The following is a 461,373-nucleotide window of genomic DNA, read 5'->3' as shown; positions in this document are numbered from 1 at the left end:
ACTTTTAGTGGCGACACCCCAATAGAGGCATGGATTGGCATGGTCGGCGGTGCTATCTGCGTGGCTGTAGGTGTTTTTAAACTAAAATAACGCCCAGTGCGGGCAACCCAGCCCGCCTTTGACACTTACTTTATTCAGCGCCTTTCTTTAATGGCAAAGTAAACACTTTGTTACCTATACACACTCACTTCACTATAAAATGCTCAGCGACTCACCACTTGTTAACGAATCAGCGCTGCCCTTTTTTCAACCAAAAAGTAGTAAGTGGTTGTAAAATAACTGCTTACCTAAAAAGCCTCTCCGTTTCTATACTGAGAATGAAATTACTCTAACGATGTGAACGGGCAAATTGGGGGGCTTTCTTCTTTGGAGTGAACTGACTGCCGATGCAGCTTGGGTGTTCTTTTTAACTATTTTATTGAAGAAGGTCCAATAGTGTTAACTGATTTGCTGCGGCTGAACAGGTCAACCGTCTTTTTTGACCTCCGAGTTAGTACTATTCTGATAAAGAGACCTGAAGAGTAAATAGAAAACAACTGATTTTTTGTAGTTTATCAACAGTCCTAAGGAGCCTGTATGTTGAGTAATAGTATCACTTCACACACTAGCTCCCTGATTTGATTAAGCACTAATTAACCGTTCTGACTTCGGTTACTTCGAGCTGTTTAAGAAGTTTATTGACGAATGGCTTAAGCTGGTGATCGCTTCTCTGTGAAAAAGAGGACATTGACTCAGCTAATTGCACTTTTAATGACGTTAATTCATCAAAGCTCTCACCTGAGAAATCCATGAATACAATCCCATTAAACTGAGAAAGCCAGCGATCAAATGAGTCGGGATTGTCAGCCAACATAGGCAGCATAATATCAGGGTGATGGATAAGAGCCATTATTATTGGAATTGATACTTCAGCTGTTGTTGCTCCATCTCTGTGGTACCAAATCTCAACTAAAGTATTTGTAACAGGGATAAGCTCATAAGACTTATCTCTGGATACTGTTTCTTCAACCTTGTCGTAGTTGTTTAGTAGCCACGAAAGATTATTTTCATTTTTCAATGATGTTGCATGAGCTGATAAAGAAAAAATTGAAAACACTAAAAAAATAATTTTACTCATTGCAATTCCTACCTATCGAACTCATTAGTGATAATAACGTTTATTTGCTCTGACTGTGAAATTGCAGAAAAGATCTCACTCAGTGCTTTTCTACTATTACCTACATAATAGTGTTTGTCAGCTTGAACTCCCCATGATTTGCCAGGCATTAAGCAGCCCTCGGTGTTTTCATGGTAATTACCTGCATGAATCAGGATCTTTGTTCGACCAGGAACTCCTTGTAACTCATAAACACCTGGATACCTCTTTGAAGAGTAAATTTCGCGTTTGCGTTTACTCGTAAAACTTCCCGCCGGCCAACTGAGTTGTTTAATTACCGCAATCAGTATCATGTTTATTCTACTACCCTTGTTAGCAGATTTAGGAAGAGCTGACCAGTGAAGGTATCGGCGCTATAGACCTAGCAATATGGACATATAAATTACTATTTAGGCTCTAAGCAGGGTGCGAAGGCTACTTGCTCAAACGAATCCCTCTTCTTCGCCCTTAGATAACGTAAAGGGGGTTTACAGTAGAAGCCTACCAGCTTGTATCATCAACTACCACGAATTGCAGGTGCATTATCAGCAAAAAAAGGCTTGGGCTCGATTAATGAAGCAGTAACTTCCTATTTAATGACAGCTTATCCGCTCGTCCAGGCTCATTCTAGCGTAGCTGACGTACAACGCTCATTTAACACATTTGATTCCCACTTTTACTATTGCGCTCTCCCACAGGCGGGAAAAACCAGCGCCACATATATAAAATACTTATATATTTCATAGTTTTAAAAACTGGCACAGCTTTCGCTAAAGGCTAGGTATCGTATTCATTTACCTGTTGTCATCTATGGACATCAAGCACAGCTTAGCGAAAAACAAAACCTCCTCGCGCCGGCCTTTAATCTATGGGGCAGCCTTGGCTGTTCTGATCATTATAACGGCGAGTATCGGCTTTTCATGGCGCAGCCAAAGTATTAACCTCAATGCCCTGACGCTTGCCACCGTGCAGCAAGGCCCTCTCAATACGCAGGTATCGGGGTATGGCGAACTGCGCTCTAAATACACACGGTTTTTAACCGCCAACCACCAAGCCCAAGTTGAGCAGGTGGTATTACGCCCCGGCGCACGCGTCACCAAAGACGATGTTATTTTACGCCTTAGCAACCCGAGCTTGGAGCAGCAATTAAACCGAGCCCGTCTTGCTTTAGCACGACAACGAGCCAACTTTGAGGCATTAAAGCTTGCCCAGCAAAGCGAGCAACTTACTGCCCAAGGTAATCTCACCTTGCTAAAAAGCGAGCTCGCCGGAGCCAAACTGCGCGCTCAAGCTGAAGGCCAGCTCATAGCCGAGGGCATCGTCTCGATGCTTGATCATAAGCGCTCGCAGCTACGCGTTGCGCAGCTGAGTGAGCGGGTGGCGTTGAGCGAGCAACAAATGCAGCAGATGCAGGCTTTACATCAAAAGCGTTTAGATGTTGAAAGTGAATTGGTTGAGGAGTTTAGTTTAGCCTTTGCCAGTGCCCAAGCCGATGTCGACAAGTTGCAGGTGCGTGCCGGCATCAATGGCATGCTGCAACAGTTGCATGTTGAACAAGGTCAATCGGTTCAAGTGGGCGCACCGCTGGCCGTGGTTGGCAGCGAACATGAATTGCTAGCCGATTTACTGGTCAACGAGCGCGATGCCAGTCAGATCGTGGTCGGCCAGCAGGCGATCATCGATACCTTTACGGATACAGTAGCTGCACAGGTCAGCCGCATCGACCCTATTGTCCGTGACGGCCGCGTTGCCATCGAACTCGAGCTGGCAGCGGATTTACCTAGCAACGCCCGCCCGGCGTTGACCATCGAAGGCGAGATCATCATCGATACTTTAGAACATGCTCGGCACTTGCGCCGCCCCAGTTATGTCGATGCCGAGCAAAGGCGTCCGTTATTTATCGTTGACCCCGCCGCAAATCAATTAGTCCAAGCCGAGCTGGAGTTTGGTAAACTCGCAGGAGACAGCATAGAGCTGCGCAGCGCGTTGCCTGCTGGCACTCAAGTTGTGATTTCGGATATGGGCGAATACATGCACTTACAAAAACTAACAACCGTTTCCCATTAACAGGATGTCATTATGCAAACCAAGCCAATCATTGAATTACAACAAGTGTCGAAGGTATACACCAGCGACGATGTCGAAACCCATGCGCTACGCAATATCGACCTCAAAATCTATAAAGGCGATTATGTTGCCATCAGCGGCCCTTCTGGCTGTGGCAAATCCACCCTGTTGAGCCTAATGGGGCTGCTCGATGATATTAACGCTGGCTGCTATTACATTGAGGGCGTGGACACCCAAAGCCTCGATATGGATACCCAAGCCGAACTAAGAAACTTGCATATAGGGTTCATTTTTCAATCGTTTAACCTTATTGATGAGCTGAGTGTCTTTGCCAATGTAGCCTTACCCTTGCAGTACCGCGAGCCGGCCTTAAGTAAAGATGAAATACGCCAACGTGTGGAGCACGCGCTCGCCCAAGTGGAGATCAGCCACCGCGCCGGGCATCGCCCAAACCAACTCAGTGGTGGTCAGCAGCAGCGTGTCGCCATCGCTCGAGCGCTGGCGGGCACACCCAGTATCTTGCTGGTCGATGAGCCAACCGGCAACCTCGATTCTAAAAATGGCGATGCGGTAATGGCTTTGTTAAGCGAGCTAAACCAACAAGGCACCACCATATGCATGGTCACCCACGACCCCCGCTATGCCGGTTATGCCAAAAAACAAATCAAATTACTCGATGGCGAAATGATGCACCGTGATGCAGGCCTACGCAATGAGGCCAATACCGAGCTGGAGGCCGTATGATGACCCGCTTACGCATGCATTTACATATGGCTCTGCTGTCGCTGCGCCAAACGCCCGGTTTTGTTGCTGCGGTGGTAGCAACCTTAGCCATCACTCTGGCGTGTTTTTTCGTGGTGATGAGCTTATTCAGTAGCTATTTTGTGGCGCCCCTCAATGTTGAACAAGAATCACGTTTAGTCATTGTCGAGCAAGACAATATCTACCCGGATTACAACAGCCCGGGGTTTCAAAGTTTTCAATCGGTGCTGCATTGGTATGAAACACAAACCTCCTTTAGCCGCCAGGCCTTAGTGAACTCCGGTGAAGATGTCATCAGTAACCTGCCCGGGGAGCCACGTATCGCCATCACCTATGCCAGTGACGGCTACTTTGAGCTGTTTCGTGTGCCTTTAGCATTAGGACAGCATATGAGCCGACAACAGCGTGTGCAGGAGCCGCTGGATGAAGTGCTGATCTCTTATGACTTTTGGCAACGTTATTACGGCGGCGATGACAATGTGATTGGGCAAACCTTAGTGAAGCTAGATAAGCACTATCGCATTGTCGGTGTGGTTGCCAAAAACTACCAAGATCCCTATATGTTCAACCGGGGTGACAATCAGCTGTGGTTCAAATTTAGCGCGGATGCGCGCTACTTTAACGATGACAACCCAAGCGCTTGGTGGAACCTATTTCGGGGTATGAAACTAGTGGGCGTGCTTAAACCCGGGGCCACCAAAGCTTCAACTGAAGCCGAGCTTTACCAAAGTATTCAGGAAATTAAAGCGCAGTGGAAAGAGGAGTTTGACGAACTGGATGACCTCAAACCCATTGTCACTCCCTTTCGCCAAGCCGAGTTGGGCGACAACGACGATTTGGCGATTATGCTCCTTGCCGGAGTCACAGGGTTAGTGCTTATTGCGCTGTTAAATGTCAGCAACTTATTTATCGCCCGCGCCGTAGCCAAGCATAAAACACTGGCGTTACAAGCGGTGTTGGGGGCTAAACGTAAAACCCTCTTTGCCAGTATTTTAAGTGAAACCTTCGTGCTTATGGCCTCCGCCGTAGCCATCGCCTTATTTATCGCCGCCTGGGGCGTGAAGCTCTTTAAGTGGGTGAGCAGCGGGCATTTGCCACTGGTTCACACCGTCGGCATTGATATTACCGTGGTTTCCAGCGCACTGATTCTCTGCATCTTATTGGCCTTGCTCTTTGCTTGGATCACCAGTCGCCTGATTAACTTTAAGCAGTTACGCTCACAGGTACAGTCCTCTGGTAAAGGGGCGGTCAGCCAAGTCAGCATGCGCACCGTAAAATGGATGATTGCTATTCAGCTGTTCCTCGCCACCAGTTTAGTGATAACGGCGACCATGGTGCTGCACAAAAGTGTGGAAACATTGCAGCGGCCACTGGGTAGCCGAGTTGATAACATTTACCAAGTGATGGTGTTTATCGAAAAAAATCGGGATGAGCTCAGCAAACGCTACGATGATTTACAAAAATTCCTTCACGCCGCAGAGCAAATTCCCGGAGTCAAAGCAGTTGCACACGGGCAAAGCCCAGTTGATAGAGGCAAACGCGCCAGCACCATTACCGATATGTCCGGCAAAGGCTCTATTTTCATCCCGCAAACTTGGGTTGGCCAAGATTACTTCGAATTTACCGGGTTGAAAATTATTGAGGGCCGTAATTTTAGTGAGGCGGCTATTCGCGGCGAAAAGCATGAGTTCTTGGTCACCAAAGCGGTGAATGATTTGCTTAAGCCGGAAGGCTCACTGATTGGCGAGAAGTTTTACAGCTTCGACCCTGACAACCCAGTAGAAGTGGTTGGCATCACCGAAAACTTTAACCACCCCAAGTTCTATGATGAGGACCTAGGACGGCATTTATGGTGGCCTGCTCAGCCTTATGGCTTTGCGATCATGATAGAGATGCAACCTGGCCAGCAGCTGCAAAGAGAAACAGTATTTCAAGCCATGCAGCAGGTCAGTAACCGTGCCGGCATATGGACTTTTAAGTCTTTAGAGGAGCAATACGCAGCCATCACTCATTTAGACAAAGTGACCTTGATGCTGTGCACTGCACTGGGCATATTTACCCTGTTGCTCGCCGGTATCGGTATTTATGGGGTGCTCAGTTATAACCTCAGATTACGTCGCTATGAACTGGGTATGCGCATGGCCTTAGGTGCCAAACGTAAATTGTTATATCGTCAACTTATTAAGGATACTATTATGCCGTTGGTTGCTGCATTTTTATTGGCCCTGGGAATATCCTTGGGCGGTTACATCCTATTTCAACAGTCGGTGATGCTGTGGCTGTCTCTCAATCCGCTGTGGTTGCTTTTCGTCAGCGCTGCAATTATCGTTTTCGCACTGGCTTCGGTCATCTGGCCCATGCGACAACTAATACATGACAAGCCCATGGCGGCATTAAAACAACAATAAAGAATCAGGGGGCCCTGCGCCCCTTAGTTATTAGGAATACCCTGTACATGGCACGTATACTTATAATTGACGATCAGAGCGATGTGCGCCTAAGCGCCCGCATTGCGCTTGAGAGTGATAATCACCACTGCATAGAGGCTGACTCTCCCACAGCCGCGCTCAGCCAGCTTAACCGCCATCAGGTTGATTTAGTCTTACTGGACATGAATTTCACCAAGGACACCACCTCTGGCAAAGAAGGCTTGGCCTTTCTCGATAGCTTACGGCAATGTTCTCGGCGCATCGCGGTGGTGGTGATCACCGCCTATGCCAATGTCGAATTAGCCGTCAAAGCAATGCAATTAGGGGCTTGTGATTTTGTTGAAAAACCCTGGCAAAACCGCCGTTTAGTCAATGCTGTGCGCAAGCATTTGCCTCATGACAATAGCGATGCCAATGACCGCTTTCTGGCCTTTTCAAAAAAGACGCAAACCTTGATTGAAAACGCCAAGCGTATTGCTGCAACCAACGCCAATGTACTCATTACCGGTGAGAATGGCACCGGTAAAAGTATGCTGGCTAAGCTCATCCACCAGCATAGCGATAAAGCCGATGCGCCCTTTGTCAGCGTCAATATGGCCGCTATCCCGGAGAACCTCTTCGAAAGTGAGTTATTCGGCCACAGTAAAGGCGCGTTCACCGATGCCAAAGAAGCGCGTACCGGGCGCTTTACCCTGGCGCAATCGGGCACTTTGGTTTTAGATGAAATAGGCACCTTGCCCCTGGCGCTGCAAGCGAAGTTATTACGGGTATTAGAAAGTGGCGAATACGAGGTGCTCGGCAGCTCCACCACCTTGCACAGCGATGCGCGGGTGATCTCTGCCACTAATGCCGATTTACAAGCGGCCATTGCTGGCGGTGATTTTCGCCAAGACCTACTGTACCGACTCAATACCTTGGTCCTTACTTTGCCGCCGCTGCGCCAACGCAGTGACGAGCTCGCCAGCCTTGCCGAGCATTTTATTCGCATCCACTGCCAGCGTTACCAGCTGCCTGTAAAAACCTTAAACCGCTGTGCCCTAGACAAACTTAGCGCCTATCAGTGGCCAGGAAACATGCGCGAGCTCTCACATGTGTTGGAGCGCAGTGTGATCATGAGCGACACTGATAGCCTCAGCGCTGAGCATATCGCCTTGCAACCTCACCAAGATATTGATTCGAGCCTACCGCTAATGAACTTAGAGGAAGCGGAAAAACGCATGATCAGCAACGCCATCGCTCATTTTGACGGTAATGTGGTCGCCGCCGGTGAGTTTTTAGGGTTGAGCAAATCCGCCATGTACCGACGCTTAGATAAATATCAGCTGGGCAACCAATAATGGCGCGCTCAAGCTCTTTAGAGCGACGCTTTATCATCCTTGCAGCCATCCCGCTAGGCACCCTATTGGTGCTGTTATTGGCCATCGGTGTTTACCTGCAATTGGATACACTGAGCCAAGTAACGCTGCTATTGTTGGTTCTAGGCCCCTGTATTTGGGCGCTCTGTAGTTTGTACCAAACCGTGTTCGACGCTTTTGATAGCGTCGCGGTGCAGCTAGATAGCCTCGCGAATGAGGAATTTACAGTGTGGCATTTTGCCCGGTATCGACATGGGCGCATTTATGCTTTGAAAGAGGATTTGCGCCGTATTGCCACCCGCATTAGTAATAAGCGTGCAGAATACGCGCACCACGAAAGCTTTGTGTTTGACTTGGTAAACGAGCTGCACTCGCCAGTGGTGGTGCTTGATGGCCATGCTCAGGTGTATCATGCTAACCCAGCGGCATTAGCCCACTACCATCAAGATTCACTGCTAGGAGTAGCGACCAAAGAACTTGGCTTGTATCGTTATCAGCATCAATGGCAGTTGCATCAAGGGCAGCATCAACCACGCTACAAAATTGACTGTCATAACCTAAAGCGAGGCGCTCGTCATTATCAACTCTTGGTCTATGTGTCGATTGAACAGCCCCTAAGAAGCACCGAAAAAGAGGCCTGGCAAAAGCTGGTCAAAGTACTGAATCATGAAGTGCGTAACTCGCTGACGCCAATTTATTCGTTAACCCAGTCGCTGCGCGAGCAGCAACAGGCGCACTCATTGCAAGCGCAAATGCTTGAGGTGATAGAAAAACGCGCGCAACATCTACTCAACTTTGTTGCCAGTTATTCAAAGCTATCGCAGCTGCCACAACCGCAACTGCAAGCGATACCAATCACCGAGCTGGTTAGCCGCTTACAGGTGCTGCTGCCACACATAGACATTGACTGCCAAAGCCACAGCGGCCGTTTATTAATCGACCCAGAGCAACTGGAGCAAGCATTGCTTAATTTGGTGCGTAATGCCGAGCAGGCCAATACCCTTAGCGGCACCGAAGGTATACGCTTAGCGATTAGTAAGCACAACCAGTGGCAACTCAAGCTGTATGATAATGGCCCTGGCATAGATAATCCCGATAACCTATTTGTGCCATTTTACTCCACCAAAACCCAAGGCACTGGCATTGGATTAGTATTAAGCAGAGAGATAATTAGAGCGCAAGGCGGTGAGTTAACACTTACAAACCATTCTCAAGGTGGGGCGTTAGCGCAAATATGTTTACCTAAGGCAAAATAGCAAAAGCATTCACCGCCATTCCCGTAGCTCCACGAACACGAGGCGGGTTTAGCACCAACATAAATTCATTGCTTTTGCCCTTTGCAAGCGCCTCGCTGAGCGCTTCTAAGTTAAGGTTTTCAACAATATAAATACCATGTTGTGCGAGTAAAATGCGGTGTGCGGGAAAACGCGTTCCATTCTCAGGCACCACCTCGAAACTCAGTTGATCAGAGCCTGCTAAGAATACATGTTGCTGTGCTAGCCACTGGGCCGCACTCTGCCCTGGGCCCGGGCGAGGCCCGAGGTAAGTTGCATTGTCAGTATTAAAAAACTGGCCAAAACCGGTGCGGATCAACACCGACATCCCAGCCTTAATGCGAACCTGTTGTGCTTTGGCTGTATCCTGCAAATCCTTTACGGTAATTTCGTATCCGCCAGGTAAGTGTGACACCCCTTTAAAACGCGCCACATCAAGTAACGCGGCACGATTAAGTAAGCGCTCGCGAGGATATTGCTCAATGCCAAGTTCCTTAAGGCCCTGAGCGCCATCGATAGCATCGGTGCTGATGCCACCATAGGCTTGGCCGTTGTGGCCAATATGGCCAATGGCATCAAGGTTGGGCGCGCCATGCTGGCCGCTAAAATACATAATGTCGGCGGCAAAAGAGAGCTCGGGGATCATCCCTTGGGTATCTTGATGATTATCCATCAGCGCCAACGCATAAGGGGGATTAAAACTCAAAAGCGGGGAGTTGTGATCCCACACATGATTGAGCTCAATAACGCGTGCTTTGGATAAACTCTCCAATAACTTAGCTTGGGCACCTAAACCGCTGTGAGTAAACATCAATGCAGCGAGTAACAGTATATATTTCATAGCGTTTCCCTGTTGTGATTGTGACATCCTGCTTGAGTATAGGCCAAAGCAAGAGCAACATGAGCGACTGTACAGCTCCTTTTCCCCATTATGGTTAAACATGGTACATTAGCGGGCGTTTTTTCGCTCACGTACTCATTCACCCCCTATGCTTGCAATTATTCTTGTATTTCTCAGTGCTTTTTTACTGTTTCAAGTCCAGCCGATCATGGCCAAAATGCTGTTACCAAGCTTTGGCGGCGGCACCCAAGTATGGACCGCTTGCCTGTTGTTTTTTCAAGCCTTTTTATTGGCCAGTTACGGCTATGCGCACCTACTCTCAAGCCGCTTTAAGTTAAAGAATCAGTTTATTGTCCACGGCTTGCTGCTGCTCGTAGGAGCTCTAGCATTACCTATTGGCACCCAAGCCTTAGCCGCCCCGGGTGCTCACCCAGCTTGGCAGGTGTTGTTGCAACTGAGTATTGCTGTAGGCTTACCCTACTTTGCCCTCGCCGCGACGGCCCCATTGATGCAAAGCTGGCAGGCAAAGGTCGATAACGAGCATGCCTATAAACTCTATAGCTACTCTAATATTGGCTCGTTTTTAGCCCTACTTTCTTACCCCTTTGCTATTGAGCCTTGGTTCGCTTTAGGCGATCAATCGTGGCTCTGGAGTGGGTTATTTGTGGCATTTGGCGTCGTTTTTTACGGTTATATGGCACGCTTTTATAATCAGGCGAAGCGTTTAGGTACTACCGAGCAAAGTGCGTTTCGTGGCGGGCTTCATCACAAATGGTTACTATGGTTAGCCCTGAGCGGCTGTGGGGTGATGATACTCACTGCCAGCACCAACGCCATTACGCAAAATGTCGCCCCGGTGCCGTTTTTATGGCTTTTACCGCTGGCGTTGTATTTACTGACCTTTGTTTTATGTTTCCACTCAACCAAGCTTTACCATCGGGTATTTTGGTTGGCGACCCTTTCGGTGTGCGCGCTTATCGCCTGCTTTTTGTTTTTCATTGGCAGCCAGTTCGATATTGTCAGCCAAGTAGTCCTGTATTCCTTAGTGCTGTTTGCCGCTTGCATGGTGTGCCATGGTGAGCTGGTTAAAGCCAAACCTAATACCGATTATCTCACGCAGTTTTACTTGTTAATGGCCCTAGGCGGGGCCTTAGGCACGGCGGCCATCACCTTTGTTGCGCCCCTCGTATTCACCTTGTATTACGAATACCCATTAGCCATTGCCATGGCCTTGATGCTGTTTGCTATCGCCGTGCTGCTTGATAAGCAGCACCAAAGATCGCCATGGTTAGCCGGCAGTGCGCTGGCCGGCGTGGCCATCTCGGCGCTGTTATTTCTATGGCTAGACAGTCAGTTTAAAAGTAATGATATTACCCGTTTGCGCAACTTTTACGGCTTGTTAACCGTGACTGAAGTTAATATAGACAACCGCGTTGAACGACGTCTGATTGATGGCACCACCACCCACGGTGTGGAAGTGTTGAGCGGCCCAGGACAAGGCGAGCCACAGAGTTACTACCGACAGCAAACCTTGGTTGGGCAAATGCTCTCACAGCTCTCGGCAAACGCCAAAGTCGGTTTTATCGGCTTGGGAGCGGGGACGTTGGCTGCTTATGGCAAGCCAGGCGATCACTACCATTTCTACGAGCTTAACCCCAATGTACTGGCAACGGCTAAAAGCCAATTTAGTTACTTAAACGCTTCAGCTGCGCAGCAGCATTATCACTTAGGTGATGGTCGCGTGACCTTATCTAAGCAACCCGCGCAGCGTTTTGATGCACTGGTGCTGGATGCCTTTAGCGGCGATGCCATCCCCATGCATTTGCTAACACAAGAGGCCACCGACCTGTATCTTAGTCATCTCAAGGATAACGGCTTGCTGGCGGTGCATATTTCCAATACCCATTTGGATTTAACACCTTTGATGCGCGGCTTGGCTGAGCATTTTGAATTAGCCATTGTTTACAACGAAAGTAAATCGCAACAGCGCCATGGCCACGATGTGCGCTGGGTCGTGCTTAGCCGCAGCGCTGAGCGTTTGGTATCGCTGCGCTCTAGTCAATCTCCTTGGCCAAGTACAACCACACCCTTTGTGTGGCGCGATGATTACAGTAACTTGTTGCAGGCGATGAAGTTTATGGGCGATTAACTTAAAAAAGGCGGGAATTCCCGCCTTTTCTTTGCCTACTCGACTATCAGCACCTTGGCATGCGGATAGGGCGTACGCACTATGCCATCATCGGCATAAACCTCAACTAAATACCAACCTGGATCACTGACCGTTATCGTGGTCTGTGCTGTGCTTGTCGATGAGAAAGTGGCAGTGGCATTTGTTGGCGGCTCGACTCGCCATTCGTAAGTCAGCGGATCGCCATCAGGATCGCCTGCGTTAACCACCAAACGAATGGGCTGATCCGCTTTCAGCTCATCCAATACCTGCATGCCAAGAATATAGGGCTGGCGATTGGTGCCCGCTTTAACCTGTACCGACATAACATGAGGCTCGCTCGAGAGTTCACCATCAGAGGCCGTTACGCTCAGCGTATAGGTACCTGCCTTATCGAATGTGAGGCTTACTTCATTGTTTTCTATATTGCTAAGCTGCGCCTCACTTTGTGCTGGTTTATTTATCAACTGCCACTGGTAAGTGAGTACATCACCATCTGGATCTTGGCCTTTGGCGATAAAAGAGGCTGTTTTATAAAGCTTCACTTGGCCCGATGATAGCTCGATTTGAGCACTAGGCGCACTATTAGACGATGTGACACGATGGATCAATGACTTTTGGCTCGTTAAAGCCCCATCAGACGCCTGCAGCGTTATTTTGTAATCGCCTGGGTCTTGCGCTAAAAAGGTGGCTTTGGCGCTGGTTTCATTCTCAAGATTGTATGTGGCGCCTTCTGGTGCTTCTATTTGCCATAAAAAGTCTAAGGTATCGCCATCAGGGTCCGTAGTTGCTGAGCCATCGAGCGTCACTTGCTGATAGGTTTTGCTTGAGCTTGGAGTGTTTAATAAGCGCACAAAGGGCGCGCCATTGTTAGCTGTTGCGGCGATCTCTTTGGTTGCCACAACATATTCTCCACTGCTTGCGGTGAGTCTCAGTTGTACTAAATAAGTACCGGCGGCATCTGCAGTGAAAAGCGCTTCAATAGCATCGTGAGTAGAGAGTTCGGCGCTGCTACCTTGGGGTTTACTCTTTAACTGCCAAGTAATTCCCACCCCTTCATACAGCTTGCTATTTACTGCGCTGAGTTTAATTTCGGTGCCCACTTTCACGCTGCTAGGGGCCGAAATCACCGGCTCTAAGGATTGTTCTTGAACAGTAACTGTGCCTTCGGTGCTGTGCTGTAACTCACCGTCATCAACAGTTAAGCGAATGGTATACTTGCCCGCTGATTGAGCCTTAAATAATGCCTGAACGCCGGTATGGGCACTAAGTTGAAACTCGGCAGAGCTATGTGCTTGCCACTCATAATTTAGCGTATCGTTATCCGCATCGAAGCTTGCTGAAGCATCTAAATGAATAGTTTCGTTCTTACCAAAATGTGTTTGCGCCAATTCAAAGCGCGCCACCGGCGCAGTATTATTGCTACTGTCAGCGACAGTAATGGTGGTTAGCACTTCACTGCTATTATTGTTGCCAGCGTCTACCACCAGCTTGAGCTGATAAGTCCCCGCGACAGTGGGTATAAAGGTAGGCTTCAACGTCTCTTTATCAGTGAGTTCAACTGCGCCATCTTCAGGCACACTGTGCCATTGCCAAGAAAAACTGCCGCCACGAGGGATCACACTTTGGGTCGCATCAAGCTGTATTCGTTGTCCTCGCTGAGCCTGAGTGACCGCAGCAACATGAGCCTTGGCCGATTGCGAGGTGTTCTCTACAACGGGTGTCGCATCCTTGTTACTGTCGCTTCCTCCACACCCCGATAGCGTTAAACAAAATAATGGGCAAAATAAAGCAAGTCCTTTGTACATTTCTATATCCTTATAAAGTTCCTATAAAAGGAATGCTACATTAAACTTATTTTAATTTCCATTGCAGTATCAATAAGATGATTAATTATTGATACTAATTCAAATCTGAAAAATACTAGATATATTGACTTTAATTATCACTGTGTAAAAGATAGACATTACTGACTTTGATAAAAAGGGATTGCCGTTATGGTTAAGTACTTATTGGCATTAGCTGTTGTATATTCATGCTCTTCATACTCTCACAGCATGTACTCCAGAGCCAGTGAGTGCGATGTTGACGAGCGTTCGGCGCAATCTGTACAAGTAACATATCGAGCCCGTATGGGGTCATTCAGTGACGATGAGCTAATTACACAGACTAAAGAAAAGCTGCTGCATAAACTGCAAGATATTGCCGACAATACCGATGCGGGTATCATGGAAACGGCTGTCAGCTTTAAACGTGATCCGAACTCATCCAATATTGATGCAATTGCGCAAATCGCATCAGTCACTGAATGCTACGGTAATAGATTTAAAATAACGAAAGAGAATATTGATTATTTATCATCAACAGTTTTCAAATATACGAGTAACGACCTTGATATAGAAACTTCATTCACATTACCAGCCGCCCCCTTAAAACAGCTTCAGCAGTTAACACCGACTTTAATTATCACCGAGGATTCTATATTTACTTTTAAAATGGGTGATGAATTCGCTCAAATACTCGAAAAGCTGGGCCGTTTTACTATGTTATGGCCGATAAATGACACAAAGTTACTGGCTTTTATTGGTCGCAATCATGTTTTTAGTTTTCACCAAGGTAAGTTAGTGGGTTATCAATACAACCAAGCTTTGTTGCCTATTTCGTTAGCTAACCAGTTGGAAATTGTTGCCGAAGACTTTACATTCTCCTTAAATGGAGCACAGTTTGCTTCTACAGCAACCCTTGATGGCCAGCAGGCAGCACTCATTGACTCGGCTTATAGCGAACCCAAATTTTTAACACTACAACAAGTTAGCGACCTTGATGAAACCGCGCAGAAGTTAGCTGGGTTTAGTGTAGGCAAGCCCTTCACCGACTTTAGCAAGGTGCAAACGTCTCCTTGCTACCAACACGCCATGACCATTGAGGAGTATATTAGCACCTATGGAAACAGCCTAATTCAACTAGTCGATGCTGATAATAAGCGTGCTTTTTTTACCCCTTGTCGGCAAAAAGTTGTGATGTCTACTGCAGAGCAAGTGGACCATATTAAACTCATGGAAGACTTCTCCGCCCGCAGGGCAGGCATCTACGGCAAAAACGAGCTCTTCGATAACTTTTCAAAATGGCAGTTTGCTGGCCTTGGCCAAGGAGACCCTTATGCCAAGCTTGAAGCCATGGGCAACGCTAATCTAGAGTGGGATACCGCTTATGTCACTACAGAAAAATGGCATGGGCAGTTTTTGGTGATTGATGACACCTTGATTAGTGGCAAAGTGTTTCATTAGCTGTGCCGTGGTGTGGGAGCAACATTGTGGGAGCAGCTAAGCTGCTCCTTACCTATTACCACTTCGCCAGCAGCGTTATCGGTGCCCCTTGCTGCAAGCGAGTCACAATATAGGTGTTCACACTGGAATAACTGCCACCATCAACGCCATTTTCCGTATAGAAAATAGCATCTTCGATGCCATCGCCATTGTAGTCGCCTTGGGCCATGAGCGTTAAACGCTGAATACTGCCATCGGTATCGTAATACACCGCTTGGTCTTCACTCGCAGGCTCAACTTTTTTGATTGTGGTCACATCACTCCAGTGCTCGGACTGCGCCACCCGCTCAACCGTATCATTAGAGATAGCGAGGGCGAATTCGGCAGGTAATTCCTTGGCCACTTCTTTACCATGAGTAAAGTTGATCCAACTGGTGTGAGAGGCTTCTAGCTTCGCCATCGCCTGCCAGGTGTTGCAAATTAGCTCGAGCGCTTCAATAGCGCCTTGCATTGAAAAGTCTTCGCCCTTGAAACCTTGAGCCTGCGCTTGCTTTAATTGCTCACAGCTTGCAATTTCTGTGCTCTTGCCAGAATCATTTATTAGCGGATAACTAAAAAACCACTTACCACTTGCTAGCGCTTCCACATCCGCTCGGCTATCTAGTGATACGGGATCGACAAAACGCCCCTCAGTTTTATTGGTTTCGCTATAACTTGGAGCAATACTTGATTGCTCTGTATTTGCGTAGGCTGCAACAGAGAGCAGCATGGCCCCAGATAATAAAAAAGTGCTTTTAGTCATTATGAATGTGCCAAAGACGACCTAATTACCACTGAGCCAACAGCGTTATCGGCGCCCCTTGTTCCAAGCGCGTTACGACATAAGCCTTCACACTAGAATAACTGCCGCCATCAACGCCATTTTCCATATAGAAAATAGCATCTTCGATTCCATCGCCATTGTAATCGCCTTGGGCCATGAGCGTCAGACGCTGAATACTGCCATCGGTATCGTAATACACCGCTTGATCTTCATTCACAGGTTCGACTTTCTTAATTGTGGTCACATCACTCCAGTGCTCAGACTGCGCCACCTGCTCAACTGTATAATTGGAGATAGCGAGAGTGAATTCGGCAGGTAATTCTTCGGCCACTTCTTTACCGTGAGTAAAGTTGATCCAACTGCTGTGAGAGGCTTCTAGTTTCGCCATCGCCTGCCAGGTATCACAGATATGTTCGGTTGCTATTACCGCCTCTTGATAAGAGTATGTATCTGCCTTGAAGCCTTCCGCTAAAGCCTCTTTGAGCGCTAAGCAATTCGATACCTCTATAGAGTCCCCCCCTTTATTGAGGGTATCTTGGTAATACCACTGTTTGTTGTGAAGTGCGGCAACCTCTGAACTATTTTTCAGCTCAATGCGTTTATCAAAGAAGCTTCGGGCTTTATTGTCGAAAGTATAATGAGGCTCTATAACGGTATTGCTTGTCGTTGCACACGCACTCAGTGAACCAAAAAGAGCGGTCATTGCTATAAGGTTTAATTTATTCATTGTGGATTAGCCAATAAGTTACGAACATAGATATTGCGCTCTTCGGAGATGTCTTTACGAGACGACTCCAGCGCGGCATTTCTATAGTCACCCGCGTTAATATAGCGGTTAAAGTTAGGAAAAGTATCTTTGAGCTTGGTCATACCCAGGTTAAAAATCATATCGAATAGCGCCAATTTGACATTGTCTGGGAAGGCAGCGAACTTATCGGCCCCGTATATTCTTTTTAGCTCCGATTCAAACTGCCGAATATGCTTCTCTACCTGCGCGTCCATAGTGCTTTGTGATAAGTGTAATTTAGTAAAAGGTTTAAACTTACCTGCTCGCATACGCTTTCCGAAAGGCTTGCTTTTAATTAACTGATATTCAGACTCTATTTGCGCGGCAGTAGCCGGCTGCCCGGTGGCATTGACAATAAAAGGTAATTTCTTGGCTTCATCTACGTTACTCAGTAGGTGGCCCACACCAACGGTCGCAAAGCCTTTGGTATCCAAATACATGTGCTCTACGCGGCCCTCATAACGCTCAATATTACGATAAAGCGACACTTTCAAGGCTCCAGAAACCGGTGTCTGCGCACTGGCGCTTGCTTGAGAGAGCTTTTCATTTACTTTGCGATGGGTGCGCCCATTTACATCCACTTTGCCGTCGGGACGAACCATACCCACCACTTTTTGTTGAAATAGCTTGATCGCGGCAACGGTTTTTGACTGCTCAGGACGGCTTCCTAAACGACCATCAACGACTAACCGCTGAGTGGGCGCAATGAGTCTCAGTAGAGCGTTTAATGCTTGTTGTACCGCTTTAATGTCATTGGGATTATTGACACCGTTGATGCCGACAGATTGGGAAATACGCATGGTTGTCATGAGTTCATCCTTGTTAAAAGTATTCCTAAGGCACCTATACGACCATGAAATTAGGCGCTAATTGGGGCAATATTAAACAAAACAGTTAAAAATAGCCAGTTGTCCGTTTAGGTACTTGACGCACAGCGACATCAAAGCCCCCTTCTACTCACTGACATAAGCTCAAGTGGTTACTGTATATAAATAAAAAAAGCCGCTCGGTGAGCGGCTAGGTTGGTTCTAGGGATAAACCCTGTCGTGAAGCTAAAATTATGGCTAAAAGCTATAGCGCGCACCCAAGGTGTAGCGCGGCCCATATTGACGTGCAAATAAGAACTGCTCTTCATATCGACCGTAACCACGTTCGGTTTCATTATTGAGATTCACACCTTCGGCAAACACAGTAATGTGCTCGTCAATGTCATAATTAACACTGATATCCCATTGCCCATACGTGTCGCTATACTGCGGTGGCGCATCTGAGGAGCCCTGGTCCTGGCCCACACCAATAAGATACGAATCACGCCACGCATAAGTGACCTTCACTGATAAACCATCTTTTTCATAGAAGGCCTGGAAGTTTGCAGAGTCGCTCAAGCCAGTAAGTGGAGCTTGTTGCACCAAGCTTTCACTATCAAACTCGACATCGCCGTCAACAAAAGTCGCGTTTACACCAACACCAAAGCCCGATTCCCCGAACAGGTGCTGCAGCGCCACTTCAAATCCGTCTACCGCTTTGCTGTCGGTATTTTGCGGCTGGCTGATGTTCCAAACAATAAGCGGATCATCACTGCTTGGCTCAATTTTACCTTCGCCATTACCATAGCCTAACGCCAGCATTTCATTATAGATTGCATCGCTGGTCGCCTGCTCGCCACGCCCTTCAATTGCAGCCACCGCCTCACGGTAACGAGGGCCATCAAGAATGTCGTGCAAACCGTCTATGGTGGTTTCAGTGATGGTTGTTTGGATAAAGTTATCCACGTCTTTTTTGAAGTAACCCAGCGACGCGTAGCTGCCTTCGCTGTAGTAATACTCTAAAGACAAGTCCAAGTTAGTGGACTCAAATGGCAATAGATTGGGGTTCCCTTGGGCACCAGTTCGCGAGCCTGGCTTAGGGCTGCCCGTTAAACTACGGCCGCCGGCCAAATTACCCAAAGGTGCACGTGACATGGTTTTACCCCATGATACCCGCGCTACCAAATCGTCGGTCAAATCCACTTTAGCATCAATCATCGGCAGTAGGATGTCGTAGTCACCCTCTTGAGTCAGGAAGTTATTCGTGCCACCTTCGGCGTATTGCATAATCCACTCTGACGCACTTTCCCAATTCACTTGTTGCTCGACACGCTGGCGTACAATGCTAGTTACATCGGTTTGCTCATAACGTAAACCGGCATTCACTTGCACGTAGTAATTGGCAACGTCGAATTCCCACTGCGTTTGCAAGTAGAGGCTTTGCGTTTGCTCTTCAACGGTGTTCTGACTATCAATACCATCAAAGAAAGGATCGATAGAGTATACATTGTCACCTACTACACCTTCAGTAAGGTAAGCCAGCTGGCGAGCAATGGCCTCATCAAAGTCGTAGGTGTAGTAATAACCCGGTTGTAAGTCACTGCCACCTCCAGCAAATTGATCAAGGAGGTCGCCGGTTTCGTGGTAGGTGAACATATTATCAGGGAAAATCTCGGGGAACGCCGGATTGAAACCAGGGCCGCCGCGCAGACCGCTCCACGCCGTGAAACCACTCATGGTTTGCTCAGTGTGCGAGCCACCGAATTGCACCCGGATCAGTGGGATATCAAAGCTATCGTTGTACCATTCGCTATGCAATTGCGCCTGTTTGATATCCGATTCACCCGGTGAGTAGATGAACTGACTAAAGTTAGAGTCAATTTCACTCGGGGCTAAAGTAGTGGTGCCATTTTTCCAGTTTACCAAGGCATGAGGAATGTCCCCTTCACGGTAATCATAAATTTTATTAATAAGCTGATCGGAGCCCAAGATCACTTGCCCGGCGCTGCCTAGCCCGTCATCGGCACCATTGTCAGTTTCGTTATTAGAATCATGATAATCAACAGCAATCTGCCATTGATCGTTGATTTGCCAATCGACGTTAAGGCCCACAGAACGTGCGGTTACTTCGGTGGTTGAACGGTTGGTGGTAAACGACGCATCATTACCACTAATGTCAGCGAATAGCGCGGTGCCATTTTCATCAAGCTCGTAGCCGTTAATATTGCCACCAAACTCGTTCCAAATTCCCCAGCCAATGCTGTTAGAGCCAGTAATAGCTCGGCTCGCCGTATAATCCAACGTCACCACAATATCATCGATAGGCGCGTACTGAAGCGTTACCTGCCCGTTGGTGCGCTCGCGCTCTAAGTCTTCAATACTGTAGTTCATATCTTTAGGAAAGAAATGATTACCCACCCGGTTGCCATCAGCGTCTAAAGGACGGGGATCAATCACACTGCCGTCATCAAGCGACGGTAAATCTACGTTCGCTTGCCAACCTTGAATGTTTGCTTGTTGTTTTTGAAAGTCACGTTCCTGATGCGAGAAGGTAAAGCCAACACCGAACATATCATCATCAAAGGTGTTGCTGTACACCGCAGAAAACTCTGGAGTGACATCATCCCCTTGTTCATTTGAGGTATCGTGAATAGCCTTGCCGGTTACGGTAAAGTGCTGCCCAGGGCGTTGGAAGGGTCGAGAGGTAACAATGTTAACCGTCGCGCCTAAACCACCGCTGGGGACATCTGCACGCGCGGTTTTAAAAACTTCTAAGGTGTTCACACCCTCTGAGGCGATGTTTTCTAGGTTGTACGAACGCGTGTAACCTGTTCCTGGCATTTGTCGGCCATTAAGGGTGATAAGGTTAAACTCAGGGCCAAAACCACGTACGGTAATTTGGCTACCCTCGCCGTTAGCCCGACTTACCGACACCCCGGTTATGCGCTGCAGTGACTCAGCCAAGTTAGTATCTGGGAACTTACCCATTTCCTCTGCGGAGATTGCATCGACAACGCCGGAAGATTGGCGTTTAAGATCCATGGAACGAATCAAACTGCCTCGGATCCCTTTAACTTGAATAACTTCTATTTTCTTTTCTGCATTGTCTTGTTCTGTCTGTGCCCAAGTTGGCATGGTCACACCAAGGCCTGCGGCAAGGCTCAGCGACACTGAGACAGCTAGCGATGATTTCTTAAATGTTGTAGGTTTCATGATTGCCTGCTTATACAAATTGTTGCCATAGGTTGCGGGCAGCGTACTACCCGCACTCAGTGTGTTAAGGATTCGCTATGACCGCGTTATCGATGCGATACACAGCACCTTCACCCATGCCCCAAGAAGGGAATACCATCACCACATTGATAGCACTGACATCCAAGCCAGCATTGAGTAGATGTTGTAATGTGAAGGTGTAGGTTTGCCATTCACCCACGACAGGCTCGGCCCCTTCCTGACTGGCGCTGAGCGGCAGTTCCACTGCGGTTGCAGCACCCAATGACTCAATCTTGAACAACCATTGAGCGTCCGGATTACCCGCATTGCTGGTAATCTTCATTTCAAACTGCACCACACCCTCGCTGAGTAAGCCGGAGGCATCAAATGACACGTTTTCATCTGCTAGGAAACCCATCACGGTTGGCGTCGCCCCGATTGTAAACTCAGCAACTGCGCCATGAGCTTGGTCGTCAGTCACTACAGCAGGCTCAGAGCCACCACAGCAATCCCAAATACTCCACTGCTCAGCAGCTGCGTCTTTGAATAAGGTTAACCCATCATTCTCAGGGTAATAAATTTTGGCGTTATCAATGCGATACACCGCACCTTCACCGCTGCCCCATGCAGGGAACACCATTACTACATCAATGGCGCTTAAATCTAACCCAGCGCTCGCTAGGTCAGTCAACGGGAAGGTATAAGTTTGCCATTCACCCGCTTGTGGGGCGTGACCTTCTGCGCTTGTTGTTAAATCAACTTCAGCGGCCGTTGCTCCGCCGCTTGACTCCAACTTGAGCAACCAAGGCGCATCTGGCGTATTCGGCATTGATGTGACTTTCATATCAAACTGCATCACGCCACCTTCAACGATAGCCGTGGCATCAAAGGGTTTACCGCTGCCACCCGCATCGCTGCGCGTATTAAAGCCCATAACGGTCGGTGTAGCACCAATCGCAAATTCAGCAACCAAGCCATGGGCTTCATCATCCATGACTTCGATAGGTGTGCTGCCACCGCAGCAATCCCACATGGGCCAATCAACATTTTGGCCATCAGTGAAAAGGTCTAACTGCGGGTACTCGGCGTTTATCTCAACGTTATCGACTTGATAAACGGCGCCCTCTCCAGTGCCCCAAGCAGGGAAGATCATCACCACATCAATTGCTGACACATCAAGGCCAGCATCAGCTAACGCTTGGATTGGAAATGTATACGTTTGCCATTGGCCTACGACAGGAGCTTCACCCTCGGCGCTGGCGCTAAGGTTGAGTTCAACGGCGGAGCCAGCATCAAAGCTTTCAATTTTGAACATCCAAGTGGCATCTGGATTCGCCGGAGCTGAAGTGACACGCATATCGAAACGCACAAAGCCGTTATCAAGCATCCCGGAGGCATCATAAGGCGACGCCTCCCCCTCGGGATCAGTGATACACTCGCTACGGCTGGTAAAACCATTTACCGTGGGTGCACTGCCGACCACGAACTCCACCACATTGCCTTTGCCTTCTACAGGTACTAAGCTCGGCGTTGAACCGCCACAGCAGTCCCAAGCAGGCCAGTTAGGGTTAAATTGGTCAGCAAAAATAGTCAGTGGATTGATGCCTGTTGATGGCGGTGTAGGCACAGGCGCCTTACCTTCAACTAATGCATCTGCAGGGTCATCATAACCAGGGCGAATTGTTTCGCAGCCTTTGCCTGTATCAGGGTTCGATGCACACTCATAAACGCGCACATAGTCAATTTCAAACTTTTGCCCCTCGGCAAAAGCGCTGGCATCAATACCTGTTTGATTGACGTTTTCCGGCCAATCGCCGCCAACAGCAAGGTTGAGGATCATATAAAAATCTTGGTCATACGGAGCATTATCCCAATGCGTGACTAGCTCACCACTGCCCTGCTCAAAATACTCAGCAAACCAGCCACGATGCTTTAAGCCCACAGCTTCATTTTTACTGTTATAAAGCACCTCAGAACGGCGCTGAGTAGCGTAAAGGTAGTCGTCCACATACCAGCGGATTTCGCCTTCTTGCCATTCGATGGCATAAGTATGGAAGTCGTCTGCGGGGTTCTCATCTTGGGGGAACTCATACGCTTTGCCACTGGAAGCATTGTCTGGCCAATCGCGTCCATAGTGCAAAGTACCATGAATATTAGACTCCACTCCCTCATCAGTGGGCACTTTCAGGTTAACAGCTTCGAGGACGTCGATTTCTCCCGACTTAGGCCACGAACCATACACTTCATCGGTGGGCATCATCCAAAACGCCGGCCAACTGCCTTGTCCTGAGGGCAGCTTGGCACGAACTTCAAAGCGCCCGTAGGTAAAATCGGCCTTGTATCGGGTGTTTAATCGTGCCGACGTGTAAGGCTTCTCAGCCCCTTCTGATGCTGGTAGAGCAACAATATTGAGCACGCCATCTGCGATGTATGCGTTATCGCTGCTATCGGTATAGCATTGCTTTTCATTGTTGCCGCCACCGGCGCAATTGATTTCATAGTTCCACTTTGAGGTGTCGATGCTTTCACCACTGAAATCATCTTCCCAAACCATGACCCAGTTGGAGGCAGGTGCACTAACCTCTGTGGTGGTAACATCAGTCTCAGTGGCGGAGCCGCCACACCCAGTCAGTACAGCTAATGAGAGCGCTGCCAAAGCCCGAGTCGTGTGTGTTGCTGCTTTGTTCATTTTGTTGAACCCCAACATTAATTGGTTATTAGTATCTAACTGATTTAATTTTGTTTTTATTATCAACCAGTATTTTGTAAGCGCTTTCAAAAGTACCCAAATAAAAAGCGCAAATTATGTAAGCGCTTTCATAACATATGACATGGTCGTTAAAACGTCAATAAAATGCAGTTATTTTTTAACACAGGGTTAACTATATGGGGACAAATACACGTAACAAAGCGCCCACCTGGGCGCTTATAGTAAGATTCACATTTCCTTATCTATTAAGCAGGGCTTGGCATATAAAATACATTCAACTTATTGCCATCTAGGTCTCGAAAGTAGCCAGCATAAAAGCCAGGGATATCACCACGCTCACCGGGCTCTCCTTCTTCTTTAGCACCAAGAGCAACCGCCTTTTGGTAAACCTTATCAACCAAATCCGGGGAACTGGCCTGTAATGCCACCATAGTTCCATTACCGGCGCTTGCGGGGCTCTCATCATAGGGCGTCACTATCGCTAATCCTGCGCCCACAGGGCCAGTCGACCAAGCGATTAAGCGCTCATTCTCCATGAACCGTGCGGCACCGAGTTGGCCCAATAAAACATCATAAAAAGCCGCAGCCTTTTGCAAATCATTTGTACCTAAAGTGACATAGCCAATCATGTTGTGTTCCTTTTTTTGTGATGCAAGATGCTCATCAAGCATATACGGGGATAAACCAAGCGCCAACCCATATCTATCACCCGTGCATTATCAGCTCATAAGAGTTCAAACGCGCTTGTTGATCATAAATAATATTGTGTAGCATGATTTCGTCGGCCCCCGTACGCGCCTGTAACCCACGCAGCCCGGCCTGGACTTTCTCTTTATTACCGATGATTGACTCGCGCAACATCCGAGTCACTTGTTGACGTTCAAGGTCGGTCCAGATCGCATCCATATTGTCGGTGGGAGGAGGGATCAGCCCCTCTTGCCCCCTGATCATACTGACAAACTTTTGCTGCCCTGTGGTTGCGAGAAACTCGGCTTGCTCGTTAGTAGCAGCGGCAATGGCATTCACCGCTACCATCACATAGGGAGCACTCAGTTGAGCGCTGGGCTGAAACTGTTCACGATACAATTCTATCGCGCGCATCATAAAGTCAGGGGCAAAGTGCGCAGCGAACGCAAAGGGTAAGCCTTTTTGTGCCGCGAGCAAGGCACTGTAAGTGCTTGAACCAAGTAGCCACAACGGCACGTGAGAACCGACTCCGGGGTAAGCTCGCACGCGTTGGCCTGGTTGCTCCTCGCCAAGAAAATACTGCAGCTCTTCGAGTTGTGGCAACAAATCTTCCGCAGCTTTTGCATCACGTCGCAACGCACGTGTTGTAACGCCATCGCTCCCCGGCGCACGGCCAATGCCTAAGTCGACGCGCTCAGGAAACAGCGCTGCCAAGGTGCCGTATTGTTCGGCGACAATCATCGGCGCGTGATTGGGCAGCATCACGCCCCCAGAGCCAATACGTATACGCTGAGTATGAGCGCCAATGTACGCCAGTACGGTGGACGTGGCGGCGCTGGCTATGTCGGGCATATTATGATGCTCCGCCATCCAAAAACGATGGTAACCTAAACGTTCCACATGTTGAGCAAGCTCCTTAGCGCGGGCAAACGCTTCATTGGCGTTGCTGCCTTGCACCACGGGCGCGAGATCAAGCACACTGAGCTTAGCAATAGCGGTCATTATTACCTCTTCATTTAGCACGTTCTACATTATGTTGATAGGGTCACCTTAACAACATCTCTACCGATACAGCAGCCACAATATGGCATTATCATGATGCTATTTCGGCATCAATATCGTGAGGTAACCGTGCCTGTAACCCAATTAAAACCGTGTAAAAGCTACTAACTTGGGCCTTATATGTTAGTTTTATTCCGCCATTCAAGGCCCAGAGTAACTATTGATTGAGCACAACTGCTTTTTGTTTTTCCTCCTTAGAGAAAATCAAAGCATCATTTAATGCATCAAAAGCGAATTCAGTTGGTTGCTCTACCTGTAAGTGACCAGCCACCACGTCTTCTAGTAGACGTTCACCGTCCCTTACAAGGCGCTGCCACTGAGCGCTATCCCCATAGTCATGCAGTGCCCCTAAGGCAATTTCATGGTATGAAATAGTACGCGTAAATGGCGCATCCACGGGGTTATCAATGCGTCCTAAAATACTGATAACATGGCCATTGGCCTGCAGCAGTGGCACAAGCTCCCTTGCCGTATCCGGGCCATTAGCATCAAACAGTGCAAAGTAACCGCCCGCGCTGGGCGCTTGACGAAAAACTGCATCTATACTCAGTTTATCCGCTTGCTCTTGGGTTAAACTTTGCGATAAGACATGCACTTTAAAACCACTGTGACTCAGCATTTGGGCCAACAACTTGTTCACTGCCCCCATACCCGTTATCAGTACCTTAGCACCTTTAACTGCGGGGATTTTGCTAAACGCTTGCCACGCAGTCAGCATCGGACATGGTAAAGCGGCAGCCACCGAAGGACTCAAGCTTTGTGGTATGCGCATCACCCGGTTCGCAAATAAAACGGTGTGTTCAGCAAAACTACCATCAAGGCTTAAACTGTGATGATAAGCCACTATTTGACCGACTAATTGAGCGTCAACTCCCGCACCTACGGCCAGCACTTCGCCGGCACCATCAACGCCCGGAGTGTGACCCTTGGGCCAAGAAATAGGATCGGCATCAATGAATTTCCAATCCACAGGATTGATGCCGATGGCAAGGTTGCGCACCAGAATCTGTCCAGCCTCCAATAGAGGTAAGGCTTTGTAGTCTAATTGCAGGGCATTACCTGCCCCATTAAACTGCCATGTATGGGTCCGCTCTACCATATTTAAATATCCCACTTGGGTGAAAAGTCAGGGTCGGCTTGACGGTCGTTACAATCAAGGGCATCGATTCTGGCGATGTCTTCAGCGCTTAAAGTCAGTTCCAGCGCCTTAAGATTTGTGGCTAAATTAGCTCGTTTGGTCGATGATGGAATTGTCACCAAACCATGTGCTAACTCCCAAGCCACAACCACTTCGGCGGCGCTGACGTTATGTTTTTTAGCAATAGCTAAAATAGTCTCGTCTTTCAGCACTTTACCCACAGCAAAAGGCATGTAGCCGGTCACTGTGATTCCTTGTTGCACACAAAATTCACGCACTTTTTCATTAGTCAAATAAGGATGAACTTCAATTTGGTTATTGGTCAACGAGCCCTCTGGTAAGATTTTTAGCGCTTGTTGAAGTTGGGCAATAGTGAAGTTAGATACACCTATGTATTTAGTCAAACCCAGCTCTTTGGCACGATGTAACTCACCAAGGTATTCTTCCATTGGTTCACCGCTATCAGGGCTTGGCCAGTGAATTAACAGTAGGTCCACGCTATCAAGCTGCAACTTTCGTAAACTTTCTTTAACGCTGTCAATAAAGCCTTCTTTATTGAGCTTATCGTTCCACACTTTAGTTGTTACAAAGAGCTCTTCACGGGCAATATCGCTATCTCTAATAGCACGACCTACAGCTTCTTCGTTGCCGTAGATTTGCGCAGTATCGATATGCCGATAGCCCTCTTCAAGAGCCATCATTACACTCTGATAAGCGACTTCGTCCTCTAGTCGAAACGTGCCAACGCCTAGTTTAGGTAAAATTGATTGATTCATATAGTCTCCTTAAAAATGAAAATGCGGTAATACCTGTTTACCGATGTACTCGAGTGCCCATTCAACGGGCAAGGTATTTCGCCTAAAATGCAAACCAATATGGTTTACACCTACTTGTTGCATTGCCTTTAGTTCAGTGATGAGTCCATTTACGCCAGTTTCAATCCCGAATCGGTGACGTGTTATTGGCGCATCAGGCTCATCCAGCAAATTTAAATGAATAAAGCTCACGTAAGGCTTTTCGCCAGCAACATTACGCCACTGTGCTACTCGCTTTTTATGATCTTCAGGAGTACCTGGGTATGCCAACCAGCCATCCATATTTTGTCCCACCCACATTGGTGACTGCTGGGCGAGACCCGCGACATATAAGGGCGTGTTAGTCAACTCCGGCAGAACCTTTTGCCCTGCCTGTAAGGGCCGCTTGGGCTCACCTTTGAGCACCGCCACAGCTTCTTGAAAGCGGGCTCCCCGTGAGGGAAAGTCAATATTAAATAAAGGGTATTCACTAGGGCGATCACCACTGGCAAGCCCTAAGATCAACCGTCCTTTACTGAGGCTTTGTATCGTGGCGGCGGCTTTTTTTACTAGCCAAGGCTGGCGAAGAGGCAACACCACCGCAGCTGTGCCAAGCATTATGCGTTCAGTTTTAGCCGCCAGATAACCTAGATAACTAAAAGTTTCAAATACTTGAGCAGCATCACCAAAATTAGGATCATAAATAGGCACGTCACGAACCCAAGCGGCGAAGAAGCCCATTTTGTCGGCTAACTGAATACGCGCTTCATGATGACGCATATCTGGAATGCCAAAAGGTCCTGAGGTATTGGTTTCAAAACGAGCCCAGTCATTATCCAGCGGCAACTCCACCCCGATAGAAAAGGGTTTTTGTGCTAGTTTATCCAGGCTCATACCAGCTCCTGAGCACGCGTTTCGTCGCGCTTATCAAGGTGACCACTCCAACGCGTTGCCACCAAAGCCGCTACGGAAATCATAGCCCCTATCCAAGCAGTGTCTTGCAGGCTCATACCGTCGACAATCGCACCGCCCAATACAGAGCCTACCGCAATCCCGATATTAAACGCCGCAATGTTTAGGCCTGATGCTACATCTACGGCGTTAGGGGTGTATTTTTCTGCAAGTTTTACTACGTACACTTGCAACCCAGGAACGTTGCCAAAAGCAAAAGCCCCCCATATCAGCACGGTGATCACCGCTCCCACTTTTGATCCCATAGTGAATGTGAATACCAATAAAACTAGAGATAAAGCCGCAAAAATCAGCGTAAGGGCGTTAATCGGACCTTTTTTGTCGGCTAGCTTGCCGCCATAAATATTGCCCACGGCCACAGATACACCATAAACCAGCATGATCAAACCAATGGCTGACGGAGCAAAGCCGGCTTCTTGCTGTAAAATAGGCGCCAGATAAGTAAATGCAGTGAATGTGCCGCCATAGCCCAAAATAGTCATGACATACACCAATACTAATCGCGGTTGAACAAGCACTTGCAACTGCTCTTTGATGCGCGCCGGGCGACCTTGTTTTAAATTCCCCGGGACCAGCACAGCACTGCCAATGAGAGCGATTAGCCCTAAGGCAGAAACCACTAAAAAGGTTGCTCGCCAACCGAAGTTTTGACCAATCCAAGTACCCAGCGGCACGCCTGTGACTAGGGCTACTGTCAAACCGGTGAACATGACTGCGATGGCACTAGCTTCTTTTTCTTTACTCACAAGGCCTGTGGCAATGGTTGAACCAATGGAGAAAAACACGCCATGGGCCAACCCAGTCAGGATGCGCGCCGCAATTAAGCTTTCGTAGCTCGGCGCTTGCCAAGCCAAAATATTTCCTCCAACGAACAACGCCATGAGGCTAAGAAGCACGCTTTTACGCTTCCACCGTCCGGTGAGCGCGGTCAGCACTGGTGCGCCAACGGCCACGCCAATGGCATAAAGGCTAACCAATAACCCAGCACTTGGCAGGGTCACATTTAAATCTTGTGCAATAGTCGGCACTAATCCTACTATTACAAATTCGGTAGTACCTATAGCAAAGGCACTCAAAGTTAAAGCGAGCAATGCAATGGGCATTTATTTTCCTCTTCACTGCGAGTTTAAAAACAATGCCGTCATTGTGGGAGTAAATTTATTTGCAAAAAATAGCAGCAGTGACAAAATACTTTTGTGATAAATGAAAAGGTAAGCCGATGCCCGTCAATGCTAAAACTGAAGACTTAGAAGCCTTTGTGACCGTAGTTGATACTGGAGGCTTTTCTGCTGCGGCACAATTACTCGACCAACAAGTTGCCAAAGTGTCCCGAGCGGTAACCCGCCTGGAGCGTACTTTAAATGCCACCCTACTAAATAGAACCACACGGCGAGTAGAGCTCACAGAAGAAGGAGAGTTGTTTTTGAGCCACGCTCGCGATGGCTTGAATATGCTGGCAAAAGGCGAAGAAGCACTGCGTTTGCTGGGCCGCTCTCCTTCAGGAAAATTACGCGTTGATGCCGCCAGCCCATTTGTTTTTCATCAATTGACCCCTTTGATCAACGATTTTTGCAGAACCTACCCAGATATTACTCTAGAGCTAACCAGCCACGACAGTATTATTGATTTGCTTGAGCATAAAGCCGATATAGCCATACGTATTGGTGACCTTAGTGACTCAAATTTACATGCTCGACGACTAGGTAAAAGTCGCCTACACATAGTGGCAAGTCCTGAGTATTTAGCTCATCATTCCCTTTCAGAGAATATTCAAACTCTGCATGAGCAGCGTTTAATCGGTTTTAGCGATGCCCCACACCTTAACACTTGGCCACTCAAAAGCCCGCAACAATTGCGCTTTGCTATCAGTGCTTCCAGCGGCGAGACTGTGCGTCAGCTATGTATAGCGGGTCAAGGACTCGCATTGTTGTCGCATTTTATGGTTAAAGACGACTTAGCCGCCGGGCGCTTAGTGAGCGTACTCAACAACCATATTTTAAGTCCTAATCGACGAGAATCTGTACAAGCTGTTTACTACCGCAACAGTGCAGTGTCTTCACGAATATCTGCCTTTTTAGATTTTATTGAATCAAGGTTGTGCCTGTAGTTACATATTTCACAAAAGTGTTTTTCATTTATTGCGGTTAATGATGACAATCATCTGCGATACGCTGTGCTCAGCACAACTTTAGGAGGTCTTATGAATTCACTTTTTCGCCCTATTACCTTAGCCGGTAAAACATTAAAAAACCGCATTGTTATGCCACCGATGACACGTTCGCGTTCAACCCAACCGGGTGACATCGCCAATGACTTAATGGCGACCTACTACGCGCAGCGTGCCAGTGCCGGACTGATTATCAGTGAAGGTACGCAAATCAGCGAACTAGGTAAAGGCTATGCATGGACCCCGGGGATCTACACCCCAGAGCAGGTTGCCGGTTGGCGCAAGGTCACCGACGCCGTCCACCAAGCCGGCGGCGTGATGTTTGCCCAGCTGTGGCATGTCGGCCGCGTATCCCATGAAAGTAATACTGGCGGCAAGCAGCCCATCTCATCGTCTGCTATTCAAGCCAAAGGTGTGAAGGTGTTTATCGATGACAATAACAACCCGGGTTTTGTCGAGGCGCAAATGCCGCGCGCCATGAGCGTTGCAGAAATCCACGAGGTCATCGCGCAGTATCGCCACAGCGCCCAATGCGCCAAAGAAGCAGGCTTTGACGGCATTGAGCTGCATGCTGCCAACGGGTATCTAATCAACCAGTTTCTAGACTCACAAGCCAATAATCGCAGCGATGAGTATGGCGGTAGCCTTGATAATCGCCTGCGCTTTTTGCGTGAAGTCGTCAGCGCGGTCAGTGAAGTGTTTGGTGCAAACGCCGTAGGGGTCAGATTAGCACCGTTAACAACCTTAAATGGCGCGGTGGATGACAACCCTCAAAGCACCTATGTGGCTGCAGTGCGGGCTCTTAATGAGCTTAACGTTGGCTATGTCCATATTGCGGAGGCCGACTGGGACGATGCGCCTTTAATGAGCGCGCAGTTTAAGCATGCTATCCGTGATGCCTTTGATGGGCTCACTATTTACGCGGGTAAATACACCAAGGCGCGCGCCGAACAAGCACTAGAGGATGGCTGGGCCGATATGATTGGCTTTGGTCGCCCCTTTGTTGCCAACCCGGATTTACCGCAGCGCCTCAAAGCAGGTTTGCCTTTAGCAGAGCATGATCCGCAAACATTATTTGGCGGTGGCCCAGGGGGTTATACTGATTACCCCAATGCGACCGCTTAATGTTCGTTATCTTTAATTCTCACATCAGGGCGAAAATTAAAGTAAGACTCTTCTATCAGCGTGCGGTACACACCGGCAATATTTTGCGCTCGCCACTGCTGGTACATGGGCAGGTGGCTGAATTCAGGAAAATGTAGCTGTTGCTGCATTTGCGTCAAAGTATGGCCCGCCAACATCGCGTCACGTACGCTATTATAAAGGGTCTTCAGGTAGGCAAGGTAGCGACGCACGTCGCCCTTGTCACCCATTTGTGCATGTCCCCCTACCAAAATATCAAAGTCGTGGCTTGCGAGTAATTGCTCTGTAGAGCGGATCATGCCGTGGATATCATAACCTTGCAGATCTTTATAAGGCATGCGACCTAACACCACCCAGTCGACCACAAACATAACGTTTGCAGGCATGAAATGCATACTCACATTGCCGCGCCCATTATTGGGGCCGAAATAATTAAGCTGTACAGAGCTTTGTCCAAGCTCAGCGGTGAAAGAATCAGTGAAGGTAACGTCAGCAAAGCGCACGGGAGCTTTGGTCCAACGCATGTCCTCATCTGCATAACGATGAGCAACAACGGTAGTCTGTTCATCGACCAGAAATTCGCCACCGAGCGTGTGGTCAATATGGTTGTGACTGTAGGCCATGAACTTAATGGCAACACCAAAACGAGAGCGAATCGCCTTTTTCAGCCATTTCGCCGCATCAGCATTAATAGGATCGGTGACAAATGCCCCCTTATCGGTGATCATAAAAACGCTGTGGTAGTGGCCTGCACTAAACCGATACACATTGTCTTTAACTTGCTCAATCACATAAGACTGAGCGCTGCTAGCAAAACTCACCACCCATAACAAACACATCAATACCTTATACATAAAACTCTTATCGTTCATTCACATTGCTGATAGTTTAGTCTACTGTGCAATTAGCTGTAGCGATCAAGTGATGCTTGTGTCGCTGTAATAAAAATAAAACATCACGTCCTTATGATGGTTAAAAACCTAAAAAAGGAACTAACTCTATGCGCTTTTCTCTCATTAGTTGCTCGTTGGCGGCGATTTTATTAAGCGGATGTAACAGCAGCTCAGATTCTGATCCTGTGGTGGTTGAACAGCCGCAAACAGCCTCTCCAACTTCAGTGCAACTGGGCCCTCGCCCATTTGCGCTGGTTGATGCCATGGCTGCGGGGCCACTTAAGGAAGCACTGCAAGCATGTGCCGACGACAACTTCGTGGCCAGCGACTTTTCCATTGGCCACCGTGGCGCACCTATGCAATTTCCTGAGCACACCCGTGAAAGTTACATTGCGGCAGCGCGCATGGGGGCAGGGATCTTAGAATGTGATGTCACCTTTACCGCCGACAATGAGCTGGTCTGTCGCCATTCGCAGTGTGATCTGCATACCACCACCAATATCCTAGAAACCGAACTTGCTAGCAAATGCTCAGAGCCTTTCACTCCCGCCGCAGACGGCGTACCCGCAAGCGCCCAGTGTTGCACCAGCGATATAACCTTAGCCGAGTTTAAAACGCTCAAGGGAAAAATGGATGGAGCGAACCCAGCAGCAACCACTGTCAGTGAATATATGCAAGGCACGGCACCGTGGCGAACCGACTTATATGCCGCTCGCGGTACCTTGATGACCCATCAAGAAAGCATTGAATTGTTTAAATCACTGGGCGTAAAAATGACCCCAGAGTTAAAATCACCTAGCGTCAGTATGCCCTTTAATGGCATGTCGCAAACCGATTACGCATCAAAAATGCTGAACGAGTATGAACTTGCGGGAGTTGCTGCCGACCAGGTGTGGCCGCAATCATTTAACCGCGATGATGTGTTGCATTGGGTTAACACTCATCCAGAATTTGCCGCACAGGCCGTTTACCTTGACGGTCGCGACGCCGAGCCGGGCTTTGATCCCAGTAATGCGCAAACCTGGTCACCCAGCATGGCTGAGCTGGTCAATCAGGGTATCGAAGTTATTGCGCCACCGATTTGGATGTTACTTGACTTAGATAACAATAATCAGATTGTTCCCTCGGCGTATGCCCAAGCAGCCAACGAGGCAGGATTGAAAATTATTGCTTGGTCATTAGAGCGCTCTGGGCCGCTTGAGAGCGGTGGTGGCTGGTACTACCAATCAATCACCGATGCCGTTGATTCAGATGGTGTGATGATGCAAGTGCTGGATGTATTAGCGCAAGATGTTGGCGTCATTGGTGTATTCAGTGACTGGCCTGCGACCACCACCTATTATGCTAATTGTAAGTTAGCCAATAACGACGCTTAGCAGCGCTTATATCACCGCAGCGAGGCACCTAGTCTCGCTGCTGTGCTTTCAACACCCCACTTCAGTCGCCCCCAATAGCCTGACTAATTCCCTGGTATTTCGACACCACTGTGCACCACAGTGATCAGACAATACCGTCTGAGAGTATAATTTTGCACTGCCCGCTACAAATCCGTACCATCAACAAAAAATGCACAGAAAACGTATGCTTAGACCAACATTCTTATCTCTACTCGCGTTTACACAAGTGGCACTCGCTCAGGATGACTTGGCCGAGATTGAACGCATCACGACCACGGCCTCGCGATTGGCGGTTTCAGAGGACGCAATGGCATTGAATATTGCCACCATCAACGCTGAACAACTGGCTATCCTTGGCAGCACCCATATTGAAAAAGCCATGAAACAAATCGCCGGAGCCAATTTACAACACGGTAACGGCCAAGAATATTTACCATCACTACGCTCTCCGGTATTTACCGGCGGGGGCGCATGTGCCGAAGTGTTGGCACTAGAAGATGGTATTGCCCTGCGTGCAGCCGGTTTCTGCAACGTCAATGAACTGTTTGAAGCGCACAGTGAAATGGCTGAGCGTATTGAAGTGCTTAAAGGGCCAGGCTCTGCGTTGTACGGCTCAAATGCTGTGCACGGGGTAATTAATGTGATTACCCCCGATACGACTTATGGGGGCGGCTTCGCTGGCCTCGATGTGGGCTCGTATGGCTATAAACGCGCAAAACTGCGCGCCGGTAAAGATTTAGGCGAGCAAGGTTTTGGCATTAATAGCAGTGTTACCCGTGATAGTGGCTACCGCGATGATGAGAGTGTCGAACAAGAGAAAATCAACCTGCGCTATCGCTATAGCGGCGATACCTTGAGGGTGCAAACCGGGCTCACCTACACCCATCTAGACCAACAAACAGCAGGCTATATTGAGGGTTTTGAAGCCTATAAAAATGAGCAAGTGGCACAGCAAAACCCCAACCCAGAAGCCTTTCGCAAAAATCGCGCGACGCGGCTATGGTCGCAATTTACTTGGCAAGCAAACGGGCAATCCACCTGGATGATCACCCCTTATGTGCGTGACCAACAAATGACCTTTTTAAAGCATTTTTTACCGGGTAAACCGCTGGAGGAAAATAGCCAGCAAGGGGTTGGCGTACAAACGCTTTGGCAAACCCAACTCAACAATTCTTGGCAACTAAACCTAGGCATAGATGGTGAGTACACCCAAGGCGACGTGCTGCAATATCAACACCAGCCAACCACCGGCTCAGCCTTTTTACAGGCCACCGTACCACAAGGAAAGCATTACGATTACAGCGTTGATGCAACATGGTATGCCCCTTTTGCGCAGCTCTCTTATCGTCATTCGGCCTGGTTAGTGACTTTAGGAGCACGTTACGAGCACATCGACTACAACTACGACAACCATATGCTCGCTGGGCGTACCCGTGACGATGGCAGCGAATGTGGCTTTGGCGGTTGTCGTTATTCACGCCCCGCGAGCGGCGACAACAGCTTTGCCGATCTCTCCCCGAAGCTATCGCTGAGCTATCAGCTGAGCCCTGAACTTATTGCTTACACTAATCTCGCCAAAGGCTACCGCGCACCGCAAACCTCAGAGTTATATCAACTCCAGCGTCAGCAGCAAGTGGCCGATTTAAAAAGCGAAACCATCAATAGCGTGGAGCTGGGTGTAAAGGGGGCTTACAATTCAGTGCGCTTCAACCTGGCTGGCTACGTGATGCACAAAGATAACTTTATTTTCCGCGATAGTGACTTCTTTAATGTCAGTGACGGTGAAAGTAAACACCGAGGTATTGAGTTAGAACTACGCTATCAGGCTAGCAGCCGGGTAATGCTGCAACTTGCACTGAGTCGGGCGCTGCACACCTATGAGCACCAGCAAGTCATCGCTGACACTCATCTCAAGGGGAACATTATGGACACCGCGCCCAAATGGGTGGCAAATACTCAACTGCATTGGCAAGTCAGTGACGATGTCGATGTTGCCCTTGAGTGGCATCACGTCAGTGATTATTACACCGACCCACAAAATTTACACCGCTACAGTGGCCATGATCTCATTAATATACGCGGTGCATGGCAAGTGAATAAGGACTGGCGAGTGATCGCTCGGGTCGAGAATGTTGCTGATACAGCCTATGCTGAACGTGCCGATTTCACGACTTTCAGCGGCGATCGTTACTTCCCCGGGCGCCCGCGCAGCGTGCTATTTAGTATCGAAAGGCAGTGGTAACTTATTAGCTTAGTGCACTTAAGAGTATACCGGGGTCAGAGATCCCGGCCTCTTTAAGTGCTTCAGTGACCGCTTGGGTCATTTGCATAAGCTGTACTTCCATATTGGCAACAAGATTGCGCTGTGATTCGAGCATTGCTTTGTGCGCTTCCTCATCATTGGGGGCTTGCTCGTTTTGCAGAGTTCTCAACCTTTCACGTGCTTGGTCTATTTGCTCTTTTACGCGCTCGATTTGTTCTAACATTTTCTGAATATGCGCGGGCAGTTGCTCGCGCAAGCTCTGCTTAATGTCCGCCTCAGCCTGAGCTTTGGCTTGATTATGCTGGGGTTGCAGGCGTAAAGTGCCCTCAGATTGAGGCGTTGTCGGTATAGATTGTGAGTAGGAAGAATCAATGCGCATTGCGCGTCCTTGGCATCATGGCTCGCTTTTAAATACTATCGGCACCGACTAGGGACACTTGAGCCAAATTTTATCGGACAACACATAATGAAGTTTATATTGCAGCTTGGCAAAGGTGTTTGCAGCTTACTCTTTGTCTGCGCTGTCGCACTGCTCTGTTGGCAAGTGCAAACTCTTTGGCCCAGCGTCTTCTATTTATGCATGAGCACGATTACCTTTATGTGGTTTTGGCATGATAAACGCGCGGCGCAGCGCCAACGCCCACGTACACCCGAGCGTGACTTATTAATATGGTCGCTATTCGGCGGCTGGCTAGGAGCCCTTGCGGCGCAAACTTGGTTGCGTCATAAATCGCAAAAGCGCGCCTTTATCATAAAGCTATGGGTGACTATTTTGGTTCATTGCTGGATGTTTATTATTGTTGCAGTACAACTGATTTTGAGTAGCGATGGTTTATGGTAGTCATACTTTTGGCTAAGTATAAAAGTGCTGACTTTTTATACATTTTTGCTAAACTTGGGAACAAATAAAACGTCACGCTCGTTAAATGGATTTACAGCAATGAACTTAATTATTTTCTTACTCCTTTTTGGCGCCTACTTATGGGTGCGCTTTACCCTTCGTAAACAGCTACGTAGCTATGTTGAACAGTACTACCCCGACTTGCGCGCAGTGCTCAATCATAACCCGCTAAAACTCAGCAAAGCCAAAGCACTGGAAACCAACTTAGATGCCTGGCTTAACAACGAAAGTGGATACAGCCTGAGTGACGATTACATCAGCCGCAAGCGCAAGCAAATCTCATTGACCAACCAATGTGGCATGATCATCGCGCTAATCGCTATGCTGCTGCCCTTATTTTTTGCAACTCCATGACCAAGCTGTCATTTTTTATCGAATAAAGTTGCACCTACAGAGTATGGGTTTTATAACAGGGAGACTGACATAGCTGCCAAGGACAGATTATGAAATTCACTCCCCTCTCTTGGGCCATGGGTTTAGCTATCGCAACCAGCGGTATCGCCAATGCAGCCCAAAGCACTCGCCATGATGTACTCGCGCTCGAAGACGTTTTCAATCTTGAATATGCCAATCAAATCGATATCAGTGATGATGGCGATACCGTCTATTTTGTGCGCAATCGCATGGACATTAAGTCAGACCGCAAATTTAGTAATATTTGGCAGGTCAGCACCGACAATAAACAGCTGCAACCGGTAACCAGTGACGTACATCAAGACTTTGCCCCCGTGTTATCCCCCGATAGCAGTCGCTTAGCGTTTATTTCTACACGAGATGGCAGCGCACAGCTGTATGTTAAGTGGTTAAACACAGGTGCGGTGAGTAAAATCAGCAACCTTACACAGAGCCCCTCCAAGCCCACCTGGACACCAGACGGCAAAAGCTTAGTATTCAGTATGTTTGTGCCCGCTAAGCCCAATAGCCCGGTGAGCTTACCCGGTAAGCCCGAAGGCGCAAAATGGGCCGACCCAGCGCTGTTTATCGATGAGGTTTACTACCGCGCTGATGGCGCCGGCTATACCAAAGCAGGCCATAATCACCTGTTTCGTATTGCTGCCAACGGCGGCAACGCGGTGCAGCTCACATCCGGTGACTTTGACCATGGCGGCAGTATCAGCTTTAGTGACGATGGCAGTACCTTATACTTTTCAGCAAACCGTCACAGCGACCATGAGTTAAAGCCGATAAACTCTGAAATTTACGCGCTGGAGCTTGATACTCTCAGCATTCGCGCCATCACCGACCGCGATGGCCCAGACAGCCAGCCGCAGGTGTCTCCCAATGGTCGTTACTTAGCCTACACCGGCTATGACGATAAGCGCACTAACTATGAAAACACTCAGCTCTACATCCGCGATTTAGAATCTGGCGAGACGCGCAGCTTAACGCCGGACTTTGACCGCGCAGTGGCGCAAATACACTGGGCGGATGATAGTCGCGGCCTGTACTTTAGCTACGATAGCGAAGGCAAAACCACCATTGGCTACCAACCTTTGCGCGGTGAAGCCAAGGTGATCACCGACAAAGTGGGGAGCGTGTCTTTTGGTCGCCCCTACTCAGGCGGCGATTTTGACGTTAGCACCGAGGGTGATATTGCATTCACGCTCGCCGACACTCAGCGCCCTGCTGATGTGGCCTTGACTAAGCGCGGCGAAGCGCTGCGGTTAACGCATTTAAATGAAGATGCCTTGGCCAACAAAACGCTTGGCAAAGTGGAAGAATTGTGGGTTAAGTCCAGCCACGATGAGCTCGACATTCAGGGGTGGATTGTCTACCCGCCGCACTTTGATGCAACCAAGAAATACCCTTTGATTCTCGAGATCCACGGTGGACCGGTGGCCAACTACGGGCCTCACTTCAGCGCTGAAGCACAATTATTCGCCGCTCAAGACAACGTGGTGCTGTACATGAACCCACGCGGCAGTGACTCTTACGGCAAAGACTTTGCGCAAACGATTCATCATAACTACCCAAGCAACGACTACCATGATTTGATGACGGGTGTGGATGCCTTAGTTGCCAAAGGATTTATTGATGACACTAAACTCTATGTAACCGGCGGCTCTGGCGGCGGTGTACTTACCTCGTGGATAGTCGGCCATACCGATCGCTTTGCTGCGGCGGTGGTTGCCAAGCCTGTAATTAATTGGTTTAGCTTTGTACTAACGGCTGATTTTTATCCCTTCTTTGCGGATTACTGGTTCCCAGGCAAGCCATGGGAGCATATGCAACATTATATGGAGCGCTCACCTATTAGCTATGTGGGCAATGTAACCACCCCCACCATGCTATTAACCGGTGAGGCCGATTATCGTACGCCTATTTCCGAAACGGAGCAGTTCTACCAAGCATTGCAATTGCAGGGGGTGGATACCGCCATGGTGCGTATTCCTGATGCCTCGCATGGCATCACCAAGCGGCCCTCGAACCTGATGGCAAAAGTCGCCTACATTCTGTGGTGGTTTGAAAAGCACGGCGAAAAGCAGGCCGATAAATAACCATATAAAGGCGGCGACACGCTGTCGCCGCCCTTGTCGCGACTAGGCTGTGCCTCTAGGCCAGCACCAGTTCCACATCAATGTTGCCACGTGTGGCATTGGAATAAGGGCAAACCTGATGCGCGGTATCCAATAATTGACGCGCCTGCGCTTTGTCCATATCCCCCAAATCCACGGTGAGCTTAGCGTCGATAGAAAAGCCCTGCCCTTTTGGACCAATTGCAACCTCACCGGTGACGGCAATATCCTGAGGTAACTTAATTTTTTGATCGCCAGCCACTTTTTTCAACGCGCCAATAAAACACGCTGAATAACCGGCGGCAAAAAGCTGCTCAGGGTTGGTGCCCTGACCATCATCGCCCCCCAGCCCCTTTGGGACCGATAGGTCAACATCTAAACGGCCGTCATCCGACTTGGCAGAGCCGTCTCGTCCACCAGTTGCCGTGGCTTTTGCACTATAAAGAATCTGTTCTAACGCCATTATTGGGCTCCTTCTAGTTAACTATTTAGAAATTTACTTTGCATGCAAAGTAAATAATAGCGATGACCAACTTGAAGATCAAGTTATTTGCATGCAAAATAAAATAAAGGAGAGATCATGACCGACAATGCTTTAAAACTTGACTACCAGCTGTGTCACCGCTTTTACACTGTGGCTAACGCCTTCACCCGGGCCTATCGTCCGTTATTGCGTGAGCTCGATATTACTTACCCACAGTACGTGGTGTTAATGGCATTATGGGAAAAAGACCAAATCACCATTCATCAATTACTTGAGAAAACCCATATTGATGGTGGTGCCATGAGTTTAATTTTAAAAAAGCTTACGCAGAAATCTTTTGTGCAGGTGATCCATGATCAGCATGACAAGCGGGTAAAGCGGGTGGTACTCAGCGACTATGGAAAAAAGGCCAAACATACCGCGCAAAAAATTCCCCAGCAGATGCGCTGTAACCTCAAAAATATCAGTGATAAAGAAGGGATGGAGTTGATACGACTAATAGACAAGGTGAGTGATGACTTACACACCACACTTTGTGAGGCCGATACCCAGTAAGTACTGATCAGATAACCTCGTTATCGCCCAGTGAAGCAGGGTGACGCTTATCATGAAAATGAGTATAGAAAGAAATCCATTTAAGATATGTATCAACGGCTGTGAGCGAATATTGCTTCGTCAGCATAAACTCGCCGATGTGGTTTAAAATGGTGAACGAGTTCTCACTGAGCCAGCCTCAACAAATAATTGTCTTTATATACAGCATCGTTGTATTTCTCCTATAGTGAGGAAAACGACCTATTAGGTCGTTTTTGTCTTATCCACATTTAGAGCAATGCAGCATAACTTCAATGCTGGTAAGTACTTCCTAAATTTGCTATCAATGGTCTAAGGACGAAAACGAGACAGATTGCGGCAGAAAAGCGACCCTATCGCTCGATATTAAATTGTTATAAATCAATAAGGAAGTTATGAGTAATTTCGACAGAATTTCTACTTATCATGGAACGTCAGACCAATTTGCTGAAGATTTGGTTGATGGAAAGGTAGATACCTCCCTCGGTGGTGGGGAGTTAGGACAAGGCTTCTATTTGGGAACTGCACTGCATGTTGCAAAAGCTTGGGCAAAGCAAATGCACAACACTGAGTCTGTAGTTGAATTTCAAATCGACGATGATGATTTTTGGAGTTTCGATATTGAAAGCCTCACAGATGTTCAGGCACTTGAGTATCGTTCAGTGATTAGGGCTAAAGGCCTAACTAGAAGCTACAAGTTTTCCAAAGACGTAGTTTGGGGGCCAATTGTCGGAGGTCCTAGAGTTTACTCTGATCAGCATAAATGGGAATCTGTAAACGGTGAATCATTTTTGAACGGAAATAACGTCCTGAGACTTAAACGATGAATACTGTAGTCTATTACTTGAGCTACTATAGTGAGCAACAGGGCTTTCTTTTTCCAAATGAATTGCCAAAAAACTATTATTCTCCTGGGCTTTTTCTAGTCGAACCTAATGAGAATGGAACCTTCTCCTACGGATATACGTTCGATGCTATGGATAACGGAAGTCGTATTTCCTTGAAGCTAATTCGAGCAAACGAGGATGACCCAAGCTCTACATTATATGTTGTTAGAACAAAGAATTACGGTTCATTTTTCTTCAACTTGGAAAGTATAAATCAACGTATTAGGTATATTGGTGGAAATCCGAAGCTTGAAAACCATAACCCAATGGCCGTAGCGATGACTACTGATGCGGATAAGTTGGAAAGGGTATGTAAAAACTACAATTTCTATTTTATTGGCAATACTTTGAATGAAGAAGATTTATAACAAGTTGCTGCACTCGGAAAAATTACTCGCTACGCTCCCAATTTCCCGGTGAGCAAGGCGTTATGGCACGATCACGAACAATTCAAAGTCAGCTAGGGTAAGTTTAAAATATGGATGAAGCTGAATTAAAAGAATTTATTGGTTTAAACAATGAGACTGAAATCTACTATAGATATCTAATTGGTCAGGATGTTTGGTATTTTCAACGAAACGGTGGGGAATTCAGTTCTGGTTATGATGAGTTCAAAAAGTTTATTTCACTCAAGCTGGATATCCCTTTCAATAACATTTCTATAGTCGGAAGTGCGAAAACAAGATATAGCTTTTCACCATCAAAAAACTTTAAAGAGTTCGGTGATGATTCCGATTTTGATCTGATTATAGTGTCAAATGATATGTATAGGAAAATCTGGTCAGCTTATAGAGAGATCTCACAGCAAACATTCTTGACTGGTTACAACTTCAAGTGTGCAAACATCTTTAACGGCTTCGTAAGTATTAGAGATTCAGATCCCACTTATGGCAATGAAATATTACAAGATTGGCAGCGTAAAGTTCGAACTTTTAAAACTGACTTGCAGCTAAAGTTTGGCATACAACATGAAATTAATTACCGCATCTATTCAGATTGGGAATCAGTGCAGGATTACCATGTAAGAGGGATAGCAAAACTTAAGGGTGAAATAAATAATGAAGCTAATTGATTCAATTGATATCCAACCTCAAACTATTAAGTGGCTATCCGATTTGCATAATAACGGTCTGCTGGTTGTGGATAATTCTTTCCAAAGAAACTATGTGTGGACAAAGAAAAATCAGGTTCAGTTAATCGAGTCCATTCTGATGGGTTACCCAATACCAGAAATTTACCTTTGGAATACGGGAACGGACGAAAACTCAGGAGATACCTGCTACTCGATAGTCGATGGGCAGCAAAGAACCGGAGCGATTTTTCAGTATATAACTAACTCTTTCAAACTAACTGAATCTGCGCTAAATGAAGCCAACGAATGCTATCAAAGAGTAAAAAATCGATATTTTAAAGACCTAGATACAGATGATAAGAAAGCGATTTGGGCTTATGTTTTTTCAGTTAGAGTTATTAGAAATAGTGTAGAGCGAGAAGATATTGTTACTATGTTTTTGAGGCTGAATAGCAATAACATGACGCTTAATCCTCAAGAACTTCGAAATGCTGAATTTGAAGGTGAATTTATGAAAGTCACCTCGTATTTATCTGAGTTGGAGTTTTGGAATGATAATTCTCTATTCGGAATTGCTGACAGAAGACGTATGCGGGACATTTCATTCATCAGTACCCTTTTAGTCTTCATGAAGCAAGGGATTCAGGAGGATATCCGGAATGACAATTTAAACACAGTATACGATCTATACAATGACAACTATCCTTCAAAAGATGAGGATATCGAAAGATTTAAGTCTGTTTTAGCTCAAATTGGGTTTTTGATAGATGGTAATAAAGAACGAAGCAAAATTCTAAGGAGGCAAGTTCATTTGTATAGCTTGTTTACTGCCGTTTACCAGATTACGATTGATCAGCCTAACCTATCTGACTCACAGATTGAAAACTATCGTGACTTCATTGATAACTACGACAATGAAGAGCTGTTAGAACGATACTTTAAAGACTGCTTAAGCGATATATATCACTATAAGTCCTTAGCTAAAGAGGGGACAAGAGATAAGGGAAATAGACTCGGTAGGCACAATGCAGTTATTAAAGTTTTTAACTCGATAAGGCCATAACAAAGCATTGCAGCGGAACAAGCCGCTGAATGCGGCGTTATATTTTCGGAGGAACCGTGGGTAAATTTAGCCTATTTCTTTTCATTCTTACCGCTGCATTCTCTCTTCCCGTCTATTCATGCTCTTGTTTGGAGAATACCGTCGAAGAATATATAAAAAATTGCCCAAGTATTTATACCGCTAGGCTTAAAAGTGCTTTCTACAAAGAAGAAACTGACTTAGAATTTGAACAGGTTGTTGGGAAATTAGGAAAGCCGATGACTTTTTATCAGGGAGAAACACAAAAATTAAACACTTTAGTTGCTCCGATCACTGGCGCATCTTTTGATATGAGCTTGGTTGTCGGGAAAGTTTACTTGGTCTGTGATCAAGGTGCGCCAAAACAGAGACTTTCTTGTTGTAGTTTTACCAGTCAAGCAAGATGGGGTGATGCGCGAAAATTTATACAAGCTCAAGAAAATATAACAAACTAATTATTAAGGACACAAAATAGCAGGCTTATGCTCCTTCGTCGCCAATTTTAGCGTGTTATATCTCAGGCAACATCATGAGTTATTTTAAAGGAATATTTTGTTTCTATTGCGGATTGTTTGTGTGGGGAGTTATCTCTGCTTTTTACTATCGTCTTCCTGTACCTCTTGTCGGCTATATTGGCCCGTTTGGTGAGTATCCATCATCTTTTACAAGCAGTCTTGAATCTGCAGCAATGGTACTTGCTTTCTATTCAATTATGGGTGGTTTTATACCTTGTATTGGTTTGTCGGCTCTCTGTGTTTACTGGCTTAAAAAGTTAAATTGGCTCACTAATGCACGGCTATTTTTTGTAAGTTTTACGACAAGCATTTTGCCTGTTTTGTTACTTGCTAATCTAGATCGTTTTATTGGGCCGTGGTAAAAAGATATAACAATGCACTATTGTCGTTCCCTTAAGTCGCTGGGACTCATACACTGGGCCGCTTAGCGTTATCAGCGTCTTCTTCTGGCACAAAGCACGCATTCGTCCTCACTCATTTTTATCCAAAAACGCGCTAAAATGCCGTCTCCTTCTCACTCGCAGCTGCTTGTCTGATGACTTCGTATTTGCCGTAAGATACGCTTTGAGCCACTACGCAACTAAACTGTGAACATCACTACATAGCCACACAATTGCCAAGCGTGTTGTTATTGCTCAAGATTCTTGCAAGGTTAAAAAGCATACAATAAAAATCATAATGCCATGATTTGCTCTCAACCTATTACTGGCACTGCCTTTTGCCTATGGGCTTATCAAGCTGGCCGGTAACAACATTATTAAACCCGTGCTCTTCGCCGCTATCGTTGTGGCATTTTTGGTCCATCGCAGCGACGTGAGCGCGCTCGCTACACTTGATACATCCAACCAGTTGCACATGATTTTGGGGGTGATTGGCTCGTTATTCATATTGCCACTTGCCTTCGTGCTTATGCGCCGCGTAAGGGGCTCAACAGCGAAAAGCGAGCAGCCCTAATAGGTGCGGTTGTTTAGCGCAGTAAGCTCGCGATTAAGGCTCCCCTACAAACAACTCAGGGTTTGTGGAAACCTGCTCAAACCAAGCACGCAGACTATCAATCGCGGCGCGCGTTTTAGCCGCAACAGTATCGCGATGCGGGGTCACCGCATAAACACTGTAATGAGGCAGCTGCCATTGCGGGCATATGCGCTGTAATCGACCACAAGCGAGCAGGTGTCGCACCTCTGGCTCCGGTAATAAACCGTAACCAATGCCATCTAAAGTGAGCTGAATGGCGGCCTGCATATTGTTCACTAATAACCGAGGTTGACCGAGTGTAAAGGTGTCACCACTGTGCTGATGGGTCAGCTTTTGACCTATGCGCTGTGCTCCGGTGTGGCCAATAAAGGTTTGCGCCGCGAGCGCATCCGGGTCTTGAGGGTTAAGTTCGGCCAATGGATGAGTACGGCTAACGCAAGGGATCAACTGCCAATCGGCCAAGTGCCTGGCTATTAACCCCGAGTCCGTTAAAGGGCCAATACAAATGGCTAAATCAACCCCGCCAGCAATAATATCAAAGGGCTCATCGGTCAAGGTAAGCTGAATTTCAATTTTCGGGAACTGCTCGGTCAACTGCTTTATAGGCTGACTTAACAAGCCACCACCAAAGCCAATTGGAGCAACAATTTTCAACTGCCCCGAAGGCGTATGCTGAAGCTGTTCGAGTTGCCGCTGCGCCTGATCTGCCGTGGCGAGTAGCTTTACCGACGAGGCGTAGTAAATCTCACCAGCCTCGGTCAGAGTGAGCTTGCGCGTATTACGGTTAAATAAACTCAGGCCAATGTCTTGTTCAAGTTTAGTGATTTGTTGACTGACCGCTGAAGCGGTCATATGTAATTGCTGAGCCGCCTGGCTCATACTGCCGGTTTCCACCGTTTTCGCAAACACCTTGAGGGCGCGCGTTAGCTTGGTGTTCATACTTTTAAGAATTCCTTAAACAACCTTTAAGAAAAAGCGCGTTGCTCGCAGAGGTGCAACAGCATACCATCAAATAAGAATTAATATCATTTACCTTAATTATACCACGGAGGTTCCCCAATGTTCACGGTGCAACGTCGTATCGCCCCGTTATCCCTCGCTATCACCGCTGCGCTCGCTACTTTAAGCACCAGTATTCATGCTAACCAAGCACCTGATAACGACATGGAAAAAATCGTGGTAACCGCTTCGGGTTACGAGCAGCTTATTAAAAATGCCCCCGCCTCTATTAGCGTAATCGATCGCGAGGAGCTCTCGCAACGCTTTTACCGCGACTTAACCGATGCGATGACCGACGTCCCTGGGGTGGTTGTTACCGGTGGCGGCGACCGTGAAGACATCAGCCTACGGGGTATGGGCAGCCAATACACCCTGATTCTTGTTGATGGCAAACGCCAGAGCTCACGGGAAACTCGCCCGAATAGCGATGGCCCAGGGGTTGAAGGTGCCTGGACACCGCCACTGGCCGCCATAGAGCGTATCGAAGTGGTGCGCGGGCCCATGTCATCTCTGTATGGCTCCGATGCCATCGGTGGGGTGATCAACATTATTACTCGCAAAACCCCTAAGCAGTGGTACGGTGAACTGCGCTTGGATACCACCATGCAAGAAAGCAGTGAATCGGGTGATATTCACCAAGCCAACTTCTTTGCCGCCGGCGCACTGATCCCTGAAAAGCTGGGGCTGCAAGTGTATGGCCAATTCAGCAACCGCGATGAAGACGATATTTACAGCGGCTTTCGCGGTAAAGAAGCGGAGAATTATCAAGCTAAGTTATCGTTCACACCCAGTGATGCCCACAGTTTTTTACTCGACATTGCCAGTGCATCGCAAACTCTGGATGCCACCTTGGGCAAAACCGTAGAGCCACTGGCTCCAGGGGAAAGTTGCGGCCGTCGTGGCTGCCCAGAGTCCACCGTAACCGAGTACGATAATCAAACCATTTCACTCTCACACACCGGTTATTGGGATTTTGGCCAGTCATTTAGCTATGCGCAATACGATAAGTACGACAACAAGTCACGGGATATGATTGTTGAAAACATTGATGTGCAAAGTTTGTGGACCTTGCCTATTAATGAGCGCAACAAAATGAGTGCCGGCGTGGCCTACCAACGTGAAGATTTAGAAGATAACACCAGCAACCGTATTAGTGAGCTCACGCAAATTGATAACGATATGTACTCGGTATTTGCAGAAGATGAGTTCCAAGCCACCGAGAAGCTAGCCTTGACTGCGGGGCTGCGCTACGACAAAGACCAACAATTCGGCGGCCATACCAGCCCAAGGTTGTATGCGGTGTATAACGCCAATGACACCCTGACCGTTAAAGGCGGTATTTCCAGTGGTTTCAGAGCACCGAACCTACGACAAACAACCGCTGCTTGGGGCCAAGTTAGCCGGGGTGGCAACATTTATGGTAACCCTGATTTAAGCCCTGAAACCTCGCTCAACTATGAAATGGGGATTTACCTCGATACCGAGCAAGGCTTAAGCGCATCGACCACGGTTTTTTATAACGAGTTTGACGATAAAATCTCTCGCGTAGCTTGCCCGTTAACAAAGTGCACCGACGGGCCCAATGAGTTTGGCTCACTGCCAACAACCTATACCAATGTTGATGAGGCGACCACTCAAGGGGTAGAAGTCTCACTAGACTACCAGCTCGCCAGCACGGTCAAGATGGCGCTTAACTACACCTACACCGACTCGGAACAAAAAACCGGTGAATACGCCGGCAGTCCGTTGAACCAACTGCCGGAGCACCTGGCACAAGCGTCGCTCAACTGGCAAGCCAGTGATGCCTTAGGCACTTGGTTGCGCGTGCATTATCGCGGTGAGGAAAGCCAACCGACAACCGGCCCTTCACAATCGAGCCTAATCGCGCCGTCTTACACCACCGCTGATTTAGGCGCCAACTACCAAGTCATGGATTCAGTACGCTTAGGTTTTGGGGTGTACAACCTCTTTGATAAGGAAATTCGTGAAGATGAATATGGCTACATCGAAGACGGACGTCGCTACTGGGCGTCGCTAGCCTGGAGTTTCTAAATGGCCAAACGTAGTAAGCTTTGGGATCTCAAAGCTTGGCATTGGATCAGCTCAGCAGTGTGCCTTATTGGCATGCTGCTTTTTGCTGTTACAGGGATCACCCTAAACCATGCCGCGAGCATTGAGTCCCGCGCACAAGTGCAGCAAATTGAAGCGCAAGTGCCCGATGCCATCCTCAATCAATTGAAAGCCGCCGCCAACAACGAGCAGCTACCAAAGAGTTTTCAGCGTTGGTATCAAGGTCAAACCGAACAGTCTATTGCCAGTTATAAACAGCTTGAGTGGAGTGATTTTGAGCTTTATGTGGCCATGCCCAAAGCCGGGGGTGACCGCTGGTTTACCGTGACCTTAGATACCGGCGAATTTTATCAAGAAGCTACCGACCGTGGTTGGATAGCCTATCTAAATGACTTACATAAGGGCCGGAATACCGGTATGTGGTGGAGTATGTTTATTGATCTTTTCTCTGTGGCCTGCATCGTTTTTTCGATCACTGGGCTGTTATTACTAAAACGTTATGCCAAAGGCCGCAAATCAACGTGGCCACTGGTACTGGCGGGATTAGGCATACCCGCTTTGGTGCTCGTGCTACCTGCCCACGCGGCGTCAGCGAACCAGTTGCAAGTCGAAATTCCCCGCTTAAGCGTGGCCGAATATCACCCCCCTTATGTGGCCGTGTGGTTAGCCAATAGCAAGCGCAAAGCGGTGCTTGATTTAGCCATCTGGTATGACACCAAGCTCGCTGACCGTGAGGGTGAGAAGTGGTTAAAAGATTTGCGTTTATGGTGGCGTCGCAGTGGTCGCAGTTTATCGCTCCCTGTCGATGGCGTCACCGGCGCGACGCGCCGCCCTGGCGTGGCCACCCTTGATTTAAGCCCTTTCGCCGCGCAATTGGCCGCTCTCCCTGATGGTGAGTACACCCTCAATGTAGAAGCGGCGAGGGAATTAGGCGGGCGCGAGCTGATCCGCATCCCCCTGACGTTACCGATAACCCAATCACAACACCATACCGAGCAAGGCCAGCATGAGCTCGGCACAATTACACTAACTATGGAGCCTAACACGTGAAGCTAGCAACAATTATCAGCGCGGCGCTCTGCACCGCCCTTGCAACCACAGCCGTTATTAGCCAATCAGCACACGCCCACCGAGTGTGGCTTAAACCAAGTACCACAGTGGTCTCAGGTGATGATGAATGGATCACCTTTGACGCCGCAATCGCCAACGGCATTTTTAATCCCGACCATTATGCCTATCCGCTGGAGCGACTGACTGCAATTGGCCCCGATGGCCAAACTGTGGCGTTAGAAAATAGCGCCAAGCTTCGCTATCGCAGTGTGTTTGATCTGCACCTACAGCAGCAAGGAACCTACCGCGTATTTAACGCCAGCCGCTCTATTGTCGCCCGCTGGGTGGATGCAGAGGGCGAGCGCCATTATTGGCCTGGTCGTGGAAAGACCGGCACTTTAGCGCAGTTCAAACAACAAGTACCCAGCGATGCCAAAGAGTTGCAAGTGAGCGATGTTGCCCGTCGCATGGAGACCTTCGTCACCCTTGGGGCTCCTAATGACACGGCAATCACCCCTAGCGGCCAAGGGCTCGAGCTTAATGCCCTAACCCACCCGAACGATTTATACGTTAGTGAAAGTGCGCCTATGCAGCTACTGATCGACGGCCAGCCTGCAGTTGGGGCAAAGGTAACCTTAGTGCGCCAAGGCGAGCGGTATCGTGATAGCAACATCGCCACACAGTTAACCGCCGATGATAATGGTCAAATTGAGCTGCAATTTACGCAGCCAGGAATGTACTGGTTTGAAGCCGAGTATGAAGACCAGCAAGCCAAAGCTCCGGCGCAAACTCGCCGTGGCAGTTATGTGGCCGTGTTCGAGGTATTGCCACTGTAACTGGCACATCCAGACAGTGTCAAAGGGGTTTACAGTAAAGCTGTAGCCCCTTTTTTTTAAGTGAAATATAAGCCCAGTGGGGAACTCGGAGCGCTTTGATAACCTCTTTTTACTCGCACTATCGCGACATTGATGATAGCTGCGCAACCACCATCAAACTCCCATAAATGCGCGCTGCTCAACAGTCAACAAATTGCCTTTTTATTGCTAACCACATCACCCTTCTAAGGGCTCACACCCAGGTTGAGTCCGCCGGTATAGCCTTGGCGAATAACGACGAACATTTACTTAGCGTGCTAACTATTGCAATATACTTAGCCTGCTAACTAAATGAGAGCGCTGCACCATGGCTGATATTCCTTTTCATGAAACCCTCGACTTGAGCTTATGTGGCAAGCTTGGCCGCGTTCACCGTATCTGCCGTCAAGCGTTGTCAGTCGCCGTTGAGCCACTTGGGTTCACACAACCGGGTTGGACGGCAATGATGCATATGCACCATCTTGGCGAAGGCTGTACGCAGCACCAACTGGCCACAAGCTTAGATATAGAAATGCCGAGTCTCACCCGCACCCTGAAACAACTGGAGCACGCACAGGTGATTGAGCGCCGTGTCGATGAGCACGATAAGCGCTGTCGGCGCCTGTATTTCACAGTGCAAGGTGAGCAGCAATTATCGGCGCTCAAAGCGCGGATCAGCGAGGTCAAAACTCACTTATACCGAGGGTTGAGCGATGAGCAGCTTAATATGATGGCGCTTGGCCTAGTGGCCTTAGAAGACAATGCCAATCAATTTATGGAGGACCAAGAGTGAGCCAGCAACCGACTCCCGATCAGCAGTTCGCACGCTACGTTAAAATCGCCATCATGCTGTTTATCGTGTGCTTTGGCTATTTTATTGTTGCTGATTTATACATGCCAATGACACCACAGGCGCGCGTTTACCACCCAGTGACGCAAATCACCCCGCAGGTCAATGGCAAAATTGTTGCTGTGGCGGTTCGCAATAATCAACATGTGCGCCAAGGCGAGGTACTCATGCGTATCGACCCTCGCCCATACCAACTTGCCGTAAAACGAGCTGAACTGGCCTTGGCACAAGTGCAACAGCAAAACCAACAGCTCGATGCTGACATCAAGGCTTTGCGCGCCGACTTATCGGCGGCTCAAGCCAAGTTACATGAGCAGCAAAGCCTACATCAACGCAGCCGTACCCTACTTGGTAAACAGGCTATTTCGCAGCAGCGCAGTGATGAGATCAGCGCTACTCTGGCCAGTGCCCAGGCACAGGTCAGTGCCGTAAAAGCCAAGCTGCAAGCACTGATAATAAAGCGCGGCGCGCACGGTGAGGACAATATCGCTTGGCAACAGGCCCGTAATCAGCTTCAGCAGGCACAGCTGAATCTCAGTTATACCGAAGTGGTGGCGCCTCATGATGGCATTATTAGCAATCTACAAGTGACCACAGGTACCTATGCCAAAGCAGGAATGGCGATGACGGGGCTGGTGACCGAGCAACTAGACTTGGCCGCTGATTTTCGTGAAAAATCGCTGTATCACGTGCGTATCGGCAACCGCGCCTTAGTCAGCTTCGATGCTTTACCCGGGCAAGTGTTTGCGGCCCATGTCAGCGAGCTCGCCGCAGGCTCAAGCGCCGGGCAGCTCAGCGCCAATGGAATCCTGGCTGAGGTCGAAACCTCTAACCGCTGGGTCCGTGATGCCCAACGTCAACGCGTGCATTTGCAACTCGATGATGAGTTTACCTCATCGCATCTTGCCAGTGGCGCGAGAGCCACAGTGCAAATCGTGCCCGATGACCCAGTGGAGCAACTGCTAGCTAACGCACAAATTCAGGCCGTGAGCCTAATGCACTATATCTATTAACCAAGGAGCTGCGCCATGAGCCTAACCGCCAACGACATTCGCCAAATGCTCCGCATCGCCACCGGGGCAACGCTCGGGTTTAGCTTGAGTAAGCTGTTTGATTGGCCCAATGGTATTTTCTTTACGGTCTACCCTATGCTGTTGCTGGGTTTAGTACCAATCATAAATGCGCATATTGTCCGCCAGTTTATCGCCAGTGCATTGTTTTGTGGCTTTGCGGTATTGGTGCTGCAAGGCTTATTTGGTTTTCATCCGATCTTGATGTCGATACTGGCTTTTGCCATGTTTGCATTGTTATTTTATCAAATGAGTCGCGGTGCCCACTTCCTATTCGGCGCCATGAGTGTGGTTGGGCTATCCATTCAATTACATTTCGCCAGTTACAGCGCCACCGGCTTGGGCTTATACCCATTGATCTTTAGTAACTTTTTGGCAGTAACTGTGAGCCTAGTCAGCGCCTATATCATGCATTGGTTGTTTCCTGATGTGAGCACGCGCACGCCCATCTCTCGCGCCGCTAAAGATGCAGCCAGTGTCCGCCATGAGGTGTTGTTATGTGCCACCGTCGCCACCCTCTCTTTTATGGTCTTTCAGATACTGGATTTACAAGATTCGGTATCGGCCCAGGCCGCCTCTATTTTGATTCTCTTTCCACTGTGTTGGAAAGCGGCATCAATGGCGGGTTGGCAACGCGCTATCGGCACGTTAATCGGTTGCAACTTGGCGTTGGCAGCGCAATTACTCTTGTTTACCTACAGCCAGATTCTGGTGTTTCCAATATTGGTGTTGTGGATCCTCACCTTTGTCTTTAGTCGCTACCATGTATTAGGAGGCGGTATGCCGGGGGTTGGATTTGGCGTTATCACCACCTTTGGCATTTTATTCGGACAATCACTCGCGCCCAACCAAGACTTAGTATATAGCGCATTGTACCGCTTCAGCTCTGTGTGTGTGGCAATCACCGCCAGTTTATGTCTGGTGTATGTTATCCACCATATTTTGAATCGCTTTGCGGCCACGCGCCATCATACCTTTACCTAACAATTCTGAGGCTTTACCCGAATTGGGGTTGAAAACCAAATTGTTATAACATAACATTTATATTGTTCCCTTGAACAGTGAACTTCCCCCTGTGCTGCACAAACAGGCGAAGCTGACCCGGGCCATGTATCTTTCTGGGATATCTATCAGTGGGTCTTAGTTTGTGGTTGCTGCCGCTCCCGCAAATTAAGTGATACATCGGCTTATTCTTCGTAGCAGCACAGGGCTTTTCCTTACTCGCCAATCCCGTTACCATGAATATCTCCAGTAAGCAGAAGGATGGGCCATGCATAGCGCATTTAGCAAATTAGGAAAAACAGGATGGTGGATGTGGGTGCTCGCCTTGTTAGCCATCACCCTATTGGTCGCTGGCTTTGTTCGCGATGATTACCGCTTATGGGGAGCTGCGGGTTTAATTAATGTTCCCCTGCTGTGGCACCGCTATCGTTATGGTATGGGCGAACAGCTCGTTAATCCTTTTGAGCACATCAAGGTCGAAGAAGAGCTACTCAGTGTTGGCGAAGCCTTGTTTCCGGTGCATGAGATCCGTAAAGTCGTTATCGACACGTGTGATGACAAAGGCCTATTCCAATTGCCCTACAACGGCGGGGGCCAAGTTAGCCTTGTATTTGATAGCCACTACGTGGACGACTTAAAAACCTACATCAAGCGCACCATTCCTGATGCGCAGATTATCACTTAAGCGAATCTAGTGATTCTGAAACAGGTTAAATCAACATTAAGAGGAGAGGATAAATCGAAGAACAAAGCCAGAAAAGAGCGCATATAATATAAACACCAGTTAGATATACTCCACTATTCATTCCGCCAATTGCACTATGATGGGCAGAAGTAATAAGTGAAAAACCAAGCTCTTTCTCGATTCTCATCGCTTCTCCCTCATATTTGGCTGTCGCCCTTGCATTACGGACAGCAAAAAGCAGGAGAGAGGTTGTAACTAAAAACCCGAACACTGACAATGGTAAGATTCCGATCATTCCCGTCTGTGTTTTTGAGTTGAATTTGATAGCTAATAAAGCTGCGTTTACAATCAGCATAAAATGAAAGGCCTTATGCCGAGTTTCATACATATGATGTATGTAATTAATGGCTTGACCATATTCAACTTCTTTATTTGCTGACATGTAATAGACCCTGTCCACTATTTATTATATAGAAACTATACTATCAAATATTTAATATTGTTCTAGGCGCTTTAAAAAAGATATAAACTGAACTTAAAGCGTCAGAAACATTAAACTCAAAGCCGAACTTAATATTTGAGTTGTGCAGCTAAATCCCGAGTCAGTTCGGTTGCGCTTATGGCGTGGCAGCCACTGCGATCGGTGCCGCTCCATAGCGGCGTAAAATCATCTTTACCCAAGGTTTGCGCCTTAGCACGTAACGGTGCTAGCTTGGCACTGGCGTAGGGGAAAGCAGGGACTTGGTCGCTTATAAAGCCTTGCTCTTGCATAAAAGAGGTGGTGATCCCCCGCGCTGGGCGGCCAGAGTATAAGTTGGTTATTGCCGTTTGCCGGTGCTCTGCACGCAGCGCTTGACGATGTACAGCACTGGTAGTGGCTTCATCACACAACAGGTAACTGGTGCCTACCTGTACAGCAATGACTCCCAAGCGCATATAATGTGCCACGTGCTCAGCCTGTGTAATGCCGCCCGCAGCTATCACTGGCACGTTAATGTCTTTGGCAGCCAGGATTTGCTGACACAATTGCGCCGTTGTCCCCTGCTCAGCAAGCGTTGATGAGAACATCGCACGATGGCCTCCCGCTTCAATACCTTGAGCAATAATCACATCACACCCATGCTGGGCGAGCCAGCGCGCCTCGGCTAACGTGTTCGCTGAGGATAGCACCACAGCACCGGTTGCTTTTACACGTTGTAGTTGTTTTTCTTCAGGCAAGCCAAAATGAAAGCTTACGACTTCCGGGCGCAGCTGCTCCAGCACAGCAACATGCTGCGCAAAAAACGGTTGCCTGAGCACCCCTAGGTCATCGTTTGGGTGGCATTCAAGTGCTTGATAATAAGGTGCTAACAATTGCTGCCAGCGGCTTTGCTCTGCCTGATTTAGGCTCGGCATAGAATGGCAGAAAAAGTTAAGATTCACAGGAGCACGCTGAGTGTGTTGGCGAAATTCACTGACTTGCGCCATGATTTGCTCTGCACTGAGCATGGCACAAGGAATGGAGCCTAAACCACCGCCATGAGCAACGGCTATGGCGAGCTTTTCATCTTGTACTCCCGCCATAGGCGCCTGAATAATTGGGTATGCTAGGTTGAGTGTGCTGAGCAAATCCATTGTGCCTCCGTGGCTCATTGTAAGGTGGCTGCAATTACTTTCACCACATTACTTGGTGCGATGCCAATTAGCTACCCTATTTAAGGCATTTTCTCGCCTTTAAAGTTTGGGTATTTTGCGCAATTGCTTAGTACGGCCACGCTGCACTTTTTTGTCGACACGTTTACGCTGAGCGCTGCGTGTAGGTTTGGTTGGGCGGCGCTTTTTCTCAACCTTAGTGGCAGCCAAAATAAGCTCTTTTAAACGTTTCAGTGCTTCTTCCCGATTGAGCTCTTGAGTGCGATGACTTTGTGCCTTGATCACCACTACCCCATCTTTAGTGATACGGCTATCGCGATAGGCCAGTAGCCGCTGTTTATAAAAGTCGGGTAATTTCGAGCGGTTAATATCAAAGCGCAAATGGATCGCCGTTGCCACCTTGTTGACGTTCTGACCACCGGCTCCTTGCGAGCGGATGGCAGACAGCTCCACTTCCCATTCGTCTATGGTCACCGTATTAGATATCTGCAACATCTATTCATCTTGCCTTAACGACTTTGAACTATCATTGATGACATTGAGTTTATCACTGAGCGCGCCAAGGCCCAACTCAGTGAATTTAGACAATAACGACACCACCTACACAATACCTGCATGGAGAGAACAATGAAGAATTTATTGATGGCGCTTACATTGGCCGCTACCACAGCCTTTACCAGCGCTCAGGCTCTGGCGCTAGAGCTCACGGAAAAAGACGTCGAAAACTTTATTAAGGCAGCACCCGCTGTGACCAATTGGGCAGATAAGCAAGGGCAGCAGTTTGATGGTGCCGCCCTACTCGGCGCCCAAGGTAGCGAGCAAAACAACAAGTCAATGAGTGATAGCGCCATTGCGATGTTGAAAAATACCGACAGCTACCAACAGTTTGCCGATGTGATCAGCCGCTATGGCTTTACCCCTGAGCAACTGATCAGTGTCGGTAGCGAAGTAACTGCAGCGTATTTAGCCAATGTTAAAGGCGATTTATCTGCCGAAGATAAGGCCCGTGTTGATGAGGTTATGGGCGGCCTACAAAGCCTTTCTGGTAGTAGCAACAAGACCAACTCTTTGCTCGGAGCCATGGGCAGTGCAAATCAAGCGAGTGAGGATGTCAGCGACACTAATATTGCTTTGGTAGAAGAATACATGCCGCAGCTGAAAAAACTATTCTCGGTACTCGGGCAATAATAGGCCATTATTAATGATATAAAAGCCCACCCTGCGGTGGGCTTTGCTTTAGCGTTGCTTATGTCTTAGCAGACTTACCAACAGCGCTGGCAACACGGTTAAGCTGACCAATGTTGATACCGCAATCCCGCACAGCACGATCATCCCCACACCACGATACAACTCCGACCCCTCGCCGGGAATAAACACCAGCGGAGCTAAGCCACACAAAGTCGTCATGGTCGACATAACAATAGGTTTTAAGCGCGTTTGCAGCGCGTTAGTAACCGCTTCAAGCACCGACTGGGCGCCAGACTCTATGTTGCGTCGGCTTTGGTCAACAATAAGAATAGGGTTATTCACCACCGTGCCAAGGAGAATTAAAAAGCCCAGCATAGTGATCATATCGAAAGGCTGATGAAAGCCCGCCAATAGCCCTCCGAGACCGTTGATCATCACCAAGCCCAACAGCCCACCGGCCATACCTAAAGGAACGGTGGCCATAATAAACAGTGGATAACCCCAGTGTTTGAAAATAGCGACCAACAACAAATAACACAGCGCCAGCGCGACGATAAAGTTACTGCTTAGTGCAGCTCGGGTCTTGTCGAGCTGATCGGCTGCGCCACCGATACTCACATTCACTCCCGGTAATAAGTCGCCTTGCTGCTTTAACTGTACCAACAGTTGTTCACGCACCCGTTGCTGCGCTGTTTCCAAGGCCACATCGCGAGGCGGTATAATATACACGGTGACCGTGCGCCGCCCATCAACACGGCGTAAACTGTCACTGTCCGCTTTTTCCTCTAAATCCGCCAAGGCATTCAATGGCAGTATCCCTTGTGGTGTCACTACCGGTGATTGGGCTAATTGCGCCAAACTTTGGCGATTGCCAGCCTCGGAGAAAAGAAACACATCGACCTTATCGTCATCAAGGATCAATTCATCAACATAGGCACCGTCACTCAGTGCAGCCACGGTATAACCGAGTTCCTCGGCGCTTACACCCACCTCAGCGAGGCGCTGCCAGCGTGGTTTGATTTCAATAAGCGGTTGGTCCAGGGTCAACGATGACGGTTCGGAGTCAACTTGGGGGTTGTCAAACACCTCACTCGCAAGGCGATACACGGCATCGGCTGCGCGATATAACGCCGTTTGCTCGGGGCCACTAATATCAATGGCCACAGCGCGGGTGCCACCATCATTGCTAGAAATGATTGAGCCCCGGGAGGAAAAAGCGCGCATTCCTGGGTAGCTTTTGAATTTATCGGTGATGGCCGCCATCATGGCCTCAATATGTTGCGGGTCCTTAGGTTCACTTAAAAACCAAATACTGCCTACCCCCACCGACATGGAGTAATACTTTAACGGCGGCATAGCCGTTTCCCCGGCGTTGTAAGCAGTACCACCGTCATTAAGATGGCGGTTAAAGTAAGGCAGCAGCTCATCGCTAATTTTCTGCATATGACTGAGGTTGTAACCCGGCGGTGCAATCATCATGGAAAAAGCCTTGGGCTCTTCCCCTTCGGGTAAATACTCCGCTTTTGGCATTAGCAGCCAAGCTCCCCCAAGCAGCGCAAATACGCCTATTACGATACACAGTCGGCGCTGAGTAGGATGCGCAAGCATAGTCACTATGGCCCGTGGCAGTGCCATGGGTTTGGCCAGATTCTCACCGCGTTGCGCACTGTGCTGCATAAACCTTGCACATGCAGCGGGAACAACCATCAGCGCCACAAGCATTGACGCTATAATCGCTGCAGAAATTGCGATGGCCACGTCAGAATATAACTGTCCTGCTTCTTGGCGGATAAATAAAATCGGCGCAAACACTAACACCGTGGTCAAGGTTGAAGCCACCACCGCCGGCCACACTTCTTGCACTCCGGCTATGGCCGCGTTGATCTTATCGAGGCCACGCCGACGAGCTTGTTCAATATTCTCCAGCACAACAATGGTATTATCCACGGTCATACCTATGGCAAATGCCACCCCGGCAAGAGAAATAACGTTGATGGTGCGCTCAAATAACAGCAATCCTAAGAATGCGGCGATGGTACATATCGGGATGCCTAGCACACCAATTAACGTCGAGCGTGGGCTTTTCAAGAACCAAAACATCACCAATGTTGCCAGCAATGCTCCGAGCGCCAAGTTCGTCCATACATTTTCTACTGAGCCTTTAACATAGCGCACATCATCACTGAGCAAGGTTAATTGCAAACCATTGTTGGCCAACATATCTTGGTTGATGCGCTCAACGACCTGCATCATTTGCTCTTTAATGGCCATGACATTGGAGCCACTTTCACGACGTACCGAAAGCATCAGGGCGCGCTCGCCATCGTTGTAATCAATATCACGTAGCTCATAATGGTCGAGCTTAATAGTGGCCACATCTTTAAGACGAATCGTAGTGTTATCACGCTGAGCTATCACCAGCTCCGCTAACGCCTGGGCCGATTCAAAGCGTCCAACCATGCGTAGCAAATAACGTCGCTTACCACCGTCGATATCGCCCGCCGAGGCGTCGCGATTGCGGCTGCGAATAGCATCACGCACCGCCACCAGGCTGATGTTACGACTCGCAAGCTGCTGTTGGTCGATGAGTATTTGTACTTGATACAAGGCCCCACCACGCACATTTACCTGGGAAACACCACTGACTCGCTCCATTTCTGGGCGCACAAAGTCTTCGGCATAATCACGCAACATATCAACATCTATATTGAGCGGGTTGCCAGGCTGTGGTTTGAGGGTAAAAAACATAAACGCATTAGCTGAAAACGAACTACTGTACAACACCGGTTGGTCAACGTTCTCTGGATAATTAGGCACCTGAGATAGCGCGTTACTGACGTTGATCAACGCCTCGTTGACGTCCACACCAAAGGGGAATTCCAGTTCAATTTCTGCCTCACCGGTATTGGCATAGCTGGACATTCTTTTTAAGTTTGCCAATGATCGTAAATAGCGTTCTTGCTCAATAAGAATTTCTTTTTCTACATCTTGTGGCGTTGCTCCAGGCCAGTTGGTAACCACAGTAATGGTGCGCACTTCAAGATCAGGGATCATCTGCACGGGTATTTTAAAAGCCGCGACCACGCCCAAAATCACGCAGATGAGCACGGCAACGGCGACCAAAGTCGCATGCTTTACTGACGCCGCTAACATTATTGCTCCCTCGCTTGAACAACAGTGACCGCTTGCCCTTGGCGTAATAATTCATTGCCTTGGGTAACTACTTTCATGCCTGGTTCAAGGCCACTAAGCACTTCAATATGGCCGTTAATCCGCTCGCCAATGCGCACAAAACGCCGCTGTGCTTTATCGGCGCTGATAACAAACACACTGTAGCCGCCATCTGGATGGCGCAGTAAGGCATCAGTAGGCACCACAACACTTTGCTCATCGGTTTTGTTTAGCACAATCTCTGCGCTTGCCGATAACCCCACTTGCAGCCCTGCTTGGGGTGGTACGGCTAAGCGCAATAAAAAGCTGCGACTGGCGCTGTCTATCACTGGTACTTTGGCAATAACCTTAGCTGTAAACCCCCTTGACGCTTTCCCTGGCACTTCAAAACGAACTTGCTTAGCAAGATCGATAGCGCCAAAATGCTCCTGAGGCATATGCAAATCCAGCCATAGTTGTTCGCTACTAACGAGCTCAAACACCGCTTGACCACGGGTCACCCACTCCCCAACATCAACAAAACGCTCAGCTACCACACCGGAAAAGGGGGCGTGCAATTGCTGACGCGCCAGCAATTCTTTGTGGTATCGTTCGTTGGCCTGTGCTTCTGTCAACGAAGCCTCTGCGCTTTGCAATGCGGCTTGCCTATCGGCCAGTTCCGTAGCTGCCATCAAAGCTTGTTGCGATAACGATTGGGCCTCGTTAAAGCGGCGCTGGGCGTCATCAACAGCGATACGAGCGCGTTGCTTGGCGCCGGTCAATGCCTGTAACTGCGCCTGCACCAACGCCGCATCCAAAGATAATAGACGTGCGCCTTTTGCAACCTCATCACCAGCCTGGGCATGGATTTGCGTAACCACCCCGTCACTTAGGCTCGACAGTTGCGCATGACGCGCCGCACGCAAGGTCCCTGTCAACGCCAGGGTACGCTCGATAGATTGCGTATTGACCTCTTTAACAACCACGTTCACTGCCGTTTGCGCAGATAGGCAGCCGCTTATTAGTAGCAAACAGATGCACCAAGCTCTGATCATCTTCATTCCTTTTACTCACACTTTTACTGGCTTTACGTAACGCTCAGCTAAAAGCTTTGCTAATAATGACGAAAAGGCAAATATGGAAACCTTTTCTTGAGCGCCTGAGGTTATCACAAATAAAAATCATTTCTATTTATTGCGATAGTCGCTTACACGAACAACTCAATAGCGGCGAAGGTATTGATAGTTGGCTCATACCTGTGCAGGCGTCATAATGGGGGAATTCGTTTCTAAGTTGTATTGATGTGTATGAGTTATTTGCTCGCAACCACCCTGCTTTGGGCATTTTCATTTAGCCTCATTGGCGTCTATTTAGCCGGGCAAGTAGACCCCTGGTTCTCGGTGTTAACCCGTATCGCGCTGGCGACCCTGGTGCTACTACCGTTTTTGAAGATTAGCCAGTTAAGCCTGTCGTTAACCTGGCGGCTGATGGCCATTGGTGGCGTTCAACTGGGGCTGATGTATGGCTTTTACTATCACTCTTTTTTATATCTCAGCGTCCCCGAGGTGCTGCTATTTACGGTGATGACTCCCCTATATGTTACCCTGCTCAATGACGCACTAAATCGCCACTTTAATCTTGGCTTTTTCTGCGCTGCGTTATTGGCCATTATTGGTGCGGTAGCCATTCGTTACGACGGTATCAACCAAGGCTTTATGACTGGCTTTGCTATCGTCCAAGCTGCAAACCTGTGCTTTGCCAGCGGCCAAGTGTTGTATAAACGACTGATGCTCAAGCATCAGCACCTTTCTCAACATTATGTATTCGCTTGCTTTTTTATGGGTGCATTGGTGGTCGCGTTAAGCTGTTTCGCTCTTTTTGCCAATACCGCCAATCTCCCAAGTACACCCACACAATGGGGCGTATTGATTTATTTAGGGCTTATTGCTTCCGGGCTGGGCTATTTCGCGTGGAATAAAGGCGCAACCCAGGTCAATGTTGGCACTTTGGCGGTGATGAATAACCTCCTTATTCCTGCGGGGATCCTCGTTAACGTGCTCATTTGGAACCGCGATGCCGATGTGCTGCGTTTAAGTATTGGCGGCGCTATCATCATGGCTGCACTGGTGGTTAACGAAAAGTACCTGAGCCGAGGTAAATAACAATAACAGCAAGAGGGGTTACGCCCTCTTCATCGCCCGGCGATAACTGTACATTTTTACCGCCCAGCCCTGTAATTGCGCTAATAGTACGATGATCACAACGCCAATGAGCACTGGCGAAATTAAGTATTCCCACCCCTGTGGCGTGAGCATAATTAACACTGGGTTGGCCCCTGCCGGCGGGTGGGTGGTCTTTGTGAAAAGCATCGCACTCACCGCAAGGCCCGTCGCTAAGGCCAAAGTGATAGGTGACACACCCACATACTGGCTAAACGCTATACCTATGGCCGCAGTGATCAGGTGCCCAAAAATAACATTTTTTGGTTGTGCCAGCGCACTTGCAGGGACACCAAAAACCAGCACTGTGGTGGCACCAAAAGGGGCCATCAACCACATCCACTCACCTCCCATACTGTCTAAATAGGCGAGCAAGCCAATGGCCAGCGCAGCGCCAATGCCAGCAAGAACATGGGCTATCGGATTATTCATCATTGCTTCCTTCTTGTTAAAGTAGACCAATCTGTCTCCTTTAACAAAATAGACAAGTCGGTCTACTTGTGTCAAGCTGTTTCTGAGGTGACTTATGCAAGATAAAAAACAACATTTAATCGACACCGCACTGAGGCTGTTTTACCACCACGGTATTCATGCCGTGGGGATCAATCACATACTCAGTGAGTCCGGGGTGGCAAAGAAAACCTTGTACCATCACTTTGCCAGTAAGGAGGCGCTCATTTTAGCGACCTTAGCGCAGCGTCATCGCAGCTTTATGGCTTGGTTACGTCATCAGGTGCAAGACAAACAAGGGCAGCAGGGAGTGAGTGCGCTATTTACCGCTTTGGGGTGTTGGTTTTCGGGGCAAGAACAGGCCCTAGGCCCGTTTCGTGGGTGTTTTTTTATCAACACCCACGGCGAGTTTGACGCCAGCCATAGCGATATTCTCAGTGCTTGCCGAGCACACAAAAAGGAAGTTGAAACAGCTATTGCTGCGATGTTGAGCGCAGCCGAGCAACCTCTCGCACCAGCCATTGCTATGCTGATGGAGGGGGCGACTGTAAAAGCGACGCTCGGACAGCCACAAGCAGCCGCAGAGCATGCACTGCAGAGTGCCCTGCTCCTGCTCGATAGAGGTCAATAGCATAATTAACACTATCACTTTTACTATCAAGTGATATACTTTGTAGTAATCATTTGGTGGAGAAAATCATGAATGCAATTGCATCCTTTAAGCCACAAAAGCACCCGGATGGATTTTGGCAGCAGCTTGGCATGCCAGCGCGTGGCGAGCGTTTATATCAAGCGTTAGAACAAGGGTTGTCATTTGATATCTATGACCGCTTAGCCAAACTATCGGGGGTGGATAAAAGCACCATTGCCCAATCAGCCGTTATTGCCCCCGCAACCCTAAGGCGCAGAGCAAAATCTGGGCTTTTTAATAAGCAAGAAAGCGACCGCTTGTATCGCTTTGCCGAAGTGTATAAGGCGGCGCTCGATCTGTTCGAAGGCGATGGTGATGCCACCCGCACATGGTTAACCACAGCGAATCGCGGCCTAGGGCAAAAGCGGCCGTTGGATATGCTGGCAACCATGGCTGAGTCAGAAGCGGTGATTAACCTTATCGGGCGCATGGAACACGGTGTATTTGCGTGATAAGTGGCTACCGTATTGTTAAGAAAAAGTGGGCGGACAAGGCCTTTGATGGCGAAGGGGCGCGGTTATTTGGCGGGCGCTGGAATAGTCCCGGACAACGCTGTGTTTACCTCGCCGCCAGCGAGTCACTGGCGATTCTAGAGATTCTGGTACACCTTAATCACAGTGCCATTCTCAGCGACTACAGACTATTTAAAATTAACTTTGCACGCCGTGATGTGCTCACCCTTGACGAGCAAGATTGGCCTGAAAACTGGCAAGAGAGTCCGGCCCCAGAAGAAACGGCTTTGATTGGCGATCAGTGGTTGCAAACTCAAGCCAGCTTGGCATTGAGCGTGCCCTCGACCATAGTCCCTCGAGAGTATAATTATTTACTTAACCCAAGCCACCCTGCTTTTGTTAAAGCAGAGCCCAATATTGAAGCCCTGCCCTTTCGCTTTGACCCGAGACTGCTCGCTCGGGGCTAGTAATACTCACTTCCACATACTACGCAGCACGTCATCTCGGCGGTAGTAATGGTGGTATAGCGCTGCTCCGATATGCATTATCACTAGTCCTATAAACACCCCTGCGGCCCAGCCATGCAACTCTCGAAACAAGGAAAACAGTTCAATATCCACCGTTAACGCCGCCGGCAAGCGCACTACATCGAATACACTCACAGGACGCGCTGCAAAATACTGCATCAATAGCCCTGATAGCGGCATTAACACCATTAGCGTATACAACAGCCAGTGAGACGCCTTAGCCGCGCGGCGTTGCCAATAAGGTAAATCACTGGGTAAAGCCGGTACTATGCTGCGCCAGCGGACTAACAAGCGCACCAACACCAGTAGCGCAGCCGCTATGCCAAAACTTTTATGCAGCCACAGCAGCTCATACTGCCATGGCTCAAGCGAGCGCACCATGACTAAACCCGCTGCTAACATGGCAATGATTAATAACGCCATCGCCCAATGCAATAAACGCATAGAAAGAGTAAATCGTGCCCGGTTAGTCATTGTTTAGCTCCTTTGCTTGACCACGCAATTGCTCCACAGCTCGGCGGCGGTACGACTCCGCATAAGCGGCCGAGCGCGCCCGAAGAATGGCATCTGCGGTGGGCGAGATACCCGATGGTAATACCAAAGGGTCAAAGTTGATGCCGTGACACGCCCCGTCCTGCTGCGCTTGCCACTGAGTGATCACTATTTTCCCAGCGTTAATACGCGGACGCTCTGCTGGCCACTGAATTGCCGGATTACGCTCGTCGTCTTGGGCGCTAGCCAAGGTAAATAACCAGTCAAATACCACCGGTTGTTTTGCCAACCGCGCCTTAAGCTCTTGATGTAATGCGTTAGGCCCACTCAGCCCATCATCGGTGACTGACACCGTCGGCTGCATATGCCAACGCACAGGCTGGCGCTGCTCGTTGTCATCGACTAAATAAAACGCATTGATGCTGTGATAGGTCTCGGCTGCGAAGCTGCCACTGGGTTGGTAGCTATCTTTCCACGCCAAGAAATCAGCACTTTCGGGGTGCTCGGCGAAAAAGGTTTGAATAGCCTTGGGGCCCGATTTAATAGCCACAAGCTGCTGATAAAAATCTTGGGGATTGCTCACCGCCATCACCGGCGGAGTATTCATGGCAATGCGCCACTGCTCGCTTGCGCTGGTCGCGAAGCTCAACGCCAAACTGCGCACTGGCGCCTTTAAATCCGGTGCGGTAGGGTTATTGCCGGCAAGCGAAAAGCGACCCACAAACGGTGTCACCGAAGTGGCAAATATCTGGGCCGAAGTATATTGCGCGAGTGCGCCATTATTACGGAACTCGCCTTGCACACAGATCCCTTTAGCATGGGCTCGGCGAAAGCCCGGATGAACTGAATCCCCTTGTTGCAAATCCACAAACTGCTGTGCCGATACTTTATCACCGGCATGCAACAATGGCGCGAACAGCAACGCCGCCCATAAATAACCTGACCTCATAATTTGCTTTCCCCTTGTTACAGATATATCTTGAATTAAAGATAATATGTATGAAATGCCGTTTTGGTTCACTAAAGATGCAAAATTTAGATAATATACAAGCGCTGTGGGCTCGGGAGATGCCACAATTAGATACTTCTACCATGGCATTAATTGGTCGTTTGCAAATCGCCCACAAGCATATGACCTTAGCAATGAGCAAAACATTTCGCCGCTATGGGCTTTCCGAAGCAGGTTTTGATGTGCTTGCGACGTTAAGGCGCTCGGGCCCGCCTTATCGGCTCACGCCCAATCAACTGTTAGCGCAAATGCTGGTGACCTCAGGCAGTATGACCAGCCGCCTAAACCAGCTGCAAAAGCAGCAGCTGATCACTAGATCGCAAGATCAACAGGATAAGCGAATATGTTGGGTTCAGCTTACAGAGCAAGGTTTAGCACTTAGTAAAGAAGTGATCCAGGCCCATGTAGAAACCCAGCAAGCACTGTTAGCCGGGCTCAGCCGTGAGCAGCATCAGCAGCTGCTATCGGGTTTACAATCCTATTTACAGCAAGCGGGCTTAGAGTAAATCGGCCACTCGCTGTTGCAGATGCGGCAGAATTTCTTGTTCGAACCACGGGTTACGCTTGAACCAGCGATTATTACGAGGGCTTGGATGAGGTAAAACTAAGGTGTGTGGCCAGTAACTGCGCCAGTCTTGCACCGCAGCGGTGAGCGTTTTATAACGTTTGGGTAGATGATAAGCCATTGCATACTGACCAAGGACGAGAGTCAACTGCCGCTTAGGTAAGGCAGCTAACACCTGCTCTCGCCATGTTACAGCGCACTCTTCTCGCGGAGCTAAATCTCCGTGCTGAGCGGTGCCAGGATAGCAAAACCCCATCGGCGCGATAGCGAATAAGTGCGGGTTATAAAATTGCTGCTCATTGACTCCTAACCATTGCCTGAGGCGATCGCCACTGGCGTCGGCAAACGGTTTGCCACCCTGGTGAGCTCGCATTCCGGGTGCTTGACCAGCAATTAGAATAGGTGCCTCACTATCAAGTTGAATAATAGGCTTAGGCGCCAAAGGCAAATGTTCGGCACATAAAGTGCAAGCACGAATCTTATCTGCTAGTTGCATCTTCACTTAGGTATATTGTTTTTGCCTAGCCTAAGGGCTAGCCACATATTGTGGCAACCCCCTTTACACTTTACCGAGTCATTCACTAGCAAAGTAGTTAGGTAGCATGTAGCGCAGTGAAAAAAACCAGCTTGGTCGGCACTCATCGCTTAGCCTGTGCTCCACAGACTCATTGAATATTTCTGCAATAACGTGAATATGACTGCCCTTTTGGCAAACATATTTTTGCACTCCCTGACGCTGATCGCTTGATAAAACTTGAGTACCCACCCCATCTTGCCACAGTATTTCCAGGTCGGTGTGCTGCGCTAACCGCTCAAGTAAATAAGCGTATTGTCGCGGTAAACTATGCCCCGCATAGAAGCTTGAGATATACACTGGCTTAGCAGGAGCAAGAGTAGCTAATTGATCATTCAAGGCGCTGAGGTAATCGATTAACAATTGCTGTTTTGCATGGCTTTGCCAGTTAAGGTCATCGATTTCATCACTGATATACCAACCAGCAAATGCTGGCAGTTTAGTAAACGCTTGCCAGCGTCGGGCAACGTCGAGATGACGGTTATACAAGCCGCGCAGATAAAAGTGTAGTGCTCGAGGTTGCTGTTGAATGCGTCGGTAGTAGCTATTTTCATGATACAGCCCAACGACTATTTTTAATCCTTGAGCATTGGCTTGATGAAAAAGTTGCTGTAGTCGAGAGCGGCCCTCTTCATCAATGAACTGGCTATGCTCATGCTGGCTCCATTGCAGGGCAATGGTATCAATTTGACGCTCTCGTAACTGCAGCATTACTTCTTGCCATTGGCCCTTTGTTAGCTCGCTGTCGCTATTTAATGGCTGATAAATAACCACATTCGCTTGCACAGCTATACTGCATAGCAGCAACGCTATCATTGCTGTATATCGCCCTACCATGACCACTCCAGATTCAAACTTGCCACATTATCGCCCTCTCGTTCACCGTTGAGAACATGCTGTACTAATAGTTTTAGCGATGCCTGGCGGCGATATGCGGTTATATCATCACCTCCTGACCACCAATGCACCCCAACACCTGCACCTACGCGGGTATCTTGACGCTCACTCGAGCGCGTCCATTGACCGTTCACATAAGGTTGCCAAGTCAGCGCTTGCTGATTTTGAGTATGCAATTTAAAGTGATAACCACCTTGGTATTGTGCGAACTGCGCATCACGTCCAGACTTAAGCCAATGTGCGGCTTCCAAATACAAACTTTGTTGCAGCCACCCTTGTGCATCAGTTTGCCAATCCCGCGTATTGCCACCTAGACTGAATAAGTCCGTAGCGGCCTTAAGCAAGATATCGACATCGTTGTTGCGCAGCTGCCACTGCGGCTCGATAGCAAACTGGAGGTCGAGCGAAGCCAATGGCTGCCAGCTGTATCCTAAAGCGAGTGTGCTGTCATGTTGTTGGCTATCTTTTTGTACAAAAGCCCGTGCGTACCACTGATGAGTATCCTGCGCATGCCAGTGGTGCTGTAAATATTTGCTGTAACGCAGCTCTATAAACCCACCGTATCTCAAGCTTTGTGAGGTAGCGCCTATATCGATGGGCCTCAACTGCTCACCAAATTGTGCTTGCAGCAACCAACGTGATTGCGCCAATAAATCTCGCCGCAAGCGCTTGAGTTGTTGTTTAGGTTCCTGTGCAAGCTCCATGGTGTCCATGTTAGTCGCCGCGATAGTGGCATGATGCAGGGCATTATCTAACTCATTAGTCACAACATAACTATAAGCAAGCTGCTGGTGCATAGGATAAAGGTCGGGTTGATTGGCTAGGTAATGCTGCATTAGCGGAGCCGCTTTTGCAGCGCGATCTACGTCAATATACAAGTACGCAAGCTCTGCTTGGGTGTGTAGCGCCAACGCCTCGGTAGGTTGGCGTTCGATATCGCTGAGCAGTGTGAACGTTTGCTGCGTTTTACCTTGACGCCAGTATAGACGAGCCAGAGCTATTTGCTCAGAAACATCGGAGTGGTTTTCAAGCAGCCACACTAAGCTCTTCTCTTGCGTATGTAGATCGTTAACATACCGGGCAAGCTGCAGTTGTAATTGATAAAAGCTGATTGTTTTAGGCTCATGCAAACGCACTAAGCGATGCAACCATGTCATCGCTTGCGTGTATTCGTTGACTTTCAACGCACTAGCAATAGCATTAAAAAAGTGCGGCTGCTCTGTCAGCTGCGAGTCAAGCTCTAGCCAGTACTCATACGCCCGCACATGCAAGCCAAGCACTTCACTCAAGTGAGCAAGTTGAACCCGGCTTTCAGTGCTGCTTGGGTTTGTTGCTAAGGCCGCTTGGAACAACGCATACGCTCGCTCTTTATCGCGCTCAATAAAGCAATATCCTAATTGCTGTAAAGCTTGCTCTTTCGCAGGCTCAACCAACCATTGTGCAGCTAACTGACACTCACCAATAGCTGAGGCGAAGCTCATTAACGTCTGTCGCTGAGCTGGTGATGCTTGTCTTGATTGCACTAAAGCAAGCGCATCACTGAGCGTATCCGACTGAGTTTTCTTAAGGCTTTGTAAGTAACGATAGGTCAGCTCAGCATCTTGATCTTGTTGTTGTGAAAAAGGCCAAAAGGGCGCCAATATATGTGTAACTAGCTCATACTGCTGACGCTGTATCGCCATATGCGATGCCTGCTTCGCATAGCTCAAGCGCTGAGGATAAAGGCGCGCTAATAACAGCCACTGCTGATAGGCTTTATCTTCATTACCGACCTTTTCATAGCCTATGGCAAGTTGCCGCTGCTGCGCCTCACTCAGACTCTGCTGCGCCTCAAATATTGCCAGCCACTGACTGTGGTCTTCCATTGCTTGCGCCACTTGTACCGCTCTTGAGCGCCAAAACTCACCATTTTCGGCGTGTTGCAATGAGTAATCATACAGGCGTTGACGCCATTGCTGAGAGTAAGTCGAGGCATAAGCCATAAGCACAAGTAACTGCTGCTCTTGTTCTATATTTAACTCGGCTTCACTTAATGCCGCTATGGTTCGCGATAAAACCTCTGGTTGCTGAGCTTGCATGGCAATATCAGCTCTTTGCAATAGACGCGAGATAGCCCTTGGTAGCGCGGCATTAAGCGTCAGAGAAAGTGACCAATCTTTGTTGTATATCGCCGCTTGCAACCATTGGCGACGCTCCTGCTCACTCAATGCAACGTGTTGCTGATAGAGGCTAAACTGTTCACTGGCCACCTTGAAATGTTGCGCTCCTAAAAGCGCTTGTATCAAGTGTTTACGCACACTGGTTTGCTGCTCTAGGTGAGTTATATCATTAATACAACTGGCAACTGCGTCATACTTTTTTTCGTTTAGCAGTGCGAAACAATAGGCTGGGCGAACTTCTTCGAGCCCGTAACGAGAGATCACTTGATGGATGAACTGCGCGCGAGCTCGTTCGCTTATCATTTGTGCACTCAACGCAGCTAGTTCGGTGCGCTGGGTGAGACTAAAGCGCTCATCTGCCAAAAGCTGATCAGTGTACACAATAAACAACTCAGCTTGATGCTTAAGCCCAAGTTGTTGAAAGTGTAACAATACTTCGCGCCATTTCTGCTGCCGCATAAGCACTTGTTGGTACTGGTCTATAAGCTTCGATAACTGTGGCCAATGTTGCTGCTGGGCCGCAACAAATAACAATCGCTCCACTACATAGGGGTTATTCGGCGTTACAGCTAATGCCTTATTCAACTCTTCATTAGCGAGCTCATAACGACCCTCATCAATATAGCGGTACGCCATATCGACATAAGGATAAAGTAAGAACTGAGTATGCTCAGGGTATCCTTTACCAGCCTCAAAACTAGGTGCTGATAACGCTGTCATTGAGGTCAATAGAAAAAGCCACAGAAGTTTCATAACGACACCTCTGATGAACTCGCTGGCTTGTCACTTACCAAAGGTCTGCGCATAATGCGCTGCGCTAGTTCAAGGGTTTGCTCATCAATGACACCTTTGGCAATAAGATAATCACCTACCCCTGAGTCGCTATTCTCTTGGCCGATCATCACTTGGTTAGCAACGGAAGGGCTGAGCATAGCCACTTCGCTAATTGCTTCAAACTCACTGTAATGGGCATTTACAAAATGCGGCCAATCCGCACGACGAGCACGACGCTGAAGATTCGCATAGCTGTAGGCCGAGTCATCACTAAAATGCATTTTGAGCGCCACAGTGACCTGTCCCGGCTGGGCAATATAATACCTAACTTTATAACCGACTTTACGGCTTATAGCCCCTAAGGCCACCGGCGACAAGTGCTGTTCACTCGCAATATGTAGTACACCTTTGTCCAAAAACAATCCAACAATGGCGTAGCGCACAGCGACCGCTTTATGAATACCGAGATCACTTTGCTCTGGCGTAGACAGGGGCGGACAAGAACGATATTCAACACCCGCCTGCTCGGCTATCGCTTGCGCTAATTGCTCACCGCTGAGCAAGCCTTGCTGCATTAAATAACGCCCAAGTTTTACTCTGCCCTGCCCTTGCGTGAGCGCATTGTGCAGTTGCTCTTTGTTAATAGCCCCTGCTGAGAGCAGTATTTCACCCAGAGGTCGATAGCTTGCCCGTGCTTCCCCTAATGAGGGAAAGTCATGGCTGGTTTTGTCCCAAGCTACGCGTTTAACATCACCCATTTCGAGAATTTGTCTGACAGCACGAATATTGGCAAAGAAGTTAATAATATTGCCCCACACCATACGTGGGATCGAAAGAACCCCTTGAATACATCCGTAATAGCGCGTAACAAATACAAAGCGTTGCAGCATGCGATTAGCTAGCAGCACGGCGTTGGCCCACAACACCGCACTTAGCCAGGGCTCATCACCATAAATTGAGAGAAAGTTATAAGCACTACCGGAGAGTTGTTGGTAACCCCAAATACAGGCGAGCTGAAATAACACCAGTAGCGCGACAAAGCCAATGAAGTTAGTGAGACCGCCGCGACGGTCCCGCCAAAGAAAGTAATTTAATTTCCAATCTCGCGTCCATGCATGGGATTTCATACCCTGAAATACGATACCAATGATCCATCGCGACTTTTGCCGCACGGCTGTAGTGAACGTATTCGGGAAGTACTCCCGTACACAAACTACGCTGCTATAACTTGCAGATTTCAGGCTCCCCTTATTGATCTGCTGCTTGTGCGTGTCGGTCAGCACGGGAAAATGAATGAAGACTTCTGACATACCGTGTTGCTTGAGGCGAAAGCCAATGTCGTAATCTTCAGTTAAACTTTGTACATCGAAGGCGATACCATCGCCTTGCTCGATAAGCAATTGAATTGCCCGGCGACTAAAACAAGTGCCAACGCCGGCACTTGGGACTTGCCCAACCAAGGCTTCTCGCACGGGCACGTCTTTGCCATGAATTTCTGCAAATTCATCTAGGTAGCTGCCACTGGTAAACTCATACCACTGTCGCTCGAATGGAAATACTGGCAGTTGAATGAGATCTTTACGCTCAACGAGGTAGTTGAATAAACGCATTTCCATGGCACTGAGTACATCTTCTGCGTCATGAAGAATAAACCCTTGGAAGGCAAATTTTGCTTGCGATTCGAAGGTAAATATAGAGGCGATGATATTATTGAGGCAATCCGCCTTACTCGTTGGCCCAGGGCGCGCGCACACCACTTTGTGGACATTAGGAAATCGCGCGCATACGGCGTCAACATCAGCTTGAGTCTTGTCGTCGTTAGGGTAAGTACCGACAAATATATGATAGTTCTCGTAATCTAATGTCGATGCCGCCAGTTCCGCCATCGGTCCTACAACTCCGTGTTCTTGCCATGCAGGTACCATAATTGCGAGCGGTTGCTCAGCTTTCTCTTTCAACTTTGAATAGTGCAGCTTGGGGTGTTTGCGATAGATGACCAACCGCCGGTAGCATTTTCGACCCCAGTACACGAGATCAATAAACAGATCGTCTAAACCAAAAATAAGCAGTAAAACGCTTAACGCATATACCACATATTTAAGTACAAAGAGGTAACTCGCGAACCAATACAACACATCCACAACAACAGCACTTCCTAGAACAACACAAAACTAGTAAAAAAGAGTGAGCGATCTTATAGCAAAAAAGCATAAATAGGAACGCAAAAAAGGCCATTGAAATGACGTGTAATATTATGAATTATAAGGGTTTTAATAAAAAACATCGTGTTAACCGTGAGCCAACAATTAACTAACGGTTCATTTTCAATTCATTTAAGCAAATACGAATCACTATCTTTTAGTTTTATAATCTATATAATGGCTCGTTTTTGGTACAATAGCCTGCAGACTATGGATTTTCAGTTATCACCCTGGCTTATCAAGTTACGTATCGCCAGCTCTCATTATCGCGCCCTTGTGGTTTATCGCTTTATTGCCGCCATTGTTGGAGGCTACTTATTAACCGCCTTAAGCACAGCTGTATTAGGGGTCGCCCTGCCATTACAACCTAGTGATGCGGTATTACTGGCTGTAAGCTTATCGATATTGATATATGCCTGTATCTTCATCTATACCTTTAGTGTGCGCTCTGTCGCTAAAGTATGGATCACTATTTTACTAACTAGTGCTGCGCTCACCGCTCTGCTGGCATTCATGGAGGAATGGCTATGAAGGACACCTTCTTTCGTTCAATGACATGGCTACACACCTGGGTAGGTTTATTGGTCTGTTGGTTACTCTTTCTCATATTTATTGCTGGCACGCTTGCGTTTTTCCGTTGGGAACTCAACTTTTGGGCTAAACCTGAGATACATCATTTTGAACAGCCCCAGCAGCGTGTTGCCGCGCAGCAAGCTCAGATAACCCAAGGATTTGCATACTTACAGCAACAGGCACCTAAGTCCGAGCGCTGGAATATTTCCTTGGCTGATGAGCGTAAAGACTGGCTTACCTACTCTTACCAAGAGCCACGTGAGCCCGGTAAACGTGCGCCTTGGCAAGACTATTATGTCAATCCTAAAACGCTAGAGTGGGTCGATACAGTCAGAGAATCCAAAGGTGGGCATTTCTTTTATCGCCTGCACTTTGATTTGCATTACCTCGACGTCAGAACAGCACGTTGGCTGGTCTGTTTTGCCAGCTTGTTTATGCTTATTGCGCTAATAACTGGGGTGGTCATTCATAAACGGATCTTTAAGGATTTATTTAGCTTGCGCACCAATAAAGGCGTACGCAGCTGGCTTGATAGCCATAACTTATCATCTGTGCTAGCGCTGCCTTTTCATATCATGATCACCTATACAGGGCTTATTACCCTTATTTTTATGCTTTTCCCCTACCCGACGATGACCGCCTACGACGATGGTTTACGCGGCTTCTATGCCGATGTCTTTAACTTTCAGCGCACCGAGCCTGCCAACGAGCCCACAGCCATGGTGGGTGTTAATACACTGCTGGATCAACTTTATACTAAGTGGCCGGATGCAGATATAAGGCAAGTACGTATTGACCACCCTAACGATCGCAGTGCATCGGTACGCTTTATTATTGATAGCGGCAAGGCCATTGTCGACAGGCCGCCGAGCATCACGTTTAACGCCACGACGGGCGAGGTGATAGACATTAATGAAGTAGATAGAAGCGTCAGTGAAGCCGTCTACGATGGCATGATAGCCTTGCATGCGGCGCGCATGGCACAGCCCGTGTTGCGCTGGCTTTACGTATTATGCGGTTTAGCAGGTTGTATCATGATAGCGAGCGGCGCAATCATGTGGGCAAAACGCTTACACCAACGCAATAAAAAGCAGCGCCCCGCGATAGGTCTACGCACGGTAGATAGCCTTAACCTGGGTACGTTTATGGGCTTGCCTTTAGCAACCTTGGCATTTTTTTATGCCAATCGGTTATTGCCAATGAATGTGAGTGAGCGCGCCGACAAAGAGATACTGGCTTTCTTTCTAACCTGGGCAGCGGTGCAAGCATGGGCGGTATTCAAGCCTTATAGCTGGCGATTATTAAATGCCATCATTGCTGGCGCCTGTATCGGTCTTGTTGCCATTAACAGCATGACCACGCAGGGCAGTTTGCTGCACTTTATTGATAGCCAGCAATGGACTTTGTTGGGCTTCGATTTAGTTTGTTTATTTGCAGCAACCTGCTTCGCCTACGCGGCCTATCGTGGTAACCGCAAGCAGCGCACTTGGTTGGGCTCGTTAGAGGAGTTAAGCGTATGATAGAACTGCTTTGTTTTATACTGTGTATCATCGCTTTTAGTTGCTTTGCGCATGCCAAAGCAACTCATTACCGAGATATATATGGTGTGCGCCCCAATGCTCGGTTAGTTAGTAAAATTTTGATCTGTGCTTGGATCAGTATTTTACTAAGCATGACCATAGCGATTGCCGCGCTGGGTAGTTATGGGGTACTACTGTTCTGCGGGTTTATGGCGGTCAGTGTATTGGCCATCACACTGTGTCTTAGCTTCAGCCCGAAATGGCTCAAAGCACTGACCTTTTGCTGCACGGCTTCACTACTAGCAGTGCTTACAACTATTCTGATTGCCAGTCAATAAACCGAATTTTTACTAAGTTTCTAGATCAGTATTTTACTAATAAGTAGGTAAAATACTGATCTGTAAACCCCCTTTACATTTTATACCTGAATTATCAGTTAGCAGCGAACTTATCGCAGGTATATTATTGCTGCACCTCAATCAAATTTTCTACCGCAAACCCCGCTGATCTAAGTTGCTCTTCAAAGTCTTCTAAACGCTGCTCATCAACTTCTTTTTCACGCGCGAGTAACCATGCATAGTCGGTGTTATAACCACTTACATAAGCATATTGATAGTTTTCTTGGTCTAATCCAAACACAACATATGAGGAATAAAAAGGGCCGAAGAAAGAGACTTTAAGATGACCAGTATTCGTATCGCCAACAAACTTGGCTTTACCTTCAGCTTGGGACCATTGTTGCTCTTCTGCGTTAAAGCCGCGATTAATAACCTTGACGCTGCCATCATCATTCTGGCTATACGTCGCAGTGACGCGACTTAAGCCTTCTTCAAAGGGGTGGGGCATTCGGGCTATTTCATACCATGTGCCCATGTAACGCTCTAGATTAAAAGGGCTAACTGGGGACACCTTGTCAGGTACAGAAGTACAAGCAGTTAATACAACTGTTAGTAAAATTATGATCTGTGCGCGCATAGCATGAGCTCCAAGTAAATATAGTCTTTAATCGGGTATAACCGAACAATACAGTAATGACCTCTGTACGAGATAAAGCTTATAACCGCTTAAAAATCATAGCAATAATTTACTATCTTGCTTAAGATCAGTTTTTTACTAAGTGCTTCAAGCGATAGGTAGTATTAGGTGACAATAAAAGCGATAGGCCTAGGGCAAAGCGATGCGGCAATCAGAGTGTATGTAAAAAACCGCCCAAACCTGATTCAGTTTCAAACTTTAAGCGATACCTTGCCATTGCAAGCAGGGCAGATAGCACAAATAAACGCAGAGGCAGGGAACGGTTGGCGAAAAGTATTTAATGTCTATGCAAAGTGGCTATATCAACTAGCTCCTAGTTGTTTGGCCTTAAAAAGTGTAGACACATGGCAACAATTTAGAGATCAAACACTACTGCAAAACCACTCACAAACGGCGTTGCTCTTTAGCGAGCCTGACGTAACCGACCCTGACGCAGCGCTACATATTATTGCCGGAAAAACTCATGCTAAAGAGCTCGCAGCAAATGAACAACTTGGTATAAATCTGATCTGGCTTAACGATGAGTTCGCTATATCGCCCACACAACGTATTATCGTGTGCCCCTATTTTGATTACCGACAACTCAATAACGCCAAAATCGATATTCTTTGTGAGCTCATCCACACCCATATCAACTTATAGGATGGTTCTTAGGCGACACCACGAAAGTATAAAAATTGACTACACTGTAAGAAGTTACCATGTAGGCGAGATACCAAGTGAAGATATTAGTCGTTGATGATATGCCGTTAATGCGCCATGTACTTATTAATATGCTGCGTAAACTGGACTACGACGATATCGTAGAGGCCACCGATGGTGAGCAGGCACTGTCGTTATTGGAAAAAACACGGTTTGATCTAGTACTGACCGACCTCAACATGCCAAAGGTCAATGGCAAAGACTTATTTCTTACTATTCGTAAACACGATGACTGGGGTTATATTCCAGTCATCGTAGTGACCTGCGAAGATAAGAAAGAGGTAGTGACTGATATGATTAGCGCTAAGGTTGATGGTTTCATCATTAAGCCGTTTTGTTTAAACACGCTGAAAAAACAGCTTGAGCGCCTTAAAAAGTTACATCACACTACGACTGACAACGTATTGCATAACCAGTAAAGCCTAGCGCTTTGAAGTAGCAGCGGGCGATACCATAACCACACTGTTCAAGTAGTTCAGCCAAACGCATACGATCCAGTGGGTAAAACTCATGCTCTAGATTGTGGCGCATACGCTCGACACCCGCATCACTTAACCCTAATTGTTGGCAAGCAATGAACTGCGCATCACGTTCAAACTGAGTTTCAGGCTTCATTAAATCAGCGAGCCACAACCATGCTTGGGGCGCTAATTGCTGGCGTATCGACTTTAATAACGCTGCTTTATCACCATTATCTGCCAAGAAATGTAATACCAATAGGCACAACGCACCGTCAAATTGTTGCTGTAATTGGCCAATATCACCACAGTGGCATGTTACCCGCGCGCTTATTCCCGCTTCATCAAAGCGCTGCTCAGCTATTGCCAGCATATCAGCGGAAATATCCTGAGCCACAAAGTGCATATTGGGGTTTGCTTTGGCAAGCGCCACCACTTCTTTACCTGTGCCCGCACCCACGACTAAAATGGACGCCGACGAGCTTAACTGAGCTTGGCATTGTGCTTGTGTGAGCTGATGCAACAACTCATAACCGGGCACTAGACGGCTAATACGCTCGTCATAATTAGTCGCTTCTTCACCTTGAAAACTAGGCATAATACCTCCTTGATTTAATATCGACTACAGCGATGACTGTGTTCATTAGCATAGCGCAAGCACATGAACTAAGAATGATTATTCACACTCCACCACAGAGTAACCGCCGGGACGTTTGCGTACCTTTACCTGCGTTGCGACACGTTCAGTAAGTTGCGGTATGTGCGATATCACCCCGACTTTGCGGCCCTGCGCTTGCAGGTTATCAAGTGCATCCATAGCAATGCTCAATGTTTCACTGTCCAATGTGCCAAACCCCTCATCAATAAACAAGGACTCAATTTTGACCTTATTGGACGATAGCGACGCCAACCCTAAGGCGAGAGCTAATGACACTAAAAAAGATTCACCACCGGAGAGGGTATTCACGCTGCGTTGCTCATCAGCCATATCGTGATCAATGATAGCTATATCGAGCGTGCCCGTAATACGAGTGAGACGGTAGCGCTTCGATAAGGCGTGTAAATGTTGGTTGGCGTAACCAAGCAATATAGCCAAAGTTTGGCTTTGCACTAAGTTTCGCAATCGCTTCCCTTGGGCATCGCCTAGTGCGCTGTTTAAGGTAGTCCAAGTAGCAAGTTGCTGTTGTAGATCTTTCAACTGCTCTCCTTGCTCGGCTAAGCGTTCGGCGTTTTGCCGATGATTTTCTAGTCGTGCACCGAGTAAGGTTAAGGCTTGCTGACTGTCATCGAACTGCTCATCCAATTGCCGCTTTTGCGCTTCAAGCTCTGTTAAATTTTTGTCCGGACGGCTTTTTACTAACTGTTGTAAGCGACTCTCACTGTGTTCTAGCTGAGCCTGAAAACGCACTTGGGTTTGCTCTAATGTCGCGTGCTCAGTGAGTACCGCTTGTACTTGTTGTTTGTCTTGAGTTAGTAAATTTTTGATCTGCTCAATTGTTAAGGCCTCATCAAAGGCTCTGTAGTCCTGGTACCAGACATCAAAGGCTTTTTTTAACTCTTCAATGTCTTGTTGTAACTGGGAACAATTTTTTACTAAGTGCTGGTATTCACTTTGCTCCTGCTCATACCGGCGCTGCTGTTGCTGACACGCTGCTTGCTGCGTGTCTAGTGTCTGCTGAGCCTTTTCGATGGACTCTTCCAGCTCCTCTAGTTGCGCTTTGGGATCTTGCCCGTGAGCTATAAGAGTACTGCGCTCAGTTAGTAAATGAGTGATCTCTTGCTCTTGCATTTGCAGTTGCTCGGCCAGCTTTTGCTGCTGAGATTGCAGTGACTCTAGCTTAGTAAAAATCTGATCTCGCTGCTGATTAAGCTGCGTAGTCTGTTGTTGGGCCCGGGCGTACTCATTTTGCAGCTGCTCAAATTGCTGTTTTTGCTCAACCAATTGCTGCCAAAGTTTCGCTAGCTGATGAAGACTATCTTGCCACCATGGCGCTTCACTGAAGTGCTCTCGCAGCTCTGCGATGCTCTGTTGGCATTGCTGCTGCTCAGTTTCAAGTTCGTAAGCAAGACGCTGCGTTTGTAGCTGCAGTTGCTGACGTCGCTGTTCACCGCGTTGTAATTGCCCCTGCAATTCGCCGCTGTTGTGTTGCTGAACCTTTAACTCAGATCGTAATTTTACTAACTGTTGCTCTAACTGTTCCAACTGCTGGTATTGCTGTTGGATATCCGCGATAGGCTTAGTAAAATCCTGATCGCTAAGCTCATCAAGGGGTTTACCTTGAATAAAGGGCTCTAGCTGCTGCGCTAATTGTTGTAGCTGCGACTTCAGCTGTTGCTCAGTAGCGCTGACATTATCAATTTGTTGCTGTGCTAACTGGATCTCTGTTTGCAAAACATGCCGCTTAGTATAATGCTGATCCAGATTTTTTTGGGCCGTTGCGTAAGCCTGTTCAAAGTCAGCTAATAACGCAGCAAAAGCATGATTATTGTCATCATTTTCAGCAAAAGGATGATGTTCAGAACCACACACCATACAAGGCTCACCACTTTTAAGCTGAGTACGTAAATGCGTGATCTGCTCGCTTGCACGCAGTTTAACCTGCTCATAGGCCTGGCGTGCATGCGACAATTGCTGCTCTAAAACTGAGTGATGTTGCGAAGCCTCATGCAGCTGTTGTTGCTTTTGTTCAAGCTCTGCATGAAGAGATTGCTGTTGATGACGCACAGTTACAAGCTGACGGTTACTACTATGCCATTGTTGAAAACGCTCCAAGGCCTGTTGCCATGTGCCTAACTGACGCTGAAGCTCAGTTGCAGAAAAGGCTTCAGGCTGCGGCTGTAAACTTACTATTTGCTGCTCAAGTGCTTGTATCGACTGCTGGAATGTGGTGTTTTCTTCATTGAGTGTAGCAAGGCTTTGATCAAGCTTTGAAAGCTCGTTATTAGATGCCTGTAACTGCTCATTTTTTTCTTTATATGTGGCATCATAACTATTAATACGCTGCCAAAGATGATGGTAATGAGACCAATTTTTTACTAACTCAGCGAGCCAAGGTTGTGATTCTAATTGCGTCGTGTATTCATCAAGGCGTCTATTACTCTCATCCACTTGTGCAGCGAGGTTTTGGCTTTGCTGCGTCAATTGCAGCTGCTGTGCGCTCGTCTGTTCGAACTCAGAGCGTTTTGCCGCGAGCACCTCCTTCTTCTGTGCAATTTTTACATCCAGTGCCACGGCGGCATTGAGTTTTTCTTTGCGCTGCGCATATTGCTGTTGCGCATGGCGCAGCTGTTGTTGTGCTAATTGTTGCTGCTGTTCGCCGTGTTGCCATACACTTTTAGCATCACTGCGTGTTAGCTCTTCTTGCCGAGTTTGCTGTTGCGCCAAACGCTGTTGCAATCGTGCTGTGGAAGTAAGGTTATCTTCAATTTGCCAACATTGCTTAACTCGCTGAGCCTCTCTCACCCTGGGTTCTAATCGCTCTAGGCTGTTACTCGTAGTTTGTATACGCTGTTGAAGGTCAGCGATTTCATGTTGTAATTGTTGCTCGGCTGCGAACCATTGGAGGTGTTTAGCAACCTGTTCTCGTCGTTTTTGGCATTGTTGCTGCTGCTCGATATACTGATGTTGCTGCTCGTTAAGCTCCTGTAATTGTTGCTCATCAAGAATATCAACCGCATCCATAGAAGCCTTAAATGCCTCGACGTCATTAAGCTTGGCTTTGTAACCAGAATACACGCGTTGACCTACAACAGAGTACTTTTGTGTACCACTTAAACGCTCAAGCAATACTGCACGCTCATCGCCTTGCGCACGTAAAAAAGCAGAAAACTCGTTTTGTGCTAGCATCACCGCACGCGTGAACTGCTCGAAATTAAGTCCAACTAACCGCTCAATGGTTTTTTTTGTCTCAAGTTTACCATCACTCACCAACTGCTCTTGCGGCATAAGGTACAGTGCATGAGTGGGTGCTTGTAATTTACCGTTTGGTTTTTTACGTGCTCGGGTCACTTGCCAGAGGGCGCGGTAATGGGCGCCATCGATGGCCATAAAATCAACTTTGACCCATCCTATACCGGTACCACGACGCAATAGATGACGCGGATCATTGAGGCGCACATTGTCACCATTAAAGTCTACTTTTTGTGTGCTTTCATTGCTCAACCGGGCGGTTTTATCATATAAACCTAAACATAGTGCATCCAATATAGTGCTTTTTCCAGCCCCTGTGTCACCAGTTATGGCAAACAAGCCAGCGTCTCGCAGGGGAGGGCGGCTAAAGTCGATATCGGCATCGAGCAAAGAGGCTAAATTATGGATTTGTAGGCGATTAATCTTCATTATTCCCCTCCTGCTCAACATCCTGTACTAACTGCGCAAACAAGTCTTTAACCTCGTTGGTAATATCGTGATCTTCAAGCTCATCATGCTCGTTGACGGCTTCACTCAATAAGTGCGCAGCGTCTAGGCGCTCTACTTGCGATAAGTCTTGTAGTTCAAGTTCATCGTTTTTACTCTCCCGTTGCGAGCGCACCCGTTCCACGCCACAAAAAAGTAAATCTTTGCCTTGAAGTGCATGCTCGATTTGCTCGCGAAAGTCGGTGGCAAGCTCTTTACTCGAGAGGCGAACGCGAATGTACCCTTGCTCATCATCAGGGCCGGGTAACTGCCGAATCTGCTCACATACTTGAGCTAGCGGCAGTAGGGTAGCCTCAGGAACAAGGTGTAATTGCCGATGCCGAGGAATGTAAAGGGGGTTGACACTTTGCAAGGCATTATCTTGTACCTCTAACAGCAAAACTTGGTGATGATATTGACGTTCCGAAAACGACATCGCGAAGGGCGTGCCACTGTAACGAATGTATTCTTTAGCGTTAACACTTTGCGCTTTATGCAAGTGGCCGAGGGCAACATAACAGGCTTGGGGCGGAAAAACATCAGCGCCGATGGCATCTTCACCGCCAATGACTAAAGCGCGCTCTGAGTCCTCGCTGACAGTGGCACCCCGAGCATGTAGATGGCCCATGGCGATAACATTGGAGTCGTCCTCAAGCTGACATTGCTCAAGCATAAGTTGGTAGGCCTCTTTGACCGCCTGAGCATAACTCATTTGTGCATCAGGGATATCACTGGCACGCAGATAGGGCAGGGCAAGAATCGCACAGTGCTGATCACCACAAGTAATGTTAATGACACTCAACTCGGGGCGCTGAAAATCAAAGCGACCGACTACATGAGTGTCAAACTGTGCCAGTAATGGCTGTGCTGTGGTAATGCGTTTCGCACTATCATGATTACCGGCAATAATCACTATATGTAGGGTAGGGCAGGCCGCCTTAGCCGCTTTAACAAATTCATATAGCTGATTCTCCGCTTGTGTTGGCGGAGTGGCAGTGTGATAGATATCGCCGCTAATCAACAGTACGTCAACAGCTTGGCGATTTAATTCACCAATAAGCCAGGTTAGAAAGGCGTGGTGTTCTTGCACTCGAGTATGCTCATAAAAAAGCTGACCCAAGTGCCAATCAGAGGTGTGGAGTAAGCGCATCAGTACGTTAAATTATTTGCTATTGCGCCCACTATAGCATGGAACAGCACGCGTTTAAGCGTGCTTGTGTCAGTGTGTTACTTGCCACCAAGTAACTATAATAACCGGTATTACTATCGCTAATGCGGTTAGAGGCAAACGCATATTTCGCTGGTATTTCGCTTTTAAACGACGAATTGCGGTGTTTTCATCACATGCTGCCACTTTATCAATGTAAAAATACCCATTGTCTAAGTATTGTTTACAATGCTGCTCATTTGCAGGAATGGCTATTAACTCGTCTTTCTTTTTGAGGACATAAAAATCCATAGCACCACCAATTTTATACCTTGCTATGTGAGCGAATTGAGTGAACTTCCTATCGCTTACTTTATGTTTCAGCCCAGTCAAAGCACGACTTGTTAGGCTGATAATCCTTGTTTTTATTGTTCACGAATTAAAAAAGTGGGGGATTCTAAAATTAATTAAAATGCAATTGCAACCTTTAATGGGAAAATCCCACGAAAAAAACTGGAAACCCCCTTTACAGATAATAGCTACAGCATTTTTTATACCACTTTTAGCATTAGATTGGTCGCGCTTGTATGCACTTCATCGCGTCTCAGTTGCAGCATTTGGCTACTTTTGCAACAGTGTCACAAATAGCAAAAAACACTGTGTTTATGATGAATAAAAATAATAAAACCTTAGTTCTGCTTGGGGCGCTCACTTTGATTAGCCAAGGGGTGATGGCCAATGTAATGCAAACCAAGGGGAATTTCGAAGATAAGTTCCGCCAACTAGACGAGTCCTTGCCTACTGCAAATAGCTACCGAAGTGCCGCTGGCGCCCCGGGGGAAAATTATTGGCAGCAGCAAGTCGATTACGATATAGACGTCACCCTAGATGAAAAAGCACGACGTTTGAGTGCCAGTCAGCGTATCGAGTACACCAATAACTCTCCGCACACCCTGCGTTACTTGTGGCTCCAGCTAGATCAAAATATATATAAGGCAGACTCAATTGCTGAGCGCAGTAAAACCTTCAAGTCTGGGCTTGAGGCTCAGCCTGTAGGTAAACCCAGTAAGCTGAGCTTGTCGGCCCTGCGACGCATGCAATTTCTCGCTGACAATGAGCCGGGGTTCGTGCTCAGCAATATCAAAGATGAGGACGGGGATGATCTCAAAGCCACAGTTGTCGACACCCTTATGCGCGTCGATTTAAACCAGCCTCTGAGACCTGGACAAAGTACCGAATTGAGCATGGACTTTGCGTTTAATATTGTTGAAGAAGACGCCGTGGGCGCTCGCAATGGCTATGAACACTTTGAAAAAGACGGCAATGACATCTTTTTGTTAGCGCAGTGGTTTCCACGTTTGGCGGCTTACACCGATTATGAAGCATGGACCAATAAGGCATTTTTAGGGCGTGGCGAATTCACCCTAGAGTTCGGTGATTATGATGTTGAAATCACCGTGCCGGCAGATCATATTGTCTCCGCGACTGGTACCCTGGATAACCCAGGCTCGGTCCTTAACCGCACCCAGCGCCAACGCTTAGAACAAGCAAAAAATGCTGAGCGTCCGGTCTTTATCGTGACCGAAGAAGAGGCCTTAGAGAACGAAAAATCAGCCACACAAGAGACCAAGACTTGGCGTTTTAAGGCCGATAATGTACGCGACTTTGCGTGGGCATCATCACGAAAATTTATGTGGGATGCGAAAGGCTATCATCAAGGTGGCGACGAACAACCGCTAGTGATGGCGATGTCGTTTTATCCAAAAGAGGGCGGCGACCTGTGGAAAAAATACTCCACCGAAGCGGTGATCCATACCATGGAGGTGTACTCGCGCTATTCATTTGATTATCCATATCCGGTCGCCCAGTCAGTAAATGGTCCTGTGGGCGGCATGGAGTACCCGATGATCACCTTCAACGGGCCACGCACGGAGTTGCGCGATGACGGCTCTCGCACTTACTCCCAAGCAGAGAAACGTTTTCTCATTGGTGTTGTTATACACGAAATTGGGCACATCTATTTCCCCATGATCGTTAATTCAGATGAGCGTCAATGGACTTGGATGGATGAGGGATTAAACAGTTTCCTTGACGGAGTTGCTGGACGCGAGTGGGATCCAGATATTCCTTGGGGAGTAGAGCCTCGCGATATTGTCGAGTACATGAAATCTGAACATCAAGTGCCGATTATGACACAATCAGACAGTGTGCTGCGCCTTGGGCCCAATGCCTACACTAAGCCAGCAGCGGCCCTTAATATTCTCCGCGAGGTAATTTTAGGGCGCGAGTTATTTGACTTTGCCTTTAAAGAATATGCCAACCGCTGGAAATACAAACGACCCACTCCCGCTGACTTTTTCCGCACCATGGAAGAAGCCTCAGGTGTCGACCTAGACTGGTTTTGGCGAGGCTGGTTCTATAGCACCGATCACGTCGATATCGCTTTAGATAAGGTATACAAGCTGCGTTTGGATACCATGAACCCAGATATCGACTTTAACCGCCTGCGTGAGATTGAGAAAAATAAGCCGACGTCATTGTTTGTTGAGCGCAATAAGCGTGAGGGCCGTGACTTGTGGATAGATAAGAACCCGGATGTACGCGACTTTTACGACAGCAACGATCGCTTCACCGTGACCAACAAAGATCGTAATGCCTACCAAAAGATGCTCAGCAAGCTAGATCCCTGGGAACGTCGCACCCTAGACAGAGCAGTAGCCGAGGACAACAACTATTACGTGATGCAATTTAGCAACGTGGGCGGCCTGGTTATGCCCATTTTACTCGAGCTTAGCTACACCGATGGCACCACAGAGCAACGTTACATTCCAGCCGAAATCTGGCGCCGTAATGCCAAACAGGTGGAAAAGCTGATAGTGACCGACAAGGGTAAAGAAATTGCCAGTATAGCCGTCGACCCGGGCTGGGAAACCGCAGATGTAGATGTGTCTAATAACTATTACCCTCGACGTATCATGGAATCGCGTATCGAGACCTACAAGCGTAAGAAGAGCAAGGCCAAGGTCAGTCGCGACATCATGCACGATATTAAAACCGAGCTCAAAGAGGCTAACGAAGAGGAACAACAGCCATAATGCGTATTATCGTGCTTTTATCGGTGCTGCTATTTAGCAGCGCCAGCTTGGCTCACCAATTAAAAAATTCGGTGACCACAGTGCTATTCAATCAACGCACTGAACATATTGAGCTGATGCATCGATTTTATCTTCATGACACAGAGCATGCCGTCGAAGACCTATTTGGCAATCAAGCTGATATGTTAAAGCATGCAAATGACCAACAAAAATTTGCCGACTATGTAGCCGAACAAGTGGCGATAACCGACCCCAACGATCAGCCTTTGCAGTTGAGCAATGTTGGCTTTGAAGTGGATGGTAAGTTTTTTTGGGTGTACCAAGAGACAGCGATGCCAAAGCAGCCGCTAAAGGGCCTGAAAATGACACACGGGGCACTACATGAACTGTGGCCTGCGCAAATTAATATGGTCAATATAGAGGGCAAAGGCAAAGTGCGAACTTTGTACTTTGAACGCCAGAACCAGTGGCATAGCGTCACCTTCTAAGCGCTTCCCCCAACCAGCGTGCACATCAGGGAAGATGTCGATGTGCGCGTTTTTTCCTGCTATGGTTGCGCTTATAGCGGTGCAAGGTCGTATCATTGCAACCATACAGTTTACAGGAAATACAATGCCAAGCAGCAAGCCTCACTCTCTTAATGGCGTCATTTTTGACATGGATGGCACATTATTCAGCTCTATACTGAATTTTGCTCGCATCCGTGAACAGCTCAACTGCCACGCTGATATCGATATTTTAGACTTTATTAGTACCTTGGATAGCGAAGGGCGGCAACGAGCAGAGCAAGTGATACTCGACCACGAACTTGCCGATGCGCAGCAATCTCAACTATTACCAGAGGTTAAGGCAGCAGTGCAAAGGCTACACCAGGCCAACATTCCGATGGCCATTGTCACCCGTAACTGTCAGCAAGCAACGGCCATCAAAGTAAAACGCAACCCTTTGCCAATTGAGCTGATTTTGACCCGTGATGATGCTCCAGCAAAACCGGACCCCAGTGCACTGCTTCACATTGCCGAACGATGGCAAATGGCACCAACCGAGCTGGTGTACGTAGGTGACTATAAATACGATATTGAAGCGGCGCGCAACGCCAATATGCGTGCTTGCTTATATGCGCCCCAAGCGCTTCCTGATTATGCACATCAAGCTGATCATATCATTCGCTGTTTCAGTGAGTTGCCTTCCCTCTTCCCAAGTTATGTTAAATATCCTCATTTAAAAAGTTTGACCAACAAAGCGGCACTTTTATGTAAACATGGCACTAGCCCAATGTGCTGCGAGTTGTTAAAATCCAGAGAGGAAATAAATTCAAACTTGAGAGATTGAAAATGGGCAGAGCGTTTGAAGTTCGTAAAAACGCCATGGCGAAAACAGCCGCGGCAAAAACAAAAGTAAACTCAAAATACGGTAAAGAGATCTACGTCGTTGCAAAAAATGGCGGTGCTGACCCAGATGCAAACCTTTCTCTACGCCGTTTGATTGATAAAGCTAAAAAAGATCAAGTACCCGCTCACGTAATTGATAAGGCGATAGAAAAAGCAGCCGGTGGTGCGGGTGAAGATTACTCTGCGGCACGTTATGAAGGGTACGGTCCAGGTAACTGCATGGTTATTGTAGACTGCCTTACTGATAACCCTAATCGAACCATTAAAGACGTACGCTTACCGTTTACCAAAACCGACTCCAAGATCGGCAACCCAGGTTGCGTTGCGCACATGTTTGATCACCTCGCCATTTTGGGTTTCGAAGGTGATGATGACGAAGAAGTGTTAGAAGCGCTAATGATGGCTGATGTTGACGTCACAGATGTCGAAGTAGAAGACGGCAAAGTATCTGTATTTGCCCCGCATACCGAATACTTCAAAGCGAAAACAGCACTTACAGAAGCATTTGCAGGCATTAACTTTGATGTTGACGAAATTACCTTTGTGCCACAAACACACATTGAAATCACCGACGAAGATGATATCGCCAACTTTGAGAAGTTTATGAACATGTTGGAAGATTGTGATGACGTACAAAATGTCTATCACAACGCCATTGTTAATAACTAATAGCGTTAATAAAAAAGCCGGCAAATATGCCGGCTTTTTTATTGCTGTAAAGGGCCTTTACATTGACGCTTGGCGTTCTTTGAACAGTCGGCGGTAATGATGCAAAAGCGGCTCGGTATAGCCATTGGGCTGTGATCTACCTTTGAAAACCAAATCTGTCGCAGCTTGAAACGCTAAGCTATCAAGCAAACTTTGTTCACTATCAGCCATATTTTTATACTGGCTATCGCCCGCATTTTGCTCATCAACTACCTTAGCCATACGCTTCATGGTTTTCAGGACTTGCTCTTCGGTGCAAATACCATGGTGTAACCAATTGGCAATATGTTGACTAGAAATCCGTAATGTCGCGCGATCTTCCATTAAGCCGACATTATTGATATCGGGCACTTTTGAACAACCAACGCCTTGCTCTACCCAACGCACAACATACCCCAAAATACCTTGAACATTATTATCGAGTTCGAGCTGAATATCTTCGCCGCTGAGTTGTTGCTGATTATCAATCGGCGGTGTGAGTAAGTCTCTAAAGGACTGCTGGCTTTGTGCTGATAATGTTTTTTGCTGCGCGAATACATCAACATCATGATAATGAAGGGCATGTAAGGTTGCGGCAGTCGGGGAGGGCACCCAGGCGGTGTTGGCACCCGATTTCACATGGCCGATTTTCTGCTCCATCATTAACGCCAATTTATCTGGCATTGGCCACATACCTTTGCCTATTTGTGCTTTACCACTTAAGCCGCATTCTAGGCCAATACTGACATTGCGTTTCTCGTAGGCATCTATCCAAGGCTGAGCTTTAATTGCCGATTTTGGCAATGCCGCACCGGCCTCCATAGCGGTATGGATCTCATCGCCGGTTCTGTCCAAAAAGCCGGTATTAATAAAGACCACTCGCTGTTTCGCTTGCGCAATACAGGCTTTCAAATTCACCGAAGTACGCCGCTCTTCATCCATAATCCCCATTTTCAAGGTATTGTTAGGAAGACCTAATAAAACCTCCACTTCACTAAATAGCTGCGCGGTGAAGGCCACTTCCTCGGGGCCGTGCATTTTAGGCTTAACGATATAAATACTCTGAGTGCGCGAGTTAGCTAACTCGGAGCGGCTGTGATATTCGGGAAGTGCGCATAAACTAGTAAAGACCGCATCCAATATGCCTTCAAATACCTCGTTACCATCGCTGTCTAGTATGGCGGGTGTTGTCATCAGGTGACCGACATTGCGAACAAACATCAAGCTTCGGCCATGAAGGGTCAGCGACGAGCCATCTAACTTAGTAAAATGTTGATCCTTATTAAGGCGTCGTGTCTGAGTTTGCCCACCTTTGGAAAATTCGCAGCTCAAGTTTCCCATCATCAGCCCAAACCAGTTACGATAAACTTGTGTTTTATCCTCGCCATCAACGGCAGCGACAGAGTCTTCACAGTCCATGATGGTGGTTAGAGCAGACTCGAGTACGATGTCTTTAATGCCAGCTTTGTCGTCGCGGCCGATGCGATTGTGTGGGTCGATAGCGATAATAAAGTGCAGGCCATGATGACAAAATAGCAGCGCAGTCGGGCGCTCCGGTTGACCCTGATAGCCAATCAACTGCGAGGGCTCAGCGAGGGTCACTTGCTGAGAGTCACCCAAGATAACCACAAGCTCGCCATTGTTTATCGCATATTCGGTACTTTCAATGTGTGAGCCGCTTTTGAGCGGTAACGCTTTATCTAGGAACTGCCGCGCATAGGCCATGACCTTAAAACCGCGCACAGGGTTGTATTGGCTCCCTTGCTCTGCGCCTTCTTCCTCACTGATCACATCGCTGCCATACAGTGCATCATATAAGGAGCCCCAACGGGCGTTGGCGGCGTTTAGGGCAAAGCGTGCATTACTCACTGGCACCACAAGCTGCGGTCCAGCCATGCGCGCGATTTCATCATCTACACCCTCGGTTTCTACGCTAACCTGCTGTGGTTGCTCTAGCAAATAACCGATGTCTTTTAGAAACTGGGTATATTCATCATGGTTATCTTTAATATTTTTCTGATAATAACCGTCAATGTGCTTCTGCAAACTATCCCGCTTCGCCAGTAATGCCTTATTGATGGGAGTAAGGCGCTGAATGATATCGGCCAAACCCGCGAACAGGCGTTCAGTATCGAGTTCAGTGTGCGGCAGGACTTGCTCAGTTATGAATTGATAAAGCTGAGCATCAATAGCCAAGCTGCTGTGAGAGATGCGCTGGGTCATGTGCGTTTCCTTTAAACGAAGAAGTTAGTCATTTCACTGTAACTGAAAAAGCGCTGATGTGAACCCAAACCCCATTCATTGAAAATATAGCCACAATAATAACTATAAATTTAATAAATCAACCCAATTCGTCCTAGGGTAAAAATACAACGCACCGAGCACTCTCACATTGGCTTTGGGGCAATTAAACAGTTACCCGTTCAAAGGATACCTATAATGACAAACTATAACGCACACATCGACACGTTAAGCAGCCTTCGTCAGAGCAACCTACCGCAGTGGCAAGGGATTAATTCGGAATATGCAGCGCGTATGCAGCTTCAAAACCGTTTCAAAACCGGTCTCGATATCGCCAAATACACCGCTAAGGTGATGCGTGAGGACATGGCCGCTTACGACGGTGATTCAAGCCAGTACACGCAATCCTTAGGTTGTTGGCATGGGTTTACCGCGCAACAGATGATGATGGCCATTAAACGTCATCAAAAAACCACTAAGCGCAGCTATGTCTATCTTAGTGGCTGGATGGTGGCAGCACTGCGCTCTGAGTTTGGTCCATTACCAGATCAAAGTATGCACGAAAAAACGGCGGTGCCTATGCTTATTGAAGAGATCTATACCTTCTTAAAACAGGCCGACGCCCGTGAACTTGATCATCTATACAAGGCACTGGACGAGGCCAAGGCCCAAGGTGGCGATGTTGCAGCTATCACCGCACAAATCGACAACTTTGAGACCCATGTGGTGCCCATTATTGCCGATATTGATGCCGGCTTTGGTAACGAGGAAGCCACCTACCTATTAGCGAAAAAAATGATAGAGGCCGGTGCCTGTGCAATTCAAATTGAAAATCAGGTATCCGATGCTAAACAGTGCGGTCACCAGGCCGGTAAGGTAACGGTGCCTCACGAGGACTTCTTGGCCAAAATCAATGCGGTTCGATATGCCTTTCTAGAGCTGGGTGTTGATGATGGCATCATCGTTGCGCGCACCGACTCATTAGGTGCGAGCTTGACCCAGAAAATTCCAGTAAGCAAGGAAGCCGGAGATCTTGCTAGCCAATACTTGAGCTTCTTAGATACTCAACCTATTTCTGGGGGGGATGATCTATTAGAAGGTGAAACAGCCATTAAGCTCAACGGTCAGCTATGTAAACCGGTGCGCTTAGATAACGGCTTATATCAGTTCCGCGCCGGTACGGAAAAAGACCGCGTAGTACTAGACTGTGTCACAAGCTTACAACATGGTGCCGATTTGCTATGGATTGAAACCGAGAAGCCGAATGTAGAGCAAATTGCGGAGCTGGTAAACCGCGTTCGCGAGCAGGTTCCTAACGCTAAATTGGTGTATAACAATTCGCCTTCATTTAACTGGACATTGAAGTTCCGTGAGCAGGTGTATAGCCAATGGCAACAAGATGGCCGCGATCTAAGTGCTTATCCAGACCCAAGCCAAGATCCTAAAGTGCTTATGGATGCGAGCCTCGATGGCTCAGAACTAGCCAAAGAAGCGGATCATCATGTGCAGAACTTCCAGCGTGACGGGGCACGTGAGGCGGGTATTTTCCATCATTTGATCACTTTACCCACCTACCACACAGCAGCGCTCAGCACCGATATTCTTGCTGAAGGGTATTTTGGCGACTTAGGTATGCTTGCCTACGTGCGCGATGTGCAACGTCAGGAGATCCGTCGAGAGCAAGCCTCAGTGAAGCACCAAGACCTAGCGGGTTCAAATATTGGTGATACCCACAAGGAGTACTTCTGCGGCGAAAACGCACTCAAGGCAGGCGGCGAAGCCAATACCATGAACCAGTTCTAAACCAAAAGGTGTGTTGCCAGTGAAAGGGCCGTTATCGGCCCTTTTTTTGGATCAGCATTTTACTCAGTGCAAACAAGGCGGTGCTCATCTCCCCAAGGGGAGCTTTATTAAAGAGGTTACTGGGCCTTTACAGCGGTATAAACCACTTTTTTACCAACTGTATTGAGCTTTATTTTTATCACAGACCACATTTTTACTAACTAAACGACAGGGACAAATCACTTTTTTACTAACTCGAGGTGTAAAAAAACCGCCTAAAAGGCGGTGCAAAACTGAGTTAACTTGCCTGTTCTTATGCTTGTTGGCGACGCAGTGGAACGACTTGAGCCCCTTCATCTACGACTTCATCCTTTGGGTCTTTTTGCTCCTCAACCAATGAATTCAAACGATCACGCACGCGCTGAGCATCACTCTGTTGCTGTGACGCAGCTTGATTTAATCGCTCACGGACAGCGTTAATACGCTCTTGTTGAGGGTCTTTAGGCACCATAGCTTCTACCGACACACCTTCTTGCGCCATCATCGCAGCTAAATCTGCAGAGGGCAGATTTAAAGCTTTAGCAGCAATCGTAAATGTCTCTTTGCAAGCAACCTGCTCAGCCAAGCTAAGCTTGGCTAAGGTGGCTTTGAGTTTGTGATAGTCTAAAAAGAGTTGTCCGAGGTGACTCTGAATCACGGATTCACTCGCATCGGTATGCGGTTTTTTAACACCCGCTATCGCGTCTTTGAGTAACCCTTCTTCGCGCATACGGTTAAGAAGCGCATCGGAAGGTAGCTTTAAGTCGGTAAAAACCTGATCTAAATTGCGTTGTACACGCATGGCTTCAACCATACTTAAGCGGGCAAAGGCGCTGGTAAGATTATAGTGATCCGTTAATATGGCAAACATATCCCCTCCTAAATCAACAACTAAAGTAGCAGCTATCGATGACAGAATAATTACAACACCCACACCTCAACGCGACGATTACGTTCACGACCTTCTTTGCTTTGGTTGTTGGCAACAGGCAAAACCTCACCAAACCCTTGGGTGTCAAAGACCGCCACACCGCGAGCGGTGAGCTCCTGCTCTACAGAACGAGCACGCTGCAAAGATAATGTTTTATTGCGCCCTGCATCCCCGGAGTTATCAGAGAACCCCATTAGTACTACGCGCTTTTGGGCATGACTTTCAAGGTAGTCGAGCAAACGCTGGAGATCGCGCTTACCTTTGTTATCCAACTGACCGCTTCCATGCTCAAAACGAAACGTCAGTGATAATCGCTGACCTTGTTTAGCATACTGCTTATATACCGTGGGCGCTTCAGTCATTGGCTGCACTTGCTCAACATGAATATTCTGCGAAATAAGACCCGTATCGGAGACTATCTCTTGCCCAGCATAAGAAATGGCATACTGAGCAAAGTTCTTGATAAACATCGATGCCGTGGTCGGTGTATACACGTAAAGTCGACGTGCTAGCGCGTAATCTTCAGTACCGATAGTAAAGCGAGTAGGGTAGATGGGCGCTGTTTGAGCTCCCTCAGAGACCGCAATTGCTTTATTGTGAAGGATGTAGTTCAGCCCTATAAAGCCGATGCCGTACTCATCTTGTGAAACCTTTTGAGATAACACTGAGCTTGACTCAAAGCGCTGGGCAAGCGGGCTTAACTGCGCCTGATGCTTTTTAAGTACTAAGTTTTTAAAGGTATCCCAGGTGCCAGACTTGGCGTCTCGAGCATATAGATTAATGGCCTCAGAAGGGCCTCCAAGCTCACGCCAATTGCTTATTTTACCGGAGAAAACCGCAGCTAATTGCTGCGTTGATAGGTGGCTGACAGGGTTATTTTGGTTAACGATAACGGCTAATCCATCAAGGCCAATAATGTGCTCATTGCCTATTTGGCTGAAATCACCAAAACGCGCTTTAAGCTTATCGACTTCTTTGCTTTTAACTTTGCGTGAAGCCATTGCTAAATCTGCTTTACCGGCTTCAATGTCTGCGAAACCAGTGCTTGAGCCATGCGCATGCAACTCGATGTAATATGGCTTGCTATCGAGCTGATAGTGCAGTTCTCTTTCGACGCTGACCTCGCCTTGACGCCAATTAAACTGCTTTGCCCCGAGCTCCTTTAGGTAGCCCTCGAGTAAGGCTGGAGCAAGCTTTTCACCAATAGTGTTGGAACCGTGAATACGAAATGCTAGTTGCGCTGGTTGTTGCTCTTTCTCTTGAGGCCTGCCATTGTCGGTAGGCTGTTGAGCTGTGGTGACTTCTGTTGGTGCCGCTGGCTTCGAGGCCATGGCGATGTCAGGCTCTTGGTTGACGTAAAAGGTATACCCTGTGGCGACGAGCGCGAGGACGACAGCTACCCCAGCAAAAATAAGTGACAGCGGCGTGGTGGTTTTATCTTTGCTGATTTGTTCGCTTGCGCCAGTACTGGGTGATGCCCCTTGCTGCTGTTGCATATCTTGCATAGCGGCTATGACGGCGCTTAACTCACTATCTCCCAATAGGCTTAATTCATTGAGTACCAGCTTCCGATAACTCTCATCAGCGATAAATTTTTCCGAAGCTATTTCGATCCCATACTTATTTTGCGCTAAGCTTTGTAATTGCTGTAGGCGTTCGATAAAGCCCTGAGAATGATGCGATGTCATAAAAACCCTAAGTCATTATTTTTTGCGCATAGCTTAGGGCTCTAAGATGACAGTTTCATGAATTGTAAAGGGGGTTTACGAACGCTGTGTGTCACCGTTATCACTTACTTCAGCCATATAGGGACGTGTTATGATGAAGATATCTGGATACTTATTTATCGCCAGCGCAATCGCTTTTGCTGGCGCCGCATTCATTGGCAATATTCTCTCTTTGTTTGCAGTATCTGCAGCCTTTATCGCTTTAGGAATTACACAAATCAGAAAAGCGCCACACTGACTCCTGTCTTTATTGAGCTTGTTGTAGCTCAAGCTCTGCCTTTTCACGTAGCTCAGCAGGTAATTCTTTTTGAACAGCAACACCTAACTCTTTGAATTCATTGGCTTGTTTTATAAGATTCCCCTTGCCGCTATAGAGTTGAGAAAAGGCTTTATCATAAGTTTCTTTGGCTTTGTCGAGCTGTTTACCTACACCGTCCATTGATACCAAAAAGCTGTTGAGTTTCGCGTAAAACCGCTCTGCACGTTTGGCCAGTTCTTGCGTATGCTTGGATTGATCTTCAAAACGCCAAAGCTGTTTTACAATATTCAAGCTGGTAAGTAAGGTTGTCGGCGTCGCAACCAAGATGTTGCGTTCAATGGCGCATTGATACAAATCAGGTTGATACTTCAGAGCTTCAACATAGGCACTTTCGATGGGCACAAACATAATCACCACTTCCGGGGAGTTCAGTTGCTCCAAACGATGATAATCTTTACTTGCAAGCTCGTTGATACGCTCGTTCATCGCCTGCACATGTTCAGCCAAGGCTTGGTGAGCTTCAATATCGCTATGGGCGTTAACGTAGCGGGTATACGCATTTAGAGACGTTTTGGCGTCGACGATAATATGGCGTTGTTGTGGCAAATAGACCACCACGTCGGGACGGAAGCGACCTTCTGGAGTATCGAAGCTCGCTTCGCGCCGATAATCCTCATTGAGGCGCAGTCCAGCACTGTCTAAGACGTTTTCTAGCATTAACTCACCCCAGTTACCCTGGGTTTTCTTTTGCCCTTGTAAGGCCGTAGAGAGACGCTCAGCTTGTTCGGTAATAGATTGATTGAGTTTTTGTAGATGTACTAACTCGGCTTTAAGTGCAGCTCGTTGTTGCAGCTCTTGCGAGTGGATATGCTCCATTTTATCTCTGAAACCTTTTAACTCGCCTTGTACTGGTTTTAATATCTGCTCCATACTCTGCTGATTAAGGCTTTTAAACTGCTGTGATTTATCCTCAAAGACTTGTTGCGCGAGCGCGCTAAATTCTTGCTTTAATTGGTCTTTAGAATCCTTTACTAACTGCAGTTGCTGCTCAAAGTGCGCTTCTTTTTGCTCTAGCGTCGCTTTCAATGACTCATAACGGCCATGAACAAGGGTTAACTTTTGCTGCAGTTGCTGCGCCTCCTGACGCTCTCGCTCTAAACGATTATCTCGTTCGCCAAGCTGCTGCTGATGATATTGCTGCTGCGCTAAAAGCTGTTGCTGTGTGTGCTCATTGCGCTTTTTATAGTGTGATACCCTGACCCCCAAGAACAAGCAAAGAGGAATAACAAAGGCGAGGGAACCTAGGCTCAGTAATGCTGTAGTGGAAAGTGACGCGAACATACCTTTCTCGCAAAAATAATGCTGTTGGCTTGATAATAGCAAATCCCAGACAAAAAAAAGCCAGCTAAATCAAAGCTGGCCAATTCATAATAATCAGGGAAATCAACATAGGGTGCTTGTCTAACAAGCATAATAATAGAGTCTGGCGACAGCCAAAAGTTCAAAAGAAATTATGCTTTTTCTTCATTTTGTAGATTAAGCATTTCAAGTAGTTGATTATCATCGATTTTTTTATCTACCAACAAACTCGTATTTAAGAACTCATCAACCAAGTGACGCTTTTTATCTGCCAAAGACATCACTTGCTGTTCCACGGAATCGGCGATAATTAACTTATACACAAAGACGGAGCGATCTTGGCCCATGCGATAAGCGCGGTCCGTTGCTTGATGCTCTACAGCGGGATTCCACCAAGGGTCGAAATGGATCACTGTATCGGCGCGGGTTAAATTTAAGCCACTGCCGCCTGCTTTAAGGCTGACTAAAAACACGCGTTTATGTCCTTGTTGAAACTCGTCCACCTGGTGCTGGCGGTCACGAGTTTGACCGGTGAGCATCGCGTAATCAATCTCTAAGTCGGTCAACTGCTTGGCAATTAAACGCAGCATTGAGGTAAATTGACTAAAGATAATGACATGATGATCCTGAGCGAGCATATGTGGTAAATGCGTGGCTAACCACTGTAGCTTCGCACTGCTGGCTTCGTGCGCGTCATCAACTAACTGCGGATGGCAACAAATTTGACGAAGTTTCAAAAGTGCATCAAGGAACTGTAACTTACTTTTCCCCACCCCCTGGTGCGCCACTAAATGGGCGAGTTTATCGTGTAAAGCGCGGTGATAATTTTGATAAACCTGAGCTTGTGCGGGTAACATATCGAGCTGTTTTACCAGCTCAGTTTTGCTAGGTAGTTCGCAGAGTACATCTGCTTTCGCTCGGCGCAGCAAATAAGGTCTTATAGCCTCTTGCAGCGCTACTAGCCCATCAGTGGCTTCGAGAAAGTTACTTTTGAACTGAGCGTCGCTGCCTAACAGTCCGGGCAAAGCGAAGTCAAATACCGATTTGAGCTCTTGCAAATTGTTTTCAAAGGGTGTGCCGCTGAGTGCGATTCGTGTTTGGGCCTGTAACTGCTTGGCCTTGATGCTTAACTGTGACTGCGCGTTTTTTATCGCCTGCGCTTCGTCTAACACCACAGTGTTAAATTGCACACCGTGATAAAACGCAAAGTCACGTTTAAATAGCGTATAGGTTGTGACAATAACATTCTTACAATTTAGCTGCTGTAATTGTGCGGTACGGTTGTGACCGATAACCACATCGACTTCCATATGCGGACAGAAGCGTTGAATTTCGTTGTACCAATTCGCGACTAAGCTCGTTGGGCACAAGACTAGGTGGGGCCTTTGGGTATTTTCTAAGGTGCTCAGGAAGGCGATAACCTGCAATGTTTTACCTAGCCCCATATCATCGGCTAATACCCCACCTAAACCTTGTGCAGCGAGCAATTGCAGCCAATTAACGCCTGAGTGTTGGTACTCTCGCAAAGTAACACTGTGATGTAACTGCGGCTTTTTCAGCGACTTCAAGGTGGCCGGAGCGAGCAACTTTTGCAACTGAGTATCCACTCGTAGCTCAAATGATTGTTCTTGTTGTAGTTGCTGATAAAGACTGCGAGGAAGCGTACAGTGCGGCTGATGTTTGCCACGAGCAAAGCGGGCAAGATACTGCCTTATACATTCAGCAGTGGCAGCAGTAATAGTGAAGTAACGTTCCTCTACTGCAATAAAGTAATGCTGTGTAGTATAGGCTGGCACCGACTGCATTTGCGCTAAGGTCAATGGATAGTCCTTAGCGCGATGGTTAATAACAAACTGCACTTCTAAGCGATGGCCGTGCAACGCATTTACCTGCGCGATAATGCGCGCTGAGTTGGTGTTCTTCACATCAGCTTTGGGAAGGCCTGTCACCGTACCGCCTAGCGCCTGCACTTGGCTATTCAATTCAAACAGCCACTGCTGTTGATGTAAGCGCGAACGCGGAATGAATAAATACTCATCTTGTAAAGGGGCTTTACATGGTTGCAATCCTAAATTTTTCAGTGCGGTTGCCGCTGGCGTTTTCTCCTTTGCCACTAGGCGGACTTTATAGGGCACCTGGGCAGTTAAAAATTGCAGATTAAAGTAAGGAGTTAACTTTTTTTTTTGATTCACCAAAGTTCTCAGGTGAAGCGTTTTCATTAGCCGTTTAGCCAGCTCATCGACTTCACTGGCTTCGGCCTGCGGAAAGCGTGCTAACGCCTGTATTTGCTCTGCACTAAGATGAGTTTGCAAAGCATGAACCTGGTGTTCCGCAGTATTAACGTAATAAGGTGGGGAGGTCGGTAATACCCGCTCGGCGTTAAAATTAGGATAATTTGCGAGCAACTGAGCAATATCCTTCTTAACCTGCCATTGATAACTAAGCGCTATAGGCTTACCCAGTTGTAACGGCTGACGCTCCTTTTCAAAAAACAGCTGAGCGTTACTCAGTAGCTGCAAAAGTGCTCTTTCACCCCACTGGGAGTGAAGGGTTAACTTGCCAGGCTGGTTTTGTGAGCGGATCCAAGAAAACAGCCGAAAGTCTTGCTCACATACCCCTTTAGGTGTCACTTGGGCGTGGCTTTGTTGTTCGGTTAACGCTCGCCCTTGGGTGTATTCATTATCTTCATTTAGTGCCGCGATTTTAGCCGTCAAAGTTAATTGCTGATGATGAGGATGTAGTTCAAAGGCAATTCCGTGATTTTGCACATCAGACGCAGAGCCATCACTTTTTATCTCATTAAACCAATCTTCGATACGGTATTGATGAGCATAATCACCTTGGCTTTGTAACTTCAACTGCAGTAACGCCGAGGCCACGTGCTTACAACGGACTTTAGCATCACAACTGCAGTGCGCTTCAACATCAGCGACTTGGGCTGTGACATTGAGACGAATCTGCTGATCGTAAGTGGTTCCATCGTCGTCCATCACTTGGGCATCGATTTGCGTGTAATCATCGTTTGCCTTTACCCACAATACTTGCTCATCTCGCAACATTTGCTGAGCACGACTATACACACCTTTGGTGAATAATCGTTTTAATGCCAATTCGGAAAGTGGAAATGTAAACTGCTGTTGCTCACTCACTTCAGCAAAAACAGCCAATAAATCCTCTTTGGTTAACGACGACGCCATGGACCTACTCGGGAACTCAAATATGCCAGTATATCGCCTTTAAAGGGAAGGAAAAAGTATGAACTAGTGAGGAATCCACAAAATAGGTACAAAGGTTTAAAAAAGTAAGCCCCGATTGGAGCTTACTTATACAGAATGATGGCTAATTAAAGCTCTCTAGCATTTTCGCCAACTGTGCAAAGCGTTTATCTGTTAGCACTTTATTATCGATTTTTATGGTTACATCACCACTTTTAGTATGCTTTTGTACACGCACAAAACCATTACCTAAATCAATATCTTGCGTACGTTTTCCAGCCTGCTCAACATCGCACAAATACTTAGTAACGGCTAATGCCGCCTTATCGTCACTGTCAAAATGCTGGTCGCTAAAATGGCTACTGCATTGTTTAACACGCTCATTAAAGCTTTCTGCGTCTTTCTCTTTGGCTTGAATCAGTTTCTTAGCGACTTCGCGACCGACGTAGTTGGCAGTAGGGTAGAGCGCCAAAACATCGTGAGGAAGGCACTCATACGCTTTTATGGCATCAGCGATAGCGGTGTGTGACACTCCCTCGAGGGCCGCTATTTCGCGATAAGAACCTTTTTTACCTTGCTGCTGTAACTCATCACGGGTATATACATATGCTTGCCCCAACTCCCACAAACTTGGCGCAATATACTGATCTGAAGAAACCGCGAGTATTTTGGCGTCCTCATCGTTGAAATCTGCAGAGCTTAATACCAAATAGTCAGCTTTTGCGAGAATACAGGCTTTACGGCGGCGAGAACCCGCAAGCACAAATAAACCGTCATCATGCTCCCAAGCCAAAGCCGGATGCTGGTTGCGTCCATCTTCTGCAATTGCGGGTAAAATGTCAGCCACAGACTTCTCTGTCAGCAGGGCCTGAACTCGGCGGTTTTTACCATAAACTTTGGTACGCTGCTCTATTTCAGCGTGGGGGATCACCTCACATGTTAAGCGAATTGTACGCTGCGGATCGCTCGGTGCGGGCATGCTAATAACATCGCCAGCTTGCGCTTGTTCTAAAAGTTGATCAAGGCTGCTATTTTCTACCGCTGTTGCGAACGGATCTATTCGAGTATCATTTTTACGTTTTTTTGCCATAACAGTGCCTTACTTAGTCGCCTCTAACTGAGACTGAGTGGACGGCCAATTAGAGCGTATTAACATCTCTAATTCATCGACCACATCTTTAATGTTTTCCTGCGCTTTTACTAGCGATTCTCTACTTGCCAAGCTATCTGATGTTTTCTGATCAAATATGGTATTGAACGATGATGAACTAGCAGTAATGGCACTGCTGTGGTTAATGGGGTAGCTCATCACCTGACGACCAAAGGCCGAGCGGACATCCTTAACAATATCTCGCTGCGAATGGTTTCCCTTGACGTAATTGGTCACCAAAAACTGCATGAAGTCCCAGCCATCGTGACCGAGCGCCGCGACAGTGTGATAGATCTCACCTAAGCGCTTGAGGTACTTATTGTTTGCGTCAAAGTCTACAGCCTCAGGATGGACCGGTATAAGCATGGAGGTTGAGGCCATTAACGCATTGTAAAACATAAAGTTAAGTGATGGAGCGGTATCAATTAGGATGATATCAAACTGATCTTTTACCGGCTCAATAACCTTTTCAAGCAATTTATGGTAATGCCGCGTTTGGTCGTAGTTGGCACTTTCGCGCAAAATAGTGGCTATTTCATGCTCAAAATAGAAGTCATCCATACCTGATGGCAGGACACGAATATTAGGGATGTGCGTTGGTAGAAACGCATCGCTGACGATTTGTTCCCAGGTTTCATTTTCTTCTAAATCGATACAATCGCGCATAAGATCGCCAACGGTAATGGGATCTGGCTCACTAGGGGGAAAGAAGCTAGAAGAGGAGCCCTGAGGGTCAAGATCGATGATACCTATTCGATATCGTTTAATGTTGGTGGTGGCCAATGCAGCAGCTATATTCACCATGCTTGTGGTTTTGCCACATCCTCCTTTTAAGGAGTTGATAACAATGACTTGCAGTTTATCGTCTTTATCACGGTGGTCGGCATCAATGCCCATGACTTCGGCCATGGCGTAGATGTTTGACAACGTATAAGCATAATGACCATTTGCACCTCGGCGTATTTCAATATGATCAAAATCGCCCTGATCATGACGTCGCTTTAAGGTTCGGTTATTACAGCCTAACAAATCGGCGGCCGCTTTTTGGGTGTATGTCCGCAGCTCTTTTTCTTCTGACTTAAGGTGAGCGCGATAATGTTGTATTCGCCCTTCTAATGACTTTTCAGCTACATCGGCGGTGGCTTTCAATAACTGATATGTTTTTAGCGCACTTTGTTTGATTGTCATACTAGCTTCCCTAAATTTGAGGCTTTAGTATAATGTCCACTACTTTACCTGTAAACATATATTTTAGACGACATTCAATTTTTTGATTGAAATTAAATCAAAGAAATTTTTTAAGAATAAATCCCTTAAGGTAATAAGTAGGATAAATAGGTTTAAATATATAGGTAGTAATAGGTTAAGGTTGCAAAATAGATAGGTAACTTACTGTTATCTAATAATAAATTTAAAATTGTTAGATCGTAATTTTACCTGGTAAAGATCTGATTCTTACTAGCTGCGAGATCATGTTTTTACTGACTTAAATTTAACCTGCCTAGTTATGCACATAATATTAAGTAGGTTATCCACAAAAAGCGCCAGTGAGATCATTATTTTACTATCTCTAATACGGAGCTTATGCACAATGAACAGTGGTTCTAAGCCTTGTCAGTCCAAAAAGATCGGATCTTTACTTGCTACAGATCAGATCCATACTAAGCGAAAACTTAGTTATACACAGTGCGTTGATGAAGAAGTGATTTTTGCTGTTTTTTTGTACCATAAACGGCGGTCCAAGAGCGAAAACCTAAATTTAGTTAGTAAAAATTCGATCTAACAGCGCTGAGCTAGTAAAATTGTGATCTCAAACAGAGAAAGTATGCCTACAGAAAGAGGCTGTTAGTAAAAAACTGATCTCAGGTAACTAACTTCAAGTTGGATCAGTTTTTTACTAACATAGACGATTAACTTTTGCAGCATTATGTGTTGATATTGCTGATAGCACCGAATAAACGGAAAATAACAATGAGCCGGAAGGTCAATATCTCGGTTGAAAATTTGCCTGATTCATTAAGAGGCCAAATTAATGGCGTCGAGAGCGCAACCGATAATGAAAATTTAGCCCTTTTTACGGACAACAAAGATGTTCGCATTTCTATTGAAAGTTCTGCGGCTCACGGATTAAGAGCATATTCTAATACATTTAACCATTACGACTTGTGGGGACGCTTTGTTCGTTCAGGCCATAAGAAGCTTCCTTTAGAAGAAGCTCCCAAGAAAACTATTATTACCCGGAGAATATCTGAAAAACTAGACGGCATCCTTTATGAAGGGGAAATAAAAATTACCCCAGCTGTTGTTAGTACCCGACAAGATGGTGAAGAAGTAGAATGTTTAGTATGGCCTTCTGACAGAGAAGAAAAAGTTGAACGCGCATTAATAAGATTGGCGTCGAAAGGTAAAATAGTAAAAATTAACTTCAAGTCTGGCATTCAATATGCGGTGATCTTTTCCATGAATGAATTGGCTCAAGAGTTAAAAGCTGTTGGTCAGTCAATGCCATATCCACAAATCAAAGAATCACTTGAAGCGTTACAAGGCTCGAAGTTGTCTTTTAAATATTCGGCAACCGACACACGCAACTCTCATATTGATGATTCTTTTTACGAGTCCAATATGAATTTTCTTTCTTCGCTGCATTTCAGCGGTAAGAAAGGGCAGGGCGGTAATGTTAAGTGCGTGGCATGTTTGAATGCATTCGTGCATAACATGATTGATAACTTGGAGTATAAGGGTTACTACTTTAACCGAGCTCAAGAATTAAAGCGCGGTTTGTCTCGATGGATGATGTTGCGTTTGTATCACTTGTGGCGTTACGCTGCGCCAGGAAAAACTTATCACTTTCGCTTAATCTCAATCATGGAGAAGTACGGCTCGATTTATGCCGACGATGAAATTACCGACAATAAACTCAAAGCCCTGCGCAGAGATATGACGACAACTATGAAAGATCTCATTGATAAGGGGGCAATATCAGATTACAGCATTTCCAATGTTAAAGATGACAACACCGGCAAGATAATTGACTACGTGTATGAAATGCATCCTTCAGATGAGTTCTGTGAAGAAATACTGACTCTGAATAAACAACATAAGCGCATTGAAATCCAGGGTGGAAAACGAATTGTTGAAAATGCCGAAGTTATTGACGAAGAACGCTTAGAGGAAATTGTCGAAAAGTAAATTCAGGCGCCAACCAACATCCCCTCAAAAAATAAGGGTGAGTAAGTGTTTACTCACCCTTTGCCAAGTAAAGACGCTCAACTAGGTACTCATACTCTCGTTTTCTAGGATCCTCTTTTAATGTGTATGAAGTTAATTCGCCTAGTTTCAAATCCGGGTTGTCATCAAAGACAATAAAAGGTAGTGCACCGCTAACATGATATCGACGTGCGTCGCTGAATCTTACATTTACCTCAGGTGTCACTCGAATAGGCCGACGAATACGTAACTTTTCGTTATGACTGAGACTGGCCACTTTTGCTTTCTCCTGTTCCACCAAACGTTGCCACAGAGTTTGGTCTATCATCCTCGGGTTTGAGTAAGCATTGCTACGCTCTAACATAGTAAGTGCTAACTTACGTGATAGAGACTTGGTCGAATGCTTTTTCATCCAAGTAAAGCGCACGGAAGAAGGGGAGTTGCCTTCATAGTGTATACGTCGATAAAACGACAACGTTTGTAGCCCTGGCACTGCGCTATGAACCGCATCAAAGCGGGCGTCGTTGTTATCGTAAGTAAGCACTAACTTTTTAAATTCCATTTTTAGCTCATTTATCTTGTCTATGTATGGAACCAGCTCAGACGCACTCTGTTTAGCTAAAACAATTAACCCTGGATGGCGGCGCGCCATTTTACTACTTAAACCTTGTTGTTTATAAAAGTCAGTGTAGGAATTGCAGATGCGTAACAATGCTTGTTGGTCATCATGAGCGGTTACTGAAATAGAGCTCAACGCTTGACGTTCGTCATCTATAGTCGGTGCGGGTAATTCAAAATATCGACTATGGTGTATGGGCTGCTTTTTAACCGCTTCGGTAAGCGCTTGTAAATAATCACCTGTTAAATCGAATATTGCTCTAAGCTGTGTTTTTACTGAACTCATAAGTCAAAACTATAACGAACACATCATACTACGGAGGATACCTGATAGATCACTTAAAGCAAATGCCCTTTGAAGAATTTTTTATAACAGAATACATAGATGTAACGGTTAAATTATAAGTACATAAAGTATGATGTGTTCATTAATTGAATTACATTAACCACTGAGGCTAAATAAAATGAATGAATCACATCCAAAGGAGTAACTAATGAAAGTCATGTTTGTATGCTTAGGAAATATATGTCGCTCGCCGACCGCCCACGGTATTGCTATTAAATTAATTCGAGATTCACAGCTAAATCAGGTAACCGTAACCAGCTCGGGGACCGCAAGCTACCATGTGGGCTCACCCCCTGATAAAAGGGCAACTGAATATGCCTTATCCAAGGGCGTAGACCTAAGCGTTCTTAGGGCACAACAGCTGCAAAAGGCAGACTTTTATGAGCAAGACCTAATACTGGTGATGGATCAAAGTAATTATGAAAATGCGCTTGCTCTAAGACCAGCTGATGCAACAGCTAAGGTTGAAAAGTTGCTGTGGTATTACCCGAACTGTCCTTTTGAGGATGTGCCAGATCCATATTATGGTGAAGATGAGGGATTTGCTCAGGTTTTCCATCTATGTGAAGTCGCAATTACCCATTTGTTAGAAGACATTTCAAAAACCCGGTGATGATGAGACAAACTAATAATCACATTATGTATGATGTGTTCATTATGCCACTTTTCTAATTCTTGTAATTTATTTAACGAACAGCGCCTTTACCCCTTGCGTCAGCGCCCGCCATTCGGTACTTTCGAGGGGAGGTAACAATAGGAATGAGGAAAGATAAAAAGTGAAACCTTGGAGTCCCAATAGTTGGAGAGATTTACCAATCGTCCAACAACCCACATACCCAGATGAAGCCCAACTGGGAAAAGTTGAGAGCGAATTAAATAATGCTCCGCCATTAGTGTTTGCTGAGGAAACGAGAAGTTTGTTCAAGCAGCTAGAAGATGTATGCGAAGGCCGTGCGTTTTTGTTGCAAGGAGGAGACTGCGCCGAATCATTTAACGATTTTAACGCAGCCAATATACGCGACACATTTAAAACCCTGCTGCAAATGGCAGTGGTGCTAACCTATGGTGGCAAGTGTCCAGTCGTAAAAATAGCTCGTATGGCGGGGCAGTTTGCTAAACCGCGCTCAGCAGACATCGAAACTAAAGACGGTACATCGCTGCCTTCATACCGTGGCGACATTATCAATAGTTACGAGTTCACCGAGCAAGCTCGAGTACCAGATCCACAGCGGCTAATGAAGGCATACCACCACAGCGCCGCCACCTTGAACTTATTACGTGCTTTCGCTCAAGGTGGTCTAGCTGATTTACACCAGGTAAACCGCTGGAACATGAGCTTTGTCGCTGCTAACCCATTGAAGGATAAATACCAACAGCTGGCTGACAGAATCCAGGATGCGTTAGAGTTTATGGAGGTCTGTGGTATCAACTCCACCAATGCTCCATCACTCACAGAAACAGCTTTGTACACGTCTCATGAAGCACTGCTATTAGGCTATGAGCAAGCGCTGACACGCCGTGACCACCTCAGTGGTGACTGGTATGATTGCTCGGCGCATTTCGTATGGATTGGCGAGCGCACACGCCAGTTAGATCATGCTCACATTGAATTTTTCCGTGGCATTAAAAACCCGATTGGCGTGAAGGTCGGCCCAGGCATGGACCCAGACGAGCTCATTCGCTTGATTGACGCCGTAAACCCGGAAAATATTCCTGGTAGGTTAACGCTTATCACACGCATGGGCGCTGACGTGCTTCCAGAAAAACTGCCCGCTTTGGTGCGTAAAGTTCAGCAAGAAGGGCGCAAGGTTATCTGGAGTTCAGACCCGATGCATGGCAACACGGAAAAGGCCAGCTCCGGTTATAAAACTCGAAGCTTTGACAATATTCTGCGCGAGATCAGTCAGTTTTTTGCTGTTCACAAAGCAGAAGGGTCTTATGCCGGCGGTGTTCATTTGGAAATGACCGGCCAGCACGTGACCGAGTGCACAGGTGGTGCATATGGGTTGTCTGATGCAGATCTAGCGCAGCGTTATCGCACCCAATGCGACCCTCGCCTTAATGCCGACCAGGTCCTCGAGCTTGGCTTCTTAGTGGCAGACCTATTAAAGGATGCCCGCAAGTAAAATGAAAAGCGCCAACATGGCGCTTTTTTAATATTTACGACGTTGTAGGCCAGATTCTGCCATTATCTTTGCAGAGATTTCCTCCACTGAATGATGAGTAGAATTGAAGTGAGGAATTTTAAAACGCTTATAGAGCATTTCTACTTCGCGGATTTCAATCCGACATTGTCGCAATGATGCGTAACGAGAGTTCGCCATACGCTCATTACGTATAGCCGCTAGGCGTTGCGGCTCAATGGTTAATCCAAACAGCTTATCCTTATACGGCTGCAAACATCGCGGCAGCTCCCCAGATTCTAGATCATCTGGAGTGAAAGGGTAATTCGCTGCCTTAATGCCGTACTGCAACGCTAAATAGAGGCTTGTTGGTGTCTTACCACTGCGGCTTACGCCCACAAGCACCACATCAGCCTGGTCATAATCTTTTATGTTCGCACCGTCATCATTTGCCAATGCATAATTAACTGCGGCAATACGATAGTCATAAGATTGCTCGTGAATACTGTGCGTGCGATGCACTTTAGGCACGGGCTCAACATTGAGCTCCCTCTGAATTTGCGCACTGAACGTGGAAATAAAGTCATAGCAAATGGCATTACTCGATTGAATAATCTCACTGAGTTCTGGGTTAACAAACGTCAAAAACACTATAGGTTTTTCATGGCTGAAGCTGGCCGCTTGCTCGAGCTGAGATTTTACTTCCCGCGCTTTCTCGACAGTTTCAACAAACGGAATGGTGATGTGTTTAAATTCTACAGGAAATAGCGATAACGTGGCATGGCCGAACGTTTCAGCGGTTATAGCGGTGCCATCGGATATATAAAACGCGCTACGCATGAGAGTCCTTTTTTATTAGTATCTTGGTATAAACCGCCGGTACACGGTTTACGCATCAGTGGTTGCCAGTGTAGAATGTTAGCGCCTCATTTAAAAGGTCGCGTTTGCGGCCAAACTTACAATTTGTTTTTTGGAGAAAGTTCCGTGCAAGAATACGTTCTCTGGTATCAAGAGCTTGGTATGCAAGATGTGCCAAGGGTTGGAGGCAAAAACGCCTCACTTGGTGAGATGATTTCCAACCTGGCGAACGCGGGCGTGCAAGTGCCTGGCGGTTTCGCAACAACCGCATCAGCATTTAACGAGTTTCTTGAGCAATCTGGATTGAATGCTCGCATCCACGACGCACTAGACAAACTAGACGTTGAAGATGTAAATGAATTAGCCAAAGTTGGCGCCGAAATCCGTCAGTGGATTATCGACACCCCTTTCCAAGCCTCCTTGGACCAAGCTATCCGTGACGCTTACGCGCAATTACACGGTGACCCAGCTCAAGACGTATCATTCGCAGTTCGCTCGTCAGCCACTGCAGAAGACATGCCCGACGCCTCCTTCGCGGGCCAGCAAGAAACTTTCCTTAACGTGCGCGGCATCGATTCAGTAATGACCGCTATCAAACACGTATTCGCTTCTTTATTTAACGACCGTGCTATTTCATATCGCGTGCACCAAGGCTATGACCACAAAGGCGTGGCGTTATCGGCCGGTATTCAACGTATGGTGCGCTCAGATAAAGCAGCGTCCGGCGTTATGTTCAGCATTGATACCGAATCAGGCTTTGAAGATGTGGTATTCGTGACTTCAAGTTATGGCTTGGGCGAAATGGTCGTACAAGGCGCGGTAAATCCAGATGAGTTTTATGTTCATAAGCCAACCTTAGCCAATGGTAAGCCTGCGGTCGTGCGCCGTAATATCGGCTCAAAAGCTATCCAGATGGTGTACTCAAGCGATGAAAGCCATGGCAAGCAGGTAGAAATTGTTGATATCGATCCGGCATTATCGAACACCTTCTCAATCACTGATGAAGAAGTGATGGAACTTGCCAAGCAGGCTGTCATCATCGAGAAGCATTACGGTCGTCCTATGGATATTGAATGGGCGAAAGACGGCAACGACGGTAAGCTATACATCGTTCAAGCTCGTCCAGAAACTGTGCGCTCAAACGAAGATGCTAATGTCATGGAGCGCTTCCAATTGAAAGGCCAAGCGCCGGTGATCGCTGAAGGACGTGCAATTGGCCATAAAATTGGGGCCGGGGTAGTACGTGTTCTCAATTCAATTGATGAAATGGATAAAGTACAGCAAGGCGATATTCTTGTCACCGATATGACAGACCCTGATTGGGAACCTATCATGAAGCGCGCTGCGGCTATCGTTACCAACCGAGGTGGACGCACTTGTCACGCAGCCATCATAGCGCGTGAACTTGGTATCCCGGCAGTAGTAGGCTGTGGTAACGCCACAGATCTTATTACGGCAAACCAAGAAGTGACGGTATCATGTGCTGAAGGCGATACAGGTTATATCTATCAAGGTCAACTTGAGTATGATGTACTCACATCTCGGGTAGACGAGATGCCTGAATTGCCAATGAAGATAATGATGAACGTGGGTAATCCAGACCGTGCGTTTGATTTTGCCCGTTTACCTCACGCTGGCGTCGGTCTCGCTCGCTTAGAGTTTATTATTAACCGCATGATCGGTGTTCACCCTAAAGCGCTGTTGAATTTTGATGCTCAATCTAGCGAATTGCAGGCTGAAATTAACGATATCATTGCTGGTTATGAATCTCCTCGCGAGTTTTACATCGCTAAACTAGTAGAGGGTATCGCTACCTTGGGTTGTGCTTTTGCACCACAACGCGTCATCGTTCGTATGTCTGACTTTAAGTCTAACGAATATGCAAACCTAGTTGGCGGCCAGCAATACGAGCCAGACGAAGAAAACCCAATGATTGGTTTCCGTGGTGCTTCACGTTACGTGAGTGAAGATTTCCGCGACTGCTTCGCTCTTGAGTGTGAAGCAATCAAGCGTGTTCGTAACGACATGGGTTTAACCAATGTTGAGATCATGATTCCTTTTGTTCGCACAGTGGACGAGGGCAAACGTGTTATCGAATTACTGGAGGAGCACGGCTTAAAACGCGGTGATAACGGCCTTAAAGTAATTATGATGTGTGAGTTACCTTCAAATGCTCTGCTAGCTGAAGAATTCTTAGAACACTTTGATGGTTTTTCAATTGGTTCTAATGACCTAACCCAACTCAGCCTCGGCCTTGATAGAGATTCTGGTTTAATCGCGCACTTGTTCGATGAACGTGACCCAGCTGTTAAAAAGCTACTTTCTATGGCGATAAAAACAGCCAAAGCAAAAGGCAAATATGTGGGTATTTGTGGTCAAGGCCCTTCAGATCATGAAGACTTTGCCGCATGGCTAGTGCAAGAGGGTATCGACTCTGTATCGTTAAACCCGGATACGGTGCTAGAAACCTGGCTATACCTAGCAGAGAAGCTTAAAGGCTAATCTGACAAGATAAAGGGCGAGTTTTTCGCCCTTTATTGTTATCGCTTCGCTAGTTTTCTATCTAATAGCTGGCACCCTTTGCTCAGGGTACTTTGGCAATAACGTAAATATTTTCGAGCCCCTGGGTAATGTACCGCGAGTAGCGTTAAGCCTATCAAGAAGAAAATGACTGACGGCCCTGGTACCACAGCAAACACTACCCCCAGTACAAAACAGAGCGCGGCAGCTAAGTTCATTATCACCTTTTTCATCTGTTTTTCCTAAATATAAAGTATTGATCTTACCTTAGCAGGAAAGCGTATGAACAAGCATTCCAATTTGTAACAATCTGTACATTCTTCAATTTAGAACTGGTCGCATCATGGTATAATGTGCGCGTCCGTCACCAAGAACAATTCCAGCATGATAGCAAAGTTAACTGTAGAGCAAGTCAGTTCCGAGCTGGTACTGCATTATCTAAAAACTATAAAAAAAGAAGGCTTCAGTGGTGAAGTCGATGCCACTTATGGCACGCGATTGCTTGCTGCAACCGACAACAGCGTGTATCAGCAAATACCGCAAGGCGTGATCTTTCCCAAAACAAACAAAGACATTCAACTAGCCCTCAATATTGCCTCGCATGATCCGTTTCTTGAACTTACTTTTGGCCCGCGCGGCGGTGGCACTGGCACGAATGGTCAGTCGTTAACACCAGGCATCGTTATCGATTTATCTCGTCATATGCAGCAGATAATCGAAATCAATGAACAAGAAGGGTGGGTACGGGTGCAAGCCGGCGTCATTAAAGACCAACTTAATGACTTTTTGCGTCCTTATGGATACTTTTTTGCGCCAGATTTATCGACCAGTAATCGCGCCACTATAGGTGGAATGATCAATACTGATGCGTCAGGGCAGGGCAGCTTAGTCTACGGTAAAACCTCTGACCACACCTTAGCAATAAAGGCTTTTTTGGCTGATGGCAGCGAACTGGAAACACAGCGTATTAGTCGCGAAAAGGCCGAGTTGATTGCCGAGCAAGACACCTCTGTTGGCAAGCTATATAAAACGGCCCTTGATGTGAGCGTAGGCAACCGCGAGCAGATCCTTAAAAAATTCCCACGACTCAACCGCTTTTTAACCGGATACGATCTTGAACATGTGCTTAGCGATGACATGTCTGAGTTCGACCTCGGTCGGTTGATCACCGGCTCAGAAGGTTCATTGGCAATTGTCAGTGAAGCAAAACTCACTATTACTCCCATCGCTAAGTTCAAAACGCTGATTAATATTAAATACGATAGTTTTGACTCAGCACTGCGCAACTCCCCATTTTTGGTAGATGCCGAAGCGACGTCCGTAGAGACGGTCGACAGTAAAGTGCTTAATTTAGCGCGTGAAGACATTATTTGGCATTCAGTATCGGACTTAATCACAGATGTACCCGGCCAAGACATGCAAGGGCTGAACATGGTCGAGTTTAATGCCGAACGCAAAGAAGATATGCGCGATAAAATAGACGCCTTATGCGCTAAGCTCGATAAATTAATTGCCAACAAAGACGCTGGCGTTATCGGCTATCAGCTCACTGATGATGTCTCGGAGATTCAGAAAATTTACGCGATGCGTAAAAAATCAGTCGGCTTGTTAGGCAACACCAAAGGCAAGCAAAAACCATTAGCCTTTGCTGAAGATACCGCCGTACCGCCAGAAAACTTAGCTGATTTTATCGCTGAATTTAGAGCATTACTTGATAGCCACAATTTACACTACGGCATGTTTGGTCATGTCGATGCCGGTGTTTTACATGTTCGACCCGCGTTAGATATGTGTGACCCTGAACAAGAAAAAACATTGCGCACGATTTCAGACCAAGTCGTTGCATTAACCGCTAAGTATGGTGGATTGATGTGGGGAGAACACGGTAAAGGCTATCGCAGTGAATATGGCCCCGAGTTTTTTGGTGAACAGCTATTTAATGAGTTACGACGTATCAAAGCCGCATTCGACCCTCACAATAAAATGAACCCAGGGAAAATTTGTACGCCCCTTGAGTCAAATGACCAATTAGTGAGTGTGGATGACAAAAAGCGCGGTTGGTTTGATAGACAAATTGATGTCGCGGTGCGTGATAGTTTTGATACCAGCATGAACTGTAACGGTAACGGTTTATGCTTTAATTATGATGCAAGCTCACCGATGTGCCCATCTTATAAGGCTACAGGTGATCGACGCTTTTCGCCAAAAGGTCGCGCAGGATTAATGCGTGAATGGTTAAGGTTACAAAGCGAGCAGGGCGTTGACTTATTGCAAGAAGAAAAAGCCATATCTAAAAAAGAAGGGCCCACATGGTGGGAACGCTTTTTAAATTCAAAAGCAAAGCGCAGTGGCGAGTATGACTTTTCTCATGAAGTAAAGCAGTCAATGGATGAGTGTTTAGCATGTAAAGCGTGTACAACTGCATGCCCGATCAAAGTCGATGTGCCTACGTTCCGCGCGCGCTTTTTTAATTATTACTACAGCCTGTATAACCGGCCAGCAAAAGATTATTTAGTAGCAAGTATTGAGCAAACTGCGCCACTATTGGCTAAATTCTCAAGCGTAACAGCCCCTGTTATGCAATCGAACCTTGTTCAAAAAGCGATTAAAGCGACTTTAGGTTATGTAAATACGCCTACACCAAGTCACCCAAATTTAGCTAAACGTACGCAACAGTTGCGCAAGTTTGATTTACAATACCTTAATTCCTTAGATGCGCAGCAAAAACGCGACTATGTGTTGATAGTGCAAGACCCATTTACAAGCTTTTATGAAGCAGAACTTGTTGAAAGCTTCGTTAAAGTGGCACAAGCTTTAGGCAAACAGCCAATTTTGTTGCCGTTCAAGCCGAATGGTAAACCGCAACACGTAAAAGGTTTTTTAGCCAAATTCGCGAAAACCGCTAAAACCTCAGCCGACTTTTTAAATCAGGTCAGTGAACTCGGTATCCCAATGGTCGGGCTCGATGCCTCCCTTGTGTTATGTTACCGCGATGAATATGCCACTATCTTGGGTGACAACCGAGGTGATTTTGAAGTCCTCGTTGCCCATGAATGGCTGGAAGATCAACCGTTTAAGCAGACAGTGTTCGAACCAACACCTGCTTATACTTTGCTCAGTCATTGCAGTGAAACAACGTCTCTTCCACACAGCGCCAATGTTTGGCAGGGGATATTTTCTCGTGTTGGCTTACTACTTAAACCTCAGGCAACAGGGTGTTGTGGCATGGCAGGGACTTACGGCCATGAAGTACAAAACCAAGAGAACAGCCGTACTTTATATGAATTGAGTTGGCAACAACCCGTTCAGCACACTGATCCTTCGCGGTTATTAGCAACGGGATTCTCATGCCGTAGCCAAGTAAAACGGTACGCGCAATTTAAGCCCAAGCACCCAATAGAGGTGCTAGCGAATGTGCTTAGTTAATTTCTATTTTTATAGGAATTAGCAATTGGGCGAGTGGTGATCCCATGAATGAAGACACTCATCAAAATGGTGAGTGTCGCTAACTCGGCTAAGCCATTTTCAGTAGACTCTAACACCATTAGCGTAAATACAATGGATGCGAGCCCCCTTGGACCAAACCAAGCAAGCGTAAACTTTTCTTTTAATGACAGTTCGTTAAAAGGAATTAAGCTCAACATCACCGGGACCACACGTACTAAGGTTGCAGCTAAGAATGCAAATAATACTTTATAGATATTTAGATCTATTGTTTGAAGTTGGATGAAGGCATATGCACCGAATAAACACCAGATAAGATAGGCAAAGAAATCTGCGATATGCTCACTGTCTTCTATTAGTTTTTCATCATCGTCGGCACGATAAAATTTATCAAAAACCAAACCACCAACAAATGCCGCAACAAAGCCACTGCCGCCAAGGAGTTGGGCGAGGGTGAACACACTAACAGCGACCGACAAAACTAAAAATGGACTCGATGATTTCTCAAAGTAATGGCGAGTAGCGCTTAGCTGAGTAAGCTTTAATGCCCCATAGGTAACACTGACAGCAACAATGAGTGCGACACCTATTTCTTCAATCAGAAATGTAAGCATCGTCGCCGCACCTTGAAACTCACCATGCTGCCAAGAAAGAAACAAGAATAAAAATATAGGAACGCACATCCCATCGTTAAGACCGCTTTCCACATTGATCGCTTCACGTATTTTTTCTGGAACACTTTGCGATTCGAGCAAGCCTTTACTAAGCGCAGCGTCTGTAGGTGTTAAGATGATGGCCAATAGTGCTAAGGCAATAATGTGCATGTGCGGAAAAAGTAAATACGCCAAAGCAAACGTAGCAAAAAAGGTTATAGGTAAAGCAACGAACAAAAGCACTAAAGGATACTTGAATTGCGACTTTAGTACATTAATACGCGTCTTGGCTGCATCAGTAAAAAGAAATACCGCAAGTGTCAATTCAACTAATGGTAATAGCGCGCTCAACGGCTGATCCACTTTCATTGCATCACTAAATGCCCAGGCAAGCGCGGCACCGATAATAACAAAATACATCGGGCCAGTTAATTCAGCCCGAGCCAATCTACGAAAGGAAACTGAGTAAATAAAAAATGCTAAGCCCAGGGCTGCTGCCAATTGATATTCCATAAATGCAGTTCCTAAAGTTTACGTTTAACACCCGATTTAGCGCGCTCTTTTATATTCGTTTGAATATAAATTTGATCCGTGGTCGCAATTTTTGCGTGGCCTAAATCTTCCGAAAGATGTTTGAGCGGCCTTGAAGCAGCATCGTGAGTTGCCCCCGTATGACGCAGCCAATGAGCAGTTGCTGCTTGTAGCTTTTCCGCTTCTTCAGTGAAGCCATCGACCACCAGCGCTGAGCTGGCCAATTCAAAACTTTGCGCAACAAGGCGGCGAATTTGTCTAACCGTCATTCCGCCTTTCCCCCGTATTTTATGAATTAGTGGGTAGGGCTCATCAACACGGGGCAGGGCACTTAACCCTCTATACAAACGGTAGCGTTTTAAATACGCAATAAAATCTTGGCTTAACGTAACATCACGGAGTTTGTTACCTTTGCCCATAACACGCAAAAACCAAAAGCCATCAGCGTCTTGCCAAAAATGCGACATGACAGGAGACCAATTAGTACGCTCAGACAACTCAGAGATCCTTAAATACAGGCCTTTCAAACAGGCTAAAGTAAAAAGGTTACGTTCTAGATCAGGGTCATCCTGACATTGCTCTTCGGTTACACGCAGTACATATTCCCACTGCAAATCACTGAGAGTATCCGGTTGATTGATTTGCGACTGAACAACTAAATAGGGGCAGTTCTTTTTAACTACTGGGACAAAGTTCGCGAACGCTTGCTCTTCTAAAATAGCAAATTTATAAAATACATTAAGTGCTGTAAAAGTCGCATTTAAACTTTGTTGCGATGGCTTTGTCTCGCGTGCTATAAACGGTCGCCATTTTTCGTTGGCTTTACGTAAACCTTGATGCTGTTTAAAGCGCCATTGCACTGAGTCGGAACACCAAACTTTATCTGGTTCAACAACAAAATCAATGTAGTGCTCAATATCTTCTCGTTTCAAAGAAAACAAAGAACATGTTTTATTAAACCAAGTCCACAAAGCAAAGCGTTCTATCTCATTACGAAACCGAGTAAAAGTGGCATCTGACTTTCGACCGTATACGTATAAAAACCGGTAGATAAATAGCAAATCTTGTTTAACTTCAGCGACGTTTAAGCTTTGTTGAGCTATAAATGCAGCAAGTTCAGGGTATTCGCTGTGCAACGTATCATCTTCAAGATGCGCTATTTGATAGCGAAGTTGTTTAAAGGTATCGACTAGTGGCGTAGGCATACTGACAATTGAACTACAATAATATAAAGCATAGCTTACCATAAAGTCCGATACTGTCTAGTATTGGACATAAAGAAGGGGTTTTAAATGAAACTGTCGAAATCGGTGCTAACGTATTCTTTTATTTTCACTTTGTTCGCGGTGCTGACTGGATGTGCAAGCACTGGCACGCCAGCGCAGAAGCGACAAGTAGTTCAAGATATGCGCAGTGATACTCTTAATCGCCTTTATGACCAGAAGCCGGATGTTCGTAATCAACTAACCTCTGCAGCAGGTTACGCCGTATTTGATAATGCCAATGTGAACGTAATCTTTGCAAGTTTTGGCGGTGGCTATGGTGTTGCAAAAAATAATCGCACCGGCGAATGGACCTATATGAAAATGGGTGAAGCCGGGCTAGGATTAGGCTTAGGAGTTAAAGATTTTAATGTGGTGATGGTGTTTCATACCGAAGATGCACTCAATTATTTCATTAAGAATGGTTGGGCATTTGGTGGTAACGCCGATGCTGCTGCAAAGCATAAAACTGAAGGTGGAGCCGTTGCCGCTGAAGCCCAAGTTGGCGATGTGACTATTTATTCCATGACTGAAACAGGATTAGCTCTGCAAGCAGTTCTAAAAGGAACCAAGTTTTGGAAAGATGACGAGTTAAATTAAAATCAAGTTCTCTCGGCTCACGGAACCGTGAGCCATTCGCTTTCAAATTATGAAAACGCCCCTCAAATAACAGCTCTTCCTCTTTAAATAAAAAGGGTCTATCTTAAGGAGCTTTATTAAAACAACATACTTAACATAACATAAATTATAGGCTATGGCGTACAGAGAGAGCCCTCAGGCTCATTTTGGGTCCAACCCAGCAGCAAGCAACAACATCGCCGCAGAATGGCCTGCTGCTTTAATCTTTTTTGCCAAGGATTCGTAAACGCTTTTTTCTTCCTCTGATTTAGACTTTTCGATACCCAAGTTGATGATCACTTCCTCAGCGTTCAGCCCAGAGCAGCTTGTTTATCTTGAGAATAACCTTTTGTTTCTTTGTAGATCTCAACCAACAACGTGCATGCCAGATGAAATGGCCAACCCTAATTTAATCGACAATACAACAAGTGGCTAGTGTGTGCGCTCGCCCCCTTTTGGGGCGCGTACACACTAACGCTTGCCCCAAACAAAATGATACCAAAACCCTCCCAGGATAACCGCACTCGATAAATCTTTTAGTACCACAACTTAACCTGGCACAAAGTTGTAAGCGTTTGAAATGGTACTAAATGTGATCTTTCGCTATAGTAGCTAGCAGTAGATTAAGTGTTCTAACGTTAAGGTTAATTTCATGGAAGAAGCAACTACCAGCCTTCAAGGCGCAGTTCTTGGTGTTATGACCACCATTATTATAATTGCCGCATTCACCTTCTTAGTCGTTAATTCAATTCTCAGAAAAATAGGTGTTGATGGCGAAACTAGTATGCTGATGTCTCAAGTTTTGTTTGTATTACTTCTTACTACTTACTTCCTAACAAGATGACAGTGTTAGGCTTTTACATATGAAAAAGGAAATAAGAAAGTGGATTTAAATATAGAAGAAGTAAAACCTTACTTATCACTACTAATAGGCTTCGAAAAGCTTAAATCAGAACACGACTCTGTACATAAAACGATTCTAAAAATAATAGAAGAGACATCAAACCACGACGTCACCACTTCACCAACAAAAAAAGATGATAACAACAGAAATATGGAAATTTATTACACTCCATATCTCATAGAAAAGTCACCAAGCTGGTATGCCGGAAGTGAAATAAAAGACATAGATTACAATATATTTATATCTTTCAAGCACAAGAAATATTACGCGTTTTTGCTCACTGAGAATAATAAAAAAGATAATGTTAGAGAGAATTTCAACACAAAGATATTGCCTGAGATATCACCCGCTCCGATAGAAACTCTGAATGAGAAATTTATCGATGAAGACAATATAAAAATGCTCTGGTTATCCGATATAGGTGGTAATGGTAATTTCAAAGCAGATTTAAAGGTATTAGGTGGTAATAGTGTAGCAGACACTTTGGACCCATTGATTGATCAATCATATATGATGTCTGCGGTGAGAACTCAATCTCTCAATAACGCTAAAACTTCCGTAGGAATCAACCCCTCTAAATCCTCAATTTGGCGAGGTCCATGTGGCAATTGGAATTCTTTTTGTAATAGGGTTTTTGAAATTCTAGATTCGTTAAACTCAGAATCTGAAAATAAGCCTGGTGCTATCAGTATCTTATCTTATCCGATCCCCAATACAGAAGACTTAAGGCAGCCATATGACTTTTCTCTTTTCGATTATGAGCTTTTTCCAGAAGAAGATGGTCAAAGAAAAAAAGATTTGCTCCGTTCTCTATATTACAATAATTATTATGCGGATATAGCAGAAAGCTTTGATGACTCAGATATTGCTTTGAAAATAACCAAAGATAGTGAAGTAGTAGGCTATGTAACTGTAAAAGTTTTAATTAACGACTACAGAGCAGACTTTGAAATAAAACACAAGAACCCAATAAAAAAGAAAGAATTCGAACACTATTTAAAAGTTTTCAATCACCCTGAAATAATAAAGTGTTGGTTCGAATCTGGTCACGCGATAGTTAAGGGCATGATATTTAAAACGGGCTACCAGGATGTTGAATACAATGGTTTTATTTGGGCTGATTTTGAAGATTATGATTTAAAGAAAGAAAAACCAGGGAAGCTAAAAGAAAAACCAGAGCTACATAAAATAGGCTCAGAGAAATCGCTTTTCTGTTGGGTAAAAAATAGATGGAATGGTAACTGGCTGGAAAGATCTAAATTTAACACAACAGAAAACCCAAAGGGTTGGCTTTTTTGTGACGATGGTGCTGGCGAAACAGCTGATTTTATACATTTAACTAATCATGAAGGTATAAACATCATATCTTTAATTCATGTTAAGGCGGCAAAATCAAGTTCTTTAAATCGTAGAATATCCGTTGGTGCTCATGATGTGGTTTTGAGTCAGGGGGTAAAGAACTTAAGACACTGTATGCGAAAGAACTTAGCTTCAGACTTGAGGGCCAGAATTGATTCTTCGGGACGAAAGTTTTGTTGGCTAGACGGAGAACAGATCGAATCAAAACAATTTATAAAAAAAATAGAAAGTATAAAAGAAAGCGAAGAGACCAAGGTCAGAGTTATTATCGTTCAACCTCACACTCGAAAAAAATTCTATTTAAAGTCCAAGAGCACTAATAGCAAGCGCCAGTTAGATGTTTTGTTAGTTAGCGCTGAAAATGCGATAAGATCTTCAAATGCTGAATTTCACATTATTGGAATTGAAGATTAATTTTTTATATAGCTTTTGCTTTATGGTAAGAGGTTAAGTTCCTAGCTATAAAGTTGTATGCTCAGAAGTTTGACACACAAACTGAGTTATTAACCTCAACTCTTTGACCGCCCCTTCGAGAAAGCAGACGGGATAGAATTCTCATTGAAATGTCTCAGTATTTACTCTATGAAAACACTACTAACCCTTTCATTCGTATTTTTTCTTTCAGCTTGTGATCAGAGTTCAACTTATGAGCCCACCCGGCCTGATGACGTACCCGCTTCATCTCTTTGGATAGGTGGCCCCGACGGTGGAGTTTACGCCGAAATTAGAGAAGATGACGGAGACTACTCTGGGACTATCTACTTTGATAGCACAGGCGAGATTTGGTATGAGGGGGCATTTGAATATACTGGAATAGAGGCTTTTGAGGCAGACAACAAAGCCTCTTATACAGCTTGGGATGGCACTATTTTATACTTATCTAATGGCAAGCAATTAGTATCAAATATCGAGTAAGGAAGTACTCAATTACTTAGAAATACAGATTTTGGTATTAATATTTATCCTGGCATTATTTTGCCAGGATAAGTTTTGGTACTAAATTTCAGTAATAATCTTAACCGCTTTGCTGATTTGGTTAATCTTTTCCTTTCTTCTGGTGAGTTTGTTACTAAGAGCTTCATTCGCGTTAAAGGTGCATCTTTGCCTACAGAGCTCAAAATAGTTAAAGATATGAGACCTGGCCATGAAGGTCTTTACATGATTGCCCCAGCAAAAAATATGACTCTTAAGAAGTATCTAGGCATATTAGAAGAGCTAGGTTTAGATAGATCAAGAGTTAAGTTAGTTACAAAAGAGGAACTCGCAAATGCCAGCTAAAGGTATGAAGTTAATCGTTAGCGAATATCATATCATTCACGAAGCTTTAAAGTGTTATGAAGAACGTTTGGATAAGTTATCGTCGATGACAACCGATGAAGACCAAGAAGTCATATATGATGAAAAGCTACAGGATATTGAGGGGATGATTAAAGCCCTAAAAATTGCAGCAAAAAATGACTTTGATTTGGAGCTGTGAACCTATACCTTGATCGTTTCTTTTTTTTTTGAAAGTCTCATAGTGACTAATTTCATTAAGGAAATTAGTCACTATCAATAGAAATAAGAAGGGCAGCTTCGGCTACCCTTTTCTTTGACTTAAACGTTGATTCTGCTATTTTTCTTATCCTCGAGGTCCTTCTACCTTTTACTTTGAACCTGTCCACATAGCGGGTTCTAGTAGAAAAAATGATTAAAACGATAAAATAAAAAGGGTCGCTTTCACTGCCCTCTTATTCAAATCATTAATCAAAACAAATAAACTCATTTGTCTGATGACGTGTTCTTTCTTCAGACAACAAATTGCAAAATGACGGCTACCCGATTATGTAATCTTTGATATCAACGTCATCAATCTGCGAATCGTTAAGATGTTGCCTTGCGTAATCCATGTAAGCGCCGCTCGTTAAGAACAAAGCAAATAGATCCTTATCTATATGCCTATCTTGCGCCATAAATTTCATAATTTTCAGTGACTGGGATAACGTTTTTGCTTCCTTATATGGTCGGTCATTTGCAGTCAGCGCTTCGAAAATATCTGCAATGGCCATGATCCGTGCAGGCACTGACATTTGCTCAGCAATTAACCCTCGCGGATACCCTCCGCCATCCAATTTTTCATGATGCCCACCAGCATATTCAGGTACACGCTGTAAATCCTCTGGTAACGGCAGAGTTTCTAACATGCGAATGGTCGTAATAATATGCTCATTAATAATATACCTATCTTCATTCGTTAAAGTACCCCGTCCTATCTTCAAGTTATATAACTCGCCAAGGTTTTGTTTATTCTCAGTTGGTTCCATATTAAAACCAAAACCTGAATTGCGGCTAAATTCCCTTTCATTACGTGCAAATATATGGCGATTTTTATCCGCAAGTAAATACTCTTCACCTTCAGTGGTATGCTCAAAATCTTTCATCCGACGCTGTTCGGCCGGGGATAACCCAAGGCAATCATCGAAATTTCGGTACCATGTTTGCTCAGCTATCGACTCCAATCTACTGCGGTCTTGTTCAGACATCATTTCCCCACCGACATTGCATTTAGCAACAAAAGCAAACTCTTCCTTTAGTTTCTTTTGCCGCTGTTGAAGCGTTGCATAAAACCTTAATTGCTCTTCAGGCTCTCTACTTACGGCTTCAAGATAATCGATACGAGCATCTCGGTATAATACTTCAAAGCGCATACGTATTTCGTGAATCCGATTATATATACACTCTAACTTAGAGCCTTTATCAACAATATGCTCCGGCGTCGTAATTTTACCGCAATCATGTAACCACGCAGCGACCTCAAATTCACGCCATTGCTCTTTGGAATTAAAACCAAAGTGCGCAAATGGCCCCTTCTGTTGATTGTTCGCTTCTTGCGCCAACATCATCGCCAGTTCTGGTACGCGAGCACAATGCCCCCCAGTGTATGGCGATTTTTCATCGATTGCTTGAGCAATAAGCTGAATAAATGCATCGAGCAATTCCTTTTGTCCGGCCTCAAAGTCACATATTGATTCAGACATATTAACCATGGCCGATGAAAGTTGGTGAATTTCCTCTATGTGAGAGTCGACATAATGAACATGGTCATAGTCTCGTTGGCCAATCTTCTGATTTTCTTCAATTAAGCGTTGAATGGGGTTGGCTAGATTACGCGCCATTTGGGAGATAATGATCAGTACTATAAATAACACAAATAAGGTTACTAACATGGCCTTTTTTACTTGCCATTGCAGTTGCGACAAGGCCTCATCCTCGCTGACTATGAGCGCGATGTATTCCTGATTCCTAAAACCAATGAGCCCCTCTACACGCGATATATAGGCATAATGTGTTTTGTTATCAATTTCTATTTCGTGCATGCGATCGCGAAGGGGTGCTTGTTGGGCAATATCCAGTAATTGCTTAGAGGGCAACTGTGAAAGCTCTGCACGCCGTCTGGGGCTGTCAAAGTCTAACCACTTTTGTTTTAGATCTACTTTCAAACTTGGTTTTAGTTCATTAATAGCCCGATTTATAAACGTCATCAGCGGCGCTAAATCCTTTCTTACCGTGTGATGAAAGTTGAAGTCACTTTGTGATTTTAGTTCACCAATTTGGGTTACTTTTTCAAGCCCTTCAATATAGAAGTAAGCTTGGATATAGTTGATAACCACCTCATCATCGAACACAACATCAACTTCCCCTCTGTTTAGACCCTTCAGCGCATCGAGGGTATCGTTGTATTCAATAAAGTGGGCGTTGCCCATACGCGCTTTTAAAAACTTTGTCACTGCGTAGCCTTTTTGTGCAGCAATTCGTAATTCTTTGAAGTCACTTAAACGTTGTTGCCCTTGTGCCTCCCCCTGGCGCATGGTGGCAATTATCCTTGTGTCATAGTGGCCATTTGCAAATACACAAAATTGCTCACGCGCTTCGTTTTTCATAAGTCCAAGTAACATATCTATTTTGCCGGACTTTAACTGCTCCACTAGTTCCGGGAACCGATAGCCATTGATAAATTGCAGCTCGACCCCCAGTTTCCTCGCCAATAAACGAATATGCTCAACACTGTAACCCCGAGGTTGCCCCGACACTGAGTACTCAAATGGAGGGTAATCATCCATAACCCCTACTCGCAAAGTACCGACTTTATCTAAATAAGCACGCTGACGATCGTCTAAGGTGATAGGTGTCACGTTGAGTTCTGATGGCGCATCAACACGTTGCTCTATACTGACTTCCCCATTGTCATCAAATAAATAGCCATTGCCGGTTAGGGTATAATCAGGTATGTCCATGTATCGAGACAAAGAAGATAGCAGCACGGTGGTCCCCGCTACCACGTTATTTTTGCCGGTAATCGCGTAACTCGTGCCAGGGCGACCTATAAAGCTAAACATATAGGGGGGCATTTTATTTACACTTTGATGTGATGCGTTCTTAAACCACGGCCTTTGCCGAGCATCGTAGTCTGTTGGCTCCTCAGTTTGTATGCGAACGTTAAGCTTGGAGTCGAGAAATTGGGTATACCTTTTCCTATCGCCGCCCTGACCATATATTTGTACAACAACCCAGCGGTCGTTAGGTGCTGCACCCCACACGCGCCTAATCCCGGGAGTGGACTCTAAATTAGATATTTCAAAGTAATCGCCGTTACTAAAGCCGTAAAATAATGAAAACACCTGTTCTTGAGCACTTAATAAAGCACTAAAGCGAGCTAGTTGCTCGCCGCTAATGGATCTCGCACCGCGAATATTTTGCAGCTTAATTACATTGGCGAGGCTTACCGCAGCCTGCTCTTGACGTCGCGCTTGGCTGGCAACCTGAGTGGCGATTAATTCAAACTGCGTTGCCGCTGCGTTTTTTGCAAGGCTACTACTAAAGTAATAGTGTAGTGATATAGCCGCAATAGCCGTGAAGGCACAAGCAAATATGAAGGTTGTTATTAGTGTAACGCGTATTGTAAAACGCTTTTTCTTGTTGTTAACTTCCATGCCAGCATAAATATTTTTAAAGCGGAAGTTAAAAGTATAGGTAGGTATTTCAACACTATGAAATATTTAGCTTAATTATTTTCTTGTTGACGCTGTTGTTGAAACCGCTGATAGTTCTGTTTTTGTTGCTCTAAGCACGCAAAATAGTCATCATCATTTTTATATGCACACTCGTCTAAGCGTTGAGATTGGGTTTCATGATAACGCTGGGTGCCCTTACAAGCACTCAGGGAGAGCATACACACCACGGGTAAAATATAGCTGAATTTAGTCATTAGGCAGTAGTTAGAAAACAATGAATGATAAATCAAAACAAGGTCCCTTCGCACGCTTACATCAAAAAAAGCAGTCAAAATTGGACCAGAGCAAGCGCCAAAAAAAAGTTATCTCTTGCTATGCGCAGGACCATCATAAGGCAATTGCTGAACTTATTAAACAGTGGCTTAAATAAACCTATTACTGGGTATAGTTATTAACTATTTTTTCCAACTCGCCATTACGCCTTAACTTATCTAATAAGCGGTTAGTATAAAGCATATTGATACGCCCGTTATCAGTTTTTGGAAACTGAAACTGGTAAAGAGCTGTGTCTATGGGGCGGTTACTTTTAACTAATTCACCCACCAGCTCAGGTCTTGACCTCAACAGATAATCATAAACATGCTCTGCAATTACAACAGCACTGAGTTGCCCATGCTCTTTGTCTGCCAGGGCCTTTAGCATATTTATTTCAGAGTAAAAGTTATCACGGACCATGTTGCCGTTATTAAGCAGCGGCATTAAAGTTGGATAGTGGTAGTCGAAGCGGGTTCCAATTCGCAGCGGCTTTTGGCGGTCGTTTGCTAACCTTTGCAGTTGTTTTATATCATTGATTGCTGGGCCGCTTGCCGGATAAACCAACACATCATTCACTTCAACTATCGCGTCACTCCAATAATAGTCACTGGCGTTTGCAACCCAGCGCTCGGAATCAAAGCGGTAATGAATTTGCCCTTCGTGTAACAACTTTAATGAGCGCCGTGAGGTATTTGGCTGCGCTTTATAGGCATGATCACTAAACGAGTTCAGCGCCACTAATAGGTCAGGAATAATGCCTTTGGTGGTATCACCCACGATACTATAAGGAGGGTAATGATCTGGTAAGCTGCCCTTCAACTCGTGAGCAGACACACTGAGCGCACTAACAAGGACAAATAAGCCAACAATAAAACGCACAGGCAAGACTCCTACCAACACATTGCAGGTATACTAGGAAATGCGCTGGTAAAAGTCTAGCTAGGAATAATAAAAAGGCACAAAAGTGCCCTATTTACAGCAGCTTAGTACCCGTTACAGATAATTTTTAGCATTCTTCTAAGCGGTTCTGCCGCTCCCCAAAGTAGCTGATCGCCCACCGTAAATGCGCTAATGTAACGAGGCCCCATACTGAGCTTGCGAATGCGGCCAACAGGAATTCGTAAAGTCCCTGTGACATTGACAGGGCTCAGCTCTTCGCTCGATGCACCGCGCTCGTTGGCAATGACATCCACCCATTCGTTGTGACTCGCAAGAATTTGCTCTATTTTGCTAACGCTAACATCCTCACGCAATTTGATGGTCAGTGCCTGAGCGTGGCAGCGCATCATGCCTACACGCACGCATAAGCCATCAACCGGGATAGGTTGCTTCGAGGAACCCAAAATTTTATTGGCTTCTACCTCAGCCTTCCACTCTTCTTTGCTTTGCCCCGACGGCATTGGCACATCAATCCACGGGATCAAGCTACCTGCTAGTGGCACACCGAACTGATCATAATCCAGTGAACCATCTTTCATTTTATTCGCAACCAGCTTGTCTATTTCTAAAATAGCGCCGGCAGGGTCGGCAAGTTGCGAGGCAACGACACCATGAATATCACCCATTTGCTTAAGTAATTCTTTCATATTGCGCGCACCGGCGCCGGAGGCCGCTTGATAGGTCATGGGGCTGACCCACTCAACTAAATCTTGTTCAAACAAGCCCCCCAATGCCAATAGCATCAACGATACCGTGCAATTACCACCGACGAAGGTTTTTACACCTTGTTCAAGACCTTGCTCGATAACATCATGATTCACCGGGTCGAGCACAATAATGCTCTCGTCGCTCAAACGCAGCGCCGAGGCGGCATCAATCCAATACCCGCGCCAACCACTGTCGCGCAATTTACCATAGACTTCATTGGTGTAATCGCCACCTTGACAGGTCACAACAACATCCATGCTCTTGAGCGCGTCAACATCGTAGGCGCTCAACAAAGGTTTAGCATCGCCGCCAATTTCGGGGCCCAACTGTCCTGTCTGTGAAGTGGTAAAAAAGGTCACATCAATATGAGTAAAATCATTTTCTTGTTGCATCCGCTCTAGCAGTACGGAGCCAACCATCCCCCGCCAGCCTACTAAGCCTACTTTTTTCATTACAGATTCCTCTTACTTACAAGTTTATTCATATTGCGTGAGACCCAGCGAGCACTGAGAATCTCTGACAATAGCACTGCAACGCCCAAGGCACTAGTGGGTTGGATACAACTTAAAATTATTTCATATAGCTAATATCACCTTATTAGCTAGTCACAATTTATTAACCATTCTGTCGCTATTTTGAAAACACTTGATGGTGTAGTAAGTAGGTACACAGGCAGTCGGAGGTGTGCATTAACAATTAAACAAGGAAATAGTCATGAATTTATTCGTAACCTCTATCGCGGCACTGACTGTCGCAGCACTATCATCAACAGCCTCAGCTCAAAGCTCAGCGGTCAATTTGGCAGCACCAGACCGAGAGCAAGTAAGCTTTACGCGCGCTGAAGTGAATATGCTCAACAAACAAGGTTCATTAGCCGCCTCAACAGTGACCTATTATGGCCCGAAAGTGTGGGTTAATGGGCGTTTAGAGTCCTTCTTTGTGGGCTCAACCAATGGCAACACCTTTTGTGAAGCACGCGGTCACAATCAGGAAGTTTCTGGAAGTACCGTTACCTGTGGCGAAGATGAATCGTCTTATGCTGATTATGACTGGTATGGCAGTGCGTGGATTAAAAAAAGTACGGGCAGCAAAAACCAGTGTTATCCTCTTTATGCGACTATTAAATGCCGTTAATACGCATATAAAAAAGCCCAGCACTGGCTGGGCTTTTCTTTGTTGTTACCTGTAACTAGAACTCATATGCATAACTTACGCTGAATTCTACGCCTTCTTCCCGTGAACGCACTACGATGTCTGACTGCGTCACTTCTTTTTGCTCGTCTAACAGGTTTTGGACTTTGAATTTCACTTTAGAGTTGAAATCTGGGTACCACGTGTACACTAAGTCTAACGAGTGAAATGGTTGCTCATAGGCATCATCACGCCCCGCTACGCCAGCGGCGAGGATACGCTCACCAAACACGTTATAGACCAATGACGCACTATGAACGCCATCAGCAGAGTCGTAATTTAGCTGCATATTGACGACATATTCAGAGTGACCCGTCATACGCTTAGTTGGGTTAGTTAGGTTTCCGGCTAAAGCAGGATCTATCTTCGCTTCGGAATCACTTAAAGTAATATTACCGCTGGTAAATAGTCCATCGCTCAAGAACGTCAGATCTTGAAGCCATTCTGCTTCTATACCATACACATCAGCAGTTTCACCATTGACGAAGGTCGCGGAGTAGTCTTCATCACCAATACGCAAAACGGTCTCAATGGGTGCTTCTATATCCTTATAAAAGGCAGCGACACTGTAGGAGTTCCCTGCTTCACCGTAGAACTCGTAGCGAAGGTCGTAATTCTTAATCGGACTGCTCTTAAGACCGACGCGACCAAAAGTACGAATATCGGTTAGCGGATCAAAATAGGTGACAGGGACCACTTCACGAAAGTCAGGGCGCACTACGGTTTCACCGTAACCGGCTCGAACTTGATATTGCTCTGCGCCAATATAAGTTAATGACAATGCGGGGAACCAATCATCTTCTAAGATAGTGCCATCTTCAATGTTCTCGGCAGACCAAATCGTTTGCAAATCTTCGCCATCAAAAATAAGGCTAGACGTACCAACTGAGGTTTGTTTGAATTCCTCATATCGTATACCGCCGCTAATGCGCAACCATTGGTCATACATTACATCGAATGAGCCATAGCCAGCATCAATCTTTTGACCAGCAATATAGTCATCAGCATCTGGTGGCGTTGGTTCGTTAAAATCGACCAAAATGGCGTTGCCATCGATAAATTGATCGCTTAAATAGCCACTGTTAGTCAGCGGATCACGACTGCCATCGTTGACATTGATCGCAGCACCAGCACTGTTGTTCACAGTGAAGCTAGAAGTGTTGTAGATTCTCGCTCGATCCGAAAAGTCATAACCTACTTTAAACTCGACATCGACACCATCAAACATCAAAGGCAAGTTAAAGTTACCACCATAGGAAGTTACACGTTCTTCCATATCGGTATATGACATGATCACGCGGTTGTCGTCCCCGGTGATCTCAGACCCCGCGTAACGACCGTTTTCGCCGTATTGATCGCGAAACTCAAAATCAACGTTGGTGGGAATATCTGTGGTTGCTTTCGAACGCGTATACTGCCAATCAAAGCCGACTCCCCATAAATCCAAGAAAGTATGCTGTCCAAGGAACTGGGATACATTGAGCTTACGCTCTTCAAGATTGAATTCGTGATTGCGATTAGCTAACCCGTCACCGGCAATGGTAAACGTTGAACTGCCCGCCGGGCTTTGTGAAATCGCTACTTCCGTTTCGTCTTCATTATCGACAATATAGAGTTGTTGAGCAGAAATACTATGTGTATCGAAGGTGTAACCAAGGCTTGCCGTAGCGTTATAACGCTCGTTCTCGGTCGTTACCGTCGAATTTTTCACGGTGTTATAGCACGAGTTTGCAACCTGCTCGGCAGAATCTAGGCTAGTCGCACAACTGCTATCGACATCTTGTGCAATCACAGATGAAAAGCGAGTTTGTGCATCCCATTCGTTAACATACGCACCTGATAGTAAAAAGCCAATACGACCGCCGAAGTAATCCTCTTCAAAGCTATTGCCAATGTGCGCTTTGACGCCCATTTCAGGGTCAAGTGACTCTTCTTTCAGGCCATAGTTTCGTGGCAATGACTTTAACAATTGGTTATTGATAGCGGTCGCTTGCTGAGCACGCGTTCCTTGCTCATTGTCCTGCAAATAGTCTCTGTTAACTATATTGTTGATGCTAAAGTTTCCTTGATAGCGAACAATCGCATCTTTCATTGCTTGTGGAACGCCGGCATCATTACCATCATAGGTATAGCCTTCATCCGCTGTTGTGTTATAGCCAACGCCCAACTCCACTCCGGCAACAAAATCGCTGGGGATGGATTTGGTTCTGATGTCTATGTTACCGCCACCGAACGCCGCAGGCATATCGGGAGAGTAGGCTTTTTGCACCGCCATACTTTCTATGATGCTTGCTGGGAAGATATCCAGCGGCACGACGTTGCGAGTGAGGTCGGGGCTAGGGATATAGGCACCATTCAATCTAGCACTGGAATAACGCTCGCCCAGACCACGAACATAAATAAACTTACCATCAACTAATGTCAGGCCTGTCACACGACGAAGCGCTGAGGCAGCGTCACTGTCGCCAGTACGTGATAGTTGCTCGGCTCCGAGAATATCAGCAACGAATGCCTGATTTTTTCGTTCTTCAACCACAGCTGCAGCGCTTCCTTGAAGTCGAGTTCCTACAGCCACAACCTCTTCTATTTCATCGTTCGCTGCGAGCTCTGCTTCAGCTGCGATTAGGCCATTAGTGTGGACAAACAATCCCAGGCCAACCGCGAGGGTGAGTTTGCTCAGCCTATGTTGTTTAAACATGATATACATCCTAATCAGTTTGACAAAAAATAGGCGCCTACTGCTTTGCTCAAGCACCAAGGCGCCTCAATTTAACACTCTAAATAACTAGGCTTTTAGTCTTGAGCCGCTGCATTAACAGCAGTCTCAACCCACTTATACCAGCTAGAGCTTGTGTCCTGATCAGATACCGCGCCGATGTAATCTACGCTCTCAAAGAAGCTTGAGTCTAGGCCACTTAAATCGTTAGCATTAATTGAAACATCTGCTGAGGCAGTGTTTGTTGCAAAGCCATTTTCAGCCAATACCGATACATCATCAGTCAAAATTTCGCTACTGCCGCTATTTTCGAACCAAGACGCCTTGGTTTGCCCTGCTAATGGGCCCGCTGCGAATGTATCTGTATCGGTGAAGTTTGAAGAGCACGCCATCACTGAGTTATTAAACATGATGTTATCGGCTTGCTTTTCGCCATCAGAAGTCACTTGAATACAGCTGCTGTTTACCGCATTTTTCTTAACCAATAAGGCGTTGTAAATGCTGGCATTGAACTCATCGTCGAACTTGTAAGCTTGAGAAGGGTCATCATCTCGCACAGAATTGCCATCTGTGGTCACGATGGTGATGTTAGCAAGGGTCGGGTTAGTTGGGCCCACTTGCGGTGAAGACTCGCCCTTAACACCATCAGATTCGAAACCGTTGTTGCCCATGTTCACCACAGTGCCGTCGTTCAAGGTCACAGTACCATGTTGTACATATAAGAATTGACCTGCACCCTGCCAACCCGCATCAAAGTCGAATGAATCATCCTGCGTGTCGGTAACAACAATGTGCTTAATCGTCGCTGCACCGCCAAAGAATTCAATACCATCATCGAAGCCTTGGTGAATATGCAGGTATTCAAACTCTGAACCTGAACCCACTGCATTTAATGTAAGTGAATTAAGGTCATCGCCCTCACCCCCTACTTTAGGACCTGAACCTGCATACCAAATTTTGGCCCATTTGATACTACCGCTAGAATCGGTATTGTCGTCACCACCGAAGTAGCTAGTGATCCCCTCAGAGGCAACGTTACAAGTGCTTGCATCACGCTCTGCATCAGTACATTGGTCAGTGATACCATTACCGTTAATAATGATACCGCCCCAATCTGCATAGCGAGCGCCTTCACCTGCGCTATCAAAACGGTCAAACGCATTAGCAGAAGTGAACGTAATAGGTTTCTCTTCGGTGCCATTAGCTTGGATTTTTGCGCCACGAGCGATACGAATAATGGCTTCGCCAGATTGGAAGGCCAAGGTAGCACCAGGCTCAACTGTTAGCGTTGGGCCATTCGCTGGAATTTCAAAACCTTCTGTGGTGTTGCCATCTTCACCGATTAACAGTGCTTGCTCAAATAAGTGCACACCATCATCTGGGATTTCAGAGAACGTAATGTTACTGGTGATTTCAATAGTTTTACTGGCAAAGGAGTCATTGTAAATACAGTCACGACCATCAAATATACCTTGGACCGTACCAGAGTCAGACTCGTAGCTGGCACATTCAAAATCATCGGAGTTGTCACCACCAGATGTATTGTTTGAATTATTAACACTGTTATCTGTATTTGTGCTGTTGTCATTTACAGTTGGGGTGATTTCGATGTCGCCGCCACATGCTGCCAGTGTGACTGCTGAAGCCACTAGGCTGACCTTGAATAAGTCAGATAGTTTCATTGTTATACTCCGTTGAATGTCAATTATTGTTAACGCATTTAAAAGTTACGACATACAATACGGTGGCTTTATGACAATGAAGTGACACTTATTTAAACATATGATGACATGATTAAGTTATTAATATTATTAATTAAAAATATAAAAGCCACCCGAGGGCGGCTTTGGTGTTGCGATTATGGTTGTTAAAGACCAGGCACGGTTAATTAATATTTATATTAACCAACTCTATTATACCTAATCATAAAACACTTTATAAAAGCGCCTGCTTTAATGTCTCAGCATGCAGCTTTTCATTTTTTACATATTTTATCCATTGTTGCGCCAAACGCTCAGAGCGCTTGTGTTTCTCCGCCTGTTCGAAGGCCAAAATAGAGGCGTCAAAATTCTGCAAGTTAAACTGCGCCATCCCTAACGCCACATATGCATTAGACTCATGCTGTAGGCCTCCTTTTTCCAGAGCTGCCCTGGCCGCATCCGCCGCCTCTGCATATTGCTCGAGATTCAAGTGCACCTCAGCAAGGCGTTGGTCATAAATACCTTCTTGGCTTTGCTTAGCCGCTTTTTCAAAGTAAGCAAGGGACTTGCGCTCTTCTTTGGCTTGTACAAAAGCTTCTGCTATGAAGGCATTGTTTTTAACATTATCTGCGACGACACCTTTGGCTTGCGCGGTTTTCATAACTTTCGCAGCCTTATAAGGTAAGCCGTTGAACATATAAACCTGGGCTAAGTTTCGTAAATCCGATTTGCTGGTTACAAAGCCTTGTTGATAAGCAGCCTCAATAGTAGCCAGTTGCTCTTTCTCTCGCCCTACTTCGCCATACATACCGCTTAATTGCAGCCAGTATTCGGGCTTGTTGTACAGCGCAATCATTTTCTCAATCACCGCCACAACCTGCTCTGGTTGTTGTAATGAGTAATACAAAGCACGTTGCAATACCAGCCAATTTTCCTTCGGTGTTTTCCCGTCTTTTTCAGCAAGTGCAATAGCTGTGTTTATCGCTGCCAATGCATCCGGATATTGGCTCATTTGGTAATAGGCTTGAGATTTCAGCACGTAATAGCTGTCAGGCTGCGCTATGGTATTGACCTTATCCCAACGGGTCAGGTAATCAATCACCCCTTGATAATCATCGTTGGCCATCGACAGCTGCGCCAATGAGAACAGCGTGCTGAGCGTTAAACTTTCAGGAATATCCGTCTGAGCAACAACATTTTCGAAAGCATCAATGGCTTCACCCAAGCGGTTTTCATTGTAGTAAATGAAGCCATAAAAATTGTACATCATGGCCTTTTCGTAGCTATTCATGCTTGAAGCACGCTCTTTAACAGAGTCAAGTGCCGCTAGCCCGCCTTTTACATCCCCGTCATCAGCGAGCTTCTGTGCCCGCGCTAATTGGCTATAAACCTTATCGCGCAGCGCCGGCACGCGTTTAGTTTTTTGCTCTGCATGGGCGCTGGCGAGCGCCACCGATGGGATCATACTGGCCATGCTCGGCAACACTAACGTCGCCGATGTTAACCCTGCAAATAGCAGTAAAGAGTTGAGTTTTGTCATGGTAAACCTCATAATCGCAACAGGTGCCCACTGCGGGGCACACTCATTAACCGTTGATTTGGAAGGTGATGCGGTTTTGCACCCCTGCCACTTCTACCGCCTCGCCATTAACGATACGCGGCTTGTATTTGAATTTTTTAGCCGCATCCATTGCAGCTCTATCGAAAATACTCTCAGGCTCGGCTTTAAGTACCTTCGGGTCGCGTACGGTGCCTTGTTTAGTCACTGTAAATTCGACAATGACATAACCTTCAATACCGCGTGATAAAGCTCGGCGTGGATACACAGGCGAGACTTTAACAATGGGCAAATACTCACCGTCGCTGCTTTCTAGCGCTAAGCCTTTACCAATGTCGACATCAGCACTGACATCGGCAGCAAAGTCGAAATTACCGCTGCTGGCGTTAGGATCGCTGCTTTGTGTTTGCGGCGAGTCCATCGGTGGTGGCGGCTCTTTTGGCTTCGGTGGTTTCTGCGGTTTACGCTCTTTTTTCTCGACGGTTTCTTCTTGCTTAAGGCGCACAAAATCAAGTACGTTGCCTTTAGCTGGCTCAGTCATGGCTCCCTCGCCACCGGAGATTAATGCCTGCATGCCTAAAAACAGCATAAAGGTCACCACCGCAGCGACTATCAGGGCGATAAAATAACGCATGATGGCAGCTCCTTAGGCCTCTTGAGCCGCAATTGACACGTCAAATACGCCCGCAGCTCTCGCGGCATCCATCACCTTGATCAGGGTATCAGTAGTGGCTTTCTTATCCGCTTGAATCACCACGCTGCCTTGTGGGTTTTCGGCTTTTAAACGCTCGATATTCGCTTGCACCGCGCGCACGTCTACTTCCCGTTTATTGATCCACACCTCGCCCTTATCAGAGATAGCGACAAGAATATTGGCGCGCTCTTTTTTCACCGCCGTTGCCGCTTCTGGGCGGTTTACATCAATACCTGACTCTTTGACAAAAGACGCGGTAACGATAAAGAAAATAAGCATGATGAAGACCACATCCAGCATCGGCGTCATGTTAATTTCTTCTGCTTCTTCTTCTTGAAATATTTTACCTAAAGGGGCTCTCATTTTTTTCTCCTTGCCTGTGCCCAAGCACAGGCATCATCGCAACTAGTGGTCCAAGACCATTTTATCTTCTAACAATTCGACTTCTCGTTTGGCGCGGCGCTGTAAAAATGTTGAGGCAAACACCCCAGACAACGCGCCGACCATCCCGGCCATGGTGGGGATAGTCGCTTTCGACACCCCAGAGGCCATGGAACGGGCACTGCCGGTGCCAGTAATAGCCATAACGTCAAATACCTCAATCATGCCAGTTACTGTACCTAGTAGACCGAGCAGCGGACACAGTGCAACCATGACATTGATCAGAGCAAGATTAGCGTTAAGCTTCATTCCCGCCCGTGAGATCATCGCTTGGCGAATTTGCTCGGCATTCCAGCTGTTACGCTCACTGCGGTTTTGCCACTGCGTGCGCACCGATTTTTTGTACTTGCCATAGCCATGGAAGAAGTACATAAAGCGCTCCAAAATCAGCAACCACATGGCAAAGATGAGGATGCCGATGACCAGGAGCACCTGGCCACCCGTATCGAGAAAATCACGAATTGCATTGATCCAATCAATCAATAGCACCATGATTTACGCTCCCTTTTCGCTGCGCTCAGCAATAAGACCGGCACTTTGCTCTTGCAAAATAAGCAACAAGTTCTTTGAGCGTGTATTAAGCAGGGTATAAAGGAATACCGTCGGTATAGCGACGACCAAACCTAGTACCGTTGTCACTAAGGCTTGAGATATGCCCCCAGCCATTAACTTAGGGTCGCCGGTGCCGAATAAGGTAATCGCTTGGAAGGTATTAATCATACCGGTGACCGTACCGAGTAAGCCCAGCAGCGGCGCCACCACAGAGATAATTTTAATAAGCGTGAGGTTACGCGTGATTTTTGGCATCTCGCGTAAAATTGCTTCGGACAGTTTCAGCTCAAGGGTATCGTGCGCCACGTGAGGGTATTGGTCTTTCACCTTCATCACACGCCCAAGCGGGTTATCGTCGCGGGCAACATCGTCTTTAAGCTGGCGACGAATTTTGCTGCCAATAATAAGCAAAGAAATGAATCGCTCAATGGCAATTAATAGCGCCAATGCGCCAACCGCGAGAATCACATAACCCACAGTGCCGCCTTGATGCACCCGCTCTTCAGTACCTGGAGCCTGAACTAGTAAGCCTAAAATAGAGCCGCCTGTTGGGTCCAACGCGAACTGCACAAAGCCGTCAGTGGCTTGTTGTAAGTCTTGAGCACTGGCGGTGTAACGGTCTACGGGCTGGCGAGTCAATTCAGATAAGGTATCGGTGACATTGTTGTACTCAAGGTACTTGCCATCGGCAATAAGGTTAAATGCGCCGACACGCAGCACTTCTTTGTTTTCTTTAGCGCCGCCGGCAACGATCACTTCGGTATTAAAGCGTGTGACTTTGCCCTGCTCGGTCATCTCTCGCTGCAGCTCAAACCACACCTTCTCTATGTCTTCGATAGAAGCAAGTTTCGAACTTGAACCCATTTTTTGGGCCATTTCTTCCATGAACTCATCACGCCCTGGAAGCTGTGCTGAGATAACCGAAGTAGCAAACTTATTGGCACTCTCGCCTGCTTCTTGCTGCAGCACACCAAACAATTCTTTGAGTGTGCCCATGCGGTTTTGCAAGGTATCGGATAGCTGTGCAAGTTTTACTTCGTTTTCTTCGAAACGCGTTTCTAGTTGTTCAGACTCTTGAAGCTTGGCGTTGCGAGTTTGCTCGGCCTGACGCAGCATCTGTAATTGTTCGTTTTCGCGGGCCATAAATGCCTGCTCACGCTCTTTATTTTCCGCAGACTGGGCAACTTTACCCTGCTCGAGTGTTTTTAATAGCGCATCTAAATCCATAGCATCTGCGGCTAAAGCAGAGTGCGATAACGCCAAAGTGGCAACCAAGGCTGCGCTTCGGGTAAACTGTTTCATTAATTTCATTGTCGGTACCTCTTATTCCGCAGCTTGGATAGGCAGGGTTAACATGTCTGGGGCTAGCTGTTTACGCGCAATACGCAGACCTTTGTTAATTTGGCTAATGGCCGAATCATCAAGTTTTACAAATGCTTTTTGTTCTTTATCCCAGGCGCCGGCTTGCTGGCTGTCACGGGTCAAATAAATAAGCTCTAAGCGACCAATGCGCAGGAAATCAACCTCGCGTTCTTTGCCATCTACATCCTGTAAAGCGGTATAGGCCTCGATGGTGCGACCATAGTCGACCTCAACCTGATAGGCTTCGAGCACACGGCGGAACTTTTCACTTGATGCCACGTCGGCGCGCTCCATCAACGCATGCAACTCAGCAATACGCTCGCTGCGCTCTTGCTGTAAAAAAGGCACATCTAGCGCAACAAACTGCTCAAGGCCATTGATCATTCGCAACATCAGTGGCGTGATTTGTCGCTCGATCACCGATACTTGGTCCATCGACGCGTTAAGGTTGTCCATTTCTTCAACTTGATTGGCAATTTGCTTTTGCAACTGCGCGTTGTAGACGCTGAGGCCGTCTATTTCTTTGTTGAGTGCCTTAAACTTTTGCAAGCGGTTTTGCATTGAATCAGCGATGTTATCGATTTTATTTTGAGATTTTTTCGCTAACTCATTAATTTCACTGCTTTTGTTTTTAACAGTGTCCAGTTCATTAGCCATCAGCACGGGGCTGGTGGCCGCCACAACTGTGGCTAATATCAGGGGTTTAACGCCTTTCATCGCATACACCTTATGTTTAGCTCGAATGCTTAGCCGGAAATCCGACACGAATGTAAGATGTGCGAGAGTGTAGAGAAGGAAAGTGACAGTGGTGTTGCGCTATTAATACAGTTTAATTACAGCTGTAACAATTGTGCCATATAAGTGACGTTAACTGGCCGCAGAGGCGTATGTGCGCGAGCTCATCTGTGTATACCCGTATTACAAAGGAGAACGTTTGGTAGCAAGCTTGTTGGGAGCCAAAAATAGGTGAAAGATAAAATGGAACGTTCCAGCGGATATTGGTAAACAGGAGTAATGAATACGTATTCACCGAGCTTAAAACAAAACCGCCCTGACAAGCATCAGGGCGGTGTTTCAAAGCTTAAATATATCGTACTGCTATTTTTCGATTTTCTCTTGCCACTTTCCTTGTAACTTGGGTGTACTCATCGCATACCAAGCGATATATACGTAACACACAAGCGGCACATAGAAGCTTAACTGCAAACTCACAGTGTCGGCTACATAACCTTGGACGAGAGGAATAAACGCACCACCAACAATGGCCAAGCATAACCACCCCGAGCCGCGACTGGTGAGTGAGCTAAGCGCTGCAATAGCAAGTGTGAAAATGGTGGGGAACATAATTGAATTAAACAAGCCGATAGCCAGTACAGACCACATGGCCACCATCCCTTGGCTATTAATAGTGACAAGCAGCAATACAATGGTGGCCACAGCATTAAAGAGTAGTGCTTTGTGCGGCGCAATTTTTTGTAATGCTGCCGAGCCAATAAAGCGCCCGACCATGGCACCGCCCCAGTAATAAGAAATGAGGTGGGCCGCCTCGTGCTCAGCTAGACCAGCAATATGCGCTTCGCCAAAGTAATTAACAAGAAAACTACCAATGGCCACTTCGCCGCCAACATAACAAAAGATAGCGCCAACACCGAAAACCAAGTGAGGGGCTTCTAATAAAGTGTGGTTTTTGGCTTTGCAGTCGAATTCTTCAGTATGTTCTTTGATCACGGGCAGCTTCAACACTGCAAAGACAACGGCAATCGTTAATAGCGCAGCGGCGAGCATTAAATAAGGAATTTTTACCGTGTCCGCCGTTGCAGCCTCGGTAACCAGCGCAGCACTGCCGCCAAACAATAAAATTTTGCCGATAATAGGCCCCACAGTGGTGCCTAACGAATTAAGAGCCTGCGCCAAATTTAATCGACTGGAGGCGGTTTGCGCCGGGCCTAATGCGGCCACATAGGGGTTAGCAGAGACTTGTAGAATGGTCACCCCAGAAGCTAACACAAATAGTGCGCCTAAAAACAACCAATACTCGTGTACGGCCACGGCTGGGTAAAACAGTAAGCAGCCGATAGAGGCAACGATTAAGCCACTGACAACACCGTTCTTATAGCCAAATCGCTTAACTAAGTAACCCGCTGGCAACGACATAATGAAATATGCGCCAAAGAAGCAGAACTGAATCAGCATGGCTTCGGTATAGGTTAAGTCAAAAACTGCTTTCAATCTGGGGATCAGTAAATCGTTTAAAACGGTGATAAAGCCCCACAGAAAAAACAAGGTGGTCATCGCTACAAGCGGCAAAGTGTAGTTGCTTTGTTTATCTGCCGATGCAACGTAAGCCTGATTATTATTCATCTCACTCACGTGTTGTTCTCCTTCTACTTGTTGTCTCGGATTCTACACATCCGCATAACAAGATCACAGAATATTTACTGGAACGTTCCAAACTGTATACAATTAACATTCGGCTTTTGTACTGCTAACGGATGAGTCTGCGACAGGAAAGTTACGACTAAGCAAACATATCGGCCAATGAAATTAGTAACTCGACATTGAGTAGACTAAGCCCGAACAGACGTTGTCACCACGAGGATGAGCGCGTGCGCTCAGCTTTCATCACCGCTTTGAGTCTAAAGGATTAATCGCAGTCGTTTTGTGGCCATTGAGCAATATGGTCTTCGAAGTACTCGAGATCAACATCACAGTCTTTTACTGTTTTGTTGCGTACGCTGATCCCGGCGCTGTGCATCTTCGACTTTTTGCCCTTATTAAGTAGTGGGTGCCAACTGGCCAAGCCACGACCCTCTTGCAGTCGTCGGTAACTGCAACTGTTAGGCATAAAGAAGATATCGTCAATGTTGTCTTTGGTGAGCTTCACACATGAAGGAACTAAGCGCTGGCGGTTTGCATACTCGGTGCAGTTGCAAGTTTTGTTATCCAAATACTGACAGACAATGTTGGTATAGATAAGCCGCTCGCCGGGGCGCAGCTCGGTGGTGGCAGCAAAGTCTTCTTGTTGTTCTTCGTCGCTGTCAATAAAGGTATTTAAACAGCATTTACCACAACCATCACAAATCGCTTCCCACTCTTGGTCACTCATCTGTGCTAACGACTTGGTCTGCCAAAACTTATCTTCTAACATAAAAACGCCCCTTTGAACCGGGGCGTAGTGTAGCAAATTAGCGTGTTGCCACGCCAGTATGAAGTTACTCCACCGGCGGGTAACCGATGCGGTCGGATAAATAGCCGACACTGGTGGCGAAATAATATGAACGGTTCCAGTTCATTAGTGCTTTATAATTATCGTAGGCTAAATACATACGCCCATCGACATTATCTGGCATCACCATCGCCGCAGTAATATCACGTTGTGGTAAGTCGCTGCCATCCATGCGTCGCACACCGAGTGCTTGCCACTGCGCTAAACTGCGCTCGGACTCACGCCAGTACTGCAACCATTGCTTATGGCTGCGAGTACCGCGCTGCAATATCGCGTTGCTGTCAAAATCCTCAGGTAATTTTACCTGTCGTCCCCAGGTCAGCGAGTCATTCCAGCCCACGCTTTTTAAGTAATTAGCAATGGAGGCGAACGCGTCTTCCTCGGTGGTCCAGATATCCTTGCGGCCATCGCCGTTGTAATCTACGGCATAGGCATTAAAGGAGCTGGGCATAAACTGTGTTTGCCCCATAGCCCCGGCCCAAGAACCCTTGAAATGTTCAAGGTCGATATGGCCGTCTTTAAGAATATCTAACGCCGCCCAAAGTTGGCGTTTATATAGCGCCTCGCGGCGGCCATCATAAGCCAGTGTCACTAAACTTGAGATCACTGGGTGGCCACCTTGAATACGACCAAAGTTACTTTCTAACCCCCACAACGCAACGATAAAGCGGGCTTGCACGCCAAATTTATCAGCCACTTCTTCCAGTGTCTGTTTATGCTCTTTATAGAGTTTACGGGCGCGGTCTATTTTCCATTGCGGCACCCGTTTTGGTAGATAAGTCTCTAAGGTTTCTTTGACCTCAGGCTGGTTTTTATCGGCGCTGATCACCTTAGGCTTAAACTCTATAGTGGCAAACGCCGAATCAATTAAGGCTGCGTCATAGCCTTTTTCCAGCGCTTCGGTGCGCAGTTTTTTAACATAGGCGTCAAACTGCGCCTGTTGTTGTTCAACACTTGCTACCTGCGAGTTTGCCAGAGACGGAAAAGTAATTGTTGCTGCGCCAGCCACACATAAGGTGGATAAGGCAACAGGCTTGAAGGCGCTGGCGATATACTTGCTGATGGTGTTAATCACGCTCTACTCCATTTTGCTGTCTTAATTCGTCCAACATATTCTCAGTTGGCGGTGGTAGTTGCAAATAGAACCCGTTGTCGCTTAATTCAGCCTTAACCTTGTCAATATCAGCAAGCGCCAAGCGCTTTTTTGTTGCTAAATTAATCAACATCACAAATTCTGGCGACCCAAAGCTGTCCATCAGCGGCTCAGGAACATCGTCAAAATGATCACGTTTGGGTACATATAAATAGGTATCTGCTTTTTTCTTGCTCTTGTATATGGCACACAGCATCTTAAGGCCTTTAAATTGTTGCGAAACACACCTTGACACTATACCATGAGAGCTAATCTATGTGGTAAGTTTAGTGGCCAAAGCTCAACGCTCATCACTGTTTGCGACTGCCAAGTTAAAAATGGCAACGCCACAGATAAGCGATAACAAATAATTCGGCCACACGAATACGAGCGCTTATGTCGGAACAATTATTCGAATTAAAAGGGAATCTCTTCACGTTATCCGTGTTGCGGTTATTAACACCGGATCTTGCAGCCTTATCTGAACAGCTTGATGCTAAAATAGCGCAAGCTCCGAAGTTTTTCGCAGGCGCACCCATCGTTATCAATCTTGAAGCAATCCAAGATGCAACGCTTGATTTCACCCAGCTAAGAGACACATTAAAACGCCTTGCTTTTAACCCAGTTGGGGTATGCAGTGGCAGTGACAGTCAACATAGCAGTGCGAAAGAAGCCGGCTTGTCGGTGCTTAACTACGCCAAAGACGCACAACAAAGCCAGCAAAAAGCCCCTTCTCCACAAACTACAGCCAAAGTAGAAAATGAACCAACCTTGGTTGTAGAAGGCACCGTACGTTCAGGTCAGCAGGTGTATGCTAAAGGACGTGATTTGATTGTCTTGGGCTCTGTCAGCCATGGCGCCGAGGTCATTGCTGACGGACATGTTCATATTTATGGCACTTTGCGAGGCCGTGCTATTGCCGGTGCGCAAGGTGACGCAAACGCCACAATCTTCTGCCAAAAACTTGAAGCCGAACTTGTTTCAGTCAATGGCAGCTATTGGATCAGTGATTCGTTACAAGGGGACTTATGGGGCCAGCCAGCCCAAGTTCGCCAACGCGATGACTCACTTCATTTATCAGCTTTGGTTAAAGGATAAAACACATGGCAAAAATTATTGTCGTTACTTCAGGTAAAGGTGGCGTTGGTAAAACAACTTCAAGCGCCGCAATCGGCACAGGCCTTGCCCTTAAAGGCTTTAAAACGGCGATCATTGACTTTGACATTGGCCTGCGCAACCTTGATTTAATCATGGGCTGTGAGCGCCGCGTGGTCTATGATTTTGTTAATGTGATCAATGGTGAAGCAAACCTCAACCAAGCGCTTATTAAAGACAAGCGTGTTGATAAGCTGTTTTTGCTCCCCGCTTCGCAAACTCGCGACAAAGACGCGTTAACCAAAGAAGGTGTCGAAAAAGTCCTCAATGAAATGAAAGAGAGCTTTGACTATATTGTGTGTGATTCGCCAGCGGGCATTGAAGCCGGTGCAATGATGGCCCTATATTTTGCAGATGAAGCCATTGTGACCACGAACCCTGAGGTATCATCAGTACGCGATTCGGACCGTATCCTAGGTATTTTACAGAGCAAATCACGTCGTGCAGAGGAAGGTCTAGAGCCGGTAAAAGAGCATTTGCTGCTTACCCGTTATAATCCAGAGCGCGTACAAAAAGGTGAAATGCTTTCGGTTGAAGACGTTAACGAGATTTTGGCTATTGATTTGTTGGGTGTTATCCCAGAGTCACAAGCGGTGCTTAATGCCTCAAACCAAGGTCAGCCTGTAGTATTGGACGCTGAGTCAGATGCCGGTCAAGCCTATTTAGATGCCATCAACCGTCTACTCGGTGAGCAAATTGAATTCCGCTTCTTGGACGTTGAGAAGCGTGGTCTATTCAAACGGATTTTTGGAGGATAAGGTGTCATTACTAGATTATTTTCGTTCGCAGAAAAAATCCAGCGCATCGCTGGCTAAAGAGCGGCTGCAAATTATCGTCGCTCATGAGCGCTCACAGCGCGGCACGCCTGATTACTTGCCGCAGCTAAAACAAGACATCCTTGAAGTGATCCGTAAATACGTGGCCATTGATGCCGAAGCAGTGCAAGTGCAGCTAGAGCAAAATGAAGACGACTTAGCGGTATTAGAGCTCAATGTCACGCTACCTGATGACGAAAAGTAACGTATCAGTGCAAATCACAAGAAAGAGGCTAAGTTAGCCTCTTTTTTTATCCTTGTCTCTTTTTGCACGCAGACTGACCCAGCTCCAGATAATCGCTATCAGCAACAGCAAAGGCCAAGGGATGAGTAAGGCGTGGCTGTATTGCGCGGCGTTGATAAGCCCAACAATGATAATGCCCACACTCACTGCCAAGGCGATTATAAACGTAACCCATAAGCTGACTAAAACGCGGTCCAACCGCTTAGAGAGGGTCGGTGCATTCTCGGCGCAGGCCATGAACATCATCGCCATCGCAGCAAAGAACCCGATAAATATTTGCCCAATAAGCAATACCACTAGCAACCACGTAGGCATAAGGAACTCAGTTATCGTCACTCGTTGGAAGTAAGCACCCAATCAGCAAGTGCTTCGCGCACATAATCAAAACGCCAAGGTTGTAGTAAATCAGGCGCTAATAGCTGCTCGCGTTCATGCTCGTCGTACTTCCAATGCCAACTAATAAGTTGATTAATTTGTTTTTTACTGGCAAATACGTCGGCAGGTATACCGGTTTGCTTGGCAACGGTGGCTATCTTTTGCTTAATGTCTTTAGCCGTTTGTTTGTAGCCGCGATAATCCATTAATCGCGTTACGCGACTAGGAAGGCTTTGCTCAGGCACCGCTTTACCCCGCTCGATGCAAGCGAGGATTTCTTTACCTGAACGATTCACTTCCATCGGCTCGACGCCAGGAATATTACGCATACTATTGAGTGAGCTTGGCCGACGCTTGGCGATCTCTACCATATTGGCTTCTTTCAACACGAAATTAAGCGCTAAATTCTTTCGTTGTGCCTTTTGTCGGCGCCACATGGCTAGCTCTTTTAGTATCGCGAGATCCCGTGGCGCTAACTGCCAAGCCCCTTTCACCTCGCGGTATAACTGCTCATCGGGTATTTGATGGGCGCGCTTTTTCGACAACAACTGCGACTCTGCAATCACCAAATCAAACCATCCCTGCGCCCTTATCTGTGTCACTAATTCGTTATAGCAAGGCAATAGATGCGCAACATCAGCGGCGGCGTAGGCTAACTGGCTTTCTCTTAACGGCCGCTGTAGCCAATTGGTTCGCGACTCGCTTTTATCAATCTCTATATTGAGGCGTGAATTCACCATCGCCGCAAACCCCACGCAGTTCCCCTGCCCTAACAATTGCAATGCAAACTGGGTATCGAAAAGCGGCGCTGGCACAAAGCCTGCAAAGTTTTGGAAAACTTCGATGTCCTCAGAGGGGGAATGCAGCACTTTTAACACTTGTTCGCATTTAAGTAACTGCCAAAGTTGGGTGAAATCAAGAGACTGTAACGGGTCAATAAGACCAAGATGTTGACCATCAAAAATTTGCAGGAGTGCGATTTCGGGATAAAGCGTGCGACGACGCATAAATTCAGTGTCTATTGCCAAGGTCTCAGCCTGACTAATAGCATTGACAAAGCTATCTAGTTCAGCCTGTTCAGTGATTAACTGGTAATCCACTTATACTCCTTAAAAAACAAACCGGCGATTGCCGGTTTGTTTGCTTATTCTTATTCGTCTTTAAGTGCACGTCTGAGTATTTTACCGACATTGGTTTTCGGCAATTCCTCTCTAAACTCAACTAATTTAGGCACTTTGTAATTGGTCAGGTTTTCGCGGCAATGCTTAATAATGTCTTGCTCATTAATGGCTGCATCCTTTTTCACCACGAACAATTTAACTTGCTCACCACTAACATCATGAGGGACGCCAACAGCGGCGACTTCAAGCACGCCATCCATTGATGCGACCACTTCTTCTATTTCGTTCGGGAACACGTTAAAACCGGATACCAGAATCATATCCTTTTTCCGATCAACAATATAGAAAAAACCTTGGTCATCGTAAGTGGCAATATCACCGGTAGCAAACCAGCCGTCGCGCAGGCACTCTGCGGTAGCATCTGGGCGGTTGTAGTACCCTTTCATTACTTGTGGACCTTTAACCCAGAGTTCACCGGGCTCCCCAGCGGGAGCTTCTTGACCATCTTCAAGCATCAATTTGATGTCTGTGCTCGGTGCTGGCAAACCGATAGAGCCGTTGTAGCCTTCCAAGTCATATGGCGAGACTGTAACCAACGGCGCACACTCGGTAAGACCGTAGCCTTCCACCAAACGCGTACCGGTTACTTTCTGCCAGCGTTCAGCAACTGGACGCTGAACCGCCATACCGCCACCGAGCGACATTTTTAAGTTGGAAAAGTCTACGTCAGCGAAACCATCGGTATTAAGAAGACCATTAAATAAGGTGTTTACCCCTGTCATGACCGTGAATTTATTGTCGTTCAACTCTTTTACAAAGCCTTTCATGTCGCGTGGGTTGGTAATGAGTAGGTTCAACCCACCATACTTCATAAAGGTTAAGCAGTTCGCCGTCAGTGCAAAGATGTGGTATAGCGGCAGCGCCGTAACCACGATTTCTTTGCCTTTATCTAAAATATTATCGAGACAACCGGATACCTGTTCTAAGTTGCCCACCATGTTACCGTGGGTAAGCATGGCGCCTTTAGACACCCCTGTTGTACCACCCGTGTATTGTAAAAACGCGAGGTCGTCCAAGGTAATCTCTGGGCGCGTATAACGGCTGGCGTCACCGTTTTTTAACACATCCGTGAAAGCGATAGGGTTTGGCAGCTCAAAGCTCGGTACCATCTTTTTGATATGCTTAACAACGAAGTTGACCAGATGCTTTTTAAGGCCGCCCACCATGTCACCCACTTGGGTTACCACTATGTGTTTAACATTGGTTTTTCCCAGTGCTTTTTCCAAAGTGTGTGCAAAGTTGGCAAGAATAAAAATGGCGTCCGCTTCGGAGTCATTTAGTTGATGCTCCAGTTCACGCGCAGTGTAAAGAGGGTTAACGTTAACAACCACGCACCCCGCCCGTAAAATACCGAGTATGGATACCGGTGTTTGCAATAAGTTGGGCATCATCACTGCCACTTTTGCACCTGGCTTTAAGCCCAGATCATTATTTATGTAGGACGCTACTTTCTTAGTTGCTTGGTCTAGCTCAGCATAGCTCAGCGTAACCCCCATATTTTTGAATGCTGGTAATTGGGCGTAATCCGCAAAACTTTTCTCGAATAATGACAGTAAAGAGTCGTAATGAGCGGGATCGATGGTCTCTGGGCAACCTTTTGGATATCGCTTTAGCCAGATTTTTTCCACACTAAGCTCCTATTAATTTGTTCTTATAATGATTTGTCTTAGCAGTCATAAGTTTGGCAAATAGTAAGCACGACACTTAACCAATGCCCATATAGTTCGCTGTAGAGTGATAAACATTGCCACGCTTTTAGCAGGCTTGAGAGTTCATCGCCACAACAGTACTAACCTTAATCTAAGTTGCTATCTTTCACAATTGAGCAATTGCTCTAAATTGCTTTGATATTCCCACATTTATCGCAAAGTTACAATTATTCTGCGCTATTTTGATGCAAGTGCGCACCAATAAGGCGCGCGCATTGCTTCGGGCTTTGCATATGGCAATGATGGCCACCATCGACTGTATGTGTAACTAAGTCGTTGTAGCACTTACTAAATTCCTGTTCATTTTGGTGCACCATGGAATAACCTTGCGCCCCCTTTATCAATAAGGTGGGTACTTTTATAGGTGTTAACAAAGCATGCGCTTGCGCTTTAGTGTAGCGAAAAGCGGAATAATGCTTTAATCGCGGATCTGTTGTTAACATCACACCTCGCTCTTTTTTAACAATATTACGCGCCATTAGTTGCCGAGCAATATCAATATTGAAATCACTGACGGCCTCGCGGCGCTCATAGAGCTGTTCAGCACTTTCATAAATCGCCCCTTTTTTTGCGCGGGCTCGATGTTTAAGCGCCTGAATGAATACATTTTTAGTCTCAGGCTCCTCTGCGGTGACCAGACCAACCCCTTCAATGAGCGAAAGTGAGGTAATACGCTCTGGAAAACACGCACAGTACAATGAAGCCACCATAGCGCCAAGAGAGTGTCCGATGATGTGCACATATTTGGCCTTGCAACGCATCACAAGTTGATGAAGGTCATCAACATAATCAATAAAATAATAATGTGCGTCTTGGCCTCGCCACTGCGATAAACCGTGTCCGGGCCAATCAATTGAATAAACCGGTAAATCCTTACCTAAGGCAGACATTAAAGGCAAAAAACTGTTGCTGTTATCCTGCCATCCATGCACGGCGATCACCACGGTGTCAGTGTTATTTGTGATTGCCAACTCTGTGTTGCTTTGTCCTTGCAGCCGAAGATGGCGCAGTTTGACCGAAAAACTAGGCACTTGAACTCCTTTTTGCCGCATTGCGGTTTATTTATTGATTTGTGGGTTTAAAATGTTGCCAAGCCACAACAGGACTAAATTATGAAACGCACTCTAACATTCGCTTCGATGATCTGCGCAAGTTTTTTTGCCAACGCAGAGCAAGCAGCACCTAAGAACATTATTTATATGATTGGCGATGGTATGGGCCCTGCCTACACGAGCGCTTATCGCTACTACGTTGATGATAAAAGCACCAATGTGGTAGAGCCCACCGTACTCGATTCCATCCTCGTGGGCATGGCACACACCTATCCTGATGACGATACCATCGTCACTGACAGCGCGGCTGGCGCAACGGCTCTGTCCACCGCAACGAAGAGCTACAATGGTGCCATCGCTGTGGATACTCACAAGCATGATCTTAAAACGATGCTTGAGATAGCCAAAGAACGCAAAATGACGACCGCGCTTGTCGCCACATCGCAGATCAACCATGCGACCCCTGCAAGCTTTGCTGCACATAACGAGTCTCGCCGTAACTACGATGACATTGCCAATGATTTCTTCGATAATAAAATCAATGGCGCGCTGCCAGTGGATTTAATGCTTGGCGGAGGTACACAGTACTTTATTCGCGAAGATAGAAACTTAGTGAATGAGTTTATCGCTCAAGGTTACCAATACAGCGATAATCTCAGTCAATTAGAACAATTACAGCAAATTCCAGCCCTGGGTCTGTATGCCGCTAAAGGTTTGCCATTTGCCCTCGATGGAGAGAGTAAACGATTAACGAAAATGACCGATAAAGCACTGTCGTTACTCGCAGCCAATGAGAATCCGTTCTTTGTAATGATCGAAGGCAGTCAAATAGACTGGTGCGGCCATGCCAATGATATTGCTTGTGCCATGGCAGAAATGGACGATTTCGCCCATGCCATCGATAAAGCCAAAGCCTATGTTGATGCCCACCCAGACACACTGTTGGTGATCACAGCCGATCACTCCACCGGTGGCTTGACCATAGGTGCCAATGGCCAATACTTGTGGCACGCCGATGTGGTTAAAGGCGTTACGGCCACAGCGGGTGTCATTGCTGAGCGATTGCTGGCGAGCGACGATATGGCCACCGTATGGCAACAAACCACGGCATTGGAATTTACCGAAGCACGTAAGGTTTTACTTACCCAAGCGAAGAATGTGGGTGAAGATGCGCTGGTCATGACTGTTAAAAAGTTAATCAATGAAGCAAGTTTTACCGGATGGACCACCTCTGGTCATACTGCTATTGATGTTCCTGTGTTTGCCTATGGCAACGGCGCAGAACAATTTATAGGGTCGCAAAACAACACTGACATCGCACAAAAGCTAATTAACTTTATTAACAATAAATAACATTGTTGATCTTATTGTAATCATGCGTTAATGTTTTATTGCTTGTTAACATAGTTTAACAACCCTACTGAAAACTGAAGACTCAAAAGCCGCTCTTGGAGCGGCTTTTTTATTGCTTTAAATCACAGCTTAAGAGCTACTGTATCTGCGCATCGCCTGTTCAAGCGTGAGTGGCATGTCAAAATAATAGCCTTGCATCAGATTCACAGGGAGCGTTGCTATGTAGTCAACGTGAAATGGCGACTCTACCCCCTCAGCGACAACACTGAACCCTAACTTGTTACAAAGCTGTGACATATTTTCATATAAATAGGTGGCTTTGTCTTCGGCGTTAACCGGAAGCAAGCTGCGGTCAAACTTAATGGTATCGACATTTAGCTTACTTAAAATGTTTAAACATGAGTAGCCGGTACCAAAATCATCTACCGCACATAGAATCTGAGCGGCGCGCAATTTATCGACAATTTCTTTGGTGCGTTCAAAATTGTTATTGTAGGACGACTCAAGAATTTCAACCTCAACTTGCCCAGGAAACTTAGAGAATGCCTTAAGCACGCGGCGGTAACGACGGTTAATCAAATTATCGGGAGAAATATTAAAACTAATTTTAGGGTTCATCTGATGGCGCTGAAACTGCAATAAATCAAGCTCTAACTGGTCAATCACAAAGCTGTCCACCACATCCATCATCTCAAAGCGCTCAAGCACGTCAATAAACCACGGAGCTTTGATTTGACCGTCCGCTTGCTTTAAGCGTAGTAGCGCTTCGAAGCCAATGATTTTATGCGTGGTGTTATCGACTTTGGGCTGGTAGTACAAACACAGAGTGCCTTCTTTGAGGGCACTGATCACCTTATGTAGCTGGCGCTGGTCTGCAAACTGCGCGGTGTTACGCTTTGCGAATTGCGCTTCGACGTGGCGCTCTAATTGCCGTCCTGCGCTGACTCGTTTCACTAAAATATCGAGCTCACGCCCACTAATATTATGGGCACTATTGGCACGTACAAAGGGTAAATAAACAAGCGTATTGATAGCCACCAATCCCGCTTGCAGTGCCACGCCAATAAAGCCACCAGTTAATAAGTAGCCGCTCAATAGCACCGGAGTGAACCAGGGTATTGAATCAATATTGCTTAGGGTTAAAGCGCCACTTTGTAGCAGCGCATAGGCGATAGCTGCATTTACCAATGGACAGAGTAAAAAAGGAATAATAAAAAATGGATTAAACACCACAGGCACTGCATACATCATTATTTCACTGATATTGAAAAATGAAAATGGCGCGCTTAGTTTAGCAATCTGGCTCTCATGGCTTTGTTTTCCTTGTAATAAACAAGCGATTAGCAGACCCCAAATGCCACCACTGCCACCTAAAGCCACAAAGGTCGATAAGAAGCTGTAGTTATCTAGGCCGGGCACCACTTCGTAACCTGTGAGTTCTGCTGAGGCAAGTATGTGATAAGTGTTATCGCCATGAATACCAAAGAGCCAAAACACGTGGCTAAATATAATTTGCGACATTAACTGCTGCCATTGGCTCCAATCACTGTGACTTGCGCTTAGCCACGACAAGCAAGCCCCCAATCCAGAGTCAAAATAAGGAAATAAAACAAAGGTCACAAAAACGGTCAGCACGTATGGCAGCATTAAATTGAGATGCTTGACCAAAAACAAGCTGACATTGCCCACGGACATAATTCTAAGCCAACGTAAGCTCAATGCCGAGCGCAACAGGTAGCAACAAAATATCGGCATAAGAATGGTGTACAGCACACCGGCGCGATTATTTATACCCACCCCACCGCTATCGAGCGCATAGATATAGCCTGTAGCAACACAAAAACAAGTAAGCACTAAAATCGGTGCGGCGAAGGTATTTAACTTGAGGTTCTTCGCTAAATAGTAACTAAATGACAGCAATGTCGTTATCGGAAATAACGTCCATATTAGGTTATTAAAAGAATGCAAATAGGCATAAGGGCCCTGTAAATGCTCGTAGCCAAGCCAGTGAGTCACCAAAGAAACTAGCGCCGCCATAATAAAGAATGGGATGAGGGCTATGTACCCTTCTCGCAGCGAGAGAATAACGGTGTTGGCCGCTAACTTGGCAGCGCCGCGAGCAAGTACATCAAATACGCGGTGAAGCACGAGTTAATCAACTTTTATTATTATTTTCTAAGAGCAGTTAAGTTAACGTTAATGAGAGGTAATGTCCATAATTTAAAAACGTCGCTCAAGTTATGCGTAGACACTCACGCTAAGCATGGACTGCACTTCTTGGCGACGCTCTAAAAACGCGTATTCTTTATACGTGGCAATCGCATTACTGGTGCGGGTATTGGCAGGTTGGTCGTAAATGGTCTGACGATATAAGGCATCCGCTAAGCGACGACCTTGGCTGGAGTCTTTAACAGACGACGCAGGCTGCTCTAGAGCCGGTTTTTCTTGAGCGCGCCCATCTCCCACAGGCTGTTGATTTCTTTTCAGTTCCAGCGCTGGGTTAGTCGTGAGTGAATTGACCGTACGTATCGTCATACCATTAATATATAAAAATCTAGCGACTTATTGAGTGTGATATAAACAGCGAGTTTGCGCAATGTTTATTCGCGTCCGGGTAATTTCTTCCACGTTACCGTGTCACGAACATACACCGGCTGCGCTTCACTGGCACTGTGTTGTTGGCCTTGTGCAAATTGCTCTGCCACCAGCGCCAGCATAAACTGACTATTCGGTAAGGTAATGTGCTCATCAACGCTAATGCCGGCTACTGAATGAGCTAAATCAGGGTAACTTTGCCACCCGGTGCCAACCGCAAGAGCCGCATCAAAAGGGACTGCGAGTGCTTCTGGCTTCACCACCTGCTGCGTGCCTACCAGCGTGGCAAGGCCATTGATATTCTCAAAAGCACCCACATAAAGCTCGCCCATACGCGCATCAATGGCTGACACTACTTTGCTTACACCACGTTGCTCTATCGCTTGCTGCGCCATCATGCTAAGCGAAGAGATACCGACAACGGGCTTTTGCGCTGAAAATGCGAGCCCTTGAGCCACCGAGACGCTGATGCGCACGCCGGTGAAGCTACCTGGTCCTTCGCAATAGCCGATAACGTCCACCTCTTTTAGCGCGCAATTGGCCTTGGCAAGTAGCGTGTCTATTTCAGTTAAAATACGTTGGCTGTGCTGCTGTGGACAGACATCAAAGAAACAATATTGCTGTCCTTGGTGGGTTAAGGCGATAGAAAGCGCTTCTGTGGAAGCATCGATGGCTAAAATGGTGTTGGTCATGGTTAATCTATTGCTGCTAAAAAGGCATTTACTTCATTCATATCACGGCTACGACGCATATTCGGCAAGCTTTTTAGAAAGACTTGGCCGTAGTCGCGGGTGATGACTCTGTTATCACATAATACTAAAACACCGCGATCTTGGCTATCACGGATCAGCCGGCCAACCCCCTGCTTGAGCGCTATAACCGCTCTTGGCAGTTGAATCTGCGCAAACGGTTCGCCGCCACTTTGCTCACAGTCCTGCATTCTCGCCTGTAACAATGGGTCGTCGGGGGCCACAAAAGGCAGTTTATCTATCACCACGCAGCTCAGCGCGCTGCCGCGCACATCCACCCCTTCCCAAAATGACGCAGTGCCCATTAATACCGCATTGCCATGACGAGTAAAGCGCTCAAGCAACAAGCGCTTGGACATTTGCCCTTGCACAAACACTGGATAGTCCATCTGTTGGCATAATACCTCAGCGACCATGTGCATGACACGATAGGAAGTAAAGAGCAAAAAACAGCGCCCTTTTGCGGCGCGGATAACTTGCTGACAAATGCCCACCAGCGCCCTTGGCATGGCATCGGAATTAGCCTCAGGTAGATAGCGAGGTAAACAAAGCAGTGCCTGATGTTGATAGTCAAAAGGACTGGCCAGCATCAATGTACGCGAAGGAGATAAACCCAGCGCATCACTAAAGTGTTGTAAGCTGTCATTGACCGATAATGTCGCAGAGGTAAAGACAAAACCCGCCTCTCGCTCGCTAAGCATCTCTTTGAATTTGGCCGCTATGTTTAACGGGGTGATGTGAATGGTCAAATGGTAGCGAGTGGCTTCATACCAGTAACTATAGCCACGCACTGACACATCAAAAGCGCGATCGAGTTGGCCTTTCAATGTCATCAAGCGCTCTAACATCGGCTCCACCAATTCACTGCGCTCTAAGCATAACTTAAGCACTTGGTTTAAAAATGCTAAGTCTTTATTAACACGGTGAATCGCGTCACACAGGGCTTTATCAGTCAGCGCTTTTCGCCAGTCTCCGCGCCCGCCGTCACTGCCAAAGGCCAAACGCATGTCCTTGGTTGCCGATTCTAATTTGTCCAGCGTCTTTCCCAGTTGCAACATATCACGTAATTCGCTGCGATAAAGCATTCGCGCGTCGGTGATAAAAGCGAGAATCTTCTTCGTCGATATTGTTTCGCCAAAGTAGTCACTGGCAATATCGGCCAATTGATGGGCCTCGTCAAAAATATAGCCATCGGCCCCAGGTAACAACTCGGCAAAACCACTGTCTTTCACCGCCATATCAGCAAAGAATAAGTGATGGTTAATGACGACGATATCGGCATCTGCGGCGCGTTGACGGGCTTTACGAATGAAACAACTATCGAAATCAGGGCACTCGCGCCCAAGGCAGTTATCAGCAGTGGAAGTGACGTATGGCAGAACCTTGGCATCATCTTCGATGCCCACGCAATCGGCAATATCGCCACTGCGTGTTTGTGCTGCAAACTTTGCCACCATGGCTAACTGATGCATGATATCGGCGTCGTCACTTGGAACATGAGCAACATGTTGATTAAGGCGATAATGGCACACATAATTAGCGCGCCCTTTTAATAGTGCTTTCTTTTTAGCACTGCCCAACGCTTTGTATACAGTAGGTAAGTCGCGGTGATAGAGCTGTTCTTGTAACGCCTTTGAACCCGTGGAGATAATATATTTGCCCTTGTTCACCAACGCAGGAAGCAAGTAAGCAAAGGTTTTACCGGTGCCAGTTTCTGCTTCAACAATCGCTTGTTGAGAATGCTTTAATGCCGAGTCACACACCTGCGCCATATCTATTTGCGCTTGGCGAGGTTGGTAGCCTTTCAGTGCGAGAGCCAAAGGCCCGGTTTGCGAGAATAACTGCTCGATGGTCATGGATATTGCGCTCGGTGGACAGGCGCACATGATAACGAAAAAATCAGTTGCTACCAACAGGCCAATATTATGTTGTCATTTTGGCAACGCTCGGTTAATATTCTGGCGCTAAAACAACCCTCTAAAAGGACTTAACAATGAAACAATTAGTCGTTGTCTCTGCCGTTGTCGCCGCTGCACTTCTCAGTGGCTGTAAATCGACCCCACCGCGTGTTGCCCAAGATAAAACGGTTTCAGTAAACGGCACCGATTATGTATTCGGTGGCGTATACAATGTCGATAAAAATAAATTAGAGCTTAGTATTAATGGCGACCCAGCGATGAAGGGCAGTTTCCCTCCATATACGCCTACGTTGAATATGAGTACCAAGTACAAAGGCGAGGAGTTTTCCAGCTACTGCTACTTCGGTTCGGTACTTCAGGAGCAAGGCGGTGCTTTTGGCGCTATTGCCGGGGTGATCCAAGGCTCCAATAATAAGTCTGGTGACAAGTGTGAGATTAAAGTAGCTGGTGAAATCAAAGAGCACCTTTACTTCTAAGCACTAGGCCCAGGTATCGAGGTGAGGCGATGAGTCCTTGCCTTTTTTCTTTTGCGTGTCTTCAACAAATGTTTCCTGCCCACGCGCTTCCTTGTCTTGTTTGCGCTCGTTGCGCACCTTCGCAACTTTGTTATCTTTAACACCGGCAACGTGAAAAGCGCCATTGTGGTGCACTTCTAGGCGCGTTATCCGCCCTAAAAAAGGGATCATAACATCCATACCGCTTTCCTTTTATCAACACTAACAAAGTAGTTGTACCTATAGACTATTATCGGCCGTTATACCTTATACTTTAATTTTTGTAAAAAAGTAGTTGCACTGCTTATAAAAACTATGATTATCTATATGCGTAGTCAACAAACAACGCAAACACACTAAAGAGCATACGACCATGACAATGATTCTGACAACTATTCATCATCATCACCACTGCACCGAATAGCCTGTCAGGTCTTTCGCTGGGGGGTTATTCCTAAAAGGAACCTCTGGCGACGATATAGCAAGATTCATTTTCGCCCCGAGGTTTCCCCTCGGGGTTTTTAGTTTTATCTATTAAGGAAATGAATTATGAGCAATAACAAACGTTTACGTATCGCAATCCAAAAGTCAGGGCGTCTTTCCAAAGATTGCCAAAACCTGCTTAAGCAACTTGGCGTTAAACTTAATCTGCGTGAGCAGCGCTTAATTGCTCACGCCACCAACATGCCTATCGACGTGCTGCGGGTACGTGATGACGATATCCCTGGTTTAGTTATGGATGGCGTGTGCGATTTGGGGATCGTAGGCGAGAACGTGCTCGAAGAGGTGCAAGCCGAACGCCGCAACAGCAGCGCCAGCTTTGCCGTTAAGAAACTGGCAAAATTAGACTTCGGTTACTGTCGTCTTGCTTTAGCCTGGCCCCAGGAGCTCGGCGCACAAGACAAGCAGTGGTTCAACGGCAAACGTATCGCCACCACCTACCCTGAAATTCTAAGCCAATATCTAGAGCGTGAGAACATTGATGCCAGTGTAGTTATGCTCACCGGCTCGGTCGAGGTTGCGCCGCGTGCTGGACTGGCTGATGCCATCTGTGACTTGGTATCGACCGGTGCCACCCTAGAGGCCAACGGCCTGATGCAAGGCGACACTATTTTAGAGTCCAATGCCTGCCTAATCCAAAATCAAGAGCTCGCTAATGATGATAAGCTGGCGCTAATCGACAAGCTGATGCCGCGCCTACGCGGTGTCAAACAAGCGAAGGAAAGCAAATACATCATGATGCACGCGCCAAAGGCCAAGCTTGATGATATCTGCGCTTTACTTCCGGGGACCGGACAACCCACCTTGCTTGCACTCGCTGGCAGCGATGATTACGTGGCCCTGCACATGGTTAGCAGCGAAACATTGTTTTGGGAAACCATGGAGTCGCTCAAGGCCCTCGGCGCTAACTCTATCTTAGTCATGCCCATTGAAAAAATGATGGAGTAATTAGCATGATTGTGTGGAACTCTTTGAGCGGCGAACAACAGCAGGCGCTATTACAGCGCCCGGGGGTTGCTGCTGCCGATAATGTGCGCCCCATCTGTGAAGACATTATGGCCAAGGTGCAACAACAAGGTGATAGCGCACTCAAAGCCATTGCCGCAAAGCTTGATAAGCGCTCGCCTGAGGCGGAAATTTTATGTCCACAACAGGATATCATCGATGCCCAGCAACAGTTGAGCGAAGAACTAAAAGCGGCTATTGATCAAGCGTACACCAACATCAAACGCTTTCACCAAGCGCAACAACCGAAGTCAATCAGCCTGAGTACGCAACCGGGCGTTTCTTGTGAGTTGCGCTATGAGGCCATTGACGCGGTGGGCATTTATGTACCCGGCGGCAGTGCGCCGCTGCCCTCTTCGGTACTAATGCAAGGGGTGTTGGCACAGCTCAGTGGTGCCAGCACCGTGGTATTGGCCACCCCCGTCAAAGGCGATGAGCAAGTACACCCGGCTATTCGCTATGCTGCCAAGCTATGTGGCATCACGCAAATCATGCAAATTGGCGGAGCCGCTGCGATAGCGGCGATGGCCTTTGGCAGTGAATCTATCCCGCAAGTGAATAAAATCTTTGGCCCGGGTAATGCGTATGTCACCATGGCCAAACAGCTCGCTGCACAACAGGTGCCTGGTCTTGCCATCGACATGCCTGCCGGCCCCTCTGAAGTGCTGATTATTGCCGATAGCCGCGCCAATGGTGAATACGTTGCCGCCGATTTGCTGTCACAGGCCGAGCATGGTCCGGACTCGCAAGTGATTTTGCTCAGTGACAGCGATGAGGTCATTGCCGCCACTGAGCGTGCCTTAGAGCGACAGCTGGCCACCCTGAGTCGCGCCGATATTGCCCGTCAGGCGCTTGCACACTCGGCGCTAATTAAAGTGAGAGATATTGACCAAGCGGTGCGCATCTCGAACCTTTACGGCCCCGAGCACTTAATTTTGCAACTTGGCGACAGCACACCGTACCTAAACAACATAAAGAATGTTGGCTCCATCTTTGTCGGCGATTATACCCCTGAATCTGCCGGTGACTATGCCTCAGGCACCAACCATGTGTTACCGACCTATGGGTATTCAAAAGTATATTCGAGCCTTAGCTTGCTCGATTTTTACCGCACCTACACGGTGCAAACAGTGACTAAAAATGGTCTTATTGATTTGGCCAACGCCATTATTCCAATCGCCGAAGCTGAAGGCTTGGATGCACATGCCAATGCAGTTCGCGTACGTTTAGGAGCGTCCTCATGACTACAGAGTTTTTACCGGATAATATCGCCGCATTAAAGGCGTACAGCTCGGCAAAAAGTGAAAAGCTAAGCGGCACTACGTGGCTCAACGCCAACGAAAGCCCGTATAGCAAAGCCTATAACGTCAGCGCATCCAATTTGAATCGCTATCCCGACCCACAGCCGCCAGCGGTGATTGAGGCCTATGCCCGCTACAGCGAGCTGCAACCTGAGCAAGTGTTAATGACCCGAGGGGCTGACGAGGGTATTGAACTCCTGATGCGCACCTACTGCCAAAGCGGAGTTGACAGTATTGCGCTGTTTACGCCCACCTATGGCATGTATAAAGTCAGCGCCGACACCCATAACATTGGCATTAATGAGCTTAGCCAAGCACAACTACAACAAGCCAGTGCCAGCGAGCTCAGCGAGTTAGTCGGTGAGGCTAAGCTGGTGTTTATTTGTAACCCCAACAACCCCACCGGCGCTCTTATCAGCGTTGACAAAATCGCCGAATTGGCACAGCGTTTAGCCAAGCGCGCCATTGTTGTGGTCGATGAAGCCTACATTGAGTTCTGTTATCAGCACAGTGCCGCGCAGCTCATTAAAACAAACGCCAATATCGTGGTGCTGCGCACCCTTTCCAAGGCCTTTGCTTTAGCGGGGCTGCGCACCGGCTTTACCTTGGCGCAGCAAGATACCTTAGCACCGCTGCGCAAAGTGATTGCCCCCTACCCCGTTGCCACTGTTATCGCTGACATTGCTGAGCAAGCCGTAAGTAGTGCCAACATCATTTCCATGCGCCGACAAGTGAGTATTCTCAATACCTTGAAGGCCCAGCTGGTCGATTGGCTGCAAAGCAGCGCGGCGATTAGCCAAGTACTCACTGGGGAGGGAAATTTTGTCACCCTCCAGCTCAGGGATAAAGCCGCGATAGGCTTGGCCTATGAGCGCGGCTTGGTAATGCGCCCTTTTACCTTATTTGGTGAGGATAATTGGCTACGTATTTCCATTGGCAATGAACAAGAGTTAAATGAAGTAAAAGCCTGGCTGGACAGCTTAACCAGCCCAGCACCAACAACCAAGGAACCACAATGAGCAACCCGTATTTATTCATTGACCGTGATGGCACCCTGATTGAGGAGCCAAGCAGTGATAAACAAGTCGACTCACTGGAAAAGCTCAAGCTGTTGCCGGATGTTATTGTGGCGTTATTAGCGCTGCAAAATGCCGGTTATCGATTAGTCATGGTATCGAACCAAGATGGCCTGGGAACTGAGAGCTTCCCGCAAGCAGACTTCAGTCTGCCTCATAACGCCATGATGGAGATTTTCAGCTCGCAAGGTATCTACTTTGACGAGGTATTAATTTGCCCTCACTTCGATAGCGATAATTGCAACTGCCGTAAACCGAAAACCGGTTTACTGACGCAGCTGATGCGCTCAGGTAAAGTGGATCTGAATCGCTCTTATGTGATTGGCGACCGCCAGACCGATCTCGGATTGGCAGAAAACCTGTGTATACGCGGTATTCTTTATAACAATAATTGGCCGCAGATTGTCACCGAGCTGACCAGCGCTAATCGCAGCGGTGCGGTATCGCGCGATACCAAAGAAACGCAAATCTCCGTGGCCGTCAATCTAGATAGTAACGCCCAAGGCACTATCAGCACTGGGCTTGGTTTCTTCGACCATATGTTGGAGCAAATTCGTACCCACGCCAATATAGCTTTGGATATTAATGCCAGTGGCGACTTACACATTGATGAGCACCACCTAGTGGAAGATGTGGGCATTGCCCTTGGGCAAGCGCTGCGCCAAGCCCTCGGCACGAAATCACAAATTGCTCGCTACGGCTTTGCTCTGCCGATGGATGAGTGCAAAGCCGAGGCGCAAATTGACCTTTCTGGTCGTGCATCGTTCGTGCTGAATGCCGACTTTAGCCGCGATAAAGTCGGTGATTTGGATGTGCAAATGGTCGAGCACTTCTTCAAAAGTCTCAGTGACAATGCCGCGATTTCGCTGATTTTGTCTGTTTCACCGGGCAATTGCCACCACCAGGTGGAGGGGCTGTTCAAGGCCTTCTCTCGGGCCCTGCGCATGGCCATCGCCCTTGATAGCTCTCAGCAAATGGCAAGCTCAAAGGGGGTGTTATGATTGCCATCATTAATACCGGCTGCGCGAACATTAACTCGGTGCGCTTCGCCTTTGAACGCTTAGGGCAAGATGTCGAAGTGATCACCTCCCCGGAGCAGTTGGCCACATTTGAGCGCGCAGTATTACCGGGCGTCGGCCATGCCAAGGTAGCCATGCAGCGCCTAAAGCAAGGCGGCTGGCAGCAAGCGATCAGCGAGTTTCAGCGGCCACTGCTCGGTATTTGTTTAGGCATGCAAATGCAGTGTGACTATACCGATGAGGGAGATACGCCGTGTTTAGGGGTTATTCCGGGGCACGTTAGTGAGCTGCAGGTGGGTACGCTCAGTGCACCGCATATGGGCTGGAATCGCCTGCACATCGAGCGTGAACACCCGTTAACTAAAGGGGTAAGCAGCGACGACCAAGTGTATTTTGTACATAGCTTTGCCCATGCCTGTAACCAAGCGACCTTGGCCTCAAGTGAATACGGACAACAGTTTTCCGCGATTGTCGCCGACAATAACTTTGCCGGCATGCAGTTTCACCCTGAGCGCAGCGCAAAAGTCGGCGCTCGGTTATTGCAGAACTTCATTGATTGGCAAGTCTAAGGATTGAGTATGATTATTCCAGCATTAGATATATTACAACAACAAATCGTGCGCTTATTTCAAGGCAAGTACGATACAGCCCAGTTCTACCCCTTTGATTTGCAAGCGCGATTAAGCGAATATCAGGCCCAAGGGGCACAAAAGTTACACTTAGTCGATTTAGAAGGCGCGCGCGACCCGAGCAAAAAGCAATGGCAGCAAATCCAAGCAGCGACCACACAGCTAAAGGTTCCCTATCAAATCGGCGGCGGTGTGCGTAGCAGCGCCGATGTCGAGCAGTGGCTAGAAGCCGGTGCAGCGCAAGTGGTTATCGGCTCCAAGGCGGTGAACGAGCAACAGCAAGTTGCCCAGTGGATCCGTGACTATGGCGCGCAGCACTTTGTTATCGCCCTAGATGTAAATAAAACGGACACTGGCTGGGCCCCTGCAACACACGGTTGGCTGCAAAGTGCAGATGTCTCTTTGTTTAGCTTAGTTGACTACTACAGTGATCTCGGGGTGCAGGATTTCTTATGCACCGATATCTCCAAAGATGGCACCATGAGCGGGCCTTCATTTGCGCTTTATCAGCAACTGCAAGAGCATAACAGCCGTTTACGCATCCAAGCCTCCGGGGGCGTAAGTTCCCTAGAAGACATTGCCAAACTCAAGGCCATAGGTACGCAAGGCGTTATTTTAGGTAAATCCTTGCTTGATGGCGCATTCAACGTTGAGGAGGCGCTGGCATGCTATCAAAACGCATAATCCCCTGTTTAGACGTCAAAGACGGCCAAGTAGTTAAGGGCGTGCAGTTCAAAGGCCATGAGGTAGTCGGTGATATACTCGCTTTGGCAGAGGCTTATAGTGCAGCAGGCGCCGATGAACTGGTGTTTTATGAGATTAGTGCCAGTGTCGAAAAACGCCTGCTAGATGTAAACTGGGTAGAGAGCATCGCCCGGCACATCGATATCCCCTTTTGTGTTGCCGGCGGTATAAAATCAGTGGCTGATGCAGCCCGTGTATTGGAGCGCGGCGCCGATAAAATCAGCATCAATAGCCCGGCCATCGCACGTCCCGAGCTTATTCGCGAATTACACGATGAATTCGGCAAACAATGTGTGGTGGTGGGCATCGACAGTTTTTACGACAAGGACAGCAATCAATACTTGGTGTATCAACTAACCGGCGATCCCAATGCTTCGTCGCGTACCCGCTACAACACCTTGGAATGGGTCGAGCGCGTGCAGCAGCTCGGAGCCGGTGAAATCGTACTAAACTGTATGAATCAGGACGGTGTGCGCAACGGCTATGATATTGCCCAGCTAAGCAAGGTACGCCAACGTTGCGATGTGCCGTTGATTGCCTCAGGAGGCGCAGGGACCATCAGCGACTTTAGCGATGTCTTTAACCAAGCCAATGTTGACGGCGCTTTGGCGGCCAGCGTGTTTCACAAAAACCTTATTAATATTGGCGATTTAAAACGTCACCTCGCCGATAACAACATAGCGACTCGATTATGCGATTAGATATTAGCAATGTAAACGAAGTAAATTTTGCCAAAGCGCCGTTAATTCCTGCGCTGATTCAAGATGTTGATACCGGACAAATTCTCATGCAAGGGTTTATGGATCAAGCGGCGTTAACGCACACCTTAGAAAGTAAAAAGGTCACCTTCTATTCACGCTCGAAACAGCGCCTGTGGACCAAAGGAGAAAGTTCAGGGCATTATCTCCACGTTGAGCGCGTGTACACTGATTGCGACCAAGACTCCATTTTAGTCTTTGCTCGCCCAGATGGGCCCACTTGTCATTTAGGTACGCAAAGTTGTTTTGGCGATGCAAAACCCAACTTAGGTTTTTTAGCCGAGCTGGAGCAAATTATCGTTGCCCGTAAGGACAGCGACCCGCAAAGCAGTTACACCGCCTCGTTATTTGCCAAAGAGCTCAGCCGAAGCTGTCAAAAAGTGGGCGAAGAAGGCGTCGAAGTGGCCCTGGCTGCCATGAAAAATGATAACCAGGAACTGACCAACGAAGCCGCTGACTTGCTTTATCACCTAATCGTGCTGTTGCAACGACAAGGCTTGTCGTTGTCTGAGGTGGTCAGTTGTTTACAATCACGCCACTAAGACCTATTAATTGACAGTAAATATTGCCAGCACGGCCTTTGGTTGGGTATCCTGTGGGTACCCCAATTAAGGAACTCATTGGCATGAAGGCAATTTATCCTACCTTAGCGGCGCTGGTTGTTATTAGTGGTTGCACCAGCCCGCAACAAAAAGAGAATCAAGCATATGTCGACCAACTCAGTCCCTGCGACAAAATAGAAGCGCTTGTTGGTGCATATGACAACCAATTTGAGGGGTTGAAGCTGGGGCGCATTCAATCAAAGTACATGGATAGCTGGCAATCACGCTATAACTTAATTGGTGAAAGCTGCCAAATAAGCGCCCTTAATGATAAAACCATGAACTATCATTGCCAAGAAAGTTATAAGGATAAAACCCAAGCCCTTAGCATTCATAACAAGGCGGTGGAGTTCACTCGTCAGTGTTTGGGCGAAAATTGGTTTGAAAAGCAAAAAGAGTCTGCCAACTCACTACGCACGACCTTTGTGCTTGATGAGTCTGCCCCCGTTGTTTCGATACATACTGGTAAATCTTTATCAAAACGAACCCCATGGATGACCTCTTATGAGGTAGGAACTAGCGTTAAATAAGGCATAAATACCACTGCTGCAGCGGCCTCTTAAAAAGGACAGCGGCCGCTGATGTCATCTGGTTGTCATTTTTTCTACATCTTACTGCCTTAAATATTCGCCACACTGGCCCCATACCCATCACAGGAGAGGATGATGGTTCCTATCTATGTCATTAACTTGGCTGGCAGCCAAGAACGCCTGGCTCGCGCCGAGCAACAGCTTCACGCCCAACAACTTGACTTTGAACGCATAGAGGCGGTTAACGGCAAAACATTAACTGCAGAGCAAGTGTCCGCTGTTTACAGCGAGGCGGATAATCGCCGTCATTTTTATCGCCCTCTTAGTGCCGGTGAAATTGGTTGTTATTTAAGCCATCGCCGCTGTTGGCAAACCTTGATACAAAGCGGTGCTGAGTATGCGGTAATTTTAGAGGACGACTTTACCTTGTGTGGTGATTTAGCCGACAGTATTTCGGCAATCATAAACACCAACATGGCTATCGATATCGTTAAGTTATGCAGTTATCAAGGCCGGGAGCGGCCAGTGAAGTACAGCACCCAAATCAGTGGTGAACAGCACTTAGTGGTGCATGATAAGCCCATGAGTGGCTGCTGTGCTTATGTCATTAGCCGCCAAGGTGCGAAACAGCTATTAGCTCATAGTACCAAGATCAGCCGCCCGGTAGATACCGATATTCAATATTGCTGGGAAACCGGTGTTGATGTTGTCAGTATTAAGCCTTATCCCGTCGCTCAAGATAACTTTTTTGACAGCGATATCGCCGCAAAAGGACGAAATAAACCCAAGCCCTACCCACTGCAAAAACAGTGGCTGGCGCTGACCACCTTGCCAGCACAAATCATGGCGAGAAAAAACTTGATTAAAAATCTCAAGAGCCATGCTCAGCATTAGACTCTCGCTCTCATCAAGAGTGGCGTGCAGGTAAAGCGCACGCCACCTTTACGCGACTAGATTAAATCAACTCCCATCCAGGCTTTGAAAAGCGCTTGTTGCGCCGCTGTAGGGTTATCGACGGCCTTGATAGTCGCTGCCTCATTGTATTCGCCACCGAGTGTCAACGTGGTGGTTCTTAGGTTATCTCTGCGAAAGTAAGTGATCTCAACTTGCTCGCCCACCGCGAATTGCTCAACCAAGGTAGCTAAATCGCTGCTGACTCGCTTGCCGTTGATAGCCACGATGCTGTCCCCTGCTGTGAGGTTCGCTTGCCAAGCAGCGCCATCTCTGCGCACATGGGTTAACTCAATCAAGCCATTGTCAAGCTTACCTTGCACATCTAGCGATGGGCTTTGTTTGGCATCTTCTGAGTAGGTACGCTGCAGCCCCACCGTCGCCAATAAAGCATCAAAATCTACTTGTAATGGGCTATCAACATGGTTTTGCCACCACTGCGTGTAATCTTGGCCGCTAATATCGTTGAGAATGGCCAACACATCCGCCTCGTCAAACCCTTCAGGCAGACGATGGCGCTTATACAGTTCACGATGTACATCACGGTAACTCACTGCGCCATCGGAGTCGCTTAGCAGCTTTAAATCTAATACCATGGAGATCAGCGAGCCTTCAGAGTAGATGTTGGTACTAAAGTTACGACCATGATCGCCGCCAGCATTAATCCATTTATCAAAACTGGTATGTGCTGCACTTTGCACCTCCCGTCCTGGCGTCTTCAAGTGGCGGTCTATGCGCTTACCCAAATCCTTAAAAAACTCTTCTTTGCTCATTAAGTCACTGCGCAGCAGAAGGTGATCCTCAAGATAGCTGGTCGACCCTTCAGCAAGCCACAATAAACGCGAGTAGTTAGGCGCTAGGTAATCATAGGGTACTAACCCTTCAGGTCGATAAGCTTTAACATTCCAGGTGTGAATAAATTCATGGGCTGCGGTGGCAATAAAGCCCAAATAGTCTTCACGCTTGGCGAATTTGTCGCGATGACGTTGAATGATGGTCGAGTTCAAGTGTTCAGTCGCACCGCGAGCGCCGGACGTTGCATGCACCATAAACACATAGCGCTGGTACGGGTAATCATCCCAAATAACATCACCGGTCTTTACCAAGGTGGTTAAATCCGTGACCATTTTCTCGGCGTCATAGTTACCTTGGCCCCAAATCACGAGCTCATAATCGCGCCCGTCAACGGTAAATTCATAATGGCTGTTAATACCACTCTCAATGGGGGAGTCCACCAATACATCGTAATTATCGGCGATAAAGTGATGGGCATTGTCGCCATTATCCATTCCCGATACGGAGCGCCATTGCTTAGGAACGTCAAGCTGCACAGAAACAGGCTCGTTGCGGGTTGCTTCACTAAACATAAAAAAGCCAGAGGCATCGATAAAAGCGTGACTGTCGTCAATGTGACGCGAACGCAGGCCTAATTGATTGGCATACACTTGGTAATTCAAGGTCACCGCTGTGGGTTTATTCAAAAAGATGCGCCACGTGCTTTTATCTACTTTTTGCCATTTCAGCGTATCACCTTCACTGTCTAGGGCCTCAAAATAACGCACACCATTGGCGAGATTTAATATGTCGTAGCGCCCTGTGCGCCATGCTGGTAGCTTGGCATCGATATAGCTTTGTCCGGTTTTATCAAATTGCACCTGTACATCACCCAAATGATGTGTACCGTCATCGATAGTTAATGTGTATTTCGTATCTGCCAGCGCGCAGTGGCTAAGGGCAACCATAGTGGCCCCCAGTAAAGCTTTTTTCACGTTGAAACCTAAAGAGAAATGATACTATGGCCGCCACCCTACCAAGTCGGACGCACAAACAACAAGCATTTGCGCCCAATTACTGATTCACAACAAAAAATCGGTGAGTAGTTCAGAAAAGCGAAGAAAATTGTTGTACACTAAAATCTAGAGTAAAACAGAAGGAAAACGGGTGTGTCTGAGCAGCTCGACGCGTTAAGAAAAAAGCTTAATTCCGCCGTCTCCCAACGGCAAACAATCGAGAACACCCGCCAAGAGCAAGTTCGTACCCTCGCGCAATTTATTGCCAAGTTATCCTTGGTGTGTAAAGGCATGGATATCGAGCTAGATAACCGTCTTGCCGCATTTAGAAAGTTGTTACACAAAGGCGCCAACTATCAAGACCTGCTCCCAGTTATAGACGAACTCACTGACTTACTGTCTCGCCATGAAGCTAATCTGGAAGCGCGTTTTCGCGCCTTGCATCAGGGTGTGCAGGCGGCCGGCATTAATTTGCAAAAGCGTAAAGGTATTCCCGCTGAGCTTAGACGCACCTTGCGCCACCTACTTAATACTGAGCTGGTCGACGCACAAACCGCTGTCGACTTTTTGCCGATACTAGAGCGGTTAGTCACCATATACGACCAAGTGATGGCCAGTCGTAGTCAGCAAGAGGATGGTGACCCAAGCGATAATACTCAACTACAGCCCTTAATTGATGAGCTTAACGCACTGAGCAGTGAGATCTCCTTAGAAGGGGAATTGGCTGAGCATCTACGGCAATTAAAATCACAAATTAATGCTGCCAGCACAATCGATAGCTTACTGAATGCCAGTGTTGAAATCATGCGCGTCATCGTCTTGAGCCTGAGTAAAGAGCGCCAGTCTGCTCAGCACTTTCTTGCCGCGTTAAATCACAACTTGTCGGAATTGCAGCAAGCCATTGCTAAAACCAGCGACCGCTCTAAGCAATTAGATAGCAAAATCAGTGCTGTATATCGCCAAATTGATGAGAACATCAATCACTTAAGTGAGCAAACCGCGCAAGCGACCGATATTCAAACGCTCAAAGAAACTGTGGAATCTAAGCTCTCTGCCCTGACCGAGCAATTACTGAATAAAGAGAAATTAGAGGCGCAGCAACGGGACACCCTAAGCCAAGCGTTGCACAGTATGCAATCTCAAGTCGAGGCGTTGGAGCAGCAAGTTGCACAATATGAAACCAAGCTTGAGCGTCAACGTCTGGTGTCATTGCAAGATGGGCTGACTAAATTGCCAAATCGTATTGCCTTTGATGAGCGTATGGATCTTGAGCTGAAACACTTTAAACGCCATCAGGCCCCGTTGTGCTTGGTAGTCATTGATGTCGACCACTTCAAGTCCATTAATGATAATTATGGCCACAGTGCCGGTGATAAAACCCTACAGGTTTTGGCCACGGCGATGAAAAAATCGATTCGCAGTACTGACTTTATTGCTCGCTTTGGCGGTGAAGAGTTCGTAATGCTGATGCCAAACGTATCCATCGATAACGTTGTTCGTCCGCTAGAGAAGCTGCGCCACACTATTCGTAGTATTCCTTTTAAGTTCAAAAATGAGCAGGTGCAAATCACGGTATCTATTGGGGTCACCCAAATTAACGCCGACGACACTGCACTCAGTGCTTTCGACCGCGCTGATAAAGCGCTTTATGAGGCCAAGAATGCAGGGAGAGACCGGTTAATTTTGTCCAGTTAACCTCCAAGGCATTGCGTTATTGCTGTGACTGTGTCAAAAACAACTCAAGCTGACCATCTATTTTTAAGTGCTAGTCATTTTCAGCACTCGCCACATGCATTAAATTAAGGAGCAGCAATGCAAGTACAGCTTAATCCTACTGGCGTATTAAACCTTCTTTCACAATTAGAAGTAGATTTGCTCGCGCAATCGACCACTGACCGTTATCGGCTCTTTCGCAATTGTGCGCTCGCGGTCCTTAACGTGGGCAGTCATACCGATTCCAGCGCCGAGATTTACGATCGCTTTCAAGACTTCGACATTCGTTTAGTCGCCCGCGAGCGAGGAATCAAAATAGAGCTGACTAACCCCCCTGAAACCGCTTTTGTCGATGGCGATATCATTCGTGGTATCCATGAGCATATTTTTTCTGTCATTCGCGATATCTTATTCATTTGTCAAAAACACCAAGCGATGGTAGAACCCGATCCAAAAGCGATAACCCACATGGTCTTCGACATGCTTCGCAATGCCGATGCCATGCCAGTGAACACCGATCCGAACATGATAGTGTGTTGGGGTGGCCATTCTATTAATGAAATCGAGTATAAATACACCAAAGAAGTGGGCTATCAACTCGGTCTGCGTGGCCTGAATATTTGTACGGGATGCGGTCCAGGTGCCATGAAAGGGCCAATGAAAGGCGCAACGATAGGCCATGCCAAGCAACGTGTTGACAACCCGCGTTATCTCGGCCTCACCGAACCCAGCATTATCGCTGCTGAGCCACCCAATCCGATTGTTAACGAGCTGGTCATTCTACCGGACATTGAAAAACGCCTGGAAGCCTTCGTTCGCGTTGCCCATGGCATTATTATTTTCCCAGGTGGCGCAGGCACTGCAGAAGAGTTGTTATATTTACTTGGCATCTTGTTGCACCCTGAGAATCAAAAGCAACAGCTGCCGGTGATACTTACCGGGCCGGCACAAAGTAAGGACTATTTCGATGAAATAGTTAGCTTTGTACGCGACACCTTAGGCGAGCAAGCATTAGACAAGTTTGAGGTGATCATTGACGACCCGGCATTAGTCGCCAGTAAATTAAAAGCGCAAATGCAAGATGTGCGCGACTATCGTCGCCAACAGGGTGATGCCTACTACTTCAATTGGACGCTGCGTATTGAGCCTGAATTCCAGGCACCGTTTGCCCCAACCCATGAGAATATGGCGTCTTTGAACTTGCATTTAGAGCAGCCTAAGCAACACCTTGCCGCCAACTTACGCCGTGCTTTCTCGGGGATTGTTGCTGGCAATGTTAAAGATGAAGGGATCCGCGCTATCAAACAGCATGGTGTGTTTGAGCTATCTGGCGATCCTGAGTTAATGCGTAAGATGGATACCTTGTTAAGTGCCTTTGTGGCCCAAGGGCGCATGAAGTTGCCAGGCAGCACCTACATCCCTTGTTATACCATTAAGACATGATGTACTTTCTACTTATTGATGCGCTGAACTTGATTCGGCGCATTTATGCGGTGTGCGAGTCTCAACATGGTAGTGATAGCGATGCTGCCATTGAAGCAGCGCTACAGCGAACCAGTAACGCCATTAATAAGCTAATGCACCAATATCAGCCCCACTATGCGGTTGCGGCCTTCGATGGACAAAGCAGCTGGCGTCATGCTTACTACCCTGATTACAAGATATCACGCAAACCGATGCCAGAGCGCCTAAAAACCAATTTGGGCCGTTTTGCGCACGCGTTTCACGCCGCCCAAATAAGCTCCTTGAGTGTAGATAATGAAGAAGCGGACGACGTATTAGCGACCTTGGCCAGTAAAGCGCCGCAGACCATGCAATGTATTATTGTGTCCACGGACAAAGGCTACTTGCCACTGTTAAGTGAGCAAATCAAAGTATATGACTACTTTGGCAAATCTTTTCGCGATGCTCAGCAGGTACAAGACAAATACGGCGTTAGCGTGGCGCAACTGACTCAGTATTTCGCCTTGGTGGGCGACAAAACCAATGATATACCAGGTGTAAATGGCATAGGTATAAAATCAGCAAAGGCATTACTCACTCAGTACGACAGCGTTCAACACGCCCTAGCGCAGGCACCTGAAAATAAAATTCAGCGACAATTAACCGATAATTTGCCACAGTACGTGCGCGCTTTACATTTGGTATCGCTGCGCTGTGATATTGACCTTGGCGTAAGTCTAAAGCAGTTTCGAGTTCACAACGGGGCGCAGCAAATTGTTCTTCCACCGCACTCGGCTTCGCAAAGCAGCGCCAAGCCCGGTATACTGAGTTAAATTGGCTGGTGGACGCAGTATCACGATGTTAAAAAAAGTATTACGTTATGTGGTGTTAGGTATTGGTGTGTATGCGCTGATAGCGACGCTCGTGATGACCTTTTACAAGGATGATCCTGGCTCCATGGTATGGCAGGACAGAGAAGCCTATAACAAACGGTTTATCGCGAGCCTCGACTCTGCCGATTCAATGCCCATAGAAGAGGTCCTTGATACCTTAGGTACACCGGATCTAACTTTTGTAAAACGCCGAGGCGATGATATTTATCAAATAGTCTTTTATCGCACTCAGCACAAAAAGGCCGATGGCATCACCACCAAAGATGAATGCACCGGGCTGCTGTTTAAAAATAAAAAGCTTTTAGTATGGGGGCAGCAAGCCGAGCTTGCCTATGACAAAGTCGACTTACAATCCTAAATACGTCGAGCAGTTCGACCGCGTTATTGACTACATAGTACGCTTTGATAAAGCCGCACTGTCGCGCTCGCAGTGGTCTAGCTTATACCCTGCCCTGCTCGGTCTCAGTGAGCGCTTAAGTGTGTTAGCCCATAAGCAAAACGGTTTGTTTCAATGGCTGCTATCGACCCACATACAAAACCTTGCCTATGCACAGAGCTTGCGTCTAAAACGCATCGCCATCGTGGCCGGATTGTGCCGCGCTCACAATTACCACCGCAGTGATACGCAAGTAATGATGATGGCGGCGCTCAGCGCTGACATATCAGTACTATCACTGCTCAATAAGCGCCATAATGGCGAGGCTCTAAGCAGTGCAGAGCGCCAACGGTTTAGCCAAAGCGCATTACTGAGCCTGAAGATGCTGTCGCTCAGCGCCGAAGAGCAACCTGCGCTAACGCAGATCATCGCCAAGCTAAAGCGCTATCGCCGCGAAATTATCAGTCATCAACGCGCGCCTCTATATGATGGTTATACGCGCATTGTGGCCTGCGCCAGTATTTTAGCAGAGCAAATGACAGCAACACGGCCGTTGCACCTCTTTAATGCCTGCGCGCAGTTGTATAAAGCCACTCATAATGTTGCCATACAGCAAGACTGCGATACGTTGGTCGACTTCTATTCTCCACAACTTCTTGGTTCGCGACAGCGCTTTGAAGAGAATGACTATTTATACATGGGCTGCCACCCTGATGGCCAGTATATTTTCACTGATGCGCAGGCGATTAAGTCTCGTTTTCGACTGCTCGCCAACCCTCACTGGCAATACCGCCAACCGGTGCGTTATCGCAGTTGGTCGTCAGTGAGTGCCCGCGCCAGTGTCCCTGTACAACGCGCCAGCTCTGCCGCTGAGGCGCAGCGCGATCATGATGCCATCGTCGCTCAAATTCGTGGTGCCCATGGTTATAGCGATATTGAGAAAGTCATCGCACAAGACGACAAGCTCGTTGCGCAAATCATGATGCAAGCGAGCCAATATAATCGCGGTGCACAACAGGCCAGCTCTTTGCGTCACGCGCTTTCCATGGTTGGGCTTTACAGCGTCGGGGATTTTATTGCCCGAGTGATGTTGGAAGAAAAGATGCTGCAACTGTGTCACCCAATGGCGCAGTTTCTACAAGCTCGAGTACACAGTGCCATTCGCATCGTTGAAGATATCGCTAGGCAAACAAAAGACCTTCAGCATGAGCGACTAACGGCCTTATTACTATGCTACTTCAATTTCTTTATTTTTGAGTGCCCACAGCGGTTGTCTCGTACCATTGCGTTAAACCCGTTGAAAACACCCATGCAACAAGATATAGCGCGCCCATTGGCGACGCTCCTTGGGGTGCAACAATATGATAACGAAGCGTTGCGCCATTATTTGACCCGTCATATTGGCAGCAATGAGTGGGTCAATGCGTTATTAAACAGCGAACAACAACCATTCGACCAGTTAAACAGCAATGCGCGGCTATGCTGTACGTTAAAAATCATCTTGTTTTACACCTTCTCTGGGCCGGCGACGGCAAGTGCTTGGCAACAGCAGTTGGTTAAGCAAACCATGGTTGATTGGCAAGGACCCAGTACCAAAATCGAGCGGCTGGTCGATCGCGCCTTATCTTGCGCACCACACAATGGCATCTAACTTAGCTTAATTCACCATATTTATAGTCGGTATAAGGTATATTTAAAAGCCATATACTGGAAAAATAACGCCTTTGCTGCTATAAAACGCCCCTGAATTCTCACGTAAATTTATCCACCCTAAACGTTCATTTTACTGTTCTTGGTAGCAGCGTTGGCGTCGTTGGTGGACACATCTATCAGTTTTAAGGAATAGGTTACATGGCTAAGCAAACCATTAGCGTCATCAAAGGCGATGGCATCGGTCCAAGCATTATCGACGCGGCAATTGAAATTCTTGATGCCGTCGGTTGTGAGTTTGATTACGAATACATTGATGCTGGTCTAGCCGCGCTTGAAAAAACTGGTGAACTTCTACCACCAGAAACGCTCGAAGCCATTTCCCGTAATAAAATCACGCTAAAGGGTCCATTAACTACACCAGTAGGCGAAGGTTTTACTTCAATTAACGTCACACTTCGTAAACAGTTTGGCCTATACGCTAATGTTCGCCCAGTAAAATCCTTTGCTGGCACCAAGGCGCGCTATGACGACATCGATATTATCACCATTCGTGAAAATACCCAGGGTATGTACTCTGGTCTAGGCCAGGTGGTTTCAGAGGACGGTAACGAAGCCGAAGCGATGTCAAAAATCACGCGCGATGGCGCTGAGAAAATCGTAACCTTTGCTTACGAGTTAGCACGTCGTGAAGGCCGTAAAAAAGTCACTGCAGTACACAAAGCAAATATCTTGAAATCAACCTCAGGGCTGTTCTTAAAAGTGGCTCGTGAAGTGGGTGAGCGTTACCCAGATATTGAATCAGCGGAAATGATCGTTGATGCAACTTGTATGAAACTGGTCATGAATCCTGAGGAATTTGACGTTATCGTAACCACTAACCTGTTCGGTGACATCCTTTCGGACTTATGTGCTGGTTTAGTAGGTGGTCTAGGTATGGCCCCAGGCGCTAACATTGGCGAAGACGCGGCTATTTTTGAAGCTGTTCACGGCAGTGCCCCAGATATTGCAGGCAAAAACCTGGCAAACCCAACCTCAGTTATTCTTGCAGCCATTCAAATGCTTGAATACTTAGACATGGGTGACAAAGCAGAGCGAATTCGCGCAGCAGTTGCTGATGTCATTAAAAGCGGCGACCGTACCACTCGCGACTTGGGTGGCGAGCACGGCACCACAGACTTTACCGCTGCCGTTATTGAGCGTCTGTAAGCAGGAAAAAAACTCTGCATACAGGTGGTCATAATGATTGAATAACCTGACTAAGACCGGTTCGATACCGGTCTTTTTTTTGCTAAAAACGTTACCATTAGGACAACTTTATTCTAAGCAGGTTAATTTAAACTCTCATTACGTATTTTTTATTCAAAATTCATCTTATTCGGGGTTGACAGTATGCTTTCAAAAGCTTAACAATAGAAGTCATTGTTGAGTATAAAAGTGTTTACCCATGTTTAATGTCGTCGTTCTCGTTGTGATTCTCGTGGTGGTCTTAACCAAGACTACGGGGCCTACGTGAGCGAACATATAACGCTAACAAACCCCCGCCCTTAAGCGGGGGTTTTTTTTTAAGGAATGAGGATGAATGAGCAACAGTTTAACGGTGGAGAGTTAGTCGTCGCCGCGCTAAAAGAACTAGGCGTTCAGTATATATTTGGTTATCCAGGGGGATCGGTATTAGATTTATACGATGCGCTATTTGAACAGCAGGACCTTGAGCATATTTTGGTGCGTCACGAGCAGGCAGCTACGCATATGGCCGACGGGTATGCCCGTGCGACGGGGAAAGTGGGTGTGGTCTTGGCCACTTCCGGTCCCGGAGCGACTAATTGCGTAACCGGTATTGCCACTGCCTACATGGACTCTATCCCCATGGTGGTGATCTCTGGGCAAGTACCCAGCAACCTTATCGGTGACGATGCCTTTCAAGAAACGGATATTGTCGGTTGCTCACGGCCTATCGTTAAACACAGTTTCAACTGCCGCAGCGCAAAAGATATTCCCACTATGCTTGCCAAAGCATTTTATATTGCCAGTAGCGGTCGCCCGGGTCCGGTTGTTGTTGAACTCCCCAAGGACGTACTTAACCCAACCCAGAAATTCCCATTTGAATTTCCAGGTGACATCCAGATCCGAACCTATAACCCCAACAAGAAAGGCCACCCAAAACAAATTAAAAAAGCGGTCAATGCGGTTCTTAACGCTAAAAAATTGGTCATTTATTCAGGAGGCGGTATCGTTCTCTCCGACACCAGCGATAAGCTCACCGAACTGGTGGAGACGCTCAACGCCCCTTGTACTAATACGTTAATGGGACTCGGTGGGTTGAGCGGTGAACATCCAAACTTTATCGGTATGCTAGGCATGCATGGCACTTTAGAAGCAAACAAAGCGATGGCCAATGCGGATGTTATTTTAGCTCTAGGTGCTCGATTTGATGATCGGGTTACCAATAACGTGAATAAGTTCTGCCCAGACGCAACCATAGTTCATGTTGATGTTGACCCAACCTCGATTTCTAAAACTATCAGCGCCCATATTCCGGTGGTTGGCTGCTTAGACACTGTACTGACACAGTTATTAACCGCTATCAACACATCGAACATTGCCATTGATAGAAGCGCCCAAGAAGATTGGTGGCAGCAAATCAATCGTTGGCGTGAACAAAAATGCCTTAGCTTCAGTGCAGGCAGTGAAAAAATCAAGCCACAAACGGTTATTCAAAAGCTTTACCAAGCCACTAACGGCGATGCCTACATTAGTTCCGATGTGGGTCAGCACCAAATGTTTGCTGCCCAGTACTACCCCTTTAAAAAGCCTCGCCAATGGATCAATTCCGGAGGCCTTGGAACCATGGGGTTTGGCCTCCCTGCAGCGATGGGCGTTAAGCTTGCTTATCGTGATAGCGAGTCAATATGTATCACTGGAGACGGCTCCATTCAGATGAATATACAAGAGCTATCAACTTGTTTGCAGTATAACTTGGCGGTCAAAGTTGTATCACTGAACAATCGTTCCTTAGGCATGGTGCGTCAATGGCAAGATATGATGTACAGCGGTCGTCACTCGTCGTCTTACATGGAGTCCCTACCTGATTTTGTCAAACTGGCGCAAAGCTATGGCCATGTTGGTATACGCGTTGATCATCCCGATGAGCTTGATGACGCCATTGATGAGATGCTTAGTATCAACGATAGGTTGGTCTTTTTAGATGTGCGTGTTGATGAGTTAGAGCATGTTTACCCGATGCAAATCAAACTAGGCGCAATTGATGATATGTGGCTGAAAAAAGGAGTGAAAGCATAATGCGTAGAATATTATCAATCTTATTAGAAAACGAGCCTGGCTCACTTTCGCGCATCGTCGGCTTATTTTCCCAGCGAGCTTATAACATCGATAGTCTCGCGGTGGGCACCACCGATGATGCATCGTTATCGCGCATTACTATTACCACGCAGGGCGGCGATCGTATCCTTGAACAAATCCTCAAACAAGTTAATAAATTAGTGGATGTGCTCAAGGTCATTGATTTAACCGAACAAAGTCACATTGAACGTGAATTGCTATTAGTTAAGGTTGTAGCGCAAGATGAAAGCACACGCGCAGCAGTAACCCGAGTTGTTGATGTATTTGGCGGCGCCATTTTGGATATGGGGCGGATCAGCTATTCATTACAACTCGCCGCAAGTACTGAGAAGCTAGAATCGTTTTTGGATACCTTGCGCCATGAAACAGAGGTCATAGAAATGGTGCGTTCTGGAGCTATCGGTTTGGGACGTGGTGATAAAGCCTTGAAAGGGTAGCAACAAGACGGCTAGCATCTCATTGACTAATTATGAATTGCAGAGCTTTAAACGTAAAAAAGGGCGAAACCGCCCTTTTTTCACAATTATTAGTAAACTGATTATGAGTTTACTGAGTCTTTCAGACCTTTACCCGCTTTGAAGCTTGGGATATTCGCAGCAGCGATTTGGATTTCTGCGCCTGTTTGAGGGTTGCGGCCGGTACGAGCTGCACGCTCTTTAACTGAGAAAGTACCGAAGCCTACTAGCGCGACAGAGTTACCATCTTTCAAAGAGTTAGTCACCGCACCTGTGAACGCGTCCAGTGCACGGCTCGCCGCTGCTTTTGAAATTTCTGCATCATTGGCGATCTTTTCGACTAATTGAGCTTTGTTCATTGTTTGATTCCTATTCGTTATTTTTTTGCCTTAGCAAATCTATCATTATGCATTTTTACTGACTTGGCAACCGCAAATCACACATTTTCTGAAAAAGTTCTCCTCTGGAGAGCCCTTAGGCACAGAGTTTTAGCGTTTTTCTATCACCAGCGTGATTTCGCCAACCTCCAATCCCAACTTATCAATTGCGGTGCGGTTGATCAACCTCGATTCTGTGACAAGGTACATCCAATCATCTAGGTCTACCGTCATAGTATCGCCGTCATAAGGAATTTCGAGGGTGTACTTCCAGTTGAAGGCACTGCCTCTGGTCACCCCTTGCGCGGTGCCAACCACATCATTGGCGGTCCCGGTAAGGGTGCCATTTTCACCCAGCTCTATGCGCCATACACGGGTGTCCTGCTCGCCGTCTTGATAATAGAACTGCTCGTCAATAACACCTTTGTTACCCTGCCATGAGGCCTGCATATCAACGCGAAAACGCCGTGTGACCTCACCTGAGTAATCTTGCACTATGCCATAGGCAACCAACTCACCGGAAAAAAACTGTTTAAAATCAAATTTTGGTTCAGTTCCTTCATAATCCTCGATGGAGGCCGAACAGGCAGTCAATATCGCCAATACAAACACACCTAAATAAACACGTAATGACTTCATTCACTTGCTCCTATTAACTTCTGACGTAGTTTTGGCTCGCTGGTGTTCGGCGACAACCATATTGCCAAAAACGCTTCGCTAAAAGCCTGTTGCTCGATGGTTTGTAACTTTTCACCGTTATAATAAAAAGTACCCACGCCCTGCTCATTGGTCTCAAAAGCCAATGAATCCCCTTCTGTGATATCCGGCCATAAGCCTTGTAATGTATCGCCATATTCACTGACGTACTGCGCCTTATCCAGGTGTCGCCACTGATCAAATGTGGCTTTGACGATGTCGCTTGCTTCTATATCTCTGAGATAAGTGAGGGTCAAGCGCACTGGATGCTCTCCGCCTTGGTAGTCGCCATCTGTCGTTGCTAACTTCGCGCGGTATAGGTCCCAGAACATATAGCTCATAACCCCTTCACCAACCGCCTTGAAGGATACCTGTGCCCACGCCGATGATGGCGCCATACCACCCAGGCTCAATGCCATAATGATAGGAAAGTATTTCATGAAAAATCATCCGTAATAACTAGGTATTATCTTCTACGCGCCCTGCAAGGCGATTGATCACAATAATCACGGTAAAAGCACTGGCCCAGAGCAGCCCATATACAAGGTAGAATTGCCACCAAGGCAAGGGCGTTGACAGCACGTCAAAGCGAGCAGCACCTAGGTAGCTAAATGGTGCACACACCCAGCATAAGAAAAAGCATTGCCACAGCGGCAATCGCGTAATGAACCGCAATGAATGATTGATAGTTAGCAGAAGTGAAACCCATAACAAGACGAGCCACCAGGGTATCCAAGCGCCTTCGAATTGCAGTAGCGCAAATTGCGCGGCACTCGTTTCGAGTAATAAAGCAATGGGGAGACTGGCAAGTAACAGTATGTCTTGCTTGCGCTTATCAGAGAGCGCAAGCATCAACGCAATCAGCGCCACCATCATTGGCAACGCATCGTTTTGCCAAAAAAAAGCTGCCCACCAGCAGCTTTGAAACAAAATAAAATTAGTAGCTAAGCGCCACATGATCATCACCGCCGTTGAAGCCTTGCTTACGCGCGCTTAAGTGCACAGTGCTAATTGCCCGCTGGCGAAATGCCCCTTCGCAATAAGCCAGATAATACAACCAAAGGCGATAGAAGGCGCTGTTGAATTTAGCTCCTTGCAATTGCGGCCACGCCTTTTCAAAGCGAGCGCGCCAATCAGCTAACGTCCGAGCATAATGAAGGCCAATATCATGTAATTCATGCATGACCAGGTCTGTGTTTTTACGCAAATGCTTACTCATTTCATCAACACACACCAAACACCCGCCAGGGAAGATGTACTGTTGAATAAAGTCAGTTTCTTTTACGTATTTACTGTAGCGCTGGTCATTAATGGTGATAGCCTGAATAAGCATGGCACCACTGGGCTTTAGAAGGCTGTTGCATTTGCTGAAGAACTCACCGAGGTACTCATGACCTACCGCCTCAATCATTTCTATAGACACAAGCTTGTCGTAGTGTCCTTCAAGCAGTCGGTAGTCTTTCTTTAAGAGGGTAATTTTATCTTCTAAGCCGTGCTGCGCGATTTTTTGCTGCACATAGGCATGTTGTTGATCTGAGATGGTTGTAGTCGTTACATGGACATCATAGTGGGTAGCGGCATAGATAGCAAAGGCGCCCCACCCTGTGCCAATCTCGACAACCTGGTCGCCATCGGCCAACTGCACACGCTCGCATATCAGTTTTAATTTATGTGCCTGCGCTTGCTCAAGGGTTGCATCTGCTTGAGGATAAACGGCACAGGAATAAAGCATTTCATCACTTAAAAACGACTCGTATAGTTCATTGCCCAAGTCATAATGAGCAACAATGTTTCTTTTGGAGCCTTGCGTGCTGTTACGATTACGCAAGTGCTTGAGTCGATAGGCGATTGCGCTGAAAAAGGCGAAGCGACCTTCAAATTCATCGAGCTGGTCTTGATTGAGAACAAAAATCTCCACCAGGGCCGTCAAGTTATCGCATTGCCAATGGCCATCGATAAAGGACTCCGCCGCACCAATACTGCCGCCAAAGGCAAACGCATCGAACATACGTGCATCGCTTATATCCACACGAGCTCTAAGCGAAGAGGTGTTATTGCCAAACTGATAGCTCTGACCACGAAAATGCATTTCTACATAGCCGTGTTCTAAGGTTCTCATTGCTGCCAAGACAAAGCGTTTAGCGATCTGAGACTTCCAACTGGTTGATTTTTTTGCTTCTACTTGGGTAACTCTATCCATCTTTCTTTCCTGGGTGAGCGTAAAACGGCACACGCTTTAACAATAACCTTAATGCTTGCCAGTATATCCCGCGCATGACACTCAGTGTCATTATGGGAAAACGCCGCAACACCTTAGTGAACGCACGACGCTCTAAGCCTTGATGTTGCAATCGCATGGTGGCATCAAATAATTTCTGCCGCTGGCGTTTGTTCTCAATATGGATAAGCATCGCCCGGTTTTTGGCTTTCACTCGCCAATGGTAATGCATATCCAAATTCATAAAAGGCGATACGTGAAACTGCTTTTTAAAGTTCACTTTAGTTTGTAAATCAACTAAATAATAGTGACGCTCATTCCAAGGAGTATTACTCACTTCGGCAACCATAACACTGAAATCGCTGTCACCACGATAACGATAAAAGTAAAAATTGGCCGGAGAAAAGTAAATACCGCAGCAGCGCAGCTGCACCAACATGTAAACTTGGGCTATCTCTTGCTCTACGCCCAGTTGCTGTGCTTTAAGCACAGCGCGTTCAAACAGCGAGCCTTGCTCATCTCGCAAGTAATCGCCTTGGTTAAACCGCAGCACCTTCCAGCCCTGAGTCCCAACCAAAGGGTGTATGCCATCAAGCTGCTCTGGGTGCTGAGTATCTACCCACATCATGTACAGTGGGTAATTAAAACCATGAAAAACGGGCTCAAACCGCCGATGACGCACATCGCCAAGCATGATGGCGCACCCTTGGGTCAGTAGCGGTTCCTGCACGGTTTCAGTGCTCAAAGTCGACCCCTAGCGCTTTGGCTACATCTACAGCACTGCGCACGCCATCTTCGTGAAAACCGTTGTACCAGTATGCGCCGCAATAGTAAGTGGCTGCGAGATTAACCTCATCTCGGCGTTGTTGCGCGGCGATACTGTCGCTGTTGAATACAGGGTGATGATAAGTGAAACGGCGCAACACCTTACTATCATCAATAGCGTCATCACAATTGAGAGTCACACACAACGGTGGGTTGCTGTGCAAACCTTGGAGGATATTCATTTGATAAGTGACAACTGCGGCTTGCTCGGTGTTGTTATCAAGGCGATAATTCCAGCTCGCCCACGCTGCGCGGCGCTCAGGTAACAAGCTAGTATCAGTATGTAAAACAACAGAGTTGGCAGTATAAGGCATCGCGCCCAGCACTTGCTGCTCGCTTTCGGTGGCATCGCCTAACAACGCAAGGGCCTGATCGGAGTGGCACGCAAACACCACCGCGTCATAATGGTAAATCTCACCGCCTTGCATATGAATCGTCACGCCATCTGGGTGCCTAAACACCTTTTCTATATTCGCATTTAGGTAGATATTATCTTTAAAGGGTTTCGTTAGCGGACCGATGTATTCACGAGAACCGCCTGGGATCACATACCACTGCGGGCGATTGGTAATATCTAACAGGCCATGGTTGTAAAAGAAGCGGATGAAGAACTCGATGCCAAAGTCTTGCATCTTTTTGATCGACGTTGACCAAATCGCCGCCCCCATAGGCAAAATATAATGATTGCGGAAGAAATCGTTAAACCCATGCCTATCAAGGAAGTGGCCTAGAGTGTCGCCTTGTTCATATTCGCCGCTGTGATAAAGGTCCTTACACAACCGGTTGAAACGGACTATTTGCCACAACAAATGCCAAAACTTCGGTCGCAATAGATTGCGACGCTGAGCAAACAAAGTGGTCAATGTATGGCCATTGTATTCAAAGCCTGTGTCCACGTTGTGCACGCTAAAGCTCATTTGTGTAGGCTTGCGACCTATGCCAATTTCAGCGAGCAACTTTTCAAAATGCGGGTAGGTGCGATCATTAAAAACAATAAAACCAGTATCGACGCTGTGTTGCTGTCCGCCGACCTCAACATCCACTGTGGCGGTGTGCCCACCGATGTAATCGTTCTTTTCGAAAACATCAACATGATACTTTTTGCTCAACAAATAGGCACTACTGAGGCCCGCGATACCACTACCTATTACTGCGATTTTCTTCACCGCACCATTCCTTTTGCAATTTTGCGCCACAGCGGCCAAGGCAGCACGCGCAGCAGTTTTAAAATAAATGTGAATCTTTTTGGAAAATGAATCTCTTTGCGCCGTTTTTGCAGCCCCTTATACATGTATTCAGCGGCTTGCTCTGCACTGACAGCCATGGGCATAGGGAAATCATTGTTATCGGTCAATGGCGTTTTCACAAAACCTGGGTGGATAACGCTCACGTCAATGTCTTTGAGATCCACAGCCAGGGATTTTGCCAAATAAGTCGCGCCTGATTTCGATGCGCCATATGCCTCGCTCCGCGTCAGTGGTAAATATGTGACACTGGAGGAGACAATGGCGAGGTGGGCACCGGATTTAAGTTTCGGCAACAGCGCCTCAAGACAATAACCAAGGCTCAGAAGGTTGATGGTAATAACGCGCTCAAATAGTGCGCTGTCAAAATGACGCGCATCATCAACGTATTCGCAGTTACCGGCGTTGAGCACCACCAAGTCAAGCTCGTCTATGTCGGTGGTGGCTGATTTAATAGCCTCTAATTCGGTGACATCAAACGATAATCCCTTAATACGCCCTTGGCCTTGACTGTCTTCTAACTCTTTAAGCTTTTGTTCGTCTCGCCCACACGCTATAACATCGTGTTGCTGCGCATAGCGCTTAGCCAGAGCTTCACCGATACCCGATGTTGCCCCTGTGATTAATACTTTCATAGCCTAACTCCCTGCTTTGTTGTCAACGAGCTTGATTACTTTGCCAAGCAAAGGGATATGTCGGTATAACATAGCGCCTACATCAAAGTAATCGCGATGGTGGATGACTTTGCCTTGGTCAAATTGCAAAAAGCTGTGCCCTGCAACCGCGACCTCTTTGCCACCATTTAACTTGGGGTGTGAAAAGCGCATGGTCCAATACAAAAATGCATGATTATCAAAGGCAAATTGTTGGCTAATATCAAATGTGCAGTGATTAACATTGGCATACATGTTGGCGAAATATCGCCTTAGTTGTTGCAACCCTTTAACTTCATGAAGGGGGTCTTGGAAATGAATGGCTTCGCCATAAACTTCATGCAGCAAGTCTAGGTTATGCTTATCCAAACGCTGATAAACTGACACAAATTGCTCGAGCGCGTTATTCATCGTCCACCTTAAATCGTGCTAAGGCACGTTCGCGTGCCGCTTTATGATCAACTATCGCTGGCCAATACCTGTTGCTTTGAGTTGCTGCTAGATATTGGTGCGGAAAGTGGATCTGCTTAGCAGGCACTTTTTCTAACTCTGGTAGGTACTTACGGATGAATTCGCCATCTGGATCAAAACGTTCACTTTGCGTTATCGGGTTAAAAATACGAAAGTAAGGCTGCGCGTCACAGCCGGTGCTTGCCGCCCATTGCCATCCACCATTGTTTGACGCCAAGTCACCATCAATCAGGTGACGCATAAAAAACTGCTCACCAGCGCGCCAATCTATGAGTAAATGCTTGGTCAGAAAGCTTGCCACCACCATACGTAGGCGATTGTGCATCCACCCTGTTTGCACTAATTGTCGCATTGCTGCATCCACCAGAGGGTAACCCGTTCTTCCTTCGCACCAAGCATTGAAATCTTTATCGCTTTCACGCCATTTCACGGCGTCGTACTTGGCGTTAAAGTTAGCGTGTTTGCATAAACGCGGATAGGCAACAATAAGATGGCGATAAAATTCTCTCCAAATCAGTTCGTTGACCCAACTAAAGAGGTTACTTTTTGCGCTTTGCAAAATATCAGGGTGGCGCTGTTGTACATTTACGAGCAGTTGTTTAACGCTGATTATTCCGAGTGCCAAGTATGGGCTCAACCCGGAGGTGCCTTTAATCGCTGGAAAGTCTCGCTGCTGTTCATAAGTGGTGAGCTTATCGTCAATAAAGCGCTCAACAATCGCGCTAAGTGAATCATCATCAACCGGCCATTTTTGCGATTCACCGTCACTTTGCAAACAACGAGGCGTCTGCCACTTTATCGCGTTATGTAACGACGGCCATGACGGCAATGAAAAGTGGCTTTGCTCATACTGCTTTAGCCATTGACGCTTAAATGGGGTAAACACGCGAAACATGTCGCCGCTTTTTGTACACACCGAGCCTGGCGGGGCAATTACATCGCCATCAAACCAATGAAATTCAAGAGCTAATTGCGCACATTGGCTGTCACGCTGGCGTTCATTCACTTCATATTCGCGGTTGGCATAAACATGCTTGACGCTCAAGCTGTTACATAACCCTTGTAACGATGCGGGTATGTCGCTAAATTCATCAACATCCAATACGTGCAAGCGAATACCGTGCTCACTAAGGCGCTGACCCAAATAATCGACACGTCGCAGCATGAGATCCCGTTGAATGGGCGCCATGTCGTGCCGTTGCCACTGTTTCTCGCAGACAAAGAAAACGGCGTCTTTTGCGCCGTTGTTTAATGCTTCAATTAAAGCTTCGTTTGCATAAAGGCGCAAGTCGCGCCGAAACCAGAACAATGAACTCATTTAAATACCATACCTCAGCTTTAAATCGTTTGGGTGGGGATTAAAGTAGACTTGTTGCGCTAAATAGGGATTTGGGTGCACCGTAAGGTGGTGACGCAATAATGTCAGCGGCACATATAAAGGCACAAGCCCCTGGCGGTAGTCTTCGATTGCCGCACGTAATTCTTGCTTTTCCTCTTTACCGAGGTGCTGTTTGAAATACCCCTGCAAGTGCATCAAGGTATTAGTATGTGCTTTGCGCGACGCAGGCTTTTTCAACGCATTCATTAAGCCAAGGATATACTCATCGGCAATAGCTTCGATGTCATCCCCTTCGATACTGCCGAGCAACCGGCCTAAATCACGGTAGGCTTGATAGTTGTGACTCATCAATAGGTATTTATGCAAAGAGTGAAAAGTAGTCAACCGATGAGCGCTCAATCCTGACTCACGCAGCTTGCGCCAGCTATGGTAAACATAAACCCGCATAACAAAGTTTTCGCGTAGGTGCATGTCATTGAGTCGGCCATTTTCCTCACAAGGGAGTAGCGGATTAGCCTTCATTATTTCGGCGCTGAAAAAGCCTACACCCTCTGATGTATTGCCCGTCCCAGCTTCATTAAAGACTTTGACTCGTTCCATGCCACAGCTAGGACTTTTAGCACAGAATATAAACCCATCGAGGTGTTGGCCCTGATTCTGTGCCACCTGCTGTCCGTAGTTTTTAAGGTCGTTGCCAACCTCGCCACTGCCATCAGGGCGACACACGGTTATCACGTCGTCTTTACGCACTTGGCGAATGGTCGGCCTAGGAATGGGTAAACCAATTGCCACTTCTGGACAAAAAGGCACATACTGCACGTGCTTTGCCAGCTCATCCATGCAAAAGTTAGAGCGCTTGTGCCCAGAGTCAAAGCGAACTTTTTCGCCGGTAAGACACGCGCTAATACCTATTTTCAACGATTTATCCATTAATATATAAGCTCGCCAATGGGGTTCAGCAATTTACTTAAGCCTTTATTGAAGTGTAGTGCACTATTGACTACTGCCAAGCACAAACACCCCTGTTCGGTGTAAGGAGTATGGTCGTGCTTATGATCAAGCCATATAAAATCGCCCGGTTGATACTCTCCTTCTTCGTCGGTAAAGGTGCCATCAAGCAATAGCGTCAACTCAAAACCTGTGTGCGTATGCTCGGGAATAGTCCCCCCTGGAGCAATGTACAATAGGCTAGTGCGGATACTGCCCTCATCAAGCTCCAGGCGCGAACGCGCGAGCTTGCCGGCCTGAACAAATCTCGACATGCCCACATGACTCAATGCACGTGGTAACGTGATGTTTCTATCACCAACGGATATTTGCTTTGCGCTTTGAATGGCAAAATCATCGACGTCTGTATCTGCAGTAATATCACTGAGCATGGCGCTCATCTGCGCATCAAGCAGCTCTTGTGACCCGGGGAGCTCTTCACCGGCGTCATCTGTAAACGTTTGTTCACCAATGCGCTGCTCTAATGCTGCGACGGTGTCGCAACAGTCATCGCAAAGCTCAAGGTGAGCTGAAATTGCCACGCTCAGCGAAGCTGGCAATGCGCCAAGCACATGTTGTTCTAACAACTGTGTGTTCGGGTGAAATTTAATCATGCTCTGCTCCCAGATGATTTCTTAGCTTTGAGAGCGCCAATCTTAGCCGCGACTTTACGGTTCCAACTGGTACGCCTAACTGCTTCGCAAGTTGCTCTTGCGACATTTCTTGAAAGTACACTCCCTTAACCACCTCCTGCTGGGCGATGGGAAGCTTGTCTATATGCTGCTGCAAGAGTTGACTCTGTAGATGATCGCCAAACACTTCTTGCTCTTCTTCATGATGCTGCACCAACGGCCAGATATCTTCGCTTAAGGTATCTTCTTTATTGCTGCGCATTTTGCGCAGCGCATCGAAAGATGCATTACGCATTACGGTATAAACCCAAGTCGTCGCCGCGCCTTTACTCGGATGGTAAAGGTGAGCTTTACGCCAAACTGACGTCATGGTGTCTTGCACCAGCTCCATTGCCGACGCTTCGTTGTTGTATTGCTTAATGCCAAAGCGTTTTATCTTTGGTGCGAAATAAGAAAACAGCGTTGCGAATGCGCTTCTGTCCCGATGCTCTGCGACGCGCACTAACGCATCTGACAAATGCTCAGTTTCACTGCCCATGTTTCTTCCTTTGCTTTGATTGCCACCGCTTGGTGCAATACTTTGCTGCGGAGACTTGTTACACGGCTTGTCTAACACGCTTTGCAATCCCATTGGCTGCCTCAGTAATGCTTTTATTTGTGAGATTTACGCAAGGAGTGGCGCGATAGATCATCGCTCGTTGAAATTAATTACAGTATGGAGGAAGTCGAGCAGTTGTTCAAAGTCGTGATCACGGATTATTAACTTTTTTTGATTATAATCAACAGGTAATATCTCTAACCAGCGATAGGCAACCCACTTGGCATCGTCGTAGTTAGGGCAATCATATAGGCATTTGAGTTCTGGGTTATTGTCTAACACCCATTTTAACGCCTGCGCCAAATCGGTAAGTTCAACCTCAGGCACCGTCGCAGTCTCTATTTCAGTGGGGTGGGTACAATAGCGTAAGCCGTTATCGAGGTAGGTTATGTTATCTATGCGCATCAGGCTTTCACCTTGCACAGTGATCAACAACTGGCCTGTCGGGTCTTGGTCAAAATCGATAATTTTAACTAGGCAACCAAATTCGCTTGTCTGGTCGTCATTTTCCTTGGCTAAAGGGGTGATAACAAAGCCGCGTTGTTCGCGCAGACACTCTTTTACCATGTGAATGTATCGCTGCTCGAAAATTTTGAGCTTGGTCACGCCCTGCGGCAACAACACCAGCGGCAGAGGGAACACGGCATACTTCATAATAATCCTAGGACGGTGGGTAGTGCGTATACTACGTCATGTCTGTTAATGCCGATCAGATAGCCAATGAAATAGTTAGGGTGAGGACAACTACTCTCCCCACCAACCGAAATTACGGCAGACACTAATGCCTAGGTAGGTACCAAACAAACTTGCTACGGGTAGCAGCATAAGCCCCAGTAAGGCAAAATTAAGCGTCATCACCCTGCTCCTTCGCATTCGTTTTATCAGACGCTTTATCTGATGCCTGGCGCTGCTCGGAAAACAACGCCTGAGTTGCATCACGTAGTGCCTGTTTCTGTGACTGGATGAGCGATGAATACGCTTCGTTTGCAGCAGAGCGAACAGCCTGTTCAATTTCTTGAGTGAGTGAGTTCGCATTTGCCATTGAACTTACAAATAAAGCGGAAGTCAGAATTGTTGCCTTGGTTAACGTTTTCATGATGATGTTCCTGTTGTTAAGGTATTGTTTAATTAGTCGCATCATCTATTACAAAGGTTGTGCCAGAACCTATAATTTTTTTAACCTTATGTAATAACTGAACTTTTACTTTCCACCAGGCGAAGTACTAAATTAGCTGCATAAAATAAAAACTATTTTTTAGCTTTTTTCACACTGCAATTAGCGATTTAAACCAACCGAATTTTTGTTCCGAATTAACACTTTTATTTGAGTGTACATGTGTACGCTGAACAGTTATAGTTGGTTCGTCGAAGCAAGTAATAATGAGTTAAAACAGATGCAAGTGAGTGGTTATTCCCCGTTTGAAGAAAAGTTAAACTGGTTAAGCCATGGTCTTGGTGCCTTACTCGCTATTGTGGCCTTGGTTGCTATGGTGCTCGTCAGCGAATCCATAACCGCTGTGGTAGCGACCAGCGTATACGGTGCCAGCCTCATTTTAATGTTCGTCAGTTCAACTCTTTACCACGCCAGTGTAAGTGACAAGGCCAAACGCGTCCTGAAAAAGCTTGATCACAGTGCCATCTACCTATTAATTGCCGGTACGTACACGCCCTTTTTATTACTTGCGCTAGGCGGATACTGGGCTTGGATAGGCATGTTTGCTATTTGGGGGTTGGCTTTATTTGGCGTGATATTCAAATTAACCGCAAAAATCCCGCGACCGAGAATTTCTTTGGCCACCTACTTAGTGATGGGGTGGATAGCACTTGCGTTTATCTATCCACTTTATCTTGCACTGCCCGGTGGCGCGATGTGGTTGTTGGTATTGGGTGGGGTATTATTCAGTGTGGGTACCTTATTTTACAGCGCCAAACATCGCCATCTCAGCCATGCCATCTGGCATCTATTCGTGCTGGTTGCCTGTACCTGCCACTTTTTGGCCATTTACCTATACATTATTTAGTTGCCAATAACACACTCGCTGTTAGATATGCCAAGCGAAACGGCGCATATTGACCTTCCCGTCGATTACAAGCACGCCTTCGCTAAGCAGTGCTTGTTGTTGTCGTGTGAACCCATCACTGCCTTGCGCAAACGATATTTTGCCTTGGCTGTTTACCACCCGATGCCAAGGCAAGCGAGAGTCAGAGGGTAGGTTTTTAAGGGTATGACCCACATAGCGGGCATAGCCTGGTAATCCGGCTCGTTTAGCTACTTCACCATAACTGCATACCTTGCCTTTAGGAATGGCGGCGACCACTTGATAAATCATCGCGGCTTTATCCATGGGCTATTTCCTGCAACTTTGTCCACACATGTCGAGCTACCGGACCGTGATGACGGGAATGTCGGCGAAACGCACGAATCTGCGCGCGAAACGCGTGCTCTCTATCGCTAAGATGAATCACTTGCAGTTGCCCGGTCGCTATTTCTTGTTGACACAAATCGAGACACATTAAGGCCCAGCCCGCCCCCGCAAGCAACATGGAGCGCAGCGCGAATATATCGTCGAGCTTCATCATCGCCGCTTGATTTAAAAACGGCATCCGCCCACTTTCGAAATGCAGATCACTTTCAAACATCGCCACACAAGGGTAACTTTGGAGTTCTCGGTAACTGATCTGAGTTTGTTGAATAAGCTCCGGTGAAGCCACAACACCCACTTCAATGTCTCCGAGCGGCAAACTTTCTAAGTCGCCGGTGGCGTGAAAAATATCAAACCAGGGGCCAATCCCTAAATCACTTTTACCACTATTAACTTGCTCTAGCGCGGTGAATCGCCGACCACTGTCAATCTCAAACTCGGTGTGAGCAAAGGCATGATAGCAATCGCGCAGCAAAATACTGAGCTCTTCGCCAACACACACTTGCTCGTAGCTGATGCGAAACTTTGGCTCATTACCGTTGGCGAGCTCGCTGGAGAACTCACTCAATTCGTCCATATCGCGCAGCACATATTGAGCACGCCGACAAAACGCCTGACCTTGTTCAGTGAGTGAAAACCGATAACCTTCACGATTGACCACAGCAAAACCGACGCTCTGCTCTATTTTCTTGACCATCATTGTCAGCGCCGGCTGAGTTTTATGTAAACGCTTTGCCGCCTCACTGAGCGAGCGACACTGAGATAACACATCAAGTACTTTTAGCCATTCCAGCTTCATAACATTACCTTATGAAGTTATAAGTAATTTATAATTTTTATTTTAGTCTACGGCAAAGTAAGCTAACGCACCAGCGTGCTCTTATACTGGCATACATACACACTATTCACAGGGAGTCTCATTCATGTCTCGCAGTCTATTCGTATTAGTCTTGCTCGCGATGATTTCACTAACGGGGTGCTCACAAGAGCAACCCAAAACCGATAAAAAGCCGCCCATCAGGCCGGTTAAACTCTTTACCGTGGGTCACGCTGATGAAAAGGTTATGCGTAGCTTTCCTGCCGAAGTAGTCGCCCACCAAGGCTCCTACTTAGCCTTTCGTGTCAATGGAGAGCTCATAGAATTTCCCGTGTTAGCGGGTCAGGAAGTGGAAAAAGGCGAGTTACTCGCTAAGCTCGACCCTGAAGATTTCCAGCTACAGTATGAAGAGCGCAAGGCCCGTTATGACCTGGCTCAGTCGCAGCTAAAGCGCGTAAAAACACTTTATGAGCGCAACATTGCCAGCCAAGCAGAACTCGATGAAGCAGTCGCCAACGCCCGAGTTGCCGAATCGGCATTCAATATTGCTAAAACTAACTTAGACAACTCAGAGTTAAGGGCGCCTTTCGCCGGTACCGTTGCCAAAGTATTCGTTAAGAATTTTGAAAACATTCAGGCAAAGCAAAATATTTTGCGCTTAGAAACCCGAGATTTAATGGACGTAGTTATCCAAGTACCCGAGAAGTTGGTGGCCCGCGTCAACAAGGATACCTTGTATCAACCCACGGTGATCTTTGACGGCTATCCAGATAAGGCCTATACGCTCACCATCAAAGAATACGACACCCAAGCCGACCCTGCTACGCTGACCTACAAAGTGGTATTTTCATTACCCGTGCCCGAAGATTTTAACTTGTTAGCGGGGATGAGCGGCCATGTGTATATTGATATCAGTAAAATCACCGGAAATGCCGAGTCATGGCATAAAATTCCGGTGGAAGCGGTCTTTTCTGACTCGCAGCAAGGCCTAGCGAATAACAGCTATGTATGGATTTATAAGGATAACGCCGTGCATAAACGCCAGGTCGAGGTGGGGCAAATGCACCGAGACGGACTAGAGATACGCTCAGGCCTAAATAGCGGCGAGCAAGTGGTGGCCGCAGGCGTACACTATCTCAAAGAAGGGATGCAGGTGCGTCCGTGGCAAAAAGAGCGAGGCCTATAAATGAATCTTGCTGCATTTGCCATTGAACGCAAAGTTATTAGTTGGATGTTTGCGCTGTTCCTGCTCATTGGGGGAACGGTCTCTTACTTTTCTCTCGGACAGTTAGAAGACCCAGAGTTTACTCTGAAAAAAGCCATGGTGATTACCCTCTACCCTGGGGCCTCACCGCAGCAGGTCGAAGAAGAAGTAACATATCCAATCGAAAACGCGATTCAAGAATTGCCCTACGTCGACTATGTTACCTCCATTTCCTCTAACGGCAAAAGCCAGATTACGGTGGAGATGAAAAGCACCTATCGCAAAGAGGATCTAAGGCAAATTTGGGATGAACTGCGCCGCAAAATTAACGATGTTTCGGCATCTATGCCACCAGGGGTGTACCCCAGCCAAGTCATTGATGACTTCGGCGATGTGTATGGTGTTACCCTTGCAGTGACCGGTGATGGCTACTCCTATGATGAGCTTAAAGACTATGTTGATTTTCTCAAGCGTGAACTGGTGCTGGTCGATGGCGTTGGCAAAGTCACTGTAGCCGGCGAGCAGCAAAGCCAAGTGATTGTCGAGGTGTCGACCCATAAGCTCGCGCAACTGGGACTCAGTCCTGAGCGCATATTTTCCCTGTTGCAAGCGCAAAACACCGTTTCTAATGCCGGTCGCGTCATGGTCGATGGCGAGTCTATTCGCCTGCATCCCACAGGCGAGTTTGACAATGTTGTTGAACTTGAACATGTGCTTATTTCTAAGCCCGGTGCCAGCGAGCTCATCTACCTCGGCGATGTCGCCAAGGTCTATCGTGAGTATGCTGAGGTGCCCTCGCATATGGTGCGCTACAACCAACAACAGGCATTATTAATAGGTCTTTCTTTTGCCAGCAACGTCAATGTCGTAGACGTTGGTCAACGTATCGATGCCCATTTAGCGGAGCTGGAGTATCAACGCCCCCATGGCATGGAAGTCGCGGCTATTTATAACCAACCCCAGGAAGTCGACAAGTCGGTGTCCAGTTTTATTATCAGTCTGGTCGAAGCGGTGGCCATTGTCATCGTGGTGTTGCTGCTGTTTATGGGGGTTAAAAGCGGTATTTTAATTGGTGGTATTTTGCTGCTCACCGTGCTCGGCACCTTTATCTTTATGGTGCTCTTTGATATCAACCTACAACGCGTCTCCCTTGGGGCGTTGATCATCGCACTAGGGATGTTGGTGGATAATGCCATTGTGATCACCGAAGGCATTCTTATTAATATGAAGCGCGGGCAAAGCAAACTAAAGGCAGCAGTCAATATCGTTAACCAAACCAAATGGCCCTTACTCGGGGCTACGGTTATTGCCATTACCGCCTTTGCCCCCATCGGCCTGAGCTCGGATGCCAGTGGTGAATTTGCCGGCAGCTTATTTTGGGTGTTGATGATCTCACTATTACTGAGCTGGATCACCGCCATCACCCTTACGCCGTTTTTTGCTGATGTGATGTTCCGCATTCCAAAGAACAAAAGCCAAGCCCAAGCAGGCGATGAAGATCCCTACCAAGGGTTTTTATTTAGTGGCTATAAGTTTATCTTGCGCCATGCCATGCATTACGGCAAAACCACTATCGTATTAATGCTGATCCTTTTAGTCGGCGCGGTGGTGGGCTTTAAATCGGTCAAACAGTCGTTCTTCCCCGCCTCTAACACGCCCATGTTTTACATAGATTATTGGCATTACCAGGGCGCTGATATTCGCACCACCAGCAAAGGTATCGCCAAACTCGAGCAGTTTTTACTCGAGCAGGAGTTGGTTGAGGAGGTCACCGCCACCATAGGTCAAGGGGCCCCGCGCTTTATGCTGACTTATGCGCCAGAAAAACAATACCCTGCTTATGGTCAGCTGATTGTTCGGGTGAAGGACCGAGAAGCTGTATTGGCCATGATAGCTAAGGTGCGTGACTACGAGCGCAATCATATTGTTGATGCCAAGCTAAAGCTCAAACGCATGGAAATCGGGCCATCGACCGATGCCAAAATCGAAGCTCGCTTTTCTGGCCCCGACCCTGTGGTGCTAAGACAGCTGGCTGAGCAAGCGAAGCAAATTCTCGCCAGTGACGCCGGAGCCTTTCACATTCGCGATGATTGGCGCCACCGCACAAAGCTCATCCGCCCACAGCTCAATGAGCAAAAAGCCCGCCGTTTGGGAATAAGTAAAACGGATTTAGACGAGTTGCTGCTCACCAGTGTGTCGGGTAAGAAAGTGGGACTCTATCGCGATGGCACGCAGTTGTTACCAATCATTGCCCGCTCTCCAGAAGACGAGCGTTTAAACGTTGAATCACTGCGCGACTTGCAAATCTACAGTCCAGTATTAGGCGTGTTTGTGCCAGTGACGCAAGTGGTCGATGACTTCACCGTACGCTGGGAAGACCCACTAATAATGCGTCGCGACCGCAAGCGCACCATTACCGTGATGGCGGATCATGATTTACTTGGCGATGAAACCCCTGCGAAGTTGTTCACCCGTGTACGTGGCGATATCGAAGCCATCCCCCTACCCCGAGGCTATGAACTGCAATGGGGTGGCGAGTATGAGTCTGCCAACAAAGCACGCTCAGCCATTTTTGGCTCGCTACCGCTGGGTTATCTAGCTATGTTCGCGGTCACCGTGTTGCTGTTTAACTCAGTGCGTAAACCGCTGGTGATCTGGGCCACGGTGCCTTTGGCCATCGTCGGTGTCAGCGCTGGCTTGCTGGCCATGGGCGCATCCTTTGGCTTTATGTCGCTGTTGGGGCTATTGAGCCTCTCAGGCATGTTAATTAAAAACGGTATCGTGCTGTTGGATCAAATCAATATCGAGTTAGCTGCAGGTAAAGACCCTTATGAGGCGGTGTTTGACTCTGGCGTTTCCAGGGTTAGGCCGGTTTCCATGGCGGCTATCACCACTATTTTAGGGATGATCCCGCTGCTATTCGATGTGTTCTTTAAGTCCATGGCGGTGACCATCATGTTTGGTCTCGGCTTTGCCACCATACTCACGCTGGTTGTGGTCCCGGTGCTTTATTGTAAGTTCTTTGCCATACACAGCCACCGTCGCAACGGATGAGATCAGCAGTCATTAAAAAGCCAGCTTAAGCTGGCTTTTTTTCGTTAGCGTTCAACCTCTATCACATCGGCTATGGCTAACGCTAGGCGTCGATAGCCTTGGTCATTAAGATGAATAGCGTCAGATTTAAAGCGGTTATCGCCTAGTAATTCAGACAGTATATCTGCCACCAGTACCACCTGATACTGCTCGCTTAATTGTTGATATAGCGGCGCGTCAGACAAAAACAAAGACTTGGTCGGCACCGCCACAAGGATCACTGCAATCCCTTTACTTTGCGCATGCGTTATCATCGCGCCTAGGTTCGCTTTTGTTTGCCCGCTATCTTGGTTACGCAAAAAATCGTTTCCGCCTTCAAGTAACACCACCGCCTGAACCTGGTGCGTGTCGAGTGCACGTTTAAAGCGCTCAAGGCCCTGCGCTGTTTGCTCGCCAGAGACACCACTGGCTATCACTTCCAGCCCTGTTAGCTGAGCGAGTTGCTGGGGATAGGTGCTGCTTTTTGCACCCACTGACACGGTTAAGCTATCACCGAACGCTAAAATAGAATCGCCAGCATGCAACGTCACTTTGTCTGATTGCGAGCAACCGGTTATAAAAATAAGCAGCACAAGGCCAATTAAGCGCATCATTTCTTTAGCCTCAATGTTCCTTTCACCCGCTTGTTTGCCTTACTTTTTGGCTTGTGAACAGGCGCTGTGCGAGCTCGAGGTAAGGCTTTGCGCTTTGGTTGTGCAGTCTTCGGTGTATTGGAATGTTGCTCAGAGGGCACACTGTGCTCAGTTTTAGAATGCTCTTCGGTTTTACCAGAGTCCGCTATTAGATCATTAATAGTGGCCATTTCTGCATCACTTAAATGGCGCCATTGGCCACTTTTCAGCCCGGCTAATGTCACATTCATGATGCGCGTGCGCTTGAGCGTAACTACTTCATAGCCAAGATACTCGCACATGCGACGAATTTGCCTATTCAGGCCTTGAGTCAGTATGATGCGAAAGCTATCCGGCCCGGTTTGCTCAACCTTACACTTCTTGGTAACAGTGCCAAGAATGGGAATACCCGCGCTCATACGCTCAACAAAGCGCCGATTTAAGGGCTTATCAACCCGCACTTCGTACTCTTTCTCGTGGTTATTCCCTGAGCGCAATATTTTGTTGACGATATCGCCCTCGTTGGTGAGGAAGATAAGCCCTTCGGAGGGCCTATCTAAACGGCCAATAGGGAAAATACGTTCGGGATAATTAATCGCTCGCACAATATTACTTTTTATTTTCTTTTCAGTGGTGCAAGTAATACCCGTTGGCTTGTTGTAGGCGATATAGACACGTTTAGGCTTAGTTTTAAGCGCTTTACCATCAATGTGAATGGTGTCGGCATCAGTCACTTTATCGCCCATTTGTGGCGCATGACCATTTACGCTGACTCGCCCCGCACTGATCAGCGCATCCGCCTCACGGCGCGAGCAAAATCCGGTTTCACTTATGTATTTATTAAGGCGCGTAGGTTGACTCATAGTTCTACTTGTTGCTTCTTTTTCACCTGCGCATTGTAAAGCAGTTACCAACAAAAATCAGAATTAAAAGTGTTGATTGAGGATACTTTGCACATCGAAGGGGTACTCATCAAGTGTGCTGTTATGGGTTCTTGTGTAGCTTTTAAAATCAATTTGCTGCCAATTATCGGGGTCCACCAAAGGGAGGATGCGCTTTACGTTTCCCTGATGCGCGATTGCCAGTTTAAAGCGCACTTCTTGAGTGCTGCTTTTTGACACTGAAAAACGGTGATCATAAGCTTTGACCAAAGCCCAAGCCCCCATCAAAAAGTGTCCACCCACCGACGCCGTCTGCCTACCATCGGCTATAGCGCTCAAGGAGTCGGTCAGCCAATCAAAACCGCCGATAAACATATCTTTATTGACCACTTTGCCATGTTGCTGGGCTTGTTGTGCAGCCGCCAGCGCCATGGCGTCCGAGGCGCACCAGATGATACTTAACTCAGGATAGCGCCGTAATAGTTTGGCCGTTTGTTGACGGGCAATTTCTTGCTGCCAACGACCATGCACGACTTGCACTAGTTGTCCTTGGTGGTCTGCTAAAAAGTCGCGCAATCCATTCACACGCAGGTTTGTTTCTCCTCCGTAGTGCCCCCCTATCGCCGCCACCAGCGGTGACTCTATGCCTTGCTCAACGGCTTTATTGTGCAAAAAAGAAGCGAGTTGCTGCCCTGCGTGCTGGTTGTCATGGGACAGCTCCGCCAACCAATAATGGAAGCGCTCACCAGGCTTTTGCACAAGCTCCCGCTCTTGTTGGGACAGTGTCTCTTCCAACGTGACAAAATAAACCTCGCGCTGCTCCAGTAACTGCATAGACTGACCACTGCCGCCGGGGTAATTGATAAGCACCGCATAATCCGGCGCAGGATGAGTGGCTAAATACCGGGCGATGGCTCGATGCTGAAACTCTCGATGACCGTCGCCATAAACAATGTCTAAATTGATGTCTAAGTCCCTGGCAGCTTGCACCGCAAAAGTCTCTACTTTATGCCAAAAAGGGTCGCCCGCTGTAGATGGGTTAACAAACAGCACCCGCATTGCGCCATGTGCGCTAAAGCAAGATGACACATAAAGGATGGCAAATAAGATAACATGGTTTTTCACAGGGACTCCTTGGCTAGCGCTTAGTATAGTTTATGTTGATGGTATTAGCGCCATCGCTCTACCGCTTTGCGCCAAGCCCATTCTACGGGGCCTTGAGTAAAGATGCGCAGATACGCGTTCGCACCGAGCAATTGCACAATGATAATGGCAAAGGCCAATAACGCATAATGCGCTAGCGCAAAGTTTTGTGCGATATACAATCCAAAGTAATGGGTAATGACCAGCATCAATGCGCTTTGTGCCAGATAACAACTGAGCGATAAGCGCCCAACATTCGCAAGCAGCCTAATCCCTACACCCATACGTAAGCGTCTACGACTGAGCCAATGCAAAGCAATCACCGCCGTGATTGTGCCACTAATGGAGTTCGCAATAAGGCTTAGCGTTGCCGTAAAGCTATTACCATAACCAAGATGAATGCCGCTGAGCAGTAAACAGAGCAGCAACCCAGCTCCGACAGAGAGCTTCACCTGATGTGGCCAAGGCGATGATAAAAAACCACTGCGCCATGTCGCTGCAATCAACATCATCGCCCCTAACTCCAGCCACAACACAGAAAATAGGGATACCAAGGTCATCAGCAGCATATTGATAGCGTTGCTTGAGCGCGTAGCTAAAAAGTGAAAGTTATCTTGATTGAGATACCCTTGGTATTGCTCGTCGTCATAGGTGAGTGCAGGTTCAATATATAACCCACTTAAGGTCAATAGCACTGCACTTCCAACAACAATAAACAGTATGCCTTGGCGCAGCTGCTGTTTCGCGGGTGAATCTAACATCGTCACTAACAACAGCCCCGCAAGGGCATACCCGAGTAAGATATCCCCCGCCCACAATAGCATCCCATGCACCAGACCAATGACCGCTAAGCAATAGAGTCTGACGCGTAAATAGTGCATAGGTTCGTCGCGTGAGTCCGTGGCACGGCGCTGCCACTGGACAATTAACCCCACCACAAAGAGCGCCACAAACAGTCCCCGAAAGCGCCCATCAAGTAGTAGAACCTGTATGCCATAGAGCAGCGAGTCGACTAAATGGGTACCGGGCGGTGCGATGTAACCATAATCGAAATAAATGAAAAAAGGGGCATTCAAGAACAACAAACCAAGGATGGCTAGCCCACGCAACGCATCAATTTCAGTGCGGCGCGCATCGGTGATTAATTGCCGATAATACCCTTGTTCGGCGAACAAACTGGCCTTAGACACTCCCCCTCCACGATACAAATAGCGCTGACATTGTCGATAAAAAACATTACCATAGCACGGTTGTATTTATACGCGGTATCAGTTTCATGCATTCCTTCATCTGTTGTTCCCCCTCTAATAAGCACCGCTTGCAAAAGGGTTTTACCTTGATTGAACTCATCATCGTGATAGTTATTCTGGCGGTGTTGAGTATCACCGTGTTACCGCGATTTTTAAATTTACAAAATGATGCGCGCATAGCCGTACTAACCAATGCGCAAACCAGTATCGAACAGGCGAATACACTGATGCAGATGAAGGCGCAGATGCCTAGTTACCGAGCCACTGCGGTGACCGGGCGCAATGACCTGATTGATGTTGACTTAAACCGAGACGGTGTGATTGACCTCAGCGACGACAGCCCGGATGTGAGGTTGAAATGGTTTTTCTTAGATAACACCGATGTCGTCAAGCGGGTGGAATTTAGCGAAGCCTTGGTATTTGAAGAACAAGGCATCGATTTTACCTATATTGGCTATGACTTTGATGACGACGGCGCGGTGCAAGATGACCAGTGCTATGTGCTTTACACACAAGCGCAATCTGCCGATCAGCCACCTACTTATGCACGCCAAACAACCGGGTGCTAAGCGCTATCGACGCGCTTTACAAATCATCGAACATTTGCGACCAGGTAATGGCCGATTGGTGTAAATTGGGCAACCCCTCATCACTGATGTTGAGCGGTACACAGGCTCTTTGCATCGCCCACCAACTGCCAGACTCGTACGCTTTTACTAGCTCGAGCAGATAAAACAAGGTGTTGTTTTCCCCATTTAGCGCATTGGCAATATCATCAGGGAAAGGCAATTGCTCTACAATGCTTTGCATGGGTCTATCGAGCATGGCATCAATGAGTGAAAAGAGCCCCACAAGGAACGCGCTGCTACTGAGGTGGGGGAAATAACGCTTTGCTAATAGCTCACAGAAGCGGGCGCGAATTGACGACATCTTGGTCAGCTCAAGCGGTTTTTCGTGGGCAATATGGGCGGTCACTATCAGTGATACAAAACGCCGCACCCGCAGCTCGCCAAGATACACCAAAGCTTGCTTAATGGAGTCCATACGCTCTTTAAGCGGAAACAGCCCAGAATTGATAAAGCGCAATAATTTGTAAGCTAAGGCGGTGTCTTGAGAAAACACCTCGCTGAGTTTATTGAGATTAATATTGGGCTTGAGGGTCATGCTGTAAATCATCATGATCAATGCCGAACGAGCAACACAATCGCGCTGTTTAACCATTTGCGGGCGAGCAAAATAATAGCCCTGAAAAAAATCAAAACCGCGTGCTTTGGCTTGCTCGTATTGCTCTTGCGTTTCTACTTTTTCCGCTAGGTACTTTATATTTGGATACTTTTTTAACACTGCAAGGGTTTGGTCTATTTCCTCAAAGCTGCTGTGCATAAGGTCAAACTTAATAAGCCGCACTAGCTTTAGAAACTTTTCCCATTGTGGGTGGTATTGAAAATCATCGAGCGCCAAACGAAAGCCACGGTGAAACAACTCTCGACACAACTGATAGTGCTCCTCACTGGGCTCAACAGTCTCGAGTATCTCAATCACCACTTTATCGGTAGGAAGAAACTCCCCTAAACGGGCATGTAGCGATTGCTCACCAAAATTGATCAGTGCTTTTCGCCCACCGGTGAGAAATGATAAACCTTGATTGAGCTGATTATCATAGATCAGTTTGGCTGTCGCGGTTTTATCCTCGACATTCGGGAAACGGTTATCTTCACCATCGCGAAACAACAACTCATAAGCAACCACCTTCTGTTGCTTGTTAAATACTGCTTGGCGCGCTACAAAAACGTCCAACCCTGCTCTCCTCGGCTACCAAATTCGCACTCAATCTTCACTACGACGCAAGTATACCCACCGCAAAAAACTTCACAATCGAACAAAAGCATAGGGTTGGAGAAGAATTTAACGCTTTACCTGAGTGTTAAGCATGGCTGAAGATGAAAAAAACACCAACAAATCGACGAAAAAGCGCAGAATTAAGGCCAAGTTACTTGTTGTCAGCACACTTTGCCAGTAATGTTACAGCCTATCAAAATGAAAGAGCCCCACCCTTCTTTTCATGATTACACAGTGCGAGTCACTGCACTCTCCCGGGGACGTGGCTTGCTCATGCGATAACTGACAACAATAACTTCCTGATAATGGAGTAAGCAATGCGTTTATCTATGATTGCCGCAGCGATTGCTGCGACTACCCTAGTTACAGGCTGTAGCGAGCAACCTGCTAACAACGAACAAAACCAAGCTCAAACCGAACAAGTAGCCAAAACCACCACTGACGCTGTACAAGAAAATCTCTTTTTAAGCCCTAGTCCATTGCAATATATGGCGCCCGAATTTGATAAGATTGATACCAGTTTATATGAGCCGGCATTTGATGCGGGGATTGAAGAGCAACGTGTTGAGATTAAAGCTATCGCTAACAATTCTGAAGCACCTACTTTTGAAAACACCTTGGTTGCAATGGAACAATCCGGCGCCATTTTGGACCGTGTACGCGCCGCTTTCAACAATCTCTCTGGTCTTATCTCAAATGATGAATATCAGCGTATCGATGCCAAAATGGCGCCGGTATTGGCCGAGCACCGTGACAATATTTATCTAAACAAGGCCCTTTTTGACCGTGTTGCTGCTGTTTATGACAACAAAGACACGCTGAATAAAGAAGACCAACGCCTGGTTGAATATTATTATAAACGCTTTGTGCGTGCGGGTGCGAAGCTCGACGAAAGCCAAAAGCAACGTATGCGCGAGATTAACTCTGAGCTTTCTAAGCTCAGCACTGAGTTTTCGCAAAATATCTTAAAGTCATTCAAACAAGACACCATCTTAGTCACAGACAAAGCGCAATTAGCGGGCTTAGCTGAAGATGAAATTGCCAGCTTAAAGGCAGCAGCGGAAAAAGCAGGCAAAGACGGCTACATGATCACCTTGGTCAACACCACCCGTCAGCCCATTCTTTCAAGCCTCGAAAATCGTGAGCTACGTGAAAAAGTGTGGCGCACGTCATCACAGCGCGCGCAACAAACCAATGGCCCAATTGCTATTAAAGAAGCGCAGCTTCGAGCAGAAAAAGCCGCTTTGCTTGGTTTTGAATCATGGGCACATTACCAGCTAGACGATCGCATGGCTAAAACGCCGGATGCAGTGTTTACTATGCTTGATGATCTCGCGCCGAAAGCGGTCGCTAAAGCTAAATCTGAAGCTGAACTCATTCAAGCAGCAATCAAAAAAGACGGTAAAGACTTTGAGCTTAAGCCTTGGGATTGGGCTTATTACGGAGCGAAGGTGCGCGCCGAGCTATATGACATTGATGCAAGCTTAGTAAAGCCTTATTTCGAAATGAATACCGTTATTAACGACGGCCTGTTCTTCGCCATGAACAAGCTTTATGGCATCACCATGAAAGAGCGCAATGACTTGCCAACCTACCACGAAGACGTGTTTGTATGGGAAGTATTCAATGAAGATGGCAGCTCAGTTGGCCTATTCTACCTTGACCCTTATGCTCGCGAAGGTAAGCGTGGCGGCGCGTGGATGAGTGCCTATGTATCGCAAAACCACCTTAAAGGAACCAAGCCTGTTATTTATAACGCGCAGAACATTCCCAAGCCAGCTGAAGGTCAGCCAACACTGATGACCTTCTCTGAAGTAACAACTATGTTCCACGAGTTTGGTCATGCCATTCACGGTCTGTTCTCCGATGTAAAATACCCATCGCTTGCCGGTACGGCCACTGCGCGTGACTTCGTTGAATTCCCGTCTCAAGCTAACGAGGACTGGAACATTGAGCCGAGCGTACTCGCTAACTATGCTAAGCACTACAAAACTGGCGAGCCTATCCCTCAAGAGCTGCTAGATAAGTTATTGAAGTCGCATACCTTTAACCAAGGTTTTGATACCACTGAATACCTAGCCGCAGCGTTGCTGGATATGGAATGGCATTCAATTGCACCGGGTACCAAGGTTGAAGACTTTGCCCAGTTTGAGCAAAACGCGCTTGAGAAACACGGCATTGATTACTACCCAGTGCCGCCGCGTTATAAAACCTGCTACTTTAGCCACATCTTTGCTGGCGGTTACAGCGCGGGCTACTACGCCTACCTTTGGACAGAAGTGTTTGCAGCGGACTCGTTCGCACATATGCAAAACGAAGGTGGCTTGACTCGTGAAAACGGTGATCACTATCGTAAAGAAGTACTCTCGCGTGGTAACAGCCGTGATTTAATGCAAAGCTACATTGAATTCCGTGGTCAAAAGCCAACCACCGACGCATTACTTAAACGCCGTGGTCTCGTGGAAGACAGCAAAGAGTAAATAAACGCTTTATAAGCGCATCATAACGCGGCCCTAGTGCCGCGTTTTTTATTGAAAAAATTCATACTCAGGTACAGGCATCCCTAATGTGGCCCTGCTATAATGCCCAGCGTTTTTCCACACCATCCAGATTATGATAAAAAAAACGCTTATTACCCTTATTTCCCTCAGTGCAATCGTCCTTGGCGGCGGCGCTGTCTGGTTGAGTTATCAGTTATATCAGAACAAGTTTGTCACCCTAGATCCACAACTTAAAGAGGTGTCGGGGATTGAGTTTGATAAACGTGGCCGCTTGTGGGCCATTAACGACAGTGGCGATGGCCCATTTCTCTATCAGGTCGATGATAAAGGCAAAGTGCAACGGCGCGTGCAAGTGGTCAATGCCAAGAACATTGATTGGGAAGACATGACCCAAAACGAATTTGGTCATTTCTTTTTAGGCGACTTTGGTAACAACGATAATCTGCGCCGCTGGCTGACAATTTATAAAATAGAAAACCCCATTGATATTAAATCTGATGAAACCAACGCAGAGATCATTAAATTCACCTACAAAGAATTGTGGGAGCAGCCCCTTACGCCTGAACGTAAGAACTTTGATTTAGAAGCCTTTGTTGAGTATCGACACCAACTGTACTTATTTACCAAAAATAGAACTCAACCATTTGATGGTAAAACGAACTTGTACCGTATTGGCAATCACGCGGGTAATTATGAAGCGCAATTTATCGCCTCGTTTCAAACCTGTACCACCGCCGAAAAGTTATGTTGGGTGACATCCGCAGCCATGAGCCCAGATAGGAAAAAGCTGGTATTGCTAGACTCCACCCATTTATGGCTGTTCGAGAACTGGCAAGGCGATAATTTTTTCTCCGGTACCATAGATAAGATCAATCTCGGTTTGGTAACACAAAAAGAAGCCGTCACGTTTTACGACAATGACACCCTGGTTATCACCGATGAGGAATTTAATGGGATTGGCCGCAATGTCTATGTTATAAAATTAACACAACAACAAAGAGAGCGTGTCAGCGATGGCTCCAAAGCCTTGTAGTATAGCGCCTCACTGACCACCTATTTAAGGAGTAATAGGGTGCTAGATAGTCCTATGCTAAAACAAATTACCGAATCCTTGGATACCGTTATATTCAGCTACGGTGGCTCCGCGTTTACCCTAGCGACCTTGATTCAAATCCCACTTATCATCGCCGGCGTGTGGCTCGTTGTGCGCTACATTGGTCGGCTTATCCATCGCCGTATTATACAAAAGCGTATGGGGCCAGATGCGGCGCTTTTATTCAAACGTATTTATTTGGTGCTGTGCATCATTATTATCATCTTTACCACCCTTGAAGTGCTTAATATTCCGCTCACCGCATTCGCATTTGTCTCAGGGGCCGTAGCGATTGGCGTCGGTTTTGGCGCACAGAATATTATAAACAACTTTATCAGTGGTTGGATCCTCATCGGTGAGCGCCCTATCCGTATCGGCGACTTTTTAGAGGTCGGTGATGCCAAGGGCGTTGTGGAAACGATTAACACCCGTTCGACCCGCATTCGCCGTAACGATGGCGTGCACCTACTGGTTCCTAACAGCCAGCTGCTAGAGAATACCGTAACCAATTGGACACTGATCGATACCATGGCGCGCACCTATGTTCGAGTTGGCGTGGCCTATGGCAGTGATGTGAATTTAATAGCTCAGCTTATCACCGAAGTGCTAGAAGAGGTGCCCACCGTACTCAATAACCCACCCCATAGCGTTATTTTTGAAGATTTTGGCGACAGTGCGCTTATCTTCGATGCAGTCTTTTGGGTCAATGCGGAGGCCGAGTCCAACGTACGGAAAATAAAAAGCGATATCCGTTTTGGAATTTGTGAAAAATTTGCCGAGCATGATGTGGTTATCTCATTCCCACAACGAGACGTGCATATTGATGGTGAGTTGCATATTCGCCAACAAAAAAGCCCCAACTAGTGGGGCTTTTAACTTCGCTTAAATGTGCTTAGAAAGCATCAACGACCTTGTGTAACACTTCTACTTTACTGGCTTTAACCAAATCAGAAGCTTGTAGCTGGTCATTAAGTTGCTGCAATTCTGTGGCCGTCGCTGGCTTAACCAAAACGGTGCCATTAGCAAACTGTTGAACCATTTGTAAGTCGAAAGTGTTAAGCACTGCGTCAATATCGCCCGCAGGGATGAGCACTAAGTTTCCGCTTACTGTAGCAAATTCACCACGCAATGAGTGGCGCATTACATCGCCTTGCCACAGCCCCTCACGGTCACTGGCTACAGCGCCATCATTGGCTTGCACGTAGGCATTCGTGCCCTGCACGCTCACAGTTTTAGCCGGATCGGCTAAGTAAGCAGGTACAATACGGACATTGTCCACCTTTTCATACAGACCTACGCTGGCTTTTCGCTCTAACTTAGCGGCACTGATCGCAGGCACATCTTGAGTGCTTAGCTTATTATCTTGGTCCATAGTCGATTTTAGCGTTGTAGCATGAACTGGCGCCATAATCGCAGCGCTTAGCGCTATTGCAAGAGTTGTTAACTTATTCATTATTATGCTCCTTATTGACGACCAGTTACACGTAAACCCCATCCCTCGAGGACAGATTCTGCCTCGTTCGGGAAGACCACGCTGGTTTGACCGTTCATACTAAACGCAACTTGATTAGGCTGCGCCGTATCAACGACTTTCACAGTCCAGGTTCCTTTCGCACTCTCGCCATAGAAAGCGTTTGAGCGGAAATGCACCGTTGGCAAGTGAACATAACCTTGAGCAAAGTTGAAGTTGGCATCCAATGCTGGATAAAGCTGCGCATGATGAGACGCAAGAACCACACTCTTAGTGCCACTTGGCGAAGTCACTTCGATAGCCAAGTCTGAACCCGCAGAGCTTTGAATCAGCCCCGGGATTTCTGGGTGACGGTAATCGGAGCGCATTTCTTCGTTAGCCACTGTGAAGCTAAACTGCATTGCTTCGATAGTATAGTCATCCGCCACTTCAATGCTGTGCGTTGCGCCTGCCGCGTTGTTATCTGGAACCACTAAGGCTAATGATGCATCATCATTTTGAACACCCGCTGAAAGCCAGTCTGATTGCAGACGCTCGCCTAAGTCAACATCATAGTTCAACGCCATTTTAACCGCTTCACCCGCATTCACACGGCCAAAGCCATAGAAGTTGTTGAAGTGATAACCTGCCGCGTTTTCTACCCAACCTTGATGAGCGACAAACTCGCCGTTAGCCGTATTGAGCGTAACAGCGGCGTTATCAGCGTCAGTCATGCTCGCCGTTGTCGCCAAAATATGTTGAATGTCGCGAGCGCTCAAATCTGGGTTAGCTTCCATCAGTAGTGCGACCACACCCGCCGTGTTTGGCGCCGCAGATGAGGTACCACTCATAGAGTTACTGTAGTGACAGCTTGGGTTCATTGGGTGGCCCGGGAAGTCAAAGTTTTTATATCCTTCAAGGAATGAAAGCGGCACACCCCATGCACTCTCTAGGGCATCCATCATCGGCAGTCCCGACGCACCTTGCAAGCAAGTCATTTCGTCCGTGGTGACCATAGCTGGCTCCCAGCTGCCGTCTTCACCGGCAGGGGCCGCAATAAACATGGCACTACCGGCAATAGAATAGCTTGAACGCTCGCCATTAGCTTTCAGTGCCGCCACAGACACACTGTGTAAGCTACGGTTAGCCTGAGAAACGTTGATATCAATACAGCTTAGGCCGATGTCATTAACACCTGAAGAACTACAGTAATTGCCGTTGTGGCGGCCTTCTTCGAAGTCATTACCCGCTGCATTAATGCTCAAAGCACCTTTGCCATCGCGCAACACATCGCTGGCGTAGGCCATGTTTGCCTCTTCGAACGGGTCCTCTGGTAAGAACGCCGGTGGGGTATAGCCATAGCTACGGTTAAACACCACTTGCTCATGGTTTTGGATACCACTGGCAGGTAAACCACTGATCAAGGCGCCCACATGCGCGGCATTTTGGTTGGGAATATCCAGGTAGTTCATGGAGATAATTCCCGCATCAGGGGCCACACCACGACCACCCACACCATTGTGTGCTTTGGCTGCAATTAGACCCGCCACCGCAGTACCATGACGCGATGTTTTATCGCCTGTGATGGTCGGGTTAGTTGGGTCGAGGGCATCATCACGCAGGTTTAGAGAGCGGTGAGCAAGCACGTTATCAGCCAAATCTTCATGGCCAATTTCCACGCCTTGGTCGACCACGACAGCAATACTGCCTTTACCCGTGATCCCCAGTTTATACGCTTCCAATACATTCATGTCCGCACCGGCAGCGCGGCTAGAAACAAACGAATCCTCGAGTTGGGCGAAGTACGCTTCTTGGTCTTGCTCGGCGATGCCATTAAGCACAGCAAGCTGTTCTTTGAAGATATCACTTTGAGCAAAAGCGCGCTGCTCATTGTTGTGTAAGTGCCACTGCTGCGCTGCTAAGGGATCGCCAGTAACATCGCTGATAGTGATGCTGCCAGCCGACGTTTTACCATTGGCGGATACATCGTAATTGATAACAGCAGGCTGTCCTGATAGCGAGGTGTAGATAAACTCTTTGTCTTCACCAAGTGCTAAAGTGCCGTGTGAGAACGTATAGATGCCGTCTTCGGCCGCAACCGCCTGGTCTTCGTCATAGAATGTCAGCGTGATAGCATCGCCATCTTGATCGTGAGCAATCAAAGTGCCGGTCACCGGCTGCCATTGTTTCACTCCCTCAAGACTGACTTCCCCAGCTTTCGGTGCAGTATCAACTACAGGTTGATCGTCGCTGTCGCTGCCACCACAACCACTTAATGCGATAAGCATTGCGCTGGTCAAGGCGCTTAATTTTATTTTATTGTTGTTCATTGACCTTCCTTCATTGTGAATGAAGGAACCGAATTTACGCAAATAGGAACATACACTCAATAGAGTATTTACATCTCTTTACAACTAAAGCATGAATTTGTCATATTTTGGTGTAAGAGTTCAAAAAGCCAGCACTTTAAGGTTATTTATTGAACCTCAAGGCAACATTTTCCTACATTAGCGCTTGAATTTTGTTTCTAAAATGACGGATGAATTGGTGCGCTCAACGCCATCTAGGTTGCCAATATCATCAAGCAAGTGACTAAGCTTTTCGAGATTTTGCGCTTGCACTACCGCGATCAGATCAAACTCGCCACTAATGGCATATAAGTCGGTAATCGCATCTATGTGCTTGAGTTCAATGTTGGTTTTCGTGGTGAGCTTTTGTTTCACCTTAATCGACACATGGGCTGACACCATGGATGATAAATAGGCGTCACCATACTCGACACTGTAACCTTTGATAACGCCACTTTCTTCTAGCTTTTGCATCCGGCTTTGTACCGTCGAACGAGATAAATCCAGTGCTCTGGCCAAATCAGAAATACTGGCGCGAGCATTGGTGCGCAGCAAGGACAACAACTTTTCATCTTGTGCGTTAATCATTTTGCATGCCTTTTTCGTTAATTTGATGGCTATTATAATCAATTTTAACAATATGGCACTGCAAATTGAACTTGATTAACGGCACCATAGCAGTAAGTTTTAATGAATCTATGCTTGGTGCAGCAATGACTCAGCCAAGCACAGTAAAAATAAAGGTGTGTCATGCAAGTAAATCGTGAACTATTTAATGAAGTAATGGTGCCAAACTACAACCCGTCAGCGGTTATTCCGGTAAAAGGGGAAGGCTCTCGCGTTTGGGACCAACAAGGTAATGAATTTATCGATTTCGCCGGTGGCATCGCGGTAAACTGCCTAGGTCACTGTCATCCGGCACTGGTTACCGCACTGAAAGAACAAGGCAGTAAAATCTGGCACCTTGCCAACGTTATGACCAATGAACCGGCTCTGCGCTTAGCGAAAAAACTCACCGACGCAACCTTTGCCGATCAAGTGTATTTTGCTAACTCTGGCGCTGAAGCCAATGAGGCGGCGTTAAAACTGGCTCGTCGTTGGGCGTTGGATAATTTCGGCGAGAAGAAAGCAAAAATCATCGCGTTTAACAAAGGCTTCCATGGCCGTACCTTCTTCACCGTTACCGTGGGTGGCCAAGCCGCTTACTCTGATGGCTTTGGGCCAAAACCGGGTGAAGTGGTTCACTGCGATTATAACGACCTTGAGACTTTTAAGTCGTTGATTGACGACGACACCTGTGCGGTGATGATGGAGCCATTGCAAGGTGAAGGTGGGATCATTGCCCCTGATATGGACTTTGTTAAAGGCGTACGTGAACTGTGCGATAAGCATAACGCGTTACTTATTTTTGATGAAGTTCAAACAGGTGTTGGTCGTACTGGTGAGCTTTACGCCTACCAAGGCCTAGGCGTAACACCAGACATTCTTAGCTCAGCCAAAGCACTGGGCGGCGGCTTCCCTATTGGTGCCATGCTCACCACTAAAGAGATTGCCAAACACTTAAAACCGGGCACGCATGGTTCAACCTATGGCGGTAACCCACTGGCCTGTGCGGTCGCTGAAGCAGCATTTGACACGGTAAACACACAGCAAGTGTTAGAAGGGGTGAAAGTTCGTGAACAGCTATTCCGTGACGGTCTCAATGCTATCAATGAAAAGTACAACGTGTTCAGTGAAGTACGTGGTAAAGGCTTGCTACTAGGCGCGGTACTTAACGCCGACTATCAAGGCCGCGCCCGTGATTTCCTTAATGCGAGTGTTGAAAACGGCCTAATGAGCTTAGTCGCAGGCGCCGATGTAGTTCGCTTTACGCCATCGTTGGTGATCCCTGAAGCGGATATCAAAGAAGGGCTAGCGCGCTTCGAAAAAGCCGTTGCTTCGCTGGTTAACGCCTAGTAACCACACGGCTAAGAGCCTACTTATGTTAGTACTTAGACCTATTCGCGGCGATGACTTCGCCGCGCTAAAACAAATCGCCATCGAATCGGGCCATGGTTTTACCTCGCTGCCCGTCGATGACGAGTTGTTACAAGCAAAAATCGAGCGCTCAGAGCGCAGCGTTGAAAAGCATGTCAATGGCCCCGGCGACGAGGGCTACTTGTTCGTACTGCAAGATACCGAAAGCGGCGATATTGTCGGCACCACCGGCATCGAAGCGGCGGTCGGTATGAGCGTGCCGCTGTATCATTACCGGCGCTCCACCTCGGTGCATCACAGTCCAAGCTTAGATGTTTACAACCGCGTTGATACCTTGTCGATGTGTAACGATTACACTGGCTGTTCGGAGATCTGCACCTTATTCTTGCGTGAGCCGTATCGGCGAGGACTCACCGGTCGCTTCTTATCGCGCATCCGCTTTTTGTTTATGGCCGAACACAGCGACCGTTTTAGCGACACCATCATCGCAGAAATGCGTGGGGTCAGCGACGAGCACGGCCATTCGCCTTTTTGGCAATGGTTGCAACAACACTTTTTCAGCATCGAGTTCCCTCAAGCCGACCACTTGGTGGGCTTAGGTGACAAGACCTTTATTAGTGAGCTGATGCCGAAATACCCCATTTACGTCAACCTTCTCAGTGAAGCGGCCCAAGCGGTCATTGGCCAGGTCCATGACAACACCAAGCCGGCGTTACGACTGCTGCAACGCGAGGGTTTTGAGCACCGTGGCTATGTTGATCTATTCGATGCTGGGCCAACGGTGGAGGCCAAGCTAGGCAATATCAGCACCGTTCGCCAATCAAAAGTATGCCCTATTCTCATTAAAGAGCAGCTTGAACCGCAGGCCAGCACTTGGGCGTTATGTAACGATAAGGTCGCCGATTTTCGCGCTATCTTTAGTGATGCCGTTGAATATTGCGACATCAAGCACCAACTTTATATCAGTGCCGAGGCTGCTGACACTTTAGGCGTCAGCCAAGGTGACTCAGTGCGCTTTTTCGCACTCTCTAGTCGTTAAGGAATGGCTATGAATGTTCAATTTATAAACAACCAATGGCTGGCCGGTGAAGGCCCGCGTTTTGAATCGATAAACCCCGCGACAGACAGCGTTGTTTGGCAAGGCCAAGGCGCCAGCCCAGAGCAGGTCGATACCGCTATCGCCAGCGCCCGTGCCGCACAATTTGCTTGGTCGCAGAGTGCACTTGATGAGCGTATTGCCGTACTCGAGCGCTTTGTCGAGCAGTTAAAGGCCAATGCCGAAGAACTCGCCACCACCATCGCCGAAGAAACGGGCAAGCCCATTTGGGAGACGCGCACCGAAGTTGGCGCCATGACCGGCAAAGTGGCTATCTCGATTCGCGCTTACCAGGAGCGCACCGGCACGGTAGAAAATCCGATGCCCGGAGCCAAAGCCTTTATTCGTCACAAGCCCCATGGCGTGGTGGCTGTTTTTGGCCCTTATAACTTCCCAGGCCATTTACCAAACGGTCATATTGTACCTGCCTTATTGGCTGGCAATACCGTGGTATTTAAACCATCAGAGTTAACGCCTAAGGTCGCCGAACATACTCTCAAACTTTGGCAACAAGCTGGTTTGCCAGCTGGGGTTATCAACCTAGTACAAGGTGAGATTGAAACCGGTAAGGCCCTGGCCTCACATCAAGACATTGATGGCTTATTCTTTACCGGCAGCTCACAGACCGGGCACTTATTGCACCAACAATTCGGCGGCCATCCGGGCAAAATCTTGGCGCTGGAAATGGGTGGCAATAACCCATTGATTGTCAAAGGTGTCAGCGACATCGACGCCACGGTCCATGACATCGTGCAATCAGCCTTTATTACCTCAGGCCAACGTTGCACTTGCGCTCGCCGCCTATTCATTGAGCAAGGTGAACAGGGTGATGCCATTATCAAGCGTTTACTTGAAGTAACCAGCAACATTAAAATTGCCGACAGCTTCGCCGAAGAGCAGCCATTCATGGGCGCGATGATCAGCAAAAAAGCGGCAGCGGGCATGCGCGCAGCGTACGAGCAATTGCTTGCACAAGGCGCTACTTCCCTACTGGAAATGCAACACCTTGATACAAACACTGGTTTTGTCAGCCCCGGCATTGTTGATGTCACCAACATCGACCTGGCCGATGAAGAGCATTTTGGGCCGCTGTTAAAAGTGTACCGCTACAGTGATTTCGACAGCGCCATCAATGAAGCAAACAATACCTCATTTGGTCTATCAGCCGGTCTTTTAGGCGACAGCCAAGCTGATTACGACTACTTTTTAGGGCGCATTCGCGCTGGTATCGTTAACTGGAACCGCCCCATCACCGGTGCCTCAAGTGCCGCACCTTTTGGTGGTATTGGCGCCAGTGGCAACCACCGAGCCAGTGCCTATTATGCCGCCGATTACTGTGCCTACCCGGTAGCGTCGGTGGAAGCACCCACGTCTACCTTGCCGGAAAAACTTGCGCCGGGCTTAATACTTTAAAAGAATCAAACGCATCTATGTGTTAAGGAATTATTATGCATAACAATGTAAACACACTATTTGAACACTTGTGGGACAACTACCTTGAAGTGACTCCATCAGCCGTTAAAGTACACGAGCTACTAGGCTCAACTCAACGCGATGACGTTATTAACGACCATATTGCGCTGCGCACCTTTAACTTGCCTAAGGTTGGCTTAGAAAAGCTCGCTGCGCACTTTAAAGCCGTGGGTTACAAAGAGTGTGGCGAGTATCACTTCGAAGCCAAGAAACTCTACGCCAAGCATTTTGAGCACGAAGACCCGACTCAACCTAAAGTGTTTATCTCTGAACTGCTTGTTGAACAGTTCTCAGATGAGCTACAAAAAACCGTTCATGAGATGGTTGATAGCATTGATGAAGACGCCGTCACTGCAGACAACTTCTTATACTCTGGCACCCATTGGGATGTCAGCTATGAGACCTATCAAAAGCTATTGGCAGAAAGTGAATACGCTGCCTGGATGTCGGCTTGGGGTTATCGCGCCAACCACTTTACCGTGAGCATTAACCACTTGGCGCAATTTGATACCATTGAGCAGGTGAACCAAAAGCTTAAGGATGCTGGCTTTAAACTGAACACCTCAGGCGGTGAGATCAAAGGCTCTCCAGAGGTGCTACTAGAGCAGTCATCAACGCTAGCTGACGATGCGAAGGTGGCTTTTTCAGACGGTGAAAAAGCGGTGCCAAGTTGCTTTTATGAGTTCGCTCTGCGCTACTTGAAGCCTGATGGCGAAATCTACACCGGCTTTGTCGCTGCTTCAGCGGATAAAATCTTCGAAAGCACCAACGCCCGTTAAGCGTTAACGGTGCTTGTACTGAGTCTTGCAGTATCCGCGTTCAATACGCGGATCACGCAAGGCTTGGTGTTTACTTTTGCGACCACTGACCCGCGCTCGCCAAAGACGAAAACTCCCCGCCTTTAGTTCACGGCGCATCAGTTTTATTACCGCTTGCTCATTGAGACCGTAGAGGCGTTCAATGGCCTCAAACGGGGTTCTGTCTTCCCACGCCATTTCAATAATACGCGAATGATCGCCAGCACCTCTGTCCATCGTATCTCCTACTCATTGATTACCAATCACCACGCCTATTAGCCATAACGGCAACAAGGCTCATGGTGCAGTTAAACCTTGGCAAAGGCGGGAAAGATCACTGTGGCGCACAAAAAAGTTAATCTTCCTTATAAATATTGTCCGGTGTGTGGCTTGCGCTTTACGTGGCGTAAAAAATGGCGCAATAACTGGCCTTCTGTACGTTATTGTTCGAAGCGCTGCGCAGCTAAAGGCGTAGGCTAAATACTTTATTATCAAGGTGTTTTCTAGCATACTTAGCGCATATATGCCGCTATTGGATTTTACACTAAGGAAGGGTTGCGCATGGGTGCAAAGCAAGATGTTACTGCCGAGCTACTACCGGATTGGGACCACTATATTGCTAGCGAGCCCAGTCGGGCCCTAGCGGATATTTATCAGCGCGCAGGCGCTCGCAGCCAAGACATTCGCAACTGGTATTGGCGCAGTATTCAATCTAAACGTCGCGCCTCATTAACGGTGCGCATTTTGACTTTCTCTTTGGTTATTCTTGGGGCTTTACTGCCTATTTTTGCTGGTCTATTTGAGCATTATCAACAGCGTCTATACCTAACCCAAGCAGGTGTCGGTGCGCTTGCTCTGGCGGGACTGTTACAAGCGGCAGATCGTATTTTTGGTTGGTCCAGCGGTTGGATCCGCTATATTTCCACGGTGACAGAAATGGAAAGCCTCAGCCGACGCTTTGAGGCCGACTGGTCACAGTATATTTTACACCGCCACCAGCCATTGCAACAGGACGATGTCCGCGCCCTGTTTGATTTGTCGCGCCACTACTTAGCGCGCACCGCACAACTACAAAAAAGCGAGACTCGGCAATGGGTGTCAGAGTTTGCCACCGGCAATGAATTGCTCGGCGAGCTTATTCAACAATACCAAGCACCGTCGCAGCCAAACGAACCAATATCTGCGCCGTCAACCACGCAACCGGGTGCCCAACTTGGGGCGGTGAATGTTAAGGTGGAATTTAGCCACAGCCCCTACTGTTATGCCATTGCCATCGACGACGCCACCCCTATACGTTGTTGCGCCCAAACGTGGACACAGCGCCATCTCGCACTTGGCGCGCACATCATCAAAATCTATGACGAGCAAGGTAACGAGGTGCTGGCGCAACAAACTTTTTATGTGGGCGCGGCACAAATTGCCGAGCTCTCTATTGCCTTGCCGGCACGCTCAACATAGCCTTATTGGGCGGCGTGGGTATTTCTGTGTAGCAAGTGCGGCAACGCTTTGATCTGATAGGCTTTAAAAAGTTGGCCGCCGTTATCTATGATAATATCAATGCTGGGGTGAAATTGCTGTGCAAACACCTGCACATCCGCCGGCGTGGTCCACAAGTTTGACACTACCACCACCACTTTTTTGCCTTGCTCGGCGAGCTTATTCACTCGCTCACGACTCGCTTGACATTGGCGCGCCGTATCCGCCTTACGCTCTTGCCAGTAACTCTCGCACCATGTGGCGCTAAATAGCACTGCATCTGCCAAAGGGAGCTTTGTTGGTGATGGGTTATTTTCTCGAAGCATCTTGGTTGGCAGTGGCTCAGCGTTGGCTAATGCCGTAAGTGCCTGGGCCAACTGTTCATCGCTTTGATGGCTGCGATAGACTAATTGCCCTTGGCGATTAAACAGCAAATGCAAGGGCGTCCCCTGCAAACCGACCTGGGTTGCTAATTGCTTATGCTCATCCTGAGCAATTGTCATACCCAGTTGAAAACGCTCAACCACCTTGTTAATGGCCTGCGCATCATCGTTCAGGTCGATGTTAACGGCAACAAAGGCTAATTTATCGCCAAAATCTTGATAATGCTGCTGCAATTTTGGCATCTGTTGCATGCACGGGCTGCACCAACTTGCCCACATCTTTACATACAGAGGCTTCGCGCCCTGCAACTGCGCGAGTGACACTGAGGTACCGCCTTGCAGCTCTTTTAGCTGAATGTTGTGCAATGGCGTGGCGTGGATGAACCAAGAAACAAATGTGAAGGTCAAAAGTAGGATGTATTTCATTGTTGCTACCTAGTTATTGCGATGGCCCTAAATTAGCAATATGCTGGTGGCAAAGCTTGAACAAAACCGACAATGTCATGACCTCGCCCACACGCATATTGAGCAGCCAGTATTATCGCCCTTTAAGCGACTTTGCCCTGCATATAAAGGCCCTGTCTGTAGGTGGTGTGGCCCAGGTATGGCAGGCGCGAACCGGCGCTGAACAGCCCTACTCGCAGCAATTGTTACACGCTGATGCGCGCATGGGCTTGCTCGCACTTACGCAGGGTCAGGCTTATTTAGGCGAGCAGTTATTAACGCCGGGGCTGTACATCACCGGTTGTCAGCAGCATAGCAAGGTGTTGAGCTGCGCAGCGGGCACTCATTTGCTCGGTGCCCGTTTTCATTTGGCGGCACAGGGCAATTTCATCAGACAACCCGCCGCAGAGATGGTGAACCAATGTATCCGCATTGATGATATCGACACCGCCCCGCAACTGCGCTGCGCCGCGCGATTCAGTGAAGCACAGCCGTTTTTTGAGCTGATTAAAACTCTGAGCAACCATTTACCCCGCCAGCAACAAGTGCTCAGTGGCGCCGCGATTGAGGTGTGCACCAACTCCGCCGATTTAGCCGAGCAACTGGGTAAAACCCCGCGCACTATCGAGCGCTACTGCAAACACCACATTGGCATTTCCCTACGCAGTATTCATAAACTGCAAAGAGTAGCCCGCGCCCGCGAGCGCATTAAACATCAGCGCCAAACGTCTTTAACCGAGTTGAGTTATGCACTCAATTTTGCCGATCAGGCTCACTTTAGCCGTCAGTTTAAACAAGTGGTTGGGCTCAGCCCGCGTGATTATCAACAACTCAAATGGGCTAATCGTTCGGCCTAAAGGGCTAGGCAAACCGCGCGTGTATTAACGCACTGTGGCCCTGTTTGTCTACACCAACACATAAACCATCTTCCGCCAAATACAGTGCTCCGCTATACCTGTCTGTGGCAATGTCAGCAATGTGCGCCATCATTGCATCTCCCCCGTATCGGGCACTGAAATGGGTGAGTATCAGGCTCGGCACCTGGCGCTGTTGGGCATAATCACAAATGCGCTCAACGTCGCTGTGGCCAGTGTGAAACCCAACCTTGTGTAAATCTTTGGCGGTGAAAGTCGCCTCATGAACCAATAACTGAACCCCTTCGATAAGCGGGTCTAAGCATTGCGGCTTTTCATTATCACCGCACACCATGACGCTACGTGCTGGCCACGACGGGTAGGTATATTGGGTGGCCGTTAAGGTGCGGCCCTCAAAGGTTACGTCTTCACCACGTTGCAGCTGATTATAATGGCGGCCTGAGCCGATATGGTGGCGTTTGAGCTGTGCAATATCCAGCTTTAATGGGATGGCATGCTCGTCAAAGCGATACGCCTTGCTTGGCACCCGGTGTTGTAGCGCGCAGCTGCGCACTGTGGCCCAAGAGCCGGAGTACTCATCAAGCGCATCATAATCATAGAGCTGCAAGGGAAAGTTCAATTGCCAATCACTGAGCTTAAGAGTGGCACTGACAAACTCCAGCACCTGCTGTGGGGCGATGATGGTAAGCGGCGCTTGGCGGCCACTGAGCCCGGCCGAGGCAAGCAGCCCTGGCAAGCCATAGCAATGGTCGCCGTGTTTATGGGTAATAAAGATTGCTTCAAGGTGATAAAGACTGAGCGTGGTTTTTAATATTTGATGCTGTGTTGCTTCACCACAATCGACCAAATACCAAGGCTTTTTATCCTCTCTAAACACCGCGTAGCCTGAGACATTGCGCGTTGATGTCGGTGTGCCCGAACTACTACCGAGAACCTGGACCTGCATTGTGGCCTCCTTGAACAAATGAAGGTGTTGGTTGATTTTACGCACCTTACCCCCAAAATATAAGTAACGACAGCAACATTGTGAGAACCTCGATGAAAAACGAAATAGACAGTAAGACCCTGCTGCGGGTCTATGAACATATTCAAAAACATGGTGAGCAAACCGACGAGGGCAAGTTCTATGAGGGGCTCACGGCATTTTCTGATGTTGATGGCTATACCGTCTATCTACAAGGCAGTGGTGTGTTAATGCGCTTTGGTTTTCACAACACTTACCACCTCGATTACCAAAGTGATAAGAACAAAGAAGATTTCATCAAAAAAATTGAGGCGATAGCTAAACAAGCTTGATCGCTGCGTGACTGTGCCTGCGTATATCCTTTCATAGCAGTTTAAGGAGATGAATGTGCGCAGGCCCCGAGGTCCAAGAAAGACCCCCAAGACATTACAACACCACAGCGAGCAAGTAGTCGCCGCACTAAAAGCGGACCCGAGTAAGCTCGAACTGATCAAAGATAACTTGGAATATTACCGTCAGCAGCGCCATCTCAAGCGCGGCTTTTTACTAGCCATCGAGCGTTTTGATTGGGTTTTTAGCGCGCACAGCGATGTCGATGAAATCTGCGACGCTCTGCTGCGCGACGACTATATTGGCAAACGCTTACGCCGTTATCCCCTGCTCTACAAAGGGGTATTGGATGATTAGCTTGGTGTGGTTAAAGCGCGATTTGCGCATTAATGACCATGCCCCTATTCATTTTGCCGCGCAAAGCATGCGCCCAGTGCTGTGTCTATACGTTATTGAGCCCGAATATTGGTGCCTTGACGACACCAGCGAGCGCCAGTTTCGTTTTGTTGCTCAAGCATTACGCTCCCTAGCTACCCAACTTGAGCGCATCGGAGGGCGGTTATTAGTGCGGCGCGGAGAGGTGTGCGACATCTTAGCCCGCATCCATCTACATGCACCCATCCATACCCTGTATAGCCACCAGGAAACCGGTAATTCGTGGACGTACAGCCGAGATAATCAGGTGTTTTCATGGTGTCGCGAGCGCAGCATTGCCATTGCCACCTATCGCCAACAGGCGGTATTTCGTGGCGCGATAGAACGCGATCATTGGCAAACAAAGGCGCAGCACTGGCTTAAGCAACCGCAACTAGAAAGCCCCACACACTTAACGAGTTTGCTTAGCCATCATGACGGTTTAGCATTACTTGATCACTATCCGGGCAACGATAACCTTATTGCCAGCGGTGCCCAGCATGGCGCCCACGCCTGTGCCTTGGCCACCCAGCAAAGCTTTTTAGCAACGCGCATGCACTACTATCGCGGCGGTATTTCTTCTGTCCTCAGTGCCCCCACCCGGTGCTCTCGTTTAAGCCCTTACCTCGCCTATGGCGTGATCAGCCTACGCGAAAGTATCCAGAGCCTGGGGGCTATCAAAGGCCCCGCAGGCCATAAGCGCGCGGTATTGGCCCGTTTACATTGGCACAGTCATTTTGTGCAAAAGCTGGAGTCAGAGCCGAGCTATTGTGAACACGCAGTACACCGCGACCTTATTCATTTACGCGCCGAGCAGTTTGATCAGCAGCAATTTTTAGCCTGGTGCCAAGGGCAAACGGGTGTGCCTTTTATCGACGCTTGCATGCGTTTTTTGCATCACTATGGTTGGATTAACTTTCGTATGCGCGCCATGCTTATTGCCTATGCCAGTTACCAACTCTGGTTAGATTGGCGTCAACCAGCGGCGTTTTTAGCAGCGCAGTTTGTTGACTACGAACCCGGTATTCATTATCCCCAAGTGCAAATGCAATCGGGCTGCACCGGTATCAATCCGTGGCGAATGTATAACCCGGTGACACAAGGACAAAAATACGACCCGCACGGTCATTTTATTCGTCGCTGGCTGCCCGAGCTGAGCAAGGTGCCTAGCGCCTATGTGCACACCCCATGGTTATACAATGGCCTCAGTCATGACACCTACCCGCACCCGAGCGTGCTTCCGGACATTGCCCTGCGACAAGCAAAAGCGCGCATTGCCGATTACTACCAGCGCCATGTGAATAGCCGCGAGACGGCGCGCGTGGGCCACCAACATGGCTCCCGTAAACGCCAGCCAAAGGCAACACGTAAAACAAAATCAAGCAAACAGCTGGGGCTATTTTGATCTCTTAGCACTGTTGGTGCGTAACAATTATTGCTTTTCCCTAAAGCATTATGCCCTGAACGGGCAAGCAGAGGTGCCCACCTCTGCTTTTTTTTGGCTATCCATCGCGCACTGCTCGGCTTTGACCGATAAACGATGACCGCCGCGCGCAATAATGGTATCTTTTGCGCCATTTGTGACTCCAAGGACAATAACAGGTATGAGTAAAGCAGTCTCATCTGACATGCCAGAACAACAAAAGGGGTGGTTTAATCGCTTTTTAGCAACGGTCGAGTTTCTCGGCAACCTGCTGCCTCACCCTATCACTTTATTTGCACTTTTTTGTGTCGCCATTGTGGTTATCAGCGGCATAGCCGACTGGGCCGGTCTAAGCGCCATAGACCCACGCCCTGAGGGCGCTAAAGGACGCGACCCAGATGGAGTGATCGAAGTCGTGAGTTTATTTAGCGCCGAAGGCTTGCGCCGCATTTTTGAAGGGTTAGTGACTAACTTTACCGGGTTTGCGCCGCTAGGCACAGTATTAGTGGCCTTACTAGGGGTGAGCGTTGCTGAACACTCGGGGCTACTGTCAGCGGCCATGCGTGGCATGGTCATGGGCGCCTCTAAACGCTTAGTGACGTTTATGGTGGTGTTTGCTGCGATATTATCAAATACCGCATCTGAGCTCGGTTATGTGGTACTTATTCCCCTTGCGGCAATGATTTTTCACAGCCTTGGACGCCACCCTCTGGCGGGTTTAGCGGCGGCGTTTGCCGGTGTTTCCGGTGGCTACAGCGCCAACCTTTTATTGGGCACCATTGACCCATTGTTAGCAGGGATCACCACCCCAGCGGCACAAATGATTGACCCTGACTACCAAGTGGGCGCTGAGGCCAATTATTACTTTATGTTTGTTTCCGTGTTCATGATTGCCATTTTAGGCACATGGGTCACTGAAAAAATCGTTGAGCCGCGCTTGGGTAAATATGACCCCAGTGAAGCCAGCATTGATTTGGGCGAAAATAAAATTGATCACCTGAGTAAAAAGGAAAAAACCGGCCTCAAATGGGCGGGTCTTTCGTTTGTGCTTATTGGTGTAATTTTAGCGTTCACCATTATCCCCGATGACGGTATCTTGCGCCATCAAGAGACCGGCGAAGTGAAAGGTTCCCCGTTCTTAGAAGGCATTGTGGTGATCATTTTTATCACCTTTGCTATTCCTGGGTTTGTTTACGGCCGAGTGGTCGGCTCAATGAAAAATGACCGCGATATTATTGATGCCATGAGCAAAAGTATGGGCTCGATGGGCATGTATATCGTTCTGGTGTTTTTCGCTGCGCAATTTGTCGCCTTCTTCAAATGGACCAACCTCGGGACCATCTTGGCGGTGAATGGTGCTGCCTTGTTGCAAGCGCTGAATCTAACTGGGCCTGAGGTGTTTGTGTTCTTTATTCTTATGTGCGCCATGGTGAACTTGAGTCTCGGTTCATCATCAGCGCAATGGGCAGTAACCGCGCCTATCTTCGTTCCTATGCTGATGCTTATTGGTTATGCCCCGGAAACAATCCAAGCTGCCTACCGCATTGGCGACTCGGTGACGAACCTTATCACCCCGATGATGAGTTATTTTGGCCTCATACTTGCGGTTGCGACCAAATATAAAAAGAATATGGGGATTGGCACCTTAGTCGCGACCATGTTGCCTTACAGTATGCTGTTCTTCCTCGGTTGGGTGTGTTTGTTCTATTTATGGGTGTTTGTGCTCGGGATGCCAGTAGGCCCAGGCTCGCCCACCTACTATCAACCTTAAATAAGAAAAGCCGGCCTCTATGCCGGCTTTTTTGTATTTGCCCACATAACATTACCTTTGGCGTATGCAGCTGAGGATGTTGAACAACGTTGCATACAAAAATCTCGTATGAGGTCACGTTATGATTCGAAGTGAATAGCACAGTTAGAGGAAAATCAGAAACAAAATAACGCGAGCATTTTAGTGAGCAAAAATCGCTCTCATTTTTATATATCAAAGTTGGAAATAAAAACTCTGTTAAGATATCCAACATCAGATTACTTCAATCGCATAAGTGCTAACCTCCACCTCTCCATTCCTTTGAAAATATACAAAACTGTATATTAAAACAGTTTTAGCGCAGTCGCTCACATAGTCAAGAAAACGAGCAATAGCTATTTTTAATAATACTGGCAATGAGTTAACTAGTCTGTTAAAAATATATCATTCAGAAAAGTGAACTGTAGCGTAGTAGAAAAACGCGCGATTCGCTCGCTATAAACATGTTAGCTTCTATACAGAATTCGAATTTAGAGCATAAGGAAAGTCATGAAAGAAAACTTCATTCGCAGGGTAGAGCTGAAAGGCATTCATAAAAGGTATGATCTAGAGATTGATTTCAATGATTCGTTAAATATTCTGTATGGACAAAATGGAACAGGAAAATCAACGTTAATTCATATTATTGCGAACGTTTCGAATTGTGACTTCATCCGATTCGCTTTCCTTGAATTCAAGAGAATTAAGGTAACGTATTCGAATGGCGCCTTTGTTGTTGTTTCACAACATGATGATGATGGTGAAATTATTATCTCAGTCGAAACTCAGTCTGGTGCTAATTTTTCTTTTAGTAAGAGAGAGGCTTTTGAAGATATACGTGAGTATGAAGATGATAGATACATGCGAGAATTTACTCCTGAGCTTTCATCAAAGATAAGAGAATTTGTTAAAGAAAATGAAATTCGTCATATCGACACATCATACTTTCCAGCATTCAGGACGATGCTAGAAGCTTGGTCATCCCAACGAGATGGTAGAAAGGTTCATCCTAGTAGACGAACAAGAGAGATCTCTACTAAGCAAGCAACAATGTTTGCTAGAAATCTATTTGGCCAATTTTTGCCTGCTATTAACTACCCATCACCTATTGATATTGAGCATAACCTAAGAGATGAAATTAGAGACTGTCAGATTCGAATAGCGAGGTATGAGAGCTCTGTATTCTCAGACTCATTTGTAAAAGTGTTTTCTGCCCTGCTAGAAGGATCCGAAGTTGATTCATCCGCAGATGAGCTATTGTTAGAGATATCCCAGTTAACAGCTGAATCTAATACTAACAAGTTGGGTGACTTCGAGGAGAATTCGAATACGTATCGAGAGCTCCAACAATTAGTCACAAGAAGCTCAATGTATGGTGAGTTACAAAGTTCTGCATCTGGTGCTTTGACAGTCTATAGAGATGCACTAAAGGAAAGGAAATCCTTCCAGCAAGAATCCTTCAAGGAAATAGATACATATTTTGACGTTGTAAATTCATTCTTGGACAAAAAAGAACTTTCTTATGCATTAGATAAAAATCGTAGGATGCCAAAAGTTGGTTTGAAATTTCCAGATGATTCATGGAGCAGCATCAAAGTAATGTCATCGGGTGAAAGACAGCTCCTAACTATGTTGTATGCTGTGAATAGAATGAGCGGAAATTCAGCAGTTCTTATCGATGAGCCGGAAATATCATTACATATTGATTGGCAGGAAGATCTCCTAGAAAAGATGATGGAACAATTGGGTGATAGACAGATAATTGTTTGTACTCACTCCCCTGCAATAGCAGCAGATTTCGATGAATACATGAAAGAGGTTAAACCTATATTTAACGATATATCTCCAGAAGAGTCTGCCTTCCTGATTGATGATGAGGAGGAAGACTTCTAATGGAGGTAAAGTATGATGTGCCAAAATATATAGCCAGCGTAAGAATGAGCTCTAAGAAAAGAATTTTAGTAGAAGGAAGAGATGATAAAGCTCATATTAAGAACCTGTTAGATGTCACTATTGGAAAGAATCGGATCAAGATTGACACTGCTGAAAGCATAAAAGGTGATTGCGGTGTTACAGCGAAAAATAACAGAGCTAAGATTGAAAAAATTCATGCTTCCTGTAAGTCCTCTAATGAGCACAGCAATCTTTATTTCCTGTGCGATAGGGAGTTTCAAGAGTTTGATGTGCGTGATCAGGTTATTGACTTGATGAAAGAGCATAAAACCGAAGGAAACCTTAGTTGGACCCTTGGGCATTCACTCGAAAATTACTTTATAGAGTCTGAGCTTATTTCAGATGCGTATCGCTACCTAACAAACTCAGAATATAAAGGTGATGCAACAAAGAAATTCAAGTATTTGCTACCTTCAGCATTGAAAGTAATATCAGTTATTAGTCTTGCCGCTAAAGATATTGGGAAATGCTCTTATCCTCTCGGAGTAATTGGTTGGGAAGATTTTAATATAAATTCAGGAACTCTTGAATTTAACATCGATTCTTGGAAGGAAAATGAAACACACCAGATCCTTGTCAATTTCAAAGCTGCATATCGTAAGTATCAACCGATTGTAGAAGCTTCAGATGAAGTAATATATGCACGAATCTGTCGGGGGCATACTGCTATGCAGCTGCTGCAAAGAGTTTTCGCTTTGTGCTTGTTTATTGCTGGATATCAACAAGACGAAAGACTGGCTAAAAAGAGCGCTTCTGATTTTTCTAAATTGAAGGAAAGTGCTATATCTACAGCACTTTGTGAGGCATGGTTAAAAACCATTGAAGGTGGAAGTGATAATTATCCCGTGAATTTGGTTTCTTCTGTTGCCTAATAAGCTAACACATATGAACCTTCTTTCGTCAAATAAACAATAGAATCTTTTTTAGCTGCCGATAGGCAGCTAACTGTGTTTCAATCAGCAACATAATCTACTTCGCTCTGTCATTGTGGCCGTTAAATAAATTGCTTACGGCAAACACATGTAGAGGCTCTCTTATTGTGATCTCTTCACTGCCTAACTCTGTCATTCCATATGGTGGTTTGGGGCACTAGACATTCATCGGTTAACCTTAAGAAGGCACTATTCAAGTCAGTTGGCTCGTGGCTCCAGTCAGTTTCAGGCTCAACTAAGGTGTAAACAATTTTGCTCATTGTTAATGCGCACCAATGGGCTGTCTAATCAAGCGTAAGTAGCTTATACAGCGACTATATTTACCTGCAATATCATGCTTTGTGGCATATACGTCACAAATAACGCGCGATAGTTCTTGCTTATCTAGTTAGGTGTTGAGCTCACCCTATCGAGCGACTTAGGCGTTTAAAAACTGTTCATCGTCAAATACCATTTTATTCTTTAACATAAAGTAAACAGCACGGAAGAGTTTATGGGCCAAAGCGGATAACGCTTTGGCTTTACTCATGCGCTTTTGTAGTTTGTTTAGATAACGTCTTGCTTTGTCGTTACCTCGTAAATAGAGAATAGCGGCTTCACTAAACGCCCATTTTAAATGACCGTTGCCGATTTTATTACCATTTGTGCCGTAGATTTTACCTGCTGATTCAGCTTTGCATTTAACTAAGCGGGAATAGGAAGCAAACTTTTTGACTGACTCAAAGCGCTCTATGTCGCCAATTTCATAAAGTATGGTCATCGCTAATATGAGCCCGATGCCTGGTACGGTTCGCAATTGAGCGTAATAGTCAGGGCGATGTTATTGTGCTTTGCGCTCAAGAAAACATTCAAGGTGTTTTAGTTCTCGAGCGTAGCTATCAAGGATGGCTAAGTCGAAATTGATATTACGTTGAACAACGGGGTCGTCATAACGCGTTCTGAATTCTTCCCGCACACATTTGTTTTTTATGTGCAACTCTAGCGCGGGATAATTATATTGGCTGTTCGTGTTAACGATATGCGCTTTGAGCTGAGCACCATGCTGAACAAGCTTAGTTCGTCGACGCAGTAAATCACGAGTCGCTCTCATCTCACTTTGATAATCATAAGCAAGAGGAAAGTTGCCACCGCTTAGCAAACTGGCGATTTTATAAGAATCAATTTTGTCGTTTTTGGCTTTACCACCGTGAATGGCTTTCATGTAAAGAGCGTGACCGAGCACGAAATCAACATCATGTTCTTTGCATAAGTCGCTAACCCAATACCAACAATGCATACACTCTACGCCAATGACTACTTGCCCTATGTAGGGCTCAATAAGTGACAATAATGCTTGTTTATCTGCTTTTATCTTTTTATGAACAAGCTTTTCACCCCTGTCATTCAAGATACAGACATAAAGAATTCGAGTATGTAAGTCAATACCATAGTAAAAATCATGTAATTTGGTATAAAATTTCATTGAGCTTTCTCCTTTTGGTTTGGTCGCCTTGAAGTTTAGTATTTCGCTAAACTTCGGGGAGAAGCTTCAATAAGTATCAAGTCAAATCACTCGGACGCAGCAAAGCTGCGCCGGTGCTTGAAGCGTTAAACAACACAGAGGGAAATATGCCAATTATCTTCTGCAACATCGGATGGATGAAGAATTACAATGGTATATCCGGAGACTCTATTGAAAGAGGTGGAAAATATAACGAGCATTCAACCGGTCACGAGGTTTGTAATTTCACGAACATCAACGGAAATGTTTATGGATATGTGCAGCCTGTCGGCCGATCGATTAAAATCGAAAAAATTGGTGCTTCGAAGCAAGACGATAAGATAGACGGAGTTGATGTTGTATGGACTGCGGGCCCAGAAAGTGGAGGAACGGTAGTCGTGGGGTGGTACAAGGATGCAACGGTCTATCGCGATCTCCAATCAATAGAAAATCAGAATTCGAAACAGAAAAGAAATGGTGTGTCTAGCTATAGAATCAAAGCAAGTTGGGCTAATGCTGTTTTACTTCCAGTGGAAAAACGTGACTTGATAATTCCAAGAGCGGTGAAGGGTGGGATCGGACAAAGCAATGTTTGGTTTGCAGACAAGCAAGAAAGCCAGGAAATAGTAAATAGAACTATGGCGCTCATAAAGGGTGAAAGCTTGGATCTTCCTGATATAGATTTTAATAGAACTATCGAGGAAGGAAACCCTCGATTGGTCGCACATCTCCGGCGAGAGCGAAATCCCTCAATAATAAAAAAAAAGAAGGATTCTGTTCTCAAAGCCACTGGTAAATTAAGATGCGAGGTTTGTAGTTTCGACTTTAAGGATTTCTACGGAAAAATCGGAGAGGGTTTTTGTGAAGTTCACCATTTGCAGCCTTTATCAAAGGCGGATGGAATAGTCGAAACAAAACTTAGTGATTTAGCAGTTATTTGCTCAAATTGCCACAGGATTATCCACCGGTTAGACCCAATGCCAAGTATTGATAAGTTATCTAAGAAATTGGCCAAAAATGTTTAACAAGGTAAATCAGGATTACGCCTGGCGACAAATCTGTTCATGACGTTACCGAATAAATAATCTAGCGTGTTTCCGTCCAAAAACGAGTTTTGCTGAGCGCCAGATCTCTTATGAACTAACTCACTTAGATGCACAAAACCACTGGCATAATGCAGCGGGTTTTTTATTGCTCTAATGGGACATGACTATTACATGGTTAGGCATCATTTACCTCAATGGCTATTTTGCGGCTTTACTCTGTTGCTTCCATCTTTATTAAGCATCCACAGCAGCGAAAGCAAAGACTATCTAGGCTCAAATGGTGCGCTGTGCTAGGGTTAGTTTTTAATATTCGCCATGGAGGCTTGTTCAGTGCGTACACCTCGCAAACTCGCTGCCCACTACCGGGCCATCGTTAGCAGCATTGGCTTTTACCCTGCTATTATCATCACCTTGCTGTTGTGTTTAGCGATGCTGTTGGCGAGCATCGAATATCATGAGCTGGTGATGGCCTTAAAATCACAGTGGCCGATGTTGTTTGTTGCTGATTTAGACACCGCTAAAACGGTGCTTAACATTCTCGCCGGTGGTCTCATCTCGTTGACGGTGTTTAGTTTTTCTATGGTGATGGTGGTACTTAACAACGCCTCATCCACCCTCTCGCCTCGGGTATTACCCGGGCTCATTACCATGAAGTCGCACCAGTATGTGCTGGGGGTGTACTTAGGCAGTATTGTCTTTACCTTGGTCACCTTGATGAATATACACGCCGAAAATGGCGATACCCAGCCGCCATCCCTGGGCACCTTTATAGCCTTGATGCTCGGGCTTTACGCCTTGGCGCTATTTGTATTTTTTATTCATTCTATTTCCCGCTCCATACAAGTGGACAATGTGCTCAATACGCTGTTTTCGCAAACTCAGCAACAACTGCAAGCCATCGCCCAAGCACAACAGCCCGACATCGCGAAAAAACGCCCTGACTATACCCAGTGGTATCATATAAAAAGCCCTCAAGCTGGCTACTTTAAAGGTGTACATACACAGCAATTAAGTAAAATCTTGGCACAACATGACCTTGAACTGGTGGTTGAGATTGAGCCTGGCTTTTTTTGTGTCGAAGGCTTTCCCTACTTAGCGGTGAACAAAGATATCAGCGATGACAGTGAACTTTGTGAGCAAATTTGTAAGTGCAGTGTTTTTTATATCGAAGAGTATATTGGCGATCATTACAGTTATGGCATTCGCCAAATTGCTGAAATCGCCATTAAAGCGTTAAGCCCAGGGATAAACGACCCCGGCACCGCTGTTAAAGCGGTAGACATGTTGAGTATTTTAATTATCACTCGCCTGCGCATTGCCGATCACAATTACACCTTGGCGCACAGCGAGGAAGAAGCGGCCCCTAGATTGTGGTTCTATGAGCCCAGTATCGCTACTTTGTTAGAAGATAACTTTGACCCGATTCGCCACTACGGGCGCGAAGACACCACCATTTTAGTGAACCTTCTTGAGGCGCTAAAAAACATTCTGTTTGTGTGCGATGGTAATAAGGCTTACGTCGATGCTTTGTATCGCTATGTGCAAGCCACCGTATTCGATGCCGAGCACAACATCACTAACCCGTATGAACGAAAACGTATTAATGAGATGCTTGAACGTGTCAATGAAGTCGCGAAGCGGCGCGGTGATGATGTTCATCTAGCACTATCACCGCAACAACAAAGCTAAAGCTGCCAAGCGTAGCTGATTTTAGTAAAAAATGTACGCTCAGTGCGTTGCAGCTCATCCAGTGAGTCATCTTGATAGCCGCTGTCGGAATAGCCGAGATAGAATACCGACTGCGGATTCATTTTGTAGGAATACACCACCTGCGAGCCAAAATCGCGATTGCGCTTATGCACTTGCGAATAAAGGTAGGCTTGCTGGTTGCGGTCTATATCTTCAAACTGCCAGATGACCTTAAGCATGCTGCGAATATTGAATTTATAGTAAAGTCGCAAGTCCCACTGCTGGGCACGATAAACGGATTGCTCATTAACATCGAGCTCACTGTAATTGTAATTCACCTTAAGCTGCAAATGTTGGTTCACATCCCAGCTCAGGGAGTTTTCAATATCGGCTCCCTCACCAAGGCGAGCATTGCTGTAGTCGATACGTGAACCGTAATCGGCATAAAGCACATAGGTTAAATCTTGATGCGGGCGAATAGAGAACTGCACATAGCCATTATTTTGGATAAAGTATTCGCCGTAATAAAGCTCTTCGCTATGCCACATACCAAGCTCGTAAGTAGAGACCAAGGGCCCTTCAGCATATAAATAGCCTTCAAATTCTTGCTCAAGTAAATCGCCATCTAAATCAAAGCTTTTGTCCCACTCTAAATCATATTGCCACTTAGTGATGCGGGCGCCATCGTCACCGTACCAGGTTTGCCCGCCACCGAGCACGTACTCGCGAAAGTCAGCTTTAGGCTGATAGCCCATATCGGCGCGATAGTCTTCATCAATCTGTTGGTACTCGCCACGCAAGTTGTAATCACGCTTCGTGCGCTCAAGCGCCAAACTAATTGCCTTGCCGGACTGATTAGCAGCAACGTCCCAATTTTCGACAAACAGCGCGCTATTATCGGTGTCAGCATAAGACAGTCCGTAGTTAAAGGAGTCGCTGGCATTAAGGGCATAGGTGCCATCGAGGGCTGCGACGGTATTATGATAATCTCCCCCTTGGCGCTGCGTAAGCGTCATCCCTACGCCACTGCGCTGTCCCCAGTCATAACGGTAACGCGCCACCGCATTGGTGACATCATCTTGCAGTTGCGCCAGTGATGAGCCTTGATTACCTGGCAATAAAACAGAGGGGTTGGCATCATCGGCGACTAACGTGGCATAGGTATGCGCGCCCTGCTTGCCGGTGACTTTCACACCATAATCCGGCTCGGCGATGGTGCGGCTGTAAAATAGCTCTTGCTGGTTGGTGCGAAAATACGAGGAGCCATCTAAGAAAAACGGTCTTTTTTCGGCGTAATACAACGAAAAGTTGGTGTTTACATCGAGCTGCACAGCGTCAGCTTCTACCTGCGAAAAGTCCGGGTTAACCGTGGCATTAAGCAAGGTTTCATCATTGATACGCCAGCGTAAATCGGCGCCCACTTCAACATCAACATCGCTATTTTGCCAATCACCGGGAACGTGCTCTTTACTATCATGGCGGCTAGCACTGATATGCGGCGTAAATAACACATCACGATGCTCAGTGCGATTGGCAAGCCCGGTAATTTTATCAAATTGGCAAAAACTGCATTTTATATCAAGATCAAAGCCGACATTAGACAAGCGATAGAACACGTCCCGTGGGTAATTACGTGCAATGGAAATGCCCCAGGTAATGGGTTCATTTGTTTTTGGCAGGTTTAATACCGTCAGGGGTATTTTCATTTCTACCACATATCCATCGCTATGAATTTGCGCGGCGCTGTACCAAATGGCATCCCAACTGGGGTCTTCAACCCAGGTATCAAAGTCGGTTGCGAGAATATCGCCTTGAGCACCATAAGCATTAACGAAAAACTCAAAGGCATTGCGCTCATCATTTAGGCTATCGATGATGATACCGACGTTGTCGTCCTGCCATAACTCATCACGGTCTCGCAAGGCTCCACGAATGGCCTCAGGGTTAGGGTCCTTGGCATCGATGCCTAAATATAGGAATTGACCATCATCGAATAAATAGGCGGTTGTATTGACTGGGGAGGCAGCGCGCTCAAGGGGCTCATTCTGAGTGTTAACAGCGATTTGCGTGGCATTTTTCCACACATGCTCGTCAAGATTGCCATCGAGTTTTACTTGCTCTTGCAGGTGTGCCAGTGCAAATTGTTTTGCTGGAGGGTATGCAACAACCGTTGCGCTGAAAAGGCTGCAACACGCAGCCAATAATAACACGAAGCGCGCCATAAACGTCCTTATTGGTACTACACCACTGTCTGCGTGGTAATTTTACTTTATGTTAACAAACAAAAAACAAATTACCACCCCTGTGCGGTGAACTTTGTACCTTTTTTCATTTATAGCGCGTGGGCTGCCGTGTGCGGTTTTATAGCTTAACTAACGTGCCCTTAAGAGCCACACCGGCCATTAAAAAGCCAGCCCCACACTCAAATTGTTCACTGCTTTTAAATTCACGTTTTTTATAGTACGACTCAATACCCACGACGGCATTCATGCCTTCGCGCTGAGCGCGCTCTTGCAATGCTTTAAGCGCACTGAGCATCACCCACTCACAGGCTTCTTTGTCTGATTTATTAAAGGCATTGGTTTTCTTATTGGTCATAACCTCACCGAAGGTCTCTTTCGCCGCGCTGTGTGGTTGATCGGCAAAGTAAAGGGGCACATCCAATAGCGCATCCTTGGCTTTCGTGGTCGCTAACAAGTCGGCAATAGAGTACTTGCCGATATCATCTCGAGCCGCCACACTGTGCGATGTTGCGGCCACAAGCGCTGCCATTAATAAATATTTTTTCATTTCTTATCCTCTGTTGTTATAGAACTTCCATGCCAACCCAAAGCCAAAGGCAACACTGTGGTTACGCTCCACCAGTGGGCTATCACGCCACTTCGCATCCTTGATGCGATAATACTTTACAAACCCGCCAAACCACCAGCGCTTTGAGTCATAACTTAGCCCCATAGACACTTCTTCACCGCCATATCCGTTACCACTAGTGTATTCGCTGCGCAGTGAATTAGCGGCCGCCGTTGGCACTGCATAAAAGTAGTCGGCGTATTGTGAACTGGCATAATTAATTGCGAAACGGCTGGTTAACGTGATGCTTTGCGCTCCTTGTTGCCACAACCGCTGCCGCCACTGGACATAAGGTCCTGCCTTAAAGCCAATATCATCAATGCGGGTGAAATCCGTCGCCAGTGCCTTACGAGTAAACACGCCAAGCTTAAAGTAACTAGGTTGGTTATAGTGGCCGACGACATAATAATCCAATGCTGGGCCCAACTCGAACACCCAGTCCAAATCATCCATGCCATCGCGGGCTTTACTCTCACCGCTGTCTACTGCAATTCCAGCGGTGGCAGAGATATCCAAATGCCAGTTATTATGCTGCCATAAGTAACCGGTGGCGCTGCGCCTATCAAGGTTTAAGCGTTCAGAGCGATAGCGCACATAAGGCACTGGCAACGTGTAGCTTTTTGACTCACGGGCACCGATATAAAGCGGAATATCAGCATGAAATACCCCCGCCCCAAGCTCAAGCTCTGCACTAACACTCGAAGCGCTGTACAGCGCTAAAATAAACGCAAAGCACCGCGTTATCAGGCTCATGGCATGCGCTTAAAAATCAGGGATGTGTTAATGCCACCAAACGCAAAGTTATTACTCATGACATAGTCACACTGTAATTTGGTTGGCTGGCGCAGATAATCCAGCTGTGCACACTGTGGGTCAACACTCTCAAGGTTAACGGTAGGCGCAAACCACCCCTCACGCATCATTTCGATACTGGCCCACGCCTCGATGGCTCCACACGCGCCTAACGTGTGACCCAGGTAGCTTTTGAGCGAGCTAATGGGCTTACGGCCAAGGGCATTAAAGGTGGCATGAGATTCGGCAATGTCACCGCGATCGGTGGATGTGCCGTGAGCGTTAACATAGCCTATTTGTTCGCCATTAAGCTGGGCATCATCAAGGGCCATAGTAATTGCCGTTTGCATGGTATCGCTGGTCGGCTGGGTCACATGCTCACCATCGGAATTACAACCAAAACCGACGATTTCCGCATAAATCGTCGCACCACGTGCTTTGGCGTGCTCGTACTCTTCTAAAATCAGTGTTCCCGCACCCTCACCTATCACTAGCCCATCGCGGTCTTTATCAAACGGCCGAGGCGTATGCTTAGGTGCGTCATTACGACAACTGGTGGCGTATAAGGTATCGAATACGGCGGCTTCGGTCACACAGAGCTCTTCGGCGCCACCGGCAACCATGGCTTTTTGTCGACCGAACTTAATGGCCTCATAGGCATAGCCAATGCCCTGTGAGCCCGAGGTACAGGCGGAGCTGGTGGTGATCACCCGGCCTTTGATACCAAAGAACACGCCAATATTAACGGGCGCCGTATGGGCCATCATCTGAATATAGCTAGTTGCCGTCACGCCACTCATCTGCCCCGACTTCATCATATCAGCGAAGGCAATAAGCGGCGGCGTTGAGCCAGTTGACGAACCATAAGCAATGCCAGTATCGCCATTGGTAAGCGCCGGGTGCTCAAGCAAGCCTGATTGCGCCAATGCCCGCTCGGTGGCCACCGTGGCCATTAGGGCAACACGGCCCATAGAGCGCACCATCTTACGTTTATAGTGGCTAGGGCGCTGAAAGTGCGTCACCGGCGCCGCTAATTTGGTATTCAAATCAGCTACATCTTGCCATTGCTCCATCACTTTAACGGCGTTGTCGCCCTTCTCTAGCGCACTGCGCAGGCTCGGCCAGTCATCCCCTAGTGCCGTAATACAAGACATCCCTGTAACCACAACCCGTTTCATTACACTAACCCACCATTGACTGAAATAACTTGGCGGGTAATGTACGCCGCCGGATCAGAGGCTAAAAATGACACCGTTGCCGCGACCTCTTCAACATTGCCCATACGCCGCATCGGCACATGTTTTAATAGCTCCTTGGTATCGAGCTGCTCGGTCATTTCCGTGGCGATCAACCCGGGAGCGACACAGTTGACGGTGATTTTACGTTTTGCCAATTCCAGCGCTAATGCTTTTGTAGCACCGATGATCCCTGCTTTGGCGGCACTGTAATTCACTTGGCCGCGATTGCCAGCAATGCCCGATACCGAAGCCAGCGTAATAATACGTCCACCCTGACGGGCACTGACCATTGGCATGACCGCCGGGCGGACAACATTATAAAAACCATCTAAGCCAGTGCTAATAACCGTGTCCCATTCATCGTCGGTCATCGCCGGAAAGGCGGTGTCGCGCGTGACTCCAGCGTTACACACCACACCGTAATAAGCACCATGTTCGGCAATATCTTGCTCTATGCTTTGGCGTGCTGAGTCTCTATCAGTGACATCAAAGCACAGGACTCGCGCACTGCGGCCCATAGCTTGGATTTGCTCACTGACTTTTTGAGCTTGCTCACGCTGGGTGCGACAATGCAAGATGATGTCAAACCCTTGCTCGGCAAGGGCCAGCGCGATGGCCTTGCCTATACCTCGGCTTGAACCGGTGACTAAAATCGCTCTACTCATTGGTTTTCCTTAATAAACTTCATCGGGTCGGCAGGCTGAAATACATTAATTTTGGCTTCGAGATAACGCTCGTTATCGCATTCAATGGCGCAGTCGAAAACACTGAGCCCGGACTCGTCCTGCACCACTTGCGTGACATAAATATCCAGTGTGCTGCCAAGCTTAAAGACAGGCTTTAAACAGCGAATTTTTCGACTGCCTAATAAGAAGCCAATTTTAACACCACGCTGGTGCTGACAATCGTGAGCTCCAGCGTAGGCGGCGATACTCTGCGCCATATATTCGCTGCCGATATAACTTTGCACCCCATTGATATCACGCTGGTAAAAAGCACTGTCTGGGGTAATGGTCACTTGGCAATGGGCGCTGTCACTATCAAACGAAATCAGCTCATCAATCAACACCATGGGAGGGCGATGCGCCAGCAATTCGCTTATAGGTCGATGGTTGTTGGTCACGCTATTTCTCCAATAATGATACTGGCGTTATTGCCGCCAAAAGCAAAAGAGTTACTCATACATGTTTTCGGCCGTTCCCGGGTGGGTTGTTGTACAAGATTAATCGTCGCCAAGGAGGCATCAAGGGCATAGCCGCTATGATATGGCAGCGTTAGGGTCTTCCCTAAACGTTGCTGCTCTATCAGCAGCCAACATAATCCAGCCTCTATTGCGCCGGCAGCACCCAAGGTATGGCCGGTAAGATGCTTCGAGGAGCTCACCGGCGTTTGCGCGCCGATGACATCGGCAATGGCCCGTGCTTCCATGGCATCATTTTTTACCGTTGCAGTACCGTGGGCGTTGATGTAATCAATATCTGTGGCTGTCAAAGCCGCCTCGGCCAGCGCCTGGTGCATTGCCGCTATGGCACCTTTGCCTTGCGGCTCGGGTGCAGACATATGGTACGCATCGGAGCTACTGCCACAGCCTAATAACGCACAGCGCGCTGAGCCAAAATCCGCTGAGCGAGTCATAATGAATAAGCCCACACCTTCGCCAATATTAATGCCATCACGCTGCTGAGCAAAAGGCTGGCAAATCCCGGCGCTGGTCGATGCCAGTGCTTTAAAGCCATTGACGGTCAATTGGCATAAACTGTCTGCGCCGCCACAAATGACCGCATCGGCCAGCCCTGCTTGTAACATTGCTTTGGCGCTGCTCAGTGCTTTACTGCTAGAACTACAGGCGGTAGAAATACTGTAGCATGGCCCCTGTAAGGCAAGCTTGTTGCGAATATACTGCGCGGGGGCATCCAATGATTGCTGGTGGTAGTGATAATGCTTCGGCCAACTACCATGGCGGGCTTGCTGTGCTCGAGCACGCTCACCATCATAAATATCAGCGGTGCTGGTGCCGATGATTACGGCAATACGATGCGCTGCTACGCGGCTGCGCAGCTTATCTAAGGTATTAGTTAATTGCGCCAAAGCAAGGTCAATCATGGCGTTATTGCGCCCGGTGCTATCAAGGGGCAAATTAGCGACCTGACCTAAATAGGGGGTCATGCCCTCATTATCTAGCCCAGCGACTTGAGCCAAACCGCTGCGCTGTTCGCCGCTCAGGGCATCGAGATGGGCGCTGGTATCCGCTCCTAATGCGCTGACAAGCGCGAGGTCGTTTAACCAGGCGTTCATAACCCCACCTCGGTAAATATAATTTGGTATTGGTGCATATAATTAGTTAACGTTGTTGTGGCGCCTTGGTACTCTATGCGCAGTAATAGCGTGTGTGCACGTTTAATTTCCCTCACTCGGGTCGCGCCGCGCTGGAATTCCTGTATTTGCGCCCCCCTTAACTGCCCCTTGAGTTGCTGCATCGGCCAATGCACCAACTGTACATCGGCCAAAATGTACTCTGGGTCAATCGGCAGCGTGGCTAGCTGAGTGCTCACGCTGATTTTCTCATCATCACTATAGGCCATGGACAACAGCGGGATACCTGCCCCCGAGGTTAACACTAAGCGCAGCTCACCATTTTGATTGACGGCCAGTTGGCTCAGTAGTGTAGCACTGCGATCAGCCCGAGAAAAAGTCAGCTTTTTTTGCCACTGTTGCTGATGTAATGACGGCGGGGCAACACCCATATCGAAGCTCACCCCAGCGGCCAAGTCAACGCTGTTGGCGTTGCGCTCTGGCACCGTAGTACAAGCCGATAACACGGTGACAATAATTATCCATACAGCCCGCATTATTGAGCTTCCATGTTACACAGGGTCGCTAGCACATCAAGACGACGCTCACTTTGTGCCACATAGGGATTACTTTCATCCCATGCATAGCCTGCCAAAATGGCGCTGATCATACGCCGCACATCACTGCGCTGCTGTGGGTAAAAAATAACATCCTGAAAGCGGCCATCGTACCAAGCGAGGACAAAGGTTTTAAAGCACTCTACCCCTTGTTTAAGTGGTTGGGCGAAATCTTTGTCAAAATCCACTTTTTCGCCACGCAAAAAGCCATCGACAACCGGCGCTGCCAATGACGCCGATTTCAACGCAATCGTCACCCCGGATGAAAACACCGGATCAAGAAACTCCCCAGCATTCCCCAATAACGCATAGCGCTTGCCATACAAGCGATTGACATCCGCAGAATAGCCGCCTAAGCGCTGGGTATCAGTGATTGCCTGCGCCGAATCAAGCAACGCTGCTAGATTCGGCTCCTGGCCTACCAGGCGCCATAAGTTTTGTTGCCCACTGAGGGCCTCATCAAAGTACTCGGGCTCACCCACCACTCCTAAGCTGGCGCTACCATCGGCAAAAGGGATAAGCCAATACCAGATGTCGCGATGCTGCGGGTGCACGGAAATTAAGATCTTGTTTCTATCAAAATTTGCGGCGCTGATATGGTCGTTGATATGACAGAAATAGGCCGTTCTTGTGGGCAAACTAGAGCGGCGCTCTAGGTCAAGTAAGCGCGGCAACACCCGGCCAAAACCACTGGCGTCGAGCACAAATCGCGCTTGCAGCCGATAGCGTTGCTGTTCGCTGGCCACGGACAGTTCGATATGCTCATCATGTTCTTGCAGCGCTTCAACTCGATGGCCGTAGCGAATCTCCACCCCCTGGGCCTGGGCGGTATCGGCGAGCAACTTGTCAAACGCTGCACGTTTGACTTGATAAGTAGTGCCACGCCCTGCAGAGAACTTGTCGGTAAAGTCGATAGCGGTATCAGCTCCTTGATAATGAAACGCGGCGCCATTTTTAAACTGAAAACCCAGCTCTTCGGCATGCTTGTCCACGACCTCGTCCATGCCGGCTTCGCTAAGGTAGGCCATGCATTGCGGCAGTAGGCTCTCGCCAATGGAAAAGCGCGGAAAATGCTGACCTTCAAGCACCACCACGTGCCAACCACGCTGGCGCAATAAGGCACTGACTAACGCCCCAGAGGGACCAGCACCGATGACCACAACGTCCGTCTGTTCAGTCTGATTTATCATTTTTATTCTCAATACTTAGTGGCGCTACCCAGTAAACAACAATAAGCCCGATCAGCACGGCAGCACCAAATTGGCTGATAGCGGGGGTATTCGAAAACACTAACATCGCGAATACCGCCAAGGACGACAACGCTGACAGGCTAATGGCAACAAAGGTGGTCGGCTGGCGCCCTGATTGCTGATAAAAAATAAAATAATCAACAGCTAACGCTAACACTAGGATAAGCCCCAAGGTATGAAATACCGACAGGGGCATAACGACCGCAATAAGGGTTACCACCAGCAACGCGCTGAGCGCCAACCAAGCAACCATGGCAGCCCCTTTGCGCAGGCCAAAAAACGCTATAAATACAATGGCTATGGCCAGGACTGCGAGCGCTAAAGTCCAATGAATACTGTGATGAAAGTGCGCTAACATGGCGCTCAGCTGGCCGGGCACATCCACCAACTGCATATCTTCAAACTCTGCCAGATAACCGCTCAGCGAGGCATGTTCAAGCGCGCTGACGGTGCTCAATGAATAAAAATATGGGCCTTGTTTGATAGGCGCAAGAAATACATAGGCCAATGGCCCTTGAGCAAACTGCTCATAGCTCAACAGGGTATTGGCATCCGCTGGTAACGCAGCGCCGCGTAATTGCGCCAAAAAGCTAAACCGGCCCTGCTGCTGCGCCTGGCGATAAAGAGTTAAAGCCTGTTGTTGGCTTTGCTGGCTAGGCAGGGCCACGCTGAGACCCTGAAATCGCCCTTGATGCAGTTGCACAAAACTGCGCACGCGCTCTTCGTTTATTAATAACTGCTCGATGCTTTCGCCTCGCACTAGCACCTGAAACGTTGGCCCATCACCATTTAAGTACAAGTGATGGCGCTTTTGCGCTTGCATAAGCTGCGCTGAGCTTGCATTAAAGCTGGCGATAGAATCGTTGACTTGTGGCCATTGCACACTCAGCAACAGGCCACTCACGCCCGCAAGAGTCAAAACGATGGCACCTTTGCGCCGGCGCAGTCGAGCAAACAAGGTTAATGCGCAATCAGCAGTACTCAGTGCCAAGGGGCGTAATTGCGTAGGTCGCTGGGCGCGGATCACCACAAAGCGCACGAAAAACCAAGCGCCGCACAATCCAGCAACAATAAAAATAGCGACATCTTGCAATAAGCTCATCGGCGCGGTGAAAAAGCAGGCGTAGCCGAGTGCTGTCGAGCCAAGAGCCAGCAATAACCCGCGTTTCAGTGCTACGCTGTAGCTATTGCTTTTTTTGGCTCTGTCGCTCAGCGCATGCAGCGCGTAATCGATGGCGACACCAATTAACGTCGTGGCGAACACTAAACTCAATACATGCAGTTGTTGGCGCAGCAATAAAAGCGCTAGCGCGCCTGCGAGCACTGCACTGCTTACGGTTAATAAACTCACCCACAGTGGCCAAACGCCGCGTATGGCGAGCAATACAAAAACAGCGAGTAACACCAGGCTCGCCAAGCCAAAGCGATTCATCTCCCATTGCGCTTGCTCGGCGTTTTCACTGTTATGAAATAGCACTCCAGAGTATTCAATCTCGGTTTCTGGGTGGCCTTGGCGAAGCGTACGAACCGCGCTGACAAGCTCCGCTGCCAGGGCATTGTTTTGCCATATTGTTGCTGTCGTCGTCACCTCACTGACCAGCAGCCAAACGGGAGGCTTATCTCCTTGACGCCATTGTAACTTACCATCGACGAGCCCTAATTGCTGACCTGTTGCAAAGGTGTCTAAAAAGCTAAAGGTTGCTAAGGATGGGTCGTCACTGATACTGCTTGATAACCAAGGTGAGGCAGTTTGCGATAATTGCCGCTGAGCATAGTGACTAAAGGCCGTGGGTGAGCGCAGCGCTTGTTGATAGCCCTCGCTCATGAGCGCGCCACGATAAGGCTGGTAGAACTCGGTGATACGCTTAAGTGTCGGTTGCACCTTAACCTTAAGCGACGGGTGTTGTTGCAGTTGCTGCGCCAGCTCATGATAAGCATTGACCGCCGTTTTGCCACTGAAGGAAAACACCAACTGGTTTTGCGCCGTACTTGATAGCTGCTGTTGCGCGCTATAAAACTGCGCATCGAGGGCTTGGGTGGGCTGGCGCTCCAATAAGGCCACCATATCAGCACTGATACGCACTTCTTTCAGTGTCCACACCGCTACTGTGCAAAGCAGCAGGAAGGTGGGCCAAAGTATGATGCCTACAGACCTTGCCCAGCTGCTCACTGCGTCGCTCCATTAGGGGTAAGGATGATTTCAGTGCGAGTGCCTTTTCGCTCATACAAGCCAATAAAACGCACCTGCTGTTGGTTGTCTTGGCAGCTGATAAGATGCGTGAACAGGCTTTTTAACTCTTGGCTCTGCGCCAACAGTTTAAGGCATGACCAAGGCTTGGCGGCAATCCGCTCGGGCCGGGGCGCAGGCTCACTAATAAAAAACTGCGCCAGTTGCTGCGGGTCCTGCTGTAATAGTGCCTGTAATAAAGAGCTATAAGCACCACTTTGCGCCTGTTTAACAAATTGATCTTCATCTTGGCGCTCGAACACCCCCTCACTATTGATACGCAGTTCATTTTCTATCGGCGTTTGGGTGTGCCACCAAAGTTGCTGCGCCGTGAGACGATAACTGCCGGTGCTGACAAAAGCGTTATCAAAGCCAGCGAAGTGCTTATGTTGCTCAAACTGCCCTTGCTGCGCCACAGCCATAAAGGAGCACAGCATCATCAACACCGAGAGCCACTTACTCACGATAACACCTGCGCTAGCTTGTCACTGATAATGCGTGGTGACACAAATTGCATCTCTTGGGTGGCTCTATCGACCGCCACTTGCACGGTATAGGCCTTCGTGAGGCGCTTATTCGAGGCACTGTCGAAGATCACGTAGTCAATCTTCAGCCGTGTTTCATATTCTTTTAGGTAAGCCTCGACACGAATGCGCTGCGTAAAAGAGGCCGAGCCTACGTACTTAATACGCATATCGACAATAGGCCAATCATAACCAGAATCGCGCATTTGCAAATAGTCGTAATCGAACTTGCGCAACAACTCACAACGCGCGACCTCAAGGTAGCGGGCATAATTACCATGCCAAACAATTTGCATTGGGTCGCAATCGTGAAATGGGATCTCAATATCAACGGCTGCGCTCAATAGCGTATTTTTTTTATTCATAAAGGGTCCAACGCTGGTTTTGAATGTACTCGACGGTTTGCCGCAGGGTGCTCTCCAGTGGCCGGTCTTCTTCGAGATTAGCAAAATAACCACTGATGTCTTGATACATGCTCGTTATGTCTTCGCTGAGCGCACTTTGTTGCAACTCGCCGCGCTGAATACGCAGCCGCAGACCTTGCACGGCCGCCAACAGCGTGCATGCTAATACTTGCTCGGTCAACTCCAACACCCGCAGACAATCTCTAGCGGCGATGGTGCCCATACTCACCTTATCCTGATTGTGACATTCGGTGGAGCGGGAAAAAACACTTGCCGGCATGGTTAACTTCAACGCCTCGGCGGTAAACGCCGATGCGCCGATCTGCACCGCTTTAAAGCCGTGGTTAATATAGCGGCGCTGCTGTTGGGCATCACTCAGGTTACTGGGCAAGCCGTTGTTATAACGGGTGTCCACCAAGGACGCTATTTGCCGGTCGGCAAGATCGGCTAAATTAGCCACCGCATTTTTCATGCTGTCCATGGCCATGGCGATATGGCCGCCATAGAAATGCCCGCCGTGCAGCACATGCTCCCCTTCACCATCGATAATGGGGTTATCGTTCGCGGAGTTCAGCTCATTTTCAATAAATTGTCGGAACCACGGCAAGCTATCGGCCAATACGCCAATAATATGCGGTGCGCAGCGAATAGAGTATCTATCTTGCAAGCGGTCGGCATTGCGGGGGTGGCTATAGTGGTTAAGGTCGTCTCGGATCCACTTTGCCACTTGCTGTTGGCCGCTGTGCGGTTTCACCGAGAACAGAATCTCATCAAAGTGATGGCTATTGCCTTTGAGGGCGATAGAGCTCAAGGCGGTGATACGAGTGGCTAACTTTACGGCATAACTGGCACGCTCAAAGGCAAGGCAGGCCACTGCGGTCATCACCGCTGTGCCATTCATCATCGCTAAGCCTTCTTTAGGACGTAGCGTAATCGCCGTTAAGCCGCTTTGTGCAAATGCCTCTTGGGCGCTCATCACTTGCTCGTTAAAGCGTACCTCACGCTCACCAACTAAAGCACCGGCCACGTAAGACAAAGGCGTTAAATCGCCACTGGCCCCCACCGACCCCTCTTGCGGGATAAGCGGTAAAATGTCGTGGTTAATCATATCGCGCAGTAAGTGCAACAGCTCCCAGCTAACACCTGAGTAGCCTTGCGTCAGTGATGCTAAACGGGTCGCGAGAATCGCCCGCGTTTGCGCAGCACTGAAGTGTGCGCCTAAGCCGCAGCCATGAAAGCGGGTTAAATGCAGCGGCAGCTCTTTGACCAAATCAAGAGGAATATCTACAGTCACCGAGTCGCCATAGCCTGTGGTCACCCCGTAAATGACGCCCTCTTTTTCTAAGAGTTGATCTAAAAACGCAACCCCTGCATCAATCTTGCGCTGCAGATGCGCTGAGGTGCTTATCTCTGCATTCACTGAAGCATGGGCAAAGGCGACAATATCTTCAATGCGCAACGGCTTTTCGCCGAAATGAATCGTTTGACGGCTAGACACGAATTAGCTCTCCTTGTGGCGCGCGCTGTGCTCATCACGCTGCCAAAAATCAAAAAAATTAAACCATTGGTAAGGGTACTGCTGCACAACAGTCTCTAGCTCCTGCACGTAATCTTGGATTATTTTCTCCAGCGCCTGTTGCCTGCTCTTGCGCGGTAACGACAAGCCGTCGCTGTATTTGTTAAAGTGCACATCAAAGCTGCGTCCGTTGCGCATGCAAAATAGCCAATAAATGGGGCACTCCAGTAGCGCAGCTAAAATAAAAGGCCCTTGCGCGAACGGCGCGGAGCGGCCTAAAAATGGGCAGTATTGTACGCGCCCGATTGCCGTGGTGCTGGTTCGATCACCGACGATAACCACAAACTCCCCCTGCTCAACCTTGGTTTTCAGTAAAATTGCCAAGTCCGGGCCGAGTTCACTTACCTGGATAAGGTTAACTGAGACATTGGGGTTAATGCGTTGCAAGGTGCGGTTAAACTCCACTGCATGATGGGTAAACACCAACACATTGATTACGCAGTGACTATGGCGCATACCTAACGCCCGGCACACCTCCAAGTTTCCCAGGTGGGAGCCAATAAAAATAGCCCCTTGCTTATGCGCCACTAAATCATCAAACAAATGCTGATTACGGTAATTGATTTGCGCTGGGCTAATGCGACCCAGCCAAGCATCTATTTTATCAAAGGCACTATCGGCAAAGGTACAAAAATGTTTCAGCCCGGTGCTAAAACGCCACGGTGGCTGAGTGCTGTTGTAATCATGTAAATTCTGCCAGTACTGCTTTGCGGCTGCGCGCGCCTTGCCCCCGGTAAGGTAAAAGTAAAACACCACAGGAAAAAGAAACACCCACAGCACCTTGCGACCAAAGAGCTTATAGACCGCCAATAAAAACTGCATGCCCCAGTAACTGCCGCGTTCCTGCATTTTCGACCAATGTGTATGGCTCATGAGTCTACCCTGGGTTTGCGCAGCAATAACTTAGGTAGCCGAGGCAGCATGGCGAAAAATAATCGCGTATGCAGCCAGCTAATTTTGAGATTATCGTGCAACGGCTGAAAGTGTGACACGCCCTGCTCTGGATAGATCACCTGGGTATCGATAAACAGCGAAGGAACACCTCGCCAATACAGACGCACCATGACCTCAATATCAAAGTCCATACGCGTCCCCAAGGCACGGCTATCAAACAAGGCGATACACGGGGCCAGTGGATAAACACGAAAGCCACACATGGAGTCTTTAATCGACAGGCTTAGTGTTTCCACCCACACCCAAAAGTGGGTGATATAGCGACTTAAATAGCGATGCTTGGGCACCGACTCATCATACACCGGACGACCGCTGATAAGGCAATGGGGGTGAGCCTTGGCTTTAGCGATAAGCTTTTGCATATCAGCCAAACAATGTTGACCATCGGCGTCTACTTGCAAGGCATGAGTGTACCCTTGAGCATAGGCCCAGCGCAGCCCAGTTTGCACCGCCGCGCCTTTGCCACCATTAACCTGGTGCCTAAGTAAATGTAAACAATCAAAACGCTCGCTTAACTGCTGCAAATAACGCTGTGCTGAAACTGCACTGCCATCATCCACCATCACAATATCTAGGCCCATAGGCGCAAGTTCAGCAATGACATCGGCAATCACCTGCGTATGGTTATAGTTGGGGATCACAATGCACAGTTTCATGCGTCACTCGCAAACACAATACGACCGCTGGCATGCTGGCCTTTGTGCGAATAATACCGAAAAGTGAACTTATGCTCGCTTTTTTTCTCAAGCGCTAAGGTCACTTCCAGCCCTGGGGTCATGACCACCTGAAACTTGAGGACTTCGACATTTTCAACCGCATTTTGGTAGCCAAAATATTTGCGTCCATAGTGGATGGCCCAATCCAGTTGCACCACCCCGGCCAAAATCGGCGCATCGGGAAAGTGGCCCTTAAAGTAATCAAGCTGGGGCGCAAGCGATAAGGTTAGCAATACCTCATCCGCTTGCTCATCAACGCCAACAATATCGGGGTGAGTGACTTTAAAATCAGTCAAAATACGACTCCAGTTCACTGGGCACTAATTTGCCTTGTGAGTTGTAAGGTAAGCTTTGTAGATAGCGCCATTTACGCGGCAAACAGACCGCTTCAAATTCTTGACCAAGGTGCACTTTTAGGGTTTGGCTAATATGTTTACGCGGACATTGTTCGAACTGATGTAGGCCCTCGCGAGTGAGCACCACAAGCGCGCCAAGGCGGCCCGTACTTAGCTGCATAATGGCCGCATGCTTGACCCAGGGGTGAGCTATTAGCCGGGCCTCCATACCCACCAAGTTCACCCGCTTTTCCGCCACTTTAACAGTGCGGTCGGCGCGCCCTAAAAGCATAAACTCGCCGTTGCTTAACAGCTGAACTTTGTCATCTAAGCGCATTGGCTCGTCTAACAATGGCGATTTTAGTGTTAATTGTCCGTTGTGACGCACCAAGGTAACACCTGGGAACGGCTGCCAAGGTACAGCGCAGCTGGTGCTGACTTGGCGATAAGCAATGCCACCGGTTTCTGTGCTGCCATACACTTGGATTATGGCGCGCTCGAACTGCTGATACAATTGTGTTGCATCGCTGTCCTCTAGCGGTCCACCGGAAGAAAATAGCAGTGCGAGATTGCTGCGCTTGCCACCGAGGACATTATCTTGCACTAACCGCGAATACTGCGCTGGGGAGGCAATCAGCACCCAGTTGTTAGGCGCTTGAGAATCAATATACTGCGCTAGGTGCTCAGGATAGTGGAACATTGGTCCGTGCCAGCAATGGCCGAAACGGGCGGGCCACAATACTTTAAAAAGTAGACCGTAAATATGCTGATGGGAAACCATAGCCACAAACCGTGGTGAGTCAGCAGCAAGGCGAGCCATAAAGGTTTGCTCGAGTGTGTTGAGCTCGCGATTTATCGCTGTCCAGGTTTTGTATATGGCTTTCGCGGGGCCGCTGCTTCCTGAGGTAAAGAAGATCAACCGACCGCTTATTTTATCATTCGGCCAATAGATATTGTCATTGCGCTGTTCGGCCAATGATGAGCTGGACGTATCGTCGAGCGCCTCATCGATATAGCTAAACCCGCCTTCAGAGGCTGCACTGTGTTCGCCGCAAAAAAATGCGCTTAACTCACGCATTCTCACCAGGGTCTGCGGTTGCGCATTAGGCGGTAAGATAATGTCTATGGGGGTTTGTGCTAACGCCATGAGGCGGATAAAGAATTCAACGCTGTCGCTGTGATACAGCACCACCGCTGTACTCATATCTAGCTTTTTATAATGTGCGCTAAACGCATTGATACGCTTAATCAGTGTATCAGCAGCGATGAAGGCGTTCTCGTCACTGGCACAATTTGGCGCCAATAGGTCGATTAATTTATTTAAGCTGTCCATTGCTCTTTAACCACATTCTATAAGCAAACTCACCGCCACCCAAAATGCCCATCGCTATATAGGCGACTAAGCCATTGTACACAGTCCAAAGCACCATATCTTCTAGTAGCACGGTGTAGGCAGCAAGAGCCGCATTGAGCACAAAGAAAACGGACCATATTTGCGTCACTCGATAGGTATAACGCACGCCTTGGTCGCTTAATTGTGGCTCGCGCAGTCTTGCAAAGCGCTCTATCATGCTGGGTTTATGCACCAGTGTATAAGCGAACGCTGCCGCCATAACAAGATTAACAATCACCGGATACCATTGCAGTCGCTGAGGCTGTGCGCTCACTAAGGCACTGGCCACTAAAATAACGCCTGCCACGGAAGTGGGTAATAGCCAGCCACCCAGCACTTGAATACGCAAGCTCAAAGCGGCACGAATAATAAGCAAAGCCAATAACAGCCACATGATTTGTTGACTATATCCTTGGGATAAACCGAGATACACCAATACAGGGTAAGCCAGCAAACAAATAGACAGCAGCGTGTTAATAATTGCTTTGAGCATGAGGTGCCTTAAGCGACTAGTTTATGTACTTCGTCAACCACATCCGATACCGTGCGTACCTGCTTAAAGGCTTCAGGTTCGATCTTTTTACCGGTGATTTCACGCAGCTTCACGACTAAGTCGACGGCATCAATGCTATCGAGATCGAGATCTTCATACAAGCTGGCTTGCATGGAGATATCATCGGCTTCAATTTCAAAGTCGTTTTCTAAAATGCCACGTAATACGTCGTAAATTTCAGCAGCGGTTTTCATGTCTTCTTCACTCTTAGGCGTTGTTGCGGGATTGTTCGATAAACTCGGCGAGCGCATTAATTGAGGCAAAATGCGCTTTGGTTTGCTCTGAATTGGCATCAATTTTCACATTAAACTCTTTTTTAATCGCCAAGCCGAGTTCTAAAGCATCGATGCTATCTAGACCAAGGCCGTCAACAAACAAAGGTTCGCTGTCATCAATGTCATCAACGCTGACATCTTCCAGGTCTAAACTGTTTATAATTAGTTGTTTTAGTTGTAGTTTTAACTCATTCATAATTTTTCTACTTGGTTATGAAAATAGGTTTGCAAATACCGAGTCAGCGCGCGCGACTGCACACTTACCGGTTGTTCATCTTGCAGCCATGGCTGCGGCTGCTCTTTGGCAACTTGCAGATGCATGTGCGCTTTCACGGGCGCCACTCGATACCAAGGCACCCCTTTGGTTAAGGTGCTCGGCTGCATTGTAATTAACACCGCCCTTATCGGACATTGTGCTCGTAAAGCAATATTTGCCGCTCCACGCTTAAAACGGTTCAGTCTGCCACCGTGAGAGCGCGTACCTTCCGGAAATATAATGAGATTATTACCTTGTGCTAAAGAGCGCTCACAATCTTCGAGCAGACCTTGTGGGTCGGCATTACTTATATAGCCAGTGCTTTTTATCACGCCACGCATAAACGGGTTTTTAAATAAGTGGGCTTTAACAACACAATCAGCATTGGGAATGGCAGATATCAGCACCACTACGTCAATTAGGCTGGGGTGATTGGCCAACACCAACTCCCCTTTTAGCGTTTTCAGCACCTGTTTGTCATACACGTGAAAACCAATAACGCCCAAGGTATCCATCAATGCCACGAAGAAGCGAAAGCTATAATGCACCACTTTTCGAGCCCGAGCTTGACGCACATGTGGGTCTTGATAACACACACGCTGCAACGGGAAGACCAATACACTGAGCACGACACCGCCAAGACCAAAGACACTGAAACAAAAACCAGTGCCTAGCACACGCCAACAATAGTTCAGTTTACCGAGCATAATGCCAACGCCACTTTCCTATATCTATCGACTGATTGTGGATTGCGGCGTGCGCAAACCGTAACGCCGATAAAGACGGTTCTGGTTGAGCATCAAGCAACTCTTGAAGGTCATAGCCATGCCCATTGATATTTTTTTTCAGTACTAGGGCAACACAATGATCCACCTGTTCTTCGTCAGCGTATTGCGCGTATATGTCAGGGAGTGCCCTATCCACATGAAGAAGTAAAACACGCTCAGTATCACCACTGTGTAACTGCAAGTAAGCTTCGATGAGCGCACTTGAGAAAGTGCTCAGACCACCTGCAATCGCACTTACTGCAGCGGTATTGTTTGTTAGAATTGATAACAAACCGGAAACTGCATTATGTACGGAAAGACCAAATTGAGTTGGCGATAATGGCTGCTGCTCAACTAATTGCTCGAGTAAGTCAGACGTTTTGTGTAAATCGCCGTGACGCGAGGAGAACACAACAGGCATTGCGTGTGCATCTGTATTGACCATGTTGGCACAGCTAAGCGCCATTTTCGCAAATAAGCTCAGACGCCGGCGCTGCATCGGCTTCACCCAGCAGACATCAATGTCGCTGTTAATTGTTGCCAAAGAAGCAATAACGTCTGTCATTACTGGGTCTTTGACCTGCGCCGTCGGCGGCACATACATCGCTAACTTTTCAACAGCACACTTCATCGCTAAAGTCCGTTTTCCACAAGGGCGCAAATAGTACTGGATTGTTATTTAAATAGCAAAAAATGTAGCACTAATTAACTGCAGGTTAAGGGAGTGGAATGTCCAAGCAGTGCCCCAGCTATTGCAGGTTATCGACAAAGAAGTGAATGGCGAGTGCGCAACGCGCACTCTAACTTTGGGCGTGGTTGCTTTAGATATAGACGACGGCTTGTTTATCTATCATTTCCGGCTGCGCGTCGCCAACTAGCTCACCGCGTTGCAATTGCGCCATGAGCGCCTTACCTTGGGCTTGCTGCTGCTCGCTCAGTGGCACATATGGAAGTCTAAACACCGGTTTAACCGCTGCGGTCATCGCCAACGCGGTATTGATAGCAACCGGGTTGGGTTCGCAAAACAGCCACTGCATGAGCGGCTTAAGCTCCTCATTGCGCTGCGGTTGTGGTGTGCGCATCAAATCACAAAATAACTCAGGTATCAGGTTGGTTGTTACTGAAATCACACCGTGGGCGTCAAACTCATGGATTGCATCATGCGCTTCGTCGTCGTTGCCTGACCAGCAAGCAATGCCCTGGCGCTCGTAGGCGGCAATACGTTCATTACCACCGCACTCCTTGACGCCGACAAAGTTTTTATGCTCGGCAAGCGGAGTCATAATATCAGGAGTCAGATCCTGACCCGTACGCCCAGGGACGTTGTAAATAAAGGCAGGGCCAATATCAAGAAGGCGGTTAAAGTGCTCCTTCAACCCCGCCTCAGAGGTACGCCCATAATAAGGATTAATCTGCAACGATGCATGCATCCCTGTTGCGAACCCATAGGTGGTTGCTTTAATCGCTTCGCGGGTGTTGTTACTGCCAGTATTTCCGACTATCAATAACTTATCAGCAAACTGCGAAACACTGTGGGCAATAAGCATCAAGTGCTCTTCCCAATTCATCAGTTGACCTTCACCCGTCGTACCGCCGACCACAATACCATCAACGCCAGCGGCGATTTGTCTTTCAACTAGTTTATCAAAGGTGGATAAGCATACCTCACCCGTTTGTGTATAAGGCGTCTTTATCGCCGTGATCACACGAGCTTGGCGTATTTTTTCCATTGAGCGCATAGAAATAATCTCATTTATTCTTTTATAGCAACATTTAATCATATCCATCGCCGCAATGGCAGATGTCTATGACTGATAGACGTGTTTATGCTAACAAATTATACGCCTTGCATCTGAATTGCATTTGAACCACAATAACTGTACATATATACAGTTAACTGGTTTTACCAATGCATCTACTCGACTACCTTGAACAGTTCTACTATCGCGAAGAGTCTTTGTGTCAGCTGCTCGGTATCGAGCAAGAACAATTACAACACTGGCAACACTTACGCATATTTCCTCAGGCCAGCTATAGCCTTGAGAACAGTATTCAGTGCCACTCTTACCAAGGGATCTTTCCCTGCCAAGTATTTTGGCAGTATTATCCCGTAGCCATGCAAGATTGGGGCAGACAGCTGCAAAAGTCCGATATTGAAAGTGCTAGCACGGCATTTATTCTGTTTGCTCAACGTGCGCAGGGGGCGTTACAAAACTTGCAACAAGACGGCGTATTCATTGATGAGAGTTATACCGAAGACTTTGACGAGCGCCTCACCCACCTTTGGCAGCAATTTCTCACTGGTCAATTCGGCACACAAACTCGTAATGGGCAAATAGAAGAAATCATGCAAATGGATGCATTGCGTTATAGCATTGATACTATTACTGAGGGACTTACTGTTCACGCTCTCGACAAAACCCAACGTCAACAGTTACACCCTGTTATGAAACAGTTTTCCAAAGTGTTGATTCAGCCGCCAAGTCATGAATATGACCAGTCTTTGCGTGCTCGCTACCTGGATAAATTGACCATGAAGTACGATTTATCAGTAAAAATGTAGAGTGGCTGTGCTACATCACGTGCTTACAAGTATTAGCATCAGGTCAGTACGCCTTTAAATAACTTGGCGCGCTCAGCCCTGTTTATTTGCTAATGAGGATGCAAAATAACGCACCCGCCTCTACTAAAACAGCTCTTCAATGCTAAACATCACTGTGCATGGCTTCTGGCCTGCGCGTTGTAATAAACACGTCAAACAGATTCTCGTCAAACAAATGAGAATTAGTTGCAACAACCTCAATCAAGTGATACGTTATCACATAATTAAGGAGGTATTGCTATGAAACCTAATATTCACCCTCGCTACCAAAAAGTGGCCTTTCATGATACATCAGCTGATCAATACTTTGTGATTGGTTCAACCATTCACACTGACAGAACCGTAACCCTTGATGGCGTTTCCTACCCTTACGTCGCTATTGATATTTCTAGTGCGTCTCACCCCTTCTACACCGGCAAACAAAAAGCCGTAGGTAAAGATGGCCGTATAGCTCAGTTTAACCGTCGTTTTAAAGGCTTAGGAGCAAGAAAATGAAAGTATTGAGCTCGTTAAAAAGCGCCAAGAGTCGCCCCGGTACGCAAGTGGTAAAACGTCGCGGCCGCGTATTCGTTATTTGCAAATCCAACCCTCGCTTTAAAGCAGTGCAAGGAAAAGGCGGCAAAAAGCGCAAATAATGTAAAAGTGGTGCGTAAATAGCCAATTGACTGTTTACGTACCAGTCTAAACTTTACTGTTTGTGGCCCTATGCATACACTTAAATCTCTTCCGCTATTGCATGGTCACAATGAAGTATCTTCTGTTTACACTGCTCTGTTATATCGCCCTCACCTTTATCAGCCCCCAAGTCGAGGCGCAAACTGCATCACCAGCGCTAAAAGTCTACTTTGTGAATCCCGGTCATCAATTTAATAATGCCACGGGGTTGTTTTGGCGTGATGTGAGCTCTGCCATGAACAGCGTCGCAGAAGATTTAAATATCGAATTGACGGTGAGTTACGCCAACCGAAACCACATCTTAATGAAGTCGCAGCTACGCCAAGCAATGAGCAGTGATGCCGACTACCTTGTTGTGGTTGACGAAAAGAAGGCGGTAACACAGTGGCTCAATGGCTCTCCCGAAATCACCAAGCCTATTTTGTTTATATTTAACGCCCCAGATGACGAGGTATTAGAAACTAAACCACAATGGTTCATTGGTTATCTTGCCCCCAATAACTTCGACGCAGGCTATCAGTTGGCAAATGCTTTATACCACATAGCGAAGTCGCGCTTTGCTCATGGCACAACCCTCAACTTATTAGCTCTGCATGGAGATTACAGCACTGACTCGGCAATCAGCCGCAAGCATGGCTTAGAACTTTTCTTACGCCAGCACCGCGATATTAAATTAGTACACAGCGATGTCGCTAATTGGTCTCAAGAGGAAGGGTTTCGAAAAAGTATCCGAGCCCTAGCCCGGTTCAAAGAAATTAATATGGTGTGGGCGGCCAATGACCCCATCGCCAACGGTGTTGTGCGTGCTGCCCGTAATGCTCGGGGAGAGACGCAGCCTGTTATCGGCGGTATCAATTGGGACAAGGTCCCAAGCAATGTCAGTGCAGATGTATCTGTCGGCGGGCATGTACTGTTAGGAGCCGCTGCGCTTATTGCTCTTTACGACGCCCATATACTTGAGCAGCCCTTCGGCTCTGATGCCAATTACCCAATATTCGCCGCCAATGATCCGCAATTTACGCCCCTTATTAATGCGTTGCACAATAAGGGACTAGGGGATATCGACTTTACTCGGTTTAGCAAAACTGCAGCGCAACCGTTAGATTTCACTTTATCCAACCTCGCGCAATGCTTAGCATCGCGCTGCCCTTAAAAACGAGTATTAATCGTTAGCCGAACAATAGCTCCCAGAAGCCTGGCGGTTCATGCAGCTCATGATACTTTTTACGCAGCGTATCAATGTCTTTAAGGGTTTCACGGGCAGCCTCAAGTTGCCCTTGAGCAAGTTGTTGCTCAGCCGAGGCTATACGCTCAAGCACCTTATCCAACCCCTGTTGTGATTGCTCTGCTGCTTTTGAGAAGCGTGCTCGTTTGGCCTCTTGTACACGCTCTTTCAGGTCCTTCAGAGCATTACTCATGATTGTCGGTTGCTGCGCCTTCATTGCTTGTTTGTAGCTATGGCCCATGTTTTTCATCACCGCTTCAAGGTCGATCTGCTGAGATTGAGCCTGGGACAAACATGGCAAAGTAAATAAAATAAGGGCGCCGAAGCGCTTTAGTAATGGCAACATAGTTACATCTCTTGTCTTTTGAGTCGCTATTGTACCGATGCATCGACAGGACACAAGCGCCCTGTCAATCCCCTTTACACTTCGCCTCAAGCACTGTCGGTTCACTGTCTGGCTGGGCGTAATGTAAGCGCCCCAGAGCGTGACCCACATGATAGCCATCTAACCCCGCCACCGCGACCGTTTGCAAGCTGTTGAGGTCGATATGGCCATCCTCAAACAAGGCCGGCTGCTTAAGTACCACCTGTTCAATTTCACCGATCAACATGATGGTACCGTTGTACTCTATTGGCTGCTCGCTTAGCAGCTTAACGCTATAACAAAGCTGACTCTCGGCCACACTGGGCGCGGGGCAATCACCAATAAATTCGGCAGTGAGGCCAGTGGCTGAGAACTCACTCTCACCTGCTGGGTATTTGGCCGATGTTTGATGCGCCTGCTGCCAAAAGGACTGGTGAACTTGGTTCAAGGTGTACCAACCGGTTTCCCGAATATTGGCCAGAGTGTGGCGCTCGACCACGTCAGGGCGCATGATCATCCCCACCAGCGGGGGCTGCGCCCCTAGGTGTACCACTGAGCTGACAATGGCAAGGTTATGCCGCCCTTGATGATCTGCTGTGCCCACTAAATTGGCACTTTTATAACCAGACAAAGAGTTAATAAAATGAGCGCGATACCGCGATGGCATCTGCTCAATGTCGTGTTTACTAAAATGCATAAAAACGCTCTTTATAATTAAAATTGAATAGCAGATTTGTCCCAATCAAAGTAGCCACACTCAGGTAAGTCCTGCGTTTCCAAAGTGAGCTCGCGCAGCCGCTGAGCCACAAAAGTAGGCGTAAACAACTTGTGCTCGGGAACATTTTTTTGAAAAGGTTTAGACAGTGGCGTGTCTGTGGTGCCAGGATGAAACAACACGAATTTTGCTTGTTTGTGGGTGCGTCGCACCTCCACAGAAGCGGTTTTCACTAACATATTCAGCGCCGCCTTGGAGGCCCGATAACTGTACCATCCTCCCAATCGGTTATCGCTAATGCTGCCAACTCGGGCGCTAAAAATGGTTACCACAGACGGTTCATTACGAGGGACCAATACCGGTGTATGCTTAAGCCACAACATGGGAACGAGGGTGTTGGCTCTTATCACCTCACTGAATTGCTGTTCATTAAAGGCCGATAAGGATTTTTCTGGAGCCACGCCTTGGCCATGCAAAACGCCATTGCAGATGTAGATATAGTCAAATTGCTGCCCGTTGAGCTCCTTCACCCATTCATTAATAGCCTCATCATCATAATCAACGAGGTAATGCGGGCTGCGCTCAAGGCCACTGCGTGAAACCGATGTAACCTCCACCTGTTGCTGTTCAAGCTCCTCAATAAGGGCTTTCGCAATTGCGCTGGAAGCGCCGATGATCAACGCCTGTTTCATGTCTTGGGATTGCGACATTGGTTATTCGCACACTGACTAGGCATTAATAACCGAGAAACAGGGAGGCGATAACGAGCGAAGAGTCGGTAAGCGATATCCGCAAACCATTTAATGACCGGCCAGCGTAAAACAGCCAGCCATCGCATCTTGCCGACTTGTCGCCACACTCGCACTGTGGCATCTAAACCGAGGTACAATTGCCCCTGTTCGTCCACGGCATGCAAAATACGATTAGCAGCGCTGAATTGCACCTGCGGATAAGCGGCCATGGTATGACTATCGTGAATATCAACGAGCTGAACTTCATCTTGCATATCCGCTTTTTTTAATTTCCTCATTTCCGCCACACACAGCGGACATTGCGCATCATAGAATAAGGTGATCATACTTACCTCCGCAAACAAATACGCACCATAGATGGGAGAGGATCAAAAAAGCCCTTGGCCGGAGCTCAAGGGCTTGTGTGATGCGTTGGCATCTATCAGTTAACTAGCATTACGCAACGTCGTGGTTTCGCCATCGGCGCGCTCACCATTAGGAGTTAATAAGTTCATATCGTAATCAAACTCATCAACACGAATAGCCAGCTCACGCTTGTTGTTATAGTCAATCAGTGACGCGTACTGCTGCGCGTCAATAACGCTTGCCGCTAACGCGTTGTCGAGAGTTTCGCTAAAGCGTACGCCTGAGCGGATCTGCTTCGACTTAATAGCCTTGCGCACTTTCGCTAGGCTGTCTAGGTTAGCTAGTTTTGCTTTGTAAGCTTGCTCATTAATGTCATGGCCATCACCTGGCGTTGGCTTAACGAGATGCGTCAGTTGCGCTTTAATATTGGTATCAAGCTGTGCTTGCTTCGCCAGCTCACGTACCAACTCGTCGCCGATAGCAGGCATTTTGTAGCCATACTGCCATGTCAAAAAGCGCATAAACTTACGCGTACCAGACGCAGGGAAGTTATCCAAGAATGCATGCAATGCCTTTTCCGCCTGCTGCAACGCCCAACGAGTTGCATAGTGGAAGTAAGGAGCTGCTTGCTCTCTATCCTCAGCACTGACTTTTTGCTCATAGTATTTAATGGATGCCATAGCTGCATACATGTAGCTCATCACGTCACCTAAACGCGCTGACAACATTTCTGCTTGCTTAAGCTTGCCACCTAACACCAATAGCGAGAAATCGGCGTATACTGCTAAACGAGAGGATAGCTTATGTACCGCTTTTTCATATTCACGCACCTCTGGCAAGTTTGACTGACTTGACGCAGTGAACGGGAGCATACCGTGCTTAAATGCACGAAGTGCGTTTGCTGTGCTGTAACCCACAGTTTTGCGCAAAATGCGATTGAACGTCGCGTCGGCATCTTTTTCCTGTGAGTGAATCGCCTCAACCATGTTTTGCAGGTACGGGTGACAACGCATTACACCTTGACCAAAGATCATCAGGTTGCGCGTCAAAATGTTTGCGCCTTCAACGGTGATAGCGATAGGCTGCGCCACAAAGCCGCTAGCTAGGGTGTTTTGCGGGCCGCGTTGAATTGCTTTACCGGCCTGAATATCCATTGCTGAATTAAGCACATCGCGACCAATTTCAGTCATGTGGTATTTGGCAATCGCGGTTACCACTGATGGCTTCAAGCCCATGCCAAGTCCTTCGGTGGTCAGCACTCGCATGGCTTCTTGCAAATAAGTTTTACCGGCAATATCCGCGAGTTTTTCCTGGATACCCTCAAATTGGCCAATAGCCAAGCCGAACTGCTCACGCACAGCGGCGTATTCTGCCGCGCCTTTAAAGGATACTTGTGATACCGATACGCCCAGTGCAGGTAGTGAAATACCGCGTCCTGCGCCTAAACAGCTCACCAGCATTTGCCAACCACGACCAATATTCTGTTGTCCGCCGATGATGAACTCCATCGGGATAAAGACTTTCTCGCCGCGTGTCGTGCCATTATAAAAACGCACGCCCATCGGGTCGTGACGGTTGCCTAATTGTACGCCGGGGTGGTCATGAGGAATAAGCGCACAAGTGATACCTAGGTTTTCTTTGCCACCGAGTAGCCCGTCAGGGTCTACTACTTTGAACGCCAAACCAAGTACAGTCGCGATAGGGGCTAGGGTGATATAGCGTTTGTCCCAAGTGACCTCAAGACCCAATACTTTCTTACCCTCAAACTCACCTTCTTTAACCACACCAATATCCGGAATACCACCGGCGTCAGAGCCGGCCTCAGGGCTAGTTAGCGCGAAACAAGGAATGTCGCGGCCATCAGCTAGGCGTGGTAAATAGTGATTTTGTTGCTCGTCAGTGCCGTAGTGAAGCAGTAACTCACCTGGGCCTAGAGAGTTAGGCACCATGACCGTCACTGCCACCGCCGAGGATTTCGTTGAGATTGTCGCAACGATGGTAGAGTTTGCATATGGGCTAAACTCTAAACCGCCAAACTTTTTCGGGATGATTAACGAGAAAAAGCGCTCTTTTTTAAGAAATTCTAGAATATGCTCAGGGAGATGATTACCCGATTGGATTTCGGTCTCGTCAATCATCTCAAGCAATTGTGCCACTGGGCCGTCGAGGAATGCCTGCTCTTCGGCACTCAAGGTTGCCGCTGGCACATCGCGCAGGGCAGCAAAGTCAGGTTTACCCCGGTAAATCGAGCCCTCTAACCAAACATCACCAGCGTCTAGCGCCTCTTGCTCGGTAACAGAAATACTCGGAAGGATTTTTTTCAATTTAGTACGTAAGCTCATAACCAACTCATCAGACCAGTTAATTTACCCACTATTACGGCATAAAAATACAAACAGATCAATTGGTCCAACCAGTTTTTTAACAGAAATTTCAATTCCCATTTAAGTTGGTGCAATTAACATATTGAAATTAAATGGCTTTAAGCGCACAGGTGTACGCTGAATTTTTTTGTTATTTATCTTGGTATCGGCTGAGACGAAAAAGCAGGCGGGCTGTAAATCAAAACAATACCCAAAAGCTCGGGTAGTTAAGATAAGGAAAAGGCACAGAGCCGGTGCTAGAAGGCACCGAATTTTACTGGGAGCAACTGTGCTAACACATCAGGTGCAATTGCCAGCTCAACGCCTCGCTTGCCTGCGCTGACATAAATACGTGGCTGTTGTAGTGCACTTTGATAAACAAAAGTCGGCAAGCGCTTTTTTTGCGCAAATGGGCTGACTCCCCCAAGCACATAGCCGGTAATACGCTCAACTTCACTCGCACTGGCCATCGCCACCTTTTTACACCCCACTAATTTTGCCAGCGCTTTGGTATCGACCGTGCGATTGACTGTCGTAATGGCGACAACATAATCATTATTCGCGGTTTTAAGAACCAAGGTTTTGAACACGCTTTCACAATCTAGAGAGAGCTTGGCAACGACTTCCTGGCCGTAATTGTCAGCCTGAGGGTCATGGCTAAAACTGAGCAACTCGTATGCGTGTTTGTGCTTTTCCAATAGGGTCACAGCGGGGGTCATAGTGTGTCCGTATCTCTATCATCTGTAACTTAAAGCATACTGCGGGGTTAGCTCTTTGTCTATGTTTCAGAACCTAGCTAACTATATGATAACAAGGCTCTTATGTTAATTCTGTGTAACTTTAATCTAAGTTTCATAAAAGCTTCGTTAGGATGTCATGAAATCACTCATAAGGGGTTGTCTGCGTATTGATTAAGTGAGCCTCGAGGGATATGATAATAGCTATCATTTACACTTATACTTTTCGGTAATCTAATTATGAAACCATGGTCACACTCTATAAAACTTGCGGGCCTTGGCCTTGTTCTAGCCTCTGCCTTAGCCACTCAACCTGCCTTTGCAAACGGCCCAATCGGTGAGCACGTAAATCACCTACAGGAAAACTTAAAAGACTATTCAGAAGAAGTTGAATGGATGGTTGGCAAGGTTGATACCCTAGTCGGTAAATATGAACAGCAAGGCAAGAAGTCAGTAAACAGTGATGAGCTCATTGAATACTGGGAATCGGTTAAGTTCCACAGTGCCATTGAAACTAATTATGTGCCGGTTTATGCCTCGATTTGGCAAGGTTTGTACGGTGTAAAAATGGCCATTGATAATGGCGAACCTAGCAGCAACGTGCGTACCCAACAACAAGCCATGAATGCAGCCTTGTGGCAGGGTCTTGGGGCTGTTAAACTTGCCGCGCAGTACCAACAAAAGGGCTTGCTTGAGAGCGTTAAAACCACAGCAACGGAGTCCATGACCCAAAGTGCCACCATTGTTGAAATCAAGCACAAACTGGACCGCGTGGTTGCCAAATACGCAGAGCGCCTTAACGAAGAAGCGACTAGCATTGTCCACGATACCTACTTGCACCTTTTTGAAGGCGTAGAGGGCACGCTGATTGAGCAAGACGCTAACCTCGTTGAAGTACTAGAAAAAGATTTTAACGTTACGCTGCCTAAAGCCATCGCTGATGATAAAGGCGTTGATGCGGTGCGCAACGTTGTCATTGATATGCAAACAAAATTAGACCGCGCTAAGGCGTTGATTGAGAAAGCCGAAAAAGCACGTAAGGATGTATTTTAAGTGAAGCGTAGGACCTTTATTCAAGGCCTAGCTGCGTTAGGGGTGGCAGGTGCCTTGCCGCTGCCTCTGTCACGTGCATTTGCCGCGACCACAGCCAGTCCTGTTTCTGTTGATCAGTTACCGCGTTTAGAGGGGAAGCTGACGCTTTACCTCGGTCGCGGTGAAGGTGGCCTGTATGAAAACGTGCTACAAGCCATCCAAGACAAAAACCCCAAACTAGAGCTTGGGATCCGTCGTGGTCCGACTGCCGCTTTGGCAAATACTATTGTAGCCGAGGCCAAAATGGGCGTGCAGCGCGCCGATTTGTTCTGGGCCGTCGACTCTGGCGCTATAGGTCTGGTCACCGATGCAGGCTTAGCTCACCCCCTACCTGATGATCTGTCTGCCCAGCTTCAGCCCCAATTCCGTTACCCTGGTTGGGCACCGGTGACTGGCAGGGTTCGCACTCTACCCTACAACACTGAGCGTCTAAGTGCTGAGCAGATCCCAACAGATATTATGGATATTGCCGAGAGCGACTTGAGCATCGGTTGGGCACCCGCTTACGCTTCGTTCCAATCATTTGTCACGGCCATGCGCCTCATAGAAGGTGATGACAAAACCGCTAAATGGTTAAAGAAGGTGCAAAAACGCGCCAAATCCTATGCTGGCGAACTGGGCGTAGTAATGGCGGTTGAACGCGGTGAGGTAGATATTGGTTTTGCTAACCATTATTACACCTTAAGGTTGAAATCCGGTAAGCCCGATGCCAATTTAGCGTTAGCCTTTACCAATAATGATGCTGGCTGTTTAGTCAATGCCTCTGGTATTTTGGCTCTGAGCGAAGACCCATTAGCAGTGAACTTTATGCGCTACTTACTAAGCGCCGAAGTGCAAAGTTATCTCGCCAAAGAAGCCTATGAAATTCCACTTATAAGCGGTGTTTCGCAGCCACAAGGGCTGCCACCACTGGCTAGTATTTCACCACCCAAAGTAGACTTAACACAACTAGCAGATTTGCGACCGACTCTCGATTTAATGCGCGCCAGCGGTGTGTTGTAATGCGCCTACCTGCGTCTTACCCTCTAGCGCTGCTCGCGGCGCTAGTTGCCCTAACCCCTGTGTATGTGCTGCTGAGCTTAGCAAGTGACGCTAACACCCTATTTGACAGTCATAATCTCGAGATTCTCGGCAACACCTTAGCGCTAATGGCATTGACCGTGTTGGGCTCCATCCTTATCGGCGTGCCTTTGGCGTTTATAAGCGCTTATGTGCACTTACCACTGAAAAAATTCTGGTTAGTGCTGTTTGCCGCTCCCCTCGCTATCCCGAGTTATATCGGTGCATTTACCTTGTATGCCGCATTCGGTCCCGGTGGCGAAATAGAAGGGTTGTTTGGCCTGACCACCGCGCCTATGTATGGTCTCAGCGGCGCAGCGATAGTGATGACCCTTTATACCTTTCCTTTTGTGATGATGACCACCCGCTCGTCGCTATTAAGCTTAGATGCCAGTATGGTCAACGCTGCGCGCACTTTAGGAATGTCCATGACCGGCAGTATTTTTAAGGTGATTTTACCGCGCGTGGTCAATGGTATCGCCGCCGGCTCGCTACTGGTGGCACTGTATACCTTATCCGATTTTGGCACCCCAGCGATGATGCGCCTGGATACCTTCACCCGCGTTATCTACGTTGAATACAATGCCTTTGGCCTAAACCGAGCAGCAATGTTGTCATTACAGTTGATGTGCATTGTTGGCTTTTTATTGTTTTTAGAATCACAGATAAAAACCGCCACCGAGCGCCATGGTCGTGCGCTTGTCCTGTTCCCCAGTCGCTTGCAATTAATGGGTTTATTTACCATTTTCACACCTATTCTGATGCTTGCTATTGGTTTGCCTTTAGCTATTTTTATGCTTTGGCTCGCCCGTGATGGCGTTGCCGATTTTGACATAAATATCGCCTGGAACTCGGCGTATGCGTCGATTATAGCCGCGCTCACCGCCGTGACTGTCGCCATCCCCGTTGCCCATGCGGCACTGACCGGCAAAGCCGGGCGTATTATGGAGCGCGTCACCTACTTTGGTTTTGGTATTCCCGGAATTGTTATGGGCACAGCATTGGTTTATGGTGGCCTGCAATTACCCCTGCTCTATCAAACCCTCGCTTTATTAGTGATTGCCTATGTACTGCGCTTTCTCCCTTTAGCCGTAGGTAGCATTCGTACCAGCACTGAACATTTGGATGGCAGTTTAGTCAAATCGGCGCGTGTATTAGGTGCTTCTCCGAGGGAGGCCTTTATGCGCGTGACTTTGCCCCTGACTGCACGCGGCATTGTCGCTGGTGCTGCACTGGTATTTTTAGAGTCTATGCGCGAGCTCGAAGCAACTTTATTGCTTGGTCCAACTGGCTTTGAGACCCTGTCTACCTACCTATGGCGAGTGTATGAGGCCGGATATTTTGGTCGCGCAGCAATTCCAGGGCTACTTCTAGTAGTGATCTCCGCCGGCGGCCTCGCTATTATGCTTTCAGGCGAGAAACGCAGCAGTTAAACGTGAAGAGGAAACCTAAACATGCTATCTGTAAGTAAGCTGTCTATCGATTACGGTAGCAATCGCGTTGTCAGTGAACTCGACCTGGCCCTTGATAAAAGCGAAATTTTGATGCTCGTAGGCCCCACAGGCTGTGGAAAAAGCACGATTTTACAGGCCCTCGCCGGGCTTATTCCCATCAGTGAGGGGCAAATCGATGTTGGCAAGTGGCGCGCTACCCCCACGCAAACAGTGCCTCCTGAAAAACGCAGCGTAGGTATGGTATTCCAAGACTTTGCGCTGTTCCCACACTTAAATGTGCAGCAAAATATTTGCTTTCGTTTAAAAGACCACACCTTGGCCGATCATTGGATTGACTTACTTGGCCTTCAGGCATTTCGCGATAAAAAGCCAGCCACCCTCTCCGGCGGCCAAAAACAGCGTGTTGCCCTGGCCCGCACTTTGGCGCATCAACCGGATTTTGTGCTACTGGATGAACCCTTATCAAATCTAGATGCAGCGCTCAAAGACACGCTGCGCTGGGATATTCGCAACGCTTTGAAAGAAGCCGGCGTGCCCGCTATTTGGGTAACCCACGACCAAGAAGAAGCACTCTCTGTGGGTGACCGCGTCGGGGTGCTCCGCGATGGTAAAATTCAACAGATTGATAGCCCAGAAAAATGCTTCAGCATGCCTAGCAATCGCTTTGTGGCACGATTTTTGGGCGAAGCAAGCTTTATTCGCGGACAACATCAACACCACCAAGCCAGTACCGCGATAGGAATAGCGCCAGTAGTAGGGATTGACGACAGCGCAGCGGAAGTAGATGTGTTGCTGCGCCCAGACGATGTGTTATTAGCGCAAGATGCAAACAACAGCAATGGTGTTGTTACTTGGGTCAGGTTTGAAGGCGGCAGCAGACTGTGCGCGATTGAACTACCCTGCAAAACCACGGTGACCAGCCGCGTGAGCCATGAAATGCTAGTGCGCCCTGGCGATAAAGTACATGTTTCATTAAGCACCTCACACCCATTAGCCGCATTTACAATCCAGAGTAGCACCTAGTTACGGGATAAAGTTCGCTCTCAACGCTGGTTGTGTACTAAGGTTAGTGAAGGTATACGAGCAAGTGGGTGAGAGACAATGCTGAGTCGAAATATCCGCCTTGCCAGCTTAGCGGTCGTGGCGGTACTCCTTACGTGGCTGATTTCAGGTGAGTACGATTACTGGCAGCATCAACGTCAATGTGCAGCACGCTGCGAGCAACTGACGCGTAGCGCGCCATCCGTACACGAGGTGAGATACCAAGAAGATGTGCAGTTGTGTCGTTGTTCAGACGTTACAGAACAAGCATTGCTGCTCAATTAGATACAAAAAAGCGCCTTGAGGCGCTTTTTTACTTTAACGAGCTCACCCTTACTTGGTTAAGTCATCAAAGAACTTTTTCACCCCGTCGAAGAAACCTTTCTCCTTCGGGCGCCACCTACTCCCTAAGTTTTAAAGCTCGCACCAAGGAAAGTGACCCTTCAAAAAGTTTAGTGCCAAAAGTTTGCCCACTAATTACTCGTCCCTGATTCAATTTGCTATTGTTCATACTCTTTTTTTAATACGACTACAGGCCAGGTTATATACTCTGCCTCATCAACCAGCGGCCACGATTCAGAGGCTAACCACGGTCCGTGACAATCATCTTTAATCTGCAAAGAAGCCAATTGGACTTGATCGCCATCAATCTCATAAGCGGTTAATACCCCACAATTCCCTAAACCACGATACTTATATGTGTTGACTATGCTTCCACCTGCCAAATCCCTGCGAATATTCCCCCACAGCAAAGATTGATGAAAGCGATAATAGGGTGCCGAATCCAACTTACCCGAAATAACTATTTCTATGTGGCCCGAGGCCCTGTCTGCAGATTTAAACTGTGGAAAGGCAAGCAAATTAAATTTCCCCGAATTCTTTGTGGTTTCGAGATAGAGTAATTCCCCGAAGTTATTACCCTCCATCGCACAGGTGACAATGGCCAAAAGCCGCTCGTCCCACCAACGGTGAACTGAGTAACCATGAAGTAACTCAGCCTCAAGATAGGGTTCCATGTTTTCATCACATCTATCCGGCCACTGTATTAACCGCTTCCACTGCGCGCGCGTTTCTTGCCAGGACAGTTCTACGTCTTGCTCATTTGCTAATAGCGACTGCCCGAGCAGAACGTAAAAGAATAGACAACGAATTATCCCTTTCATACTTTTCCTTGTAACAATTCACAATATTATAAGTGCACATTTATAGTGCGGCTCTATTTTAATTGTTACTCCTCTTCCTCTAATATTACTAAAGGCCAGCTTGCATAGTCGCTCTTTTTAATCAGCGGCCACAACTCTGGTGCTAGCCAAGCCTCGGTGCAATCTTCTTTGATACGTAAAGACGCCACCTGAGGCTGCCCTCCAACAATTTGGTAGGAGGTCAATATGCCGCAGCCTCCTGCACCACGATAGCGGTTCTCATTGGTAATGGTATAACCCGACATATCAGTTAAGATGCTGCCCCACACTAAAGGGCGCTGGAATTGGTAATAAGGAGCTGTCCCCAATTGACCTGACAGCACTTTTGCAATCATGGACTCCGCTGACCCTGCGGAAATAAATTGTGGGAAGACAAGCAAGGTAAACTGATTCGACGCTTTCTCCGTCTCAAGGTAAAATGTTTCGCCAAGATTATAGGTGCCTGCGGAACAAACGACACTTACTAATCGACGCCCCTCTGACCAAGGGTAAACCCAGAAGCCTTTAAAATGTTTGGAGAAACTTATGTGACTAACTCCTTCATCGCAAGCATCTGGCCATTGTATTATCTGCTTCCATTGAGCCCGAGTTTGCGGCTCAGTAACTGTGCTATTGTCGCGCTTATTATTTTGTTGCTGACTAAGCTGATTGCTAGGTGTGGCAAAGCAAGCTGAGAGGAACAAAAAGCTTGCAGCTAATAGTACCCACATACAGTATTTAGACATAATCTGTGACCCTTATTTAATTCAGCGAATAGCAGTAATTGGCTGGGCGGCCAGCCGTAACAAAAACTCTATCTTATTAGCGTATTCCGCTATTTTCTCCGCCTTATCTTTCCCATTTATAATACGTCTTGCATTTTTGTAATCTGTTTTTGTAATATTGATATAGTGCGATAATTTTTTTCTGGTGAATGAACCGTGACGCATACCATAGGAGATAACCTTATAGGCAATATCTTTTTGTAACGCTAAGTCAGGATCTATATACAGTTCATTACTGTAACCAATTGCTTTTCCTATTTTGGTATAGTTGTAATGCCACGTTAATTGGCAGTAACCACGGCCATAATAAATATTTTTATATTTCTTATTCTTTTTACCGCGAATGCCATGGCTATCAATCACTTCAATTTCGACGTCATAACGTTTACCTTGTCCCAAAAGATTCTCTCTACATGGTATAAATGAGAATTCTGTTTCAATATAGACTGTAGCCAGCATATAAGCGGCCCATCGCAAATCAGTAACATCAGCGTCAGACTGCAAAGGGGCAAAAAAACCTAAAAAGTCTTCACCTTTGCTAGTAGTCAAACCTAAATATTTTTGAAAAAAACTTTTGAAGTGTAAAGCAGTAATCGTTGCTATGCTTTCTTTAGGTACAATATCAGGGCCAAATAAAAAAGTGCGTAAGTCAGTTGGTTTTGATTTTTGTTCCGCCAGCAGCGCATTAAATGTTTTACCTCTCGGGTCGACTCTACCATCGGGCGACTTCACCTTTAGGACATTCGTTTGAAATCGTTTTATGGCACTAATTAACTCAGGTGTCACATAACCATTTACAACTAACCGAGCAAATCGCTGGTTCTGGTAATTTTCTTGGTTATTTCTTACGATTGAACTTGGCACAACCGATGTATGTAAGGCCTTTAGCTGGTCGCAAACGTTTCTTGGCCCTCTTGGGCCTATACTGAAATCCTGTTGGATACCAAGCGCAGAAGCTCGGTTAAGATCAATCTCTTTCTTAAAATAGTCTTTAAGTAATTTTTGTACGAGTGCTACATCTATAGGTTTATTTATGGCTCTTTGGCCTACGGAATTTAAAACCTCTATCTGCTGCTTAAGCTTTTGCATCTATGTTCATCCTTGTCAACGTTGTTTGCTGGGTCTTCGGGAGCTTTCTCCATAAAGCATACTCACCGCAAGAGGCTATAGTAAGATGATGTTAAAAACCTTGTCAAACGTTAAAGCAAATAAGCGAACGCTTTAATAGATTATCATCTTGTATAAACTCATAACCGCTCGCTATTCACTTTCTTTTATTAGGGTATTTTTCTTCAATTATCACAGACACTCTTGGGCGAGATCGTTTTCATTGTTGTGCTTGCTTGTGATTATGCCCAATGGTTATAGCGGATTCAGTTATTTTTTGGCACACTTAAGGCTGTTTTCTTTATAAACAAAGTAAGTTTTGCAGTGAAGAGCACATCGACAAGCTTTGTTTTTTTTAAACTAACACCGAATACAACTAATATATTCACCAGATACAAAAAAAGCGCCTCAAGGCGCTTTTTTACTTTAACGAGCTCACCCTTACTTGGTTAAGTCATCAAAGAACTTTTTCACCCCGTCGAAGAAACCTTTCTCCTTCGGGCGGTATTTTGAGCTGTCTTTGCCCAAGCTGCTTTCTAACTGCTCAAGTAGCTCGCGTTGCTCACTGTTGAGGTTCACTGGCGTTTCAATCACCACCTTACAGATTAAATCACCGACTGAACCGGAGCGCACTGACTTGACCCCTTTACCACGCATACGGAACATCTTTCCAGTTTGCGACTCTGCTGGGATTTTCAGCTTAGCACGACCATCTAGCGTTGGTACTTCAATCTCACCGCCTAACGCTGCTGTGGTAAAGCCGATAGGTACTTCACAGTACAGATTGTTGCCGTCGCGAACAAAGATAGGGTGTTCGCGTACACTCACTTGTACATAGAGATCGCCTGCAGGCGCACCATGAGCACCGGCCTCACCTTCGCCAGCAAGACGAATACGATCGCCAGTATCCACACCCGGGGGAATTTTCACCGACAATGTTTTGGTGCGCTCTACACGGCCTTGACCATGACAACTATCACAAGGGTCGGAAATAATTTGCCCTGTCCCCTGACAAGTTGGACACGTCTGTTGCACTGCGAAGAAACCTTGGCGCATTTGTACCTGCCCTGCACCATGACAAGTATGACAGGTTTTCGGTTTTGAGCCTGGTTTGGCACCTGAGCCATCACAAGGCTCACAGGCCACCCAAGTGGGCACTTTGATTTCGACGTCTTTACCACGCACAGCCTCTTCTAGGCTTAAGTCCATGTTGTAACGTAAATCGGCGCCACGTTGTTGGCGTGACTGACGACGACCGCCGCCAAAGATGTCTCCAAAGACATCCCCGAAGATGTCACCAAAATCGCCTGCGCCACCGCCAAAGCCGCCGTGGCCGCCACCGCCGCCTTGTTCAAATGCTGCATGGCCGAACTGATCATAGGTTTGGCGTTTTTGCTCATCACCGAGGACTTCATAGGCTTCTTTGACTTCTTTGAACTTATTTTCAAGCTCTTTATCGCCGGCAGTACGATCCGGGTGATATTTCATCGCCAGGCGCTTATAAGCCTTTTTAATATCTCGGTCACTGGCGTCCTTTGCTACGCCAAGGACTTCGTAATAATCGCGTTTTGACATATCTACCACTACTGTTAATAAATGCAGCAAGGCTGCAAAGTGAAAAAGGGTTTACCGTTGAGCCTTAGCCATGGCAACCCTCATTCCTAAAATCTACATACACTAAGGGCGCGTCAAGCGATTTCGCCAGCGCGCCCTTACAAAGTTCAAGACTTATTTATTCTCGTCTTTCACTTCTTCAAACTCAGCGTCAACAACATCGTCGTCTTGCTTTGCTTGTGATTGCTGCTGTGCACCAGCATCAGCGCCACCTTGCTGTTGGGCTTTCGCTTGCGCGATTTCCATTAGCTTTTGTGACTTCTCAGCAAGCGCTTGGGTTTTCGCATCGATTTCTTCTTTGCTTTCACCCTTAATCGCAGTTTCAAGTTCCGTTAGCGCACTTTCGATAGCTGTTTTATCTTCTGCCGGTAAATCATCACCCGCTTCTTCGATTTGCTTACGCGTACCGTGTACTAAAGCATCTGCTTGGTTACGTGCAGTTACTAACTCTTCGAACTTTTTATCTTCCTCAGCGTTTGCCTCGGCATCACGTACCATTTTTTCTACTTCATCATCGCTTAGACCTGAAGAAGCTTGGATAGTGATTTTTTGCTCTTTACCTGTGTCTTTGTCTTTTGCTGACACATGTAAGATACCATCGGCATCAACATCGAAAGTGACTTCGATTTGCGGCTCGCCGCGACGCGCTGGACGAATGCCCTCAAGGTTGAACTGACCAAGCGACTTGTTGTCGGCAGAGCGCTTACGCTCACCTTGCAGTACATGAATGGTTACTGCATTTTGGTTATCTTCCGCTGTTGAGAAAGTTTGCGACTTCTTCGTTGGAATGGTCGTGTTTTTCTCGATCAATGCGGTCATCACTTGGCCCATGGTTTCGATACCAAGAGACAGTGGAATAACATCAAGCAGAAGTACGTCTTTCACGTCACCAGCAAGAACACCACCTTGCACTGCCGCACCCATAGCTACCGCTTCATCCGGGTTTACGTCTTTACGAGGTTCTTTGCCGAAGAACTCAGTAACCGTTTTCTGCACTAATGGCATACGTGTCTGACCACCCACTAGGATGATGTCATTCACATCACCTACCGATAAATCGGCATCCGCCAGTGCTTTTTTCAATGGCTCGATAGACTTAGTAACAAGGTCTTCAACTAATGACTCAAGCTTAGCGCGAGTCAGCTTCACGTTCATGTGCTTAGGACCGCTAGCATCAGCCGTAACATAAGGTAGGTTCACCTCAGTTTGCTGTGCACTTGAAAGCTCAATTTTAGCTTTCTCGGCGGCTTCTTTAACACGCTGCATCGCTAGCGGATCGTTATTAAGCTCAATACCTTGCTCTTTTTTGAACTCTTCTACCAAATAGTTGATAACGCGGTTATCAAAGTCCTCACCACCTAGGTGCGTGTCACCGTTGGTTGCCAGTACTTCGAAGGTGTGCTCGCCTTCTACTTCGTCGATTTCAATGATAGAGATATCAAAAGTACCACCACCGAGGTCATACACAGCAACCACGTTGTCGCCTTTTTTCTTATCCATACCATAAGCAAGCGCAGCGGCCGTTGGCTCGTTAATAATGCGCTTAACTTCTAGACCCGCGATACGACCTGCGTCTTTTGTTGCTTGACGCTGTGAATCGTTGAAATATGCAGGCACTGTGATTACAGCCCCTGTGACTTCTTCACCTAGGTAATCCTCGGCGGTCTTCTTCATTTTCTTCAAGACTTCGGCAGAAATCTGAGGAGCAGCACGCTTTTCGCCTTTTGCTTCGACCCAGGCGTCGCCATTGTCTGCTTTAACAATCTTAAACGGCATGATGCCGATATCGCGTTGTACTTCTTCGTCTTCAAAACGACGACCAATTAAACGCTTGATTGCAAAAAGTGTGTTAGTCGGGTTGGTTACCGCTTGGCGTTTCGCCGGCTGACCTACTAGCGTTTCACCGTCTTCAGTGAATGCGATAATAGAAGGAGTCGTGCGATCGCCCTCGGCGTTCTCAATTACGCGTGGCTTATCACCGTCAAGTACTGCTACACACGAGTTAGTAGTACCTAAGTCGATTCCAATAATCTTACCCATGAATCTTCTCCAACTTCAAAATTCTGTTAACGTGTTCGATGACTACTAGATAGGGGCCGCTTTTGTTAATTCAAGCGTCATAATTAAAAAAATTTCGTTTTTTTGTCATTTTTTTCAATTTTCCCCCTCGCCAAGGGAAAATTTACCGTTAAACTGGTCTGACAAGTTCAATTAAGGTGAGACAGATGACCTTTGATACCCTATTGGCCAGCGTGACTGGCGAGAACCAACAAACGCTCGAATTTCCTGCTTCTTGGACACAAGGGCGCACAGCCTTTGGCGGCTTGTCTTGCGCATTAGCCTTACAATCCATGCTAAAACACTGCGATAGCGACCGTATTTTACGATCGTTTAGTGCGCAATTTATTGGTCCCATTGCTCCAGACACCCCCTTTACCCTGACCTTCCACCATTTACGCGAAGGCAAAAGCTCTAACCAATACAGCGCAACCATTGAGCAGCATGGACAAGTGTGTTTATCTGTCCAGGGATTATTCGCCAAAGACCGCGCCTCCGAGGTTGAAGTGCCAGTAGCCGCTGTCACCGTCCCTAAAGCCGCCGATGCAGAAAACTGCTTACCCTATGTAGAGAATGTTATGCCGGCCTTTTTTCAACATGTGGACTTAAACCTAACCGAGGGCAATATGCCTTACAGCGGCGCCGAACGCACTGACTTAACAGGCTGGATGCGCTTTAAAGGACAACAGCAGCAATACGACTGGACCCATGTCATTGCCCTGATTGACAGCTGGCCACCATCGCAATTACAAGCATTTAAGCAACCGGCACCAGCAAGTAGCATGAGTTGGCATGTAGAATGTTTAACGCTACCTCAATTAGCAGCGTCACAATGGCTAGGCTTGCATGTGCACACCACCGCCGCACATAACGGCTACGCTTATGAAGACGCCACTGTTTACTCTGAGTCAGGGCAGGTGCTTGCTCGCTCTAAACAAACTGTGGCCTTATTTGCTTGATTGGCGCTGAGCATACGATGACGCGCTGGCAAGCAATGCCTTGTAGCGCGGTGTTTTTTTAAGCTCTGCAAGACCTTGGTTGAAGCGCTCGCGCAGCTGTGAATCAGTAAATACCACGTGTCGGGGAGAAGGAGGCCAAAGCGCATGGATGGTAACTGGCTTTGTCTGTCGCCCTTGGTTCATTGCAAAGGTGTGCAAGTAATACTGAAAAATGCGCTTCTCCAGCACAATCACATCCACCCACCCCTTCATGAGGTGGTCTATTTGCGCATACTGATTGACTACCTCATCATAACTCAAGGCGTTAGTGATGGCCTTGGCATAGTCAGGCCCGAGGTAGTTTTTGGCATTTTGAAACGCAAGAATGCTTTTACCATGTAAGTCACTGAACAGCTCAATGCTGAAGTTATGCTCAGCTAAGCTAATAGCTACATTCTCAAAATACAATAAGGGCTCGCTGTAATAGCCCTCGAGCCCTGACTCTTTCGGAATATTAATCGCGCCGCTAATTTTACCTTGGCGTAACTGCGCCTCGGCACGGCGATTACTTAAAAAGTGTAATGTTAATGGCCCAAGCTGCGCTTTTTCCAAAGCATGTTTGATAATATCAATCTCAATCCCGTGATGTCCGTCTTTAAATACATAAGGTGGGATGTAGGCACTGGCGGAGAGCTCCACAGCGTTATCGTCGAGGTTATTGGCAGCATTTGCTGTGCACATAAACAACATACACAGCATTACCTTACTGATAGCTAGCCAACTCTTCGTTGCCAGACCCCTTGTCATAACCCGTCCTTAGTCACTAGGAATTACATAAAATAAGCGCTATGCTCTAACATTAGCAGTTAACTGGATAAAGTTTGAGAAAACATGCAACTGGCCTGCCCGCAATGTGATCTAGTGGTCGATGTGCCGCGACTCCGAGCCAAACAAGTTGCCCAGTGCCCTCACTGTCACTCGAGCTTAAATGCAAGCAACGTCAATAACGACCCTAAAGTTGTAGCCCTCACCCTGAGTGCCATTATTTTATTATTGAGCTCAGTGTTTTACCCTTTTATTTCGTTCTCCAGTCGAGGCATCACGCAAACCATGACCTTGCCTGATGCCGGACGCATGCTTTTTAACTACGACAACACCCTGTTAGGGATATTTATTGATATCAGTATCATTATCTTACCCTTAGTGATGCTGTTGTTACTGCTGCCTTTACACTTGGGTTTTTTGCGCACCTTGCCAAAGCATTGGGGACGTAAGCTGCTGAAATTGACCTTGGCATTGGATACCTGGGTGATGTCGGAGATTTTCCTCGTCGGCGTATTGGTCAGTATGGTTAAAATAATGTCTATGGCAGACATTGCCTTTGGCATTAGCTTTTGGGCCTATGGCGGGTTTGTGCTGACATATATAGGTGCCCTATCTTACGTCAACCGTCCTCGACTGTGGCGACAGATTGCCCCTCATAAAGAGGTCGCCGTTCCACAAGGAGTGAGGGCTATTGATGTCAATCTACGCGCCTGTCATGTTTGCCAGCAACTTACCTACGACAAATTATGCCCACGCTGTCATAGCACTACGCATTATCGCAATATGCAAAGTGTACAAAAAGCCGCTGCCTGGCTGGTGACGTCGGTACTGTTGTACATTCCTGCCAATGTACTGCCTATCATGTATACCACCAGCTTGGGAGACAGAGAGCCATCAACGCTAATTGGCGGCGTAATACTGTTGTGGCAAAGTGGTTCATACCCCATCGCTTCGATTATCTTCCTGGCCAGTGTGGTGGTGCCATTTGCTAAAGCATTGGTGCTTGCGACCTTGTGCGTGATGGTTTACCGCCAAGCCAGTCGCCGCTCTATGGTGTACACTCGGCTATATCAGGTTACTGAATTTATTGGCAAATGGTCGATGATTGATGTATTTGTTGTTGCTATCTTGGTAGCCTTAGTACAGCTAGGCAACCTGATGTTGGTCGAACCCGGGTTGGGCGCGTTATGTTTCGCAGCGATGGTTATTTGCCAAATGATGGCGGCCCATGCTTTTGATCCACGTTTGATTTGGGATCCCCCTGAAAAAGTGAAGAGAGTCGTGAATGAGTAATACTGCGCGCATTAAAACGGCGCCTAAATTATCCCCTATTTGGCTGATCCCTATCATCGCCTTGTTTGTTGGTGCTTGGATGTTACTGCAACACCAACTCTCACAAGGGCAAACTATTTACATCAAAATGCCCCATGCTGAGGGCATCGTCGCGGGTAAAACAGAAATCAAAGTTCGCAGTGTAAAAATAGGCACTATCGATGCAATTCGATTGGCGTCAAGCCGCGATCATGTTATCGCCCGAGCTCAAGTCGATAACCACTACGATAACTTACTCACTGAAGATGCAAAAATATGGGTGGTCAAACCGCGCGTGGATGAAAGTGGAGTCACCGGCTTTAGTACTTTATTTTCGGGTGTTTATTTAGAATTCGCCCCCGGCGAGAGCAAACAACTCACCGAGCGCTTTGAATTGCAAGAGGAGCCTGCGTTGATTGCCAATGACGTAAAAGGCGGGCGTTACAAGTTAATCAGCCGAGATGCTGAAGTGCTTGAGGTAGGCACAGGGGTTTACTTCAAAGGGTATAAAATCGGCCAAATCGAAACGGCCAATTTTGATTGGCAACAACAAGTGATGCGTTACGGTTTATTTATTAATGCGCCGTACGAAAACCTGGTGACGTTGAACACGGTCTTTTGGGTTAATTCAGGACTCGAATTTGACCTATCCGCTGATGGCATCAACGTCAAAACAGGATCGATCGCGAAAATGCTAAAGGGAGGTATTTCGCTGGCCACCCCAGAAGGCGATCCTCCGGGAGCAGTCGCCAAGCAAGACCACACCTTTAGCCTAAGTGACAGCTATAAAGCTGCGTTAGAACAGCGATTTTATGATTACCAACACTACCTCATTGAGTTTGAGCAGTCTATTCGCGGCCTAAGAGAAGGTGCGCCGGTCGAATACAGGGGTATGCGCATAGGCACTGTCGAGCAAGTCCCGGCTGAGGTTATGATTGATGGTCGCCCTGCTCACTTTAGCAATACCAGCAATGCCGTTCCGGTACTTATACGTATCGAGTATGGCCGTCTGTACCGCGATTCAACACAAGCGAGGGAGTTTTGGCAATCCCATGTCGATGAGCTCCTGCAACAAGGACTTAAAGCTTCTTTGAAGCCTGGTAACCTGCTTACTGGCGCCGTTTACGTTGATTTTGATATCTATCCTGATAGTGAATTGGTCGGCTTAACACAGCGCGGCGACTACACTGTTTTCCCCAGTACCTCCAGCGGCATCACGGTGCTGGCCAACCAAGTTAATGATGTACTCAATAAGGTTAAAGGCCTTCGTATAGAAGAAAGTTTGGCTCAGTTTGAAAGCACCATGGCCCGTTATGAAACGCTTGCTGTGGATATGCGCCAGTTCATGAGCGACCCGAGTATGAAAGCGCTGCCCAAAGAGTTTACCCAAGATATGGCTGATATTAGCCAAAGTATGCGCCAATTTGAGCAAAGCATGGAGCAATTTGAGGTGACCATGGCAAGCTTCCAAAATGGCTCGAAAATGTACCAGCAAATGCAGTCTTCACTTGAGCAAATGCAGCGCCTAATGGATGAGCTGCAGCCCCTATCGAAAGGGCTAAAAGAGCAACCTAATATGCTGATCTTTGATAAAGAGCTGCCTGCTGATCCGCTGCCAAGGAGTGATAACTAATGGTTCGACTTATTTTACTACTGACGCTGGCATTGCTGATACAAGGCTGCGCAGGAGACTCGCGAACTAGCAATATCCGCTACTACCAGTTAGATAGCGCGCTGTTTAATAACAACCTGCTACGCACCGATGAGCAGACCCAACACCTATTGCGTTTAAGCCCTATCAGTTTACGCGGTAACCTTAATAACCGTGCCATGGTAGTACGACGCTCACCGCAAGAAATATACAGCGCTAATTACCATTTTTGGGCCGATAGCCCAGCACTCATGCTCGAAAGTAGCGCCCAGTTGCAGCTAATGGCCACATTAGAGCAAGTGCTGGTCGTCAAAGGGGCTGATGTCTACGCCGAGCAGCTGCAGTCATCGTTTTATCAGCTCGATATCGACATCGACCATTTTAACGGCGGCCTCGATAACAATGCAGAAATAGCAGGCTTGTGGCGTTTATCTCGAGTTGATGAGAAAGGTAAGTTACACGTACTCAGTATGGCGCGCTTTAGCCAAAGCGAGCCGCTGGCACAAGATGGCTACGCTGCTTTGGCATCCGCCCTGAGTAAAGCATGGCAAACCAGCTTGACGGAGATTGCTAACGCCCTTCCTCAGCACTTTAATCAAGGCTAAATCAAACACATAAAAAAGGCTCCCATGGGAGCCTTTTCTGCACATTATTATCCAGTAAACTACTGCTGCCAGCTGATTTGCTTTTGGAAGTCAGCCACCGATTCCACCTTGGTTTGCTCAGGTAAATCAGCGAAGTCCTTGTCGGCAAATTTACTGCCACGAAGCTGCACGTTGAGCCTTGCGGCTTCTGGGTTCATCATCGTTTGCTGGTAGAATGCTTGGATGTCTGCAAGCGTCAGTTGCTCGACCGCCGCAATCAGTTGGCTACGGCTGTTGAAATCAAACTGTTCGCGATACCAATCGGTAATAAGACGTCCAAGTTCATCTTTTAGATTTTTTGGCTGCTCTTTGAGCGCCACGAGAGTGGCATTTTTAAGTTGCGCAAACGTCGCCTCATCCATCTCATTAAGCTCTTGTTGGTATTGTTGCTTGAAGCTATCAAAACGGGCCTGCATTGCCTTCGGACCTTTGACCGGGGTTTGAATAAACAACCCTATGGCGGCATAGTCCTCAAGTGGACGGGCGATAGCACCAACGGCGTAAGCCAGCTGCTCTTCAGTGCGCAGTTTATCAAAGGCCACCGTACGGAAGTGCCCTTGTAATACCGCAGCGGCTGCTTTTTGCGCATAACCTGGGGTCGGGTGATAAACCATGTCAATAATAGCGACATCAGCCACCTCTATGTCTTTATGAACAACATAGGTTTCGCCCTGCTTAGGTTGCCAAGACTGAGAACGCGTATACTGGCTATCTTCTTTTTGCGTTGGCAGCGCCTGAGTAATATTTTTGGCAATAACGTCAATACTGCTTTGATCATAGTTACCAAAAGCAAATACCCGCACTGTGTTATGCGTCAACACTTGGTTCATCAATTGCTCTAAGTCCGCGACCGTAAGTGATTGCGCTTTGGCAATCAGCGCCTCGGTGTCGTAACTGCCAGAGCGAACTAGGTTGGAGTACTCATCAAACGCTTGGTAAAAAGGAAATTGCTGCTGCGCATTGTTTAGTGCTCGTACATAGCGGTCTACGGCTTGATTAAATGCTTGTTCATCGACTTCAACCTGCAAGTTGCTTAGCGCTTCACGTAATAATTCTGGCTGTTTATCGGTGAACCCGCCAACAGTGAGAGTAAACCCGTTACCAGGGTCCATGCCTACCGACATGCCAGCAATAGAGGCCTCGGTTGCCAACGCGGTTTGCGACAAATTGTATAAATCGGCCCACAAATTCATTAACACCTTCGCAGTCATATCGTTTTGTGGCGCTGGTGAATTAATATACACCTCGACCAACCCCTTAGGCTGCTCAGCAAAATGTTGGCTCGGCTGCTGCCAAATCTTGATACCGTTTTTATCGTAGCTCACAACCGGTTTAGTTTGCGCCGCGTAGCCACGAGTTTTGATATCAAAATGCTGTGGCAGCAGACGATTAACGCTGGGTAGAGACAAAGCAAACTCGCTCGCTTGCTGCCAACTTGCTTGCTCTTCGCTACTGATATCTTCAATGCGGTATTCGCCGTCGTAGAAGTGCAGCTGGCTATCGGTTTGCTCTTGCTGGGAAATATACCAAACTCGCAAGGTCTCGCCGTTAAGCTGTGTCAGCACATCCTGCACTGCCTGCGGATTAAACTCACCATAATAGTAAGGCGCGTTAATTGCGTTGGTGAGCGGATAATCCTGCATGCTTTGCGTTAACGAAGAAACATAGCTAAATTCATCGCTTTTCTCTAAGAACTGAAACTGATTATTCAGCGACGTTCGAATTTCGTCGAAGTACTTCTCATCAACACCATTTTCCTTGATAAGCTCAATGTAACGCATAACCGTAGCAACGATTTGTTCGCGGTTTTGCATCCCTGCATCTGTCAGTTCAATATCCACTGACAACGCGCCATAATTGCCGTACATATTCGCTGATGCATTGGCACTCAATTGTGAGACCCAGCCCTTATCACGCAGTATTTGCGCTGGAGAGCCTGGCATTTCATTGCTAAGTAAGTAGGCCACAAAGCGGTTCGGCTTAAGGGCAAACTTATCCATGTTATTTTTAATCGTGAAATCAAGCTTCAGCTGTTTCACATCTTCATTGGGCTTGTAGTAAATACGTTTGCCACCAGCCTGATCAAAATCCAGTTCAGCCTTCACTTGTGGCTCTTCAATGTTTTTATTTTCGATATTGGCGAAATATTGCTTCGCTAGCTGGCGCATTTCATTGAGTGGGCGATTGGAGATCATCGCCACTTTCATTATATTCGCGGAGTAATACTGGTTATAGAAATCAACCGTTTCTTGGTGTAATGAGCTCCCTTCTTTATCGCCCAACGTCTCTAAATTACCAATCAGGAAGCGGTTTGCTGGGTGCTCACCCATCATTTTACGCGCGAGTTTAAACTGCCCGAAAAAGTCCATTTCTCGGCGCATCGACCACTCAGCATTGACCGCATTTTTCTCTTTATCAGTGTACTCAGGGTACAGCTTTGGCGATTTGAAAAAGTCACTAAAACGGTCAAGCCCCTCAGCGTAGGCATCGTTATTCACTTTGAACATATAGTTGGTGATATCGAGCCAGGTATAAGCGTTATGAGCACCGCCATTTTTGGTCATAAAGTCACTGTAGCCCTTGGTATCGGGGTAGCGTTCAGTGCCTAAAAACAGCATATGTTCGAGGTAATGCGCCATGCCTTGTTGCGACATCGGGTCATGCAAAAGCCCAACGCCCACGCTTAATGCCGCCGCAGATTTCTCAGCACTGGGGTCAGAAACCAGCACCACATCAATGCCATTGTCCAACGTCAGTGTCTCGTAGGCCCGCTTGTCGTTAGGGCTCACAACTAAGTTTTCCGGGATCAATTGCTGAGTCAGTTCGCTTTGTGAAGGCGTCGATGTACTTTTACAACCAGCCAGTACGGCAAGGCTCAGGGCACTCAGTGCTAATGTCTTTTTCATGTATTTGTCTCTTATAAGTGGACGTTTTCTTTTATGATCAAAAATCACTGATGAAAATGCAATGAAAAAGCTATCAAGTTTGTAACAATGTATGAAAACACTGACTACCTTTTCTAGCTCTCGAATAATAAGAGTAATTCAGGTATGGTCTGGGATGTTTATAAATAATAACGAATAATGGGAGATTAACGTGCACCAATGGCTTATTTTGGCAATGTTCGCGCAAGTTCTGTTAACCCTTGTGGTGATGGTAATAATGGGGCGACGCCGTTTTGCTGCCGCACGCAACAAACAAATTAAAATGCAACAATTTGCCACTATGGATCTCGACAACGCCCCAGAATCAGTGCAAGTGGCCGGGCGTAACTTTATTAACCAATTCGAAATCCCAGTTTTATTTTATGTTGCTGTGCTCACTGCATTAATTACACAAACCACCGGCTACGCTTTCACCGCCTTGGCTTGGGGTTTTGTACTACTGCGCCTTGCGCATACTGTGGTCCATATTAGTAGTAACCACCTAAAAACACGGTACTACCTCTTTTTGTTTGGTTGCATCACCGTGCTGGCGATGTGGATCATGTTGGTGTTGCGCATGCTCTAATACCCGCCCAAGAAACGGCGCGCTATCGATACCCTAGCACGCCGATTAGGCTTGTCTTACGCGCGGCGCCAGCGAATCAACAAGCTAAGAGGTAACAACCACCAAAATGCACCTGAGCTTGAATCATCCCCTGGCTCGACAGGTTCATCAATTAAGGTATTTTCAACCGGAGTCAAGTTTGCCGCCGAATTGGGGTCATCATCAATGACAATAACGTCATTAACAATAACTAGGTTGTTTGCCGTTAGCTCAGCGCCTTGCTGGCATTCGTCCGTACTGTAATCAACGACCGGCGTGCTAGAACAAGTAGGCAGCGCATTAATGGCTTTAACAACCTCCATCCCCTCACCGATGACCTGACCAAACACCGTAAATCCACCGTTTTGCAGATCTAAGTTACTACTGTTATCGGCGACATTGAAAAACCACTGACTTGACGCGCTGTTAGCGTTGCCACTGCGTTTAGCCATGGCGATGGTGCCAGCGACATTGGATAGCACAGGCTCATTATCTATCGTCCCTTGGGATTCAATGGCCACGGCCCCGCCATCGTAAATAAACCCGCCCCCCTGAACAATAAAATCCTGCTCGGAGCGATGCAGGTAACTAAACTGATAATCGCCACGCTCAACATAACCTAGAAAATTAGCCACTGTTTTTGGTGTATGCTGATCAAAGAGGTTAATTTGAATGCTGCCTTCGGAGGTTTGCATTTCAACGATAGTCGCGTGAACAGGTTGCGCAAGAGTAAGCCCCGCTGCGACCAGACCAAAGCCAATAAGTTTATTCATGGGATTTCCTATGTTGTTGTTTTGAGCCACTTTACATTGACTCAAGCCATGCTTCCATGAGGCACAGTGAATAACAACAAATTGATACCTAGGGGTAAAACCCAGTTACAAATTGGTTAACAATATATAACTATAAAGTATCTTTTTGCGCTTTTTTAAAACAGATTCGACTTATCAAACTATCAAGAGTTCTCTAGTATGTGCATATCATTTGAGCAGCTAAAAACAACAACTATGGATAACAGCAACAACCTCATTTGCGACTTTGGTGTCCACAAAGGCGAGTCGTACCGCCAAGTGCCTGCATCGTTTTTAAACTGGATGGTCGGTGTCAATCATCATCAAGCACCCGTAGCACGTGCTGAGTTACGCCGTCGTGAACAAGCAGCACTGGCCAGCGTCTCGTCTTGTGCAAGCCAGCACAGTGAGCTAACTGGCTGATCTGTTGCGGCTGAGCCCAGTTGCTTCAGCAAATATCTTAACTTAGGGTATAGACAGGCGGATTTGCACAGTCCGTCTCAGACTAGTGAAATTGTCATAAAATTTAATTAAAATCAGGCGCAACGACAATCGCCGATAGGAATCCCCTGTGCGCCTAATTACTCTTTCAGTGCTTACATTGCTCAGTGCATGCTCTGCCTCCACGCCGACACCCGAGTCACACTCTGACTCCGCACAAGCGCACTATATTAGTGTGTTTCATACTAACGATCACCATGGCCGCTTTTGGCATAACGATAAGGGTGAATACGGTATGGCCGCGCGCGCAACATTACTAAAACAGTTGCGCGCACAAGCTAAACAACGAGGCGATACCGTGCTGTTGCTCTCAGGGGGAGATATCAATACTGGTATTCCTGAGTCTGACTTACAACACGCGGAACCTGATTTTAAAGCCATGACGTTGTTAGGTTACGATGCCATGGCCATTGGCAATCATGAGTTTGATAATCCATTAGCGGTATTAGACAAGCAGCAACGTTGGGCCGACTTTCCGCTGCTGAGCGCTAATATTATCGATAAACGCAATGGCGAGCCTGCTTACACTCCTTATACGCTGTTACAAAGAGATAATCTAAATATCGCTATTTTAGGCCTGACCACCACCGACACCGCGAAGATTGCGAACCCTGATTTTATCGGTAATTTTGATTTTATTGAGCCCGCAACCGCGACCAAAAACATGCTTCCTAAAATTGAGCGCCGCAACCCTGATATCGTTATTGCCGTCACGCACATGGGTCACTACAGCAATGCTCAACACGGCATTAACGCCCCCGGCGATGTAACCTTAGCTCGCAACTTGCCCAAAGGCGCCGTAGATATGATCATCGGTGGCCACTCCCAAGAACCAGTGTGCATGGCGGCAAATAACAGCAACAACGATGGTTACCGCCCAGGCATGCCCTGCCAGCCAGATAATCAAAACGGTATTTGGATCATGCAAGCCCATGAATGGGGCAAGTATGTGGGTCATGCTCGATTTAAACTGCTAGGTGAAGAGTTGACTCTTGAAAGCTATGAGCTGATCCCAGTAAACCTTAAAGACGAGACCGGTGAATGGGTCGGTGATTACATCAATAAAGACCAAGAAATGCTCGACTTTTTAACTCCTTACCAGCAAAAAGGCCAAGAAAAGTTAAGCGTGACTTTAGGGCATACCGAAGTTCACCTTCAAGGCGACAGAAACAAAGTTCGCTTTGGACAGACGAATTTAGGACAGCTGATCACCCAAGCACAAATGAATCATGTCGATGCTGATTTTGCAGTCATTAGTGGCGGCGGTATTCGTGACTCAATCAGCCAAGGAGATATCGATTACAAAGATATTCTTCGTGTACACCCGTTTAAGAACCGCATTGGCTACATTGAATTTAGTGGTCGTGAGGCTTTTGCATACATCAGTAAAGTCGCATCATACCCTGTCGATTCTGGCGCCTATGCCCACTTCAACCAAGTGGCACCGGTGTGCGAGGGGGATGAATTGGTATCAGTGCGTATTGACGGTCAACCGTTAGAGCTAGATAAGACCTATCGTATGAGTATCAATAGCTACAATGCGGCAGGTGGCGATGGCTATCCGCGTTTAAACACCGACACCCGCTTCGTTGATACTGGCGACTCGGATGCCAGTATTTTGAGCGAGTATGTAAGCAAGCACAGCCCAATTAAGGCAATTAACGTGCCTCATCCGGTTACTTGCCAATAACCTCAAAATCATCGCCATTGACGGCCCTAAGCCCATAGTGGTGGACACGCGAGCGTGACCCTTCACCATGGGCTTTAGGCGGAAAATAAGGTTCTTTATCTTGCGAGTCTGCTGCAAACACTTCATCCAGTGCGGCACGAATTTCACTCAGCGTTTTCTCTAAACTATTGCCAAAGTTGGGGCGCTTTCTAATCGTGTGTCCTAAATCGATAAGGCGGCCAAAATACTTATGGGCCAAATCCAGTAGCTCCTGTGGCACCTCTTTATTTTGATTTAACGTCACCTCAGGGTATTCAATGCCAAACTCCAACAGCGCCAGATAAAAACAAAGGGGCTTGTTCGCCAATTGCACCTGCCTACCCTGCTCACCATAGCGTAGGCTTTTATCTGCTAAATCAATAAGTAGGCGCTTGCGCTCAAGTATCGGCGTCCCCGCTTCTCGCGCTTTATCTAATTTGCTTTGGAGGGTTTTAAACCATGCTCGCATGGCGACAGACAGCAACAGCACGATGAGGAAAGGCCAAGGACTCAATAGCTGGGCTAGAGGCATCACCGCTGGTGACAGCGTCACGGTGAACGTTTCCCCACCTGTGCGAACGAGGTTGAAGCTCTCAAGATTGCTTGTCTCATTACCGAGCGTTGTACCCGCTATTGCATGCACTTGAATGGCGTAACCTTGTGATGTGAGGTGAGTGTTGAGCTGCTTGAGATAGTGCACCACGCGTTTGCGATCGCCCGGTACCTCCAACAACCTGTTGGGTAGTCCAATGTATTGAGCATCCAGGGCTATCCGTGTTTTGACATGGGCTATCGCTTGTTGCTGTTGATGATGCCAGCTATTCAATGCCCCCACCGCGTAACTGCAGTAAGCGATAATCATAGCCAAGCATGCAAATAATACCGTGGCGATATTGGCATTAAAGCGCCGAACCCAGCTGTGCACGTACTTTAGCAATGCAACTTTAATCGCTTTCACAGCGGCTCTCCTTGAAATGTTGCGGGTGCTGAATCACTGCACTGCCAATAAGGTTTGGCTTGTTTAAAGTACTGTGCCGATTGCTCTTCTGCTTGGCTTAAAATAGCGCCCTGAATAGCGCAGGCTAAGTCAGGATTATCACTGGCTTGGCGTAAAAACCAATGGCTACCGCTGATATTGTCACTGATTGCGGTTATATAATTTGCAGAAAAACGCTCGTTATCTACTTGTTGCCAATAAGAACTAATGATATCCACTTCACCTAGCGCTAACTTATCTCGCAACGCACTGTGCGAGTTCACAAAAGTGATATTCAGGCTATTCATATTAATATCCAGCTCCTTGAACACCTGCTTGGGCATAATGTGACCGGAGCGACTGGTGGGATATTCAATTAGGCCAATGCGCTTATCAAGAAAGTAGCTTTTCTCTAAGCGCGGCTTTTCTTTACTAGCAATAAAGTAGGCCGTGTAAGAAGGATAACCGACTAGCGGTGAGTAACCATAGGTTTCATGGGCGGTAAAGGCACTGAAGAGGTTTTCCTTGGCAAGGATTAAATCCGCTAAACCTTTTCCCAGCACATTCACCTCAAACTCAGAAGAGCCTCCCCAAAAAGCTTGGACAGCGCCGTATTGCTTAGACACAGTGGTGTCCTTACATAGCGATTGAGCCAACCGTTTGACGACATTTTCGCTTGGGGCAAACAACGTAAGCTGCGTTTTATTTCCCGGCTGGGTGGTATTACAACTGTAGTGAGTCGCTATAACATTACCCAGTTGCGTAGTTGCCAAGGTAAAACGCATTGTTCCGATAAGGTAACTAGTTAACGCCAGTACCATTAATGTAACCAGGATAAGCGCAGTGTCACGTCTGTTAAATATGCTTGTCACGGGCTTTTGTGCTGCTTTTATTGAATTCAATTACTATTTCAACAATTATGATTACTTATTGCAATAGGTAATTTTATTTATAAAACATAAGCATTTGTTTTATATGCTTTATTAACAAGTAATTATGAATCCCATCAAGTCCTGTTTTTTCGCTTAAAAATCCGGACAATTTGCCTTCACTTAAGCAAGCCAGTAACGTGACAACAACAATGAGTTTACAGTTCAATTATACGCATCTGAGCAAATTGACGCTTATTTGCACCCTCGCTTTTGTTGGTTTTTTCGCAACGAAAGTGAGCGCTTGGGGCGCCAACGGTCACCGTATTGTAGGAGCCATTGCTGAGCACCATTTGGATGCTGATGCAAAGCAACAGGTGTCTACCATTTTAGCGGGCCACAGTATGGCCAGAGTCAGTACTTGGGCTGATGAAATGCGCTCTTCCCCCGATACATTCTGGCAAAAGCAGGCCAGCCCTTGGCATTACATCAATATCGACTCCGCTGAGGAATTTACGCACCAACACTTCTCAGCAAAAGAACACAAGCATGATGTAAAAGACGCTTATACAGCCATCCTAACGGCTATGAAGGCACTGCGCTCGCCAAAAACAAGCCAACAACAGCAGCAATTCTATTTGCGTTTTTTAATTCATATTATTGGCGATATTCACCAACCTATGCATGTCGGTAATGCCGAGGACCGAGGCGGTAACCGCATCGATGTCACCTTCTTTCGTGAGCAAACCAATTTACATCGTTTATGGGATACCGACCTTGTTGAGAGCCAAAAGCTGTCATATTCCGAATACGCAGACTTCCTATGCTGCGTTGATACCAAGGCAATCAATAAAGACTTGGATATTAAAAAGTGGCTCATTGAGTCTCACCACTTAGCGCAAGACATTTACGCCAATACCGGTGAGCAAGTCAGCTACGACTACTTATTTACCTATCGTCCAGTGATGGAGCAACAACTGCAGCGTGCGGGTGTACGCCTAGCGGCCGTGCTTAACGCGCTATACGGACAACAATAGACCGAATTAATAACAATAAAAATAATCACTAAATTACACACTGTTTAACCAATGAAACAAAACACGGGAAACAACATAATGAAAAACGTTCGCTTAACGAAAGTGGCCGGCGCGCTCGTACTCGCTTTGGGCGTGTCAGCAAACGCTTTCGCAGCCGATACTTCATCATCAATGCGCGGTAAGATCACCACGCCTAAAGGCGATGCTGCACCTAACGTGCAAATCTCAGTGATCCACGAGCCTACCGGCACGGTGAGCACCTTTACGACTAATGATTCTGGCGCGTTCATCGCCAAGGGTTTGCGTGTAGGTGGTCCATACCGCATCCTCATAGACTCAGATAAATACAGTGATGCAGAGCTGGAGAACATCTATCTTGAACTAGGTGAAACTCGCCGCGTCACTTCTCAGCTTGAGCCTATCAACGTAGAGCGTATCGAAGTATCAGGCTACCGTATTTTGCAAAAAGCAGGCGGTTCAAGCAGCGTATTTGGCCAAGACACAATTGCTAACACTCCGAGCTTTAATAACGATATCAAAGACATTGCTCGTTTGAATCCGTTAGCAAGCATTAATGGTAGCGGCGAGCTAACCATTGCCGGTAGCAACCCAAGAAGTAACAGCTTAACCGTTGACGGCATCGGCCAAAATGACGATTTCGGCTTAAACTATGGCGGTTACCCCACTGAGCAGCCACCTGTTGCACTTGACGCTATTGAACAAGTGTCAGTAGATACCTCACCGTTTTCAGCAAAAAAAGGTAACTTTGGCGGTGGTGTTATCAATGCGGTGACTAAATCGGGAAGCAATGAGTTTGAATTCACCGGTTTCTATGAATTCACTAACCCAAGCCTTGCTGGAGAAGTAGAGAGTATTTCTCAGGTATACGCAGATGGAAGACCGGTACTCGACGAGGATGGTCGCCGCACCTTCGAAACAACGAAGACAGACCCTATTCAATCTGAAAAGCGTTTCGGGATCAGCACCGGTGGCGCTATCATCGAAGACGAATTATTCTTCTTTGTTAACTACAACAGCTGGGCCAGTGAACTGGAAATGGACTATGGTTTTGAAGGCTCAGGTGCAACGCACGAGTACGATACCTCAGAGCAAAACTTTAATGAGTTCCTTTCTGTATTAGACAGCACCTACGGTCTGAGCGATGAGCTTGGTGGTGACCCGGAAGATACCAACGACAGCTTACTGGTAAAACTAAGCTGGAACGTGGCTGAAGATCACCGCGCTGATTTCACCTACCAATGGCAAGATGACGCCGACGAGCGAAACTACGGTACCGGTGGCGACACAGTAATGTTGGCTTCGAGCCGTTATACCTACGAAACCAAGTTTAACAACTTTGCTGCTAAGCTATACTCAGATTGGTCAGGTAATTTCTCGACCGAAATCGGTATTGCCTATAAAGATGTCAGTAGCGACAGCCTCACCAACTCAAGCATTGGTAGCGTTAAGGTAGAAGAATACTATCGCGGCCCAGCCTATCAGTTCGGCACCGATGAATATCGTCATAAAAACCAATCGGAAACGGAAAACCTCACCCTGACCTTCGATGGTACTTACTTCTGGGGTGACCACGAAATCAATTTTGGTGCTCAGTACGAGTCACTGCGCCTATACAACCTATTCGCAGCAGGTTCATTAGGTGTGTGGGAATTTGATAGCCTAGAAGGTTTCCAAAACCGCGAAGTGGGTAACTACAACGGTAACTACGACTTCGATTATAGCAATGCCTACACTAATAACGCCGATGACACGGCTTATGATGCACGCCGTAATCAGTTTGCTGTGTATGTTGAAGACAAATTCTACCCAACTGATGAGTTGGAACTTACTGTCGGTCTTCGTTATGAGCGCTTATCATCAGATGATAAACCCACGCTAAACGAAAACTTCCTAGCCACTTATGGGTACTCAAACCAAGAGAACCTTGATGGCTTAGATATTATTCTGCCGCGCGTTGGCTTTAAATACTACGCGTCCGAGAACCTCACCATCAATGGTGGCGTAGGTCGCTTCCAAGGCGGTATTCCAAACGTTTGGTATAACAATCCATACCAAAATGATGGTCTAACTTATGTAGCAGCCACATCGCAAGCGATTGCAGATTACTATTCACAAGACGGTGTTGAAGCGGATATCACCCGAGTACCTGAAGCAATCCAAGCTTCTATGACTCAAGGCGCAGGAAGCACTAACTACACCGACCCTAACTTTGAATTACCGTCTTCAATTCGTGCTCAACTTGGCTTTGAATATGAGTTTGATTCAGAGCTACTAGGTGATGGCTTTAGCTGGACCGGTGAAGCGGTTTATCACAAAAAAGAAAACGAAGCAGTATGGCACAATACCGCTTTGGTTCCAGTGGGTGAATCAGCTGACGGTCGGGTGATTTACGAGAGCCGCTATGATGGTGAGCGTGAAGAAAATTACGATATCATGATGACCAATGCTGATGAAAACGGTCGCTCAGTGATCCTAGCCACGGCACTTGCCAAAGAGTGGGACAACGGTCTGTATGCGTCTGTGAGCTATGCGCACCAAGATATTACTGAAGTAGCGCCTGGTTCATCATCACGCGCGATCAGTAACTATAAGCATGCGCTAGTCGAGAGCCGCAATATTGATACTGTGGGCCGTGGTCACTATGAAGTAGAACACAGCTTTAAAATTAACCTTCGCTACAAGACCGAGTTCTTTGAAGGCTATGAATCACAGTTCAACATGTTCTTCGAGCGTCGTTCGGGTCGTCCTTACAGCCATTCAATGGGCTTCTACAATGATTACGACTTCGGCGATATCGGCAGTGAGTTCCAAAGCCACTCAGCCTACCTAGCCTATATTCCATCTGGCGCTGATGACGCAGCGGTCAACTGGGATGAGTCACAGGTGACGTGGAATGAGCTAGAAACCTTGCTAAACCAAGCTGGCATTTCTGAGCGTGGTGAGATCATCGGCCGTAACACCGGCACACAACCTTGGGTAACCACCATGGATGTAAGCTTCAAGCAAGAGATCCCTGGGTTTGCCGAAGGCCACAAAGGCCAGCTTTACGTGATGGTTGAGAACTTCGCGAACTTACTTAATGATGATTGGGGCGTAGAAAAGCGCCTAAGCTATTCAGACCAAGCAGTCTATGACTTTGGTGGCTTAGATGACGAAGGTCGCATCATCATTGACCGTCGCCACAATGGCTTCGACACTCGTAACTACAACTCTATTTCAAAGAGTTCGTCGGGTTGGCAAGCTAAGATTGGTGTACGCTACACTTTCTAATTAGTTAGAAAATCGCAACCTCAAGCCCATCTCCTCGGTGGGCTTTTTTATACCTAGACTTCCCCCTTCCCTAGGGTTATTGGTGATCATTATACCCCTGACACTCTGGTGTGCTTTTATGCAACCGCCTCACCCGACAATATATACATCCCGCTGCTGGTTAATACTCCAACTTACAGTTTATAAACAAAGTTCAATCTAAAGCGGACAAATGGCCTTTAATTTGCTGAAAAAGAGTGACTAAGCTGGCTATGATGGGTACAATTCACCCACTTTCAACAGCCACTAAGCCAAGCGCATCAGAGTGTGTCGATATACTGGCATCTATGAGTCGATGAACTAGGCTTAGCTGTTAATATATTTAAAGCAAGTAACAATAAGAGTCACGCCGTTGAGCGAGGTAAGGGCTTATTTTTGCAATAAAATGTGCAATTTTAGCTTTTCGCAATACCACGGTAACAATAATAGTTTTTAATATCTTACGATAATTAATGACCGTCTAACTAATGACACTTAAACACGGGAAAACAACATGAAAATGCAACTTAGGAAATCGGCACTGTCGATGGCCATTGCCGCTACTGTGGGCATGTCTTCAGGTGCTTTTGCTAACGAAACCGCATCCTCAGTCAAAGGTCAAATCACTGGACCAAACGGCAACCCGGCTGCAGGCACTGAAGTGACCATTATTCACTTGCCGACAGGCTCTGCAAAAACCGCTGTAGTCAATGATGCTGGCTACTTTAGCGCTAAAGGCTTGCGCGTTGGCGGCCCATACAATGTACTGATCGACTCAGATAAATTTGAAGACCAAGTCGTTGAAAATGTTTATCTATCACTGGGTAAAGAATACCCAGTAACAGTGCAACTTCAAGCGAAAGGCGATATCGAGCAAATCGTAGTCACCGGCCGTCCTATTAGTTCATTTTCAGGTGGCACCGGCCCGGCCGCGACCTTTACTCAAGCAGATTTAGAATCAGCACCAGCCATTAACCGTGATATTAAAGATATTGTCCGTGCCGACCCACGTATTTATGTGGACGATAGCCGCGATGCGATTCATTGTGGTGGCGCTAACCCGCGCTTTAACAGCCTAACCCTTGATGGCGTTCGTATGAACGACAACTTTGGTTTGAATTCAAATGGTTACCCAACGGTGCGCCAGCCGTTCTCATTTGATGCGCTAGAGCAAGTCGCCGTTGAAATGGCCCCGTTTGACGTTCAGTACGGCAGTTTTACCTCTTGTAACATCAACGCAGTTACTAAATCTGGTACCAATGAGTTGCACGGTGGCGTATTCTTTGACTACACCAATGACTCGATGAAAGGCGACAGCATCGACGAAATCGATGGCGACATCGATAACGGCAACTACACTGAAAAACGCTACGGCTTTAATGTGGGCATGCCACTGATTGAAGATAAGCTATTCTTGTTCACCTCTTACGAGAAGTTGGAAGGGGTAAAACAGTTCGATTACGGCCCTATCGACAATGGTAATATCAGCCAATCAGATATCGACCGCATTCGCCAAATCACCAGCGATGTTTATAACTACGATATCGGCGGAACGCCAGGCAGCATGCCTATCGAAGATGAAAAGCTGTTGGTAAAACTAGACTGGAACATTAACGAAGATCACCGCGCCAGTGTAGTGTATAACTACAACGATGGTTTTGATCTTTCACAGTCTGATGCTGACAACGACGAATTGGCATTTTCTAGTCACTTCTACGAGCGTGGCGCAGAGTTCTACTCTATCGTCGGTTCACTTTACTCAGACTGGTCGGCCAACTTCTCAACTGAAGTACGTATCGGCAAGTCAGACCTAGATGCTCGCCAAGAGTCACTTGATGCGGCCAGCGGTTTCGGTGAATTCCAAATCAGCTACGGCCCCAATGACGACACTGTATACATCGGCCCGGATGATTCACGTCAGTCAAACGACCTTAACTGGGATAACCTGACTGCGAAAATCTCAGGTACTTACTACCTTGACCAGCACACCATTACTGCCGGTTATGAGTATGAAGATTTGAACGTGTTCAACCTTTTCGTACAGCACACCGAAGGTGAGTTCCGCTTCGACTCAATCGAAGATTATGAGCAAGGTATCGCTGATCGCGTTTATTATTATAACGCAGCAGGCAGCAACAATCCGAACGACTTAGCGGCAGAATTCTCATACCAAGTGCATACTCTATACGTTCAAGACGAGTATAGTTTCACTGATATCGATGCGACCTTGTTGTTTGGTTTACGCTATGACAAATACCAAAGCGACGACTATCCAAACTTCAATGCGCAATTTGAAAATCGCTATGGCTTCTCTAACCAGCAAAACCTAGATGGCGTCGACTTGTTGCAACCGCGTGTTGGCTTTAACTGGTTCGTAGACGATGCCCTTGAGATTCGCGCTGGTTTCGGTCTTTACTCAGGTGGTAATCCGAACGTATGGGCGTCAAGCGCTTACCAAAACGACGGTGTAACACAAATTCAATTGCGTGCGGATGACGTCGATCTGTTCAATACTGCAATGACCAATGGTGATACTCCGGGTTACGGCGTGCCACAGTCACTGTTTGATGAAATCGCGGCAACCACTCCAGGTGCGGGTGACTCAGCAACTCACTCTATCGACCCAGACTTTGAAATCCCGTCAGAGTGGAAGTACTCAGTCGGTGCTACGTACACCTTCGAAAATGACTATGTTGTTAACTTAGATGTATTGCACACGCAAAAACAAGATTCAGCGTACCTACAAGACATCGCTTTACGTGATAGCGGCGAGACAACCTTTGACGGTCGTCCTATCTTCGAAAGCATCGAAGGTCGCGATCAAGAGTACATGCTCACCAATGTGGACGGCGATGATGGCGAATCAACCATTATCTCGGCAGCGCTAAGCAAGTCATACGATAACGGCATCGACTTCACTGTGGCCTATGCATTTACTGATTCAGAAGATGTAAACCCAATGAATAGCTCAGTGGCGGCATCTAACTACAGTAACTTCGCAACCACCAATCCGGGTATGCCAGGACCGGCCACTTCGGATTACGAAGTACCGCACCGCTTTACGTTGCGCCTTGGCTACACCCAAGAGTTCTTCGATGGTTACGAAACTCGCTTCAACCTACTCGGTCAAGCAAGTGAAGGCTTACCTTACAGCTACGTGTTTGATACCGCAGACAGCCAGTTCGGCGATTTCAACAACTACGGCTATGGTTCACGCCAATTACTGTACGTACCGTTGGAAAACGATCCAAACGTTGTTTATGACATGAGTGCCGAAGACCTCGCTGCATTCAATGCATTCATCGAAGAAGAAGGCTTGAAGCGTGGCTCAGTGACCGATCGTAACTCTGAAAATGCCGAGTGGTATGTGAAGTTTGATCTGAAAGTAACGCAACAGCTGCCTGGCTTCGCAGAAGGCCACAAAGGTGAAGTGTTCTTTGTCATCGACAACCTAACTAACCTGTTGAACGACGACTGGGGCACATACAAAAAAGGCTCATTCGTAGGCAACCGTATGGTTGATATGAATATCGACAGCAACGGCCGTTATGTTTATACCGGCTTTAACGATGGCAACCAAGACACGTCTGTACAACGCGACGCGTCACTGTGGGAAATGCGCATCGGTGTTCGCTATACGTTCTAATTGCTAGTAAACACGATAATAGGAGGCTCACCTAAGGTGGGCCTTTTTTTATGCCTGACGACTGGCGCTCGCCTCTGCAGCGCGGTTTAATTTCTGCAAACAACCTTTCAGCAAGGCCTGTTCCTTTGCGCTTAGCTCGGTTATTAAGCTCTGTTGCCACTGCAAAGCCCTCGCCTCTAACTCATCCATCAATGACTCGCCCAAAGGCGTTAAACGCACTTGTTTGGCGCGCCTATCCTCCGCACAAGGCTGCACCTCAACCCATAATTGTGCGTGCAAACCATTAATTGCCCGTGATGCCGTTGATTTGTCTAATAGCGCATAGTCGCATAGTTGGCGTGACGTTAGGCCTGATTTTTGTTGTCTTAAATGACACATAATGCGCCATTGAGGAGTTGACAATGAATCTTGATAAACAGAGGCAAAAGCAGTGCTGACTTTGGCCCCAGACAAGGTGAGTAGATAGGGAATGAAGTTATTTAAATCAAATGGCATCGACTTTACACGTAAAATTTATGTTACACCCGCCCTATGCGTGATGTTTGAAATTACTCTCACATGAGAGTATGTTGGCTAACAATACAACAGGAGCCTACTAATGAGCAAACACACACTGCAATACATGACCGGCTTTGGCAATGAATTTGACACCGAAGCTCTTGCCGATGCCTTGCCAATTGGTCAATTCAGCCCACAGAAGGTCAACTATGGCCTTTACGCTGAACAATTCTCGACAACCGCGTTTACCGCGCCGCGCGCCGACAATCGTCGCTCTTGGCTATATCGTATTCGCCCATCGGTGGTTCAAGGAGATTATCAACCCCTGGACAATGGCTTACTGCGCAGTGCCCCCATCACCGAAGTGCCCACTCCACCGACTATGCTACGTTGGGATCCAATCGATATTCCCGTTGAGCATACTGACTTTATTGATGGTTTGGTGAGCATGGCAGCTAACGGTAGCGTCAATGGTCAAGCCGGGATTGGTATTCACATCTATGTGGCCAATACCTCGATGCATGAGCGTTACTTTTATAATGCCGATGGCGAGATGTTGTTTGTGCCGCAACAAGGCGGCCTGCGGCTGCGTACAGAATGCGGCATCATCGAAGTTGTCCCTGGAGAAATCGCGGTGATCCCTCGCGGCATGAAGTTCCTTGTCGAATTAATCGATGGCCCCGTGCGCGGTTATATCTGCGAAAACTACGGCCACCCCTATATTCTTCCCGAGCGCGGCCCAGTGGGTGCCAATGGCTATGCCAATGACCGCGACTTCCAATACCCTGTCGCCGCATTTGAAGACAAAGAAGGTGACTTTGAATTGGTGGCCAAATTTAGCGGCCAACTGTATCGAGCAGATATCACGCACTCACCGCTGGATGTGGTGGCTTGGACCGGTAACAGCGCGCCATACAAATATGACCTGTCACGTTTTAATGTCATGAATACGGTCAGTTTCGATCACCCAGATCCATCCATTTTCACGGTATTGACCTCTCCTTCGGGCACCCCTGGAGTGGCCAATGTTGACTTCGTTATTTTCCCTGAGCGATGGATGGTCGCCGAGCACACTTTCAGACCACCTTATTACCACCGCAATGTCATGAGTGAATTTATGGGTCTGATTAAAGGCACCTATGACGCGAAAGAAGCGGGCTTTGTGCCAGGTGGCTCGAGCCTACACAATTGCATGTCACCGCACGGCCCAGAAGCCGAAGTGTTCGACAAGGCAAGCCAGGGCGAGCTTGAGCCGGTACGCTATGAAAACACCTTAGCCTTTATGTTTGAATCCCGCTATATCATTGCTCCCACAAAGTACGCATTAACTGGCAAAGAGCGCCAAAGCAACTATCTTGATTGCTGGAAAGGGATAAAAAAACACTTTAATGGAGAGAAATAATGAAGCTATACAGTTATTTTCGCTCATCAGCGGCGTATCGCGTGCGCATTGCGCTAAATTTAAAGGAGCTGGAGCATGACATTGTACCGGTCAATTTGCTCAAATCCGAGCAGCGTGGTGAGCCCTATCTCAGTAAAAACCCACAAGGCTTGCTACCTGCCATTGAAACCGAGCAAGGCGTACTTAGTCAATCACTGGCTATTTTAGAGTGGTTGGACGAAATAGCCCCGCAGGCGCCGCTGGTTAGTGGTGATGCCTGGGAAAAAGCACAAATTCGCGCGCTGGCGTATGCCATTGCCGTCGATATTCACCCCATCAACAACCTGCGTGTGCTAAAGTATTTAACAGCAGAGCTCAATGTCAGTGATGAGCAGAAAACCAAATGGTATCAAGACTGGATAGTGACCGGCTTTGACAGCCTTGAAGATCAGCTCGGCGAGGGCCCATTTTGCTTTGGCAGCGCGCCAACGCTTGCCGACATTTGCCTGATACCTCAAGTGTTTAACGCGCTGCGGTTTAAGGTCGATATGGACCGTTACCCCAAAATCATGGCTGTCTATGAGCACTGTAATACGCTCAGAGCCTTTGCTGATGCGGCGCCGCAGCAACAGGTGGATGCCACCTAAACACGCAAAGCAACAGCTATCAGAACTATGTCTGTTGCTTTGACATTACGATTACACCTCGGAGAAACCGATATGCGCACAGTGCTTGTGGTATTGATAACACTGATGTTCGCCCCGCAAGGGGTTGCCGATACCAAGAAAACCAAAACGCGTGTTTGGGTCGATGCGCAGCACACATCGGTGTGTTGGTATGAAGAGCGTCGTTACAGTGAAGGAGCGGTAATTGACATGTTTGGGGCGCCGAAAATCTGTGCCCGTAAACACCCAAACCAAGATAACGGCGCACTTATCTGGCGAGCTGTAGATAAACAGGGCCACCCAGTTTATCCCGAGCAACAAGGCAAAATCCGGGTGCACTAACTAACGCTATAAGGTGATTGAGCCCAATGACTTGGGCCCAATCACTTTGTGCCTTTAAGATGACTCTTCGTTGCGCTGCGGAGCCATTACACGCAATGATGAGGGCTGAATTTCGATGACCAACTCATCTGCCTGACGAGTTTCACCATCTATTACGTAATCAATCGGTTCATTGGCTGTAACACGCACCTTGCGGGCATTGGTATGGTGCGCATTCACATCAAGTTGAGTTTGAGTCACACTGTTAAACGCAAGCTCAGCAATACTAAGTACGTTAACGCTGGAGTCTTTGGCCGGTTCGAGCCAATTAACATCTAATAAACCATCGTCATGCTCAGGTTGCCCTCGCCCTTGCGCTAGCAAAGTAAAAATAGGCGCTGCATTGGCAATAATCATACTGTTTGTATGCACAGACTGAGGTGCCATATCATCCAATGTTAACTCGTAATCTTTGGCCTTATGCTCGCCAAGTGCTTGCCAGAAGCCTTGCAAATAGGCGAATTGGCCGCTGCTATTTTTGGCGTCGCGATGAGCGCTCTCAATCATTTTTTGCTCAAACCCTAGGCCGATGAGTAACAGCGTTAACTCATCATTGCAGCGCGCTGTGTCTATGGCCTGAACATCTCCACTGATCAACACATCAAGGGCCTTGTCAACCCCAAAGGCTTTAGACTCAATCCCCATAATCACATGCGCTAAGGCGTTGGCCGTGCCCATGGGAATAATACCCAAGACGATATCGCTATTACAGATCACTGAGGCGACTTCGGTGACCGTGCCATCGCCGCCGCAAGCAATTATCATATCAGGATGATCGGCCAACGCTTGCTCGGCTAGCATCGCCGCATTCACCTCCTCTGTGGTGGTTTTTACCGACATATCAAAATAGCCATTGAGGCGTGACATGATCTCGTGCTTTTTTTCACCCCATAACTTACGTCCAGAAACTGGATTAGCAATTAAGCACACTTTATTGCGTACTTCCAGTTCACCACTGCTATGCATTTTCTTCAGGGCCTTGCGCTGGAAACGATTGAGATTGGCCGTCTCACGGGTCTCCTGAATTCGCGACAACACTTCGTCTAAGTCCGCCTCAGGCTCTTTAGCCAGTAAGTAAGCAGCCATCACTAATACCGAGCGCCCGCGTCCAAGGGCACAGTGTACAACCACATTGCGGTTACGTTTGCGGTGGTGGTGAATCCAGTTGATGGCTTGGCGCAGTTGCGCACGGTTTGGCGCCGCATGATCCAACACAGGGATATTTAGATAACTGATGTTTTCACCGATGAGCGACCAGTCCAAGCCATCAAACTCGCAGGTAGCGTCTAATATGGCAGTGACATTTTCATGCTTAAGGGTTTCCACATCGGAAGGAAACAGTCGGCAGGCGAGAAACAAGCCTGGCTCAACTTCTTGAATAGGCGGCACTTTATCTGTGCGCCGTTGCCAAGAGTTATATAGTTGCGCACCCAATAAGAAAGGAATAAATGCCCACCGAATATACCAAGGAATACTGCCATCTTGACGCTTTCTAAAAATGCGCCCTAAATTGGCGATATAGGCCAAGGAAACCAGTAGTAACGACAGTGCGCTCCAGTAGAAAAAGATTGCGAAATAGGGAATTTTAATAACTACGGCAATGGCACAAAGCGCCACGGCCATCAATAAGTAAGCAACAGCAGCGTACATCAACCACTCCTTGTATAGTGTTATAGTAAAACCATATCACGATCACCAGTAAGCGCAAGCGCTAAAAGCCCCTCTTTAAATACCGATGTGTACCGCTTTAATACAACGAAGTTATTGATGTCGTTGCTAATTATCAACCTAATTAATTGTTAAAATAGTGTTATATGCTAGTCTGGCAAGAGTCTATGCATCCAATTAGACTTATTAATCGTTAAGGGGATAACGTCGTGCAAAAAGAACATCATTTAGCTTGGTTGACAGCGGTGGCGCAAGGTGATCAACGCGCTTTTGAACACCTCTATAAAGACACCAGCGGTCTCATCAACGCTATTTGTCGTAAAATGTTGAATAGCCCAGCCTTAGCTGATGAAGCGCTGCAAGAGGCCTATGTGCGTATCTGGCACAATGCCAGCGATTATCAAACAGATAAGGGAGAAGTGCTCAGTTGGATGGTGAGCATCGCGCGATACCGCTGCTTAGACATGCTGCGTTATCAAAAGGTCCGCCAAGAGGAAGAATATGAAGAAACTCATGGCAGTGAGCAACCCATCATGGCTGAAGAAAACTCACAGTTGGCGCACTGTATCGAGGCGCTTGCTCCAGAGCAACGTCATGCGATTCATTTAGCTTATTTTCGCGGCTTTAGCCATGGCGAAGTCGTTTCCCATTTGGGCGACCCACTTGGCACAGTTAAAAGCTGGATCCGTCGAGGGTTATCGCAATTAAAGAGGTGCTTAGGAATATGAACTATGACAACCACAACCTCATTGATCATTTAGCTGCCGAGTACGTGCTCGGAACGCTAAAGGGTCCCGCACGTAAACGCTTTGCGCGTTTATTGATGACCTCAGATTATGCGCGCCATGCAACAAATCAGTGGGAGCAGCACCTCAATGCACTCGGTACGCAGTTGCCCCACGATGCGCCCAACCCACAGGTATGGCAAAAGATTCAAGCTCGTATCAACAACACACAGAATGTCACCGCAATCGGCCACGGCAAATCAGTGACTAAAACATCAACGCCTTGGTTCTGGCCAACAATCAGCGCTGCCAGCCTTGCGGCCTGTGTATTGCTCACAATACTGGTGATGTTGCCTTCAGAGCCGGTGGACCAGCGCTTTGTCAGTGATCAGTTTGCGCTTGTAAAAGATCAGCAGCAACAGCCGCTTTGGCTTATTGATGCTACCGACAACGCACTGCTGGTTAAAGCAAATGAGCAGCTAAAAGCGAGACAAGATAAAGACTACGAGCTGTGGATGATAGTAAAAACACAAGAAGCGCCAATTTCCTTAGGTTTGTTACCCAAATCAGGGCAGGCATCGCTCCCTATCCCCAAAGACTTCGCCGATGGCAATATCAACCTGCTCGCTGTCAGCTTAGAGCCACTTGGAGGCTCTCCCACTGGCACGCCCACCGAAGTGCTATATACGGCTGAGTTAGTCGATATTTAATGCAAACCATGTTTTTAGGGCCCGAACGGGCCCTTTTTAAAGCACCTAATCAATTGAAAATATAAAGTTTTTAAAAAAGTTTTAGCTTTTTTAATTTTTTTGCATCCAAAGTCCTTTTTGCCCCGTTACGGCTATGAACTCAGCAAAAAGGAGAATCCCATGCGGACTCATGCTAAACACTTATCACTTTCTATCGTCGCCGGTGCTCTCGGTATTCTTAGTGCCCTTCCCGCTCATGCCTCAAGTCATCGAGAAGCGCCTAATATCGCGCGAATGCCTACGGTCGATTCCACCGACTTTTATGCCTTCAATAGTTACGAGGCGCAACGGGGTGGCTATGTAACCGTTATTGCTAACTACATTCCGCTACAAGACCCCTATGGTGGTCCCAATTACTTCGCTATGCACCCAGATGCCAAATACGCCATTCACATCGACAATGATGGCGACGCCATCGAGGATTTAACCTATGTCTTCGATTTTAGTTCGGCACTCGCCGGTGGCGATGGCATTGCACTCAATGTGGGTCCTGAGGGCAATACGAAAAGTATCGCCGTCCCGCTAAAAAACGTGGGGCCAATCAGCGCCAGCGATCAAAGCGCAGCTAACTTCTCTGAAAGCTATACCCTAAGTGTCGTGCAAGGCCCAATGGCCTCAGGTACAGGCACCCCCGTGACTAACCCGATGACCAGCACAGAAAATTTTGCCAAGCCATTGGATTATATCGGTAATAAAACGTTTACCAGCCCTGCTGCCTATCAGCAATACAGTGACCAATTTGTCTATGAAGTGGCTCTACCCAATTGTGGCTCACCGGCAAAAGTGTTTGTTGGTCAACGCAAAGACCCCTTTGTCGTCAACCTTGGCAAAACCTTTGATTTGGTCAACTATGTGCCCGTAGAAGGCGATAGTGCACCGGGTGCCAATGACGGTGAAGGATTCCCAGGTGGTATTACTCAGGACACCGCTAATGACGACTTAGCAACCAAAAACGTGACCGCTTTATCGCTCGAATTACCTAAAGAGTGTGTTACCGGTGAAGGCAACGGCACCATTGGTGCATGGACTACAGCGTGGATGCCACAAGCGCGTATTCTTAATCCGCGAGCAAATTTTGCTAAGCCTGCAGTCAATGGCGGAGCATTAGTGCAGGTTTCACGTCTTGGTAACCCTCTGGTTAATGAGCTGGTCATTGGCCTGAAAGATAAAGACACCTTCTCCAGTGCTCATCCAAAAGATGATGGTCAATTTGCTGACTATGTGACCCACCCTAGCTTACCAGAGCTACTCAATATTCTTTTCAAAGATGCAGTCAACCAAACACTGGGCACCAATATTGAAACCTTGGCGCCAACTAACTTTCCGCGTATCGATTTGGTTACTGCCTTCCTAACCGGGTTTGAGGGCGTCAACCAGTTAGCAACCGTGACACCTTCTGAGATGTTACGCCTAAACACTGCGATTACAGCCACACCACAAGAGCAGCAGTCTACCTTTGGTGTTGTTGGCGATGATTTAGCGGGTTTCCCCAATGGCCGTCGCCCTGGTGATGATGTTGTCGATATCGCCTTACGCGTAGTGATGGGCCGTTTATGTTACCCAATCCCCGTTGCCGGTAACGACACTGATTTAGGACTTTGCAGCTCTGACGATGCAAGCGTTGGTAATGTCCCGTTCACCGATGGCGCGCCCATTAGTGCACAGGACACCAACGCACAATTTCCTTATTTAGCGACCCCGTTACCGGGTTCGCAGTAATAAGAGGTGATCATCATGCGTAACTTAATCCAATTAGCAGTTGCTACCACCCTAGCGCTGACTCTCAGTGGTTGTGGCAGCGATAACGATGGCACAGACAAAAAGCAGCCAATGCCAAGCAATAGCGCGCCCAGTGTCGCGGATGCAAGCTTTACGACGCAAGCTGACACCGAGTTGAACGGACAATTGCAAGCGTCCGATGCTGATGGTGATACCTTAACTTTCACCTTAGATATGGCGCCGACCAATGGCACTGTCACCGTCAACGCTGATGGCAGTTTCAGCTATCAACCAATGCTTGAGTACACCGGCAGCGATAGCTTTAGTTTTACTGTCGACGATGGCAAGAACATGGCCGTTGCAGCGACAGCGCAAATAACTGTCGACGCTTTACAGGTCAGCTTTTCAAGCTACAGCCGAGCGGCATTTACCGCTGCCAGTGACGCCATGCCGGCCCGTGTAAATGGCCGCATATTTAGCAACGATGTCGACACCACCGAGTTCTATCAAGACTTAGTCGACGCTAGCAATTAGGCAATACGGACCTGCCTTGTTAAACCTAGGCCATGGAAGGCCTTTTTTAAGGAGCTGTTATGAAACTCGCCACCCTTAGCTTTTTATTCGCAGCGACGGTGTCGGTGCCCTGCACTGCCCATTTGGAACATATACATGAACCGAAGAGTCAGGAAACACGCCTGAACGACCTTAGTTTCGATGAGTTAGTGGAGCATATAGCTGACAGTAAGTTTGTGACCCCACAGCCATTTACCCATAAAGCACTGAGTAAAGAGTTAGCTAAGCGCACAAGCGATGACCGACCTATCAGTCATTTTTGGCGCGCCAGCATGTTGCAACGTGCCCACCACTTTCAGCCTGCTTTAAGTACACTTGAGCATTACCTAACATTACGACCTAGCGATGCGAATGCGCTACTATTAAAAGCGAATATTGAAACCGTACTTGGCTCTTTTGATAAGGCGCTTGCGACCTGTTTATCACTGGCCGCTAAACACAGTGTTGATTTGGCCATGGTGTGCACCCTTGATGTAAAAATGCAAAGTGAACCACTGCAGCCAATTATTACTCGCCTTGCTCACTCACCGCTGCGCGAGGGCAACTCTGAACTGACTTATTTTACGCAAGAGCTCTTGGCCACCGCGCTGTATTTTGATGGCCAATACCTGGCAGCAAAACAAGCACTCACCCCCATGATGGGCGCAAAACTTAGTTCCAGCACTTGGCTACTTTTTGCCGATACACTCATGGCGCTGGGTCAAGCACAGCAGTTTGTTGATGAATTTTCTCGCCTTAAGTTGAACATCGACGACATTCCCGATGCCTTAATTGTGCGCCTAGCACATGCGGCTCCAAAACAGTGGCTCGCACGTGCGCAACAACGCATGGCTCACCGACTAGCGGATGATGCCAATAACTATGCCGATGCACTGGCCTATTATTTCTACCATGTCGTCGATGATCCCATCACTGCGCTGCACTGGGCCAGGCAGCAAACCCATATCAGTGCATTGAAGGTCGACACAATGTTATATGAGCAAATTCAAAGCGAGCTGCGTGCGCAAACCATTAATTAAGCTTGAAGCGCCCGCTACTGGTTTGCAACTCATAGGCTAGACGTTGAAGTTCCTCGCTGGCCGCTTTAACCTGCTCAGCAGTAGCGACATTATCGTTGGCAGCATCATTAATGCGCGTCATACTTTTAGAGATATCTTGAGCGGTGTAGCTCTGCTCATTGGCGGCCGTGGCGATCACTTCAACATGGCCTGCCACTGTTTTCAACTGCTCTAGCGTTTGCTGCAGTGCTTGTGTGCTTTTGATAGATTTATCTGCTGTATCACTGGCGTATTGACTGCTTCGAGCCATCGACTCGCGAGCGTGCTTAGCATCCTTTTGTAGCATGCCAATCATCGACTCTATGTCTTTCGTAGAGCTCTGCGTTTTCTGTGCCAGTTGCCTCACTTCATCGGCTACCACAGCAAATCCACGACCCTGATCGCCAGCCCGCGCCGCTTCAATTGCGGCATTTAATGCCAACAAATTTGTTTGCTCAGCGATAGAGTTAATCACATCGAGCACCGATCCTATTTCTTGGCTACGTTCACTCAGGCTATTAATGGTACTCTCACCACGACCAATTTCTTCACATAACTGTTGCAGGGCACCCGAGGTTTGATTAATAGAATCATTAGTTTGTTGCGATGTGCCTTCTAAACCATGCGTTAAATCAGCAACGTTACGAGCACTTTTTGCCACTTCATCAATGGTGGCCGACATCTCTTGCATGGCTGTGGAAATACTAATGATATTTTCCATTTGTGTGCGATTATTCTCCAGCTCTTGCTCGGTACTGGCCGATGTTTGCTCAACTGTAGAGCCCAAGGTATCAACGGTATCGCTGAGCTGACCGACCAACTGCCGCAGATTGGAATTCATCGCTCGCATGGAGTTGTATACATTTTTGCCCTCGCCTCGTGCGCTTAGTTCGCAGCTTAAATCACCATGGGAGATACGCTCACTGATGTCTTGCATTTCCTCAGGCTCGCCGCCAAGAGGGGTGATGATCATTCTTACCACCCACCATGTTGCCAGTAATATTGCCGCAATAACCAAGACCAGCAATACAGTCATACTGGATATCAGCTTATCAACGCTACTGAATACCTCTTGTTGATCGATTTCTACCACCATCGCCCAACGCGTGTCGCCAATATCAAGGGGCTCATAAGAGCTCAAAACCAGATTACCGTTATAATCGATGATCACTTCGGTGTTACTGCGACCAGCCAAGGCTTCAGTGACCGCTTTGGTTTTAATCCCATTATCAGCAATGGTGCCGGCAAAGCTGGCTTTAACTGAGCGTCCCTGAGCATCTAAGAACGAGTCTGAACGCATACGATAATCTTGACCAACTAAATAGCTCTCACCACTGCGCCCCATTCCCTCGCGCGTGTTCATGACCTCGTTGATAGCGTCAATGGATAACTGCAACGCAAGCACCGCCTGAACTTCACCACCAGCAACAACGGGCGCGCCGACAAACGCAGCGGGGGCCCCGCCGCTGGGTGCATAAGGCTGAAAATCGCTGAATGTGTATTCGCCAGTTTCCATCACTTGACGATACAGTTGGGCAAGCCCCGAGTCACTGTAAGGGCCACTGACGAGGTTACTTTGATAATCCGCCTCTTTAGTGACCGAATAGCTCACCACCCCTGTGTCATCAATAAGAAATAAATCGTAGTAGCCTCGGCGCTCAATGTAATCAGCGAAGCGGCTCTGGTTTTGGTGCGCACTTCTAACCCAGTCCGACTCACTCATGCGTGCTGACCAATCGTTGGCTGCACTGAGGGTATCCACTTCAATGCGCTCGAAGTACTGTTTAATTTGTAATTTTTTGATAGTTTCGATGGAGCGTAATTGGTTGTAGGCCTGTTCACGCAGAGCCTCACTGCTGATGTAGCCACTGATCAAAGTGATAACCAGAGCTGGGATCAGTCCCACCAATAAAAAAGCGATTAGTAATCTAAATTTCAAAGGCATAACCGTTCTCCCTCACGCTGCAACTCCCTCAGTATAGTTAAAATAGGGACTGTGGCTAATTACAACTAGGAAAAAACGCTTACACAGCATTACCGCGATATGATTTATAGTCATACCCGCTATTGTTGCTACCAAAAGTATCAAAGATAAACTGGTGACAAAGTATGTACGAGTAATGGCACCCCGAGCTCGGTGCCATTATAGCTTATAGTGTGAAATTACTGGGCTTTAGAGAAGGTTATAAGCAAGTTCTCAACGGCGCAGGCATTGTTACTTATAGCGGTGTTAACCATGCGAGTCTGCTCGTCTGCATTTAGAGTAAAGTGCCAATACTGGCCATCGGCAAATTGCTGCGCTAGGGCTTTTTTAGTGTTGGTCATACACATTGCCTGAGTCAGGCTGCGAAGCTTAGCATCGTACATAATATCGTTGAACCGAATATCCGGTAACGCTTGATTGGCAAGCTGAGGGCTACTGACTTGCTCGGTATTCTCAGCCAGCTGCCAGTGCCCATCGTTTAGTTTTAAGCGCACACCCACAGGGTAAAAGCTGTAGCGAAAGGCATTTTCTGCCGTGGGAGTTATCTTTACCACACCTGCAGCGCCGAGCACTGCAGCGCTGCTGCCTGAGGCCGATGACAGCGTGACCAGTGCCGTGGTCTCATCCACACCATAGCCATGATGTTGACCAATGTGTTGCACTAAAGTGTGCAGACGCACACTACGATTACGCTCACTAAAGTGGGTATCCAATACCCCGTAGGTAAAGCTTCCTAACCCCCCTTTTTGCTCATACGTCACGCCACCACGTTGCTGCGCTCGCGCTGAAGGAGCAGAATGGGGGTTAGCGCCCGCATTAAGAGCGCCTATCGAATTACCGCTGGTGATCATAGCCACCGCACCGTGCTCATTACTGCCGCCACTTTGTACCGCCGTCCCAGCACTGGTGCCAACAATAACAGGGCGCGCCTTTAGCGCGGCAGTCCAAGGATAGGGGGCGCCATCGTCTGCAAAGAGTATCTTGCGCGTTAAGCTCTGATCGCCACCATTAAACATCACCGCTGTCGCACTTTGGATTTTTTCCACTAAGCTGGCAACCCCGGCTTCGCACAATGCTTGCTCTTGGGCGATGCGCTCTGGGTAGACTCGCGAGCGCGCAAAACTGAGCGCTTTCGCGCGCAGAGCAGGTAAGGCCTCGCAGCGATTCTCGGTAATGGCCTGCGCCAACGCTGGCGTCAATGCCAACCACTGAGTTTCGACCCCATCAAATTGCAGTAGTTGCTCATAAAAGTCAGCAGACTCATAAGGGTCTCTGCTTGATGCGGTGATCGCCAATATCTTTGCAGGTTGCTTCTGTTGTTGCGCTGCCACCAGCGTGGCTTTTTCAATGAAGGCGACAATATCTTTGGCCGCCTGCGAACGAGTGCGAGTTTTATCTACACGCTCTACCAAACGCTGGCGTTTATCTCCTTGATAGACTTCGAGGTTATCGAGGATGAAGTAATAGAGCTCATCGGTGATTAACGGCACTTGCTCATCCACCGCATGCCATTCGTCGAGTAGCGCTTGCCGACTCATTTTTTGCTCACTGGTGATAGTTTTTAGCGCGTTGATGATGCGCGCCTTTTGAGGTTGGTATTGCTCTGGCCAGTGTTTTTCTAGCCTATCGATAGCTTGTGCATCGAGCTGATAAAGGTTATTACGCTTGCCCTGCAAATTCGTTTTACCAAGGCAATGCTTAGCACCTAGCGACGAACAAGTGTGCAAAGCGCCGCCAATCAATATGTGTGTCTGGGCATGTGCAAGTGGTAACACGAATAGAGAAATGAAAAACAAGACAGGGTAAAAGAGACGATTATGAGTCGAAAATGCGCGAATAGCGCCTAAATCCTTAATCATGGTCATAAGTTTCCAAGGCTGATTTAAATGTAAAACAATTGTTGCTTTAGCAATAATTGGGTGTTATAACGAAAAGGACTCAAAAATCGAGTACAAGCTAACCCGTTTAGTTTGCGTTGTCAAAAACCTATGAGGAATGCGAGAAAATGTTGAAAAAAGCCCCTGTGCTTGCTGCATATTTCTACTCGCCCCATTACCTGTCGGAGTGGTTTGACGAGTAGCCCACCCGTTGTCCTTCAACGCGGTGGTTAAGTGCGTCTTAGCCATCTCACCCTAACTCTATCTACCAATAATAAAATTCTGTGCATAAAAACGCGCACTCACTGAGCGTGTGAATGACGCGCACAGCAACATCGACAGGTGAAATATGTTTCGCAAGTTATCTTTGGCTGCGGCCGTGACTGCGGCTGTATGCCCTTCGCTATCGGCGGCTGAAAAGCCCCTAGCCCCCGCTGAGCAAAATATTGAGCGCATCGACGTCACCGGCTCCCGCTTAAAAGGCGTGGATTTGGAAGGCGCACAACCGCTGACTGTGTTGGACCAAGATGATATCGCTCGCTCCGGCGCCGATAGCATCCACGACCTACTGAAAGACATTTCCCAGCTACGTGGGGGGACTGGCACGTTTTCCACATCTCAAAGTGGCGGTACCTCTAACTCCACTCCTGCTGGGCAATCAGCAGCGAGCCTGCGCGGGATGGGCCCGTCCTCAACACTGACACTGGTTAATGGCCGACGCATTGCGCCGAGCTCATTTGCAGCGGGCACGGAAAACTTTGTTGACGTTAACGCAATTCCGCTCGCGGCCATTGAACGTATTGAAATTCTTGCCACCGGTGCCTCGGCCATTTACGGCGCAGACGCTGTTGCCGGCGTTATCAACTACATCCTTAAAGATGATTTTGAAGGGTTTGAAGTCAATGCCTCATACGGCGACAGCTTGGCACAAAGTGATGAAAGTAAAACGCAAATTAATTTACTTTGGGGCACGCAACTTGGCAAAGGCAACCTCAGTGTATTCGCCGATTATTATCACCGTAATGCCTTTAAAGCGACGGATCGCGACTACACCAAAGACCCTCTCCTAGTCAGTGGCTATTCTTATTTACCCAAGCTCGAGAACACGCCGAACATTTATTATTACTCACAGCGAGATGGCTTAGAACTGCCTGCCCCTGGGTGTAAAACCGAGTTGGTAGAGACCGAACATGGCGAGCAAATATGTGCTTACTACGGCAATGAGGACGACTACCTCGATAGCCCATTTGAAAGCCTCGCCACCGGATTTACCTTTACGCAAGCCGTTGGCGATCTTAATTGGAAAACAGATTTTTTCTACAGCCATACGCAATCAACAGCCTACTCTTCGCCAGCGCCTATCAATCAAATTGATGACAGCGAAGGCCCTTATGCCCTTGAGCAAAGCCTGTTTATTTTTGACCATGCAGATGGCTCAAACCCGCTTTTAGAGCAGCTCTATATCGACCCCTTTGACACCGTAAATAATCGCCAAGTTTATGGTTTTGCCTTTGATGCCCGTTTTAGCGACCCGCGTACCGTCGAAGTAGAGTCGGATAACATGCGCTTGGTGAGTGAACTTGAAGGCAGCCTCGGTGAGTGGTTTTGGCAAAGTGGTATCACCCTATCGCGTTCAAAGTCAGAGCAAGTTGCCATTGCTGGCGTCTATAACCGCTTCAAGTTTCACGCTGCTTTAACCGGTGAGCTGTGCAGTGACGGACAAATTGCAAGCTACGATGGCACTACTTTAAACTGCGCAGGCGACGCGACATTACGCCAGTTTTATAATCCGTTTTTGCTCGGCGATAGCACCAATGATGCGACTTTGGCGTTAACACAACAACAACCCTCTCGCTCAGGTAAAAGCTCGGTTTATGCTTGGGATGCCAATATTAACGGTGAATTACTGCTGCTTGATGCGGGCGCAGTGAATGCAGCTTTTGGTGTCGAAGTTCGCCGCGAGGAGCTTGAAGACATCCCCTCTTTAGACTCACAAGCTCAGGCGCAAAATGACTATTTAGTGGATGTATTCGGTTTTGGCTCTAGCCTGGCCAAGGCCGACCGCACCCAGTGGGGGGCCTATGCAGAGTTCAATATTCCACTAAGCACCGAGCTTGAGCTGCAAGCCGCCGGACGTTACGATCATTTCGATGATTTCGGCAGTACCTTTAACCCCAAGCTTGGTTTCACCTACCGCCCCACCGACACTATGGTGCTGCGAGGTTCGTGGTCGACCTCCTTCCGCGCTCCGTCATTGACTCAGGCCGGCGTAAAGCTGCGCACGACCACCTCAACCTTTGATTGTGGCGCTAACCAAGCGGTAGCCGATTTATATTGTATGGGCGATGGCACCGAAGTAACGGTCAATTCGCTTGAGCTTGGCAACCCGGCATTAAAAGCGGAAGAGTCGCAGGCATTAAGCTTAGGTTTTGCATGGAGCCCAAGTGCCCAAACTAACCTCACCATTGATTACTGGCAGTTCAATCACGAGAAAGTCATCGATACCAATATGACGGCGGTACTCGACAGAGCACTAAGCGATGCAGCCTTACGTCATTGCAACCTAGTACCACAAGGGCAGCAAGGCATTGCCTACGATCAACAGCTGTGTGAGGTGACTGACGAACAAGGGCTCAACATTGAGCAACAAGGCGCTGACCTCTCTGAGATTCTTGACAATTATATTGCCGCTTTTGACCCCCGTGACAGTGAGTTATACCTGCCTTTATCTCGCGATCATGTGATCCCCTTAGAAAATACCGGCAGCCAAGATTTACAAGGCGTGGATATCAAATTCGATCATCGCTTTGCACTGGCCCAAGGAGATTTGACGCTGCGTTTTGACGCCACTCATTATCTCGAATACGAACGTAACCGCCCAGGCTCCGATGCCATTGAATCTTTAGTGGGTAGCTATCGTTACCCCGAGAATGTGGGCCGCGTCAGCTTAGCTTGGGATAGCGACAATTACTATATCGTTATAGGGGCCAACTATACTGACAGCTACAGCGACGATATCGATGGCCTGAGGGGTCGTGAAATTGACGAGTTGGAGGCGCTTGGCGCGCTCGATGCGCAAGGTGAGCGAGAGGTCGACTCATGGTTAGTGTGGGATCTCTCTGCTGGCTATGAGCTGAGCAACGCGCTCACCCTGCGCGTTAATATCGACAACCTCACAGATGAAGAGCCGCCTACAGTGTATGGCTCTGCCCGAGGTTTTGATGCAATAAATCATAACGCCCTTGGCGCTACCTATCGTGTGGGCATGACCTACCGCTTTTAATGGTCAGCGCCCAAAAATCAATAAGGGGCCGTGCGCCCCTTTGTCCTTTTATAAGTGAAGACTCATGACTAATCACACGCGTTTTTCTTTGCCCAATGCCAGCGTTATTTTGATGTCGGTGGCCTTGCTTGCCTATGCCAGTACCTGGTTTGTGCAACCTGGCTGGTTTGCTATGGACGCTCAGCAAACTACGGTCAGCTTGGCGCAATTCCAACAACAACAAACGCAGCTGCAATTGCCGTTATTTGCAAGTAACGGCGAAGTCGGCTTTGTGAATGTACTATTCGAAGGGCTCGTTGCTGGTGATAAATTTGGCGCTACCATTGGCGTCATGGCATTTATTCTTATTACCGGCGGGGCGTTTTCGGTTCTGATGCACACTGGCGCTATAAACCGCGCTGTTTTAGCACTGATCGGCCGCACTCAAAAGCTACAATGGTTATTTATTCCTGTTCTGTTTACATTGTTTTCTCTTGGCGGTGCCATATTTGGCATGGGTGAAGAGGCAATCGCCTTTTGCGTCGTGCTGCTGCCAATTATGAAGCAGCTGGGCTACAACGCTCAAACCACAGTGTTAGTGACCTATGTGGCAACACAAATCGGGTTTGCGAGCTCATGGATGAACCCATTTAGTATCGCCATTGCTCAGTCTATTGCTGAACTCGGCGTGTTCTCCGGTGCCCCCTTGCGGATGTTCGCATGGGGTTGTTTTACATTGCTGGGCATGACCTACACCTATCGCTATGCAAAACACAGTCGCGCATTACCCGCTGAACCTGCGCCGAGCACAAGTTATGCGCCTCTTTGTCGAGCTGATAAAACACTATTATTGCTGTTTGCCGGTGTCATTACCTGGGTGATTTGGGGAGTGACCTTGCACCAGTATTACATTCCGCAACTTGCTGGCCAATTTTTTACTTTGGCGGTGTTAAGCGCCATTGTTGCCAAGTTCATGTATCGCACCTCGTTTTCGCGCAGTGCAGAGATGTTTACCCAAGGAGCACAAGAGCTGCTACCGGCCGCCTTATTGGTCGCTTTGGCCAAAGGCATCGTGCTCTTACTCGGTGGCAATGAGCTCAGTGAGCCTTCGGTGCTAAACACGCTTTTGTATTACAGCGCCACCCTCTTACACGGCATGCCCGAAGCGCTGGCAGCATGGAGTATGTTGGTGTTTCAAAGCTTATTTAACTTCTTTGTCTCCTCAGGTTCGGGGCAAGCTGCGATCACCATGCCGATTATGGCCCCTTTAGGCGACTTGCTTAACGTTGGTCGGCAAACCGTGGTACTCGCCTTCCAGCTCGGTGACGGCCTGACCAATATCATTATTCCCACCTCAGCAAGCCTGATTGGTTGTTTGGGCGTGGTGAAGTTAGAGTGGGGCCAATGGTTTCTATTTATTTGGCGCCTGCAGCTTGCGCTATTTGCCCTCGCCAGCGTCTTTGTTATCGGCGCTCAATTTATGCAATACAGTTAAGTCATTATGATCACACTTATTAACAACGTTACTACTTACAACCCCGACCCTATGGGGCAACAGACTATCGCCCTGGGCGGCGAGCATATTCTCGGTATTGACCCTGATCTCACGTTCACCAGCTCTCTGCAGCAAACGGTCATAGATGGCAGCATGCTGATTGCCATACCCGGCTTTGTTGATTCATTAGTGCATATTTGTGGCGGTGGCGGTGAAGACGGTTTCGCCAGTCGCACGCCGGAGATGATGCTCAGTGATGCGATATCCGCCGGGATCACCACGGTTGTTGGCGCCCTTGGTACTGATTCAATCGGCCGCACACACAGTAATTTACTGGCTAAGGCTAAAGGACTCAAAGAAGAAGGGCTCAATGCCTTTTGCTATACCGGTGCGTATCATCTGCCAGCGCCCTCGCTCACCGGCAGTATTGAAAAAGACATTATGTTCATTGATGAAGTCATCGGTGTCGGTGAAGTCGCTATTAGCGATCATCGCGGCTCTCAGCTGGATGCGAAGCAGCTTAGTGAGCTGGCAGCACATGCTCGGGTAGCAGGTATGCTAAGTAATAAGCGCGGCACGATTAGTATTCATGTCGGCCCCAGTGACAGTCATTTAGCGCTCCTGCATGAGGTGGCTGCCCACTATGATGTGCCATTAAACCGCTTCTACCCCACCCATATGAATCGCAACCAGCAGCTGCTTGACGCCGGTATCGCCTTTGCCAATGCCGGTGGCTGGATAGATTTCACCGCCAGCACCACCGACTATGATCTAGCCCATGGCGAAGTCAGTGCGGCGCGCGCTTTGGCACAATGCTTAGCCAAGGGTGTTGAAAAAACTCGTTTAACTATGAGTTCTGATGGCCACGCTAGCTTGCCAGTGTTTGATGGGAACAACCATTTGGTGGGTCTTGAGGTCGGGCATGAGCGCTCGTTATTACTGGCATTTATTGAAGCAGTAAAAGAGCATAAGGTGGCATTTGCCGATGCGTTAAGAGCGATAACCAGCAACCCTGCAAACGCACTGGGTATACAAAAAGGTACGCTGGCAGCGGGGGGGTGTGCTGATTTAGTGTTGCTTGATAGCACTTCACTGCTGCCTCGGTGGGTGTTCGTGCGCGGTCAATGCATGATGGCCGATGGTGAGCTGATACGCAAAGGCCGTTTTGAATAGCCAAAGAAGCGGTTACCAACAATGAAAAAAGCGCCGAAAGGCGCTTTTTTTTAGTCACTGGCAGAAACGAAGCCTTACTTGTTCATTGCTTGAAGCAAGAACGCTGAGATTTTAGCCCCTTCGCGCAAGGTCGTCTCTGAGCTGCTTTTGCCTTCCAATGAACTGTCGGTGAAAGGAGCGATTTCCATCATGTCGGCACCCGTTATTGGAAACTCATCAGCCAGTGCGCCAAGAATAGAGAGTGCTTGTTGTGGGTTTAAGCCGTCGTCTTCGGGTGTGCCGGTGGCCGAGGCAAACTCAGCGTCCAAAGCGTCAATATCAAAGCTTACATACAGCTCGTCAACACCATCGTTGCGCAGTTGCTGAAGTACTTCGGCAATAACGGCTTCACAACCACGTTCATTGATTTCGTGGGCCCAGTGTTGCTTAACACCAAAGGTAGACTCCCAATGCTCTTTCGGCTTACCGCTTGAGCGAATACCAAACTGGATTAAATGCGCAGGGCTCGGCAAAAATTCTAGAATATGCGTACACCAAGAGCCAAAGCATAAGTCAATGCCCAAACGCTCCACGAGCAAATCAGTGTGCGCGTCAAAATGGATGATAGCCACTTTCTTGCCCTGCTCGCGCTTGGCTTTGAGATACGCTTTTGTCAGTGGGTAACTGATTGAATGGTCACCACCGATACCAAAAATGCCTTTTTCGGGGAAGTTTGCATAAAAATCAGTGCATACATCTTCGGTGATGGATAGCGGGCTAACATGGTAGTCGCTCTGCTCGTTTGCGTACAAGGCTTTTTGACAGTTGCTGATAGTGCCTTCGTTGAGGTACTTATCATGTAATAAGTGTGGGATCACACGAACATCACCGATATCGAACGCTTTCGCTTGCGGTTGCTGTTCAATTAATGTACTGCGAAGGAATAACGGGCCCCAGTTCGCACCACGTAAAATACCGCCACCACAATCAGAGCTGATCCCCAGCATAACTGCTTTGTGCTCGCTAGTGGGTAAATCTTGAAGGGATGATTTCCACAGTGGTTCAATGTTTTCAGTTTGACCGTAGAGCTTGTGATGCAGGGCCGCTTTGCGCTCTTTGGCGGTGTTAACAGTAAATACACCGTTACCTGGCGGGCACAAGCAGTGCTCAACTTTTTCTTGAAAATCTTGCCACTTAGCAGTCATGCTCTCTCCTCAATAGTTATGCAATTATATGGTGCTTGCAGAAAAATCGTGTTGCTGTACGTTGTTATCTTATTCTGTGTAGTCTGTACCTCGACACCAAGTTGCCTGTAAAACATAAAATCATGTTTTTAAAAGGCTTATTTAGTATCTATATACACCTTAGCACCCAAGGTAAACGATTAATATACAAGCTGAGTGAAGAAGTCAAACTTACGTGGAGGGGCCGCAAGCAAAGGCGTGACTGGCTATGCATAAAAGCTGCATAAGCCAGCCAGAAAGTTACTCGTAGCTACGCGGACGCTTGGTTTTAATAATAGCGATATAGCCGTGCCAACTGGCGTAACTGAGCAGAGGCATAATGACTATAAAGCCCGCAGTGCCGGTGATAAAGCCAAGCAAAACCAAAGAGACAATACAGACGCACCACACCACCATTGCACCCACATTGTTTCGCACTGCATTCATTGAGCTCACCACCGCAGTCATAATATCAACGCGACGTTCCATCATAATTTGCGGAGTAAAGGCAGAGATGGCGAATACACTTACCAGCAGCACGCCGCCAATAATAGAGCCTAAGGTTAGAAACGCGCTCAGCTCTTCCAATGTAGGGTTAACGGTGTTGGGATAAAGCGCATGCACCAAAGCGGCCAAGCGCATCCACACTATCATGACGACCATTAAGAGTACGGCAAAGCCCCACTCCCCTGCGGGGTTACGAAACATTGATTTGAGGCTATGGCGAAATGTTGGGGTGTGCCCTTTTTCCAGCTCCCACGCCACATCGTAGAGGCCGGCCGCAAAGGCTGGTCCAACGAGGGCAAAGGCGACAGCAGCAGGCAAAATGACCAAATGCGACTGGCTAGAATAAACAAAAAACAACAGCGCAGCGGGAATAGCGGTAAACACTAGGCCATAGACTAAGCTCAACAGCGGTGCCCGAGCCATATCTTTAAACGCTAACGCTAACCAATGTAAAGGAGCAAAGACGCTCACCTTGTTACACTCGAAGCAACGAGCAAATTCACTGCGGCTCGAAGCACTAGAAGAAAGCCCCATAATTTATCTCCTATGATACATTCAATTAACATCTAGTTGAGATCTACTCCGTTCGCAAGCTAGGGGATCACTTGTATCGGACATTTGTCCTTATTGGCATGGACCGCAACACCGCAGCATGGCACCTTTAAAGGCACTATTATGCGTAAGATAAATCAGAGGCTTACATGAAAAAAATGTTTCACCTTGGCATCACTAAAGAAGACATTGCAGGGGCAACCTTGGCTATTATCCCCGGCGCTCCTGAGCGTGCAGGCGTTATTGCAGAGCAGCTTGAGCAATCGCGCTGTCTTGCCAAGCATCGCGAATTTCACGTTTATTTAGGTCAGTTAGCGGGCCAATCTGTGGTGGTGTGCTCAACCGGTATTGGTGGACCTTCTACGTCCATCGCCGTTGAGGAACTCGCGCAGCTAGGCGTAGATACCTTTTTACGAGTGGGGACCACAGGAGCCATTCAGCCGCACATTGCTGTGGGAGATTTATTGATCACCCAAGCCTCGGTGCGTTTAGATGGGGCGTCGCACCACTTTGCGCCAGCCAACTACCCCGCAGTGGCCAACTTTGAAGCCACCGCCGCCCTAGTGAAAGCATGTCAGGATAGCGATATCACTCATCACGTTGGCATTACCGCATCCAGTGATACCTTTTACCCTGGGCAAGAGCGTTATGACACCCACAGTGGTTATGTTCCCACCCACCTTCAAGGGTCCATGCAGCAGTGGCAAGCGCTTAACGTGATGAATTATGAAATGGAGTCTGCCACCTTACTGACCATGTGTAGCGCATTAGGGCTGCGCTCAGCGTGCATCGCCGGAGTATTAGTCAATCGCTGTGAAAACGAGATACCCGACGTGGATATCTCGGCTGTTGAACAAAATGCGATAGATCAGGTTATTGCGGGAGCACAGCTGCTGCTTAGTAATTCGTAATTAAATTGCGCGTGCGGAGCAAGTTGAGCTAACACTGTTTTGCTTGCTCCAAGGTGTGATTTGTCCGCCTGCTGCTCCAATAAAGTCACCGCTGTAATAGCACTAAAATCGACTTCTTGATTGGCCAACACAATTTGGCTTAGCGCCGCTTGCATGGGTGAAAAACTAGGATTAAACGCGGCATTCTCCATATAACGGCCAAAATAGGTTGCGCCTTCATATTCAATGGCTACCGCCGCTTTCCCACCACTGTAAGGGGCATAGCTTTGCGCAAAATGGTGGTGTAATGAGCGGCTCTCATCATGATGGCTAGCAGCATTGCCCAGCAAGGGCTGCTCTACCCCCAAATCAACTGGACCAAAGGCTTGAGGCAACAATTCGTTCAAGGTCGTTGACTTATCACCTATGGTTATAGCGATGTTCTTCGCACCTTTGAACTCATTAATAAATTGACGGCAATGTCCGCATGGTGCGGCGCTGATATAGATGTGCTCAATCTCTGTTGCGCCGTGTAGCCAAGCATTATGCAATGCGCACTGCTCTGCATGGGTGGATACCTCTAACCCCAAGCCTGCTAGCTCAACATTTACACCGACTGCATAAAACACGTCACCTTGGCTATTTTTTGCCTTAACAAGAGCGGCGACATGAAATGACGAAATGGGCGCCACCGCCCATGTTTGGGTTTGCGCTAGCAGCCAATCGATGGTGTCTTTAAAAGAAGACCCCAGCGCCTGCTGAAGTTCTTTGAATTGCTGCTCAGAGGCGATACCGCCTTGGCGTTTTATTTCTGCGAGTAACCCTGTAACCTGCATGTTCAGGCCTGTTGTTATTTTTTGGGCTTGGGATACTAACCTAGCACGAAAGTGGGCGCAACCAATTACGTGCCTGCTCCTGGCAATCAAAGTTTTTCACCCTGACCCCAAGCTCTCGTACTTTTTGCGTCACCAGTTCATGCATAAAACCCTGATAACTAACCACCCGAGCAATAATAAACTGGCCGAGCAATGGCGCTAGCTTGTTGCACACATCAATGAACTCGTCCTTAGCATAAGCATGTTCAAATTCGCGTACATCAATTAACACCGCTTTCGCATTGTAACTATTGGCGAATTCAATAATGGCGTTGGCGTTATTTAACACATCAATTGATTGCGCTTTACCGCGCATGGTTGCGCAGACAATGTTTTCTTCAGCGCAATAACTTAAACTCGCAACAACAGAGTTGGCCATGTCGTTCTCTCTAATAAATACAGATACAACAAAGGCACAAGTTCGTTTGCACTAGGAGGGCAAAAGTGGAAGCGGCTCAGCCATCATAGCCAATGTATTGACCTTAGACCTGGAGCTTTGCGTGGAAACTCTTTCGAGCACCGTGCCTTTATTCTGAGCAGGCCATAATACGTAAATTAGAGCTTTTATTCAACTAAACTGAATAATCAGGAAAATGCTGGTGATCTTAAATTCGATGCTCAGAGATGGCATAATGTGGGAAGAGCCAAAAGCTTAAAAAGAGCTATTGACGCCATAGTCTCTTGTTATAAATAATTAACACTTAACAAAATGATCTGAATTGCTTATGTACATCTTGATATTCTGATAAATCATCGTGTTGTTATTACGACCGATCTTTTTCTTGGATTCTTTGGTGTTTACTGACCACTGTCCAAAAAACACAAAGTCTTCTCCAACAGTTAACGAATCAACTAGCTTAGGTTTTTTTAAGACTACCTGTACTACAGTTCGCTTTATCTCGCCTTTATCATTTGGCTGAACAAATGGTGAATGCAGTTCTGCCACATGGTATGGAAAGTTTTCCATTGGCTCATTTATTTTGTAAAGATTACCTGAGATAGCTAGTGGAATCGTATATTTTTCAGGACCGTAGTATTTGGCAAACTTTTCAATATTACTATCGTCAAAGAAGAACCTAGACCATGGAATTTTATTTCCTTTAAAATTAAGAACAATAAGTGATTTCAGTTCGTCGTCGTTCTCACATAAGGTTCTGATTTCTATAATTTGTTTAAGCGTGCGAAGATAGTTACTTAACTTTCCTTTGTTATTGAACGACTTATTACTTACAACACTTGAGCCCCATCCTTCGCTCACCTTCCCAACTTTGAACGCAGATAACTCTTGTAAAGCCTTGATTAAGATGTGCAGACGAAATTCAAACTTCTTTTCCGCTATGGCTTTAAAAACTTCAGATTCAGAAGACTTAGCGATAATGTTTAATGAACCAGCTATATTGTACTTGCAATGCTCAGCGTGTATTTCATGTGGTTTCAATCTAAAACAAGGAGGAATCTCAATGGTTTTAGATGCGCATTTACGATTATGCCTGCTAACAAAAGATAGGTTTGCTTCGCAACCTGAAGTCTCACAACAAATTTTAGCTTCATCAGTTCGCCTTTCGTAGGCAAGCACATCAATTTTATTGCCAGTTACCAACCTTGCTCTAGGAATTTTACTACCCACAAAACCTCCCATTACATAACACCATGCTAAACGGCACAAAAGGCTTGGCTAAAATTTGTGAGGAACGAACATAAGCCAAGCTTTTTGTGTCCGCCTTGTTAGCAGTACTAGATGCCCTAGCATAGATACGCCATATCCTTGATTTCTTCTTTCAATTGAACTGCGTCAGTTTCGAATAGCCCCTCTGGATTAGCCGCATAAGCATCACAGCTAGTGAACATTCGATCAAGAAGTCAACCTAGTCTAGGATCACACTTGTGTAGTACATCTGAGTCTTGAGTTTCACTCCACAGATTCATAAATGAAGTCAAGAATTTATCAGCAGACACTTTGTTCTCAATAAAGCTTTCAACTAATACTTTGAATTCATCTTCCATGGTTTGACGACTCATTTGTACTGCTAACGCCCTGTTAAGGGGTGAGCAGCGAAATACCGAAGCCGCCGCATACCACCTTAATCACTATAATCAACGCATAGTGAAAATGCCACGCATTGCGAATCCCTCTTGAACAGTTTGTTAGCTGTTTTTTTCGATGACTTTTTCTGTGTGCTTCATAACCTTAGCTGCAACATTGAATAGGTCACGCGCCGTAATTTCATATTTTTCAGCTATTTCAAAAATATTTGAAGCATCCCCTTCTCGACCAGAGCCAGGATCTGGGTAGCGACCTGCCCAGTATACAAAATGAGTTAGAGCCCTTAATACAGCTTTGTCCTTTTTTGATAGTGAGGGCACAAAATTTGCCAGCTCATGTAATCTATGGTGTCGAGTAGTTTTTTCTATTTTAAGATAGCCATCCACACCATGTTCAATAACCATCATAGCCTTAAGTGCAACTTCCAAGCTGTAGCCAACAAGCATTAAACCAACAGCACAAAATTGACTATCACATATCCCTTTAAAATTTAGCGGCATTGTTTCAAACTTAGGTTCAGATTTAAATATTGCTAAAGCTGCTTGTGTTAATGCTTCAGCTTGAGCCAACCACAAAACAGGACTTTTAAGATCTTCCATTTTCGGTTCAGCATAAGGGTGAAAATCACAACCAGTAGCAATCGCTTGCAACATATTCCACTTTAAATAACCTTGAGCACTGTAGCTAAACGGATCACTCTCAAATTGCCGCCTATTTGGTTGTAAAAAATCCATATTTACCTCTTAACTTCTGAGAACAGTGGTCTTCCCCATCAAAAGTAGACAGGTTATTACGCAAACCGTTGTTCATACTCCAGCGGGCTGAGATAGCCTAACGCTGAGTGACGTCGTTTGCGGTTATAAAATATTTCAATGTATTCAAACATACAGGATTTAACGTGTTGTATCGAGTGGAATTTCTCGGCATAAACCAGCTCAACTTTGAGACGACTGAAGAAGGATTCCATCACCGCATTATCCCAGCAATTGCTCTTTCGGCTCATGCTGATTATCGCACCTGATGAACGCACTAAATCCTGATAGGCCACCGCACGGTACTGCACGCCTCTATCTGAGTGAAGCATCAAACCTGGTTTAACCTCCCTGCGGGCCAGTGCCATGTTGAAAGCATCTGAAATCAGCTTGACCGTCATCGACGTGTCTAATGCCCAACCGACAATCGCCCTTGAGAACAGGTCCATCACAGCGGCCAGGTAAAGCCACTGGCCGCGAACACGGATATAAGTGATATCTGATACCCATTTCCTGTTGGCACGCTCTGTGATGAACTGCTGGGCAAGCACATTCCCTTCTACATTCGAGTTTGAATAGCTGCTGCGACTGTAACGGAACGCTTTGCCATTTCTTGCCTTGAGAGCCAGCTCTTGCATGATTTTAGCGACCGTATTGAGGCTACATCGAACACCGCTGGCATTGAGTTCATAGGTTAGTCTGGGCGCGCCGTAGCGTGCCTTAAAGACCTCATAAGCCTCTTTCACATGATGGGCCAACTCAGCATGTTTCTGTGCTTTATTGCTCGGCTTTCGGTTCAAGTAACGATAAAAGCCAGAGCGTGAGACTTTCAATGCTCTGCACATCAAGGTGATCCGGAACTGGCCTACATACTGCGCAATCAGCGCGTACTTTACTCCTGGCTTTTCGCAAAGTACGCGGCTGCCTTTTTTAAGAATTCATTTTCCTCTTTCAGGTCGTGTAGCTCGCGCTTGAGACGGCGCAGTTCCTCACTTTCATGTTTCGAGTAATCAACGCCTTGAACGGTATTAAATTGCTTGTCGGAAAGACGGTTGAATTGCCTACGCCAGTTATAAATTTGCTGGGCGCTGATCCCCAGCTCTTCGGCGACGGATTTGTTGGTATTTCCGGGTTGCTCCGCCCTTCGAACCGCTTCGCGACGAAACTCTTCGGTATAGGCCTGGGTTCTTTTCTTTTTAGTCATGAGACACCTCTTTTCTAACTATAGAAGGTGTCTACTTTTTTTGGGTAAGTCCTGCATATAACGCCCCAAGCAGGGGCAATAACATGTAGGCTATAATACGGAACGAAGTGACGGAAGCCTACGTGTTAGTGTCCCGCTGACTTGGTTTGTTATGTGACGTACCTTTTTTACCAACTACTTCAACACTGTCTAAAAACTTGTTTAATACTGATGTTGTAAAATCTACTCCAGGATGTCCGGGTATAGGGCTACTTAATTTGCCTTCTTTTGATGGTTTTGCAATGTAGTCAAAAGCACCTGTGGTTAATGTTTCCCTTACTTCTGTCTGATATCCATCCGTATTATTACTCCCTGCAACCCTAACTCTCATGAAACCAACTATATAGTGTTGAAGCCTTGCTGCTTCACCGATGTGGAGTCTGTAAACGGCCATAAGAATACTAAATGTAAGAGTATAAATAGCAAGGAATGCATAGAGTACCGTATCTGGTATTTGAAACTTCAAATCTGTGTTTGGCACTAATGCAGGATACATTAGCGAAAAGAATAAAATTGTAATTAAAGTTATTGTTAGTACCAATACTATTGATAAGATGCGTCTAGCAGATACTGAGTTCTGCTCCTCCATTTTAGAGCATCTTTCCATTGCATTTTCAATATTTTGGATTTCGTCTTCTATCTTCATAAGTTCCCTTTAGTCACATAACAGCTTATTAGCGTGCATTTCGGGTTAAGCCAAAATTCAAACAACAAAAAGTTAGTCGCACACTTTATATTTATAAGTAATTTCATAAAGTTACCAGAGTGGATTGGTAATGTCTAAGCAGTATTAGTTTGTGGAAAACGAGCATTGAGATATCCGAGCCTAAAATGGCACGATATATAAATATCGAACCTCAACACTTTCATAGGGTTAACTTTAATTTCTACTTATTCGAGCCAAAAACTGGTGTATATAACGAGCCTTATTTTACGTTCTTGGCCTATTTCTGCGCTGTTGAGCACCCGCGTTATTTATTTGCACGAGGAAAGTAGCCTCTTTGATGATCGCTCATCGCATTTGATTAGGTGTGAACTATGGCAGCTCATCGCAGTATCGGGGTTCATATGCGAGACGGCTGATACACCGCCTCGCACCTAATTAACCGGTATTGCGCATACCCGCTGCGATACCAGCCATGGTGACCATTAAGGCTTTATCTAATGCCTGTGAGCTATTGGTACGGGCTCGTTTCAATAGCTCTACCTGCAGGACATTAAGCGGATCTGTGTAGGGGTTGCGCAATGCAATAGACTCTCGCACCCAAGGCTGATGCCCTAATAAAGTGTGCTCTGGGCTTAGTTCTTTAATCAGCGCTACCGATTGTGCTAACTCTTGGCGTAAGCGCTCGCCAAAGTGCTGTAACTGCGGTGCCACTAAGTGCTGATCATAATGCGCACTAAGCCAACTATCTGCCTTACAGAATACCATTTCCAACATTTCTAATCGGGTGCGAAAGAACGGCCACTGCTGACTCATAAGCTGTAACGTATGTTCACCGTATTCACTAATCGCCGCTCCTAAACCTTGATAGGCCCCCAACCAAGCAGGCAGCATCAGGCGGTTTTGCGACCAAGCAAAGATCCAAGGAATGGCCCTTAAGCTTTCCACCCCACCATTAGGGTTGCGCTTAGAAGGCCGCGATCCCAATGGCAACTTACCCAACTCTTGCTCTGGTGTGGCACTGCGAAAGTAAGGTACAAATTCAGGGTTCTCGCGCACAGTCGCACGATAATGCTGGCACGATGCGTCGCTAATTTTAGCCATAACGTCGCGCCACTTAGGCTCAGGCTCTGGGGGTGGCAGCAGGTTCCCCTCAAGTACTGCGCTGGCATATAAATGCAGACTTTGCTTTGCGACACTGGCCAGTCCGAACTTGAAGCGGATCATCTCACCTTGCTCAGTCACGCGCAGGCCATTTTTCAAACTCCCTGGAGGTTGCGAGCGCAACGCTTGCGCAGCTGGGGCTCCTCCCCTACCAACAGTACCGCCGCGCCCGTGAAATAGCACGAGCTCAATGCCCTGCTCCTCACTAAGCTGCACCAAGGACTCCATAGCGCTATATTGTGCCCAGCCAGCGGCCATCATCCCTGCATCTTTGGCTGAATCTGAATAGCCAATCATCACATACTGATGAGTGCCTAGATGTTGGCGATACACATCATCGCTATATAAAGCCTGCATCACTTCAGGCGCACGGTTGAGGTCATCCAGAGTTTCAAACAAAGGTGCAACCGGCATGTTAAACTGACAGCCTGCTTCTTGAAGTAATAACTTAACTGCCAGCACATCTGATGCCTGACGAGCCATGGAAATAATGTAAATGCCAAAGTTTTCGGCGCGATTTTGGGCAATCACTTTAAAGGTGTCGAGAACCTCTTGGCTTTGTTCGCTTGGTTGCCAATTGCGAGGTAATAACGGCCGCTTGCTGGCCAACTCTGCTTTGAGAAACTCTTGTTTGCCTTGCTCATCCCACTGGCAGTAATCACCTAGGCCTAAGTACTCTGTCAGCTCACCAAGCACCTGTGCGTGTCTGTCGCTGTCTTGGCGGATATCCAATTGCGAGAGCTGCAAACCAAAACACCGACAGCGGATCAGCGTATCGCGCAGCTGCCCCTGGGCGATGATGGCCATATTATTGGCCTCTAACGAGCGCTCACAGGCCTTCAACACATCCGTTATCTGAGTGATATCCGTGATGATGTTTTCGCCACGTGGCGACTGCCCAGTTATTTTGGCCTCGAGATACTCGTGAGTGAGTGTCAGCTTTTCACGTAGTTGCTTTAATACGGCACGATAGGGTTCATGGGCTCCTTCAGCCTGTTTAGCTAAAGCATCATCGCAGGCGAACATCGATAATTCACTGATCAGCAGGTTGATGTCTTTAAGATACAAGTCCAATGCCATCCACCGGCCATGGTCGAGTACGCTCTGTGTCACACTCGATGTTACAAAAGGATTGCCATCGCGGTCGCCGCCCATCCATGAGGTAAAACGCACCGGCTTTGCATCACTTGCTAAACCAACACCCAACTCTTGAGTCAGCGTCTCATCAAGCTCACGCACATATTCTGGCACCGCTTGCCACAGGCTATTTTCAATGACCGCGTAACCCCACTTCGCCTCATCCAAAGGCGTTGGCCGTTGTTGACGAATTTCATCGGTATGCCACGCCTGAGCTATTAATTGACGCATGCGCGCGTGGAGTTTTTGTTGTTCCTGCGGCAGCAAGTCGCCCAGCTCTAACAAGTTTAAACAATCACTTAATTGCACATGTTTGTTAATCAGTGTGCGCCGTGTCACTTCCGTTGGGTGCGCAGTCAATACCAAGTTGATATCTAGTCGTGCGATTGCCTCTTTGATGGTGTGCTCTTGCACATGGCTTTGCTTGAGGCGCAGCAAAGTCTGCTTTAATGGGTCAAGTTCGCAAAAACCCTGGTTACCCGAGCGCGACACAGTATGGTACTGCTCAGCAACGTTAGCGAGGTTGAGGAATTGGTTGAACGCGCGCACAACAAGCAGTAACTCATCGTCGCTTAGGGATTGTAACTCGCTGATCAGCGCCTCACGCGCCTGCTCATCGCCACCGCGAGAAGTTTTTGCCAACTGACGAATTGATTCAACTTTGGCCAAAGCCGAATCACCCAATGCCTGAGCAATGGTTTGTCCTAGCATCTGCCCTAATAAACCCACATTACTGCGTAGTGCTGCGTATTGATCACTCATATCCTCACTCCTGTGTCTTTATTTTTATCTTTTGTAGCATGGAAGTGCCTCGCTTTGAAAGGCTAAGAAAAGGAGAAAAACTAATTTGATAATAATTCCTATTTGCACTTGACACATTAAGCCATGCTAGTAATAATCATTATCAACAAGACGAAACGGAGCCTTTTGCTTTCTGTTGGTCTTGTTCATACGCACTCAATGCGATGAAAACTTTACTTGCTACATTGCTCATATCGGTGACGGTAGATATGACCCCAAAAACCCAAGCCTTGCTTGGGTTTTTTTATGGCTAAGCTTTGGACCCATACCAATAAACAGGCTAGAATCATAAAGATACGAGCCATACGCGGAGAACACAGATGTTGCGATACACACTATGCGCACTGACACTGAGCAGTGCACTTGCACTCGCGCCCGCAGCACATGCGGGGTTAGAAGAAGGCATTGCTGCGGCCAATGTGGGAGATTTTGAAACCGCCCTCAGCGAGTTTCAATATTTAGCAGACATGGGCTATGCCCCTGGAATCTATCAACTGGCACAAATGTACGAAAGCGGCCACGGTGTTGCGAAGAATCAACGTAAGGCTGCTCAGCTATATCAGCAGGCCGTGGATAAAGACTATGCAGACGCGATGTTTTCCTTGGCGGTCATGTACCAAGAAGGCCGAGGAGTAAAACTAGACTTGCAACGGGCGGTCAGTTTATTCAAAGGGGCTGCCGAAAAAGGGCTGGCTGCTGCGCAATTTAACCTTGGCGTTATGTACACCAATGGCGAAGGCGTTATTAAAGATTACCAAAGCGCAATCGATTGGTATCGTAAAGCAGCAGCGCAAAATTATACCTTGGCTCAGTTTAACCTTGCGCTAATGTACTATGAAGGCCTAGGTGTAGCTAAAAGTATCGAGAAGTCTTATATCTGGAACACCATCGCGGAATACAATGGCAATGACGATGCCAGTACCAGCCGCAAACTCGACGAGAAAAAATTGCAGCCTGAAGAAATTGAGCGGGCAAAGCAAAAAGCCGACGACATCTATGAAAAGATCCTCGCCGGCCGTTATGCTGGAGAAGGTCGTCGCCTATAAGTAAGCTGAGAGTGACTTGTTAATCGAGTCACTTCGCTCTATTAGCTTCTGCGCTGTACGATACATGCGCTTTTGCATTAATGCATGCGCTTTCGACAAATATGCAGAAGCGAGCGATTTCTTCAGTTTTACCATGGGCTGAAAATCTTCTGGCACTTTTTCTGCCAACGTGTTCACTTCTTCTTCCAGTGCAATCAGCTCTTTATGGTCATCCATATTGGTAATGGATACTTCCCAAGCATCAAACTGATCTTGGTAATACGCCGTGGCAGCCTCGTAAGGATACGGTGTATCCGGGTTACTCTCACGTTTATTGAAGTACTGTGCTAGCACCGTCATGGCTTCGCGTTTCGCTTCACCTTGTTGCAATAACTGCGCAATTTGCTGGTTTTGTGCAAATACAGCCTCACCGACTTCGGCTAAGGTATCTAAAGTTGCAACGTCGTCTGCTTCAACGGCTGCTTGGTATTGCTCAAGGTATAAAGTAACCCCAGCTTCCATCGGTTGATAATTAAATTCAGGGGCAATGAAGGCTAGATCTTCAGAAAGCTTAACCAAAGAGTTGTCACCGCCCTCGGTTAGACGTCCTTGACTCAATAACAAGTCAATTTTTTCAACCACACCATCAAGCACCGATTGCTGCTCTGTTCGCGTATCTTGAATAAGTTCAGCCAACGCCAGTGAATCAGGGAAACGAGGTTTGGCTTGATCGTACACGTTAATAATTGCAGTGAAGTTCTTGTATTCTTGCTCTTTATTCTGGCCTGCTAACTTAGCTTGTTGCTCCAACTGTGCCAGTAACTGGGGCTGGTTTTTAACCACCAAGCCTTGTTTTAGTACTTGGTACTGTGGCGGAATTTCACCTAGTTTACTGAATAGGTTACTTGGCCCCCATCCCATCCACTGGTTGAGTTGCTCATTTTTGGCAACAGCATTGTCGTATTTAGCTTGCAACAAAGCGTAATCACTTTGCGCTTGGGTATGATAAGTAAACCCTAACCCTGCAACTACAGCCACAGTTGCCACCGCAGCCACTGCCGGCATGTGGTTGACAGTCAATAATTTCGACTTGAGTTCGCTAAAGCTTTTAAACCCTGGCTGCGAAATTGATAATGCTTTTTTCAGCGCGCCCCAACGTAGCATCGGCATCGATGCTGGCTTTTTCAGAGTATAAGTCGCTGGCACCTCATTGGCGGCAACACGGTCATAAGGGTGGTTACTCGAGATAAGTTCATAGGCGATACACGCGAAGGAAAAAATATCATCTTGCGGTGTCGGCTCTTGGCCATCTAATTGCGATGCGCTGGCGTAAGCTGGAGTGTACCCGGCAACACCATCTTCTGCCTGAGTGCCTTGATAAGCGTAAATATCATCGCCGCGATGGGCGCGAGCAACACCAAAATCTAGAATTTTTACGTCACCTTGGCTGGTGACCATAACATTGGAAGGCTTCAGGTCGGTGTGCACAACACCGTGGGCGTGCGCATAAATTAGCGCATCAATCATTTGCGTGAGAATGGGTTTGGCGTTGGCAAATTTCATGCCCGTTGGCCGTGAACGCTTGATAATTTGCTCAAGTGTCTCGCCCTCAATCCACTCCATAACGATGTAGTGAATCCCGGCCACGCTTGCACAATCATAAACGCGGACAATATTTGGATGCGATAATTGCTGACAGCGCTGGGCTTCTTTTTTCAACAGCGCCAATGCTTGCTCTGATTCTGCAAACTGAGATTGTAACACTTTAATAACGACGTGATGTTCGCCATCACTGGTTGAGAGGTGTAGGTCTTTGGCGCGGTAGATATCACTCATACCACCTTGGCCGACAAGTTCCTCCAACAGGTACCGTGCACCTAATTTCAGGCCCTGAAGATTGGCACTTTGAGCATTCTTTTGTGGGGCGTTACCTGAGTTTGCGATACCAGCGATTTGCGTTTTATCTTGCTCGCTTGCATTTTGCGGCTTGTCATCCATATTGGCTGTCCTTTAATGCGTTCATCCATTCACTGAGCGTTAATATATTAGATTATTAAATAAAAGGCTATAACAGATTGCGGTTTAAATGACCTTTTATACGGTTCAATAGTATAACCACCAGTATAATTGCAAAAACCACCACAATATCTTAAAGCCACTACAATGGTTACTTGAACTTATGCCACACCGGAGTAAATGTAGCGCTATTAGATACCGTCACTTTTATTGACAAAATCTAACTTAATATTTATCCTCGTGAGCTATTAACGTCGTCTTATGGAATAGAGTAAAGCAAATGGAAGCGACCTTTAACGTTATCAGCTACCACCGCCTATCCCCTGAAATAGAAACATCAAAGACTACCCAAGATAGCTTGGTATTTGGTCGTTCACAGGAGTGCGACTGGCACTTGCCAGATCCTGAGAAAATAATTTCCAGCACCCATGGCCGTATTGAGCGTTCTGGGTCGAACTTCGTTGTTCATGATTTATCAACAAACGGCCTGTTTGTTAACCACAGTGTGACCCCTGTAGGCAAAGGCAATCAACAAGCGTTGCAAGACGGTGATGTGCTCAGTATTGGCGATTATGAAATCGAATTTAAACTGGCGCAAAGCGCCGTCGCCGCGCAAAGCGCACCAGTAGCTCAACCATCGCAGCCGAGTATACCTGCGCAGCAAGCTGCACCTGCTGCGAGCACGAATAACGATGATTTGTTTGCAACGCAGATGCAATCCGCAAACGAACTTGACCAATCTTTCCAGATGCCCGGTCTAGAAACACCAGCGAGCGCCCCAGCAACCGGCTCTCAATCCGCAGCCGAAACCATTCCCGAAGACTGGGGGTTGGACTTAGCATTCGGCCAACCTGAGAGCGCGTCCCCTGCAAGTCAGCCTGCGCCTCAGCCAGAGCCACAACCAGCTCCTGCTCCTACGCCGGCACCAACAGCGCAAACGCAACATAGCATCGCTCCGACCCCAGAGCCAAAGGCGCCACAGCAAGCTGCACCACAAGCTTCGGCTGCGCCGCAGCCAGCTCAAGCTCCAGCAGCTGCAGGGCAAGGTGAATTAGCAGCTGCTTTTTTGCAAGGTTTGCAAGTTGACGCGCAGCTCGCGAATGAATTAAACAACGCACAAACGTGGCAACAGATGGGGGAGAGTTTACGACTCCTATTGTTGGGCTTAGTTGAATCACTTAGACAACGCTCCTCAGTGAAACAACAACTGCGCTTGAATCACACTATGTTCCAAGCACAACAAAATAATCCACTGAAGTTTTCAGCAACTTTAGAAGATGTAATCCAGAACTTATACACCCGAAATAGCGCCAGCTTTTTAAATGCTGAGCAAGCTATTGCCGAGGCGTTTAAAGACACTCGCGACCACGATACGGCAATGATGGCCGGGACCGTGGGGGCCATTGAAGGATTACTCGATACACTTTCACCAGATCGCCTGAAAAGCCAAGCCAACGAACAAGGCGGTCTGAAAAAGGTTTTACCATATCAATTAGAAGCGAAAAGCTGGCGTTTATTTAGCGCTATGCACCAAGACATGGAAAGTGAAATTGAGCGCAAAGGCAGTGGCGCGCTCGCTGATGATTTTGTTAAAGCTTACGATAGTAAATTAAAAACGCTTTAGATTAGTTATCCTAGAGGAAACAACATGAACAACAAATTATTGTCCGTATTGGTCGTAATTTTTACCTTAGCACTGAGTGCGTGTACTGCGGTGAATAAGATAGTACCGCCCTCCACCGACGTCACCTTTAATGTCGCGGCTGATATCAACCCAGATATTAATCAACGTCCTTCACCTGTTGTGGTTAAAATCTTTGAGCTGAGTTCACGGACAGTATTTGATAATCAAGATTTCTTCACCCTTTATGAAGATCCTGAGTCGGTGTTGGGCCCTGATCTTTTAAAAAAGGACGAGTTAGAGCTGCAACCTGGAAGCAAACTTGAGTACCCGATGTCGCTAGATAGAAATACGCGCTATGTCGGCTTTGTTGTAGCCTATCGCGATATTGACCAAGCTCGTTGGCGTGCAGTGTTAGCGGCCGATCCAACTGGCTATGATGATGTAACTGTTAATGTTGAGGAAATTGCTGTTTACGCCAAAGACTAAACAGCACTAAGAGGGAATTTACATGAGCGACCACAGCGCAATCGCATGGACCGAGGGGATGTTCTTACGTCCCCAACATTTTCAGCAGGCTGAGCGCAGCATTCGTCGTGCGATCAACCACAGCAGCCAGCATGTCCACCACTACCCGTGGGGGACTGTGTCGTTGGAAATAGACCAATCCTTGCTACCTTTAGGGCAAGTTCGTTTAAGCAAACTGACCGCTACTCTAGCTGATGGCACCGCCGTTGATATGCCTACGATCGACCCGCTACCACAAGCACTGTCGTTAACCAGCGAAGTACGGGACGAAGTTATCTATTTGGCGATTGCCAGTGATAAAACCAATGGCACAAATATCAGCGCTGATGGTGACGGTATGATCACCCGATACCGTTTCGCTGACCATACTTGCGCCGATGTAAGCTTAGGCAGCGATGCTCAGGAATCAGTGCAAATTGCCGCACTGCATAGCCAACTTAAACGCCATAACGATGACCGAGCTGGTTATATTTGTTTGCCTATCGCACGGGTAATCGAAGTATCCGACGAGGGCAACATTAAACTTGATAGCAAGTTTATTGCTCCTACCTTGAATGCCAAAGCGGTTGCGCCATTAACCAGCGTGGTACGCGAAATTCATGGCATGATTAAGCAGCGTGCGGAAGCGCTTTCTGCGCGGTTAACTCAAGGGCAAGCAGGTTCCACTTCGGTGGCTGACTTTATGATGCTGCAAGTGCTAAACAAGTACCAACCGGTGTTTAGTAACTTTGAAAATATGGATATGTTACATCCATTTATGCTTTATAACCGGGTGATTGAATTAGTCGGTGAGCTCAGTACCTTCAGTACCCGTGATAAACGAGTTCCCGAGCTGCCCCATTACAACCACAGTGAGCTGACTGCTGTGTTTGGTAATTTAATGGTATTAATCAACCAAACGCTGAGCCAAGTACTTGAACAAACTGCACTGGAAATACCCCTTGAGAAAAGCAAGTTTGGTATTTATTTTGGCGCAATTAATGATAAGTCTTTACTTGATAATGCTCACTTTATACTGGCTGTAAAAGCGAACCTACCTAACGAAGAAGTACGTCAGCGTCTACCCGCACAGACGAAAATTGGTAGCGTCGAGACAATTCGCGACTTAGTGAATAACCAAATCCCAGGAATTACTCTTGCGACCTTGCCTGTCGCACCTAGGCAGGTGCCCTACCATGCTGGCTACCATTACTTCCAGCTGGAAAAAGGCAATGAGCACTGGCTTAAGTTAAGCAGTAGTGGTGGTATTGCACTGCATATTTCTGGCAACTACCCCGAACTACAAGTGGCACTTTGGGCCGTTAAGGGATAACTAACCAACAGGATACAATCATCATGGACAAGACGATTTTAAAGCCCCGTCCAGGAAGAAGAGGACTGGCACAAAATAATGGCGAGCCAGCTCCTGCAGGTGCTGGTGCTTCAGGCGCAGCAGCTAGTGCAGACACCTCTAGCGGGGATAAGACTGTAGTCAATGTGAACCAGTCAAAGCCTGTTGCTCGAGTGCAAGGGAACGCACCTATTTTTCAGTCCAAGCTAGTCGATTACGGTGCTGATATTTTTTCGCTGACAGTGGCAATCAATCGCATGAGTCATTGCGATGATGTCGATAAGCTAAAACAACAAAGCATTGATGCTGTTAAGAATTTTGAACAGTCTTTGCGTAACGAGCACCTCGATAGCCAGCTTATTGAGTCTGCACGATATTGCGTATGCGCGCTGTTGGATGAGACCGTGCTCAATACGCCGTGGGGCAGCGAAAGTGTGTGGGTGAATGAAAGTCTCCTATCCATCTTTCATAAAGAAACCTTTGGTGGTGAGTACTTCTTCACTTTACTTGATGAGGCACTGCGCCAGTCGAGTCATAATATCGACCTACTCGAACTACAATATTATTGTTTGAATCTTGGGTTCCAAGGCAAGTATCGTGTCAGTGCACAGGGACAATCTGCGGTCGATGATTACCGTGATAAGTTGTATCGCGAGATAAGCCTGATCCGTGGCACTGGTTCAAGCCAGTTATCGATTAATTGGCGCAAACGCATTGCTAACGGTCTAGAGCTACGCCAGCAATTTCCACTCTGGGTTATATTAACCTTATTTGCTGCCCTCGCCCTGGTGGTTTACACCCTTTTTTCGTACCAACTGAATCGTTACTCCGATAATGTTTTCACAGAGCTTGATGCCTTAGTTCCCTATCAATTAGGCGAACAAACCACCGGTGATAGCATGGAAGCCAGTGTGCTGAACCAGTTGTTGCAAACAGAAATTCAACGTGGCGTGCTCAGTGTTACGTCACAATCTGACCGCGTACGTATTCGTATATCCAGTGAGTCGCTGTTTGATTCCGGCAGTAATATTGTTCGTGCTGATATGAAGCCGATTATTGCCAAAATTGCCCGTGCCCTTGAAGGCACACAAGGTAAAGTGCTGATCACCGGCCATACCGACAACACGCCGATTTCAACGCCTGAATATCCCTCTAATTGGCACTTATCATTGGCGCGAGCAACGCAAGTTGCCAATGCAATGGCACAAAATGCGTCGTTAAGTGGCCGCTTATGGCCAGAGGGGCGTGGCGAAGCGGAACCAGTTGAAAGTAATGATACCGCCGCACAGCGAGCCAAAAACCGCCGTATTGAAATTGATCTGCTGTTTTAAGTTTCAAGGAAGAGATTATGTCTATCAAAGAAAAAGCGAGGCTGCTCTCGTACAAACTTAAATCTCGAGTTGTAGTAACAACTTTGGGCTTTTTAGCGCTTGCCTTATTGATATGGTTTGGCGGCCCACTCATTGCCATCGCCGGTGCCGTTCCTTTGGCTTCAGCAGCATGGCGGTTAGTGTTAATTTTATCCATTGTCGTCGTGTGGCTGCTAGTGACTTGGTCGAAACGAGTCAAACAGAACAAACGCAATGAACAAATGGCCAATGAGCTCATTGATGGAGATGCCGACGCCAACAGTGATGTGAACGAGGAAATCGACACACTGAAAAAGCGTATGAGTGATGCCATTGATACGCTGAAAACCGCAAAGCTATACAAAAACCAAAATGTATACCAGCTGCCTTGGTATATTATGATTGGCCCACCGGGTTCAGGTAAAACCACTGCTATTAACAACTCAGGCCTTGATTACCCACTGCGTGAATCCATGGGTATCGACATGATCCAAGGGGTTGGCGGTACTCGCAACTGTGATTGGTGGTTCACCAATAAAGCCGTGCTCATTGATACCGCTGGACGCTATACCACACAAGACAGTCATGCCCGACATGATGCTCGTGCATGGCAAGGTTTTTTAGGGTTATTGCGTAAAAACAGACCATTACGCCCCATCAACGGCGTAGTTATTTCCATGGGCATTAGCGAACTAATGCACCAGACCAAGACCGAACGAAATCTTCACGCCCGCGCCATTAAACAGCGTTTGCAGGAACTGCAAAACCAGCTTGGTATGTCGTTTCCTGTGTACGTTATTTTGTCAAAAGCTGATTTGATTGCTGGCTTTAATGAATACTTTGAGTATTTAACTGAAGAAGAAGCAGAACAAGTTCTAGGTGTCACCTTTGAATTGAATACAGCGGATAATGAACAAGCACCGGTGAATCACTTTAACCGGGAATTCCATGCGCTTATTTCTAACCTTGCAGCCAAGCTCAACCAACGCTTGATGCATGAGCGCGACCCGAAACGTCGTGGCATTATTTTTGAGTTTCCTCGTCAATTGCGTGTACTGCAGGGCATCGCCGACACCTTCCTAAAGGAAATTTTCACCCCTAACGCCTACGAGCAGCTGCCTATTTTGCGGGGCGTTTACCTAACCAGTGCGACACAAGAAGGTGTACCTGAAGATTTACTGGCCCATAAGAAAGGCTACAGTGCTAACACAGGCGGTGAAAGTAGCCGTGCCTTCTTCATTAAGCGACTATTAGAGGAAGTGGTCTTTCCGGAGCAAAACTTAGCCTCAACTAACCGCCACCACGATAAACAGAACAAGTGGATGCGTATTGGTGCAATATCCACCGCTGCTTGTGCCACTTTAGCGCTGAGTATTAGCTGGTACCTTAGTTACTCATGGAACAAAGAACTCATCAAGTCAACGCAAGGCGCTATTGATGAGTACCAGCTGCTCACGGCTGGCGGGCTGAACGGACAAACCGATTTACTCACTCTCACAAAAGCGCTAAACCGCCTGCGTGATCTGCCTGCAGGATATAGCGACCATATTCCGCTCGCAGACCCATCAGCCGTAGGCTATGACAAAGGCAGCGATCTGAAACAACCATCGGTTGAGGCCTATAAGCGCGCACTATTCGCGCACCTCGCGCCTTATATGGGCGAAGCGATGACCACAGAGATGAGTGAGCACAAAGAACACTTAGGGTATCTGTATGAAACCTTACGCGCTTATCTTATGCTGTATATGCCAGAACGCTTTAAGGCCGAAGATATTCAGGCTTGGTTCGCCGCGTACATTGAACGCGAGATGCCGGGCGATGCATATATTGCCGACCGACAAGCTCTTAACTCTCATATCGCAACGCTCTTAGCTGAAGGCTTTGAAGGTGTCGACCAAGACCTTGCTGCGGTTAAAAATGCCCGTGTAGAGCTGACTAAACTCCCCTTGGTTGATCGCGCCTACCAACGCTTAAAGACCGACTTTATCGACTCTAGCGTGGCCGATTTCAAACTCAGTGATGTGATCAGTTACAACAGTATGTATGCGTTTAGCTTTAAAAGTGGTCGCGACATAAACACAGGGATTCCTGGGCTCTATACCCACAGTGGTTTCCATGGCATTTTTAACATTGAGAAGAAGAAACTATTGAGCAACTTACTGCATGATAGTTGGGTGTATGGTGATAATCTCAGTGAAGTCGGTGACGATGCCAAAGCACGTATAGAGAAAGACTTGGAGTATCGTTATTTCCGCGACTATATCTACTACTGGGAAGAGTTCTTAGATGACTTAACGCTGCGCCCTTACAGCACCACAGAAGAAGGTGTGCGCGTTACAGAAATACTTTCTGGTCCAGAAGCGCCCATTAAGAATATTCTTGCTGCCGTGCAAAAAAATGTCGCACTCACCAAAATGCCGGTGTCAAAAAACCAAAAAGCAGCTGCGGCTGTAGCGGCTAATGCCGCCGATGTGGCACTGCATAGTAAAACGTCGCGATTAAAGCGCCTACTGCCTAATGAAATGCCAGATATCGAGATGCAACTCCCTGGTGCTGAAGTGGAACAGGCCTTTGCGAAAATCCTTGAGGTTGACCCGGATTCGCTAGAAGATATCCAAACCAACCTGCGTAGCCTTAATCGCTATCTTGATAAGCTCGCCAATGGCGATCAGCAAAAGCTAAGCTTTAAAACTAAGGTCGCCAGTAATACCGACCCGAAATTTATTGCGACACTGCGCTCACAAAGCCGCTCTCTGCCCTACCCATTTGATAACTGGTTAGAAGGCATGACTCATAATGCCGATCGCATTACTAAGGCAAGCGCTAATCAGCACTTAAATGAGATTTGGCGCTCGCAAGTGGTTCGTGAGTACCGAGTTGCCATTGCCGATCGGTATCCGTTTAATCCTATTTCTTCGCAAGAAGTACGGATGCGTGATTTCAGCCGCTTCTTCGGCCCAGATGGTACATTGGATAAATTCTTCAAGCGCTACTTAGCTGCTAATGTTGATACCAGTACCTCTCCATGGCGCTTTGAGCGTGATATCGGCGTTAGCCAACGCAGCCTAGCGATGTTTGAGCAGGCCTCGAAAATTCGCCAAGCATTTTTCAGCGGAGGCAGTGATAAGCCCAGCCTACAGTTCGGGTTGAAACCTATCTCACTAGACAAAAAAGTCAGTAACTTCCGCCTAGAAATAGACGGGCAAGCGCTTAACTATCGTCATGGGCCGCTGCGCGTAGTCAATATGACCTGGCCAGGGGACAGTGCAGAAAGCGAAACACGTATCGTGTTTACGCCACCAGAGGGCGGGCGCTCAACGAATACCACCTACTCGGGTGAATGGTCATTGTTCAGAATGCTTGACGATATGAGCCAGAAACGTCCAGAAACTAAGGATGATCATCAGTTACATATCGCTTTAAGCGGTAACGAAGCTAAAGTGCAACTGCTACCAAGTAGCACCATTCACCCATTTTGGAGTGCCAACATAGAGAGTTTCAGATGTCCGACCAAGCTGTAAATATGGGCTATTGCGGAAAGGTCCCCTCCCGTGGGGACTTTATCGCGCATCAACTTGAGCGTAGTTTTCAGGTACCTTGGAACGAGTGGTTACAATCAGTGGTGGCGGTAAGTAAAGAGCAGCTTGGTGATATGTGGACTGAGCGTTACCTCACCTCCCCGGTGTGGCACTTTGCCCTATCTAGCGGCGCCTGTGGTGCCAATGCTATGTGTGGCTCGTTTATTCCCAGTGTTGATGCGGTTGGGCGTCACTTCCCGTTTACCGTCGCTGCCATTACCAACAGTAAGCCGCTGGATTGTTATAACAATGACTTTGCAACGCAAGAGTACGAAGATGCGGTGCTCAATGTGCTAGAGGACTCGGTTGATTTGCCCAGTTGGTTTAAATCAGTTAATGAGCAATATCAGCAACCTAAAGCAGACATTGAAGAGCTTTTGCTGACACGCTCTGGCGATCCCAGCAAAGAGTCGTTAAGCGTCATGCTGGCTCCCAGTGCGGACGCTAACACCTTATTACACAATTTACTGAGCTCACGCTATGCGAACTATTGTCTATGGTGGACACATGGTTCCTGCTTGGTTGAGCCTTGCTTACTGGTTACGCCCGGATTACCGGCGATAAGCCAATTTTCCGCCATGCTTGATGGACGATGGCAGCACTGGGATTGGAACCATAGTCAAAAATTAGACAGGGAAACTGCATGAGTATTACCAGTTACGCGCAGAGCCATCGTGGTGTAGTGCGAGAGATAAATGAGGATGCGTTAGTTGAGCTTCCACAGCACAATGTTTGGGTCGTCGCCGACGGTATGGGCGGCCACGCCGCTGGCGATTACGCCAGTCAGCTGGTTGTTGACGTATTAAAGCGCCACCTCGATAGTGTAGGTAGTGGCAACGTCAATTGTAATGTCATCATCGCGGCATTAGAAGATGCCAATACTCAGCTGTACCAGCACAGCCAAGAAAATATGGATGGTAAAACCATGGGCTCGACAGCGGTGGTGCTATTTCTTCACGAACAAAGCTATTACTTCGTATGGGTGGGCGATAGTCGCGGCTACCTATTACGTCGCGACCGACTCGAGCAGCAAACGCGTGACCACAGTCAAGTGAATGAGCTAGTAGATGAAGGTGTTATTACCGAAGAACAGGCTGCCGTGCACCCACTGTCGAATGTCATTACTCGCGCTGTAGGTGTAGCCCCCGAAGTACAGCCAGAGGTTATGCAAGGCAAGTTACAAGATAAAGATGTGTTCTTACTCTGTAGTGACGGGCTCACTGGAGAAGTCTCTGATCTCGAAATAGAAAGTTCATTATCACCACTGAACATTATTGATGCCGGCATGGCACTTATGCACTCTGCGCTGGTGCGAGGAGCGAAAGATAATGTCACCTGCATTTTAGTGAAAAATAATGAAAATCATGTACAAGAGACGAATCAGTGCGATCAGGGTGACAAAACCGTACCGCTCTTCTAATATTTAACTATTGCTAAAAGATAAATAATCACATTTGTGCTATATAACCTTGTTTTAGGCACATTTATTATTTATCATGCATAAGACGCAATTAAGTTAAGCAATCAAGGGATTTTGAGCGTATATGTCAGGGACCGATCTTTTCGATTTATCACCACTTGTTAACGCTATCAGCGACGAGCAGCCGACCGGGGTAGACCCGCGTGAGGATGTATCGCCGACGTCGACGTACTACACGTTAAAAGACTTACGTAACACGCTGCGCGCGGATGAGCGCAATGCCCTCATTGACGATGAAAGTATTATTGCTGTTGCGCGAGATTGGCGACCCTTACTTGAACAAATCCCAGACGTCCTTTCACAACAGTGTAAGGACTTAGAGCTAGTCGCTTGGTACATAGAAGGGCTTTGTCGCTTACATGGTTTTGCCGGTTTAAGTCATGGCTTTGAACTTGCCGCGCAGCTGATCGAATTATATTGGGATACCCTCTACCCCACCCCTGATGAAGATGACATTGAAGAACGTGTAGCACCGATTGTCGGTCTCAATGGTATCGACAGTGAAGGCGCACTTATCATCCCATTAAAGAGCATCGCCATGACCGAAGGAGTATCTCAAGGTCCATTCTCGTTATGGGAATATGAGCGTGCTGTTGATTTAGAGCGTCTAGATGAAGAAAAGCGAGAGCGCCGAGTTGAAGAAGGTGCGGTATCGCTAGAGCAAATCACGACCGCCGTCAAAGAAACTCCAACCGAGTACTTTGTTGCTCTTGATAAAGAGATTGATGACTGTTTACAGGCTTTCACGCACCTAAGTGAGGCCATGGACGAGAAAGTAGGTTCGCCCCAACCTACCAGCTACATCACTAAGACTCTCGAACAATGTAGAGCTGCTATCAAGCACCTGGCTGGAGATCGTATCGAAGCCGCAAATGCTGTCGATAAACCGGCTGATGATGAGCAAGCAAGCGATGGCGACGCAGCCGATAGCGAAGAACAGAGCACTTCTGGCGGCAGCAAAGACGTTATTCAGGCGAGCATTAATTCACGCCAAGACGCCATAAAACAGCTACAAAAAATATCCGATTTTTTTCGTAAGACAGAGCCTCATTCGCCCATGTCTTACACCATAGAGCAAGTAATCCGCTGGAGTGAATTAACACTGCCGGAACTACTTAACGAACTGATATCTGACAATGATGCACGCACAGGTTACTTCAAGTTGTCAGGCATCAAAGTCGAAGATAGCGAAACCTAGAATAATCTGAAAGGAGTTCTCGATGAGTATCCATGATAAGTTGAAAAGAGTAAGGAAGCCTCGCGTCCACATTACCTATGATGTCGAAACTGAAGGTGCAGTGGTCAAAAAAGAGCTCCCTTTTGTTGTTGGTGTTGTCGGTGATTTTTCCGGCCACAATAAAGAGGCACTAAAGCCATTAAAAGATCGCCGTTTTATCCAAATTGACCGCGACAACTTTAATGATGTGTTGAAGCGCATGAGCCCAACGTTGAATCTTAAAGTTGATAACACTTTGGCCGATGATGGCTCCGAAATTGGTGTTGATCTAGAGTTTAAATCGCTGTCTGACTTTGAACCCGCAGCCATTGTGAACCAAGTTGACCCGCTGCGTAACCTTATGGACACGCGTAATAAGTTACGTGATTTAATGACCAAGGTTGACCGCTCAGAGGAATTAGAAAACATCCTAGAAGACGTACTGAGCAACACTCAAAGCTTGGATAAGCTAGCCAAAGAGTTAGACGTTGAGGAGAAAGAATAATGAGCACGGACGTTCAAGAACAACAACAGGAAGGCGTAGAAGAGCAAAGCTTTTCACTGCTAGAGCAGGCAATTGGCGCTACCAAGCAAACTGAAAGCTCACGCGCTCAGGAGCTTATCAAAACCTTAACTGAAGAAGCGCTAAAAGGCACAGTACAGTGGAATAAAAACCTGACTGTCACCTTTAATGAAGCAATTAAAGTTATTGATGAAGCGATTTCTAAGCAGTTATCGGCCATTATGCACAATGAAGAGTTTCAAAAGCTTGAAGGCTCTTGGCGTGGTTTGCATCACTTAGTGAGCAACTCAGAGACCAATGCCACTCTCAAAATTCGTGTTATGAGCTTGAAGAAGAAAGAGCTGCATAAAGATCTCTCTAAAGCTGTTGAATTTGACCAGTCGCAAACCTTCAAGAAAATTTACGAGTCTGAATTTGGTACCCCAGGTGGTGAGCCCTATGGTGCTATCGTAGGTGACTACGAGTTTACTAACCACCCAGAAGACATTGAAACTTTAAGCTTGATGTCAAACGTCTCTGCTGCAGGCTTCTGTCCATTTATTTCAGCGTCGTCACCTTCACTGTTTGGTTTTGACTCATGGACAGAATTAAGCAAACCACGCGACCTTGAGAAAGTATTTGAATCGCTAGAATACACCAAGTGGCGCTCATTCCGTGACAGTGATGACTCACGCTTTGTGACGCTTACCATGCCTCGTGTGCTAGCGCGTCTACCTTATGGCGAATCGACTAAACCAGTTGAAGAGTTTGGCTACGAAGAATTTGACGTCGATCCGTCGACTTCTCGCTCTGGTAATACTGAGCATGATAATTATTGCTGGACCAATGCTGCGTATGCAATGGCAACGAATATGACTCAGGCCTTCTCAAAATACGGCTTCTGTACTGCTATTCGTGGTGCTGAAGGTGGCGGTAAAGTTGAAGGCCTTCCTACGCATATTTTCACCAGCGATGACGGCGACCCAGATCTCAAGTGTCCGACAGAAATCGGTATTACCGACCGTCGTGAAGCTGAGCTAAGTAAGTTAGGCTTCTTGCCACTGTGTCACTATAAAAACACTGACTATGCAGTGTTCTTTGGTGGTCAAACTTGTCAAAAACCAAAGGTTTACGATAACCCAGACGCAACCGCCAATGCGGCAATTTCTGCTCGCTTACCTTATATGATGGCAACCTCACGTTTTGCCCATTACCTCAAAGTAATGGCGCGCGACAAGATTGGTAGCTTCATGGAAGCAGAAGATGTGGAAATGTGGTTAAACCGTTGGATCCTGAGCTATGTCAATGCTTCAGAAGGGGGCGGTCAGGAAATTCGTGCTCGTTACCCACTTGCTGATGCAAAAGTAAGTGTTAAGGAAATTCCTGGTGCACCAGGTTCTTATAATGCTGTGGCATGGCTCAAGCCATGGCTACAAATGGAAGAGCTAACCACCTCTTTACGTTTGGTAGCAAAAATTCCAGAGGTGGGCTAAGCCCTCCTCTTTATAAACTCAGTATTTTTGCAAAGGATGATGTGAATGAGTGCTGGTGAGTTTTCATTTGTTAGTCAGGATGTGTTCGAGCAGCAGCAGGAATCTGCTTCTCGACGCCTGCCAAATGATGTCTTTATGGAGCGCTTCGTGCGCCAAAAAGATGCAACTCATGCACTGCTTTTGTGGCTTGAAAACGCCCCTGATGCTCCGTTGCAACGCAGCAATGAAAAAGTGGGGGCTTATTTAAGTCGCACTATCGCACTGATTGATGAGCTGTTACAAAAGCAGCTCAATATCATCCTTCATCACCCCAAGTTTCAATCGCTCGAGTCCAGTTGGCGTAATGTTAAATACCTCACAGAAGAGGCTGAGCAATACGACAAAGATGGTAAAGTCAAAATCAAGCTACTGAATTGTAGTTGGCAAACGCTGACCAAAGATGTCAGCAAAGCCATTGATTTCGACCAAAGCGACTTTTTTAAACAAATTTATTCCAACGAGTATGATAATCCAGGCGGTGAACCTTTTGGTGTCATCATCGGAGATTATCGTATTTCTCATAAGCCACGACCTGGCGTTGCTGGTAACGATATCGATACCTTGCAAGAAATTGTGCGCACGTGCGCGGCTGCTTTCTCGCCCTTCATTACCTCTGCAGAAGCAAATATGTTTGGCGTTGATAACTTTTCCGAACTCGGCTTTCACGTTGACTTGAGCTCCCAGTTCGAGCAAATCGAATATATTAAGTGGCGAAAGCTGCGTAATATGGAAGATGCTCGGTTTTTAGGGATAGCCGTGCCTCGCGTGCTAATGCGTGCCCCTTATGTTGAAGATGGTCAGCGTAGTGAGGGATTCAAATTTCGTGAGGTCATTAATAACCCCGATGAAGATAATCTCTGGGGCAATGCCGCTTACCCGTTTGCAGCAACGCTCATTCGTGCGTTTTGCAATTCAGGTTGGTTCGGACAAATTCGTGGAATGCAGCCTGGTCAAACTAACCAGGGAGTTGTAACGAACCTAGCACAGAGCCCATTTGAAACGGACTTGTATCAAAAACAGCCGAAACCACCCGTTGATTTACTGATTACTGACCGAGCCGAAAAAGCACTCTCTGATAGCGGCTTTATTCCGCTTTCGCCACTGAGTAAAAGCGGCAACTTGGTGTTTTTCAGTAATGCATCTGCCCAACAACCGGCCAACTACGATAGCGTTGCTGCGCGTATTAACGCCAAGCTGTCCTCGATGATGCAATATATTTTATGTGTTTCGCGCTTTGCTCACTACATCAAGGTGATGGGCCGTGACCGAATCGGTTCTTATGCGACTCCACAAGCATGTGAGCGAGACCTGCAGTCGTGGATAAATAATTACACCACCGCATCAGACTCTGCGTCTGATGAAGTGCGCTCTCGTTACCCGCTTTCGAGCGCCCGGGTCAATGTTAAGGAACACCAGGCCAAACCTGGACATTATTACTCAGTGATGCAGCTTCAGCCCCACTTTCAGCTAGACCAGATGGTGTCCAGCATCAAGTTAGTGACCGAGCTCTCACCCACTCACTACGAATAAGGCAAATAGACAGGATTACTATGAAGGAAATATTCGATTACATTCAACAAGGCAAGCTACTTGAAGCGATCAGCTACTGTGAGCAACAGTTGAAAGATGATCCCGTGAACTTTGATATACGCAGCCAATTCATAGAGTTGCTTTGCCTTAACAATGAGCTTGAGCGCGCTGATAAACAGCTTGACTACATGGTTCAGAAAAACCCTGATTTTGCTGTTGGCGCTATGAACTTACGTCAATTAGTACGTGCTGAGCAAGCGCGTCAAGACTTCTATCAAGGTAAAGCTGCACCAAAACTATTTCATGATAACGATGACCTAGATGCTATTTTCTTGGAGCTACGTATCGCGTTAAACGAAGGCGATAGTGATACTGCACAGCGCCTAGCCAAACAGCTCGAAGAGCAGCGTGCCAACCCTACCCTAGCGATCAATGACGCTCCTTGTACTGATTTTAGAGATCTTGATGATAGCCTGAATAACTACATCGAACTGCTCGGCACCAATGGCGAGTTTTACCTCGCTCGCAGTGAAGAAATTCTCAGCATCGAGTTTAAACAACCCGAGTCACTGGTTGAGCATCTTTGGTTGCGCGTCGAAATTGATATTAAAGATGGTCCAAGCGGAGAAGCTCATATTCCTGCTATCTACGGTGGTGATAACAATGAAATCGAGCGTTTGGGACAAGCGACAGAATGGCAGCAGTTAGGTGACGAGCTGTACATAGGTCGCGGTCTGAAAATGTGGTTTGTTGATGGTGAAGCCGTGGCTATTAATCAAATCACCACGGTGGCTCAACAATCTGAGCAAGCGGCCTAAAGGAATAAACGATGCGCGTTCGCAGTGATCATCAGCTACAAGCTTCTATTCTAGACAGACTCATCGATGATGAGCCTGATAATCAGCTGAGCACTAGCCGTGGAATGGCAATTAATCTAAAGGCTCTGCGCGCCAGTGTGCGCCGAGACTTAGAAGCGTTGCTGAACGCGCGGATCCATTGGCATACGTGGCCAAGACAGTATGAAGAGCTTGCCACCTCAGTGTTGACCTACGGCTTGCCTGATTTTTCAAACATGCCTGTTAGCAGCACCGAAGGCCGGGAGCTACTGTGCCAAAAAGTGCGCGACACGATTTTACGCTTCGAACCTCGCTTTATTGAGGTCGAAGTGAGCTGCCTAGAAGATGACTTGCCGCTGGATAGAATCATGCGTTTGCGCATCAATGCGCTGCTTTGGGCAGAGCCAGAACCAGAGCTCATTAGTTTTGACTCAGAAGTGGAACCGATTAATTTGGGAATGACAGTCCAAGAGACCAGCTTATGAATGACGAATTACTAAAGTATTATAATCGTGAACTGGCCTATATTCGTCATATGGGGGCCGACTTTGCCGACAAATATCCAAAGATTGCCGGGCGTTTAAAGCTTTCTGAAGAACAGATTGAAGACCCGCATGTATCGCGCTTGGTTGAGTCTTTTGCATTTATGACTGCACAGATCAGGCAAAAACTAGACGACAGCTTCCCAGAATTAACTGACGCCTTGATGGGTCAACTCTACCCTGATTATCAAGCCCCTATTCCGTCAATGTCTGTCATTAAGATGACCACTGAGAACCTTTCGACAACCGGGGTGGTGCTACCGCGCGACAGTGATGTTGAGTCTGATGTTGAGGGCATGAAAACCTGTCACTTTCGCACCTGCTATGACAGTTATTTATGGCCGGTCGAAGTTAATGACGCGCAGTTTAATAACGCCCCTTTTAGTGCTCCGCGCCCAATTTGGTCTACCACTGCCAAGTCTGTAGTAAAAATTGAACTACAGGGTGAATACAAAGAGGTCGGCCTTAAAGAAACCGAATTAAACAAGCTACGGTTTTATATTAATGGTCAGTGGCACCATAGTTTGAGCATTTATGAATTACTCTTTAAAAGCGCGATTGGCTTTGCCATTGAGGCTGAGGGTCATGAAGCTAAATTCTTCTCAACGCGTCACCTGCAAGAGGTTGGTTTTAGCGATCAACACGCCACCATTCCCTACAGCGACAAATCAGCGACTGGCTATCGCCTGTTGGCAGAGAACTTTATTTTCCCTGAGAAGTTTCTATTCTTCGACTTAGAGGATATCAACCAGTTTCTACCTGAAGATAAAGCAAACTGTAATCTGTACATCTACTTCGATGAAAGCTCTCAAGAGCTTGAGAAACAACTCGGTAAGCAACATTTTCAACTCGGCTGCACGCCTATTGTTAACCTGTTTGAGCAGGAACTAGAGCCTGTTCGCGTATCACTCAGCCAGTACGAGTACAAACTGGTACCGCGCTATATGGACGCGGATATCTCAGAAGTGATTCAAGTTGGTGAAGTCAACGCCTACGACCACAAAGATAACAGTTATCAGGTAACGCCTTTTTATGGGCAAACTCACCCGGCTTATCGCGATCAAGATCGACTTTTTTGGCATATCCGCCGAGAGTCTGCATATTGGGCTGGCGGATTTACCGAGCAAGGCACCGATACCTTTTTCAGCTTGGTTGATAGAGAGTTTGAACATTTTGAGCCAGACAGCGAACATGAAAGTTGGCTAGTTACAATAAAAGCACTGTGCAGTAACCGCAACTTGCCGGCCAATTTGCCTTTCGGCGGTGATGAACCACAGATGCTCGTACCAGAGCGTGCGGATATTATTAAGAAAGTCCGTTGTTTAGTTGCTCCCACGCATGCAGTTCGCCCTGAGCTTAGCGATGCTACACGGTGGCAGTTAGTGTCCCATTTGTCTTTGGACTATTTCTCTGGCCCTGATGCGCTTCGCAAGTTAAAAGAAACGTTACGCCTGTATGATTTTAAGAATGCACCTGAATCGAAAGCGCTTATCGACAATATCCATGGTGTTAATATTGAGATGACCTCGGCGCGGCTTGTGCAAGGTGGGCGTACGTGTTTTGCCAGTGGTAGCGCTATTACGTTGACCTTTGCAAAGGATGACTTCTCCGGCAGCGGCATGTTCTTCTTTGCTTCGGTGTTAGATCATTTCTTCGCGCAATTTGCCGCCATTAATAGTTTTACTCAGTTGCGGATACGTTTTAAGGATCAAGACAGTATTTATCATAGCTGGCCTCCTCGCTCGGGTAAGGTGCCGCTGTTATGAGTATCGATAGCCTATATAAAACTCCCGGCCAATTTGACTTCTATCAAGCGGTATTTATGTTGCAAAACCGTGCTGGAAGTCGTGGCCAGAAAGTAGGAGCTGATGCCTTACCTAACCAAGAGTTAGTGCGGTTCAAGTCTGTACAGCACTTAGGCTTTCCCGGCTCCCCTGTTGCTAAAGTCAAACCAGTCGCTTGCGAACAAGGCGGACAGTATCATCAAGTGGATGTGACTTTTATGGGGCTCACAGGTCCAAGCGGAGCGCTGCCTCAGCACTACAGTGAACTGGTGCTTTCTCGTATTAAGCAAAAAGACACCACAATGGTGGACTTTTACGACATGTTTAATCATCGCTTAGTGTCTTTGTATTACCGCGCCTGGGAGAAATATCGCCAAGCAATCAATTACTCCACGCATAGTGAGCATTTTGACCCATTTACTCGCGTATTAGGTCACCTCAGTGGCGGCAATGCACCTTACCGTTTGCATATGGCGGGTTTATTTAGCCGCCGAGTGCGCAGCGCGGTACAGCTAGAGCGTTTGCTCACTCACTATTTAGAACTTGATGTCGACGTAAAACAATTTGTCGGTACCTGGCGACCATTAGCGTCATCAGAGCAGACACGCCTAGGGACAAGAGAAAACCCCGAAGGGCAATTTGCTCGCCTTGGCTCTGAAGCCGCGGCCGGTAAATCCGTATGGGATGTAAATAGCGCCATTGATATTACCTTCCATTGTAAAGATAAAGCCAAAGCACGCGCACTGTTACCACAAGGCCCGTTAAATGGGTTACTCAAAGATATGCTCCATAGCTATTTAGGCTATGCCGTCAAAGCTAACATTAATGTAAAAACGCAATTAAAAAACCTACCTGTTATGAGGTTGGGACAACAGTCTTCAGCCTTGGGCCATGGGGGCGTAACCCTCGCTCGGGAACGGGTACTATCGCGTGATGTTTGTATTCAATTACGCGGACAATAAGGAAAAGGAAAACACCTATGTCATCTATGACCCTCAATAAACTCGTAGAGAAGCTCTCGCCAGAATGTCGAGGCTCCTTAGAAGCAGCGGCTGCGCTGTGCCATAGTCGCAGCCACTTTACCGTGGAGCTTGAGCACTGGTTGCATGCCATGCTGGATAAAAAACTCGATGATGTGCGTATCATATTGGCGAGTTTCAGTATTAATGCTGACAGATTAATGGCCGAGCTAAACCAAGCATTGGAAAGCTTTAAAACCGGTAATGAGTCTGCACCCAGCTTATCACCACATGTGATCTCTTTATTGCGTCAAACCTGGCTTAACACCAGTATCGAGTTTAACGATACGCAAATACGCAGCGCTTATTTACTTTACACGCTGGTAAAAGACGACACGCTTGGCTCTTTAACAATGCGCCATGCACCGCAACTGGAAAAAATTGACCCTTCTCAATTACTCCATGCGTGGCCCGAATTGGCCGGTCAATCAAATGAAAGTAATCAGCTCGCTGCATCTACATCAAATTCTGACAAACCAGCAACGCAAGCTTCGGGTAAGACGCCAAGCTTAGATCAATTCACCATTGATCTTACTGCGCAAGCAAAGTCTGGCAAGATTGACCCTATTCTAGGGCGTGATGACGAAATTCGACAAATGATCGATATCCTGACACGTCGCCGTCAAAATAACCCTATTCTGACTGGTGAGGCAGGTGTGGGTAAAACTGCTGTTGTGGAAGGGCTTGCGCTTCGCATCGCCGAACAAGATGTGCCAGAAGCAATTAAGAATGTGCGTATTCATACGCTGGATCTCGCGCTCCTTCAAGCTGGCGCAGGAATGAAAGGTGAGTTCGAAAACCGATTAAAATCACTAATTAGTGAAGTGAAAAACTCGGCGCAGCCCATCATTTTATTTATTGATGAAGCCCACACTATGATCGGCAGTGGCGGTCAGGCAGGTCAAAATGATGCCGCCAACTTGCTGAAGCCCGCGTTAGCGCGCGGCGAGTTGCGCACGATTGCGGCAACAACATGGGCCGAGTATAAGAAATTCTTTGAAAAAGACGCCGCTCTAACTCGACGCTTCCAAGTCGTCAAAGTCGATGAGCCTGAGCCAAGCAAAGCCATCGCCATGTTGCGCGGACTTGTACCCGTCATGGAAAGCCACCATAGCGTCTTCATATCAGAACAAGCACTGGAAAGTGCAGTGAATCTATCGCACCGTTATGTAAGTGGCCGCCAACTCCCCGATAAAGCCGTTGGTTTGCTAGACACAGCCTGTGCTCGCGTTGCTATGAGCCAAGCTGCTACGCCTGGCCCGGTGGAAAACTTAAACCGCAAAGTGCAGCGCCTTGATGATCAAATGGCCATGTTGACGCGCGAAGCGAATGCGGGCTTAGACCATAGCGCTAAAATTTCCGAATTAGAGCAACAAAAGACGGATATCGAAGCACAGTTAGCCCCGCTCAAAGAGCAATGGCAGCAAGAGCAACAAGCTATAGCCCGTGTTGGAGAAATTCTCAGTGAACTACAGCAAGAACAAGCGGATAAAGAGACGCTTGTTGCTGAGCTCAATGATATTAAGGCCAACCTGAGTGAATATGAGCAAAATATGGTTCACTGGCAGGTCGATGAAGCTCTCATTGCCCAAGTTATTGCTGATTGGACAGGTATTCCTGTCGGTAAAATGCATGAAGATGAGATCAATGCGGTACTTAACTTAGCCGACAGCATGAAAGAACGTGTGGTCGGCCAAGATCATGCGCTTGACCTTATTGCTAAAACCGTTCAAACATCACGCGCGCAACTTGCTGATGAGAACCGCCCCAATGGTATTTTCATGCTTACCGGCCCAAGTGGTGTAGGTAAAACAGAGACGGCGCTTACACTAGCAAGTGAAGTATATGGCTCAGAAGAAAACGTCACCGTTATTAATATGTCTGAGTTCAAAGAAGAGCATAAAGTGTCATTGCTATTAGGCTCACCACCGGGCTACGTTGGCTATGGCGAAGGCGGTATTTTGACCGAGGCGGTGCGTCGCCAGCCATACAGTGTGGTACTACTTGATGAGATGGAAAAAGCACACCCTGGAGTACAGGATATTTTCTATCAAGTGTTTGATAAAGGGATGATCAAAGACGGTGAAGGCCGTGACATCGATTTTAAAAATACCATTATCATCATGACATCAAACGTCGGCACTGACACCACCATGAACTTGTTCGACGATCCGGAAACAGCCCCATCTATCAAAGGACTGCAAAAGGCGCTACGTGATGATTTGCTAGAAGCGTTTAAGCCAGCTTTCTTAGGAAGAATTAACATTGTTCCTTATGTACCTCTGACTGATGAAATGCTCATCGACATTGCCAAAATCCAGCTCGCGAAAGTCGAAAAACGCGTCGCTAAAAACTACGGTGCTGGGTTTAGCTTCGAAAAAGAGCTTACAGATTATATCGTACAACGCTGTCATGAGCCTGGTTCAGGTGCTAGGAACATTCATAATATTCTACAAAATGAAATATTGCCGAAACTGAGTGAAGAGTTACTCAACAGCATGACCAGTAAAAAGGACATTAATTCAGTATCATTGACTATCGAAGGTGATGAGTTAGTGATTGAGGTGGCTTAACCACCTCAAATCGAATTGCAAAAATCAGAATAATATAATTTCTTATTAATTATATTCTTGTGTTAGATATCGCAATTAAATATAATTTACTCAGCGCATATAAAGATGCACTAGAGAAGGAATTATTTTTTGCTGACAAAGGGATTTATCAGTACCCACCCTTTACTTGCAGTTCAAAAGATAATGAAGTCGAAGCTATAAATTTCCGGTTCGCCGGGAAGTACCCTATCCATTTATGGATGTTAGTAAAATGCAAAAAGGAGCATAAGAAATGCAAGCAAATACTTACCTTAAGTATGGTTCAATCAAAGGCGAAACAACTGCTGAGTCTTTCAAGGATTTGATCACAGTACTATCTCTAGACTGGAACATCAGCCGTGAAATTACAGCTCACACTGGTACCGCTATGGACCGTGAAGCAAGCGCGACTCGCCTAGGCGATGTGACTATCACTAAACTTCAAGATAAAGCGTCTCCGGACCTTTTCAAAGAAGCTACGATTGGTAAAGGTCAACCTGCGACTTTCCACATCACTAAGCAAGGCGACAAAGTAGAAGAAATCATGAAAATCGACCTAACTGATGCCATGATCTCTAGCTACAGCGTGTCTGTACAAAACGATCGTCCTATCGAGACAATCACCATCAGCTACACAGAAATGATGATGACTGTAACTCCAACAGACGACAAAAACAGCATCACTGCGCCGCTTGTATACGGCTACAGCGGTGTTAAAGGTCAACAAATGTAATTTATTTGTTGCCCAACTCAGCTTCGGCGCTCACGCGTCGGAGCTTACTGTATTTTGGATAACAATTGAGGCATGGAATGCAAAAAGCGACACAAGACAAAAATGTAATTAAAATCACCACAGCGGCTGGCAAGGATGCGTTTTATCTCACTAGCTTTAATGCTGCGGAGAGTATGTCCGAGCTGTTTGTTATCTCTGCCAATATGTTTACCATTGGCTCGCAAGTAAGCCATGATGCCGTAGTAGGTAAAGCGGCTGTTATTGAGTTACGCAATGCTAAAGGCGGCGGTGCGGCTCGCCACTTTCATGGTATCGTAAGTCAAATGGTGTCCTTGGGCACACGCACAGCTGATAAAGATGAACAAAAAAATTACATCGATTATCAGGTTACTATTGTGCCTGTTGCTGCGACAATGCAACATCGCCAAAATTATCGAATCTATCAGCAAAAGAAAGTTACGGAAATTGCCGCTGATTTATTTGGTCAACATGGCGTTGCTTTTAGCGATAAAACTAAAAAGAGTTACCCAAAGTACGAGTACTGTGTTCAATATCAAGAGAATGACTTGGAATTTATCCAACGTTTATTCCAGCAAGAAGGTATTTACTTCTATTTTGAGCACTCACAAGGCAATCACACTTTAGTTTTTGCCGATGATGAAACCGTCTATGCTGATGTAGCAGATTCACCCGTAGCCCACTCCTCGGGCCACCTTAGTGAATCTCATATCAGCGCTTGGCAAGGTGGCCTCTCTCTGGCTCCGGGTAGTTATAAACGTTTAGGTTATGACTTTGAAAAGCCGAGCAAATACCCAGACGGTGAACAGAAAAAGCCTGAACTGCCGACACAAAGTAGCGGCGAGGTATTTGAGTACACCGGGGAGGCAGAGTGCAACAAGCGCGCCTCGGATCTCGCTTCAATTCAACTTCAAGCATTACAAAAAGACATGAACCTGAGTAGCGGTAAAAGTGATTGTCGCTCGTTTGTGCTCGGTGGTATCTTTGCGTTTAAAAAGCATGAAGACCCCCGCCTAGAGGGTAAAAAGTTTGTTGTTACAAAATTACGTACCTCTGCCAATGTTCCTAACCAATCGGGTGCTGGTCAAAGTGAAGGCTTAGTCTACTCGAACAGTTTTAGCTGTGTACCTAAAGATACTGTTTATCGCCCTACCCGCAGTTACCAAAAGCCCTTAGTTCAAGGTATACAAACTGCACTCGTAACCGGTGATCCAGGTGATGAAATCCATATCGATAAGTATGGCCGCGTAAAGGTGCAATTTGATTGGGACCGCGAGGGTAAAAAAGACTCCAAGAGCTCATGCTGGATCCGTGTAGCTCAAAATTGGGCGGGGAAAAAGTGGGGTGCGTTTTTCTTCCCTCGTGTTGGACAAGAAGTCTTAGTTGAATTTATTAATGGCGATCCTGATCAACCCATTATCAGCGGAGCGCTCTATAATGCAGACTTGATGCCTCCTTATGCATTGCCCGCAGATAAAACCCAAAGCGGTATTAAATCAAGGTCCACCAAAGAAGGTGGCGCCGATAACTTTAATGAAATACGCTTCGAAGATAAAAAAGGCAGTGAACTTCTCTACTTACAAGCAGAGAAAGACCATCACTTACATGTTAAAAACGATCAGAAAGACACCATACTCAATGACCGTTTAAGTGATATAACCAACAACGACACGATCAAAGTCGGCAAAGATCGCAGTACAGATATAGGTAAAAACGACACCCTGAAAGTAGGTGACGCACTTAATATTGAAGCTGGTAAAGAGATTAATATTAAAACCGGCGGCGCGTCTATCACCATGAAAAGTGATGGCAGCATTGATATTAAAGGCACCAATATCAAGATCAATGGCAGTCAAATTGCCCTTAAAGCTGGCGTGATTAAGTTGAATTAATATGAACGCTTACCTTAGCAGCCACAACCAAGAAGCCTTGTTTTCACAAGGTATCGTGGTGTACTGCTGTTTTGGCGAGCCTCACTTAATATGTCGTCCAGAGCATATCCCTGATGATCCTATGCTGGGGCCAGCAATGGCCGAGTTCAGTGCGGGGGTAGTATTTGCAGAACAGTTTCTTCATGACTTGGACCCGTGGCGAAATAATCACCTTATCATTAGTGCGCTTTACGATTATTTAAACTTAACCCTACTAAATGGCGGCTCAAAGCCCTTACATGTACAGTTGTGCGATGTGGCGCAAGCGATGACAGACGGGCGACTAGTTGTTTATCCACTAGAAGATATTGCTCAGCATCCAAGCGTTGTAAAACGTCAGCTGCAAAAATCTGACAAGACTCGTTCACAGCAATCCAGCGCTGAGCAGCCAAAACGTAGTAGTGGTGCAGATTTGGCCAGTCCTCAAGGTAAAAGCACACCTTCTAGCTCAAAAGCTGCGGTTCCAGCTTCAAGCTCGGCCGGTGTAATAGACGGGCCTTCGACAAACACCCCATTACCCCAAGTGGCAGAGGTCCCTGAGCAGTTTGATGCTGTCGCAGCTAGGCAACAACGTTATCAGCAAAGAAAGACTCTAATTGCCGATACCCGCTCGCTACCTGGAGCAGAGCCTGCAGCGCAGCGTCTTGACTTTAATAATGACAATGTCGTTCGTGCTGAGGCCGCTCAGTATGTTTATCGCGTTGATGAATACAACCGAGGGCATATAGACACGCTGCCAGAACCGCCTGTGGGTTTAAAACACCTTAACGCAGAAAATACACCAGAATTAGCGGACGCGGTATTTACCGATAATGATTCGGGCTTCGGAGCCGCGTTATTTGAGTCTGATATTACTGGTGAAAAAATGTTAACGTTCCGAGGGACGAATAACGGTGTAACCGGTGCAGCAGATTGGAAAACCAACTTTATGCAAGGCAGTGGTATGGAAACGACCCAGTACAACCAAGCGATGGAACTTGCACGAAGAGCTGAGCAATTATATCAAGATGATGTCATTATGGTCGGTCACTCTCTCGGTGGCGGGCTGGCAACATCCGGTGTCGCTGTATCGGGAAATAAAGGCTATACCTTTAACTCCTCAGGCTTACACCCGAAAACGTCGGCACGTGAACAAGGGTTGCCTTTAGAAGAAGTATCAAAACTGATTGTTTCTCAAGCGGTTGATGGTGATGTTCTCACCATGGCGCAGAGCTTGCCAGTAAAAGGCATACTCACTGGCGCTGCGGGATATCTGGGGGGCCCTGTCGCGGGCCTTGCTACAGCTGCGGCAATTGCCGGTTTAGACCTAATCCCTAAAGCGTCTGGTGATATGCGCAGTCTGCCAAGCCTTCAAGGTGGCACACCCATAGACCGCCACGGTATGGACCAAGTTGTTGAGGGAATTGAGTCGCAAAAGCAAGAAGATATAAACACCCTTAATACCATTAAAGACAATTACTTAGGCTAGGTGAACATGAAGCTTCTTTTTATTGCTGTGCCTTTGGCACTGATTCTGATAGCCTGCATGGCATTGCCTACTCAAGGAAAAAATATGAAAGCTGAACAATTTTTTGAGCCCTCCCATGTAAAGTTGCTCAACGCCATTAATGCGGGTGACAAGCAAGCCGCGCAAGCTATCATTGATAATGGCGTTGCACTGGATGTACGCGGTGAACATGGTATTACGCCACTATTTTGGCTCGCCATGGAGACGGACAAAGAATCGTTACAGCTTGCGCTAGAACTCGGCGCGAATCCCGACTACCCGGCCCTAGTTAAAAAAGACCGTAACGAACCAAAGAAAGAGCAGCTCCTCGCAGCTTTAGCGGGCAGCGACAAAACCGATATGATGCAGGTTTTACTAGAGCATAATGCCTCTCCCAACGGCGTTGATGCCCATAAAAAGCCAGCTATTTTCAATGCTATTGCCAACGATAAAGACGACCAAATAGAGTTACTGCTAAAGCATGATGTTGATCTTAATGCCACAGATGCGATGAACACCAACGCCGCCAACTATGCGGCGCTCATGCTAAAGTATAAATACGCTTTACTATTTATTTCTAAAGGAGCCAACTTCTCTGCGCCCTCAACCACTGGTGGCACGGTTGCCAACAGCATAGAAAAAGACTTGCGTAAAAAATTGGTTCGCCCTGGCACTGACAATTATGAGTATGTAATGGAAATCAAAGAACTGCTGATAGAAAAAGGCGTTTCTTTTCCTCCGCCCTCACCGAAAGAAGTTAGAGCGGCTAATTAAGGCTTTGTGTAGTTAAAAGGCCGCAACCGCATCACCGCCCGCTCTACTTTATTTGCTACCGAAAAGGAGTGATAAATTAATAAGCCTATTAACCTTGTCACATTCATTGGCTCAGACTTCGCGTAAGACTGACATTGACGTTCTCCAACTTTAACGAGGCGCGCACATGGCTGTATGCAGTGCTGCTTATATTTATGGCCATGCCCACACTAGCGCAAGGTATGAAAGCTGAACAATTTTTTGAGCCTTCCCATGTAATATTGCTCAACGCCATTAAAGCGGGTGACAAGCAAGCCGCGCAAGCTATCATTGATACTGGCGTTGCACTGGATGTACACGGTGAGCATGGTATTACGCCACTATTTTGGCTCGCGATGGAAACGAATGAAAAATCATTAAGGCTTGCGCTAGACCTCGGTGCTGATCCTGACTTTCCAGCTTATGTAACCCTAGACCGAAATGGACCGACTGAAGAGCAACTATTGTCGGCTTTAGCCGGTAGCGACAAAACCAAAATGATGCAGGTTCTGCTTGAATATAATGCCTCTCCCAATGCAGTAGATGCAAGCTTAGAGCCGGCTTTATTCAATGCGGTTGCTAATGACAAAGATGAGCAAGTAAATTTGTTATTAGCTCATGGGGTTGATCTTAATGCCACAGACGCGATGAACAATAACGCCGCCAACTATTCGGCGCTCATGCTAAAGTATAAATACACTTTACTATTTATTACCCAAGGTGGCGACTTTTCTGCGCCTTCAGCCACAGGCGGCACGGTTACCAATAGTATAGAGCGAGATCTGCGAAAGAAATTACTTCGGCCCGGAACCAGTAATTACGATTATGCGATGAAAGTGAAAGAACTACTGATAGAAAAAGGCGTTTCTTTTCCTCCGCCCTCACCGAAAGAGGTCAGAGCAGCTAATTAATATAAACGAAACTTAAGTTATTGTCGTCTTAATGAAGCCTCACACCTAGATCTTGCGGTAAGATGAGTAGTGCAAATAACCACGTAATCACTTAATACCGTTTATTTTACTCTTTGTAAAAATACTGACGCTAGGTATTGATCCGCCCTCTATTTCACTTAATATGCTACCTTAGCAACCAAAACCATTATATAGGGACATAAGCTATGGGCATTGATATTAAATATTTACAACGAATCGTTGATGAGGTGCTAAAAGCGTCAGCACTAAAAGACATTACTTGGTCAACCTTAGCTTTGGTTCTTACTCGAGAAGATCAGGGGTTTGCAAACGCCGGTTTCTACTACCAAGACGATGGTTCAGCCACGCCATTTTACGTCAACTCTAATGAGCATTTGGTTCTCTCAGATATGGTGCAGGATATGCAGCAGGAAATTACTCGCCAAGGCCCCTTGCAAATTCAGCAATTATTGGTACAAATTCAACAAAAAAGCGGCTTTTTCAAAGCAGACTTCGAATTTAAAAACCATCAGCGCTGGGACTTTAATACCACGGAGCTTGAGCCACTACAGGCCTTGTTGAAACCTGACTTTTCAGAATAATCAAGCTGGGCATTCAATATACTTGTCGACGCACTATTAATCGGCGATAATATAGCCTTTCAGCGATTAAAAGGATGTGATCATGGGAAAACCCGCTTCCACTTTGACTCATATGCATGTATGCCCCAAGACTAATCCCGGCCCAGTTCCTCATGTCGGTGGCCCTATAATCATGGGCTCAGGCAATGTATTGATTGGTGGCCTGCCAGCGGCCAGAAAAGGCGATAAACTTATTTGCGTAGGTCCGCCGGATACCATTAATTCAGGCTCAGGATCTGTAAAAATCAATGGTAAACCCGCCGCACGTATGGGCGATGGGACCGCTCACGGCGGGAAAATAGTAGTTGGTAATCCAACTGTATTGATTGGTGGCTAGGCTAAAGGATTGCACTCACGCATGGAAGCTTTGAATACCGCTCAACGTTTGCAAGAACTGGTGTGCTTACAATCACATCCTCTGGCTAATCGTGCCAGCTTTTTAAGCGCCGTTAATCGCTTCACCGTCGAATTGCGCCAGGCCAGCGCGGGTTTGCGAGATTTTTCTGATCCTCATTGTCCTTTTTCACTGAGCATCGGCAGCAAAACACTGCTCGATGCAGCTTTTATAGTTAGCGATGAAACCAGCTTTGAGCAACGAGTGCTTTTTTGCCAGCTATTGATTAGGCTGCAACGATTAAGTCTGAAATCTGCATTGAACCAGCTATTGCTTAGCGAATCACCAGAGCATCATGCCATCGCTTTAGAGCTGGCTTGGCGAGAGGGGGTGTTAACACATATTCCCGAGTCGGTGTTGCAGCAAATCGAAACGACAGACTACAGCGACTATCGCGCGTTGCTCACGGGGCAAACCTTAAGTTGGCAAGCAAACGATAAACAAGACATATTGACTGCTTGCGAAGAAATACTGGCCCGTTATTCGCTCACGCACCCTTTAGCCCAACTATTTTTCTTGACCTGTTCCAATGATGATATTCAGCGTATTGCCAATACCTGGTCAAAAAGCCACAGCCCACAAGACATTGCACACCTATTCATGCTCGCAGGGCTGACAAAACAGCTTCCTTTGATTTACCAATTACTGTGTGAGGAGCCCAATAACGGGCTTATCAACACTTTCATGAACTGTTACGGCGAGCATGTAGAAACGCTATTTACGCAAGAGCAACTGACCGAAGCTTGGCTTGCTCCCGATACCTTGGGCGACTTTCAGGAGCAACTATCAACACAGTGGCCAACCTTTTGCGAGCAGGTCGATTTTGCCAATCGACTACTGGCAGGGAAAGACATCTACACGCATCCGCTTAAAGACTATCAGTTCGATGCTATTACGCCTTACTTGGTGGCGCAGCTGTTTAATTTAATGCACAAAAAAGAGAGCCATATAGTTCATCCACTCTCCTTGGGGGTCACATGGCAATAACACTCACAGAGTTCGATATCGCCCTTCCAGGGCTCGAAAGTACCGAAGCTGCACTTCTTCTTAGCGAGCCAATGCCTATAAGCGAGCAGTCGCAACAGAGCGAGGCAATGCCCTGGCCTATTTCTCTTATTGCGCCACTGAATCAGTTTTTAGCCCGTTTTGAGTTTGACCCCGAGGAGCCTATTTTTTGGCTGCTGCCTAACCTCGCTTATGATGAGCAACGCCTAAATACGCTTATTTCAGCCCTAAACGAAGTGGCTCCCAATGGCCGAGCGCAACCAGGCCACCCCCACCCGGTAAACGAGTTTTTCGCGCACGGTGAATCGGCACTGCACTGCGCGCTCATTAAAGCGATGCAGCTTGCTAAAAATGTCACATTCATTGCCTTAGATGAGCAATTTTTACATCTAAATGAAGGTATCACGTACAATAATGGCGCCGCGTTCGCATTAGCACGAGTAAAATTTGGTGAAACAGGGCTGCACGTGCCCTTTTGTCATGGTGAACCTTGCTTCGATATCGAACAACACAACCCCTTCCCTACTTTACTCAGCCAAGCGGTAAAAGAAGTGCCCGCCCCAATAGAGCACATTGTAGCCCCCGCCTTAGGGGAAGAGCCTTGGCCTAGTGCCTGGCTTGAGGGGTATTTACAACTAAACGGTAAAGTGGTTGAGCAACCAAAGGTGACTCAAAGTGAATACGTTCATGGTCAGCTCGGCGCAGTGTTTGGCCTTTATTCATTTATTGGTATCTATAAAGACTACAATTCGAGCATGCATCGTGATATTATTTTACACCTTGGCAGCACGCCCAAGCTCTATCAAGCAGCTTCTGTGTATCAATGGATTGATTAAGGAATAACGTAAGAATATGGATATTCGTTCAATTGCCTTTCGCTCAAAACGCGGCTCAGTGTTAATTACCCTAGCCAATGATAAAGCCCCTGGTGGCTACGATCCGGTGGCGATAGACACCCCAGATGCGGCAGGCGCCCAAGTCAATCTATTGGCCGAAGATCTGGTCGGCGATATTCATAAACGAATTCAATGTGTGCATATGCTGCGCGCTGCAGGCGTGCATTCGGTTAACACCGCCACCGCGCGGGAAGTCGCCCATGGCCTAAGCTCGGCGTTAGCATCAGGCTCCTTACTTTGTTATAACCAAAAACCTAAACGCAGCATTCAAGTTAGCGACAATACCAACTCGGCCAGTGCCAGTGGCGGCGCCAAAGCACAAAAAGATAAAAAGTCCCAACCCAGCGTGGTCAAAAAAGGCGGTCAATCCGAGGGCAACCCTAACAAAGCCCAAGCCAATGACACGGCCACGGAACAAAGCGTAGATGAGCAAGAGTGCCGCTCTGATCCTATCTCCATGCTCAGCGGTGAAGAAATTCTGCCGTTGGTCGATTTTACCCTTAACGCCCCCATGCCTTTAAAGTGGCAACGCCTATACCGCTCCAGTAAAAGCGATACCAATGTGGGCCTGGGCTTTGGCTGGCGCCACCACTTTGCTCTTAGCATTTTTGAGCGCTACGAAGCGCCACCCAAAGTTGGCCCGAAAACACCCGGGCGCTACTGGCTAGAGCTCGTTGATGAACAAGGCCGCATACACGAGTTTGAGAAAGTAAAACCAGGGCAAACCAGTTACCAGCTTAGCTCACAACTTGCTTTACACTACCAAAACGATGGCAAGCAAACCTTAGTACGCCCCGATGACAGCCATTACACGTTTTTTGCTGGCTCCAAGGCCTGGTTACTCGAGAAAATCACCGATGCCAAAGGGCAAACACTCAGCTTTTTCTACGATGCCAACGAACGCCTAAGCCGTGTTGCCATAAATGATAAGCGCGGTGTAGTACTGCAATATAACGGCGATGATTTATTAACTAAGGTTGCCGCATATCACATGGATGACAAAGATAAACGTCACATCCATGAGCCGCTGCTTGCTTGTTATCAATACAATGACGCGAAACAACTGGTGGCAGTGACCGATAGCCAGGGCAATATCGAGCGTTACAGCTACCGTGGCGATAATGTTATTAGCAAACGTACCCGCGCCAGTGGCTTTAGCCACCACTTTGAGTGGCAAGGTGCAGGCGTTGATGCAAAATGTATTCGCCAGTACGGTGATAACAACACCTACGAATACAGCTTTGAATACCCCCGAGAGGGAGTGAGTAAAAGTACCGATAGTCGCGGTAATACCGAAACCTTTGTTCACAACAGCGACGGCAAGCTGGTTGAATACACCGACGCGCGGGGCCACAGCTGGCGATACCGCTACGACGCCTTTGGCAATCGTACTCATACCCAGCATCCAGATGGCAGTGAAGAGCGCAGCGAATACAATGAACGTGGCCAAAAAGTGGCCCACTACGATGCTCAAGGCAATAAAACCACCTTTGCTTACAACCAACTGGGGCAGCATGTACTGACTCGTTATGCCGATGGCGGCGAACTAAAACGCACGTTTACTGCCATGGGGCTACTGCAATCGCAAACTCTGCCCGATGGCCGCACCAGCCATTATCAATACAATGATAATAATCAACTGACCACGGTAGTGCATGGCGATGGCCGCAGTGAACAGTTTAGCTGGAGTGCCCAAGGCGAGCTCTTAGCACATCAACAAGGCGATGTCCTAACGCGCTTTAGTTACGACGAACTAGGCCGTGTTAATGCAACTCTAACCAACACCGGTCTATTAACCCAATTCGAGCGCAATGCCGCCGGCCAACTCAGCGCCAAAGTCATGCGCCAAGAAGGCGACGAGCACGCAGCGATTCGTATTGAGTACCATTACGATGCTGCTGGTCGCTTAACGGCGACCACCAATGGTAATGGCGAGCAAACCAGCGCTGATTACGCTGGATTAGCGCAGCCCGAACAAGTGCGTTTTGCCGATGGCAGCCACTTGCGCTACCGCTATGATAAAGAGCGCAACCTGATCGGTATTACCCGCAGTGATGGTGCAGAATACCGTATTGATTACGACGCCAATGAAAACCCAATTCGCACCACGGGCTTTGACGGTCGCGTGCAGCGCTTTGAGTTTGATGCTCATAACCGTGTGGTCGCACTCAACGATGCCGACGAGCGCTTTATTAAATTAAAACGAAACGCGCTTGGCCAAGTCATAGAGCAACAGGCAGCCCATCCTAATGCCAAAGACAGTACCCTGTGTAACCTGTCCAACTATTTTAGTTATGACAGTCAAGGACGCCTGCAGCGCGCCCATAACGGTGCCACCACCCTGACACAAGGGTTCGATCAAGCTGGTAAACTACTGGTAGCGACCCAGGGCCAACATACCCTTAATTACAGTTATGATGCCTTTGGCCGACGCAGCGCCTTAACTTTGGCCGACGGCCAAATTCTTAATTATCATTATGACCCCCAAGGCCAACTGGCGCGCATCGATCTCAATGGGCACACCCATGTTGAGCTCAGCCATCGACATGGTCAACTCAGTGAAATTCACTACGCCAATAACATCACCACCAAGCAAGAGTTTGATTGTTTTGGCCGCCTTTGCGAGCAGGAGTTATCGCATCCAGAAAATGCGCTCTATGCCAAACAAAGTTACCAATACGATGGCAACAATCAACTTATAGCCAGTCAGCGCGAGAGCTCAAACAGCGAGCTAAGCAGCGATAAGCAATATCAGTACAACGCCATCAATCAGCTTATTGAGGTCAACGGCGACCAACCGGCGCGCTACCACTGGGATAGCTTTGGTAACCCGGAGCAAGCAACCGCATCGGATGAACCAGCGCTGCGCCCAGTTGATAAAGAGCACACTTCCCCTGCCCTTAATAACAGCGGCGAGGATGTCTTTACGGGCGCAGCCTGTGTTGATGACCGCCTGTATCATCTTGGCCAGGACGAGTTTGACTACGATGCCTGCGGTAACCAGGTGCACGTGCTTGGCAAAGGGCAGCGCCAACGCTTGGAATACAACGCCTTAAATCAGCTAGCAAGCTTTTATCATAACGACCAGCTGACTCGTTATGAATATGACCCACTTGGTCGACGCTGCGCCAAACTGACCGAGCAAGGGCGCATTGACTATATTTGGGACGGTAACCAGTTGCTTGGCGAGTGCCAAAACGGCCAGTATACCTGGTATGTATCACTGCCCGGCGAGTATCAGCCATTACTGCTAATCAACGACAGTGGTGTGTACTATTACCATTTAGACCAGCTCGATACCCCGCAGTTTGTGACCAACGCCCACGCCGAAGTGGTGTGGCAAAATAATACCGATGCCTTTGGTTACAGTGAGCAAATCGAGCTCAGCCCAGAACACATTACCCAACCCCTGCGTTTTCAAGGCCAGTACTTTGATGAAGAAAGCGGCTTACACTACAATCGCTACCGCTATTACAGCCCCAAACAACAGCGCTTTATTAACCAAGACCCAATTGGCTTAGTTGGCGGTATCAACCACTACCAATATGCGCCCAACCCCATTAACTGGGTGGACCCGCTAGGATTATTGTGTAAAGAAGGCGAAAAGAAGCTAAGCCGTATGTTAGATAAGTTGGTCGAGTCGGGTGGTATAGATAAGATCACAAAAGAAAAAATAATGGAAACAGCAATTACTAGTGCAGTTGCTGGTGAAACCCACAAGTCCAGTCTGAAATATACCCCAGAGGGTGGTAAGTATAGGAAAAATCATGAATACGAACTCGCAGGGCTTGATGAAGAGAACGGTTTAATAACTTTAAACAAATCTGGCGGAGCAACAACAGAAGTCATAAGTATTGATCAATTTGCAGAGCAACATAAAATAAACAACGAACGGGTTCGAGTAAATCCAGACTCAAAGCCTACTAAATATCATAAACGCACCGTGGGTGAAGTTGAAGAGGCAAGAAAAGCATTTCCGGCTAAACGAAGTGAGTATATATCTAACTATGCATCTGAAGCGCTCATGGATAAAAATCACGACGCTCACAACCATTTTACTGAAGAAGAACTACTGGATATGCAAATAACGGGTGAGGTCCCTGATGGATATAATGTTCACCACAAGAAGCCCATTTTTAGGTGTGACAGTCAAGATGACCCCAACAGGCTAGATAACCTTGAGCTCCTTCCAGAGGAGTATCATAAAACTAACAATAAGGAACTTCATTGGTATGATGAAGGCGAATGCCCTTATGATACTAATGGAAATGGTCCTTGTTTATCGAATATAGAGAAGGCATAAAAATATGTTGAAAGAAATCGAAGACATAGTGGAAAAAGCAAAAAACAAAAAAAACTTTACTCAAGGAGATGGGGCATCCAGCAAGGAGATATCCGATCTGGAATCAGATTTAGCAATCACTTTACCTGATGATTATAAAGAGTTTCTTATGCATATTGGGTATTGCTTCTGGTTCGGAGGTGTTGCATGTGGGCTTGTTGGTGAAAATAAAAGGTATGAAAAGCTATGTAGTGTCATGATTAAAAACTCCTACTATAGGGAGTTTTATGGTCAAGACGATTCATACTCTCCCGTACCTGAAGAAGGATTGGTTATAGGTAAATGGTCCGGTGGTGGTTATTATTTTCTATTTTCTGAAGAGTCACAACGTTCAGGAGAGGTTGGACTATTTTTGACAGAAACATACGGTCAAGAAGTGTCAAAGTTTAAAAGTTTCACCGATTACTTTTCTTTTCTTGTAACCGGCAGTCCTGACCCTGAACCAGTTGACGTAGATTACGATAAATTAATAGACATAATTGAAGGTTAAACCGTGAATTAAATTATAATAGTTTAATAATAAATACAATGGAAAGACGATTCACCAATAATTAATGAACTCAAAGCGGTTTTATCATTATTCTAACATAGATCTGGCGCTAAATAGATTAAATAGAGTTGAACTTTTAACGACGTAAAGAAATAGAGAATTTAAAATCAAAACAAAATTTATGATTAAAACAAAAAAAACATATAGATTTTTTATTCTCTATTAAAAAAGTAACCACGCATAAAGAATATTTAAAAACTTATCAAGGTTGTTATTTCTATTTTTTATTAGATTAATAAAGCTGCTTAACGCTATCTAAAAAAAATAAAAATGGAAATTTTTTAAATAAATAATGATGGTATATAAACGAAAAAGGAACTTTCATATGTCAGCAATTAGAATTACTCAATCAGTCGGCCTCAGTGGAGCTAACAATCCAGCCGATGTAAGAACAATACAAACCGCTTTAAATAAGTTACTTCAACTGCTCCCTGGCACAAACACATTGGCAGTCGATGGACGCTTAGGCTCTCGCCCAGAGAGTTCAAAAACAGTTGCTGCTATCAAGGCATTTCAAAGCAAAGTCGTGGACATGGTGCGTCCAGATGGAAGAATAGATCCAAATGGTCGCACCCACAAAAAAATCAACGAAAAGTTGGCAAGAACTGCAACAGTTGCCGCCATCCCTCTATCGGGCAACTTGAAGCTAACATTAAAACAAAACATGAAAAAATATGAAGGTAATATCCCTCATATGTATTTAGATACAAAAGGTAAGGTAACAATGGGGGTTGGCCATTTACTAAAGGATGTTGATGCGGCAAAAAAAGTGCCTTTCATTATACGAGACACGGGAACTTCTGCTACACCACAGCAAATTGAGGATGAGTTTAAATTAATTAAATCAAAACCCTATGGGAGTCAAGCAGCTAGTTTTTATAAACCATTTACTAAATTGGAAGCAACTGAGGCAGTGAGAGAGGCCCAGGTTGAGGACCATATAAGAGTATTTGAAAGTGAACTTAAACGCATATATGGTGCCTCCGAATTTGCAAGTTACCCTGATAATGTAAAATTAGCACTATTTGATATGATTTTTAATTTAGGCATGCCTGAACTTAAAAATGGTTTTCCAAAATTTAATAAACATATGAAAGCTCGTGATTTCAAAAAAGCAGCTATTGAATCAAACAGAGTAGATGTATCAGCTGAACGCAATAGTTATGTTCGTAATTTATTTCAGAGTACAAAATGATTAAAAATACCGCCCTATTTATATGCATTAGCATCTCAAGTGTCGCATGTGCAAACGTAGATAAAAAAACTATAGCTCCAACATTTGGTTCAGAAAATAAAACAGATGGATACTTCTTAGAAAAACTGGCTCTAAACAAGCCTGAGCAATTTAAAGAGCTATCAAATAAAAAATGGTTTTATTCTTACGAAGTTACGTCAGAGAGTAAGAAGACCCTTGAAATTAATAGCTGCAAAAAGCTATCTGAAGCATTAGAGGAAGGTTATAGCTCATCAAATTATAGAGAGCAGAAAGCATTAATTGCCACCAATAAAATATGCACTACTTGGTCTCATATGGGTGAGTTGAAACCCTCTAAAAAGAGCTTTATAGGAGCACTTAAACATAGCTTGAATTTACCAAATAAAATGCCTCCAGAGTTGTCTTTAGTTATTTCAAATGATGATAAACGCCGCTTAGAAAATGCGAGTAGCTGGGAAGAGATGGGCCAGATTAAAAATATAGAGCCGGTCAACGATGAGCAGGCTGTTTATTATGACAAAGATGGCGGAATTCAAAGGTTGACCATAATGGCGTATGGCGATTATAACGAGGACGGTGTTGAAGATGTTGTTCTTCACATGGCAAATGCAGTTGAGCGTGGAAGTTACTCATCCTCATATAGCTACGTCATAACACGGCTAACCGCCGACTCAAAATATAGCCTTATTAAAAAGTTTTAACATTAGCTTAAATTTTAAAGCAGCATGTTAAACCCAAAGCTACTACATCAATGAATATAATTTTTTGATGTAGGGCCTTGGCCCCACTAGCTGTTAAAATTGCTTTCTTTGATAGTTGCAGAAGTAGAAGGTGTAAAGTATAGATTTTTACTTGCCAAATACATTGATGAGCTACTTAATATGGTTATATTAAAGGATACAGTTACGGAGTATGCTACTCGGGACGATAAAAAGCTAAGGAATAAATGGTTGTAAAAATGGGGAGTGCTAGCTGTTTGTTATTCGCAGCTTCAAGCTATGCTGCAGCAAGTGATGTACAAGTTATCTTTGATTGCCGCGCTGACAATCCAACCCCAATTTATGTCGTTGCGAGCAAGGTAGATGACACCTATGCACTCACCCATTTTGAGCACCCAAAATTAAAGTTCGATATTGGGTCTACTGCTGATAGTGTTAATAAGTCGAGTTATCACCGTGCGTTGGTTTCGGAGCACAGTATGCATTTTAGTTATGATGAAACTAAGGTTGTTATCAGCGACTATCACAGTGAAGAGCTTGGAACGCTAACCCAAGAGTACTCGGTGACATTCACCCAAGGTGATAACAAGCAATACTGGCTTTGCAATGACAAAAGTAAAAGTACGCTGCCAGCGATTGAGGATTTTGATTAAACAATGACTAAAAGAGCACAGAAAGTGCCAACCTTAAATTTACCTCAGGAAGGCATAAGTAAGTGATAACTATATAAGGAAATAGCATGAATAAAATAAACAAGGATGTAAATTATAGAAAAATGGCGGGGAGCGCTCGGCTGATCTTACTCGCAGAATCGAGCCATAACCCTGTAATATATAAGCATGAAGCTATTAAAGCTCTCCGACAGCTAAAAGCTGCTGGCTTTACTCACTTTGCAATGGAAATGCTCCCCCGCTCTATGCAAGAGAAGATATTGCAATATCAGCAGACAGGTAAAGGCTTTAAAGAAATTCAAAAATATTTTGATGAAAATTGGGCTTGGGGATATTTAGTCCCAAAAGCGTACGGAGAATTAGCCAAAGCCGCTCAAGACATCGGCTTGAAGATAGTCGCTTTAGATATTTCACAAGAAATGATGGCTAAGTTTGATAAAGAGTGCGTTTACAAAGAGTATGAAAATGGCAAATGTCTTAGTACCCACACCCGTAGAAACAAGATATGGGCGGACAATATCACTGCCATTTTAAATCAGTCTAAGTCAAATCGTCTAATTGCTTTCATGCACCGTTGGCATGCCGTGCAAGCCTCCGAGTATGAACCAGGTTTGGATACTCTGATGCAGGAAAGAGGGATAAACAATATTAGGCTTATAGACTATATAGGCGGTATTAGTTGCCTATCTCAAAGACACTGTGAAGGTGAATCTACAGAGGCAGAAACTCTTAAACAACAATATTTTTATCGCGAAGGCTTCCCTCACAAACACTTCGTAAAAGCATTTCAAGTACATGTCCCAGAAAGGAAAATAGATTCAGATGGGAAAATACAATGATGAATGTAAAACTAATATTTCTCGCTATCTGCATCGGCCTAGCTTTTCCGTCATATAGCAAACCTTTGTCAAATCAATTATGGCCAGCTCTTGATATAGAAGACCCGCAACTAACCAGAAATACCGTAATGCGGCAATGCCAAAGAAGTCTAAAGTATGCACCTAAGGAGCTTGAAGCATGGTGCGAAAAGGCTTATAAAATGGGAGCTTGGGAAGCTTTACTTTATATTGGTTACCACACAGGAGATGGCTCTCGCTATGTGAACGAAGTAAAACGCCGTGCTGCAAAAAAAGAACACATAGCTATTCGTAAACTAGCTTGGCTTAACTATAACGGTATATTTATAGAGACAAATTTAGCGGAGGCAGCGCGGTTGTATGATATTTTTCTAGCACAAGAGAGCGACACTTCAGGATTTATGCTGAGATCTATTCACTATAACCTAGCAAAAATCTATACCACTCTTGAAGATTGGCCACGTGTTATTGAGCATTCACAGTATGTAATTGATCAGAGTGTGGGAGATGGCTCTGACGCCCTTGCTAAAGACTTAAAGGCAAAAGCGCTAAGTAAGTTAAGTAATTAGCCAAGGAGTACGAGTATCATAACCAAAGGAGCCTGGCAGCATAACGACTAAGCGGTTGAGATGCGATACATTGGCTAGCGTTTTTAAACTTAAGGTTTTTTCAATAGCAATGCCATTAACTCTCACCCACCTTTCATACTCTTAGATTAGAGGTTTCACTAGAAGGAGCTTCATTATGGTGAAGGCTTTATTTTTAACCCTAACACTATTACCAGCCACCTTAAGCGCAGCAGGGCCACGCTGGGATCACTCTATCAAGATTGACGATCCTAAGCTCACCGCCGAGGTGGCAGCACGGCAATGCCATAAAAGTTTGATCAACGCCCCAGAGCTTTTAGAAGATTGGTGCGAAAAAGCCTATGAGATGGGTTACTGGAGCGCTCTTCAGCTTATCGGCTTGCATACTGGAGATGGTAGCCGCTATATCGCGGAAGCGAGAAAACATGCTGCACAAGGCTCTCCTGGAGGCATTATCGCGCTTGCTTATGCCTATAAATTAGGACGTTTTATTGATAGAGATCTCCAAAAATCTATTGTGTTGTTTAAACGATATTTAAATGAATACGGTGATGTCGAGAGTGAGAAAATGAGAGTGGGTAGCACCCATGAGGAGCTGCTTGCTATTTATAAAGAGCTCGGAAATTCGGAAAAAGTCGCTGAGCATAAGCGTTATCTTGAGCAAAGCAAATACGCTGAAGCTAAAAAAGCCATGTTTAAAAGGCAGCTTGAAGACGCCGGTATTTCTTTGGGCAAGCAAAACCAGTAGTCGTGTCAATAGAGCAAGAAAGCTGCCTTTACTCACGTAAGCTGTATTTTCATTACTAATATTGCCTCAAGTAATTTCCGATAACATTTATCATAAAAACGCGTGGTCGACTTCCGTGTGATTATAGAAAGCATAATTGGCTTGTCGATGAAATAGGTTCAGGCGTATAGATTATAATGACGGCTTAGCTTGCTTTAGCAAAAGCTATTGTGAAGGACAATCGGATGAAGGAGCTCAACCATGATAAAGGCAATAGCGATGCTGCTAGCATTAATATCCAGCACTTTAATCTCAGCGGGCCCTTACTGGGATCACTCTATTAAGATTGACGACCCCAAGCTTACCGTCAAAGAAGCTGCGCAGCAGTGCCACAAAAGTTTAATAAATGCACCAGAACTCTTAGAAGCATGGTGCGAAAAAGCCTATGAGATGGGTTACTGGTCGGCTCTGGTACCTATAAGTTTGCATACAGGTGACGGTACTAGGCTGGTAGCAGAGGCCAAAGAAAGGCTAAAAAATAAAGAGCCTGGCGCTTATACTACGTTAGCTTGGCTTTATGGGTCAGGCCAATTTGTAAAAAAGGATATCGCTAAAGCAATAGCACTTCGTGAGGAGTTACTGGTCTTAGATAAAAGTTTTACCCCTAATCAAATTGCTGCAAACCATATGAAGTTGGCAGATTTATATATACAAGAAAGAAACTGGAAGAAAGTAGCTATCCACGCTAAACATGTTCTAAAGCATACCCAATCAAACTTTCAGAAAAAGTATGCTAAGAGACAGCTGGAATCTGCTGAGCGGCATTTGTCCTCAAACGAGCTCTAACTTTTTATGAAGCACTTTCCCCTGCTAGTGTGGCGTGATAAACGCTTAGCTAGCAGGGTACACTTAGTTTAACAGCTAAAATAATACGCATTTCATTATTTCAGGCGCTAAATTAAGCATTCACAAAGAGATAACCTAAACACGACTTATCGCTGAGCGTTTATATAGTAGTCACCCAAATAGTAAATCTATAAGTCTGCTCTATCGTCATAAGTATATAGCTTGTATTTGCCCGTGCACTCAGAGCCAAACCTTACATTACCTCATCCATTATTTGCGCTAGATCAAAGTCTTTGCTGAGCAAAGTCTTCAGCGGGTCTGGACCTGATATAGATCAAATTTTTACTGGCCGTATTTGCTAAAGTTTGACCAATACATATAAGAACTCCAAGGACAGACAATGGCGCACTCAGACTTTCATACCCCAATTGAACCTATGCCGCAGGCTACCGTAACCCCTATTGGCCAAAGTAGTGGCGAGCCTTCCCTGAGTGAGCAACTGCACCTTTACAAGCAACTGTTACAAGAAAAAGAGCGGCAAATTAAGCAGCTAGAACAAGCTCATGCCCCTTTGGTTCAGCAGATAAACCAAGCGGAATCATTAAATAAAAAAGCCCTTGCGCATATGGATAAAATGGCAGAGCAGATGCAGCAAGTGCAAATGCAGGCCAAACGCGATGTGCAAATTGAAATGGCCGAGCTTAAACAGCAACTCGAGGAAGCGAGCACCAGTAAGCATGTAATGAAGCATCATTGCCGTGACTTACAAGAGCGCAACAAAGAATTACATGAATTACTTAAAGCGTCGAACAGTCAAGTTGATGAACTACAAAGCCGATTAGATAGCCAAAGTATTGATGTAAAAAACCTGCGTGAAGAAAAAGTAAAACTGAGCATGCAAGTTATTGAACAAAGTGAACAACTTAAACGCTGCGAACGGCAATTAAATGAGGCACTGCACGGTTATTACTCGGGTGTAATGAATAAGAATAAAAAACTCAGTAAAAACTTACCAAGATAGCTAACACGCCCCCGATAAAGGCTCTTGCGGTCATTACCTACTTGATGGCTAAAAGAGCCTTTGCTATTTAAAGTACAGTTGCGCTAGTGCGATGGTGTTGTTTACAATAGCGGCTTAAGGATAAGTTCACCCCCGAACAAGGATATGTCATGCTAAACATTGAGCGCCCTACTACAATTTCTGAAATTGACGAGAAGATAAACACCAGCCGCAAAAAGTACCAAGACACCCTTAACTTCGTGCATGTGCAGCGCGATAACCTGATGTGGCTCGCTAATCACGCACTCACTTTAGCGCAGTACCTTTCATATGAGCAAAGTCCAGAGCACAACGCAGAGGCGAAACAAGCCATTGCTCACTGTGCGCAGGCCTATGCGCTATTATTTAGCCTCGCGAACGACCCTGAACGTATTGTGGAGCTAGAATTTAACGGTGAACAGCACGACACCCAGTACAACGGCGTCGGCCTAGTTGAACAAGGCCGGATCAATGCACAGAATTGGCAAGAAGCCATCTTTTGTGCACTCACAGTACGCGACCACGATGCCCTTTCCTCACTGTTAGCGTTTGATTTGTCTCACTTAAGAGAGAGCCGTGCCGTGTGCCCGGAGGTTGAGCTTATGTTGGCCGAGCTGCTGCAAAAAGTGTTGTTGGACAAAGAGGTCCCGCAACCAGAAATCATCGCCCTGAGCCAGCAAATTGCCGCCGACACTAACCCGCTAGTTCAACACTGCACTAACGCAAAATTAAGTCTAATTAATAATGCCTTGATCAGTAAAGCTACTGATTTAGATGAGACCTTCCTGGGTGCCTTAAATCACTATTGGCAGTACCAAGGTCAGCACCTTTACGCCGACCATGCCCACACTAACTTCTACATGCCTATTGAGCTTTTAGGCACAGCCTGTTTAGTGCAAGACCAAGGCCGCAGTGTAGATATTGATACCGATTTTATGCCACGTTTTTATATTGTTAGTTAGCGTATATTTTTTTGGATTTATCTCAACTGCGTTGACTATATCGCTGTGAGTAAGCTACAGTGCGCAGCTGTATCTAAAATTAAACCATTAACGAAGAGATCCCTGAAAGTTCGTACGAACCTACTAGGAAGTGAAGCCACAGTTAAGGAAAATCCATGAAAAAGCTATCTGTCCTTGCCCTGAGTTTAATGCTTGCAGCGTGTCAAAATACCCAAGCGCCAGCACCTGCTGAGCCACAGACTAATACCGAGCCAAAAGAGCAAGTTGTTGAGGTAGTCAAGCCTGAGATCACGCAGTTAACCGTGAATACCACCCCTTCGGATTCACGCGTAAGAATTATGAATATTCGTCCGAAATACCACGATGGGATAGAGCTGCAACCTGGTGAATATGAGGTTGAAGTGAGTAAACCCGGCTACGAAACCTTCCGCGAATGGGTCATGGTAGAGAATAACACCGTGATTGATATCGAAATTAAACAGCTATAAATACGATTAGGAGGGGTAACCCTCCTATTTTTTTAAGTAAAGCCAAGTCACTATTTTTAATAACCAAGGCGAGCGATGTAACAACAACTTCGCACGCGGCCACCAATGGGGTGTTTTGAGAACCGAGCGCGCATGGGAAAAAGTATAAAACCCCTCAATACCATGATACTGGCCAAATCCCGATGCTCCTACCCCGCCAAAAGGTAAATCAGTTGCACTGACTTGCATGAGGGTGTCATTCACCGCCAACGTACCACTTTGTACTTGCTCACTCACTTTTTGCCAATGGGCCCGCTTGGTCGCGAACAAATACAATGCCAATGGTTTGGGCTGCACTTTTAAAGCTGCACAGGCGTCTTCAATATGCTCATAAGTTTGGATAGGCAATAACGGCCCAAAGATCTCCTCCTGGCAAACACGCATGCTATCATCGACATTTAAAAGCAGGGTTAACACATGTTGCTCCCCCCCATTGAAGAGCTCCAACGCCTTGGCTCCTTTGCTGATTGCATCCTCTTTTAACGTCTTTAGGCGATTAGCCTGAGCCTGATTAATCACCTTCGTTGGGCGGTGGCCTAACTGCGCCACCTCGGCTTTGATGCAAGTGATAAAAGAATCTAATTGTGAGGTATGTAAGAGGACAAAATCTGGAGCTACGCATATCTGCCCAGCATTAGTCGATTTACCAAAGGCAATCTGGGTTGCCGCATGATTGACCTGCGCACAAGGCAACATCACCGCCGGCGACTTACCCCCGAGCTCTAGGGTTACCGGTGTGAGATTCTCAGCAGCGCTGCGCATTACCTTTTTGCCGATTTGACCAGAGCCGGTAAACACAAGGTGATCCCAAGGCTTAGCGCTAAACTCAGCCCCTACTTGTGCATCTCCTTCAATGAAGGCCACATAGCGCTTCAACTCAGAGCTAAGCAATGTTTTTAATACTTGATTCACAGCAGGGGTATATTCGCTCAATTTCACCACCACTCGATTACCCGCTGCGAGGGCAAAAGCAAGGGGCGATAACGCCAAATTCACTGGATAATTCCAAGGCGATACAACGCCCACCACGCCTTTGGCCTCATAATGTACGTGTAATGACGAGGGAAAGTGCGCAAAACCACCCTGGCGCTTTTCCGGTTTAGTCCATTTAGCGAGGTTTTTACGGCAGTAGTCCAATGCCTCTATCGTAGGAAGAATGTCGCTCACCAAGGTGTCAAAGCGCTCGCGATAGCCAAAATCTTCGCTGGCTGCTGCAATCAATGGCTCTTGTGCATCAAGTAGTGCATGCTTCAGCGTTAATAGCGCCTGCTTGCGTTGTACAAGACTCATTATTGGCTCTTGTTCATGGGCTTGTTTAAACTGCGAAAACACCTTATCAAGCACACCCAACTGCTCGCTCACTAGAATATCCCTGCTCTTTAAAACTGATAAGTATAGGTTAGACTGGACTGACGTCCGTACCCGGGGACGCGGCCATCAAACACGCGCGCATCGAAGGTATCGTAATCTTTATCGGTAAGGTTTTCTACTTTTAAGCTCAGCCGCGTATGTTCATCCATCTGCCAATGCAGCGCTGCGCCGAGCAACACATACGCACCTTGATAAAAGCGCTTATCATTAGCACCGAATACTTCGACACTATCGCGCCACAGGGCATTCGCGCTAAGTGTCAATGTCTCAAGCTGCATATTCACCGCCACACTGGCAAAGCGCTTAAAGCTTGGACTAATGGGATCATCAAATAGCTGGGTATAATTGATTTGCACATCACTATATTGGCCTAGCTGCGATTGAGCACTCATCTCAATACCCTGCATAGTGGTGCTGAATACATTCGCAAAGGTAAAAGCTTGCTGCTGCTCGTTGACCATCACCAAATCAATAAAATCCTCTAGGGCGTTATCAAACAGCACCACTTCGCTTTTCCACTGTGTGCCTTGGGCTAACCACACCAACTCGGTTGTTTTGATCACTTCAGAGGATAAATCGGCATTACCAGAGGTGATATCATCGTTAGAGTAAAGCTCATTGGTAACCGGAGTACGAAACGACTCGCCATATTGCGCTTTTAAAACATGGCGAATGTCACCGCTGGGCAGCTCGTAAATAAGCGAGGCTCGTGGTGACCAACGTGCATCAATACCATTGACATGATCATAGCGCGCCCCGAAAAAGGCAGTGAGCCCAAAATCTGGAAGCTGTTGTTTCACTTGCACATAGCCTGCTTGAGCATCAAAGCGATGCTCTAAATCACTGAACTCACGATAGCGACTCTGTACTCGCGAAGGGTTTTCATAATACTCACTATTGAGCTCAATAAAGCCTGATTGGTCATTGAAATAGCTGGTCACAACGCCGGCTTGAGTTTGCTCGTCTCGGCGCAGCTCAACACCTGCAAATAACGTACTGTTAGCATGAAGCTGATGCTGATAATCGCTGACAAACTTAAGCTCAGAGCTTTGCCAGTTAGGACCAACAAAATACGGCATGTTTTCAGGTAGATTAAGGCCTTCGACTAAGCCTTGCGCTTCAATATGATGCTCGGTATAACTCAACTGCGAGGACAAATCGTGGTCACCTTGCAACCACTGATAGGCAACACTGGCGGCGTAATTATCACTGCGATGGCGATTATCAGGGCTGTACCCGCCTAAATTCAAAAACTCATTTAGCTCAGTACGCTGATAGCGCGCATTGATGGTTAAGCGCTCGGTACTAAACTGGGTATTAGCAAAAACAGAATACAGTGGGTCACGAACATTATCGGCAACGTCGTAATCTTGACCATTGGTTTTTTCCACCGCGATATTAGCAGAGATTCGCCCTAGTGACGTTGCTTGATGCCACTGCCCTGTTAATTGCTGGCGGGCATTCTCACCTATGCCAACACTCAAGGCATTGTTATCGTCACTTAGGATAATATTCATCACCCCTAAAAACGCATTGCTGCCATACAATGCAGAGCCAGGACCGCGAATAAACTCTACTCTTTCAATTAACTGCGCCGGAATATAAGGTGTGTACACTGAGGCCTTACCGAAGGAAACTTCATTTAAGCGCTCACCGTTAATCATCACTAGAATATTGCCACTGTCCAAATGCACACCGCGCGCATGCTCTTTTGGCACGGCCCCGACCCAGTCGCCCCGAGTCAGCTGCATGCCGGGCACATAATTCATTAATTGATAAGCATTGTGGACACCCAACTGGGCAATTTGTTGGCGGGTAAATAAGGTCACCGAAGAAGGGGCCAGAGATTGGCTTTCTGCACTTTTTGATGCGATATCTACTTGAACATCAAGCAGTTGTTCAAAGCTTAGAGAAAAGAGCTCATCGCTGCTCGCTTGTTCAGCCAAGGCTGGAAAGACAAACGAGCCTACGAGCGTAAAATAGAAACAAAAACGGAACATCGCACATACGGTGTAAATCACTCATAAATTAAATAATTACACCATATTTACATAAAAACAAATGAAGTTTCACGCCAAGGTGTGTTTATGAGGCGGAATGCGCCGCTGCAAGCTTACTGGCTTTACGCGCTTTAATGTATTTATAGATACCAATGAGTGACGCCGCTATCCAGAAAATTTCGATAACGAAGCTGGCCAAGTTAAAGTTATAACAAAGGCTTATTAACAATAAAATGGCGCCTGATAGGTTCATTAGGTTGTAACCTAAGCCCGTTGCAGGCAGCTTATTCAACTGCAACAAAAAAAATGCACCTACCACTAAAAAGGTGCCCGACATGCCAATAACATCGAACAAAATATCCATTGTTTACTCCAGATGAAAACCAAACCGGGCGAGCTTAACAGTGGCCATTCATACACTTTAAGGACAAATGCCCGTATCTCTTGCAGGCTTATTTCATAAATACTTTTTGGCCGATCATTTTCAATGCGGGGGTGCCCCTGATCATAGTCTCTCGTGCGAAAACCTGCTGACATTGCGGACAGGTGGCGAGCTGCTCAGTGAAGTCCTCAGTTATGCGTTCGATAAAACATTTAATAAGCGCGCCCTTGCCGCCTTTGCGGTATTTGTAGAGTTTAGTGCGGCACTGCGAACAATGAATATTCACGGTGCGAACGGGGCCCTTTTTATTCGGTTTAGCCATGCTCCCTCCCTTAAGACAACACAGCCTAGTCTACCATTGTCAGGCGCGATGCTCTAATGCCATAAGCCCAGAATAAGCCCCATCAAGGTAAACTGCACAGTATGGTATCCGGCATTAACTAAAAACAGCTTTAGAGGTCGCTGCTCGAAAACATAGCTAATCCCAAAGGACGTAGCCACCCACCCTAAACCCGCAGCAAAGCCTGCACCTACCGCAAACCCGAGCTCGGGCCGAGGGCCTAAAAATAACGCAAAGATAAAAGCAGCCAAAAGAGAGAGTATAAAGGCGATGGTAAAGACCTTTCCCATTGCCGCATTTTGCAAATCTATGTCCGTTAACCCGCACCCATCTAACCAAGCATTTTTAAACATCAGTGGTGAATACCACACGCCACCTAAGATAAGCGTGGCAAGGGCTGCAATTAGCACCGCGATAAAATTAAAATCTGCAAAATTCATAGCGTGGCTCACAAATAATACACCCTACTAAGCGTAGCTCGCGAACACCGTACCAGCAAAATTCGTGCGTTGATCACTGGAGTGCGACATATTGCCGCACTGTGGCGGTTTGTTATTGCACCTCGTCCCTAAGCAATTGAAAATTCAGACATGCTTTTCAATTCTCAGTGGATATTATGAAGATAAAATCAGCCCTTGGCGCAACCATCACCGCACTTTTCGCAGTCAATAGTCAAGCCATGGAAGTGATCACCGTGCACTCGCAACACCATGATACAGGTGCCCGTTTAATGCAAATACCGGCACAAAAGTTTGCAACCGACACGGCCGATTGGCTCGATGGTGTTGTTGGTGCGGGAGTAAACAAAAATGGCCCGATAACAGGGTTAGCGCAATACCGAGGTATGTTTGCCCAGCGCATTAATGTTGCCAGCAATGGCCTCAACTTTAGTGGTGCAGGCCCCAACTCAATGGATACACCGCTCAGTTACACTCCCGCCATCATCATTGCGAACATGGACATCTATCGTGGTATTGCCCCGGTCAGTGCCGGTATCGACACGCTTGGCGGGGCCATTGACGTAAACATGCGCCGCGCTGAGCTCGATAGCCCATTGACTGTAAATGGCCGCATCAATGCGCAAGATAATGGCTCAGGATTCAATGCTAGCCTCGCTGGGGGCGCTGGCAATAGCCAATTTGCTTGGCTTGCCTACGCAGATACGCGTAACAGTGATGAGCAAGACGCCAAGGAGCGTGCAATTCCGAACAGTGATTACCAGCGTCACCAGTATGGTGTGCTTACCACGTCGGCCCTAAATCAAGGGCACCTCTTCGCTAATATTCATCGTACCGATACCAAACAAAGCGGCACAGCCGCGCTGCCTATGGATATTGATTACATTGACACCACACGATTTGAGCTATCGGGTGAGCACGAAATCAGTGACACAACGCTATTATGGGGTGTGGGCTTTCAAGATGGCGAGCATGGTATGGATAACTACCAACAGCGCGCCCTTAGTACCGCGCAAAAAGCACGTTATACCTTGGCTTTAGGACGCAGTACCAGCCTCTTTGCCCACATACAAACAGGGGCTTGGCTATGGGGCTATGATGGCTGTATCAACCGTCATGATGCGGACATCACTAATCCAAACAATGACGCGTTTTTCGTGGAAAACTTTAATAATGTTGCTGATGACCGCCATAGCCTATTCACCGAGTACACTTTTAGCCACCGGAAGCTCAACACAACAGTAGGCGCACGGTTGAAATACAATGTTGCCGATGCCGATAAGATAAGCTCCACCATGGCCATGATGATGCCAGCGGTTGCAACCTTACAAACTCGTTTTAATGATGCAGACAAAAGCGTCAGTGATACCACCTTCGATGTGGTCATCAATAATCGCTATACGTTGAATTCACACTCAGACCTCAGTTACGGTGTCGCTATCAAAGAGCGGGCTGCGAGCTATCAAGCGCGTTATTTATGGCTTCCCATGCAAGCAACCGGGGGCCTTGCGGATGGTAAAACCTATGTCGGTAATATCAACCTTAAACCTGAAACAGCGTACCAAGCGAATGTGGGTTGGTCATACACCAGTGAGCGGCTCTCGATAAAGCCTCAGCTATTTTATCAACGAATTGATAATTACATCCAAGGCACCCCCAGTGAAGACAGTGTGGTGAATATGGTGGCGATGATGATGTCTGGGCAAGGCGCGCTTCGCTTTAGTAATATTGATGCTCACCTTTACGGGGCTGATATGAGCGCCGAGTATCAACTCTCTCGTCAGTGGCAAGTTAATGCTCAGATTAGTTATGTGCGCGGTAAACGCAGCGATGAGGTGAATGACGATCTCTATCGTATCAGCCCACTTAACGGCCAATTGAGTGCCCATTACTATGCCAATGATTACCAAGTGGCTGCGCGTTGGCGCTTCGCCCAGTCGCAAACGCATGTGTCGCACTATAACAACGAGCTGAGCTCACCCGGCTATGGTGTCGTTGATGTGAGTGTAGATTATGATATCAACAGCCATTGGCAGTTCAATGCAGCGGTTAACAACCTGTTTGATCATAGCTATGCGCCACATCTCAACGGCATAAACCGTGTTGATGGCCGGGAGTTAGATAAAGGACAGCGTTTACAAGCACTGGGCCGTACTCTCCATCTAGGTGTTAGTTTCTCTTTGTGATAGCTACCAAAGGCCACGTTGTTATTGGCCTTTTTTCTTTTCTAAAGCCTCCTCAGCAAGATTAATTAGCCACCGGTTTTTTCTGCAACTTACGTTGCAAGGTACGTCGGTGCATGTTGAGTTGGCGCGCTGTTTGCGAAATGTTGCCATTGTTGCGCGTCAACACCGCTTGAATATGCTCCCACTCCAAACGCTCAGGAGACATGACCTCATCGTCGTGCGAAACGTGTGAATGCACAATATCATCCTCCATAGTTGCCAGTAAAAGTGCCATAGACACCGGCTTAGCGAGGTAATCATCAGCGCCGAGCTTCACTGCTTTAACAGCAGTGGCAATACTGGCAAACCCAGTTAGCAATATGATGCGCGCACTCGGCAGCAAAGCGCGCAGCGGAGCAAGCAGTTGCAGTCCAGACTCGTTATTTAAATTCATATCCAAAATAATGTGACTGGGGCGCAACTGTCGTGCTTGGAACAGCGCACTTTGCACACAATCAGCATGAGCCTGCGCTTGGGTGTGCGCTTCTAGGCGCCGCATGAGTGTTCGCGCAAAGGCTAGGTCATCTTCAATCAGTAACAGCTTCATAGCGCCTCTTAGGAATAGTGATATCAATGCATGCACCGTGTTCATTGTTGGCCAATGCCAAAGTGCCACCAATGCGCTCTATCGTGGCGTTGGTTAGCCACAGCGCCACACCAAAACCATCACTGCTCGCTATCACTGCGCTGCCCAAGGAGGCCCGCATCTCAGCGCAAAACCCTCGGCCTTGGTCCTCAATTCGCCAATGAAGAGCAGAGTCAGAGTCGCGAATGGTAATCGTGATTCGCTCTGCCCCAACCTCTTCGTTTGCCCGCACAGCATTGGCCAATACGTTGATCACAGCGGCACTCAACAATGGGTCACTAATAATTTCAATATGTTCACCTTGATGTGGGAGCTGGCAATGCAGTTGCTGAGACGGATAGTTCAGCGTAAAGGCTTGGCGGATCTCATCAACGAGCTGTAATAGCGGCTGGTAATGTGGCGCTCTTTCATGAGCATCACGCAGCTGCTGCGCCCGAGCACGAAACAAATCCAACTGCCGCTGACACTGCGTCAAAGGCACCACCATATCATCAATCACAGGCTGTAACGTTGGACAGTCGGCGCTTAGCTCCCTTGCTTCATCATGCAACAGCGCCAAATTTGCAAGCGGTGTGGCTAATTGGTGGGTCGCTTGCGCTGCAGCGCTGCCCAAAGACACAAGCTGCTCAGCGCGAAGCTGCTCTTCTCGGCTTTGGGCAATAGCGCGCTGTTGTTTTGCCAAAGTGCGAGATAATGCGCTGACCAAAGTGGCGACCACAACTGCACTGAGTACGAAGTTTATCCACATGGCGATAAAATGGTGGCGCATTTGCATGCCATGCTCACCTTGATGATGCAATGGCATCATAATCACTAAGGCCGAATAAGCAGCAATTGCAATCACGGTTAATAACACCGTTAAACGCCCAGGTAAGGTCACAGCAGCAATCATAACCGGCAACAGCAGCAACGACACAAAGGCATTGGTCGCCCCGCCACTGTGCATAAGCAGCAAGGTTAAGAACAGGATATCAGCTAATAATTGCCACACTACGGTGGCGGCGCCCACCGGTGCGCGACTGTGGATGCGTCGTCGTAGCACCACCACACTCAGCAGCTGAAATAGCGACTCCACGGCGATGATGCTCAACAGCGGCAAAAGTGCTAACGCAAAATCAAGCACATAGTAAGCAATGAGCACCGCCAGTAACTGCAGTGCAATGGCGACACTGCGTAGCAATAACACACGGCGAATACTGGATTGTAATAGCAGGTCCAAAATAACAGCGCTAAGAGGTGATGAGTAACGAAAGTCTATCGTTATTCTGGCGCTGAGAAAAGCACTGAGTGGGAGACTACGGCGACGTTACCGGCTTAACTGGAAGGCCTCGCAAGGCGTGCCTTGGTGGTAAACTAAACGCCAATCTTGGTTGCTATTTAGACACCATATCGACATCCTTACAGAGTAGTGCCATTGCCCTCCTTTGATGCGTCTGAGCGCACCTCGGTAAGAGAGCTGGGCGACATCAGCGCACAGCATGCGCCCTTCAAAATCTTGATTGTGAAAGGTAGGTTTTCGTCCCTTGGCTTGCTCTTTTGGTAGCCGAGCAAGCACATTGTCCTTATCAAAGCGCCGGCCGTCGGCCGACACCTCGATAAAACGTTCATCAAGCAACTCATTTAATCGCGAGGCATTGCTGCGCACCTCCTCACTCATTAAAGTTCTTTCTAACTCAATCAGTTGCGCCAACATTTGCGCTTTAATCTTGCTCATGATGTTTGATGACTTTCCCTTCTTTCATGACAAAGGTCACTGCGCTTAGTTGCGAAATATCCTTTAATGGCGACTGCGCAACAGCAATTACATCAGCGTAGTATCCGTTTTGTAATTTGCCAACTTCCTTGCTCATATTCAATAGCTTAGGTGCTTGCTCTAAACTAGTCGCCAACGCTTCACGGGGCGACATACCATACTCGACTAACAATGCAAATTCGCGGGCGTTATCTCCATGGCGGGATACCCCTGAGTCGGTACCAAATGCGATATTCACGCCTTCATCTAAAGCCCGTTGGAATGATGCTTTCACCACCGGGGCGACCTGCGTTATTTTGTCTACAATAGCCTGAGGAACCTTATCATTGTGCTTCACTTCCTCACTCACAGAGATCCCCGCTAACAATGTCGGCACTAAGTAAGCGCCCGTACTTTTAAACAGCGCCACCGTTTCGTCATTAGCATAAGAGCCGTGTTCGATAGAATCGACTCCGCTGCGAAGTGCAGCTGCAACCCCCTGGGCGCTGTGTGCGTGAGCTGTCACAGGGCGACCAAGGTTATGAGCGGTATCAACAATCGCCTTCATTTCCTCATCGGTCAGTTGCTGATTGAGCCCCGCTTGAGTGTTACTCAATACCCCGCCAGTGGCCGTGATTTTGATAACTTGCGCCCCGGCTTTAACAATCTCGCGCACCGCCCGGGTGCAATCATCGGCGCCATTGCACACGCCCATGCGTGGAGCAAACGCATCAAGCACCTCTTGTCTATACCCATGTAAATCACCGTGGCCACCTGTTGGAGTCACCGCCTCACCTGCAGCAATAATACGTGGCCCCTGTATTACGCCACTTTCTACTGCTCGTTGCAGCGGAAAAATCACCTCGTTATAACTGCCCAAATCACGTACGGTAGTGAACCCCGCGTTGAGGGTATTGCCAAGAAATTGCGTAGCACGTAACGCCTGATCGGCCTCGACCTCCTTCAACCACCTTTCAGGGTCAGCCTGGGGATCACGTTCAAAACTAATATGCACATGCAAATCTATCAGCCCCGGCATTACAAATTGCTCTTTAAGGTCAATAATATGCGCGTCGGCCAAGCCTAACGTCTGAGCACTAACATAGCCTTCATGAATGCCCTGGACACGTCCGTCTACTACTTCCAGGGTTTGCCGCTCAAGAACATCGGCATTGGCCGCAGGGAGTATTTTACCGGCATAAATCAATGTATTTTGCGCCCAAGCGCTTGCGCTTGATAACGCCAATAGTAAGCTTGCACATGTGATGAGTTTCATTGTTTTTCCTTGGTTATTATTTTCTTTTACCTGAACATACTTTGCCGGTGCAAACCAGTATAACTCGACCAAAACGCTGCATTTTGGTATAAAGTTGCCATAGCAAAGAGATCGGGCCAGATGAATAAACAAACGTCCGACGCAGCAACCTTAGGAATTTTTATGCACTATGCAGAGATCACTGGCTGGGGCAAATGTATCCCACCAGCACGCATTACTAACGATGACATTGCCACCGTGGTTGATACCTCAGATGAGTGGATCAGCTCTCGCACCGGTATTAAAGCCCGCCATATTAGCCACGTAAGCACTGCCGAGCTTGCAACCGTGGCCGCTCAACGCGCGTTAGATTGTGCTGGCGTTGACGCCGAGCAGCTAGATCTCGTGCTGGTTGCCACTTGCACACCGAGTACCATGGTCGCCAATACAGCTTCGGAAGTACAACAACGCCTAGGCGCCAAAGGGGCCGCTACCTGTGACAGTAACGCCGCCTGCTCTGGTTTTTTATATGCGCTGCAAATGGCCACGGCTCAAATCCAGGCAGGCATGATTAAAACCGCTGTTGTAGTCGCCGCCGAGCGCATGCTGTGGTATGTCAATTGGGCCCTGCGTGACAGTGCGGTGTTATTTGGTGATGGCGCCGGTGCGGTGGTACTGCAAGCCAGTGAGCAACCATTAGGGTTACTCGCGAGCAAAAGTGGCTGTGACAGCAGCGACCGTTCAATTTTGCATATTAGTAACTTTGGCACCAACGTGAATAAATACCAGACCATTGGCGGGTCTGATTTAAACTTTGTTGGCCCGGAAATCTTCAAACGTGCCGTCAAAGGAATGAGTGTAGCCTGCGACGATGTGTTGAGTCAGGCACAACTTAGCCTCGATGACATCGATGTATTAGTACCACACCAAGCGAACTTACGAATTATCCAATCAATTCAACAGCGCTTAAAAGTGGACGATGACAAAGTGATGGTTAATATCGATGAATACGGCAATACCTCCGCAGCAACCATTGCCATTGCCTTGTGTGAGGCTGTAGAAAGAGGGATGGTCAAACCCGGCGCGAATATAATGTCAGCCGCCTTCGGCGCTGGCCTGACATGGGCAGCCAGTTACATAAAGTGGGGTGAGCGTGTAACTCCAGTACGTGAAAGTCAAGCGGCTTTACCTGAGTGCTCGCAAACTGGGTTAGAGCTCATTGCCGAGGCGGTAACGGCCTGCCAACAAGGGTAACGCGACTATGGGCTGCAATGGTGGCCCAATTACTTTAAAACTTTCATAAATGCCGCTATGGTTACCTTGAGCGTAAGCTATATAGGAACAGTGTTATGGCTAAAGGCGGTTTGAAAGTAGATATAGAGCGCCACCAACAGCGCATCTATATCGCCTTAGTACTGACCGGTACGTTGAATCATGAGCATTATCAACTACTGACGCCATTATTCGCTTCGGCCTTGGCTGATATTGACGAGCCCATTGTCGATGTTTTCATCGACGCCAGTCAGCTAGACGGTTTTACGACACGAGCTATGTGGGATGATTTCAAGTTAGGGGTTATTCATCGTAAGCAATTTAAACGCATAGCCTTGTACGGCCATAAACGGTGGCAAAGCTTCGCGGCAAGTGTTGCAAATTGGTTTGTCAGTGGCGAAGTTAAATATTTCGACGACCCCCGCGCGGCAATCGCCTGGTTATCTGAACATTAAAAAGGCCGCTTACGCGGCCTTTTGTGTAACTTTTTTGCTTAGCTACCAAAGCGCTGTTGCAACATGGTGTATGCAGCACGAATACCAAAGGCCTCTCCACCAACCGGGCGACCTGGTAGTGCGCGCACATTCCACGCCATAACATCAAAGTGCACCCAAGGTGTTTCTTTAGCAACAAACTCTTGCAGGTAAAGCGCTGCGGTTATGGCGCCGCCAAATGGCCCTTGTGAGCAGTTGCTCATATCCGCCACGTCGCTTTTCAACAAGTTTTTATACTGAGCAAACAATGGCATACGCCATACTGGGTCTTGGCTTTGATAGCCAGCCTCTGTCAACGCCTGAGCGATGTCATCATCGCTACTGAAAAAACCGGGTAACTCGGTGCCAAGAGCAATTCGCATCGCGCCGGTGAGGGTGGCGAAATCGATAATAAGATCGGGGTTATCTTGCTGCGCTTCATCAAGCGCATCGCACAACACTAAGCGACCCTCGGCATCGGTATTGTCAATTTCAACGGTAATACCTTTACGAGTTTTAACCACATCACCTGGGCGAAACGCATTACGTGATACCGCATTTTCGACTGCAGGAATTAACACCCGTAGCTGCACGTTTAAGCCAGCTGCCATGATCATATTAGCAAGGCCCAATACATGCGCTGCACCGCCCATGTCTTTTTTCATTAATCGCATACCCGCCGCAGGCTTTAAATCTAGACCGCCGGAGTCAAAGCATACGCCTTTGCCTACTAAAGTGATTTTGGGCGCTTTTTTATCACCCCAGCGCAAATCAAGCAATCGCGGCTTGTTTTCACTGGCACGACCGACCAAATGAATGGTCGGATAGTTTTGCTCTAATAGCTCATCACCGATCCACTGTGAGAATTGGCCATCGTAACGCTCAGCTAAGTCGCTCATGACTTCACTCAAGTGTTGAGGCATCATATCCGCCGCAGGCGTATTAACAAGATCGCGCACTAAGTTTGTCGACTCAACACTGGCTACCAGCTCATTGAACAACACCTTATCGGTTATGAGTAAACGCGCTTTCGGTGCATTCGTTTGTTTATAACCGGTGAATTGATAGCCACCGAGCGCAAAACCCAGGGCAATATCACGTTCGTTGGCGCAGTCAGTCAGTTGATAATCGCCCTCTGGCAACTTGTTCACACTGTCTCCAGCGGCCCACACACTTTGCTCATTATCGCTGACTAAGACTGCCAGTTTAGGTTCGCCATTGTCGGTATTTGGTACAACACATAGACCTTGACCTCCACCGAGTGAACGCAATACCCAAGTTCGGGTAAAGTCATCCTGTTGCTCAGACCATGTCTCTAAGTTGTTTTCATTGATAACATAAAAAGGGATTGGCGCGTTATCCTTACGCGGCGTATTTACCAAAAGATTCATTGCAGACTCATCGTTGGTTGCTGATAATATCCAGCATATCAAGTTCGCCTTATAATTGGTATAGGATGAGTAATGGCGTCTTCACTTTCCAGCCGACGGTTGTTTTTTGCTCTGGGTTTAAGCAATGAGGCAAAGTCTTCACTCGCGCACTGGTTACAACACCATGTCATTGCCGATAAAGCCTTTACGCAACCACGAAACTGGCACTTAACCCTGTTATTTCTTGGCAATACCCCTTTGAATACAGAGGCTGCGCTGATTAAAGAAGTGAGAGCCCTGCAGCTTAGGAAGTTTAACTTAACGGTGGCAGACATCGATTGGTGGCCCAGTAATGGCATTTTTCACCTTCGCCCCAGCTCACCACCTGATGCGTTATTCACACTGCACAATGGCCTCAAAGAGATAGCACAAAAACATCATATTGAAGATCCGCACCGGCGCTATCGCCCCCACATCACCCTAGCAAGAAACTGCAAAGCGATGCCCACAGTTGCTCAACCGATGCCAGCTTTTGATATGCAAGTGCATAGTTTTACATTGTTTGAGTCGACCCGTGATGAGCAAGGCTTGGTCTATCGCCCGATTGAACATTTTACGCTGTATTAGCGTGCTTTTAAGCAAATACATTGAGACTCTAAGGATGGCACACTATGCTAAAGGTAACCGGTTCCCTACATCGCATTACCAGTCAGAACCACGACTTTGAATTATCTATTTTCAAGGATCCATCATGACGCGATTTATTTACTTTCTTTTACTTTTTTCTTTCGTTGCCCACGCAGAAAATGTGCATGTCGGCGATTTTGGCGCCACAGCCGATGATCAGCAAGATGACAGCGTAGCGATACAAAGCGCCCTCGACTCACTGACCAAAGGTGACACACTTATCTTTGCTGAGGGCACTTACGATGTGTGCACCACCTTAGTGTTGCAACACAGTGAGCAAATCACTTTGCGCTCTTTTACACAGAGTAAATTAAAAAAGTGTGCAAACTTTTCTGGAGAATACTTGCTTTACGTTAAACCAGCGCAAGACTTCACCTTAAGCTCGTTACATTTTCAAGGGCTCCATAACGGTCACCAAGTTAGCACCTGGGGCAAACAAGGTGTGTATATCGCCTCGGCTACAAATGTAAAAATTATCGGCAATGAGTTTAGCAACTTTGGTGATGCCGCTTTGCGCGTGACCTCTGGGCCTGAAGCCGATTATTTCACCACCAATACCCGTGAAGTCATGATCGCCAGCAACCGCTTTAGTCAGTGTCGGCAAGTGACAACAACACAAGCACAGACAAACTCTTACGTGGGAGGGGTGAATGATATTGTGGTGTTGGACAATGAGTTTGAGAGTTGTACCCTTAAGCTTTCAACTCGTGCGCCAGCACAAACTGCTAATGTGTTGTTCAATACCTTTAAGGATATTAACAAGACCGCATTTGATGTGAGCTACTACTCAGATTTGTGGGTCGCTCATAATCGCTTTATGAACATTGATGGGTTTGTTATGAACTTATACCCGAACTCTCAAGCTCCCCGACAAATCCCGTGGGATAACATTATGTTTGAGAAAAACTTTATTCATAACACTCGATTTGGTCTGCGCCTAAATAGTCTTGGTAGAGAGCAACTGCGCCCTGTGTACGCCTTGACCGTGCGCGATAACCGTTTTGAGCAAGTCCACTTCGCCGAGGAAACCAACTGGCGTGATATTGTGCGAACCTACAGCTACTCTGATCACGCTTCTTTCGATGGAGTACATATTTCTGGAAACGAATATGAACTCGCCCCGGACAGCGATTTTCTTTACATTGATCCCCTTAGTCGCAATGTGTATATCGACAACAACACTGCCCTCCCCACTCAACCGGGCAGTTAGCTGAGCCCGGGCTAGTTGGGCACGCCAGTGTCTAAACTAGTCCTTAGGAGGGGAACTGTCGTCGCAGCGGGATGAATTCTTAGCTGGTGGTTTAGGGTGACTGAACGAGCTAGGTAGCACCTCAACCCCTACCAGCTTGGCAATTTTAACAACAAGGGGAATGGTAATAGGTGCAAATGGAAGTATTGCAAACACGCCTAAACCCAGCCCCTTTAAAATATCTACAAACTGTTCATTCGCCACTTTGAGTTCATGCTTCGTGGCGTTACCACGCGTGTAGCGTCGGTAAATATCCAACATCTCTTTTGTTTCTTGGCGTTCTTGCGCCAAGGCCCACTTCACCGTCACCATCGCGCGACGTAATTTCAATTTTTGTCGCCGCCGAGAAATAAGCAGCACGCGGATTGGAGCGCGATGGAATAAACGATAGATGCGCATAAGGTCTTCACTAAGTAGTTACTAAATGATTGTCACACAGATAACTCCTAGACGCTAGCACCATGCAATTTCTCCCACTTAGGTCTAATATTTTGTAACAAAAGTTATTGTTGTGTTGAATCTATTGTAAACAACATGTATAGATACCTTATACACAATGACAACAAAGAATCATAAATCTGTATACTAACTGGGGGATACAATATGAAGTTGAAATACAGAACTCTGCAAGCAGCCGTTCGCTGCGCACTTCTTTCCACATCAACGGTAGCGCTGCTACACACCGGTAATGCACTTGCTGAAGACGAGAGCAACGCTGAAAAAACGAAAAATATTGAAAAAATCGCCGTCGTAGGGTCTCGTGCTGCGCCACGCTCTATCGGCAGTTCTCCTGTTCCGGTTGATATTATCGGCGGTGAAGAGCTCAGTAAGGTGGGTAATTCCGATATGTTAGAAGTGCTTAAAGGCACTGTTCCATCATTTAATGTACATAGTAACCCTATCAGTGACGCAGCAACGCTTGTGCGCCCTGCCAACTTGCGAGGTCTCCCCTCAGATAGCACACTAGTCTTACTCAATGGTAAACGCCGCCATCGTGCCTCGGTCATCGCATTTTTAGGCGGTGGTATTAACGATGGTGCACAAGGCCCTGATATTTCAGTGATCCCAAGCATCGCGCTGAAACAAGTAGAGGTATTGCGCGATGGTGCTGCGGCGCAGTACGGGTCGGATGCAATTGCTGGGGTAATGAACTTCGTGCTTAAAGATGCCAGCGAAGGGGGTACGTTTGAAGTACGCCATGGGCAGTACTACGAAGGCGACGGTGATAGCACCCAAATTGCGGGTAACATTGGTTTACCGTTCACTGATAACGGCTTCGCTAACTTAAGCTTCCAATATAAAAATGCTGATGCGACAAGTCGCAGTACTCAGCGCGCTGACGCGATTGCGTTAACAGCGGCGGGCGTGCCGGATATTGACGACCCTGCACAAATTTGGGGTACCCCAGAGATTGAGGACGACATTTCCATTTTTGGTAATGTTGGCTTAGAGCTAACCAATGATGATGAGTTCTACATGTTCGGTAACTATTCTGAGCGTGATGTTCGTGGTGGCTTCTATTATCGTAACCCGCATACACGCCCAGGTGTGTACTCCAACGATGGCGGTGAAACGCTGCTTGTGGGTGATTTAACTGGCGATATGAGCGGCAACTGCCCAACCAATATCCAAATCGACGATAACGTACTGGACAACCCAGAGTACATTAATGGCGTTGCTAATAACCCTGATTGCTTTGCCTTTAATGAAATTCTTCCTGGTGGCTTTACGCCAAACTTCGGCGGTAATATCGTTGACACCTCATTCACGGCAGGTGTTAAAGGTGAGTTTAGCGATGGCTGGCTCAAAGGTTGGCTCTATGATGCCAGTGGCTCAGTGGGCTATAACGCCTCACGCTACTTCCTCTATGACACCGTAAATGCCTCTTTAGGTCCGCAAACACCGCGCGATTTCTCACCAGGTAAATACGAGCAGCTAGAGAAAACATTTAACTTCGATATCACCCGAACCTTTGATTGGGGCTTGTATTACGATGCCAACGTTGCCGGTGGTATTGAGTGGCGTGAAGAAACCTTCACCGTGATCGCTGGCGATGAAGATTCATTTGAAATCGGTCCGCTAACAGAGCAAGGCTTCAGTATTGGTTCTAACGGCTTCCCTGGCTTTAAGCCTTCACAAGCCGGTGAATTCACACGCCGCAACTATGCAGCCTATATTGATATCGAAACACCATTCACTGAGAACTTTTTAATGGGCTGGGCGCTGCGCTATGAAGACTACGACAGCTTTGGTTCAACAACTAACTACAAAGTAACGGGTCATTACACTATTAATGACATGTTCTCATTGCGTGGTTCATTAAGCACTGGTTTCCGTGCGCCGACTGTTGGGCAAGCGAACGTTAGTAACGTGCAAACGAACCTAAGCAGTGGCGTGTTGGTTGATTCGGCGCTATTACCACCAACTAACCCGATTGCGGTTCAACTCGGTGGTGAAGAACTACAACCGGAAGAGTCTGATAGCTATACCTTCGGTGCGGTTTACCAAAACGGTGATTTCTATCTAACCATGGATTACTACAACATCGATGTAGAAGACCGTATCAGCCAATCAGAAAAAATCGTGCTTAGCGATGAAGATAAAGACATCTTAAAACAAGCAGGTGTGCCGAATGTCGACCAGCTTGCACAAGTCAGTTTCTTTACCAATGACTTCGACACCACCACTGAGGGTGTTGATATCGTAGCCAACTACAGCACTGATTTACTCGATGGTTTCTCAACCTTTAGCTTGGCGTACAACTGGAATGAAACTGAAGTGACCAGCTTCAGTGATATTACCGGCGACTTTAAAGTACAACGCCTAGAGGAAGACCTACCTAATCATCGTGGTACAGCAACTTGGTCACAACAATGGGATTCATTCTCTGGCTTTGTGCGCGTGAATTACTTCGGTGAGTACCAAGGTGTTCATGTTGACTTCGACCAAACAGCAAAAATGGCCGATGCCGCAGTAACGGTTGATGCGGAGGTGACTTACTACCCCACCGAAGCCATCGGTCTATCTGTGGGTGCACAAAACATCTTCGACCAAGAGGCAGAGCCTTTAGATTTCGAGGACCGTACAGGTATTCCTAATAACAATTGGGGTGGCTTGTACTATGAAACCTCGCCGTTTGGTTTCAATGGTGGCTATTACTACGTAAAAGCGACTTATAGCTTCTAATAGAAGCGCATTAACCACATCACAGGCGGGCGTAAAGCCCGCCTTTTTTATGCTTGCGTCGACACAGGCCGCGCGGTATGTTGAATTAAAAAGCTTTACCGAATCACTATGACTATTTTAGAGCGCGCTAATCAGCTACTAAGTGAAAACAAACTGAAGGAAGCCGAGTTTCATTTTAAATCGGCGCTTGAAGCCGACCCGAATCAAGGCGAAGCACTGTTTGGTTTGGGTCGCATTGCTATCCGCTTAGAGAAGTACCCTCAGGCAGTCTATTTGCTACAAAAAGCCTGCCAAAGGCTCCCTAAAGTACTCGACCCTTTATTTGCGCTTGCCGATGCATTTGACGGCCTAGAGAAACGAAGTGATGCTTATGAAGTACTGCACTACTGCACAAAAATTGCTCCTCATAACGGCGAGTCCTTTTATCGCTTAGCCCTGCACCATCTTACCTATGGCTATATCAAAAAAGCTAAGCAGGCTCTGCTCAATGGCTTGGGCTGCCCCGATCACCCGGTCACCCCTTACATATACTATGAGTTAAGCCAACTGAAAGGTAATAATGTTACTTCTAAACAGATTGCTCATATGCACACTCTGCTTAGCGCAAGCCGTAGCACGCAAGCCAAAGTGGTGCTGCATTACAGCTTGGCAAAAAGCTATCATAACAGTGGTGACAAAACTCAGGCCTTTGCTCACTATCGTTTAGCCAATGAAATGCAATATACCTTGTGTACGCCTTTAGGCGAGGGCTTCGAGCAGTACATCAACACGCTCATAGCGCAGTTTTCAACAACCTTTATTGCTGAGCAACAAGACACCTTAAAGGCCAGCTTTATTCCAGTGTTTATTGTTGGCATGCCACGGACGGGTTCCACCCTGTTAGAGCAAATGTTGTGTCAGCACCCAAGCATAGCAAGCCTGGGTGAAAACGACGTTATTAGCGCCAAACTAATGGCTTATTTGAGCGCGGTCAATGAAGCTCCTTTCCCACAATGCATGGCCAATACGAACACCGATATTCGTAACCGACTGCGGCAGATGTACGTTGATGAACTGACCAAGCATCAACTCGCTCACCGTGTCGTGATCAATAAACTCCCTGCTAACTTTCAGGCTCTCGGAGCTATTCAAGCACTGATGCCGAATGCCGTGTTTATCGATTTGAGACGTAATTTCCAGCCCATGGCTTGGTCGGTATTTTGTCATTACTTTGGCGCCAATGAGCCCTTCTTCTGCCATATGGACACCTTAGCTCGTTACTACGAAGGCTATGATAACTTGATGCAACACTGGCGAGACACATTGGGTGAGAATCTGATCACGATACATTACGAACAATTAGTGCAAGAACCTGAACAGTCGCTACGGAAAATATTCAGTAAATTGGAGTTAAGTTACACACAACAATGCTTGCGCTACTTTGAATCACATCACGCGGTGACGACCTTGAGTCGCCATCAAGTGCGTGAACCCGTCTATAAAGATGCGAACAAAGCTTACAAAGAATATGAGCAAGCCTTTAGCGAATGCTTTAGCCGTAGCGTGAAAACCAGGCCAGTACATCCTGAAACTGATCCCGCTGCGCTTGGGGATGAGTAAGCATGTCAATATGACCATAGTCATGGTGATGGCCATGACTGCGCCCGTACAACTTAAATTCTTGGATGCCACAACCTGACTCTTGCATAAACTTCTTTATATCTATGGGTTGTGCCAGCGCTTTATCCTTCACCCCTGCGATGTGCAACGTTGGCGGTAACGCCAAGCGTTTAATGGCATGGCCATAATCAAAACCATCGTCGCTATCAATCCAAGGCCTTACCTTTGCCCACTGCATACTTTGATAGTGTGATTTAACGGTTTCGTCATCACTGCCCCACTTCAGTTTACGCGCAGGCAAATAGCCATATTTCTTCGCTTTTTTTGGCGCCAACCAATACCACACCAAATTACCTTTAAGGAATTTACTAGGGTGACGGTTATACAATGAGCGCTTGGATCCAAAATATGCACAGGCGCTGACTTTCTTTATGTACTCAGGAAAGCGAGCAAAGACACTGTTGAATAACACGCCACCCCAAGAATGAGCGACCCAAAAACGAGGAAATTCACCGGCATGCTCCGTTATTTTGCTCAAAAACGCTGGGATCTCATGACATATGGCCTCGGTTTGCCCATAACTGGCCCCTGGGCCTATTGATGGCTTACTTTCGCCACGACCACATAAGTCGGCGACATAACATCGATATCCATGTTTAGCTAAAAAAGGCGCTAATCCTTTATTCGAATGCGTATAAAAAATCTTGCCATTTTCAACAGCACCATGCATAAAAAAGATGGCTGGACCTGTGGCGTTATATTGCGCAAGATAACGTAAATGCAGGGTTTGCTGCTCACTGTAATCAATATATATCGACTGTTGAATAATATCGCTCATACTTGATACTGCTTATTCTTTTTTACTCATCGTACCAGCATCAAATGTTATCAACAAGTAACATAATTCAGTCACTATTTAGCCACAACAGCTATGCTCACATGGTGAATAAGTCTGTGGTGTAAAGAAAAGTCATGAAACTAAAAATGAGCAATATAAGCGCATGTAACGCTCTTCGTCAGTCATAAAGCACTACTGCAGCAGAGTGATTTTCTCTATAATGGTGCTTTTAGCCGAATAGAGTTTGCCCTTGCATCCGAAGAACCGTCACGCCAACGGCTATGATTTCGACGCCTTGTGTCGAAGCTTACCTAGCTTAGAGAACCACATTATTACTCGGCGCGATGGCCAGCCAAGTATCGATTTTAGCGATCCAAACGCGTTAAAAACACTCAACCAAGCACTGCTCAAGCACCATTATCACATTGATATATGGGATTTACCCAGCGGCTTTTTATGCCCCCCGGTTCCCGGGCGAGCCGATTATGTGCACCACTTACACGACTTACTTGCCAACGACAGCGGCTTAGATGTCGCGCATCATAAAGTAAGAGTATTGGATGTGGGGACCGGCGCATCGCTCATTTACCCTATCTTAGGTCATAAACTATTTAACTGGCAGTTTGTTGCCAGTGATATCGACCCCCAGTCTGTCAAGCTCGCTAAGCAGTTAGCACAACTCAATCAATTACCTATCAAGGTACAACAACAAAAACGTCCAAGTAGTTATTTTAACGGCATAGTTAAAGCCCAAGATACCTTAGTCGCCACCCTGTGCAATCCGCCTTTTCACGACAGCGAACAAAGTGCACAGGCCGGGAGCGAGCGCAAATGGCGTAACCTTAAAGGCCAAGCAAAAGGGGCACACCTCAACTTTGGCGGTCGTGCCAATGAGCTATGGTGCCATGGTGGCGAACTTGGCTTTGTGCGCGATATGATTTTAGAAAGCAGCCATTATGCCGAGCAGGTACTGTGGTTTAGCTCATTGATTTCAAAAAAAGACAACCTCAGGGCCCTCAAAAACACCTTGCGTAAGGCTGGGGCCATCAATATTGAGGTGGTGAATATGGCCCAAGGGCAAAAAGTCAGCCGCTTTCTTGCTTGGAGCTTTATGCCACAGACTGAACGTCAAGCACGCTTAGAACAATTGCTTTGCTGAGTGGTACTCGGGTCATTGAGCGCTTGCTTATAATGTTTACGACACACGGAAACATAGCGCTCGTTACCACCAATTTGCACTTGGTCGCCACTGGCAACCACCGCTCCTTCGCTGTCATAGCGCAGTACGTGGTTGGCTTTGCGGCCGCAGTGGCATACGGTTTTCAGCTCCACCAGCTTATCGGCCCAGGCTAATAAATATTGTGAACCGACAAAGAGTTCACCAAGGAAGTCACTGCGTAGACCATAGCATAAAACGGGTATGCGCAACTGATCGACAACCTCGGTGAGCTGCCACACTTGCTGCTTCGATAAAAACTGGCTTTCATCCACCAACACACAGTTTACCGGCTGAATTTGATGCTGCTGTTGGATAAGTGCAAACACATCAGACTCACCGTCAAAGACATAGGCATCGGCCTGCAAGCCAATTCGCGAGGCAACCTTACCAACACCTGATCGGTCGTCTATCGCGGCAGTCATAATCATAGGGCGCATACCGCGCTCACGATAGTTAAAAGCCGATTGCAGTAAGGTTGTGGACTTTCCAGCATTCATCGCCGAGTAGTAGAAGTAGAGTTGAGCCATAGTGATTGTTATCCATTTTTTTCGCGCGCCAAGCTTACACTAAGGCTTTATGAAAGTCATATCTCCTCTCAGAGAGCTTTAAACAACACTAATCGCGAATTTGTAGATAGCGTCGGTAAATAGCAGTGGTATCCAAGCCTTTTAGCGCATCCCATATACGTTCCACTCTGTGCGGATAGGCCTGGTAAAATTTTGGGGCGAAGATAAGATAGCCATAGTGCACATCAAAAGGCGGATAAAGTGGGCTCACCCCTTGGATATCGGCGGGCTCAACATATAGGTTCTGATTACCAACTTGGCAAAAATCCATCACTGCGTGTACACGCCTGTTGGCCAGTAGCCGGTATGCGTCTTGCTGCGAAAAAACAAAATGCACAAAAACTGGCTGATCGTTTAAGCGCTGGGCAATAGCGTAACCATGCGGCAAGGCAATCGCCACACCTTGCTGTTGCAAATAGTGTCTTCTTGGCCAGAACTCATGAAATTCACGATTGCCAATAAAACAACTTCCCACTTTACTCAGGGCACGATCTGTATCAACGTCATCATTAATCATAGGATAACGCAGCCGAGAGAGTCGTTGCTTTCGATAGCTGCCTATTAATGCTTGCGCTTCGCCCTTTTCAACCATATCTAAACAGCGCTTCCAAGGTCTGCGAATAAATGCAAAACGCACGTTCTCTAGATGTGACTGTAATTGTTGGATCACTTCTATGTTAGCACCGGGGTTGTGGGTAGGCACCTCTCGGGTTTGTCCCATGTAAAACGGCACCACCTCTTTGTCCTCATAACAAAGGGTTATTCGCAGATTAGTGTTAGCTGCCAATGCGACGCGGCAACAAACAACTGTTATAACCACCATAAAAAGGAGGAACCTAACCATTTAAGACCACTTAGCTGGATTAATTGTGTTTTAGTTTAGTCGTCGTAGTAGGCCTGTTCAAACGCTAACAACCATTGTTTTTTGTCCACCCCACCGGCATAGCCAGTCAACGTGCCGTTACTGCCGATAACACGGTGGCAAGGCACGATAATACTGATAGGGTTTTTACCATTCGCTGCGCCCACGGCGCGCACTGCGTTAGGGTTATTTAATAACTTGGCAATATCACCATAGCTGCATGTAGTTGCATAACCTACCGTCATCAATGCATTCCACACCTGATTTTGAAAATCAGTGCCGGCGACATCAATAGCCACATCAAATGTTTGCCGAGTACCATCAAAGTACTGCTGTAGCTGATAGAGTGCCTGATTTAGCAGGTCGTTGTTGCAACTAAGGCCACTTTGGGCACGGCTCATATCAAAGCCGACATAACACAGGCCATGATCGGTGGCCTGGATTAACAAGGCGCCTATCGGCGTCTCTAGCGTTGTTTGGTACATAGTCATAATTGTTGCCATAGCTGAAAGGTTAAATAAGAACGAAACGGTGCGCAGGCTTCGGGGTCTAGGCTCGGCAGATGTTGCAGCGCTTTTTTGACCCCCAAGTCCCCCCCTAAATAGATATCAGGGTCGCTCAGACCACGCATTTTCGCATAGTTTACAGTCCAAGGGCCGATACCTTTTATGGTTAACCAAGCGTCTACATCGTCAATGCCATGGCTGCTCACATGCCGGGCTAAATCAATAAGCGCCTGTTTACGCCTTGCGGGCATTTTAAAAAAGCTAAGCTCACTTTGCGCCACTTGGTGAGCACTTGGAAAATAGCGCCCTTCATCACCGAGCGATGCCACCAAGGTTTTGCTTAACTGTCTTGCAGCACTAACGCTGACTTGTTGACCTAACACCGCCCTGATACCCGCTTCAAACGGCTCCCAAATGCCTGGCAGCCTGAGCCCTTGTTTAAGCGGCAGAGACTCCCCGAAAGCACGATGTAGTTGCTGATTTATCACCTCGGTATCAGCATCCAAATCTAAAACACGGCGAATGTTCGCCACTACAGCCTGTAAATGAGACCAATCCGTGAGGGTAATATCAACCCAAAAGCCTTGTTTGGCTCGGTCAAAAACAGCATTAAACTGGCCTTTACAGGATGCATACTCAAAGGTGCGACCATAGCTGTTGGCGTCAACCCACTCTACAGGGTCGACCGCCCGCTTTGCTAAAAACTGTTGCATAGAAGGCCAGTCATAAGGCGGGCGAAAACTTAAAAACAAATTAATATGCTGCTGCGTAGGCGACTTTCGGCTACGAATATCACTCGGAGTGAGCTTTAGAAGCTGTTTAAATGCATCATTGAAGCGCCGAACACTGTTAAAGCCTGAAGCGAATGCAATGTCAGTAATTTTTAGCTGTGTTTGCTGCAATAGCTGTTTGGCAAACTGGCACTGGACAAACTGGGCGTATTGGCCAGGTGCGATACCATAATGTCGTTTGAATAATTGACTTATATAACTTTGCGACACCCCTAGGCGCGCCGCCAGCGCAGGTAACCCTCCCTCACGCCATTGCCCTTGATCAATTAACTTTTTGCCACGCAGTGCGGTTGTTTGCGCGCCCAGCCAAGGATAACTGCCTGGACTGGCATCGGGGCGACAGCGCAAACAGGGTCGAAAGCCGGCTAAGGCTGCCTGATGTGCATGCTGATAATACTGCACGTTATGCTCTTTTGCCGCAGGGGCTGGGCAAATAGGCCGACAATAAATACCGGTACTACGCACTGCAACGTAAAAGAGCCCATCAAAGCGCTTGTCACGGCTCATCCGGGCTGTTTGGCAGATATCTGGGGGATACATGCTCTACACTCACTTTACTTTAAGTCTTGTGATCAGCTTATCGTAAAATGCGCGAATACCTAGCCAGATTTTACACTCAATATAAAATTAACTTAGCGCCCTGTTGCTTGATGAAAAAGCGCCTCCACCGCTGGCCAATCGATGACCTCATAAAAGGCTTCAATATATTCTGGTCGGCGGTTTTGGTACTGTAGGTAGTATGCATGCTCCCATACATCCAAACCTAGAATAGGCGTTAATCCATCCATTAGTGGGCTATCTTGATTGGCACTGTTGACCACTTGAAGTCGATGATTACTATCAACCACCAGCCATGCCCAACCACTTCCAAACTGCGTTAATGCCGCCTGCGTAAACTGCTTCTTAAATGCCTCCCAGCTCCCTAAGTCACTTTTGATAGCCTGAGCTAACGCACCTTGTGGCTCAGTGCCACCTGAGGGGCTCATCACTTGCCAAAACAAACTGTGATTGGCATGCCCACCCACGTGATCACGGACCGCAGGTCTCAGTGCCTCATCTATCGTAGCGATGTTACGCAACAACCAATGTGCCCCTTTGCCCTCATATTCGCTGTCTTTCAAAGCGTCATTGGCCTTATTGATGTAGGTTTGGTGATGTAAAGTATGATGAATTTCCATGGTACGGCCATCAATATGAGGCTCCAGGTCATCATAGCCGTAAGCTAATTCTGGAAGTTGAAATGCCATCGTCACTCCTTATTTAGTGAAAAGTGGGGTGTGTAACACTGTGCTGATTAAGCGCGTGTTGTAGTTGCTTATGAGTTTCAGGGTTGGGGCCATAGAGCTTGGCGAAGTGCATCAGTTGCGCATAGGTTTTATCACTATGGATCGCGCCAATGTGCATGACACTTGGATCAGAGTGCTGACGCAACGCCAGCATATTGGCATGCACTTGAGTAAGCGTGTGTGCAGCGCCATTTAGGTTACCAAGGCGAATGTAAGTATCTGCGAGGTTATGGGCGGCCACTACCATAGCAGGGCTACATTGCGCCAATGCTTGGCAACGCACACCCTCATCTTTTAACGTTAAAAATTGCGCCATCAAGCGATAGCTAAGTTGGTAAGCAACAGTGTATTTATCTCTGGCGAGGTGCCACTGCTTAGCGTTGAATGCGTGATTACCGGCTTGAATATCGACTTGCCAAGGGGTGAGTGCGGATTGCACCCAAGGCAAGTCAGTTAATGGAGATTGGCTCATACTGATTTACATTCACGTCACTGTGGATCATATCACTACCTTAAACACAGATAAACGTTAATGCAAATCATTTTTATTTATGAGGTTGATTTACTAACCTCATTGCGCAAACTGGTGCAGCTGCTCACCATCTAAGCGATAGATAATCCACTCACTTTGTGCTTGCGCGCCGATACTCTCATAGAAGTCAATCGCTGGCTTGTTCCAATCGAGCACCACCCACTCAAAACGGCCACAGTCTTTTTCAATCGCGCGACGGGCAAGAAATTGCATCAATGCCTTGCCTGCACCTCGACCTCGCTTATCTTCGCTAACATATAAGTCCTCAAGGTACAGGCCATTGCGGCCCAACCAAGTAGAATAATTGAAAAAGTACACTGCAAAGCCGATTGGCTCAGCATCAGGCGCCTCACTATCAAAGCAAATCACACTATGGGCGGTCGCTCCTTCACCGAACAATGTGCGCTCAATGTCCTGCTCCGTGGCAGTAACCGCGTCCGGCTCTTTCTCATAAATAGCGAGTTGATTGATAAAATGATAGATAAGCGGCACATCATTGATCACCGCATCGCGGATAAACACTTGACTCATAAAGGTTCCTTGGACTGTGAATACCCTTCCATCATACAAGTGCGAGCCCACCTTGCAAGTTATACACGTGCTCAAAACCTAAGGCTTTTAAGTTACTGATAGCCTGTCCAGAGCGATTCCCTGTACGACAGATCAATACATAGTGTTTACTTTTGTCCAGCTGTTGCGTCAGCAATGCATTCGCGAGCCGACTAAGAGGGATATTAATAAGCTGTTCTGGCGCTAGCGTAAATAGGCTGCGAATATCCGTTGCTCCGTGTTCATAGGGTTCACGTACATCAAGTACTACAGTACTGTCGCTGTGCTCGTGCAGTAACTGCTGCAACTGCTGTGCGCTCAGCTGTGCCCCTCTTGCCTTGACGGGGGCTAGGCTAAAGCCACATAAGGCGCCGCATTGCTCGCCTTGGCGCTGATCTAATTGATCTTTACGCAAAGCAAACTGCTCATGGTCTACCTCCCCTTGTAATAAGGCTGCCAACAGCTCACTGGCTTGGCACTGTGCCTGCCAGGTCATGGCAAAGCACTGTTCGTAGTCGTGCGCTGGGCAAATAACCGTGTTTTGTTCAAGTAATCGACTGAGTAATTTCAGCGACTGCGCCATTTGCTCGCAACTGGCATCGTCAAATTGAGTACTGCCCAGGCCTCCCCAAACAAGCAAATCGCCACAGAAACAGGCCTCAATATGCTTGTTTTGAGAAAGTAAATAACTGACACTGTCACTGCTGTGCCCTGGCGTGGTAACACGGCTTAATTGGTGTGAACCAAGAGCAATAGCATCACCATGAGACCACCCAAGCTCGCCACTTGCATCGACTTCTAGGCGCTGCGCCAACAGCGAGCGAGCAGAGTCTTTATCTTGATGTCGGTGAGTTTCTAGTACGGCTTTGACCCGCAGTTGCTGCTGCTTTACTAACCGAGTCAGGCGAGGCACCAATTCAACAATGGGGTCGACTATCACTGCGTCATTATTGTCAGCAACAAATAGCCAGCAACAACTGCCTTGATGGCGCAATTGTGTGAGCCCCAGTGCACAGACCTCTTGCTCTGGCTGATGAGCATCAGAGACAATGAGACAATGATTACTAAGCACTGGTTTTAACGCACAAATACGCTCACAGGCCAAAGCGATATCCGCAGCGCTGGCAGCTGGACCAAAGGACATGCGAATGGCATTTTCGCTTTGCCAGTCGCTGACACCCATGGCATCAAGTACGAAACTGCGCGATGCGCCAGAACTACAGGCTGAGCCACCACTAACGCGGATCCCCGCAGCATCGAACAAATCCATCACCTCTTTTGAGGTCAAGCTATTCACGCAAAAGTTCAGTGTCGTCGGCACCGTTGATGCTAAAGGCGCATTAAAGGTGATATCACCAAAGGTTTGCTCTAAGGCACTAATAAGTTGGTCGCGATATTGATGCAAGGTGCACACAGGTTTGAACACCGCTTGCTTAGAATCTAGCAGTAGTTCAAATAGTTCATACAAACCGGCGATACCGGGTAGGTTCTCTGTTCCTGAGCGCATACCACTTTCTTGACCCCCTCCGGCGATGAATGGGGTATAGGGGCTATTTTCGCGAATATACAAAAAGCCTATTCCCTTAGGTGCGTAGAGTTTATGCCCAGAAAAAGGGGCATAATCAATTGTGGTATCACTTAAGGCCAACGCCTGTTTACCAAGAGCTTGAACGCAGTCGACCATCCAAGACACTTGCGGATTATGCGCTCGGATCACTTTCTCGAGTGCACCTAAGTCTTGATATACGCCGGTTTCATTATTCACCGCCATGGTACATATCATTAATGCTTGGCCCACGTGCTCTGCAATAAATTGGCTATCTAGCAAGCCATCTTTGTCCACCGGAATCGCCAAAACTTTTGCCCCAAGCCCTAATACTTCGTTCCAGTGCTTCAGGGTATTTGGCACGGCCTTGTGCTCAGTCGCCCCATACAGCAATACACTGTGCTCGGTGGCTTTATGACGGTTTGCCAGCAGCGTGGATACCACTGCCGTTTGAATTCCTTCGGTCGCACCTGAGGTGAAAAGAATATCGCCATTTTGCGCACCTATCACCTGGCGTGCCTTATTGCGTGTTTGCTCCAATAAATATTTCGCTTGCACACCAGTTATATGAGAGCTTGAAGGATTTCCAAAACACACTTGCATGGTATGTGACACCACATCGGCAATACACGGCAGCACCGGGGTGGTGGCATTGGCATCAAGATAAACCAGATCTTGGCTAGGCTGGGTGAAGAAACGCTGCGACATAAGACACTATATTACTATTAGCTATAACTTATAACCATTGTACACATAAGCACTCAACGCAGTAAGACTAATTTGTTCGAATAAACCGAGGTTTTATGAGTTTATCGTATAACTCATGCGGCAACAGGGGGAGCTTGTAAAGAGTAAAAGGAGATTGCTGCATTGAAGCAGCAATCTATCGATATTTTTAATCGTTGTTCATTTCCTCGACTAACGCTTTGGGCATGCTTTGATGGGGTTCATCAGCACTGCTAGACCACGCATTAATAAGCGCACGTACCAGTGACGCCAGTGGGATTGCGAAAAAGACCCCCCAAAAACCCCATAGGCCACCAAAAAACAGCACCGCGACGATAATAAAGACCGGATTCAAGTCCACCGCTTCTGAAAAGAGTAAGGGCACCAACACGTTACCATCAAGTGCTTGAATAATGCCGTAGGCCACGAGCACTGACCAAAACTCGCTACCGAGTCCAAACTGAAACAAGGCGACGGCAGCCACAGGAATAGTCACCAACGCCGCACCAATAAAGGGAATAAGAACTGAAAAGCCCACTAACACACCCAGCAGCGCCGCATACCGCAGGTCGAAAATGGTAAACATCACAAACGACACACCACCAACAATCACAATCTCAAACACTTTACCTCGGATATAGTTCATAATTTGCTGGTTCATTTCTATCCACACCTGATGGATTAAACGGCGTTGTTTGGGCAGCAGCGAACTCATGCTTTGGACCAGCTGCGCCTTATCCTTGAGCATGAAAAATATCAGTAGTGGCACTAATATCAAATAAATCAGCCATGCGGCCACATCTTTAAGTGAGGTTAAAGAAAATGACACCAAGGTTTGCCCAAGCTCCACCGCTTTAGACTCAACACTGCTGACCACCGAACGGACCTGTTCGGGCGAAATGAGAGTTGGGTAGTCTATGGGCAAGTGCAACAAATAATGTTTTCCTTGCTCAAGCATGGTTGGCGCCTCTTGAACGAGATTACTGGTTTGTTGCCACAACACGGGCCCAATCCCAAATAAGCTGCCAATAACTAACGAGCAAAATAAGGCCATCACCACCACCGTGGCCAAGAGTCGTGATAAACCCAAGCGCTGTAAGCGTGCCACTGGCCAGTCTAAAAGGTACGCCACCACTACTGCGACCAACGCAGGCATCAACAAGTTACCGAAGAAGTAGAGAATGGCAAACGCTGCAACGAGCAACAGCAATAAGGTGACAGAGTGAGGGTCAGAAAACTTTCTTTGATACCACGAACGCACGTATTCGAACACGAATTTAAATCTCCACTATGAGGCGGTAAAACGATGGTTGACGCTGCAACGCATAGCTCAGCCCTTGCTTTTTCAAGTACCGTTCAATATCGGTAAATTCTTGAGTGTTGGTATTCAACAATAATAATAAACGACGATGGTCACCCTGAGCACGCTTTAGCGCGAGTTTAAATTGCACAAACTGCTGCGGACACCGTAACGACCGTAAATCAACTTCCACCATTATATTCACATTACCTTGCTTGGCGCTTAACACTTGTTATCGATGCCAATATGTCGCTGAGATTAAGCGTAAAAAGAAATAGTTAGTAGATGATACCGATTCCTTAATCATACCGTAAAAAAGCTTAAAAGGTTTACGACATTCGTTTATGCTTAATACTATAAGGCGAAAATGAAGGAAGCGTGTCATGGCGACGTCGCATAACAAAGCTAGGCTGCCTGCCAATCCGACCTTAAAGGAAATCAATTGGTATAAAAAACAGCTTAACTGGGGTGAACTGCCGCCTTTTTACCATATGGTGTCACAAAGCCTCAGTGAGTCTGAAAACCTGCTAGAGCACGGGTTTGATACAGCTATCAAGCGCTTACTCGATAAACGAAATTGGAACCTGAAGACACTCGGTGGGCAGGAGGATCATAATGGCATTATCCACTGCGATAACAAGCCGCGTATCGGTTTACATCAAAGCTTTACCGAGCGAGGCTTTGAGCTCAGTGCTTATGCTTATGCTGGCGACGAAAAAATTCGTCATTACGTACGTGATAATGCCAAAATGGAATTCGATGTATGGGATCCGGCAACCATGGAGCATGTGATCCGCATCGGCCAGTTGCACAAATTCATCGCGTTTTTCTTTGATAATGGTGATGACGCCGATAAAGCTCTGATCATTCATGCCCATAAAGTCGTGCATGACACGGTTGAATTGTTACGTCGCGAATTGAACGTTCAAGCCTACAACGGAGTCTCAATAAAAGAGTTCTACAAAATGTGCGAAAAGCACCACAACGCTGGCGGTAGTGAGTTCGCACTGGCTAGGTTGATGGAGCCAGATGATTATAACCACAAGGAATAATATGCCTTTTAAACGTATCTTGTTGTCCTGTGCCTTAGTGAGCACAACGTTTATGCCAGTAAAGGCACAAAATACCTTTGAACTGCCAGATTTAGGCACCTCGGCTTTGCAGGTGCTGCCCATTGAAAAAGAGCGGGCTATTGGCGATGTGATGATGATGCAAATTCGCGGTTCATCGCCGGTCATCGACGACCCCGTGCTTGATGAATACCTCACTACGCTTGGCAATAAGCTTGTCTCCCACGCCGACGATGTGCGTTTTCCATTTTCTTTTTTCTGGATAAATAACAAAGATATTAACGCATTTGCTTTCTATGGCGGGCACGTTGGCGTTCATACCGGGCTAATCGCTCAAGCAGATAACGAGAGTCAATTGGCGTCTGTGCTCGGGCATGAAATTGCGCACGTGACTCAGCGTCACCTGGCAAGGCGTTTACAGCAACAAAAAGATAACTCTGGGGTTACTATTGCCGGGCTGATTGCCGGTATACTAGCGACCGTTGTTGCCCCCGATGCCGGCATGGCCATTATTTCCGGAACCCAGACACAAAGCGCACTGAGCCAACTAAGTCATAGCCGGGGGGCTGAGCAAGAGGCCGATCGAATCGGCATGCGTACCTTATACGAAGCTGGATTTGACCCTCATGCTTCTGGCGAGTTTTTAACAAAACTGGCCGCGCAAATTCGTTACCGCCAAAAGCCGCCGGTATTTATTCTTACCCACCCATTACCACAAAGCCGGATCAGTGATGTCCGCTTGCGTGCACAGCAATATGAAAAGCGTCAATATGGCCAAAGCTTAGAGTTCTACCTTGCGAAAAGCCGCATTCTGGCCCGCTATGGTTATGACTCACAACAAGCGCAAGAGCAGTTTAATAAACTGCTGCGGGAGAACGCCTATGGCGACAAGTCAGCATTGCACTACGGACTGGCGCTGACCTTAATCGACCAGAAAAAATTCGACCAAGCATGGCAATACCTCGCGCCCTTGTTGGAACGCGCCCCGAGTAATCTTTTTTATTTGGATACGCTAACCGATTACTATGTTGGCAAGGGCGAGCCCGACAAAGCCCTTGAGCATTTGCGCCCATTTCATCAATTGCGGCCAAACAACCAAGTTATAACCTTAAACTACGCCCACGCTGCAATTGAAGCCGAGGACTATGCGCTGGCCACTGAACTGTTGCGTAGTTTTACCTTAGAAAAACCAGACCACTTTTTGGCTAAGCAGCTGCTTACCACTACCTATCGACGCCAAGACGACAAAGCAGCCTACCATGAGGCTAATGCGGATTTAATGGCTCAGGTGGGGGCGTATATGAAAGCCGCTGATGAAGTTCAAAAAGCCCTTAATCATATTGAACCGAATGAAGCGATTAAACATAAACGACTGAAAGCATTGTTAGCGCAATACCGGCAAATGCAAAAAGAGCTCGCTCGTTTATAACGCATATGCCCACCTCGGTGGCGCAAATTGAAGCAACAAGGTGTGCGCCTCTATCAACGGGCGCACGTATCTTTTACACTATAGGTATAAATTTATCGGCCCCGCCTGCACTGCCAAGGCCAATATGGTTGTGGCCAGCTCACAGCAATCAAGGGCAAAACATCCGCAAGAGGAAGCTATGTCTATCGTTATTTATCACAATCCACGTTGTTCTAAATCACGCCAAACCTTGGCCCTAATCGAGGAAAAAGGCGTAGAGCCAGAAGTTATCAAGTATTTAGACGATACCCCCAGCGTAGAGCAACTAAACACACTGGTACAACAATTAGGCTTTAGCTCTGCCCGCGAATTAATGCGTACCAAAGAAGACACGTACAAAGAGCTTGATTTAAAAAACCAGCATGACGAACAGGCGCTATTAAATGCCATGCATCACAATCCAAAGCTTATCGAACGTCCTATTGTTGTAAATGGCAATAAAGCCGTTCTTGGACGTCCTCCTGAAAATGTCTTGGAGCTGCTGTAAATGGCACCTATTTTAGTGCTGTACCATTCTCGCGGTGGCAGTGTTCGCGCATTGGCCGAGGAACTTGCCGACAGCATTGAAGCACAAGGCGTTGATACGCTGATACGCTGCGTCAGTGAGGATGGGTCGCACCCTCAAGTAGACTTAGTCGAGCTCAGCCAATGTTCTGCATTGGCTTTTGGCACTCCGACTCGCTTTGGCATGATGGCCTCGCAAGCAAAAGCGATGTGGGAGCAAACCAGCGAGATGTGGCTTAAAGGCGAACTCATTGATAAGCCAGCCTGTGTGTTTACTTCTTCAAGTAGCATGCATGGAGGCAATGAGGCGACCTTGCTTAACCTGGCCACGCCGCTCCTGCACCATGGCATGTTATTGGTGGGGGTGCCTTATGACGTTCCGGCATTGAGTAGCACCACCTCAGGGGGCGCGCCTTACGGGGCAAGCCATGTATCTGGGGCGCACAATAACGCTCAATTGAGCAACGATGAAAAACAGATATGCCAAGCTCTGGGCAAGCGCTTAGCAACGTTAACGAGAAAGCTTAATGACTGATATTGCAAAAAAACCGATCACTAAACGCTACCAACTTTTGGCGTTGACCGGCTACATTGGCCTGCTAATTCTAATGCCGCTGTGGATGTTTGTCTTGGTACCACGCACTGACTATTCACTGGCATTTACGTTTGGTTTGTATATTCTGCCGTTGTTACTGCCATTGAAAGGCATTATTCAAGACAAACCTTACACCTATGCTTGGGCCAACTTTGTGGTCATGATTTATTTTATTCATGGTTTTACCTTGTTGTGGGTCAGCCCCGACGAGCGCCTTTGGGTCATTCTTGAGTTAATACTCTCAAGCATGATGTTTGTAGGTTGTACTTACTATGCCCGACATCGCGGTCAAGAATTGGGACTAAAAGTAGGTAAGCTTAAAGATGACCTAGCCCAGGAGAAGGCCGCACAAGAATATCATCGCCAAAACCACCACAAAGATAGTTAGTAAGCTCGCAAACATGCCAGAGCACTGCGCTTCGGCATGTTTGCATAATAACGACCTAAAAGTGCCTCTACCCCGCCAGCTGGCTTAAAAACGCCAAGGCAACGACCGATAACAGGCCTAATTGGGCCACCAAGGATAATACCGAGCCCATGCGAATGACCCCTAAACCAAAGGGGTGTTTTAGCTGTGGATACAACGCACAGCGCTTTAAGCTAATAGCAAAAAATATCGCCACCATGGAAAACATCGTCAACGCGATGGTGAGCTCGCTTTTATGCTCAATGCTCTCATCAAAAAAGAAAAACAGCTGCAGCGGTAGCAACATCACCACCAAAGCGTGCAACATATGCACCTTGGCAACACGCATGTACTGCCCCTGTGGTGAAAGCTCTTTAATTCCAAATTCACGTTCCATTAGGCGCACCAGCTCTTTGCGGTTGCGCTCTACGGCGTAACGATAACAACTGAGCCCAGTGTTATTTTTAGCGTGAAAGTTAGCCCCGGCGCGCAACAACAACTTCAAACATGCGCTGTTATCGGCTGCCACAGCATAGTGCAAAGCAGTATTGCCCTGCTCATCTTTAGCATCCATCGAGGCATCGCCGAGGATGGCTTCAAGCACCGCTACAAAGCCTTTCTCAGCGGCCAGCATCAGTGCGCTTTGTCCTTGCTCGTTATATTCGCTGCCTTTCGCACCTTGCTCAACAAAGCGCATAGCCAAGCTTTGTTTAGCATGCTCACTTTGTAAGTGTGCCAATAGCGCTTGCTCGAGCAGATGCTGCAAATTATCGTCGGTCGATAAATGCTGCAATAAGGTGAAGAAGTCTTTACCTTGCACCAATTCGGCTTTGGCGGCATCGAGCACGGTGTCTTTATCCGCTGCGCACTGTGGTAAAAACGCTGAGAACTTAGCTCGAAAGTCTACTTCCTGCCAGACCAGCATAATGTCCGCACTGGAGAGCAGCGCGCCGCGAGCTAGCAACTGCTCCAACAGCGAAAAATAGCGCTGTTCAAATAACAATTGCGCCAATGACATCGGCGACTCTAGTGCCAATTGGGCATTTACATCGGCATATTGGCTCAAACGTTCAAGCAAAAACTCGCTTATTTGCTCGTTGGTGTATTCATTATTTAGAAAATACTCTCGTGCGGCATTAATATATTGATGGGCCTGCTCATCAAAGTCACTGATATGCTGGAAAGTACACTCGTCAAATGGGTCTCTTGGCGCCAACCATACCAGGTAATAAATAGGCGGTAACACCGTGGTGCTGACATTGTCTTCGATTTTAGTACTACACGCCGGCCACGCCTCAAGGGCGTCTAAAATAAATGCGCCGTTTTGCTCAATAAGCCCCTTGAGTAATAACGGATAGTGTTCAGGCCAAATTAGTACCTTTTCCATTGCTTGGGAAAACTCCACTAAATGTTTGTTAATGTTGCATGGCAACGGTGGTGTCAGTTATAAAGGGCACAGCCTTACCCTTCACTTAATACATGAGCGAACAGTGCAATGCAAACTTGGCAAGTTATTCTAATTATCGTCGCCGTTTTTGGCTTCGTCGGGAGCAATATAGCGCTGCTCAAATACTCCGCCAAACTGGATATGAAACGCCTAAATCAAGACCCTGTTGAGAAAGCGAGACAGCGCCTGAAAGAAAAGCAGCGCAGTGCCCAAGATGAGCACTGCGACAAAGACTAAGCCACTAGCCAGTTTGCCATTAGCGTGATCACCGGTAAGGTGATCAGCGTTCGCAATATAAAAATAATAAATAGCTCAACTATATTTACCGGTATTTTACTACCCAATAGTAAGGCCCCCACCTCTGACATGTAAATCAGCTGCGTGACACTCATGGCGGCTATGATAAAACGCGTCACTTCACTGTCAATATTCGATGCCGCTAGAATCGACGGTATAAACATATCAGCAAAGCCAACAACGATGGTTTCCGATGCTTTGACGGCCTCGGGGATCCCTAATAACTCAAGGTAAGGAATAAAAGGCTTACCTAGCCACGTAAAGACCGGGGTGTATTCAGAAATGATCAAAGCAAACGTACCCACCGCCATCACCACAGGCAACACGGCAAAAACCATGTCTAATGCGTTGTGCACACCTTCTTGTACCGTGCCCTTAACCCCTTTGGCATGGCGCGCCTTGTGCAGGGCCATATCCAAAGACTGACGCCAAAGATTTTTCTGCGCCGAGTGCGACTCATCATCTTGATTTTTAGTACTGCCGTCCACGTAGGTGTTCTTTTTCAAGCTCAGTGGTGGAATACGTGGGAGAATAAGCGCACATACCACACCAGCGACACATACCGTCAGGTAAAACGGCGCAAATAAGTGCTCTAATCGTACCTGCCCAATCACCACAAAACAAAAGGTAATCGACACTGCTGAGAACGTAGTGCCAATAATAGCTGCTTCACGCTGGGTGTAATGCTTGTCTTCGTATTGGCGCGCAGTCATCAAAATACCGACACTGCCATCCCCTAACCAGGATGCCGCACAGTTTACCGCGCTGCGCCCTGGCACGCCAAAGAGCGGCTGCATAATTTTCGTAAACAGCGTGCCCACCAATTCTAATAACCCAAAATTAAGTAACAACGGCAACAAAAAACCAGCCAAGATAAACACCGTGAGCAATAGCGGCAGCAGCTCATTCATAACAAATGCGCCGGTGTTCTCGGAATGAATCGCCACTGGACCCAATTCAAAATAGGTCATAACAATAAACACCATGCCCAAAAGGCGTACCACCAACCACACGGGCGTCACAACAAACAGATGCCGGATTAATGTGTTATCAAACAACGACCGAGGTTGCACGGTACTCATAAGTAAAGAGAGCAACCCGGTTCCACAGATAATTATTAGCAATAAGGTACTGGCTATTGGCGCTAACCACACACGCAGCATATCCGCCAATATTGCCACAGTGATTTTTATCTCCCCTTCCCAAGGAATAGGCACCATAAACAAAAATACCCCTATCAAAGAGGGGATAATAAAGGTCAGCAAAGTGCTGGCCATTGAACGGGGTTGGCTTGTTGTCATAATCGTTACTTGTTCATTGTTATTATTAGCCCATTTACTGGGCCCTATACATGAAAAAAGGAAAAGAGCACGACACTCTTTTCCTTCATGGCCTGCTTATCAGGCGTTATATTTGAATTCCTCGGGTTCGCAGCGCTTGCACCAACGCTTGTTGCAAATCGTTCATGGTGCCGGGTTGCAACACTTCACCCTCTTTATCCATCCAGGTAATGCTGGTGCCACCCTCGCGCGTAGTGCTCATCAAAATTTGATACTGCCCATCTTCAAGCGGTAGCTGCATGGCTTCCTCGCCCCAGATAGAATCCCAAACGCTGGCTTCTGGCTTGGTGTAATCTGCAATGATTCGCCCTGAATCTACATCCACCTCAACAATGGTGAATTGCAACCGCTCCAAGAAACCTGCAAAGCGTTCAAACACGACATTGTAAGCTTGCTCTGTGACCAGTGCCGCATTGCCTTTGTTGTCAAAACCCATATCCAGAGAAATGATCCCTTGGCGCTGGCGCAGCTCTACTTTCAATTGACGATAGCGATAATCAAACTCCGAAATGACCGCGTTGAGCGCGCGGGTTTCAAGACGCTGTTGTAATAGTGGCGTCAGGGGCACATCGTCTGAGCGATAGTCCACCATTTCTGCGCGCAAAGCGGCAGTGCGCTGATGGTCTTTCTCCTCGATGATGAACTTGTAACGCTGCTCAGCGACTATCTCGTCATCCCATAACCACCCTTCTTCAACTCGCACGATTGAAAACCAATCGGTTTCCACGGTGCCGATTAACTTATCCGCACTTACTGCTCGCGTGTTGTAGTCAGATAAAACGCCCTCAATTGCGTGCCAAATAAATTCATCAAGATCTTCGATGCCTTCGTTTTTGTCAAAATATACACGGGCCAGCTTTTCGTTTTCATCCAGCCAACTGCCCTCAGCAAGAGGCATTATTTGCATTGGTGGCTTTGTTGCTTTTGCTTGTTCGCTATTATCGTAACGGGCAACATCCATTTTATAGGTTGGGTCTTGGCGCGGTGCATCAAGCCCTTCAGGGGCCACCACCGGTTCATTGGTACGGTAATTACGTGGATGATGTGCTTCGCTGGTAAAAATACCGCATCCGCTTAAACTGACTAAGGCACTTAACATCAATGCTTTAGGGATCCAATACTGCACGTTGTCTATCTCCTATGCTCACCTTTTTTTATTCTACGGACTTTGAGTCGGTGAGACGTAATTGGTTCAGTGTCAGGTTAAAACTTGGTGCACTTACAACTGATCCATTGACCATTGCAAGCGGTATTAAGCAGAGTATCGACACTCGCCACCGCCCATCTAAATCAGCGGTATGGCAAAAATTTTCACTATGGTACTTTTACATTGCTGTAAAAACAAGAAAGACGCCGTGCAAATGCGAATAAACTCGGTCACGGCTAAAAGTTGCGCGTAACACCGCTGGTTGTGCTAAACTGCGCGGCCATCTAAAGGTTTTCGTTTTCTCTTAGCAAGGGTCGAACAACATGGCTGAATTAGCCAAACAACAACTAGTGATCACCGCCATAGGTGAAGATCAACCCGGTGTAGTCAGCGCACTAACGCAATTAGTCAGTGACTGTAACTGTAATATCACCGATAGCCGAATCGCTATTTTAGGCAATGAGCTTACTTTCATTATGTTGCTGTGCGGCGACATGGCGGCCATCAGTCGCGTAGAGCATACCCTGCCAGCCACGGGCATGGAGCTGGGCTTATTAACAATGATGAAGCGCACTTCAAGTCATAATGCAGAGCAATATGGTGGCGGTTACAACCTCGAATATCACGGCGTTGATACCCCAGGTACGCTGAGCCAAGTAACAGGCTATTTTGCCGAGTACGGTATTAGCATCTGTTCATTAAAATCAGACACCTTCGATAAAGAAGAACAGGCATACATGCGCTGCGAGCTTGAATTTAACGTACCGCAAGAATTAGATATAGACGCGTTTAAAGTATCATTTGAGGCGTTATCGCAACGCCTTGAAATTGATTACATTTTCAGACGAATAAGATAAGGAATCACTATGAATACCTTACAAGCAGGCGATAAAGCCCCTCTTTTCAACCTTCAAGACCAAGACGGTAACTCTGTCAGCTTAGAAGCACTCTTAAAAGAGCACCAGGTGTTAGTTTATTTTTACCCGAAAGCGCTTACTCCTGGGTGTACTGTGCAAGCCGAGCAATTGCGCGATCACAAAGCGGCTCTTAGCGAGCACAATACGGTTGCTGTCGGGATCAGCCCCGATCCGGTTAAAAAGCTGAAAAACTTTGAAACAAAAAAAGAGCTAAACTTCCAGTTGCTTAGCGATGAAGACCACAAAGTTGCCGAGGATTTCGGGGTGTGGGGCTTGAAAAAGTTTATGGGCAAAGAATACGACGGCATCCATCGTATTAGCTTCCTTATTGGCCAAGATGGCAATATCAAACACGTATTCAACAAGTTTAAAACTAAAGAACACCACCAAGTGGTGCTCGATTATTTGCAAGAGCATAACGCGTAACGCAAAAAGCCCACGGTATGTGGGCTTTTTCATAACCTCAGTATGCTGCAGCACTAAGCTCGTGAGCGAAGTTAATTAATACCAATGTATTTATGGACTTGTACTGATAAACGCCAGTTTTTCTGAATGCAGGTATCAATCGCCAGCTTGGTAGCTTTCGCTTTTTGGCTAATTGGCTGTAGGTACACAAGCTTAGGTGCCACACCTGTTTGCGCAAATAGGGCCTCGAGCTCATCCACGTGTTTTTGCATCGCTACTGGGTGCTTAATTTCATCGGCGCGTTGCATGGCACTGGCCAGCACATCATATCCACCACGCATATTAATTTTCGGCGACACTGTCACCCAAGTTTGCGCCGGGGCCTTTATGGCAAAAGTACCGCTGGTTTCTATTTGCGTGGAATACCCATGTTCATGTAATAGTTCACACAGTGGGTTTAAATCAAACAAGCAAGGCTCGCCGCCAGTGATCACGACATGTTTGGCAAGATAACCGCGCTGTTGAAATAACGCGAGTACGTCTTCGGCGCTGGCATGGGCCCAATGTTGAGAATCCGCTTTTTTCTCCACTGTTTGCTCAAGGCTTACAACGTAGCTATCACTTGCATCCCATGTCTGTTTGGTATCACACCACGCACACCCTACAGGACACCCTTGCAAGCGCACAAAAATAGACGGTGTACCAGTGTAACTGGCTTCCCCTTGGATGGTTTCAAAAATCTCATTAATTTGGTACAAAAAACTTACCTACTGCTCATACTTTACATTAGCGTGTGACATTTACAGCCCCGTATTCGGGAATAATTGTGATCCACTCTCAAACCCTGTAGTATACCGCGCCCGAATGCAAACCTCTATGATAAAAGGCTAGAAGGCACCATGGCAGAAAAAGTTGTAGTTATTTATTCCGGCGGCATGGACTCATTCACTGTGCTGAATAAAGCACGCATGCAGGGGCACGAAGTGTATGCGCTCTCCTTTAACTATGGTCAGCGCCATGTTAAAGAGCTTGAGGTTGCAAAAGCAGTCTGTGAGCGCCTTGGAGTGGATCATAAAATCGTTGATATTTCTGCCATAAATCAATTGATTGGTGGCTCGTCTCTGACCGACGACATCGATGTTCCCGAAGGCCACTATGAAGAAGAAAGCATGAAAAGCACGATAGTGCCGAACCGCAATATGATTTTGTTGTCGCTCGCTGTCGGCTATGCTGTCTCACTTAAGGCCAATAAAGTCTACTATGGCGCTCACTCGGGCGATCATGCCATTTATCCAGATTGCCGTCCTGAATTTGTGAAGAAAATGGATGACGTGTGCCGTATTGCTAATTACGACGAAGTCGAAATTGTCTGCCCCTACTTAGATAGCAGTAAGATTGATATTCTCCGTGACGGCTTGGCCATGGATTTGGACTACAGTCAAACATGGACCTGCTACAACGGCCGTGAACAAGCCTGTGGCAAATGCGGTGCTTGCCAAGAGCGCTTAGAAGCGTTTGCGGAAAATAACGCAACGGATCCTCTCCCCTACGAGTCTTAACCCTGCTTGTTGGCCACTGATGATTGTAAAATTGTCAGTGGTCATACTGAATTTTCCCGTTATACTGAACAGTAGATCAAATTAATAGGGAATTATTTCATGTACATAGCGCTGATGTTGGTGGTAGCCGCCCTTGTTATTATCGCCACGGTGATGGTGGTGGATGTTCGTAATAAACAAAAAGCGCTGAACGCACGTGCTGGCCGCGAAAATGAGCAGCTCACAACCATGAGCAAGGAGCTTTCCCAACTCAAAGAACGTGTACAAGTATTAGAAAAAGTTGTGACGGATAAGGGATTTAGCGTCGAACAAGAAATAAATAACCTATAATGCACCCAGTTGTGTGCTATTTGTGGCTGCCGCTACCATGAGCGTCAAGCGTTTATACCTTTATATCTTTGCGAGCCTAGCGTATTTTTGCGTGGCTGGCTTTGGTATTCACCTACTCACTTCGGCATATTATGAAAAACAAAAAGCAGAGAGTGAGCAACACCTGCGCGAGCAAACGGCACTTGTCCGCAACAAAATAGAAACCACCATTTTCAAAGATGTATTCGCCGCTGAAAGCTTGGCGACTGTGGTCGCTCTAAACCCTGAGCTGGCCATTGCTAATTGGCATACCATCGCCGCTAAGACGCTAGAACAATCGCAATTGGTGCGCAATTTAGGGCTTGCTCCCAATGACACCATCAGCCACGTATTCCCATTAGAAGGAAATCAACGCGCCATTGGTTTTAACTTCAAATCCAGCCCAGAGCAATATGCCACCGTGGTTAAAGCACGACAAAGTAAAAAGGTGGTCATTGCCGGCCCTTTAGAGCTAGTGCAAGGCGGCCAAGCGATCATCGCACGTTTCCCTCTTTTTGATGACTACCCCATCAACGCCCATTATTGGGGCACTCTCAGTGTGGTCATGGATTTAGCCACACTGTATAAACAGGTCGGTATCAAAGATACTGAGCACTTGCATATCGCTTTGCGTGGGGTAAATGCATCGGGTGCCGAGGGCAAGGTATTTTATGGCGATGCGAGCATCTTCAGTAATCCTGACAGCACCGCCAGCATCCAACTTCCTAATGGCCGCTGGCAACTTGCGGCCCGCTATAGCATCCCCAGCAACCACGATGATAATGCCCAACTACTCGGCGCCATCAGTATCGCGGCTGCCATTATACTGTATTTTTCTGTCGCGATACTGGTGCGGGCATACCACCTCACTAAAACAATGTCTTTGCAGGATGAGCTAACCAAGCTGGCGAATCGGCGATATATCATGCAACGCCTCAATGCCTTGGTAAACGACCCACAGCAAGAAAAGAAGTTTGCCATCATCAGTATTGATTTAAATGAGTTTAAACAAGTAAACGATAACTTCGGTCATGCGGTGGGAGATGCGCTGCTAGTTCACGTTGCCCGAGAACTAGAAACTGCACTACGCGACGCCGATGTGGTTGCCCGCCTTGGCGGCGACGAGTTTTTAGTGCTTTTATATCGTATAAATGATCCGGATACGGTCGCACAAATTGTCGAAAAAGTGCGTCGCCATATAGAAAGCACTCCCCTCGCTCATGGCGATTTGTTTATCTACCCTTCACTAAGCTGCGGTTACAGTTGCCATACCGAACAAACACTGGATATTGAAGCTCTGCTAAACGAAGCAGATAAACGTATGTATAGCGACAAAGCGCAGCAAAAATAATCAGTGGTTGATGAGCTCAGCCAAAGCCGCATCCATTTTCGCTATAAAATCATATTTAAAGGGGTAGTTGCCGCGTTCGTCCCGCGCATAGCCGATGTGGGCTGAGCGTGTCATTAACACATGCTGCACGGTCAAATTCTTCGCTTTTATAGCAAGTTCAGGCTGTCGCTGCACTATTAGCTCTAATTCATACTCGCTTGAACGGCGGTCATTCACATAGCACTCAATTCGTTGCTTTAGTAGCTTAAACAAATTTGAACGGGTATTGGCATTACGCCATACTCGCACATCGCCGCGCTGCTGTGCTGCACGCACGGCATGGTCAAAAATCAAGTACCCAGCGTTGACACCAATATTAACCGCTGGGCCCGCTTTGCCAGCTAATGCTGCCGGTAAATCAGTGTCATTGTGGCACAGTGCGACCACTGTTTCTTGCTCAAGTGGCAGCGAATACATATCGATAAAGGGACGTTTATCAAGGTGTTTATAGGGCGGTAATATCGCAAACGCAGCGCCCTGCTCAAGCTGCTGCAGTGCCCGTTTCCAGGGCATTGGCTTTAATACCACCTCATAGTCTGTCAGTGATTTAGCAGCGCTTTGCACCAATGCAACGTAATCGCCTTGCAAAGTGCCTTGGCGAACATAAGTGTAAGGCGGATAGCTTTGATCAACCAGTATTTCAACGCGTTGCGACTGCGCAACAACCGGCGCCACCCAGCACATAACAGCGCAGCCGAGAAGTGAAAAACACGCTTTTAAAATCAACGTGCGCCAACCGCCTTTGCAGGAATAATATCCTTAGTTTATAGCCTCCAACGAGCTAATATGCAAGGAGCCGATGGCCACTAGCTATGAATAAGCTGCTGCTGCAGTTCGTGCACTTGGTCGCGTACTTTGGCCGCTTTTTCAAATTCCAAATCACGAGCAAATTCGTGCATTTGTGCTTCTAGGCGACTAATCTCTTTGGCTATTTCACTGGCATCCATTGTCGTGCCGGCCTTTTTCGATGCCGGTTTAAGGCGTGCCTGCGCCGCTTTGTTTTGTACCTCTTCGCCGGTATCCATCACATCGGTAATGCGTTTTTTCAGCGCTTGCGGGGTGATCCCATGCGCTTCGTTATGGGCTATTTGTTTTTCTCTACGGCGGTTGGTTTCGTCCATGGCTTGACGCATTGAGCGAGTGATCACATCACCATATAAAATAGCACGGCCGTTAATATGGCGGGCTGCACGGCCAATGGTCTGAATAAGCGAGCGCGCTGAACGTAAAAAGCCTTCTTTATCGGCATCTAAAATAGCGACCAATGACACTTCCGGCATGTCTAACCCCTCTCGCAGCAGGTTGATGCCAACGAGCACATCAAATACCCCAGCCCGTAAATCGCGAATGATTTCCATGCGCTCTACGGTATCAATATCGGAGTGTAAATAGCGCACCTTCACATCATGATCGCTAAGATAATCAGTAAGGTCTTCTGCCATTCGTTTAGTTAGGGTGGTCACTAAAACCCGCTCGTTCACTTCAACACGTTTATATATTTCAGAGAGCAAATCGTCCACCTGAGTGGCCACGGGACGCACTTCTATTTGCGGGTCGACCAAGCCAGTAGGACGGATCACCTGTTCAGCAACTTCGCCTGCGGACTTGTCTAGCTCATAATCCCCTGGGGTGGCAGATACATAGATAGTCTGGGGCATTATGGCCTCAAACTCTTCAAACTTGAGCGGCCGATTGTCCATTGCCGAGGGCAATCTAAAACCATACTCGACAAGATTTTCTTTGCGCGAGCGGTCGCCGCGATACATAGCCCCCACTTGTGACACGGTAACGTGAGACTCATCGATGATCATCAAAGCATCATCCGGGAGATAGTCCAGTAAGGTTGGCGGTGGCTCGCCTGGCGCCCGACCCGACAAGTAACGGCTGTAGTTTTCAATGCCACTGCAATAGCCAAGCTCTTGCATCATTTCAATATCGTACTGGGTGCGTTGTGCAATACGCTGCTCTTCAATCAGCCGGTTGTCATCAAGCAAGCGTTGGCGGCGGCTTTTCAATTCGGTTTTGATATTCTCAATAGCCGCTAATATTTTCTCACGGGGTGTAACATAGTGTGTTTTTGGGTAGATGGTGGCGCGCACGAGGTTTTTTTCCACATGACCGGTGAGCGGATCAAATAAGCTTAAGCGCTCTATTTCATCATCAAACATCTCGACGCGCACGGCAATATCATCGGACTCAGCGGGGAAAATATCAATCACCTCGCCACGCACGCGATAGGTGCCCCGGCTGAAATCCATATCATTACGGGTGTATTGCAACTCAGCTAAACGCCGCAGCATATCACGTTGGTCTATGGTATCTCCGACCTTCAATAGCAGCATCATTTTCATGTAGGAATCAGGATCGCCAAGACCGTAAATGGCAGAAACGGAAGCCACAATCACCACATCGCGCCGCTCTAATAAGGCTTTGGTGGCCGACAACCGCATTTGCTCAATATGCTCATTAATGGAGGCGTCTTTTTCGATAAAGGTGTCGCTTGCAACTACATAGGCTTCTGGCTGGTAGTAGTCGTAGTATGAGACGAAATATTCCACAGCATTATTGGGAAAGAACTCTTTCATTTCGCCATACAACTGCGCCGCCAGCGTTTTATTGTGCGCCATGATAATAGTCGGGCGATTAAGCTCTGCCATAATATTAGCCATGGTAAAGGTCTTGCCGGTTCCTGTCGCGCCGAGCAAAGTTTGATGAGCCAGCCCCGCTTCTAACCCTTCGACCAACTGGGCAATGGCACTAGGTTGGTCGCCACTTGGCGAGTAACCTGATACCAATTCGAACATATCTTTCACTAACAAGACTCCTTATTGTTGGCTGTGGCGTTTAAGCTCATGGGTGAACCATAAGTACGCAACGACGGCAGTAAACAGATTACCCATTGCCGCGCCAATAAATAAACCGGTTAAGTCGGCGATTAAACTGCCGACATAGGCAATCGGCACATAAAAGACAAACAATCGAATTACGCTCAAAACGAGTGCATTCATTGGCCTGTGCAAGGCATTGAACGAGGAGTTAGTTAAAATAATAACGCCTTGTAGGCCATACGATAGCGGTAAAATGTAAATAAATAAGCTGATCAGCTCCCGCACTTGGCTCTCACTGGCAAAAGCAAGTGCTATCCAATGACCCACAGCTAACAGTAATAAGTAGATGAGAAATTGCCAAATAAGGACAAACTGCAAGGTCTTTTGGTATGCCTCGCGCACCCGCTCTATTTTTCCGGCTCCAAAGTTTTGGCTGATAAACGGCGGTAATGTCATTGACAACGCCAACACCACCAACGACGCTATCGACTCTATCCGGCTGCCGACACCGAACGCAGCCACCGCTGGTGCTCCAAAGGTAGCGACGATAGCAGTCATAACGGCCATCGCTAGAGGCGTTAGCATATTCGCACCCGCTGCAGGAAAGCCTATTTTTAAGATCTTCCGTGTTGCCCCATAAAAACTCTGACTGCGGCACTGACTGCTCAGCAGTTTACGACGCACAATGAGAATATGCAGCACCAAAATAACGCCAACAACCCAAGAGATTGCACTGGCAATGGCCGCGCCTTGGACACCTAATGCCGGAATTGGGCCCCAGCCGAAAATCAACACAGGATCAAGTATGGCATTGATAAGTCCAGAGCCGCCCATGATCAGGCTAGGCGTCTTAGTATCGCCATTCGCGCGCAAAATAGCATTGCCAATCATGGGCGTGACTAATAGCACACTGGCTAAAAACCAAATATGCATATATTGGTCGATGATGGGTAGCAACTGTGCTTGGGCCCCTAGAAGCTTAAACAACGGTTCGCTAAAGAGATAACCTGCTACCGATAGCAAGAGCACAAGTATCGCTGAAACAATGAGCGCAACCGTGCCATCAAAACGAGCTTGAGCATGCTCACCCGCTCCCAATGCTTTAGCTATCACCGCTGAGGTCCCAATCCCTAGACCAATAGCGAGGCTAATAACAGTGAATGTCACAGGGAAGGTAAAGCTAATTGCCGCTAAAGGTTGTGTACCTAGCATACTAATAAAAAATGTATCAACTAGGTTAAACATCATCAAAAAGATCATGCCAAAAATCATCGGCACAGTCATTTTCGTTAAAGTCGGTACAATGGCAGCATGAAGAAGCTGAGAGGGTTGCGCATGATCAGAAGAATGAGTTTCGGCTGTAGCCATATCGACGCTTATTGCTGCTAATTCCAAATCCCCATTCTAAAGCATCAAAGCATCCCTCGCTACGCCTAAATGGTGCATAAAAAATGATCTTTTTCTAAATTTGGCTGACTTGTTTGTGCAAAAGCATGTAAAAAACAAATTATTTACAGCATGTATACATTTTGGGGATGAAATGACTTTTTTTTACACAGTAAGATGAATACATCGTCAATTCAGATTATAACAAACGCTCTTTAAGTAACGCCAAAGAATATAAGAGCAAATAATTGATTTTAAATAAAAATATTTTTTATCCTTTTCCCCTTGCATTCTTACTCGCTCTCTGTCGATACCGATAGCTACTGCCCTTGCCCTATTCATAAACAGACTTATCCACAGATTTCGTGGATAAGTTACGCCACCCCTTTAATTATAAGGGGTTAAGCTAATTTGCTCGTTTTTTACTGAGTTTACGTTCATCTTCGGGTTGTTTGCGCTATGAGTCATGAAAGTATAAGTTACTGACAGACTCGATTATTTCCCTTTGTCAGTGTAATTACTGATGAAATCGCTCTGCGACAGGCGCAACGCAGCCCCAAATAGAGGCTGTTTTGCGCGCTAAGCAGTCAATTTGAGTGAAAAAGCGCCGAACAGTCTACTTTTTTTATTTTTAGAGTTTTTATTGGTTGACACTTTAGGGCGCGGTCATTAATATTTCGCCCCGTTGAAAGGCAGGCGCTTCCCCCTTAGCTCAGTTGGTTAGAGCGACGGACTGTTAATCCGCAGGTCCCCCGTTCGAGTCGGGGAGGGGGAGCCAAATCTTTCAGCAATAAGGTAATTGTTCCCCCTTAGCTCAGTTGGTTAGAGCGACGGACTGTTAATCCGCAGGTCCCCCGTTCGAGTCGGGGAGGGGGAGCCACTACTTACCTTTGAAATTGTTCCCCCTTAGCTCAGTTGGTTAGAGCGACGGACTGTTAATCCGCAGGTCCCCCGTTCGAGTCGGGGAGGGGGAGCCAATTTTCACCCATCTCCTCTTTCTAGACAAACTCATCTTTGTAAACTACTCTTTGTACTGTGTTTTTTCTCAAGCCGTGCTATATTATTGCGCCATTAGTCAATGATTTATAACAACTCATTGCACCAAGGTTGTATGTAATAACGGTTAAATTACACTAGTAGAGATTAGGCCGCTGTGATAATTCGCCGTCTCACATGGCACGCTCGCGCATGTGAATGGACTCTTTGCCAAAGTTCAGTCGCGATTAGGATTTATCGTTTAGCTGGTTAAATAATAAGGATAAAGCTAAGTTGAAACGGTTCACCCTCTTACAATTTTCTTTATGGCTACTGGCATTGTGTGCCGGTATTATCGCTAATGTGATGGTTTTTCACTCTTACAGTGTGGAAAAGCAAGAACACATGCAAGTAAGCTTGCAGCGGTATTTAGATAGCCATCCGCAAATTACCGTCACCGATGCTCCCGCTATGGCAGAGCAACTGTTTGCCACCATGAACTTGAAAAAACTATGGCTGAGAGATGCCGAAGGTGAAGTATTGGCAAACAAAACACATCGTCAGAATAGCGCACTACTTTCACAAGTGGCTCAGTCTCAGTTCAACAGTGTCCGCAGCCAGTATGCAGTCAGCAGTAATGGTGAGCTGCGCATAGAGTTTATTGCCGATTTAGACGATGTAGCGAAAACATTTGAAGTTGGATTACTTTATTTTGTATTAGTCATATCCCTGCTCGCACTGTTGCCTATTGCTAGTTTAAAAACGGCGTTTGTGGGATACCGCCGGCATGTGGCTGATATGATTTCAGCGATAATCGACCAATTCGTCAGCAATGGCGTGGTGCCAGATACCAGTAGCCGTGCATTCTCTGACGATAGCCAAAAGCAGCGGCTAGCCAGTCAAATCTCCCCTGCCCTCAATCGCCTATCAACATACTTAGGCTCGCAACTCGACAATATTGCCAGCTCGGCAGTGGAAATAAAAAAAGAGGCCTATAAAGACGTAGTCACCGAACTGGGTAATCGCAACATGTTCGTAGAGTATTACGAACGTCACATTGAACACGTTCAGGGCGATTGTTTTGGCTGTATCGCCCTGGTACGAGGCACCGAATTGCAGCACATCAACCAGCGCAGCGGTTACCAGCAAGGCGATGAGTACATTCGCAGTATTGCTGAGATGCTCAGCGCCGTGGTCGGCAGTTATCGTGGCAGCAGCGTATTTCGTCTTAACAGCTCAGATTTTGCCGTGGTGTTACCTAATATTCCGCTAAAAGAAGCGGAGCGCTTTGCTAACAATGTTCAGTCTAAGCTAAACCAGTATCAGAAAATCCATGATCTAACCTCTGTCGCTTACACCGGCATTGTCTCCTATGAACAAAATAAACCCCTAGGCGAGCTACTGGCGAATGTTGATGTGGCGATGAATATTGCCCAGAGCAAACAAAATAACGCTTGGCACATTCAACGCCAAGAGGATATGAGCGCCAGCAGCAATCAAGGGTCGCAAAATTGGCGCAAAATGATCAACGATTTACTCGATAAGCAAAGTGTGACCTTAGTGATCCAAGCCATTATGCCGCTAGGTAAAAGCAACAATGCCTACTCAGAGATTCAGGCGCGATTTCGCGATGAGGAAGAGCATATCTTACCGACCTCTTCGTTTATGGCGATGGCCGATCAGTTAGGAAAATCGGTTGAACTGGATCAGATGATCATCGAACATGCTTTTCGGGCAATGAAAAGTAAAAACCTCAACGCGCAGTATTTTGGGCTCAACGTGTCAGCCGCAAGCGCCCATGATGATAAATTTGTGATCTGGCTTGAGCGTCGACTGATGAAAGAAGGCGAATTGGCAGCTCGTCTCATCTTTGAAATTTCAGAGCTGGGACTGCAACAAAACATCGGCGCGAGCAAACGCTTTATTACCATGCTGCATCGCGCAGGCGCTCGTATTACCGTAGAGAAGTTTGGCGTAGGGCTAACGTCATTTAAGTTTTTCCGAGAGTTAAAACCAGACTTTATCAAAATGGATGCCAGCTACACGCGCGGCCTAGAAGACGATAAGAATAACCAGTACTTCATGCGATTAATGGTTGATTTAGCGCACCGTATTGGCGTTAAAGTATTCGCTGAAGGCGTTGAGAGCCAAGAAGAGAAGCATATTATCGAGCAGCTTTGTCTTGATGGTGCACAAGGCTACTACATTGAAAAACCTCGGGAGCTGTAACACAGCTCCTTTCCTACACTTACCCCAGCCTCTAAGAGCAGACATGCAACATCGCGTGTAAAAGCAAGTTTGCTCTGCCCGCTGTGTACAAGTTACCACGACTAAATGCATATGGTCGGATGACGTCTTTTTCACCTTGTCATCGTTAGTGATATTAATTATCATTCGCCCCTCCATTTTAGTACAACAAGGACAATACGTGCGCTTTCCCTTTTCTCTAATTATGCTTGCTCTCAGTGGCAACGTCATCGCCAAACAAAATAACAATGAAAACTTAGAACATATTATTGTGACTGGTAGCCGTGTCATAGAAAATATTGACGAAGTGCCAGCATCGGTGACGGTGATCACTCGAGAACAAATTGAGGCCCAGCTTAAGGTTAATCCAGAATTACAAAACCTTTTGCAAATGATGGTGCCAGGCATGGCGCCAAGCACAAATAGTTCAAGTAACACCGGGCAAACGTTGCGCGGCAGAGCACCTTTAGTGATGATTGACGGTGTCCCTCAGTCCACGCCGCTGCGTAATGGCTCTTTGGGCATACGCACACTCGACCCAAGCGTTATTGAACGCATTGAAGTCATCAAAGGGGCCACCTCAGTATATGGCAATGGCGCTGCAGGCGGAGTGATCAATTACATTACCAAAAAACCGACAACGGCTGATGATTTTAGCGCAGAGCTTGATGTGTCAACACGATTCAGTGCCGTCAAAGCGGATGAAACCTTAGGTGCACGCATCGAGGGTTCGGTCAGTGGCCGGGCAAACAAGTTTTCTTATTTAGCGACAATCAGCTATGAAGAAAATGGCGTACAGCGCGACGCCGAAGGCGATATTCTTGGCTTGCAATACGGACTCAGTGACGTACAAACGCACAATTACTTCACCAAATTAGGTTACGACTTTGATGCAGATAAGGCCCTCGCCTTTACTTACAACTACTATAAGTCGCAACAAAAAACAGATTTAGGCGATGTCTTTGGTAACGTCAATTCTGGCGATAAATCCTACGCCATTCATGTGCCGCCAGCACAGCAAAAGCAAGGTCGTCCTCAAGGCCCAAGTGGCAACACCAATGCCATGCTTAAGTACACCGATAACGCTATCTTCGCGCACACCGCACTGACTCTAGACTTATATGCGCAAGATATTGAAAACGTGTTCTTCTTCTCTCCAAATCTTGCCAACCCAGATGAGGGTTATGAGGGCGGTCAGTCGATCATTGCCTCGCAGAAGCAGGGCCTGCGCGCCACGTTGAATACCTTGATAGATTTTGACAACACCGAAGCCACCTTTATTTATGGTATTGATGCGCTGCAAGACACCACATCTCAACCCTTAGTTGATGGCCGTGAGTGGGTCCCAGAAATGGACATGAGCAACCTTGCCGGCTTTTTTCAAAGTAAATGGGTGATGTTTGATGACTATGTTATCAAAGCCGGTGTACGCCATGAGGACATCGACCTCGAAGTTGATGATTACCGTACCCTTAAACTGTGCCGCAACGCCCAGCAATGCTCTGTGGCGTTCGAAGTGCGTGGTGACACCCTCAATTACACAGCCACCACCTACAATGTCGGGCTAAAATATAATGCGTATGAGCAATTTAGTCCGTTTTTTAGTTACTCTCAAGGTGCAGATATCTCGGATATCGGCCGCTTGCTGCGTAGCGCTACCGTGGATGATATTGCTCTGATCCGCACTGAAGCCGCGCTTATCGACAATTACGAAGTGGGCTTTACGTCGGTACTTGATAGCCTGCGAATTGAAGCGTCTTTATATCGCAGCACCTCTGATTTGGGAACCACTAACCGTTTTGATGAAGCCACTGGCGTATACATGCCTGTACGTGCTCCACAGGAGATTTGGGGGTATGAAGCGCTAGTGGATTACCGCTTTCACCCTGCTTGGCGAGCCACTGCCACCTATTCTTATGTCGAAGGCAAAAACACGGCTGAAGATATTTATCTCGGAGGCAAACAAATTAGTCCACCCAAGGCGACTGTGAACCTACAATGGCAAGCTACAGATGATGCCGCGCTCACGTTATCAACCTTATACGTGGGAAGCCGCAAACGGTTTACCGCCAACGATGCTGGCGAGTATGTTGGCGATCAAGGGCCGATTGACGATTATTTTGTCATGAACCTCAGCGGTAATTGGCAATTCAATTCAAGCGCCAACGCCTATTTGGGCATCGAAAACCTTCTAAACCGCGATTACTATCCCGCAAGAGCGCAAGCTTACACCTATGGCGGCTACAATATAAAAGGTTTAGGCACCACAATCACCGCCGGTATCCATTACCAATTCTAGGGCGGCAATAAGCAATCCAGTTGTATCAACAGTGCAAAGCCGGTTTACCGGCTTTTTTATTCTGCCTGTCTCACTGCGGTTAAAAAAGAATCACTCACAAGCATTAATCGAAACTTGAATGCGAATACTTTTTAATTGTAACCCTATGATTTATATATAAAAATTTGATTTATTCATAAGATCGACTACACTAGGGCTACATCTTTCTAAGGAGATTATGGCAAATGCAAGGTAAACAACGAGTTATAGACGCATTCAATAAGCTGCTTGCAAATGAGCTGGCCGCAATTGACCAATATTTCATTCATTCGCGCATGTACGAAGACTGGGGTTTAAATAAACTTTATGAACGTTTGGAGCACGAGCGCGACGAGGAGACGCAACACGCTGACTGGCTTATCAAGCGTATTTTATTTTTAGAAGGCGTGCCCGATTTAACTAAACGTCGAGCTCTGCTTGTTGGTAGCAACGTCAAAGAGATGATGGCCAACGACCTTAAACTTGAGCTTGAGGTTGTACAGTGTGTTAAAGAAACCATCAAAATTTGCGAAGAAGAACAAGACTATCAATCTCGCGAAGTACTTGAGAAGCTCTTGTTTGATACCGAAGAGGACCATGTTTATTGGCTTGAACAGCAACTTGGCCTCATTGAGAAGATCGGTATTCAAAATTATCAACAATCGCAAATGGGTGAGTCTGAGGCTTAATTATGAAAGGTGATAAAGACGTCATTGCAGCCTTAAACCAAGTGCTCGCAAATGAGCTAGTAGGCATTAATCAATATTTTTTGCATGCGCGCATGTTTAAAGATTTTGGTTTTAGCAAATTAGATAAAGCAGATTACAAGGTGTCTATCCAGAAAATGAAAAATGCCGATAGACTTATCGAGCGCATTCTGTTTTTAGAGGGGCTTCCTAACCTACAGGATTTAGGGCGCCTGCGTATTGGTGAAAATGTTGAAGAGATGATAGCTGCCAACATGCATTTTGAGCTGGAGTCATTAAAGGACTTGCAGGCAGCGGTAAAGCTTGCCGAAGAGCGTTTAGATTACATCAGCCGTGAGGCGCTAGATGCAATTCAAAATGAGCAGGAAGAGCAAATAGATTGGCTGGAAACGCAGCAACATCTAATCAAGGCCACGGGCCTCGAAAACTATCTGCAATCGCAGATGTAATCCTTGCCGCGCCTGATCTTCATTAAAAAAAGCCGCTTAGTTGCGGCTTTTTTATTTAAGTGTGGCCAACATAGCTGTGCTAAAGAACATCTTCTATCGGCAATAAAGACATAAGCCATACTTTAAAACGCAACCATGCACTGGTATCAGGCTCAGTGGTCAATCGCTGTTGGTTCTTTCTGTCTTGCCACACAATATCGCCCTGCTCGTCGAGGCTTAGTTGCCACGCATATTTAGGCATTTCCGTTGTGATCCATCGACTTAATAAGCGATTCATACGCTCGGAGTGAATCAACAGTCCTTGCTCTGTGTTTAAATTAAACGAGCGCGGGTCTAGATTTAGCGAACCTACAAATATTTTGTCATCATCCATGGTCATGCTTTTGGCGTGCAAGCTGGCAGTGGAAGAGCCACGAAACCCTTTACGCTTCGGTTGCTGCGCGGCTAAGTCCAGATTACGCTTAAGCTCCCATAATTCGACGCCCATAGCCAACAGCTGCTGGCGATAGTCGGCATACCCAGCATGCACAACCGGCACATCGGTGGCGGCAAGCGAATTGGTGAGAACAGTCACAGCAACCCCCTGCTCACGCCATTTCTTAATGAGCTCTAATCCTTTATCTTTGGGAATGAAATAAGGGGAGATAATGTTCACACGCTGGCGAGGCTCTCCCATGGCTGCAAACAGCTTCGGTGCCATGTGCGTACTATTATTACGGCTATCGGTTAACAGCTTATTAGGGTCATCAACATATAACTGCGCTTCTGCCCAGTCCATAGACAGCTTACCGTTAACCAATGTTTGTACCAAAGTGGACTCTTTAAGCCTTTGAATATAGGGGCTTTCGTTGTGAAATGCGGTGCTAACGTAACGACTTAAGCGGCTTGATAACTGCGCCAAATCTTGGCTGTCAGCACTGCCAGACAATTCATTGATATCCTCAGCGAGTGGATGATTCCAATATAAGTCGAAAGCCATGGTTGCCTTATCAACGATTGGGCCGACACCCAGTACGTCAAAGTCAACAAATTGTGAGTTATGATCACCGGAAAAATAGGCGTTGCCAATGTTCCGCCCCCCAGTAATGAAGAGCTCGCTGTCAACGATAAAGCTCTTATTGTGCATACGCCGCGATACACGGGAATAATCAGTGATAAAACTTAAGAACCGCAACCGCCTGTGATTCAAAGGATTAAACAGTCTCACTTCAACGTTGTTATGCACCGCCAAAGCACTTAAATCTTGCTCTAAGTTCGCTTGAGATAGGTCATCAAGTAACAGGCGAACTCGCACGCCACGCTCGGCAGCACGCAATAAATAGGCACTCAACAGCTGTGAGGTTTCTTCGCGATGATACAAATAGTACTGTAAATCGACAGAGTATTGCGCTGTCTCTATCAGCGCAATACGTGCAGCGAAGGCATCTAGGCCATCAATCAAGGGATAAAACCCCGACAGTTCAGGGCTGGGCTGTTCGTCTATAACATTCGATATCAAAGCTGTTCCCTTCGCTGGCATGGAATAACTGGCATCATCTAAGTTGTGCACGTTATACGCTTTAGGGGCTACGCAACCGGCAACCACCACCACGGCAAAGACAAGTAATAAACGCGCGTTGATAAGGGCATCCATTGTGATTACCTAAGCAACGTAGTCTATTGTTACTATAACAAATTCAGGGGGATATAAAAGGAGGTAGGAGGATCATACGTCGCTATAGGGATTAAGCGACGTCGTCAGTCACATCAACAATATCAATCAGCTTTTGGTTAAGAATTTTTTTGGTGCAATTGCAGCATTTGCCACACTGCGAACCAACCTTTAGTTCTTTTGTAAGATCGCGCATTGAACGGGCTCCATCATCAATCGCCTGCTCAATTTTTTTGTCTGATACACCATGACATAAACAGATATACACGAATACAAACCACTCTCAATTGCGTTATTGGCTTTATTTTAATCTAAACAAAAATAGTTATCAATAAAAAATTGTTGCTGTTTTATTGCGCTATCTACACTTTGCTAACAAGCAATTAGACATCTAATCATTGGTGCTGATAAAAAAATTTTGTATCTCTATTCTCGAGTTGTACCCGCCACCAAAAAAGCACTTTGATATACCTATAACTCAATGTTTTAAATTGATATTTCTCAATTCACCGACCAGTGAAAATTTGCCTCCTAGTCAACATAGATCTTTGCCTACGTTTTGATCTGAACAAACTCTGAAGCTTGATCATTTCAGCTCAAACTATTAATCTTTATTTTAATTGAACGGTCAATTAATAAAAATATGCCTAAAGTCGGAATGGAACCTGTGCGGCGTCAACAGTTAATCGACGCCACTTTAAACTCAGTTGCTGAGCTTGGCTTACATGCCACCACCATCAACAGCATTAGCAAACGTGCCGGATTATCTTCGGGCATCATTAGCCATTACTTTGGTGGTAAACAAGGTTTGATTGAAGCAACGGTGCGTTACTTATTAACCCAGCTGAAAATTAACTTGCTGGCGAAGACCACCGCTGACAACACGCTCAGTCCCCGAGAGCGACTAAACTTAATCGTTGAGTCAAACTTTGCTCCCGTACAGCAACAGCATGATAGTACCCGAACTTGGCTGAGCTTTTGGGCGCAGTCATTGCACGACCCTGCCCTATTCCGACTGCAGCAGGTCAACAGTCGTCGCTTACGCAGTAATTTACAGGTGTCGTTTAATACCCTGATGCCACGCGACAAAGCCAAGCAGGCCGCCGAGTTGGCCGCAGGCATGATTGACGGATTATGGCTACGCTGTGTACTCAGCCGCGGTGAAGCCGATGACTTTCATCACGCTGAGCAGTTAAGTAAAAGTTATATCGATACCCTGATAGCGCAATTTGGAGAACAGTAAATGTCTTACCCTCGCTTACAAAATTTTATTGATGGTGCCCCCATGGCCAACGCCAGTGGCGATGTGTTTGATGTCATTAACCCAGCAACTGACGAGGTCATCTATCAGGTCGAAGTGGCCGATGAGCATATCCAACAGGCCGCCATCGACAGCGCTAAAGCTGGTTTCGCGCAGTGGTCAGCGATGCAGCCTATCGAGCGTGCCCGCATTTTGCACAAAGCGGTGGCGTTGTTACGCGAGCGTAACGATGAGCTGGCAAAAATTGAAGTATTAGATACCGGTAAACCGTGGCAAGAAGCCGAGTGCGTCGATGTAGTCACCGGTGCCGACGCCATTGAGTACTTTGCCTCATTAGCGCCCACCGTAGTCGGCCAGCAGCAAGAGGTTGCCGGCGATTTTTATTATACCCGCAAAGAGGCGTTAGGGGTGTGTGCCGGTATCGGCGCATGGAACTACCCCCTGCAAATCGCGTGTTGGAAATCTGCACCCGCCTTGGCCGCAGGTAACGCCATGATTTTTAAGCCTTCGGAAGAAACCCCAAAAGGCGCCAACATGTTAGCGGAGATTTTCATTGAAGCCGGCGTTCCAGCAGGGGTTTTCAATGTCGTCCATGGCGCCGCCGAGGTGGGTCAGTGGCTTACAACCCACTCAGAAATCGAGAAGGTCTCTTTCACCGGCGAAGTGGGCACAGGTAAAAAAGTAATGCAAAGCGCCGCCAGCAACTTAAAAGACGTCACCATGGAGCTCGGCGGCAAATCGCCACTGTTGGTATTTGATGATGCCGATATTAGCGAAGCGGTCAGTGCCGCAATGCTTGGCAACTTCTACACCCAAGGTGAAGTGTGCACAAACTGTACTCGTGTATTTGTGCAGCGTGGTGTTTATGAGCAGTTTATGAGTGAACTGCTCGAGCGCACACAAAAGAATATTATTGCCGGCGATCCGTTAGACCCTGAGGTGAACTTAGGCGCGCTGATCTCGAAAAAGCATCAACAGCTTGTGCTTGAGTACATTGACAAGGGTAAACAAGAAGGGGCTACCGTTGCTATCGGCGGTCATGCGCTGACCCCAACAAGTGCGCCGCAAGGCTATTTTGTTGCCCCAACCGTATTTACCGATTGCGATGACAACATGACTATTTGTCGCGAAGAAATCTTTGGTCCGGTTATGAGTGTCTTAGTGTTTGATGACGAGCAAGAAGTCATTGAGCGCGCTAATAACACACCTATGGGCCTAGCCGCTGGTGTAATGAGCCAAGATCTACGCCGCGCCCACCGTGTGATCCACCAGCTTGAGGCTGGTATTTGTTGGATTAATGCTTATGGCGCCTCCCCGGCAGAAATGCCTGTGGGCGGCTATAAGCTATCGGGCATCGGCCGCGAGAATGGCTTAGAGGCTATCAACCAATACCTACAAACGAAATCGGTGTACGTGGGTATGAACCAACTTGAGAGCCCGTTTTAAGGAGGTGTCATCATGAACAGCGAATTTGATTATATTATCGTTGGCGCCGGTTCAGCGGGTTGTGTACTGGCAAACCGCCTGAGTGCCGATAGTAACAACCGGGTGTTGTTACTTGAGACCGGCGGCAGTGATAAAAGTATTTTTATTCAAATGCCTACGGCGCTGTCTATCCCTATGAATACCAGCAAATATGCTTGGCAATTCCACACTGAGGCAGAGCCGTATTTAGACAATCGCAAAATGCATTGTCCTCGCGGCAAAGTACTCGGTGGCTCATCGTCTATCAACGGCATGGTGTATGTACGCGGTCACGCCAAAGACTTTGACGAATGGCAACAACACGGTGCACAAGGCTGGAGCTATCAGGACTGCTTACCTTATTTCAAAAAGGCCGAGCAGTGGTACCTCGGCGGTGACAGCTATCGTGGTGGCGATGGTCCATTGGGCGTAAATAATGGCAACGACATGAAAAACCCGTTATATAAAGCCTTTGTTGATGCCGGTCAGCAAGCAGGCTATGCCTTTAGCAAAGATTATAATGGTGCTCAGCAAGAGGGCTTTGGCCCTATGCACATGACCGTAAAAGACGGCAAACGTTGTTCGGCGGCGCGTGCCTATCTGGATCCGGTCAAAGAACGCAGCAACCTCACCATCGTCACTCATGCGAAAGCGCAAAAAGTGTTACTAGAGGGCAAACAAGCTCGTGGTATTCAGTATCGCGTTGGTGGCAAAGTTCATAAAGCCATGGCCAACAAAGAAGTGATTTTAAGTGCCGGGCCCATTGGCTCTCCACATTTGTTGCAGTTGTCTGGCATCGGTGACAAAGCCCATTTAGATAATGCCGGTATTCAGTGTACACACCATTTACCCGGTGTGGGCCAGAACCTGCAAGATCACTTGGAGTTTTATTTCCAATTTAAGTGTAAGCAACCTATTACCCTCAATGGCAAGCTTGGGCTGTTTTCAAAAGCCATGATCGGGGCCCGCTGGTTATTATTCAAAGATGGCTTAGGGGCGACCAACCACTTTGAATCTTGTGGCTTTATTCGCTCTAAAGAAGGGGTTGAGTGGCCTGACCTACAGTATCATTTTTTACCTGCGGCGATTCGTTACGATGGCAAGAGTGCCTTCGCTGGCCATGGCTTCCAAGTCCATATTGGTCACAATAAGCCGAAAAGTCGTGGTCATGTGTTGGTTAAAAACAGCGACCCTGACTGTGCGCCAAAAATTCAATTTAATTACCTTCAACACCCGGACGATATCGAAGGCTTTCGTGCCTGCGTGCGCCTAACGCGCGAAATTATCAATCAAAATGCATTTGATGCATTCCGCGATGAGGAAATTCAACCGGGTACTGATGTGCAAACAGATGAGCAAATTGATGCCTTTGTGCGCCAAGCCGTTGAAAGTGCCTACCACCCTTCTTGCTCGTGCAAAATGGGTGAAGATGAAATGGCCGTGGTTGATAGTCAGGCAAAGGTACATGGTCTTGAGGGTCTGCGTGTGGTTGACTCCTCAATTTTCCCGACCATTCCTAATGGCAACTTAAATGCGCCCACCATTATGGTAGCGGAAAAGGCAGCCGACCATATCTTAGGAAAGACTCCGCTTGCGTCGCAGCATGTTGAAGTGGTCAACGACCCGCAATGGCAGCAGCGACAGCGTAGCCAAACTCTGTAACTAATACGATTTCACAAGGCTTTCTTGGTGCAGCTCAATAGCTGCGCCCTGGGCGCCTTATATTTTAAAAACAACAAAATGGAGAAAATATGAACTATTTCTACTTATATTGGGAGGGTGATAATGACTTTATGGCTTAGTGCTGGCATTTTATTTACCCTACTCGCTATCGTCTTTATCTTGGCGAAATGGGGGAATGTGCAGTGCGTGGGTGTCACCCCAGTACGAACCTTCACCTTTATTGCTATCTTGTTCACCTCCGGCCTGGATGTGGGACTGATCATGTTCCCATTGACCGAGTTTGGCGGTTATGCAGACATAAACGCAAGCCCAGAATATGCATTCACTAACCCGCTCGCCATTGAGTTTGGTTTTTGGGGCTTTTTCATCTGGAGTTTTTACTTCCTCACCTGCTTTTATTTCTGCGTAATTGAGCCCAAAGTAAAGTTCTTTGAGATCCCTTGGGTGAAGTTTATTAATAACGTGGTGATTATTGGCACTTGTGCCTTTACCGCTTCATTATTGTTGGCCAACTTACCATGGTATTTGCCTAGCATCGGTGATGGCGAGAGCATCATTCCGTTATTTTACCTCATTGTCTTTGCCGCTATTGCCTTTTCTGTTTACTCCAGTACCGACATTAAATATGTACGTGTATTGAGTGTATCCACGACGTGGGTCTTTATTGGCCTTATCGCCTTTATGTGGGGCAGCGCCTTCTTATGGGGTGATAGCGCCATGGGTGAGTACGCTCAGTCAGTGGCCATGCTGGGAGGCTATTTTGGCAACATCCACGAATTTATCTTCCCTATCAATGATTACCACGCCTTCTACCTGTTTTGGTGGTTCGCATGGAGCATCATGATTGGCCAATTTACCGCCCGCTTTGTCGGTGGTCTTAAAACCTATCAGGTGCTAGCAGCGATGTTGATCTTCCCCTCTATTCCAATTGCGCTGTGGTTTGCGGTGTTATACCACTATCACGATGCAGGGCTAGATACGACGGGTATCCGTAACTTCGCCATGGTGTTTGTCGGCATTATCTTCGTGATCAACTCGTTGGACTCATTAATCCGTCTTTATAGTGACAACCTCAATCTGACGACTAAGCGTCTGGGTAAATGGCGTTACATGGGCTTCCATTTTCTAGCCTTAGCAGCGCTGACACTGTTGTTTACTTTTGACTTCTTACAAATCCAATGGGTCGGTGCCTTGGTAATTGGTCTATTCTTTAGTTGTTTAGGCTACATTTTGTACACCAAATTCAAAACCGTGAGCAACATCGATAGCTCACCAAAAGAAAACCGTCTTGATTATAAAAAAATAGAATCCGTACATTAGGAGCAATGATGAGAAAAACAATTTACTCTTTAAGCGCAATCTCGTTAATGATGGCCTCACAGGTCGCATTGGCTGATTGGTCAGCAACAATTACTGGTGCTAGCGACTACACCTTTAATGGTGTAAGCCAAACTGAAAACGACCCAGCGCTGCAAGGGAGCATTGATTACGCTGCCGATAACGGTTTCTACGCCGGCAGCTGGGCGTCAAACGTCGACTTTGGCGATGGCACTGACTTAGAGTGGGATTTCTACGTCGGCCAATTTCGCCAGTTGAACAACCAGCTGTCTGTGGATTATGGTATCGCTTATTACAGTTACCACGGCGCGTCTAGCTCCAGTGACGGTAACTATTTTGAAGCCTACACCAAATTTGCCTATGACTCGCAACTGGGTACTACCGAGGCCAACTTCTGGTACACCTGGGATTACTTTGGCACCGATGCCGGCCATGTTATCTCTATGCTAGCTCATAACTATGCACTGGCAGAGGGTCATAACTTGCGCTTAAGCGTAGACGCGTCAAACTCGCTAGATGGCGATAAGTTCGCGTGGCAAGCGGATGGCAAATCCTACGTACATTACCGTCTCGCCTATCAAACCTCCTATTCAGGCTTTGATTTCGAGTTAGCGGCAGAAGATACCAACCTTGATAGCGAATACGCTGATGAGCGCTTGGTACTGTCAGTGAGCAAAACGTTCTCACTGTAAATCCCCACAATGGGCGCCGACCATGGCGCCTATTTTATTAACGCTAAAACCTCTTTGAATTGCGGATGCTCGCAACTGTGCATCCATCCGAATATAGCCGTCTCTGCAGAGCATACCTGCACGCCAGCTTGGCGCAGTTGCAAAAGCGCCCATTGTTTGTTTTCTTGTTTTCGTGAACACACCGCATCGGCTATCACACTCACTGTGTAGCCCTTGGCCAATAAATCCATTGCCGTGAAGTAGACACAGACATGACTTTCCATACCACACAAATAGATGTGCTGGTGCGAGCCTAATGCTTGCTCAAAATCTTTATGCTGGGCGGCACTGAACGTTGTTTTGGTAATATAGTTAGCGTTCCCTATTTTAAGTTGTGCATCGGTTGGCCCGAGACCTTCGGGGTATTGCTCTGTCACCACACAATGAATATCAAGGCAGTGACTGGCGCTAAGTAGCAACTGTACCTGAGCACGTATATGGGTGTACTCGCTCATAGCGGGTGCTAACTTAGCTTGCATATCAACAACCACTAAGGTTGCATTTTGTGCATTATTGTTCATTAAACGCTCCACTTTGTTCCTTTTTGTTTTCCGAAATTCATCATAAGGTGTGGTTTTTTCAAAGTAAAATTATAAAGATATAGTGACGAACCAAGGTTCTATGCTAAATTTATGTATTATTGTTAACGATTAGTTGATGCCTAAATGCCCTGAGGGATTTAAGGCTAATATGTTGGTTTCAACTTCAATTGGGGTCAGCCATTGCGTCGTCTACATAGCGCATGTATTACTGTGCTTTTCATGCTTTTGCATTTATTTGCTACACCCTCACAGGCACACGTCAACGATGCTGGATACGGCTATCAGCTCCAACGTTTATCCACTGATGAGGGCTTGTCTCAGGGCTCGGTTAGTGCCATAGCCCAAGACGATTTCGGCTATATGTGGTTCGCCACAGGGCGTGGTTTAAATCGTTACGACGGCTATAAGGTAACGCTTTTTGAGAGCCAACACTCGGCGCTAAGTAGTGACTTTATTTTGACCATGCTTAAACTAGCAAATGGCAAATTACTCGTGTCGACGCAGTTCAGCGGCGTGTACTTGGTCGACCCGGCCACACTCACTTCCAAGCAAATCATTGCCAACACCCTTAGTGAACACAAGATAGACTATGTTAGCGTCTCTGCAATCGCTCAAGATCCCCTGAACCCTGAGCGTGTTTGGCTTGGCTTAAATCATCATATTTTCAGTCTCGATTTAACCGATAACTCACTCACCCATGCCTTTAGTATTGCCAATGAAACCCATATCATCCGCGCCTTGCTGCCACATCAAGATGGGCTTTATGTCGGTGCATCTAATGGCCTTTACCATTACCAACAAGGCCGAGTGAAGCAAATTAACTACCTACCCAAGAGCGAAGCGCCGAGCGGCGATCAGCAAAACGTGAAACTGTTGCGCTTTGACAGTGAATTCGGCCTGATGATCGGCACGGTAGAAGGCTTGTACAGCATGAGCCTCTCGAGCCCCAATACATTTAGAACATTATTGCCAAGCTACAACATATGGGGCTTCCAACGCTATGGGCTTTATGACTTTATCGCCACAGATGAGGGCTTAAAACAATTTAATCGGCAATCTTTGCGCGCGCAAACACTGGTCCAATTTAGTAAATCGCGCTTTGCCGTCAGCGACAACAGTATCCAAGTACTCTTTCGCGATAAAGGTGGCATGTTGTGGCTCAGCTCTCGCTCCCAAGGAGTATTCTCGTGGTCGCCGCTGTCTATGCGTTTTCGCCAGCGAACGCTTCCTAGCGGCCAATATAAACATGGGCATATCGCTTGGGGCATGCATGAGCAGGCCGATGGTACATTGTGGGTGGGCAGCGATAACGGCCTCAATCGTCTCAGTGCCAATGGTGAGAGTGAGGCATATTTGGTCAATAAGGACGATAAGCTCGCCATTGGCCAACAAACTATCTATCGTATCTCACCAGCTACACATCAACCAGACTCGCTTTGGTTAGATTCGAGCTACGGCAGTGAGCTATTTAACATCAAAACCAGTACCCTCACCCGACCGTTAGAAAAAGCAGATAGACCACAAAGCTTCGACCCCCAGAGTTACTATGGCGGGCTTGTGCAGTTACCTGACAATCGGGCGTTTTTTATCGCCCCCAGTGGCTTTTATATGTATGACCCCGAGGCCAACCGCATTACCGATGTGCCAGCACTAAATCGTGCGCTTTTGCCTGATTTAGCCACGCACTTTCTATCGCCGCTGCCTAATCATCCGAACGACCCACTGCTCAGCCATAGCGGTACGCTTTATCGCTATGACACCTCGCGCCAACAAGTTGAGGTGGTTTATGAATCCGCCAACACGAACCCGCAGCACTTTAATTATATTGATGGCTGGACGGTCGATCAGAATAATTCCTTGTGGTTAAGCATCGATAACGAGGGCTTAGTTGCTCTTGATATGGAAACACTTGAGGTTCGCGCCCGAATAGGCCTCGAACAAGGATTAAAGAACCTTGGCGTGTATACGCCAGTGGTGGATGATTTAGGTTACTTGTGGTTTGGCTCCAACAACGGCTTGTATCGATTAAATATAAACTCTGAACACGTGCGCTATTTCACCGTAGAAGATGGCCTATCCGCATCGGAGTTTAACGCCTTCGCGGTACTTAAGCGAGGCAACGGCGAGCTAGTATTTGGTACCGTAAAAGGGTTATTGGAAATAGACCCGACAGACTTCGTCTCTGGCAACACCCAGTATATTGCACCACCACCGCAAATCACCAATATTGATTTATTATCTCGTTCAATCGATTACTCCCCTATCAGTTATATTGACAAGCCGCTACAGTTACAACACGACGACCTCGGGCTGACAATATCCTTTTCTAGTTTTAACTTTTTACACCGCAGCCAAGTGCGCTACCGCATTAGTTTATCGGGTGCCAGCGACTTTACTTATAACGATTACAAAGACAACACCTTACAGTTTGCAAAACTCAACCCCGGACGCCATGAACTAAGCATTCGTGCTTTCGACCCCGTCTCCGGCAAGTACTCACGTGAGGCGCGTCTTATTGTTAATGTGGCCTACGCGCCATGGCGTTCGCCGCTTGCAAAAACCATGTATGCCTTGCTCGCCATTGCGATTATTGGCGCTTGGCTAATGTACTTACGCGCACAACAACGCAAATTACGTGACGCCCACAGTGTAGCGGTCAACTCGCAACAGCAAACCAACCTAGCTCTGCAAAGCAGTAACAGCGGTGTGTGGCACTACTATGTATCTGAGCGCCAATTTGCGCAGCGGCGTCTTAGCGACGAGCTCGGTTATGCTAACAGTTTTTTGAGCTGCTCATTTGAGCAACATGCCGAACTTATTCATCCCCATGATGTGGAGCGCTATCGTACCCAGTGGAAGCGCTTTTTAAAACAAGGGGAACAAGGCACTTGGGAGTGCACCTATCGCATTGCTCACAGCAGTGGTGAATGGCTGTGGTATCACGAAGTCGGGCGCATTACCGAATGCGACTTACAGGGGCATGCGCGAGTCGTATCAGGCATCTATACCAATATCACCGACGCGAAAGCCTCAGCGCAGCAAGCCACAGTATTAGGTGAAGCCATCAGCCAGATCAGCGATTGGTTACTGATTTTAGATGAGCATATGCAGCCGTTCTCCGCCAATCATAGTTTCCTGCAAGCCTTTGCCAGCCAGCAAGCGCCACAACTTAATATTCAGCCATTTGTGCGTGCTCTAGGTAAACACAAATATAAGAAGTACATGAGTATCATTGGCCGCTTAAAAGCGGGGCAGAACTGGCGTTGTGAAGAGCAGATCCGCACCAAGCATAATCGCCACCATCCAGTGCAAATAAGCGTCACTGCGGTGTGCCGTGATAATAACGACAACCGTGATGAGGTAAGCTACTACGTCATCGTGATCACCGATTTGACCGAGCAAAAGCGTGCTGAAGACGAGTTACGCTACTTAGCCAATTACGACCCCTTAACCGGGTTACCGAATCGCACTATGATGCGCTCAAAAATATCCCAAGCAATTGACTATGCGAAAGAAAACGCTTCCCTTTTGGCCTTATTATTTATTGATTTGGACAAATTTAAGCCGGTAAATGATTCGTTTGGCCATGCCGTAGGTGACCAAGTGCTGTGCTGCATTTGTGAGCGCATCAGCGAACAATTAGACGACAATGCGCTGCTCGCGCGTCAAAGTGGCGATGAGTTCTTGTTACTGATAGAACATGTCCATTCACCACAGATGCTCAGTGAATTTGCTGAGCACTTAGCCAAGGTGTTAGAGCAACCCATAAAAATTGGCAATATTACTATCAATATCTCTGTCAGTGTGGGAATTGCGTTGTCTCCTTTCGATGCGGATAACGCCGAAGATCTTATTCGTAATGCCGATATGGCGATGATCCATGCCAAGAATGCGGGCCGCAATGGCTATAAGTTCTTCACCGAACAAATGAACAACCGCATTACCCATAAGTTAATGCTAGAAAATGCGTTACAAGATGCCTATCGCGATGAGGTGTTACTCAACCACTACCAGCCCATTGTGCATGACTTCCAAAAGCGCATCGTAGGTGTGGAGCTCCTTCTGCGCTGGCCACATGAAGGCACCTTTATCTCTCCGGGAGAATTTATCCCCATCGCCGAGGAGATAGGCTTAATCGATGCCATTACCGAGCAAGCACTACACAGAGCCCTGCGCGATTTAAAGCCTTGGTTTGAGAGCTCTGATGATTTCTATTTATCTTTGAATCTGTCGCCTATTCATATCTTAAAGTCGAATTTAAGCGACCGCCTACAAGATATATTGGCTCTTCACCATGTTAGCCCCACCCAGCTTCGCTTGGAGATCACCGAAAACACCCTACTCGAAGATAAAACCAAAGCGGCAGAGCAACTTAACCGCTTGCACAGCGCCGGATTCAAACTTTTCCTTGATGACTTTGGCACTGGTTTCTCATCACTGACCTATTTGAGTCAATTCCCCATTGATGTCATTAAGATAGACCAAAGCTTTGTACGGCAAATTGGGGTAAATCCAACCAATGAATCCATTATTCGCACCATTCACAACTTGGCGCGCAGCCTTGGCTTATACTGTGTCGCCGAGGGGGTGGAGACCAGAGAGCAAATCTTTTTCCTCAATAAGTTAGGGTGTCACCATTTACAAGGATTCTTCTTTGCTCGACCAGTGGACGCACAAACACTGCTATCGAGTGAGTTTATCGATGGCGTAATTGATAAAACCAAGAGTTTGTAGTGCTTGAGTGTCGTCGATGCTTTGAGTTTACGCCTAGTTAGTGGGAAATATTTAACACAGCGCGAAGACTGCGGTGCAACTCATGCGCTTGCAGTGGCTTGGAAACGAAGGCATTCATCCCCGCCGCCAAACAACGGTTTTTGTCCTCTTCATAGGCGTTGGCAGTAATCGCGATAACGGGCATGACGCCATATTTATGCGGCTCTTTGCGAATATGTTGGGTACATTGATACCCATCCATGTGCGGCATTTGGCAATCCATGAGCACCACATCATAGCGTTGCTGCTGGAGCATATCCAAAGCTTGCACTCCATCTTGAGCGATGGCCACCTCACAGCCCAAAGGTTCAAGCATCTTGACAAGGACTAATTGATTTACAGCGTTATCCTCAACCACCAGGACGTGTCGCTCAGTTAAATCAGGCGCCGAGAGTTCGCTATGTTGGTTAACCTCGATGTCCTCACAGGCTGGCGCTTTGATGGTAAAACTAAAGCGGCTGCCTTCTCCTTCATCGCTGGAAACGCAGATATCGCCGCCCATTTTTTGTACCAAGGAGCGACAGATTGCCAGTCCCAGACCAGTGCCTCCGTACCGCCGAGCTGTTGACACATCAGCCTGAGTAAATTCCGTAAAGATACGTGCTTGCTGCTCTTCGCTCATGCCTATGCCAGTATCACGCACCGTCACTTGAAGCTCATCATCGCGGTATTGCACGCTAAGGACAATCTCTCCTCGCTCGGTGAATTTTTTCGCGTTGCTTAATAAGTTGGTGATCACTTGGTTGAGTCTGAGCTCATCAACACGAATACTAGAGGGCACATTCGGGGCAATTTCGCACGCAAAGCGCACCTCTTTGTTGTCGTTGGCGCTATTAAATACCTGCTCTACGTGAGTGAAAAATGCTCGTGTAGCCAATGGCTGTGCGTTCAATTCCAAGGCATTGGCTTCAATTTTACTAAAATCCAGTATGTCGTTAAGAATTTGCAGTAGGTTTTGTGCACTTGCATCCAAGGTGGTTAAATACTGGCGTTGCTGGGCGCTCAGCTGCGAGTCTTGCAGCAAAATGTCGGTGATCCCGAGCACACCGTTCATGGGTGTACGCAGCTCATGGCTCATGTTAGCTAAAAACTGTGACTTTGCTCGACTGGCCTGGTTCGCCCTATGCACCGCAGTCTTGAGCTCTGCAGTTTGCTCTTGTACTTTACGCTCCAACTCTTGATTAAAGCGCGTTAGTTGTTTGTTCAAATCGCGGTTGCGGTCATCGGATTGTGCTAGCTGCTCAAAACTCTGCTGGAGTTGCACCACCAGCGAATCAAACTGTTCGTGTAGTTGCTGAACTTCCTGCCATTCGTGTTGGCTAAGCGGCGTCTTATTTGGCAGCATCGGGTAGCGCTGCATTACTTGGGTTAAAAAGTTAAGTGGCGCCACCAATCTTTGGCTTAGCTGGCGAATGAAAATTCCTGCCAGCAGCAAGAGTACCAGCGTGAGCAGCAACACGTACAACCAGGTTGAAGCGACCACAGAGTTTACATGGAGGCGGTTCATCATAGCGATGACCGTCCAACCTGTTTGGGAGCTATTAAGTGACCGGCTGTAATACAGCTCATTGTTAGCAGAGCGGTATAAAGCGCTTGAATCACCGTTAAACTCCGCTAAAGCAGGTTGCTCGAGGTGGCTTAGCACTTTGTAAGTATTTACACTGCTATACACCACGTGATTGTTGGCATCAATGACCAGCAATTCCCCTTGTTGCTCAAACAAGTAGGGCCGAAAGCGACGAAAGGACTCTAATCGCAGCGAACCTTCAATCACGCCTGCAAACTGTTGTTTTTCGTATATCGGTGCAGAGATGCCAACAATGGGGTTGTCACCTAAGCCACGACCGCGAAAAACACTGGAAATATAGCCGTTAGGGTGGCTGTGCGCTTGCGTGAAGTAATCGCGGTCTGTCACATCTCGCTGCTGTGCGGAGAGCCCATCAAGAAGCGACTTGGGCCATCCCACATACGCCACCCCTTGCTGATTGATCAGTACCGTAGAAATAAAGCCAGGGTACATTTGCCCTAAATGACTAAGCTGCCAACGCTCATCAACACCTTGCGCCAAGGTATCGCGCGCCGAAACAATGGCATTTTGGTGCTGTTCCAGGTAGCTATCTATTTGTTGCGAGACCCTATCTGCATGGGCACGTAATTGTGTATTGACCTCATACTCTATACGTTCATAGTGATCGTTAACCAAAATCACGGTCGTCAACAGCACCACCAATAGAATCAATACGCTGACCACGTAGCTGAGAATATGTTTGAGCGAGTTTTGCCGATAGTGCCAAACTATAAAGGGTAAAAAGTAGCTTAATAGGTCAACTACAGCTAATGAAATAATGGCGTTAAGTAAGTACTTGAAAATAGCAGTGGTAAGCGATAACCACGGCAACTCGACCATCCAATGACCAAAAACCACCAGCAGCGGCAAGCCAACCAGCAACCAAAAGACCCCACCCCATGGCAATAACGGACGCCTTAAGCGGCGACAACAAAACCAATGCAGCCATATCAACTCGAGCAAAAATGCGATACTGGGCCAAGCATGTTGCCAGCGATAAAAGATAAAAGCAGAGGCGATAGCCAAGGTGATAACACTGTAGCGTAAGCCCAAGGCAACGAGGCTCAGCAACACAAAAATTTGCCCGAATAAAAACTCAGAGCTGTCCAAAAACCATACAGGTATTAGGTGCGTCAACCCGCCAATCAGGCCGAGTAAGCAAGCCACCATGAACTTGTTGCTGCTTTGAAGTCCGGTGCGAATTGTGCTCATTTGTAGGAAAGCTTAAAAACTTATAGGAACTGCATAGTCTTAGTGTTGTACACAGTGATGCGCTTGTCCATCTTCGGAGTGCGGATGAGCCTCTATTTGCAGTACGCTGTGCTCAACATTAAAGCGTTGTTTTAACATCTGTTCGGCATTGTTTCGACAGACTGCATCATGAGCCGCGACAGTACATTGATGTTTCAACACGATATGCGCGCCAACGGCGAGCTGCTTGTCAATTCGAGATACGGTCACATTGTGCACACTGTGTACGTGAGCGAGTTTAGTCATCGCCTTTTCAATAGCTTGTGCACTGGGCAAACGCCCTTCTTGATTCTGCAACCGCTTTATACACTGTACAATAAGGCGCAAACCGGTGAATAACACGAACACGGCTATCACCATGCTAAAAAGCACATCCAATTGCTGCCACCCAGTGAGCGCGATAGTGACACCGGCCACTAAGGTACTGACGGTGGAGAGCAAATCAAAGAAAGTATGGAGAAACACCGCGTACACATTAATGCTGTCTTTGCGGCCCTTGTACAACACCCATGCAGCGCATCCATGAAAGACAAAGCCGATACTTGATACCCACGCCATAATGGTGGTATTAACGTCTTTGTGATGCCCCTCATGCATTTCAAAATACCGCTCAGAGCCAAGAAACAAAATGGTTAAGCTAATTCCCAAATACAGGCTGCCATTAATAAGCCCGCCCACTAATTCGGCTTTTTTATAGCCTTCATTAAAGTTGCGTGCCAAATGAATAGCGATAGAGGACGCCAAAATAGCGATAAATAACGTGCTGTTGTGCACAAATAAATGACCGGCATCGGCGAACACCGCTAAAGAGTTCGCGTGATAAGCCCCTATTAGCTGGATGACCATAAAGCTACAGGTTATAGCGAGCGCAATAAGTAAGCGTTTGCGAGAAGCCTGGTGTGTGGTGATGTCGGTCATGCGCGCCGGATGATACTCGGGAATGATATATAGTCGCAATTGTACTTGTTTTGCGACTATATTACACCCGTTTTCATCACCACCCATTGTGAATGCACAAGAACTGCTCATAAAAGAGTGATAGGCACCAACTGCCCGCTTTGGAACCAATCACCGCTCTAACTTGCCGGTCATATCGATAACTAAATTTCCCTAAAAATCATCCATATGTAACTTTTTTGTTAAATCAGCATTGAAACTATGCTTTTTTTAGCTAATCTCAAAGTCGCGTGGCGACACAACAGGACTGAAGGATTGCTCTTGTGTGTAACCAAAACGCAAAAACACATTTATATAAGGAAATATAATTATGAAACTAGTGAAATCACTCTCTACTGTGGCCTGTGTTATCGGCCTATCTCTTGCTTCAACTTCCTCTGTATTAGCTGCGTCTTCGACCTCGGTAGTCGGTACTTGGCGCAACCATGTCAATTGGAATTGTAATACTGCGGGCTCAACGCCGATTACCGCTGCGTTATTTACAATTAATGCCGATGGCACATGGAGCTACCCATACGGAGGCGGTAACTGGTGGCAAGAGGAGGGATTGGTGATCATCTCTTTCGATAGCTACCCGACTTTGCAGTACGTGGGTAATGTGACTAAAGATGCCGTTGTTGGCATTCAAGGCTACTCCGACAATCCAGGTTCTCGCGGCTGCTTCTATTTGTTGCGTGAACAAGCGGGTAAAGCCAGCGACGTTAAACACTATGTCGATGGTAAGGATGCGGTTACCAATCGTTGATCACTTTTATGGCGGTGCCCTATACACCGCCTTTTGCCCTTATTGCCCATTGCTGCGCAAATAAAATTCATGCTAAGTTGCTGAGGTAATAAATAAAAGCGTATGCAGGGTTTTACCTATCTCCAATTCATCTCTAAGCCATGCCCTTGTTGTTGAAGGGGGCGCGATGCGTGGCATTTTTGCCACCGGCGTACTCGATACGTGGCTGCAACAGCACTACCAGCCCTTTGATATGTATTTTGGAGTGTCCGCTGGCGCAACCAATATCGCCGCTTATTTGTGCCAACAACACCAGCGCAACTATAAGGTGATCACGGATTACTCGTGCCGACCTGAATTTATTAATTACCTACGTTTTGCACGCGGCGGGCACCTGTTTGATTTGGATTGGCTATGGCAACAGACCATTGCTGATATCCGCTTAGATTTAGCGACATTTGCGAAGCAAGTCGCACCATTTTATGTGGTGGCCACCAACATCGCCAACGGTCAAGCTGAGTATTTAAAAGCCAACGCCGATAATTTAGAAGCGATTTTAAAAGCCTCTTGTGCGTTGCCTTTGGCCTATCGCGATTACCCGCAAATTGGCGATAAGCAATATACCGATGGGGGTCTGAGCGATTCCATCCCCGTGCAACAGGCTTACTTAGAAGGAGCGAAACGCATTACCGTGATTTTGTCCCAGCCGTTGGGCTATCGCAAAAAACCGAGTCGCTCACACTGGGTAACACGACGCCTACTGCGCGATACCCCGGCGTTGATCAGTGCCTCGAGCCGCCGAGCAGAGGGATATAACCAAAGCTTAGAATTTATCCACTCACCACCGCCGGATTGCCATATCGAGGTCATTGCCCCGGAACCAGAGTTTGCTGTGGGCAGAACCACACGTGATGCGGCCAAATTACGCCACGGCTACACTCTAGGCTGTCAGCAAGGGCTAGACTATTTGCAGCGGCTAAGCATCAATTAGCGAGTACGTATTTAGACCACAAAAGCTTTCACTTGCTGTTGCAGGCTATCAGCGAGCTGCGCCAATTCTTTACTGGCATCGGCGTTTTGCTGTGAGCTTTGCGATACGCTGGTAATGCTGTCGTTAAATTCATTAATATTTTGGCTTATCTCAGCAGCCACTGTCGTTTGCTCTTCGGTGGCTGTAGATACTTGTAAATTCATATCGGCAATGTCAGCGACCGCTTCACGAATACGGTTAATGGCGGTTGCCGATTCTTGGCTATGATGCTCACTTTCTTTGGCGCTGTCATCGGCACTCTGCATTGCTGCCACGGCCTGGCCAGCCATATCCTGCAGCTTGGCGATCATGGTATTGATGTTTTCTGTGGCCTGTTGAGTATTGTGTGCCAGTGTACGCACTTCATCAGCAACCACCGCAAAGCCACGCCCTGAATCTCCGGCGCGGGCAGCTTCAATGGCAGCATTCAGCGCTAGCAAGTTGGTCTGCTCAGCCACCCCTTGAATCATAAGCACCACTTGGTTGATCTCATTTGACTGGGCATTCAACTCACCAATCAATTGGGCGTTTTGCGCAACAATACGAGATAAGGTGCGAATAGCCTCAAGGTTATCATCGATGGTTTGACTGCCCTGCTCGGCCAAGCCATCAGCAGATGCAGCATGCTGCGAGGTATTTTGCGCGTTTTGAGCCACTTCTTGAATCGCTGCACTCATTTGCGTTATGGCGGTGGCTATCATCGCACTTTGTTGCTCTTGCTGGGTTGCAGTCGAGGCTACCTGCGCACTGATCGCTTGCATTTGCTCTGACGCCGATGACAACGTCAGTGTCGCACCCGTGACGTCAGTAACCAAAGTGTGAATTCGACTAAGCATATGATTGAAGTGCTCAGCTGTAGTGGCTATTTCGTCTTTCCCGGTGACTTTGGCACGCAGGGTCAAATCGGCCTGCTCGGCAATGGTTTGAATGGTGCCCTGCAAGTGGCTCAAAGGCCCATGAATAGAGCGGTAGATAAACCAAGCCAATAAGGCCATAAAGGCAATGGTCAAGATGATAAAAACTAACAACAAGGTGGTGACGTGGGAAACTTGCTCATCGGCACTGTCGCGAAACCGCTGCGCTTCTGATAGCTGCAAATCGATAAGTGCCGCGTAGCTGCCACTGAGTGGGTCAAAAACACTGTAAAGGTCGGCTACAAACTGCGATTGGTCCATCGCTTTAAAGGTGCCATTTTCTATGGCCCGCATGTACGCATCAATTTTCTCAACCACCGGTGCGAGGTACTCATCCACGTCTTCGGTTAAGCGCTGCTCTTCGGTTGTGAGTTTGGTTTGTAAATAGTCCTGCCAATGCTGCTGCGCGGTGGCTTTCGCCTGTTCAATCAAAGATATAACTTGCGATTTGTCGATAACGCCAGCGCGATACTTATGCAATAAATCGACAATGTTGACCGCGTAATTATCTGACACCACTTTAATTTGCTTTAATGGCACCACCCTATCTTTATAAATACTGTCAACGCCCTCGCCAATGGTATTAAGTTGAGACATACTCAGCGCCGCTGAAATAATAAGTAATACAATTGGAATTATGGACAAAATAATCAGTCGCATCTTCACAGACATGGTATTGAGCATGGGACACCCTCGTAATTTAAACTAAGATTTTTGTGCCTATCCATGCACTTCATGCAACAGCAGTTGCTACTTAATTATTTTCGAAGATAAGCAAATGCGCCAATCCAGTTTAAAAAATTACTGTTCTCACCCCGAGATAATATGTAAAAACGAGTGTGATTAGCGATTCACGCTAACCCGTATGTGATGAATACGATGGACGACAGTTGGTCTTTTAATGGTCACGAACCCAACCAATACTTAACAAATAACGATTTCCTGAGGTGACCTTAGTAACTGCATGCTCACTGATATCGGGGCGAAATAACTTGATTCGTTTAGAGCTGTAAATAGGCGATTTACAAACAAACTGACCGCCACAGCGTGCTTGTTTGAGGATAATATTAAGCCGATAATGCCGGCCTGCGGTTACTTTGTCAGTGTGCGTGGGCACCTCACAGCCTTGTGGGAACTTGAGCAAGTAAACATCGAATTTTAGCGGCCACCATGCCCTTGCCAGCAACATTTTCTCATAACCGCTTTTCTGGCGGCCTTTTTGCCATCTAAACATACAGGTACTTCATTTTCTCTCCTTAAGGCCTCGCACCCTACTCAATGGGCAAAGTTACTCATGGTATTTTCTTATTACCGCAATTTTGCCGTCTTCAATTTCCAATACTTCCATCATGACTTGGCTATATTCTATCGGTTGATTATTTTCAGGATGGGTGCCCTTAGCGTAGTTTTTATATCTTATAGCAACGGCTGAGTGGTTAAATGTAAATACATCCAATAGCTCTGCATTGTATTCGCTGTGGGCGCCAAGATAAAAAGTCATCCCTTTTCTCATTGCCTCTTTGCCATTTGCTAAGCGCGAATCATCTGTCACCCAAGGTAAGTGCGAATGCCCAACATCCTCTGTAAGTAAATTAAGATGGGTCTCCAGCTCTTTCTTTGTTGCTCCTGGGCTTTGCGTGGCAACCATGGTATCGAAATACTTTTGAGCAAGTTCATTTAGATCAATTTTTGTCTCTTTGGCGGATAGCGATGCTGAAACCAACATTGATACTGCAAAGAATAGGTATTTTTTCATTGAAAACTCCGTTTTCGGTTAATTCATATAACATGTTTATAAAGACCCAACCGCGTTCCTCGAAGCCAGTAATGCGATTGAATTCAAGCGACTCATTGGCAAATTTGTCCAAAGCGAGCACTGAATGCCACCATAGGTTTGGGTAATGTGACGAGTTACACCATTGTACGATTACAGTAAGTGGCCATTTCAAAGTCACTGATGTTCATGGCGATATTCGGAACATTCGGAAATAAAGTTACCAGCTTTGATACCATTTGCTGCGATAGCATCGCCTTTTGCTCAGTCGTCCTGCCTTGCATGATGGAGGCGAAAACATGAATGAAGGGCTCTCGCTTATTACCTACAGAGTATTTTTCGAAAGAATTTATTCTGACTTTGATATCACGTTCATCAAACAAATTGGTAGCACAAGCTTGCAAAAAAAGTTGTTCAATAATAAAGGCTTCATCATGGGAGACGAAGATGTCCTGTGAGCAATCCATTACAAAATGTGGCATTAATCCTCCGCCGACGGTCTGACTAACAGGTATTGTCCCTGCTTTACACGCTAGCATACCTTGTAAAATTGAAATTCGCTAATGAAGGTAACGCAATGAAAAATAAACTGAAAAATGACAGCTAACAACACCGGTAGCGCGGTATAAGTATAAGTTGCCGGCATTCAAATAAAACCACTTAATCGGTAGGGGGACAGGCACAATCAGCTTTACCGCTTGCATTGGCAGCTGCTTTCAATTTCACAGCACAGGAAAAAAGCCGCTCATTGAGCGGCTTGGGGACTACACATCTGGAGATTTCAGGGTGTGTGCAGTATCTACTTTAAGCGGCATCACTTTGCGCTTGGTCGTCGCTGTGACGAATTAAGTAATCAAAGGCGCCAAGGCTGGCACTGGCTCCTGCGCCCATGGCAATAATGATTTGCTTAAAAGGCGTGGTGGTGGCGTCCCCAGCGGCAAAGACCCCAGGCAGATTAGTCGCGCCTTTATCATCAATCGTTATTTCACCAAAAGAGCTTAAATCCAGACCACTGTCTTTCAGCCACTCGGTATTAGGCACTAAGCCGATTTGTACGAATACGCCGGCTAAGGCTACATGCTGCGATTGTTGTGTTTCGCGGTCGGTGTAATTAAGACCGGTCACCTTATTGCCATCGCCAACAATTTCGGTGGTCGCCGCATGGGTAATGATGGTGACATTAGTAAGGCTTTGCGCCTTTTTAACCAGCACGTCGTCAGCACGTAAGGTATCGGCAAATTCAAGTACTGTTACATGCTCAACAATGTTGGCTAAATCGATCGCTGCTTCAATGCCTGAATTACCGCCACCAATCACCGCTACCGACTTACCTTTAAAGAGCGGACCATCACAGTGCGGGCAATAAGCAACCCCGTGGCCTCGGTATTCACGCTCACCTGGCACATTCATTTCCCGCCAGCGTGCCCCCGTGGCGAGGATCAGGGATTTGCTTTGCAGTGTGGCACCATTATCCAAGGTGATGGCGCGGCTATCGCTGTCTAAACGTGCGGCGCGCTGATTATCGATGACATCGACATTATATTCTTTCACATGCTCTTCTAGCTGAGCTACCAGTTTCGGGCCCTCTGTGGCTTTGACCGAGATAAAGTTTTCAATGGCCATGGTATCGGCTACTTGGCCACCAAAGCGCTCAGCGACAATACCGGTGCGCAGCCCTTTTCGCGCCGCATAGATAGCAGCCGATGCACCTGCAGGACCACCGCCGACTACCAATACGTCATAAGGGTCTTTTTCATTCAATAGTTCGGCTTGGCGCGCCGCAGCTCCCTCATCGACTTTGTTAAGAATGTCATTGAGGCTGATAGCGCCTTGGCTAAATAGCTCGCCATTCAAGTACACCGTAGGCACCGCCATGATGTTGCGCAGCTCTACTTCCTCTTGGAACAAGGCACCGTCTATCATGGTCACATTCACCCGAGGGTTCAAAGCCGCCATGGTATTGAGCGCTTGCACGACGCCTGGGCAGGTTTGGCAGCTCAGCGAGATATAAATTTCAAAATTAAGGGTTTTATCTAAGGCCTGGATTTGCGTGCGTTGCGCCTCATCGGCCTTAGTTGCCACACCGCCGCTGTGCAGTACAGCGAGCACTAATGAAGTAAACTCATGACCCATCGGGACCCCAGCGAATGTAATCGAGGTGCCTTGCTCGCCGAGTACTTGCATCGCAGGGCGTCGCGCTGCTTGGTGGTCTTGCCGTATACTAATGCGCGGGCTCAACTCGGCCAAATCGTTGGCCAAGGTGTCTAATTCTTTACTTTTATTGCTTTCATCGAGGGCTAGAACCAGCTCTATATTGCCCGTCAATGCACTAAAATGGCTTGATAATTGATTCTTAATGGTACTGTCTAACATGGTTAGCCTCTTCAAGCGTTAGAAAAATAAGGCGGTGTTGCCACCGCCCGAATGTTGCGATTTAGGCGCTATTAGATTTTGCCGACAAGGTCGAGCGAAGGTGCAAGCGTTTCTTCACCTGGCTGCCAAGAGGCTGGGCATACTTCACCGTCGTGAGTAGCGATGTACTGCGCCGCTTGTACTTTACGTACTAACTCTTTAGCGCTGCGGCCAATGCCTAGGTCGTGCGTTTCAACCACTTTAATTTCGCCTTCAGGGTTGATAACGAAAGTACCGCGTAGCGCTAGGCCATCTTCTTCAATCATCACACCGAAGTTGCGAGTGATTTTGCCGGTTGGGTCGCCAATCATTGGAAACTCAATTTTACTAATGGTTTCAGAAGAATCGTGCCACGCTTTGTGGGTGAAGTGGGTGTCCGTAGACACTGAATAAACTTCAACACCCATTTCTTGCAATTGAGCGTAGTAGTCAGCCAAGTCACCTAGCTCGGTAGGACATACGAAAGTAAAGTCCGCTGGGTAGAAAAACACGATTGACCATTTGCCTAATAGGTCTTGCTCGCTTAGCTCAACGAAGTCACCTTGGTGATAAGCCGTTGCGTTAAAAGGTTGGATTTTAGTGTTGATCAATGAGTTGCTCATAAATTACCTCATGTTGTCTGTCATCAGTTTTAAATAATTAGCGGCGTGTGCCGCTGCGTTGATGAATAAGATAGAGGTTGTGCTTTAACAAATAAAACAGATTGATTCGATTACAACCATCGATAAATATGATTGACGCTTAGACTTACTGCGATTTCTCAGACCGTTAATGGCTTTTTCGCCTGAACTCATTGAACTCTTTAACCTGCGCCACGTACAATTAAGAAAAGCATCCGCGCTGAGGTCTACTTTGTCTATTGCCCGTTATATCAATCATATCCAATTAGGTTACTTAGGATTACTGCCGTTTTTAGCCTTGGTTGGATGGAGCATGCTCAGTGGTCGCACTGAGTACGCTGGCACCATGTTCATTTATTATGGCATCGCGATTATGAGCTTCCTTGCCGGTCAGTTATGGCGCCCCGGTGAGCAAAGCTATGGGCGCGCCATTGCTGTCGTTATTCCCACCATCCCGCTGCCGCTGTTGGCGCTGGGCAATGAGCTGTTCACATTAGCGTGGTTAAGCGCCAGTTTTTGGTTGGTGCTGGCCATTGAAGTAAAACAGCCGCAATGGGCGGAGCACCACAAGGACTATCGCAAGATGCGCTTTGTGCTTACCTCAGTGGTATTTGTGTGTCACTTGCTGATGATTGCCGCCATGCTCGACAGACCTTAGACAGCTTCACAGCAATACAGTACACTGCGCGCTCTGATTTTTCGGTGAGATGGCCATGATTGACGATTTACGCAGTGCCCTTGAGCAGTTGGGCGAACAGTTCAGTGAAAAAAACGCCGCATTCAAGGTAAAGGTTGTGCCGTTTTTTTGCTCGGTACGCATTAAAAAAGACCATAAGCACGAAGGCACCCTGCACTTTTATGCTAACCAATTTATAGATGCGTGGTTGGTGTGTTTGTTTATTTTATTCGGAGCATTAATTTATCAGCCTGAGCTTGGTCTTACCCACGGCCCTATCCACTTTGCCATTGCCGCTTTTGTGGCCCTGCGTTTAATTATCCGCCAGGTGGCTATTGAATCACTGAAAGCTCGGCTCTATTTGTTGCAACCCCGCTCCAATGCCCCGCAGAGTCACGAGTAACGATGTACTTAAGTGCTCAGTGGCGTATTTTAACGGTCGGCGACGGCGATTTAACCTTTACCCGGGCGCTTAAACGACGCTTTGCAGACGCCCATATCGTCGGTTCGGTGTATGACTCAGAAGCGGTACTGCGAGAGAAGTATTCCAGTCACGGCATTGATGAGTTACGCCAAGCCCAGGTACCGCTGTATTTCAGCTTTGATGTGACCAACCAGGCCTGCTGGCAACGCCTTAGCACGGGCTTTGATGTCATCATTTTTCAGTTTCCATTGCTCAGCCAACTCGGTTCTAAAAGCGCCTTTGCTGCAGCGCAGCAACAAGGTGGCCTCAACACCTTGAATCGTGCCCTGTTACACCAATTTTTACGCTATGGTAGCGCCTATGGCCTAGCTAAAAACGGCGCCGGGCTTTGTTATATCACCTCAAAAGACGTCAAGCCTTACAGTCATTGGGGTCTTGACCACGCCCTATGTACTGGTCTTGATATACAGTATGTCGGTGAGCAGCCCTTTAATATTGATGATTTCCCCGGATACCGTATCCGCAACGTGGACCGCAATAAACATGTCAAAGACACCAAGGGAGTCACCTACAGCTACGCGCTGAACCCCAAAAACGTTGACTTTCCCTATCACCGCCCGCGTTATTTAGATGATACCAACTATTGCCCACTGTGCCATGCTGGGCCTTTTTGCAATGAAAAAGACCAGGCACAACACTTCGAGAGTCGCCAACACCAGCTTATGCTGGGTTATCAGCAACACTGGCAAAATTGGCTTGCGCACGCTTACAAAGGTTATTCATGACTTGATGCTGCTGTTGCAGTTTCGCCACTTCATGACATAACAAGGTTTTGCGCATTCGCAGTTGGGCTCGTTCCCACAATAGCCAGGCACCATCTCGTTGCACTAATGCTCGTTGCAGCTGAGTACGCAGTGCTTGGCGCTGCTCGGCGTTGAGTTCAGCGTAATATAAAAGGTAAAACTCAACACTGGTGATATTAACCTCTTTTATAAAGGGCCCATATTGTTGCGCCTGTTTTAAATACTGCCACACCGAATCGTTGATTCCATCCAGAGAATAGCTTACTTTTGCCAACTCCAGCCAAGTATACGGCCAGCTCGGTCGCAAGCTCAGTGAGTGCAATAATTGTTCTTTAGCAGTTCGCAGTTCAACGCCATCGGCATAGCCATGCGCAAAGCCATACAATGATAGCTGCGCCTGAATCGTGTGGTATTGAGCATGGTTAGGAACGAGCTCAGCAGCGCGCTGCAGACGCATGTGGGCGCGCATGTAATGGGTCGAGCCGACGGCTGGCTCCAACTCATTTTGTTGCAGCTGCAAGTGCGACAGCAATGTTTTACCTTGTAAATAGGCTAGATTGCCTTGCAAGGCAGCAATGGAGCCCGCTGCCAAGCCAATACTGATCAGCATAAGCACGGTGGCTGCCAAGTGCCGAGGAGTTAACCGAGCTAAAATAGACCTTGGCATAGACGCCATGGGTTCTCCTTGGTGTAGCGTTGGGCCAGCTCCTTGCCGACCAGTTGCTCAGAGCGCTCACGGGCCTGCGCTAGGCGAAAAGGTCGACGTTCGCAACTGTGGGCATCACTGGCTATCAGGTCAACGTCACCCTGCTCTAGCCAATGCACTGCGAGTTTTTCACTGTCATCACCAAAATCCCCTAGCAAACTCCCTGCCGTCACTTGAATTAAGCACCCTAAGCGCTTAAATCGTGCCAGCAAATGAGGCTTCGCCTTAATTTCTCTATTGCGCTCAGGGTGCGGCAGCACCACTGTTAAGCCTTGGCGATTTAACCAAGTGATCAGCTTGTCGGCACCGAGAGGTACATGCGAGTGCGGCAATTCTAAGAGTATTGCCCGCTCTGGGCCTTGACCATGAAATAGCGCAATGAGGTCCCTGGCCAGGGCTGCCATAATTTGCGAGTCAATGCGCACTTCACTGGCAAAAGCAACGTGAATATCGAGCTGTTGCTCACGTATAGCTTGCTGCAACCGCGCAAAACTTTGCGCGATTACGGGTTGGGTGTTGTCAAAGCGACCAAAGTGCAGATGCGGTGTGACAACCACATGGGAGATCCCTTGCGCCTTAGCTTGTTCGAGCATGGCGATACTGTGTTGCCACTGCTGCGGTCCATCATCTATCCCAGCCAACACATGGTTGTGAATATCAATCATAGCAAGCCTTACGTTGGTGCATTTGCTTGGGTATATCCATGGCTATCGTAGTAGCCATAATGGGCATTATGACCCTGCTTTTGTTTGCCATTAACTTGGTTTAGCAGCACCCCACAAACGTTTGCTTTAGCATCAATTAAGCGGTGTAGCCCGGCCTTCACTAACCCCTGACGTGTCGATCCTGATTTAACGACATAGATCACTGAATCACTGTGCTGGGAAACAACAAGCGCGTCACTCACCGCCTCTAAAGGTGCCGTATCAAGCACGATATAATCGTATTGCTGGCGCAAGTGTGCCAACAGGGCCTTAAAGTTTTCGCTACTGAGTAGCTCTAACGGATTAGATGGGATTTGCCCAGCACACAACACGTGAATGTTCGACTGTTCATCAACGTGAATACACTCCTCAAGCTGCTGAGTGTTCGCAAGGACATTCGCCAGCCCTGGCTGGTACGCCGGAAGAGAGAAGCGCCCAGCCAGCGAAGGACGACGCATATCAGCATCAATTAATAATACTTTTTCCATTTGCCCGAGCGAGAAAGCGAGGTTGATGGACGTGGTTGACTTCCCTTCACCCGGCACCGATGAAGTCACTTCAATCACTTGATTGTCACGGTCCATCTGACTGAGTACCAGCGACGTTCTAAAGGTGCGCACCGCCTCCGCAAAAGCCAACTTACCTTTATCAAAGAAGGTGTGCGTTGGCAGCGGCTTACGTTTTGATGAGGGTAAACTCGGCAACACTCCTAGCAGTCGCTGACCGAGCTTATTTTCTACTTCTTCAGCGTTGTTCAGCGTGTCGTTTAGCGCGTCGGTTAGAAACGCCAGCACGATACCGAAACCTAAGGTCGCAACGAAGGCTAATACGACGATTAACTTACGATTCGGCTTCGCTGGATTCGTAGGCTGGTAGGCATAATCGGTAAACCGCGCGATTGGCGAATTGAAATCACTGGTGACTTCGGTCTCTTTGGAGCGCGATAAAAAGGTATCATAGATATTGCGGTTGGTTTCCACTTCGCGTTTGAGCTGGTGATACTCAGTTTCTTTACGCGTTAGCATTTGAAAACGCTGACGCAATTGCTCCACATCTTGCTGTAACGCTGACACCGTACTATTGGCGGTGCGCATCTCTTTTTCTAAGCCCATCACCAAAGAGCGAATTTGTGCCGATAAGTTTTCCTGCACAGTAGCAAGCTCCGCTCGCGCGGCAATCATTTTAGGGTGTTTAGGGCCATATACTTGTCGTAGTTCACTCACTTTGCGCTGCGCGGTCACAACCTCGCGCTTCACGTCTTGAATCACTTTGTGAGTGGTGATTTCGTTGATCGATTCCAACCTGGCAATGTCATCACGACCATACTCATCCACCACGCGCATAATCGCGTTAAGCTCGCTTTGGTTACGCTTCGCTTCCACCAATTGTTGCGCGGTTTGCTCTAATTCACGACGCACTAACCCTACAACGCCCTCAATATCAACTAAATCCTCACGCTCTCGGTAGCTTTGCAGCTTCTGTTCGGACTTATCCAAGCGCTCTCGCAGGATACTTAGGCGGTCGTTTAACCACCCCGAAGCCTGTTTAGCAATGCCCATTTTCGCTTGCATCGCATGAGTAATGTACGCTTCACCAACGGCATTGGCGACATCAGCAGCCAGCGCCGGATCGCTCGACTCATAGGCGATAACCACCAACTGGGTTTTACGGATCGGATGAATACTCAGCCGCCGCGAAAACGCGGTGATAATTTTCTGCATTCGTTTTTCGTAAGCTTGCTGCGCATCGGCGGTGCTTGGCAGTGTCTGTGGCTTTTGTGGAATATATTGCTTCACCCATTGCTTAATATCATTCATAACCCAACTGAGCATACTAGGCTTGGGTTGAAAATCTCGATGCTCAAGCAAGTTCAATTGCTCTATCACATCTCTGGCTATGGCTCTGGAGCGCAGAATTTCATACTGGGTTTGATAGTACTCTTTTTTTGAGGCATCTAAACCATAGACCTCTTCAAAACTGACCGCTTTACGCTGCTGCGCCTCAATAAGTAAGGTGGCGCTAGCACGGTATGAAGGAGTCAATTGCAGCGCCCACACCATAGCTAGGGTGGTAACTAGAATCGCCAAGAGCGCAATGCGCCACTTAAACTTGTTAATGACTTTTAAGTAATAGCCCAGAGTCACAACCTCAGCGGCGCCTGTATTGCGTGTTGCTGTTTTCATTCTCTACCCTGAAATTAGAAGAACCGTTGCTCTATTTTTATGGTGTCACCGGCGGCGACCTGAGATTGCAAAGACGCTTTACTGCGCTTTGCCTGTTGCTGCTGTTCACTGAGCAAAAAGATTTTGTCTGTGGAGGCTCGCTCAGTGAGGCCACCGGCCAAGGCGATAGCTTGATCCACCGTCAGTCCTGGTTGATAGGGGTAGGCACCAGGCTCTTCAACTTCGCCATGAATATAGAAAGGTCGGTAGCTGACCACTTGGGCGTAGACATTGGGCTCAACGAGGTAGTCGCCTTTCAAGCCACTGTAGATCAGCTGCTCCACTTCTTTTACTGTGAGTCCTGTCAAGGTAAGCTCACCCAAAAAGGGGTAGCTGACTACGCCACTTTTGCCTAATAAAGCATCTATATTAAGATCCGGCTGACCAAACACTCTAATTTGCACTTGATCGCCCGGCCCGAGCTTATAATCGCTGTTGGCAACCGCCCATTGACTACATAGTGCCAGCAGCACTGCAGCTAGCCACCGCATTAACGACTCCCCATCAACGCAAACTGTACAGTCAAACCAATGCGATTGCGGTCAAAGGCTAAATCGTCGCGAGTAGAGTTGTCATTGCGCAGTTCGTAATAACTTGATAGCACCACGCTTGGGCTCAACGCGTAATCCATCGCCAAAGTGAGCCCGCGTAGCGAGTCTTGACGGCTTACACCGACAAACTCATCATCGGTGTACGAATACGCCACTTTAGTTTGCAGGTTTTCACGCCATTGGTGCACCCACTGCGCCTCGTAGAACGTCTCACGAACATAATCGCCTTCAACTAAAGGGTCGCGAGCACTGCGTGAAGTGGTAAAGCGAAAGTGGCTATAAGTCAGCGGCTGCCACTTAATCTTGGCCTGCCAACTGACCCCAGAAAAGTTCTCACGGGCAGCATTAGCAAAGTCCTTTTTTTGATAACCGACTTTGATCTCACCTTCTGTTAGCGCCGTTGCTTCCCAGCTGTACCCAGCATAAGCCTGATAATCATCGGAATCGCGAGTGACACCATTGATGTCAACAACATCGTAGCGATAGTTGTTTTGATGTACGGAGACGAACACATCTGAGCGTGATTGTGAATTAAAGTAAAGTGTGGCGCCGAAATTTGCTTTGTCGTAATCACGATACTGCGTAATGGTCTCAAAACGCGTGTAGTTTTTGTTGTAATAACCCGCATCAAACTTAACACGGTACATCGCTGTTTGTGCGCCAAACTCATAGTCGGCGTGGTAATTCTGCTGCTCGTAAGTGAGCGGCTCAGCAAAGGCATTAGGTTGTCCTTCAGACAGGCCTTCACCACGGCGCTCAACATTCCAATCAGCGTCAACACGCACATTGAAGCGATGACGTCGTGACGGTTCAAAGTGAGACAAGTAACCAATATGACCACCGGTATAATTGTCTGCACTACTTTGAATATAGGCTGCTGAGCTTAACCGTGTGGTAAGCTGATGCCGGTTAATGCCGTCATCATACGCCATCTCTAACTCTGGCGTGGCAGTGTAAATCATGCTGCTTTGTTCATTGTTGGCCGTACTGAAAATATTATCATCGTACATCGCGCCAACACTGAGCTTGGGCGTTAATTCAAGGCCATTTTGGGTGATATAGCTGCCTGGCTTTGGCATCGCTGCATGGGCTGTTGTCGCACTCAATAACGCTGCTGCCAGCATCGACTTTCTCATTCTCCACTCCCTGATATTAATACGCATTTTTTCCAACGAAGCCTTTGAAAATAGTCATAAATATAATTTTTATATCAAACCACAAAGACCAACTTTTAATGTATTGGAGGTCGAACTCTACCCGCTTTTCCATTTTCTCTAAGGTGTCTGTCTCACCGCGCCAGCCATTAATTTGTGCCCAACCTGTGATCCCAGGCTTAACCTTGTGACGGATCATATAAAACTCGACTTTCTTACGATATTCCTCGTTATGTGCCACAGCATGCGGGCGAGGGCCGACAATGGACATATCACCGAATAAAACATTAAAAAACTGCGGTAATTCATCCAAACTGGTGCGCCTCAAAAACCCACCGATGGGGGTAATGCGTGCGTCGTTTTTCGTCGCTTGACGCACCACAGCATCGTTTTCCATTACTTTCATTGAACGGAACTTCCATACCCGAATGCGCTCGCCGCCGAGGCCATACCGATCTTGTACAAACAACACTGGCCCCGCAGAGGTTAATTTAATTGCAATTGCTATAGCGATAAGCAGTGGTGAGATGAGCAGTAGGATTAACGCCGCGACGACGATATCTTCAGAGCGTTTGATAAATTCTCGCGCACCTAAATAAGGCGACTCAAACACGCTTAGGGTATCAAACCCTCCGACATGGTCGATGCGCGCATGAATCAAGTTCGAGAGTAAAAAGTCAGGGACAAAGTGGACGTCAACAGTGGTATCCCCAAGTTGCCGCAAGATATCGGCAATACGCTTGTCGGCTTTCATCGGCAGAGCAATGAACAGAACATCGACTTCACCGCGACGAGCAGCGTTGACGGCCTCACAAATTGCTCCTTGAACATGGAAATGCAACTGCTCGAATACTCTATCTGGTTGGCGGTCTTCAAAAAAGCCCACAAAATCAAAGCCCAACTCATCATGCTGACTTATTTCCCTAAATAAATTGGCCCCTGACTCGGTCGCGCCAATAATAGCGACTCGTTTTAAGCTAAAACCAAGCTTTCGTTTATTTACTTTATATAAACGAATAAACAACCGCCAACTAAACAGAAATATAAATGAACTAAGAAACCAAATAAATAAAGTTAAACGTGACAAATTTTCACTAAACTTAAAACCAAAAGCAAAGATGAATAATGCACCACTTGCAATAACTAAAGAGAGCCAAGACCAGCTCACCATATGCTGAAACTTACCTGCTCGCCAACTGCGATAGACGTTAAAAACTTCCGCAGTGTAGAGGTAGCAGATCATCAAGATAAGAAATGCTACTAGGTAATGCTGATCCAGCTCTACGCCACGTATAGCAGCGGCTATAAAGAGCCCGGCAGTGATCGAAAACAAATCCATCAAGCGGTAGAAAACACCGCTGGAGGTTGGGTTATTTTTAAATGTTTTATCGCTGGTCATGGGTGCTCCAAGCTTAAATTCAGCCATCCTAGTAACAGGTGAAATTATAATCCACAATCCCACCAAGTAAAATAGATTTAACTAACTTATCTATAATAAACATTTAACCATGAACAACGGGTTAACTATAAGCGCTGTCATCTATTTGTCATGCGCTCTTTCATTAACAAATAAGCGAAGCGGCTATTCGTAACAAGGTAGCGTTTCCACATTCGTCCGGGTTCTTGCAAAACGCGATATAGCCATTCCAACCCCGCATTTTGCATCCACTTTGGCGCCCGCTTTACTTTACCAGCAACAACGTCAAAAGTGCCGCCAACGCCCATAACGAAGTTGACGCCGAGCTGGTCTTGCCAGCGGTTGATAAAGTTCTCTTTTTTCGGCGAGGTGATGGCCACAAAAAGTAGCTGCGCACCGGATGCCTTTATTTTCTCAACCACAGCCTGCTCATCATCCCAAAAATAGCCATGGTGATACCCCGCTACATTTAATTGCGGATTTTGCTTTTGCACCACCTCAGCTGTACGAGCCACCACTTCGGGTTTAGCGCCAAGTAAAAACACACTGAATTGTTGCTCGGCGCTCATTGCCAGTAGCTCATGAAACAGGTCAACGCCGGCAACGCGCTCTGGTATGTCATGACCACAGGCTCTTGCTCCCCAGACCACACCCATGCCATCAATATTGATGATGTCACAAGCTTTAACTGAGTCAGCGAGTTCAGCATCACGTTGCATATTGACCAATTTGGCGACATTAACCACCACGTGCTGAAGAAAGTGCCCGCCCTTAATATGATCGCGGATCACCGTTACCGTCTCCGTCATTGTGGCGCTATCCATAGGGGCATTTAAAAATTGAATTCTTTTCATGATTTCTCCTTAATATCCGGCAATATAGCGACTGTATCGCTTGCCGATAAGCCGTTGGCCAATAGTGAGCGCACCGCACGCAAGCGCAAGACACAGCGCCATTGCGACCACGGAGCTAAGTACATAGCTAATGTGTGCCAAGGGTTTGGTAAGTAGATACAACTCGTAGGTAAACAAGCCGTGAATAAAGAAGATGCCAAAGCTCATCATCGCCAATTGTGACAGCGGCTTGAGTAAACTGGGGTGTTTTTGCAACCACTGCTCTACGCGTAAATCGCTTAATAACAATAACAACACGCAACTGAGCATCGCTTTTTGCACAAACAGCCAATCAACAGCATACAACCCTAAGCGTGGATGATGGGCATTGCCAAACTGCTGTAAATGCAGGCTTTGATATAGCCATACGCCAATAGCAGCCACAGCTAAGCTGACTATCAATGCTGTCGATACTGATCGACAGCGGTGCAGCTTTTCACAGCTCAAACCCAGTAAAAAAGCAGGCAAAAAATAGAGTAAATTATGTGCGAGATGGGTCAGCTCTTGCGGACGCCCAATACGCATGGAGAGGTAGCATAAGGGGATTAACACTAGGGCCTGCAACCACAGCGACTGAGCATGATACAGTTTGAGCATTGGCGTAAGCGAGAACATCACCATAATAAAGGGCACATACCAAAGCGGGAATAACGCTCCCCCTAAGCCCACCTCTATAAGCTGATAATCCTGGCAGTACAAACCTAAGGTGCATTTAGAATACGCTTTGGTAAGCGCCAACAAAGAGATGCACACAAAAGGTGGAATCAACAGCGCCTCTTTCTTGCGCATAAAATCAGTCCAGCGCTGCTTCGGCCAGCTGATATGCGCCGCTAAAAAAGCGGACAAAGCAACAAAGAATACCGATGAGTTAGCGACCAAATTTTTATATAGATAGTCGACGGCAGTTTTGTCGTCGCCCATCAAAGAGGTGTGCTGCGCGACGACCAAAATAATCGCCAGTGAGCGCATTGCGTCAATCCCAGCAAGCCTCACGCTGCCTCCTGCTCAACGCGGGTACGCTGCTGCACAAGCGCCAATTCACTAAAGCTGTAATACACCCAGGCCTGGGTCCAACGCATATAATTGACTTTATTGGTGTAGCGTTTGCCTTTTTGATACACAAAACGGCCACTGCGCTGCTCGTAGAGCAACTCCACGCTGCGGGCCAGTACTTTATCCGCTAATGCCAGTTGCTCGACATTGGGGTTAACCTTTAGCAAAGTTAATAGCGCCTGGCAGACGCTGTGCATATCCAGTGGGTAGGGGTTATCGTGATAGTACTTCGCCGTGCCTTGGCTATCAAACAAGTGCTCAGTATAAAACTGCAAACCACGTTCTATCGCTGCGTCAAACTCTGTCGTTTGCAATTGCGAACGCACAATATCCAACGCCTCGAGGTTATATCCGGTGTGAAAGCCGTCAATGAACTGATGATGATGACGTGTCCCATAGACCCACGCGCCCTGCTCATTTTGTGCCTGTACTGATTGTCGCGCAACCTGCAAGGCTAAGTCGCCGTATAGGCTGTCATCATAGTACGCAGCGTAGGTCGCCACCCAAGCCGCTGCCCACAAACTGGCATTGTGTACGAATGCCGGCTCACCTGGAATATAGGCAAAATAGCATTGCTCTCGCCCCTGTTCGTCCGTGGTCTGCGTATATAAATGGTCTACCATAAAGTGGGCGCTTTGCATTGCACACTGTGTGTACTTATCTTGCTTCGTCACTTGCCCAAAAGCATGTAAAGCTTTGGCAACATACAGGGTGGTGATCACATTGGGCTTGCCTTTGGGCACATAAAACGCCCGAGCATTCCAATCAAAGTGATACCCCCAGCAAGGCGCTCCCCACTGCTGCTCATCGCATTTCTGCGTAAGTAACCAGTCGGCTAAACGTTGTGCCTCATGCACGTACTTTTGCTCACCACTGCGCTGATAATCATTCACCAAGCCTAAGATAAATAATGCCACGCCTTTGGGGTTGCGTTTCTTGGGCACCAAGCATAAGGGCCTGAAGTTGATGGGCGAGCGTTTGAACAGCTGCGTCCATGCCAGCCCGAATACGCTCTTGCGCAATATAGGAGCAACAGAAAACAGTCGACTGTTCAGGCCATCAAAAGGGTCATAGCCGGCATAATCATCCGCTTGCGCTAAATTTAAAGTTTGCTGAGCCAGTGTGTTAGCAGTCTTAGTGTTCATCGTGTAGCTCCTGGTACAGGGCATCTAACTGCGGGATCACCGCTTGCTTGGAAAAGTTGTCTTCAAAGCGTTGTTTCGCATTAGCAGCTAATCGCGCGTTAAGGCCACGATCGCCAATGGCATTGATGAGCAACTGGGCCAACGCTTTAACGTCACCGGCAGGACACATCAAACCGCTATGTTGATGTTGCAAGGCGTCAGGTATGCCTCCGGCACTGGAGGCGACCACGGTTTTTTGCGCAGACATGGCCTCGAGCACCCCCATAGGGAAACCTTCGTTGTAGCTAGGCAGGCAATAAATATCCGCTCGCGCAAGATAGTCGAGCTTTTGCTCACCACTGATCCACCCTAAAAAGCTAACATCCTGCTCTAACCCTAATTCAGCAACCTGAGCTTTAAAGGTGGCCATATCACCATCGCCACCGAGTGCTAAGCGTGCGTTAGGACACTGTTTTTTTACCTCAGCAAATGCCGTAATTAAATCTCCAACCCCTTTGCGCTGGCCTAGACGGCCCAAAAATAGAATCAATCCAGGCTCGGTGCGCTCAGTCCCTAATTGCAAAGAGTCCACGGCGTTGTATATCACTTGCACTTTACTGGGGTCATTAACTAAGCTCTCAACCCAGCTTTGCCACTGTGTGGAGAGCACAATCACCTTATCAGCGAGCTCGTAGGTATGACGAATATGGGCTTGTTTTTGGGCGTCACATTCGTTTTCGAAGAATTCACGAAATTCGGCGCCATGCAAATGCAACACAACCTTCACTCGAAAGCGTTTTAGCAATCTAATAAGCAGCGATTTGCGTTGATAACTGCCCCGCGATGCCATATGAATATGCGCCACCGCCACACGGGAGCTCAATAGAGTCCACGCTGTTTGGATATAGGCGAAGAGAAAAGTAAACAGCCGTTTTAGGCCCAACTTTGACGTGTCACGCTGATGGGTGGCGATATGCTTTACATGCCAGCGGGAGAAAAACCCCGAAGATTCCAACGTATGCAAGACCGTAGCTATACCGCCTTGGCCGCCTCGCGCGGTGGCTAACGTAATATTTTTGTACTGTTTCATCCTCATTCCTCAATGCTACAAAGCGCTTGGCGTACCTTGCCCGATGCGGTTTTTTCTAGTTGCGATACCGGTGTTACTTTCACCTGCATGCTTTGACCCAAGCGCTCCTTGGTATTGCTTATTAATTGCTGGCGCTGGTGCTCATCAAAGCGCCTATCATCTATTTGCACTCTAACCTCGACCGCGCCTGGGCGGTGTTGCACAAACTGACACCCTAGTAAGCCGTCAACCCCTTTGGGAATATGGTTAAGCACGTAGACCTTCTGGCCTTGTTCAGCCACCAAGTAATCCCCTTGGCGGCCCTCAATGGCGCTGATAACAGGATAATGACGACCACAGGGACAGCTTTGTTCATCGCTCAGCTGGACAAAATCGCCCGTGCGATAGCGAATGAGTGGAAATAAAGAGTTGTTAAGGTTGCTTCCGATCAGTTCATAACGGTTATCATCGATATGGTGCAACTCAACTTCAGCGTAATCGTTGAGAAGGTGGTAGTTACCATGCTCACAATTGGCGATCGCTGCAACACGCTCAAATAGACCATACCAATCAAATACTTTGCACTTAAAGCGTGACTCAATCAGGGCTCGGTCTTCGGCGCTTAAAGATTCTGATGAGGTGATGACTGACTTTAATGGCGCCGGGTAATAGGTATCACAACTTTGTAAATATTTTGCCAAGCTGACAATCGACGACGGGTAGGCTTGGATAACATCAACACCAAACTCCACCATGGCGTCAATATAACTCGCCATATTAGCTGTGGTTAAATGGAAGGAAGACAGCATGATCATATCTTCGAACCACGAATAACGCCAAAACGGCGCCTTTCGTTGCTCACCTGGAACAATCATATCTCCGCGAAGCCACGCTCGCTTATCTCCTTTTTGATACCCCGCCCACTGTCGGTGGCGATTAGTAAAAGCTCGCTCACGCATGACCGATTCTTTCGATTGGTAAATCACTAAAGGACTGCCTGTGGTGCCACTGGTTGCCCCTTTGATCTTGACCCCTTGATGTTCGGAGTCTAGAAAATCACGATGCTGAGCTTTGACAGTGGCTTTATCAATCACACTGTATTGCCCTAAATCAGTGCCTTTATCGCGATAAAAAGGAACCCGGCGAGCCGCGTGTGTAAGCATTTTTTCAAGCCGCGCTTGGCGATAGGCATCGCATTTGTGCACATCGTATTGCAACTGTTCAAGCTGCGCTGTTAGCGAGCGAGTGTGTCGGTTATCCCGTAGCTTCTGACGCAAACCACCATAGACCGAGGCCAACACATTTTGCAGCCAAATCGGACTGCGCTTGTACATACGAGACGTATACATTTACACCGTCTCCCGCGCATCTGAGAGAGTGATAAATTGACCCTGACGCTGTGCTCGTTTAAGCGTGTATGCAAAAGGAGAAAACCATGAATAGTCTTTGGCATGTCCAATAAGTACGGTGGTAGACAAGCACTTTTGCTGCGCCAAAGCTAAAAATCGCTGTACTTGTGCTCGGCTACTTAGACACACATCGAAGTTACTGTTTGTCAATTTGTGTGGCTGCAAAGGGGCAGCTGGCTTAACGCTACGCTGATAACCAATGCGCTTTAATTTTTTATTAAATAACCGCGTGTATAAACGCGCCAGAGAGCTTTTTTCTGGTAACGAGCTGCGCAGCGTAAGCAACGGGTACTCGATGACTTGTGTAGGCTCATCACTGCCGGGCATAGGATGAGGTAAGAATGAGTCACAATCGGTGTAGTCGTATTGACACAAGGCCTTATTGGCGTAAAAGCCCGGGCACAAAGATGATTCAGTATCAAAGCCTGCAGCGCTTAGCGCTTTCACACTCTGCGGATTAAAGCCGATATTGTAGCCACCTGCACGAAAAGCATGACAACGATATTCGCTGTTGAGGGGCTGAATTAATGCTTCCAGAAAGGCTTTACCGGCGAGCAATAAATCAAGCTGACCTGGGGTGCCATCAGCACTGGTGCGATAAGGCAAGGCAGAAAATCGCCACCAGTCAAAGTTGAGCTGCCATTGTCCTTGACGGTACTGTGCTTGATACCATTGAGGGTGCAGGTGTAATTGTAAGTCGTGACCTAGAGACACCATACGCTCGAGCTGGGCTTTAATATGCTTGGCATCGTCGATAAAAAGAGCGTTGCCGCTGTCGGCTTCTTTAAAAATCGCTTCGAGCTCAAGGTATTCGATGAAAAAAGTAGCGCGTATTCCCAGCCGTTGCATAATTTTGAGCATTTTGTCTGTGGGCGCGACCAAGTGCTTAAGCACATCGCCCTTGCCACTGCCAAACAACTCATAATCAAACGTCAAAATGTACTTCATTAGCTCTTCTTCCTTGAGATGTTTTGCGCGAATAGCTGCTGGCATTGCGGCAACAGTTTAGAGTTGTCGATAGCATAACAAGGCGAAACTAAACGCTGACTTAAGGTAACCAATTGGGGACAATGCAAATCAAAAAATGTGCTCGACTCCATCAGCGGCTCGCGAATGTCATGTACAAAAGTGGTTACGCGATGTTGTTTGCCTTCATGAATCACCGTTGCTGCAAAGGACTTATCACCATAAAGATACCCCAGGTCTTGCTCATACAGGTCTTCAGCACAGTGCACCATCGAACAATTACGTACGCCCAAACCGATGGACTTGGAGTGCTCCAATTGTGCCAGCAAGTAATAGGGACTGTGCGCATCATAAGGCGTCTGGCTGCGCTGGTGATGAGCGGTAATTAATCGGCTGTGTTGGCCCCAAGCGGCAACGGCTTTGATAGGGTGGATACTGATGTGACTGTGCTCATCATCAGCTAGAGTTTGCGCCAATATCCCGGTGCCACAACGCACATGTGCGCTATCAAAAATACGCCCGGCCTTTAGCCAATCTTGCGACAACCCTGGCGGGTAAAATGGCATGGCCAAGGTCCCTGTAGGGCCGACAATTTGCTTTAGTAGCTCGAGCAATTGCTGGGGAGTAAAATCAGCATGCAAAAACCCAAAACCACAGTGCACTAACAATGCATCCCCTTGCGCTATCTGCAAATCATCGAGCAACACCGCTCGCATCTGCGCCAGCGTGGTTTTAGGTTGCGCGTTTAAAGCCTGACGTTGGCGACGGTACTTTATTTGCCGTAAATGGGCATAAATAGACGATGACTTAAGTCGCGCAAGCATGGCTAGCTCCTTGGGCCCGAGTCGATTGTTGGGCTTTTTGTTGAAGTTTTAAAGCACAGAACAAGGCACAGTAAAGTAGTAACAATACCGGTGTTTTTGTTGTTAATGAGTTATTGGTTACCCCCACAATCATAAACACACCAATCGCGGTACGGCTGACTAAGTTCCCGTGATAAAAGAAATAACCTAGGGGCAAGAAAGCGGCGATAAAAAGCGGCACAGCACCAATCAAGCCAAAATTAAAAATCCATCCTACGAGGTAGTTTTCAATAACCGAGATATCAATATAAAACTCGATAGCAGCCATCAAACTCGCTGAAGCGCCGAACACCCACTCTTTTGGGCTCAACTGCTCAAGCAGATAAAACACATCTAAACGCGCTGTAGCACTGTGATCGATATACATTTTCGAAGCGATACGTTCCGTGATCCCCGACTCAATAAGCACCACAATAAAAGCAATAAAGGCGAAATAGCCGAGCATCATAAGTACCGCTAGGTACCGCCTGTCAACGGCCACACCACGGGTCAAAAATCGCCACAATGCGGGCACGGCACACACTAAGGCGCCAAGGCAAAAGAGTGCTAACGCTGCCCGCCCACCAAAAGCAAACAGCGCCAAGATCACTAGGCCGATATAAGCAA

The 461,373-nt window shown here is 47.2% G+C and carries 418 protein-coding genes, 3 tRNA genes, 1 pseudogene and 1 riboswitch (2 of these 423 only partly in view); of the genes and pseudogenes, 209 read left to right on the top strand and 213 right to left on the bottom strand.

Annotated features, from left to right (window positions below):
• Positions 1 to 90 carry the 3' end of a DUF3185 family protein gene (locus tag FIU82_RS17735; protein ID WP_022944803.1) on the top strand. Its footprint begins 102 nt before the window's first position, so the window shows 90 of its 192 coding nt (coding positions 103–192); its start codon lies beyond the left edge, outside the window; it ends in the stop codon at positions 88 to 90.
• 538 nt (positions 91 to 628) lie between these two features.
• Here the strand turns inward: FIU82_RS17735 and FIU82_RS17730 are convergent.
• Positions 629 to 1,117 (bottom strand): hypothetical protein, encoded by a 489-nt coding sequence (locus FIU82_RS17730; RefSeq protein ID WP_152441798.1) that lies wholly within the window; start codon positions 1,115 to 1,117, stop codon positions 629 to 631.
• A gap of 8 nt (positions 1,118 to 1,125) precedes the next feature.
• The gene (locus FIU82_RS18770) at positions 1,126 to 1,449 is read right to left on the bottom strand and encodes a DUF5675 family protein (RefSeq protein ID WP_253946376.1); all 324 of its coding nucleotides are present in this window, start codon (positions 1,447 to 1,449) and stop codon (positions 1,126 to 1,128) included.
• 565 nt (positions 1,450 to 2,014) lie between these two features.
• Here FIU82_RS18770 and FIU82_RS17725 point away from each other — a divergent pair.
• From FIU82_RS17725 to FIU82_RS17705, 5 genes are read left to right on the top strand one after another with little or no spacing between them, the layout of a single operon-like run.
• Complete coding sequence (locus FIU82_RS17725) at positions 2,015 to 3,202, top strand: HlyD family secretion protein (protein WP_253946375.1); 1,188 nt, start codon at positions 2,015 to 2,017, stop codon at positions 3,200 to 3,202.
• 12 nt (positions 3,203 to 3,214) lie between these two features.
• Positions 3,215 to 3,946, top strand: a complete 732-nt coding sequence (locus FIU82_RS17720; protein ID WP_152441796.1) for an ABC transporter ATP-binding protein — start codon at positions 3,215 to 3,217, stop codon at positions 3,944 to 3,946.
• Positions 3,943 to 6,372, top strand: a complete 2,430-nt coding sequence (locus FIU82_RS17715) for an ABC transporter permease (RefSeq protein ID WP_152441795.1) — start codon at positions 3,943 to 3,945, stop codon at positions 6,370 to 6,372. The genes FIU82_RS17720 and FIU82_RS17715 overlap by 4 nt, the downstream gene beginning before the upstream one ends.
• Before the next feature lie 47 nt (positions 6,373 to 6,419).
• A complete protein-coding gene (locus FIU82_RS17710) occupies positions 6,420 to 7,730 on the top strand; it encodes a sigma-54 dependent transcriptional regulator (RefSeq protein WP_152441794.1) in 1,311 nt (436 codons plus the stop codon).
• Positions 7,730 to 9,004, top strand: coding sequence for a PAS domain-containing sensor histidine kinase (locus FIU82_RS17705; protein WP_152441793.1), 1,275 nt, complete (start codon positions 7,730 to 7,732; stop codon positions 9,002 to 9,004). Before FIU82_RS17710 ends, FIU82_RS17705 begins: the two co-directional genes overlap by 1 nt.
• Here the strand turns inward: FIU82_RS17705 and FIU82_RS17700 are convergent.
• Positions 8,991 to 9,863, bottom strand: coding sequence for a cyclase family protein (locus FIU82_RS17700; RefSeq protein WP_172972755.1), 873 nt, complete (start codon positions 9,861 to 9,863; stop codon positions 8,991 to 8,993). The two genes, FIU82_RS17705 and FIU82_RS17700, sit on opposite strands and share 14 nt — an antisense overlap.
• Positions 9,864 to 10,011: 148 nt before the next feature.
• Here FIU82_RS17700 and FIU82_RS17695 point away from each other — a divergent pair, with 148 nt between their 5' ends.
• Positions 10,012 to 12,012 carry a spermidine synthase gene (locus tag FIU82_RS17695; RefSeq protein ID WP_152441791.1) on the top strand — a complete coding sequence of 667 codons (2,001 nt, stop codon included), beginning with the start codon at positions 10,012 to 10,014 and terminating at the stop codon, positions 12,010 to 12,012.
• Between the two features lie 35 nt (positions 12,013 to 12,047).
• Here FIU82_RS17695 and FIU82_RS17690 read toward each other — a convergent pair whose 3' ends face one another.
• Entirely contained in the window at positions 12,048 to 13,838 is a 1,791-nt protein-coding gene (locus FIU82_RS17690) for a PKD domain-containing protein (RefSeq protein WP_152441790.1), read from the bottom strand.
• Positions 13,839 to 14,027: 189 nt separating this feature from the next.
• Here FIU82_RS17690 and FIU82_RS17685 point away from each other — a divergent pair, with 189 nt between their 5' ends.
• Positions 14,028 to 15,317: a hypothetical protein gene (locus FIU82_RS17685; protein WP_152441789.1), complete on the top strand. Its 1,290-nt coding sequence runs from the start codon at positions 14,028 to 14,030 to the stop codon at positions 15,315 to 15,317.
• Positions 15,318 to 15,372: 55 nt separating this feature from the next.
• On the opposite strand, the gene FIU82_RS17680 is transcribed toward FIU82_RS17685, so the two are convergent.
• From FIU82_RS17680 to FIU82_RS17630, 11 genes are all read right to left on the bottom strand, one after another.
• Entirely contained in the window at positions 15,373 to 16,098 is a 726-nt protein-coding gene (locus FIU82_RS17680) for a hypothetical protein (RefSeq protein WP_152441788.1), read from the bottom strand.
• Positions 16,099 to 16,123: 25 nt separating this feature from the next.
• On the bottom strand, positions 16,124 to 16,846 hold the full coding sequence (locus FIU82_RS17675; RefSeq protein ID WP_152441787.1) for a hypothetical protein: 723 nt from the start codon (positions 16,844 to 16,846) through the stop codon (positions 16,124 to 16,126).
• The gene (locus tag FIU82_RS17670) at positions 16,843 to 17,715 is read right to left on the bottom strand and encodes a hypothetical protein (RefSeq protein WP_138589331.1); all 873 of its coding nucleotides are present in this window, start codon (positions 17,713 to 17,715) and stop codon (positions 16,843 to 16,845) included. Before FIU82_RS17670 ends, FIU82_RS17675 begins: the two co-directional genes overlap by 4 nt.
• A 255-nt stretch (positions 17,716 to 17,970) precedes the next feature.
• Positions 17,971 to 20,925, bottom strand: coding sequence for a TonB-dependent receptor (locus FIU82_RS17665; protein ID WP_152441786.1), 2,955 nt, complete (start codon positions 20,923 to 20,925; stop codon positions 17,971 to 17,973).
• A gap of 64 nt (positions 20,926 to 20,989) precedes the next feature.
• Positions 20,990 to 23,614 carry a glycoside hydrolase family 16 protein gene (locus FIU82_RS17660; protein ID WP_152441785.1) on the bottom strand — a complete coding sequence of 875 codons (2,625 nt, stop codon included), beginning with the start codon at positions 23,612 to 23,614 and terminating at the stop codon, positions 20,990 to 20,992.
• A 266-nt stretch (positions 23,615 to 23,880) separates the two neighbouring features.
• Complete coding sequence (locus FIU82_RS17655) at positions 23,881 to 24,264, bottom strand: VOC family protein (RefSeq protein ID WP_053909492.1); 384 nt, start codon at positions 24,262 to 24,264, stop codon at positions 23,881 to 23,883.
• 76 nt (positions 24,265 to 24,340) lie between these two features.
• Positions 24,341 to 25,324 carry an LLM class flavin-dependent oxidoreductase gene (locus FIU82_RS17650; protein ID WP_152441784.1) on the bottom strand — a complete coding sequence of 328 codons (984 nt, stop codon included), beginning with the start codon at positions 25,322 to 25,324 and terminating at the stop codon, positions 24,341 to 24,343.
• Between the two features lie 217 nt (positions 25,325 to 25,541).
• On the bottom strand, positions 25,542 to 26,483 hold the full coding sequence (locus FIU82_RS17645; RefSeq protein ID WP_138508157.1) for an alcohol dehydrogenase catalytic domain-containing protein: 942 nt from the start codon (positions 26,481 to 26,483) through the stop codon (positions 25,542 to 25,544).
• 2 nt (positions 26,484 to 26,485) lie between these two features.
• Positions 26,486 to 27,298: a 2,5-didehydrogluconate reductase DkgB gene (dkgB, locus tag FIU82_RS17640; RefSeq protein WP_138508158.1), complete on the bottom strand. Its 813-nt coding sequence runs from the start codon at positions 27,296 to 27,298 to the stop codon at positions 26,486 to 26,488.
• Between the two features lie 9 nt (positions 27,299 to 27,307).
• Positions 27,308 to 28,210: a TIGR03571 family LLM class oxidoreductase gene (locus FIU82_RS17635; RefSeq protein WP_152441783.1), complete on the bottom strand. Its 903-nt coding sequence runs from the start codon at positions 28,208 to 28,210 to the stop codon at positions 27,308 to 27,310.
• Entirely contained in the window at positions 28,207 to 29,391 is a 1,185-nt protein-coding gene (locus FIU82_RS17630; protein WP_152441782.1) for an MFS transporter, read from the bottom strand. The genes FIU82_RS17635 and FIU82_RS17630 overlap by 4 nt, the downstream gene beginning before the upstream one ends.
• Positions 29,392 to 29,507: 116 nt before the next feature.
• Between FIU82_RS17630 and FIU82_RS17625 the strand changes: the two genes are divergently transcribed.
• Positions 29,508 to 30,395, top strand: coding sequence for a LysR family transcriptional regulator (locus FIU82_RS17625; RefSeq protein ID WP_152441781.1), 888 nt, complete (start codon positions 29,508 to 29,510; stop codon positions 30,393 to 30,395).
• 93 nt (positions 30,396 to 30,488) lie between these two features.
• A complete protein-coding gene (locus FIU82_RS17620; RefSeq protein ID WP_152441780.1) occupies positions 30,489 to 31,580 on the top strand; it encodes an alkene reductase in 1,092 nt (363 codons plus the stop codon).
• On the opposite strand, the gene FIU82_RS17615 is transcribed toward FIU82_RS17620, so the two are convergent.
• Positions 31,577 to 32,470 (bottom strand): MBL fold metallo-hydrolase, encoded by an 894-nt coding sequence (locus tag FIU82_RS17615; protein WP_253946374.1) that lies wholly within the window; start codon positions 32,468 to 32,470, stop codon positions 31,577 to 31,579. The two genes, FIU82_RS17620 and FIU82_RS17615, sit on opposite strands and share 4 nt — an antisense overlap.
• 128 nt (positions 32,471 to 32,598) lie before the next feature.
• Between FIU82_RS17615 and FIU82_RS17610 the strand changes: the two genes are divergently transcribed.
• Both FIU82_RS17610 and FIU82_RS17605 read left to right on the top strand, forming a co-directional pair.
• The gene (locus FIU82_RS17610) at positions 32,599 to 33,867 is read left to right on the top strand and encodes a glycerophosphodiester phosphodiesterase family protein (protein WP_152441779.1); all 1,269 of its coding nucleotides are present in this window, start codon (positions 32,599 to 32,601) and stop codon (positions 33,865 to 33,867) included.
• 205 nt (positions 33,868 to 34,072) lie between these two features.
• Positions 34,073 to 36,130 carry a TonB-dependent receptor gene (locus FIU82_RS17605; protein ID WP_152441778.1) on the top strand — a complete coding sequence of 686 codons (2,058 nt, stop codon included), beginning with the start codon at positions 34,073 to 34,075 and terminating at the stop codon, positions 36,128 to 36,130.
• 4 nt (positions 36,131 to 36,134) lie between these two features.
• On the opposite strand, the gene FIU82_RS17600 is transcribed toward FIU82_RS17605, so the two are convergent.
• On the bottom strand, positions 36,135 to 36,530 hold the full coding sequence (locus tag FIU82_RS17600; RefSeq protein WP_152441777.1) for a hypothetical protein: 396 nt from the start codon (positions 36,528 to 36,530) through the stop codon (positions 36,135 to 36,137).
• A gap of 87 nt (positions 36,531 to 36,617) precedes the next feature.
• Between FIU82_RS17600 and FIU82_RS17595 the strand changes: the two genes are divergently transcribed.
• The 3 genes from FIU82_RS17595 to FIU82_RS17585 all read left to right on the top strand — a co-directional run bounded on the left by FIU82_RS17595 (position 36,618) and on the right by FIU82_RS17585 (position 39,550).
• Positions 36,618 to 36,992, top strand: coding sequence for a DUF1294 domain-containing protein (locus tag FIU82_RS17595; RefSeq protein WP_152441776.1), 375 nt, complete (start codon positions 36,618 to 36,620; stop codon positions 36,990 to 36,992).
• Positions 36,993 to 37,091: 99 nt separating this feature from the next.
• Positions 37,092 to 37,406, top strand: a complete 315-nt coding sequence (locus FIU82_RS17590; RefSeq protein WP_022945241.1) for a hypothetical protein — start codon at positions 37,092 to 37,094, stop codon at positions 37,404 to 37,406.
• A gap of 89 nt (positions 37,407 to 37,495) precedes the next feature.
• Positions 37,496 to 39,550: a S9 family peptidase gene (locus tag FIU82_RS17585; protein ID WP_152441775.1), complete on the top strand. Its 2,055-nt coding sequence runs from the start codon at positions 37,496 to 37,498 to the stop codon at positions 39,548 to 39,550.
• 55 nt (positions 39,551 to 39,605) lie between these two features.
• Here the strand turns inward: FIU82_RS17585 and FIU82_RS17580 are convergent, their stop codons facing one another.
• The gene (locus tag FIU82_RS17580; RefSeq protein ID WP_152441774.1) at positions 39,606 to 40,034 is read right to left on the bottom strand and encodes an organic hydroperoxide resistance protein; all 429 of its coding nucleotides are present in this window, start codon (positions 40,032 to 40,034) and stop codon (positions 39,606 to 39,608) included.
• A 114-nt stretch (positions 40,035 to 40,148) separates the two neighbouring features.
• Between FIU82_RS17580 and FIU82_RS17575 the strand changes: the two genes are divergently transcribed.
• Positions 40,149 to 40,607: a MarR family winged helix-turn-helix transcriptional regulator gene (locus tag FIU82_RS17575; protein ID WP_152441773.1), complete on the top strand. Its 459-nt coding sequence runs from the start codon at positions 40,149 to 40,151 to the stop codon at positions 40,605 to 40,607.
• A gap of 7 nt (positions 40,608 to 40,614) precedes the next feature.
• Here the strand turns inward: FIU82_RS17575 and FIU82_RS18835 are convergent, their stop codons facing one another.
• Positions 40,615 to 40,734 carry a hypothetical protein gene (locus FIU82_RS18835; RefSeq protein WP_367648282.1) on the bottom strand — a complete coding sequence of 40 codons (120 nt, stop codon included), beginning with the start codon at positions 40,732 to 40,734 and terminating at the stop codon, positions 40,615 to 40,617.
• 286 nt (positions 40,735 to 41,020) lie between these two features.
• Between FIU82_RS18835 and FIU82_RS17565 the strand changes: the two genes are divergently transcribed.
• The 6 genes from FIU82_RS17565 (at position 41,021) to FIU82_RS17540 (ending at position 44,542) form a co-directional block, all read left to right on the top strand.
• Complete coding sequence (locus FIU82_RS17565; protein WP_152441772.1) at positions 41,021 to 41,452, top strand: DUF3990 domain-containing protein; 432 nt, start codon at positions 41,021 to 41,023, stop codon at positions 41,450 to 41,452.
• Positions 41,449 to 41,880, top strand: coding sequence for a hypothetical protein (locus FIU82_RS17560; RefSeq protein WP_152441771.1), 432 nt, complete (start codon positions 41,449 to 41,451; stop codon positions 41,878 to 41,880). Before FIU82_RS17565 ends, FIU82_RS17560 begins: the two co-directional genes overlap by 4 nt.
• A gap of 110 nt (positions 41,881 to 41,990) precedes the next feature.
• A complete protein-coding gene (locus FIU82_RS17555; RefSeq protein WP_152441770.1) occupies positions 41,991 to 42,584 on the top strand; it encodes a hypothetical protein in 594 nt (197 codons plus the stop codon).
• Positions 42,571 to 43,647, top strand: coding sequence for a DUF262 domain-containing protein (locus FIU82_RS17550; protein ID WP_152441769.1), 1,077 nt, complete (start codon positions 42,571 to 42,573; stop codon positions 43,645 to 43,647). Before FIU82_RS17555 ends, FIU82_RS17550 begins: the two co-directional genes overlap by 14 nt.
• Positions 43,648 to 43,703: 56 nt before the next feature.
• The gene (locus tag FIU82_RS17545; RefSeq protein WP_152441768.1) at positions 43,704 to 44,120 is read left to right on the top strand and encodes a hypothetical protein; all 417 of its coding nucleotides are present in this window, start codon (positions 43,704 to 43,706) and stop codon (positions 44,118 to 44,120) included.
• A gap of 74 nt (positions 44,121 to 44,194) precedes the next feature.
• Complete coding sequence (locus FIU82_RS17540) at positions 44,195 to 44,542, top strand: hypothetical protein (protein WP_152441767.1); 348 nt, start codon at positions 44,195 to 44,197, stop codon at positions 44,540 to 44,542.
• A 625-nt stretch (positions 44,543 to 45,167) separates the two neighbouring features.
• Here FIU82_RS17540 and FIU82_RS17535 read toward each other — a convergent pair.
• On the bottom strand, positions 45,168 to 46,094 hold the full coding sequence (locus FIU82_RS17535) for a LysR family transcriptional regulator (protein WP_152441766.1): 927 nt from the start codon (positions 46,092 to 46,094) through the stop codon (positions 45,168 to 45,170).
• Positions 46,095 to 46,214: 120 nt separating this feature from the next.
• On the opposite strand from FIU82_RS17535, the gene FIU82_RS17530 reads away from it, so the two are divergent.
• The 7 genes from FIU82_RS17530 to FIU82_RS17500 all read left to right on the top strand — a co-directional run bounded on the left by FIU82_RS17530 (position 46,215) and on the right by FIU82_RS17500 (position 53,735).
• Positions 46,215 to 48,206, top strand: coding sequence for a ligand-gated channel protein (locus FIU82_RS17530; protein ID WP_045980049.1), 1,992 nt, complete (start codon positions 46,215 to 46,217; stop codon positions 48,204 to 48,206).
• Positions 48,207 to 49,274, top strand: coding sequence for a PepSY-associated TM helix domain-containing protein (locus tag FIU82_RS17525; protein ID WP_138548193.1), 1,068 nt, complete (start codon positions 48,207 to 48,209; stop codon positions 49,272 to 49,274).
• Positions 49,271 to 50,110 carry a DUF4198 domain-containing protein gene (locus tag FIU82_RS17520; RefSeq protein WP_152441765.1) on the top strand — a complete coding sequence of 280 codons (840 nt, stop codon included), beginning with the start codon at positions 49,271 to 49,273 and terminating at the stop codon, positions 50,108 to 50,110. The genes FIU82_RS17525 and FIU82_RS17520 overlap by 4 nt, the downstream gene beginning before the upstream one ends.
• Before the next feature lie 346 nt (positions 50,111 to 50,456).
• Positions 50,457 to 50,921, top strand: coding sequence for a MarR family transcriptional regulator (locus FIU82_RS17515; RefSeq protein ID WP_152441764.1), 465 nt, complete (start codon positions 50,457 to 50,459; stop codon positions 50,919 to 50,921).
• A 53-nt stretch (positions 50,922 to 50,974) separates the two neighbouring features.
• Positions 50,975 to 51,991, top strand: coding sequence for an HlyD family secretion protein (locus FIU82_RS17510; protein ID WP_152441933.1), 1,017 nt, complete (start codon positions 50,975 to 50,977; stop codon positions 51,989 to 51,991).
• A 15-nt stretch (positions 51,992 to 52,006) separates the two neighbouring features.
• Positions 52,007 to 53,032 carry a DUF2955 domain-containing protein gene (locus tag FIU82_RS17505; protein ID WP_151173792.1) on the top strand — a complete coding sequence of 342 codons (1,026 nt, stop codon included), beginning with the start codon at positions 52,007 to 52,009 and terminating at the stop codon, positions 53,030 to 53,032.
• A gap of 286 nt (positions 53,033 to 53,318) precedes the next feature.
• Positions 53,319 to 53,735, top strand: coding sequence for a hypothetical protein (locus tag FIU82_RS17500; RefSeq protein ID WP_138508177.1), 417 nt, complete (start codon positions 53,319 to 53,321; stop codon positions 53,733 to 53,735).
• A gap of 25 nt (positions 53,736 to 53,760) precedes the next feature.
• On the opposite strand, the gene FIU82_RS17495 is transcribed toward FIU82_RS17500, so the two are convergent.
• The 3 genes from FIU82_RS17495 to arfB all read right to left on the bottom strand — a co-directional run bounded on the left by FIU82_RS17495 (position 53,761) and on the right by arfB (position 55,862).
• Entirely contained in the window at positions 53,761 to 54,177 is a 417-nt protein-coding gene (locus tag FIU82_RS17495) for a hypothetical protein (RefSeq protein WP_152441763.1), read from the bottom strand.
• A gap of 128 nt (positions 54,178 to 54,305) precedes the next feature.
• Entirely contained in the window at positions 54,306 to 55,349 is a 1,044-nt protein-coding gene (locus tag FIU82_RS17490) for a nitronate monooxygenase family protein (protein WP_152441762.1), read from the bottom strand.
• 99 nt (positions 55,350 to 55,448) lie between these two features.
• On the bottom strand, positions 55,449 to 55,862 hold the full coding sequence (arfB, locus tag FIU82_RS17485) for an alternative ribosome rescue aminoacyl-tRNA hydrolase ArfB (protein WP_022943501.1): 414 nt from the start codon (positions 55,860 to 55,862) through the stop codon (positions 55,449 to 55,451).
• 132 nt (positions 55,863 to 55,994) lie between these two features.
• On the opposite strand from arfB, the gene FIU82_RS17480 reads away from it, so the two are divergent.
• Positions 55,995 to 56,555, top strand: coding sequence for a short-chain dehydrogenase (locus FIU82_RS17480; RefSeq protein ID WP_152441761.1), 561 nt, complete (start codon positions 55,995 to 55,997; stop codon positions 56,553 to 56,555).
• A gap of 48 nt (positions 56,556 to 56,603) precedes the next feature.
• On the opposite strand, the gene FIU82_RS17475 is transcribed toward FIU82_RS17480, so the two are convergent.
• Entirely contained in the window at positions 56,604 to 59,708 is a 3,105-nt protein-coding gene (locus FIU82_RS17475; RefSeq protein ID WP_152441760.1) for an efflux RND transporter permease subunit, read from the bottom strand.
• A complete protein-coding gene (locus FIU82_RS17470) occupies positions 59,708 to 60,760 on the bottom strand; it encodes an efflux RND transporter periplasmic adaptor subunit (RefSeq protein ID WP_253946373.1) in 1,053 nt (350 codons plus the stop codon). Before FIU82_RS17470 ends, FIU82_RS17475 begins: the two co-directional genes overlap by 1 nt.
• A gap of 252 nt (positions 60,761 to 61,012) precedes the next feature.
• Between FIU82_RS17470 and FIU82_RS17465 the strand changes: the two genes are divergently transcribed.
• Complete coding sequence (locus FIU82_RS17465; protein WP_152441759.1) at positions 61,013 to 61,867, top strand: carboxylate/amino acid/amine transporter; 855 nt, start codon at positions 61,013 to 61,015, stop codon at positions 61,865 to 61,867.
• 18 nt (positions 61,868 to 61,885) lie between these two features.
• Here the strand turns inward: FIU82_RS17465 and FIU82_RS17460 are convergent, their stop codons facing one another.
• Complete coding sequence (locus tag FIU82_RS17460; RefSeq protein ID WP_152441931.1) at positions 61,886 to 62,356, bottom strand: HPP family protein; 471 nt, start codon at positions 62,354 to 62,356, stop codon at positions 61,886 to 61,888.
• 94 nt (positions 62,357 to 62,450) lie between these two features.
• On the opposite strand from FIU82_RS17460, the gene FIU82_RS17455 reads away from it, so the two are divergent.
• The 3 genes from FIU82_RS17455 (at position 62,451) to FIU82_RS17445 (ending at position 63,984) form a co-directional block, all read left to right on the top strand.
• Entirely contained in the window at positions 62,451 to 63,005 is a 555-nt protein-coding gene (locus FIU82_RS17455) for a TetR/AcrR family transcriptional regulator (protein ID WP_152441758.1), read from the top strand.
• A gap of 68 nt (positions 63,006 to 63,073) precedes the next feature.
• Positions 63,074 to 63,517 carry an antitoxin Xre/MbcA/ParS toxin-binding domain-containing protein gene (locus tag FIU82_RS17450; RefSeq protein ID WP_022943508.1) on the top strand — a complete coding sequence of 148 codons (444 nt, stop codon included), beginning with the start codon at positions 63,074 to 63,076 and terminating at the stop codon, positions 63,515 to 63,517.
• Complete coding sequence (locus FIU82_RS17445) at positions 63,514 to 63,984, top strand: RES family NAD+ phosphorylase (RefSeq protein WP_045980036.1); 471 nt, start codon at positions 63,514 to 63,516, stop codon at positions 63,982 to 63,984. The genes FIU82_RS17450 and FIU82_RS17445 overlap by 4 nt, the downstream gene beginning before the upstream one ends.
• Before the next feature lie 6 nt (positions 63,985 to 63,990).
• Here the strand turns inward: FIU82_RS17445 and FIU82_RS17440 are convergent, their stop codons facing one another.
• Together FIU82_RS17440 and FIU82_RS17435 are read right to left on the bottom strand one after the other, a co-directional pair.
• On the bottom strand, positions 63,991 to 64,518 hold the full coding sequence (locus tag FIU82_RS17440) for a cytochrome b (protein WP_152441757.1): 528 nt from the start codon (positions 64,516 to 64,518) through the stop codon (positions 63,991 to 63,993).
• Positions 64,511 to 65,485, bottom strand: a complete 975-nt coding sequence (locus tag FIU82_RS17435) for a catalase family peroxidase (protein WP_152441756.1) — start codon at positions 65,483 to 65,485, stop codon at positions 64,511 to 64,513. The genes FIU82_RS17440 and FIU82_RS17435 overlap by 8 nt, the downstream gene beginning before the upstream one ends.
• 77 nt (positions 65,486 to 65,562) lie before the next feature.
• On the opposite strand from FIU82_RS17435, the gene FIU82_RS17430 reads away from it, so the two are divergent.
• A complete protein-coding gene (locus FIU82_RS17430; RefSeq protein WP_152441755.1) occupies positions 65,563 to 66,051 on the top strand; it encodes a MarR family winged helix-turn-helix transcriptional regulator in 489 nt (162 codons plus the stop codon).
• Here the strand turns inward: FIU82_RS17430 and FIU82_RS17425 are convergent.
• The 4 genes from FIU82_RS17425 to FIU82_RS17410 form a co-directional block, all read right to left on the bottom strand.
• Positions 66,043 to 66,606, bottom strand: a complete 564-nt coding sequence (locus FIU82_RS17425; RefSeq protein ID WP_152441754.1) for a uracil-DNA glycosylase family protein — start codon at positions 66,604 to 66,606, stop codon at positions 66,043 to 66,045. The genes FIU82_RS17430 and FIU82_RS17425 overlap by 9 nt on opposite strands.
• Before the next feature lie 78 nt (positions 66,607 to 66,684).
• Positions 66,685 to 67,521 carry a DUF4434 domain-containing protein gene (locus FIU82_RS17420; protein ID WP_152441753.1) on the bottom strand — a complete coding sequence of 279 codons (837 nt, stop codon included), beginning with the start codon at positions 67,519 to 67,521 and terminating at the stop codon, positions 66,685 to 66,687.
• Entirely contained in the window at positions 67,515 to 70,493 is a 2,979-nt protein-coding gene (locus FIU82_RS17415; RefSeq protein ID WP_152441752.1) for a hypothetical protein, read from the bottom strand. The genes FIU82_RS17420 and FIU82_RS17415 overlap by 7 nt, the downstream gene beginning before the upstream one ends.
• On the bottom strand, positions 70,490 to 72,655 hold the full coding sequence (locus FIU82_RS17410) for a glycosyl transferase family protein (RefSeq protein WP_152441751.1): 2,166 nt from the start codon (positions 72,653 to 72,655) through the stop codon (positions 70,490 to 70,492). Before FIU82_RS17410 ends, FIU82_RS17415 begins: the two co-directional genes overlap by 4 nt.
• Positions 72,656 to 72,925: 270 nt before the next feature.
• On the opposite strand from FIU82_RS17410, the gene FIU82_RS17405 reads away from it, so the two are divergent.
• From FIU82_RS17405 to FIU82_RS17395, 3 genes are read left to right on the top strand one after another with little or no spacing between them, the layout of a single operon-like run.
• Positions 72,926 to 73,246, top strand: coding sequence for a hypothetical protein (locus tag FIU82_RS17405; RefSeq protein ID WP_138508190.1), 321 nt, complete (start codon positions 72,926 to 72,928; stop codon positions 73,244 to 73,246).
• Complete coding sequence (locus FIU82_RS17400; protein WP_172972754.1) at positions 73,243 to 74,808, top strand: PepSY domain-containing protein; 1,566 nt, start codon at positions 73,243 to 73,245, stop codon at positions 74,806 to 74,808. Before FIU82_RS17405 ends, FIU82_RS17400 begins: the two co-directional genes overlap by 4 nt.
• Positions 74,805 to 75,146, top strand: coding sequence for a DUF3325 family protein (locus tag FIU82_RS17395; RefSeq protein ID WP_022943519.1), 342 nt, complete (start codon positions 74,805 to 74,807; stop codon positions 75,144 to 75,146). Before FIU82_RS17400 ends, FIU82_RS17395 begins: the two co-directional genes overlap by 4 nt.
• Positions 75,147 to 75,270: 124 nt before the next feature.
• Here FIU82_RS17395 and FIU82_RS17390 read toward each other — a convergent pair whose 3' ends face one another.
• Positions 75,271 to 75,681: a lipocalin family protein gene (locus FIU82_RS17390; protein WP_367648281.1), complete on the bottom strand. Its 411-nt coding sequence runs from the start codon at positions 75,679 to 75,681 to the stop codon at positions 75,271 to 75,273.
• 270 nt (positions 75,682 to 75,951) lie between these two features.
• Between FIU82_RS17390 and FIU82_RS17385 the strand changes: the two genes are divergently transcribed.
• Positions 75,952 to 76,485, top strand: a complete 534-nt coding sequence (locus FIU82_RS17385) for a hypothetical protein (protein ID WP_152441748.1) — start codon at positions 75,952 to 75,954, stop codon at positions 76,483 to 76,485.
• 77 nt (positions 76,486 to 76,562) lie between these two features.
• Positions 76,563 to 76,964, top strand: coding sequence for a response regulator (locus tag FIU82_RS17380; RefSeq protein ID WP_138548215.1), 402 nt, complete (start codon positions 76,563 to 76,565; stop codon positions 76,962 to 76,964).
• Here FIU82_RS17380 and FIU82_RS17375 read toward each other — a convergent pair.
• The 4 genes from FIU82_RS17375 to FIU82_RS17360 form a co-directional block, all read right to left on the bottom strand.
• Complete coding sequence (locus tag FIU82_RS17375; RefSeq protein WP_152441747.1) at positions 76,933 to 77,601, bottom strand: class I SAM-dependent methyltransferase; 669 nt, start codon at positions 77,599 to 77,601, stop codon at positions 76,933 to 76,935. The genes FIU82_RS17380 and FIU82_RS17375 overlap by 32 nt on opposite strands.
• Positions 77,602 to 77,679: 78 nt before the next feature.
• Positions 77,680 to 81,342, bottom strand: coding sequence for an AAA family ATPase (locus FIU82_RS17370; protein WP_172972753.1), 3,663 nt, complete (start codon positions 81,340 to 81,342; stop codon positions 77,680 to 77,682).
• A complete protein-coding gene (locus tag FIU82_RS17365; protein WP_152441745.1) occupies positions 81,332 to 82,549 on the bottom strand; it encodes an exonuclease SbcCD subunit D C-terminal domain-containing protein in 1,218 nt (405 codons plus the stop codon). Before FIU82_RS17365 ends, FIU82_RS17370 begins: the two co-directional genes overlap by 11 nt.
• Positions 82,550 to 82,618: 69 nt before the next feature.
• Positions 82,619 to 82,858, bottom strand: a complete 240-nt coding sequence (locus FIU82_RS17360; protein ID WP_022943526.1) for a hypothetical protein — start codon at positions 82,856 to 82,858, stop codon at positions 82,619 to 82,621.
• 356 nt (positions 82,859 to 83,214) lie between these two features.
• Here FIU82_RS17360 and FIU82_RS17355 point away from each other — a divergent pair, with 356 nt between their 5' ends.
• From FIU82_RS17355 to FIU82_RS17340, 4 genes are all read left to right on the top strand, one after another.
• Entirely contained in the window at positions 83,215 to 85,641 is a 2,427-nt protein-coding gene (locus FIU82_RS17355; RefSeq protein WP_152441930.1) for a M1 family metallopeptidase, read from the top strand.
• Entirely contained in the window at positions 85,641 to 86,129 is a 489-nt protein-coding gene (locus FIU82_RS17350) for a DUF6702 family protein (RefSeq protein WP_152441744.1), read from the top strand. The genes FIU82_RS17355 and FIU82_RS17350 overlap by 1 nt, the downstream gene beginning before the upstream one ends.
• A 124-nt stretch (positions 86,130 to 86,253) precedes the next feature.
• On the top strand, positions 86,254 to 86,973 hold the full coding sequence (locus tag FIU82_RS17345) for an HAD family hydrolase (protein WP_152441743.1): 720 nt from the start codon (positions 86,254 to 86,256) through the stop codon (positions 86,971 to 86,973).
• A 2-nt stretch (positions 86,974 to 86,975) separates the two neighbouring features.
• The gene (locus tag FIU82_RS17340) at positions 86,976 to 87,701 is read left to right on the top strand and encodes a YebC/PmpR family DNA-binding transcriptional regulator (RefSeq protein WP_152441742.1); all 726 of its coding nucleotides are present in this window, start codon (positions 86,976 to 86,978) and stop codon (positions 87,699 to 87,701) included.
• Between the two features lie 57 nt (positions 87,702 to 87,758).
• Here the strand turns inward: FIU82_RS17340 and FIU82_RS17335 are convergent, their stop codons facing one another.
• Positions 87,759 to 89,942, bottom strand: a complete 2,184-nt coding sequence (locus tag FIU82_RS17335; RefSeq protein ID WP_152441741.1) for a malate synthase G — start codon at positions 89,940 to 89,942, stop codon at positions 87,759 to 87,761.
• Between the two features lie 216 nt (positions 89,943 to 90,158).
• Here FIU82_RS17335 and FIU82_RS17330 point away from each other — a divergent pair, with 216 nt between their 5' ends.
• Positions 90,159 to 91,763 (top strand): isocitrate lyase, encoded by a 1,605-nt coding sequence (locus FIU82_RS17330; RefSeq protein WP_022943532.1) that lies wholly within the window; start codon positions 90,159 to 90,161, stop codon positions 91,761 to 91,763.
• Between the two features lie 292 nt (positions 91,764 to 92,055).
• Here the strand turns inward: FIU82_RS17330 and FIU82_RS17325 are convergent, their stop codons facing one another.
• Together FIU82_RS17325 and FIU82_RS17320 are read right to left on the bottom strand one after the other, a co-directional pair.
• The gene (locus tag FIU82_RS17325; protein ID WP_152441740.1) at positions 92,056 to 92,652 is read right to left on the bottom strand and encodes a hypothetical protein; all 597 of its coding nucleotides are present in this window, start codon (positions 92,650 to 92,652) and stop codon (positions 92,056 to 92,058) included.
• Between the two features lie 50 nt (positions 92,653 to 92,702).
• Positions 92,703 to 94,400, bottom strand: a complete 1,698-nt coding sequence (locus FIU82_RS17320) for a phosphate ABC transporter substrate-binding/OmpA family protein (protein ID WP_152441739.1) — start codon at positions 94,398 to 94,400, stop codon at positions 92,703 to 92,705.
• 130 nt (positions 94,401 to 94,530) lie between these two features.
• On the opposite strand from FIU82_RS17320, the gene FIU82_RS18680 reads away from it, so the two are divergent.
• Entirely contained in the window at positions 94,531 to 94,677 is a 147-nt protein-coding gene (locus FIU82_RS18680) for a hypothetical protein (protein ID WP_022943535.1), read from the top strand.
• A 9-nt stretch (positions 94,678 to 94,686) separates the two neighbouring features.
• On the opposite strand, the gene FIU82_RS17315 is transcribed toward FIU82_RS18680, so the two are convergent.
• The 4 genes from FIU82_RS17315 to FIU82_RS17300 form a co-directional block, all read right to left on the bottom strand.
• Entirely contained in the window at positions 94,687 to 96,039 is a 1,353-nt protein-coding gene (locus tag FIU82_RS17315; RefSeq protein WP_152441738.1) for a DNA recombination protein RmuC, read from the bottom strand.
• Between the two features lie 170 nt (positions 96,040 to 96,209).
• Positions 96,210 to 99,254 carry a DEAD/DEAH box helicase gene (locus FIU82_RS17310; RefSeq protein WP_152441737.1) on the bottom strand — a complete coding sequence of 1,015 codons (3,045 nt, stop codon included), beginning with the start codon at positions 99,252 to 99,254 and terminating at the stop codon, positions 96,210 to 96,212.
• A gap of 142 nt (positions 99,255 to 99,396) precedes the next feature.
• Positions 99,397 to 100,362 (bottom strand): transcriptional regulator, encoded by a 966-nt coding sequence (locus FIU82_RS17305; protein ID WP_152441736.1) that lies wholly within the window; start codon positions 100,360 to 100,362, stop codon positions 99,397 to 99,399.
• 9 nt (positions 100,363 to 100,371) lie between these two features.
• Positions 100,372 to 101,610: an AAA family ATPase gene (locus FIU82_RS17300; RefSeq protein ID WP_022946896.1), complete on the bottom strand. Its 1,239-nt coding sequence runs from the start codon at positions 101,608 to 101,610 to the stop codon at positions 100,372 to 100,374.
• A 783-nt stretch (positions 101,611 to 102,393) separates the two neighbouring features.
• Here FIU82_RS17300 and FIU82_RS17295 point away from each other — a divergent pair.
• A complete protein-coding gene (locus FIU82_RS17295; protein WP_022946895.1) occupies positions 102,394 to 103,611 on the top strand; it encodes a replication protein A in 1,218 nt (405 codons plus the stop codon).
• Between the two features lie 49 nt (positions 103,612 to 103,660).
• Here the strand turns inward: FIU82_RS17295 and FIU82_RS17290 are convergent, their stop codons facing one another.
• Positions 103,661 to 104,533 (bottom strand): DNA replication terminus site-binding protein, encoded by an 873-nt coding sequence (locus tag FIU82_RS17290; RefSeq protein ID WP_152441735.1) that lies wholly within the window; start codon positions 104,531 to 104,533, stop codon positions 103,661 to 103,663.
• Between the two features lie 208 nt (positions 104,534 to 104,741).
• On the opposite strand from FIU82_RS17290, the gene FIU82_RS17285 reads away from it, so the two are divergent.
• Both FIU82_RS17285 and FIU82_RS17280 read left to right on the top strand, forming a co-directional pair.
• Entirely contained in the window at positions 104,742 to 105,206 is a 465-nt protein-coding gene (locus FIU82_RS17285; RefSeq protein WP_152441734.1) for a low molecular weight protein-tyrosine-phosphatase, read from the top strand.
• A 163-nt stretch (positions 105,207 to 105,369) separates the two neighbouring features.
• A complete protein-coding gene (locus FIU82_RS17280) occupies positions 105,370 to 106,719 on the top strand; it encodes a class II 3-deoxy-7-phosphoheptulonate synthase (protein ID WP_053909445.1) in 1,350 nt (449 codons plus the stop codon).
• A 27-nt stretch (positions 106,720 to 106,746) separates the two neighbouring features.
• On the opposite strand, the gene FIU82_RS17275 is transcribed toward FIU82_RS17280, so the two are convergent.
• The gene (locus FIU82_RS17275; RefSeq protein ID WP_022946891.1) at positions 106,747 to 107,556 is read right to left on the bottom strand and encodes a pyruvate, water dikinase regulatory protein; all 810 of its coding nucleotides are present in this window, start codon (positions 107,554 to 107,556) and stop codon (positions 106,747 to 106,749) included.
• Between the two features lie 144 nt (positions 107,557 to 107,700).
• Here FIU82_RS17275 and ppsA point away from each other — a divergent pair, with 144 nt between their 5' ends.
• The gene (gene ppsA / locus FIU82_RS17270) at positions 107,701 to 110,076 is read left to right on the top strand and encodes a phosphoenolpyruvate synthase (protein ID WP_026111393.1); all 2,376 of its coding nucleotides are present in this window, start codon (positions 107,701 to 107,703) and stop codon (positions 110,074 to 110,076) included.
• 38 nt (positions 110,077 to 110,114) lie between these two features.
• Here the strand turns inward: ppsA and FIU82_RS17265 are convergent, their stop codons facing one another.
• Positions 110,115 to 110,327, bottom strand: a complete 213-nt coding sequence (locus tag FIU82_RS17265) for a PGPGW domain-containing protein (RefSeq protein WP_138548230.1) — start codon at positions 110,325 to 110,327, stop codon at positions 110,115 to 110,117.
• 151 nt (positions 110,328 to 110,478) lie between these two features.
• On the opposite strand from FIU82_RS17265, the gene FIU82_RS17260 reads away from it, so the two are divergent.
• On the top strand, positions 110,479 to 113,520 hold the full coding sequence (locus FIU82_RS17260; protein WP_152441733.1) for an FAD-binding and (Fe-S)-binding domain-containing protein: 3,042 nt from the start codon (positions 110,479 to 110,481) through the stop codon (positions 113,518 to 113,520).
• Here the strand turns inward: FIU82_RS17260 and FIU82_RS17255 are convergent.
• Together FIU82_RS17255 and FIU82_RS17250 are read right to left on the bottom strand one after the other, a co-directional pair.
• Positions 113,517 to 114,704, bottom strand: a complete 1,188-nt coding sequence (locus FIU82_RS17255; RefSeq protein WP_152441732.1) for a sodium:proton antiporter — start codon at positions 114,702 to 114,704, stop codon at positions 113,517 to 113,519. The genes FIU82_RS17260 and FIU82_RS17255 overlap by 4 nt on opposite strands.
• Before the next feature lie 11 nt (positions 114,705 to 114,715).
• Positions 114,716 to 115,927 carry a tyrosine-type recombinase/integrase gene (locus FIU82_RS17250; protein ID WP_152441731.1) on the bottom strand — a complete coding sequence of 404 codons (1,212 nt, stop codon included), beginning with the start codon at positions 115,925 to 115,927 and terminating at the stop codon, positions 114,716 to 114,718.
• 87 nt (positions 115,928 to 116,014) lie between these two features.
• Here FIU82_RS17250 and FIU82_RS17245 point away from each other — a divergent pair, with 87 nt between their 5' ends.
• From FIU82_RS17245 to FIU82_RS17220, 6 genes are all read left to right on the top strand, one after another.
• The gene (locus tag FIU82_RS17245; protein WP_022946885.1) at positions 116,015 to 116,584 is read left to right on the top strand and encodes a YSC84-related protein; all 570 of its coding nucleotides are present in this window, start codon (positions 116,015 to 116,017) and stop codon (positions 116,582 to 116,584) included.
• Between the two features lie 670 nt (positions 116,585 to 117,254).
• On the top strand, positions 117,255 to 117,446 hold the full coding sequence (locus tag FIU82_RS17240) for a hypothetical protein (RefSeq protein WP_152441730.1): 192 nt from the start codon (positions 117,255 to 117,257) through the stop codon (positions 117,444 to 117,446).
• Between the two features lie 39 nt (positions 117,447 to 117,485).
• The gene (locus tag FIU82_RS17235) at positions 117,486 to 119,279 is read left to right on the top strand and encodes a hypothetical protein (RefSeq protein WP_152441729.1); all 1,794 of its coding nucleotides are present in this window, start codon (positions 117,486 to 117,488) and stop codon (positions 119,277 to 119,279) included.
• A 168-nt stretch (positions 119,280 to 119,447) separates the two neighbouring features.
• Positions 119,448 to 119,780: a hypothetical protein gene (locus FIU82_RS17230; protein WP_152441728.1), complete on the top strand. Its 333-nt coding sequence runs from the start codon at positions 119,448 to 119,450 to the stop codon at positions 119,778 to 119,780.
• Positions 119,781 to 119,855: 75 nt separating this feature from the next.
• Entirely contained in the window at positions 119,856 to 120,143 is a 288-nt protein-coding gene (locus tag FIU82_RS17225; protein WP_253946372.1) for a hypothetical protein, read from the top strand.
• Positions 120,133 to 120,342 carry a hypothetical protein gene (locus FIU82_RS17220; protein WP_053909433.1) on the top strand — a complete coding sequence of 70 codons (210 nt, stop codon included), beginning with the start codon at positions 120,133 to 120,135 and terminating at the stop codon, positions 120,340 to 120,342. The genes FIU82_RS17225 and FIU82_RS17220 overlap by 11 nt, the downstream gene beginning before the upstream one ends.
• 337 nt (positions 120,343 to 120,679) lie before the next feature.
• Here the strand turns inward: FIU82_RS17220 and FIU82_RS17215 are convergent, their stop codons facing one another.
• From FIU82_RS17215 to asd, 4 genes are all read right to left on the bottom strand, one after another.
• Positions 120,680 to 123,835 carry an HD domain-containing phosphohydrolase gene (locus FIU82_RS17215; RefSeq protein ID WP_152441727.1) on the bottom strand — a complete coding sequence of 1,052 codons (3,156 nt, stop codon included), beginning with the start codon at positions 123,833 to 123,835 and terminating at the stop codon, positions 120,680 to 120,682.
• A gap of 71 nt (positions 123,836 to 123,906) precedes the next feature.
• The gene (locus FIU82_RS17210; RefSeq protein ID WP_045979997.1) at positions 123,907 to 124,110 is read right to left on the bottom strand and encodes a hypothetical protein; all 204 of its coding nucleotides are present in this window, start codon (positions 124,108 to 124,110) and stop codon (positions 123,907 to 123,909) included.
• A 181-nt stretch (positions 124,111 to 124,291) separates the two neighbouring features.
• Positions 124,292 to 125,050, bottom strand: a complete 759-nt coding sequence (locus FIU82_RS17205; protein ID WP_172972752.1) for an ABC transporter substrate-binding protein — start codon at positions 125,048 to 125,050, stop codon at positions 124,292 to 124,294.
• A gap of 104 nt (positions 125,051 to 125,154) precedes the next feature.
• Positions 125,155 to 126,270: an aspartate-semialdehyde dehydrogenase gene (gene asd, locus FIU82_RS17200; RefSeq protein ID WP_152441725.1), complete on the bottom strand. Its 1,116-nt coding sequence runs from the start codon at positions 126,268 to 126,270 to the stop codon at positions 125,155 to 125,157.
• 262 nt (positions 126,271 to 126,532) lie between these two features.
• On the opposite strand from asd, the gene FIU82_RS17195 reads away from it, so the two are divergent.
• Positions 126,533 to 126,952, top strand: a complete 420-nt coding sequence (locus tag FIU82_RS17195; protein WP_152441724.1) for a hypothetical protein — start codon at positions 126,533 to 126,535, stop codon at positions 126,950 to 126,952.
• 55 nt (positions 126,953 to 127,007) lie between these two features.
• Here the strand turns inward: FIU82_RS17195 and FIU82_RS17190 are convergent, their stop codons facing one another.
• The 12 genes from FIU82_RS17190 to FIU82_RS17135 form a co-directional block, all read right to left on the bottom strand.
• The gene (locus FIU82_RS17190; RefSeq protein WP_152441723.1) at positions 127,008 to 129,707 is read right to left on the bottom strand and encodes a TonB-dependent receptor; all 2,700 of its coding nucleotides are present in this window, start codon (positions 129,705 to 129,707) and stop codon (positions 127,008 to 127,010) included.
• A 95-nt stretch (positions 129,708 to 129,802) separates the two neighbouring features.
• Complete coding sequence (locus tag FIU82_RS17185) at positions 129,803 to 131,407, bottom strand: hypothetical protein (RefSeq protein ID WP_152441722.1); 1,605 nt, start codon at positions 131,405 to 131,407, stop codon at positions 129,803 to 129,805.
• Between the two features lie 253 nt (positions 131,408 to 131,660).
• Complete coding sequence (locus FIU82_RS17180) at positions 131,661 to 132,965, bottom strand: lipopolysaccharide assembly protein LapB (protein ID WP_152441721.1); 1,305 nt, start codon at positions 132,963 to 132,965, stop codon at positions 131,661 to 131,663.
• Positions 132,966 to 133,011: 46 nt separating this feature from the next.
• Positions 133,012 to 133,617: an energy transducer TonB gene (locus tag FIU82_RS17175; RefSeq protein ID WP_022946859.1), complete on the bottom strand. Its 606-nt coding sequence runs from the start codon at positions 133,615 to 133,617 to the stop codon at positions 133,012 to 133,014.
• Positions 133,618 to 133,629: 12 nt separating this feature from the next.
• Positions 133,630 to 134,040 carry a biopolymer transporter ExbD gene (locus FIU82_RS17170; RefSeq protein ID WP_022946858.1) on the bottom strand — a complete coding sequence of 137 codons (411 nt, stop codon included), beginning with the start codon at positions 134,038 to 134,040 and terminating at the stop codon, positions 133,630 to 133,632.
• A 42-nt stretch (positions 134,041 to 134,082) separates the two neighbouring features.
• The gene (locus tag FIU82_RS17165) at positions 134,083 to 134,610 is read right to left on the bottom strand and encodes a MotA/TolQ/ExbB proton channel family protein (RefSeq protein ID WP_022946857.1); all 528 of its coding nucleotides are present in this window, start codon (positions 134,608 to 134,610) and stop codon (positions 134,083 to 134,085) included.
• Between the two features lie 3 nt (positions 134,611 to 134,613).
• Positions 134,614 to 135,981: a MotA/TolQ/ExbB proton channel family protein gene (locus FIU82_RS17160; protein WP_130146395.1), complete on the bottom strand. Its 1,368-nt coding sequence runs from the start codon at positions 135,979 to 135,981 to the stop codon at positions 134,614 to 134,616.
• A gap of 12 nt (positions 135,982 to 135,993) precedes the next feature.
• Complete coding sequence (locus FIU82_RS17155) at positions 135,994 to 136,749, bottom strand: DUF3450 domain-containing protein (protein ID WP_152441720.1); 756 nt, start codon at positions 136,747 to 136,749, stop codon at positions 135,994 to 135,996.
• Between the two features lie 381 nt (positions 136,750 to 137,130).
• The gene (locus tag FIU82_RS17150; RefSeq protein WP_152441719.1) at positions 137,131 to 138,402 is read right to left on the bottom strand and encodes a sugar MFS transporter; all 1,272 of its coding nucleotides are present in this window, start codon (positions 138,400 to 138,402) and stop codon (positions 137,131 to 137,133) included.
• A gap of 274 nt (positions 138,403 to 138,676) precedes the next feature.
• A complete protein-coding gene (locus FIU82_RS17145) occupies positions 138,677 to 139,180 on the bottom strand; it encodes a YcgN family cysteine cluster protein (RefSeq protein WP_152441718.1) in 504 nt (167 codons plus the stop codon).
• Between the two features lie 64 nt (positions 139,181 to 139,244).
• Entirely contained in the window at positions 139,245 to 140,249 is a 1,005-nt protein-coding gene (locus FIU82_RS17140) for a lytic transglycosylase domain-containing protein (RefSeq protein WP_053909691.1), read from the bottom strand.
• A gap of 76 nt (positions 140,250 to 140,325) precedes the next feature.
• Entirely contained in the window at positions 140,326 to 140,607 is a 282-nt protein-coding gene (locus FIU82_RS17135) for a YcgL domain-containing protein (protein WP_138548241.1), read from the bottom strand.
• Positions 140,608 to 140,786: 179 nt separating this feature from the next.
• Between FIU82_RS17135 and minC the strand changes: the two genes are divergently transcribed.
• The 3 genes from minC to minE are packed head-to-tail and all read left to right on the top strand — an operon-like array spanning position 140,787 to position 142,565.
• Positions 140,787 to 141,488, top strand: coding sequence for a septum site-determining protein MinC (gene minC / locus FIU82_RS17130; RefSeq protein WP_138587389.1), 702 nt, complete (start codon positions 140,787 to 140,789; stop codon positions 141,486 to 141,488).
• A 5-nt stretch (positions 141,489 to 141,493) separates the two neighbouring features.
• Entirely contained in the window at positions 141,494 to 142,303 is an 810-nt protein-coding gene (minD, locus tag FIU82_RS17125) for a septum site-determining protein MinD (protein ID WP_022946849.1), read from the top strand.
• 1 nt (position 142,304) lies between these two features.
• The gene (minE, locus tag FIU82_RS17120) at positions 142,305 to 142,565 is read left to right on the top strand and encodes a cell division topological specificity factor MinE (protein WP_022946848.1); all 261 of its coding nucleotides are present in this window, start codon (positions 142,305 to 142,307) and stop codon (positions 142,563 to 142,565) included.
• A 33-nt stretch (positions 142,566 to 142,598) separates the two neighbouring features.
• On the opposite strand, the gene FIU82_RS17115 is transcribed toward minE, so the two are convergent.
• The 4 genes from FIU82_RS17115 to FIU82_RS17100 form a co-directional block, all read right to left on the bottom strand.
• Positions 142,599 to 142,919: a hypothetical protein gene (locus FIU82_RS17115; RefSeq protein WP_138587390.1), complete on the bottom strand. Its 321-nt coding sequence runs from the start codon at positions 142,917 to 142,919 to the stop codon at positions 142,599 to 142,601.
• Positions 142,920 to 142,936: 17 nt separating this feature from the next.
• Positions 142,937 to 144,079, bottom strand: coding sequence for a ribonuclease D (gene rnd, locus FIU82_RS17110; RefSeq protein ID WP_152441717.1), 1,143 nt, complete (start codon positions 144,077 to 144,079; stop codon positions 142,937 to 142,939).
• Between the two features lie 50 nt (positions 144,080 to 144,129).
• A complete protein-coding gene (gene fadD / locus FIU82_RS17105) occupies positions 144,130 to 145,788 on the bottom strand; it encodes a long-chain-fatty-acid--CoA ligase FadD (protein WP_152441716.1) in 1,659 nt (552 codons plus the stop codon).
• A 248-nt stretch (positions 145,789 to 146,036) separates the two neighbouring features.
• Positions 146,037 to 146,900: an alpha/beta fold hydrolase gene (locus FIU82_RS17100; RefSeq protein WP_172972751.1), complete on the bottom strand. Its 864-nt coding sequence runs from the start codon at positions 146,898 to 146,900 to the stop codon at positions 146,037 to 146,039.
• Between the two features lie 81 nt (positions 146,901 to 146,981).
• On the opposite strand from FIU82_RS17100, the gene FIU82_RS17095 reads away from it, so the two are divergent.
• A complete protein-coding gene (locus FIU82_RS17095; protein ID WP_152441714.1) occupies positions 146,982 to 148,274 on the top strand; it encodes an alkaline phosphatase in 1,293 nt (430 codons plus the stop codon).
• A 129-nt stretch (positions 148,275 to 148,403) separates the two neighbouring features.
• Here the strand turns inward: FIU82_RS17095 and FIU82_RS17090 are convergent, their stop codons facing one another.
• The 4 genes from FIU82_RS17090 to FIU82_RS17075 form a co-directional block, all read right to left on the bottom strand.
• Positions 148,404 to 150,422, bottom strand: coding sequence for an EAL domain-containing protein (locus tag FIU82_RS17090; protein WP_253946371.1), 2,019 nt, complete (start codon positions 150,420 to 150,422; stop codon positions 148,404 to 148,406).
• A gap of 90 nt (positions 150,423 to 150,512) precedes the next feature.
• The gene (locus tag FIU82_RS17085; RefSeq protein ID WP_151174199.1) at positions 150,513 to 150,809 is read right to left on the bottom strand and encodes a hypothetical protein; all 297 of its coding nucleotides are present in this window, start codon (positions 150,807 to 150,809) and stop codon (positions 150,513 to 150,515) included.
• A gap of 65 nt (positions 150,810 to 150,874) precedes the next feature.
• Positions 150,875 to 151,561: a tRNA (adenosine(37)-N6)-threonylcarbamoyltransferase complex dimerization subunit type 1 TsaB gene (gene tsaB, locus FIU82_RS17080; RefSeq protein WP_152441713.1), complete on the bottom strand. Its 687-nt coding sequence runs from the start codon at positions 151,559 to 151,561 to the stop codon at positions 150,875 to 150,877.
• A 2-nt stretch (positions 151,562 to 151,563) separates the two neighbouring features.
• Complete coding sequence (locus tag FIU82_RS17075; protein ID WP_100229312.1) at positions 151,564 to 153,480, bottom strand: ATP-dependent DNA helicase; 1,917 nt, start codon at positions 153,478 to 153,480, stop codon at positions 151,564 to 151,566.
• A 131-nt stretch (positions 153,481 to 153,611) separates the two neighbouring features.
• On the opposite strand from FIU82_RS17075, the gene FIU82_RS17070 reads away from it, so the two are divergent.
• Complete coding sequence (locus tag FIU82_RS17070) at positions 153,612 to 154,013, top strand: hypothetical protein (protein WP_022946838.1); 402 nt, start codon at positions 153,612 to 153,614, stop codon at positions 154,011 to 154,013.
• Positions 154,014 to 154,016: 3 nt separating this feature from the next.
• On the opposite strand, the gene FIU82_RS17065 is transcribed toward FIU82_RS17070, so the two are convergent.
• Complete coding sequence (locus tag FIU82_RS17065) at positions 154,017 to 154,232, bottom strand: hypothetical protein (protein ID WP_053909412.1); 216 nt, start codon at positions 154,230 to 154,232, stop codon at positions 154,017 to 154,019.
• Between the two features lie 348 nt (positions 154,233 to 154,580).
• On the opposite strand from FIU82_RS17065, the gene hisG reads away from it, so the two are divergent.
• The 10 genes from hisG to FIU82_RS17015 all read left to right on the top strand — a co-directional run bounded on the left by hisG (position 154,581) and on the right by FIU82_RS17015 (position 163,090).
• Entirely contained in the window at positions 154,581 to 155,480 is a 900-nt protein-coding gene (hisG, locus tag FIU82_RS17060) for an ATP phosphoribosyltransferase (protein WP_152441712.1), read from the top strand.
• A 5-nt stretch (positions 155,481 to 155,485) separates the two neighbouring features.
• Entirely contained in the window at positions 155,486 to 156,781 is a 1,296-nt protein-coding gene (gene hisD, locus FIU82_RS17055) for a histidinol dehydrogenase (protein WP_152441711.1), read from the top strand.
• Positions 156,778 to 157,857: a histidinol-phosphate transaminase gene (gene hisC, locus FIU82_RS17050; protein WP_152441710.1), complete on the top strand. Its 1,080-nt coding sequence runs from the start codon at positions 156,778 to 156,780 to the stop codon at positions 157,855 to 157,857. The genes hisD and hisC overlap by 4 nt, the downstream gene beginning before the upstream one ends.
• Positions 157,854 to 158,915, top strand: a complete 1,062-nt coding sequence (gene hisB / locus FIU82_RS17045) for a bifunctional histidinol-phosphatase/imidazoleglycerol-phosphate dehydratase HisB (protein ID WP_152441709.1) — start codon at positions 157,854 to 157,856, stop codon at positions 158,913 to 158,915. The genes hisC and hisB overlap by 4 nt, the downstream gene beginning before the upstream one ends.
• Positions 158,912 to 159,502, top strand: coding sequence for an imidazole glycerol phosphate synthase subunit HisH (hisH, locus tag FIU82_RS17040; protein ID WP_053909407.1), 591 nt, complete (start codon positions 158,912 to 158,914; stop codon positions 159,500 to 159,502). The genes hisB and hisH overlap by 4 nt, the downstream gene beginning before the upstream one ends.
• A gap of 9 nt (positions 159,503 to 159,511) precedes the next feature.
• Positions 159,512 to 160,246, top strand: coding sequence for a 1-(5-phosphoribosyl)-5-[(5-phosphoribosylamino)methylideneamino] imidazole-4-carboxamide isomerase (locus FIU82_RS17035; protein WP_152441708.1), 735 nt, complete (start codon positions 159,512 to 159,514; stop codon positions 160,244 to 160,246).
• Positions 160,228 to 161,007, top strand: a complete 780-nt coding sequence (gene hisF, locus FIU82_RS17030; protein ID WP_152441707.1) for an imidazole glycerol phosphate synthase subunit HisF — start codon at positions 160,228 to 160,230, stop codon at positions 161,005 to 161,007. Before FIU82_RS17035 ends, hisF begins: the two co-directional genes overlap by 19 nt.
• Positions 160,998 to 161,606, top strand: a complete 609-nt coding sequence (hisIE, locus tag FIU82_RS17025; RefSeq protein WP_022946829.1) for a bifunctional phosphoribosyl-AMP cyclohydrolase/phosphoribosyl-ATP diphosphatase HisIE — start codon at positions 160,998 to 161,000, stop codon at positions 161,604 to 161,606. Before hisF ends, hisIE begins: the two co-directional genes overlap by 10 nt.
• Before the next feature lie 83 nt (positions 161,607 to 161,689).
• Positions 161,690 to 162,196 (top strand): hypothetical protein, encoded by a 507-nt coding sequence (locus FIU82_RS17020; RefSeq protein ID WP_022946828.1) that lies wholly within the window; start codon positions 161,690 to 161,692, stop codon positions 162,194 to 162,196.
• A 132-nt stretch (positions 162,197 to 162,328) separates the two neighbouring features.
• Positions 162,329 to 163,090 (top strand): glycosyltransferase family 25 protein, encoded by a 762-nt coding sequence (locus FIU82_RS17015; RefSeq protein WP_152441706.1) that lies wholly within the window; start codon positions 162,329 to 162,331, stop codon positions 163,088 to 163,090.
• 56 nt (positions 163,091 to 163,146) lie between these two features.
• On the opposite strand, the gene FIU82_RS17010 is transcribed toward FIU82_RS17015, so the two are convergent.
• A complete protein-coding gene (locus FIU82_RS17010) occupies positions 163,147 to 164,916 on the bottom strand; it encodes a M61 family metallopeptidase (RefSeq protein WP_253946370.1) in 1,770 nt (589 codons plus the stop codon).
• Between the two features lie 174 nt (positions 164,917 to 165,090).
• Between FIU82_RS17010 and FIU82_RS17005 the strand changes: the two genes are divergently transcribed.
• From FIU82_RS17005 to ilvN, 8 genes are all read left to right on the top strand, one after another.
• On the top strand, positions 165,091 to 166,632 hold the full coding sequence (locus FIU82_RS17005) for a diguanylate cyclase (RefSeq protein WP_138548254.1): 1,542 nt from the start codon (positions 165,091 to 165,093) through the stop codon (positions 166,630 to 166,632).
• 117 nt (positions 166,633 to 166,749) lie between these two features.
• The gene (ppnN, locus tag FIU82_RS17000; protein WP_138587402.1) at positions 166,750 to 168,093 is read left to right on the top strand and encodes a nucleotide 5'-monophosphate nucleosidase PpnN; all 1,344 of its coding nucleotides are present in this window, start codon (positions 166,750 to 166,752) and stop codon (positions 168,091 to 168,093) included.
• Entirely contained in the window at positions 168,090 to 168,926 is an 837-nt protein-coding gene (gene xni / locus FIU82_RS16995; RefSeq protein ID WP_152441705.1) for a flap endonuclease Xni, read from the top strand. Before ppnN ends, xni begins: the two co-directional genes overlap by 4 nt.
• A 25-nt stretch (positions 168,927 to 168,951) precedes the next feature.
• A complete protein-coding gene (locus FIU82_RS16990) occupies positions 168,952 to 169,344 on the top strand; it encodes a DUF3192 domain-containing protein (protein ID WP_022946822.1) in 393 nt (130 codons plus the stop codon).
• Positions 169,319 to 171,013: a hypothetical protein gene (locus FIU82_RS16985; protein ID WP_152441704.1), complete on the top strand. Its 1,695-nt coding sequence runs from the start codon at positions 169,319 to 169,321 to the stop codon at positions 171,011 to 171,013. Before FIU82_RS16990 ends, FIU82_RS16985 begins: the two co-directional genes overlap by 26 nt.
• Before the next feature lie 200 nt (positions 171,014 to 171,213).
• Entirely contained in the window at positions 171,214 to 172,221 is a 1,008-nt protein-coding gene (locus tag FIU82_RS16980) for an isocitrate dehydrogenase (protein WP_022946820.1), read from the top strand.
• Between the two features lie 369 nt (positions 172,222 to 172,590).
• On the top strand, positions 172,591 to 174,315 hold the full coding sequence (locus FIU82_RS16975) for an acetolactate synthase 3 large subunit (RefSeq protein WP_152441703.1): 1,725 nt from the start codon (positions 172,591 to 172,593) through the stop codon (positions 174,313 to 174,315).
• A complete protein-coding gene (gene ilvN / locus FIU82_RS16970) occupies positions 174,315 to 174,812 on the top strand; it encodes an acetolactate synthase small subunit (RefSeq protein WP_022946818.1) in 498 nt (165 codons plus the stop codon). Before FIU82_RS16975 ends, ilvN begins: the two co-directional genes overlap by 1 nt.
• 101 nt (positions 174,813 to 174,913) lie before the next feature.
• Here the strand turns inward: ilvN and FIU82_RS16965 are convergent, their stop codons facing one another.
• The 15 genes from FIU82_RS16965 to FIU82_RS16895 form a co-directional block, all read right to left on the bottom strand.
• Positions 174,914 to 175,189, bottom strand: a complete 276-nt coding sequence (locus FIU82_RS16965) for an HU family DNA-binding protein (protein WP_022946817.1) — start codon at positions 175,187 to 175,189, stop codon at positions 174,914 to 174,916.
• 129 nt (positions 175,190 to 175,318) lie between these two features.
• Complete coding sequence (locus FIU82_RS16960) at positions 175,319 to 175,846, bottom strand: DUF3833 domain-containing protein (RefSeq protein ID WP_045979968.1); 528 nt, start codon at positions 175,844 to 175,846, stop codon at positions 175,319 to 175,321.
• Positions 175,843 to 176,343: a chalcone isomerase family protein gene (locus tag FIU82_RS16955; protein WP_253946390.1), complete on the bottom strand. Its 501-nt coding sequence runs from the start codon at positions 176,341 to 176,343 to the stop codon at positions 175,843 to 175,845. The genes FIU82_RS16960 and FIU82_RS16955 overlap by 4 nt, the downstream gene beginning before the upstream one ends.
• Before the next feature lie 19 nt (positions 176,344 to 176,362).
• Positions 176,363 to 176,860: a DUF2878 domain-containing protein gene (locus tag FIU82_RS16950; RefSeq protein ID WP_152441702.1), complete on the bottom strand. Its 498-nt coding sequence runs from the start codon at positions 176,858 to 176,860 to the stop codon at positions 176,363 to 176,365.
• Positions 176,841 to 178,103 carry a cyclopropane-fatty-acyl-phospholipid synthase family protein gene (locus tag FIU82_RS16945; protein WP_152441701.1) on the bottom strand — a complete coding sequence of 421 codons (1,263 nt, stop codon included), beginning with the start codon at positions 178,101 to 178,103 and terminating at the stop codon, positions 176,841 to 176,843. Before FIU82_RS16945 ends, FIU82_RS16950 begins: the two co-directional genes overlap by 20 nt.
• Complete coding sequence (locus FIU82_RS16940) at positions 178,096 to 178,815, bottom strand: DUF1365 domain-containing protein (RefSeq protein WP_152441926.1); 720 nt, start codon at positions 178,813 to 178,815, stop codon at positions 178,096 to 178,098. Before FIU82_RS16940 ends, FIU82_RS16945 begins: the two co-directional genes overlap by 8 nt.
• A 40-nt stretch (positions 178,816 to 178,855) precedes the next feature.
• Positions 178,856 to 180,112, bottom strand: coding sequence for an NAD(P)/FAD-dependent oxidoreductase (locus FIU82_RS16935; protein ID WP_152441700.1), 1,257 nt, complete (start codon positions 180,110 to 180,112; stop codon positions 178,856 to 178,858).
• A complete protein-coding gene (locus FIU82_RS16930) occupies positions 180,109 to 180,825 on the bottom strand; it encodes an SDR family NAD(P)-dependent oxidoreductase (RefSeq protein WP_053909394.1) in 717 nt (238 codons plus the stop codon). The genes FIU82_RS16935 and FIU82_RS16930 overlap by 4 nt, the downstream gene beginning before the upstream one ends.
• Positions 180,826 to 180,828: 3 nt before the next feature.
• Positions 180,829 to 181,254 carry a nuclear transport factor 2 family protein gene (locus FIU82_RS16925; protein ID WP_152441699.1) on the bottom strand — a complete coding sequence of 142 codons (426 nt, stop codon included), beginning with the start codon at positions 181,252 to 181,254 and terminating at the stop codon, positions 180,829 to 180,831.
• On the bottom strand, positions 181,247 to 182,632 hold the full coding sequence (phrB, locus tag FIU82_RS16920; protein ID WP_151174185.1) for a deoxyribodipyrimidine photo-lyase: 1,386 nt from the start codon (positions 182,630 to 182,632) through the stop codon (positions 181,247 to 181,249). Before phrB ends, FIU82_RS16925 begins: the two co-directional genes overlap by 8 nt.
• On the bottom strand, positions 182,633 to 183,583 hold the full coding sequence (locus tag FIU82_RS16915; protein WP_045979960.1) for a DUF523 and DUF1722 domain-containing protein: 951 nt from the start codon (positions 183,581 to 183,583) through the stop codon (positions 182,633 to 182,635).
• Positions 183,583 to 184,254 carry a ChrR family anti-sigma-E factor gene (locus FIU82_RS16910; RefSeq protein WP_152441698.1) on the bottom strand — a complete coding sequence of 224 codons (672 nt, stop codon included), beginning with the start codon at positions 184,252 to 184,254 and terminating at the stop codon, positions 183,583 to 183,585. Before FIU82_RS16910 ends, FIU82_RS16915 begins: the two co-directional genes overlap by 1 nt.
• Positions 184,247 to 184,810: a sigma-70 family RNA polymerase sigma factor gene (locus FIU82_RS16905; RefSeq protein ID WP_045980206.1), complete on the bottom strand. Its 564-nt coding sequence runs from the start codon at positions 184,808 to 184,810 to the stop codon at positions 184,247 to 184,249. Before FIU82_RS16905 ends, FIU82_RS16910 begins: the two co-directional genes overlap by 8 nt.
• A gap of 150 nt (positions 184,811 to 184,960) precedes the next feature.
• Positions 184,961 to 185,524 carry an LON peptidase substrate-binding domain-containing protein gene (locus FIU82_RS16900; protein WP_045979959.1) on the bottom strand — a complete coding sequence of 188 codons (564 nt, stop codon included), beginning with the start codon at positions 185,522 to 185,524 and terminating at the stop codon, positions 184,961 to 184,963.
• Positions 185,525 to 185,714: 190 nt separating this feature from the next.
• Complete coding sequence (locus FIU82_RS16895) at positions 185,715 to 185,966, bottom strand: hypothetical protein (protein ID WP_138587411.1); 252 nt, start codon at positions 185,964 to 185,966, stop codon at positions 185,715 to 185,717.
• Positions 185,967 to 186,204: 238 nt separating this feature from the next.
• Between FIU82_RS16895 and FIU82_RS16890 the strand changes: the two genes are divergently transcribed.
• A complete protein-coding gene (locus tag FIU82_RS16890) occupies positions 186,205 to 186,891 on the top strand; it encodes a hemolysin III family protein (RefSeq protein ID WP_022946801.1) in 687 nt (228 codons plus the stop codon).
• Positions 186,892 to 186,912: 21 nt separating this feature from the next.
• On the opposite strand, the gene FIU82_RS16885 is transcribed toward FIU82_RS16890, so the two are convergent.
• Both FIU82_RS16885 and FIU82_RS16880 read right to left on the bottom strand, forming a co-directional pair.
• Entirely contained in the window at positions 186,913 to 187,215 is a 303-nt protein-coding gene (locus FIU82_RS16885) for an MGMT family protein (protein WP_152441697.1), read from the bottom strand.
• Positions 187,208 to 188,092 (bottom strand): LysR family transcriptional regulator, encoded by an 885-nt coding sequence (locus FIU82_RS16880; protein ID WP_138587412.1) that lies wholly within the window; start codon positions 188,090 to 188,092, stop codon positions 187,208 to 187,210. Before FIU82_RS16880 ends, FIU82_RS16885 begins: the two co-directional genes overlap by 8 nt.
• Before the next feature lie 124 nt (positions 188,093 to 188,216).
• Between FIU82_RS16880 and FIU82_RS16875 the strand changes: the two genes are divergently transcribed.
• Both FIU82_RS16875 and FIU82_RS16870 read left to right on the top strand, forming a co-directional pair.
• A complete protein-coding gene (locus tag FIU82_RS16875) occupies positions 188,217 to 189,296 on the top strand; it encodes an efflux RND transporter periplasmic adaptor subunit (RefSeq protein WP_151174181.1) in 1,080 nt (359 codons plus the stop codon).
• A complete protein-coding gene (locus FIU82_RS16870) occupies positions 189,297 to 192,368 on the top strand; it encodes an efflux RND transporter permease subunit (RefSeq protein WP_152441696.1) in 3,072 nt (1,023 codons plus the stop codon).
• 44 nt (positions 192,369 to 192,412) lie between these two features.
• Here the strand turns inward: FIU82_RS16870 and FIU82_RS16865 are convergent, their stop codons facing one another.
• The 4 genes from FIU82_RS16865 to FIU82_RS16850 form a co-directional block, all read right to left on the bottom strand.
• Positions 192,413 to 193,000 (bottom strand): GDSL-type esterase/lipase family protein, encoded by a 588-nt coding sequence (locus FIU82_RS16865; RefSeq protein WP_152441695.1) that lies wholly within the window; start codon positions 192,998 to 193,000, stop codon positions 192,413 to 192,415.
• Positions 192,997 to 193,881 carry a 23S rRNA pseudouridine(2604) synthase RluF gene (gene rluF / locus FIU82_RS16860; protein ID WP_152441694.1) on the bottom strand — a complete coding sequence of 295 codons (885 nt, stop codon included), beginning with the start codon at positions 193,879 to 193,881 and terminating at the stop codon, positions 192,997 to 192,999. Before rluF ends, FIU82_RS16865 begins: the two co-directional genes overlap by 4 nt.
• Positions 193,882 to 193,944: 63 nt before the next feature.
• Positions 193,945 to 195,024, bottom strand: a complete 1,080-nt coding sequence (locus FIU82_RS16855; protein WP_152441693.1) for an ABC transporter substrate-binding protein — start codon at positions 195,022 to 195,024, stop codon at positions 193,945 to 193,947.
• 44 nt (positions 195,025 to 195,068) lie between these two features.
• Complete coding sequence (locus FIU82_RS16850; RefSeq protein WP_152441692.1) at positions 195,069 to 196,232, bottom strand: DUF418 domain-containing protein; 1,164 nt, start codon at positions 196,230 to 196,232, stop codon at positions 195,069 to 195,071.
• Positions 196,233 to 196,318: 86 nt separating this feature from the next.
• On the opposite strand from FIU82_RS16850, the gene FIU82_RS16845 reads away from it, so the two are divergent.
• Entirely contained in the window at positions 196,319 to 196,861 is a 543-nt protein-coding gene (locus tag FIU82_RS16845) for a prepilin-type N-terminal cleavage/methylation domain-containing protein (protein WP_152441691.1), read from the top strand.
• A gap of 16 nt (positions 196,862 to 196,877) precedes the next feature.
• On the opposite strand, the gene FIU82_RS16840 is transcribed toward FIU82_RS16845, so the two are convergent.
• Entirely contained in the window at positions 196,878 to 198,089 is a 1,212-nt protein-coding gene (locus tag FIU82_RS16840; RefSeq protein ID WP_022946791.1) for an EAL and HDOD domain-containing protein, read from the bottom strand.
• A 359-nt stretch (positions 198,090 to 198,448) separates the two neighbouring features.
• Here FIU82_RS16840 and FIU82_RS16835 point away from each other — a divergent pair, with 359 nt between their 5' ends.
• The 3 genes from FIU82_RS16835 to FIU82_RS16825 all read left to right on the top strand — a co-directional run bounded on the left by FIU82_RS16835 (position 198,449) and on the right by FIU82_RS16825 (position 202,589).
• Positions 198,449 to 200,611, top strand: coding sequence for a M3 family metallopeptidase (locus FIU82_RS16835; protein ID WP_152441690.1), 2,163 nt, complete (start codon positions 198,449 to 198,451; stop codon positions 200,609 to 200,611).
• A 133-nt stretch (positions 200,612 to 200,744) separates the two neighbouring features.
• Entirely contained in the window at positions 200,745 to 201,665 is a 921-nt protein-coding gene (locus FIU82_RS16830) for a hypothetical protein (protein WP_130146468.1), read from the top strand.
• A gap of 54 nt (positions 201,666 to 201,719) precedes the next feature.
• Entirely contained in the window at positions 201,720 to 202,589 is an 870-nt protein-coding gene (locus FIU82_RS16825) for a mechanosensitive ion channel family protein (RefSeq protein ID WP_152441925.1), read from the top strand.
• A gap of 28 nt (positions 202,590 to 202,617) precedes the next feature.
• On the opposite strand, the gene FIU82_RS16820 is transcribed toward FIU82_RS16825, so the two are convergent.
• From FIU82_RS16820 to FIU82_RS16810, 3 genes are all read right to left on the bottom strand, one after another.
• A complete protein-coding gene (locus FIU82_RS16820; RefSeq protein WP_130146470.1) occupies positions 202,618 to 203,178 on the bottom strand; it encodes a hypothetical protein in 561 nt (186 codons plus the stop codon).
• A gap of 11 nt (positions 203,179 to 203,189) precedes the next feature.
• Entirely contained in the window at positions 203,190 to 205,505 is a 2,316-nt protein-coding gene (locus FIU82_RS16815; RefSeq protein WP_152441689.1) for a S8 family serine peptidase, read from the bottom strand.
• A 177-nt stretch (positions 205,506 to 205,682) separates the two neighbouring features.
• Positions 205,683 to 206,111, bottom strand: coding sequence for an Lrp/AsnC family transcriptional regulator (locus FIU82_RS16810; RefSeq protein WP_022946785.1), 429 nt, complete (start codon positions 206,109 to 206,111; stop codon positions 205,683 to 205,685).
• A 162-nt stretch (positions 206,112 to 206,273) separates the two neighbouring features.
• Here FIU82_RS16810 and FIU82_RS16805 point away from each other — a divergent pair, with 162 nt between their 5' ends.
• From FIU82_RS16805 to FIU82_RS16790, 4 genes are read left to right on the top strand one after another with little or no spacing between them, the layout of a single operon-like run.
• The gene (locus FIU82_RS16805) at positions 206,274 to 207,479 is read left to right on the top strand and encodes an aspartate aminotransferase family protein (protein ID WP_045979944.1); all 1,206 of its coding nucleotides are present in this window, start codon (positions 206,274 to 206,276) and stop codon (positions 207,477 to 207,479) included.
• A gap of 25 nt (positions 207,480 to 207,504) precedes the next feature.
• Entirely contained in the window at positions 207,505 to 208,539 is a 1,035-nt protein-coding gene (gene astA / locus FIU82_RS16800) for an arginine N-succinyltransferase (protein WP_152441688.1), read from the top strand.
• Between the two features lie 9 nt (positions 208,540 to 208,548).
• A complete protein-coding gene (astD, locus tag FIU82_RS16795; RefSeq protein ID WP_172972750.1) occupies positions 208,549 to 210,009 on the top strand; it encodes a succinylglutamate-semialdehyde dehydrogenase in 1,461 nt (486 codons plus the stop codon).
• Positions 210,010 to 210,044: 35 nt separating this feature from the next.
• Entirely contained in the window at positions 210,045 to 210,848 is an 804-nt protein-coding gene (locus FIU82_RS16790) for a DUF1338 domain-containing protein (protein WP_022945492.1), read from the top strand.
• Between the two features lie 3 nt (positions 210,849 to 210,851).
• Here the strand turns inward: FIU82_RS16790 and FIU82_RS16785 are convergent, their stop codons facing one another.
• A complete protein-coding gene (locus tag FIU82_RS16785) occupies positions 210,852 to 211,103 on the bottom strand; it encodes a TIGR03643 family protein (protein WP_045979941.1) in 252 nt (83 codons plus the stop codon).
• A gap of 102 nt (positions 211,104 to 211,205) precedes the next feature.
• Between FIU82_RS16785 and FIU82_RS16780 the strand changes: the two genes are divergently transcribed.
• Together FIU82_RS16780 and FIU82_RS16775 are read left to right on the top strand one after the other, a co-directional pair.
• The gene (locus FIU82_RS16780) at positions 211,206 to 211,346 is read left to right on the top strand and encodes a DUF2256 domain-containing protein (protein ID WP_081604432.1); all 141 of its coding nucleotides are present in this window, start codon (positions 211,206 to 211,208) and stop codon (positions 211,344 to 211,346) included.
• Positions 211,347 to 211,427: 81 nt separating this feature from the next.
• The gene (locus FIU82_RS16775; protein ID WP_152441686.1) at positions 211,428 to 212,324 is read left to right on the top strand and encodes a DUF4231 domain-containing protein; all 897 of its coding nucleotides are present in this window, start codon (positions 211,428 to 211,430) and stop codon (positions 212,322 to 212,324) included.
• Between the two features lie 2 nt (positions 212,325 to 212,326).
• On the opposite strand, the gene FIU82_RS16770 is transcribed toward FIU82_RS16775, so the two are convergent.
• On the bottom strand, positions 212,327 to 213,151 hold the full coding sequence (locus tag FIU82_RS16770) for a thioredoxin family protein (protein ID WP_152441685.1): 825 nt from the start codon (positions 213,149 to 213,151) through the stop codon (positions 212,327 to 212,329).
• 56 nt (positions 213,152 to 213,207) lie between these two features.
• Here FIU82_RS16770 and FIU82_RS16765 point away from each other — a divergent pair, with 56 nt between their 5' ends.
• Positions 213,208 to 214,026 (top strand): helix-turn-helix domain-containing protein, encoded by an 819-nt coding sequence (locus tag FIU82_RS16765; protein ID WP_216651836.1) that lies wholly within the window; start codon positions 213,208 to 213,210, stop codon positions 214,024 to 214,026.
• A 4-nt stretch (positions 214,027 to 214,030) separates the two neighbouring features.
• Here the strand turns inward: FIU82_RS16765 and FIU82_RS16760 are convergent, their stop codons facing one another.
• Positions 214,031 to 214,990 carry an MBL fold metallo-hydrolase gene (locus FIU82_RS16760; RefSeq protein WP_152441683.1) on the bottom strand — a complete coding sequence of 320 codons (960 nt, stop codon included), beginning with the start codon at positions 214,988 to 214,990 and terminating at the stop codon, positions 214,031 to 214,033.
• A gap of 92 nt (positions 214,991 to 215,082) precedes the next feature.
• On the opposite strand from FIU82_RS16760, the gene FIU82_RS16755 reads away from it, so the two are divergent.
• From FIU82_RS16755 to FIU82_RS16730, 6 genes are all read left to right on the top strand, one after another.
• Positions 215,083 to 215,340 carry a DUF3081 domain-containing protein gene (locus FIU82_RS16755; protein ID WP_022943876.1) on the top strand — a complete coding sequence of 86 codons (258 nt, stop codon included), beginning with the start codon at positions 215,083 to 215,085 and terminating at the stop codon, positions 215,338 to 215,340.
• 49 nt (positions 215,341 to 215,389) lie between these two features.
• Positions 215,390 to 215,695 carry a hypothetical protein gene (locus tag FIU82_RS16750; RefSeq protein WP_022943875.1) on the top strand — a complete coding sequence of 102 codons (306 nt, stop codon included), beginning with the start codon at positions 215,390 to 215,392 and terminating at the stop codon, positions 215,693 to 215,695.
• Positions 215,688 to 217,157 (top strand): FAD-binding domain-containing protein, encoded by a 1,470-nt coding sequence (locus FIU82_RS16745; protein WP_152441682.1) that lies wholly within the window; start codon positions 215,688 to 215,690, stop codon positions 217,155 to 217,157. The genes FIU82_RS16750 and FIU82_RS16745 overlap by 8 nt, the downstream gene beginning before the upstream one ends.
• Before the next feature lie 199 nt (positions 217,158 to 217,356).
• Positions 217,357 to 218,946: an AbgT family transporter gene (locus tag FIU82_RS16740; protein WP_130146500.1), complete on the top strand. Its 1,590-nt coding sequence runs from the start codon at positions 217,357 to 217,359 to the stop codon at positions 218,944 to 218,946.
• A 528-nt stretch (positions 218,947 to 219,474) separates the two neighbouring features.
• Positions 219,475 to 220,857 carry an AAA family ATPase gene (locus tag FIU82_RS16735; protein ID WP_152441681.1) on the top strand — a complete coding sequence of 461 codons (1,383 nt, stop codon included), beginning with the start codon at positions 219,475 to 219,477 and terminating at the stop codon, positions 220,855 to 220,857.
• The gene (locus FIU82_RS16730; RefSeq protein ID WP_152441680.1) at positions 220,857 to 221,789 is read left to right on the top strand and encodes a DUF4435 domain-containing protein; all 933 of its coding nucleotides are present in this window, start codon (positions 220,857 to 220,859) and stop codon (positions 221,787 to 221,789) included. Before FIU82_RS16735 ends, FIU82_RS16730 begins: the two co-directional genes overlap by 1 nt.
• Before the next feature lie 478 nt (positions 221,790 to 222,267).
• Here FIU82_RS16730 and FIU82_RS16725 read toward each other — a convergent pair.
• Positions 222,268 to 223,311 (bottom strand): annotated as a pseudogene (locus tag FIU82_RS16725) (IS110 family transposase).
• A 113-nt stretch (positions 223,312 to 223,424) separates the two neighbouring features.
• Between FIU82_RS16725 and FIU82_RS16720 the strand changes: the two are divergent.
• Complete coding sequence (locus FIU82_RS16720; protein WP_367648289.1) at positions 223,425 to 224,354, top strand: HNH endonuclease; 930 nt, start codon at positions 223,425 to 223,427, stop codon at positions 224,352 to 224,354.
• Between the two features lie 351 nt (positions 224,355 to 224,705).
• Positions 224,706 to 226,064 carry a DUF2254 domain-containing protein gene (locus tag FIU82_RS16715; protein WP_152441679.1) on the top strand — a complete coding sequence of 453 codons (1,359 nt, stop codon included), beginning with the start codon at positions 224,706 to 224,708 and terminating at the stop codon, positions 226,062 to 226,064.
• On the opposite strand, the gene FIU82_RS16710 is transcribed toward FIU82_RS16715, so the two are convergent.
• The 23 genes from FIU82_RS16710 to dapA form a co-directional block, all read right to left on the bottom strand.
• On the bottom strand, positions 226,061 to 228,286 hold the full coding sequence (locus FIU82_RS16710; protein WP_152441678.1) for a carbohydrate binding family 9 domain-containing protein: 2,226 nt from the start codon (positions 228,284 to 228,286) through the stop codon (positions 226,061 to 226,063). The genes FIU82_RS16715 and FIU82_RS16710 overlap by 4 nt on opposite strands.
• 139 nt (positions 228,287 to 228,425) lie before the next feature.
• Positions 228,426 to 228,854 carry an excinuclease ABC subunit A gene (locus FIU82_RS16705; protein WP_022943864.1) on the bottom strand — a complete coding sequence of 143 codons (429 nt, stop codon included), beginning with the start codon at positions 228,852 to 228,854 and terminating at the stop codon, positions 228,426 to 228,428.
• Positions 228,855 to 228,857: 3 nt separating this feature from the next.
• Positions 228,858 to 229,667 carry a MipA/OmpV family protein gene (locus FIU82_RS16700; protein WP_152441677.1) on the bottom strand — a complete coding sequence of 270 codons (810 nt, stop codon included), beginning with the start codon at positions 229,665 to 229,667 and terminating at the stop codon, positions 228,858 to 228,860.
• A complete protein-coding gene (locus tag FIU82_RS16695; protein WP_053909358.1) occupies positions 229,664 to 230,884 on the bottom strand; it encodes a beta-ketoacyl-ACP synthase in 1,221 nt (406 codons plus the stop codon). Before FIU82_RS16695 ends, FIU82_RS16700 begins: the two co-directional genes overlap by 4 nt.
• Positions 230,884 to 231,609, bottom strand: coding sequence for a 3-ketoacyl-ACP reductase FabG2 (locus tag FIU82_RS16690; protein ID WP_022943861.1), 726 nt, complete (start codon positions 231,607 to 231,609; stop codon positions 230,884 to 230,886). Before FIU82_RS16690 ends, FIU82_RS16695 begins: the two co-directional genes overlap by 1 nt.
• Positions 231,606 to 232,067, bottom strand: a complete 462-nt coding sequence (locus tag FIU82_RS16685) for a hotdog family protein (RefSeq protein WP_130146902.1) — start codon at positions 232,065 to 232,067, stop codon at positions 231,606 to 231,608. Before FIU82_RS16685 ends, FIU82_RS16690 begins: the two co-directional genes overlap by 4 nt.
• Positions 232,064 to 233,239, bottom strand: coding sequence for a beta-ketoacyl-ACP synthase (locus FIU82_RS16680; RefSeq protein ID WP_152441676.1), 1,176 nt, complete (start codon positions 233,237 to 233,239; stop codon positions 232,064 to 232,066). Before FIU82_RS16680 ends, FIU82_RS16685 begins: the two co-directional genes overlap by 4 nt.
• Positions 233,236 to 233,793 (bottom strand): DUF3261 domain-containing protein, encoded by a 558-nt coding sequence (locus FIU82_RS16675; RefSeq protein ID WP_152441675.1) that lies wholly within the window; start codon positions 233,791 to 233,793, stop codon positions 233,236 to 233,238. The genes FIU82_RS16680 and FIU82_RS16675 overlap by 4 nt, the downstream gene beginning before the upstream one ends.
• On the bottom strand, positions 233,793 to 235,043 hold the full coding sequence (locus FIU82_RS16670) for an NAD(P)/FAD-dependent oxidoreductase (RefSeq protein WP_152441674.1): 1,251 nt from the start codon (positions 235,041 to 235,043) through the stop codon (positions 233,793 to 233,795). Before FIU82_RS16670 ends, FIU82_RS16675 begins: the two co-directional genes overlap by 1 nt.
• Positions 235,027 to 237,273, bottom strand: a complete 2,247-nt coding sequence (locus FIU82_RS16665) for a hypothetical protein (protein ID WP_152441673.1) — start codon at positions 237,271 to 237,273, stop codon at positions 235,027 to 235,029. Before FIU82_RS16665 ends, FIU82_RS16670 begins: the two co-directional genes overlap by 17 nt.
• Entirely contained in the window at positions 237,270 to 237,794 is a 525-nt protein-coding gene (locus FIU82_RS16660) for a hypothetical protein (RefSeq protein ID WP_152441672.1), read from the bottom strand. Before FIU82_RS16660 ends, FIU82_RS16665 begins: the two co-directional genes overlap by 4 nt.
• Positions 237,791 to 238,219, bottom strand: coding sequence for a thioesterase family protein (locus tag FIU82_RS16655; RefSeq protein ID WP_152441671.1), 429 nt, complete (start codon positions 238,217 to 238,219; stop codon positions 237,791 to 237,793). The genes FIU82_RS16660 and FIU82_RS16655 overlap by 4 nt, the downstream gene beginning before the upstream one ends.
• On the bottom strand, positions 238,212 to 239,756 hold the full coding sequence (gene hutH, locus FIU82_RS16650) for a histidine ammonia-lyase (protein WP_152441670.1): 1,545 nt from the start codon (positions 239,754 to 239,756) through the stop codon (positions 238,212 to 238,214). Before hutH ends, FIU82_RS16655 begins: the two co-directional genes overlap by 8 nt.
• Before the next feature lie 3 nt (positions 239,757 to 239,759).
• Positions 239,760 to 240,707 (bottom strand): acyltransferase, encoded by a 948-nt coding sequence (locus FIU82_RS16645; RefSeq protein WP_152441669.1) that lies wholly within the window; start codon positions 240,705 to 240,707, stop codon positions 239,760 to 239,762.
• Positions 240,704 to 241,444: a glycosyltransferase family 2 protein gene (locus FIU82_RS16640; protein ID WP_152441668.1), complete on the bottom strand. Its 741-nt coding sequence runs from the start codon at positions 241,442 to 241,444 to the stop codon at positions 240,704 to 240,706. Before FIU82_RS16640 ends, FIU82_RS16645 begins: the two co-directional genes overlap by 4 nt.
• A complete protein-coding gene (locus FIU82_RS16635; protein WP_152441667.1) occupies positions 241,441 to 241,800 on the bottom strand; it encodes a thioester dehydrase in 360 nt (119 codons plus the stop codon). Before FIU82_RS16635 ends, FIU82_RS16640 begins: the two co-directional genes overlap by 4 nt.
• Positions 241,793 to 243,172 (bottom strand): AMP-binding protein, encoded by a 1,380-nt coding sequence (locus FIU82_RS16630; protein ID WP_152441666.1) that lies wholly within the window; start codon positions 243,170 to 243,172, stop codon positions 241,793 to 241,795. The genes FIU82_RS16635 and FIU82_RS16630 overlap by 8 nt, the downstream gene beginning before the upstream one ends.
• On the bottom strand, positions 243,156 to 243,725 hold the full coding sequence (locus FIU82_RS16625) for a hypothetical protein (protein WP_152441665.1): 570 nt from the start codon (positions 243,723 to 243,725) through the stop codon (positions 243,156 to 243,158). The genes FIU82_RS16630 and FIU82_RS16625 overlap by 17 nt, the downstream gene beginning before the upstream one ends.
• An 8-nt stretch (positions 243,726 to 243,733) precedes the next feature.
• A complete protein-coding gene (locus FIU82_RS16620; protein ID WP_022945170.1) occupies positions 243,734 to 243,979 on the bottom strand; it encodes an acyl carrier protein in 246 nt (81 codons plus the stop codon).
• A 13-nt stretch (positions 243,980 to 243,992) separates the two neighbouring features.
• A complete protein-coding gene (locus tag FIU82_RS16615; protein ID WP_045979917.1) occupies positions 243,993 to 244,256 on the bottom strand; it encodes a phosphopantetheine-binding protein in 264 nt (87 codons plus the stop codon).
• Positions 244,253 to 245,023 carry a 1-acyl-sn-glycerol-3-phosphate acyltransferase gene (locus FIU82_RS16610; RefSeq protein ID WP_138508294.1) on the bottom strand — a complete coding sequence of 257 codons (771 nt, stop codon included), beginning with the start codon at positions 245,021 to 245,023 and terminating at the stop codon, positions 244,253 to 244,255. The genes FIU82_RS16615 and FIU82_RS16610 overlap by 4 nt, the downstream gene beginning before the upstream one ends.
• Positions 245,013 to 245,714 carry a beta-ketoacyl synthase chain length factor gene (locus tag FIU82_RS16605; protein WP_152441664.1) on the bottom strand — a complete coding sequence of 234 codons (702 nt, stop codon included), beginning with the start codon at positions 245,712 to 245,714 and terminating at the stop codon, positions 245,013 to 245,015. The genes FIU82_RS16610 and FIU82_RS16605 overlap by 11 nt, the downstream gene beginning before the upstream one ends.
• Positions 245,715 to 245,904: 190 nt before the next feature.
• On the bottom strand, positions 245,905 to 246,822 hold the full coding sequence (dapA, locus tag FIU82_RS16600; RefSeq protein WP_152441663.1) for a 4-hydroxy-tetrahydrodipicolinate synthase: 918 nt from the start codon (positions 246,820 to 246,822) through the stop codon (positions 245,905 to 245,907).
• A 170-nt stretch (positions 246,823 to 246,992) separates the two neighbouring features.
• Between dapA and FIU82_RS16595 the strand changes: the two genes are divergently transcribed.
• The 4 genes from FIU82_RS16595 to FIU82_RS16580 all read left to right on the top strand — a co-directional run bounded on the left by FIU82_RS16595 (position 246,993) and on the right by FIU82_RS16580 (position 249,513).
• A complete protein-coding gene (locus FIU82_RS16595) occupies positions 246,993 to 247,646 on the top strand; it encodes a DUF6058 family natural product biosynthesis protein (RefSeq protein ID WP_022945175.1) in 654 nt (217 codons plus the stop codon).
• A 279-nt stretch (positions 247,647 to 247,925) separates the two neighbouring features.
• Positions 247,926 to 248,180, top strand: coding sequence for a type B 50S ribosomal protein L31 (locus tag FIU82_RS16590; RefSeq protein WP_022945176.1), 255 nt, complete (start codon positions 247,926 to 247,928; stop codon positions 248,178 to 248,180).
• The gene (ykgO, locus tag FIU82_RS16585) at positions 248,177 to 248,320 is read left to right on the top strand and encodes a type B 50S ribosomal protein L36 (protein WP_022945177.1); all 144 of its coding nucleotides are present in this window, start codon (positions 248,177 to 248,179) and stop codon (positions 248,318 to 248,320) included. Before FIU82_RS16590 ends, ykgO begins: the two co-directional genes overlap by 4 nt.
• A 110-nt stretch (positions 248,321 to 248,430) precedes the next feature.
• A complete protein-coding gene (locus tag FIU82_RS16580; protein ID WP_172972749.1) occupies positions 248,431 to 249,513 on the top strand; it encodes a substrate-binding domain-containing protein in 1,083 nt (360 codons plus the stop codon).
• A gap of 16 nt (positions 249,514 to 249,529) precedes the next feature.
• Here FIU82_RS16580 and FIU82_RS16575 read toward each other — a convergent pair whose 3' ends face one another.
• The 6 genes from FIU82_RS16575 to ybaK all read right to left on the bottom strand — a co-directional run bounded on the left by FIU82_RS16575 (position 249,530) and on the right by ybaK (position 254,843).
• The gene (locus FIU82_RS16575; RefSeq protein WP_152441661.1) at positions 249,530 to 249,931 is read right to left on the bottom strand and encodes a cytochrome b562; all 402 of its coding nucleotides are present in this window, start codon (positions 249,929 to 249,931) and stop codon (positions 249,530 to 249,532) included.
• 64 nt (positions 249,932 to 249,995) lie between these two features.
• On the bottom strand, positions 249,996 to 250,646 hold the full coding sequence (locus FIU82_RS16570; RefSeq protein WP_152441660.1) for a flavin reductase family protein: 651 nt from the start codon (positions 250,644 to 250,646) through the stop codon (positions 249,996 to 249,998).
• 17 nt (positions 250,647 to 250,663) lie between these two features.
• A complete protein-coding gene (locus FIU82_RS16565) occupies positions 250,664 to 251,374 on the bottom strand; it encodes an SDR family NAD(P)-dependent oxidoreductase (protein WP_152441659.1) in 711 nt (236 codons plus the stop codon).
• On the bottom strand, positions 251,353 to 251,742 hold the full coding sequence (locus tag FIU82_RS16560; protein ID WP_152441658.1) for a thiol-disulfide oxidoreductase DCC family protein: 390 nt from the start codon (positions 251,740 to 251,742) through the stop codon (positions 251,353 to 251,355). Before FIU82_RS16560 ends, FIU82_RS16565 begins: the two co-directional genes overlap by 22 nt.
• Positions 251,743 to 251,841: 99 nt before the next feature.
• Entirely contained in the window at positions 251,842 to 254,103 is a 2,262-nt protein-coding gene (locus tag FIU82_RS16555; protein ID WP_022945183.1) for an acyl-CoA dehydrogenase, read from the bottom strand.
• Between the two features lie 278 nt (positions 254,104 to 254,381).
• Positions 254,382 to 254,843, bottom strand: a complete 462-nt coding sequence (gene ybaK / locus FIU82_RS16550) for a Cys-tRNA(Pro) deacylase (protein ID WP_152441657.1) — start codon at positions 254,841 to 254,843, stop codon at positions 254,382 to 254,384.
• A 258-nt stretch (positions 254,844 to 255,101) separates the two neighbouring features.
• On the opposite strand from ybaK, the gene FIU82_RS16545 reads away from it, so the two are divergent.
• The 5 genes from FIU82_RS16545 (at position 255,102) to FIU82_RS16525 (ending at position 259,792) form a co-directional block, all read left to right on the top strand.
• Positions 255,102 to 255,914 (top strand): hypothetical protein, encoded by an 813-nt coding sequence (locus FIU82_RS16545; protein ID WP_152441656.1) that lies wholly within the window; start codon positions 255,102 to 255,104, stop codon positions 255,912 to 255,914.
• Positions 255,915 to 256,955, top strand: a complete 1,041-nt coding sequence (locus FIU82_RS16540) for an ABC transporter substrate-binding protein (RefSeq protein WP_152441655.1) — start codon at positions 255,915 to 255,917, stop codon at positions 256,953 to 256,955. It begins immediately after the preceding gene.
• Positions 256,955 to 258,445, top strand: coding sequence for an iron ABC transporter permease (locus tag FIU82_RS16535; protein WP_152441654.1), 1,491 nt, complete (start codon positions 256,955 to 256,957; stop codon positions 258,443 to 258,445). Before FIU82_RS16540 ends, FIU82_RS16535 begins: the two co-directional genes overlap by 1 nt.
• 21 nt (positions 258,446 to 258,466) lie before the next feature.
• Positions 258,467 to 259,489 (top strand): ABC transporter ATP-binding protein, encoded by a 1,023-nt coding sequence (locus FIU82_RS16530; protein ID WP_152441653.1) that lies wholly within the window; start codon positions 258,467 to 258,469, stop codon positions 259,487 to 259,489.
• A gap of 78 nt (positions 259,490 to 259,567) precedes the next feature.
• The gene (locus FIU82_RS16525) at positions 259,568 to 259,792 is read left to right on the top strand and encodes a hypothetical protein (protein WP_045979904.1); all 225 of its coding nucleotides are present in this window, start codon (positions 259,568 to 259,570) and stop codon (positions 259,790 to 259,792) included.
• 215 nt (positions 259,793 to 260,007) lie between these two features.
• Here the strand turns inward: FIU82_RS16525 and FIU82_RS16520 are convergent, their stop codons facing one another.
• From FIU82_RS16520 to dnaK, 5 genes are all read right to left on the bottom strand, one after another.
• Positions 260,008 to 260,670, bottom strand: coding sequence for a DUF1176 domain-containing protein (locus FIU82_RS16520; RefSeq protein ID WP_152441652.1), 663 nt, complete (start codon positions 260,668 to 260,670; stop codon positions 260,008 to 260,010).
• A gap of 65 nt (positions 260,671 to 260,735) precedes the next feature.
• The gene (locus FIU82_RS16515) at positions 260,736 to 261,434 is read right to left on the bottom strand and encodes a hypothetical protein (RefSeq protein WP_152441651.1); all 699 of its coding nucleotides are present in this window, start codon (positions 261,432 to 261,434) and stop codon (positions 260,736 to 260,738) included.
• 21 nt (positions 261,435 to 261,455) lie between these two features.
• Positions 261,456 to 262,562, bottom strand: a complete 1,107-nt coding sequence (locus FIU82_RS16510) for a glycoside hydrolase family 19 protein (RefSeq protein WP_152441650.1) — start codon at positions 262,560 to 262,562, stop codon at positions 261,456 to 261,458.
• Between the two features lie 459 nt (positions 262,563 to 263,021).
• Positions 263,022 to 264,155 (bottom strand): molecular chaperone DnaJ, encoded by a 1,134-nt coding sequence (gene dnaJ, locus FIU82_RS16505; RefSeq protein WP_022945190.1) that lies wholly within the window; start codon positions 264,153 to 264,155, stop codon positions 263,022 to 263,024.
• Between the two features lie 153 nt (positions 264,156 to 264,308).
• The gene (dnaK, locus tag FIU82_RS16500; RefSeq protein WP_022945191.1) at positions 264,309 to 266,234 is read right to left on the bottom strand and encodes a molecular chaperone DnaK; all 1,926 of its coding nucleotides are present in this window, start codon (positions 266,232 to 266,234) and stop codon (positions 264,309 to 264,311) included.
• Between the two features lie 185 nt (positions 266,235 to 266,419).
• On the opposite strand from dnaK, the gene FIU82_RS16495 reads away from it, so the two are divergent.
• Positions 266,420 to 267,211 (top strand): acyl-CoA thioesterase II, encoded by a 792-nt coding sequence (locus tag FIU82_RS16495; RefSeq protein ID WP_045979902.1) that lies wholly within the window; start codon positions 266,420 to 266,422, stop codon positions 267,209 to 267,211.
• Here the strand turns inward: FIU82_RS16495 and FIU82_RS16490 are convergent.
• Complete coding sequence (locus FIU82_RS16490) at positions 267,200 to 267,997, bottom strand: ABC transporter substrate-binding protein (RefSeq protein ID WP_152441649.1); 798 nt, start codon at positions 267,995 to 267,997, stop codon at positions 267,200 to 267,202. The two genes, FIU82_RS16495 and FIU82_RS16490, sit on opposite strands and share 12 nt — an antisense overlap.
• Before the next feature lie 84 nt (positions 267,998 to 268,081).
• Between FIU82_RS16490 and FIU82_RS16485 the strand changes: the two genes are divergently transcribed.
• The 3 genes from FIU82_RS16485 to FIU82_RS16475 are packed head-to-tail and all read left to right on the top strand — an operon-like array spanning position 268,082 to position 271,582.
• Positions 268,082 to 269,308 (top strand): PqiA/YebS family transporter subunit, encoded by a 1,227-nt coding sequence (locus FIU82_RS16485; protein WP_152441648.1) that lies wholly within the window; start codon positions 268,082 to 268,084, stop codon positions 269,306 to 269,308.
• On the top strand, positions 269,301 to 270,959 hold the full coding sequence (gene pqiB, locus FIU82_RS16480) for an intermembrane transport protein PqiB (protein ID WP_152441647.1): 1,659 nt from the start codon (positions 269,301 to 269,303) through the stop codon (positions 270,957 to 270,959). The genes FIU82_RS16485 and pqiB overlap by 8 nt, the downstream gene beginning before the upstream one ends.
• Positions 270,959 to 271,582: a membrane integrity-associated transporter subunit PqiC gene (locus FIU82_RS16475; RefSeq protein ID WP_152441646.1), complete on the top strand. Its 624-nt coding sequence runs from the start codon at positions 270,959 to 270,961 to the stop codon at positions 271,580 to 271,582. The genes pqiB and FIU82_RS16475 overlap by 1 nt, the downstream gene beginning before the upstream one ends.
• A 59-nt stretch (positions 271,583 to 271,641) precedes the next feature.
• On the opposite strand, the gene FIU82_RS16470 is transcribed toward FIU82_RS16475, so the two are convergent.
• A complete protein-coding gene (locus FIU82_RS16470) occupies positions 271,642 to 274,527 on the bottom strand; it encodes an insulinase family protein (protein WP_152441645.1) in 2,886 nt (961 codons plus the stop codon).
• 190 nt (positions 274,528 to 274,717) lie between these two features.
• Here FIU82_RS16470 and FIU82_RS16465 point away from each other — a divergent pair, with 190 nt between their 5' ends.
• Positions 274,718 to 275,131: an MAPEG family protein gene (locus FIU82_RS16465; protein ID WP_022945198.1), complete on the top strand. Its 414-nt coding sequence runs from the start codon at positions 274,718 to 274,720 to the stop codon at positions 275,129 to 275,131.
• A 56-nt stretch (positions 275,132 to 275,187) separates the two neighbouring features.
• Here FIU82_RS16465 and FIU82_RS16460 read toward each other — a convergent pair whose 3' ends face one another.
• On the bottom strand, positions 275,188 to 275,922 hold the full coding sequence (locus FIU82_RS16460) for a peptidylprolyl isomerase (protein WP_152441644.1): 735 nt from the start codon (positions 275,920 to 275,922) through the stop codon (positions 275,188 to 275,190).
• A gap of 198 nt (positions 275,923 to 276,120) precedes the next feature.
• Here FIU82_RS16460 and FIU82_RS16455 point away from each other — a divergent pair, with 198 nt between their 5' ends.
• Both FIU82_RS16455 and ushA read left to right on the top strand, forming a co-directional pair.
• Positions 276,121 to 276,363, top strand: coding sequence for a hypothetical protein (locus tag FIU82_RS16455; RefSeq protein ID WP_306341141.1), 243 nt, complete (start codon positions 276,121 to 276,123; stop codon positions 276,361 to 276,363).
• 148 nt (positions 276,364 to 276,511) lie between these two features.
• The gene (gene ushA / locus FIU82_RS16450) at positions 276,512 to 278,131 is read left to right on the top strand and encodes a bifunctional UDP-sugar hydrolase/5'-nucleotidase UshA (protein WP_152441643.1); all 1,620 of its coding nucleotides are present in this window, start codon (positions 276,512 to 276,514) and stop codon (positions 278,129 to 278,131) included.
• Here ushA and FIU82_RS16445 read toward each other — a convergent pair.
• Positions 278,118 to 279,107, bottom strand: a complete 990-nt coding sequence (locus tag FIU82_RS16445) for a hypothetical protein (protein WP_152441642.1) — start codon at positions 279,105 to 279,107, stop codon at positions 278,118 to 278,120. The genes ushA and FIU82_RS16445 overlap by 14 nt on opposite strands.
• The gene (locus FIU82_RS16440; RefSeq protein WP_253946389.1) at positions 279,104 to 279,751 is read right to left on the bottom strand and encodes a PhnD/SsuA/transferrin family substrate-binding protein; all 648 of its coding nucleotides are present in this window, start codon (positions 279,749 to 279,751) and stop codon (positions 279,104 to 279,106) included. The genes FIU82_RS16445 and FIU82_RS16440 overlap by 4 nt, the downstream gene beginning before the upstream one ends.
• Before the next feature lie 455 nt (positions 279,752 to 280,206).
• On the opposite strand from FIU82_RS16440, the gene FIU82_RS16435 reads away from it, so the two are divergent.
• From FIU82_RS16435 to FIU82_RS16425, 3 genes are all read left to right on the top strand, one after another.
• Positions 280,207 to 281,031, top strand: coding sequence for a S1/P1 nuclease (locus FIU82_RS16435; protein ID WP_138508323.1), 825 nt, complete (start codon positions 280,207 to 280,209; stop codon positions 281,029 to 281,031).
• Between the two features lie 78 nt (positions 281,032 to 281,109).
• Positions 281,110 to 284,322 carry a TonB-dependent receptor gene (locus FIU82_RS16430; RefSeq protein WP_152441640.1) on the top strand — a complete coding sequence of 1,071 codons (3,213 nt, stop codon included), beginning with the start codon at positions 281,110 to 281,112 and terminating at the stop codon, positions 284,320 to 284,322.
• Positions 284,323 to 284,854: 532 nt separating this feature from the next.
• On the top strand, positions 284,855 to 287,986 hold the full coding sequence (locus tag FIU82_RS16425; protein WP_138508325.1) for a carboxypeptidase regulatory-like domain-containing protein: 3,132 nt from the start codon (positions 284,855 to 284,857) through the stop codon (positions 287,984 to 287,986).
• Between the two features lie 48 nt (positions 287,987 to 288,034).
• On the opposite strand, the gene FIU82_RS16420 is transcribed toward FIU82_RS16425, so the two are convergent.
• A complete protein-coding gene (locus FIU82_RS16420) occupies positions 288,035 to 288,481 on the bottom strand; it encodes a MarR family winged helix-turn-helix transcriptional regulator (protein WP_152441639.1) in 447 nt (148 codons plus the stop codon).
• Positions 288,482 to 288,584: 103 nt separating this feature from the next.
• Here FIU82_RS16420 and hmgA point away from each other — a divergent pair, with 103 nt between their 5' ends.
• From hmgA to FIU82_RS16405, 3 genes are all read left to right on the top strand, one after another.
• Complete coding sequence (gene hmgA / locus FIU82_RS16415; protein ID WP_152441638.1) at positions 288,585 to 289,886, top strand: homogentisate 1,2-dioxygenase; 1,302 nt, start codon at positions 288,585 to 288,587, stop codon at positions 289,884 to 289,886.
• Positions 289,886 to 290,512, top strand: a complete 627-nt coding sequence (gene maiA / locus FIU82_RS16410) for a maleylacetoacetate isomerase (RefSeq protein ID WP_152441637.1) — start codon at positions 289,886 to 289,888, stop codon at positions 290,510 to 290,512. The genes hmgA and maiA overlap by 1 nt, the downstream gene beginning before the upstream one ends.
• A 72-nt stretch (positions 290,513 to 290,584) precedes the next feature.
• Positions 290,585 to 290,872, top strand: coding sequence for a DUF1496 domain-containing protein (locus FIU82_RS16405; protein WP_172972748.1), 288 nt, complete (start codon positions 290,585 to 290,587; stop codon positions 290,870 to 290,872).
• A gap of 54 nt (positions 290,873 to 290,926) precedes the next feature.
• Here FIU82_RS16405 and FIU82_RS16400 read toward each other — a convergent pair whose 3' ends face one another.
• A complete protein-coding gene (locus tag FIU82_RS16400; protein WP_022945211.1) occupies positions 290,927 to 292,561 on the bottom strand; it encodes a diacylglycerol kinase family protein in 1,635 nt (544 codons plus the stop codon).
• A 227-nt stretch (positions 292,562 to 292,788) separates the two neighbouring features.
• Here FIU82_RS16400 and FIU82_RS16395 point away from each other — a divergent pair, with 227 nt between their 5' ends.
• From FIU82_RS16395 to FIU82_RS16375, 5 genes are all read left to right on the top strand, one after another.
• Complete coding sequence (locus FIU82_RS16395; protein ID WP_022945212.1) at positions 292,789 to 293,307, top strand: RNA polymerase sigma factor; 519 nt, start codon at positions 292,789 to 292,791, stop codon at positions 293,305 to 293,307.
• The gene (locus FIU82_RS16390) at positions 293,304 to 294,014 is read left to right on the top strand and encodes an anti-sigma factor (protein ID WP_022945213.1); all 711 of its coding nucleotides are present in this window, start codon (positions 293,304 to 293,306) and stop codon (positions 294,012 to 294,014) included. Before FIU82_RS16395 ends, FIU82_RS16390 begins: the two co-directional genes overlap by 4 nt.
• 159 nt (positions 294,015 to 294,173) lie before the next feature.
• Positions 294,174 to 295,772: a DUF4331 domain-containing protein gene (locus FIU82_RS16385; RefSeq protein WP_152441635.1), complete on the top strand. Its 1,599-nt coding sequence runs from the start codon at positions 294,174 to 294,176 to the stop codon at positions 295,770 to 295,772.
• Between the two features lie 15 nt (positions 295,773 to 295,787).
• A complete protein-coding gene (locus tag FIU82_RS16380; RefSeq protein WP_045979888.1) occupies positions 295,788 to 296,306 on the top strand; it encodes an Ig-like domain-containing protein in 519 nt (172 codons plus the stop codon).
• A 59-nt stretch (positions 296,307 to 296,365) separates the two neighbouring features.
• Positions 296,366 to 297,364 (top strand): hypothetical protein, encoded by a 999-nt coding sequence (locus FIU82_RS16375; RefSeq protein WP_152441634.1) that lies wholly within the window; start codon positions 296,366 to 296,368, stop codon positions 297,362 to 297,364.
• Here FIU82_RS16375 and FIU82_RS16370 read toward each other — a convergent pair.
• Together FIU82_RS16370 and FIU82_RS16365 are read right to left on the bottom strand one after the other, a co-directional pair.
• Positions 297,357 to 299,327, bottom strand: a complete 1,971-nt coding sequence (locus FIU82_RS16370) for a methyl-accepting chemotaxis protein (protein WP_152441633.1) — start codon at positions 299,325 to 299,327, stop codon at positions 297,357 to 297,359. The two genes, FIU82_RS16375 and FIU82_RS16370, sit on opposite strands and share 8 nt — an antisense overlap.
• A 218-nt stretch (positions 299,328 to 299,545) precedes the next feature.
• Complete coding sequence (locus FIU82_RS16365; protein ID WP_152441632.1) at positions 299,546 to 301,231, bottom strand: cyanophycinase; 1,686 nt, start codon at positions 301,229 to 301,231, stop codon at positions 299,546 to 299,548.
• Positions 301,232 to 301,592: 361 nt separating this feature from the next.
• Between FIU82_RS16365 and FIU82_RS16360 the strand changes: the two genes are divergently transcribed.
• The 3 genes from FIU82_RS16360 to iadA all read left to right on the top strand — a co-directional run bounded on the left by FIU82_RS16360 (position 301,593) and on the right by iadA (position 307,173).
• The gene (locus FIU82_RS16360) at positions 301,593 to 304,526 is read left to right on the top strand and encodes a TonB-dependent receptor (protein ID WP_152441631.1); all 2,934 of its coding nucleotides are present in this window, start codon (positions 301,593 to 301,595) and stop codon (positions 304,524 to 304,526) included.
• 64 nt (positions 304,527 to 304,590) lie between these two features.
• Positions 304,591 to 306,000 (top strand): putative basic amino acid antiporter YfcC, encoded by a 1,410-nt coding sequence (gene yfcC / locus FIU82_RS16355; protein ID WP_152441630.1) that lies wholly within the window; start codon positions 304,591 to 304,593, stop codon positions 305,998 to 306,000.
• Between the two features lie 6 nt (positions 306,001 to 306,006).
• Complete coding sequence (gene iadA / locus FIU82_RS16350) at positions 306,007 to 307,173, top strand: beta-aspartyl-peptidase (RefSeq protein ID WP_152441629.1); 1,167 nt, start codon at positions 306,007 to 306,009, stop codon at positions 307,171 to 307,173.
• Between the two features lie 74 nt (positions 307,174 to 307,247).
• Here iadA and FIU82_RS16345 read toward each other — a convergent pair whose 3' ends face one another.
• Both FIU82_RS16345 and FIU82_RS16340 read right to left on the bottom strand, forming a co-directional pair.
• Complete coding sequence (locus tag FIU82_RS16345) at positions 307,248 to 308,357, bottom strand: arginase family protein (protein ID WP_152441628.1); 1,110 nt, start codon at positions 308,355 to 308,357, stop codon at positions 307,248 to 307,250.
• Positions 308,358 to 308,636: 279 nt separating this feature from the next.
• Entirely contained in the window at positions 308,637 to 309,416 is a 780-nt protein-coding gene (locus tag FIU82_RS16340; RefSeq protein ID WP_138548954.1) for a DUF2189 domain-containing protein, read from the bottom strand.
• A gap of 167 nt (positions 309,417 to 309,583) precedes the next feature.
• Here FIU82_RS16340 and udp point away from each other — a divergent pair, with 167 nt between their 5' ends.
• On the top strand, positions 309,584 to 310,345 hold the full coding sequence (udp, locus tag FIU82_RS16335) for a uridine phosphorylase (protein ID WP_022944403.1): 762 nt from the start codon (positions 309,584 to 309,586) through the stop codon (positions 310,343 to 310,345).
• Here the strand turns inward: udp and cdd are convergent.
• The 9 genes from cdd to ppc all read right to left on the bottom strand — a co-directional run bounded on the left by cdd (position 310,303) and on the right by ppc (position 318,965).
• Entirely contained in the window at positions 310,303 to 311,160 is an 858-nt protein-coding gene (cdd, locus tag FIU82_RS16330; RefSeq protein WP_152441627.1) for a cytidine deaminase, read from the bottom strand. The two genes, udp and cdd, sit on opposite strands and share 43 nt — an antisense overlap.
• Positions 311,161 to 311,200: 40 nt before the next feature.
• The gene (locus FIU82_RS16325; RefSeq protein ID WP_022944405.1) at positions 311,201 to 311,578 is read right to left on the bottom strand and encodes a hypothetical protein; all 378 of its coding nucleotides are present in this window, start codon (positions 311,576 to 311,578) and stop codon (positions 311,201 to 311,203) included.
• A gap of 67 nt (positions 311,579 to 311,645) precedes the next feature.
• Positions 311,646 to 311,735: riboswitch (cyclic di-GMP riboswitch) on the bottom strand.
• Positions 311,736 to 311,893: 158 nt separating this feature from the next.
• Positions 311,894 to 312,826 (bottom strand): hypothetical protein, encoded by a 933-nt coding sequence (locus tag FIU82_RS16320; protein ID WP_253946388.1) that lies wholly within the window; start codon positions 312,824 to 312,826, stop codon positions 311,894 to 311,896.
• A gap of 233 nt (positions 312,827 to 313,059) precedes the next feature.
• Positions 313,060 to 313,203 (bottom strand): colicin immunity domain-containing protein, encoded by a 144-nt coding sequence (locus tag FIU82_RS18830; RefSeq protein WP_367648290.1) that lies wholly within the window; start codon positions 313,201 to 313,203, stop codon positions 313,060 to 313,062.
• A gap of 141 nt (positions 313,204 to 313,344) precedes the next feature.
• Positions 313,345 to 313,977, bottom strand: coding sequence for a hypothetical protein (locus tag FIU82_RS16305; RefSeq protein WP_152441624.1), 633 nt, complete (start codon positions 313,975 to 313,977; stop codon positions 313,345 to 313,347).
• A 56-nt stretch (positions 313,978 to 314,033) separates the two neighbouring features.
• Positions 314,034 to 314,876, bottom strand: coding sequence for an IS3 family transposase (locus FIU82_RS16300; protein WP_253946357.1), 843 nt, complete (start codon positions 314,874 to 314,876; stop codon positions 314,034 to 314,036).
• Positions 314,877 to 314,887: 11 nt separating this feature from the next.
• Entirely contained in the window at positions 314,888 to 315,199 is a 312-nt protein-coding gene (locus tag FIU82_RS16295; protein ID WP_216651825.1) for a transposase, read from the bottom strand.
• Positions 315,200 to 315,317: 118 nt separating this feature from the next.
• On the bottom strand, positions 315,318 to 315,884 hold the full coding sequence (locus tag FIU82_RS16290; protein ID WP_152441623.1) for a hypothetical protein: 567 nt from the start codon (positions 315,882 to 315,884) through the stop codon (positions 315,318 to 315,320).
• A 456-nt stretch (positions 315,885 to 316,340) separates the two neighbouring features.
• Complete coding sequence (gene ppc / locus FIU82_RS16285; protein ID WP_152441622.1) at positions 316,341 to 318,965, bottom strand: phosphoenolpyruvate carboxylase; 2,625 nt, start codon at positions 318,963 to 318,965, stop codon at positions 316,341 to 316,343.
• Between the two features lie 359 nt (positions 318,966 to 319,324).
• Between ppc and FIU82_RS16280 the strand changes: the two genes are divergently transcribed.
• Positions 319,325 to 320,050: a tetratricopeptide repeat protein gene (locus tag FIU82_RS16280; RefSeq protein ID WP_022944412.1), complete on the top strand. Its 726-nt coding sequence runs from the start codon at positions 319,325 to 319,327 to the stop codon at positions 320,048 to 320,050.
• Here the strand turns inward: FIU82_RS16280 and FIU82_RS16275 are convergent.
• On the bottom strand, positions 320,045 to 322,027 hold the full coding sequence (locus FIU82_RS16275; RefSeq protein ID WP_152441621.1) for a serine/threonine-protein kinase: 1,983 nt from the start codon (positions 322,025 to 322,027) through the stop codon (positions 320,045 to 320,047). The two genes, FIU82_RS16280 and FIU82_RS16275, sit on opposite strands and share 6 nt — an antisense overlap.
• Positions 322,028 to 322,325: 298 nt before the next feature.
• On the opposite strand from FIU82_RS16275, the gene tagH reads away from it, so the two are divergent.
• From tagH to FIU82_RS16090, 37 genes are all read left to right on the top strand, one after another.
• Positions 322,326 to 323,669 (top strand): type VI secretion system-associated FHA domain protein TagH, encoded by a 1,344-nt coding sequence (tagH, locus tag FIU82_RS16270; RefSeq protein ID WP_152441620.1) that lies wholly within the window; start codon positions 322,326 to 322,328, stop codon positions 323,667 to 323,669.
• Between the two features lie 24 nt (positions 323,670 to 323,693).
• Positions 323,694 to 324,155, top strand: a complete 462-nt coding sequence (gene tssJ, locus FIU82_RS16265; protein WP_045980643.1) for a type VI secretion system lipoprotein TssJ — start codon at positions 323,694 to 323,696, stop codon at positions 324,153 to 324,155.
• A gap of 22 nt (positions 324,156 to 324,177) precedes the next feature.
• Positions 324,178 to 325,506, top strand: coding sequence for a type VI secretion system baseplate subunit TssK (gene tssK / locus FIU82_RS16260; protein WP_045980642.1), 1,329 nt, complete (start codon positions 324,178 to 324,180; stop codon positions 325,504 to 325,506).
• A gap of 23 nt (positions 325,507 to 325,529) precedes the next feature.
• On the top strand, positions 325,530 to 326,855 hold the full coding sequence (gene tssL / locus FIU82_RS16255) for a type VI secretion system protein TssL, long form (RefSeq protein ID WP_022944417.1): 1,326 nt from the start codon (positions 325,530 to 325,532) through the stop codon (positions 326,853 to 326,855).
• Positions 326,856 to 326,872: 17 nt separating this feature from the next.
• Positions 326,873 to 330,394, top strand: coding sequence for a type VI secretion system membrane subunit TssM (gene tssM, locus FIU82_RS16250; RefSeq protein WP_045980640.1), 3,522 nt, complete (start codon positions 326,873 to 326,875; stop codon positions 330,392 to 330,394).
• The gene (gene tagF / locus FIU82_RS16245) at positions 330,376 to 331,098 is read left to right on the top strand and encodes a type VI secretion system-associated protein TagF (RefSeq protein ID WP_022944419.1); all 723 of its coding nucleotides are present in this window, start codon (positions 330,376 to 330,378) and stop codon (positions 331,096 to 331,098) included. Before tssM ends, tagF begins: the two co-directional genes overlap by 19 nt.
• Positions 331,095 to 331,871, top strand: a complete 777-nt coding sequence (locus tag FIU82_RS16240; RefSeq protein WP_022944420.1) for a Stp1/IreP family PP2C-type Ser/Thr phosphatase — start codon at positions 331,095 to 331,097, stop codon at positions 331,869 to 331,871. The genes tagF and FIU82_RS16240 overlap by 4 nt, the downstream gene beginning before the upstream one ends.
• A 124-nt stretch (positions 331,872 to 331,995) precedes the next feature.
• A complete protein-coding gene (tssA, locus tag FIU82_RS16235) occupies positions 331,996 to 333,129 on the top strand; it encodes a type VI secretion system protein TssA (RefSeq protein WP_152441619.1) in 1,134 nt (377 codons plus the stop codon).
• Positions 333,130 to 333,151: 22 nt separating this feature from the next.
• Positions 333,152 to 333,652 carry a type VI secretion system contractile sheath small subunit gene (tssB, locus tag FIU82_RS16230; protein WP_138509746.1) on the top strand — a complete coding sequence of 167 codons (501 nt, stop codon included), beginning with the start codon at positions 333,152 to 333,154 and terminating at the stop codon, positions 333,650 to 333,652.
• The gene (gene tssC / locus FIU82_RS16225; protein WP_045980637.1) at positions 333,652 to 335,142 is read left to right on the top strand and encodes a type VI secretion system contractile sheath large subunit; all 1,491 of its coding nucleotides are present in this window, start codon (positions 333,652 to 333,654) and stop codon (positions 335,140 to 335,142) included. Before tssB ends, tssC (FIU82_RS16225) begins: the two co-directional genes overlap by 1 nt.
• A gap of 45 nt (positions 335,143 to 335,187) precedes the next feature.
• Positions 335,188 to 336,711, top strand: a complete 1,524-nt coding sequence (gene tssC, locus FIU82_RS16220; protein WP_152441618.1) for a type VI secretion system contractile sheath large subunit — start codon at positions 335,188 to 335,190, stop codon at positions 336,709 to 336,711.
• Positions 336,712 to 336,731: 20 nt separating this feature from the next.
• Complete coding sequence (locus FIU82_RS16215) at positions 336,732 to 337,529, top strand: type VI secretion system accessory protein TagJ (protein WP_022944425.1); 798 nt, start codon at positions 336,732 to 336,734, stop codon at positions 337,527 to 337,529.
• Between the two features lie 11 nt (positions 337,530 to 337,540).
• Positions 337,541 to 338,032 carry a type VI secretion system baseplate subunit TssE gene (tssE, locus tag FIU82_RS16210; protein ID WP_022944426.1) on the top strand — a complete coding sequence of 164 codons (492 nt, stop codon included), beginning with the start codon at positions 337,541 to 337,543 and terminating at the stop codon, positions 338,030 to 338,032.
• Positions 338,029 to 339,855, top strand: a complete 1,827-nt coding sequence (gene tssF, locus FIU82_RS16205; protein WP_022944427.1) for a type VI secretion system baseplate subunit TssF — start codon at positions 338,029 to 338,031, stop codon at positions 339,853 to 339,855. Before tssE ends, tssF begins: the two co-directional genes overlap by 4 nt.
• Entirely contained in the window at positions 339,852 to 340,835 is a 984-nt protein-coding gene (tssG, locus tag FIU82_RS16200; RefSeq protein ID WP_052698305.1) for a type VI secretion system baseplate subunit TssG, read from the top strand. Before tssF ends, tssG begins: the two co-directional genes overlap by 4 nt.
• A 17-nt stretch (positions 340,836 to 340,852) precedes the next feature.
• Entirely contained in the window at positions 340,853 to 343,465 is a 2,613-nt protein-coding gene (tssH, locus tag FIU82_RS16195; protein ID WP_152441617.1) for a type VI secretion system ATPase TssH, read from the top strand.
• A gap of 271 nt (positions 343,466 to 343,736) precedes the next feature.
• The gene (locus FIU82_RS16190) at positions 343,737 to 344,216 is read left to right on the top strand and encodes a type VI secretion system tube protein Hcp (protein WP_130145546.1); all 480 of its coding nucleotides are present in this window, start codon (positions 343,737 to 343,739) and stop codon (positions 344,214 to 344,216) included.
• Between the two features lie 77 nt (positions 344,217 to 344,293).
• Positions 344,294 to 346,126: a type VI secretion system Vgr family protein gene (locus tag FIU82_RS16185; protein ID WP_053910770.1), complete on the top strand. Its 1,833-nt coding sequence runs from the start codon at positions 344,294 to 344,296 to the stop codon at positions 346,124 to 346,126.
• Position 346,127: 1 nt separating this feature from the next.
• Positions 346,128 to 347,633, top strand: a complete 1,506-nt coding sequence (locus tag FIU82_RS16180; protein WP_152441616.1) for an Mbeg1-like protein — start codon at positions 346,128 to 346,130, stop codon at positions 347,631 to 347,633.
• A gap of 84 nt (positions 347,634 to 347,717) precedes the next feature.
• The gene (locus FIU82_RS16175; protein ID WP_152441615.1) at positions 347,718 to 348,425 is read left to right on the top strand and encodes an ankyrin repeat domain-containing protein; all 708 of its coding nucleotides are present in this window, start codon (positions 347,718 to 347,720) and stop codon (positions 348,423 to 348,425) included.
• 221 nt (positions 348,426 to 348,646) lie between these two features.
• A complete protein-coding gene (locus FIU82_RS16170; protein WP_152441614.1) occupies positions 348,647 to 349,354 on the top strand; it encodes an ankyrin repeat domain-containing protein in 708 nt (235 codons plus the stop codon).
• Between the two features lie 206 nt (positions 349,355 to 349,560).
• Complete coding sequence (locus FIU82_RS16165) at positions 349,561 to 349,956, top strand: hypothetical protein (RefSeq protein ID WP_045979030.1); 396 nt, start codon at positions 349,561 to 349,563, stop codon at positions 349,954 to 349,956.
• Between the two features lie 82 nt (positions 349,957 to 350,038).
• Positions 350,039 to 350,332: a PAAR domain-containing protein gene (locus tag FIU82_RS16160; RefSeq protein ID WP_026111034.1), complete on the top strand. Its 294-nt coding sequence runs from the start codon at positions 350,039 to 350,041 to the stop codon at positions 350,330 to 350,332.
• A gap of 21 nt (positions 350,333 to 350,353) precedes the next feature.
• Positions 350,354 to 351,376: a hypothetical protein gene (locus tag FIU82_RS16155; RefSeq protein WP_152441613.1), complete on the top strand. Its 1,023-nt coding sequence runs from the start codon at positions 350,354 to 350,356 to the stop codon at positions 351,374 to 351,376.
• Positions 351,367 to 352,230 (top strand): hypothetical protein, encoded by an 864-nt coding sequence (locus FIU82_RS16150; RefSeq protein ID WP_152441612.1) that lies wholly within the window; start codon positions 351,367 to 351,369, stop codon positions 352,228 to 352,230. The genes FIU82_RS16155 and FIU82_RS16150 overlap by 10 nt, the downstream gene beginning before the upstream one ends.
• 16 nt (positions 352,231 to 352,246) lie before the next feature.
• Positions 352,247 to 356,593: an RHS repeat-associated core domain-containing protein gene (locus FIU82_RS16145; RefSeq protein ID WP_152441611.1), complete on the top strand. Its 4,347-nt coding sequence runs from the start codon at positions 352,247 to 352,249 to the stop codon at positions 356,591 to 356,593.
• Between the two features lie 4 nt (positions 356,594 to 356,597).
• Positions 356,598 to 357,122, top strand: coding sequence for an SMI1/KNR4 family protein (locus tag FIU82_RS16140; RefSeq protein ID WP_152441610.1), 525 nt, complete (start codon positions 356,598 to 356,600; stop codon positions 357,120 to 357,122).
• A gap of 385 nt (positions 357,123 to 357,507) precedes the next feature.
• Positions 357,508 to 358,377, top strand: coding sequence for a hypothetical protein (locus tag FIU82_RS16135; protein ID WP_152441609.1), 870 nt, complete (start codon positions 357,508 to 357,510; stop codon positions 358,375 to 358,377).
• On the top strand, positions 358,374 to 359,099 hold the full coding sequence (locus FIU82_RS16130) for a hypothetical protein (RefSeq protein WP_152441608.1): 726 nt from the start codon (positions 358,374 to 358,376) through the stop codon (positions 359,097 to 359,099). The genes FIU82_RS16135 and FIU82_RS16130 overlap by 4 nt, the downstream gene beginning before the upstream one ends.
• Before the next feature lie 245 nt (positions 359,100 to 359,344).
• Complete coding sequence (locus FIU82_RS16125; protein WP_152441607.1) at positions 359,345 to 359,770, top strand: hypothetical protein; 426 nt, start codon at positions 359,345 to 359,347, stop codon at positions 359,768 to 359,770.
• An 86-nt stretch (positions 359,771 to 359,856) separates the two neighbouring features.
• Positions 359,857 to 360,627 (top strand): ChaN family lipoprotein, encoded by a 771-nt coding sequence (locus tag FIU82_RS16120; RefSeq protein ID WP_152441606.1) that lies wholly within the window; start codon positions 359,857 to 359,859, stop codon positions 360,625 to 360,627.
• On the top strand, positions 360,624 to 361,214 hold the full coding sequence (locus tag FIU82_RS16115; RefSeq protein ID WP_152441605.1) for a hypothetical protein: 591 nt from the start codon (positions 360,624 to 360,626) through the stop codon (positions 361,212 to 361,214). Before FIU82_RS16120 ends, FIU82_RS16115 begins: the two co-directional genes overlap by 4 nt.
• Positions 361,215 to 361,389: 175 nt before the next feature.
• Positions 361,390 to 361,980: a hypothetical protein gene (locus FIU82_RS16110; RefSeq protein WP_152441604.1), complete on the top strand. Its 591-nt coding sequence runs from the start codon at positions 361,390 to 361,392 to the stop codon at positions 361,978 to 361,980.
• A gap of 240 nt (positions 361,981 to 362,220) precedes the next feature.
• Positions 362,221 to 362,805 carry a hypothetical protein gene (locus tag FIU82_RS16105; protein WP_152441603.1) on the top strand — a complete coding sequence of 195 codons (585 nt, stop codon included), beginning with the start codon at positions 362,221 to 362,223 and terminating at the stop codon, positions 362,803 to 362,805.
• 400 nt (positions 362,806 to 363,205) lie between these two features.
• Positions 363,206 to 363,826 (top strand): hypothetical protein, encoded by a 621-nt coding sequence (locus tag FIU82_RS16100; protein ID WP_152441602.1) that lies wholly within the window; start codon positions 363,206 to 363,208, stop codon positions 363,824 to 363,826.
• Between the two features lie 149 nt (positions 363,827 to 363,975).
• Complete coding sequence (locus FIU82_RS16095) at positions 363,976 to 364,806, top strand: immunity 49 family protein (RefSeq protein WP_152441601.1); 831 nt, start codon at positions 363,976 to 363,978, stop codon at positions 364,804 to 364,806.
• 155 nt (positions 364,807 to 364,961) lie between these two features.
• Positions 364,962 to 365,294, top strand: a complete 333-nt coding sequence (locus FIU82_RS16090) for a carboxypeptidase-like regulatory domain-containing protein (RefSeq protein WP_022944452.1) — start codon at positions 364,962 to 364,964, stop codon at positions 365,292 to 365,294.
• 24 nt (positions 365,295 to 365,318) lie between these two features.
• On the opposite strand, the gene FIU82_RS16085 is transcribed toward FIU82_RS16090, so the two are convergent.
• The 5 genes from FIU82_RS16085 to FIU82_RS16065 form a co-directional block, all read right to left on the bottom strand.
• Complete coding sequence (locus FIU82_RS16085) at positions 365,319 to 366,695, bottom strand: aldehyde dehydrogenase family protein (protein WP_152441600.1); 1,377 nt, start codon at positions 366,693 to 366,695, stop codon at positions 365,319 to 365,321.
• 17 nt (positions 366,696 to 366,712) lie between these two features.
• Positions 366,713 to 368,725: a TonB-dependent siderophore receptor gene (locus tag FIU82_RS16080; RefSeq protein WP_216651835.1), complete on the bottom strand. Its 2,013-nt coding sequence runs from the start codon at positions 368,723 to 368,725 to the stop codon at positions 366,713 to 366,715.
• Positions 368,726 to 368,789: 64 nt separating this feature from the next.
• Positions 368,790 to 369,068 carry a hypothetical protein gene (locus tag FIU82_RS16075; RefSeq protein ID WP_045979015.1) on the bottom strand — a complete coding sequence of 93 codons (279 nt, stop codon included), beginning with the start codon at positions 369,066 to 369,068 and terminating at the stop codon, positions 368,790 to 368,792.
• An 88-nt stretch (positions 369,069 to 369,156) separates the two neighbouring features.
• Positions 369,157 to 369,408 (bottom strand): hypothetical protein, encoded by a 252-nt coding sequence (locus FIU82_RS16070; protein WP_022944456.1) that lies wholly within the window; start codon positions 369,406 to 369,408, stop codon positions 369,157 to 369,159.
• A gap of 53 nt (positions 369,409 to 369,461) precedes the next feature.
• Positions 369,462 to 369,866 (bottom strand): DUF1761 domain-containing protein, encoded by a 405-nt coding sequence (locus tag FIU82_RS16065; protein ID WP_152441598.1) that lies wholly within the window; start codon positions 369,864 to 369,866, stop codon positions 369,462 to 369,464.
• A 176-nt stretch (positions 369,867 to 370,042) separates the two neighbouring features.
• Between FIU82_RS16065 and FIU82_RS16060 the strand changes: the two genes are divergently transcribed.
• Positions 370,043 to 372,070, top strand: coding sequence for a TonB-dependent receptor (locus tag FIU82_RS16060; RefSeq protein WP_152441597.1), 2,028 nt, complete (start codon positions 370,043 to 370,045; stop codon positions 372,068 to 372,070).
• Between the two features lie 61 nt (positions 372,071 to 372,131).
• Here the strand turns inward: FIU82_RS16060 and FIU82_RS16055 are convergent, their stop codons facing one another.
• From FIU82_RS16055 to FIU82_RS16040, 4 genes are all read right to left on the bottom strand, one after another.
• On the bottom strand, positions 372,132 to 372,656 hold the full coding sequence (locus FIU82_RS16055) for a response regulator transcription factor (protein ID WP_152441596.1): 525 nt from the start codon (positions 372,654 to 372,656) through the stop codon (positions 372,132 to 372,134).
• A complete protein-coding gene (locus FIU82_RS16050; protein ID WP_152441595.1) occupies positions 372,637 to 373,914 on the bottom strand; it encodes an ATP-binding protein in 1,278 nt (425 codons plus the stop codon). Before FIU82_RS16050 ends, FIU82_RS16055 begins: the two co-directional genes overlap by 20 nt.
• A gap of 87 nt (positions 373,915 to 374,001) precedes the next feature.
• Positions 374,002 to 374,409: a DUF4440 domain-containing protein gene (locus FIU82_RS16045; protein WP_367648288.1), complete on the bottom strand. Its 408-nt coding sequence runs from the start codon at positions 374,407 to 374,409 to the stop codon at positions 374,002 to 374,004.
• Positions 374,396 to 375,703, bottom strand: a complete 1,308-nt coding sequence (locus FIU82_RS16040; RefSeq protein WP_152441593.1) for an amidohydrolase family protein — start codon at positions 375,701 to 375,703, stop codon at positions 374,396 to 374,398. Before FIU82_RS16040 ends, FIU82_RS16045 begins: the two co-directional genes overlap by 14 nt.
• 162 nt (positions 375,704 to 375,865) lie before the next feature.
• On the opposite strand from FIU82_RS16040, the gene FIU82_RS16035 reads away from it, so the two are divergent.
• The gene (locus FIU82_RS16035; RefSeq protein ID WP_138590247.1) at positions 375,866 to 376,936 is read left to right on the top strand and encodes a ketoacyl-ACP synthase III; all 1,071 of its coding nucleotides are present in this window, start codon (positions 375,866 to 375,868) and stop codon (positions 376,934 to 376,936) included.
• A 95-nt stretch (positions 376,937 to 377,031) separates the two neighbouring features.
• On the top strand, positions 377,032 to 377,409 hold the full coding sequence (locus tag FIU82_RS16030) for an STAS/SEC14 domain-containing protein (RefSeq protein WP_152441592.1): 378 nt from the start codon (positions 377,032 to 377,034) through the stop codon (positions 377,407 to 377,409).
• 38 nt (positions 377,410 to 377,447) lie between these two features.
• Here the strand turns inward: FIU82_RS16030 and FIU82_RS16025 are convergent, their stop codons facing one another.
• Positions 377,448 to 378,818, bottom strand: coding sequence for a M17 family metallopeptidase (locus tag FIU82_RS16025; protein WP_152441591.1), 1,371 nt, complete (start codon positions 378,816 to 378,818; stop codon positions 377,448 to 377,450).
• A 72-nt stretch (positions 378,819 to 378,890) separates the two neighbouring features.
• On the opposite strand from FIU82_RS16025, the gene thpR reads away from it, so the two are divergent.
• Both thpR and FIU82_RS16015 read left to right on the top strand, forming a co-directional pair.
• The gene (gene thpR / locus FIU82_RS16020; RefSeq protein WP_152441590.1) at positions 378,891 to 379,424 is read left to right on the top strand and encodes an RNA 2',3'-cyclic phosphodiesterase; all 534 of its coding nucleotides are present in this window, start codon (positions 378,891 to 378,893) and stop codon (positions 379,422 to 379,424) included.
• Between the two features lie 124 nt (positions 379,425 to 379,548).
• Positions 379,549 to 380,694, top strand: coding sequence for a right-handed parallel beta-helix repeat-containing protein (locus FIU82_RS16015; protein WP_152441589.1), 1,146 nt, complete (start codon positions 379,549 to 379,551; stop codon positions 380,692 to 380,694).
• A 36-nt stretch (positions 380,695 to 380,730) separates the two neighbouring features.
• Here the strand turns inward: FIU82_RS16015 and FIU82_RS16010 are convergent, their stop codons facing one another.
• Positions 380,731 to 381,132, bottom strand: coding sequence for a hypothetical protein (locus FIU82_RS16010; protein WP_045979008.1), 402 nt, complete (start codon positions 381,130 to 381,132; stop codon positions 380,731 to 380,733).
• A gap of 204 nt (positions 381,133 to 381,336) precedes the next feature.
• Here FIU82_RS16010 and FIU82_RS16005 point away from each other — a divergent pair, with 204 nt between their 5' ends.
• Positions 381,337 to 383,919, top strand: coding sequence for a TonB-dependent siderophore receptor (locus FIU82_RS16005; protein WP_045979007.1), 2,583 nt, complete (start codon positions 381,337 to 381,339; stop codon positions 383,917 to 383,919).
• A gap of 108 nt (positions 383,920 to 384,027) precedes the next feature.
• Positions 384,028 to 385,518: a sulfotransferase gene (locus FIU82_RS16000; protein ID WP_152441588.1), complete on the top strand. Its 1,491-nt coding sequence runs from the start codon at positions 384,028 to 384,030 to the stop codon at positions 385,516 to 385,518.
• Here FIU82_RS16000 and FIU82_RS15995 read toward each other — a convergent pair.
• On the bottom strand, positions 385,451 to 386,356 hold the full coding sequence (locus FIU82_RS15995; protein WP_152441587.1) for an alpha/beta fold hydrolase: 906 nt from the start codon (positions 386,354 to 386,356) through the stop codon (positions 385,451 to 385,453). The two genes, FIU82_RS16000 and FIU82_RS15995, sit on opposite strands and share 68 nt — an antisense overlap.
• Positions 386,357 to 386,606: 250 nt before the next feature.
• Between FIU82_RS15995 and rlmF the strand changes: the two genes are divergently transcribed.
• A complete protein-coding gene (gene rlmF, locus FIU82_RS15990) occupies positions 386,607 to 387,515 on the top strand; it encodes a 23S rRNA (adenine(1618)-N(6))-methyltransferase RlmF (RefSeq protein WP_152441586.1) in 909 nt (302 codons plus the stop codon).
• On the opposite strand, the gene FIU82_RS15985 is transcribed toward rlmF, so the two are convergent.
• The 10 genes from FIU82_RS15985 to FIU82_RS15940 all read right to left on the bottom strand — a co-directional run bounded on the left by FIU82_RS15985 (position 387,485) and on the right by FIU82_RS15940 (position 396,435).
• Positions 387,485 to 388,102, bottom strand: coding sequence for a thymidine kinase (locus FIU82_RS15985; protein WP_053910801.1), 618 nt, complete (start codon positions 388,100 to 388,102; stop codon positions 387,485 to 387,487). The genes rlmF and FIU82_RS15985 overlap by 31 nt on opposite strands.
• A gap of 88 nt (positions 388,103 to 388,190) precedes the next feature.
• Positions 388,191 to 388,862: a hypothetical protein gene (locus FIU82_RS15980; protein WP_152441585.1), complete on the bottom strand. Its 672-nt coding sequence runs from the start codon at positions 388,860 to 388,862 to the stop codon at positions 388,191 to 388,193.
• Between the two features lie 158 nt (positions 388,863 to 389,020).
• Positions 389,021 to 389,488: a methylated-DNA--[protein]-cysteine S-methyltransferase gene (locus tag FIU82_RS15975; protein ID WP_152441922.1), complete on the bottom strand. Its 468-nt coding sequence runs from the start codon at positions 389,486 to 389,488 to the stop codon at positions 389,021 to 389,023.
• Positions 389,489 to 389,490: 2 nt separating this feature from the next.
• Positions 389,491 to 390,840, bottom strand: a complete 1,350-nt coding sequence (locus tag FIU82_RS15970; protein WP_151174057.1) for a DNA-3-methyladenine glycosylase 2 family protein — start codon at positions 390,838 to 390,840, stop codon at positions 389,491 to 389,493.
• 92 nt (positions 390,841 to 390,932) lie between these two features.
• Positions 390,933 to 391,547 carry a superoxide dismutase gene (locus FIU82_RS15965; protein WP_152441584.1) on the bottom strand — a complete coding sequence of 205 codons (615 nt, stop codon included), beginning with the start codon at positions 391,545 to 391,547 and terminating at the stop codon, positions 390,933 to 390,935.
• A 13-nt stretch (positions 391,548 to 391,560) separates the two neighbouring features.
• Positions 391,561 to 392,058: a hypothetical protein gene (locus FIU82_RS15960; RefSeq protein WP_152441583.1), complete on the bottom strand. Its 498-nt coding sequence runs from the start codon at positions 392,056 to 392,058 to the stop codon at positions 391,561 to 391,563.
• Between the two features lie 99 nt (positions 392,059 to 392,157).
• Entirely contained in the window at positions 392,158 to 392,649 is a 492-nt protein-coding gene (locus FIU82_RS15955; protein WP_152441582.1) for a GNAT family N-acetyltransferase, read from the bottom strand.
• 31 nt (positions 392,650 to 392,680) lie between these two features.
• Positions 392,681 to 394,921 (bottom strand): aminotransferase class V-fold PLP-dependent enzyme, encoded by a 2,241-nt coding sequence (locus FIU82_RS15950; RefSeq protein ID WP_152441581.1) that lies wholly within the window; start codon positions 394,919 to 394,921, stop codon positions 392,681 to 392,683.
• Positions 394,922 to 395,108: 187 nt separating this feature from the next.
• Positions 395,109 to 396,212: an AI-2E family transporter gene (locus tag FIU82_RS15945; protein ID WP_152441580.1), complete on the bottom strand. Its 1,104-nt coding sequence runs from the start codon at positions 396,210 to 396,212 to the stop codon at positions 395,109 to 395,111.
• A gap of 4 nt (positions 396,213 to 396,216) precedes the next feature.
• Complete coding sequence (locus tag FIU82_RS15940; RefSeq protein WP_026111040.1) at positions 396,217 to 396,435, bottom strand: sulfurtransferase TusA family protein; 219 nt, start codon at positions 396,433 to 396,435, stop codon at positions 396,217 to 396,219.
• Positions 396,436 to 396,622: 187 nt separating this feature from the next.
• Between FIU82_RS15940 and FIU82_RS15935 the strand changes: the two genes are divergently transcribed.
• From FIU82_RS15935 to FIU82_RS15915, 5 genes are all read left to right on the top strand, one after another.
• Positions 396,623 to 397,291 carry a hypothetical protein gene (locus tag FIU82_RS15935; protein ID WP_152441579.1) on the top strand — a complete coding sequence of 223 codons (669 nt, stop codon included), beginning with the start codon at positions 396,623 to 396,625 and terminating at the stop codon, positions 397,289 to 397,291.
• 1 nt (position 397,292) lies between these two features.
• Entirely contained in the window at positions 397,293 to 398,738 is a 1,446-nt protein-coding gene (locus FIU82_RS15930) for a M48 family metalloprotease (protein WP_138548334.1), read from the top strand.
• Between the two features lie 178 nt (positions 398,739 to 398,916).
• Positions 398,917 to 399,264: an arsenate reductase (glutaredoxin) gene (arsC, locus tag FIU82_RS15925; RefSeq protein ID WP_045979065.1), complete on the top strand. Its 348-nt coding sequence runs from the start codon at positions 398,917 to 398,919 to the stop codon at positions 399,262 to 399,264.
• Complete coding sequence (wrbA, locus tag FIU82_RS15920) at positions 399,265 to 399,816, top strand: NAD(P)H:quinone oxidoreductase (RefSeq protein WP_022944483.1); 552 nt, start codon at positions 399,265 to 399,267, stop codon at positions 399,814 to 399,816. It begins immediately after the preceding gene.
• Positions 399,809 to 400,264: a DUF2069 domain-containing protein gene (locus tag FIU82_RS15915; RefSeq protein WP_045978995.1), complete on the top strand. Its 456-nt coding sequence runs from the start codon at positions 399,809 to 399,811 to the stop codon at positions 400,262 to 400,264. The genes wrbA and FIU82_RS15915 overlap by 8 nt, the downstream gene beginning before the upstream one ends.
• Before the next feature lie 67 nt (positions 400,265 to 400,331).
• Here FIU82_RS15915 and FIU82_RS15910 read toward each other — a convergent pair whose 3' ends face one another.
• Positions 400,332 to 401,669: an ankyrin repeat domain-containing protein gene (locus FIU82_RS15910; protein ID WP_152441578.1), complete on the bottom strand. Its 1,338-nt coding sequence runs from the start codon at positions 401,667 to 401,669 to the stop codon at positions 400,332 to 400,334.
• Between the two features lie 108 nt (positions 401,670 to 401,777).
• On the opposite strand from FIU82_RS15910, the gene FIU82_RS15905 reads away from it, so the two are divergent.
• Positions 401,778 to 401,966, top strand: a complete 189-nt coding sequence (locus tag FIU82_RS15905; RefSeq protein ID WP_022944486.1) for a DUF2897 family protein — start codon at positions 401,778 to 401,780, stop codon at positions 401,964 to 401,966.
• Here the strand turns inward: FIU82_RS15905 and FIU82_RS15900 are convergent.
• Both FIU82_RS15900 and bamC read right to left on the bottom strand, forming a co-directional pair.
• Positions 401,963 to 403,327, bottom strand: a complete 1,365-nt coding sequence (locus tag FIU82_RS15900) for a YjiH family protein (RefSeq protein ID WP_152441577.1) — start codon at positions 403,325 to 403,327, stop codon at positions 401,963 to 401,965. The two genes, FIU82_RS15905 and FIU82_RS15900, sit on opposite strands and share 4 nt — an antisense overlap.
• A gap of 106 nt (positions 403,328 to 403,433) precedes the next feature.
• Entirely contained in the window at positions 403,434 to 404,492 is a 1,059-nt protein-coding gene (gene bamC, locus FIU82_RS15895) for an outer membrane protein assembly factor BamC (protein WP_022944488.1), read from the bottom strand.
• 344 nt (positions 404,493 to 404,836) lie between these two features.
• On the opposite strand from bamC, the gene FIU82_RS15890 reads away from it, so the two are divergent.
• Positions 404,837 to 405,370 (top strand): glycine cleavage system protein R, encoded by a 534-nt coding sequence (locus tag FIU82_RS15890; RefSeq protein WP_045978992.1) that lies wholly within the window; start codon positions 404,837 to 404,839, stop codon positions 405,368 to 405,370.
• Between the two features lie 9 nt (positions 405,371 to 405,379).
• Positions 405,380 to 405,856 carry a thioredoxin-dependent thiol peroxidase gene (gene bcp, locus FIU82_RS15885; protein ID WP_151174049.1) on the top strand — a complete coding sequence of 159 codons (477 nt, stop codon included), beginning with the start codon at positions 405,380 to 405,382 and terminating at the stop codon, positions 405,854 to 405,856.
• A 71-nt stretch (positions 405,857 to 405,927) separates the two neighbouring features.
• Here the strand turns inward: bcp and queE are convergent, their stop codons facing one another.
• The gene (gene queE, locus FIU82_RS15880) at positions 405,928 to 406,593 is read right to left on the bottom strand and encodes a 7-carboxy-7-deazaguanine synthase QueE (protein ID WP_022944491.1); all 666 of its coding nucleotides are present in this window, start codon (positions 406,591 to 406,593) and stop codon (positions 405,928 to 405,930) included.
• Positions 406,594 to 406,734: 141 nt separating this feature from the next.
• On the opposite strand from queE, the gene queC reads away from it, so the two are divergent.
• The 3 genes from queC (at position 406,735) to FIU82_RS15865 (ending at position 409,093) form a co-directional block, all read left to right on the top strand.
• On the top strand, positions 406,735 to 407,394 hold the full coding sequence (gene queC / locus FIU82_RS15875) for a 7-cyano-7-deazaguanine synthase QueC (protein WP_022944492.1): 660 nt from the start codon (positions 406,735 to 406,737) through the stop codon (positions 407,392 to 407,394).
• Positions 407,395 to 407,493: 99 nt separating this feature from the next.
• On the top strand, positions 407,494 to 407,724 hold the full coding sequence (locus FIU82_RS15870) for a hypothetical protein (RefSeq protein WP_152441576.1): 231 nt from the start codon (positions 407,494 to 407,496) through the stop codon (positions 407,722 to 407,724).
• 37 nt (positions 407,725 to 407,761) lie between these two features.
• The gene (locus FIU82_RS15865) at positions 407,762 to 409,093 is read left to right on the top strand and encodes a diguanylate cyclase (RefSeq protein WP_152441575.1); all 1,332 of its coding nucleotides are present in this window, start codon (positions 407,762 to 407,764) and stop codon (positions 409,091 to 409,093) included.
• Here FIU82_RS15865 and FIU82_RS15860 read toward each other — a convergent pair whose 3' ends face one another.
• The 3 genes from FIU82_RS15860 to FIU82_RS15850 form a co-directional block, all read right to left on the bottom strand.
• Positions 409,094 to 409,816 carry an ABC transporter substrate-binding protein gene (locus tag FIU82_RS15860; protein ID WP_152441574.1) on the bottom strand — a complete coding sequence of 241 codons (723 nt, stop codon included), beginning with the start codon at positions 409,814 to 409,816 and terminating at the stop codon, positions 409,094 to 409,096.
• A 122-nt stretch (positions 409,817 to 409,938) separates the two neighbouring features.
• Positions 409,939 to 411,945: an excinuclease ABC subunit UvrB gene (gene uvrB, locus FIU82_RS15855; RefSeq protein ID WP_022944495.1), complete on the bottom strand. Its 2,007-nt coding sequence runs from the start codon at positions 411,943 to 411,945 to the stop codon at positions 409,939 to 409,941.
• 12 nt (positions 411,946 to 411,957) lie between these two features.
• A complete protein-coding gene (locus FIU82_RS15850) occupies positions 411,958 to 413,328 on the bottom strand; it encodes an MATE family efflux transporter (protein WP_138587539.1) in 1,371 nt (456 codons plus the stop codon).
• A 719-nt stretch (positions 413,329 to 414,047) separates the two neighbouring features.
• Between FIU82_RS15850 and FIU82_RS15845 the strand changes: the two genes are divergently transcribed.
• From FIU82_RS15845 to bfr (FIU82_RS15815), 7 genes are all read left to right on the top strand, one after another.
• A tRNA-Asn gene (locus tag FIU82_RS15845) sits at positions 414,048 to 414,124 on the top strand.
• 25 nt (positions 414,125 to 414,149) lie between these two features.
• Positions 414,150 to 414,226 (top strand) — tRNA-Asn (locus FIU82_RS15840).
• A gap of 20 nt (positions 414,227 to 414,246) precedes the next feature.
• Positions 414,247 to 414,323: transfer RNA gene (locus FIU82_RS15835), tRNA-Asn, on the top strand.
• A 292-nt stretch (positions 414,324 to 414,615) separates the two neighbouring features.
• The gene (locus FIU82_RS15830) at positions 414,616 to 416,550 is read left to right on the top strand and encodes an EAL domain-containing protein (protein WP_152441573.1); all 1,935 of its coding nucleotides are present in this window, start codon (positions 414,616 to 414,618) and stop codon (positions 416,548 to 416,550) included.
• A gap of 223 nt (positions 416,551 to 416,773) precedes the next feature.
• Complete coding sequence (locus FIU82_RS15825) at positions 416,774 to 418,867, top strand: TonB-dependent receptor (protein ID WP_152441921.1); 2,094 nt, start codon at positions 416,774 to 416,776, stop codon at positions 418,865 to 418,867.
• A gap of 224 nt (positions 418,868 to 419,091) precedes the next feature.
• Positions 419,092 to 419,574: a bacterioferritin gene (gene bfr, locus FIU82_RS15820; protein WP_130145765.1), complete on the top strand. Its 483-nt coding sequence runs from the start codon at positions 419,092 to 419,094 to the stop codon at positions 419,572 to 419,574.
• 2 nt (positions 419,575 to 419,576) lie between these two features.
• On the top strand, positions 419,577 to 420,041 hold the full coding sequence (bfr, locus tag FIU82_RS15815) for a bacterioferritin (RefSeq protein ID WP_022944623.1): 465 nt from the start codon (positions 419,577 to 419,579) through the stop codon (positions 420,039 to 420,041).
• A 79-nt stretch (positions 420,042 to 420,120) separates the two neighbouring features.
• Here bfr (FIU82_RS15815) and FIU82_RS15810 read toward each other — a convergent pair whose 3' ends face one another.
• Together FIU82_RS15810 and FIU82_RS15805 are read right to left on the bottom strand one after the other, a co-directional pair.
• On the bottom strand, positions 420,121 to 421,674 hold the full coding sequence (locus tag FIU82_RS15810) for a phospholipase D family protein (RefSeq protein ID WP_130145767.1): 1,554 nt from the start codon (positions 421,672 to 421,674) through the stop codon (positions 420,121 to 420,123).
• A 91-nt stretch (positions 421,675 to 421,765) separates the two neighbouring features.
• Positions 421,766 to 421,960: a (2Fe-2S)-binding protein gene (locus FIU82_RS15805; RefSeq protein WP_022944621.1), complete on the bottom strand. Its 195-nt coding sequence runs from the start codon at positions 421,958 to 421,960 to the stop codon at positions 421,766 to 421,768.
• Between the two features lie 375 nt (positions 421,961 to 422,335).
• On the opposite strand from FIU82_RS15805, the gene betI reads away from it, so the two are divergent.
• The 5 genes from betI to FIU82_RS15780 all read left to right on the top strand — a co-directional run bounded on the left by betI (position 422,336) and on the right by FIU82_RS15780 (position 428,130).
• A complete protein-coding gene (gene betI, locus FIU82_RS15800; RefSeq protein ID WP_138509652.1) occupies positions 422,336 to 422,935 on the top strand; it encodes a transcriptional regulator BetI in 600 nt (199 codons plus the stop codon).
• Positions 422,936 to 424,399, top strand: a complete 1,464-nt coding sequence (betB, locus tag FIU82_RS15795) for a betaine-aldehyde dehydrogenase (protein WP_045978986.1) — start codon at positions 422,936 to 422,938, stop codon at positions 424,397 to 424,399.
• Between the two features lie 12 nt (positions 424,400 to 424,411).
• A complete protein-coding gene (betA, locus tag FIU82_RS15790) occupies positions 424,412 to 426,079 on the top strand; it encodes a choline dehydrogenase (protein ID WP_152441572.1) in 1,668 nt (555 codons plus the stop codon).
• Between the two features lie 123 nt (positions 426,080 to 426,202).
• Entirely contained in the window at positions 426,203 to 427,420 is a 1,218-nt protein-coding gene (locus FIU82_RS15785) for a BCCT family transporter (RefSeq protein WP_022944617.1), read from the top strand.
• Positions 427,421 to 427,467: 47 nt separating this feature from the next.
• Positions 427,468 to 428,130: a TorF family putative porin gene (locus tag FIU82_RS15780; RefSeq protein WP_231658120.1), complete on the top strand. Its 663-nt coding sequence runs from the start codon at positions 427,468 to 427,470 to the stop codon at positions 428,128 to 428,130.
• A 29-nt stretch (positions 428,131 to 428,159) separates the two neighbouring features.
• Here FIU82_RS15780 and FIU82_RS15775 read toward each other — a convergent pair whose 3' ends face one another.
• Positions 428,160 to 428,690 (bottom strand): isochorismatase family protein, encoded by a 531-nt coding sequence (locus FIU82_RS15775; RefSeq protein WP_130145775.1) that lies wholly within the window; start codon positions 428,688 to 428,690, stop codon positions 428,160 to 428,162.
• A 240-nt stretch (positions 428,691 to 428,930) separates the two neighbouring features.
• Between FIU82_RS15775 and FIU82_RS15770 the strand changes: the two genes are divergently transcribed.
• On the top strand, positions 428,931 to 433,445 hold the full coding sequence (locus FIU82_RS15770) for an EAL domain-containing protein (protein WP_152441571.1): 4,515 nt from the start codon (positions 428,931 to 428,933) through the stop codon (positions 433,443 to 433,445).
• A gap of 37 nt (positions 433,446 to 433,482) precedes the next feature.
• Here the strand turns inward: FIU82_RS15770 and FIU82_RS15765 are convergent, their stop codons facing one another.
• A complete protein-coding gene (locus FIU82_RS15765; RefSeq protein WP_152441570.1) occupies positions 433,483 to 436,263 on the bottom strand; it encodes a hybrid sensor histidine kinase/response regulator in 2,781 nt (926 codons plus the stop codon).
• Positions 436,264 to 436,302: 39 nt separating this feature from the next.
• Complete coding sequence (locus FIU82_RS15760; RefSeq protein ID WP_045979060.1) at positions 436,303 to 437,220, bottom strand: cation diffusion facilitator family transporter; 918 nt, start codon at positions 437,218 to 437,220, stop codon at positions 436,303 to 436,305.
• 349 nt (positions 437,221 to 437,569) lie between these two features.
• On the opposite strand from FIU82_RS15760, the gene FIU82_RS15755 reads away from it, so the two are divergent.
• Entirely contained in the window at positions 437,570 to 438,004 is a 435-nt protein-coding gene (locus tag FIU82_RS15755; protein ID WP_022944611.1) for a hypothetical protein, read from the top strand.
• A 166-nt stretch (positions 438,005 to 438,170) separates the two neighbouring features.
• Positions 438,171 to 438,974, top strand: coding sequence for a patatin family protein (locus FIU82_RS15750; protein WP_253946387.1), 804 nt, complete (start codon positions 438,171 to 438,173; stop codon positions 438,972 to 438,974).
• An 11-nt stretch (positions 438,975 to 438,985) separates the two neighbouring features.
• Here FIU82_RS15750 and FIU82_RS15745 read toward each other — a convergent pair whose 3' ends face one another.
• The 6 genes from FIU82_RS15745 to ahpC all read right to left on the bottom strand — a co-directional run bounded on the left by FIU82_RS15745 (position 438,986) and on the right by ahpC (position 444,715).
• A complete protein-coding gene (locus tag FIU82_RS15745) occupies positions 438,986 to 440,587 on the bottom strand; it encodes a methyl-accepting chemotaxis protein (protein ID WP_253946392.1) in 1,602 nt (533 codons plus the stop codon).
• A gap of 238 nt (positions 440,588 to 440,825) precedes the next feature.
• The gene (locus FIU82_RS15740; protein WP_152441567.1) at positions 440,826 to 441,161 is read right to left on the bottom strand and encodes a 2OG-Fe(II) oxygenase; all 336 of its coding nucleotides are present in this window, start codon (positions 441,159 to 441,161) and stop codon (positions 440,826 to 440,828) included.
• 54 nt (positions 441,162 to 441,215) lie between these two features.
• On the bottom strand, positions 441,216 to 441,683 hold the full coding sequence (locus FIU82_RS15735) for a nuclear transport factor 2 family protein (protein WP_152441566.1): 468 nt from the start codon (positions 441,681 to 441,683) through the stop codon (positions 441,216 to 441,218).
• A 155-nt stretch (positions 441,684 to 441,838) separates the two neighbouring features.
• Positions 441,839 to 442,183 (bottom strand): 5-carboxymethyl-2-hydroxymuconate Delta-isomerase, encoded by a 345-nt coding sequence (locus FIU82_RS15730; protein WP_130145786.1) that lies wholly within the window; start codon positions 442,181 to 442,183, stop codon positions 441,839 to 441,841.
• 322 nt (positions 442,184 to 442,505) lie between these two features.
• Complete coding sequence (gene ahpF / locus FIU82_RS15725; RefSeq protein WP_152441565.1) at positions 442,506 to 444,074, bottom strand: alkyl hydroperoxide reductase subunit F; 1,569 nt, start codon at positions 444,072 to 444,074, stop codon at positions 442,506 to 442,508.
• A gap of 71 nt (positions 444,075 to 444,145) precedes the next feature.
• Positions 444,146 to 444,715 (bottom strand): alkyl hydroperoxide reductase subunit C, encoded by a 570-nt coding sequence (gene ahpC, locus FIU82_RS15720; protein WP_022945858.1) that lies wholly within the window; start codon positions 444,713 to 444,715, stop codon positions 444,146 to 444,148.
• Between the two features lie 256 nt (positions 444,716 to 444,971).
• Between ahpC and FIU82_RS15715 the strand changes: the two genes are divergently transcribed.
• The 3 genes from FIU82_RS15715 to FIU82_RS15705 are packed head-to-tail and all read left to right on the top strand — an operon-like array spanning position 444,972 to position 446,618.
• A complete protein-coding gene (locus FIU82_RS15715) occupies positions 444,972 to 445,391 on the top strand; it encodes a DUF3429 domain-containing protein (protein ID WP_130146514.1) in 420 nt (139 codons plus the stop codon).
• Positions 445,392 to 445,446: 55 nt separating this feature from the next.
• On the top strand, positions 445,447 to 445,812 hold the full coding sequence (locus FIU82_RS15710; protein ID WP_026111246.1) for a hypothetical protein: 366 nt from the start codon (positions 445,447 to 445,449) through the stop codon (positions 445,810 to 445,812).
• Between the two features lie 2 nt (positions 445,813 to 445,814).
• A complete protein-coding gene (locus FIU82_RS15705; protein WP_152441564.1) occupies positions 445,815 to 446,618 on the top strand; it encodes a Rossmann-like fold-containing protein in 804 nt (267 codons plus the stop codon).
• Here FIU82_RS15705 and FIU82_RS15700 read toward each other — a convergent pair.
• The 14 genes from FIU82_RS15700 to FIU82_RS15635 all read right to left on the bottom strand — a co-directional run.
• Positions 446,554 to 447,312 (bottom strand): hypothetical protein, encoded by a 759-nt coding sequence (locus tag FIU82_RS15700; protein WP_152441563.1) that lies wholly within the window; start codon positions 447,310 to 447,312, stop codon positions 446,554 to 446,556. The two genes, FIU82_RS15705 and FIU82_RS15700, sit on opposite strands and share 65 nt — an antisense overlap.
• Positions 447,285 to 448,007, bottom strand: coding sequence for a tyrosine-protein phosphatase (locus tag FIU82_RS15695; RefSeq protein WP_152441562.1), 723 nt, complete (start codon positions 448,005 to 448,007; stop codon positions 447,285 to 447,287). Before FIU82_RS15695 ends, FIU82_RS15700 begins: the two co-directional genes overlap by 28 nt.
• 8 nt (positions 448,008 to 448,015) lie before the next feature.
• Positions 448,016 to 450,229 carry a polysaccharide biosynthesis tyrosine autokinase gene (locus tag FIU82_RS15690; protein ID WP_152441561.1) on the bottom strand — a complete coding sequence of 738 codons (2,214 nt, stop codon included), beginning with the start codon at positions 450,227 to 450,229 and terminating at the stop codon, positions 448,016 to 448,018.
• 14 nt (positions 450,230 to 450,243) lie between these two features.
• On the bottom strand, positions 450,244 to 450,759 hold the full coding sequence (locus FIU82_RS15685) for a polysaccharide biosynthesis/export family protein (protein WP_022945851.1): 516 nt from the start codon (positions 450,757 to 450,759) through the stop codon (positions 450,244 to 450,246).
• The gene (locus FIU82_RS15680; RefSeq protein WP_172972746.1) at positions 450,759 to 451,955 is read right to left on the bottom strand and encodes an outer membrane beta-barrel protein; all 1,197 of its coding nucleotides are present in this window, start codon (positions 451,953 to 451,955) and stop codon (positions 450,759 to 450,761) included. Before FIU82_RS15680 ends, FIU82_RS15685 begins: the two co-directional genes overlap by 1 nt.
• A 16-nt stretch (positions 451,956 to 451,971) precedes the next feature.
• Positions 451,972 to 453,372: an undecaprenyl-phosphate glucose phosphotransferase gene (locus FIU82_RS15675; protein WP_026111244.1), complete on the bottom strand. Its 1,401-nt coding sequence runs from the start codon at positions 453,370 to 453,372 to the stop codon at positions 451,972 to 451,974.
• Positions 453,373 to 453,509: 137 nt separating this feature from the next.
• Entirely contained in the window at positions 453,510 to 454,244 is a 735-nt protein-coding gene (locus tag FIU82_RS15670) for a WecB/TagA/CpsF family glycosyltransferase (RefSeq protein WP_022945848.1), read from the bottom strand.
• Between the two features lie 9 nt (positions 454,245 to 454,253).
• The gene (locus FIU82_RS15665) at positions 454,254 to 455,276 is read right to left on the bottom strand and encodes an acyltransferase (RefSeq protein ID WP_152441559.1); all 1,023 of its coding nucleotides are present in this window, start codon (positions 455,274 to 455,276) and stop codon (positions 454,254 to 454,256) included.
• On the bottom strand, positions 455,273 to 456,481 hold the full coding sequence (locus tag FIU82_RS15660; protein WP_152441558.1) for an aspartate-semialdehyde dehydrogenase: 1,209 nt from the start codon (positions 456,479 to 456,481) through the stop codon (positions 455,273 to 455,275). Before FIU82_RS15660 ends, FIU82_RS15665 begins: the two co-directional genes overlap by 4 nt.
• On the bottom strand, positions 456,471 to 457,550 hold the full coding sequence (locus FIU82_RS15655; protein ID WP_152441557.1) for a glycosyltransferase family 4 protein: 1,080 nt from the start codon (positions 457,548 to 457,550) through the stop codon (positions 456,471 to 456,473). Before FIU82_RS15655 ends, FIU82_RS15660 begins: the two co-directional genes overlap by 11 nt.
• 2 nt (positions 457,551 to 457,552) lie before the next feature.
• A complete protein-coding gene (locus FIU82_RS15650) occupies positions 457,553 to 458,878 on the bottom strand; it encodes a phenylacetate--CoA ligase family protein (protein ID WP_152441556.1) in 1,326 nt (441 codons plus the stop codon).
• Positions 458,879 to 459,886: a hypothetical protein gene (locus FIU82_RS15645; protein WP_152441555.1), complete on the bottom strand. Its 1,008-nt coding sequence runs from the start codon at positions 459,884 to 459,886 to the stop codon at positions 458,879 to 458,881.
• A complete protein-coding gene (locus tag FIU82_RS15640; protein ID WP_152441554.1) occupies positions 459,886 to 460,728 on the bottom strand; it encodes an AAC(3) family N-acetyltransferase in 843 nt (280 codons plus the stop codon). Before FIU82_RS15640 ends, FIU82_RS15645 begins: the two co-directional genes overlap by 1 nt.
• A protein-coding gene (locus tag FIU82_RS15635) for a VpsF family polysaccharide biosynthesis protein (protein WP_045978964.1) crosses the window boundary here: on the bottom strand, positions 460,712 to 461,373 show its 3' portion. 586 nt of this gene lie beyond the right edge of the window; only the last 662 of its 1,248 coding nucleotides appear in the window; its start codon lies off the right edge, out of view — the gene reads right to left on this strand; it ends in the stop codon at positions 460,712 to 460,714. The genes FIU82_RS15640 and FIU82_RS15635 overlap by 17 nt, the downstream gene beginning before the upstream one ends.

It is taken from the genome of Pseudoalteromonas sp. THAF3 (assembly GCF_009363775.1).
In the GTDB taxonomy this organism is placed as follows: Bacteria; Pseudomonadota; Gammaproteobacteria; order Enterobacterales; family Alteromonadaceae; genus Pseudoalteromonas; species Pseudoalteromonas ruthenica.
Note: the sequence above shows the minus strand (reverse complement) of the source record. Positions and strands in the feature narration are given on the sequence as shown.

Bases quoted from the DNA above. Each gene is read 5' to 3' on its own strand.
- FIU82_RS17730 (WP_152441798.1), bottom strand. From the start codon at position 1,117: ATGAGTAAAATTATTTTTTTAGTGTTTTCAATTTTTTCTTTATCAGCT.
- FIU82_RS18770 (WP_253946376.1), bottom strand. From the start codon at position 1,449: ATGATACTGATTGCGGTAATTAAACAACTCAGTTGGCCGGCGGGAAGT.
- FIU82_RS17720 (WP_152441796.1), top strand. From the start codon at position 3,215: ATGCAAACCAAGCCAATCATTGAATTACAACAAGTGTCGAAGGTATAC.
- FIU82_RS17715 (WP_152441795.1), top strand. From the start codon at position 3,943: ATGATGACCCGCTTACGCATGCATTTACATATGGCTCTGCTGTCGCTG.
- FIU82_RS17710 (WP_152441794.1), top strand. From the start codon at position 6,420: ATGGCACGTATACTTATAATTGACGATCAGAGCGATGTGCGCCTAAGC.
- FIU82_RS17705 (WP_152441793.1), top strand. From the start codon at position 7,730: ATGGCGCGCTCAAGCTCTTTAGAGCGACGCTTTATCATCCTTGCAGCC.
- FIU82_RS17700 (WP_172972755.1), bottom strand. From the start codon at position 9,863: ATGAAATATATACTGTTACTCGCTGCATTGATGTTTACTCACAGCGGT.
- FIU82_RS17695 (WP_152441791.1), top strand. From the start codon at position 10,012: ATGCTTGCAATTATTCTTGTATTTCTCAGTGCTTTTTTACTGTTTCAA.
- FIU82_RS17690 (WP_152441790.1), bottom strand. From the start codon at position 13,838: ATGTACAAAGGACTTGCTTTATTTTGCCCATTATTTTGTTTAACGCTA.
- FIU82_RS17685 (WP_152441789.1), top strand. From the start codon at position 14,028: ATGGTTAAGTACTTATTGGCATTAGCTGTTGTATATTCATGCTCTTCA.
- FIU82_RS17680 (WP_152441788.1), bottom strand. From the start codon at position 16,098: ATGACTAAAAGCACTTTTTTATTATCTGGGGCCATGCTGCTCTCTGTT.
- FIU82_RS17675 (WP_152441787.1), bottom strand. From the start codon at position 16,846: ATGAATAAATTAAACCTTATAGCAATGACCGCTCTTTTTGGTTCACTG.
- FIU82_RS17670 (WP_138589331.1), bottom strand. From the start codon at position 17,715: ATGACAACCATGCGTATTTCCCAATCTGTCGGCATCAACGGTGTCAAT.
- FIU82_RS17665 (WP_152441786.1), bottom strand. From the start codon at position 20,925: ATGAAACCTACAACATTTAAGAAATCATCGCTAGCTGTCTCAGTGTCG.
- FIU82_RS17660 (WP_152441785.1), bottom strand. From the start codon at position 23,614: ATGAACAAAGCAGCAACACACACGACTCGGGCTTTGGCAGCGCTCTCA.
- FIU82_RS17655 (WP_053909492.1), bottom strand. From the start codon at position 24,264: ATGATTGGCTATGTCACTTTAGGTACAAATGATTTGCAAAAGGCTGCG.
- FIU82_RS17650 (WP_152441784.1), bottom strand. From the start codon at position 25,324: ATGACCGCTATTGCTAAGCTCAGTGTGCTTGATCTCGCGCCCGTGGTG.
- FIU82_RS17645 (WP_138508157.1), bottom strand. From the start codon at position 26,483: ATGGTAGAGCGGACCCATACATGGCAGTTTAATGGGGCAGGTAATGCC.
- dkgB (WP_138508158.1), bottom strand. From the start codon at position 27,298: ATGAATCAATCAATTTTACCTAAACTAGGCGTTGGCACGTTTCGACTA.
- FIU82_RS17635 (WP_152441783.1), bottom strand. From the start codon at position 28,210: ATGAGCCTGGATAAACTAGCACAAAAACCCTTTTCTATCGGGGTGGAG.
- FIU82_RS17630 (WP_152441782.1), bottom strand. From the start codon at position 29,391: ATGCCCATTGCATTGCTCGCTTTAACTTTGAGTGCCTTTGCTATAGGT.
- FIU82_RS17625 (WP_152441781.1), top strand. From the start codon at position 29,508: ATGCCCGTCAATGCTAAAACTGAAGACTTAGAAGCCTTTGTGACCGTA.
- FIU82_RS17620 (WP_152441780.1), top strand. From the start codon at position 30,489: ATGAATTCACTTTTTCGCCCTATTACCTTAGCCGGTAAAACATTAAAA.
- FIU82_RS17615 (WP_253946374.1), bottom strand. From the start codon at position 32,470: ATGAACGATAAGAGTTTTATGTATAAGGTATTGATGTGTTTGTTATGG.
- FIU82_RS17610 (WP_152441779.1), top strand. From the start codon at position 32,599: ATGCGCTTTTCTCTCATTAGTTGCTCGTTGGCGGCGATTTTATTAAGC.
- FIU82_RS17605 (WP_152441778.1), top strand. From the start codon at position 34,073: ATGCTTAGACCAACATTCTTATCTCTACTCGCGTTTACACAAGTGGCA.
- FIU82_RS17600 (WP_152441777.1), bottom strand. From the start codon at position 36,530: ATGCGCATTGATTCTTCCTACTCACAATCTATACCGACAACGCCTCAA.
- FIU82_RS17595 (WP_152441776.1), top strand. From the start codon at position 36,618: ATGAAGTTTATATTGCAGCTTGGCAAAGGTGTTTGCAGCTTACTCTTT.
- FIU82_RS17590 (WP_022945241.1), top strand. From the start codon at position 37,092: ATGAACTTAATTATTTTCTTACTCCTTTTTGGCGCCTACTTATGGGTG.
- FIU82_RS17585 (WP_152441775.1), top strand. From the start codon at position 37,496: ATGAAATTCACTCCCCTCTCTTGGGCCATGGGTTTAGCTATCGCAACC.
- FIU82_RS17575 (WP_152441773.1), top strand. From the start codon at position 40,149: ATGACCGACAATGCTTTAAAACTTGACTACCAGCTGTGTCACCGCTTT.
- FIU82_RS18835 (WP_367648282.1), bottom strand. From the start codon at position 40,734: ATGCTGACGAAGCAATATTCGCTCACAGCCGTTGATACATATCTTAAA.
- FIU82_RS17565 (WP_152441772.1), top strand. From the start codon at position 41,021: ATGAGTAATTTCGACAGAATTTCTACTTATCATGGAACGTCAGACCAA.
- FIU82_RS17560 (WP_152441771.1), top strand. From the start codon at position 41,449: ATGAATACTGTAGTCTATTACTTGAGCTACTATAGTGAGCAACAGGGC.
- FIU82_RS17555 (WP_152441770.1), top strand. From the start codon at position 41,991: ATGGATGAAGCTGAATTAAAAGAATTTATTGGTTTAAACAATGAGACT.
- FIU82_RS17550 (WP_152441769.1), top strand. From the start codon at position 42,571: ATGAAGCTAATTGATTCAATTGATATCCAACCTCAAACTATTAAGTGG.
- FIU82_RS17540 (WP_152441767.1), top strand. From the start codon at position 44,195: ATGAGTTATTTTAAAGGAATATTTTGTTTCTATTGCGGATTGTTTGTG.
- FIU82_RS17535 (WP_152441766.1), bottom strand. From the start codon at position 46,094: ATGAACACCAAGCTAACGCGCGCCCTCAAGGTGTTTGCGAAAACGGTG.
- FIU82_RS17530 (WP_045980049.1), top strand. From the start codon at position 46,215: ATGTTCACGGTGCAACGTCGTATCGCCCCGTTATCCCTCGCTATCACC.
- FIU82_RS17525 (WP_138548193.1), top strand. From the start codon at position 48,207: ATGGCCAAACGTAGTAAGCTTTGGGATCTCAAAGCTTGGCATTGGATC.
- FIU82_RS17515 (WP_152441764.1), top strand. From the start codon at position 50,457: ATGGCTGATATTCCTTTTCATGAAACCCTCGACTTGAGCTTATGTGGC.
- FIU82_RS17510 (WP_152441933.1), top strand. From the start codon at position 50,975: ATGCTGTTTATCGTGTGCTTTGGCTATTTTATTGTTGCTGATTTATAC.
- FIU82_RS17505 (WP_151173792.1), top strand. From the start codon at position 52,007: ATGAGCCTAACCGCCAACGACATTCGCCAAATGCTCCGCATCGCCACC.
- FIU82_RS17500 (WP_138508177.1), top strand. From the start codon at position 53,319: ATGCATAGCGCATTTAGCAAATTAGGAAAAACAGGATGGTGGATGTGG.
- FIU82_RS17495 (WP_152441763.1), bottom strand. From the start codon at position 54,177: ATGTCAGCAAATAAAGAAGTTGAATATGGTCAAGCCATTAATTACATA.
- FIU82_RS17490 (WP_152441762.1), bottom strand. From the start codon at position 55,349: ATGGATTTGCTCAGCACACTCAACCTAGCATACCCAATTATTCAGGCG.
- arfB (WP_022943501.1), bottom strand. From the start codon at position 55,862: ATGTTGCAGATATCTAATACGGTGACCATAGACGAATGGGAAGTGGAG.
- FIU82_RS17480 (WP_152441761.1), top strand. From the start codon at position 55,995: ATGAAGAATTTATTGATGGCGCTTACATTGGCCGCTACCACAGCCTTT.
- FIU82_RS17475 (WP_152441760.1), bottom strand. From the start codon at position 59,708: ATGTTAGCGGCGTCAGTAAAGCATGCGACTTTGGTCGCCGTTGCCGTG.
- FIU82_RS17470 (WP_253946373.1), bottom strand. From the start codon at position 60,760: ATGATCAGAGCTTGGTGCATCTGTTTGCTACTAATAAGCGGCTGCCTA.
- FIU82_RS17465 (WP_152441759.1), top strand. From the start codon at position 61,013: ATGAGTTATTTGCTCGCAACCACCCTGCTTTGGGCATTTTCATTTAGC.
- FIU82_RS17460 (WP_152441931.1), bottom strand. From the start codon at position 62,356: ATGAATAATCCGATAGCCCATGTTCTTGCTGGCATTGGCGCTGCGCTG.
- FIU82_RS17455 (WP_152441758.1), top strand. From the start codon at position 62,451: ATGCAAGATAAAAAACAACATTTAATCGACACCGCACTGAGGCTGTTT.
- FIU82_RS17450 (WP_022943508.1), top strand. From the start codon at position 63,074: ATGAATGCAATTGCATCCTTTAAGCCACAAAAGCACCCGGATGGATTT.
- FIU82_RS17440 (WP_152441757.1), bottom strand. From the start codon at position 64,518: ATGACTAACCGGGCACGATTTACTCTTTCTATGCGTTTATTGCATTGG.
- FIU82_RS17435 (WP_152441756.1), bottom strand. From the start codon at position 65,485: ATGAGGTCAGGTTATTTATGGGCGGCGTTGCTGTTCGCGCCATTGTTG.
- FIU82_RS17430 (WP_152441755.1), top strand. From the start codon at position 65,563: ATGCAAAATTTAGATAATATACAAGCGCTGTGGGCTCGGGAGATGCCA.
- FIU82_RS17425 (WP_152441754.1), bottom strand. From the start codon at position 66,606: ATGCAACTAGCAGATAAGATTCGTGCTTGCACTTTATGTGCCGAACAT.
- FIU82_RS17420 (WP_152441753.1), bottom strand. From the start codon at position 67,521: ATGGTAGGGCGATATACAGCAATGATAGCGTTGCTGCTATGCAGTATA.
- FIU82_RS17415 (WP_152441752.1), bottom strand. From the start codon at position 70,493: ATGAAACTTCTGTGGCTTTTTCTATTGACCTCAATGACAGCGTTATCA.
- FIU82_RS17405 (WP_138508190.1), top strand. From the start codon at position 72,926: ATGGATTTTCAGTTATCACCCTGGCTTATCAAGTTACGTATCGCCAGC.
- FIU82_RS17400 (WP_172972754.1), top strand. From the start codon at position 73,243: ATGAAGGACACCTTCTTTCGTTCAATGACATGGCTACACACCTGGGTA.
- FIU82_RS17395 (WP_022943519.1), top strand. From the start codon at position 74,805: ATGATAGAACTGCTTTGTTTTATACTGTGTATCATCGCTTTTAGTTGC.
- FIU82_RS17390 (WP_367648281.1), bottom strand. From the start codon at position 75,681: ATGGGCACATGGTATGAAATAGCCCGAATGCCCCACCCCTTTGAAGAA.
- FIU82_RS17375 (WP_152441747.1), bottom strand. From the start codon at position 77,601: ATGCCTAGTTTTCAAGGTGAAGAAGCGACTAATTATGACGAGCGTATT.
- FIU82_RS17370 (WP_172972753.1), bottom strand. From the start codon at position 81,342: ATGAAGATTAATCGCCTACAAATCCATAATTTAGCCTCTTTGCTCGAT.
- FIU82_RS17365 (WP_152441745.1), bottom strand. From the start codon at position 82,549: ATGCGCTTACTCCACACCTCTGATTGGCACTTGGGTCAGCTTTTTTAT.
- FIU82_RS17360 (WP_022943526.1), bottom strand. From the start codon at position 82,858: ATGGATTTTTATGTCCTCAAAAAGAAAGACGAGTTAATAGCCATTCCT.
- FIU82_RS17355 (WP_152441930.1), top strand. From the start codon at position 83,215: ATGAATAAAAATAATAAAACCTTAGTTCTGCTTGGGGCGCTCACTTTG.
- FIU82_RS17350 (WP_152441744.1), top strand. From the start codon at position 85,641: ATGCGTATTATCGTGCTTTTATCGGTGCTGCTATTTAGCAGCGCCAGC.
- FIU82_RS17345 (WP_152441743.1), top strand. From the start codon at position 86,254: ATGCCAAGCAGCAAGCCTCACTCTCTTAATGGCGTCATTTTTGACATG.
- FIU82_RS17340 (WP_152441742.1), top strand. From the start codon at position 86,976: ATGGGCAGAGCGTTTGAAGTTCGTAAAAACGCCATGGCGAAAACAGCC.
- FIU82_RS17335 (WP_152441741.1), bottom strand. From the start codon at position 89,942: ATGACCCAGCGCATCTCTCACAGCAGCTTGGCTATTGATGCTCAGCTT.
- FIU82_RS17330 (WP_022943532.1), top strand. From the start codon at position 90,159: ATGACAAACTATAACGCACACATCGACACGTTAAGCAGCCTTCGTCAG.
- FIU82_RS17325 (WP_152441740.1), bottom strand. From the start codon at position 92,652: ATGTTTGCCATATTAACGGATCACTATAATCTTACCAGCGCCTTTGCC.
- FIU82_RS17320 (WP_152441739.1), bottom strand. From the start codon at position 94,400: ATGACATCGCATCATTCTCAGGGCTTTATCGAACGCCTACAGCAATTA.
- FIU82_RS18680 (WP_022943535.1), top strand. From the start codon at position 94,531: ATGATGAAGATATCTGGATACTTATTTATCGCCAGCGCAATCGCTTTT.
- FIU82_RS17315 (WP_152441738.1), bottom strand. From the start codon at position 96,039: ATGTTCGCGTCACTTTCCACTACAGCATTACTGAGCCTAGGTTCCCTC.
- FIU82_RS17310 (WP_152441737.1), bottom strand. From the start codon at position 99,254: ATGGCGTCGTCGTTAACCAAAGAGGATTTATTGGCTGTTTTTGCTGAA.
- FIU82_RS17305 (WP_152441736.1), bottom strand. From the start codon at position 100,362: ATGGCAAAAAAACGTAAAAATGATACTCGAATAGATCCGTTCGCAACA.
- FIU82_RS17300 (WP_022946896.1), bottom strand. From the start codon at position 101,610: ATGACAATCAAACAAAGTGCGCTAAAAACATATCAGTTATTGAAAGCC.
- FIU82_RS17295 (WP_022946895.1), top strand. From the start codon at position 102,394: ATGAGCCGGAAGGTCAATATCTCGGTTGAAAATTTGCCTGATTCATTA.
- FIU82_RS17290 (WP_152441735.1), bottom strand. From the start codon at position 104,533: ATGAGTTCAGTAAAAACACAGCTTAGAGCAATATTCGATTTAACAGGT.
- FIU82_RS17285 (WP_152441734.1), top strand. From the start codon at position 104,742: ATGAAAGTCATGTTTGTATGCTTAGGAAATATATGTCGCTCGCCGACC.
- FIU82_RS17275 (WP_022946891.1), bottom strand. From the start codon at position 107,556: ATGCGTAGCGCGTTTTATATATCCGATGGCACCGCTATAACCGCTGAA.
- FIU82_RS17265 (WP_138548230.1), bottom strand. From the start codon at position 110,327: ATGAAAAAGGTGATAATGAACTTAGCTGCCGCGCTCTGTTTTGTACTG.
- FIU82_RS17260 (WP_152441733.1), top strand. From the start codon at position 110,479: ATGATAGCAAAGTTAACTGTAGAGCAAGTCAGTTCCGAGCTGGTACTG.
- FIU82_RS17255 (WP_152441732.1), bottom strand. From the start codon at position 114,704: ATGGAATATCAATTGGCAGCAGCCCTGGGCTTAGCATTTTTTATTTAC.
- FIU82_RS17250 (WP_152441731.1), bottom strand. From the start codon at position 115,927: ATGCCTACGCCACTAGTCGATACCTTTAAACAACTTCGCTATCAAATA.
- FIU82_RS17245 (WP_022946885.1), top strand. From the start codon at position 116,015: ATGAAACTGTCGAAATCGGTGCTAACGTATTCTTTTATTTTCACTTTG.
- FIU82_RS17240 (WP_152441730.1), top strand. From the start codon at position 117,255: ATGGAAGAAGCAACTACCAGCCTTCAAGGCGCAGTTCTTGGTGTTATG.
- FIU82_RS17230 (WP_152441728.1), top strand. From the start codon at position 119,448: ATGAAAACACTACTAACCCTTTCATTCGTATTTTTTCTTTCAGCTTGT.
- FIU82_RS17220 (WP_053909433.1), top strand. From the start codon at position 120,133: ATGCCAGCTAAAGGTATGAAGTTAATCGTTAGCGAATATCATATCATT.
- FIU82_RS17215 (WP_152441727.1), bottom strand. From the start codon at position 123,835: ATGGAAGTTAACAACAAGAAAAAGCGTTTTACAATACGCGTTACACTA.
- FIU82_RS17210 (WP_045979997.1), bottom strand. From the start codon at position 124,110: ATGACTAAATTCAGCTATATTTTACCCGTGGTGTGTATGCTCTCCCTG.
- asd (WP_152441725.1), bottom strand. From the start codon at position 126,270: ATGAAAAAAGTAGGCTTAGTAGGCTGGCGGGGGATGGTTGGCTCCGTA.
- FIU82_RS17195 (WP_152441724.1), top strand. From the start codon at position 126,533: ATGAATTTATTCGTAACCTCTATCGCGGCACTGACTGTCGCAGCACTA.
- FIU82_RS17190 (WP_152441723.1), bottom strand. From the start codon at position 129,707: ATGTTTAAACAACATAGGCTGAGCAAACTCACCCTCGCGGTTGGCCTG.
- FIU82_RS17185 (WP_152441722.1), bottom strand. From the start codon at position 131,407: ATGAAACTATCTGACTTATTCAAGGTCAGCCTAGTGGCTTCAGCAGTC.
- FIU82_RS17180 (WP_152441721.1), bottom strand. From the start codon at position 132,965: ATGACAAAACTCAACTCTTTACTGCTATTTGCAGGGTTAACATCGGCG.
- FIU82_RS17175 (WP_022946859.1), bottom strand. From the start codon at position 133,617: ATGCGTTATTTTATCGCCCTGATAGTCGCTGCGGTGGTGACCTTTATG.
- FIU82_RS17170 (WP_022946858.1), bottom strand. From the start codon at position 134,040: ATGAGAGCCCCTTTAGGTAAAATATTTCAAGAAGAAGAAGCAGAAGAA.
- FIU82_RS17165 (WP_022946857.1), bottom strand. From the start codon at position 134,610: ATGGTGCTATTGATTGATTGGATCAATGCAATTCGTGATTTTCTCGAT.
- FIU82_RS17160 (WP_130146395.1), bottom strand. From the start codon at position 135,981: ATGAAATTAATGAAACAGTTTACCCGAAGCGCAGCCTTGGTTGCCACT.
- FIU82_RS17155 (WP_152441720.1), bottom strand. From the start codon at position 136,749: ATGAAAGGCGTTAAACCCCTGATATTAGCCACAGTTGTGGCGGCCACC.
- FIU82_RS17145 (WP_152441718.1), bottom strand. From the start codon at position 139,180: ATGTTAGAAGATAAGTTTTGGCAGACCAAGTCGTTAGCACAGATGAGT.
- FIU82_RS17135 (WP_138548241.1), bottom strand. From the start codon at position 140,607: ATGCTGTGTGCCATATACAAGAGCAAGAAAAAAGCAGATACCTATTTA.
- minC (WP_138587389.1), top strand. From the start codon at position 140,787: ATGTCGGAACAATTATTCGAATTAAAAGGGAATCTCTTCACGTTATCC.
- minD (WP_022946849.1), top strand. From the start codon at position 141,494: ATGGCAAAAATTATTGTCGTTACTTCAGGTAAAGGTGGCGTTGGTAAA.
- FIU82_RS17115 (WP_138587390.1), bottom strand. From the start codon at position 142,919: ATGCCTACGTGGTTGCTAGTGGTATTGCTTATTGGGCAAATATTTATC.
- FIU82_RS17095 (WP_152441714.1), top strand. From the start codon at position 146,982: ATGAAACGCACTCTAACATTCGCTTCGATGATCTGCGCAAGTTTTTTT.
- FIU82_RS17085 (WP_151174199.1), bottom strand. From the start codon at position 150,809: ATGACGATACGTACGGTCAATTCACTCACGACTAACCCAGCGCTGGAA.
- tsaB (WP_152441713.1), bottom strand. From the start codon at position 151,561: ATGACCAACACCATTTTAGCCATCGATGCTTCCACAGAAGCGCTTTCT.
- FIU82_RS17070 (WP_022946838.1), top strand. From the start codon at position 153,612: ATGAAACAATTAGTCGTTGTCTCTGCCGTTGTCGCCGCTGCACTTCTC.
- FIU82_RS17065 (WP_053909412.1), bottom strand. From the start codon at position 154,232: ATGGATGTTATGATCCCTTTTTTAGGGCGGATAACGCGCCTAGAAGTG.
- hisG (WP_152441712.1), top strand. From the start codon at position 154,581: ATGAGCAATAACAAACGTTTACGTATCGCAATCCAAAAGTCAGGGCGT.
- hisD (WP_152441711.1), top strand. From the start codon at position 155,486: ATGATTGTGTGGAACTCTTTGAGCGGCGAACAACAGCAGGCGCTATTA.
- hisC (WP_152441710.1), top strand. From the start codon at position 156,778: ATGACTACAGAGTTTTTACCGGATAATATCGCCGCATTAAAGGCGTAC.
- hisB (WP_152441709.1), top strand. From the start codon at position 157,854: ATGAGCAACCCGTATTTATTCATTGACCGTGATGGCACCCTGATTGAG.
- hisH (WP_053909407.1), top strand. From the start codon at position 158,912: ATGATTGCCATCATTAATACCGGCTGCGCGAACATTAACTCGGTGCGC.
- FIU82_RS17035 (WP_152441708.1), top strand. From the start codon at position 159,512: ATGATTATTCCAGCATTAGATATATTACAACAACAAATCGTGCGCTTA.
- hisF (WP_152441707.1), top strand. From the start codon at position 160,228: ATGCTATCAAAACGCATAATCCCCTGTTTAGACGTCAAAGACGGCCAA.
- hisIE (WP_022946829.1), top strand. From the start codon at position 160,998: ATGCGATTAGATATTAGCAATGTAAACGAAGTAAATTTTGCCAAAGCG.
- FIU82_RS17020 (WP_022946828.1), top strand. From the start codon at position 161,690: ATGAAGGCAATTTATCCTACCTTAGCGGCGCTGGTTGTTATTAGTGGT.
- FIU82_RS17015 (WP_152441706.1), top strand. From the start codon at position 162,329: ATGATGGTTCCTATCTATGTCATTAACTTGGCTGGCAGCCAAGAACGC.
- ppnN (WP_138587402.1), top strand. From the start codon at position 166,750: ATGCAAGTACAGCTTAATCCTACTGGCGTATTAAACCTTCTTTCACAA.
- xni (WP_152441705.1), top strand. From the start codon at position 168,090: ATGATGTACTTTCTACTTATTGATGCGCTGAACTTGATTCGGCGCATT.
- FIU82_RS16990 (WP_022946822.1), top strand. From the start codon at position 168,952: ATGTTAAAAAAAGTATTACGTTATGTGGTGTTAGGTATTGGTGTGTAT.
- FIU82_RS16985 (WP_152441704.1), top strand. From the start codon at position 169,319: ATGACAAAGTCGACTTACAATCCTAAATACGTCGAGCAGTTCGACCGC.
- FIU82_RS16980 (WP_022946820.1), top strand. From the start codon at position 171,214: ATGGCTAAGCAAACCATTAGCGTCATCAAAGGCGATGGCATCGGTCCA.
- FIU82_RS16975 (WP_152441703.1), top strand. From the start codon at position 172,591: ATGAATGAGCAACAGTTTAACGGTGGAGAGTTAGTCGTCGCCGCGCTA.
- ilvN (WP_022946818.1), top strand. From the start codon at position 174,315: ATGCGTAGAATATTATCAATCTTATTAGAAAACGAGCCTGGCTCACTT.
- FIU82_RS16965 (WP_022946817.1), bottom strand. From the start codon at position 175,189: ATGAACAAAGCTCAATTAGTCGAAAAGATCGCCAATGATGCAGAAATT.
- FIU82_RS16960 (WP_045979968.1), bottom strand. From the start codon at position 175,846: ATGAAGTCATTACGTGTTTATTTAGGTGTGTTTGTATTGGCGATATTG.
- FIU82_RS16955 (WP_253946390.1), bottom strand. From the start codon at position 176,343: ATGAAATACTTTCCTATCATTATGGCATTGAGCCTGGGTGGTATGGCG.
- FIU82_RS16950 (WP_152441702.1), bottom strand. From the start codon at position 176,860: ATGTGGCGCTTAGCTACTAATTTTATTTTGTTTCAAAGCTGCTGGTGG.
- FIU82_RS16945 (WP_152441701.1), bottom strand. From the start codon at position 178,103: ATGGATAGAGTTACCCAAGTAGAAGCAAAAAAATCAACCAGTTGGAAG.
- FIU82_RS16940 (WP_152441926.1), bottom strand. From the start codon at position 178,815: ATGCTTGGCGATGTGCGTCATCGGCGGTTTGAGCCCGTTTTTCATGGT.
- FIU82_RS16930 (WP_053909394.1), bottom strand. From the start codon at position 180,825: ATGAAAGTATTAATCACAGGGGCAACATCGGGTATCGGTGAAGCTCTG.
- FIU82_RS16925 (WP_152441699.1), bottom strand. From the start codon at position 181,254: ATGAATAACGCGCTCGAGCAATTTGTGTCAGTTTATCAGCGTTTGGAT.
- phrB (WP_151174185.1), bottom strand. From the start codon at position 182,632: ATGAGTTCATTGTTCTGGTTTCGGCGCGACTTGCGCCTTTATGCAAAC.
- FIU82_RS16915 (WP_045979960.1), bottom strand. From the start codon at position 183,583: ATGGATAAATCGTTGAAAATAGGTATTAGCGCGTGTCTTACCGGCGAA.
- FIU82_RS16910 (WP_152441698.1), bottom strand. From the start codon at position 184,254: ATGATTAAATTTCACCCGAACACACAGTTGTTAGAACAACATGTGCTT.
- FIU82_RS16905 (WP_045980206.1), bottom strand. From the start codon at position 184,810: ATGGGCAGTGAAACTGAGCATTTGTCAGATGCGTTAGTGCGCGTCGCA.
- FIU82_RS16900 (WP_045979959.1), bottom strand. From the start codon at position 185,524: ATGAAGTATGCCGTGTTCCCTCTGCCGCTGGTGTTGTTGCCGCAGGGC.
- FIU82_RS16895 (WP_138587411.1), bottom strand. From the start codon at position 185,966: ATGAAAACGTTAACCAAGGCAACAATTCTGACTTCCGCTTTATTTGTA.
- FIU82_RS16890 (WP_022946801.1), top strand. From the start codon at position 186,205: ATGTGTACGCTGAACAGTTATAGTTGGTTCGTCGAAGCAAGTAATAAT.
- FIU82_RS16885 (WP_152441697.1), bottom strand. From the start codon at position 187,215: ATGGATAAAGCCGCGATGATTTATCAAGTGGTCGCCGCCATTCCTAAA.
- FIU82_RS16880 (WP_138587412.1), bottom strand. From the start codon at position 188,092: ATGAAGCTGGAATGGCTAAAAGTACTTGATGTGTTATCTCAGTGTCGC.
- FIU82_RS16875 (WP_151174181.1), top strand. From the start codon at position 188,217: ATGTCTCGCAGTCTATTCGTATTAGTCTTGCTCGCGATGATTTCACTA.
- FIU82_RS16870 (WP_152441696.1), top strand. From the start codon at position 189,297: ATGAATCTTGCTGCATTTGCCATTGAACGCAAAGTTATTAGTTGGATG.
- FIU82_RS16865 (WP_152441695.1), bottom strand. From the start codon at position 193,000: ATGATGCGCTTAATTGGCCTTGTGCTGCTTATTTTTATAACCGGTTGC.
- rluF (WP_152441694.1), bottom strand. From the start codon at position 193,881: ATGAGTCAACCTACGCGCCTTAATAAATACATAAGTGAAACCGGATTT.
- FIU82_RS16845 (WP_152441691.1), top strand. From the start codon at position 196,319: ATGCATTCCTTCATCTGTTGTTCCCCCTCTAATAAGCACCGCTTGCAA.
- FIU82_RS16835 (WP_152441690.1), top strand. From the start codon at position 198,449: ATGCGTTTATCTATGATTGCCGCAGCGATTGCTGCGACTACCCTAGTT.
- FIU82_RS16830 (WP_130146468.1), top strand. From the start codon at position 200,745: ATGATAAAAAAAACGCTTATTACCCTTATTTCCCTCAGTGCAATCGTC.
- FIU82_RS16825 (WP_152441925.1), top strand. From the start codon at position 201,720: ATGCTAAAACAAATTACCGAATCCTTGGATACCGTTATATTCAGCTAC.
- FIU82_RS16820 (WP_130146470.1), bottom strand. From the start codon at position 203,178: ATGAATAAGTTAACAACTCTTGCAATAGCGCTAAGCGCTGCGATTATG.
- FIU82_RS16815 (WP_152441689.1), bottom strand. From the start codon at position 205,505: ATGAACAACAATAAAATAAAATTAAGCGCCTTGACCAGCGCAATGCTT.
- FIU82_RS16810 (WP_022946785.1), bottom strand. From the start codon at position 206,111: ATGATTAACGCACAAGATGAAAAGTTGTTGTCCTTGCTGCGCACCAAT.
- FIU82_RS16805 (WP_045979944.1), top strand. From the start codon at position 206,274: ATGCAAGTAAATCGTGAACTATTTAATGAAGTAATGGTGCCAAACTAC.
- astA (WP_152441688.1), top strand. From the start codon at position 207,505: ATGTTAGTACTTAGACCTATTCGCGGCGATGACTTCGCCGCGCTAAAA.
- astD (WP_172972750.1), top strand. From the start codon at position 208,549: ATGAATGTTCAATTTATAAACAACCAATGGCTGGCCGGTGAAGGCCCG.
- FIU82_RS16790 (WP_022945492.1), top strand. From the start codon at position 210,045: ATGCATAACAATGTAAACACACTATTTGAACACTTGTGGGACAACTAC.
- FIU82_RS16785 (WP_045979941.1), bottom strand. From the start codon at position 211,103: ATGGACAGAGGTGCTGGCGATCATTCGCGTATTATTGAAATGGCGTGG.
- FIU82_RS16775 (WP_152441686.1), top strand. From the start codon at position 211,428: ATGGGTGCAAAGCAAGATGTTACTGCCGAGCTACTACCGGATTGGGAC.
- FIU82_RS16770 (WP_152441685.1), bottom strand. From the start codon at position 213,151: ATGAAATACATCCTACTTTTGACCTTCACATTTGTTTCTTGGTTCATC.
- FIU82_RS16760 (WP_152441683.1), bottom strand. From the start codon at position 214,990: ATGCAGGTCCAGGTTCTCGGTAGTAGTTCGGGCACACCGACATCAACG.
- FIU82_RS16755 (WP_022943876.1), top strand. From the start codon at position 215,083: ATGAAAAACGAAATAGACAGTAAGACCCTGCTGCGGGTCTATGAACAT.
- FIU82_RS16750 (WP_022943875.1), top strand. From the start codon at position 215,390: ATGAATGTGCGCAGGCCCCGAGGTCCAAGAAAGACCCCCAAGACATTA.
- FIU82_RS16745 (WP_152441682.1), top strand. From the start codon at position 215,688: ATGATTAGCTTGGTGTGGTTAAAGCGCGATTTGCGCATTAATGACCAT.
- FIU82_RS16740 (WP_130146500.1), top strand. From the start codon at position 217,357: ATGAGTAAAGCAGTCTCATCTGACATGCCAGAACAACAAAAGGGGTGG.
- FIU82_RS16735 (WP_152441681.1), top strand. From the start codon at position 219,475: ATGAAAGAAAACTTCATTCGCAGGGTAGAGCTGAAAGGCATTCATAAA.
- FIU82_RS16730 (WP_152441680.1), top strand. From the start codon at position 220,857: ATGGAGGTAAAGTATGATGTGCCAAAATATATAGCCAGCGTAAGAATG.
- FIU82_RS16710 (WP_152441678.1), bottom strand. From the start codon at position 228,286: ATGGCGCGCTTCGTGTTATTATTGGCTGCGTGTTGCAGCCTTTTCAGC.
- FIU82_RS16705 (WP_022943864.1), bottom strand. From the start codon at position 228,854: ATGAAAAAATATTTATTAATGGCAGCGCTTGTGGCCGCAACATCGCAC.
- FIU82_RS16700 (WP_152441677.1), bottom strand. From the start codon at position 229,667: ATGAGCCTGATAACGCGGTGCTTTGCGTTTATTTTAGCGCTGTACAGC.
- FIU82_RS16695 (WP_053909358.1), bottom strand. From the start codon at position 230,884: ATGAAACGGGTTGTGGTTACAGGGATGTCTTGTATTACGGCACTAGGG.
- FIU82_RS16690 (WP_022943861.1), bottom strand. From the start codon at position 231,609: ATGAGTAGAGCGATTTTAGTCACCGGTTCAAGCCGAGGTATAGGCAAG.
- FIU82_RS16680 (WP_152441676.1), bottom strand. From the start codon at position 233,239: ATGAACGCCTGGTTAAACGACCTCGCGCTTGTCAGCGCATTAGGAGCG.
- FIU82_RS16675 (WP_152441675.1), bottom strand. From the start codon at position 233,793: ATGCGGGCTGTATGGATAATTATTGTCACCGTGTTATCGGCTTGTACT.
- FIU82_RS16670 (WP_152441674.1), bottom strand. From the start codon at position 235,043: ATGATAAATCAGACTGAACAGACGGACGTTGTGGTCATCGGTGCTGGT.
- FIU82_RS16655 (WP_152441671.1), bottom strand. From the start codon at position 238,219: ATGAATAAAAAAAATACGCTATTGAGCGCAGCCGTTGATATTGAGATC.
- FIU82_RS16645 (WP_152441669.1), bottom strand. From the start codon at position 240,707: ATGAGCCATACACATTGGTCGAAAATGCAGGAACGCGGCAGTTACTGG.
- FIU82_RS16640 (WP_152441668.1), bottom strand. From the start codon at position 241,444: ATGAAACTGTGCATTGTGATCCCCAACTATAACCATACGCAGGTGATT.
- FIU82_RS16630 (WP_152441666.1), bottom strand. From the start codon at position 243,172: ATGGACAGCTTAAATAAATTAATCGACCTATTGGCGCCAAATTGTGCC.
- FIU82_RS16625 (WP_152441665.1), bottom strand. From the start codon at position 243,725: ATGCTCAAAGCAATTATTAACACGCTGCTGTCTATTTGTTTGCTGGCT.
- FIU82_RS16620 (WP_022945170.1), bottom strand. From the start codon at position 243,979: ATGAAAACCGCTGCTGAAATTTACGACGTATTACGTGGCATTTTAGAA.
- FIU82_RS16615 (WP_045979917.1), bottom strand. From the start codon at position 244,256: ATGAATGAGTTAAAACTACAACTAAAACAACTAATTATAAACAGTTTA.
- FIU82_RS16610 (WP_138508294.1), bottom strand. From the start codon at position 245,023: ATGCTCGGTAAACTGAACTATTGTTGGCGTGTGCTAGGCACTGGTTTT.
- FIU82_RS16605 (WP_152441664.1), bottom strand. From the start codon at position 245,714: ATGAAGTGTGCTGTTGAAAAGTTAGCGATGTATGTGCCGCCGACGGCG.
- dapA (WP_152441663.1), bottom strand. From the start codon at position 246,822: ATGCGCTCAATGGAAAAAATACGCCAAGCTCGTGTGATCACGGCGATA.
- FIU82_RS16595 (WP_022945175.1), top strand. From the start codon at position 246,993: ATGCATCTACTCGACTACCTTGAACAGTTCTACTATCGCGAAGAGTCT.
- FIU82_RS16590 (WP_022945176.1), top strand. From the start codon at position 247,926: ATGAAACCTAATATTCACCCTCGCTACCAAAAAGTGGCCTTTCATGAT.
- ykgO (WP_022945177.1), top strand. From the start codon at position 248,177: ATGAAAGTATTGAGCTCGTTAAAAAGCGCCAAGAGTCGCCCCGGTACG.
- FIU82_RS16580 (WP_172972749.1), top strand. From the start codon at position 248,431: ATGAAGTATCTTCTGTTTACACTGCTCTGTTATATCGCCCTCACCTTT.
- FIU82_RS16575 (WP_152441661.1), bottom strand. From the start codon at position 249,931: ATGTTGCCATTACTAAAGCGCTTCGGCGCCCTTATTTTATTTACTTTG.
- FIU82_RS16570 (WP_152441660.1), bottom strand. From the start codon at position 250,646: ATGCATTTTAGTAAACACGACATTGAGCAGATGCCATCGCGGTATCGC.
- FIU82_RS16565 (WP_152441659.1), bottom strand. From the start codon at position 251,374: ATGTCGCAATCCCAAGACATGAAACAGGCGTTGATCATCGGCGCTTCC.
- FIU82_RS16560 (WP_152441658.1), bottom strand. From the start codon at position 251,742: ATGATCACCTTATTCTATGATGCGCAATGTCCGCTGTGTGTGGCGGAA.
- FIU82_RS16555 (WP_022945183.1), bottom strand. From the start codon at position 254,103: ATGAGCTTACGTACTAAATTGAAAAAAATCCTTCCGAGTATTTCTGTT.
- ybaK (WP_152441657.1), bottom strand. From the start codon at position 254,843: ATGACCCCCGCTGTGACCCTATTGGAAAAGCACAAACACGCATACGAG.
- FIU82_RS16545 (WP_152441656.1), top strand. From the start codon at position 255,102: ATGAAACCATGGTCACACTCTATAAAACTTGCGGGCCTTGGCCTTGTT.
- FIU82_RS16535 (WP_152441654.1), top strand. From the start codon at position 256,955: ATGCGCCTACCTGCGTCTTACCCTCTAGCGCTGCTCGCGGCGCTAGTT.
- FIU82_RS16530 (WP_152441653.1), top strand. From the start codon at position 258,467: ATGCTATCTGTAAGTAAGCTGTCTATCGATTACGGTAGCAATCGCGTT.
- FIU82_RS16525 (WP_045979904.1), top strand. From the start codon at position 259,568: ATGCTGAGTCGAAATATCCGCCTTGCCAGCTTAGCGGTCGTGGCGGTA.
- FIU82_RS16520 (WP_152441652.1), bottom strand. From the start codon at position 260,670: ATGAAAGGGATAATTCGTTGTCTATTCTTTTACGTTCTGCTCGGGCAG.
- FIU82_RS16515 (WP_152441651.1), bottom strand. From the start codon at position 261,434: ATGTCTAAATACTGTATGTGGGTACTATTAGCTGCAAGCTTTTTGTTC.
- FIU82_RS16510 (WP_152441650.1), bottom strand. From the start codon at position 262,562: ATGCAAAAGCTTAAGCAGCAGATAGAGGTTTTAAATTCCGTAGGCCAA.
- dnaJ (WP_022945190.1), bottom strand. From the start codon at position 264,155: ATGTCAAAACGCGATTATTACGAAGTCCTTGGCGTAGCAAAGGACGCC.
- dnaK (WP_022945191.1), bottom strand. From the start codon at position 266,234: ATGGGTAAGATTATTGGAATCGACTTAGGTACTACTAACTCGTGTGTA.
- FIU82_RS16495 (WP_045979902.1), top strand. From the start codon at position 266,420: ATGACCTTTGATACCCTATTGGCCAGCGTGACTGGCGAGAACCAACAA.
- FIU82_RS16490 (WP_152441649.1), bottom strand. From the start codon at position 267,997: ATGACAAGGGGTCTGGCAACGAAGAGTTGGCTAGCTATCAGTAAGGTA.
- FIU82_RS16485 (WP_152441648.1), top strand. From the start codon at position 268,082: ATGCAACTGGCCTGCCCGCAATGTGATCTAGTGGTCGATGTGCCGCGA.
- pqiB (WP_152441647.1), top strand. From the start codon at position 269,301: ATGAGTAATACTGCGCGCATTAAAACGGCGCCTAAATTATCCCCTATT.
- FIU82_RS16475 (WP_152441646.1), top strand. From the start codon at position 270,959: ATGGTTCGACTTATTTTACTACTGACGCTGGCATTGCTGATACAAGGC.
- FIU82_RS16470 (WP_152441645.1), bottom strand. From the start codon at position 274,527: ATGAAAAAGACATTAGCACTGAGTGCCCTGAGCCTTGCCGTACTGGCT.
- FIU82_RS16460 (WP_152441644.1), bottom strand. From the start codon at position 275,922: ATGAATAAACTTATTGGCTTTGGTCTGGTCGCAGCGGGGCTTACTCTT.
- FIU82_RS16455 (WP_306341141.1), top strand. From the start codon at position 276,121: ATGTGCATATCATTTGAGCAGCTAAAAACAACAACTATGGATAACAGC.
- FIU82_RS16435 (WP_138508323.1), top strand. From the start codon at position 280,207: ATGAGTTTACAGTTCAATTATACGCATCTGAGCAAATTGACGCTTATT.
- FIU82_RS16430 (WP_152441640.1), top strand. From the start codon at position 281,110: ATGAAAAACGTTCGCTTAACGAAAGTGGCCGGCGCGCTCGTACTCGCT.
- FIU82_RS16425 (WP_138508325.1), top strand. From the start codon at position 284,855: ATGAAAATGCAACTTAGGAAATCGGCACTGTCGATGGCCATTGCCGCT.
- FIU82_RS16420 (WP_152441639.1), bottom strand. From the start codon at position 288,481: ATGCCATTTGATTTAAATAACTTCATTCCCTATCTACTCACCTTGTCT.
- hmgA (WP_152441638.1), top strand. From the start codon at position 288,585: ATGAGCAAACACACACTGCAATACATGACCGGCTTTGGCAATGAATTT.
- maiA (WP_152441637.1), top strand. From the start codon at position 289,886: ATGAAGCTATACAGTTATTTTCGCTCATCAGCGGCGTATCGCGTGCGC.
- FIU82_RS16405 (WP_172972748.1), top strand. From the start codon at position 290,585: ATGCGCACAGTGCTTGTGGTATTGATAACACTGATGTTCGCCCCGCAA.
- FIU82_RS16400 (WP_022945211.1), bottom strand. From the start codon at position 292,561: ATGTACGCTGCTGTTGCTTACTTATTGATGGCCGTGGCGCTTTGTGCC.
- FIU82_RS16390 (WP_022945213.1), top strand. From the start codon at position 293,304: ATGAACTATGACAACCACAACCTCATTGATCATTTAGCTGCCGAGTAC.
- FIU82_RS16385 (WP_152441635.1), top strand. From the start codon at position 294,174: ATGCGGACTCATGCTAAACACTTATCACTTTCTATCGTCGCCGGTGCT.
- FIU82_RS16380 (WP_045979888.1), top strand. From the start codon at position 295,788: ATGCGTAACTTAATCCAATTAGCAGTTGCTACCACCCTAGCGCTGACT.
- FIU82_RS16375 (WP_152441634.1), top strand. From the start codon at position 296,366: ATGAAACTCGCCACCCTTAGCTTTTTATTCGCAGCGACGGTGTCGGTG.
- FIU82_RS16370 (WP_152441633.1), bottom strand. From the start codon at position 299,327: ATGCCTTTGAAATTTAGATTACTAATCGCTTTTTTATTGGTGGGACTG.
- FIU82_RS16365 (WP_152441632.1), bottom strand. From the start codon at position 301,231: ATGACCATGATTAAGGATTTAGGCGCTATTCGCGCATTTTCGACTCAT.
- FIU82_RS16360 (WP_152441631.1), top strand. From the start codon at position 301,593: ATGTTTCGCAAGTTATCTTTGGCTGCGGCCGTGACTGCGGCTGTATGC.
- yfcC (WP_152441630.1), top strand. From the start codon at position 304,591: ATGACTAATCACACGCGTTTTTCTTTGCCCAATGCCAGCGTTATTTTG.
- iadA (WP_152441629.1), top strand. From the start codon at position 306,007: ATGATCACACTTATTAACAACGTTACTACTTACAACCCCGACCCTATG.
- FIU82_RS16345 (WP_152441628.1), bottom strand. From the start codon at position 308,357: ATGACTGCTAAGTGGCAAGATTTTCAAGAAAAAGTTGAGCACTGCTTG.
- FIU82_RS16340 (WP_138548954.1), bottom strand. From the start codon at position 309,416: ATGGGGCTTTCTTCTAGTGCTTCGAGCCGCAGTGAATTTGCTCGTTGC.
- udp (WP_022944403.1), top strand. From the start codon at position 309,584: ATGAAAAAAATGTTTCACCTTGGCATCACTAAAGAAGACATTGCAGGG.
- cdd (WP_152441627.1), bottom strand. From the start codon at position 311,160: ATGCAGGTTACAGGGTTACTCGCAGAAATAAAACGCCAAGGCGGTATC.
- FIU82_RS16325 (WP_022944405.1), bottom strand. From the start codon at position 311,578: ATGGCCAACTCTGTTGTTGCGAGTTTAAGTTATTGCGCTGAAGAAAAC.
- FIU82_RS18830 (WP_367648290.1), bottom strand. From the start codon at position 313,203: ATGGAAGATGAATTCAAAGTATTAGTTGAAAGCTTTATTGAGAACAAA.
- FIU82_RS16305 (WP_152441624.1), bottom strand. From the start codon at position 313,977: ATGGATTTTTTACAACCAAATAGGCGGCAATTTGAGAGTGATCCGTTT.
- FIU82_RS16295 (WP_216651825.1), bottom strand. From the start codon at position 315,199: ATGACTAAAAAGAAAAGAACCCAGGCCTATACCGAAGAGTTTCGTCGC.
- FIU82_RS16290 (WP_152441623.1), bottom strand. From the start codon at position 315,884: ATGAAGATAGAAGACGAAATCCAAAATATTGAAAATGCAATGGAAAGA.
- ppc (WP_152441622.1), bottom strand. From the start codon at position 318,965: ATGAGTGATCAATACGCAGCACTACGCAGTAATGTGGGTTTATTAGGG.
- FIU82_RS16280 (WP_022944412.1), top strand. From the start codon at position 319,325: ATGTTGCGATACACACTATGCGCACTGACACTGAGCAGTGCACTTGCA.
- FIU82_RS16275 (WP_152441621.1), bottom strand. From the start codon at position 322,027: ATGGATGACAAGCCGCAAAATGCAAGCGAGCAAGATAAAACGCAAATC.
- tagH (WP_152441620.1), top strand. From the start codon at position 322,326: ATGGAAGCGACCTTTAACGTTATCAGCTACCACCGCCTATCCCCTGAA.
- tssJ (WP_045980643.1), top strand. From the start codon at position 323,694: ATGAACAACAAATTATTGTCCGTATTGGTCGTAATTTTTACCTTAGCA.
- tssK (WP_045980642.1), top strand. From the start codon at position 324,178: ATGAGCGACCACAGCGCAATCGCATGGACCGAGGGGATGTTCTTACGT.
- tssL (WP_022944417.1), top strand. From the start codon at position 325,530: ATGGACAAGACGATTTTAAAGCCCCGTCCAGGAAGAAGAGGACTGGCA.
- tssM (WP_045980640.1), top strand. From the start codon at position 326,873: ATGTCTATCAAAGAAAAAGCGAGGCTGCTCTCGTACAAACTTAAATCT.
- tagF (WP_022944419.1), top strand. From the start codon at position 330,376: ATGTCCGACCAAGCTGTAAATATGGGCTATTGCGGAAAGGTCCCCTCC.
- FIU82_RS16240 (WP_022944420.1), top strand. From the start codon at position 331,095: ATGAGTATTACCAGTTACGCGCAGAGCCATCGTGGTGTAGTGCGAGAG.
- tssA (WP_152441619.1), top strand. From the start codon at position 331,996: ATGTCAGGGACCGATCTTTTCGATTTATCACCACTTGTTAACGCTATC.
- tssB (WP_138509746.1), top strand. From the start codon at position 333,152: ATGAGTATCCATGATAAGTTGAAAAGAGTAAGGAAGCCTCGCGTCCAC.
- tssC (WP_045980637.1), top strand. From the start codon at position 333,652: ATGAGCACGGACGTTCAAGAACAACAACAGGAAGGCGTAGAAGAGCAA.
- tssC (WP_152441618.1), top strand. From the start codon at position 335,188: ATGAGTGCTGGTGAGTTTTCATTTGTTAGTCAGGATGTGTTCGAGCAG.
- FIU82_RS16215 (WP_022944425.1), top strand. From the start codon at position 336,732: ATGAAGGAAATATTCGATTACATTCAACAAGGCAAGCTACTTGAAGCG.
- tssE (WP_022944426.1), top strand. From the start codon at position 337,541: ATGCGCGTTCGCAGTGATCATCAGCTACAAGCTTCTATTCTAGACAGA.
- tssF (WP_022944427.1), top strand. From the start codon at position 338,029: ATGAATGACGAATTACTAAAGTATTATAATCGTGAACTGGCCTATATT.
- tssG (WP_052698305.1), top strand. From the start codon at position 339,852: ATGAGTATCGATAGCCTATATAAAACTCCCGGCCAATTTGACTTCTAT.
- tssH (WP_152441617.1), top strand. From the start codon at position 340,853: ATGTCATCTATGACCCTCAATAAACTCGTAGAGAAGCTCTCGCCAGAA.
- FIU82_RS16190 (WP_130145546.1), top strand. From the start codon at position 343,737: ATGCAAGCAAATACTTACCTTAAGTATGGTTCAATCAAAGGCGAAACA.
- FIU82_RS16185 (WP_053910770.1), top strand. From the start codon at position 344,294: ATGCAAAAAGCGACACAAGACAAAAATGTAATTAAAATCACCACAGCG.
- FIU82_RS16180 (WP_152441616.1), top strand. From the start codon at position 346,128: ATGAACGCTTACCTTAGCAGCCACAACCAAGAAGCCTTGTTTTCACAA.
- FIU82_RS16175 (WP_152441615.1), top strand. From the start codon at position 347,718: ATGAAAGCTGAACAATTTTTTGAGCCCTCCCATGTAAAGTTGCTCAAC.
- FIU82_RS16170 (WP_152441614.1), top strand. From the start codon at position 348,647: ATGAAAGCTGAACAATTTTTTGAGCCTTCCCATGTAATATTGCTCAAC.
- FIU82_RS16165 (WP_045979030.1), top strand. From the start codon at position 349,561: ATGGGCATTGATATTAAATATTTACAACGAATCGTTGATGAGGTGCTA.
- FIU82_RS16160 (WP_026111034.1), top strand. From the start codon at position 350,039: ATGGGAAAACCCGCTTCCACTTTGACTCATATGCATGTATGCCCCAAG.
- FIU82_RS16155 (WP_152441613.1), top strand. From the start codon at position 350,354: ATGGAAGCTTTGAATACCGCTCAACGTTTGCAAGAACTGGTGTGCTTA.
- FIU82_RS16150 (WP_152441612.1), top strand. From the start codon at position 351,367: ATGGCAATAACACTCACAGAGTTCGATATCGCCCTTCCAGGGCTCGAA.
- FIU82_RS16145 (WP_152441611.1), top strand. From the start codon at position 352,247: ATGGATATTCGTTCAATTGCCTTTCGCTCAAAACGCGGCTCAGTGTTA.
- FIU82_RS16140 (WP_152441610.1), top strand. From the start codon at position 356,598: ATGTTGAAAGAAATCGAAGACATAGTGGAAAAAGCAAAAAACAAAAAA.
- FIU82_RS16135 (WP_152441609.1), top strand. From the start codon at position 357,508: ATGTCAGCAATTAGAATTACTCAATCAGTCGGCCTCAGTGGAGCTAAC.
- FIU82_RS16130 (WP_152441608.1), top strand. From the start codon at position 358,374: ATGATTAAAAATACCGCCCTATTTATATGCATTAGCATCTCAAGTGTC.
- FIU82_RS16125 (WP_152441607.1), top strand. From the start codon at position 359,345: ATGGTTGTAAAAATGGGGAGTGCTAGCTGTTTGTTATTCGCAGCTTCA.
- FIU82_RS16120 (WP_152441606.1), top strand. From the start codon at position 359,857: ATGAATAAAATAAACAAGGATGTAAATTATAGAAAAATGGCGGGGAGC.
- FIU82_RS16115 (WP_152441605.1), top strand. From the start codon at position 360,624: ATGATGAATGTAAAACTAATATTTCTCGCTATCTGCATCGGCCTAGCT.
- FIU82_RS16110 (WP_152441604.1), top strand. From the start codon at position 361,390: ATGGTGAAGGCTTTATTTTTAACCCTAACACTATTACCAGCCACCTTA.
- FIU82_RS16105 (WP_152441603.1), top strand. From the start codon at position 362,221: ATGATAAAGGCAATAGCGATGCTGCTAGCATTAATATCCAGCACTTTA.
- FIU82_RS16100 (WP_152441602.1), top strand. From the start codon at position 363,206: ATGGCGCACTCAGACTTTCATACCCCAATTGAACCTATGCCGCAGGCT.
- FIU82_RS16095 (WP_152441601.1), top strand. From the start codon at position 363,976: ATGCTAAACATTGAGCGCCCTACTACAATTTCTGAAATTGACGAGAAG.
- FIU82_RS16090 (WP_022944452.1), top strand. From the start codon at position 364,962: ATGAAAAAGCTATCTGTCCTTGCCCTGAGTTTAATGCTTGCAGCGTGT.
- FIU82_RS16075 (WP_045979015.1), bottom strand. From the start codon at position 369,068: ATGGATATTTTGTTCGATGTTATTGGCATGTCGGGCACCTTTTTAGTG.
- FIU82_RS16070 (WP_022944456.1), bottom strand. From the start codon at position 369,408: ATGGCTAAACCGAATAAAAAGGGCCCCGTTCGCACCGTGAATATTCAT.
- FIU82_RS16065 (WP_152441598.1), bottom strand. From the start codon at position 369,866: ATGAATTTTGCAGATTTTAATTTTATCGCGGTGCTAATTGCAGCCCTT.
- FIU82_RS16060 (WP_152441597.1), top strand. From the start codon at position 370,043: ATGAAGATAAAATCAGCCCTTGGCGCAACCATCACCGCACTTTTCGCA.
- FIU82_RS16055 (WP_152441596.1), bottom strand. From the start codon at position 372,656: ATGAAGCTGTTACTGATTGAAGATGACCTAGCCTTTGCGCGAACACTC.
- FIU82_RS16045 (WP_367648288.1), bottom strand. From the start codon at position 374,409: ATGAGCAAGATTAAAGCGCAAATGTTGGCGCAACTGATTGAGTTAGAA.
- FIU82_RS16040 (WP_152441593.1), bottom strand. From the start codon at position 375,703: ATGAAACTCATCACATGTGCAAGCTTACTATTGGCGTTATCAAGCGCA.
- FIU82_RS16035 (WP_138590247.1), top strand. From the start codon at position 375,866: ATGCACTATGCAGAGATCACTGGCTGGGGCAAATGTATCCCACCAGCA.
- FIU82_RS16030 (WP_152441592.1), top strand. From the start codon at position 377,032: ATGGCTAAAGGCGGTTTGAAAGTAGATATAGAGCGCCACCAACAGCGC.
- FIU82_RS16025 (WP_152441591.1), bottom strand. From the start codon at position 378,818: ATGAATCTTTTGGTAAATACGCCGCGTAAGGATAACGCGCCAATCCCT.
- thpR (WP_152441590.1), top strand. From the start codon at position 378,891: ATGGCGTCTTCACTTTCCAGCCGACGGTTGTTTTTTGCTCTGGGTTTA.
- FIU82_RS16015 (WP_152441589.1), top strand. From the start codon at position 379,549: ATGACGCGATTTATTTACTTTCTTTTACTTTTTTCTTTCGTTGCCCAC.
- FIU82_RS16010 (WP_045979008.1), bottom strand. From the start codon at position 381,132: ATGCGCATCTATCGTTTATTCCATCGCGCTCCAATCCGCGTGCTGCTT.
- FIU82_RS16005 (WP_045979007.1), top strand. From the start codon at position 381,337: ATGAAGTTGAAATACAGAACTCTGCAAGCAGCCGTTCGCTGCGCACTT.
- FIU82_RS16000 (WP_152441588.1), top strand. From the start codon at position 384,028: ATGACTATTTTAGAGCGCGCTAATCAGCTACTAAGTGAAAACAAACTG.
- FIU82_RS15995 (WP_152441587.1), bottom strand. From the start codon at position 386,356: ATGAGCGATATTATTCAACAGTCGATATATATTGATTACAGTGAGCAG.
- FIU82_RS15985 (WP_053910801.1), bottom strand. From the start codon at position 388,102: ATGGCTCAACTCTACTTCTACTACTCGGCGATGAATGCTGGAAAGTCC.
- FIU82_RS15980 (WP_152441585.1), bottom strand. From the start codon at position 388,862: ATGGGACAAACCCGAGAGGTGCCTACCCACAACCCCGGTGCTAACATA.
- FIU82_RS15975 (WP_152441922.1), bottom strand. From the start codon at position 389,488: ATGTACCAAACAACGCTAGAGACGCCGATAGGCGCCTTGTTAATCCAG.
- FIU82_RS15970 (WP_151174057.1), bottom strand. From the start codon at position 390,840: ATGTATCCCCCAGATATCTGCCAAACAGCCCGGATGAGCCGTGACAAG.
- FIU82_RS15965 (WP_152441584.1), bottom strand. From the start codon at position 391,547: ATGGCATTTCAACTTCCAGAATTAGCTTACGGCTATGATGACCTGGAG.
- FIU82_RS15960 (WP_152441583.1), bottom strand. From the start codon at position 392,058: ATGAGCCAATCTCCATTAACTGACTTGCCTTGGGTGCAATCCGCACTC.
- FIU82_RS15955 (WP_152441582.1), bottom strand. From the start codon at position 392,649: ATGAGTCAAGTGTTTATCCGCGATGCGGTGATCAATGATGTGCCGCTT.
- FIU82_RS15950 (WP_152441581.1), bottom strand. From the start codon at position 394,921: ATGTCGCAGCGTTTCTTCACCCAGCCTAGCCAAGATCTGGTTTATCTT.
- FIU82_RS15940 (WP_026111040.1), bottom strand. From the start codon at position 396,435: ATGGTGGAAGTTGATTTACGGTCGTTACGGTGTCCGCAGCAGTTTGTG.
- FIU82_RS15935 (WP_152441579.1), top strand. From the start codon at position 396,623: ATGGCGACGTCGCATAACAAAGCTAGGCTGCCTGCCAATCCGACCTTA.
- FIU82_RS15930 (WP_138548334.1), top strand. From the start codon at position 397,293: ATGCCTTTTAAACGTATCTTGTTGTCCTGTGCCTTAGTGAGCACAACG.
- arsC (WP_045979065.1), top strand. From the start codon at position 398,917: ATGTCTATCGTTATTTATCACAATCCACGTTGTTCTAAATCACGCCAA.
- wrbA (WP_022944483.1), top strand. From the start codon at position 399,265: ATGGCACCTATTTTAGTGCTGTACCATTCTCGCGGTGGCAGTGTTCGC.
- FIU82_RS15915 (WP_045978995.1), top strand. From the start codon at position 399,809: ATGACTGATATTGCAAAAAAACCGATCACTAAACGCTACCAACTTTTG.
- FIU82_RS15910 (WP_152441578.1), bottom strand. From the start codon at position 401,669: ATGGAAAAGGTACTAATTTGGCCTGAACACTATCCGTTATTACTCAAG.
- FIU82_RS15905 (WP_022944486.1), top strand. From the start codon at position 401,778: ATGCAAACTTGGCAAGTTATTCTAATTATCGTCGCCGTTTTTGGCTTC.
- FIU82_RS15900 (WP_152441577.1), bottom strand. From the start codon at position 403,327: ATGACAACAAGCCAACCCCGTTCAATGGCCAGCACTTTGCTGACCTTT.
- FIU82_RS15890 (WP_045978992.1), top strand. From the start codon at position 404,837: ATGGCTGAATTAGCCAAACAACAACTAGTGATCACCGCCATAGGTGAA.
- bcp (WP_151174049.1), top strand. From the start codon at position 405,380: ATGAATACCTTACAAGCAGGCGATAAAGCCCCTCTTTTCAACCTTCAA.
- queC (WP_022944492.1), top strand. From the start codon at position 406,735: ATGGCAGAAAAAGTTGTAGTTATTTATTCCGGCGGCATGGACTCATTC.
- FIU82_RS15870 (WP_152441576.1), top strand. From the start codon at position 407,494: ATGTACATAGCGCTGATGTTGGTGGTAGCCGCCCTTGTTATTATCGCC.
- FIU82_RS15865 (WP_152441575.1), top strand. From the start codon at position 407,762: ATGAGCGTCAAGCGTTTATACCTTTATATCTTTGCGAGCCTAGCGTAT.
- FIU82_RS15860 (WP_152441574.1), bottom strand. From the start codon at position 409,816: ATGTGCTGGGTGGCGCCGGTTGTTGCGCAGTCGCAACGCGTTGAAATA.
- FIU82_RS15850 (WP_138587539.1), bottom strand. From the start codon at position 413,328: ATGGCTACAGCCGAAACTCATTCTTCTGATCATGCGCAACCCTCTCAG.
- FIU82_RS15825 (WP_152441921.1), top strand. From the start codon at position 416,774: ATGCTTGCTCTCAGTGGCAACGTCATCGCCAAACAAAATAACAATGAA.
- bfr (WP_130145765.1), top strand. From the start codon at position 419,092: ATGCAAGGTAAACAACGAGTTATAGACGCATTCAATAAGCTGCTTGCA.
- bfr (WP_022944623.1), top strand. From the start codon at position 419,577: ATGAAAGGTGATAAAGACGTCATTGCAGCCTTAAACCAAGTGCTCGCA.
- FIU82_RS15810 (WP_130145767.1), bottom strand. From the start codon at position 421,674: ATGGATGCCCTTATCAACGCGCGTTTATTACTTGTCTTTGCCGTGGTG.
- betI (WP_138509652.1), top strand. From the start codon at position 422,336: ATGCCTAAAGTCGGAATGGAACCTGTGCGGCGTCAACAGTTAATCGAC.
- betB (WP_045978986.1), top strand. From the start codon at position 422,936: ATGTCTTACCCTCGCTTACAAAATTTTATTGATGGTGCCCCCATGGCC.
- betA (WP_152441572.1), top strand. From the start codon at position 424,412: ATGAACAGCGAATTTGATTATATTATCGTTGGCGCCGGTTCAGCGGGT.
- FIU82_RS15785 (WP_022944617.1), top strand. From the start codon at position 426,203: ATGACTTTATGGCTTAGTGCTGGCATTTTATTTACCCTACTCGCTATC.
- FIU82_RS15780 (WP_231658120.1), top strand. From the start codon at position 427,468: ATGATGGCCTCACAGGTCGCATTGGCTGATTGGTCAGCAACAATTACT.
- FIU82_RS15775 (WP_130145775.1), bottom strand. From the start codon at position 428,690: ATGAACAATAATGCACAAAATGCAACCTTAGTGGTTGTTGATATGCAA.
- FIU82_RS15770 (WP_152441571.1), top strand. From the start codon at position 428,931: ATGCTTTTGCATTTATTTGCTACACCCTCACAGGCACACGTCAACGAT.
- FIU82_RS15765 (WP_152441570.1), bottom strand. From the start codon at position 436,263: ATGAGCACAATTCGCACCGGACTTCAAAGCAGCAACAAGTTCATGGTG.
- FIU82_RS15760 (WP_045979060.1), bottom strand. From the start codon at position 437,220: ATGACCGACATCACCACACACCAGGCTTCTCGCAAACGCTTACTTATT.
- FIU82_RS15755 (WP_022944611.1), top strand. From the start codon at position 437,570: ATGAAACTAGTGAAATCACTCTCTACTGTGGCCTGTGTTATCGGCCTA.
- FIU82_RS15750 (WP_253946387.1), top strand. From the start codon at position 438,171: ATGCGTGGCATTTTTGCCACCGGCGTACTCGATACGTGGCTGCAACAG.
- FIU82_RS15745 (WP_253946392.1), bottom strand. From the start codon at position 440,587: ATGCGACTGATTATTTTGTCCATAATTCCAATTGTATTACTTATTATT.
- FIU82_RS15740 (WP_152441567.1), bottom strand. From the start codon at position 441,161: ATGTTTAGATGGCAAAAAGGCCGCCAGAAAAGCGGTTATGAGAAAATG.
- FIU82_RS15735 (WP_152441566.1), bottom strand. From the start codon at position 441,683: ATGAAAAAATACCTATTCTTTGCAGTATCAATGTTGGTTTCAGCATCG.
- FIU82_RS15730 (WP_130145786.1), bottom strand. From the start codon at position 442,183: ATGCCACATTTTGTAATGGATTGCTCACAGGACATCTTCGTCTCCCAT.
- ahpF (WP_152441565.1), bottom strand. From the start codon at position 444,074: ATGTTAGACAGTACCATTAAGAATCAATTATCAAGCCATTTTAGTGCA.
- ahpC (WP_022945858.1), bottom strand. From the start codon at position 444,715: ATGAGCAACTCATTGATCAACACTAAAATCCAACCTTTTAACGCAACG.
- FIU82_RS15710 (WP_026111246.1), top strand. From the start codon at position 445,447: ATGATTGACGATTTACGCAGTGCCCTTGAGCAGTTGGGCGAACAGTTC.
- FIU82_RS15705 (WP_152441564.1), top strand. From the start codon at position 445,815: ATGTACTTAAGTGCTCAGTGGCGTATTTTAACGGTCGGCGACGGCGAT.
- FIU82_RS15700 (WP_152441563.1), bottom strand. From the start codon at position 447,312: ATGGCGTCTATGCCAAGGTCTATTTTAGCTCGGTTAACTCCTCGGCAC.
- FIU82_RS15695 (WP_152441562.1), bottom strand. From the start codon at position 448,007: ATGATTGATATTCACAACCATGTGTTGGCTGGGATAGATGATGGACCG.
- FIU82_RS15690 (WP_152441561.1), bottom strand. From the start codon at position 450,229: ATGAAAACAGCAACACGCAATACAGGCGCCGCTGAGGTTGTGACTCTG.
- FIU82_RS15685 (WP_022945851.1), bottom strand. From the start codon at position 450,759: ATGCGGTGGCTAGCTGCAGTGCTGCTGGCACTATGTAGTCAATGGGCG.
- FIU82_RS15680 (WP_172972746.1), bottom strand. From the start codon at position 451,955: ATGAGAAAGTCGATGCTGGCAGCAGCGTTATTGAGTGCGACAACAGCC.
- FIU82_RS15675 (WP_026111244.1), bottom strand. From the start codon at position 453,372: ATGACCAGCGATAAAACATTTAAAAATAACCCAACCTCCAGCGGTGTT.
- FIU82_RS15670 (WP_022945848.1), bottom strand. From the start codon at position 454,244: ATGAAAAGAATTCAATTTTTAAATGCCCCTATGGATAGCGCCACAATG.
- FIU82_RS15660 (WP_152441558.1), bottom strand. From the start codon at position 456,481: ATGAACACTAAGACTGCTAACACACTGGCTCAGCAAACTTTAAATTTA.
- FIU82_RS15655 (WP_152441557.1), bottom strand. From the start codon at position 457,550: ATGAAACAGTACAAAAATATTACGTTAGCCACCGCGCGAGGCGGCCAA.
- FIU82_RS15650 (WP_152441556.1), bottom strand. From the start codon at position 458,878: ATGTATACGTCTCGTATGTACAAGCGCAGTCCGATTTGGCTGCAAAAT.
- FIU82_RS15645 (WP_152441555.1), bottom strand. From the start codon at position 459,886: ATGAAGTACATTTTGACGTTTGATTATGAGTTGTTTGGCAGTGGCAAG.
- FIU82_RS15640 (WP_152441554.1), bottom strand. From the start codon at position 460,728: ATGCTTGCGCGACTTAAGTCATCGTCTATTTATGCCCATTTACGGCAA.